Consider the following 461373-nt stretch of genomic DNA (forward strand, 5'->3'; position numbering starts at 1 on the left):
AACGGTAAAATAAGAGCCAAAGAAATTAAGGTAGAAGCTACTGGTTGGCCTGATTATGTGTTTAAGGCCGATTACAAGCTGAATACTTTGCCAGAACTTGAAGCTTATATCAAAGCTAATGGGCATTTGCCAGGAGTGCCTGCGGCAACTGAAGTAGAAAAGGAAGGTGTAGCACTAGGGGAGATGAACAAGATATTATTGAAGAAGATAGAAGAGTTGACTTTGCACTTGATTGAGAAGGATAAAAAAATAGAAGAAACAAATAAGAAATTGGATAAGGTGATGCAAATGGTAGAAATATTAACTCAAAAAAATAAATAAACCCATGAAAAAGTTATTATTACTGGTTATTGGTTTAGGCCTATCGTTCCCAGCGTTTTCACAAAATCTTTTAGACCTGCAACATTGGAAAGTAGGACAGGGAAGCACAGGCGTTTTCAATATGAATGGAAGTCCCATAGAAAACATTAGGGAATGGGGAATTGGACCACATGGTAATCATGTAATTTTATGGAAGGCAGTTCCTGATGGTGCAGGCCAAGCAGATGGTGGATGGATTTCTTCTCCATTTAATATTGACCACCAAAAGATGTATCGTTTTACAATATGGATGAAGAAAACTAATTCTAATGACGGCGTATCTTATCTAGGGTGTCAGGATGCATTGAATTTAGATAATTCAGATGCTCAAAATGCTTATTTCTGGTACGGTGATTTGCCAGAACTTGATAAATGGTATCTGATCGTAGGGTATATTCATGCAAGCAATGATGCATCAACAACGCACTACGGTGGAATTTATGATGGAACTACGGGGCAGAAAGTAGTAGCTATAAGTGATTTTAAGTTCCCTGTAGGAGCAACAACAGCAGTACATCGTAGTTATTTGTATTATGATCCAAATGTAAACGACCGTCAATTTTTTTATGCGCCAAGGGTAGACGTGGTTAACGGTGATGAGCCTAGTTTATCTGTTTTGCTTGGAACGAATAACGCCGCCAATAATCTACATTATTTTTCAGGAAACGTCGGGATTAAAACACCTACGCCTAGGGACTATGAATTGGCGGTAAACGGTAAAATCAGGGCTAAAGAAATTAAGGTAGAAACAGCTAACTGGCCTGATTATGTATTCAAACCTGATTACGAAAAGATGAGTTTGCAGGAACTAGATTCTTACATTAAAGCCAATGGTCATTTGCCAGAAGTTCCCTCTGCGGCTCATGCAGAAAAAGAAGGTGTAGTGTTAGGGGAAATGAACAAAATCTTATTGAAGAAGATTGAAGAGCTGACTTTGCACTTGATTGAGAAGGATAGGGAGTTACAACAGTTGAAAACGGAAAGCTCATCAAAAGATAAGGCTATTAACGAGCTGCTGATTAAACAAGAAAAACAAATACAATTACTTAAGGATCACTTAAAAATTAAATAATTATGAAAAAGCTACTCTTTCTATGCTTGATGGTAATCGCCATCAATGTAAAAGCGCAAAATTATCCTAATATTTTAAATTATCACATGAATGGAACACCAATACATGGTGTGAAAATCAAGACAAATTTGCCTTTTACAGCAGGTACGCAAATGCCTACTATCAGTATTGTTGGCTATAGCTTTGGTAAGCCGTTAACTGTCAATCTTACCATATCTTATTATGTTTTTGCTACTGATTTTAACGATGCTTCTACAAATTATTTTGTCCATCAAACCGCCTCTTCATCAGGTGGAGATGCTCCCAAGATATTTTTATCAGTAGAGGATGGTAAAGTAGTGATTTTTATCGATGACAAGGTGTATCATCAACGATTTACGGTAAGTGCATATGCTCAAGGAATGAGCGAACAGGCAAGCTGGTTCACTGGATGGACCGCTGTTGATGAAGCAATTTCGGGGCCTAAAACGGTAGAAGTTCCATATGAGAATGCTTTTAGAGGAAATGTACGTTTTGCTGCTGATGGTCTTTGGAAGGCAGATGGTAGTGTGGGTATAGGAACCACAATCCCGCAAGAGAAACTTTCCGTCAATGGTAAAATCAGGGCCAAAGAAATTAAAGTAGAAGCTACTGGTTGGCCTGACTATGTGTTCAAGCCCGATTATGAAAAGATGAGTTTGCAGGAATTGGATACTTACATTAAAGCCAATGGGCATTTACCAGAAGTACCTGCTGCAGCAGAGGTAGAAAAAGAAGGTGTGGCATTAGGAGAGATGAACAAAATCTTATTGAAGAAGATAGAAGAGCTGACTTTGCACTTGATTGAGAAGGATAAGGAGCTTGGGCTTATGAAAGAACTGAAGGCAGAAGTTCAATTATTAAAAGAGCAAATTAAGAAAATAGAAAATCACCAAAAATAAAAAAGAATGAAAACTAAATCTACTTATAAAAGTATTGCTTTTATAGCTTTCCTTTTACTTTTTACCGTTATCACCAAAGGCCAAACAACAAATTTAGCTCCAGAGAATTACAAGCATGTTCAAATTACAATTTATGATAATAATGGAGATTATAGAGAGAGTCTGTTATTGTTGCATGAAATTTATGATAATGAATTAATTAATGCAAATTATGCCATAGGCACAATTGTGGCATATAGAGGCTCTTCAAGTGCGTGGAATCGATTAAACGTAGCAGAAATCAACACTACTTCAGCTTTAAATAGTGTTTCAGGTAGTGTCGTCTCTAGCTTTAACAATGCTGGTCAATGGAAATTGAAAACCTGTTATTTCAATGGGAAAAAATATCTAGCCTTAGAGGTTCCATACGATGCGTCTTATCACGATCAAGGCTTTAGATTTGCTGGCTGGACCACGTCAACTGGTGAGAGCATGCTTTTAGTGCCTTTTAAATTCCAAGGGCAGCCAATTAATCAAACAGTATTAACGAATATACAAGATTTTATTCCTAACAATACGGCTGTTTTGGATTATGCAACTATTGCACTGAATGGAAACGTAGGCATAGGTACTACCAACCCTCAAGAAAAACTTTCAGTTAACGGTAAAATAAGAGCCAAAGAAATTAAGGTAGAAGCTACTGGTTGGCCTGATTATGTGTTCAAGCCCGATTATGAAACGATGAGTTTGCAGGAACTAGATAGTTACATTAAAGCCAATGGGCATTTACCAGAAGTACCTGCTGCAGCAGAAGCAGAAAAAGAGGGTATAGCCTTAGGGGAGATGAACAAGATTTTATTGAAAAAGATAGAAGAGTTGACTTTGCATTTGATTGATAAGGATAAAGAAGTAAAATAGCTTAAAAAGCTGGTTTCGGAAATACAATTGAAAATAAAATAATAAAATTAACATGATCACATTTTTTAAAAGAATAGGTGTAATCGCTTTTTTAGCTTTACTATCTCCCCTGGCTTTTGCCCAGACCACTGCTGATATTCAAGTTGGTGGTGACTTGGATAAGTTTTACCCTGTAACTTTTTCAGATGCTAATTGGTTTGAGCATTATGAGACTGTAGTGCACATCGGTCGTTCTGACGTACATATGAATTCAAGTTGGCGCGGCTCGCTAATTTCTAGCTTTAAGTATCATACTACTATTTATGGGCATGGTTCAAATTTTATCTCCGCAGATATCAGAAGTTCGCAATTATTTATCGCTGGTTGGGTGGACGCTACCGCTCAAGGAGGGCGAGAGATTGTCGTTTGGTTAAAAGGAGGTGGAACGACCTATCGCGTTCATTCAGAACAAACGGTTACCTATGCAATATATGATGGTGTCCAAAATCCGCTACCTTATGTCCAACAAGGCGGTACTACTAGAAACTACCTTACTCAACCAGAGCCTTATGCCATATCGGATATTAAGTATGTGAACAATAATATGAACATCACTAGTGATCTTTATGTAGATGCAAAGGTGGGCATTGGCACCTTAACACCTCAAGAAAAACTGTCTGTGAATGGTAAAATAAGGGCCAAGGAAATTAAGGTGGAGGCTACTGGTTGGCCTGATTATGTATTCAAGGCCGATTACAAGCTGAACACTTTGCCAGAATTGGAAGCTTACATTAAAGCCAATGGGCATTTGCCTGAGGTACCTGCTGCGGCTGAGGTAGAAAAAGAAGGTGTAGCCTTGGGAGAGATGAATAAGATTTTGTTGAAGAAGATAGAGGAATTGACTTTGCATTTGATTGAGAAGGATAAGCAGTTGGCAGAGCAGCTAAAGAAGAATAAAAGCTATGAAGATCGATTGTTATTTATAGAAAAGGCTGTAAAAAATCTATAAAATGATAATAGTTGTACTTCAAAATTTATTTGTTTGTAATATTTTTATTGCAGATTCCGCTTCGATTTTATTATTGAGATGAATGTGCTAAATTACTCTTAAAAATTACGCTAAATGACATCATCGCAACGCTCACTGGTTTTCCTTTTCTTTTTTGTGTTTAAGTTGAGTGCATACGCACAAAGTACGTCTACCAATTCATCTTTTGGAATGGTAAATACTTATACGCCTACTTCACCACAAGCTGCAGCTTTTCAACGCTATGGTGAAACACCAGTGAATTACAATACAGGAGTGCCCAATATTAGTATTCCACTAGGTTCTTTAAAACTAAAAGGGTTTGAGTGGCCTTTATCTATAAGCTACCATGCTGGTGGGCATAAAGTCGCCGATTTAGCGACGGCTACTGGCTTGGGTTGGACGCTTCAAGCCAACGGTGTAATTACAGGAAAAACCTTAGGTGACGGATGGTCGGGCCCTATTGATAAAGTTTATAATCTTTTTAATAACGGCTATGTAGGTGGATCTTATTGTGATGATTTTATCGCAAACTATATGAATCCTGTAGATGCAGAAGAAGCTAATTATCTCATCAGCAACTTTACACGCTATATGCCCTCGGTGAATCATATCAGCACGCCAACCATGAGCCACAAGTTTATTGAAAATACTACTGTGCCTGTTTCTGATACAAAAATAAGCTTTGATGGGGGGGTGTATACCGTAAAGGATTCGAAAGGCAATAAATATACTTTTAATCTACATAGTTCATCTATAGAGGGCAATTCATGTCCAAGCAGGATGCGGCCAGCACCAAACTATAGCTATTACCTTACCCGAGTAGACACTTATTTGGGCGAGTACATCACATTTAGTTACGAGCAAATCAGTTATGTAAATAATGGACCAGCATTAGAAACTAGGCAACGCTTGGGGAATGGGGTGCAAAGGTGTACAGAAACCCCTTTACAAAACACCATTTGTAATCAGCATGAAGTAGTAAGCGAGCAGCGCTTATTACAAATCCAAGCCTCTAATGGCCAAAAGTTAACATTTGCTTATAGCAGCCGTAGTGATCATGCGACGGTGAAAAAGTTAGATCACATTTATTTCTATGAACAGATTAATGGCAGTGATGTGCTAAAACAGGATATTGCCATGCAGTATGGTTATTTCGGCAGTAGTTTAAATAATAATCTTCGCCTTAAACTTGAACAGGTAAGCAAGGTTGTTGCGGGTGAAACCGATGAGGTGCATAGCTTTAGCTATAATACTGCAGTTGAACTGCCAGCGCTTAATTCTCGTTCTATTGATTTGTGGGGTTATTATAATGGTGCACCTAATAGTAGTTTGTTGCCAAGCGTAGGGGATAGAAACCCAAGTGCATACCATGTTCAAGCAGCAATGTTAACAGCTATTACCTATCCAACCAAAGGTAAAACGGTATTTACTTATGAACCCAATCCTTTGCAATGGAGTGGCTTGAGGATAAAAAAAATTGAAGAGTTTGAAGCCGATAATACGCTGTTGAAACGTAAGCGATATGAATACCAAACAGCGGTAACCGCAATGCCTATAAATTATTATTTTGAAAAGCCAGATACTTACAACTTTTTAGGGCACTATCCTAATGGTTATGTAGATTATGGTGCGGGGTTAGGAAGCCAGTCATTGTTTACCTGCAATATTATTACAGAACAATCTGTTCCTGTTTCTAACTTTCTTGATCCGTATATGAATGTTGGTATTAGTTATGATAAGGTGGAGGAATTTTTTGATGATTTTTCTACTCCTGATGCAACCAATGGTAAAATAGTTTATCAATATAATACCCATATTAAATACAATGGCAGGTTTTTGCTTTTGCCTATTAATGCGGTACTTACCGAGAAGACTACTTATTTAACCAGTGGTGTTCATACATTTTCCCCAATTAAAAAAGAGGATTATTGGTATAAGTATAGTCAAGATCCTACTGAAGTTTCTAGCCCTTATGTACCTGCGTTTTGGACTGGTCCGCTCAATCCAAAAGAAGCTAGTTTCCGTTTTAAACAACTGGAAATTACCCGCGATTGTATAGATCACCCAGGTGGTTATGTAATGCCGAAGGAGTTTTTGCAGGTCGACTATAAATTTACTATTCCCGCACTTTACTTGGATACTCTAGTGGTTACTGATTATTCGCAGCCTAGCCAGTTGATTATGAATAAAAAATATTATGATTATGATATCACGCAAGGTGTTTTAGATGCTACCACCGTTAATACTTTGGAAAGTGATGGTTTGTTGAGTACTGAAGAAATCAAATATAATCATTCCAACCTTACTGGATTAGGCTATAGTACAGCCAATATCAATGCTTTTAATCAAGCTAAAACAGAAAATTATTTTTTCCCTACATGGAAAAGAATTAAAAAGGATGGAACATCTGTATTCGAAAATCAGATATATGCTGATGTTATTAATACTAAGGTGCTTCCAGTAGAAGAGCGGGTAAGACCAAGTGGTGGCACACAGGAACAATCTGTTGCCATTTTGCAATATAATGCGCAACATCAGCCTCTTCAATTATTAACAAACGGAAAAGTAAAGCAAGCACATAGATACAATGCACGTAGGGAATTGGTAGCGGTATGTGATAATTGCGACTATGCGAATTTTGCATTTACCTCGTTTAATGATGCTTCAGGTAGTGGATTTAGTTATACTGCGGGAGGACTTTATACTATTGATTACTATGCCTCGAAAGTAGCTTATAGCCTATCGGCGGGAAATATTAGTGTGAGTGGATTTGATATGGCCAAGACTTATGTCGTGGCAGGTTTTATGAAGGGAGCAAGTGTTAGTATAAGTGGTGCTACAGAATTAGGTAGTTTAACTTCTGATAACATCACGGATGGCTGGGTTTATTTTGAGAAAAGAATAAGCCCGACAGCAGCTACTATCAGCATTGGAGGCAGTGGTTTAATCGATGAATTGCGCTTTTTTCCTGTTGATGCTAAATTAAGAAGCTTGGCTTATGAAGACTTTGTAGATCGTTTAAGTGTGGCCACAGATGAAAAAGGGAATAGCGTGTTTTATGAATATAGTCCAGATGGCAAGTTGAAACAACTCAAAGATCATCAAAAGAATATTTTAAAGACTTACGATTACCATTTTAAACCTTAGCAACGCATCAATAATTTATCAACTGAACCATGAAGTTTTATAATCGCTCTTATCTCAAATCTCGTATTGGTGATAGGCTTGGTCTGTTTCATCAAAACTAAATACCAGATTTATGAGGAACCTCAAAAAGCTTTTTATCGTTTGTATTTCTTTATTATGGAGTGCTGAGCTATTGGCCCAAACTGTTGGCTTCAACTCCTCCTTTGGAATGGTAAAAACCTACACGCCTACGTCGCCAGAAATGGCCAAGTTTCAGCGCTATGGAGATTTGGAAGTAAACTATAATACAGGCATTCCCAATATTGCTGTCCCCTTGGGTAGTATCAAATTAAAAGATTTTGAATGGCCCATTTCACTGACTTACCATGCAGGTGGTAACAAGGTGAATGAGTTTGCCTCCAACACAGGTTTAGGCTGGGTATTGCAGGCCAGTGGTTACTATACTTCAAAAGTAATGGGTAATGCTTCAGGGATTACACCTGTATTTGGGCTGAATGTGATGAATACTGGTGCAAATCAATTAGAAGTTTGTAATAGCCCCAACCTCTATTATAATCCTAATGATATTGCCTTTGCCGAGTCTGTAGTGGCTTCTGGTGGCTTTGCGCAGCCTTCTATCGATTATATCAACACGGCACTCATCAATGCCAAAGTAATAGAAGGTGTCACAGTTCCTGCGTCAGATATTAGAATTAGCCCATCTGGCGGAATGTATCATGTACTGGATGAAAAAGGGAATAAATACACTTTTGGTTTAATGGGGTCCTCAAGTACCACTAATAGCTGTTCGACAGGTATGGGCTTGTCAAATTTAAGCTATGCCCTTACCAAGATAGAAACCTATAAAGGAGAGACCATTAATTTCTCTTATGAAATGGTGAACTATAGTTATGCATTGCCACCTTCGGAAATTAGACAGCGTTTTAATGGTGCACAACCTAGTAGGTGCTATACAGAAGTTTCTTTAAAAACAGAGGATTGCCAGCAGAGTTCTGTCGTAAGCGAATTTAGATTGTTAGAGGCAGTGTCATCCAACGGGCAAAAAGTGGTATTTGAATACAGTACCCGTAGTGACCATGCCGCAACCAAAAGACTTAGTAAAGTACTTTTTAAAGAGATGGTGAATGGGGTTTACATTGATAAGTACCATGCTGTATTGCATCAGTCTTATTTCGGGAGTACAGCAAATAACAACTTGCGTTTGCGTTTGGATAAAGTAGAGAAAGTATTGCCAGAACAATCAAGTGAAACCTATAGCTTTCAATATAACCCTTTAGAATTACCTCCAGTAAATTCAAAATCAATTGACTTGTGGGGGTACAATAATGGCGCCGCAAACTCTGGTTTAGTGCCTAGTTTGGGAAATAGAAACCCTAATGACTACTATATTCAGGCTTCTATTCTTACTAAAATAACTTATCCTACTGGCGGGAGCAGCTCCTTCACTTATGAAACAAATCCATTAGAATGGAGCGGTTTAAGGATAAAGAAATTAGAAGATGCAGACGCTAATTCGGTAGTGACTAAAACGAGGAGGTATGAATATGTAAAGGATAACTATGTCCCCATCTCTAGCGTGGCAATTTTATTCCAAAGATTGGAATCTGCTTATTTTTATGGCCATTTGCCGAGTGGCTTTGTTGATTATGATTTGCCCGTTTCTAGTGCCGAGCTTATCGGCTGTTCCATTATCACTGAACAAACCTCACCAATAGTAGACGATGTGGAATCATGGCTTTCTAACGGCCTTAGTTACGACAAGGTTACCGAGTATTTTGAAGATGCTACAGAACCCACTCACGTAGGCAAAAATGGCAAGATAGAATACCGCTACAATTCGCACTTGGTTACCAATAACCGTAAAATTTTGGCCTTTTCGCCAAAGCTGACTGAAAAAACAACCTATGCTAAAAATGGAGCTAGTTTCCAACCGTTGGTTAAGGAAGATTATTACTACGAGGTGGAAGCAGATGCCACTCAGAATTTTATGCCTGATCACGCCAATTATGTATTGCCGCCTGCTAATATTAGGGAGCGAAGTACTATCATCAGAAAACTAGAAATGATCAGAGATTGCATTACCTTAACCAGAGGTAGTTCGGTGATTACGGCACCAAAAGAATTTGCGCTATACGATAGTAAGTTTGATGTGCCGGCTGTTTACCTGAAGAAATCTTTAACTACACAATACGATGCTGGTGTAACCAGCCAAGTAGAAGAGAAAAATTATACCTATGATGTAGCGGGAGGTGTGCTAGGCCCTGCCATCACTACGGTTTTGGATAGTTGGGAAACCGAATTAAAAGAGGAAACTAAATACTCTAACTCTAATCTTTCGGGACTTGGTTACACCACTAGTCAGCTAAATGCTTTTGCTAGCGCTGCTGAAGCCAACGTGATCTTCCCTGTGTGGAAGAAAGTGACACGAAATACGAGTTCTATTTTTGAAAACCAGATCACCAATGAAATGGTGGGCGGTAAATCACTTCCCGTAAATGAAATGGTAAAGCCAACTGGGGGTGTTCAGCAAAAAAATGTTCAAATTGTGAGCTACGACATTTACCATAACCCTACGGAAATGTTGGTAGATAACAGACAAAAGGTTAGCTATCGTTACAATAGCCGTAGCGAATTGACTGCAGAATGCAAAAATGCTGCTTATCAGGATTTTGCCTTTGCTTCCTTTAATGATGTGATAGGTTCAGGTTTCAACTATACTTCAGGTGGGTTGGATTATTCAGATTATTACGCCTCGTCCGTATCCTATCAATTACCAAGTACTTTAACCGTCACAGGTTTTGATATGGGTAAAACTTATATCCTTTCGGGCTTCGTTAAAAATGCCACTGTAACTGTTAGCGGCGCTACCGTGTTGGCACAACAAACAGGCTCGGAATTGATATCTGGTTGGCGCTATTTCCAAATGGAGGTTGCTCCGCAAAGTGCCACGATCCAAATAGGTGGTACTGGTTTGGTAGACGAATTACGCTTTTATCCAAAACAAGCAGAATTAAGTACCCGAGCTTATGGAAGTTTATATGGCCAAGTTTCGGCAGTAAGTTCTGCTAGCGGTGCCACTCAGTTTTTTGATTACACTGGCGATGGAAAGTTGAGCACCATTAAGGATGAACGTAAGCATATTGTTAAAAATTACCAATACCATTTTGTAGCGACTTCAACTGGGCAAACCGTGTATGCCCGTATAGAGCAGAGTGGTTATCAAACCAATATGTATTATGCCAACCCAGAGGATATTAATGACTATACGGAAGAACAAACGGCTAATGTGAAGATCAAATTTTATTTAGATGAAAATTGTACGATCCCGTTAAGTGTAAATACGGCGCATGAGATACAATACTCGAGGGATTACAATTATCACCTTGGTGGCTCGTGGGGCGGTAGTACTTTTTACCACACCGCTAGTGCTTCAGCCATGTCTACAGAAATTGATTTAGGCATTTTGGTACTTAGCTCTAGCCATAACTATTATGATCCTTGGTCGATGTCGTTCTATTCTGACAGCTATTCCAACACCTACGCAGTAGTCGTTAATGCATTAAGTGATACCTATATTCCAAAACCAACTAAATACTAAACCACAGCTCCTCGATATGATGAATAAATTATACGCATCCGCACTTTTAATGGCCTTAGGTTTTACCGCACAGGCCCAAAGCCCAAGTAGTAACCAAAACTACGTGATGGAAACCACGGTAAAGGTTCCAGGTAAAACCACCGTGGCTTCACTGGCAGGCCTTCCCGTAGGGCAAGCTAATCGTACCATTCAGTATTTTGACGGTTTGGGTCGTCCGCTTCAAACGGTGACTTGGCAGGGCAGTAGTGATGGCAAGAAAGATGTGGTACAGGTATTTGAATATGATGCCCTTGGTCGCGAGGCTAAGAAATACCTGCCCTATGCCGAGCAAACTTCTGCCGATGGCAGTTACAAACCGAATGGTTTTACCAACCAATCCAATTACTATAAACAGGTACCTACAGGCTGGGATGGTAATGCCGTAAAAACTGATTATCCTTTTAGCATCACCAAGTTTGAGCCTAGTCCGTTGAACCGTGTGGAGCGCCAAGGCTTTCCTGGGGATGTTTGGCAGCCAAGTAGTGTAGGCACGGAACATACGGCGAGAACTAGCTACGGTAGTAATAACAGTGATATCAATTTTGGTACTACGGGTTTTGCAGTTCGCCTTTTCAGGGTATCGGGAGGTAGCCTTACGAGTAGCAGTTTTTATGCCGCTAACCAATTGTACCTGACTGTTAAAAAAGATGAGAATTGGCAGGCCGCAGACGGTAAATGGGGTACTGTAGAGGAGTATAAGGATAAAGAGGGAAGGTTAGTGCTTAAGCGCCTATTCAACGAAAAACTTGGCAATACCGAAGTGTTGAGCACTTACTATGTGTACGATGATTTTGGAAACTTGAGCTTTGTGCTGCCACCAGGAGCGAATCCTGATGCAGGCGTTCCAGATGCTACAGCTTTGGAACAGTTCTGTTACCAATACAAATATGATGGCTTAAAACGTAATATTGCAAAGCATATCCCTGGTAGAGCTGGATGGGAGGAAATGGTTTATAATAAGTTGGACCAAAAAGTGTTGAGTCGTGATCCTAAACTGGCTCAACAGGGAAAATGGATGTTCAATAAATACGATGCAATGGGGCATACGGTGATGACAGGTATGCTTAGTAGCAGTGCCAGTAGAATTGATATGCAAACTACGGTTGACGCTGAATCGGACGGCGTTGCTCCCGACTATCCGCTATGGGAGAGCCGTGAAACAGGTAGTGACTATACCAACCAAGCGTATCCAAGAAGCTATGATCATTTGTTAACGGTAGATTATTATGATGATTATAGTTTCCCTAGTTATAGCAGCACTTTCAATTTTGTGTCTTTTGGCCCTTATGCAAACAAAAGCACGATGACTAAAGGATTGAAGACGGGAAGCAAAATCCGTAATCTTTCCACTGGGGAAATGATGCTTACTGTTAACTATTATGAAGATAATGGTCGTGCCATACAGGTTCATTCAGAGAACCATTTGGGAGGTTTAACGGCTACGAATCAAGGAATCGATCGCATAAACACGGAATACGACTTTGATGGCAGCGTTAAAAACATGGAGCGCAGCCACAAGGCTTATGGTGTCACCACTACTGCAGCCACTTTCTACACTTATGACCACATGGGACGTAAGAAGACAACCAGCCATAGCATCAATGGGGCGGGAGCAGTAACACTTTCAGAGGAAAGCTATAACGAAATTGGGCAGTTAAGGCAAAAAGCGCTGGCTGGAGGATTACATACTACTAATTTGGACTATAATGAACGTGGTTGGCTAAAGAATAGCAACGGTACACAGTTCAGTATGGGGCTACAGTATAATGATAATGCATCTCCACAGTTCAATGGCAATATTTCAGGCCAGAGCTATATCAATGGTGGCGGCAATACTTTTGCATATCAGTATGATAAGCTAGGACGTTTAATTAGCGGTGTTGCTACTGGAATGTCTGAGTTACTGACCTATGATATAATGGGTAATATCAGCAGTTTAAACAGGGACTATGCTGGACCAAAGGCTTATAATTATACAGGTAACCGACTACAGAGTGTGACTGGCTTAACAGGACTATATGGGTATGATGTAAACGGGAACGCTGAGGTTGATGGACGCAATGGCGTTGGACTAACTTACAACCATCTTAACCTACCTATATTGGCTACCAGGTTAGCGGGAGGAGGCAATCCAGCGGTAAATCTTACCTATACTTATGATGCCACAGGGGAGAAGCTGAGAAAATATAATGCCATTACTTCAGAGACTTCGGATTATATCGATGGTATCCATTATGTGAACACTGTGATTTCCTTTATCAAAACGGAAGAGGGGCAGGCAAGGTACAATGGAGGAAGCTATATCTACGAATACAATGTCGAAGATCACTTGGGTAATGTAAGACTGACCTTCAAGAACAATAGTGGAGTACTTGATGTATTGGAACGCACCGACTATTATGCTTTTGGATTAAGAAAATTTGGACTTCCCAATGCCAACGTAAACCGCTATCTTTACAATGGTAAAGAGTTGCAGGATGAGTTGGGCATGCCAGGCATAGCCGGTGATGGACAGTATGACTATGGAGCAAGGTTATATGATCCTGTTATTGCAAGGTGGAACGTTGTAGACCCAAAAGCCGAGCAGGGAAGAAGGTGGACACCGTATAATTATGCATTTAATAACCCAATATATTTTGTAGATCCTGATGGGATGTGGCCTTGGCCAAATCCGCTTAGCAGGGTTCAGTCTATGTTTAATCAAGCAGCTGATAAGATAAGGACATCCTATGCTAAGGTAGAACAGAAAGTAAAAAGTACTTATAACAAAACTGCAAATGCAGTAACCAAATGGACAAAGGAAAATAAAACAACTCTATTAAATACTGCGAAAAATTTGCAAAACACTGGAGATGTCATGGTTGTTTCTGGAACTGTTGCAGCAGCAGTTGGTGCTCCAGTAGCAGGCGTCGGAGCTGCACCAGGATTAGCATTGGCAAGTGGTGGTGGTCTTGTGAAAACTCTTGGAGACGGGCTTGAGATTGTAACAAATTTTGTTGCTGGAGATACAAAGAGTGGTGCAGAAGGTGCTGCGAAACAAGTTGTTGATGCTGCAATTGACAAAGCAGTCGATGTGATGTTACCTGGCCCAACCCCAAAAATGGCCAGTCAATTTAGAGAAGCCATTAAAGAAACAAAAGAAATAACAAAAAATGCTGTGAAAAGTGGAGCGGCTTTAAACGAAAAAGTGAAAGAAGAATAAAATGATTTGGAATTATTTATTATATGGCTTTTTAAGTTTTTCCTTTTCTGTATGCTGGTATTTATTTAGTAAGAAATGGAAAGAAAGAAAAGAACGAAATATGGAACTGGATGGCTACGACAAAGGAACAATAATTCCTCGAGATTGGTTGATAACGATCTGCTTTGGGATAATTGGTGTTGTTTATTTTCTCAAATTTTTATTTGAATAAAATTAAGATTTTATGGATTTGCAACATATAATGAGATTTCTTGTGCCAGTAATGCTTTTAGTATTAGGGTTAATGACTAAATTTTCTAATAACGATGGATGGAGTTCATATAAAAAATATTGGATATATTTTGTGGTAATTGGAGCGATTTCCCTAATATATGCTATATATAAATACCCCTTCTAGCTCAAGAATTGACGTAGCAGTGCTCTCTTATGCAAGTCTTGTGTTTGTGGTTTAGTTTAGGGAGACTTGTGGATGTTAGCATTACTTAAACAATAGTTTAACTCATATAAATAGCGGATAGTTAACTGTTCGCTATTTTTTATGATTATTATTTTAGGTTATTATATCCTGTGTTTAATGTTAGCTAAAGCCCAAGTCGGCCTTAGCTTTTCCCATGCCGTAAGACTTGCGCTAAGGGGGAGGTGATAACACCAACCAGAAGTTAAATCGCCATTGCGAGGCACGAAGCAATCTCGTACTATCGCTTTAGGATTGCGTCGTACCTCGCAATGACGAGCCCTCGATGGCGTCCGCCCATTGGCGCCTATGAGCACTTTAATAGGGATTTTATTGGATTAAAGAGATTTCTAATCTGTAGGAGGAGCGTTAATAAATAGTATAAGGACAAGTCAGTCTTAGCTTTTTCGGTGCTTTAAGACTTGCGATAAGGGGGATATAGCCCTAGGAATACAACCTAAAGTACAGCTGCACTATAGAAAACCACTAGGAATAGTGCAATATGTACGCACTTTTACGCACTTCTACGGAGTTTTACGGAAACTTATGAGGAATATTGTAAAGAAGATGAGTTGATATACTCCTAATTTACGAAAAAGAATGAGGTTTTTGGGTCCATCAATTGCATTTTATTCTCATTTTAACTCCCATAAAATCAGTTATCTTTAATAAGGGTTTCTAATTTTTTATGGAAACTATTAGAGGGGCTCATCATCTAGGCAAAAAATTAAAATGATCTAGTGATCAAAATGAATAAGCATATGAAAAAAATAACATCCCTATTGATAGCGCTCCTTACTATTACTCAATTTGCAAAAGCTACGGCTAATAGTGAAATCATCACCATGGAAATTAAAGAGCACCAGGCAGATTGCACAGGTGTAGGCCCTATGAAATGCTACTTAGTGAAATACAAAACCAGTAAAGACTGGGAATATTTTTACAGCGGTTTCCAAAAATTTAAGTATCAAGAAGGTTATCGTTACAAAGTGCAGGTAAAACGTACCCAGCTTAAAAATGTTCCTGCTGATGCTTCTTCGTATAGTTATGAAGTGGTGAAAGTGTTGAGTAAGAAAAAAGTAAAAGCTGAAAAGGCAGATGCTAAAGCGCTTGCTTTTTTAGGTAAATACAGTTGGAAATTGCTTTCTATCAATAACCAAACGATCACTAACGGCACTGCTACCATGAACTTTGATATGAAAAAAAGGATTGTCAATGGCAATACTGGTTGTAATGGTTATGGTGGTTCGGTACAGTTTACTGGAAAGAATAAAATTGCTTTCTCTAAAGTAGTGAGTACGCAAATGGCTTGTTTGGATAGTAATGTGGAGGGGGAGTTCTTAAAATTGGTTTCTCTTGCAAATTTGACTTATGATATTGCCGACCAAACTTTTAACCTTTATCATAACCAAAAATTGGTAGCGATATTTGGTTTGGTGAGTAAGTAAGATTTAACCTCTCTCTAACTCTTCCGATGAATCGGAACAGGTTCTCCTTAAGGAGAGAGGACGGGGGCTGTGCTTGGGCGGTTAGCAAACTACAAATGTTCAAGTTTACATTGCCGTTCCTAAATGCTTGTCTCTACCTTTTAGGGAGAGATGTTCTAAGGACAGAGAGGGTGTTTTCTTTTAAACCTCTCTCTAGCTCTTCCGATGAATCGGAACAGGTTCTCCTTGAAAAGGAGAGAGGACGGGGGCTGTGCTTAGGCTGCTTGTAAACTACAAAAATTCAAGTTTTAGGTTGCTATTCCTTAACTCGATTATTCGTCATCCCGAATTTATTTCGGGATCTTAATGCCTTGGTAGGTTTTTATACGTTTTAAGGTTCCCGCCTGCGCGGGAATGACGCATGTAGGAAAATTAGTTGGTTAAAAGGAAAAGAACCTCTCTCTAACTCTTCCGAAGTGTCGGAACGGGTGCTCCTTGAAAAGGAGAGAGGACGGGGTTATGCTTAGGAGGCTTGTAAACTACAAAAATTCAAGTTTTAGGTTACTATTCCTGAACTCAATTATTCGGGGTTGCCAGCTTGACTGGTAATTGTAATACATAGTAGGCTTTTATACGCTTTAAGGTTCCCGTCTTCGCGGGAATGACGCATGTAGGAAAATTAGTTGATAAATGGATAAGAACCTCTCCCTAACCCTCTCCTTGAAAAGGAGAGGGAACTGATGGCGCTTGTTTATCCCAAATTGCTAGACATCTCTTTATTCCGTATCACCGCAATTCCATTACTTACTATAAAAAGGAATACCAATCACAAAATATGTTATAGCTTAAAGTTGTAATTAGTATCTTCACTTTATGAAAAAACTGATTGTTACTTTAGCGCTTGGCTTCGCTTTTATGGTGGCCAAAAGCCAAACCACCGTTTCTATCAAAGAAGTAGTTAACCACGTAGGCAAGGAAGTTACCCTGTGCGACTCGGTTTATAGTGCTCGTAGTTTAGAAAATTTAAGTTTGCTTAATTTGGGTGGAAAGTTTCCAAAGGAAGTCATTACCGTAGTGGTGTTTAAAGCGGATAGGAGCAAATTTGAAAAAGAACCTGTGGAGCTGTTTGAAAACAAGCGTATTTGTGTGACAGGAAAAGTGACGTTATTTAAAGATAAACTGCAGTTAGTGGTGAATGATCCTAAGCAGATTAAGACCAATTAATCAAATTAAGACTTACGAAGTTATAGAAACTTCGTAAGTCGCTAATCAACTACCTTGTACAGTCGGCGGTCCAAATTGCGCCATCCTTCGTAAAAGCTATTTTAAGCGTTCCAGCTGTAATTTTGATGTACTTGCTTTCGTCGTTTCCAATAGATACGGCCTCGTTTTCGTTTTTCTGGAATTGCACGCCGTTCAAATCTGGAATACCATCCGAAAATTTAAAATCATAATTATTGCCTGTTTTCACCACCGTTACTTTACCTGTTTCGGTGCGGATAGATGTTGAACCACTGTTATAACCAATGGTACCATTGTAGGTGCCTACAAATAGATCATTATCAGCGGGGTCATCATCTTTACTACATGCTAAAAAAAAGAGCGGTATCATCAATAAGACGGCTAAAAATTTAAATTGAGTTTTCATAATGTTCTATTCTTAATGTTTCGGTTTTACTAACAGCAAGGCAAACGCAAAGGTTTTCAGTTTTTTAATTTCAGGTAGTTAACCTTAACTTATCATTAAGGAAATAGAATGTTAATGGACTTTTTGGATGTTTGCAATGGTTTGAAAAACAAGGTGTTGCGATTGTGTGAAAAGCCTTGCTGCCACTCTGTTAACGGCTTGTTCATGGTGGTTTCTTTTTTGTAACGCAGGAATTGGGGTACCTGGTAGGTATAATTTTCAATTTCGTGTCGATAAGATTTCAAACAAATTAAAAAGCAAAAATGAAAACACTTTTTACTTCAGTACTTTTACTATTCGCTGTCGTATTTTGCCACGCCCAGCAGGGTAGTGGTGTGATTACGGGTAAGGTCATTGAAAAAATGACGAAGGCCTCGTTACCAGGTGCTACTGTTAAATTAAATGTTGGTAACCGTTATACCATTTCCAACCAAATTGGAGATTACGAATTTTTGAAAGTACCAGAAGGTACCTACGAGGTAGAAGTCATCTACATGGGCTATCAAAGCCAAAAACAAAGCGTAACTGTTTCGAAAGGCGGTAATGCCGTTATTCACTTTTATTTAGAAGATGGTGCGGTAGCCATGAACCAAGTGACGGTAATGGGCGACAGGTTACGTGGACAGGCTAGGGCGCTTAACCAACAAAAAAACAAGTCTAACATCACGAACATTATTTCTTCTGACCAAGTTGGACGTTTCCCAGATGCCAACATTGGTGAAGCCTTGCGCCGTGTACCAGGCATTACCATGCAGAATGACCAAGGGGAGGCCCGTAACATTATTGTAAGAGGTCTTGCGCCAGAATTGAACTCGGTCATGCTTAATGGCGACCGTATTCCATCGGCTGAAGGCGATAATAGAAGGGTACAAATGGACTTGATTCCTTCGGATATGATTTCTAGCATCGAAGTCAATAAAACCCTTACTTCTGATATGGATGCAGATGCGATTGGTGGTTCGGTGAATTTGATTACCCGTGCTTCTCCAAATGGTGAGCGTATTTCGGCCACTTTATCTACAGGTTACAATCCTATTAGAGACAAAATGTTGTACACGGGTGGTTTTGTGTATGGGAATCGCTTTGCGAAAAATGCCATTGGTATGGTGTTAAGTGGTTCTTACAACAACAACGTTTATGGTTCAGATAATGTGGAAGCGGTTTGGGCAAAAGATGATTTTGGAAACACCTATGTAGAGGAAACCGACATTAGAAAATACGATGTACAAAGGATCAGAAGAAGTGTGGCTGCTACATTAGATTTTAAACTGGGCGAAAACCATACTATTTATGCAAATGCGATGTACAACTGGCGTGATGATCGAGAAAACAGATACCGTATGCGTATTGACAATATTGCCCCACAATACAACGCCAGCAATGCTATTATAGGTTATAGAGGTCGTATTGGTTTACAAACCAAAGGTGGTATTGATAACGACAGAAATAAAATGACGCGTTTGGAGGATCAACGTGTGCAAAACTACTCGTTGCGTGGTGAGCATTTGATTGCTTCGGGATTGGATATGGACTGGGCGGCAAGCTACTCCACAGCCAGAGAGTATCGTCCTAACGAGCGTTACATCTTGTTCAGACAAAACAATAGGACGATCAATTTTACTGGTAGTTCTGATTATCCATTATTTACGACCACCAATTTTGACGCTAATACCGTGGGTTTAAATACCATTTCTGAGAATACGGATTTGACCAAAGAGAGTGAGTTTGGAGCGAAACTTAATTTTAGAATGCCATTATCGGTGGTTGATGGACAAAAAGGTCGTTTACGTTTTGGTGGTCGATTGAGAATTAAGAAAAAGGATCGTAACAATAGCTTCACTGAGTTTGAGCCTCTTGATGGTGATTTGATTCCTAACCTGGGCCAAATTCCGAACAGCTATTTTGATGGCAAGAAATTTCAGGCAGGTAGTCAATATGTTCCAGGATTGTTTGCCAGCAGAGCTTATTTGGCAAGTTTGAATTTAAATAATCCAGCGGTATTTGAAGCTACGGATGCCGCGGCAGAATACTTGGCGCTTAACTACAATGCCAAGGAGAATATTTTAGCAGGTTATTTGCGTTGGGACCAAGATTTGACCGAGAAGCTATCGGCCATTGTAGGTTTGCGTATGGAGCATACCAGAATTAACTACACGGGTAATGTGATTGAGGAAGAGGAGGAATTAGCGGGTAAACGTACCTCTAAAAACAATTATACGGATTGGTTGCCAAGTTTAGCCTTGAAATATCAGGCCAATGATGATTTGATTTTACGTGGGGCTTTCACTACCGCTTTAGCTAGACCAAATTACTATGCGCTTACGCCATTTGTGGGCATTATTGCGGGTGATGAGGAAATGTCTGCTGGTAACCCGAATTTGGATGCTACTTATGCTTATAACTTTGATTTAATGGCCGAGCAGTATTTTAAATCGGTAGGTTTAATTTCTGGAGGCTTTTTCTATAAGCGATTGAAAAACTTCATTTACACCTATAGTGACAGGGCTTACACGACTTCAAAATTTGCAAATGACTTCCCTGATTTGGCCAATCCAATTCCCGCGGGCGAACAATGGGCCTTTACCCAAAGTAGAAATGGTGAAAGCGTAAATGTATATGGTTTTGAGGTGGCTGTACAAAGACAGTTAGACTTTTTACCAGGCAAGTTTTTGAAAGGTTTCGGTATTTATGCCAACTATACCTACACCAAATCGAAAGCTAAAGGGGTGACCAATAGTGATGGCGAATTGAGAGAAGGCATGATTTTGCCAGGAACTGCACCACACATGCTTAATGCTTCATTGTCTTGGGAAAACAGCCGCTTCTCAGCAAGGATTTCGGCCAACTACACCGCTGCTTATATTGATGAATTAGGTGCTGATAACTTTGGTGATGTGTTTTATGACAAACAGTTCTTTTTGGATGCCAATGCTTCTTATAAAGTGTCGAAAGTAGCTAGGTTCTTTGCCGAAGCAACCAATTTGACCAATCAGCCGTTGAGATATTACCAAGGCTTGAGCAACCAAAGCAGACAGATAGAGTATTACCGTCCGAGATATAATTTGGGGGTTAAGTTTGATTTTTAATTGTTTTTAATGATGGACGATAGCAGTAAAAAGCGCCATTGGCATAAAGCCATATTAGTGATCTTAACCGTATTTTGTGCAGGGGGAAATCTCCTTGCACAAAATGCGACTGCTATCAAAGAAATGGGTTTGGGTTCTAGTGCTGTGGCAAGTCCATCAAATACCCTATTCATTCAACAAAACGAACTTTATAAGCAAGCAAAAGGCAACGGCGATTTACAGGGGGAAGCAAGGGCCTTGCAGCAAATGGGGCAAATCTGTTATCAGATGGGTTTGTTTACCCAATCTTTAAGCTACCACATTAAGGCCAATGAAATTTTCAGGGCGCATAAAAATGAGAAGCAAACTGCAGATAACCTGAATGATTTGGCCTTGCTGTTTCTCATCACCAAACAGCAAAAGGAAGCTAAGCAGTCATATTTCAAAGCGTTAAGCACCTATCAGTTGTTTAAAGACAGCACGGGCATTGCTAAGACTTATGCCAACTTGGGTCATTTTTACGAGAAAGTGCTTGACTACGACAGTGCTTACTATTATCAGCAAAAGGCCATGCAAGTGTTTGATGCGATTGGGAATGCTGAGGGGGCAGCTTTGGTACACGAGAATTTGGGGAGCATCTACGAAGATAAATCGCAATTTGACAAAGCCTATTTCCATTTTTCGAAAGCGCTAGCTTGGTTTGAGCAAGGTGGCAATACGGAAATGCTGATTGATGCCTACAACAATGTGGGGGATGTGTACCGTAAGCAGGGGCAATATACCCAAGCATTACATTATACCCGCAAGGCAGAAAAACTGGCTAAAAGTACCAAATCGTATAGTCGTTTAAGTAGTGCCTATCGAGATCTAGGAAAAACCTTTAGCTTTTTAAAGCAAAGCGATAGTACCTTTTACTATTTAGAATTGAGTAGACAACATTTTTTGAGCTCCTATTCCGAAGAAAGTAAAAACCAGGAGGCGTTGCTTAAGGTGATTTATGGTTTGGATAGGAAAGAACTGCAAATTGCTCAAATGGCACGACAGGAAAAAATTGCTTGGGCCATTTACATTGCGTCGGGCATTGCTGCTGTGGTGTTTATTTTGGTGGCTGCCATCATTATCCGCAACCAACGTCATCGTATTTTAAGAGAGCGAGAAATTAGGGAAAGAGAAGAGAAAATATTGAAGACGAAACAGGAGCTGATGGAGATTGATTTGAACAATAAAAAAATGCAGGAAGAACATCTGAAAGAAAACCTGCATACCAAAGCCAAAGAAATCACGGCCCATACCTTGCAGACTATCCAAAAAAACCAGTTGCTGGAAGACATTAGGGATGCTCTTACTGAAATGATTAAAAGTGATGGACGAAGCTATAAAAAAGAACTGCGTAGTCTGTTGAATAAAATCAACCAGAACTTTCATAAAGATGCTTATTGGGATGATTTTAGAAGAATTTTCGAGGAAATTAACCAAGAGTTCTTCGATCGTTTGCAGCAAATCAATCCAGGTCTTTCTGCTACCGATATCAAGTTCATTTCTTTGATCAAACTTAACATTAATGCCGCGGATATCGCCGCACTGCTAAGCGTATCTACCGATAGTTTGCGTGTAGCACGTTATAGTTTGCGCAAAAAGCTTAAATTGGAGCAGGGCGCTAGTTTAACCGCATTTATACAATCTATTTAAAACCAAGCTGCCTTTTTGTAAAGGCTTGTTCACTATTTGTAACGCTATTTTTTTGTTTTAATAACCGTTATGTACAACATTTGTGCATACTAATCCTATTCAATGAATACACTAAGTAAATATTTTTTTGCACTGGCTATTTTGCCTTTGGCCGCATGCGCTCAAAAAGCACCTCAATCAAAAAACACCAATAATCCCAATACCGTACAGGCAACCGTAATTACCGAGCAAGTAAAGCATGATACCGATGACCCTGCCATTTGGATTAACCCAACAGATCCTAGCAAAAGCTTGGTGATAGGTACAGATAAAGACAAAGATGGCGCTTTATATGCTTTTGATTTGTCGGGTAAAATAGTGAAAAGAGTAGGCGGAATACAACGCCCCAATAATGTCGACATTGCCTATGGCATTATGCTTGGCGGTAAAAAAGTAGATATTGCGGTCACTACCGAACGCCAGGCTAATAAAATCAGGATTTTTAGTTTGCCCGATTTACTACCTATTGACAATGGCGGTATTGAAGTGTTTGCTGGCGAAACGGAACGTGATCCTATGGGGATCGCTTTGTACACTCGTCCAAGCGACCACGCTATTTTTGCCATTGTGGGTAGAAAAACAGGACCAGCGGATGGTTATTTATGGCAATATCAATTGGCAGATGCTGGAAATGGTTCTGTAGCCGCCAAGTTGGTTCGTAAATTTGGGAAATACAGCAGCAAAAAAGAGATTGAAGCGATTGCGGTAGATAACGAACTAGGTTATGTTTATTACTCTGATGAACAAGTAGGCATACGTAAATATTGGGCAGATCCTGCTGCAAATCATAATGAGGAATTGGTTTTGTTTGCTCAAACAGGATTTTCGGTAGACCACGAGGGGATTGCGATTTACAAAACTGGAGAAAAGACGGGTTACTTATTAGTGTCTAACCAAGGTTCGCAAAGTTTTATGGTTTATCCACGTGAGGGTAGTAAAGGCAATGCTCATCAGTATGATCTCATTGCTGAAATACCAGTGAGTGCGATGGAAACTGATGGTGCTGATGTGGTTTCAGCGAATTTAGGTCCTCAATATCCAGAAGGGATTTTTGTAGCCATGAGTACTGATAGAACTTTTCATTTTTATGATTGGAGGTTAATTGCTGCTAAAATTAAAGCAGCGCAGGTGAAGAAATAATCATGTTGAGAGACTTACGAAGTTTTTGAAACTTCGTAAGTCTTTTAAGAAACTGTATAAATTTCAGTCAAACTTTTTACTTTTTTATTTACCATCACCCTGAATTTATTTTACTTCGTAGCTGTTCGCTTTGCTACAGGTAAGGGGCTGTTATCACTGATGCTGAAATAAATTCAGCATGACGTGCATGTCGCAAATTAAAAATTTAGACAGTTTATACCAGTCCTTAAACTTACTTCCCAAACTTCGTAAGTCTAAATACCTTTAAACAGTGGTATAACCGCCGTCGGTGATGTAATAAGCACCAGTAGTAAATGATGCTTTATCTGAGCTAAGGAATACCACCAGTTCAGCTACTTCTTCGGGAGTCCCAAGTCTGTTCATCGTCGCTTTGGCAGCTACTGCTTTTAAGCTTGCTTCGTCTAAATTGTCATCCAATAAAGGCGTATGGATATACCCTGGACCAACTGCATTACAGCGAATGTTTTTCTGTCCGTATTCGGCACCAATGTTTTTGGTTAAACCTACTACCCCATGTTTGGCCGCGGTATAAGCCACACTATTAGGTGCAGCCACAGTGCCATGTATAGAAGCCATGTTTACAATGCTACCCCCGCCATTTTTTTCCATTTGTTCCAATTGATATCTACATCCATAGAATACGCCACTTAAGTTGATGGCAATTACTTTATCCCAGCCTGCAATGTCATATTCGCCTGTAGGAGCCGCTGGGCCGCCAATACCTGCATTGTTGCAAGCAATATCCAACCTTCCGTATTTGGCAACAGTACCCGCTACCAAGTTTTTATTGTCTTCTGCACTGCTCGAATCAGCTTTAATGAAATGAGCTTCTCCACCGCTTCTTTGTATTTCTGCTACGGTAGCATTTCCATGTTCTTCGTTGATGTCTGATACGACTACTTTGGCACCTTCACGTGCGTAAGCTTCTGCAATGGCTTTACCGATGCCTGAACCAGCGCCAGTAACCAAGGCTACTTTATTTAATAGTAATGACATAAAATAATAAGTTTTAAGTGTGTGACTTTCGGTAATTGAAAGTTTCATTCTTAAAACAAGTGGTTATAGCGGAAGTTTTTATTTTAAGGAGTGAGGTGCTGTTTATGACAGAAACCTGTCAAAAGAGATGGAGGAAGTGTTTTTACTTTCTAAGGCTTACGAAGTTTTTAAAACTTCGTAAGCCTAACTGCTCTAAACTTCGTAAGTCTCTATTGGTGGAAATGTGCTACACAGATGGTATTCTGATTTGGAAAGAACTGCCTTGGCCTATTTTAGATTCGATGTTCATTTCGCCATTAAGTTCGTTCAGAAGTTTTCGAACCATAGGCAAACCAAATCCGTATCCTTTTTCGCCAATGGTACCATCGCTACTTTCGGCAGTACCTTCTAAAATTTCATCAATTGCTTCTTGACTAATGCCCGTTCCGTTATCTTTTACTTCTAAAATCAACGTTTTTTGATTGGTTTCTAAAAAAAGATCTAATACTACTTTAATGTTGCCGCCGTTAGGGGTAAACTTGATGGCATTAGAAATGAGGTTGCCACTGATCTGCATTAGCTTGTCCTTCTTGATTTTTATGGTATCAAAAGCAATATTCGCTTCAACGTCCAAATTGATTTGTTTGTTAAAAGCCTGCGGTTGATATAGTTTGTCCAGTTTTTCTTTAAAAATTCTCAAATTAAAGATTTCTGCATTACCGTTCAGCTTTTCTGAGGAACTTTTTAAAATCTCATCCGCTAAATCCAGTACAGATTGCCCACTTTTGCCCATCATCCCTACAATGTTTTGCAATTCATCTTTCGGATATTCGGCCAAGTCACCAGTAATCATATCGGCTAAGCCTATAATGCCTGCAATAGGTCCTCTAATATCGTGTGCTACTTTTTTATAGGTATCTGTTTGCGAGCGCAATTGATCTTGCAATGATTTAATACTACTTGCATCATTAATTCGAGAGATGATTTGACGGGCGATAATTTTCAGCTGTTCAATTTTTTCCTCGGATAACTTGCCATGAAGTTTATTGTCGATTACACACAAGGAACCAATGTTAAAGCCTTCACTTGACTTAAGTGGAATACCAAGATAGTATTTCAAGTTCATGGGTTCACCAACAAAATCTTTTGAAACGAAGCGTTGATCTTTAGATAGATCCTCAATTTCCAAATGATCTTCTTCACCAAGAGTGAATTGACAAACGGTATCATCTATTGGCGTCTGATAGATATCTAGGCCAAACCGCGAGACAATCCATTGGGTATACGAGTCGATGAATGAGATCAATGAAATTTCTGTTCCTGTAATTTTAGCAGCGAGAAAACTCAAGTCTTTAAAAGTATTGTCTAAAGCAGTATAATCTAGGTCGAGCTTAAATAAGCTCGCCAACCTTTCACTCTCATTCGCTGGGATTGTACGGGTGGTTTGCAATTGCTTAAATATTTAGTTTTGAGATGTTTTATTACAAAAATATAATTAGCGGCCAAAAAAGCAATTTTTGAGGTGTGCTAAATTTTCTTTTTAATGTATTTTTGAGGGATGTCAACAATAATATGTTCCTGTTCGTCGGGCAAGCCTTATGCCCAATGCTGCGAAGTTTACCATTTAAAAGAAGCGCTTCCACAAAGTGCCGAATTGCTTATGAGGTCGAGATATAGTGCATATGCATTGCACTTGATAGACTACTTATGGGACACTACCCATCCAGCTAAAAGACAGTTGTACAACAAAGTAGATATGGCGCAATGGGCCAGAGCCAATCATTGGCTAAAACTGGAAATTGTTTCTGCTAAAAAGCATGTGGTGGAGTTTAAAGCTTATTATCAAAAAGGATTGCAGCAATATGTTCATCATGAGCGCTCGCAGTTTAAAAAAGAAAAAGAGCAGTGGTATTATTTTTCAGGTGATCATTTTCACTAAATTCAATTTAAACAAAGCTTTTAATTATTTGTTCAGAACCCCATGCGTAGATCCACTCGTTTCATTTTACCTTTCGTATTTCAGTTGCTTAGTTTTCCCCTTTGGGCGCAAAAGCTAGACACCAATAAGCTTACTTTAGATAGTGTAGTGATTAATGCTTATGGCAGTAAAACTTTGATGACCACCCCAACGGCTGTCAACAAAATAGGCTTAGCACAATTGCAACGTTATGCCAATACGAATGTGTTGCAAGCTATCAACGCCACACCAGGCGCTCGTATGGAAGAGCGTTCACCTGGTAGTTATCGTTTGAACATTAGGGGGAGCTCGGTACGTAGTCCTTATGGCGTACGCAATGTGAAAATTTATTACGATGATATTCCTTTTACGGCTCCAGGCGGGAACTCGATGCTGAATATGTTGGGTTTTTACAATGTAGGAGGGGCAGAACTGATTAAAGGCCCAGGCAGTAGCGTATATGGTATTGGTACTGGTGGTGTAGTGCTATTTAATGCACCTGTAGTTAATAACAGCGCAATGGTAGATGCGGGTGTTGGTGGAGGTAGTTTTGGGACCTTAAATTATAACGTGAAACTGCAATTGCCTCAACACTTGTTGGCTTACGAGGAACAAAGTGCCGATGGTTATAGAGCGCATACGGAAATGAGAAGACGCGTGGCGAGTTACCAAACTCAATTGCCTACTTTCTCCAAAGCAAGTTTAACCCTACATGCCATTTATAGCGACCTTAATTACCAAACTCCTGGGGCGTTAACGTTGGCAGAATATCAGGCTAACCCTCGACAAGCCCGACCAAGTGTAGGTGCTAATCAAGGTGCTATTTTAGCTAATGCGCGTATACAGCAGGAGGCTTTGTTGCTGGGCTTGGTACATCGCTATGCTTTTCATGAAAAGTGGCGAAACACGACGAGCTTGTATGGTTTTTATAATGAAACGGAAAACCCAGCCATCCAAAATTACGAGTTTAAAAAGGAACCACATTGGGGTGGAAGAACTGCCTTTGTTTATGAACCTGTGAGCAATATTTCTTTACATTTTGGTGGAGAGTTGCAAAAGGGCGACTTTAGCTCTAGGACCTATAGAAACTTACAGGGAAACAAGGGGGATCAAATTACCAATGACCAACTTGATTTATTACAGTGGTTGGCATTTGCCCAAGTGAATTGGCAGGTACACAAATGGTTGTTTACCGTTGGAGCAAGTACCAATCATCTTCGACTTGATTTTCTTCGCAATAGCGAAACACCCAATATTAATGCAAGTAAAAAGTTTAGTGGTGAGGTACAACCGCGTTTTGCTGTACTTTTTAATGCTAACGAAAACTTTTCTACTTATATCAATGTGGCCAAAGGATTTTCGCCTCCTGCTAGTAGTGAGATTTTTGCGGATAACAATAGCTATAATTTGGCTTTGGAAGCAGAAAAAGGTTGGAACATAGAGCCTGGTTTTAGATGGAAGTTGCTTAGCCAGCGTTTGTTTTTGGATGCCAGTTATTTTCATATGCTGTTGAGCAATGCGGTGGTGACTCGTAGAGATGCTGCGGGAGCGAACTACTATGTTAATGCTGGACAAACCAAGCAGCAGGGGGTAGAAGCGAGTTTAACCTACCAATTGCTTCAGGAAAGTCAGCCATTATCGGTATTGCTTCAGGGAGCCTATGCTTGGCATCAATTTAAATATGATGATTTTGTGCAGGTCAATCAGGATTTTTCAGGTAATCGTTTACCTGGAGTGGCACCGCATACTTATACTTTAATGGCCGATATTAAACACAAAAGTGGCTTATTGGCTTTCGTGACTTTTAATCATACTGCTAAAATTGCGCTTAATGATGCCAACACGCAATATGCCAATGCGTTTCAATTGATATCGGCTAAGTTAGGCTATCAAAAACGTATTAAACACTTGCCTGTACAATTATTTGCTGGGGTAGATAACCTTTTAAATCAAACCTATAGCTTGGGCAATGATATTAATGGTTTTGGTGGTAGGTATTACAATGTAGCGCCTGGCAGGAGTTTTTATTTTGGTTTAAAAGTTGGGTGGGTGAAATAGCAAAAGTTTGGTTGATCTTCGGTCATTTCGGCTTTAATGGAGAACCGAAGCTCCAATGAGGTCCTTCGCTACCGAATGGTCGGTACAGGTGCGCTCTGGATGACAGGCATGGTGGATAGCAAGGTTCAAAGATCTCTCCACTCGCTGCGCTGCGGTCGAGATGACGCGTTGTTGTGTTCGGTTGTTGTGATTCTGAGCTAGCGAAGAGTCTCTTAGCTGTTAAAATTCGAAGTATTTCATCGTTATTGAAAACACATTTGTCCAAGTATGCGACTCTGTAGGAGTCGTATCGAAGGGGTTAGGTTTTTTATAAATATTAGACCTCTTTGAGGTCTTGAAGCGCTATCCCTCGTCATTTCGGCTGTAATAGATAACAGAAGCTCCAATGAGTCCTTCGCTACCGAATGGTCGGTACAGGTGCGCTCTGGATGACAGGCATGGTGGATAGCAAGGTTCAAAGATCTCTCCACTCGCTACGCTGCGGTCGAGATGACGCGTTGTTGTGATGTTAAGCTAGCAAAGAATCTCGTCAACGTGTTTGCCCTCTCTGCCCTGTGGGCATCTCTCCCAGAGGGAGAGAGTAACATGATGCCTAACAAACATTGCTTTTCTCTCCCACTGGGAGAGATACTCATAGAGTGTTAAAAACTCTTCTTTACCTTGGGGTCAGTTACAATGACGTAATCGCCTAAGTTTTGATACTTTTCCCAGTTCGGGTTTTCAAAATCTTCTGCTGCAAACGAAGCAATGTTTAAAGCCTTTAGCTTTGGTGCTAACTTTTGTAGTTGTGCATAAGTACCCAATTTTTCATCGCTATGGAAACGTCCGTTCACCTGAAATATCTTCTTTCCCTTATTTTCCTTGGCAAATTTTGCAATAGACCAAGCCATGGTGGCATCCCAAAAGTTTTGGGTTTGATAAACCTTCATTGCACCCATTCCGTGACCGCCCAGTAAATCCATAAACTTTTCATAGTATCTGCCAGTTAAGGTATCAACTGCATTTGGAGGTAGAAATTGCTTGGAGCTAGCGGGTAACTTGCTTAAAATCTCCAATCCATTTTTAGTCACGGAATTGCTATACCTAGCCGCCGCATTGCCACCAATCACTACAATCCCTTCGTTTTTGGCAAATTCAATCATGGGTTTATAATCTTTGTAATTGTTCCAAGCTCTGCTTTCTTTAATGAAATTCTTTTCGGTAATGATGCCAGCTAAATATTCGTTAATCACTGGTTGTACGTCGGTGTGGAACATTTCTAGGGTTAAACCCACTTTGTTTTGATAGGCAGCGGCCAGCTTCTTAAATAATGTAACCTCTAGGTAATGCCCTATCGAATCATTGTGTTCTTCGCCAAAGAAAAGTACCTCAGCTTTTGCCATTTCGGCTACAATATCATCCAAGTTAATGGTCTTCTGTTTTTTTACGTCGTAGACTTTGTAATGTTGGCTTAAATCCTGCGCATTTACAAAAATAGGAAGGGCCAGAAGGAGGATAAGGCTAAGTGTTTTCATTTCTTTGTCTGTATTTAACCGATGGTTTTCAAATTAACGAAAATTTTTACCGATAAATTAATGCATTTTACCGATAATTGGATAGCAAATAACCGTCTTGTGTTGTGTGGTTTAAAAGGTTGAGATACTTTTGGACATATCAAATAGCACAAGACAAATGGAAAATATAGAAAATAAAAATATGGTTAATCGCTCAGGAAAAGTTTGGGCAGGCTTCATCATCATGGGTATTGGTGCGCTTTTGTTGCTAAGAAATTTTGGCTTAGGCTTACCGCACTGGTTTTTTAATTGGAGTGTCTGGCTAGTGATCATCGGCTTGTTTGTAGGAGCTCGTCATAATTTCAGGAGTAGCGGTTGGTTTGTGATGGTGCTGATTGGTAGTTACTTTACGCTAGATGACATTTTGGATGATTACGAAATGCCTCATATAGCACTGCCAATTGCCATTGTAGCCCTCGGCCTTTATCTCATCCTTAAACCTAAAGACGTTTCTAATTGTAGAGATAAAAGGCGACGTAGAAAAGAACGCTTTGAAAAGTTCGATTATGTAAATCCTGTAGGGCAAGAGCAAGAACCTATTGAACCCATTAGCGATGATAGGGAAAAATATAGCAACGACTACATTAATTCTGTAAATGTATTTGGCGGAGGCAATCAGGTTATCTATTCTAAAAACCTAAAAGGAGGCGAGATGGTTGCTGTATTTGGTGGCGGAGATCTTAATTTGACCCAATCTGATTTTGAAGGACAGATTATATTGGATGTGACTGCCATCTTTGGGGGCGTGAAAATTGTAGTGCCCGCTACTTGGCAAATAAAATCGGAAGTTACTGCCATCTTTGGTGGGGTGGATGATAAGAGAGCCATTTATCCAGCAACGGAACAGGCAAATAAATTGATTATTATAAGAGGAGTGGTGCTTTTTGGAGGGGTAGAGTTTAAGAGTTATTAATCTTTTCGCTAAACCTAAAACTAAACACCTTGACAACTACACCACTATCAAAACCGCAGATTAAGACCATAGCAGGCATCATTTTGTTATGCTGGCAAGTGGCTTGTGCTGCGGTTTTGTATTTCTTTTTTAATTTCTCTTGGCAAATTTCAGTAACTGATAGCGTTGTCAGTAATTTATGCTTGGCCTTTGGATGTATCGTTATTAGCAATATGCTCGGCTATTATCAGCCTAAAAACGAAAAACTGTTATATGTACTGCTGGTAACCTTAGTGATTTCGGCGGCGGTTGTAGTCGCTTCAAAATATGCCTTAACGTTTCTGTTTGCCAATCAAACGAGTTATATCGCCTTTTTAGATCTTTCGGATATTTTTAAGGCCGCAGTGTCGTTCATGTGTTTGGCTTGGTGCGCACTAGCCAATATCCTATGGTATCGCTTAGAAGAACAGTCGGAAATGCAGGCCCGTATGTTGGCTACCCAAAACTTGGCTAAAGAGGCAGAATTGAACAAATTGCGTCACCAATTGCAGCCGCACTTTTTATTCAACAGTTTAAACTCGGTTTATGCCCTAACCATCGTAAATCCTACAGAAGCAGGTACCATGATTACCAAACTGGCGGCTTTTTTACGGGGTACTTTAAAACGTGATGATGAAGTTTGGGTAAGCGTGGCCGATGAAATGGAATACATACAGCTTTATTTGGATATCGAAAAAGTGCGTTTTAGTCACCGATTGAGCGTTGAGGTAAATATTGCCGAAGAAACTAAGAGCCTTTATTTGCCAGGAACTTTGCTTCAGCCGATTGTAGAGAATGCGATTAAATTTGGTTTGTACAATACTTCTACCGCTATTACCATTACTTTGGACGTGAAAATGGAAGAAAGTATCTTAGTGATTCGAGTAAGCAACCCTTACGACCCAGAGATGAAGGCATCCAAAGGAACTGGTTTTGGACTTTCGGCTATTAGGCGAAGATTGTACTTGCTTTTTGCGGATAGCAGCCTGTTGCAAGCTGAATCAAAGGACAATAATTTGTATATTACTACCCTAAAAATCCCTCAGAAAGATGATAAGAACCATACTCATTGATGATGAAGCCCTTGCTAGAGATATTGTGAAGCATTATTTAAAGGCTTTTCCGGATGTTGAGATAGTAGCTGAATGTAGCGATGGTTTTGAGGGATTAAAAGCAATTACGCAACTCCAGCCCGACTTGATTTTCTTGGATATTCAAATGCCAAAAATCAGTGGGTTTGAAATGTTGGAATTGGTTGAAAACCGACCTGCGGTGATATTCACTACTGCATTTGATGAATATGCCATCAAAGCCTTTGAGGTAAATGCCGTTGATTATCTTTTGAAACCTATTGAACAGGGACGCTTTGAACAGGCAATGCAAAAACTACCTGCTAAATTAGCCAAAGGCGATCATAGTCAGGAGCTTTTGGAGATGGCATCGCTATCACCTGCGCAAAATAATAGGGTAGTGGTAAAAAATGCAGGTGTAATTAAGATTATTCCAGTGGAAGCGATCCATTATTTGGAAGCTGATGATGATTATGTGAAGTTAAGTACGACGGAAGGTAATTTCCAAAAGAACAAAACGATGAGCTTTTTCGAGCAAACGTTGGATGCTTCGCAATTCATCCGTATTCATCGTTCCTATATCATTAATCTTGCTCAAGTCACCAAAATTGAGCTTAAAGAAAAGGAAAACTACGTAGTATTGCTTAAATCGGGGATTTGGCTGCCTGTAAGTAAAACAGGTTATGTAAAGCTTAAGGCTGCTTTAGGAATTTAATGTTTGGCATTTTGATAGTGGGTCAAAGTGAAAGCCTGCTACGGCATTAGGATTGCCAGTCGAGCTGGCATGACGAAACGCATACCTAATTCAAGGACGATCTGTAACCCTCTTCTTTTTAAAGAGAGGGTTACGGAGAGGTTTTAGGAATATAGACCCTCTCTCCGCTGTGCGGTGTCTCTCCCTTAAAGGGAGAGAGTATTGCTTGGGAAAGGCAATGTAAGCTCGGATACTTGTAGACTGCAATTAATAAGTACTAACCAATCTCCAGAGCTTTTCATTGATACCTGTTTCGATGTTTCGGGAGAGGTTTAAAGATAAACCCTCTTTCCGCTATGCGGTATCTATGATTGATTATTATTTTTTATTTATTTATTTTGGCATCAATGAGCTCGCTACGCTTCGGTTCTCCTTATGAGGGAGAGAGTATTGCTTGGGAAAGGCAGTGTAAGTTCAAAATGTGCATTCTGATCATTAAACCTCGCAAGTTTAACTTTTGTCTGTTTATTTATTCAATAGTGAAGTTGAGGTCTGCGCCGTTTAAAATCCTACGAGGTTTATTTTTTTGTGCGGAAATCTGTGTATTTGTGGCTTTTTTCTTTACATGAAAAAAAATCCAGAACAATTTTTAAACGAGCTTGTTTAAGTAATAAATCAGATCAATTAACAATTTTATACTTAAACTTTAACGTCAAAATTATGGGAAATCTATTATACGTAATTGCAGTGATTTTGGTAATCATTTGGGCAATTAGTTTTTTGGGAGGTTATTATACGGGAGGCATTATACACGCCTTATTGGTAATCGCTATTGTAGCCATTTTATTAAGAGTAATAAGGGGCGCAGCATAAACGAGAAAAATTTGTAGTTAGTTAATAAATGGAGCTCGATAGGTTTAGGTTACCTATCGGGCTTTTTCATTGTAATGTTAAGCAATGAATAATTATCAATGAGGAATAACCATTCTTCTAAAGAAATCAGGATATTTTGGCAGAAATAGTTTAAAGATGTTACTTCGTAGCTGCTTTGCGGTCTCCATTAAAGTGGAGATGACCATGCAGGAGAGAATGAACTAATGAGTTGACAATCAAACCACCAGTTAACGCAATCACCAATTAGCCAAAGAACTAGTGCAGCCGTAAACAAATAAGTTTAAAAATAAATTAATTTGCTGTTGCAATTTTAAAAATATCGCTTTATATTTGCACCTCTTATAAAAACTCTAGTTAATAATATTATATAGTTATGAAAAGAACATTCCAACCTTCGCAAAGAAAGAGAAGAAACAAACATGGCTTCCGCGAAAGAATGGCTACAGCAAACGGTAGAAGGGTTTTAGCTTCTCGCCGCGCAAAAGGAAGAAAAAGATTGACAGTTTCTGACGAGCGTCGTCATAAAGCATAATTTTTGATTGCCACCCTTGTGGTGAGGGCAGATCAATTTAACTTCTGCAGTTTAGCAATCAAAAAATGAATAAATTTTACAAAGAAGAGCGTTTATGTAGCAAAAAGTCGTTAGACTTGCTATTCAAAAAAGGCTCTTCTTTTTTATTGTATCCCTATAGGGCAACTTTTCTCTTTGATGCCCAACCTCATCGTTATCCAGCTCAGGTGGTGATTAATGTCGCTAAAAAGCGCTACAAACATGCCGTTGATAGGAACTTGATTAAACGACGAACTCGAGAAGCTTATCGCTTACAGAAGCAAGTATTTTTATATGAGCATTTGACTGATAAGAATGAGCTATTGCTTTTGTCTTTACAGTACGTAGGTAAAGAAATTCATCCATATCCTTTCTTGGAAAAGAGAATAAAGCAGGTTTTTGTTAAAATAACGGAGCAGATCAACAATGAAGGTCATTAAACTTTTGTTTTCTTGGTTGTTTCTGGGTATCATTAAATTGTACCAATGGTTGCTGTCGCCTTTGTTGGGCGCAAGTTGTAGGTATACTCCCACTTGTTCTCAATATGGGGTAGAGGCCATTAAAAAACACGGACCTTTCAAAGGTGGTTGGTTAACTTTAAAACGTATTGGTCGCTGTCATCCTTGGGGTGGACACGGACATGATCCAGTACCTTGATTAGGAACTAGGTAATGGTTGCTAGTGGTTAGTCTTTGGTAAAATCTGAAACGATTATCCAAATTGTCAGTTAACCATTATTCAGCTATATTTGCGCTATATGTCAACAATACTTCAGTTAGAAACAGCTACGCCTGTTTGTTCGGTGGCGATCTCGGTAAAAGGAGAAACAGTAGTGCTTAAAGAAGAAAAAGCTCCCAATATCCACGCTTCAAACCTTACCCTTTTTATTGATGAGGCCATGAAAACAGCTGGTTTAACCTATGCTGATTTGGATGCTGTTGCTGTAAGTAAAGGGCCTGGTTCTTATACTGGTCTACGCATTGGTGTTTCTACGGCTAAAGGATTGTGTTTCGCTCTAGAAAAGCCTTTTATTGCTGTCAATACTTTAAAGATGATGGCCAATGGATACCTTTTAAAACATCCCAATTTTGGAGGTTTAGTATGTCCAATGATTGATGCCAGAAGGATGGAAGTGTTTACGGCAGTATTTGACCATAAGCTGGGCGAGGTAGAACATACGCATGCTAAAATAGTAGACGATAAAAGTTTTGTGCTGGAACTGCAAAATCATTATGTTGCTTTTATCGGTGACGGTGCCGAAAAATGTAAAACGGTAATTGATGATCCTAACGCACATTTTTATACGGATAACTTTAACAGTGCTGGTTACATGAGCAATTTGGCGTATGAAGCCTACCAAGCTAAAGCATTTGAAGATGTGGCCTATTTTGAGCCTTTTTACCTTAAGGATTTTGTGTTTACTACGCCAAAGAAAAAAGTTTAGCGCTGTTTTTTCTTAAAGATGCCGAAAATACGTCCAAAGAAACTTTGGCGTTCTTGGCCGTCACCAACGCCAGGCATCCAGCTCATGTTCATCGGGTGTTCTACGATGTAGCCTATTTTAAAAGCCATTCCCAAATAAATAGAACCGCGGTGGTATCCTGTTTCAACGGCTTCATTTCCTTTGATGATGTCTTTGCCCGCATAATAAGTTTCTATCAAATCATTCGTGCCCAAAAACATTTCGAAGTTGGGGGTTTGGATCATTCCTTGTATCCCTAACCTAAAGTTCTTGTCTGTATTATAGCTTGGTATGGCGCTAAAAGAAAAGGTACCAGATTTGATGGTGTTTACCAATGCCGCTTCACCATATTTATTGAAAAAGTGCTTGCTGATAATTAAATTGGGGGTATATGCTCCAAACGTTTTTGAAATGAGGAAATCGGCTCTGCTGTTAATTGGGGCAATGAAACGTTTTTGTTCGGTGTTGCCTTTTGCCAAGTTATCTAGTGCTCTTTGAAGTTTATCTTCCTCTTGTTCTCCTGGATTTCCAACTAGCGGAATGTTACTTTGAGTAACGTCAAAAGCGCCTGTGTATGAATTTTTTCCCCATCTGATAAAACCTAGGTCTTTGATGTTTGCCATCATGAATACACCAGATTTGGTGGTATAGGTGGTGCCAATGGTAATGGCTGCACCCAAGTTTTTATAAGGCAAGCTGTTTTTAAAATTAAACTCACCACCCTCAGGATAATTAAGTCTAAATTTTGCGGCCATATCAACATCCAACGTTGCAGAATTAACGCTTGCCGAAGACCTGCTGGCGTCAAACTGCATGTAGCCAATACCACTTAATAAGCTCACTTTTGCTCCTAAAGCCCAACGTTTAGTGTAATTCTCACGGTAGGTGAAGCTGATTTGGTGATAAGCCTGCATTTTGCTATTGTTGTTGAATATGTTAATGCGGGGAATGGAGGCAAACTTTTGAAAAGTTTCGTAAAATAAGCCCTTGCTTATATCTGCATCATAGTCAACTTGGGTTTCCGATCTGATTTGCCAAGAAAATCCCATCTCACTATGGTATTTGTGATATTTAAATAGTCTAATCGCAGCTATATATACATTGACATCCTCACGCATGGTCTTGGGATTTGCAAAAGCCCCAATTCTACTTTCGGTATAGCCCTGTCTAATTAAATTTCTGATGGCTACGTTCGAATTGCCTGGGCTTAGGCTGCTTAAATCAAGGTAGGGGATAAGAAAGTTGGAGGCGAATTGTCGGGAAGAATCCAGTACAAAAGATTTTTGTGCAGGGTTCTCAAAGGAATCGAATAATGTTTTGGTGTTGAATAATGCGTATTGTTGCGCAGTGGCGTTTAAGGTAGAAACAACTAAAAAGAGAACTACTAAGCCTTTTTTCATAAAACTATTTGCTTTAGGGTAAATTTAGTTGTTTTATCAAATAAATTAAACGTTAATTATCAGTAAGCTTAACGGTGTCGGTTTTTGTTTGGTTTTTGAGCAATAAAATGTTGCTCGTAAACTTTCCGTTATCAGCCGATAGCTGGTAACCAAAAGCATTGTAGTTTTTAACGCCCTTTTCCGATTTATATTGCTTGTAATAAGTTGGCTTTAAGTTTCTTCCGAAAATGTCATTGCTGTTTTTGTTGTTGATGTAAAAAGCGATGGTAGCAGCGCTAGGTGTTTGGTCTTTAAAAGCATTATAACCTTCTGTATTCATCAGTAAATGGTCATTCTTGTATGCGTTTAAAAATACTTGTACGGTGCTGGCATTATTGGCTACTACTAAATGATTGTCGATAATGGTGTAAAACGGGCGTTCAAATTTCTTAAAGGGTTCGCCGAAATAATTGTAAAGCAAATCGGGTTCTTTAAAAATTCTAATATCTGGAGCGTACTCGCTGCCTAAATCCAAAAGGAGTTGACCAAGTTTGTCGCCATTTTTAATTTCTACGATCCCAATTTTTTCGCCACTTTTCAATTCTATGGTTGCCAGCTGTTTGTTAAAGTATTTAGGGAAGATCTGGTTGATGTCAATTCTATATTTTTCGTCAATGTTACGAAGCTGCTCTGCAATTTTTTCATCTTCCTTTTTGCTTTTCTGCCAATCTTTTAATGCTTTGCTCCATACCGCATAATCGTTAATGGTGAATAATACGTAATTGGCTGTTTGCTCTGGAAAAAGTTGGTCGATGTTTATTTTTTGTTCCTTTTGGTCTACAAAAAGCTTAAAATAGTTTTGGCCATCTTTGATTTCGGTATAGCCATTTAATAAAAGCTTATCGCTGCTGAAATTGTAGCTTAAAGAGGCATAGGTATTCTGTTGATTGAAAACGCTCAATTCTCCTATTAAATTGGTGTTCAAGATATCTTTTAACAGCGACGGTAGTTCCTTGTAATTAATGTAAACACTAGCCAGGGTGTTTTTGCCAAACCTATTGTTTTGCTTAATGTATGCTGCAAATTCGTTGTTGGGAAGTTTGGTTTCGCTAAGTGTTTTAAGTGCTTGTTTGCTATTGGAAAGAAAAATAGACCGATTGATGATGGCCACATAGCATTCACTACTATCGCCAAATTTGATGTGATAGGCACTTCCATCTTGCTTTACGGCAGCATTTATCTGATTCAGCATTGCGGCATCCAGCTTTTTTGCTTTGGTTTGTGTAGCAATAACGAAATCTACCTGATTGTTTTTTGTAGGTAAAAAGCCAACAATCACTTTTTCTCCCTCTATTAAATGATTGAATTTGGCATTATTGGCTACATTTTCTCTCAACGTTTTAAGCAAATTGCTTTTCTCTGTGCCTAAAATATCATTGGTGATATTTTGTTGGGCAAGGATATCGTAAAAGCCCTTGTCATTTTCAAAAGCGAAGATGATTGGGGCATTGGCAGATACCAGATGCAGCGAATTGTCGGAGGGACTACTTTCTCTATCTAAATTTGAAAAGTATAAATAGGCCATGCCTGTTACGCCAAGCACTAGTGTGATTAATAGGATGTAGATTTTTCTCATGACTGTGTACAGCAAATTTAATTTAATTTTGCGATTAGTGAGATTATGAAGGCATTTTGTTAATTTAGCGCTATTTAATGCCGTTGCTCATGAATAAAAGAATAATCTTAACCGCTGCCTTTTTCGGTGCACTTGCTGTAATCCTTGGTGCCTTTGGGGCCCATGGGTTGAAAAACATCATCGCACCAAATCAATTGGAGATATGGCAGAAAGGGGTGGAGTATCAGTTTTACCATACTTTTGCTATTTTGTATCTATCTACTTTTGCCAGATATAAAAATAAGCTCATCGCATTATCGTTTTTCTTTTTCACTTTAGGGATTGTTTTATTTTCTGGTTCATTATATCTGTTGGCCATTAAAGATGCCTATCATTTATCTTTTGCGAGCATTTTAGGGCCAATTACACCTATAGGCGGGCTGGGTTTTATTTTGGGTTGGGTATGTTTGTTTTTGGCGGCGGTAAAGGATAAATAATGCAAATTGCAGCATCAGATTTTTCGGAGAGGGAGACACTATTTGTAGAAGTTGTATTGCCCTTGTCATTGGCAATTAATTATACCTATAGAGTTCCTTTTGAACTAAATGAGGTGATTGCTGTTGGCAAAAGGGTAGTGGTGCAGTTTGGTAAGCATAAAATCTACACGGCTTTAGTGAAAAGTATTGGCACTACTCCGCCAGAACATTATCAAGCGAAATACGTCATTGATGTAGTGGATGACTATCCTGTGGTAACCCCTAAGCAATTTGAGTTTTGGGAATGGATTGTCTCTTATTATTTATGTAATGAAGGCGATGTAATGGCTGCTGCTTTGCCTACAGGTTTGAAACTGGCCAGCGAAACGGTACTTCTTTTGAAAGAGGAACAACCAGAAGAGGTGGAACTTAATGATAAGGAAAAGCTCATTTTGGAAGTGCTTCAAAAGCAACATCGCATCAGCATTGATGAAGTAGCAAGTTTATTGGGACAAAAAACAGTTTATCCCATTGTCAATTCGTTAATTGCCAAAGAGGTGATTGTGGCTGCTGAGGAGGTGGTAGATAAATACAAGCCTTTGCTTAAGTCTTTCGTAAAACTTAATGTCTTTTATTTAGAGGAAGAAAACCTAAGACAGTTATTTGCCCAGTTAGAAAAAGCGCCTAAGCAGTTAGATGCTTTGTTGGGCTATCTGAAATTAAGTAAGGATAAAGGTTATATTCCTAAAAATCAATTGATCGAGGAAAGTGGTTGTGGCCAAGCGGCACTAAAGGCTTTAACTGATAAAGAGATTTTTTATGTTGAAAAAAGACCTGTAAGTAGGTTGAGTAGCGACGGAGAAATATTCGATGTTAATTTTAAACTAAGCGAGCATCAACAAGCCGCTTTAGATCAAGTAAATCAGCAGTTTGAACATAAGGATGTGGTGTTGTTGCACGGTGTTACGGCATCAGGCAAAACGCAGCTCTATATCAAATTGATAGAAGAAGCCATTGCTACTGGTGGGCAAGTGTTGTTTTTATTGCCAGAAATTGCCTTAACCACTCAAATTGTGGCTCGTATTAAACTCTATTTCGGGAATAAGATTGGTGTTTATCATTCTAAATTTAACGATAATGAAAGGGTAGAGATTTGGAACAAGGTGTTAAATGGTGCTTATCAGGTAGTGTTGGGCGCAAGGTCGGCCGTTTTATTGCCATTTAACGATTTGCGCTTGGTCGTAGTGGATGAAGAGCATGAAAACTCTTACAAACAGTATGACCCAGCACCTCGTTACCAAGCTCGGGATGCTGCCGTAGTTTTGGGTCATTTGCACCAAGCTAAAGTCATTTTGGGTTCTGCTACGCCATCGTTAGAGAGCTATTACAACGCTAAAATTGAAAAGTATGGACTTGTAGAGCTTAATGAACGTTTTGGTGGGGTTCAGCTGCCGTTGCAAGAGGTGGTGAGTATTGCTGAAGAAACCAAACGTAAGAAAATGGTTTCGTACTTTACCAGCGTATTGGCAGATGATATTGCAGAAGCTTTAGAGAAGAAGGAACAGGTGATTTTGTTTCAGAACCGTAGAGGTTATGCAACGATTTTAATATGTGCTACTTGTGGTTACGCTCCAAAATGTGTGAATTGTGATGTAAGCTTAACTTATCATAAATCTAGTGGTAAACTACATTGCCATTACTGCGGTTATCATCAGAGTAGTATTAATGTTTGTCCAGCCTGTGGTTCGGTGCATGTGGAGCAAAAAGGTTTTGGTACGGAGCGTATTGAAGAGGAATTGAGTTTGATTTTCCCAGATGCTAAAATAGCCCGTTTAGATTTGGACAGCACCCGTACCAAAAATGGCATGCAGCAAATTATTAGTGATTTTCAGGAGAAAAAAAACGACATCCTCATTGGTACCCAAATGGTAGCCAAAGGCCTCGATTTTGAAAATGTAAGCCTTATTGGCGTGATTAATGCAGATACTTTATTGAATTTCCCTGATTTTAGGGCGTTCGAACGAAGTTATCAATTACTGGCGCAGGTTGCAGGTAGGGCAGGTCGTAGGGACAAGCAAGGCAAGGTTTGTATTCAGGCTTATGCGGATGATCATCGCATTATTAAGCAAGTGATCGATAACAACTACGAACAAATGTACGAGGATGAGTTGGAGGAAAGAAGGCAGTTCCATTATCCGCCTTTCTCAAGACTGATTTTTATCAACGTCAAACATAAAGATGCCAATGTGCTTAATTTGGCGGCGCAAACGCTGGCCAATAATTTAAGAGCTCAATTGGGTAAAAGAGTGCTAGGACCTGAACAGCCGTTGGTATCGCGTGTTAGAAATTACTACATCAAGCAAATTATCCTCAAAATAGAGAGAACTGCTGCCATGCAAAAGGTGAAAACAGTTTTGGTAGATACCATTAGAGATTTTAATGCTCAAAAGGATTTCAGAAGCGTAATTACGCAAATAGATGTAGATCCGTATTAACCTTTTTTACATTCGAGAAATCTGGCCACAGATACACAGATGAAATGCGGCTGGAAGGTTTCAGGAAAATGATTTTTTTAATACCAAGATCTATTTAAATCAAAATATAACGGGTCAATTTTGGTTTAAAGACAAAATCTGTGCATCTGTGGCTAATCCTTCTTAGTTTTTACCTACTAAATGGAATTGTATGCCTACTGAAACAGGATTAAGCAAGGTTTCCAGTTTGTTGTATTTGGCAAAGGTTCTGGTGTTGGTAGCATCATTTAGCACTGTTTCTTGGCGTTCGTAAGCATAAAAGAAATCCATTGTTGATTCTGCGAAAAAGCTGAGGTTTTTCAATGCATTTACTTTGATTCCTAGTACAGGAGAAAAGGTTGCCCCATTTTTACTAGAATTAGCTGCATAGGAAACATTAGGAGTCGAAGAACTTTTAGCAAGTAAGTCGCCTTTGAAATTAGTTGCCCTAAAACCAATATCAAAACCAAAATAAGGTTGTATTACGGAATAATTAAAGTTTTTCTCGAAACCAACTTTGATGGAGAAGTCGCTAAGATTACCTTTGGCGGTTTCGCAGGTTTCACATTGATTATCGAAAGTTAGATTTCTTTTGTAGTAGTAGTGGCCACCAATTCTAAAAGCTATTTGATTATCGTTGAGCTTAATCATGCCGCTGTTGAGCCACATGGTTGTGTAGTCATCGGTATTGGTTTGTTGCAAAATTTTTGGTAGTTGGACAATGTTGTATCCCTTTATACCAATGGTGTAGTTGTAGTTCCCGTCAATCTGGGCAAACGTTGAGGCGCTAATTAACATCGAAACAATAACAAGTATAACTCTATTCATGCAAACTTTGTTGGGGTTAAACAAAAGTATAAAATAATTGTGACCGATTACCTTAAAAAATGCTAATAAGTTAACAGTTTGAGAATTGCTGTTCTTGTGCTTCTTTCATTGGCGGATGTTAATAAAAATTATCACTGTTAGTTTACGTAAATACAGAGTTTAAAGCTATTTTTGGCGCAAATGGCTTATAAGTTTGTAGATAATTATCGGGAAAAAGGTGCAAGGAAGAAACTTGTAGAAATCTTAAAGGAACGAGGGATTTCTGATGCGAAAGTACTAAGGGCAATAGGAAAAGTGCCTCGTCATTTCTTCTTCGATGAAACTTTCTGGAACCAAGCTTATAGGGATATTGCTTTTCCAATTGGCGATGGACAAACCATCTCGCAGCCCTATACCGTTGCTTATCAAACGGAACTATTGCATATCCAAAAAGGAGATAAAGTGTTAGAAATTGGTACAGGTTCTGGTTACCAAACTTGTATTTTGATGGAATTGGGAGCGGATGTTTATACGATTGAGCGTCAGGAGAATTTATATGCCAGAACCATTAAGGTTTTGCCTGGAATGGGCTATCAAGCTAACTTTTTTTTGGGCGATGGCTCAAAAGGGATTGAAGCGCATGCACCTTATGCAAAAATCATTGTGACGGCAGGAGCGCCTTTTGTACCCGAAATATTATTAAAACAGTTAAAAATTGGCGGGATTTTAGTGATTCCTGTAGGGGATGAGAAATCTCAAAAGATGATTACTGTTATCCGCGTGAGCGAAAATGAATACGATAGAATTGAGTTAGATACTTTTAGGTTTGTGCCATTGGTAGGTGATCAGGCTTGGTAGATAAGTGTTACGGGTTAAGTGTTACGAGTTACACGTTTTAACTTATATGCTTTATTGCTCTGATACTTATAACTCGTAACCCGCAACTTAAATTAAGGGTATAACAAATACTTTTTCCTCATTTCTTTGTACTTGCTTAAACCTGGTTCCCAGCTTGCTCTAATTTCAGCTTCGCTTTTTCCTGCTATAATCTGTTGTCTAAAATCTCCTACGCCAATTAGTTTTTCAATAGGTAACATTTGGTTACTTAATTTAGAATCAAAAAAAGTTTCTTTTTTAGGAGATGCTTTATAAAGCTCAATCATCCATTGGATATTGATTTGACGTGTTTTCCTGAAAACCGAAGTGTCGTAATTTCTTAAATCGATGCCATAGCAAACTTCATCCTTAAATACTGGTGTTTCGGCCATGCCTTTAATGCCTGTTGGTTTAAACGAAAATTCGTAGATGCCTTTGTAGTAAGGTGCACCTAATATCGTAAAAGGAAATTTGGTACCTCTACCGTGGTTTACATAAACCCCTTCGAACAAACAAGTGCTTGGATATAATAAGATGGATTGTGGCGTATTCAAGTTTGGTGATGGACTGACAGGAAGCTCATAAGGCATATCGTGGTTGTAGTTGGCATTTTTGATCACCGTTATTTTGCATTTCAATTTGCCTTTCAACCAGCCTTCGCCATTCAACATGTGTGCGTATTCACCTACGGTTAAGCCGTGTGCCGCTGGAATAGGTTGTATGCCAATACCCGATTGGTATTTAGGGTCTAAAATTGGACCATCAATCACAAAACCATTAGGATTTGGACGATCAAAAATCATTACTTCTTTACTATTGGCAGCACAAGCTTCCATTACACGTTGTAAAGTATTGATATAGGTATAGAAACGAACACCTACATCTTGAATGTCAAAGATCATGACATCAATGTCTGCTAAGTTTTCTTTGCTAGGTGTGCTTTGTTTCCCATAGAGAGAAACCACTTTGATGCCTGTTTTAGCGTCGGTTTCGTTACTTACATGGATACCTGCACTCGCATTACCTCTAAAACCATGCTCTGGACCGAAAATCTTTACTATTTTTACGCCACGTTTCAACAAGCTGTCAACGGTAGTTGTTTTGCCTATTACAGAAGTTGGATTAACAACCATGCCTACACGCTTGCCTTTTAATAAGGGAAGGTAAAGTTCGGTTTGTTCAGCACCCGTTTTAAATGTTTTGCTGGCAACTTGATTTTCTTTGACGGTTGTGTTTGTTTTTTGCGTTTTTTTGCTGTTTTGGCCGCAAGCTGTAAACGTAAAAACAGTTAAGAAAATTTTAAAAAATAGGATTGACTTGTTCATTTTCAGGTTTTTTAAGCATTTTGTGCTAAATCGAAATTGAATTAGCATTTTCGCTAAGTTACAATTTATTGCAAAAAGTTGAACGTAGAATACTTTATATCGAGCCGTATTTCTTTAAAAGCTGAAAGAACCTTTTCAAAGCTTATTGTGCGCATTGCTATTGCGGGTGTAATGTTGAGCTTGGCGGTGATGATTCTTTCTATTGCCATTATCAAAGGTTTTAAAACAGAGATACAGGATAAGGTTAGAGGTTTTGTGGGTGATATACAGATCTACAGGTTTGATTTGAATGGGTCTTTTGAGAAATCCCCCTTTATTCCGAATGATACCACCATTAATAGCCTTAAGCAGAACCCTCAAATCGCTTCTTTTTATCCTTTTGCCACCAAGCCAGCTATTATTGTAGCTAATGGCGAGGTAGAGGGAATCAATTTTAAAGGGATTGATGGCACTTACGACTGGGCTTACATTAAAAAACATTTGGTGAGTGGTAGGGTGATTGATTTTAGGGATACCACTAAAGCCTCACAACAGGTGCTGATTTCAGAATATACTGCTAATCGCCTAATGCTTAAAACAGGCGACAGCTTTATCATGCATTTTGTGCAAAATCCGCCAAGGAAAAGAAAATTGACCATTGTAGGGATTTATAGTATTGGGATTGAAAGTCTGGATAAGGGTTTTGTGATTGGGGACATTGGCCTGATCAGGAGATTGAACAATTGGTTGCCAGAACAAACTGGGGGGATTGAGGTACGTATTAAGGACTTTAAGCAACTAAAGCCTGTTGCCGATGAGGTGTATGGTAACTTAGAGATGCAACTTCGGTCGAGGTCGGTGGAGGAGAGTACACCTGAAATTTTCACTTGGCTATCTTTATTGGATGTGAATACGAGGGTATTGCTGATTTTAATGCTCATTGTGGGGGTGATTAACATGATTACGGCTTTGCTGATTATGATTCTTGAGCGTACCAATATGATTGGGATGTTAAAGGCCATGGGCATGAGTAATGGTAGCATGATGAAGATATTTCTTTATAATGCCATTTATTTGGTGGGAATTGGTTTGTTATTAGGCAATATTTTAGGTTTGGGGCTATGCTTTTTGCAGGATTATACTCATATATTTAAGTTAGAACAAACGAATTATTATTTGGATCATGTGCCTATTGAGGTGCATTTTAAAGACGTGCTTTTACTGAATTTGGCTACCGTGGTAACTTGTACGGTGGTGCTCATTATTCCGTCGATGTTAGTGAGTAGGATTAGCCCGCTGAAAGCGATCAGGTTTAAGTAGGGATTGTTTGATGTTTATTTTTTAAACCACCTTAGACACCTTAGATCATTTTAGTTTTTGAACCATTAAGGTATTAAGGGGCATTAAGTTTTCTTGGATATCTTCTTTATTGTTGATGCTTGATTTTTTTAACCACCTTAGACACCTTAGATCATTTTAGTTTTTGAACCGTTAAGGTATTAAGGAGCATTAAGTTTTCTTGGATATCTTCTTTATTGTTGATGCTTGATTTTTTGAACCACCTTAGATACCTTAGATCATTTTAGTTTTTTGAACCGTTAATGTATTAAGGAGCATTAAGTTTTATTGCTTATTTCTTAATTTCTTTCATTTGTTAATTTTTGATTCTATTAAATAGGGGGCTTTGTCTTAGATGAACTAAGGTGTCTTAGGTGGTAAAAATTAGTATGTTATTTCATCCCCTGCAAAACCCCCATTTTCAAATCATAAGTAGATAGGGTAATTTGCTGAAGATCGAGGTTGGACAAAACGTAATTGGTAATCATAGCAGCCATTACAATCATATCTACCCTTAACGGAATGAGATTAGGCATTTGACTACGTTCTTGGTGTGTTGAAGCGATAAGTTTTTGGCTCAGTTGATGGTAGGCTTTGATGTCAATAGGTGCTTTGGGAATTTGATGGATATTTAGTGAGGGATTGAGCATGGCTGAGTAAGTTTCAAACGCACCTGCAGAACCTATTAATGTTTTAGCATCGAAACCCTTTCCAAAGTCAATTAACTCCGTCAAAGTATTTTGCAAATGGTTTTGGATATTTTGCTGGTCGGTAATGCTAATGGGGTCCGATTTGAAAAACTTCTGCATTAACCTAGCAGCACCAATATCAAAACTTTTTTTCCAGTAAAAACCTTGTTCGTCGCAGAAAATAAACTCGGTACTGCCACCTCCAATATCCATAATTAAGGATTTACCTTGAATGGCTCCGCTAGCTTTTACGCCTTCGTAAATCAAATGGGCTTCTTCATTGCCATCAACCACTTCAATGGTAATTCCTGTCTGTTGTTTAACGGATTCAATAAACTCTTCACCGTTGCTGGCACTGCGCACACCAGAAGTAGCCACGGCCCTTACTTTAGAAACCTCGTACTCTTTAAGTGTGTTGCTGAATTCTTTTAAACAATGGATACCACGCTCAAAGGCAGCAGGGATAATGCGATTTTGGAGGGTAATATCTTCACCCAGTTTTACAGGCTTGTTGGTTTTATAAAGGATATTCATCTCATTACCAGTTTTTTCGGCGATAATGAGATGGAAAGTATTTGTGCCTAAATCTATGGCGGCAATTTTCATGTATTTTGATTCTCTTTTTTGAGCGGTTAATCTACGAAATCATCACGCAACAACAAAACCAAAGCGGCGTTACTGATCAGCAATTTTTCTTTTTCATCGCTCTTTTTCAAGAAAATGGTACCGTTGTCAATTAAGGATACAGCACCTACAATTTCCCCGTTTTTATTTTCGAACTGAAAGCCCATAGGGATTTTGCTAATGGATTTTGGTTTAGTTTTGATCACTGTTTTAACGGTGTAGTAATTCTCTTTGTCCAGCACTATTTTGCCAACTACACCATCTTTGTACATCTCTACCGCTGCATTGTTAATTTGCATAAGCCAAGGAGTTTCAGCATCTGCAAGGTAAATTTGAGCGTAACAACTATTCAGTAACGAATCTTTATCTCGGTATCGTTTGGCATTTACCTCTACTTTTTCGCCCAGGTTTACAAAAAGATTTCTGCTCTTTAGTCCATTGGTCATAAAAACCTCAGAATGCTCTCCATTTGTAGAAGATAGGGCGAAGGTCATTTCGTTTTTCTTTTTTTCGCTACCCAGCATTATACTTTCTTGACCATTGCTAAAGCCAAAAGCACGTTTGCTGCCTTTGTTCCAAGAACGTTTAACGTATTGTGTTTGATAGTTAGCAAAAGTAACTGTTTGGTTAACTCGTAAACCTTGTGTGCCTTTAACTGGATGTTGTACCAATTCGTTGTTTGGGACATCAATTTGCTTGAACAAGCGCTTAGAAATAAAGAAACAAGTCCTAAAAATGTGTAATAGTTTGATTTCATTTTATGTGTGTGTTTGTGAAACCGAAACTATTAAAAATCAGACCACGACGGACGGCGTTGGTCGCTTTTTACATTTTTTAACAATTACTTTAAAATGGAATACTTGTAAGACTCTTGAATTTAAAGATGCTATACAAATGACCTTAAAAATTGTTTTGTAAAATATACAGCGATGTGTTGTTTTGCAGAGAAATAGGCGATAGAAGGGGGATGGCGTTTAATAGAGAGAATGCTTTTGCCAATTAAACCTGACATTAGCGGATACCGGCCCTGTGGATAAGGCCTGTGGAGTATGAGCGATTGGCAGGGCTAGCCCAAAATAGTTGTACTAGCCCTGCTTTTCAAATTCTCTTTATTATTTATGTGGTTTAAGATTTGGTAAGTTTTAAACTAACTCCTAATCCCTAACCACTAGGTCCTAATTCTTATAAGTAAACCACTTAAACATCTCTTTAAAGGTTGTTTTTTTTCCGTACATTAAAATGCCTACGCGGTAAATACGTCCAGCAATCCAAACGGTGACTACAAAACCAACTGCTAAAATGGCCATTGATAAAGCCAGCTCCCAGCCAGGTACACCATAAGGAATACGCACCACCATGGCAATAGGAGAGGTGAAAGGAATCATCGACAGCCAAAATGCCGTACTGCCATAAGGGTCGTTGGTAACCACGCTAAGTGATAAGGCGTAGCCCAATAGCAGCGGCAACATTACGGGAAGCATAAACTGTTGCGTTTCTGTTTCGCTATCTACCGCGGAGCCAATGGCAGCATAAAGGGCGCTGTAAAACAGATAGCCGCCCAAGAAGAAAAATAAAAACACTACAATGATTTTGCCTACATCCAAACCCGCTAAGCTTTTTTGAATATCGGCAACTGGGCCTTGCGGAGCTGCAGAAGTTACTTGCTCGGCACCGCTTATTTGCGTTTGTGCTTGAGTAGAGGCCGTGATTTCTTTGATGTCTTCTTTGTTGGTAAACAAGCTTACTGCAGCTGTGCTGATGGCTAGCGTAAGTACGATCCACAGCATAAATTGGGTTAAACCGACCAAAGCGATACCTACAATTTTGCCCATCATTAATTGAAATGGTTTTACTGAAGAGACAATGACTTCGATGATACGGTTTGTTTTTTCTTCGATGACCCCACGCATTACCTGTATGCCATACATCATGATGAACATGAACATGAGTACGCCCGCTGTAAAAGCGATAAAAGTACTTGCACCAGCACTTGATTCTTCTTCTTTCCCTGTTTCGGCAATTTTTTTAGTAGAAATGTCTACCGAGGTTTTAAGCTTATCTAAATCGGTTTGCGAAATGCCAGATTCTTTAAGTTTTTGAGTTTTGATGAGTTCCTCAATGTCTCCAGAAATACGGCGGTTTAGCGACATGCCAGGCTGCTTGGCACCAAAAAGCTCTACACCTTTTGGAGCTGCTAAGCTAAACTCTGGTAAATAAAGGATATAGTCATAATTTGCTTTGCTAAGGTCTTTTTTGGCTTGCTCTAAGCTTTTGTCAATATAAACGTAGGCTACGTTTTGGTTAGCGCTTAGTTTTTCTGTTAAAGTTTTGTTGGTACTTACAACGGCCACCTTATCGTGAGTGTCTTTAATGCCTTTGTAAGCAAAAAAGCCAATGAGTGCATAAACGCCAGCAATTAATAAAGGCGTTAAAAAAGTCATTACAATGAACGATTTCTTTTTGACTCTCGAAAAATATTCCCTTTGGATAATGAGTAAGATTTTATTCATGGCTTTGTCCTTTCACTTTTTCAATAAAAATATCGTTCATGGTAGGAATCACTTCATCTAAACGGTGAATGTTTACATGAGGAAGCAATTGCGATAGCGCTTCGTTGGCTACACGGCTAGGTTTTAATTGTAGTTTTACCAAAGTGTGGTTTTTTACTTTTTCGGTTTGCAACACCTCGTAAATATCGTTGCTCGTCGTTTCGTAATCTCCTTCGTACTCTATCCAGTAGGCATTGTTACGGTAGGTGTTTTTAATCTCGTCAACCGCACCGTCCAATATTTTTTTAGATTTATTAATGAGGGCAATGTTATCGCAAAGTTCCTCTACGCTTTCCATACGGTGGGTTGAGAAGATGAAGGTTGCGCCATTTTTGTTCAGTTCCAAAATCTCATTTTTAATGATGTCGGCATTTACAGGGTCAAAACCAGAGAAAGGTTCGTCCAAGATAATCAATTCGGGTTGGTGCAATATTGTGGCCACAAACTGTACCTTTTGTTGCATTCCCTTACTCAAATCTTCCACTTTTTTGCTCCACCAGTCTTTCATTTCCAGTTTTTCAAACCAGTATTTAATGCGTTTGGTAGCTTCAGCACTGTTTAGCCCTTTCAGTTTAGAAAGGTAAAGCACTTGCTCCCCAATCTCCATTTTTTTGTAAAGACCACGTTCTTCGGGCAAGTAGCCTATCTGCGAAATGTGGTTGGCATTCAGCCTTTCGCCGTTAAAAAATACTTCGCCGCTTTCAGGAGCAGTAATTTGGGTAATAATTCTAATTAGAGAAGTTTTGCCAGCACCGTTGGGACCCAATAACCCAAAAATCTTGCCTTTTTCTACTTCAAGGCTCACATCATTTAGGGCACGGTGCGTAGCATACTGTTTTACAATATTTTTTACGCTTAACATATCTTTAACATATCTATTGTTTAGTTTCGGTGATAAGATAGTAAAAAAGGCCTTTTGTTACGAAGCTTTGTGGATTTGTTGAGAAAAACTTAGCTAGTAATGTATGGCAAATGTAGCCCTGCTTTTCATTTCAAGTCCTCGCTTTGCTGCGGGCTTTTCATTACAATCAGGTTTATTTTACGAAGGAAGTGCAACAACTGGATAGTTTGCTAGCTAGCCTTTGTGTTTTAGTGGTTAATTTTTTACCGCAAAGCGTTTGGAAGTCTTCGCGTTCTTCGCGTCACTCTTCCTTTCTTGGCGGTTAATTTTTTACCGCAAAGGTTTTAGAAGTATTCGCAAAGGGACGCAAAGCTAAGCGTTTAAATGTCTACAATGTCTACAAATATTTTCTTTGCGTTCTTAGCATTTTTCTTCCTTTTCTTAGTGGTTAATTTTACCGCAATCCCGTACATACGGGATGAAGTATTCGCAAATGGACGCAAAGAAAAATATTTAAACCGTTCAATTAACGTTTCTTTTTGAATAATTTTCCGATGTAATCAACTACCGAAGTACGCCGTTTCCGTGGATTTTCGGGCCCAATTAAGAAGCCGTATGGCTGTAAATCTGGATGATGGTCGCAAATGATTTTAACCATACCCAACAGTGGGATCGCCAAAATCATTCCAGCAATACCCCAAATCATCTCGCCTAAAACAATAGCCATAATGGTAAATAAAGGGTTGATATTAACTTGTTCTCCAACTACTAAGGGCTCTAAAATGTAAGTTTGTATAAATTGTACGATGAAATAGGTAAGTAGTACCCACCAAATTTTTTCATTTTCGCCCTGCGCTATAACGGCCAAAACCGTGATAGAAGTTCCAGTTAAATTCCCTACAAATGGAACAATTTCTAATAAACCGCATAGTACTGCGAAGAAAATCGCGTTCTCTACGCCAATTATACTAAAGCCAATGCCATACATTATCCAAAGTAAACCAATCATTGCGGCCAAACCGCTCAGGTATTTTTGAGAGACTTTACCAGCTTTGTGCACCACCATGTCGGCATCTGCTTTTTCTTTTTTGGCTACCAATTTTAAAATAAACTGTTTGATATGCCTACGGTACAACAAAAATAAATACATATAAACCAGTACTAAGACCGCATTAATGGCGATGCTCATTAATCCAGAAGCAAAGCTAAATAGCATATCGTTTGTATTACTGGTCTGTTGCTCAATAATTTCTTTTTGCTTTTTGGCATCTATTCCCAGCGTTTCGTTAATCCAATATCTAATGTTGTTAAAAAGGTGGTAAAGCCTCGCTTTCATTTCGTCGAGGTTTTCGGCCAAGCTTGATAATTGTATGGAAAGAAGAACCAAAATCAATAATATGCAGGCTATAAAAATGAACATGCAAAGCAATGCCACTAATGCACGGCTAATATTTTTGCTTTCGAAATAATTGCAAAGTCTGATGAATAACATTGAAAGTACCGCTGCTAGCACTACGGGTACAATGAATGCTGCCGAAAAATATAAGCCAGCAAACCCCAAGGTGAAGAACAATAATAAATAGACTGTTTGTTGTAGTTTTTCCATTGTTGGGAATAACATTCTGTATGACAAAATGTTTACGATCCAATTTTTTCTAAATGCCTTATGTTGAAGCCAACAACTTTAATTGATTAGCATTGGTGATTGCTCCAAAACCCCAGGTGTTATTAAAATAAACAAATACTTCTTCTGCGTCTTCAGGAATTTGTGTAATGAAATGTTCGATGGTTGAAACATCATAAGTTGATTTGTAAAGGATGGGCTTGCCATGGAAACGGTAATAGATTGTTGGATTGGTAGCCGTCACTTCTTCGGGGATGCATTTGGGATAGCTTTGCGAGGCAAAAATGATATGTTGAGCCTTAAATTGAGTAAATATATCTTCGTTCCACCAAGAGGCATGTCTAAACTCTATGACATTTTTAAAGTTGGGGTCAAGTGTTTGGAGTAAGCGTTCCAATCTTTCTTCAGTATAATGAAATGAAGGTGGGAATTGAAATAACACACACGCTAGCTTTTCTTTAAGGCCATTGTTAAGCAAATGATAAAAATCGGCAGTGTCCGTTTTGCAATCCTTTAGTTGCTTGTAATGGGTGATGAGGCGAGGTGCTTTCATCGTGAAAACAAAATAAGCAGGACTATCATTGTGCCATTTTTGCAAAGATTTTTCGGTGGGTGTTTTATAAAAACTGGCATTGATTTCAATCGTGTTGAAATGTTCAGCATAAAATTTGAACCAATCTTTTTGTGCCAGACCTTTTGGATAAAAAAAGTCCTTCCATTCCTTGTAATAAAAGCCCGAACAACCAATTTTCCATTTCATGATGATACAACGCAGGTTGAACGATATGGTTTTATCAATTTAATTTGTAGCGAAACGGCTTATGATGGCGTATAGAGATTAAACCAACGTTTTTATCACTAAACTAAATTCTCATGAAGAAAATTCTATTTGTACTTTTTGTTGTTTTTGCTGCTAACCTAGGATGTAAGAAAATGGATACTGGTGGTGGTCTTTGTGCTTGTTCACCAGTGCAAATACCTCCAATACTGTTAGTGGTTAAAGGTGCTAATGGTGTTGATATGTTAAACCCTGCCACCAATGGCTATTTTGCAGCAAGCAATATCAAATTGTATTTTCAAATTGGTTCCACAGAACAACAAATGTCATTTAGCATTGAAAAGCCATTTTCGGCAGGTAATTCAACCACCGAAAAAGTTGAATTTTATCAATTGCGCTCGTCCTATTTATTAGATGTGCTGTCTGCCAAGAACCCTCCTAATGTGTTTATAAAATTGGGTAATGCAGAACCTCGTCAGTTAAAAGCGGTAATGGCGAATGGCGAAAAATACTTGGTGGCTAAGTTATTGGTTAACAATGTGGAGGCAACGGCCGAAACAGGACCTGTAAAAAACAGCGTGCCTAATATCTTCTATTTTAATTTATAATTGTTGTTTATGTATAAAAGCCCTGTTAAGTTTTTAAACTTAATAGGGCTTTTTTGCTTTTGTTCTTTTTCTCGTCATCTCGACCGTAGTGGAGAAATCTTTGGACATGTTTCAACAAAAACATTAAAAAGAATACTATCAAATAATTAAATGGTGATATTGCTATAAAAAGCTATTCAAATTCTGAAAAGATATAGAATCCAAAGATCTCTCCACTAAGGTCGAGATGACGTGCTATGTAAGCCCGTGAGATATGCATTTGGTACCAGCAATAAATTAATAAAGGTAAGCAAATGTGGAATAGGTTTTAGCATGTATAAAATTGACTTCAGTAAGTATATCGCTTAAGTTAGTAAGTTCAGGACTGGCTTAAGGGAGTTTATTATGAGTATTATCGGATTTAGAATTAGCCTTAGTGAGTTCGGAACTAGCCTTAGTGCGTATCTGATAAGTTGATTATACAAAAAAAAGCCTCGGTTGCCCGAGACTTTTCCAACTAGTAAATATAATTAGCTAAACCCGTCTCAACTAATTAATTCCATCCACCGCCTAAAGCTTGGTAAATTTTTACCATGGCATTCAGCTGTTGTTTTTTGGTTTCTATCAACTCTAATTTTGCTTCTAATGCATCTCGTTGTGTCATTAACACTTCTAAATAATCAGCTCTGGTCGACTTAAAAAGGTCGTTAGAAATATTGATCGATTGATTTAAAGCTTCTACCTGTTTTGATTTGAGACCATAACTTTTTTCCAGATTGCTAATGCCCGAAAGTTGATTAGCCACCTCGATATAACCGTTTAAAATGCTACGTTCATATTGGTAAACCGCTTGAATTTGTTTCGCATTGGCAGTAAAATAAGTGGCCTTAATGGCGTTTCTGTTAATCAAAGGTGCAGCTACGTCGCCTGCAATGCTGTAAAGCATCGATTCGGGGAACTTCACCAAATAGCTTGGGTTGAACGCTTGAAATCCAAACGCTGCAGAAATACCAAACGATGGGTAAAACTGTGCTTTAGCTACTTTTACATCTAATTTGGCAGCCAGTAAACCTAGCTCAGCCTGTTTAATGTCAGGTCTGTTGGCCAATAGTTGTGAAGGGATGCCTGTTTTGAAATTGGTAGGTACATCTTGGTCAAAGCCGCTTTTATCTCTATCAACATGCTGTGGGTATCTGCCCAACAAGAAATTAATCTTGTTCTCCGTTTCGGTAATCTTCTGCAAAATATCATACTCGAGACTTTTAGAATTCAGTACCTCTGCTTCAAACTTACGTACCGCTAATTCGGTGGTTCTTGCAGCTTCTTTCTGTATTTTAACCACATTAAAGGCATTGTTTTGCAAGTCGATATTTTGACGTACCATTTCCAACTGTTTGTCAAGCGCCAACAGTTCGTAATAAGAATTAGCAATTTCGGCTACCAAAGCAGTAGTGACAAAGTTTTTGCCTTCTACCGATGACAGGTACTTAGCATAAGCTGATTTTTTAGCGTTACGTAATTTGTGCCATACATCAACCTCCCAATTGGCATATAAACCAGCCAAGTAATCGGGCAGGGGTTCTGGCATTTCTTTGCCTTTGTCTATTTCTGTAGAAGCGTCGCCAGCACCTTGACTGGTATACCTGCCCACTTTTTCAAGTCCAGCACCCACTTTTACACCAACGCTAGGCAATAATTCGCCTTTTTTAGCCCTTACTTCGTTTCTGGCAATTTCAATTTCCTGCAAGGTAATGTTCAACTCCTGATTGTTTTTCAGGGCGGTATCAATCAAGTTAGAAAGATATTGGTCCTTAAAAAACTCCTTCCATTTCATTTGGGCAATATTGGTGGTATCGCTATTGCCTTGGTAAGTTGCAGGCGTATTTTTGTTGGCTGTTTTCTCAACAATTGCGGGCACTTTACAGCTGGCGTAAATAATTCCTACAAACGCCAAGCCTAATATTTTATGATGATTTTTATTAAACATTGTTTTCAAGTTCTTCAGTTAACGGATGTTCATCTTCAATTTTAATCAACTTGCGTTTATTGGCAATGGTGCCAAAGACATAATACAAGCCTGGAATGATGATCACACCAAACACGGTTCCCAACAACATACCACCTGCAGCAGCCGAACCAATGGTACGATTGCCAATAGCCCCAGGACCTGTAGCAAACACCAAAGGAATTAAACCTGCAATAAAGGCAAATGAAGTCATTAAAATAGGGCGGAACCTTACTACAGCACCTTCCATCGCAGCAGCTAAAATAGACTTGCCTTCGGCATGTTTCTGTGCGGCAAATTCAACAATCAACACGGCATTTTTACCCAGTAAACCAATTAGCATCACCATGGAAACCTGTGCGTAAATGTTGTTTTCTAATCCGAACAATTTCAAGAATAGGAACGCACCAAATATTCCCGCAGGTAAAGAAACAATTACAGCCAGTGGTAAAATGAAACTTTCATATTGTGCGGCAAGTACCAGGTATACAAAACCTAAACAGATTAGGAAAATGTAAATGGCTTCGTTACCTCTGCTGCTCTCATCTTTAGAAATACCCGCCCAGTCAATGCCATATCCTCTAGGCAATGTTTTCTTCGCTACTTCTTCTACGGCTTTTAGGGCTTCGCCAGAACTATAGCCAGCGGCTGCAGAACCGTTGACTTCTGCCGAGTTGTACATGTTGTGACGAGTGATTTCGGAAAGGCCATATACTTTTTGCATGGTCATGAACGCTGAAAAAGGAACCATTTCGTCTCTGTCGTTTTTCACGTACAGCTTCATCACATCGGCTGGCAAGGCCCTGTATTGTGGTAACGATTGAACAATTACCTTGTATTGTCTACCAAATTTGATGAAGTTGGTTTCGTAGTTACTACCAATTAAATCAGATAAAGTCTCCAAAGCTTTTTCTGGTGTTACCCCTTTTTGTTGTGCTTTATCGTTATCAATATTTAACATGTATTGAGGGAAACTGGCACTGTAAAAAGTAAATACCGATTGCAGTTCAAGACGTTTGTTTAGCTCTCTCACAAAATCCTTACTCACTTTTTCCATCTCTACATAGTTGTTTCTTCCTGCTTTATCCAACAAACGTAATTCGAAACCACCAGCAGCACCATAACCAGGAATGGCTGGTGGTTGGAAAAACTCAATCATGGCACCAGGCATGTCTTTTGATTTCTCTTCAAGTTCTTTGATCACATCTTGAGCGCTGTTTTTACGGTCTTTCCAATCTTTCAAGTTAATTAGACAAGTACCCGAGTTAGAGCCTGTACCTTCCGTCAATACTTCATACCCCGCTAGAGCCGAAACTGATTTTACGCCTTCAATTTCCTCACATATTTTCTCCAATTTTTCGGAAATCTGATTGGTTCTTTCCAAGGTTGAGCCTGGAGGCGTTTGAATGATGGCATAAATCATCCCTTGATCTTCGTTAGGAATAAATCCAGAAGGAACAGAATTACTTAAGAAGTAAGTAGCTACACAGAAGATTCCTAAGACACCGAATATCGCTATTTTACGGGTCACCACTTTAGTCATCACTTTTTGGTAACGACCTGTTAATTTGAAGAACCAATTGTTGAAAGCACCTAAACCTTTGTCAATAATGGATTGCTTTTTATGATGATCAGCATTATGTTTCTTCAACATAATGGCACATAAAGCAGGGGTTAAGGTTAAAGCTACAATACCTGATAGAATAATGGAAGTAGCCATGGTAATCGAAAACTGGCGATAGAACACCCCAACAGGGCCCGACATGAAGGCTACAGGGATAAATACCGAAGCCATTAGAAAGGTGATGGCTACAATGGCACCGCCAATTTCGCTGATGGCCAATTGTGTAGCTTTAAGTACCGACAAACGCTTGTCTGCTTCCATTTTGGCATGTACTGCTTCAATTACCACAATGGCATCATCCACTACGATACCAATGGCCAACACCAAAGCAAAAAGGGTAATGAGGTTGAGCGTGATGCCGAAAAATTGCATGAACACAAAGGAACCAATTAAGGAAACAGGTACCGCAATGGCTGGAATTAAGGTTGAACGCCAATCGCCCAAGAAAATAAACACCACTAAACCTACGAGAATAAACGCTTCAATTAGGGTGTGTACTACTTTCTCAATAGACGCATCCAAGAATTTAGAAACGTCGTAACTGATTTCATAATCCATCCCTTTAGGAAACGAGGTAGCTTTAATTTCCTCCATGCGTTTCTTCACGTTATCGATTACGTCCTGCGCATTACTGCCGTAAGATTGCTTTAACACAATGGCGGCAGAAGGTTTACCGTTAATGTGCGAATATAAATCGTACATCGAGCTGCCAAATTCAACATCGGCAACATCTTTTAACCTCAATAATTCGCCATTGGCACTTGCCCGTAACACGATGTTTCGATAGCCATCTTCATTGGTGAAACGACCAGGGTATTTCAATACATATTCAAAAGATTCTGAACGTTTACCCGAACTTTCGCCTGTTTTACCTGGTGAAGCCTCTAAACTTTGATTGTTAAGTGCTTCTAAAACTTCTTCGGAAGAGATTTTATAAGCCAGCATTTTATCTGGTTTTAACCAAATACGCATGGCATATTCACGGTTACCTAAAATATCGGCAAAACCAACCCCGTCAACACGTTTTAGCTCTGGCAGTAAGTTGATATCTGCATAATTGTACAAGAAATTCTCGTTCATATGCGGATCCTTACTGAAAACGTTCACGTACATTAACATGTTCGGTTGCTCGCGACTGATTTTAATCCCCTCACGGATTACCAAAGGAGGTAATTTATTGGTTACTGCAGCTACACGGTTTTGTACGTTAAGTGTTGCTTGGTCTGGGTTGGTGCCCAAATTAAATACGATTTGGATCGAGCATTCGCCATCATTACCAGCGTCAGAGGTCATGTATTTCATTCCTGGAATACCATTTAAGGCTCTTTCCAGAGGAATAACCACCGCTTTAATCAATAGCTCATTATTTGCTCCTGGGTACTCTGCCACCACGTTTACCATTGGTGGCGAAATATTTGGAAGTTGTGTTACAGGCAGGCCAACAAGTGCCAGCACGCCCATAAATACGATTACCAGCGATATCACTATCGATAAAACTGGTCTTTTTATGAATTTACTAAACATAATTTTCTTGAAAAAGGGCTTACTCTGCTTTTAACTGTAATTGACTTAATGCATCTTTAGGTGCGATAAAGCTGAACTTAATTTTTTCATCATCTTTCACTTTTTGTACACCATCAAATACAATTTTATCACCCTGATTCAAGCCCGTTGATACCACATAAATGTCTGGCAATTCGCCACCAATTTTAATTTCTCTCGATTTTGCCACGCCATTTTTATCGATGACAAAAACATAGATTTTATCCTGTAATTCGTAAGTGGCTTTTTGAGGGATGATCAGAGCATTTTTCAAGGGAATGACCATTTGTACTTTTCCAGTTTCGCCATTTCTCAATAATTGATTAGGGTTTGGAAATTTTGCCCTGAAGGCGATGTTACCTGTCTCTGAATCGAATTCACCTTCAATAGTTTCTACGGCACCTTTTCCACTCAGCTTTTCGCCATTGGCCAACACTAAGCTTACCGATTTGTTATGGCTTGATTTTGCTTGTTGGAAATTCAAATATTCAGGTTCCGAAACATTGAAGTAAGCAAACATTTGGCTGTTGTCTGAAAGCGTGGTCAATAGTTCACCTTCGTCAATTAAGCTTCCCAGTTTCTTAGGCAAGCGGTCAATGGTACCATCAAAAGGTGCTCTTATTTCAGTAAATGATAAATGTAATTTAGCTAATGCTCTACTTGCTTTTGCTTGTTCCAATTTGGCTTTTGCCATGGCCAGTTCATTTTTGGCTACCACATTTTTATCAGCCAGTAATTGGGTGTTTTGCAATTCGATTTCCGAAGCCTTTACTTCTGCCTCTGCTTTCATGACCTCGGCTTCGTACATTTTAGGCATAATTTTAAAAAGCAATTGTCCTGCTTTCACGGTTTGGCCTTCGTCTACATAAATGTTTTGCAAAAAGCCTTTCTCTTGTGCTCTTAATTCGATATTGCGCACCGAGCGGATTTGAGAAACATATTCTTTAGTAAAAGAGGTGTCGAGCGTTAACGGACTGGTTGCCGTGTAATTAGTCTCTTCTTCTTTTTCTTCTTTTTTTTGCGTGCAACTGTAATAAAGCAATATTGTGCATAAACCAGTGAGCATTAGTTTTCTCTTCATTTCTTGTTAATTGTTAGCGATTTAACTTTATAAAAATGATGATTCTTGTTCCTCATCAATGGTCAAAAGTACTTTCACAATCATGAAGTTTTGGTGAAGAAAGTGGCTTGGAAAGGTCAATAAAGGGTCATGAAATGAAATATTTCTTCATCATTGTGTTTAAAGTACACTATTGGGTTTTAAATTTTAGGTTGTAAGGGGGGAGGTTTAGGTTTTTATAACTTCAGTTCGATTATTAAGCTTGTGAAAACAACTTTAAAATTGATGCTGAACTAAATTCAGCATGACGGAGCGTTGATATAGCGTCACCCTGAATTTAGTTCAGGGTCAGTTTTACAGTGAAATAGAAAAATGATGAATTTATGGCTTTAAACACCAACAAAAAACGCCATGCTTTTTAAAACATGGCGTTGATATTCTATACTTTAATACGCTTATTCGAAATATTCTTTCATTCTGTCGAAGAAGCTTTTATCGTTTTTACCAGGCTGCGGTTTAAAGTTCGCAGACTCTTTCAGTTTTTCCAATAAAGCTCTTTCTTCACTGTTCAGCGCTTTAGGGGTCCAAATGTTGACGTGGATAATTTGATCACCACGATGATATGAGTTTACTTCAGGAATACCTTTGCCTTTTAAGCGAAGTAATTTTCCACTCTGTGTCCCTGGTTCAATCTTGATTTTTGCTTTTCCATCGATGGTAGGAACCTCTACACTCGCACCAAGCGCTGCATCAGGAATACTGATGTGCAAATCGTAAACAATATTATTACCTTCTCTTTTTAAGGTTTCGTGTGGTACTTCCTCAATCAAAATGATCAAATCTCCAGGGATACCGCCGTTAGGTGCCGCATTTCCTTTTCCTGCCATGCTTAACTGCATGCCTTCGCTTACGCCAGCTGGAATATTGATAGAAATGGTTTCTTCTCCACGTACCGTACCATCGCCATGGCACACGTTACATTTAGCTGTAATCTGCTGTCCACTACCATGACAGGTAGGGCAGGTGGCTGTTGTTTGCATTTGTCCTAAAATGGTATTGGTTACTCTTCTTACCGAACCGCTACCACCACAGGTTTTACAAGTACTTACTGATGATTTATCTTTTGCGCCAGTACCATCGCAGGCTTTACAGCTGATTTGCTTGTTCACCTTGATTTTTTTCTCGGCTCCTTTAGCAATTTCATCAAGCGTAAGCTTTACTTTGATGCGTAAATTGGTGCCTTTGGCTACTCTACGACCGCCGCCACCTCTTGATTGACCACCTCCAAAAAAGCTGTCGAAAGGGCTGCCGCCGCCACCAAAAATATCTCCAAATTGACTGAAAATATCTTCCATGTTCATGCCGCCACCACCACCGTAGCCACCACCAGCTGCACCGCCAACACCTGCATGACCAAATTGGTCGTAACGTTGTTTCTTTTCAGGGCTGCTTAAAACCTCATAGGCCTCTGCAGCTTCCTTAAACTTATCTTCTGCGGATTTGTCGTCAGGGTTTTTATCAGGGTGATATTTAATTGCTAATTTACGGTAGGCTTTTTTAATTTCCTCAGCCGAAGCGCCCTTAGCAACTCCAAGTACGTCGTAATAATCTCTTTTGCTCATTTTTGTATTAATGATTGAATGATTGAATTTTGAATGATGGAGTTTAATTCTCTCATTCGGTCATTCTCTCATTCAAAACTGTCTTATGCTCCAACCACCACTTTGGCAAAACGAACTACCTTGTCGTTAAGCGTGTATCCTTTTTCTAGTTCGTCAATTACTTTTCCTTTTTGCTCTTCGGTAGGTGAAGGAATTTGCGTAATTGCCTCGTGCAAATCAGTATTGAACTCGGTGTTGATGCTTTCAATTTCTTTCAAGCCTTTTTGGTTCAAAATGCTTTTCAGTTTGGTTTGCACCAATACAATACCTTCGCGAACAGGAGCTACTTCGGTAGTGTTTTCTGTAGCTTTAAGGGCACGTTCAAAATCGTCAAGAACAGGCAAGAGCGAAACCACTACATCTTTTCCAGCAGTTTGCAAAAGCTCTACACGCTCTTTTTGAGTACGACGTTTAAAGTTGTCGAACTCAGCAAATAAACGTAGGTATTTATCGTTCAGTTCAGCTACTTCCTGTTTTAGTTTATCTTCTGCCGATAATTCTTCAGCAGCTTCATTTACAGTAGCCTCATTTTCTGTATTTTCAGTTGAATTATTCTCTTTAGTTTCCTCTGTAGCTTGATTTTCCACTACAGCTTCTTCTTCCTTTTTCTTCTTATTAAACATCTGTAAACTTGTTTTTTGGGTTCATTCTCAAAAGTGTTGCCAATACAAATAAAACAGCCATGCTGTCAGTTTTGTAAGGTTATACACTAACAGAATGGCTGAAAGTTAAAATTTTGTCAGAAAATGCCTAGGCAATTTGAGCATCTTCATGCACTAAACCATTTTCACATTTAATGATACGTGAAGGGAAGGTGCGTATGATATGGTAATCGTGGGTAGCCATTAATACGGCAGTACCGTTTTGGCTAATTTGCTTTAATAACATTACAATTTCTTCCGAAGTTTCTGGGTCTAAGTTTCCAGTTGGTTCATCAGCCAAAATAATTTCTGGATTGTTTAGCAATGCCCTTGCAATCACGATACGTTGTTGCTCACCACCCGATAATTCATGTGGCATTTTTTTGATTTTTGAACGTAGTCCAACCTTTTCCAAAACGTCTTTAATACGTTCGATAATCAGGTTTTTATCTTTCCAGCCAGTCGCTTTTAGCACAAACTCCAAGTTTTGTTCAACCGTTCTGTCGCTTAGTAACTGAAAGTCTTGAAAAACAATACCCAATTTTCTTCTCAAGAAAGGCACTTCTTTATCTGAAAGTGTTTTAAGGTTGAAATTGGCTACGCTGCCTTCACCATTACCAATGTGCAAATCGCCGTAAATGATTTTTAGCAAACTACTTTTTCCCGAACCTGTAGCCCCAATTAAAAAGACAAATTCGCCTTTGGCTATATTGAGGTCAACGTTAGAAAGTACAAGGTGTTTCTGCTGAAAAACATCAACATTGTTTAGGGTAATTACGTTTTCGGCCATGTTAAATATCTAATTTGGTTACCTGTCCAAAAGGCAACTCGTTTATAATGTTCATTATTTTTTCTTGTTTATCTCCAAAGCCCAGCTTTTCTAATGATTTATCAGGTCTATCTACCCTAAAATAAGCCAATAGCGTAAACTTTTCATCTCTAAGTTGTACGTAATCTGGTATTTTGGCAATGCCTTTAACTTTGATGATATACATCTTTCAAAAGTAAGAAGTAAAAATTGAAAAGTAAAAGTAAAAGTAAAAAGTCCGAAAGTTGGAAAGTTGGAAAGTCGTTTAAGACTGGGCATACAATTTAGGGAAAACTTTTTCAGCAATAAAACAATCTAACAGTAAAACAATTTCTCCTAATCCCTAATCCCTAATCCCTAATCCCTAATCCATTTAAAAAAGCAATGGTATTTACATGATCTGCATAATCCCAAAGTTTTGGGTGCTGACTTTGTCCAAATGGTAAAACCTGTAAATTTTGTACAGGGGTATTGGATACAATGCATTGGATTTGTTCTTCCTGTTGCGCTAGTTTTTCGGCTACCTCCTTTACATCATTATATGTCTCGTAATATAATACCGCCAAAGGCGAAGAAAGGCCTTCATCTTCTTTTAACAACAGAAACCCGTTGTCGTAATGTGTTTGTAGGTTGACGAGGTAGATTGATTTATTATAATCGTAATTGTTGTTGTACTTAAAATGGTTGATGATGTCCTGATACTGCTCCAAAGGCTCAAAAAAGTATTTAATGTCATAACCTTTTGGGATAAAGATTTTAGAAATCGAGCGACAGCCCATTCCGAAATAATCTAAAATATCATGACCCAATTGCGCAATTTCGGCTTTGCTTTCTTTGCCAGTAATAATGGCTACGCTATTTCTGTTTCTTCTGATGATGTTAGGCACCTTACCAAAATAATATTCGAAATATCTGGAGGTGTTGTTGCTGCCCGTCGCAATTACTGCATCAAAATTCTTTAACTGCTCGGTATAAACAATGTGGTCTTTCAATTCAGGTAAAATATCGCATAAACGATTGAGCAAAAAGGGTAGGAGCTTATTGTCTGACGACGACAGCTTGATGAGGGCGATGTTTCCTGTGGCCAAAACGCACATTACATCATGAAAACCTACCAAAGGAATGTTCCCCGCAAGGATAAGACCGACGGTTTTTGGTGTTTTGGTAACTTCTACGGTTTCAAACCATTGCGCTAAATCTTGTTCATCAAGCATTTCAGCGATTGCTTTAACGGCTTTGTTTAACTCGGACGCTGTAAACCAAGCATTTGCATTGCTAGCAGAATTTAGGGTAGCAATTAGGGCTTCGTCGGGCTGTTGGAGGTATAAACCTAGCTGTTTAAAAGCTGAAATTAACTGTTCTTTGCGAAGTGATGACATATTTAGAACTATTATAAATGGATTATGTATTATATTTGCGCTGCAAAGTTAAGCTTAGCATTTAGAATTAGACGATAAGATGGCAATTAAAATAACAGACGAATGTATAAACTGTGGGGCATGTGAGCCAGAATGCCCTAATAATGCAATTTACGATGCAGGTACTGCTTGGAGGTTTTCTGATGGTACTAGCTTAGATGGTATTATTGATTTTGGAGGCAAGGAAATGGATGCAGGAGCAGCTCAAGATGCGGTTTCTGATGAAGTATACTATATTGTTTCAGATAAGTGTACCGAGTGTAAAGGTTTCCATGATGAGCCTCAGTGTGCGGCGGTTTGCCCAGTAGATTGCTGTGTAGACGACGAAGATATCCGTGAAACGGAAGAAGAACTATTAGCTAAAAAAGCTTGGTTGCACCAAGAAGGTTAATGGAGCGAAGCGCTAAAAGTTAAAAAGTTTAAATCCCTTGGGATGATATAAAAGAAAAGGAGATGCTGAAAAGTATCTCCTTTTTTATTGCTTTTGATTTTATTGAAGCAAAAAAATAGGCCAGTGTTGTGCACCGACCTATCCAAATGTTGTTTAGTTTATTAAAGGCCAACTACAACGTCGTAGGTTGCTACTAATTTTACCGTTAAATTTTTAGTTAATGCAGTAACAATTTTAGACTTTAAAGAATACTTTAAGCTAGCGCTAGAAAGTATATCTTTCAAATCAACAGAACTGTCAACAGTTAAATTAATTTTTGTGGTTTGGGCAGCAGGTGTGCCAGCGTAACTAGCTGTAAAATTTTTACCTGCTCCTTCCAATACAGCATTGATTCCTTGTAAATTTGAGAAACTGTTGGTGGCGTCAGATCCTGCCGTAATTTCAGCAGTCAATGTTTTTATTTTCAATGATTTGATATTTTTTAAGCCAAAGCCAGATGCTTTCTGTTTGATTAATGCATCTAAATCAGCAGTGGCTACCGCTGAACTTAGTTCTATTTCTTGTGCTGAAACACCGCGAGAAGGAACCGTCAATGTTACGTCTGCAGTGGTTAAGGTAATGTTTTGGTCTGTCGCCTTTTCAAGCTTCTTACATGAAATTCCTACCACAGCCGAGCCTATCATTAATAGCACTAATAATTTCTTTTTCATTCTAGTTTGTATTGATATAAATTGGTTGTTTTTTGCTAAAGGTAAAAAACTTGTGACCATATCTCCAAATTTAATTACCTGATTATTTAATAGTTATACGTCGATACTATTAGAGGTTTTACTTTTTGTAAGTGTAGATCCCGTACTTGCTGCAACCACCAATGCAATGGTCGTCCATTCTAGGATACTCAAATGTTCATGCAAAAACACCAAGCCGCAAAGTGCAGCTGCAGCAGGTTCTAAGCTCATCAAGATGCTGAATGTTTTGGCTGGGATATGTTTGAGCGCATTCATTTCGAGTGTATAGGGAATAGCACTTGATAATAATGCAATACCCATTCCTAATAGAAATATGTTGGGACTAATGTTACCCAAATTGCCCTCAATGAGTGCAGCTGGTAAAGCAATACATGAGGCAAAAATTAAACCGATACTTACCGCCTGTCCGCTGTCCATTAGTTTAGTGACTTTGCTGCCAAGGATAATGTAGGCCGCCCAAAAAGCACCCGCTAATAAAGCTAAGCCAGCACCTATTAAATCGATATCGCTATTGCTATGCCATGGCGCAATTAAGGCAATGCCTACGGCCGCCATAAATGCCCACAAAAAATCTATCGCCTTTCTTGAGGTAGAGATGGCTAAGACCAAGGGGCCTAAAAATTCTAAGGTAACTGCCAGCCCCAAAGGAATTCTGGATAGCGATAAATAGAAAGTAGTGTTCATGATACCCAGTGCCAAACCATAAATAGCCGCCCATTTCCATTGGATAGGGGTAATGCTTTTAAATGATGGTCTGTAAACTGCCAGTAAAAGAATTGCAGAAAGTACAATCCGTAAACTGACGGTACCTGCCGCACCCATTACAGGAAAGATGCCTTTTGCAATGGCAGCACCCCCTTGTACGCTGATGATAGAAAGCAAAACTGCTGGTACGGGCGGGATATTTTTTAACTTCATAGACGGGGATACATTTTTGCAAAAGTAGTTTTTTGGGAACGGATTACGGCAATCAAAATATTTAATATGTGATGATTGAATAGACTATGATAACACATTGGTTTTTATAGGAGGCTTTTATTAGCTTTGGAGATAAATTTGAAAACATGAATTATTGGCTAGTAAAGAGCGAACCTTTTAAATACAGTTGGGAGAAATTTAACCAGGATGGACGTACCTTTTGGGATGGCGTGCGTAATTATCAAGCACGTAACAACCTAAAAGAAATGAAAGAAGGCGATTTGGTTTTGTTTTACCATAGTAACGAAGGTAAAAATGTAGTGGGTGTAGCCAAGGTAGTAAAGGAGTTTTATCAAGATCCAACTACTTCGGATCCTAATTGGGTAGTAGTGGATTTGGCTCCTGTTGAATCTTTAAAAAATCCAGTGACTTTAGAGCAGATTAAAGCAGAAGAAAGCTTAAAGGATATTTCTTTGGTCCGTCAAGGACGTTTATCGGTAATGCCTTTAAAGGTGACCGAGTTCGACAAAATTCTAGAGATGGGAAGCTAGTGCAAAATATGCTGAATGTTAATCTTTGTTAAAATTTAAACATTCGGTAATTAGCCTGTAGTATTGGCATTGCTATTGATATTTTCAGCACACCAAACCTAGTGTTATAATGAAGCTATTGATAGTGCTCTTGTGCAGCCTCATGCTGTCGCAATTTTCGTTTGCCCAAGTGGCAAATGTTGGAGATTATGAAGTAAAAGTGACCTCTTATCGCTACAAAACTACCAAAGGACAGTTAAAAAAAGTAAGTCCAGAGGGCATAGGGATTGAAGACTATCAAGGCAACTACATCATTTTTAGAACGGCCGACATCATCAAAATTAAAGTAAAGAAACGGGGCTTAACCTTTGGGAAAGCCGTTGCTAGTGGTGCCTTATTGGGGTTGGGAGTAGGAGCTGCTATGTGGTCTTTGGATGAAAACGGTGAGGCTACAGAAGATATGTTGAAGCTTACTGCGGCACTTACCGTAGGTGGTGCCGCCGCTGGTGCGGTGGTTGGTGGCGTTTCGGAAATTGCCGCTGGTAAACTAACCTTAAAGGTAAATGGCAATGCCGATTACTTCAAGAAAAACTATCAGAAACTAGAGAAATACCTCAATTATTTTGAACCCATACAACATGTGAACGGTGGTTAATGTCCAGCCTCTGTTTGAGCGGTTTGTTTTTTTCTGGTCGACATTAATCCAATGCTCATCACTAAACTAGAGCCCAATACCACCATAAATAGGAAAGGCGTGCCAATTTCTACCAGCTTCATGTGTTGAGGCAAATTGTAGTAAAGTAAGATGCTGATTAATCCTCTTGGGGTGACAAAGCCTTCGGGTAAAACATGTTCTCTTTTAAAGAAATATAAATAACCAAATCTGATGACGTAAATGCTGCCCAGCATAATGAGGCCATTAGCAATGATGTTGAAATTGTCCAGTTCGTAGATGTTCATCGTAAAACCAAAAATTACAAAAAAGAAAGTTCTGATGATAAAGGCCGTTTCTGCCGAGAGCTGGTGTAATTGGGTAAGGTCGTTAGATAAGTTTTTGTAGATAAAAATTGACCTGAACCAGGCGTGTTTAATGGCATCGGCATTGTTGAGGAACAAGCCAAAGGACAAAATAAGGACTAATGCGGATAGATGGAAAGACTGCCCAATGGCATACACCATAATTAAAATGGAGATGATCAGAAAGAATTTGATGTGATGCCTTAACCTGCCCATGAGGTATAATAGCGTCACACAAGCGACTACCGATAACAATAAAATAAGTACTGTATTTAGGGCTAATTGCCCAAAGGAACCTACCGTAATGTGTTGGTTAGCTACGGCGAAATTGAAAAGGATGATGCCCAGAATGTCAGAAAAAGAACTTTCATAGATGATAAACTCCTTGCTCTTTTTGTTGATGCTTGAGACCGACGGAATGGCGATGGCAGAACTGATGACACTAAAAGGAATGGCATTTACAAAGCATAAATAAAGTGTCTGTCCTGTAATTTGGTAAATGATAAACGTAATGACCACCACCGTGGCAATTAGAATGAGCAAGGCGGATAGAAAAGCGCCTTTAATGACTTTGTTTTTTTCTCGAGCGTATTTCAGCTCTAAGGAACCTTCAAAAACAATCAAAATAAGCCCAACAGTACCGAGAGTAGGCAGTATATCTAAAAAGTTATAGGTATGAATTTGTAACTTGTCAACTAGGATGCGTAAACCAATACCTAATACCAGTAACAGCAGTACCGAAGGTAGTTTGGTTTTGCTAGCTACCAAATCAAATAGGTAGGAAAAGATAACTAGCGCACTTAAAACAATGAGTATGGTGTAGGTCGTCATATATCCTTTCTTTTTCGACCTTAATCAGGTAATTAGTTTTTAGCAAATAAAGCTTTAAGCTCAATGGCATCATCTGGTTGCATTTTTCCTGCCAGCACCAAACGCAATTGTCTGCGGCGCAAAGCACCTTCGTAAAGCTCAATTTCTTCTGGTGTTTCGGCTTTGATTTCGGGTACTGGAATGGTACGGCCGCTTTGGTCAACTGCTACAAAGGTGTAATAAGCCTCGTTAGATTTTACCCTGGTTCCAGAAGGGATGTTTTCAGCCCATACATCCAAACGTACCTCTACCGAAGTGTTAAATGAGCGGGTTACTTTGGCTTCAATGGTAATCACATCGCCAAGTTTGATAGGTTGTTTAAACGAAACATTGTCTACCGATGCCGTAACCACAATTCTGTTGCAGTGTTTTTGGGCAGATATGGCCGCGGCAATATCCATCCAATGCAGTAATCTGCCACCCATCAAATTGTTTAACGTGTTGGTATCGTTAGGTAGAACTAGCTCATTCATTACCGTAAACGAATTTTTGGGACTTTTTACGTTTAAACTCATGGCGGCAAAAATACAGAAATTAACGGGGTTTCTAACGATTAATTTATATAGCACTAGGTGATGAATAGAGATATATTAATAATAATTATCTTATTTAATGTGTAATATTTTAAAACAAATAAATAAGTAATTTTTATTTATTAATATTTTTAAATAAGTTTAGATTATATTTTAATAAAACAAACTTAACCTAAACTGTATGAAGAGAATTTTACTTTTAATGTGCTTTGCTATGGGCTTTTGTGCCAGTAGCAAGGCGCAAGGCATTTTGGTGAACCGTTATTATAATAGTGGTTTGGCCAATGGCGTAAATGACGTAGTGGAACTGGTGGTGTATACGGACCATCTCGATGTTAGAAACTACATTATCAAAGATTATGGTAATGGCGGTAGCACCTTGGATGACGGCGGCGGAAAATATCGTTTCAATAATATCAATGTATGGAAAAATCTCCGCTCTGGTACTACCATCGTGTTGCGGAAGTTAAGTGATGCAGAATTGCTGACTTATACACCCGACACTGTCGCTACGGATTTCAGAATAAGTGTGGCCATTAACGATGGAAATATATTTACCAATATGGATAACAATAAAGTATGGAATTTAACTTTCCATGAAGCGGTTTCCATTAGGGCAGATACAGACGCAGCTGCGCTGGCAAACGGAGGAAATCAGGCTGTTCACACTTTGGGCTATGGTGATTTCTTTAATAAATCGGTTTGGCATGGCATTCCTGGAACTAAATCTTTATATAATGGTAGCAGTTTGGCAGGTAATGGAACAGTGGGGGTTGCTTATTTAACTTATCCTAATTATCAAAATTACAGCACACCGTTTGATTTAAATGCAGATTTGGTCTCGCTGCCTGCTTATTGGAACAAAGAAACCGCATTGATGACTGGCTTTCCTGCGGGGATACAGGTTTTTAGAACAACTACTCCTTATATGGGCAGACAAATGAATGCCTACTGTGTGGTGTTCGACCCTAAATTAGTAGAGTTTAAACCAACTTATTCAGCAAGTTTCAAAACTCCAGAAGCCTACGTAAACAATGAAAGTGGTACGGTGTACGCCTGCTTAAACGCTGGCTTTTTTTACACTACTGCCTTGAGCACTATACAATATAATGGAACCACTAATGCAAGTAATGTGGCCTCTTTGAATAGAAGTGTTTATAATAATCAAACCAATACTTATTACCCAACCCGAGGTACGTTTGGTTTGTCATCGATGTTAAAACCAGATATCACCTGGACTTACAGAATCAGCAGTGTGGTTTATTCTTATGCTACCCCATCGCCAAATGACGTGAATGCGGCACCGCAACCCATTCCTTTAGCTGCTAACGGAACCATTTGGAATGCCATTAGCGCAGTAGGTGGTTCTCCTGTTTTGGTTAAAAATAGTTTGGTGAATATCACTGCAGCAGAAGAGCTTGCTGATTTGGACAATACGTCTCAACGAGCAAGGTCGGCAATTGGCTACACGGCTGATGGTAAAGTGATTTTGTTGGCGGTAGAAGGTGGGAACACAACCGTTTCGCCAAGTGTAACTGGCTTAAACTTAAATGAACTGGCTAATTTAATGAAGGATATGGGATGTGTTGGAGCACTTAATTTAGACGGCGGAGGTTCTACCACCTTGAGAATCAATAACCAGCCTACTGTTCGACCATCTGAAAGTAACGTAGAGCGTACCATGCCAGGTGTTATCTTAATTAAATCAAAAAATTAGACCATTATGAAATTCAAAATATACCTTTTAGGCCTATTATTTTTTGCAATGAACGCTGCAAAAGCACAAAAGGCAGATTCTTTAAAACTGTTAATGGACGTTAGCGGCGGAAACGTAGGTGCAAGCACGCAAAGCGACGATGCGGTTCCAGTAACCATCAGTACTTATGATAAAGTAAGCTGGGGCGATGGTTATGGCGTAGCCAACAGGGCCTTTATCCAATCGTTACGAAATGTGGTGCTGCCCATCACCCTGTTTAAATTCAATGCTAAAAAAGATGCAGATGCGGTAAACGTGACTTGGTCGACCTCGATGGAGCGTAACGCCTTGCACTTTGAAGTATTACGCTCAACCGATGGCAAAAAGTTTGAGCGTATTGCTACCGTTGGCGCCAATGGAAATACCAATACGTTGCAAAACTATTCGTACAGAGACCGTAAACCAGCAAATGGGACCAATTATTATCAATTGAAAAGTGTAGATAGGGATGGTACTTTTTCTACCTCTATTGTGGTTGCGGTGCAATTTAATCTGAATAAAACAGATATGGTTGTAGTGGCAAATTCGGCTAACCAGAATATCAAGTTGAGTGTTTATTCGCCAGTAGCCACCGCGGCAAGTTTTTCTATCTCTGATGTGAATGGACGCGTTTTGTTGAGGGTGAAAAACCTTGAGATACAAAAAGGTAGTAACGTGTTTGAATATCCATTGAATGTTCCCGCACAGTTGCTCATTGCTGCATTGACTTCGGCTACAGAAAAAAATGCTTTTAAATTTTACTATTAGGTTTGATTAATTCTTCGTCATGACATTTCGTTATTTAGTTTTCGTACTCTGTTTAGTCTCTTTTTCTTGTTCAAAGAAGCGTGAAAATAACACCGTAACGCCTCAGCCTACGCCCACTAATTCATTTTATGTAGGCGAGGTAAAACCTGCGGCGGCTAAAAGCTGCTTTGCTGGGGCGTATTATCGTAAACTGGTATCAAGTGTTGATGAATGGGGAGGCATTGGTGGGCAGTTGGTTTTGCCCACCATTGTTTTTGATCCTTCGAGGATCAATCCCGCTAAACCTACACAGTTTTTAGATAATCCTTCTGTTTATATGGGCGGAAACATGGGCGGACAGGAAACGGACATTGGCCTTACTTGGGAGGTGATTAAAGATGAAAATGGGAATGTAACGGCAGATAGGAGAGCTTTTAGACCATTTTTAAGAAGGACAGCGCATAGTGGCAGTGGACAGGTAGCACTTTATGAAAATGCACCAGCCGAAGCCAGATATTATTGGTATCAAGGAGATGAAGTAACGATGTCGGTAAAGATAGTAGCCAATGGGGTTTTAAGGTTCACGGTGGAAGGGGCTGGAAAGAAATTTGAACGTGATTTTGAGTGTGGCGGCTACACTTTTGCAGGTAAAGGTGAGTTTAAACGAGTGAACGCCATCGACCAAGTGTCTAACGAAGGGAAGCCCGTGCAAGCCACCAGAACCAAAGTAACGGGTGGGGAATGGAAAGCTAGCTATCTGTATCGTATCGTGAATGGTCAATTGCAGGAAACACCTTTCCATGATGGCCGTTATACCGATATGAGATGCCCAAGTGCCAATTACTTCTCTATTTTTTCTACGCAAATAGACCGTTCAAAAGGAGCGGAGAAGATTGAAATCAATGGGGCGGGGATATAAGCCTTAACTTTGTCTGGCAATTAAAATATGCGCTAAGTGATGTTGGCAATGCCAAGCATAAATGCCAATATTCTTTTTTAATGAAATGCGCTCTTTGTTTTCAGGGTGGATAAATTCTCTTTCTAATTCCTGTCCTGACAAGTGAGTGAGCAATACCACCCATTTTTCATGTAAACCTTCAATGATTTTAAGGGAACTTTCTATCGGATAATCTTTGGCATCTGAAAGCTCGGCCCATAGGTTTTCCAAATAAGGTTTAATGGTAGGGGTGTCTTCCGTTAAAGTAAGTTTAAACCTGATCAAGCTATTCATGTGGCTATCGGCACAATGATGCACCACCTGTTTAATGGTCCAGCCATTAGGTCGATATTGCTTTTGCAACTGCTCCTCATTAAGGTCAGCAGTGGCGCTTTTTAGCCGTTCTGGAAAATGTTTGATGACCTCAATCCAATTTTTAAGATGTTCCGTAGTGATGATTTCTGGTTCTTGAAATTTTCCAATCGGGAACTTTAAATTTTCGAGGTTTTGGTCCATTTCGCTTAGCGTTTAATGCTGTTGATGTTAGTGAAACCTACCAAGTCATCGTAACGGGCTCCTGGTCGTCTGTGATAAGCAAATACCTGATAGGAATTTTCGGTTTCAAAAAAAGAACCTTCAAACACAGTATCGTTGAACTTCCCATTTTCATCTACCCAAACATATTTGAAGTCGTAAAGTCCTTGCTTTAATTTAATGTTGCCATAAAATCTTCTTCTCGATGACTCAAAAGTCAGCTTATTCTCTTCCGTAAGGGCATAATTATTGAACCTGCCAAACAAATATACATTTCCTTTCGGGGTAGGAGGTGGTGCAGCCAAAGTAAACAACATATAAGCGTAGTCGCTATCCGTTACATTGTCTCTTCCATCATTATTTCTGATAAAGAAATTACCATTTTCATCAAATTGGTTGCTGTATCTATTGCTATTGTTGGGCAAGTCTATCGATAAAATCACGTTTTGGGTACTGTCCCTGTAAATGTCGGCAACGTGTTCAGCTTTGTATCTAAAACTGCGGGTATCAAACTTTCTAAATTCATTTCCCGCCCAAAATTGGTTGGTGTTAATGTCGTTGTAAACCAAGGTGCCTGGTTTTACAAAAGAAGGTTTGGTATTGATAATTGCAGTTTGCGGAATGGCATTTTGTGTAACTACCGCTTTTATTTCTTGGTAAGGATTGTTGATGGGCGTTTGGTAGAAGAGGCTGAAATTAATTTTTTGTTTACTGTTCCTATCAGCCACATCAGTAGCAGGAACTACTTCTGCACCAATGTTGATGGTATTGTTGAGTACATAAAAACGTTGGGTAATCACAACTTTGCTGGGGTCATTGTCTTCGTAGATTTTTAGAATGTAATTACCACCAACTTTGGGCTTCATTTGGTCGTTAGGAAAAGTAAGCTGATAGTGCGTAAACTTTACCAAAGTATTAAACGAATAACGATAGTTGAAAAGAATATCTTGTTGTACGCCTTCTAGGTAATCTAAAAGATTCATTCTCGAAGGTTTCCAATCCCAAGTACAATGTTCAATGGTGTAACTGTAGTTTTTCTGTCCGCCACGTAAATCATCAAAACCAAAGCTGAGCGTTTCCGAACTTTTTAAATTAATAACAGGAAGCGACTGCTCTTTGCTCGTATTGTAGCATTCTACCGTTTTAATGTAGCTTTTAAAGATTTGATTCTGATATTCTGTTTGCGCTTTCGCACTAGCTATTGACAATACAGAAAGAAGGCAGAAGAGCAGCTTGTATTTCATTTATAATCGTTTATCCCAAAGGTAACGAAATCATCTAAAAATGGGCTAGTTATTTTTGCTCGTAAAACCATCCATTAATTTCATAGTTTTCAAGGCTTCTTCGGCCGAACAAGGATTTTCACTTTCTCCTCTGAAATAGGCGACTACTTGCTCAATCATAGGTTGTTCTACATGAGGTAAAGGTTCAAAATTGATGCTTTCCTCTTCTCCATTAAGGTTCACTTTGATGAATTGTCCAAATATCGAGAAGCTGATCTTGCCTTTTGAACCGTAAATTTCACAAAGATCTGTTTGCTCATTTTGGGGAGCAGAAAAGCACCATAAGCCATTAAAAACCACTCCGTTTTCAAATAAGATATGACCTGTCACCAAATCCTCTACAGGTTCTGTGGGGTCTTTTTTATTAGCTAGGCCATTAAATTGCTTCACCTCTCCAAAATAATAGAGCATTAAATCCAATTGGTGCGGCGCAAGGTCGTGAAATAAACCACCACCAGAAATGGCTGGGTTTATTCGCCAGTTTTCTTCGCTATTGGCAATGATATTACTGGCTTTGGGTTGTAGCATTTTCAGGTCCACAAAACGTACCTCGCCGATGGTGTTTGCGGCTAATAGTGATTTTATTTTTAAGAAAAGCGGTTGTGATCTTCTGTAATGGGCAACTACTAACTTTACACCGTATTGATGGGCGGCATTAGCCATGTTTTGTGCAGCTTGGCCATTTAACGCCATTGGTTTTTCTACGTAAACAGGTTTGCCAGCGGCTAGTGCAGCAATCGTATATTCCTCATGTTGCAATGGGGGAGTAGCAATGTAAATGGCATTTACTTCAGGGTCATTAATCAAATCAGAAGCATTGCTGTACCATTTTGGAACACCATGTCGTTTGGCATAATCTTCGGCTTTAGCGGCATCTCTGCGCATCACGGCAACCAGTTTGGAGTGTGGTACTTTGTTAAAAGCAGGACCGCTCTTTACTTCTGTAACATCACCACAGCCAATAATTCCCCATTTGATTTCGTTCATGATGGATTCGTATTTAAAAGGTCATTGCGAGTATATGCTGACCGTCATTTCGAGCGTAACGCAGTGAAGTCGAGAAATCTTTGGACTATCTGGTTTCAATAACATAGATCTCTCCATTCCGCTTCGCTACAGTCGAGATGACGACCAGGGCAAGGGAAATATGCTATCCCTCCAATTCCATTATTTCTCCCGCAAGGGTTTCCCAAGTTTGCTGAGCGGCATCAAGCAATGCTTTTTCAGACTGGTATTTTTGGTTAGCCTCTTGCAGTTTCTGCGCATTGCTAAAAATTTCTTCCTTCGCTAATTCAGCTTCACAAGCCTTAACACTATTTTCAAAAGTGGCAATTTCCTCTTCCACACGCTTAAGCTTATCGTTCAGTTTTTTTAACTGTTGTTGTACGTTGGCTGGAGCAGGTTCAGCAACTTTTGGTTTTTTCTCCTCTTGCTTTATGGGAATAGGTTTTGGAGCTGGTTTTACACGTTTTGCGTCCCATTCTTCATACTCTGCATAAGTGCCTGGATATTGCTTGATTTTCTCCTCTTCTATAAACCAAATTTTGTTGGCCACGTTATCTAAGAAATACCTGTCGTGGGAAACAGAAATAAAAGTTCCCTCGTATTGTTGCAAAGCCTGTATTAAAATATTTACCGACTGAATATCCAAGTGGTTGGTAGGCTCATCCAGAATTAAGAAATTACTGTCTGTAGTTAACGATTTTGCCAAGGCAACCCTCGATTTTTCCCCTCCAGATAACACTTTGATTTTTTTGAAAACATCATCGCCAGTAAATAGGAAACAACCTAAAATACTGCGCAATTCTGTATCTGTATGCTTAGGCGCAAAAGCTTGTAGTTCTTCTAAAATAGAATTGTCCAAGTGTAGCGATTCCAATTGGTGCTGAGCGAAGAAAGTAGTCGTTACATTATGGCCTGTTTCGCAAGTGCCCTCAAATTTCTCTGTACCTGCAATCATCCGTAACAAGGTCGATTTACCTTTACCATTGGCACCAATCAACGCAATTTTATCACCCTTTTCTATAATGGCTTCCGCATTGTGCAAAATGTCAATATTCGGATAAGATTTAGAAGCATTTTCTATGCGGATAACATGGCGACCCGAAGGTTTAGAAAATTTGAAGCTGAAATTTACCGTCGGATTATCATCATCTACGTCATCAATACGCTCCATTTTATCCAGCGCTTTCATTCTAGATTGCGCCATTTTAGCCTTGCTCGCTTTCGCTTTAAAACGTTCAATTAAACGTTCTTCTTGCTTAATTTTCGCTTGTTGATTTTTAAACTCCCCGCGTTGTATTTCAGATCTTAGTTCTTTTTCTTCCAAGTAAAAAGAGTAATTACCCGCGTAAACCGTTAATTTCCCTTTGCGGCTTTCCACCGTTCTGTTCACAATCTTATCCAAGAAGTACCTGTCGTGAGATACAATCACAATAGCGCCTTCAAAACTGCTTAAATAAGTTTCCAGCCATTTAATTGACGGTAAGTCCATGTGGTTGGTAGGCTCATCCAGCAATAAAATATCGGGGTCTTGCAAAAGGATTTTTGCTAACATTACCCTCATACGCCAACCCCCAGAGAAAGTGTTTAATGGTCTTTTTTGGTCTTCAGAACTAAATCCTAAACCCGCCAAAACCTCATTTGCCCTATATTCTATGTTATAGCCGTCCAAAGCATCAAATTCTTCCTGCTTTTGAGCCAGTTTGTTTAAAACATCCTCACTGTAATCCGTTTCAATAACCTTTAAAAGCTCTTCAATTTCTTTGTGAAGCTTATTCTGACGGTCAAAAGCTTCCATGGCCACCTGCAAAATAGGGTGGTGGCTGTCATAAGAAAGCAAATCCTGGTTCAGGTAGCCAATTCGTAAATCTTTGGCCATCGAAATACTGCCAGATGACGGAGAATATTCTCCTACAATCAGTTTCAGTAAAGTCGATTTTCCAGTCCCATTGGCACCAATCAATCCCGCTCTGTCGCCTGGCTTAATATGCCAGTCCGCTTCATCGTACAAGGCCCTAGAGCCAATCAAAAAACTAAGGTTATTAATAGAAATCATTATGCCGCAAAGATAGCAATAGATTTGCGATTTCGGGCGATTGAGTTTGCTAAGCCAGCGGATTACTATCGGTTTATCCAAATTTGTTGAAAATGGTTGGCAGTATTTCAAACCATCTGTAGTCCCGCTTTCACTCATAGTCCTCGCCCTTCGATAAACTCAGGGCTGCGGGCTAATCCGTTCAATCGGGTTTATCCACAAAAACCTGTTTTTTGAGGTGCTGTACGCTTATTTGAAGCTCCGTTAGCATCTGTTATGGCTCCGTTGGCATCCAAGATCACTCCGTTGCCATCCAATATGCCAAGTTTGGCATCGCGGATGGCAAATTTGGCATTTAATATGGCTAGCTCCTGCTTGTTTAATGCTCCGTTGGCATCGGCGATGGCAAAATACCCTTAAATTAGTGCTCCGTATCATTAAGCGATGCCAACGGTGTATTGAAATGATGGTCGGTATCTTAAAGATAAATGTAGGTAGCGCTAAAATTACGTTAGGTATCCCTACAGAAGCCCAAAATACCTTTGCATGTATTTCTCTTATCGCTAAAATTAAAGTGTATATGTAGCTTTAAGAACCTCTCTGGCTAGCCATCTATTGACAATCGTTTTTATAGTGTTTTTGATGTCAATGAGCTCGCTTACGCCTCGGTTCTCCAAAGGGAGAGAGCAGAGTGATGCCTAACCAATTTTGCTTTTCTCTCCCCTTGGGAGAGATGCCCACAGGGCAGAGAGGGTAAATTATTAATAAAACCTATGATGTTTGTGGTTTACTTAATTAGGGATGTGCTAAACTTTGCGTCTCTTTGCGAATACTTCATCCCGTATGTACGGGATTGCGATAAAAATTAACCGCGAGTAGCTATTCTGGAAATTCGATCTTAAATCCAATACCGCGAATAGAATCAAAACTTATGCGAGGATCGTGTTGGAAATATTTGCGTAGGCGGGTCATAAACACATCAAGGCTTCTGCCTAAGAAATAATCATCCTTGCCCCAAAGCTTCTCTAAAATATCCTTGCGGTTGACAATTTGGTGGTTGTGATTTAAAAAAAGCAATAACAACTCCGCTTCCTTTTCGGTAAGTTGAATAACAGCATCATTAAAACCCAGTTGATATAGAGCTGGATTAAAGGAATATGCGCCCAAATTAACCGTTTTGTTTGGAGTAGCACCAAGTTGTCGTTTAAGGATGTTGTGTATCCTCAGTAACAGTTCCTCGGGTTCACAAGGTTTCGTGATGTAATCGTCAGCTCCTAATTTTAATCCTAAAATTCTATCAATACTTTGTCCTTTGGCAGTTAAAAACAAAAAAGGAATTTCATGTTGTTGACGGATGGTTTTGGCCAAGGTAAAGCCATCCATTTCTGGTAGCATGACATCTAAAATGGCCAATTGATTGTTTTGTAGTGCTTCCGTATCGTCTAAAAGCACATGAGGGTGGGTGTACCATTTCACTTCAAAATCAGAAGACTCAAGATATTGCTTAAGTACCAATCCCAAATCAGGGTCGTCTTCAACCAATAAAATTTTAGTGCCCATTAGCCAAAGATATTTTAAATGTTACTCCATTTTTCGGATTAGAAGACACGGTGATATTGCCTCTGTATTTTTCAACGGTTTGCTTTACAATGTATAAGCCAAGTCCAAGCCCGTTGATCTGTAAGTTTTCTTGACGACTTACCCTATAATATTTCTCAAAAATATGAGGTTGTGCTTCTGGAGGAATTCCTATACCATCGTCACTTACTTCAATGGCAATTTGTTTATCAAAATCGAGTTTTAAATGGATGGTGTTTGCACGATACTTTGCCGAGTTTTCGACCAAATTGCCAATCACCTGCTCCAAGTCTTTTTGTGAAAGCACGTGGTTAAATTCAAAGTTTACTTGGATATTGAGTTGTAGCGAATTGTATTGATTTTTTAAACTCGATAAATAACGTTCAATTTCGTTTTGTAAAGCAATTTGACTGTCGCTATTTTCATTATTGATAGAAGAAATGACCTTTTCCAAGCGTTGTACCTGTCTTTCCAATAAAGCTTTGGTTTCGCTAGCGGGCGTATTGGCCAAAGTAAACTTTAAAGTGGTTAAAGGCGTGTTCAATTCATGCGCAATAGAGTCGATAGAAGTGTACAACTGAGCTACTTTTTCCTGTTGTAGCCGTAAATTTTTAAGTGTTTTCCAGAATAAATAAATCAGTAAGGCGATAATAGAAATGCTAATGAGCAATAAAGGAAGGAGATGTTTGAAAATCAACATTCGTAGATTAAGCAGCTCTACAATTGTTCTGGATTTGATGGTGTAATGATACCTGGCATTAAGTTTTAATTCAGTATCCTTCTCTGTAAAGTTAGAATTCCATTTGCCCACATTGAAAATGAAGCCTTTTTTGATGTCTTTTTTGGTCTTGAAAAGCACTAATGGCGATTGGGTAGATACCAATTCTCTTTTCTCTGTTTCATCATATATAGAGTAGATTTCACTTCTTAAAGCGATGTCGTAAGGGGTGTTTTCAATTTGTTTTTTCAGTAGTTTATCTACATTTTCTTGAAAGTGCTTTCTGAAAGCGTACCATTGTTGCAGCTGGTTAATTTGTTCATTTTTAAGGCTATCATTGCTGTCCAGTTTTTTTAACCTTTTAATCAACATTTCTTCACTGGCCTCATCATCAAATTGATTCAGTTCACTAACTACACTGTCTGCAATGTTATTGGCTTGCTTGTTCAATTCCTTTCTTTCAAAGCGATACGAATTGTACAGATAATAGCTTTGCAAACCAATGAGCACCAAAAAGCTGGCAGTAAAAAGCAACGTGGCACTTAGTTTTTTATTCATATCCAAAAATACAAAGCTAATCTTCTTTTCCATTGCATTAACTCATCGTTAACCTTTCATTAACCTAGCCTTTGGGTTTTTCGATAGAGTTTTGTGAAAAAATATTTGAAATGAAACTTCACATCACTTTTACCTTATCAATGTTGCTGCCCATCATTGTTTGGGCGCAAACCCCTCAAAAACCTAAAGAAAAAGATACAACTATCGTTTTAAACGCGGTAAGTGTATCGGGCAAAAAGCCCATGTTAAAACGCAAAGCGGATCGGTTAGAATTTAATATTGAAAACACACCTTTACAGAATCTCAATGGATGGGATATCCTAAAAAATACCCCAAATGTAGTGGTGAAGAACGAAGAATTGACTATCCGTGGTAGTTCGCAGATTTTGGTAACCATTAACGATAAAAGGACAATGATGACCCAAGAGCAGCTGAAAATGTTTCTAGAAAACATGGATGGCAACAATATCAGTTCGATAGAAGTGATTACCAATCCGCCAGCAAAATATGAAGCTCAAGGTGGAGCGGTACTTAACATCAAAATGAAACAAAATAAGCTATTGGGATATAAAGGAACCCTATCATCAAGGTATCACCAATCTATTTACGCCAAAGGCCGTCTAGGCTTGGCACAATCTTTCAATACAGATAAGCTACAGGTGAGTGGTAATTACGATTTTGTTTCGGGCAACTACGTGCGTAAGAACTTCGATGTGGTGATTTTTGACAATAACAACACGCGTTGGGAAAGCGATATGGTCAGAAAAAGTCAGTCGCATCAGCAGCACTTGTATAACTTTTCATCGCAATATAGTTTAGACAGTCTCACCACCTTTCAACTGGGATTTGATGGTACTTTTAACCCTAATTTGGTTGGACGGTATAATGTGCCTACCAATATTTATAATACCTTAACCAACCAGTTGGAATCTAATTATGTAACCCTTAATCAAAGAGACCAACGTTATGGTAATTTTAATGCCTATTTGGTGCTCGATAAAAAGTTTGGAAACCACAACCTCACGTTAAGTAATAATTACAGCAACAACACTCACCGAGAAGATCAAGATGTAGCCACTACTTTGCGTTTCATTAACCAGCCAGAAGAATATCGTCGCTTTGCCAACAACAGCAACCAACACATTAAACTTTACGCTACACAATTGGATTATCGCCTAGCTGAAAATAGCTTTACGCTTGAAGGTGGTTTGAAATATAGCTATGTAAATAATCGCAACGATTTACGTTTTTTAACGGATAATGGGGGCTCGCTCATTTTTGACCCTACCAGAAGTAATCTGTTTAATTATGAGGAGAATATTTATGCGGCTTATCTATCTTCAGAATACAAATGGAAAAAATGGGAGATGAAGCTGGGCTTGCGTTCGGAAACTACTCGCATCAATACCGATTCGGATAATCCAGTGGCACAAAATGCCAATACCCGAACCAATATTTTTCCTACTTTTTACCTGATGCACCAATTGAAAGAAGACCAGCAGTTAGGTTTTTCTTACGGAAAACGAATCAGCAGACCAAACTACAGTTTCCTCAATCCATCTAAATCCTATTATAACCTGTATGCTTATTTTCAGGGCGATGCCAATCTGCAGTCGACCATGTTCCATAACATCAGTTTGACTTATACGCTTAAGGATTGGAATTTTGAGACTTACTACAGCTACATTAAAAACCCTTCGATGGAGATCTCTATCCAGAATCCCGAAACATTTGAAACGAAGTACCATTATACCAATATCCGCAAGGGCGAAATTATAGGGATGAACTTTTCCAAAAGTTTCAGTATCACCAACCTTTGGAAATTAAACCTTTTTGCGATGGGCGAATACAATGAAGACTTTTTTATGGGAGTTGATGGCCAATTGTATAAAAACAACGTATTCTTTTATAATGCTAACCTCTCTACACAAATTACTTTGGATAAGGCAAAAACATGGGATTTAAGTGCCAGTTACAACTATAATTCAAAGTCGGTGCAAGGTTCGTTTACCATCAGCCCCTCGCAGCGAACCAATATTGTATTAAATAAAAAAATGTTCAACAAACGCTTTGAAACTGGCTTGGTATTGAACGATCTTTTTAAGACAGACAAGAATACCATTTCTACTCGTTACGCTAATCAAAATCAATATTTTAAGGATTATCGCGATACGCAATATTTCATGATTAATTTGAAATTCCACTTTGGCAACCAAAAAGTAAAGGACGCTAAAGCAGCTAGGAAAACAGATGAACAAAAACGAATGTAAAATATAAAAGCCACAGATTCACAAATAAAAATAACCTGTGTATCTGTGGTTAAAAATATGTTCTGATCCGAACTCGACCTAGACGAAAATCCGAAGGATTTCAATGTTGATAGAAAAGAAATATTACGCATGATATGCGACTCTGTAGGAGTCGTATAGAGATTAGTTTGTTGTTTTATAAATGTTTAACCTCTTCGAGGTCTGTTTGTTCACTTAAAGGATATGTAAATAAAAAAGCCACAGATGCACCAATGGATTAAATCTGTGTATCTGTGGCTTTACTTGAAGAGAGACTTACTTACTATCTGCGTCTTCCGTTTCTTCTAGTTTCCCTTCTTTGTTGCGTTTCAATTTTACCACAGGTTTTTCTTGAGTACCCGTTACGCTCAAAGGAATGCCAATGATCCCGAAAGGAGGTAAGCCTAATCTGCCGCTTAAATTCAATCTGCCATCAAAGCTCACCTGGCCTTCAAAACGAGGTCTGAAGCCTGCAATTTTCATTTTGGTACGCTCAATGGTGATGATGTTATTTTTGATGGTTGTTTTAACCACCACATCTTTCAAGTTTGGATTGGTTAAACTATCGCGTTTAGTTTCCTTACTCACCGCATTCATCATTTTAAAACCAGCCAATTTCACATCTTTTAAGGTAAGCGAGCCACCGCCTTTAATAGAAGGAAATACTGGATACATTTCGTCGTTTAATCTTCCAGTGATTTGATAATCTAAGCCAACAACGCCTTTTACTTTCGAGGCAGAAGTGGCCATTTCTCTAAACAGCTTAATTTCTTTGTAAGCTTTTGCGATATCAAATTCCTTCGCATTTAATTTAAAATCAAAGTTGGCAGATTTTGTACTTGTGCTTTGGTAGGTGGCATCCATCACTACTTTGGCTCCAATAATATCAAAACCCGTTTGCGATAAGCTTAATTTACCATTGTTAAGGGTCATTGTCCCCTTGGCATTTTTTAGGTTAAGGCCATTGTAGGCAACATCATTGGCATTGGCATTAAAAGTGACGTTTAAGTTCGTAGGAATCAAAATCACACCTTTGGCTGCGGGAGTAGAAGTCGTATTGCTGCTCGGGGCATACACCATAAATTCATCCGCAATGATTTTGTTGCTGTGTAACGCAAAGTTTCCAGTTAGTTTCTCCCTTTCGTCAAAAATAAAATTGACGTAGTTATTTAAGTTACCGTTCAATTTAAAATCAGAGCCGCCATAAGAAGCGTTAAATTCATCAAATTTTAAAGCAGCAGAAGTGAAAGAGAATTTTCCGTTTTTAATGATGAAAGGACTAGGAAACATATCTGTTAGGATGTTCAGGTCCTTAATGGTCATCATTCCTCTATTGCTCAAACGATTGTAACGTCCAGCCAAGGCATCGCTCTGCAAACCTTTAAAGTTTACATTGGTGTAAATAAGACCATGCACCTGATATCCAGGAATGGCAAATACCTTGTAGAGCTTGCCAATATCCAAAGTTCCTCTGGAGCTAACGTTGTAAGAAACATTTTCAAGATTGCTTACATTGGCTTTCAATAGAAATGGTTGTCCCGCCATTTCAAACGAAATAGGTTTAACATTTAATAAAGTACCTTTTAAGTTGCCATTATTATTGGTCACTACAGCATCAACGTCAATTTTTTCAATAGCCTCGTTAAAATTGGCCGTTTTAATGTAGCCTTTGTTGAGCTTAATGAATGCATTGGTAACAGGAAACATCTTCTTCGATTTGTCGTAAGAACCTTTGCTGTTTACATCAATAGAAAGTTTGCCGTCTAATACCAAGTCTTTAATAGGATAGAAGTTCTTGATTTCGGCAAAATTGATTTCGGTTTTTAAACCTAAATCTAATGTGATGTTGTTAATGGTTTGCAGCTTCAAGTGGCCCTTGATATAATTGGATAAAGCATTTACATCAATATTGGTGATGGCCAACGTGGTGTTTTTATAATCGCCATTGCTATTGTTGCCCACAAAGTCAAAATTGATTTTGTCAATAGGAGATGGCAAGGACGCATATTTGAAATAACCATTGCTCAATTTGATTTTGGCGTCGAATTGAGGAACAGTAGCAATTACCGTATCCACTTGTCTAATGCCACTTTTAACCACTTTTTTGCTGTATTTGCCATTCGCATCAAGCGACATTGTCAAACGACCTTTAACCACGGTACTGTCTAGGTTAACTATTTTCGCCCATTTTTCTAAATCGATATTAGAGCGGGTTTTGGTAAAGATATGAGGCTCTTTTAGTCCTTTTATTTTAGTGGTTGATGAGAAATAATCTTTTCCAATGTTAAAAAACAAACTATCCATGTTAAGGTCTAAACTATCAGGATTTAAGCTTGGTACCTTGGTTTGCAAGTTTAAGAAAAGGTTTTTGATGGATTCAGGAGCATTAGGATTGGTAATTTCGCCATCACGTATCTTCATGTTAAAAGTTAAACTTGGCATGGTATTACTCTCGGCAATGTATTTCCCAATCAGTGAAGCATCAATTTCCGCATAGCCCTTAATCTTTGTACGTTCTAACTTGTCTGCAATTTCTGGTGGCAGGGCGGTGAAAATATTATGCAAATCCGTTTCCTTCGCTTGGGTTTTAAAATCCATATCGTAGCCATCTTTTAAGAAAGAAAAACGGCCTACAAAACGGATAGGCAGGGAGTTGATTTTAATATCATTTTCGTCAAACAACAAATCCAAAGAACTAGTATTGATTTTGGTAATGAGTTTGGCATTTAGCTTTTTGTGGAGCAGGTAAGGGGTGCCCGCATAATACACGTCCGCATCTTTAATGGACAGCTTACTTTTTAAATCAAAAATGGCCTCGCTTAAATCGCCAGTTCCGCTGTAATCCACCCCTTTGGCATCAATCATCATCGGTATTGATTTATCGTTGTAAACCAAATCGCTGTTTTTGATATAAATCCCTTCAATTTTAATGGCTGTGCTAGTCGTGTCGGTGCTTTTTTTGCCGTCGTCTTTACTTTCGTAAACATTATAGTTGGCATGTCCCTGTTCATCGGAAAGGATGTTGATTTTTGCATTGTCCAGGTAAAATTCGTCGACCTTGATTTGTTTGCTGAACAAAGAGAACAAATTGATGCCCAGCGCCATTTGCTTGGCATAAATCAGCGTGTCTTTTTTAAAAGGTTCAGAACCTTTCAACAGAAACTCATCTAAATTTAGCGTAAGAGACGGAAAGTGAGAAAAAAAAGACAACCCCGTGCCTTTAAAATTTACTTCGCCTTTAATGTTCTGATTAATGGCTTTGGTGATTTGTTCATTAATCGTTTTCGGAATAAGAAAAGGGATGATAAACAATAATGCAATTAAGGAAATAATACTGATGGCGAGTATTTTAAAAAACTTTTTCAATATCAAATAGAATTTTTGGCGTTGGCTACAAAGATAGTTTTTAAAGTGATGCCATGATAGTTTGCGCACAGATTTTAACAAATAAATAACACCATATTTGGAAGTATGAAAAATAATCCATTACCTTTGTACTGTAATAATTAAAATTACAGAATGAACAACGGTAGATTTGCTATTTCTTTACACATCTTGGTTTTGCTTGATAAAGCGAAAGGAGAGCTGCTATCGTCTGATTACATGGCTGGAAGTATCAATATCAATCCAGTGTTAGTTCGAAAAGAATTGGTTAACTTACGTGAATACGGTTTAGTAACTAGTAAAGAGGGGAAGAATGGGGGTAGTGCTTTGGCTAAACCTGCGAATAAAATTACCTTAGGTGCGTTGTACCAAAGTGTAAAGGGGAATTACTTATTGGGAAGCCATAAGAACGATCCAAACCCACTTTGCGAAGTAGGAAAGGACATCAACAATCATTTAAACGATTTGTATAGTGAAACAGAAATGAGATTAATTGATGAATTAAATAAACAGACCCTCGCTGATTTTAGCAACAGGTTTACTTGATATTTTTTTGACTTAAACTGTAATAAAAATAGTTACAAATTAACAATTAGCAATTAACAATTAACAATTAACAATTAATTTAAAATTTATATGAAAGTAGCAGTAATTGGCGCAACAGGTTTTGTAGGACAAAATTTGGTAAATGAATTGGCCGAGAGAGGTCATGAGGTGTTGGCAATAGCCAGAAACACAGAAAAAGTGATTCAAAAAGAGAATGTGGTAGCGAAGAGTGTGGATGTGACTAATGAACAAGCGTTAGCAGCAGCCGTAAATGGTTATGATGTGGTTGTGAGTGCCTTTAACGCTGGTTGGACTAACCCTAATATTTATAACGATTTTATTAAAGGAGCTGAGGCCATTCAAGCAGGAGTGAAGGCTTCCAACGTAAATCGTTTAATTGTGATAGGCGGTGCGGGTAGTTTGTTTATTGATGGCAAGCAGTTGGTAGATGGGGAGAATTTCCCAGCTGAAATTAAACCTGGAGCTACTGCCGCAAGGGACTATCTCAATACGCTTAAAGAGGAAAAGGAATTGAACTGGACTTTCTTTAGTCCTGCGATAGAAATGCACCCAGGTATTACCATTGGTCGTACTGGAAAATATCGTTTAGGGTTGGAAAGTCCAGTTTTTGATGAAGCAGGTAAATGTGTGCTTTCTGTACAGGATTTAGCTATTGTGATTGCTGATGAGGTGGAAAGTAATCAACATCCACGTCAGCGCTTTACCGCTGCGTACTAATCTGTTTAGTGATTTGATGAAATAAGGGCTGTGCTAGGGGTTAGCATGGCCTTTTTCATTTTCTCGCCGTCATTCCCTCTTGTCGTGATTTCGACCTTTTTGGGGAGAAATCTAACAAATAGATTATGCTAATAAATAATTATGTGCTAGATTTCTCCGTCGTCGAAATGACAGGAATGGTTGTAATGTGTAACGCCGTCATTTGAGCAAAGCAAAGGACTGCTTTTACCACATTTGCTGAAACTGCTTTTCTAAAAATAAATTAAGAAAATGTTAAGATTTGCTTTTTTGCTATCTTCGCATCATGTATCGTTTAGTAAAGCCTATATTCTTCAAATTTGATCCTGAAAATGTACACCATTTTGTGGTAAAGCGTTTAAAGTGGTTCAATGATTTTTTCCCATTTGGCAAATCAGTGCTAAGGGGTAGTTTTGATGTTAGCTTTAAGGGATTAGAGCGAGAGGTTTTTGGATTGAAGTTCAAAAATCCAGTGGGTTTGGCTGCTGGCTTCGATAAAAATGGAGAATACGTAGAAGCCTTGAGCAATTTGGGCTTTGGCTTTGTAGAAGTGGGTACCGTTACGCCACTCCCTCAACCAGGAAACGATAAACCGAGAATGTTCCGTTTACCAGAAGATGCTGCGTTGATTAACCGAATGGGTTTTAATAACAAGGGGGTTGATACGATGGCCGAACGTTTACGCTTATTGAAAGACCGTCACCCAGATATTATCGTAGGTGGAAACATTGGCAAAAATAAAAATACACCTAACGAAGACGCGGTTTATGACTACATCAAATGCTTTGACCGTTTGTTTGACGTGGTCGATTATTTTGTAGTGAATGTAAGCTCACCAAATACGCCAGGTTTAAGGGCATTGCAAGAAAAAGAGCCATTAATGGAGCTTTTAAATACCTTGCAAAAACGTAACTGTAAAAACAATATTTCTAGACCAATCCTTTTAAAAATAGCACCAGACTTAACCGATGAGCAACTGGATGACATTATCGAAATTGTAAAGGAAACAGGTATTGCGGGTGTAATTGCCACCAATACCACTATAGGACGTGATGGCCTTTATTCGGGCGAAAAACTGAAAGGTGAAATGGGGGGGTTGAGCGGCAAACCTTTAACCAAGCGCTCTACAGAAGTAATCCGTTACCTTTCCGAAAAATCAAATCAAGCGTTTCCAATTATTGGTGTAGGAGGTATTCACTCTGCCGAAGATGCAAAGGAAAAACTTGATGCGGGAGCGGTTTTGGTACAGTTGTATACTGGATTTATTTACGAGGGCCCAGGTTTGATTAAGGATATTTGTAAATCCTTAGCCTAGTTCTCTTCTCCTTCCAAATGATTTTTGAGGCTGGTGTGTACAATATGGTTCCAGCCTTTTACAAAGTTTTCTTTGGCAAAGTCAGGACCACCTTCCTCTAGCGTATGTACGTTGGCATGTGTAAGCCTAACGAGCGTTTGTTCGCCCTTATCCATCAATTGCCAAGTGACTTCAGAGTTTCCAGGATAATTGTCGTAACGCCATGTGTGTGCCAGTTTCTCCTTTTCTTCTACTGCGGTAATTTCACATAGGTGCAAATATTGTGGGCCGCCATCTGGTCCGCTATAAAATCAAATTTGAAGCCTACTTTCGGATCAAAGTTTTCGATGGTAAAATACCATTGTTTCATCTCACTGGTATCGGTTAGTGCTGTCCAAACTTTATTAATAGGCGCATTAAAGGTGCGTTCAACTAAAATAGGGTCCTTTTTCATTGTTTTTGAGTTTAATTTCGGTAGGTTATCTTTAAAAATTAACAAAAGTGGTGGGGTTTTGATTGATTTATTTCTAAATGATTGATATTCAATCTTGAATTAAATATCTTCTTTACTTATTTGGAATTAATCTAAATAGTTTGATATTTGCATATCAGCTTTAAGAAATATGTGCAAGAAAACCATGATTGCGAATTCGGGGGACATACAGATTACCCAATGTAACAACTGTAAAATGATTAATATTTGGAAGCCTGGGCTATTGCTTAGCTTTTCTTTTAGTCAGTTCTATGAGTTTACGAAAGTGGCCAAGAAGCTCAACTTTGATCAATATTTTGAGTACGGACCAGATGGAAATAGGATTGTGATATTGTCCACGCCTTTTCCTGATATCTGCTTAAAGTTTACCAGGGCTGAGCTGAATGATTTTGTACATGCTATCGATGAAGCGATGTACATGCACAAAGTTTACGAACTGGTGCATAGTTAAAATTGGTTGTAAAGAGAAAAAGTCCCGCCATGGCGGGACTTTTTAGTTTTTTGAATAATCTTAAGATTACTTAGCTAAAGATGCTAAAACAGCATTATTTTTTGCTAATTGGTCTTTTGTAGATTGTTTAGAACGGCTACCTAATTCTAGGTTAGTTGCCAATTTCAAGTTTTTTACTTCTAAGCGAGAAACAGTTTTGTTATATCTGTCTTTTCTTTTTAATCTGGTAACTGCCATGATAATAAGCTTTATTTCTTTTTAATTATTTTAATCTTGAGGTCGAGAGCGGATTCGAACCGCTGTACAAGGTTTTGCAGACCTCTGCCTAGCCACTCGGCCACTCGACCCTTCTTGTTTTTCAAGGCTGCAAAAATAACAATTTAAAGTAAGCTTGCAAACTATATTGCTTAAATTGTTTAATTATTTTCTCGAAAAATTATTTTCGGCTGATTTCACTGCAGAAGATTGCCGCCGATACGGCCACGTTTAAAGACTCTGCTGCTCCAAAGCGAGGGATGGTCACTGGAACGGTGATTTGCTCAATAAGCTCTTTACCAATGCCATGGCCTTCATTTCCCAATAAAATCAGTCCTTCATTGCCCCAATTGGTCTGGTATATATTTTCGCCATCAAGTAAAGCACCATAAATTGGCAATTTTATGTTTTTTAGAAAAGGGGCCAGCGAAGTGTAGATGATATTCACTCTACATAACGAACCCATGGTGGATTGTACGGTTTTAGGATTGTAAGCTTCTACTGTATTTTCCGAACAGATGATGGTTTTGATGCCAAACCAATCGGCCGTTCTAATAATAGTACCTAAGTTGCCAGGGTCCTGCACATCATCCAGCACCAAAGAAAAGGCATTTTGCAAAGCTTTGGAATCTACCTCTTTTTTAGACGGTATATGTACCAAGGCTAGGATATGCTGCGGGGTTTGTAAGGTGCTAATCTTTTGCAGCTCAGCTTCTGTTACTTCAAATAAATTTATATTTGCACTAACTTTAGGTAAAGTGGCCGATATTTTTGAGGTGTAGTAAATGCTATGTATTTGATAATCAGATTTTAAAAATTCTATGATAGATTTTATACCCTCAATAATGAAAATTCCGTTTTCTTTACGGTACTTTTTTTGATGAAGTGATTTTATAAAACTGATTTGGGATTTTGAAAGCATATACTAACAACAATAAACGGGACATTCAACTTCTTGCAATATTACTATTTATTCTTGTTTTTATAGCAGGATGTGCTTCAACAAAATATATAGAAGACTACCAAGCTATTGTTAAAAAGGTAGAAATAGATAGCATCGACAAGGCTTACGAGGAAGCGGCTTATGCCTATGTACAAAAAGATATCAAGCCTATTGAGGGTTTAGGGATTAATGTTGGTATTTACAACATCTTTAATACTAAGGACGGTAAGTATAGAAAAAACAACATTAAGCCTTTAGGGAGTCCACCACCAATTCTAGATACTACTTTAGTGGAAATTTCCAGAAGTCAAATCGAGAAATTTCTGAAAAGTAAAGGTTTCTTTAATGCAAAAGTAACTTCCGAAATTGCTGTTAAAAAGAAGAAAGCCAAACTAAAGTTCACCGCCAATACAGGGAAGCCATTTATGGTGGATAAAATCACCACTCAGATTCCTGACGAAGCCGTCAAATCATTGTATTTAGGGGCAAAACCTAAGTTTTCCAAGCTAACCGAGGGGATGCAGTACGATGAGGATTCATTGGCGTACGAAAGAGAAGAGATTTACACGCTGATGAGGCGTAATGGTTATTACGATTTTGTAAGACCTTACGTGCGATTTGAGCCTGATTCGAACAAGAATAATAACAAGGTAAGTGTAAAACTCATTATTGAAAACCCGATAGACAGTACTAAAAAACATACGGTATATCGAATTGGCAAAACGGATATCCTGATTGCCCCAAACACCGAAGGTTTTACGGATTCTATAACCTTTAATAGGCGCACGATCAATGGAATTCGTTTTACGGACCTTTCTGGAAAATTTAGACGGAACCCCATTACACGTTATGATTTTATTAAACAGGGCACCAAATACAACATCGATAACGAAACTTTAACCTATGATAGACTTTATGAGCTGAATATCTTCAAAAATGTGAAGATAGATTATCTGAAAAATAAAGATACAGCAGATGTGATAGACCCCGTGATTATGCTTATTCCTCAAAAAAGGATGAGTAATCGTATAGAAGGAGAAATACCATTCAATAATGCTACGGTTGGTTTTACCTTGAGTAACACCTACACCAATAATAATTTTCTAAAAGGTGGAGAAAAATTTCAGTTTCAAGTTAAAGGTGGTTTGCAATCTAGATACACAGGTGTAGGTAATATCTTTTCTGATATTTACCAAAGAGATTTCTCATTAAGCGCAAGTTTAACCGTGCCAAGGTTGTTGGTTCCTTTTGGAATACCTTTGATGGGTAAAAATGGCATTCCTTACACTACTTTTTCGAGCAGCTACCTATATGCCTTGCAAAAAGATATTACCGTTCGCAGAGTTTTCATTAACTCCATTACCTATGATTGGGTAGAGACCAAGTCTAAAATCCATTCATTTACGCCACTTAATTTTGAGTATCGTTTTGGTAGTGTATTGATAGATACGCTTAACGAACAAAATACAGAGACCGTAGTAAATAATATATATAATCTTTTATTGCTTGATAGAAAAAATTTCACGCTTGGAATGAAATATGCCTATTCCTTAAATGCTGATAAACTGCTGCAAAATAGAAGTTTCGTTTATTTCAGGGGAAATATCGATATCGCTGGAAATTTATTACAAGGTATCACTAGGCTAATGGGTAAACAACGAGGCCCAGAGAGTGGACGCGTTTTGGGCTTACCATTTACCCAGTATGTAAGGCCAGAAATAGATCTTAGATGGTATAAGAGTTTAGGTGCAGAATCGCAACTCGTAACTCGCGTTAATATAGGTGTCGGATATGCTTATGGTAATTCGACCGCAATACCTTACGAGAAATTATTTTATGCAGGCGGTTCAAGCGGAGTAAGGGCATGGCAAGCTAGAACTTTGGGTCCAGGGAATTACAACCGAGAAGTGATTCTTACACAGGAAGCCAGAGCTGCAGCCTTCGGTTTTGACCAATTAGGTCAAATGAAAATTGAAGCCAATTTGGAATATCGTTTTGTATTAGCAAATAAGTTTTTTGGTGGTAAATTAAATGGCGCAACATTTTTGGATGCCGGTAACATCTGGAACATTGCTTCAGGAAATCTACAGCCGCAAACCTATTTCAAGCTTGACCAATTAGGTAATCAAATTGCATTGGGTACTGGTTTAGGTTTTAGATACGATGTACAGTTTTTTGTCTTTAGGTTTGACGTTGGTTTGAAATTGAAAGACCCTCAGTTTGCGCCTAGTGAGCAATGGGTAATCAGCAAGTTCTTTAGTGGTGGAAAAACTTTTAAAGCTAACTATCTAGCTACACACAGCCCTGATAGATACCGTTTTGTACAATACAATTTTGGTATCGGAATGCCTTTTTAATCTAAAATATCTATGTGAAAATTATGGGATTTTTCTCCAGATTATTTCGTAGACACAAAGACACTGAGCCAGTGATAAAAATAGATTATTATGAATTGGCTCAGCAAGAAATAAGAGGTAATCGCTTTTATACAAATGCGCCTAAACATTGGGTGAAAATTAATGATGGTTTTTTAAAATTGGATGATAAGTTGTCAGTCGATTTTGATGGCGTGAATACTGAGAAGGTTGTGAACGTGAGAAATGCTATGGTTAATTCATTAGCATTGATGGGTATTATAAATGAATATTTTTCAAAGCTAGCAAAAGAAAAAGTTCATTTTGATTTTACAGACGCTATGCTTGGGTCTTCAGAAAGATTTGCGACGAGTTGTTATGTGTACAAACTTTTTGATAAAGGCGTCTTCATTATTGACGGTGTTGCTATTTGGAATTATGAAAAATATGCTATCATTTTGCTTACTAGCGATACACCAATAAGCTACATCAACGAATTGAAAACGTATTTTGTTAATGACGGTTATAAGGATTTAATTTACTATGCTAAAAAAGATCCCCACCTTGTTGAAGGTTCTAAAAAGTTGAAATTTGAAAATTTTAATGATAAATGTTTTCGTTATGATCCTGCTAACCAAGGTTTGGAACAACGTAAGCATAATGAATATGCATTATGGTGGGCTGGGGAACTTGAAAAAGATGTTAAGTCATCGATTTTATTAAATGATATTGGAGTATATTTAGATTTACTTGAATTTTATAATTCTTATTTATTGGGCTTTTTAAGTTTTGCTTTTGGTTTAAATAAAGAGGTTGTAAGAACAAAAATGCCAGACTATGAAGAGGTCGCTATTACTGGACCAGAAGGAGTGGAAATTATAATCACTTTATCGGAGAAAAAAGGTATATATTTCCATTTTCCTAAGCATCCCAGATATGAAAAATATCGAAATGCATTTATAAAAGTATTTGTTAATTTTTGTTATAAGATTAGAGAGCAAATAATTGAAAATGACCTTCCAAAAGATGACTTTGAGCATCATACTACGCTGGAATGGTATACTCAATTAATTGAAGAAGCTAAAGAACATAATTCTGAAATAGCAGCGATAGGCTTAATGAGAAAGAAAGACAGTAATTTCCCAGATTACAGTTACTACGAGAATTAAAAGCGCTTCAGACCAAATTCTTCAAGTAGTCAAATATCGTTTCGAAATAAGTAGAGATATTTAATCCTTTGCTGTAACTAAAAAAGAAGAAAACAAGAAATAAAATGATTCCCATGTAAATAAACTTCTTAAAGGCAAAGACCAAAATAACGATGATGAGCGGAATGATGATAAAGAAAACACGGCTAATAGTAATTGGATTAAGATCGTTCGCTTTTTTATAAATGTAAAGCAGCTTGCTGTGCGTTCCACTTTCGTTTTCATGTTTAATATAAACAAAGGTAGATTTGTCTATCGCTAGCGGTAAAATAGAAACACCGTCATGAAAGGTGAGTTGTTGGGTAAAACCACTCACACTAAAAGTATAGGTGCCGTTAATGTTCTCAATCGGATTTTCTAAACTATCTGTAGCAATAATAGCAACCTTACTGTTTTTCAATAAGCTTTCTTTCACCATAAAATTATTAATACTGGTGTTTTGCGCAAAAGAGATGCTTGAAATAAAAAGTGAGCAGAAAAGGAAAAGATGTTTCATTTATTATTCTAATGAGCGTTTGTTGTAAATTAAATATCCAATATGTAAAAGCACCCCGTGCCTACGTTTACTTTGGTTGTACAAGTTGTAGCTTAAGCTAATTGGACCTAATGGCGATTGATATACCAAGCCGGCGGTACCTGCGTAACGCCACTTGCGCAATGTTTCTTCAAAACCCACTTGTTGCAATCCAATTTTCTTAAATTCCTGATAAGGTAAAAATACATAACCTTCTATACGCAAATCAAATTTTCTTTTCAGATTAATGATGTTTTTGATACCACCTGCAGCATAATTGAATGCCCTAAAGTTTTCGAGAAAGGTAGACCTACTATCTTGAAGTGGATAAAACGCAGGAGCCGCCAGCAAACTAGCGTAAAAATTGTTAAACAAAGGTTGGTTGGAAACCACACCTTCTACCAAATAACCTAAACTATACCTGTTGGTATGCAGGAAATAATATTCGTAACTGAACTTTGCGTGTACCCAAGATCTATAATTCCTAGAAAGCGTTGGAGCTGCGCTGCTGCCTAACTGATTAGAAAGAATATTGCCTGGACGATAGTTCTCTCTTCCTGTAGTATAATTTACACTGAGTAAAATATTTTGCCCTGCTGTGGGATATTGCTTACGATTGAGCGAGTTTTTCTCCAAAGTAAGGCCTGTTCTAAACCCATTGAAAACTGTTCTGTCCAGTAAATCGCCTACTACAAAAGTATTGGTTGGACTGTAATTATCACTGTTGTTAATAAAGGCGGCATTAAGCACGATTCTTGCATTTTTGTTCAGTGGCATGCCCAGTTTAAGGTCAATCTTTCGGTCTGCTTGGTCAATGTAGGTAGGCGAGGGGTTTTCTACAAAAATCTTACTGGTATTGTAAAAGTTCCAGTGATTGTAGGTAAGCTCGGCCGCTAAAAACAAAGGTAATTTGGTAGGGTAATCAACACGGCCACTTATTTGCGCTGATTCGTAAAAACGTCCTGAAAAAAAGTTAGAGGCAAACGTGTAGGCTTTTCGGTTAAGGTAGTTGAATTGAATACCCAAAAACACATTACTGATTGGACGGGTAGAAATATTACCGCCGAAATCTATTTTCAAGCTCTTTCGCTGTTGGGCAACAATCTCAAAATCATAACTATCGGAACCTGCATCATAACTGATTTTGGGATAAACGGTTTCAAAAACTTCATCAGCTACCAATTTATAGTATCCTCGTTTAATATCACTTAAATTGAAAGTTTTTTGATCGCTTTTAAAAAGCCTTTCTACATATTTTTTTTGCTGCGAATTAACCCCTTTTACAATGATATTGCTGAAAATCAACTCGGATTTTTGAATGTTGAAGTTGCTCCGTTTTTTCAGTAGCTCCTGTGGCGAAACCCTACGACTTATCGATTCTTTGATTTTGTCCATTTCGGCCATTGTAGCTTCGTAACCTTTTTTAATCAGTTCATCTACCGCATAAAAATTTGTGGAGCTATAATCCGCTAAATTGGGCTCAATATAAATACCATTTTTGCCTACTAGTGTAGAATCGGATTTGGAAAGGAACATGTAAACCAAAAACCTATTCATTAGGCGATCATCGTCTTTTGGATATTCGTTGAAGGTTTTGGAAGATACATTGGCACCGATGATAAAATCGGGCTTAAATTCTTTATGCATCACATCGGCAGGGAAATTATTATAAATCCCCCCGTCAAACATAAACTTGTCATCGAGTTTGATGGGACGATAAATCAATGGGACGGTCATACTGGCCCGCACAGCTTCAGCCAAACTTCCCTTGCTTACCGTGATGCTCTTTTGCGAAAGAATATCGGACACCATACAGCGGAATGGTACAAATAGGTTGTCGAAATTGTCTTTGGCAATGGCCGATGCCTGTGAGAAAAACTCCAAGAGCGCAAAATTCAACGGAATATCGTTCACCAAATTGGGTCTAAAACTAAGCCGCAAGCTCGTGTCAATGGCCATTTTAGCCGTCAAAATAGATGGGTTTGGGCTTGATTTTTGGAAATAGAAGCTGTAATCGCTGGTATAACGTCCGTTTACCCAATCCTGAAATTCTTTGCTGGTCGCAATTTTTTCAATCTGGGCAGGCGAATATCCTGCCGCATACATGCCACCTACAATGGCCCCCATAGAAGTTCCCGTGATATAGTCAATGGGAATATTGTTTTCTTCCAAAGCTTTTAACGTACCTATGTGCGCCAAACCCTTTGCGCCACCACCACTAAAAACCAACCCAACTTTTTGTGCGCTAAGTTGAAAATTGATAATCGTGAGTAATATGAAGAATACACTTTTACGAAGCATGGCTCATAAAAGTACCTATTTCTTTTGGCTTTTTAGTTAAGAATAAAGATGGAATACGTTAAATAAGTGGCAAAACTTACCCATAAAAAATAGGGTAGGAATAGCCAAGCAGCCAACTTGTCGAAACGATAAAAGATAAAGGCATTAATGATAATGAGCAAAAGTAGCAGGATAATCTCTACCAGTGCAAAACCAATTTGGTGTAGTTCAAAAAAGATGAAAGACCACATGAGGTTAAATATCAGCTGTACGACATAGATGATGACTGCCCAATGAAACCATTCGGCATTTTTGCGCCTTTGCCACACCCTAAAAGAGGCAATGCCCATTAAGACGTATAAAGTAGTCCATACGGGTGCAAATACCCAGTTTGGAGGGTTAAACGATGGCCTGTTAATGGTGAGGTACCATGTTTTTACTGATTCCATGGTAAACTGGCTGCCAATAAAGCCAATTAAGAGTGGAATGGCAAGGCAAATTAAAAAAGTAATGATAGTTGCAGAGGAGCTTTTCTTTGTCATTGTGGTTACTTACATTGAACTTAACAACAGTTTTAATAAAGTGTTTAGGGTAGAATGAAATTATTATTCAAAAAACAGTTAGCCTTTTTTCTCTTTCTTTTTCCCGAAATTCCAAGGGCAATGTTTGCATTTATTTTTACAGCAATAACCACGTTTAAGGTGATAGGCTTTCGTGAAAACCATCAGGCCATCTTCGTTAAAATAAAAGTCTTCCCCTTCCTTCATTTTATTCAAATGATAAAATTATTGCCTTGGCAAAATATAAAAATTAATTAAGAATTTTTACGGTAAGCTGGTCTTTGAAGTGAGCTTGTAGTTGCTTGCCATCGCCATGTAATGTCCAAACTTCTTTAGGTTTAACTTGTGCAATGGTTTGTATAATGCCATTCCAGTCCACATGGTCAGAGATATATAGCGAATGGCCATTGCCTTGTTGCAAGTATTTCCATCCCGTAGCAAACACCCTCACCACATTAATGGCTCTGATATAGCTATTAAACACCATAGGAGGGACGAGGTAAACATTGCCCTGCAATTGCTGCTTCATGATTTTCCTGTCGTAAACCTGGTAATTGCCAAGCGAAATACCCAACTGCTCGTAAATTTGTACAAAGGGCATGATGCTGTGATGTACAAGGATTTTCTTATCTGGACAATGTTGGCTCATTAAAGAAATAAGTCGTTGGCTTTTCCCCAAGGCATAGGCCCCAAGCATGATGTTGCTTTCGATATGGTTCAGTTTCTTAATTTCTTCAACGGCTGCAGGGTGTGAAACTGTTGGATCAGCAAAAGTAGTTTCTGTAATCAACACCTCAGCCTGCACAAACTCGATGGGTTCGCAGGTCACATCGGCTTCTAGTTTATAATCACCCGTGTAGAGGTAACGAATGTCCTTGTATTCCATTAATACCATTGCCGAACCTAAAATATGTCCAGCGGGATAGAAGCTGATTTTAACCCCGTTTAACTCAAACTGCTCATGATAAGCTTTGATTTTGAACTCCACAGCCGCAAACTTCTTATAACGATGTTGCATAAAATGTTGCGTAGCCTTGGTGCAGTACACAAAATGGTTACCACTTACCGCGTGGTCGCCGTGTGCATGAGAAATTACAGCATGTTCTACCGCTTCCTGTGGATCAAGGTAAAAGTTGCCGTAAGAACAATATAAACCTGTTTTGGTGAGTGTAATAAAATCTTGAAGTATGGGGTTGGTCATTGTTGTTTTGTTGAAATTAGTGCTAATCTTGCATAAAAGCTGATGCTGATCCCGAATGTTCGGGACAGCATGACGAACCGTAGATTTAGCGTCACCCTGAATTTATTTCAGGGTCTGTGAGGTATTATTGTCTTATCATTCAGTCTGTTTCAAAAACTGTTGGTGTAAATCTAAAACTTGTAAAATAATAGAGGTGTTTGGATGGTTTTGAATCACAAAATCAGCCATTTTTAATTTTTGTTTATCGCTAAATTGTTTGTCCATACGGGCCAATACCTGCGCTTCATTTACTTGGTCTCGGCGGGTTACCCAAGCCATTTTTAAATGATGGGGCGCCGTAACCAGGATGTTTTTATCGCACATTTTGTAGGAACCACTTTCAAATAAAAGCGCCGCTTCTTTCACAGAATAAGGCGTGTTTTTAGGAAGATTGGCGTCCCATTGGTCAAATGCCCTAAACACGGCTGGATGTACCAAGGCATTTAATTTGGCCAGCTCATTTTCATCAGCAAAAACAATATTAGCAATGTGTTTATTGTTGAGACTTCCATCTTCGAAATAGCTCTGTTCGCCAAAGGTTTCTTTAATGCCATTGATTAAGATAGCATCAATAGTCATGATTTGTTTGGCAACGGTATCTGCATAAAAAACTGGAATTCCCAAAGTTTCAAATACTTTGCACACCGTGGTTTTGCCACTTCCAATTCCGCCAGTTATTCCAATCTTCAACATTATTTTTCGATGATAAAATCAACATTGTTAGGTACAATGCTCACCAGTTTTGAAAACTCAGGCATCTTGGTGATTTTGATGGACAGCTTATGATGGCCTAGCACTTTCCATTCGTTTAAGTCAACAGCAGCTTTTAGCAAATCTTCATCTGCTTTGTTATAGTTGGATAAAGCCACCAACAAAGTGATTTTTACTTTTTTAGGGTACAGCTTTACATCGTAATATTCCCTATTGTTGAGCATGCTTAAGGGCACTTCGATGGTTTTTTCCGTAAACTCGTCTACAGGGATTTTTACACCCACGCTGCTAGGGTAAATACTTACATTGCTAATGGCATTCTTTAAAATGTTTACACGAGCATCTACACTACTTTTAATGTCGCTAAGCTTCAAGCTATCGGTATGCCACACATGTATTTTTTCCAGCTCCTCATGTGGCCCCGAAATGTTCACGTAGGAGGGAGTAAGCTTAATTTCTTTGGAAATTCCGTATTGCGGTGCAAAAGTGAGTTTAGAAATCAATTTCAATGGCACTCGCTTATTGGTACGTCTCGAAAAGTCAAAATATAAGGTGTCGGGCTTTATGGAGATTACCCGCTGCGAAGTTTCTAGCTGTCTGTTTACCTGTTCCAACTGCTCTGAAAAAACCACGTAGCTTCTGCTGTTCAGCTTTTGTAAGCTTACGGTAATTGAAGGAGGTTTTATCCTCAGTCTGGCAAAAAGTAATTGCCAGCCCGTGCCTTCCACTTTTAAATCTACTGTGTCGGGTTGGAGTGCCTTAAAAGCTTTTCCTTGAGGTTCATCTTTATAAAGCAACTCTGTTTGTACAGTGTAGGGGTATTTTTTGTTGAGCGCTAGAAATAGCCATGCCCCAACTGCGCATAAGGCACAAATTAAAACCGCTCCAAAGCGCTTTTGTTCAATCCGGGTGAGTTTAATAAAGGGCATGTGGTAAAATTACAATAAAAAAGCCACTCCGAATAAACGAAATGGCGCTATTTTATAGAAGTCACAGATGCACAAATTAATGACCTTATGAAAAGGAGCAGTTAAATTGGTGTATTTGTGACTTAAAACTTATGCTTTTGGAGCTGAAGCTTTAGTGGCATCTAAAGAAATGGCAGATTTGTCGAAACGAATCTTAGTACCACCTTCTACCTCGATTAAAAAAGTAGTATCGTTAGATCCAACAATTTTACCATGGATGCCCGCTGTAGTTACAATTTTATCACCAATTCCTAGTTCTGCAACTAATTTTTTGTGCTCTTTTGCTTTTTTAACTTGCGGTCTGATCATGAAGAAATAAAATACGACCATGATTAATACCATAGGGATAACTGTCCCCATTAGGTTACTGCCTCCAGCAGCTTGTAAAATTACTGTTGATATCATTATATTGTTCTGTTGTTAATTTGTGTAATTTGATTAATTATTTGAATGATTTCCATTGGAATTCGAGATGCTTATTTAACTAGCCCTTAGTGCTAATCACTAGCCCCTAGCCACTAATTCCTAGTTCCTAACTACTTCTTCTCTTTTACGTCGCCCACTAAATGAAGTTCTTCAAATTTTGGGTTAGCGTTTGAAGTAATGGTCACCACTTTATCTTGTAAGCCTAATTTACCAGTGCTATCAAAGGTTACCTTAATTTCTCCATCAGCTCCAGGTTTAACGGGTTCCTTCGGATATTCAGGAACTGTACAACCACAGGTTGCTGTCGCATTGGTGATAATTAGTGGCGTTTTTCCTACATTTTTGAACTTGAATGTATAAGTCACTTTTTCACCTTGGGTAATTGTTCCAAACTCGTAGATCGCTTTTTCTACCTGTACTTTTGGCGCATCGGCTTCGGCAATTACAGGAGTTTCCGTCAAAGTCGTACTATCGGTACTTGTGGTATTGCTTTCAGCACTTTTACTTTGGCATGCACTAAAGGCAGCTGCACATAACGCAATTAAGAAAAGTTTTTTCATGTAAACTGTTGTTTTATTGTTGTAGGGTCGAAAGGTTATAAAGTTGGAATGTTGCATCATTTACTCATTCTCTCAATTAGTCATTCAACCTTATCACTATTCCTCAATCAAACCCCTACCTACTTTTTTAATACTATTATTTCTCTTTAAATCGTTTAAAATTTTGTCTAAGATACCATTTATAAAAGTATTACTCTTCGGAGTACTGTAATCTTTTGATAACTCAAGATACTCGTTAATGGTTACTTTTACAGGAATAGAGGGGAAATTCATCATCTCACAAATGGCCATTTTCATCAAAATAGTGTCCATTAATGCAATACGCTCCGATTCCCAGTTTTTGGTTCTTTCGGCAATTAGCTCCTGATATTTATCATCATTTTTAAGCGTGTAGGTAAAAAGGTCTTTTACAAACGTGCTGTCTTCGCTCCAATCCGCGCTAATTGGTGTCAACTTGTTGTCTAATGGATTTTCCGACTCAAAGTTTTTAATGGTTTTGGCAATCATGCCTTGCATTACTTCGCGGTCTACTGGCCAGTTAATGAATTTATCTTCAAAAGCTTGGACCACGTTTACGTTTTTCAACAACATTTTACGGAAAATGAACTTGATGATCTCTTTTGAGCTTTCCAACGTTTCCTCAAAATCTTCAGCCAAATAAGCCTCGTATTCTTTGCTCTCTTTTAGTTTGTTGAAGATAGATTTTACCAATTCTGGGTCCGAAAACCAGTTGATTTGGTATTTGTTTACGGCAGCAACATACTCTGGATTGTGTTTCAACACATTCGCAAATTTGTTGTGTAGTAATTTTTGATTTGGATTTAAATCTTCGGCGGTAGGCAAATGTTTGTTTGCTCTCTCCAGGGCGTCGTGGGCAGTATATTCAGTGATGTCTACAACCAGTGCTAGCATAGATACATACATCTGATATACTTCGTCGATACTTTTCATTAATAGTTTTTGACTAGTAATGATGTCTTTTTTTTCGGTGTTTTGCCATGCAAAAATATTTTGCAGCGCTTTAACTCTTAAGTGCCTTCTGTTTAACATGAATGTAAGAACGATTGCGGTAAAATTACCTCTTGTGTGTTATGGTTATTAATTAATATGATGATTTGATTTTTTTAATGTCTTCAATACGTTTTTCTGCTAAACGAGAAGCAGCCAAATTGGTCGGAATATTTTCTGATTTCGATAATTTAATCACTTCCTTAGTTGCTTCATAAATATTTTCAGTAAGTTGTATGGTACGTTTCCGACCAAAGCCCGTAAGCTCTGAGTAACAGCTAATGATCCCACCAGCGTTAATCAGGTAATCTGGAGCGTACAAAATACCTTTATCATGTAGTAATTGTCCATGCACTTGCTCGTCAGCTAACTGGTTGTTGGCCGAACCCGCAATAATGGCAAATTTCATGGTTTTAATGGTTCTCTCGTTTACCGTTGCACCTAATGCGCAAGGAGCATAAATATCAGCACCTATGGTGAAAATTTTATCTGCCTCAATTGCTTTCGCCTTGTATTTACGGGCAATTACACGCATGCGCTCTTCGTTAATGTCGGTTACGTAAACCTCCACATTATCGTTTCTAAGCAATTCTACCAAATGCTCGCCTACGTTACCTGTACCTTGTACCACTACAGAGCGACCAGCCAATTCATCAGTGCCAAAAACTTCCTTAACGCAAGCTTTTATACCCAAATAAACACCTTTTGCCGTAAATGGAGCTGGATTACCTGCACCCCCTAACGATTCTGGAACGCCAGTCACATGTTGTGTTTCCATACGGATATACTCCATGTCACGTACCGTAGTGCCCACATCTTCCCCAGCAATAAACTCGCCGTTAAGGTTTTTAACAAAACGTCCAAAACTGCGCATCAACGCTTCAGATTTCTGTCTGCGTGAGTCGCCAATAATAACAGCAGTACCACCGCCAACGTTTAATCCAGCAACGGCAGCTTTGTAGGTCATGCCTTTTGATAAACGCAATACATCTTCCAATGCTTCGGCTTCAGAACTATAATTCCACATCCTAACACCACCTAAAGCGGGGCCAAGCGTTGTATCATGAATAGCAATAATGGCTTTTAAACCTGTAGAAGGGTCATTACAGAAAACAACTTTTTTGTGGCCAGATTGGCTTAATTGCTCTAAAATAGAAGGGTTAGAAGAACTTATTTCTGGCATACAAAACAATGTTGAAACGTACTCCGCAAAACTAAGACAAAAAAACCATTAAATCTAAGCGTATTTTAAATATTTAGTGCTTAAGGGTAAGTGGCCAGGTAACAATGGTCAGTTCTTATTTGCGATTAAGCAAATAGCCAATTTTAACTGTTAGTAAATCATGAACCTCCGAAGCTTTGGGATTTCGATATGCTCAACGATAAAACAATTCAACAATCAATCAATTCTATTAACTTTGTTTTGCAATGAAACACTTAAGCTATCTCAATAAGTACTTTCTGAAATATAAATGGCGGATTTTGCCAGGCGTTCTGTTTGTCATTATCTCCAACATCTTTGGCGTAGTGCCCGCTCAGGTGATTAGGAACGCCTATGACCTGATTGTAGAAAATGCAGCTATTTACAGGCTGTATGAAGGCTTTGATAGACAAGCCATTGTTTACGATATTTTTAGTTATAGCCTGTTCTTTTTTGGTGCACTCATCTTATTCCTATATCTGCTAAGGGGTTTGTTCCTTTTCTTTATGCGTCAAACTATCATCCTCATGTCGCGACATATTGAGTATGATATGAAGAACGAAATTTATGCGCACTATCAGAAATTGAGCTTGGGTTTTTACAGACGCAACAACACGGGCGATCTGATGAATAGGGCTACGGAGGATGTGAATAGGGTTAGGATGTACGTTGGCCCAGCCATTATGTATGCCTTCAATACTACAGTACTTTTCCTTTTGGTTATTTATTTTATGTTTTCGGTAAATGCCACCTTGGCCATTTATGCTTTGTTGCCTTTGCCAGTATTGGTGCTTGCCATTTATTACGTAAATACCATCATTAACCAAAAAAGTGAAAAGATACAGGAGCAGTTATCTCGACTGTCGAGCTTTGTACAAGAGCGTTTTTCGGGCATCCGTGTCATGAAATCGTATGTAAGGGAAGCACATGCACAAACCATATTTGCCGAAGAAAGCAATGCCTATAAAACAAATTCGATGGGCTTGGTGAAAGTGCAGGCTTTCTTTTATCCAACCATGTTGTTGTTGGTAGGAATCAGTACCATTTTAACCATTTATATTGGTGGCGAACAGGTGATTGATGGTGCCATTACGCCTGGCAACATTGCTGAGTTTATTGTTTATGTAAACCAATTGACTTTTCCAGTAACCATGTTGGGCTGGGTAACCACACTTATCCAGCGTGCAGCGGCTTCCCAAAAACGGATCAACGAGTTTTTACAATTGCAGCCAGATATCAATAGCGGAAGTCAGGAAATTGATTTGAATGGGAATATCAGTTTTAAAAATGTAAGTTTTACTTATGCCGATACGGGGATAGAAGCCATCAAAGAAGTCAGTTTTGAAATCAAGCAAGGACAGTTTGTGGCCATTATTGGTAAAACGGGTTCGGGAAAATCTACCTTGGCCAATTTGCTGATGCGGATGTATGACCCTAGCTCAGGTGATATTTTGATAGAAGGACAAGCGTTGGATAAAATTGACTTGCATAGTTATCGCTCGCAAATTGGTTTTGTACCACAAGAGGTATTTTTGTTTTCTGATTCGATTAAAAATAATATCGCCTTTGGGCTTGATGCCGTAACCGATGAACAGGTTAACCAAGCAGCTAAAGACGCAGCGGTTTACCAAAATATCATAGGTTTTGAGCAGCAATTTGAAACCATGCTAGGAGAGCGTGGCATTACTTTATCGGGCGGACAAAAGCAAAGGGTTTCCATTGCAAGAGCTTTGATCAAGTCGCCGCAGATGCTCATTTTTGATGACTGTCTTTCGGCAGTAGATACCAAAACGGAAGAAGAAATTTTAAGTAATTTGGGTAAACTGATGAAAGGAAGGACCAGTGTGCTGATTGCGCATCGTATTTCGACCATCAAAAACGCAGATAAAATCTTGGTATTGGATAACGGAAGGATTATTGAAGAGGGTACTCATGAAGAGTTGTTGAACAGTGGTAAGGCTTATGCAGAGATGTATCAGAACCAACTTTTGGAAGAGGAAAATGTATAAAATATTAAAAAAACGTTAATTACTGTCATTTCTATTTTGAAAGTTGATAATTATTACATTATATTTACCCCAACCAAAACCACACTACACACAATAAAAAAATGGGAGATTTCGACAACAAAGAGAGAGAAGAGGTTTTTTCCAAGAAAGTTAGAGCGGGTAAACGCACTTATTTTTTTGATGTAAAAGCAACGCGTTCGGGTGATTACTATTTGACCTTAACCGAGAGTAAGAAAAGATTAGAAGATGGTGTTTTCGTAAAGCATAAAATCTTCTTATACAAAGAGGATTTCGAAAAGTTTGCAGAAGGTTTAACCGAAACTGTCGATTATATCAAATCTCGCCAAGAAGTGGTAGAAAAACGCTACGAATATTCTGACAACCAAGAATATGCAGCAAAATCTGATGATGACTTCACTTTCTAGGAATTAAAGAAAAAGACATACAATCCTTCTCGAATATCGAGAGGGATTTTTTATTTCTAAATGTTTTGAAAATGAAAAGAACGCTGACACTACCTGCCTTGAACTCGACTGGTCTATAAAACTGATGCTGAACTAAATTCAGCATGACGGAGCGTTGATTTAGCGTCACCCTGACCACGAAGTAGCTGCAAAGCAAATTTATTTCAGGGTCTGCCATAACTTAAAATAATTAAACAATTATAAACTAGTGATATAATGAAAAGAATACCACTGTTAGCATTAATACTGTGCTTCGCCATTAATTTATTTGCCCAAAAGCAAGAAAAGGTAGATGCCAAACTGAATAAGAGGATTGGCGAATTAGTGAAAGGTTTTAACGGTGAGGTGGGCGTTTATGTGAAATCGTTAAAAACAGGCAAAATAGCCACCTACAATGCCGATACTATTTTCCCAACGGCCAGTATGATCAAGGTGCCTATTACTTGTGGTGTATTCGATAAAATAGAAAAAGGTGAGTTGGCTTATAACACCCAGTTGATTTATAAAGACAGTCTTTTGTATGCAGGGGAGGATATTTTAGGTTCTTTTAAAAGTGGCGAAAAAATCTGGTTAGCTAAAGTGCTGATGCTGATGATTACCACTAGCGACAACACGGCAAGCCTGTGGTGCCAAAGTTTGGCGGGCACGGGTACAGCCATTAATGCATTGATGGCGAAATATGGTTTGGAGCATACCCGTGTAAATTCAAGAACACCCGATAGACAGGCTAACCAGCGTAAATACGGATGGGGGCAAACCACCCCTAGGGAAATGGCTACTTTATTGACATTGATTAGAGAAGGTAAGATGATTAGCGAAGCGGCTTCGGAACGAATTTACAGAAACCTTATTCGCATTTATTACGACAAGGAAGCATTATCAGAAATTCCACCTTATGTGCAGGTGGCTTCAAAATCAGGAGCGGTGAATGCCTCGCGTTCAGAAGTGGTGTTGGTGAATGCACCACATGGAGATTATGTTTTCTGTATCATCACCAAGAACCAAAAAGACACTTCTTGGAAGTATGACAATGAAGCCGAGGTGCTGATACGGAAAACAAGTAAGATGTTATGGAATTATTTTGAGCCTAAAAGCAGGTGGGAACCTGCTAAAGGCATCGAGAAATATCACTAACGGCCAGCCATGCCACCTACTATTGCAAATAGGAAAATAAGAAGGTAAAGCGCAATCACGATAATCATCATGATACCATAAAACTTAAAGAATGATTTAAGCTTGCGAATACCTGTCTCTAAACTAAGTTGGTCAGCATATAAAACACCTTGTTTAGCCTTCACCGAATAGCTAAAAAGCATTAAGCTAGGATAAAGAAATAATAAAGCGTAAAGTAACAATATAAAAGTAAGTACGCCACCACCCATGGCACTGTACATTTCCATGCCAGGCATTTGTGAAATGGTGCTAAACATAGCGCCCATAGAAAGGGCTACCAAAACCATTAGTCCAGAAAATATAAAGCCTACAATTCCTAAAAATTTAGTCCAGCCAGCCATATCGTATAAATAGCTACGCATGTTTTCTGTCACAACCAGTTGAGGCGGATTGCTTTGTTCTTCAAAAGTCGTTGTTTGTTCGATGTTATTATCCATAATTTTTGTTTGATTGCACTAAGCTAATAAAAAACAATAAAGTTTTAGTCTATGTCTGATGTATTTGCAAAGAAAATGAATTCATTTTACGGTCAACTAAAGTAGTAACCTCTAAAATCGTAAATCTATTTACTATCTTTGCGGCTTGAAAAACTTGACGGATAAGCTTTTGCTCAATTCGCTTAAAATCGTAAATCTAAAAATCTTAAATATAAAATGGCATTACAATGTGGTATAGTAGGCTTACCTAACGTGGGAAAATCTACTTTATTTAACTGTTTATCTAACGCTAAGGCGCAATCCGCTAACTTTCCGTTCTGTACTATCGAGCCAAATGTGGGTGTAATTACAGTACCTGATGAGCGTTTGAATAAACTAACTGAATTGGTAAAGCCTCAACGTGTAGTTCCAAACACTATTGAAATTGTGGACATTGCAGGTTTGGTAAAAGGCGCTTCGAAAGGAGAGGGATTAGGAAACCAGTTTTTAGGTAACATTAGAGCTACCAATGCTATTATTCACGTATTGCGTTGTTTTGACGATGGTAATATCATTCACGTAGATGGTTCTGTTGACCCTATCCGTGATAAAGAAATTATTGATACTGAATTGCAGTTGAAAGATTTGGATACGGTAACCAAACGTATTCAAAAAATAGAAAAACAAGCGAAAAGCGATAAAGATGCCAAAAGAGAATTTGATCTTTTGTCTGTGGTTAAAAGCCATTTAGAAACAGGTCAATCAGCTCGTTCAGCCGCTTTAAGTGTTGAAGACTTTGAAGAGATTGCTGGTTTGGGTTTGTTGACGCAAAAGCCAGTGATGTACGTGTGTAATGTAGATGAAGGTTCGGTAGTAAGCGGCAACAAATATGTGGATTTGGTGAAGCAAGCAGTAGCGGGCGAAAATGCTGAAGTATTAGTGATCTCGGCAAAAATCGAATCAGAAATTGCGGAACTGGAAAGCTACGAAGAGCGTCAAATGTTCTTGCAAGATTTAGGTTTAGATGAATCGGGGGTACATAAATTGATTAGAGCAGCTTATAGCTTGCTAGATTTGTATACTTATTTCACTGCTGGGGTACAAGAGGTGAGAGCTTGGACCATTACCAAAGGCTTTACTGCCCCACAAGCGGCTGGTGTAATCCATACAGACTTTGAGAAAGGTTTTATCCGTGCAGAAGTAATTAAATACAATGATTTTGTAACCTTAGGCTCTGAAAATGCTTGTAAAGAAGCTGGTAAGTTAGGAGTAGAGGGTAAGGCTTACGTAGTGGAAGATGGTGACATCATGCACTTTAGGTTTAATGTGTAAGTTATTGGCAAACCATTAAATTAGAGACAGCTTCGTTTCTCGCAGTGACGATCAGTTTGTTAAAATATTAAACCTCGTAGGTTTTTCTACGAGGTTTTTTTTATGGACAATAAGTTTGTTTAAACCTTTAATGATCCCCTAAACCCACGTGCAGCGTAATACGATTCGGCGCCGTTGTGGTAAATAAACACTCGTCCAAAACGCCAATCGCCAAAAATAGCGCCTCCCAGTTTCCTTACTTCTGGAGGAGTGGCCAACCAGCTCGAGGTTTTGGCGTCAAAGTTTCCCAATTGTTGTAATTGGTGATATTCTTCTTCAGTCAGTATTTCAATACCCATTTCGGCAGCCATACCAATGGCACTGTGTTTTGGTTTGTGTTCTTTTCTCGACTCTAAGGCTTCTGGATCGTAACAAATGCTACGGCGTCCTTTGGGTGTTTCGGCAGAGCAATCGAAGAATGTGTATTCGTCTTTGGCTTCGTTATAGCCCACTACATCAGGCTCGCCACCCGTAACTTCCATTTCGTCAAGTGTCCATAGTTTTTCAGGTTTGGCTGCTAGTTTCTGCTGTATTTTGTCCCAAGATAATCCTTTGTGGCGGTCCATGTTTTTCGCAAAGCGATTTTTTAAAATGCCAAGTAATTCTTCGCTTCTTTCTTGAGGTAATTTTAATTTATTGCTCATAGCTTAGGTTTTAAGGTTTGATTGGTGTAGTTGAGTGAGTCAATTTTCGACTAGCTGGTCTGAAACACCAAGATATCATAGTTAACACTAAAAGTAATAATGATGGGGCAATATCACCAAAGGAATCTTTTAAGATGAGATGAGAAATGATTGCTCCCGACATGGTGAAAAAGAAACCCGCGTAAGCCCATTCTTTTAACAAAGGGAATTTTGGAGAAAGCACGGCAATGACACCTAAGATTTTCCATATCCCCAAGATCATCAGGAGATATTCGGGATAACCCAAATGCTTCATCATCGTGATTTCTTCGTTTCTCTTTAAAATTTGTACAATGCCCGTGGATAGCATTCCTAAAGATAGCCAAAGGGTGGCTATCCAGTAAATGATTTTGTTGCGCTTTGCCATAAACGTATTATTTGAATGGGTTAAGTACTTTTTGTAATAGGTTGTGTGCCATGTTGATGCCTTGCGCAAAGGGCAGTTGTAGCATTTGATCACGGTGAGCAACGGATTTGTAAATGACATGCATGGTAAGCTTGCTGGTGTTTTCATTGAGGGCCTCGAAAGTTAAAAACTCCAGCTGCACTGGAAAAGGGGTGTTTTCCATTTCAAATGTTCTGATGATTTGTTGGTTAGGGCTAAACTCGTGAATTACACCATTGGCACTAAATAATAAGTTGCCCTGTGGGTCTCTTTTCTCGAACTGATAGCTGCCATGGGCTTTGTTTTCCAATTTGATGACTTTGTTGCCCATCCATTGCTCTACCAATTCAGGTTCTTCGTAGGCCTTAAAAAGTAAGGCCAGGGGAAGATCAAATTCGCGGGTAATGGTGATTTCCTGTTTGCCGTCTTCGGCGTGTATTTTGGTTTTTAGTTCCATGGCTTATGGTTTTGGTTGATATGCTTTCATTACCGCTTCTAGTTTGTTAAATCTATCGTCCCACATTTGTCTAAAGGGTTCAATGAAGTCGGCTATTTCTTTCATCTTTTGCGGGTTAAGCTGGTAGAAAATCTCCCGTCCATTTTGCGCCTTGTTGAGCAGTTCGCACTCGGTAAGGATTTGCAGGTGCTTGGATACGGTGGGTCTGGCCGTGTCAAAGTTTGCGGCAATGGTTCCTGCCGTCATGGATTGCGAGGCGACCAAAAGAAGGATTGCTCGTCGGGTAGGGTCGGCAATGGCCTGAAATACATCTCTACGTAAATTCATTATGAAGTCATTTGGCTACAAATATATATGTAGTTATTTAACTACGCAAATGTTTTTTGATTTAGTTTGGTTGGAGGTTAGGAGACTTACGTAGTTTTAGAAACTTCGTAAGTCTGAGCTTGAATTGAATAGGAAACCTCGTAGGTTTTGAAAACCTACGAGGTTTAGCATGAAGCAATTTTTAAATCACACGCGTGCCGCTGCTTGGTCACACGTGTGTCGTTACCCAATGACACGTGTGTGGTGGTCTGCTACACAGCTTTTAACTTCGCTACCTATTTTTTAACGCTTGTTGAGTTCCTTATGTGTCTATGTGGTTTATTTGTGTAAGTTTAAGCTTTGGGAATTGTGAAAATAAAATATAATCACATAGGCACATAGAAGTGTTTCAGGACTGACGTCGATTTTGATAGAAGGAAGAGGTTTGCGAAGGTTTGAGCTTATGAAAGAATACAAAATGTTTAATTGGATTCAGGTGCTATTAATGATTTACCCTCTCTGCCCTGTGGGCATCTCTCCCAAAGGGAGAGAGTAGTGTGATGCCTAACCAACTTTGCTTTTCTCTCCCTTTGGAGAACCGAGGCGTAAGCGAGCTCATTGACATCAAAAACACTATAAAAACGATTGTCAATAGATGGCGTAGCCAGAGAGGGTTTTGACGCTACACAAAATTAGCACTAAAGGAGTAGATTCCTCGTTCCTCGGAATGACAAAAAGGACAGCAGTTGCCAATTAAACCTGATTGTAGTGGAAATACTTTTTGTGTTTACTTGTCATTCAGAGCGTAGCGAAGAATCTACAGAGCAGCACTAAAGGAGTAGACTCCTCGTTCCTCGGAATGACAAAAAGGCCCATAAAAAGATTGCAGCGCAAAGCAGGACGATCGTATAATAGTGGCTACAGAAATTGCTTTTCGAAAAAAATTAAAGCAGCACGCCACTTAGGAACAATAACGCAAAAGAGAAATAAATGATCAAACCCGTTACGTCCACCAACGTGGCAACAAATGGGGTAGAAGAAGCGGCAGGGTCGGCACCGAGGCGCTTGAGCAAAAGCGGCAGCATGGAGCCCATGAGCGTGCCCCATAGCACCACGCCCACAAGGGAGCAGCCTACCACTAAACCAATGCGAATATAATGTTCGCTAAATGGCATGATGATGTGCCAGCCTAGGATGACGCAAAAGCTTAACAGACATAGGGTAGTGCCCAAGAAAATGCCCGAAATAATTTCACGTCGCATCACGTTCCACCAGTCTTTAATGGTGACTTCGCCAAGGGCCATGGCTTGTATAATAAGGGTTGCGGCTTGTGAACCACTGTTACCACCACTAGAAATAATTAAGGGGATAAAAGTAGCCAAGATCACCACTTTGGCAATTTGGCTTTCGAAGTTGGCCATGGCAGTAATGGTCAGCAACTCGCCAAAAAACAGGACGATAAGCCATACCACCCGTTTTTTATAGAGCTCAAATACCGATACATCTAGGTAAGGTTCGTCGAGTGCTTGCGTACCCCCCATTTTGTGCATGTCTTCGGTGTATTCTTCATGGGCAATCCATAAAATATCATCCACGGTGACAATCCCTAAAAGGATGTCTTGGTCGTCTACCACAGGTAAAGCCACCCTGTTGTTCATTTTGAAGACGTTAATGGCCTCTTCTTGCGGATCGTTTACGTTTAACGAAATCAGGCGGTTATCGGTGAGTTCTCCAATCTTCGCTTCTGGATCTGATAAGAGGATTTCGCGGATACGAATATCGTCCAACAGCACGCCGTCTTTGTCAATCACGTACACCACGTCAATGGTTTCGGAATTTTTACCGTACCTGCGGATGTGTGACAGCACCCTGCTTACGGTCCAGTCTGTTTTTACGGCAATAAAATCTGGGGTCATCAAACGGCCCACGCTATCTTCTGCATAACCTAACAAGTTAAGCGCTTCTTTACGGTCGTTATCTGGCAACAGTACCAGTAGTTTTTTTACGGCTTCGCCCTGTAATTCTCCAAAAAGTGCCGTCCTATCATCGGGAGGTAGTTGCCTAATGATTTCGGTAAGCTTGTTGGCTTGCAGTTTTTTAATGATACGCTCTTGGGTAGGAAAATCGAGGATACGAAAAACGTTGACTGCACGTTTGATGGATAAGGTCTCGATAAATTTAACTGCATGTTGAGGAAGTTCATCAATAAGCTCTTCCACATCAGAAATGTTGAGCTCATTGAGGTAGGCTTTTAGCTGCCTATCATTCTCGTTTTCCAACAAATTTAATACTTCTTCTACTTGCAGTTCTTCCATAAGCGTTGGATTTTTGGGGTTGTACTTTATGGGCGTGTAAAGGTGCGTTTTTTATTTTGAAAATTGGGTTAGCGCATGCAAATTTTGTACGGTTTTATGCTATTTTTTATCATGCTACTATTCATTAAGTGGTATTTTGAGGTTTTTGTTTGAAGGTCGCTATTTATAGTTTTATTTTATTGTGGCAAATACTTACTTTTAGCAGATTTTTTATGCAGTGACTCAACTGGCTCTATTTTATGAGATTGACGCTTTTATTTCTGTTTTTATGGCTAGCTTCCTTTTGCTCTTATGGACAGGAATATCCTAGAAGTTCTCAGTATATCTTTAATAATTATTTGTTAAACCCTGCTTTGTCTGGGATAGACAGTTACATCGATTTAAAACTAGGGCATAGGCAGCAGTGGTCTGGCTTAGAAGGAGCGCCAAGTACGCAGTATATTTCTGTGAATACAGCCATAGGCGATGATTATATTCGCAGCTCGATCAACTCTTTTCCAGGTAGAGGGTATAATCCGCTGAGCAGAAGTTACGTGAATTCCTACACGGCCGCTGAACCGCATCATGGTTTTGGCTTGATTGCCGTTACGGATAAAGCGGGTTTGGTGCGACAAAATAATGTAAATGCGACTTATGCTTACCACTTGGGGCTAACTACAGACATGAACTTATCCGTAGGGGTATCTGGTGGCTTTCACTCGTTGACCGTAAAGGTGGAAGACATTAGGGCCGAACATGAAACAGATCCCTTGTTTAATGCAGATTATAACAACCTGTTGAGGCCAGATTTGGGTTTTGGCGTGTGGTTATATGGACCTAGGTTCTACGTTGGTACTTCTGCTAAGCAGGTATTGGGCAAAAGGTCTGTTTTTAAAGACCAAGGTTATTCTGTATTGGCTTATCAATCGCCATCTTTTTATGGTACGGTGGGAGTAAAGCTGTTTTTGGATGAAGAAATAGCAATGATCCCCTCGATGTTGGTGAGTTATTGGAAAAATTCGCCTATGGCCATAGATTTAAACATGAAACTTGCTTATCAGGATAAATTTTGGTTGGCGGGTAGTTTAAGGTATAATGATGCTTTTTCTTTTTTAGCGGGATTTAATTTGAGCTCGCTGGTTAATTTAACCTATTCTTACGACATGAGTACCACGGCCATTCGTCGTGTAAATAAAGGCACCCACGAAATTGGCATTGGCTTCTTATTAAATAATACATACGAAGTGAAATGCTCTACCCGTCAGTTTTAACGGATCAGCGTAATACTTCCGCCAATAGGCTTACACTCTGCTCTTAAATCGATGATGTAATAATAAACGCCAGCAGGGAGTTCTTTGCCCCTAAACGTACCATCAAAAGGTTTCTTATAATCGCCAATCGCTTCGTAAATCAACTGTCCGCTTTTGGAGTATATTTTGATGTTATTTCCTTTAAAGTCAGGAAGTCCTTTTAACATCCAAGTATCATTTAGGCCATCTCCGTTAGGCGTCATGATGTTACCAATTTCAAGGTTGTCGTGGGTAACTTCCACTTTAATGGCCGCAAAGTCGCTCAAACACACGCCCAATTTACGACGGATGTAGTAAATGGCTGTTTTGCTTACTTTGAAATTGAAGATACCATTGGTTGATTCGTATAACGGGAATTCGTCTTCTATATTGGCGAAAAGCTGGTAGGTACCTTCTTGTGCACCAATAACGGGTATCGTAATGTCCGAAACGTAACACACACGGATATCTTTCACCACAGGAGTTTCTGGCGTATAATAAATATTGCCCACGGTGTAGTTTTGGCTAATGGCAAGGCCACATGCCGACATGTCTTTTACTTCCAAATAATAAGTGCCGCTGGCTACGTTGGTCAGGTCCTTGGTGGTTTGCACCACTTCGCCTAAATCGTTCATCCATTTATAGGTGTAGGCACCTAGGCCGCCAGTAATGTTAACGCCAGTAACCGAACCGCGTTTCAAGCCACAAGCATCGGTAGTTGCGGTTCCGCTACTAGGCTCAATTACTAATTTAGGAGTGGCATTAATGGTAAATGGCCCAATAATGGTTTCGCAGTTGTTAATGTCGTAAGCATAAAGTCTGTATACGCCAACAGGTAGGTTTTTGAGTTCTCTTAAAGTACCAGGGTAATTATTGTTGAGCTCATCTTTCCATTGAAATCTAACAGGGATAAGGGTAGAAGTGAAGTTTAAAGAGATATTCCCGTTATCCAGTTCGCAAGTGGTGTTCACAACTGTTTGCGTAAAAGTATAAGTAGCTGGAGCCTCTCTAGGGACTACAAAGGTTCGGGTATAGGTACAAACAGAAGTACTGTTGCTCGCTCTTAACATATACGAACCAGGCTCTAAATCTGTAATTTTAATGGAAACGCCAGGAGCGTAGGCGCCCGACATCAGAATGTCGTTGTTCGACATTTTGATCCAAGTGTATTGGTCGGCATTGGTAATGCTTACATTGTCAATGATACCATTGTTGAGTCCGCAACGGCCTGGGGTAATGTTGCCAGCACTAATCACAATAATGTTATTTACGGCAATGGTAAAGGTTTGGCTTACTGGCGAACAAGTACCTTGATCGGTCACGCGTAAAGTATAGGTACCACCTTCTACATCAATAAGGTCGGCAGTACTGGCAATCACCGTATTAATCATGATACCTGTAGCAGGGTCGTGTCTATACCAACTGTAAGTCACGGTACCAGTAGCATCGCTCACGGTGATATTTCTAATGGAGCCGTTAGGCACCCCACATGAAGCAGGCGTACGCACCATCGTGGTGGTATTAATGATTGGGGCTGGTCGTCTGCTAATCGTAATAGGATCTGAGGCAATAGAACAGCCCGAAGCATCGCTGGCGGTAACGGTATAAGTACCTTCTGGAAGGGTAGCGGGGTTGGCAATGCTCACTACCGTGCCAGCCGCATTTCGCCACTCATACCTAATGGTACCATTTCCTCTTAATACCTCCGCACGGAAAGAAAAGCTGGTTTGTCCGCAAGAGGGCGTAGGGGGAACAATTGTAGGTTTGGTAAGCTTTTGGTCACGGATTAAAAATACATTTGGAAACGATTTACAGCCGTCGTCAATAGTCACTTCATAGGTGCCTACCTCAAGGTTACTAACGCTTTGGGTATTGCCTAGCGGCACCCTGGTACCATCACTTTCAATTTTAACCCAGCTAAAGGTAAAGCCTTCCCTTACCTCTGGAATGGTAATTGAACCATTGGCATTACACGTTACGGGGAGTACAGTCGCTTCGTTAGGCAGCAATTGGGCATTCGAAAAAGGGGAAGTTGCCGCATTGAGCAAGCTTGCGGTAGCGGTTACACGTTGCGCTAATGCACCATTGTATTCCCAACGACCATCACTTCCTGCCTGCACGGTGGCAAAGTAGGTTTTTCCCTCACATAAATCATTACAGTTTTGGGTATAAAAAAGTTCAACTTCCGAATTGGGCGTGGCTTTACCCGATACGTGATTAGAATTATATTTAAGCACCTGCACAAAGGGTTGGGTAATGGTAAGGGTTTTACCAATACCAAAAACCTTATTGCAAAACATGCTGTTTCGTGTCACCTTAACAGGTTTTGCGGAAACCGTTTCGACCCCGAAATTATTATAGGCGATTTGGTTTTTCTCGGCATCGGTAGCACCTCCGATAGTACCCGAAGCGCCAGTTTCAATTTTAACGCCCATGCCATTGCCCAAATTTACTGTTCCAGCGGTATTGGTTCCAATATGGTTTCCAGTCAATATAAAATCGGCATTAGCAATGGAAACACCCACGGTTCTATTGCCGCCGATCACATTGTTTCTTACATATACGGCACTGTTCACCGCATCAATTTTAAGGCCTGATATTTCTAAAGAAGAAGAAGAAAGAAATAGGGGTAATTCATGAAAATCTTTTAACCCAGTATAGTCAACACCAATTTTATTGTTGATGATGTTGATGTCGAACCTACTGACCGAAGAGTTATAACGTTTAATATCTAAGTTGATTCTGTTGGCTGCAATCACGTTGCCTTCGCCAGCGTTATCTCCACCAACTTCCAAAGCGCAATCATAAAGGCTGGCAGCAACACCAATCACATTGGTATGTGGGGTAATCCCATCATATAAAACACCAATAAGGTTAGATTGTATCCTGATGTTTGAAAGTGGGGCTGTGGCAAAATAATAAGCATTTTGTATGGATATACCGTTGATATTGCCAATAATGACGTTGCCTTTTCCTGGGGCGCCAATTTTGATATCATTTGCTCTATAGTCAATGACAATGCCCGAGCCTTGCGCCATGTCTACATTTTGGAGGTTGTTGATGGTGGCAAAGTTTCTAATGCACAAACCATAAATTTGAACGCCAGTGGTTTGGATATTGGTAGCTGAGGTTTGTCCAATCAATAAGGCGCTAAACCTAGTGGTGGTATATTCGGGCTCTAAGATGATTTTTGCACCTGAAACACCCAATGGTGACCAAGAGCTTGAGCTCCCATCAATAATGGTGTTGGAGGGCACATAAGGAAGTACTGTCCTGAGCCTAATGGTACGGTTAGAATAATCGTTGCCATTACCAGGCATCTGGAAATTAATGGTATAAGTGGTGGTTCTATTGGGATCGCTCGCTAAGGTAAGCGCTTCTCTTAAGGTTCCTGGTCCGCTATCTGCATTGCTGGTTACGGTATAGGTTTGCGCAAAGGCTGCACTGTTTACAAGAAGTAAGGCAAATATTAACGAATAAAGGAGGCGCATTGATGGCAACATATTTCAGGCGAATATATCGAAAAAGCTTTAATATGTTGGCGTAAGTTGTTTAAAATGATGGACAAACAGCAGACAGCGCAAATAAAATTTCTATTCCTTAGGCTTATAATTATATTTGCACACTTGTTTCCGTAGTTCAATGGATAGAATGTCAGATTCCGGTTCTGATGATGGGGGTTCGAATCCCTTCGGGAACACCATACAGCCTCTAATTGAAAGATTAGAGGTTTTTTTGTTTGATGTCATTCCGAGGGAAGTGTAACGACGAGGAATCTGTTATCCTCATCTGAATCAAGCATTTGCTTTTACCTTATTTAATCTCTGTTATTACTTTTTATGAAAAATATAAGCACCATTATACATCTGCTTACACGAGCTATTGAGAGCCGCTTTATTGGTTACCTAGTTTTTAATCTTTTAATAACTGGTTTTTAGATCACCAGCGGACGCTTGCGCTAGATGGGTTCGAGCCCAGCTAGGGACCCATCGTTAAAAAAGCAGTTCTGAAAAGAGCTGCTTTTTTTATGAAATAAGCTTTTTATCAATTGGTTACAAAGAAAAATTCTCCTAAAAAAGTGGTTCGATGTTTTAGGGTCAAGAATGCATAAATTTGGTTCTTAACTGAATAAGGCTGTTTTTGATGATTCGAGCCCCACTATTGATATAATTTTTAGTTTGATTTTTTTGACTGAATATAACTTTCTTTAAACTACGCCTAGCTCTACCTTTCTTACTTAGTGCAACTTTAAGTCCTTTTATAATATTTTAGACAAGAAATATATGATGTCTAATATTTATATAGCATCCTCTTCGGTTATATCTTCTCCTTGTTTCTTGAAGTAGTCAATTTGCGTATTTGGGGTTATTGATCTTTTATCCATAAGAATACAATTAGGTGTATTAACTGAAACGAATAAATCGATTATGATTATATTAAAATACTTAATCAATAAATTTAGGTATGTTACGGTATAATCAATAGAACTAGAAAAGTTGATCAATTTTAGATATTTAAAGATAATATCTATATTTAAATATCTAAAATTCTCAGTTATGTTAATACGCTTTCTCCATCTTATTATTTTAATTGGTTGCATCCGCTTGTTCTGCAATGCCTAAATTCTTTTATTGCATAATTTGATTAACTGATAATAGATACTTATAGGTAATACGGTTTCCAGTAAAATTCTGATTTCATTTTTTACGATAATTGTGTATGTGCAGATTAAAGTATTCACAGCAAGAGTCTATAGGAATTAGAATGACTCAAGTATAAAAAATAATTAAAATGAAAATAGATATTCACGTTCATACTAAAAAAGTAAAAACTGGAGATGCAGATACTAGAAATGTTACGGCTGATCGCTTTAATGAGATTATCAGATCAACTGAGGTTAGGATATTGGCTATAACTAATCACAACCATTTTGATATTGATCAATACAAGGAAATCAGCGATTCTGTAAAGGATGTCTGTCAGATTTGGCCAGGTATTGAACTGGATATCCAAGAAAATTCCAAGCGTGCCCATTTACTAGTTATAGCGAACCCTAAAAATGTGGAGGCTTTTAATCAACGTTGCGAAAGCATACTAGCTGGACAAAATCCGAATACTTTCGCCATTTCCATTGCAGCTACTGTCGAAAATTTCGAAGATTTAGATTGCATTTATATTGCGCATTACATGAATAAAACACCAAACTTGGGAGATGTGGAGCTAGGGGTTTTGTCCGCTCTCATCAGTAATCCCAAGAGAGTGATTAAAGAGGCCGCAAATTCCATTTCCGCTGGTATTTTCATTAGCCATGGCCATAACTCAATTTACGGTTCAGATATTCAGGATTGGAATGACTATGAAGTTTTATCCCAAGGCCTGCCCGATTTGCGTCTACCAGTTGACAGCTTTGAGCAGTTCTGTCTCCTTTTGGATAAGAACGAGGCAACGATAAATACGATTCTGCAAAAGAAAACTTGTGATAAAGTCACCATTGCCCCCTTTGGGGCAGGGGAAATCATGAATCTAGATATTTACAATGATATCAATATACTGTTCGGATCCAAAGGGACAGGAAAAACAGATATTTTAAAAAGTCTATCGGCATATTATAATAGTATCGGTTATACCACCAGCGTTTATATGTCAAACGATAGACATGTAAACGATGTGTTCAATTTGCGCGGCCAAAATTTTAACGCTGATGTAAGCGACTTCGGAGTTGATGAGTGCGTAACGGAGATTGAATTTATCAAAACTGCTACCGAAGTGGCTATTACCAGTCTAGGAAAATACAGGCAGCATTTTTCTGGTGAGGAGACTAATAAGATTTCCCAGAAGCTCAAAATAAAAACCATAAACCATATTGATGAAGCGGGGGCCGCAAGGGCGCTGGATGAAGTAAGTAGAATCCTGCAAGAATTCAAGGCTTTTAAGGAATTTCTATCCGACAATACCTTAGTTGGAGATCTTATTGAAAAAGAATTAATAGAAGAACTAATTGATGTCTTAGAGCGGATTTTACTTAGTCTGAAAGTGAAAATCGACAATCAATTTTTAGAGGCTAGCAGTTTGAAGTTATTAAACCAGATAGTCAGCATATTCAATCAGGAAATCGCAAAGAAAACAGGTATCCCACAGAAGCCAACTGGAACAGGGTTTATCGATTATGCTAGGAACAGGATAAAGATTGAGCAAAACATTAGAAAGATAAACCTAGCCATCAACACTTCTATTGCGTCCATTGAGGATTATGCTGGAGATCTGGGTGAAAAAGGAAAACTTTACTGCAAAACCAGCCTGATGATCCAAAATGGATCATTCGTAAACGGTGCATATGAGACCGTTAAAAATATAAATAAAACTCCACAAAAGGACTTTGCTAATAATATTATCTCGATTTCGAGGCACGTATACAGCAATGAGCTGTTTGAGAAAATAGCCGATTTAAAACATATTGACGGTATAGAACATATCCGGAACATAAGTGATCTACTTCAGTTCAACCGAGTTTTTGTTCTGAACGGAAATTTATATAATCCTTCAAATGGAGAGTCTTCAATGATCCTCTTGCATAAAGAACTGACAGAAGATAAGGAAATTTATCTCATTGACGAACCAGAGAAAAGTCTCGGTAATGATTACATCAACGATGTGATTGTCCCCATCATCAAAGAAAAGGCTCTTTTAGGTAAAAAAGTGATCATTGCTACTCATGATGCCAATATTGCCGTCAGGACTTTACCCTACAATTCCATTTATCGGCTGAGGGAAAATGGCCTATATTACACTATGACGGGAAATCCGTTTTTCAATAAATTAAAGTGCATTAATACTTCCAGAGCTGAACTGGACTGGAAAGAAATCAGCATGAAAACACTAGAAGGAGGCAAATCGGCCTTCGGAGAAAGGGGTAAAATCTATGGAAACTAAAACAGCGACAATCAAAAGACAAACTGACCAGAGCAAGCTTGTACTGCAAGGACATACAAGCAGTTTTGAGATCATTTTAACTGAGGACAATCCTAATAATATCAAGAGTATATTTAACTTGATTATCAAGGATTTAAAAAATGGTTTAATCCAATTTCAACTAAATGACGATAAAGAGGATATGTACTATCACATCTGTAAGGAATACATTAAGCAGTTGAATGCAGAAATGATAATTATTTATCAAGAGCTAGAAAGGTATGATCTGGTGGTAGTAGAAGGAAAGGAAGATCCGGTTACTAATCAAACAAGCTAAACCCGATAGTGATGTTCCTTGAGTGAAGTATTGGCAATTAAATTTATGGGAGGGTAAAGGTTTTTTGTTTTTTTGTATGGGAAACCAGAGAGCTTGGTGTTCCTGATTGAGTATTATTTTTATATAAACCAACAATAACTAATTTAACGGAGAGAAAATACTCCAATTATTATCCAAACTATTCTGTACAAAGCATAAGAACGGATAAGACCACATTAAGTTTTTTTATTTTTAAAAAAGATCATATATGCCTGCTTTTAGAGGAATCAATTTGCGTTCTGGGGACCTTGCTGAACAACTTGGTATATTGCTACTGCAATCCGTTGCTTTGGTAGCCCCAATTCCTCGTACAGAAGACGTAGGGATCGACGTTGTCTCTACCCTTATCAAAAAATATGACGGCTATAAATACATTGCAGAAGATTCTTTTTTTGTATCTATAAAATCGGCGTCAATAACTGAGGTTTCATTCGAAGGTGACCAAGTAAAATGGCTGAAGGATCTGCAGCTGCCGTTATTTATTGCAACAGTAGATCGCAGAACTTCCACCATAAAGCTTTATACTACACAGGGTATGTCTGTTGCATTCGCTTCTAATTCGGAAATTCGGAAGATAAACTTCCAGCTTATGGAAAATTATGATGGAGAGCTTGACAACGTAGACGAAGAACTGGATTTGCCCATAGGTCCTCCAGTTTTGAAATGGACTCTAAACGATATTGAAACAAAACCCAATTTCGTGCATAAATTCTATGACCTGATGAAAATTCATGTGACCATTGCCAAAAAATCGATAGAAACCAAACGTATAGGGTATGTGGATCTTATGGTATGGAAAACGGGCAAAGTTCCAAAAGTATGGGCACAGCAACTGAAATTCAGAAAGGATAACCTAGCCGTGGATGAAATATCAGCACCTTATTTTCAATCAATTTTACACAACCTATCACTTGGTAACGAAATTGAAACGACCAGGAGCCTATACCGTTTATTCGATAAAGTTCTCAATCATGCGGGTCATTTTCATATCGTCAATGGAGTTAAGGAGTTAAAACCGCTGCCTTTGATTCTCAAAGAGAAAGCTACAGAAGATACTGACATTCCATTCTAAAATTCCCTGTATAGGTGGGTAAATAACATATAAACATTTTCAAGAATCGGAGGATGTAGTAAATGACGAAATATGGCTAGGGCTCATCATACCTTATTAAACTTGAATAAAACTATTTGAAATATTCGTATAAATAAACCTATGGAGGATCAAAGTGATGAGAATAAATCAATATGGCAATTCTGTTACTTGGTATCTAGTTCAACAATCGTTTTATACCGCTAGGTTAATGATTATATGTCACAAATATTTAATATGAAAATCCAATATTCATTTTATCTTTTCAAGAACTTTCGAAAAACTCCAATTTCAATTAATTCTTCGACAAAATTGTTCGAATTACTCACCGCCAATGACCATCTATACTCATCATTTAAGATGAATTTTTGAAATAAGAATATGATCTATTTCGGTTTCGGGCATTGCTGCAAGTGCAACTTTTAACAATATCTGATAGACTTTAAGCGGTAAACACGTTTTTTGCAAAACTTATTCTACAGCGAGATTGAAGTAATCACCTATAGGCTACCATCAAATACAAATTTCCTGTGCCTTTAGCCCCATCAAAGCTACCTTTTAAGTAGGGCTTAAGTAGGGTTTAAGTAGGGATAGAGTACTATGAGTGTACTATATTATGCTTGCATAGTATTAAAATAGGCGTTTTGCAAAGCAAGAAAGGCCCTTAGAAAAGGAATAAATGGTCTTAGAAAAGGAATAAATGGTCTTGGAAAAGGAATAAATGGTCTTGGAAAAGGAATAAATGGTCTTGGAAAAAGAATAAATGGCCTTGGAAAAGGAATAAATGGTCTTGGAAAAAGAATAAATGGCCTTAGAAAAAGAATAAATGGTCTTGGAAAAGGAATAAATGGTCTCGGAAAAGGAATAAATGGTCTTGGAAAAGGAAGAAAAAGCCCTTCGGATGGAAAGGGGAATTGGGTCTATTCAGTAAAACTGGGTCCGTTCAATAAACGGTTTCGAAAAGAAAATGAAGGATGATCCAATTGTTTTCCGAAGGGTCGGCTTTATAAAAACCGACCTTTTTTATTTTTCTTCCTTACGAATGACATTGTAATTTGGAGATAAGATTTCGACCCCAGCTTTGTTAAATTCATCCTGAATGTTCTCCATTAAATTGCTGTAAATACCTGCTTGCAAATTAGCTTGCAAAGTATAGGCGTTAATTTGGTATCCAATACTGAAATCGTCAAGGTCGGTTTGTAAAACAAAAGGTGCTGGTTCTTTTTCGATATGGACAGTAGCTAAGGCGGCATTGGTTAAAAGTTCGTATACCTGTTTCCACGGAACATCATACCCAATGGTTACCGTGTAATGAAGAATTAGCCCAGGTTCATTATTTTTTGTTCTGGCGGAGTAATTTACAGTACTGGCCGATAATACCATGGAATTGGGAACCGTAACGTCTTCATTTTTAATGGTTCTGATACGGGTAACCAGCATGGTTTTTTCAATCACGTCGCCCGTAACGTCGCCTATTTTAACCCTATCGCCAAGCTTAAACGGTCTCATATAGGTAATCACCAAACCTGCCACTAAATTGCTGGTCGCACTTGAAGAACCCAAGGAAAGGAGTATGCCCAAGAAAACGGAAACCCCTTGAAATGCAGGTGAACTGGAACCAGGTAAATAAGGGAAAATAATCACTAACATAAAGGCATATAAAATGACCTTCAGGATATTGAAAGTAGGCATTGCCCAATCTTGGTGAAAGCCTTTTATTTTGACATTGCCCACCCTAATTTCGCGGAAGAAAAACTTGATAGCCTTTAAAATGTACTTGAAAATATAGTACACCACAATGATGGTGAATAAATTGGGAAGGTAATCGACAATAGCTTTAGTAGCGCCTTTAATTGGACTTAAGATCCATTTAAGCAGCGTGTTGGTCCAGCCTTCGGTTTCAGGGAAAATGCTAAAAAGCAGCGGCAAGGAAAGATAAATCACCAAAAGAATGACAATGATCTTTACAATGCTATTGATTTTTAGTAGAATTCCTTCGAGATATTTAGGAGATAGGATTTGCGTTTTTTTGATGACCAGCCCATTGCCCAACAGAATTTTTTGATTAACAATGTAGTTGGCGGTTTTTCGGAAGAAATAGTTGGTAACTTTAATAATAACAATCAACATTAAAATCACCAATAGCGATAGCCCAATCCGCTTAGCCCAATTGATTAAGCTATGTGATTTTTTCTCGCTTTCTACCCCGTTCTTGATAATGTTGAGGTAATCTTTGGCCAGCGCTGCATTACTTTTCCCAAGCCATAGTCCATCTAAGTTGCCAACGGTTAAAATAATGAGCTTTTTCTTATAGATGATATCATGACTATCGTTTAACGAGTTGATGCGTAAAGAGTCAGGATTGTAGAAAGCATCCTCATATATTTTGTTGATTTTCTCTGAAATGGCTTGCGCTCTTTCCTTGGCGTCAAAGGAACCTGTGCGGGTGTAAATGTAAAAGAGGGTGTCGAGATTTAAGACTACGGGATAGCCCTTTGTTGTTTTTTTTAAACTGGCAATTTCCTGTAACTGTGATAATTTTCGTAGCGAATCTGTTCTTTCAATTTCCCTTAGTTTTTTCTCTAGCTCGAAGGTTTTCTTCACATTACCGCTAGCGGCAATCAGTTCCCTCTCTAAACGTTCCTTTAGCAGCGAATCCACATTGGCTTGCTGTTGGTCACGTATTAATAGCGCAACATCAAGGTCCGAATTTCGGTTAACCGTATCCTTAGGTTTTTGGCCATGAGCTAAATGAGTGGTATTGATTAGCCCAAAAAAGAATAAAAAAAATAGAAATAAAGAAGAATAAGGCTTTCTAACAATCATCGACGAGCTGTTTGTGGTTAAGCCTAATATAGCAATTTGTGCGCTAATAAACTTTAATCCTTTGGTGCTTTTTTAATAGGATGCACGGGTTGCTCGCTTTCTTCGCGTTGCTTTGCAGGGTTTTTGGTTTTCACCTTTTTTGTTTTTACCTCAAAAATTTCATTTTTAATGCTTTTTAGAGGTTTAATGCTGTGGTCTGTTTTTTCTGATTCGGTATTGCCGCCCTTTGTATTTCCTGTGATGTTCATCTGTTATGAGGTTTTGATTTGCTTAGTTAACAAATGAAAAGCACAGAATGTTCTACTCGGGGCTGGGCAATAGGAAATCCGATGGTTAATTACACCAGTTTTTTCATCATCAAACTACAGCCATAATGTAAGCCATCATGAGAAGCAATAAACTTTACAGCGTCTTGAACGCTTTCCAGCTTGAGGCCTTTGTAGGTACTAATGGTGTAAGGAAAGTAGTTGTTGAACTTGTCTGTCGCTAAATCGCTTTCCAGCTGATCAATAAGCGCTAATAAATCGTGTTTAAGTTGTGCTATTTCTTCTGCCGAAATGAAACTCTCGGGTTTAGAACCGTTCCTGTATTTCTCTACTAAACTAGGGTCTATCATCAACGCATTGTTGCTTAACTTGTAGCATAACAATTGTTGGCTAACAATTAAGTGGCCCATTTGCCAAGCCAAATTATTGTTAAAACCAATAGGGATTTTGTTCAGTTGTTCGGTGGTTAAATCTTCAATTAAGAATAGCAATGCTTTGCGGCTAGCTCTAATGATTTCTAATATTTTGTCCATAGTGTAGCAAATATAAAAGGCTGCGGTTAAATAATGGCGATTGATGAATTACTTTTTTTGCTTTCCAAGCCACAACAAACCATTGATGATGAATTGGTTTTGCTGCTCATTGTTAAAAGTATGTGATAAGGTTTTCACGTCTTTGCCATACTTGTGTTCATAGTCCATATCATTATGTCCCATGTTTACGTAAATCATTTTGTAGTTTTTATTGGTCCACGCCACGGGGTAATCGCCCTGATGCCATATTTCATGCGCTTTAGGACCTGTGCCTAATGGAAAGCTGGTCGAATCTACGCTAAGTAATACCGTGATATTTGGATTGGTGCGCAAGTTCTTTTCCCATTTGTACCACTCATTAGGCTGCGATTTAAAGGTTTTAGGTAGATTTTTAGTAGCGTCGTGCTTTGCATTAACGGCCAAAATAGCCGAAGTAGGTCGCCAGGTATTGCCTTTATATTGACCAGAACCTAAAAACTCATCATGGTACCAATCCCAATTTTGTGAATAAGCCGATTGATTAAGCGCAAAAGCGGAGAAGTGAAAGCCCATCCATGCCCCACCATCTTTCATATAGTTTTCAAAAGCTTTGCGTTGGGCAATGTCTTCTGGTCTGGTATCTAGAAAAAGCACTACCTGATATTTTGCCAAGAAATTGGTGTTCATGTTACTCCAATTACTCGTAGTGTCATACTCAAAATGATACTTTCTGGCCATTGCTGGAAACCACTGATTGGCCTCCTTTACATAGCTTACATGCGCCATGTCGTTTTTCCCAGTAAAAAATGCAATGACTTTAAATTTGCTAGGCTTTTGGGCAATAGCAGTAAAGGAAAAGCAGGAAATCAGGATAAAAAGTAGAAGTTTTGGAGAGAGGGGATGGTTCATGAATAATCAAATGGTTTAAATAAAAAAGGGCAGTGTTTCCACCGCCCTTTAAATATACAAATGATTAATTATTTTGCTGCTGTTGGTTTAGCATTTTTAACATAAGTATCTAACCATTTGTTGGTTTCCCAAATCATATGTAAGATATTTTCTTTAGCTCTGTAACCATGTGCCTCATAAGGTAGGTAAACAAAACGAGTAGTGCCGCCATGACCTTTAATGGCATTAAACAAACGCTCGCTATTGATTGGGAAAGTACCTTGGTTATCATCCATTTCACCGTGAATCAATAGGATAGGGGTTTTAATTTTATCGGCATAGCTAAATGGACTCATTTCATAGTACAATTGTGGCGCTTGCCAGTAAGTACGGTCTTCATTTTGGAAACCGAAAGGCGTCAACGTTCTGTTGTAAGCACCACTGCGAGCAATACCTGCTTTGAACAAATTGGTGTGTGCCAATAAGTTTGCTGTCATGAAAGCACCGTAGCTATGACCACCCACAGCCATTCTGTTTCTATCACCAACACCCATTTCGCTTAATTTGTTAATGGCAGCTTCAGCATTCAGTTTCAACTGCTCCACAAATGAATCGTTAGGTTTTTTGCCATCTTTAGCAACAATTGGCATTTCAGCATTATCCAATACGGCATAACCTTGAGTGACATAAAAGATCGGCCCGCCAGAGCTGATGGTGATGAATTTATTTTCAGAACCTCTAATTTGAGCCGCATCACTTGCCGAGTTAAACTCACGTGGGTAAGCCCATATCAATACAGGAAGTGGTCCGTCTTTCTCTTTGTTGTAACCTTTTGGCAAGTATAAATCACCAGTTAAGTCAATACCATCAGCACGTTTGTAAGAGATTTTTTGTTTACTAACGCCATCTAAAGCGGTATATGGATTGGTGAAGTTGGTGATTTGTCTATCCGCTACACGAAGCATTAAGTTTTTAACGAAATAGTTAGGTACTTCGGTTTTACTTTCTTTACGCGTTAGCAATACCAGTTTTTGAGGGTCTAACACATCGGTAACCACTTCAAAAGTGCCTTCTTGACAACGCCATAAAATTTCTGATTTCTTAGTTTTTAAGTCGAATTTGGCTAAGAAAGGTAAATCGCCTTTAGGAGAAGCACCAGTTGGGTTGTTCAACAAAAGTTTGGTGCCATTGTCGGTCGTTAAAATGACCTGACGACCAAATTTGTTTTTCTCGGTTACTGGCGTACCTGGATTATTGTAAGCATCAGTAGTGTTGAGCTCGTAAAGGGTTTCTAAACTACCTGTTGTAGGGTTGAAAAGACTTACTTTACTACTTTGCTTAATTCTAGAAATTTCTCTAACCAAAGCTAAATTGGCATTTCCCCAGCTTACTCCAGCAAAACGGGTTTTGGTTTTGAAAAGTTCTTTATTTGCGCCAGTAAATGGTGCTTTTAATTCATAAACAGCATCATGAAATTCTACGTTTTTCTTGATTAAACCACTATCTAAGGGTTGTGCCCAAACCACAGAAGCAGCTTCGTCATCTCTCCAATCAAAACCACGAGGAACATTTTGTACGTTGTCGTAACCTGAAGGGCGAACTTCGCTAGAAGGCAATTCTGCTAATACCTTAACGGTTTTTCCCGCTCTATCAATCACTTTAACCGTTGATGGGAAACCATAAGCAGCTACTAAATAAGAGAATGGCTTTTTAATGGTACGTACCATCATGTAGTTTTTGTCTGGCGATAAGCTTACTGAGCTATAAATAGCAGGCGCACCTATCGGGGTTTCTACACCAGCTTTGTTTTGTACCAATTGAGAAGTGGCAAAAAACTCAAATAACTGCTCATCATATGGCGACTTAATTAAATCTTGGATGGTAGCACTTGGTGCTACTTTACCTAAGTTTTCTTGTACGGTTGGGCCTTTTGGTGCTAACGGGCGTTTTGGCGCAGCACTTGCAGGTTTGGTCGCTACTTGATAAATCAAAGTATTGTCGTCTACCCATACCAAGCCAGCACCCAAAATAGCATTTAAAGGTTGCTTGTTGATTTTGGTAGCTTTTGCAGTAGCCACATCAATCACATAAAGGTCAATTCTATCTGGAGCGGTTTGGGTAAAGGCAATTTTGGTTTGGCTTGGGTTCCAACGGGTATTACCTGCATATAAAGTAGCAGGAAGACCAGTAACAGGGCTGGTTTTTCCCGTTTTGATATTTTTTAAGCTAAAGCTGTTTACAAAAGTTTGACGGCTTGGCGAGTAATTGTTTGGATTGATACGCATGCCTGCAATTTTGTATTCGGGCATGGCCAATTCTTCAATAGAAGGATAAGGATTACGTTCGCTAAACAAAATCCATTCTGCTTTGCTATCAATACTAACCCCTGGAGTGGGTTTAGCCAATAACAAATCTGCCATCACTTTCGACGGTGTTTGGTAAGTAATAGCGTCTTGTGCTAAAACTGTTCCTCCAAAACCTAAAAGGAATAGGTTAAGTATGATTTTTTTCATTTTACAATATGTAAGTTTAATTGATAAGATAAACTTACATAGTTTAAATGATTTTAGCTTTTTGTATCAAAAATTTTGGATAAATACGCTATTTGGGAGTATTTATTTTTTTGAACCGTTAAAATTAAATTTCAGGTTAAGCCCAGCCGAGCTAATTCTTAAGTTCTTATCACCCATTGTCCCTAATGCAGGTTTATAATAAGGTTCAAAAATCAAAGTGTTTCTGCCTAGGTTTTGGTTAATCCCAATGGCAATAATGGCGCTATTGGCAAAGTCGAAGCCTCTCAAAGAGCTTTTCTCAGTTTCTTGTCGCTGTTGCGCCTCTCCATTTTTAACTTGGAAATTACTCCAGCTATAATTGTAGGTGTATTTCTGCGAAAGATAGGAGGTAGAGTTAATCCCTGTAGAAATATAGAAATCCTGCTTTTTAGTTGGGTAAAATTTCACCGCCATAGGTAAGTCAATGGTGAGCAGTTGTCCGTTAAAGCTCACATCATTAGTAGCGGTAGCCGAATAAACGGTAGAAGAAGGTGCTAAACTCATGGCGTTATCTCTAGCCGCAAACATTGAAGTAGAAACTTCCATTGGAACCTTATTCTCATAACTTACTTTGTTTTGGCTAATGCCCGCACCAAAGCTAAATACAAGATTTTTGGTGACTTTCACATTGGCATTTAAACCAACACCAGCACTTAATTTGGCTTCATTGTTGTCGTGGTAATTAAAGAAAGTTCCCGTATAAACATCTAAGGTTGTTTTTGAGCTGCTATTTTTTTCTAAGTTTTTATTGTTATTGCTCGCTAGCTTTTGGCTTTCCTTGTTCAAAAAATCTTCGGTAGATAATTTCTTTGGCGGCGTTTCCTTTTCTACAGTGTTTTTAGGGGCCTCACCTTGAGCTATTCCTGCAACTTGGTTATTTTCAACTTTAGTGTTGGTGACCATACTGCCATTATCCACTACTACTGCTGTTGTTGGCAGATTGTTTTTGGTAGTTTCTACAGGAGAAACTACATTTTTATCGGGCTGTTTCTCACTAACTGCAATGTTGCTGGCAATAAGCGGATTTTCGGTAATCACCTGCTCGCTAGGTAGTGTAGCTTGTTGCGTTGGTTTTGGTACCAAAGGTGGATTTTCAACCGTCGCTACATGATTTTCAGTAATCGAATCATTTTGAGGGCTAATGTGGTCGCTATGGATGGTTGAAGGCGTTTCGGTTTTTTTGTTTTTAGCGTTTTGTAAAATCGATTTGCTGGTGTTAAACACCTCTCCAAAATATAACCCCATCACCAAAAGTAAGCTCGCAGCAATGCCACTTAACCACCAAATGGGCAGCTTTTTGTTTTCCTTTTCAGGGAATTTCTTGCGTAAGTCGGCCCAGCCCTGTTCGCTCAGACCGTCGTCGTAATCGTCGAAAACGACTTTTATTTGTTCTATTAGTTCTTCGTCACTCGCTTTCATCGCTCTTTTATCTTGTGTAAATGGAGTGGGTTGCCAATAATTGTTGTAAAGCCTGCTTTGCCCTGGTTAAATACGTTCTCGAAGAACTTTCAGGGATGTTAAGCATGCTGCTTATTTCTTTATGCGAGTAGCCGTCAATTTCGTAAAGGTTGAAAACGGTACGCTGCAATTCGTTTAAATGTTTCATTAGTGCCAAAATATCTTGAGCGCTAAGTTTGTCAATCACGGAGGTATGGATGCTTTGCGGAATAGTGTCGGTAAGCTCCAAAGCTTCACTAAAACGCATCGATTTTCTTTTATGGTCTAAGGAAGTATTTACCAAAATCTTTCTGAACCAAGGTTTGAAATCATTTTCCTCATTAAAACTGCCTATGGATTTGAACACTTTGATGAAACTATCGTTGGCCGCTTCCAAGGCATCATCTCGGTTATTCAAATAGCGAATGCAAATACCCAAAGCGTAGCCATAAAACTGTTTGTACAGCAATTCCTGATAACGAAGGTTTCCCTGTTTGCAGTAAGATATCAGCTCATTAAGGCCTTGCTTTTCACGCATGCACTACGGTTGTTTTGGCTAAAATAATTTCTCTTAGGGCTATAAAAATAAGCTATATACCTCTTTTTCGTACAAAATGATGTTAAATACCATTCGCACAACGTAAATAAAATCGGTTAATCCACACCCATACGTATGCATTTTCAAAAACGCTACACCTGCTGCAATAAATTTGGTAAAAGCCTTATTTTTCTGTTAAACAATTAATATCCGTAAATTTGTCCCTCAATTAAATTTTTAAGCGTGTCGTTAGAGCAGTTAAAGTTAAGTAAGCCATTGGTGTCAACCATGAGTGCATTGGGTCATTTGTCGGCAAAGGAAATGCAATTAAAAACCATGTCCCGTATTTTAGGCGGACAAGACATTATTGCCATTGGCCCCGAAGGAAGTGGTAAAACCACCACTTATGTATTGGCCACTTTAATGCGCTTAAAAACAGGCGGAGGCGATGCACCAAGGGCACTTATCTTGGTTCCTTCTAAGGAAAAAGTGTTAGAGGTGCTGGAGTATTTCAACCAATTGAACAAAAACAGCACTTTCAACATTGTAGGTATTCATGCCGACCAGTCTATTGATGAGCAGGTAGAAGAATTGACCGATGGGGTAGATATTGTAGTGGCTATTCCTTCCAGAGCTAGGGCTATTTACCTTAAACTGGGGCTGAATACTAATAAAATCCAGATGATGGTGGTTGATGATGCGGCCGATATGGTGAAACAAGGTTTGCAATTGCCCATTAACGAGCTGGCAAACAGCATCCAAAAATGTCAGCACTTGGTGTTTACGGAAGTAATGCACGACAGATTGGATAAAATGATTGCCGATTTTATGTTCATGCCTACCACCATTGAGGTAGAAGAACTATCGGAAACAAAGGTGGAAACTTATCCTCAATTGATCTATCAAGTACCTAATTTCCGTACCAAACTGAACTTGCTTAATTTGTTATTGAAGGATACAGAGGTGTTTGATAAGGTGGTGGTTTTTGTAAATACCCGATTGACCGCCCAAACCTTGTCAAAAGACTTATTTGATGGCAAAGCCGAAGATATATTTGTTTATAAACCCCTATTTTTTGATGAAGCAGGCTTTGAAAGTTTAGAGGCATTTAAAATAAATGAAAAGGCCCGCGTGCTTATTGTAGCCAACGAAAACTACGACGAAGCAAGTTTGACCAATATCCCTTTTATCATTCATTTTGAGCTACCTGAAGATAAAATGCTTTACATTAACAGAGTCATTAAAAAGGATGAGGTGGATTTGGTTGCCTTGAATTTTATCACTGATTTAGAATTGCCTCAACTTCGTAAAATAGAACAAGCCATTGGCCATAAATTGGAAGAAGCTGAATTGCCTGAAGACCTCAAAATTGAGGATGTCGGTAAAGCGACCAAGCAAAAAACCAAACGAGCAAAAGAGCTAGAGCGTCAGCAGGCAGAAGAAGAAGCTTTTAGGGAGGCAGCGTTTCAGCAAAAGAAGGAAAGTAACGCAAAAACAACCAATTACAGCAGTGGTGAAAAAGCAAAGATGAATAAGCTGCGCAATCACTAAACTTCTACAATTGTTCTAAAAGTTAAATTTATTCTTGGTGTATGTGCTTTTTTGGTGGGAGGTAAGCGATGTAACCAATGCGTTTGCGTAGTACCTTTCATCATCAATAAACTGCCGTGTTCCAGATAAAGCGAAATATTGGTTTTGTCTACCTTGTGCTTGAATGAAAATTTACGCTCTACACCAAAGCTTACCGAGGCAATGGCGCCATTCTTTTTCAGGTCTTTTTCTCCGTCGCTATGCCAAGCCATTCCCTCGCAGCCATTGTGATAAAGGTTTAATAAACAAGAATTAAAGGTCTCACCCGAAACGAGTTCAATTTGCTGTTTCAGTTGAAGAAGCTCGGGTGTCCAAGGCAAAGCAGTTTTAGTGATGTTTGAATAAGTGTACTCAAATGGTCTTTCTCCATACCAAGCTACTTTTCTTTTGGTGACAATCAATTTCCCGAAAATTACCGCCTGATCGTTTTCCCAAACAATATTTTCAAGCAGATGACGGTAAAAGAAATCAGCTTCTGCTTTACTGAAAACCTTGCCGTAGTAGTTCACCGTTCCCTCTTTTGGAAGGAGGTTGAAGGAAGCAGGAGGTTGGTTGTTGAATAGGTCCATTGTTAGGGGGTAGGAGATAGGAATTAGTTTCTAGGAATTAGGGGTTAGGAGCTAGGAGTTAGGGATTAGTTGTTGGCAAATAAGACATAATTTGTTATTTTCAAATTTACTTATGATAAACTAATACGATCTATGGCTATTAAATGTTTTGAAGATATGATAGCTTGGCAAAAAGCGCAAGACTTTGCTGTGGTTATTTATAAAGATTTTAAAAATAATAACGATTGGGATTTCAAAAACCAAATTTGTAGAGCTTGTATTTCTATTTCAAATAATCTTGCTGAAGGATTTGATAGGGGTACAAATCCAGAATTTAGAAGGTTCTCTTACATCGCTTTAGCATCCAATAGTGAAGTGAAATCAATGCTTTATCTCGCCTTAAGGTTAAACTATATAGACGAAATCAGATTTAAAGCACTTCTTTTAAGAGCGGAAGAAATCGCGAAAATACTTAACGGACTTATCAAATCCCTAGCTCCTAACCCCTAACCCCTAATTCCTAGCTCCTAGCTCCTAACCACCAGTCCCTTCCTTCACAAAAGCCTGTTCCCATCCAATAATGGCCGTTTTACGCGTAGTGCCCCACATATAACCACTAAAAGAGCCGTTGCCCTGTATTACACGATGACATGGAATCAGAAAGGCAATGGGATTACTACCGATGGCAGTACCTACCGCTCTTGACGCATTCGGATTTCCCAGTTCATTGGCAATTTGGCCGTAGGTAGAAAGTTTACCCATAGGGATTTTAAGTAACGTTTCCCAAACCTTTAACTGAAAATCAGTCCCTTTTAAATGCAGCTTTACATCCTGCAATTTCGACCAGTCGTTCTGGAAAATGAATAGCGCATTTTGTTGCATTGCATCTAAGTGCTGTTTATAATTTGCATTCGGAAATTTAGCTTTCAATAGCTCCAATGCCTGATTTTCATCTTCATAAAAAGCCATATAACAAACTCCTTTAGCCGTAGAGGCTACCAGCAAATTTCCAAAATGGCTGCTCGTAAAACTATAGTTGATAACGAGCTCGGCGCCGCCGTTTTTATATTCAGCAGGAGTCATTCCCTCAATATTCACGAATAAATCATGCAGCCTGCTGGTGCCAGAAAGTCCCGTTTCAAAGGCCACATCAAACAAATTGGCCTGTTCCGTTTGCAATAAACGTTTGGCATAGCTTACACTTACATACTGTAGGAATTTTTTTGGGCTGGTGCCCGCCCATTCCGTAAATAAACGTTGAAAGTGGAAAGGACTCAAGTTCACATTTTCGGCTACTTCCTCTAAATCAGGTTGATTCTTAAAATGCGTACTGATATAGTCAATCGCTTTGGCTACTCTTTCGTAGTTCAGCTGTTGTTGCGTTTTCATGTGCTTTAAATTTATACAAATATCCCTACAGTAAGTCGTTTATTAAATCCGAAACTTGCTTTTTTAAAACTCTTTTTCTGCAGCAAGCTTACAATTGTTAATTTCGTTATAGCGATGAACGAGCAATTGATTAACGAAATAAAAACAACCCTACAAAAAAGCAAGGTCACCAAACTGGCCACGATCTCTATGCAAAATGAGGCAGCCATTAAAGAAGTGATTGACCTTACTTTTCATCCAGAGGAGAAAATCGCTTTTAGGGCAGCTTGGATTTTAGAGAATATATACGAGAACAATCCTAGTAACTTTGTACCATTTGTCGCTTATTTCCTCGATGGCTTTTCGAAGCAAAACAATTTATCGGCACGCAGGCACTACTCGAAAATATTGGCACTGCTCAGTAAAAAGAATGCATTGCCAGAAATAAAGGAAATGTTGATGAATTATGATACAGAGAAGCTGGTAGAAACCACTTTCCAGTGGTTAATTGACGAACAAGTGCCCGTAGCTATCAAATCACATTGCTTAAATATTCTGGCTAATTTCACCACTATTCATCCATGGATTAAAGAAGAACTTTTGCAAACGATGGATTATTTGGTGGATAAGGAAAGCATCGCCTTTTTTGCAAAGGTGAAGCAAATCAGAAAGCAGCTGAAAGCTTGAATTCAATAATTAGAATTGGACAAAAGCTGCGTTAAAAGCTGATGCTAACCTGTAGCGAAGCGGAAAGCTGCGCAGTAAAATAAACAGCAAAGCGTTCTTGAAGGCCAAAATCAATAAAAGCTACTGGAAAATTCAGCATGACGTTGAGCTTACACCTGGCGCAACTAAGCCAATATTTTCATGGGAAAAATTATCGAACTGAGGTGATTTGCCTTTGCGATACTTTGCGAGAACTTCAAAAAACTTTGCGGTAAAATTAAACACCAAGAAAAAATACTCACCGCAAAGGAAAATAAGAGTTACGCCAAGAACGCAAAGGTATTTTAGTTGATTAATACCTGATTCAATAATTAAAATTGGACAAAAACTGATGCTGACCTGCAGCGAAGCGGAAAGCTATGCAGTAAACCGAGCCTTGGCGAGCTAACCGAAGGTAATTTATTTCAGGGTCTGCTGCACAGAAAACAATGTATATCTTTAAAAACCAAATCAATAATTATCGAACTCAGGTTCAAAATAAAGTAACTACTCTTCTACGTACTCCAAAATATCTCCTGGCTGACAGTTCAAAGCTTTACAAATGGCTTCTAAAGTGCTAAAACGTACTGCTTTTGCCTTTCCTGTTTTTAAAATTGAAAGATTGGAAAGGGTAAGGTCTACTTTTTCGGAAAGTTCGTTTAACGACATCTTTCGCTTTGCCATCATTACATCTAAATTTACAATGATTGCCATAGTTTATACAGTTAAATCAATTTCATTTTGGATTTCTACTCCTTTTTTGAAAATGGTAGCAATAATATAAATTACAGCTCCCATTAAAATAAAAGCCTGACTGTCCGTCCAAAATTGGTTTAAGTTGTCGACGATAAAACCGTGGTGCATTAAATTTTTAACTAAATGTCTGGCAATATAACTTAATAGTCCAATTGAAATGGTAAAGTAACTAATTTGTGAAATTTGTTTCGCCACAAAAGTATTAAAAGGCTTTGATAAATCCATTTTATGCATTAGCCTGATAACTACGTAAAATAGGTAAGCTTTTAAGATTGAAATGATCAGAATGAAGCTATAAATATTAAAAAAGACTAATTTACTATCATTATATATTTCAGATAAGTCCAACTTCTGATAAAGGTTTTGAACAAATTCTGGCTTATACAGGCTAAAAAAGAAATTTACGACTAAACCTCCCGCTTCAATGGCCAAGCCTACAAAAATGAGCCAAGCAACAATGTATAAGGCCCAGAATACGAAGTTATTTGTTTTCGACATTGTTATGAGTTTAAAATTTATATTTCAAATATAAATAAATATTTATTGTTTTTCAATAAATATTATTCAAATAATAAGATTTTTCAATTTTACAAATGCTAAACATTAATGCTGTTCGTAAAATGTTATTTTTGAAAATGAGTTCAAAAGCAGAAATTTTATCAACGATTATAAAGAACAGGAGAAGCATTTTTCCTGAAAGTTACACCCAACAGGAAATTCCTACATCCGTAATTGAGCAGATTTTAGAAAGTGCCAATTATGCCCCAACCCATAAATTAACCCAGCCTTGGCGTTTCACGGTCATCAGAAAAGAAGGTAAAGCTAAACTGGGTGCCGAGTTGGGTAGGATTTATAAAGAAACGGTTCCAGCCGAAAAGTTCCTTCAGAAAAAATACGACAGTTTTGGACAAAAAACATCGCAGGCTGAAGTAATTTTAGCCATCAATATCCAGTTTCATGAGGATAAGTTGCCAAATTGGGAAGAAATTGCAGCAGTAGGTTGTGCTGTACAAAACATGGCCTTAACCGCAGAATCTTTAAATGTGGGTGCTTACTGGAGTTCGCCGCCATTGATTGACCACTTAGGAGACTTTTTAGGTTTGGCCGAAAATGAGAAATGCTATGGCTTATTTTACATGGGCTACCATAATGCCGAGCAACGTGAAGCTAACCGTACGCCAATGGCCGATAAGGTGAAATGGATAGAAGGATAGTACATCTTTTATAGCAATGAGAATCAGCAAGGGAGCGTGTTTAATGTGCTTCCCTGCTGTAGCTCCTAACCAACCAAACAACTACTTGATGCAATTAAAAAACGAACTCTATCAGCTTTGCTTAAATTTTGTTGAACAGCGTATTGCTACTGCCAACGAAGCTTTGTTACAAGCCCAGCAAGCCAGTCAGGACGATACCAAAAGTAGCGCAGGAGACAAGTTTGAAACAGGGCGTGAGATGGCCCAACAGGACATTAATCGCAACAAACAGCTACTGGCTGATGCACAACAGCAAAAGGCCATCCTGCAATCGTTAAAAGACATTGGAAGTTCAGAAACTGCTCGAAATGGTAGTTTGGTCATCACCAATCAAGGGAGTTTTTACATCAGTATCAGCGCAGGTCAATTACAGTTGGAAGGTAAAACCTATTTCGCTATTTCAGTAGCATCACCTATTGGCAAATTGTTGATTGGAAAGGCAGTGGGAGAGCAAGTATTCTTTAACGGAAAAACCTATCTTATTCAAGAAATCGCTTAGCAGTTATTAAAGAAAAATATAACCACATAGACACATAGGACATTATTATAGTATTAAATTTACTATGTGCCTATGTGGTTCATCTAAGCTATTTAAAATCGCCATTGATATCCCTAAAAGCCCACTCGGCCATGGAAGTAATAATAGGCACCAAGCCATTTCCAGCGTTACTTAAATGGTAAGTCACATAAGGTGGCACCTCAGGTCTCGCATTTCTAATAATAAGTTGGTCTTGCTCTAATTGCTTCAAATGTTGAATCAGCATCTTCTCTGAAATAGCAGGAATCGCTCTTCTTAACTCACTATACCTTTTTTGCTCTCCAATCAAATGGTACATGATAATCGGTTTCCAATAACCGCCTATTTTTTCCATCACATAAGTTACGGGACATTTTTCTAAGGCATATTTCTTGTTTTCCTGAATGGTAGAGCTCTCTTTGATTTGTGCCATGATACATACTTTGGGGTAAGTACTTGTCTAAAAGTAAGTACAAATGTAGCTTTGTCTTATTATTAAACAAAAGGAAAATGAAAAAAATAACCATTACAGGTTCTCTCGGAAATATAGGTAGTAACCTGACTAAAATTTTAGTAGCACAAGGACATAATGTTACGGTAGTGACAAGCAATGCAGATAGAACAGCGGATATTGAAGCTTTGGGTGCAAACGCGGCAGTAGGATCGGTAAGTGATGTGGCTTTTTTGAGCAAAGCATTTGTAGGAGCTGACGCTGTTTTTGCCATGACACCTCCAAATTTGGGTGGTACAAATATTATCCAAAATACCGTTAACGCAGGAAAAGCTTTTGCTGAGGCCTTTGTTCAAGCAGGTGTAAATAAAGTGGTGATGTTAAGCAGTGTAGGGGCTGATTATGATAATGGAACGGGTCCAATTTTAGGCTTACACCACATTGAGGCAATATATAGAGAACTGCAAAATGTGGATGTTACTTTTTTAAGAGCTGGATATTTCTACACCAATTTTTTCAATGATATTCCGTTGGTGAAGCATGCGCAGATCATGGGTGGTAATTATTCGTCAGAAGCTAATTTGCCATTGGTACATCCAAAAGATATTGCGGTAGCTGCGGCCGAAGAGTTGAATACAGCTGTGACTGGAAAAAACGTGAGATACATCGTAAGTGATGTGCAACAACCTAAAAACTATGCTAAGGTGTTAGGGAGTGCAGTTGGCATTTCAAATTTACCATGGGTTCAATTTACAGATGAACAAGCGCTAGAAGGGATGCAACAAGCAGGTTTACCACAAGAAATGGCAGCTCTTTATACAGAAATGGGACAGGGAATCAACAGTCATAAATTGACAGATGATTTCGAAAAACAAGGTTCTCCAGTAACAGGTACCATCAAGATTGCTGATTTCGCAGCAGAATTTGCAGCGAAGTATTAAGAAGGGTAGCACAAATAAAAAGGCTCAAACCATTTAAGTTTGAGCCTTTTTCATTTCATTAATAATCGTTTTACTTAAAACTCTTTTTAATGCTATGCAATAGATTTCTGGCCGTGTAATTCCCTGGGTCAATAATTCTCCTAATGGTGTATAAAGGATAATTTTCGTCTCTTTTGGTAGAGAGGATGAAAGCGGCTTTGAAACCGTGTTCCTTTAGTTTTGGTAACGAACTACTCTTGTAAACACCGTAAGGGTAAGCAAAGTATTCAATCTTTTTGCCTGTGATTTTTTCCAGCTTTTGAGTAGGCTCGTCAATTTGTGTTTTCCAATCCTCCTCGTTAAATTTAGCAAAGTTCTTATGGTCGTAGGTATGACTGGCAATCACATTGCCCTGATCAGAAAGTTCCTTGATTTGTTGAGCATTCATGTAGGCAATTCTTCCTTTTTTGCCAATAGAAACCGTCATGATGAAATAAACACCTTTAAAACCGTATTGCTTTAAAGTAGGATAAGCCACGGTAAATTGGTCCAAATCAGTATCATCGAAAGTGAACATAATTGGTTTTTTTGGAAGTGCTTTACCATAAACCAAATAGTCATAAAGCTGGTCGGGAAGTATCGATTGATAACCACTATCCGCCAACATTTTAACGTGTTCTTTAAACTTAGTAGGAGAGATGATGTCATCCTTTGCTCGATTCCCATCACTAGGTAACCATTCTCTTATTTGGTGATAACACAATACTGGCACTTCTTTTCTAGCTAAAATAGTCGCTGCATCAGCCGTTTTTAAAGTGTCGGTAGTGGGTGTTGCTGTAACAAATGAAGTATCGGTGGCTTCGGTGGTCGCACTTAAGCTTTTTTCTCCCGAAGAAGATTGACAGGCGGTAAAAATAATGGGGCATATGAATGCCCCAAGTATCAATTTTTTCATGTAAAGTAAAGCTTAAAAACTTTTTACAATGCTGTTGTGTAATGTTTTTGGACTCCAGTAGCCGCTGGCAATAATACGACGAACGGTGTAAAGCGGCTCGTTAGGGTCGCGTTTGTCGGCCAAGGCAAAAGCCATTTTGAAACCACGTTTTTTAAGCTCAGGAATACCTTGTGAGTTCCACAAACCAAATGGATAAGCAAAATAATCAATTTTTTTGCCTGTAATTTCTTCCAAACGTTTGGTTGGTTTATCTAACTGCTCTTCCCAATCCTTACCCTCATATTTTTTGAAGTTTTTGTGGTCGTAAGTATGGCTCCCAATCACGTTACCTTCATCAGATAACTGCTTGATTTGGTCTGAGCTCATATAATCTACAAACTTTCCTTTTTTACCAATAGAAACGGTCATAATGAAATAAACCGCTTTATAGCCGTGCTTTTTTAATAACGGATTTACCACCGTAAACTGATCCAAATCAGTATCATCAAAAGTGAGCATGATTGGTTTTTTGGGTAGTGGTTTGCCTTCGTTTAAATAAGCATAAAGTTGGTCTGGTAAAATGGTGTTGTAGCCACTATCAACCAACATTTTAATATGATTTTTGAAATTCTCAATCTCAACAATATAATCTTTGCCAACCTTACCATCCGTAGGTTTCCAGTTACGTACCTGGTGGTAGCATAAAATGGGAACCTGTGGTCTTTCTAAAATCGTTTTAGCATCTGCAACTTTAATGTTTTTAGTATCAACAGGGGTGCTTTGATTTTCGGTTTGTTCAGTGCTGGCCACATTAGTTACGCTATCCTTAGTTTCACTATTTTGAGCAGTTTGGGATTTTGATTGACATCCAGCTCCATAAACCAGTGCCAATGCCATAAGAGGTAAGAAAAATCTTTTCATAAAGTACTTAAATACGAACAAAACTAAGCAATAACATCAGAATTGGTAGTGGTGTTGATAAATATTTACCCATCCTTTTAAAAAAAATAAAAGCTTGGATGAAAACTCACTCAATTATTACATAAAAACTGTTATGCTCACATCTTTTTGATTTAAATTAGCTTACTCAAATTTCAATTACTTAACTAACTAAATACATGAAAAAACTCTACTTGTTCTCACTGTTAGGTTTGTTTTCGGGGATGGCGGCCAATGCGCAAACCAAAACAATTACCACTACAGAAACGCTTCAGGTACCACAAAAAGCTAATTACCAAATGGCAGCCCGTTTTTCGCCTAGCAAATTGCGAAAAATGATTTATTCTACCAGTGTAGACCCACATTGGCTCAAACAAACCAATCGTTTTTGGTACGAATACGAAACACCTAACGGAAAAAATTGGTATATCGTTGAACCCGCTTCGAGAAATAAAAAGCAACTTTTTGACCCTGCGAAGCTGGCGGCAGAGATTACTTTAATTACCCGAGATCCATTTGATGCTCAACATTTGCCAATAGAGAACCTAAAATTCAGCAACGATGAAAAGTCGGTGACTTTTGAAATAAAAAGTACCATTGACGAAGTAAAGCCAGATAGAAAAGATAAAAAAGCAGCCGATTCGATGCAGAAGAAAATCTTCAAATTCCAGTATGAACTGGCTGGCGGCAAACTCATAGAAATCAAAAATTTTAAAAGACCAAAAGCAAAACCAAATTGGGGTGCAGTAGCGCCAGATTCTTCTGCCATCATTTTTACGCGTAACTACAATCTTTTTTGGATGGATAAAGCCAACTATCAAAAGGCTTTAAAAAATGAAGAAGATAGCACCATTGTAGAGCATCAATTAACCAAAGATGGCGTAAAATACTATTCTTTTGGAAGTGACGGCAGTGGTGAGAACAACGAAGAAATCATTAAAAATGATAAAAAGCGTAGAAGAGCATTTGTACTTTGGTCGCCAGATTCAAAATACTTTGTCATTCAACGCTCAGATAGCAGAAAAGTAAAAGACCTTTGGGTAATCAATAGCGTTAGCGCAGGCAGACCAACTTTGGAAACTTACAAATACCAAATGCCAGGTGAGGCCGAAGCACCACAAGATGAAGTTTGGTTGTTTAATTTCGCTCAAAAAACGAGTAAAAAATTAAACGTTGCGGCTTTTAAAGACCAAAGTTTAAATACTTACAGCAAGCCAGCGTTAAATTCTGATAGAGATAACGAATTCCGTCCAGCGGTTTGGTTGGGTGACAATGGTAAATTTTACATGGGCCGCACCAGCCGTGATTTGAAGCGTATTGATGTTTGCGTGGTGGATGTAGCTAACGGTACCGTAAAACCATTAATTGAAGAACGCTTCAATACTTATGTAGAGGTACAACGTCCTGGTTTGGTGAATGGCGGTAAAGAACTCATTCATTGGAGTGAGCGTGATGGTTGGGGGCATTTTTACCTGTTTGATGAAAACGGAAAACTAAAGAACCAAATCACTAAAGGTTCTTTTCACTGCGAGGATATTGTAAATATCGACGAAAAAGCGAGAGTGCTTTATTTTACGGCTAATGGTCGTGAAGCCAAAGAAGATCCATATTATTATCATTTGTACCGTGTAAATTTTGATGGTTCAGGTTTGAAATTGTTAAATGCAGGTGATTTCGACCATACTTCAAGCATGAATGACGATGGACGTTACTTTGTAGACAATTATTCAAGAGTAAATACCATTCCAAAATCTACTTTATACGATAATAACGGCAATAAGGTGATGGAGTTGGAGACTACTGATTTATCTTTGTTAATGGCAGCAGGTTATAAATTCCCTGAACCATTTAAGGTAAAAGCGGATGACGGCGTAACCGATTTGTATGGGGTAATGTACAAGCCTTTCAACCTCGACCCAACTAGAAAATATCCTGTGATTGAGTATGTGTATCCAGGTCCACAAACCGAAGCGGTAAACAAAGCTTTTGGCCGTAGCATGGATAGAGTGGACCGCTTAGCGCAATTAGGTTATATAGTCGTAACGGTAGGTAACAGAGGAGGTCACCCAGCACGTTCAAAATGGTACCATACTTATGGCTACGGAAACTTGCGTGACTACGGTTTAGCTGATAAAAAAGCAACTATCGAGCAATTGGCAGATAGATATTCGTTTATTGACGCTAATAAAGTGGGAATCACAGGGCACTCTGGAGGTGGTTTTATGTCTACCGCTGCCATGTTGGTATACCCAGATTTCTTTAAAGTAGCCGTTTCTGCTGCAGGTAATCACGATAATAGCATTTACAACCGCTGGTGGAGCGAAAAACACCATGGGGTGAAAGAAATTGTTTCCCTAAAAGGAGATACTTCTTTCAAGTATTCGATTGATAAAAACCCAGATTTAGCCAAAAACCTTAAAGGACATTTGTTGCTGATGCATGGCGATATCGATAATAACGTACACCCAGCAGGAAGTATTAGGGTAGCTAACGCCTTGATTAAAGCAGGCAAACGTTTCGATTTCATCATCGTGCCAGGTCAACGCCACGGTTTTGGCGACATGACAGAATACATGTTCTGGCGCTTAGCAGATTACTTCAATAACTACCTTTTAGACGATTTCTCTCAATCAACCAACGTAAATATGACGGAGATGGATAGGGAAGTAGAACGTAAGAATTAAGGAACACTTTATCAATAAAAAATCCCCAACGACGAAAGTTATTGGGGATTTTTATTTGGATCATATTTAGATTAGTAGGTGGTTAAAAAATAAAACATTACGAAATGAAGAAAATTAAGACCACATCCAATAAAACTTAATGTCTCTTAATACCTTAATGGTTAAGACTAAAATGTCCTAAGGTGTCTTAGGTGGTAAAAAAACAAAATATTGAGAAACGAAGGCCATATCCAACAAAACTTAATGTTAAAACTAAAATGTTCTAAGGTGTCTTAGGTGGTCAAAATTTCACCAATGAACTAATGAACCAAACTCATTTCACCAACATCTTCACTAACTCCGTGCTATCCCCATTAAAAGCATTAAAATCTACCACATGTCCAATGCCATTTATTTTGGCCCGATCAGAGTGCTGCCAGAATTTCCAAAGACTTTTATCCATTCGTAATTGAGCTTGATGATAATTGGCAATCCATAAATGATAATCCTCAAATTCGCCCGCCAAGTAATCCTTATAAAATTTCAATCCCGTATAGATAATCGGTTTTACCTTGGTTTTCATTTCCACGTAGTTGATGAAATCTGAAAGTTCAAGGCGCATTTTAGCAGGCGAAACGCCATCAAGACTTTCAATATCTACTACGGGAGGCAAATCACCTTTTTCGATGTTCACCACTTGCAAAAAGAATTTAGCCTGTGCTTTTCCATCTTTTTTCGGTCTGAAGAAATGGTAAGCACCACACATTAAACCCGCTTTAGGTGCCTCTCGCCAATTGCGTTTAAAGTATGGATCAACCAATAAAAGTCCCTCTGTAGCTTTAATAAAAGCAAAACTGATCTTTACCTCATCCTCTTTCATTTCTTTTACCTTAAGCCAATCAATCTTGCCCTGATAATAAGAAACATCAATGCCATGTACCGTATGCTTTTTAGGTATCTTGATATTGAAGCTATGGTAGGTTCTGTAATTGGGATCTTGCCCATAATCTTTCACCCACCGCCATGCAGATACGAAACCACTTAGAATGTATCCATAATAAAGCGGAGAAAGTAGAATAAGTAATAAGCCAGCTAAAGCCACTTTCCAAGCCATAGGGAAAGGTTTGCCTTTCTTTTTTCTTGGAGCGGATTTTCTTGGACTTACCTTTCGTACGGGTGTTTTTCTTTTCTCTACTGGCATAAATCTTAATAAGGCAAAGTTGTAGAAAAAGCGATAATTTATTCAGTGTTTGTTTGGATTTGTTTTAATGTAATATGGAAGTTGATTAGTCTTAACCATTTGCAGAAGCATAAAATATAAAATCCTTCGCTAAAGAATGGTTTCCAAGCGAAGGATTAAATGAAGTATTTCGATATGACCTTTCCCCTCTTTCATTTTTAATTGAGGAGAATTAGCTCCTAGTATTAAAAATGGAAATTAATACCTAACGACGGTTGATTTAAGTCACTTCCAAAAGAAAACTGAGTAACGCGAAAATCGGTAACATTTGGATTTGTATAATTATACTTCTGATTAAAATAGGTAAATAACCCAACTTTTAATTCTATTGCGATGTTTTTATGAGGGAAAACAGCAATTCCAGGTTGAATGCTTGCTAAATAACTTGTTGTTTTTCTATCTCTACTATAAGGGCCGATAGGTATAATTTCTTTCGTGTTACCTAACATCATACCAGCATTTACTTGCCCAAACAGTTTTATCTTTTCGTGTAAGTCTAGATAATACCTGAAAAAAGGATTAATAAGGTAGCTATGGGTTTTATCTCCTCCAATTTCGTTAGTAATTACCGTCCCATTTGCGGCGGTAGTTACTTTAGTAGGATTTCTTTTCTCGTAAGAGTATCTTAGTTCGATACCTAATAAAGCATTCTTCCCTACAAAAAATCCAGCAGAGGGACCTAAATTAAACGAAGTTACTTTTTGTTCTGTTTCCCCTTTGTAATCCATTGAGCTGAAGCCGACACCTCCACCAATAACTACTTTCCCTTTTTCTGTTTGGGCATGGCCATAAAGGCACAAGGTAACCGCAATAGCGGTTAAAAATTGTTTTTTCATATATAAATTTCAATTTGTGTGTCCCTAATGTTAGGGAAAAAAATACAGAGATTGAAATTTTGAAGATTAATTCTTTGTTAAGAATGATAATCTTGGGTGCGTGTAGAGCTTTTAGTTTTATAAACCTGATTGAGCGGATTAGCCCACAGCGAACGCTAGCGAGCGAGGACTATGAGCGAAAGCAGGACAGGAGTACCCGATGAGCATTAAAGCATCTTTTCTAATAATATAGGGCATAAAAAAGCCCCGCACGTGCGAGGCTTTCTATATAAATACTTTCTATCTTAAATACTTTGTCCTTCGCTTTTTCTTCTAAGCACAGAGTTTTTCTTACCGTAGAAGAAGTAAATGGCTACACCAAGCGCCATCCAAATGGCTAACCTGATCCAAGCCTCCAAAGGCAACGAGTACATCAAGTAAACGCAAACAACAATACCCAAAATTGGCACCAATGGCACTAATGGAGTTCTGAAAGGACGCTCTCTATCAGGATCTGTTTTGCGTAAAATCATTACACCGATACATACTAAAGAGAAGGCGAATAAAGTACCGATAGATACCATGTGGCCTAATTCGGTAACTGGAACAAAGCCTGCAAATAAACTTACAAATACCATAAAGAATAAGTTGGTTTTGTAAGGAGTTCTGTATTTAGAGTGGATACTACCAAAGAATTTAGGTAACAAACCGTCTTTAGACATGGTATAGAATACCCTCGATTGTCCCATTAACATCACTAGGATTACAGAAGTATAACCTGCCAAAATAGCAATGATTAACCCCATTTGCAACCAGCTGTAACCTGTTACCTTAAATGCTGTAGCAGCAGGAGAAGCATCACCTTTGAAAATTTGGAAAGGTACTAATCCTGTCATTACGTGAGCAAATAAAACGTACAATACCGTACAAACCGCTAATGAACCTAAGATACCGATTGGCATCCCTTTTTGTGGGTTTTTAGCTTCTTGCGCAGCAGTAGAAACGGCATCGAAACCAATAAATGCAAAGAATACCAATGCAGCACCAGCGGCAATACCAGAAATACCAAATTCACCATAAACACCAGTGTTTTTAGGAATGTAAGGCGTGTGGTTTTCAGGGTTGATGAATTTCCAGCCTAAAGCAATGAATAAAATTACCACCGCTACTTTAACAATTACCAAGAAGTTGTTAAGGCTTGCCGACTCTTTTGTACCACGTAGTAGCAATAAAGAAAGCAATGATACAATCACAATAGCTGGAAGGTTAATACCTCCGCCTTCAACTTCTGCAAATGATTTGGTTAAATAAAAAGGAAGTTCTACACCGAATTCGTGCAGTAGTTTATTGAAATATCCAGACCAAGATACACCAACCGTGGCGGCACCAAGTGCATACTCTAGTACCAAATCCCAGCCAATGATCCAAGCCATAAATTCGCCCATAGTTGCATAAGAATAAGTGTAGGCGCTACCTGCAACAGGTATCATCGACGCAAATTCTGCATAACATAATCCCGCGAAGGCACAGCCTATAGCTGCTAATACGAATGATAATGTTACAGCGGGTCCGGCATGATCGGCAGCAGCGATACCTGTTAACGAGAATAAACCTGCTCCAATAATTGCTCCAATACCAAGTGCAACAAGACTCTTATTGCTCAAGGTACGCTTGAGAGTGCCTTCGCCACTTTCTGCCGATTCGGCAACAAGCACATCAATAGGCTTTCTTAAATTCATAAATTAATAATTAGTTGATTAGTTAGTTTGTTGATTTAAAAATTAACGGACCAAACCTAAAAAAAAATATCTACAAATGAAAAAGGGATTTTTTGCAAAATCCCTCTTATTTATTAATATTTTAGTTTTTGATCACTGTATCGGTTTCATTTACCAAAGTATCTATAGTTTCGTTACCAAGTGAATCGACAGTTTTTTGTACACGAATTTCTTTCTTAACTTCCATCCCAGTGTTATTCGTTGCGTCCGAAGCGCTAATGGCAATATAAGGTGCAATAACCAATGAAACAATCGACATCAATTTAATCAAAATATTCATCGAAGGGCCAGAAGTATCTTTAAAAGGATCACCAACAGTATCCCCAGTAACAGATGCTTTATGTGGCTCCGATTTTTTATAATACATCTCGCCATTAATTTCTACACCTTTTTCAAATGATTTTTTAGCATTGTCCCAAGCGCCACCAGCGTTAGATTGGAAAATTCCCATTAAAACACCAGATACCGTAACACCTGCTAATAAACCACCCAAAACCTCTGGGCCAAATACGAAACCTACAATTACAGGAGTAATTAAAGCAATAGCACCTGGCATTAACATTTCCCTGATAGAAGCTTGTGTAGAGATGGCCACACATTTTTCGTACTCAGGCTTAGCTTTGTACTCCATAATGCCTGGAATTTCTCTGAACTGACGACGAACTTCCTGTACCATGTCCATGGCTGCTTTACCTACCGCTTGGATACAAAGTGCAGAAAACACAAACGGAATCATGCCGCCCACAAATAGGCCCGCTAAAACAGGTGCTTTATAAATATCGATGGCTGAAATACCTGCAATACCTACAAAAGCAGCAAATAAAGCTAGAGAAGTTAAAGCCGCCGAAGCAATGGCGAATCCTTTTCCAGTAGCGGCAGTGGTATTGCCCACGGCATCTAAATTATCAGTACGTTCGCGAACTTCTGGCGGTAATTGGCTCATTTCTGCAATACCACCAGCGTTATCGGCAATTGGACCAAAAGCATCAATGGCCAATTGCATGGCTGTAGTTGCCATCATCCCTGCAGCAGCAATGGCCACGCCATATAAACCCGCAAAATAATAAGAGGCCATAATACCACCAGCCAATACCAAAATTGGAATTACGGTAGATTTCATTCCAACAGAAAGGCCTGCGATAATATTGGTAGCGTGACCTGTTGAAGATTGTTGAATAATGGAATTAACAGGTCCTTTGCCCATAGCGGTGTAGTATTCGGTAACGATACTCATAATGGTCCCCACCACTAAACCTACTACAATAGCATAAAACACGTTGATGCTCGAAAACTCGTAACCACGTAAATTTAACGTTTGTGGTAGCATCCATTTCACTAAAAAGAAAGAAGCGATACCAGTGATAATGATTGATGACCAGTTACCTAAGTTAAGGGCATTTTGAACGTTAGATTTTTCGTCTTTAATCGTTACAAACCAAGTGCCGATGATAGAAAATAAGATACCCAAACCACAAATGACCATTGGTAATAAAATAGGCGACATGCCACCAAAGTTATCGGTAACTGTGATTTCTTGTCCCAATACCATTGTTGCTAAAATGGTAGCCACATAAGAACCAAATAAATCGGCACCCATGCCCGCTACGTCACCCACGTTATCGCCTACGTTATCTGCAATGGTAGCAGGGTTACGCACATCATCCTCAGGAATGCCCGCTTCCACTTTACCTACCAAGTCAGCACCAACATCGGCAGCTTTGGTGTAAATACCACCACCTACACGCGCAAAAAGAGCGATAGATTCGGCACCTAAAGAAAAACCAGTTAACACTTCAATAGCGGTTTTCATTTCGTGGCTATTGGCACTGATTACGTTAAAATACTTTAGGAAAACAATGAACAAGCCACCTAAACCTAATACCGCTAAGCCTGCAACACCTAGGCCCATTACGGTGCCGCCAGTGAAACTTACTTTAAGTGCTTGTTTTAAGCTGGTTCTGGCCGCTTGTGTGGTTCTAACATTGGCCTTAGTTGCAGCTTTCATGCCGATGTATCCTGCCGTTGCAGAAAATACAGCGCCAATAATAAAGGCAATGGAAATGATCCAACTGGAATGAATGGCTTTGCCGTTTACCTCGGTAACCGTTCCCGAATAGGCCAATAATGATGCGGCTAACACCGCAAAAATGCTCAAAATTTTCCATTCTGCTCTCAAGAAGGCCATAGCGCCATCTGCAATATAACCGGCTAACTCTTGCATGTTTGCATCACCAGCATCTTGCTTATTTACCCAGGCGCTTTTTACCGCCATCACCAAAATGCCTACTAAGCCAAGTAGAGGAACAGCATAAATAAGATTGTTTTGTAAAAAATCCATAGTTTAAATTTATATTTAGTTGTTTAGTTGATATTCAATACACAAGGTAGAAAAAAAAATATTTGATTGTCAATATATTTTGTGCTTTACTCTTAAAAAAAGAAGAAGCCTCTTGTGGTTTTTGACGGGAAAAAAATCACGACTCCAATAACAAACAAGTCAATACCTAATACATTTACTGTATAAATAAAGTCTGCGTTACTTTGTTTTGTATCGATGTAGTTATAAAACTAAATAAGCTCAACCACAAAGTAATTATTAATATGCTTTTTCTATCTTAGCTTGCAATAACCAAAAAACTAAACTAAATCAATGGAGAATCAACAAGAAGAAGTCTCTTCTAAACGAAAATTAGGCCTTTTTGATGGGGCAATGCTGGTAATGGGTTCAATGATCGGCAGCGGTATTTTTATCGTAAGTGCCGACATTATGAGAAATCTAGGTTCTGGTTACTGGCTAATTGTGGTATGGGTAATTACTGGAGTAATGACCGTGGCTGCCGCTATTTCTTATGGAGAACTTTCCTCCATGTTTCCTAAAGCGGGAGGGCAGTACACCTATCTGAAAGAGACTTTTGGCAAAATGATGGGCTTCCTTTATGGTTGGGGGCTGTTTGCGGTCATTCAAACAGGTACTATTGCTGCGGTAGCGGTAGCCTTTGGTAAATTCACCGCCTATTTAATTCCTGCATTAAACGATGCTGCCCCAATTTTTCAAAGTGGAGGATATAAAATTACCTGGATACAAATTTTGGCCATTGTCGTGATCTTATTGCTCACTTACATCAATACCAAAGGAGTTGAAGGAGGGAAGTTGCTGCAAAATGTTTTTACAGGCTCAAAAATTGTCGCCCTAATTGGTCTAATCATTTTAGGCTTCCTTTTGGTGAAAAGTAATTTCTGGGCAGAAAATATGAGTTACGGATGGGGAGCTTTCAATAATCTCAAAACAGATACGAGCGGCAACTTACTGAAATCTGGATGGGAATCCATTTCGGGGATGGCCATACTGGGTGGCATTGCAGCAGCCATGGTAGGTTCAGTTTTTTCTAGCGTAGCTTGGGAAAACGTAACCTTCGTTTCGGGGGAGATTGAAAATCCTAAGAAAAACGTAGTACGTTCAATGGTTTTGGGTACCACTGCGGTAATGATCCTTTATCTATTGGTGAATTTTGTGTACCTCAATGCATTAAATAGAGAAGGGATTGCTTTTGCACCTAACGATAGGGTGGCAGTAGTAGTTTCTGAGCAGATTTTCGGAAGCGGTATCGGTACCATCGTGATGGCGGTATTGGTCATGATTTCTACTTTCGGTTGTGTAAACGGTATCGTATTGGCAGGAGCTAGGGTTTTTCAAACCATGGCAAAAGATGGGATGTTTTTTAAAGCGGCATTGCACAACAATAAAAATGGCGTTCCTGCAAAATCACTTTGGATGCAAGGAATTTGGGCAGCTGTGTTGTGTTTAAGTGGACAATATGGTAACCTTCTAGATATGATCTCCTTTGTGATTGTGTTGTTTTACATGATTACCGTATTTGGGGTGATTTATTTGAGGATAAAAAGACCTGATTTGGAAAGACCTTACAAAACGTGGTTATATCCAGTTACGCCAATCATCTACTTATTAATTGGTGCCGCTTTCTGTATTTTATTGTTGATTTATAAACAGCAATATACATGGCCTGGTTTGATCATTGTTTTGTTGGGAGTGCCTATTTACTTGTTAATTAATAGAAAAAAGGAAGCCGCTAACAATTAGGCTTAACCAAAAAAATACAAGGGGAGTTTTTTTGTCATTCCGAGTTTCGAGGAAGCTCTATATTTACTAGACTAAACCTCGTAGGTTTTTAAAACCTACGAGGTTTTTTTATACGGTCTATATCCAAACCTCTTTGCGTTCTTTGCGAAACTCCGTCCTGTCTTCGCGTTAACTTTCTCTCGGTAGCTCTGCTTTTCAAAATCGTAAATCTAAAATCGTAAATCTAAAATCTATTTCTGTATTTTTGCCACAATGGGAACAGCATTGGATTCGGGCATAAAGGGTTATAACAACTACGGGACATATTTGCGTGAGCACTATAACGGTCAGCGGGTGTTTAAAGTAATTGTTGATGGTGGTTTTACCTGTCCAAACCGCGATGGTAGCAAAGGCTACGGCGGCTGTACCTATTGCAATGTCGATTCCTTTACGCCCGAACTCTCTAGAAAACTTCCAACCATTAAAGAACAGTTGGTGGAAGGGATGCAAAGAGCACGTAACGCTTACCGTGCCGAAAAATTCATTGTTTATTTCCAGCCTAATACCAATACCTATGCACCAACGCATTATTTAAAAATGATGTACGACGAAGCCCTTTCGATCAACAGCGAAGAAGTGGTGGGGTTTGCCGTGGGTACACGTCCAGACTGTATCGACGCCGAAAAGGTAGCGCTATTGGAAAGTTATACCGATAGATATGATGTGGATTTGGAAATGGGAATGGAATCTATTTATGATGAAACATTAGACCAAATTAACAGAGGATGTAGCCATGGTGAGTTTGTAGAAGCCGTTAAGCTGCTAGAAAACACAAAACTCAACCTCTGCGTGCATACTATTTTCGGTTTTCCTTGGGAGACCAGAGAAATGATGCATGGTTATATTCATGAAATCAATAGATTTCCGCAAATTAAATTTGTGAAATTTCACCACTTACATATTGTAGAAGGCTCAATTATGGGCGTTAAATACAAAAAGAACCCTTTTAAATTATTCAGTTTAGAAGAATATACCGATTTGCTGTGCGAATTAATCCCATTATTGCGTCCAGATATCGTGATACAACGTCTTTTTGGTATTTCCGATTGGGATTTGCTAATTGCACCAAACTGGGGCATCAAAAAATCTTCAATACAATCTTATATTGATAAAGAGATAGAACGTAGAGGCGTTATCCAAGGTTCAGCCTACCAAGAGCTCTAATTTTTCTAATTTCCTAAAGTAAAACAACATTATACCCACGTTATTGGACGGATACGTGAGTTCGGGATAAGCGTTTTGCGATTTTTCATGATCTCCAGCCCTAGCAAAACCTCGTCGTTTTGCTAAAATCGGCCTTGGCCTGTTCGGAATGCTCAAATTGGCCTTACTACTAACTTTAACAGAACAGGGCGCAGCCGTGGATTTTTTTGCATACTTTTTTCATCTATAGGAAAAAAGTTTGTCCGCGAAGCGACGGCAACCAAAATAGCAGCAAAAACTAATGTTTTGCATCTGAAGATCTTATCATCATTCGTAGATGGTGTTTCCTTAACCCGAACTCACGTAATTTTAGTAATCAAACTGAAATTTTAATTTCTAATTTAACGAATAGCATCTGATCATTTTATTTGTTTTGCTGATTGGTGGATGTGCTTTCTGTGTGTTTTTTCTATGTTTTTTGCATTTTTTATCTTTATAATTTGATTTTTAAACAATTTTATATCTGTTATTGAGTATTATTTTTGCTTTTTATGTGTTTTAAAGTTTTATTTTGTTTGTTTTTGTATTTTGTATGATATTTTATTGCTTTTTTGTTGTTTTATTTCGATTAAAATTAAAATTTTATTAAAAAATTGTAAAAATTTTGATGAAAATTGGAATCTTATTTATAATTTAGGTTTGAAATCAAACACTAAAATTTAAATTATGAGTAAAGTTTTATTTAAACAGTGGGCACCGTTCGCAATTTTGATGATAGTTGCAGTTGCCGCATTATTTATTAAGCCATTAACAAACTTCGACGATGGCAAGTACAGCGCACCAGACATTGCTTTTATTTTGGTAGCCTCGGCATTGGTATTTTTAATGACACCAGGTTTGGCATTTTTTTACGGGGGTATGGTGCACCGTAAAAACGTATTGTCTACCATGATTAAAAGCGTAGTTGCTGCTGGTATAATCTCCGTACTCTGGGTAATCGTAGGCTTTAGTTTAGCTTTTGGAGATTCCATCAATGGTTTAATTGGAAGTCCAAAAACCTTCTTCTTCTTTCAAGGGGTTAATTCAGGTCCTGCTTGGGGAACTATTCCTTTATCGCTATTTGCTATTTTCCAATGTATGTTTGCCATTATCACACCAGGTTTGGTCGTAGGAGCAGTGGCAGAGCGTATCCGCTTTACCTCTTATATCTTATTCATCGTATTGTTTGCCATTTTTGTTTACTCGCCATTGGCGCATTGGACTTGGCACCCAGAAGGTATCCTGTTTAAAATGGGCGTGCTCGACTTTGCAGGAGGTACTGTAGTACATATCTCTGCAGGTATGGCGGCTTTGGCAGGTGCATTGGTGTTAAAACGTAGAAGATCTCACTTGGAGCATAAAGAAGTACCACCCGCAAATATTCCTTACGTATTAATTGGTACAGGCTTACTTTGGTTCGGTTGGTTCGGTTTCAACGCTGGTTCAGCTTTGGGCGCTAACGCTTTAGCAGTGTCGGCCTTTGTCACTACCAATGTAGCAGCAGGTTCAGCGGGCTTGTCTTGGATGTTTTTTGATGCCGCTAGAGGTAAAAAACCATCAGTATTAGGTTTCTGTATCGGTGCAGTGGTAGGTTTAGTGGCCATTACTCCAGGTGCTGGTTTTGTGAGTATCCCTTCTAGTATATTCATTGGCGTATTTGCAGCCATCGTATCTAATTTAGTAGTTTCTTGGAAACAAAAAACAGCATTAGATGATACTTTAGATGTATTCCCTTGCCACGGTGTTGGCGGTATTGTAGGGATGCTTTTAACAGGTGTATTCGCTACTAAAACGGTAAACAGTGCAGGTGTTGATGGCTTGCTTTACGGTAATCCAGAATTCTTCCTTATCCAATTAAAAGGAATGTTATTGGTAGTCGTATTCAGCTTTGTGGTATCTTTTGCCATCTTCAAAGTAATCAACTTAATTCTTCCAATTCGTGTAAGTGCCGATGAAGAAGAAGAAGGTTTGGATGCTTCTCAACACAACGAGAAATACACTCAAGGTACATTAATCGTATCTGGACAAGAAGTTCCGAATAACTAATACCCATTTCCTCGCTTAGGCTAAGTTAAAAATCATGATGTTAAATTGTTTTGATATATAATTCTGTCTCCCCGGTCTGCAATCAACACAGGCTGGGGCGATTAGAGAAACTAGAGATGTTTGGATGAACATTTCTTAAACAGAACAATTTTTTGAATACGACTCCGAGTTTGGAGTCGGGTGGGACTGCTTTGATTAAATTTTGCGCTATGCTATATGATGATCTTCTACCTATAGAAGAGAAAATCAATTATTTAACTTTTTAACTCTTAAAAAAATGAAAAATAATATAGCTGCACTATCCTTTTTGTTATTAAGCACTGCTACTGTAGCAGTTGCACAAGAAAAAGCTTCTCCACTTGAAATATCAGGTTCGGTAGATACCTATTATAAATACGATTTCAATAAAACGGGCAATATCAAAACCTATTTCGCAGGCGAGCAAAATTCTGTTTCCCTAGGGATGATTGATCTGGCCCTTAAAAAAACAACGGGTAAAGCCTCTTTTGTAGGGGAACTTTCTTTTGGCCCTAGAGGTCAATACGAATCGATCCCTGATGCCGCAGGAGGGTACGATCCAACTGCCAATGGTTTCAATATCCAAAACCTGTATGTAAACTATGCTTTTACAGATAAATTTAGCATGACAGCAGGTTACATGGGTACTTTTGTCGGGTATGAAGTGATTTCGCCTGCCGCTAACTTTAACTATTCAACTTCTTATTTATTTGGTTCCGGTCCATTCCAAAATGCAGGAATTAAAGGAACCTATGCTTTTTCAGATAAAGTAAGCCTAATGGTAGGTTTATTTAACGAGTGGAACCAATACCGCGCTTCCCGTGGAGTGTCTAGCTTGGGAGGCCAATTAATGGTTTCGCCAGTAAAAGGGTGGACGGCCTATATCAATGGTTTGCACGGTTTGGATGGTTACGGTAACTACAGCACCGTGATAGATTTAACTACTGCTTATCAAATTACCGATAAAGTGAAAATTGGTTTAAATGCTGCTGATTTAAGCGCTGGTGATGATAAATTTGGTTATTCAGGTGTAGCGCTTTATCCGCAATATGCTTTTACACCTTCAGTAGCTTTAGGTTTAAGGGCCGAATACTTTAACTACAAAGGCGTATCAGGAGGGCCAAGTGCAAGCGTGACTTCGTTTACACTATCAGGAAACATCAAATCTGGTGGCTTAACCTTTATTCCAGAAGTTCGTTTTGATAACGATAAAGATTTTAGCCAAAGCTTCGTAAAAAGCGATGGAACCACATTAAACAAATCTGCAGCGCAATTTTCTTTAGCCGCAGTTTATAGCTTTTAGCATTTACGATAAGCTAATCACAACCGAAAGCGCCCCAATTTTCGGGGCGCTTCATTTTTAAAAAGATATTTTATGAAAACAGTTTCATTGTTAATGTTATTGCTGGGTTTATCAACGCTATTGTTTGCGCAAGAAATAGCGCCATTGCCTAAAGACGAAACAGGGAAATACACTTATTATGAAGTGGTTAGTACTGCTGTTTCGCAAGACACCCTTAAGGCCCGAATGCAGAACTTTATCCAAAAGCAAAAGAAAGAGCTGAAGCCTGCTGTAGCAAGTGCCAAGGAATTAGTGGCCAATGGGAAGTTGATCATTCGCAAAAGCATGGCAATGCTTTCACATCCTTCTGGTGAAATTGCTTATCGACTCTATTTTGAAGCAAATCATGGAAAGTATCGTTTTTGGCTAAGTGATTTTGAGTTTTTTCCTTATCAAAAAGATAGGTATGGCAATTTTGTGCCTAGCACTACCGTTGGTATCCCGCTTGAAACAGAAGCAAAAAAATGGAACGCCGACCAATGGGACGAGTACCGACTACAAACTTCAAAGTATGCCACAGAATTTGCGACCCGCTTAAAAGATTATTTGATTAATAAAGCCGTGCAAACACCCAAACCTCCTGAAAAGAAAGTGATTTCTAAAACATGGGATTAGGCACTAGTCGGTAGGGTTTAGGAATTAGGAAAACCTAGATAGGTCTATCATTAATCATTAACCATTAAAAACTAACCACTAGTTCCTGGCCACTGGTTCCTAAGTCTAATGTACCATTTTATCCGCACAGGTCGAACTGGCAAAAGCCTCGGGTTTAGCTTTAAAAATAAAGCCCATGCTTAAAATATAACCCATCGCCTCATTTAAAGCTTTATTAGATTTGAACGATGGATTGGTATTAATATCCGCATGCACTTCCAAATCCACATCGTAAATATCCAATAAATCGCAGATAGAATAAGCTGTTTCAATGGATTTTTGAACTTCCAGCAGCATTCTTTCCTTGATCCCCATTTTTTGAGTGGTTTTTTCTTGGGAAATGTACATAAAGCCGCCATGATGTTCCCTTAACAACACAATTACCGTAGCAAAATCGGTGTAGCTGCCTTTTACTTGAGAGTCGGTACCAATGCAGACTTTTAATTTAAAGCCATTTTCGGTTTCGCGAAGAATTGCTTTTTCTACCTCTGCTAAGATTGACGAATGAATAACTTCGCCACTAAATTTCTTCCAGGTCATAAGTTATTGTAATAAAATAAAGCAACCTAAAATCAGGTTTCCTAAAATTAAGCGCTTATTGTTAAAGTTTCTTTAAATGTATGTTGTTTATTTGCTAACATTTTATTGTTTATCAACAAGTTATATTAATTTTTGATTTTAGATTTACGAATGACGATTGTGTATTGGCTAATCGTTTAACAATTTACTTAATGAATAGATTGTTTTTTTAGCTGCTTAGCAATAACGGTTTAGGATAAATTAAAGTTAAATTTCCTTGTGTTCTTAAAGTCTTTGTGATTTTTAACGATAAACTGAAAACTGAAAACTCGCAAGGTATAACTCCTCATTAAATCCCTACCTTTGTACCATGAATTTGCAAAAGCTACTCGCCAACCTCAATATCGAAAAACTCAATCCACTACAAGAGGAAGTACAGGCGAAAGCCAATACAGGTAATGATTTGGTGGTTCTAGCACCTACAGGTTCTGGAAAAACACTGGCTTTTCTTATTCCTGTACTCCATAATTTGCGAGAAGGACAAAAAGGTGTACAGTGTTTAATGATGGTGCCATCGCGGGAGCTGGGTTTGCAAATTGAGCAGGTTTTTAAGCAAATGGCTACTGGCTATAAAGTAATTTGCTGCTACGGAGGCCACTCGGTAAAAATAGAACGCAATAACCTCATCGAAGCCCCAGCCGTATTAATTGGTACACCTGGACGTATCGCTTTTCACTTACGCGAAAACAATTTCGACGAAAGCACCATTAGCACTTTAGTGTTAGATGAATTTGATAAATCATTGGAATTTGGTTTCACTAATGATATGTCTTTCATCATCGACTGTTTGCGTGGGTTAAAACAGCGTATCCTCACTTCGGCCACTAAAATGGACGAATTGCCCGAATTTACAGGGATTAAGGAACATCAAACCATTAACTATTTGGGCCAGCAAGAAGTGGTGCCTGATTTAACCTTAAAGAGAGTTGATACCCTTGCTGAAGAGAAGTTGGAAGCCTTATTTAAGCTCATCTGTAAAATTGGGGACCATTCCATGCTCATTTTCTGTAATCACCGAGAAACAGTAGACAGAATTAGTGATTTATTGATTGAAGAAGACTTGGTACACGACATTTTCCATGGCGGAATGGAGCAGGATGATAGAGAGCGAGCATTGCTTAAATTCAGAAATGGTAGTGTGAAAATACTAATCACTACCGATTTGGCTGCCCGTGGATTAGATATTCCAGAAGTAGAATACATTATCCATTACCAATTGCCGCTTACTAAAGAGGCCTTTACACACCGTAATGGGCGTACCGCACGAATGAAGGCGAAAGGAACCGCCTACCTCATTTTTGCTAACGATGAAGAATTTCCTTACTTAGATAATGACATTGAAAAAGAGGTGATCAAAGGAAACTATCCAATTCCACCAGATAGCGAATGGCAAACCATTTATTTTGCTGCAGGTAAAAAACAGAAAATCAATAAAATAGATATTGTTGGTTTCCTAATCAAAATAGGAGGCCTAAATAAAGAGGAAATTGGCTTAATAGAAGTAAAAGATTTGAACACTTATGCCGCTGTAAAGCGTAACTTAGCGCAAAAATTAGTAAAAAAACTCTCTGCCGAAAAAATGAAAGGCAAGAAAATAAAAGTGGAAATAGCCAGGTAGGAGTGAGGGACTTATGGTTAATGGTTAGTGATTGACCAACCCTAAAAAACTAACCAACCAACTAACGAAAAAACCAAGTAATGAGCAACAACGAAATCATGAAAAAGCTAAGGGTAGCTTTATCTTTAAATACAGAGCAAATTATTGAAATCTGTAAATTGGTTAATTTTACAGTAACTAAAAGTGAATTGGGTGATATCTTTAGAAAAGAAGATCATCCCAACTTTAAGAAATGTGGCGACCAAATTTTAAGAAACTTCCTAAACGGATTAGTGATCTACAAACGCGGTCCAAGAGAAGAAAACAAATAATTAGTTGATATTTTGCCTGATTGCTTTTTTACTGATTAGATTTTCGATTTTCTCTAAAAGCACATCCATTTTAAAAGGCTTAGGCATAAAATCATCTGGCGGTGTTGCCAAAAGATTAATTTCTTCTGCTTTATAAAGTCCAGACATCATTAAAATAGGAATGTGTTTAGTCTTGGGATTAGCTTTAATCTCATTGCACAGCGTACGGCCATCAATCTTGCCCAGTACAATATCCAATATAATCAAGTCTGGATTAAATTTTCCAATAGTTTCATGTAATCCCTCTGCATCACTAAGCGGCTCTACTTCATAACCGCCAATTTCCAAAACGAGCTCAATAGTATCTAGTACTTCTTCATCATCGTCAACTACAATAATTTTTTTCATAAACGCAAATATAACATTGTTGAACTATTTACATAACAACCAATCAACAATAGGGTTTTAATAGAAAAAATTAATATTTATTTACCAAACCTTTTAATCAGCGAAACAGCATCCTCTGTACGATTGCCAAATAAGCCTGTAGCCCATGTAGAAGGTGCAGTTAAGCGATCTAACACCAAAAATAACCCAAAACCTTCATCTTGAGACCACCATTTACTGCCCCTTCTTACTCCAATAATAGCATTTGGTACGGTAATATTTCCTCCTTTCGGATGAATTAGCCACAAATACATCGTATACTGACCCAATCCTTCCATCGTTAAAAAAAAGTGGTCAATTTCTTTTAGTGCTACAAATTTGTCTTTAAAAAAGATTTGCTGCCTGTTTTGCATGGCTTCTAAAGCCTTGTTCACCAATGCCCAGTCCAATTTTTCCTCTTTCACAGAGGAATATAAAAATGAAACTTCCTCTTTAAAAAGGTTTACGTAAGTTTCGTTTTTGCCAAAAAGGTGTTGCACAATATCATCAGAAAATGGCGCTTCAAAATGAATAGTGTTTTCATACGAGCTTATTTTCTTTCCAAAATTCTGCATTTGCTGAGCATGTGAAAACTCATGGAGAAATACACCTGTTACTAATTTTTCGGTACTCAGTTCTTTGCTTGTCACGCCAGCGCGTTGCCAAAAGTTTAAAAGAGGCATTACAAAAAAAGCATTCCCGTTTGCCTCGCTTGCAAAAGACATTAGTCCCACAGGTACCTTTGTTTGATCGGGCAAAGTAAGCGTATCATGATGTAGGCTTTTCTTCCAGGTTAACTTTAAGTTCATTAAGTTGTTGCCTTTAACAGAGGAACCTTTTGGGATAGTGATTGTCGAGGTTGAATAAACATATTGATCATCAAAAAAGACAAACTGAACAGGTTTAACCGTATTAATTTTAAAAACTTCGCTACTAATCAGCTGCCAGGCAGCAAACCAATCTTTAGTACCTTTTAAAAATGCCAAATCTCTTTTCGCTTCCTCATTTTGAGCAGAAGCTGTTTGAACTAAAAGCAGAAAAATAAAAAAGTATATCGCTCGTTTCATATGCCTAAATTAAATCGCCTGACCATCAGGTTCTTTAATTGGACGTATTTAAAGCAAGTTGTTACAGCGGGAAGTTTTTTGGCGTGTTATTCAACATATAGTTAGATTTCTCGATGCTCTCGAAATGACGAGCGATGCGGCACCAGTAGCTTAGATTTATAGGACGTGACCACCGAAATTTCCGTCATCTCGACAATAGGAGAGATCTAGCATCATGCTATTTGAAAGCTTTGAATTCATAAACCCGCAATAGACAATCATCGCCACACATGACAATAAATTGATGTTACTCCAGTCTGTCGTCCAAAGCTTTTATTAGTCGCTTTCTATTGATCATTTTCAATTTCTCCCTTCATGTAGGCAGAAATAACAGCGTGGTAAACCAGTTGGCCAGGCTGTAAACGCTGTTCAAAATAAAGTCTAGCAGACGGATTAAGTAAGATGCTCTTAGCGTAAGCTTGAGCCATTTTAAATTTGGATTGGGCCACCATTTGGGCTTCACTTTTGCCAGCATTGCTCATGTCTGGTTTTATAGAAACAACAGTACGATTTGTATATTGTTTCACCACAAAACCTTGCCCAATATGACCACTGATACCAGCAAGTAAAATGTTTTTTGAACGTGCCATAGGAAATGTATTTAAATAGTTTAATAAAAGGGTTTAGCTTGCTCCATCCTTCGTCCATCCTTCGTTCATCTTTCGTTGATCCTTCGATAAAACTAGTAAGAAAGTGGGTTGGGAAAATGAGAAGAGGTTACAGGCTGTATACCAAACAAGTTAGCGATTTTTTTTTGTGATAACAAATAAGTCTAAAACAAAAAAGGCCACCCGATGGGCGGCCTTTCATTAGTAACTAGCTCAAATTAAAAGTGGAACTGTACACCCAATTTAGGGGCAAAAGTATTACCATCTAAACCGAAACTGTTGGTTTTAACCTTAGCACCGGTAGCTTCTGATTTCACAGATAAATTATTGTAACCTAAACCATTTACTGAAAACTCAATGCCGATTTTCTTAGTAGGGAAGAAAGCAAAACCTGGAGCCAAGTTAACGCCAATAGCAGTAGTGGTAGCTTCTTTAGCACCAGTATCACCGTTAGCATTTACATCTTTTTGAGTACCAAAAGCCATAGGAACCGATAAGTGTCCAAAGAATTTGAATTGCTCACTTAAATTTACATAGTAACGGCCAAAAGGAGCTACTACGAAAGCTTCACGTTGGTTGGTTCTGCTTACTGATTTATCATACTCATATCCAACACCAGTACCTACTGCAAAGTTGTTGCCTACAAAATATCCAACACTTGGAACTACGCTAAAGTTAACATCAGCTTTAGCAGCACCGTCAACTTTAGTACTGTTAAATCCTACATTACCACCAAGAATGATTTTACCTTTTTCAGTTTGTGCTTTTGCACCAAAAGTTAAAGCTGCTACAGCCAATAACGATAATAGAACTTTTTTCATTTTTATATGTGTTATGTTTAAGATGATCTTATGACCATCTGACACACTCTTTTCAACTACCGTTCCCCTTTGAAAAAATGTCAGTCGTGCCAAAAAGAGCAGTATTTAATTAATCGATTGATTAATAATATTTTGAAGATATATAGAGAAATATCGATATTAGATTTTTTTGACAAAAGTGCCCTTTACTGACAATTGACTGATATTTTGATAGATTTTACATTTGTCGATTTGACATTTTTTGGCAGATGGCTGTCATAAAAAAAGACAGGCTTAGCCTGTCTTTTTGATATATGATAGAGTTTACGAATATTATTTGTCCTCGTTAAGGAATACAAATTGATGGTCGAACATATCCAATTTGATTTTACTATCCTTATCTACTTTACCAGCCAATATTTCCTTAGATAACTCGTTCAGAATTCTTTTCTGGATCACACGTTTTAAAGGACGCGCACCAAACTGAGGATCGTAGCCCAATTCAGCTAGCCAATCCAAGGCTTCGGTACTTGCTTCCATGGTAATGCCCATCTCGGCCAAAGTATCCTGAACCTGTTTAAACTGAAGGGTTACAATATCCCTGATTTCGCTTCGGTTCAATGGGGTAAACATGATCAGCTCATCAATCCTGTTTAAGAACTCAGGACGAATGGTTTGTTTCAATAATTCAAACAGCTCGTTCTTTGTTTTGGCAATTACACTATCCCTGTTTTCATCGTCCAAGTTTTTAAAGTTATCTTGGATCAAATGCGAGCCAATATTAGAAGTCATGATGATGATGGTGTTTTTAAAGTTCACCACACGACCTTTATTATCGGTCAATCGACCATCATCCAATACTTGTAATAAAATATTGAATACATCAGGATGCGCTTTCTCAATTTCATCCAATAGCACTACCGAATAAGGTTTCCTACGCACCGCCTCGGTTAACTGTCCACCTTCATCATAACCTACGTATCCTGGAGGCGCTCCAATTAAACGGCTCACCGCATGACGTTCCTGATATTCACTCATGTCAATTCTGGTCATCGCATTCTCGTCGTTAAACAAGAACTCGGCTAAAGCTTTGGCCAATTCGGTTTTACCTACACCAGTTGTACCTAAGAAAATGAAGGAGCCAATAGGTTTGCGTTTATCTTGTAAACCTGCACGTGAACGACGTATCGCATCAGAAATGGCTTCAATGGCTTCATCTTGTCCAGCTACACGTTTATGTAGTTCTTCTTCCAAGTGCAGTAATTTCTCACGCTCACTCGACACCAGTTTAGTCACAGGGATACCTGTCCAACGACCTACCACACCCGCAATATCATCAGCAGTTACTTCTTCTTTCAGCATGCGGCTTTGGTCTTGGCGACTCGCTAAATCTGCTTTCAGCTTCTCTACTTTATCCTGTGCTTCCTTGATCTTGCCGTAACGTAATTCTGCTACCTTGCCATAATCGCCTGCACGTTCCGCCTGATCTGCTTCTAACTTATAGGCCTCAATCTGTTCAATTTCGGTATTCACCGCATCTACCAAGTCTTTTTCGCCTTGCCATTTTGCTTTAAACTCATCTCGCTCTGCCGATAAATTGGCAATCTCTTCACTCAGTTCTTTTACTTTTTTATCATCTTTTTCGCGTTTAATGGCTTCACGCTCAATTTCCAAACGCATAATTTCACGTTCCAAAGCATCTACGTTTTCTGGCACACTGTCCATTTCCATACGTAATTTTGATGCCGCTTCGTCCATTAAGTCAATGGCTTTATCTGGTAAAAAGCGGTCCGAAATATAACGTTGGCTCATTTCAACAGCAGCAATAATCGCTTCGTCTTTAATACGTACTTTATGGTGTGTTTCGTAACGTTCTTTTAAACCACGTAAAATCGAAATGGCATCTTGAGTATCGGGTTCTTCTACCATTACTTTTTGGAAACGACGTTCTAAAGCCTTATCCTTTTCCAAGTACTTTTGGTACTCATCCAAAGTAGTGGCGCCAATAGCTCTCAGCTCGCCACGGGCTAGGGCAGGTTTCAAGATGTTTGCAGCATCCATGGCACCCTCGCCACCGCCAGCACCCACCAGGGTGTGGATTTCGTCAATGAAAAGAATGATATCTCCATCGCTTTGCGTAACCTCTTTCACCACGGCTTTCAAACGCTCCTCAAATTCACCTTTGTATTTAGCACCTGCAATAAGGGCACCCATATCTAAAGAATAAACCACTTTCGATTTTAAGTTTTCGGGCACGTCGCCTTTAATGATCCTAAAAGCAATACCTTCTGCAATAGCGGTTTTACCCACACCAGGCTCACCTATTAAAATTGGGTTGTTTTTCGTCCTACGGGAAAGGATTTGGATCACACGTCTAATCTCTTCATCACGACCAATAACAGGATCAAGTTTGCCACTTTCGGCATACTCATTTAAATTACGGGCATATTTATTCAAGGCCTGATAAGTAGCTTCGGCATTTTGATCAGTCACTCGGCTATCACCACGTAATTCGGTAATGGCTTTTTTGAGGTCTTTCTCGTTTACCCCTTGGTCTTTAAGTAATTTCGCGGTAGCGTCATTCGTAGCTAAAATACCTAGCAATACGTGCTCTACGGAAACAAACTCGTCTTTAAATTCCTTTAAAAAGGTTTGTGCTTTTTGCAGTGCAGCATTGGCATTAGAAGATAAGTAGATATTGCTGCCGCTCACTTTTGGAAACTTGGCAATATCCTCGTCAAGCTTTTGGTTAAGGGGATTAAGGTTGACGTTTAGTTTTTTTAATACATAAGAAATTACATTTTCATCAACGGTTAACAAGCCTTTTAGCAGATGTGCTGTTTCAATGGCCTGTTGTTGGTTGCCTTGTGCAATTTCAGAGGCTTTTTGTACAGCCTCTTGGGCTTTTATTGTAAAATTGTTGAAGTTCATATTTCTGTTTTTCCTTTTTCTTTTACCACCCTACGACATCGGATGCCTAAGCTGGCTAAGTTGAATCACTAAGCTCAAAACAAATGCCATCCCCAATTGATATTTGAAATCGGAAATTTTGTCGTGCTTAAAAATATTTCACTGAATAATTGGCTGATTTTTAGTGTTTTGTAGTGAAAAAATGGCAGGAACAGGAGATAGTGGTTGGGGATTAGTAGTTAGGTTGGGAGTAGCTAAAGGAGTTAATAATCAATAGAAAGCTCATTGCCAGTAAATCTGCGGGAACAATAAATAATTTGCCGCTGATTTCCGTAGACATGTAAAAACCACTAAACCGCTGATTTAAGGAGATGAGGCCAAGTGCTATTCAAATAAGCATCTGTGGTTAAATCAGTGTTATCTGCGGGAAAACTAATCGCCTTAAGATTGCTTCCTAAACTCGCAATGACGTAATGGGAACGGTACTGGTTAAGAAACAACAACTAACGAAACAACTATTAATCTGCGGTTAAATCAGCGCAATCTGCGGGAACGAAACAGCTTTAAAATCCCCCGCTGATTTCCGCAGACATGCAAAATGTATTAAACCGCTGATTTAAGAAGATGGGTGCACCAGTTATTCAAATAAAAATCTACGGTTAAATCAGTGTTATCTGCGGGAACGAAACAGCTTTAAAAGATTTCTCCGCTACGGTCGAAATGACGGAGCACGGAGAAAAAACTAATGAACTAATGAACCAATGCACCAGTGAACTCTGCAAATAAATACTAACCACTAATTCCTAACTCCTAGCCACTAAAAACCTATCTTTGCACCACAAATGAAAACCTATATACAAAGTTACTTTAAAGTTTATCAAGGACTATCCACACCTGCTTGGATGCTTGCTTTAGTGATGCTGGTGAATAGAAGCGGAGCCATGGTAGTACCCTTTTTAGGAGTGTACATGGTGAAGCACTTGGGATTTTCTTTAGAGAGTGCGGGCTTGCTGCTGAGTTGCTTTGGTATTGGATCGGTAGTAGGTTCTTCACTGGGTGGATGGCTAACCGACAAATTCGGTCATTTTAAAGTGCAGCTATTTAGTTTGGTAGGGGTGATTCCTTTGTTTGTGCTTTTGCCAGAACTCACGACAACTACTTCTTTAGCAGGGGGTATTTTGGCTTTAAGTATGGTAAGTGATATTTTACGACCTGCAAACTCCGTATCACTGGCCTATTATTCAAAGCCTGAAAATGTAGTTAGAAGCTTTACGCTTAATCGAATGGCATTGAACCTTGGCTTTTCCATTGGGCCAGCCTTAGGCGGATTATTAGCGGCCATTTCATATAATTTGCTTTTTTACGGAAATGCCATTGCGGCAACATTAGCCGCTGTGATATTTTTCGTTTATTTCAGGAATAAGAAAGGAGAAATTAAAGAAAAGGTGAATACGGGAGAAGAAGAGCTTAAATATCAGTCTCCTTATAAAGATGCACCCTTTTTGGTCTTTACTTTTTTAAGCATCTTGTTTGCCATTTGTTTTTTTCAGCTATTAAGTTCATTGCCCTTATATTATAAAGAGGTCTATCATCTCAATGAGAAAAGTATAGGCGTGATTTTAGCTTATAGTGGGGTAGTGGTGTTTAGCTTGGAGATGTTGATTGTGCACATTGCCGAGCGAAGAACTACGGCAGCAAATGCCATTATTATTGGGGTGTTTTGTTGCGGAGTAGCTTTTGCTTCTTTACTAATTACCGAGGGGATTTGGTTGTTGTACGTATCGATGTTTATTTTATGTATCGCAGAGATATTGGCAATGCCTTTTATGGCAACGGTTACGCTACAGCGCTCAAACATTAAAAATAGGGGAGCCTATATGGGCTTAAATTCACTTTCCCTTTCTGCGGGATTAATTTTTGCACCTTTTTTAGGAACTAAGATAGCCGCTAACTATGGTTTTAACGTTTTGTGGATGGGCACAGGAGCGCTAATGTTGCTTACCTCAATAGGTTTTTATTTGCTAATGAAACGCATGAAATTAAAGGCACAATAACGTTAATCATTCGTTATCCAATCTCTCGTTTGTAATCCAAGGCCCAATTTTGTCATCCAGACACTGTTTGTCATTCAGAAGCTGGTGGTTTGTCATCCAGAGCGTAGCGAAGGATCTCTTTAAACATAAAAGCAAGTTTTGCTCACAAACGTTGAAAGCTAAACCTGATGGAGCGGGTATCCTTTTTGTGCTTCATCTGTCATCCTGATTCCGAAGGTTCGGGAGAAGTGTCTGTAAGTTTACGCTCTTCTGAAATAGATTCCTCGTTCCTCGGAATGACAGCAAAAACAGCACAAAAAGATAGGAGCGGACAGCAGGGCTGCAGTCCCCATGCAATACTGGCTTAAATTTTCAAATTAGAATTTAGTGCATAAAAAAAGGAAGTCTTTTGAACTTCCTTTGCATATTATCCTAAAATTTCTTTTAGCTTTTTCGTTTGGTAATCGGCCAACTTTTGCAGCGGCCCCGAAGCCAACATTTTCATCATCATGTTCAAGTCTGCTGAAATGACGTGCTTTGCAGTGGTAGTCCCGTTTCCATTGTCCTTTACCGTCCATTCCAATGATAAATCAAAGGGTGGTTTTTCGGTAGGTACAGCAATCAACTTCTCGTTTTCAACCCGTTCAGAAATGTGAATAGCTAATTTAGCCATGTTCTGGATGGTGAAACTTGCAGTATCTGCAGTAGAAGCCCAGTTGTAAATATTCTCTGGCATTAATTGCTGATGATTGTTCAAATCAGCAAGAAACTGATAAACCTGCGCTATAGGCAAATTAATTTCAGCGGTACTTTCAATGATTGTCATGTATATTTAGGTTTTGTGTGTGCGACAGTCTTAAGCAATCTCGCTTTGTCCCCATTCAGCAGGGTTTTCACGCCATTTATTCAAAAACTCCATCTCCGATTTGGCAATAAAGCCATGTTCGGCAGCATAGTCAACCAGTGCTTTGTAATTAGAAAGGGTAGAAAATCTACATTTCGCAGCAGCAAAGTTATCGTCAGCTTGTTTTAAACCATAGGTGAAAATAGCCACCAAACCTGCTACAGAAAGTCCTGCATTACGCAAAGCTTCTACCGCTTGTAAGCTGCTTTTTCCAGTGGAAACCAAGTCTTCAATGACTACTACACGTTGTCCTTCTACAATTTCGCCTTCTATTAGGCTTCCAGTACCATGTTCTTTCGCTTTTGATCTTACATAGATAAAAGGTAAACCCAGTTCCTGAGCCACTAAAACTCCTTGCGGAATACCAGCTGTAGCTACGCCTGCAATGACATCAACAGCGCCATACTCTTCTTGTATTAATTGAGCAAGTTTTTGGCGGATGTAGGTTCTTACCGCTGGATGCGATAAAGTTATGCGGTTATCACAGTAGATTGGGGATTTCCAACCCGAAGCCCAAGTAAATGGATTAGTAGGTTGTAATTTAATTGCTTTAATTTGTAACAAAAATTCAGCTACCTTTAATTCAATATCACTTTTATTGTACATGGCGCAAAAATACAGAATTTATATTAACGACAACACTTTGTTTATAACTCATGAGCTTCCCGCCGAAATTGGAAAAATACAACAAATTGAAGCAGAAGGGTTTGATTTTAGGTCTTTCTATAAAAACCTCAAGAACAGTAAGCAAAAACATTACCTTTTACTGACCAAGAACCCCCAATCTGTATTTAAAAAGATAAAGAATGATTTAACCATCATTAAAGCTGCAGGAGGTTTAGTGACCAATGCCAAAGGCGAATTTCTATTCATTTTTAGAAATAAAAAGTGGGATTTGCCTAAAGGAAAGGTAGAAAAAGGGGAGAAAATGAAAGTTGCTGCGGTAAGGGAGGTAGAAGAAGAGTGCGGCGTTAAGGTAGAGCAGCGCAACGAAAGGGTTTGCAAAACCTACCATGTGTACGAAATAGGAACCGATTTGATTTTAAAGAGAACCAATTGGTACCATATGACGGTGAAAGGAAGCCCGAAATTGATACCGCAAGTAGAAGAGGGCATTACCCAAGCCGCATGGATTGCTCCCTATGAAATTAAGGCCAAAATAAAAAACACCTATCCTTTAATTATAGATGTTTTAAAAAGCGAAAAATTGCTTTAGGGTTTGATATTTTTGAATATAGGCCCTCTCTGGCTACCGCCATCTCTCCCAAAAGGAGAGAGTTGCAAAATCCATATTCTCTCCCTCTGGGAGAGATGTCCATAGGGCATAGAGAGTAGGTAGTTTAAGAACTTACTCCTCATCAAGGCTATCAATAATCACTTTGATTTGTTTAATGTGCTTGCCGTAATAAAAGCGAGCCCAAAGTTCTGTAAGCACCCCAATAATCAGAATAGTGATGAATGCATTCAAGACAATGTAAGTTAGCGACAGTTTTTCCAAAATCCTGGCTAGTAAATCATTTTTGGTTAAAAATAGTGCCGTTGCACAGAAAGAAATCATGATGAAACCTATAATGTAAGTAAGCGCTTTATATAGTTCAACGTTAAGTTTCATTTCATAGTAAAACCATAATAAGTTCTTTCTACTGTCTATGCTCAAATCATAGGAGTGCTTATAGAAACGATAGAACTTATAAAAGTAATAGGTGCAAAAAGCAACTACAATACCGTAAAATATCAAGTAGGTAGATTTTAGGGGCATTGAGAAGTCGAATATTTTAGGTACAAATGCGCCTAGTACGAGTGAAACCACCTGTAACATAAATTCTTGCTTCATTTGTTTCCTGATTTTATCGATAGGCGTACGTGCTTCTTTGATCTTAAGCATATCTTCGGATATCTCTTGATGCTGAGCGTTATTGTTATTCCACTCATCTTTTAGTTGGTCAAAATTCATAGCCGTTTTTTTTAATGATCTGTTGTAATTTTTCTTTAGTTCTGTTTAGTTTAACTCGGGCATTTACTTCGGTAATACCTAAGTTTTGTGCAATTTCTCTATGCGACTGGTTTTCCAGGAATAGAAAGATCAATGCTTTTTCGATTTGGTTGAGTTCCTGAACTGCTTTGTATAAATAGGCCAGTTTTTCTTCCTTTTCGTGGCTATCGCTAAAATCCGCTATTTCTATCTGCTCATTTAATGAAGCTTTATCTACCTTTCTGTGGTCTTTTTTAAAGAATACAATGGCGGTGTTTAGTGCCACTCGATACATCCATGTAGAAAATTTACTGGTGCCCTTAAAGGAAGGATAGGCTTTCCAAAGCTGCATGACAATTTCTTGAAACAGATCTTCTTGATCCAAAGGATTATCCATATACATTTTAGCAACCTTATGGATAATGCCTTTATTCTCGTTGATTTGCTGCAGGAATATTTTTTGAGTATCGTGCATGGATTGGCGTTCTTTTAAGGGGCAGATATTTAGTTGAACACTGGAGTTACTTTAAATCCTTTGGCCTGCAGTATGCCTATCATTCCTTCCTTGCCTTGCAAATGTCCACAGCCTACCGCAAAAAATGTCGGCTTTTCTTTAGCTATTGCTGGGATTCTATCGGCCCATAGGTGATTGCGTACAGGTAATAGGTTGCGATAACCATCAGGATCTGCAGTATAAAAAGCTGCCATCAACTCATCTATTTTATCTAAGTCTTCTTTTAGGTAGGCTCCCTTAAGTTCGGTAAAACCTCTTTTTAGCTCTTCATCAGACCACATTTTCAAATATGGAACAAAATCCTTTGGTTTAAAAATCTTGTCTAAAAAGGAATATTGTTCTTCGATACTTGATAAACCTTTTACTTCTTTATTGGAGGCCTTAGTTGCTTTAATGATTTCTCCTTCAAAGCTTATGAGTTTACAAGGTAAAGAGGTTTGCATGATTGAGCTTACAATCAACATTGGTTTTATATTCTCTAGCTGTTTTAGACTGGTTTTAAGTTTAACCTGTAATAACGAGTCGATGTAGTGCGCATCTTCTTTGCTCACCAATGTGCTAAGTGGTTGAGCCGTGGTCATGTGCTTTTGTGTTTCTTTCGCCAAGTTTGGGTCGGCCAAGTTAATTTCTAAATAGCTTTGCTCAGTGCTGTTCATGGCATCTTTCACTTTTTGAGGCATATGGTAGTCGCTTTCACAAAGCATGTGGTTGGTACCAAATAAGTAGGAAGGTTTTTGTAGGCCATTGCCTTCAATTTTCCAAAGTAGGGAAGTGGTTTTGGCTTTTTGACCGAAGACACTGCTAATGGGTGCAATAGCTATGGCAGATAATAGGGCGAACTTTACAGTTTTGTTGATGACGTTTTTTACTAATGATTTCATGGTGTTTAAGATTTTAATTTAAACCATTAGTAGGTGTTATGGGAAAACGTTACAATAAAAAATATAAAATTGATGAATACTTTTTATAGTGCTGTAAATAAGGTGATTATTTTGTGATGTCTACAGGAATTCTAGTGCCTCCTTAGGGACAAATTGACTAACATCGCCATTGTTTCTTAGAATATCCCTAACGATAGTCGAGCTAATGGCAGAGTATTCTGGACGACTTAGCAAGATAATAGTTTCTACTTCGGGCATCATGGTTTTGTTAATTTGTGCAATGGCACGTTCGTATTCAAAATCTGAAGCCGAACGAATACCCCTAACCATGTAAGTGGCATTAATTTTTTTGCAAAAATCAATCGTCAAACCTTGGTATAGTTGAACTTCTACATTGCTATCGTTCACGAAAATGCTTTTTACAATCTCTTCCCTTTTTTCGGCAGAAAGGAAGCTTTGTTTAGAACTATTTAAGCCAATGCCAACCACAATTTTATCAAATAGAGGCAACGAACGTTTTAAAATATCAACGTGCGCAATGGTGATAGGGTCAAATGAGCCAGGAAATAGAGCAATTTTCATGTTCAAAGATAGTTGAAAAGGATAAAGGAACAAAGAATAAGGAATAAAGATGAGCTGCGAGAAAACTAACGTTTTGAATAGTCCTTGCTCTTTTATCTCTTTAAAAAGGATAAAGAAAGAATGAGGAATTGCAAGAAATTAACATTTTGTATAGTCCTTGCTCTTTTATCCTTGTTCTTTCATCTCTTTGAAAAAGCTAAACGAAGAATAGCCATACTTGCGGGTTTCTACGTAGCCAGGTTGTTGGTCTAGTTTTAACATCGATGGATGTTCAACTACTAATACCCCATTTTCTTTCAGTAACTGATGCTTGGCCACTAATTGAGGAAGAAGGGGTATATTGGGCAAATCATAAGGAGGGTCGGCAAAAATAATATCGTACTTCTCAGAGGTCTGTTCCAAAAACTTAAAAGCATCAGCCTTTCTGATATCGATGGCTAATTGGTGTTTATCCTTCACGGTTTTAAGCCAAGCTACGCAACCAGGGTGTTTATCTACTGAAGTGATATTTCCTACTTCACGGGAAGCAAATTCAATGCTGATATTACCTGTGCCTGTAAAAAGGTCGAGTACATTACATTCGTCGAAATCATAGCTATTCAACAAAATATTGAACAATGCTTCTTTGGCCATATCAGTGGTTGGCCTCACGGGAAGTTTTGCAGGCGCATGAAATTGCAAGCCCTTTAGTTTACCGCCAACTATACGCATTGTTGTAGAGCAAGTAAACCAGTGTAATAATGTGAGGGCATATCATCTAGGATATTGGTATCCAAATTAGCCTTTAACGTTAGTAAATCAACTTTGTTGAAATATTGGTTAAGGAGTTTCCATTTATCATCTCCTTCGTGAACAATGCCACAAACTTTAATCTCGGTAGCTTCAGTGTTGATGTTTAGCTGATTGATGATGAGTAATAAGTAATAGGTAAGCTCCTCAAGGTCTTCAAACTGGTAGCTCTGCATAAAAGCTACTTTTTGATGTTTAAGATAGATGAACTGGAAAGAACCAACTGTAAAGTCAATCAGTATCGTGTCCTGTACCAGGTTGGTGGCTAATTCTACCAATCCGGCGTTTTGATATAATCTGGTAGCAGTTTGCCAACGCTCGTTAATGGTTTTTTCGGCAAATACGGGTAAAGAAAATACCGTACGAATCGTTTCTTGTAAAGAGGGTTGTACGTATACCGTATTCGAATCTGTTTCTTCAAAATACTTCGTATAAACAGCCACATTATGCTCGTTAAACAACTCTTGAGGTACAAAAACAATATTGTTGGTATGCGTGGCAACGGTTACCTGCTTGTAAGCAAGTTGTAAGTAGCTGTCGTTTTTTAACCGTTCATTCAGCTTTTCGTAACCATTTTCGCATTCTTGCTCGTCGTAAACAGCATGAACAAAGTTTTTCTCATTATCAATAATGGCGTATGAGAAGGTGTCGGCACCTATTTTTACCAACAAACTTAAATTGGAACTGTTTGCAGGTTCAAAGTTGGGGTCAATGAGTAAAATGCTGTTATTGTTCATGTAGCAACAAAAATAGTTCTTTTTTTTAAAAATGGATTTTTATTGCCACAGATGCACAGATGTTTTTATTTCCAATGTCGATTGTTTTATTTAATTCCCCTCTTTTAGAGGGTGGCTAAAGGGCGGGGCGTTTAAATAGTATGATAATAAGATAATACTATCAAAAGATGAGTTTAGCTGATGAATAATTATCTGTGCATCTGTGGCATATTTCGCATCTTTGCCAAATGGACAAAGCCCAACTCATTGCTCAATCTTATCCATTTACACCTACTAAAGAACAACTACAATTTTGTAAGCATGCGGCAAACTTTTTGAGTAGACCAAATGCAGAGGCTTGTTTTGTGTTAAGGGGCTATGCTGGAACGGGTAAAACTACTTCGGTTGCTGCATTGGTAAAGGCATTGCCCAAATTTGGTTTAAGGTCTATGTTGCTAGCGCCAACAGGTAGGGCCGCCAAGGTAATGAGCAATTATACAGGGCAGAAAGCCCTCACCATCCATAAAAAAATCTATCGTAAAAAGGCGGCAATGGATATGGATTTGGTTTTTCAGTTAGCTCCTAATTTAGCACAAAATACCGTTTTCATTGTAGATGAAGCCTCCATGATTGCCGATGAATGGAATGCGCAAAGAGGCTCGTCATTTTTGGGAGATTTGCTGGAATTTGTTTTTCAACCCTCCGCAGAAGGTAAACCTAAAAACTGTTTCTTGTTGTTTGTTGGCGATACTGCCCAGCTTCCGCCTGTAGGCAGCACAGATAGTCCCGCTTTAAATCCAGATTATTTAAGCAGCAACTTTCATCTCGAAGTAACAGGGGTGGAGCTTACCGAAGTAGTAAGGCAAGAGAAGAAATCGGGGATTTTAGCCAATGCCACCATGCTTAGGAAATTGGTGAATACTTATGACGATGAACCGAAATGGCCGAAATTTATCACCAAAGGTTACAAGGATATTTTCAGGATGACAGGGATAAAGTTTGTAGAAGGCTTGGAATATGCTTACAGTAAATACGGTCTAGAAAATGCCTTGGTGGTATGTCGGTCAAATAAATCAGCCAATATCTATAACAATCAAATTAGGGCACGACTACTGTATAGGGATGAGGAATTGAGTGGGGGAGATTATATTATGGTGGTGCGTAACAATTACTTTTGGTTGCCAGATGACAATGAAACAGCATTTATTGCGAACGGCGATATGGCGAAAGTGATTAGGGTGCGCAGGGAAGAGGAACGATATGGCTTTCGATTTGCGGAAGTGCAATTGGAGTTGGTAGATTTCCCAGATATGGGTGCGATTACCTGTAAAGTATTGCTGGACACCTTACAGATTGAAAGTCCGAACTTGCCTTATGAAGCGAGTAAGAAGCTGTACGAGGGATTATTGTTGGATTACGAACATATTACCAATAAAAAGGAACGTTTACAGGCTATTAAACAAGATCCCTATTACAATGCTTTACAGATTAAATTTGCCTATGCGGTTACTTGTCACAAAGCACAGGGTGGACAATGGGATGCTGTTTTTGTGGATCAAGGTTTCCTGACGGAAGATATGGTTGACCTTGATTTTATGCGCTGGCTGTACACGGCGGTTACTAGGGCAAAGCGAGAACTTTTCTTGGTAAACTTTGGCAAAGATTTGTTTGCGGGTAAAGTAGAAGATGATGACTACTAAACCAGTGGTAATTGAATGGTAAACGTCGTCCCTTCGTTTTCAACACTGTTTACCAAAAGCTCGCCTTCGTGTTGTTCAATAATTTTGTGCGAAATATGCAAGCCCAATCCAATCGATTTTTCGCCCTGTAAGCCTTTTCTGCTTGCCTTGGAGAATTGCTCGAAAATGTGTGATTGCAATTCGGAGGGGATGCCAATGCCATTGTCTTTTACCTTAATCAAAGCTTTGTTTTTGACCTTGCTTGCCAATACACTAATTTCCTTGTCTACCGCAGAAAATTTGAGTGCATTACTAATTAGGTTGTCAATTACGCGTTCCAATTTCGATGCGTTGGCGCTTAACTTTAAATGCTCGCTTCCCTGACTAAAAATAATTTTTCTATCGGTATTGCTTTCCCATTTATGGATGATTTTTTGCAGATAAGGATTTAACTCGAAGGTTTCTTTCTGTAGTTCTGGTTGACTGGTTCTTACAGCTTCAATCAAATCATTAATGATATTTTTGGCCTGCAAAGCGGAACTGTAAATCATTTTGGTTTCTCCATCTTCGCCTTTTTCTAATAACATCATCTGGCTAAGTGCCTCGATATTATTTAACGGAGCCCTTAAATCGTGGGCAACAAAAGAAAGGATTTCACCTTTTTGGGTATTTAAATGAGCAATTTCAATGTTTTTTTCTTCGAGTTCTCTAATTTGTACAAAATGCGATGATTTGAAGTAATAACTATATCTCGAAAAGCTTAACAGCACCATTCCAAGGATAATGCCCGCCATAAAATTGACGATTTTTTGCTGGTTGGCAAGTGCCGAAAATTGTGTAGCGGCAAAATATAAAAGGACGATATAAATCACCAATAGCTTCATGTATTTATATTCGATAGCGAAGAAAAGACTGGCCGCCACAATGCCTACCAAGAATACAAATAGCGTATTTTTGGTGTTGTGCAACGAAATGATATAGCTGATATTGAAGGCTGAAGTAAGAAAGAATGCGACAAATGCCAGTACAATTATTTTCTTATAGCGCAGCGGCACTTGTTTGTTGGCTACGTTAATGCTAATGAAAAAAAATATCGCAGAGAAAGTTAACTGAAACCAGTTGTTTAATGAGAGCTGGTCATAACCCTGTATTTTAATCGCATCTTGATGAAAAACAGTTGCCAAAGTTCGGGAGATAACTCCGAGGATTAATATCAATGAGCTAATGATTTTTACAAAATTCAGATTGCCATCTGCAGCGTATTCATCAAAAGCTTTTAGAAATTTAGGAGGTGTTCTGTATGTTAAGAAGTGTAGCAAGTTATTTGTCTGGTTAAGCAAAAATAACAAAGCTTTTACTCATTTATCAATAAATTATAAAAACGGGTAAATACACTTAAATTCCGAAGCGGTTACGCAAACTCTCACTGTTCGATCTGCTGGAGCTGACTTTTGCCTGATTGTTCATTACAAAAATGAGTGCCCCGTTAAATCCTTTTCTAATTTCAGTGATGTAATTGGTGTTAATAATGTCGCTCCGATGAATACGGATAAAATCTTCTGGTAGTTTGCCTTCCAAAGTTGAAAGGGTATAATCCGTTAAATGTTTCTTGCCATCTACCGTATAAAGAAATACATATTTTTCTTCCGCTTGGATATGTATAATGTCATCTATTTTAATAAGCAAGATTCGGTCTCCAAGTTTTACAGTGAGTGTTTTTTGAACGGTTTTGCCTTTAATTTGCTGTAACAAATCATCTATTGCTAAAACAGGCTTGGCCAAGTTGGTTTGCTTTAACTTGTGGATGGTTTTGTCTAACCTTTCCAATTCAATGGGCTTAAGCAGGTAATCAATGGAGCCTTCGTCAAAAGCTTTAATGGCGTATTGGTCGTAAGCCGTCGTAAAAACTACTTTAGGTTGGCGCTCGCCAAGTTTTGAAAGCATTTCAAAGCCATTCAAAATCGGCATTTCTATATCCAGAAAAATCAAGTCTGGTTGGTGTTTTTTAATCAATTCAAGCCCTTCTAAGCCGTTTTCAGCTTCTGCTATTATCTCAACTTCTTGATAATTATTCAGCAGTCTTTTTAGTCTTTGTCTGGCTAATTGTTCGTCTTCGATAATAATGGTTTTCCAGTTCATGCGCTTAAAGGGATGGTGATTTTGATTTGTTTTTGTGGTTGGTTAATTAACTCTATTTCATGTTGATTGGGATAAAGCAAAGTCAATTTATCGAAGGTGCTTTGCAATCCATATCCAGCTACTAGCTCATCAGGAAAAGGAACGCCATTATCTATCACCAAGATTTGTAGCTTACTGTTTTTAGGAGCTACCTTTACCTCAAGTAGGCCGTTTTCAAAGGTGTCTTTTAAACCATGTTTCAAAGCATTTTCTACCAGTGGTTGTAGTAAAAACCTAGGGAAATCTATAAAAGAAATACTCTCGTCAATCTCAATATTGAAATTAATTCTATTGCCAAACCTTACCTTTTCAATGGCCAAATAAGTGTTTAAAATGTCTATTTCCTCTTTTAGCGTACAATAATTCTGCTGCTGCGAGTTAATGCTGTACCTAAATAGTTTCGAAAGTTTAATGGTCATATCCTCCGCTTTGTCGGGATCTTCATGAATTAAGCTGGTAATGGCATTTAAGGCGTTGTATAAAAAGTGAGGATTGATTTTAGATTGTAATGCTTGTAATTCAGCTTGGGCTTTCAGCTGATTACTTCGAATTAAATCGGCTTCCTTGGCTTTTAAAGCATTTTCGGCATTGCGTTGTTGTAAATGGTAAAGCAGCATAATGGTGCCTACAATGAAAACAATTACCGAGATAGATTTGTAATCCTGTGCATGTTTAAAAGGCTCGTAGGAAACATCGTAGAATATGGAAATAATCAAATAACATACTTCGATACCTATCAACATGCCCAATAGGTTACAGGTGTAATAAAGCAATATCAGTTGCCAAAAGCGACGGGTAAACCTTTGGCTATATTTTTGAAAGGTAGAAAAGATGTTTGAAATGGCTAAACTAATGAAGACACTAAATAAGATATTGAAGAAAGTTTGCCTAACCGATATCCCATTTCTGCTGACCATTGAAATCAAAAGGCTAATACATACACCTACACTAATACCTACAGCGGTATATTTAATGTTGTGTTTAACAAGTTTGTTTTCGAAAATTTTCTTTAACGTTGCGGCCATTTGAACACAGGTAAAATTACAATAACAAAATAAAAAGTGGCGATGAATGTGCGGTAAATATGCATAAACACATTAAATGCAAATAACTAAAAGCGATGATTTGCATTAAAAGGAAGTTCAGTGGTCATCTGGCCTTGATAACTGGTAATGGATTAAACCTTATTTTTGTATTTCGATGAGAAGAAAGCCGAAGTTTTATATCCTTGAAGAAGATGCTATTAAAGTGCCCCGCTTTGAGGAAAGTGCTGGTTTTTATACTACCAAGCAGCGCAGTAAAACCATGGCTAAAATTAAAGGGAGCAATAGTAAACCCGAATTAATGCTCCGAAAAGCACTCTGGAAAGAACATATTCGTTACCGTATTCATCGCAAAGACCTACCGGGCCGACCTGATTTGGTGATAGAAAAATATCAACTGGCCATTTTTATAGACGGCGATTTTTGGCACGGCTATGAATGGCAACAACGGAAGCCTAAAACCAATCAACAGTTTTGGATTCCTAAAATAGAACGCAATATGCAGCGGGACAGGTTTGTGAATCATGCGCTCCAATCTTTAGGTTACGTAGTAATGCGTTTTTGGGAACATGAAATTAAACAGAACTTAGTTGCAAGTGTTAATCAAATAAAACTCTATATTGAAGCGGCAAAAAAGGGAAGGATACCAGAGAATTATGAAAAGTAGGGGAGCTGACCATTTCAAGTAGCCAAACAACAAACTAACCAAATTACTAGCTAAGCAAAAAATTACTACATTTGTCTATGCTTTCTAAAAAGACTAAGTATGCCATTAAAGCGCTTGTTGCGCTAGGTAAAAACATTAACCAACCTCCCATGCAAATTTCAAAAATTGCAGAGGAGGAGCACATCCCAAAGAAATTTTTAGAGCAGATTTTGTTGGACTTGCGCAATGCGGGCTTTCTTTACAGTAAAAAAGGAGCTGGTGGCGGCTATAGTCTTAATAAGAAACCAGAAGATATCTACTTGGTGCAAATCTTGCGTTTAACCGATGGTCCAGTGGCCATGTTACCTTGCGCCAGTTTGAACTTTTACCACAAATGTGATGAATGCACGGATGAAGTAACCTGCGGAATTAGAAGCGCTTTTATTGACGTAAGAGATGCTACGCTTAAAATTCTTGGCGAAACTAGCATTGCTGACATTATTGGTAGAGAGGATAAACTTAAGTTGGACATTTAATTGTTGTTTTCTGGTTAACTGGTTATTTGTTTAATTGGTTAATTGCTTTTCTGGCAGATTATAATAACTGTTTCTTTGATCAGTTATTTAGTTTCTTAACCAGTACCGTGCCTGTTGCGTCATTGCGATTTCCCCATTTTGTCATCCAGACCGAAGCGATGGATCTTATGAGTATTTTTTTAATTCCTATTTGAACACGAGATGTCCTTATCTCCTTAAATTAGCAGTTTAGTAGGTTACGTATGTCTGCGAAAATCTTCGGGAGGTATTTTTATTATTTCTTTCCCGAAAATTGCGCTGATTCAACCGCTGATTTTATATTAAGGCCTATTCTTGTCAGTAGACTTACCTCGTTTTCCCACGCCAACATCATCCCCATAAAAAGGTCATCCATTTCTATAAATATGAAAAAAGTTTAAAAATAATTACTACTATTCCTATATACTTTATATATTTGGCGGATGAAATCGATATTTACATATTGTCCCATGCCAAAATTAGTCATGAACTATTGCTATAGAGCAAGGTAAGGGAGAACTATAGGTATGATTTTAAAGATATAAATATAGATGCTTCTCCTACAAGAGAGGCATTTTTTGAATAAAAACACAACAAACAACCAATGCAAAGTTTTAGAACAGAACTTGAAAATCCAATCATAGAGCAGGATATCATCGACCTTGAGCGTAAGATTAGAGCCTTCCGTGATGGTACGATACACGAAGAAAAATTTAGAAGCCTTCGTTTGGCTCGAGGTGTTTACGGTCAGCGCCAGCCAGGAGTGCAAATGGTTCGTATCAAATTGCCTTTCGGTAAAGTAACTTTTAAGCAACTGTTGCGCATTGCGGATATTGCTGATGAATATGGCAGTGGTAATTTGCACTTGACTACACGTCAGGATATCCAAATTCACTATGTTAGTTTAGACAGAACTCCAGAGCTTTGGGCTAAACTAGAACAGGACGATATTACCTTGCGTGAAGCCTGTGGAAATACGGTTCGTAACGTAACTTCATCGCCAAATTCGGGGATTGACCCAGACGAACCTTTCGATGTTTCCCCATACGCACATGCCGTTTTTGCTTATTTTCTGCGTAATCCAATTTGTCAGGAAATGGGTAGAAAGATTAAAATCTCTTTCTCTTCGAGCGATAAAGATACCGCTTATAGTTATATCCACGATTTAGGTTTTATTCCTAAAATCAATGAAAAGGGAGAGCGTGGTTTCAAGGTCATGTTTGCAGGAGGTTTGGGTGCACAACCATTTTTGGCTAGTGCTGTTCAGGAATTTTTGCCTGAAGACCAGCTGATTCCTTATACAGAATCAGTATTACGTGTTTTCGATAGATACGGCGAGCGTAACAACCGTAATAAAGCCCGTTTAAAATATTTGGTTCAAAAACTTGGTTTGGAAGAGGTGTTGCGTTTGGTAGAAGAAGAGAAAATAGCCAATAAAGTAAAAACCTTTAAGGTAGATGTTACCGCAGTTCCTCAACCTGAACCACAACCAAAACAGGACTATAAGGCTGTAGCGATTGAAAATGAGCAACACTACCAGCATTGGTTAGCTACCAACGTAATTGAACAAAAGCAACAGGGTTTTTATGGTGTATACGTTAAAGTAACCATAGGCGATATAAAAACGGATAAAGCTAGGGCTTTTGTAGAAGCCGTTAAACCTTTTGTAGCCGATGAAATTAGAATTACCCAAAACCAAGGCTTGCTCCTGAAATTTGTGAGAAAAGAAGCTTTGCCATCACTATATGTAGCATTAAATCAAATTGGTTTTACCGCACTAGGTTTTGATAGCTTGGCCGATATTACTACTTGCCCAGGAACAGATACCTGTAATTTGGGTATTTCTAACAGCATGACCTTAGCGGAGGTTTTGGAAGATGTGATTTACCACGATTTTCCTGAGTTGATTTATGAAAAGAACATCAATATCAAAATCAGCGGATGTATGAACTCTTGCGGTCAGCATGGTTTGGCCGAAATTGGTTTTCACGGAAGTTCCCTAAAAGCCGAAGGTAAAGTCGTACCTGCCGTACAAGTCATGTTGGGCGGCGGTACTGTAGGTAATGGCTATGGCAGAGTAGCGGAACGAGTGATCAAAGTGCCTTCTAAACGTGCTACAAGTGTGTTGAACTATTTGCTTAATGACTTTAAAGAAAACAATCAGGAAGAAGAAACTTTCCATCAATATTACGATAGACAAGGAAAGGATTACTTCTATCAACTATTAAAACCTTTGGCCGATTTAACGGCGCTAAAAGCAGAAGAGTTTGTGGATTGGGGACATGAAGAGACTTTTGTTACTGCGATTGGAGTAGGTGAATGTGCTGGCGTGGTGATTGATTTGGTGGCCACTTTATTATTGGAGGCTGATGAAAAATTCGGCTGGGCCACTGCTTCGTTAAACAATGGTGCTTATGCCGATGCCATTTATCACACTTACGCTTCGATGGTGAGTGCAGCAAAATCACTACTACTTGATAAGAGCGTAAATAGCAGCACCCAAGTAGGGGTAATTAGAGAATTTGATAATCATTATGTAGAAACTGGTGAGTTCAATTTCGGGCAAAGCTTTTCGGATTTGGTATTGCAAATCAACAAGAACGAACCTTCGGAAGCATTTGCAAGAACCTACCATGAACAAGCTGCACAGTTTTTAAATGATATTAAAGCAAAGAGAAGAGAATTAATTAGCTAATTGGATTATTTGATAATTAGCTAATTATCGAATTTTCAAATCATCACATTATTAAAATGACACAACATCACAAACATATAGAATCTAAAATAACCTTATTAGGTGCAGGTCCTGGTGACCCAGATTTGTTAACTTTGAAAGGAGTAAAAGCATTACAAGCTGCTGATGTGGTATTATATGATGCCTTAACCAACGAAGCATTGTTGGAACATGCACCCAAAGAAGCCATTAAAGTTTACGTAGGCAAACGCTCGGGAGAACACTCTCATTCGCAAGACGCTATTAACAGGTTAATGATTGATTATGCACTAAACTACGGACATGTAGTGAGATTAAAAGGTGGCGACCCTTTTGTGTTTGGTCGTGGTTACGAAGAGCTAGATTTTGCTGCTTCGTATAGCATCCCTGTGAGTGTTATTCCAGGTATTTCGAGTTCAATAGGCGTACCAGGTTTGCAGCAAATCCCCGTAACTCATCGTGGTTTGAGTGAAAGCTTTTGGGTAATTACAGGTACGACTACTAGCGGTCAAATTTCAGAAGATATTTATCAAGCAGCGCAATCAAATGCTACGGTAGTAATTTTAATGGGCTTGAAGCAGTTGCCGAAAATTGCTGAGATTTTTAAAGCGGCTGGGAAAAGTCAATTGCCTGCGGCAGTAGTTCAAAACGGTTCTACTGAGACAGAAAAACTAGTAGTTTCGACCATAGAAAATATTGTAGCTAAAGTTCAAGAAGAGAAAGTAGAAGCCCCAGCTTTGTTAATATTTGGCGAAGTCGTGTCCTTACATCCATCTTTCAAAAGTGTAATTGCACAATATGCAACCATCTCCTAATCAAAATATAGTAGAAGTTTCGCCTGCAAGCGATAAAGGCAACCAGCTTTTTCCAGTTTTTATCAAGCTGAATGAGCTGCGTACCTTGTTGGTTGGTGCCGGCAACGTGGGCTTGGAAAAGCTAAATGCCATTGTGAACAATAGTGAAGAGGCTAAAGTGACAGTGGTTGCGCAGGAAATTAATGCAGCTGTTTTTGAAATTGCAGCCTCAAAGCCAAACGTAAAAATTAAGCAAAAGGCTTTTACTGCAGATGATTTGGACGATGTAGACATTGTGTTTGCCGCCACCAACGACAATACTTTTAATGCTGAATTAAGAAGTTTAGTTCACCAAAAAGGCTTGTTGATAAACGTTGCTGATAAACCAGAACTTTGCGATTTTTATCTAGGATCTATTGTGCAAAAAGGTGATTTAAAGATCGCCATCTCTACCAATGGGAAATCTCCAACCATTGCCAAACGATTAAAGGAGATTTTAAACGATGGTATTCCTAATGAGCTTGATCAAACGCTCCAAAACATGAGTGCGCTTCGTCAGAATTTAAGCGGTGATTTTACTGCAAAAGTAAAAAAGCTCAATAAGGTAACCGAAAGGTTAGTTAATCCGCAGAAAAGTTTTGCCGAAAGGAATATCAAGTGGTTGATTTGGTTAGTGGCAGTAGCTTTTATTTTGGCAGTTGGGTTTACGTTATGGGAAACCGAACCCCAGTTTCAAGCTTTTTTAACGCACATTGACCCCTTATTTTACTGGTTTTTAGGTGCAGGTTTTGTTTTTGCCATGATTGACGGAGCAATTGGAATGTCTTATGGTGTTACTTCAGCCTCATTTTCTTTAGCAATGGGATTGCCTCCTGCTTCGGCGAGTATGGCTATCCATATTTCGGAAGTGATGAGCAATGGTATCGCTGGCTGGATGCACTACAAAATGGGCAATGTTAATTGGAAATTGTTTAAAATATTAATTGTTCCAGCGATTATAGGCGCTATTTTAGGTGCCTATATTTTATCCTCGTTAGAACACTATAGTGCTTATGTTAAACCTATAGTAGGTATTTACACCTTGTTCTTAGGTGTGGTAATATTGGTTAAAGCATTTAATATCAAGAGGAAAAGGAACAAAGAGAAAATTAAAAAGATAGGACCATTAGGTTTTGTTGGTGGTTTTATAGATGCCGCTTTCGGTGGTGGATGGGGTTCTATAGTGCTTTCGAGCTTAATTGCAGGCGGTAGGCACCCTCTTTTTTCATTGGGAACGGTAAAAATTAGCAGATTTTTCATAGCTACTTTAAGCTCACTTACGTTTTTTACCATGCTTGGCGGTAAATACTGGGAAGCGGTATTAGGCCTGGTAATTGGCAGTGCACTGGCATCGCCAATTGCAGCAAGAGTATCTAATAAAATATCTGCAAAAACCATTATGGTGGCAGTAGGCATTATCGTAATTTTAGTAAGTCTACGTAGTGTAATTATGTTTATATTAAAATTGATATAGTGAGGTGAAAGATTTAATAAGCATTAAGGAACAATTAGAAAATTTAAGTTTAATAGAAAAGCTTAAATACCTAGCTGAAAAGTATAGAGACAGAATAGTTTTCTCGACGAGCTTTGGTTGGGAGGACCAAGTGGTTACACATCTGATATTTGCCAATAAAATTCCGATTAAGGTGTTTACATTGGAAACAGGTAGACTTTTTCCAGAGACATATTACGTATGGAACAGAACGTTGGAGATTTATCAGCAGCCTATTCATGCTTATTTCCCGAAGAGTGATTTGTTGCAGGATATGGTTGCTGCAAAAGGTCCGAATAGCTTTTACGAATCGGTAGAGAATCGAAAAGAATGCTGTTACATCAGAAAGATAGAGCCTTTGAAAAGAGCCTTGGCTGGAAATGAAATGTGGATTACAGGTATTAGGGCCGACCAAAGTGCCAACCGTGAAGGAATGGAAGATTTAGAATGGGACGAAGGAAATCAGCTGTTAAAATTTCACCCCATTTTTGATTGGACGCTGGATGATGTGAAAGCTTACGTGAAAGAGAATAACATTGTGTACAATACTTTACATGATAAGGGTTTCCCGAGCATTGGCTGTGCACCTTGCACCCGTGCGGTGAGGGAAGGAGAGGATTTTAGAGCTGGCCGCTGGTGGTGGGAAGACCAAAGCAAGAAGGAATGTGGATTGCATGCTGCTTCTTAGGAATTAGGTACTAGTGTTGAGGGATTAGTGATGAATTAGCCTTTAGTTATGCTGAGGAACGAGGGATCTCCTAAATATGAATGAGATTTTCATTGCATTCAGAATGACAGGTAGTTTTAAAACGTAGCAGCACAATAGAGCGGTGCCTAAAAGTCGGGGGTGTTAGAAATACATTAGCGCAAACCCAACAAAAATAAACCCGATTGAAATGAAAATACTTTTGCTGGAGATTACTTTGTTCCTTGCAATGACGGAGATGGCAAAAGATTGTAATGCAAAGCGGGAGTAAAATAACCGAAGAGCAATTAACCTTGCTTTTCGAATAATAAAAAAGACACAACCAAAAAGATGAGTAAATATAATTTTGATTATTTGGACGAGCTTGAGGCGGAGGCAATCCATATCTTGAGAGAAGTGGCGGGGCAGTTTGAAAAGCCTGCATTGCTATTTTCGGGAGGTAAGGATTCCATTACTTTGGTTCGTTTGGCAGAGAAAGCTTTTAGGCCAGGGAAATTCCCTTTTCCTTTGGTGCATATTGATACGGGTCACAACTTTGAGGAGACTATTGACTACCGTGATAGAATGGTGGCTCGTTTGGGCGAACGTTTAATTGTAGGTTCGGTACAGCAGTCTATTGACGAGGGAAAAGCGGTGGAGCAGAAGGGTAAAAATGCTAGCAGAAATGCTTTGCAGACGGTTACCTTGTTGGATACGATTGAGAAACACCAGTTTGATGCTTGTATTGGCGGTGCTCGTAGAGATGAGGAAAAAGCCAGGGCTAAAGAGCGTATTTTTTCGGTAAGGGATGAGTTTGGACAGTGGGACCCGAAACGTCAGCGCCCAGAGTTGTGGAACATTTATAACGGAAAAATCCATAAAGGCGAAAATGTGCGTGTGTTTCCGATTAGTAATTGGACGGAACTTGATGTTTGGAACTATATCCGAAGAGAAAATATTGAATTGCCGAGCATTTATTTTGCCCACGACCGTGATGTGATTACACGTAACGGACAGTTAATGGCAGCTTCTCCGTTTGTAAATATGGATGAAGAGGATGTAGTAGAGCGTAAAAAAGTGCGTTTCCGTACTGTTGGAGATATTTCCTGTACGGCAGCTATTGCTTCGGAAGCTGACCAGATTGACGATATTATTGCGGAAATCAGTCAGTCGAAAATTTCGGAACGTGGTGCCCGTATGGACGATAAGGTTTCGGAAGCAGCCATGGAAGACAGGAAAAAGGGAGGATATTTTTAATAAGTATTTAGTAGTTAGTACAGAGTAGTTAGACATACTTGTCGACTATTTAATATCTAAATACTAACTACTGATATCTAAATACTAAAAAATGAACATACTAAAATTTTTTACAGCGGGCAGTGTTGATGATGGCAAGAGCACTTTGATTGGCCGTTTGTTATACGATACTGATTCTATTTTGGCCGACCAACTGGAGGCTATTCAAAATGCTAATAGAAAGAACGATGATGGTACGGTAGATTTGGCCATTTTAACGGATGGTTTAAGGGCAGAACGTGAGCAGGGAATTACCATTGATGTGGCCTATAAATACTTTCAAACTGACAAACGAAAGTTTATTATTGCTGATACGCCTGGACATATCCAATACACTAGAAACATGGTTACAGGTGCTTCTACGGCAAACTTGGCCATTATTTTGGTAGATGCCAGAAATGGGGTAGTGGAGCAAACTATTCGCCATTCTTATTTGGTGTCGTTACTGGGCATTAAGCATGTGGTAGTAGCCGTGAACAAAATGGATATGGTTGATTACAGCGAAACGGTATTTGATGCCATTACCCAGAAATATAAAAGCTTAGCGGAAGAACTGAAGTTGCAGGATATTACTTATATTCCTGTGAGTGCGCTAAAAGGTGATAATATTGTGCATCAATCTGAGCGTATGGCTTGGTACAGTGGCGATAGTTTATTGCATTTCTTGGAGCAAGTAGATACTGATGTGCAGGAAAAATCGGAGAAAGCAAGGTTGCCTGTACAGTGGGTAATTAGGCCGCAAACGGATGAATTGCATGATTATAGGGGTTATGCTGGTCGTGTAGTAAGTGGTACTTTTAAAGTAAACGATAAAATTACGGTACTGCCATCTGGTGCAAGTTCTACCATCAGTAAAATCGAATTTTTTGATAAGGAATTGGATGAAGCTTCTTCTGGTCAATCGGTAACGATACATTTAGCTACTGATGTGGACATTAGCAGAGGCGACACGATTGTTAATTCATCGGCTTTGCCTCAAGAAAGTAAGCTTATTGAAGCTGATTTATGTTGGATGGATACCAAGGCTTTGGATACTTCGATTACTTATTTGTTGCAGCATAATAGTAAAGTAACCAAGGTTAAAATAGCTGACGTGGTGTACAAAGTGGATATCAATACTTTGGAAAAACATGCCGCGGATGAATTTAAATTAAATGATATTGGTAGGGTAGTGCTTAAAACTGCTGATACCTTGGCTTTGGATCTTTATCACGAAAATAAAGCGAACGGTTCGGCAATATTAATAGATAGTCGCACGAATTTAACCGTTGGTGCTACCATGTTTAGGGCATTGGCTGATTAATTTTTTTATACATAGAATAGGTTAAGGTTGTCTTTTTGGAGGCAACCTTTTTTGTTTTGCAGGGGTTTTAAAACATTAAGGAATGAAGGGAATTAAGAGATCTTATTTAGTCGATTCGCTAAATCCTCTCTTTTTAGCGGACTTTGTCATTCAGAGCGTAGCGAAGAATCTCTGGTTTTATTAAGCTAATATTTGGAAAGCTTTGAGATTCCTCCTATCGTCGGAATGACAAAAAACTAGAATTTTAAAAAAATATAAAACAATTATATCATTCAAGTGTTTACTCGATATTGGTACACTAAAATCTTTAAGGAAATGGCCGAGAACTCTTTTTTACACCGAACTACTAACGATAGCAATCGTTCAGTTAAAGCATCAACCGACAAAAACTACGCTTCAACAGCAGTAATAGATTATGTAAATCAGCGTAGAGAAAAGGCTGCTAAACAAGCAAGTGACGAAAAGAAAAGCGTTTCGAACACGAAACTTTCTTAATACAGACAAAACAACTATCAAAATATAAATTGCCGTTTAATAGCGGTCATTGAAAAGGGAGTTCTGCATTTGCGGAACTCCCTTTTATTTATCTATTTTCTATTTCTTTAGGTGCACTACGGTCTGGTTCGTAATGTAAACCTGGAGATAACCAATATAATAACACCATTCGTGAGTAACGATAGTTAAAAGGAGAGAACAGTAGGGTCGTTACAAACAATACCGCAATAAAATACCAAAGGTTCTCGTAGTCCAATGCCAATCCAAAAATGTAGGCTGCTACCCCTGCCGTCACCATTTCTGCTACGTTCATGGCATAGCTCACAAACATTGCCACATAAAAATAACCAGGCTCACGCTCAAATTTTAAGCCGCAATGAGGGCAATGCTCATTCATTTTCTGAATTTTAAAACCATAGGTGCTTCCAGTAAAAGTATTGCCAACCCTACATCTAGGACATTTTGCATTCCTAAAGGCGTACCATTGAGAAATATAATAAGGATGATTTTTGTTGTGTTCCATTATGATATCGTTATATATTGTTTTCTGAATTTATCGGGCGTAGTGCCTTCATATTTTTTAAAGAATTTCACGAAATAAGATTGGTCCTCGAAATTAAGCTTCTCTGCAATTTCCGATACCCTTAAATCTAAATTGATCAGTAACCGTTTAGCTTCCAATAAAATCCTATCTCTAATTAATTTTCCTGCCGAAGTAGCCAAGAAATCATTGCAAAGCGCATTTAAATGGTTAGGCGTAATGTAAAGCAATTCCGCATATTGTTTGGGCAAACGTAATTTGGTAAAATTTTGTTCAATCAACTGCTGAAAATTTTTAAGGATGGTGTGGTTGTAAGGATTAAGCTCTTGATGGTCTTTAGATAGGGTAGTTCTGGCCACTTCAATAAAAATTCGGAGGAGTAAAACTCTTACCAAGTCATCATTAATCGCTGTTGCCGTTTCTCCCTCTTTTAAAATATCCTCAAAAATTAGGGTAATCTTTTCGCTAGTGACATTGTCTAAAAGCAAAACCTGTTCTTCGGGCCTTCCGCTAAAGAAATTGAACTTATCCAGGTACTCTTGTTTAAGCAGTAAAGCGCTGAAATAAGAGGTAGAGAAATTGATGAGATAGCCATCAGGTTCGGTCTCGAAATCCCAACTATGTACCTGCCCAGGAATCATGAAATAAATCATGTTCGGACTCACGTCAAATGCCTTAAAATCGATTTGTTGTTTGCCGCTGCCTTTGGTAAAAAATACCAAATGATAAAAGCTATGTCGGTGAGCATTGTGCAGATGTTGATGCTGCCTTGCGTAATGTCCAAACCTGTTCACTAAAATCCCGTCGTTTTTATACGCTGAAAAATTTTGTATATCGTAAACAGGGATGTTAGATTTCATGTAACAAAGTTATATGATTCATTTGAGCTGGCAATGGTGTTTTATGTTTTTAATATGGTACTTTTTACGTTTTTAATGATGTTTTTTTGTGTTAAATTAATGTTTTTATGGTTTTAAATACTTTTTTGTGATTTTTTGTTGCAGGGTGTAAATAGGGGTGGTGGAGATTTTTTTGAAAAAAAAGTGAATGTTTTTTTGGTTTATTGGAATCCTGCCGTATATTTGTCCTCGAGAGCGTTAATTTAGATGATGGGGGTAGGACTTCGGTTCTATCTCCATTTCTTTTTTCAGACCTTTTTTGTAGTAATAATTCAAGTGCAAAAGGTACAGACCACCCACCAAAAAGCCCCCTACAATATCTGTAAACCAGTGGGCTCCCAAGTAAATTCTAGATAGTGGTCCAACGATAAACATGAAGTAGGAAAATATGCTTACACTATTTCGTATATAAGTTGGAATAGTCGTTAAGCTGCGCATTAATAGAATCATAAAGCCAAAGAAAACTACATAAGAAAGGGTATGCCCGCTGGGGAAGCTGTTGTTTCGGTAACTTTCAATAATCTTCACATATTCATCGGTTGGTCGCGGACGGTTGAACAGGCGTTTTAGTACAAAGGTAAATAGGCCTGTAAACGAAATGGCAATGGTAAACAATGCCTCTCGCTTGAACTTGAATACGAAAAACAGGATAGCCGTAACGGCCATACAGCAAAAGGCAACCGCTACATTTCCAAAAGTGCTAATGGCAATCATTAACTGATCTAAAACAGGTTGATGAAATTGTTGCACCCATCTCGAGATCGTTAAATCAAAGTTGTTGATGGGATACTGTCCAACAAAAAAGGCCAATAGCGCAAAGCCGATAATGAATAAGATGCTGTAAAGTAAACGAGCCGGGTTGTTCATGATGAAAAGTTGGTTAAACTGCAATTTCGGCAAAATTTAATTTTTTACGAGGATTTTTTGTGTTTAGCTCTTTGTGTGCTTCGCGATAACTTATTAACCCTTTGCGTTAAGATATGTTGCCGCTAAGAAAAGGAAGAGTTACGCAAAGAAGAGTTTACTATTATCTCCAATGAGTATGAATCAATAATACAACTAATGAATGGTAAACAAAAACCGACGTTGCTATTAAAATTTTTCGGTTACGCGATCTTTAAATACCTTTGAGCTAAGTATGGTAAATACAACAGAAAACAAAGGACTGGAACTTAGAACGGTAAACGTAATCCGTTATGTAACCCCGTTGAGGGAGGGAGGCTCAATGCCTGCCATTGCCGAAGCAGACGATGGTTTTTTATATGTGCTCAAATTTAGGGGCGCTGGACAGGGGCATAAAGCATTAATCTCTGAAATTATTGGGGGAGAAATTGCAAGAGCTTTGGGACTTAGAATGCCCGAATTGGTTTTTGCCAATTTAGATGAAGCTTTTGGTCGTACCGAACCCGACGAAGAAATACAAGACCTGTTAAAAGCGAGTGTAGGTTTAAATTTGGCGCTGCATTATTTATCAGGGGCCATTACCTATGATTCTACCATTACTAAAATAGACCCAGTTTTGGCCTCCAAAATAGTGTGGATGGATTGTTTGTTAACCAACATGGACAGAACTGCCCGTAATACTAACATGTTGTATTGGCATAAGGAACTTTGGTTGATTGACCACGGCGCATCGCTATATTTCCACCACTCGTGGCAAAATTGGGAAGAGCAGGCAAAACGCCCCTTTGTGCTGGTAAAGGACCATGTATTATTGCCACAAGCCACCGAAATTGCTGCTGTTGATGCAGAATTGAAAGCAATATTGACCCCACAGCTAATCGCTGATATTTTAGCATTGATACCAGATGAATGGCTAGACGAACGCCAATTTGAAAGTGCAGAAGCGCAACGAAATGCCTATGCCTATTTTTTAAATACCCGAATTGAGAATTCTTCAGTTTTTGTAAACGAAGCCGAAAATGCAAGACAGACACTTATTTGAGTATGCCGTTATTCGGGTTGTGCCTAGGGTAGAACGCGAGGAGTTTATCAATGTTGGAATTATTCTCTACTGTGCTAAGCTCAAATATTTAAAGGCTGCATTTCATATAGAGGCTACAAGACTAAAAGCATTGAATTGCGAATTAGAAATGGGTATCCTTGAAGATAATTTAAACGCATTTGTTAATATTAGCAATGGGGGCAAGGCTGCTGGACCCATTGGAATGTTGGATTTAGCCAGTCGTTTCAGATGGTTAACCGCAACCAGAAGCACAGTAGTGCAATGCTCAAAAGTGCATCCAGGCTTTTGTGTAGACCCAGAGGTTACTTTAAATCAATTGATGGAAGCTTTGGTACTTTAAACATCCTATTATATCAATACATTGGTTATAAAATGAAAGCTATCCCTAACAGGATGGCTTTTTTTGTAAAGAAAAACGGCAACTCATCCGAGCTGCCATTTTTTCAACCAAATATAAATTGTATGAACATTGATGCAAATATAATAAAGTCTACTAAATTAGTAGTATTTATTTTTTAAATTTTTTAAAGCCCTTTAATTACGAGGATAGAAGGTTGTTTAAAAGGGGGATATTTTAAGATGATAGCGTGCTTTTTGCCTAATTAATAGGATTTCTTAATTATGATGGCAATATCGTACATAAGCTTGTGAAGATTTTATAAATAAGCTAGCACGAAATCGTTTAAGTTTGCTTTCGCTTGATAGGTTATCGGGCACATTAATAAACCTAACCAAATATAAAACATTCATGAAGAACCTTCCCATTTTAGATATATCTATTATCCTGCTGTATTTACTGGCAATGGTATTGGTAGGTGTATATTTTGCACGAAAGAACAAAAGTGCCGAGCAGTTTACCAAAGCTTCGGGCAAAATACCAGGGTGGGCAATAGGCTTATCTATTTACGCAACCTTTTTAAGTAGCAATACTTTTTTGGGAGTTCCAGGTAAAGCTTTTGGAGGCAATTGGAATGCTTTTGTATTCAGTATATCCATGCCATTTGCAGCTTGGATAGCCTCAAAATACTTTGTGCCATTTTATCGTAGTGTGGGCGGCATATCAGCCTATTCACATTTAGAGCACAGATTTGGACCTTGGGCCAGAACTTATGCCGTAATCTGCTTTTTGTTAACGCAATTGGCACGTATGGGCTCTATCTTTTTTGGAATAGCATTAAGCTTACAGGCCTTAACGGGCTATAGTATGTCAACCGTAATGATCGTAATGGGCATTAGCATCATCATTTACACTGTAATGGGCGGGATGGAAGCGGTAATTTGGACAGAGGTAGTACAGGGCGTTATCAAAACCTTAGGAGCATTGTTAATCATCTATCTTATTGTGGATGATATGCCTGGGGGAATTTCTAAAATCATTGATATCGGTACCACCGACAATAAATTCAGTTTGGGAAGCTTTTCGCCAAACCTCACCGAATCCACCTTTTGGGTAGTGCTTTTCTACGGGTTTTTCATCAACCTTAACAACTTTGGGATGGACCAAAACTATGTACAACGTTATCATACGGCAAGCACCGAAAAGGAAGCCACCAAATCAGTTTGGTTGTGTGTTTGGTTGTACGTACCTGCTTCATTGTTATTTTTTATCATAGGTGTTTGCTTGTATGCTTATTATCAGGTACATCCTGAATTTACAGACTTTATCAAAAGCCAAGTAGCAGCAGAACGTTTACCTTCTTCCGCTACGCAAGCTCAAATTAGCGAAATGGCAGCCTCTTTAAAACCAGCAGATTATGGTGATAAAGTAATGCCACACTTTATGGTGAATAAAATCCCAGTAGGCTTGGTTGGTCTTATTGTATCGGCCATTCTTTCTGCGGCCATGAGTACCATCAGTTCGGGCATGAATGCTTCGGCAACGGTATTCACGGTCGACATCTTTAAACGTTATTTCAAACCAGATTTAACAGACAAACAGAACTTGCGCACCTTACATATTACCACCGTCATATTTGGACTTATGGGCATGGGTACAGGTTTGGCTATGATTGGCGTAAAGAGCTTGTTGGACATTTGGTGGGAGCTTTCGGGTATCTTTGCAGGTGGTATGTTAGGCTTGTTCCTCTTGGGAATGATTAGCCGAAAAGCCAAAAATACCGAAGCCTTTACCGCTACCTTAATTGGTATTGCCGTAATCCTTTGGATGACATTCTCCAACTTCATTCCTGAACAGTACGAGTTTTTAAGAAGTCCATTCCATAAAAATATGATTATCGTGGTGGGCACCTTGACCATTTTCTTGGCAGGGATAATTATTACCAAGCTAAAAGGCAACAAGCAGGCAGCTATAGAAGCATAGCATTTAATCGATTTTGAATTAAGAAGACTTTAAGAAGATAACATGAACACGAAAAAAGGATTTATCCCAGTAATGCTTACGCCCTTTAAGGACAATGGTGCAGTAGATTTTGACGGATTGACCAAGTTAACGGAGCTTTATCTCGAGGCAGGAGCAGCTGGACTATTCGCCAATTGCCTATCTAGCGAGATGTTTGAGCTTTCTGAAGAGGAACGAATTGCTACCGTAAAACATGTAGTGAAATTGGCTGATGGGAAAGTGCCTGTAGTAGCCACTGGGACTTTTGGAGGAGAAATTGCCAAGCAAGCTGATTTTGTAAAACGTATTTACGATACTAAAGTAGATGCCGTGATTGGTATTACTGGATTATTGGCCGAAGAAAAAGATAGCGACGAAGTGTTTGAAGCCAATGTGCACAGCCTTTTGCAGCAAACAGAAAATGTACCAATGGGCTTTTACGAATGTCCAGTACCATATAAAAGAGTAATTACGCCAAAACAATTAGGCCATTTGGTAGCTACTGGAAGGGTAACTTACCATAAAGACACCTGTTTAGATATCGAACAAATTAAGGAGAAACTTGCTTTAACCAAGGATGCGGCAAATTTTGGACTTTATGATGCCTATATGGTACACGCGGTGGATTCTCTAAAAGCAGGTTCAGCAGGATTATCATGCATACAGGGCAATTATTTTCCTGAGTTGCTAGTATGGTTATGCAACCATTACAACAGCAATAACTTGCAAACTGAAGTTGCCCTAGTACAACAGTTTTTTATTGACCAAATGGATGTGATGCATGACGTGTATCCAACGGTAGCAAAATATTATCTTCAAAAAAGAGGTTTACAAATCTCAACTTTCACACGCAGAACTGGAATAGGAGAGTTCAATGCCGAAGTGAAAGCTAAAGTTGACCAACTTTTTGAAGACTACACCAACTTAAAGGAACGAGTGAACCTCGATAGCGTGTTGGCGTAAACGAAAATGGTCTGTAATGGATTATTATTTTTGGTTTGGGCTCCTGCTGAGTAAAGTAGGAGCTTTTTTATGAAAACGATCATGATGAAAACAAAATTGGCGTTGGGAGTTGCTTTATGCTTGTCCTTAAATTTTGCAAAGGCACAGTTAATGGCACCTGCTTTGGTGAGCGGTCAGCCTATTAAAAATGGTAATGCTAGCGGTTATGGCCGACTTTCGGTGCCATTTTATAATGGTCATAATATGGGCTTTGCTGCGGTAAAAAGTAAGGAAGCAAAAGACTTATTTCTTCAAGGAACCGATGGCCATGGAAGGGGGACTTATCTGTATGCCTATAAAGCACTATCGCCTGAGGGCACGCCTATTTTTGCGGAACCGATTAAAATTACTGTACCTTTTGAAGACAAGGGTGACAACCGAGGACTCATTGTACAAGATAAAACTGGAAAGATTTACGGGGTATGGGCATTTGGCCAATCTTTACGTTATGCCGAGTTTAACAAAAGTAACTATAGCTTCTCGGAGCTAAAGCGCATCAACATTAAAGGACAACCAAGAGGCTATTCTAATTTTGGGATTGTACCGCTGAAAGATGGTAGACTACAGTTTTTATTTTCAGTTGGACAGGATGGAGTATTTAGTAATGGAAAAGATTTTCCAAAAATGATTACCTACAATGCGGAGGGTTTTTGGCCTTATGAACTTCGTAAAATGGGCATATTTGGTGGCATAGCCGATGGCTTGGAAACACCAACGGTAAACATTAAGCAGTTAACGGAACTTGACCAAGCCATATTTACCATTGACGGTTTTGTGAAGTTTACCAATGCAAAAGATAGCTATATCCTTTCGGGAACCCGTTTAGGGAATATCTTGTTTTATAAGCTCGATGAAAATGCAGGTACGCTCTCTAAACGCAAGCATGCTGTCAATCAGGAAGGTATTTTATTGCGTAATCCAGGGGTTCATTCTTCACCAGCCTATTTTTTCGATAGTGAACAAAATCAAGGTTTAATTACCGTTGGAGAAGGTGGTTTGTACTACTATAAAAACACCAATAAAATAGATAAAAATGGCAATTTAGTCATGAGCGAACCTGTGCATGTACTGCAACAAAATCCTAAGGTATATGGCGGTTCTTTGGTACAACCATCGGTAGCTGATTGGGATGGCGACGGTAAGTTGGATATTGTAGCGGGAAATTCCATGGGTTTTTTATTCTTTTATAAAAACACGGGTAGCAATCAACATCCCATTTATGGCGACCCAGAACCTTTGGTGGCTGATGGTAAAGTAATCCATGTTCAACCAGGTTACCGCGAAGATATTCAGGGACCAGGCGAAGCCAGATGGGGCTACACCTCGCCAAATGTGATTGACTGGGATGGTGATGGTTTATTGGATATTTTAACTGGAGATAGTCGTGGTAAATTTATGGTTTACCTCAATATTGGTACTAAAACTGCTCCAAAATTAGACCGTGAACATACACTATACCTCGATGGAATGGATATGTACGGCACTTGGCGTACCAGGCCAGGGGCTGCAAAACTAGGAGGCAGAATGGCTTACATTACTTTAGATAAAGAGGATGAATTTCACCTTTATTGGCAATTGGATAAATACAATTTGGAAGACGGTGGTAAACTAAAAATGGGTGATAAAAATATTAGAGGAAACAGGTTGGGTGGTGGTACGGTTGGTCGTGCAAAGTTTGAAATTGTAGATTGGGATGGAGATGGCGTGAAGGATCTTTTGGTAGGTACTTATGGCAAACAGTCAATTCCCGATACCTTAACTGGGCTTCCTGTCAATATGAAGCCAAAACGAGGGTCAACCATTCTTTTCCTAAAAAATGTAGGTACTGATGTAAAACCAAATTATGAATTTCCGAAAGTGCTGAAGTTTAAAGGTCAGAATATTTCCCTCGGCGGACATGAAATAGGAGGCTGTGTAGCGGCAATAGGTCCAGGTAATAACCCTATGAATTTAGTGGTGGGCATAGAAACTGGGGTATTTATGTTTTATGATAGGAAAGATTTGAGCTGGTGAGTTTTTCATTTAAGAACTTGATATTTTTAACCACCTTACACATCTAAAAACATTTTAGTCTTTGGAAATACTTAGATGAGCTAAGGTGTCTAAGATGGTTTATTATTTCTTAATGTTTTAATTTTTTAACGTTTGTACATTTTAGTTTTTCGGAACTGCTTAGGCGAACTAAGGTGTCTTAGGTGGTTTATTATTTCATTTCTTACTCCTCCATTTTGAAGAATTTTAACGTCCTAAAATAGCCAATGCAAAACAGACGACTTGTAAATGGCAATATCCTATAAACATTAGCAAATAACAGGCAAAATAGCAGTATCACAGCTCAGTAACTTTAATAAACTGAATATAACCCCCGATACTGTATGAAAAAGAAACCCTCTCTGGCGGCTACTTGCTGTAAGTCTCTTTTTGTTAAGAAAATTTTATTGCTGACAGCTTTATTGTTTGTTGGAACACTAGCGCAAGCACAAATTTTAGCATGGCAATTTGCCTTACCCGAACCTACAAAAGGTGTTGAGCCTAGTATTACTGCTACCACTACGCACGAATTTTTAGAAACCTCATTGCTCACTAGAGGTAAAGGAGTACTTCCTAAGCAAGGTAATAGCAGAGGCTTTAGTGGCAACTTTGGTGTTGATGAAAACTTTAATGATGCACAAAAATCAGAATCCTATTTCCAGTTTGAAATAAAACCAAAAAAAGGACATCAAGTATCATTAAGCAGTCTAAAAGCGACCTTAAGAAGACAGGAACAGTCGGCACATCTTTACCGTTGGACCTATAGCTTAGATGGCAAAAACTTTATCAAGATAGGTGAAGATGTTGACATCACTTCTACCAATAACAACGGAGTTGCACAAGCGCCTATCGACCTCTCTACCATTAGAGATCTTCAAAATGTAAATAAGCCCATTATTCTACGCCTATACGCTTGGGGCGGTTTAACTAACCAAGGAAAAGCCATTGCTTTTGGCTTCGGAAAATCAGATGCTAAGGGCAGTAATGCGCTGGTTCTTGAAGGCACTATCGTTAAAAAATAAAATAAACCAAACAAACTAAATAAACACGTATGAAGAAAGATCTACTTAATCTTATTTTTTTGGCTTTCGTAAGTTTCACTGCACAGGCCCAAATCTTTTCACAAAATTTTGGTGATGCTACTGCTAACGCCATTGATGCATCGGCTTTTGCTACGTCGTCAAATCCAACCAAAAAGATGTTCACGTTCATTAGCAATTATGGCAATTCGAAGTCTAGCATTGTAGATGGCAAATTACAATTTAATAAAACAGCGAATTCCACCACGCATTTTGTCCGAAATCTGGACTTTGTGCCAAATCCTAAACTAATTAAGGCCAGCTTTAAATTTCAATGTATTGATGCCGTTGGCGATTATAACCTGAACCAAGCTACTTTTATGTTTGGGGCCAATTTTATTAATGATGCTACGTTACCAAGTCAGGTAGATACGCACAGTAAATTTGGAATCAGTATGAGTGGTACAGATTTTAAAGTGAACGTTGTGAGCAACCAAGCAAATACGACCACCTCTCAATCTTCAGCTACTTTTAGTGGGCAACAAGCCATTACCTTTATTGCCAACAATAGCGGCGGCGCTCAAAAATATGTAGCACCAGATGGTAGTACAGAAACATTGGCCGACGATACTTGGGACTTATGGGTAGGTAATATCAAAGTTTACAATGATATTGCAGCCTATGGCAACTCGGATATCAAGCACTTTAGATTTAGCATGTTATCGGCATCTGCAACCATTGCTACAGTGAAGGTTCAATTTGATGATATCGAAATTCACAACTTGTACGACATGCTCGCTTGGGATTTCAGTGGACAAATAGGAACATTAACAGGTGGTGCAAGCCCAAGCATTAATCAAGCAGGATTGGAAAGTTCGGCATTGACTAGAGGAACTGGATTAGCAGAAGGAAGCTTTAATAATTCTTATTTTTCTACCGTAAGCCCTTCTTCGCTAACTAAGGCTGATGCCATTACAAATAGCACTTTTTACGCTTTTACCGTTAAACCTAAGGCTAATTATACCGCCTCACTAACAACTTTAAATTCCAAGGTAAGAAGAAATACCACTGGACCCAAAAAAATACAATGGCAATACAGCACTAATGGTGCTACGTTTATAGATTTAGGTGCTGAAGTTGATTTGGGAACCACTTCTGATGGAGAGGTTCAAGCGCCAATTGACCTTACTGGCATTGCTGCTTTGCAAAATGTACTTCCATCGACGACCGTTACGTTTAGGTTGCTAGGCTGGGATGCCACTGATGGAGGTGGTTTTGCCATTGGCAGAATTACCAGCAACGCTTCTGGCAACTCATTATTTTTAGAAGGCAGCGTACAAGAAACCGTACTTCCAGTAACACTCACTTCCTTTAAAGCGACTAAACAAAGTAACGCAGTACGTTTAAACTGGACTACAGCCTCCGAAGAAGATAATAGCTACTTTGAAATCCTAAGAGCGGGAGAGAATCAAAAATTTATAAGCATTGGTAAAATCAACGGAAATGGAACTGTTACTGAAGCCAAATCTTACAGCTTTACCGACCACAATCCTTTAGCCGGAGCCAACTACTATCAATTGAGCCAAACAGATGCAGACGGTAAAAGCAGACAAATTGGAACAGTTCAATATGTAAAGTTTGATTTTTCTACTACGTCGTTAGCCGTATTGCAAACTGCCAATCAGCAAGAAGTAAAAGCATTATTAAATATTGAAAAAGCAGGTAAGGCAAATGTATTGGTGTACAATATTTCTGGGAATACACTTTATCAGGGTCAGTTTAATTTGAATAGTGGGCTCAATGAAATTGTGGCTCCTGTTAGCTTAAACAGAGGAATGTATATTTTGAAAGTAAGAACGCAATCGGGAGAAATTTGGCAAACAAAATTTGTGAAATAAAATATAAGCGCTAAAGTGTATAAATCTTTTTATTCATTTTAGTGCTAAATAAACCAAATAAACCAAAACGTATGAAAAGAATTTACCTTACCCTAGTGGTATTGGCTATGCTTATGGCCCATACCCTAAAAGCGCAAGTGATTGCTGGCTGGAATTTAAAAGCCTATACTACGGGCAACAATTCGATCCCTGGAAATCTTAACGCCACTTCTCAGGACCCAAATATTCAAACCCCCGTACTGTCAAGAGGTAGTGGGCTGACCTCAAGCGATGTCAACTTTGCCTATTTTTCCAACGTAACCTCAACCAGTACGACAGGAAATTTGGCTGCTGATGCTGTCAATAATGGCGACTTCTATCTGGTTGCCTTGAATGCAACAACTGGGACTATGAATGTGACTAAAATTAACTACCAATTATATCGTTCGGCAAACGGGCCAAATACTTTCAGATGGGCCTATAGTATCGATGGTGGTGCTTTTGTGAATGTGGGACCCTCAGATGTAACCTACACTGGTACCGATAATTTAGGCTTGATGCAAACTACCATTGACGTATCTGCCGTAACGGCTTTGCAAAATGTACCTTCAACTTCTACGGTTACATTTAGGTTACTGGGCTGGGGTGCTACAACTGGAACCAGAAGATTTGGATTAGGAAGAAATTCTTCGGCTTCAGATAATGCATTGGTGCTTTCTTTCGAAGGATCCTTGTCTACCACACTTCCCGTTGAGCTTACTTCTTTTACGGCAAAACCACAAGCCAATGCTGTGCAATTGAATTGGCAAACGTCGTCAGAACAGCGTAATTCGCACTTTGAAATCCTGCGCTCGGCAGATGGAGCAACTTTTAACGTGATCGGTACAAAAGCAGGAAATGGTACTACCCAAAATAGACAATACTATAGCTTCGAAGATAAGCAACCCTTAAATGGAACTAGCTATTATGCCCTTAAGCAATTTGATGAAGATGGAATGAGCAAACTTTACGATGCCATAGCCATAAAATTGAATTTGGTGCCTTCTATATTTATGGTAACGCCTAGTGCCACAGGTATTTCTATCCAAGTGGGCGCAGTTTTAAACGAAAAGGCAAATGTTTCCATTGTAGACATCAGCGGAAATAAAATTATGGAGAGACAGCTGCTCTTGAACAAAGGCACTAACCAGTTAGAGATAGATAATGTTGCGTTGGTAAAGGGTAAGCTTTATATGGTCAACCTCAAATCCGCCAGTATTAACCAAACGGCCAAAATCATCAGATAAGGAAAAAGAAAAGTGTCGATTTGTTTTTCATCTTTTTAAGGTGAACTAAAAATCTACGTGCCTATAAATTACATTTATCATTAAAAATATGCAGCAAAAATTAGCACCAATAGGTCTTTTGCTTCTATTGTTGAGCTGTTTTTTTACTTCTGTAAAAGCGCAGCAAACATTAAAAACAATCAACCTTAAAGTTATAGATGCCGACCAAAACGACCCTTTAGGTGGGGTGGTTATTGGCTCCGCGTTAGACAAAAAGAAATCAGTCTTAACCAATGAACAAGGAATGTTCAGCATTACCTTATCGGAAACAGATACCCTGATCATTTCCCATATTGGCTACCAGCGTCAGGGCATTGCCGTAAAAAAAATCACCGGAAGTACCATCGCCCTAAAATCAATAGCCACTCAATTGGAAGATGTGATTATTATTGGATATGGTACCGCTAAGCGAGACGAAATAGCAGGTTCGGTAGCTAAGGTAGATATCGAAGAGATGAAAAAAGCTCCCGTAACTTCCTTTGAACAGGCCTTGCAGGGACGAATCGCAGGTCTACAAATATCTGCCAGCGATGGCCAGCCTGGTGATGAAATGAACGTAGTGATTAGAGGCGGTAACTCCCTTACCCAAAGCAATGCTCCTTTATATGTGATTGATGGTTTTCCAGTTGAAGACCCCTCGCTAAGCTCTCTTAATCCAGACGATATCGCATCCATTACGATTTTAAAAGATGCGGCTTCTACGGCTGTTTATGGTGCTAGAGGTGCTAATGGGGTAATTGTTATCGAAACCAAAAGAGGACAAGAAGGGAAGCCTTCGTTCAGTTATCAGCTTAATTATGGGGTGCAAAATTCTGACAAGCGCATGGAGTTGATGAACCCTTATGAATTTGTGAAATATCAACTGGAATTTAATCCAACACGAGCAACCAGTACCTATCTCATTAATGGACGTACTTTGGACAGCTACAAAGACATCAAAGGAATTGACTGGCAAGAAGCGGTATTTAGAACGGGTGCCTATCAGCAACACAACATCAGTGTAACTGGAGGAACTAAGCAATCCAAATACATGATTTCGGCGGCCATTCTTGACCAACAAGGAATGATTATCAATACAGGCTTTAAACGTTATCAAGGTCGTTTAGCTTTAGATCAGAGCTTTTCAAAAAGGGTAACTTTTAGGCTAAGGGCCGATTATAGTAGTCAGGAAGCTTATGGACAAAGAGTAGCGGCTTCCAACGCTGATAGCAACGGTGCGCAAGCCACCAGTTATTTGCTTTTTGGTACTTGGGGGTACAGGCCAGTTACAGGGAATGTGGATGAAAACTTGGAAGATGACCTATTGGACCCCACTATTCAGCTGTCTACCGATTCGAGGATAAACCCAGTAATGTCGGCCAATAACGAGTACAACAGTAACAAAATCCATAATCTTAATGCCAATGCCTTTGTTAATTTCAATATCATAGAGGGATTGGATTTTAAAATTTCTGGAGGTATCAGTAATAGAAATTCGAGGGTTGATGAGTTTTATAATAGCAAAACTTCCAGAGGTAACATCAATATTTATGGCAACACTGCCAGAGGGATTAATGGCGCCATTGATTTCCCTTCAAGATTTAGTTGGACCAATGAAAATACCCTGAACTACACCAAGCAGTTTAACAAAGTGCATCGCGTCAATGCTATCATCGGTTTTACCATGCAGGAAGTAAAAACCTCTGCTTATGGTTTTGCCACTCGCCGTATTGCTGACGAAAGTTTGGGCATGCCAAGCTTAGCTTTAGGTACGCCTTATCAGGTAGGGGCAATGGAATCAAGAAACACCTTGCTTTCAGGCTTGGGAAGAATCAATTATAACTATAAATCTAAATACACGCTGGAGTTCAGCATGCGTGCCGATGGTTCTTCTAAATTTAGACCAGAAAATCGTTGGGGATATTTTCCAGCGGCAAGTTTTGCTTGGTTGGCAAGTCGTGAGACATTCCTTAAAAATATCAAAGCCATTAGCAACGCCAAGTTCAGGGTAAGTTATGGTCTATCGGGAAATAACCGTGTGGGCGATTTTTCTTACCTATCTACCATTGGTTATCCGATGACGAATGCCTATTCATTCCAAAATCAAACGCCTCAACTAGGCAGTTGGTTAAGCAATTTGGGTAATCCTGCATTAACTTGGGAAACCACTGCACAATTAGATTTAGGAGCTGATATTTCGTTTTTGAAAGATAGAATTAGCTTAACGGTAGATTACTACAACAAAGACACTAAAGATCTATTGCTTAATGCAGATATTCCCACCACTACGGGTTATTCAAAAGTGTTTAGAAACATTGGGAAGGTACAAAACAAAGGCTGGGAGTTTACTTTATCTACCATCAATATTAAGAATGCAAATTTTTCATGGTCTAGTAACTTCAACATCTCCTTTAACAAAAATAAGGTGTTGGAATTGGCCGATAACCAAGAAGTTTTCTTAAGCCGCGTATCGTGGACCAGTACTTTTAATGGTACTCCTTTGTATTTGACTAAGGTGGGTCAGCCAGTTTCGCAGTTCTTTGGTTACGCTTTTGATGGTGTATATCAATATGCCGATTTCAACCAAATGGCTGATGGCAGTTACAAGCTAAAAACTGGAATTACAGATAACGGTACGGATAGGGAAAGCATCCAGCCAGGTGATGTTAAATACAAAGACATGAATGGTGATATGGTTATTAACGACCAGGATATGGTGGTCATTGGTAGAACCTTGCCCAAACATACGGGAGGTTTTTCTAATGTTTTTCAATACAAATCATTTACCCTAAGTACGCTGTTGCAATGGAGCTATGGTAACGACATCTTTAACGCCAATAGGGTAGTGTTTGAAGGTAATGAAATTAACCGCAACAATGTAAACCAATTTGCGGATTACCAAAACAGGTGGACACCAACCAATCCAAGCAACACCATGTTTAGGGCGGGCGGCTCAGGACCATTGGGTGCTTATTCTTCACGCACTATTGAAGACGGTTCCTACCTCAGGTTAAAAACAGTGGCTTTAGCTTATCTTATTCCAGCAAAATGGTCGACAAAAATTGGTTTGAGCAAGTTGCAGGTTACTGCATCAGGACAAAACCTGGCCACTTGGACTAAGTATTCTGGCATGGACCCTGAGGTTTCGGTACGGAATACCATCTTAACCCCAGGCTTCGATTATTCGGCCTATCCGTTACCTCGAACAATTGTATTTGGTTTACAGGCATCATTTTAGGAGGTTTTATGAAAAGAAAATATCAAATCATTATAGCGCTTTTAGCAATTGTATTCATCAGTTCATGTTCCAAGTTTTTAGATGTAAAACCTAAAGACTCTATACTGCCTGAAGAATATTTTGAAACCGAAGAGCAACTGAACAAAGCACTTATCGGTGTTTACGATGTGCTGGGCAATTCGGCACTTTACGGCAATTACATGCACGGCCGCATGGGCTTAGATGCCGATGAAGGTTTCCAACGTAGTTCCACTTTAGTCACTGGCCCCATCACTTATGACGTGGAAACGGCAGATTTAACCGTAAAGAATTTTTGGGCTGCCTTGTACGATGGCATCAATCGAGCGAACTTTTTATTGGAAAATATCCACCGTTCTCAAATGGACGAAACCAAAAGGAACGAGGTTAAAGGACAAGTACTTTTTCTACGAGGCTATTATTATTTTCTGTTGGTATCCAACTTTGGCGATGTGCCTTTAATCACTGCAGCGAGCAAATCCGTCGGTAATACACAAATTGCACGCACGCCTTCCAAACAAGTATATGAACAGATAGAAAAGGACATGTTAGCTGCCGAGCCTTTGGTGAAAAGTGCTCCAGAAGTAGGTTTTGGTGGTAAAATCAGTAAATCAGCCGTTTGGGGGATATTGGCCAAAGTTTATTTGTATTGGGCAGGTTATCCTTTAAGAGACCAAACTAAATATGAGCAGGCTAGGAAATGGTCTTCAATGGTGATAACTTCTGGGGGACATGCCTTAAATCCATCGTACCAACAAATTTTCATCAACTATGCGCAAGATAAGTACGACATTAAAGAAAGCATTTGGGAAGTAGAGTTTTGGGGTAATGATGCCGAAGCCTATACCGAATCGGGCAGGGTAGGCAGCGTGTTGGGAATTGCCAACTCTACTGATGACCCTGTGGTAGGCCGAGTGTTGGGATACATCAATACCACAGCGACCTTATACCGAAGGTACGAGGATACGGATTTACGTCGTGATTGGACCATTGGTCCTTTCAGATATAGCGGTACACCACCAGCTAAAATCAATTACAGTGCTACACAAATCTATCAGCGAAATGTTGGTAAATGGCGTCGCGAGTATGAAGTCGTTTCTCCAAAATCTATTATCTCTACCCCACAAAATTATCCATTATTGCGCTATAGCGACGTGTTGCTGATGTATGCTGAAGCAGAAACAGAAGTGAGTGGAGCGCCAACTACTGCTGCTTACAAAGCAGTTAATGAAGTACGCAGAAGAGGTTATGGAAAGGATGTCAATACTCCTGATGCAACGATTGATTTTTCGGGAATGGGAAAGGCCAGTTTTTTAAGTGCCTTGCAAGATGAAAGAAGCCGTGAGTTGGCCTTCGAATCTATCAGAAAAGGTGATCTAGTTCGATGGGGATTATTGGTAAATAAAATGAAGACGGTAGAAGCTGATTTTGGAAAGGACATCGTCCCTGATAACCTCAAACATGGTGCTAAAACGTTCAAAAGTGCTTCAGCCAGAGATGTGGTGTTTCCTATTCCAGCTTATGAAATGTCCTTAAACAGATTATTAGTTCAAAACTATGGATGGTAAAATTTAGGATGATGAAAAACACGAAAATATACGCAGTTTTATTAGGCTTATGTTTAGCCTCTTGCGATAAAGAAAAACCCATTAGCGAACCAACTTTTGATGTAAAAGCCACTGCCACTACTTACAAAGTAGGCGATAGGGTTGAATTTAACTTAAGTGGTAATCCAGATATTGTGAGCTTTTATTCGGGAGAAGTAGGGAATGATTATAATTATGTGCAAGGCAGGGTAATGCCAGCTACTAGTGCATTATCTCTTACTACTCGTGTGCTTGCCGCTGGACAGCCAAACCAGTTTGAAGTATTGGCCTCCTCAGATTTTAATGGCATTTATACGTTAGAAAATGTACAGGCTGCCACTTGGGTACCGCTTAATAGTCGCCTTACTTTAGCCACAGCAAATATAGAGGTTAGCTCAGGTGTAGCCAGTGTGAACGATGCTTTGACCAAAGACAAGGCCATTTACATCGGGTTCCGATACAAAACCAAAGCAAAACAAAATGCAGGAAATCTACTGGGTGCTCGCTGGCGAGTGACCAACTTTTCGTTCCTTATTGCTTCGGCCATTTCATCGGAAGAAAAAGCCCTTAGTGGTAGTGCGGGTTGGAACGTGGTGACCAGTAGTAATTACGAAACCAATCGTGTGCGTATCACCAGTGCGTATTTGGAATTTATGGGCAATGCCACCAATACTTCGGTAGATACTGAAGGCTGGATCATTACGTATCCCATTCTATTTGATGGATTTATCACTTATTTGCCAGATAAGTCTAAACCAATTAAGAGTATCGGTAGTCAAAGCGTACAAAACTATACGCATATCTATCAGCAACCAGGAACTTATAAAGCAACTTTTGTAGCTGCCAATGCCAATACAGAAGGATCTAAACAAATCAAAAAAGAAATTACCCTAAATATTACTCCTTAAACCATGATGAAAAAAGTCATTTTAAGCATCGCTTGCATAATATGTTTCAGTTTGGGCTTGCAAGCACAAGATACGCCTCGCAAATACAGTTCATTTCCATTTAATGCCCAAAGCCTAAAAGAAATTGGTTGTAGTGCCGAACAAATCAAGAAGATAACAGAAATCAGAAAGGTAATAATGGATGAACGAAAGAAAGTAACAGAAGATACTTCGCTTTCGGAGCGTGACAAAAAACTGGAACAACGTAAACTCATTGATAAAAGTAAAGTGCAAATGATGGAGGTGTTGACCGATGAACAAAAGCAAAAAGTAGAAGAGTTTAACAAGAAGGTGAAAGAAGAAAAATCGGAAAGTTAAGATGAAGAAGATATTAATAGCCCTATCATTCATATTGGGACTAGCCAGTGCACAAGCAAAAGTCATATTACCTTATGTGTTTAGTAATGGAATGGTATTGCAACAAAAAAGCAATGCTGCTATTTGGGGTAAAACCACTCCTGGGACATCGGTAAACGTAGTCACTTCGTGGAATAAAAAGGAGTATAAAGTAAAAGCCAATGCAGATAGTACTTGGAAGCTTAAGGTAGAGACCCCAAAAGCGGGTGGGCCATATCAAATTGACATTAACGATGGTGATTTGGTGAGTATTAAAGATATATTGATTGGGGAAGTGTGGTTCATTTCTGGCCAATCCAATATGGAGATGGCATTGCGTGGCATGGGGGCAGATCAGCCCATTCTTGGTGGGCGAGAAGCAATTGCCAGTGCCAATAACGACAAAATTAGGTTTTTTAGAAGCCAACATAAAGTATGGGGAACACCCACTGATAACCTAAGAGGCAGATGGCAAACAGCCAGCCCCACCAGCTCGCCTTTGTTCAGTGCATTGGGTTATTTCTTTGCACTTAAGCTTCAAAAACAGCTAAACGTTCCCGTTGGGATTGTGCAAGTAGCTTATGGAGGTACACCCATAGAGGCTTGGATGAGTAAAGAAAGTTTAGCGCCTTTTAATGCAGAAGTAAAAATACCTCAAGAAAAAAACGAAGCCATCGAGAATAAAGGCACACCAACCAGTTTGTTTAATGGGATGATTAATCCCATGATTGGCCTTACCGTAAAGGGGATGCTTTGGTATCAAGGAGAGCACAATAGACGCTACCCAGCACGTTATGCCAAGCTTTTTCCAGCTATGGTTGCCGACTGGCGTAAACGTTGGAATAATGGCGAATTTCCTTTTTATTATGTGCAAATAGCTCCTTATGGTTCGCCAGCAAGTTATGTCCCTTATATTCCGTTTTTAAGAGAAGCTCAATTAAACAGTTTAAATGTGATACCAAATTCTGGAATGGTCGTGAATGTAGATTTAGGAGCAGAGAATTTCAATCACCCACCATTTAAAGAGAAAGTGGCCGATAGAATGTTAGCCATGGTGCTAAACAGAAATTATGGTTTCAAGGAATTGTCTTATCAAGGACCCGCCTATAAGGCATTAAGTATACAAGGAAATATAGCCATTTTAAGTTTTGACCATGCCGAAAAAGGCTTGAAATTTAGTGAAGAAAACAATGCTAATTTTGAGGTAGCAGGAGCCGATAAAAAGTTTTATCCCGCTTCAATTGTTAAAATCAAAGGCAATACCATTGAAGTTAGTGCGTCAGAAGTTATTAAGCCCGTGGCAGTACGCTATGCTTTTAAAGCTTGGGTAGTGGGTAATTTATACAATATAGAAGGTTTTCCGGCTTCATCATTTAGAACGGATAACTGGGAAATACCAAAGTAGCTCTTCCTTCGTCATTGCGAGGTTACGAAGCAATCTTACAATACAGAAGTTAAAATCATTTAGCTTTAGGATTGGTTTGCTTCACAATGATCAATTTAGGAATGGCTTTATCACAAACGATGATTTAATTCTGATTTACATGAATAAAATAATAACAATATTGATTTGCTTTTTGCTTAATTCGCAACTATCCACTGCAAAAATCACTTTGCCCAGTTTTTTTGCTAATGGCATGGTGTTACAGCAACAATCTCAAGTGAATTTTTGGGGCAAAAGCACTAATCCATCAAAAGCATTGACTGTTACTACCTCTTGGGATAAAAAGAAATACGAAGTCAACGCTGATGCCGAAGGCAAATGGAAAACAAAATTAGCCACTCCAAAAGCGGGCGGCCCATACACCATCACCATTAATGATGGGGATAATTTTCAATTGAACGAAGTCTGGATAGGAGAGGTTTGGTTAGTTTCAGGGCAATCGAATATGGAAATGCCAGTACAAGGTTTTAAAGATCAGCCTGTGTTAAACTCCTCAGCAATCTTTAAAAATGCCACCAACAAAAATATTCATGTGTTTAGGACCATAAAAGAAGCCAAAGGCGTACCCGTAGATAATATGCGTGGCAATTGGCAAGTTGCCGATTCGGCAGCAATTCGTTTGTTTAGTGCCATAGGTTATCTTTTCGCAGTAGAATTGCAGCAGAAATTAAAAGTTCCTGTAGGTATTATTCAATCTGCTTGGGGCGGCACAAATATTTCATCATGGATGAGTGTCGAAACCTTCAAAGAGTTTGAAAAGGAAAATCGATACAAACTAAAACATCCCGATTCAGTCATCAAAACAGATCGAAATGCACCTACAGCCCTGTTCAATGGAATGATCAATCCGTTGGTTGGCTATGGGATGAAAGGCGTATTGTGGTATCAGGGAGAACATAACCATCGTGAACCAGATTTCTATGCGAAGGTATTTCCAGTGATGATTAAAGATTGGCGCACACGTTGGGGAATAGGGGATTTTCCATTTTATTATGTGCAATTGGCACCTAACGAATCGGTAAAAGACGGAGAACAGATTTCGCTTTCTGCTTTATTTAGAGAAATGCAATATAACTCGCAATTTTCTATCCCAAACACGGCAATGTCGGTTACACTAGACGCTGGAGAACAAAAAGTCATCCATCCGGCCAATAAACAAGCGGTTGCGAAACGTTTAGCAGCTATTGCACTACATAAAACTTACGGATTTACAGAAGTGGTTTACGCTGGCCCGAGCTATAAAAACTTTATCGTAAAAGGCAATCAGCTAACCCTTAATTTCGATCATGCAGAAAAAGGATTGAAAGCTTTTTCCACGCCTAGTGTAAACTTTGAACTGGCAGGAGCCGATAAAGTATTTCATCCTGCAAAAGCCGAAATAAAAGGCAATGCCGTGCTTTTACAAGCAGATAACGTGCAAAAGCCAGTAGCTGCACGCTATGGTTTTAAAATGTGGGTAATGGGCGATTTGTATAATGCAGAAGGTCTGCCAGCTTCGTCCTTTAGAACCGATGAATGGTTTGCACCATCATACGGGAAAAAATAATTTGTTAAAAAATATTAAAACCAGTACAGTGTATTCTAATATTGAATATATTTAATTAATTAAATATAAATTCTTGATGAAAAAGTTATTGTTTACGCTATTTATTGCGTGTTTTACCGTAGTATTTGCAAACGCTCAGGATGCTCCTAAAAAGAAAACTTCTTTTGGTTGGGACAAAGCTTCACTTACCGAAATTGGTTGTGATGCAGAAACGATTAAAAAAATTGCTGCGGTTAAAAAAGAGGCTACAGCAAAAAGACAGAAAATTGATGAGGATGCCAGCCTAGACGAAAAAGCAAAAAAGGCAGCCATTAAAGTGGTAGTGAAAGAGAGAAACGATGCGATGATGGCCTTTTTGAACGACGAGCAAAAGAAAAAAGTAGAGGAAATTAATGTCAAGCTAAAAGAAGAAGCCAAGGCAGGAGGCAACTAAAATATCTTATTTAAATTCCAATGGGGATAAGTCAATTGTTAAAATTGGTTTATCCCTTTTTTATGCCTAAAGATTTCGAACTTTTTTTTAGAAGAACCATGATAAAATTGTATAAAAATTGGGAAAGAAAAGTAATACTAATTTTATACTATACCTTTAAATTAGCCAAATGCTAAATGGCAACCACAAATAGTTTCTATGAACTTGCCAGCATAGTGTAAATAGCCAAATATATATTGATATGAAACTCAAGTTTTTTTTAAGCGCGCTTTCCCTATTTTTTCTATCTACATCCAGTTGGGCCAAGGTAGTACTGCCATCGGTTTTTTCAAATGGTATGGTGTTACAACGAAACGCCGAAGTAGCCATTTGGGGCAGTTCAGATACTCAAAAAGAGGTTGTAATCAACACTTCTTGGAACGGGAAAAGCTATAAAGTAAAAGCTACTGCTGGGCAATGGAAAGCTAAAGTTACTACTCCTGCTGCGGGTGGACCATATACCATTACCATTAATGATGGTGAAGAAACAAAGCTGCAAGACATTTTGATTGGTGAAGTATGGGTCGCTTCAGGTCAATCAAACATGGAAATGCCTTTGAGAGGATTTAAAGACCAGCCAGTAAGCAATGCCGAAGAAATCATTAAAAACGCTGCAAACAATAAAATCAGGTTGTTTTTAGGAGAAAAAGTCACTTGGTCAAACCCTTTAAATGAGGTGAAGGGACAATGGCAAGCAGCTACACCTACAGTAGTGACCGAATTTAGTGCCGTAGCTTACGGTTTTGCTAAAATTTTACAAGAGAAATTAAAAGTACCTGTAGGAATTATCCAAGTAGCTTGGGGTGGAACCTTGGTGCAAGCTTGGATGAGTGCAAAAAGTTTAGGTCCATATCCAGAAGTTAAAATTCCTGAAGCCAACAATACCGCTTTAAAAGATAAAAATGTAGCCACAGGATTGTTTAATGCCATGATTCATCCTATTTTAGGCTATAACATTAAAGGTGTGATTTGGTATCAGGGCGAGCAAAATAGACATGAACCAGAAAACTATTTGAAAATGTTTCCCGACATGGTGAATGACTGGAGAAGTCGATGGGGCATTGGCAATTTTGCTTTCTACTATGTGCAAATAGCTCCGTATATTTCAAAAACGGAAAAGCTTTCAAAAGCCTTGGAGGAATTACAACCTAAAGTACCTTTCTTACGTGAAGTCCAGTTAAAAGCCGAGCAAATTATCCCAAACAGCGGAATGGCGGTAATTATGGATGTAGGTGCACAAAACACCATCCATCCGCCAGATAAACAGACCGTAAGCGATCGTCTGTCTTTCATTGCTTTAAACAAAAGTTATGGATTTAAGAACGTTGCTTATCAAGGCCCAGTTTATAAAAGCCAAAGTGTTAATGGTAGCAAAGTGCTTTTAAAGTTCGATTACGCCAAACAGCTGAAATTTAAAGGTGATGCCAAAGAATCGTCAAATTTTGAAGTAGCAGGAAAAAATCAAGTGTTTTACCCAGCCAAGGCGGTAATTACTAAAGATGGGATTTTGGTAAGTGCTTCAGAAGTGGCGGAACCAGTATCCGTACGTTATGCGTTTAAAGCTTGGGCACTTGGCGACTTAGTGAATGAGCACGGTTTGCCAGCTTCTTCATTCCGTACAGATAACTGGGTAATTCCGATGTAATTGAATAGCCCTTTTGTCATTCATAGCGGGCTTTGTCATTCAGAGCGAAGCGAAGAATCTCCAATGAATGAAACCAATAACCAAGTCAGCAATTAAATCAACATAATCTGCGGGAAAAGTGGTCATTTTAAAAGATCTCTCCGCTACGGTCGGAGATGACGAAATAGGATAGTAATGAACAACTGAACCAATGAACTAATGAACCAACAAATGAAACAAAAATGGATCGCGGGCATTGCCCTAATGGCATCAGCCAGCTTACTCGCTTTTACGTTAAAAAAAGATTCGCAGCCAAAACCAGCTGAAGAACCAAAACTTCAGATATTAAAATACAACAATCCAGATTTGGTAGTTGATTTAGGCGTGGGACTATGGGCTTGGCCTGTGCCCGTTGATTGGGATGGTGATGGTGACATGGACCTGTTGGTTTCCTGTCCTGATAAACCCTTCAATGGGCTTTGGTTGTTCGAGAACAAATCGGCTGCTAAAATTCCAGTGTTCGAGAAACCTGTAAAACTAGGTCCTGCCGTTAAAAACATTCAAATCTCTTATAGCAATGGTAAACCCCGCTATACCACGCCAGGAGTAGAGTTGCCTAGCTTTAAGGCTGATTTAGGTAAAAAGAAAAATAAGCTTTTCCCAGCCGATTCAATTCTAAAAGATTTGAAAGGTCGTAACCGTTTCAATCAATGGAAGTTTGTGGATTATGATTTGGATGGTGACGATGATATCATTGTAGGTATCGACGATTGGGGCGATTATGGTTGGGATAACGCGTTTAACAAACAAGGTGTTTGGACCAATGGACCGTTGCGAGGCTTCTTGTATCTCATCGAAAATAAAAATGGTCAATACCAAAACAAAGGAAGATTAAAAGCAGAAGGAAAAGAGATTGACGTATACGGTGCGCCTTCTCCAAACTTTGCCGATTTTGATGGTGATGGAGATCTAGACATTATTTGCGGAGAATTTTTGGATAAGATGACTTATTTCGAAAACATTGGCACTAAAAATCAGCCAAAATATGCCAAAGGAAGATATCTGGCCAACGAAACAGGAATCATCAAAATGGATTTGGAAATGATTTTACCCACTGCGGTTGATTGGGATGGTGATGGTGATGTTGACCTAATTGTAGGAGACGAAGATGGTCGCGTAGCTTTGATTGAGCATACTGGCAAAGTGAAAAATGGCATGCCCGTATTTAAATCACCTTACTACTTTAAACAAAAGGCCGATAATCTGAAGTTTGGGGCTTTGGCTACGCCAGTTGGAGTAGATTGGGATAATGACGGCGATGATGATATTGTGGTGGGCAACTCTGCAGGTTATGTCGCTTTTATCGAAAACTTGGGTATGAACGGTCAAACCCCTAAATGGGCTGCGCCAAAATTATTGGAAAGTGAAGGTAAGGTGATCCGTATTCAAGCGGGCGACAATGGTTCTATACAAGGACCTGCGGAAGCTAAATGGGGTTATACTACCGTCTCCGTAGCTGATTGGGATGGCGATGGTTTGAAAGATATTGTCATCAATTCCATTTTTGGCGAAGTGATGTGGTACAAAAATATCGGCACTGCCAAAGCACCTAAATTGGGGAAAGCACAAAACGTAAAAATAAAGTGGGAAGCCAATGCCAAAGCGCATAAGCCAAGTTGGAATTGGTGGGATCCAAAGCCACAAACTTTGGTCACTCAGTGGCGTACCACGCCTTTTGTGGTAGATTGGAACAAGGATAAACTGAGTGACATTGTGATGCTTGATACTGGAGGCTATTTAACCTTTTTCGAACGCTTTAAGCAAGGCAATGAGCTATGGTTAAAGCCTGGTAAACGTATTTTTGAGGGATTGAATTATTCAGGTTACGACCAAAAACATACCATAAAAGATAGTATTCCTGGTACTTTACGCTTAAATAGCCTTAATTTTGGACAAAGTGGCCGCCGTAAATTTACCGTTGTAGATTGGGATGGCGATGGTTTGTTAGATATTGTAGCTAATAGTAAGAATGCTAGTTTCCTTAAAAATACAGGAGCAAAAAATAGTAAGGTATTCATTAAAGATGAAGGATTTTTAGATGAACTAGCCCTAGCGGGACATGATACCAGTCCTACCACAGTAGATTGGAATAAAGATGGAATACCTGATTTGTTAATTGGTGCAGAAGATGGCCATTTTTATTACATGTTAAATCCTAAAAGCAAAAAAAAGTAGATCGTATGTTCGACAAAAAAGAAGTTCAAATTACACATGGCGAAATCGGACATACATTAAACACAGGTCAGGTATTTTCAGCGAACAATGAATGGATTGTTTTTGACCACCGAAATAGTGATGGGGATATTAAGATTACTGGTAGCATAGGAGTGGTTAACCTGAAAACAGGTGAAGAAAAGACGATTTATACGGTTCCAAATCAAACACAATATGGTCCAGGTGTAGGGGCAGCTAGCTTTTCTCCAAAAGAAGATAAGGTCATTTTTATACACGGTATTCGCAATGCGGATGCAGAAAAACCTTACGATTTTACGCGTAGAACTGGTGTAGCTATTGAATTAGAAAATCCTGAACAGCCCATTTTTATGGATGCGAGGAACGTTGAAAAACCTTTCACAACGGGAGCTTTAAGAGGCGGGACACATGCCCATTCTTGGAGTGCCGATGGGAATATGATTAGCTATACCTATAACGATTACGTGATGGAGCAGTTGGCCAAAACCAATCCACAAGTGAAAGATTTGCGTACCATAGGCCTCATGTTTCCTAAAAAAGTACAAGTGCCTAATATCGCTAACATAGAAAATAACAATGGTGAAATGTTTGCTGTACTGGCGGCAACGGTCACCGAAAATCCAAAACTTGGGAGTGATGAAATAGACAAGGCTTTTGATGAATGTTGGATTGGAAAAGAGGGTTATGTTAAAGCCGATGGTCATCGGCAATACAAAGCCATTGCCTATCAGGGAAACATAAGAGATGGGCAAGGCAATACCATTACCGAAATTTTTGTAGCCGATATTCCTGATGATTTAAGTACCACAACTTTTGATGAAAGCGTTGCTGGTACCATTAATACTCGTCCTGCTGTGCCGAAAGGTATTAGTCAACGTCGTATCACTTTTAGTCAGAAAGGAGTAAAGGGACCCAGGCATTGGTTGCGCAGCAATGCTGATGGTAGTTTGATTTTTTTCCTGTCTGAAGATGAAAATGGATTGGTACAAGTGTTTGCTGTATCACCAAATGGAGGAGCTATAGAGCAAATCACCTACAATGATTTTTCCATTACCAGTCCTATCAACATCAGCCCAGATGGCTTGTGCCTTTCTTATCTCGCCGATCAAAGCGTATTCATCACCGAAATTGCTAGTGGGAATTCACAGCGCTTAACTCAAAAATATAGTGCTCCAGAGCAATTAAATGGCGCTGTAGTATGGTCTAATGATGGAAATATCTTGGCCTTTAATCGCTATGTAAAATCTGATAGAGGATTCTTTCTGCAAATATTTTTATTAAGCAAATAGTTTATTAGTTCACTCGTTCATTAGGCATTATCCCATATCCCTCTCTTGGAGGGCGCAGGGGAGGTTCATTTTTGGACTTCGTAAGTCTGTTTCCATTAACAAAAAAAATCGTAGGTTTTCAAAACCTACGAGGTTTACTAAATCACTACTTAAAATTCCTCCCATCATGAAAAACTTTTTCACCCATGGTAGGAGGAATATTACGAGTCTTGCTGCCGTGAAGTTGCTGCAATAAACCATTGTAGTTATGACAACGCTGCACTACAATATGTACTACTTCTCCTTCACGCTGTACTTTGCCCTCTATCATGAGCAGTTTAGCCCCCAATATCTCCTTGCGGAATTGATTAAACAATTTTTGATAAACCACTAGGTTGGCAATGCCAGTTTCATCTTCAATGGTAATAAAACAAATACCACTGGCAGTTCCAGGCCGTTGACGAACCAATATCAGTCCCGCTACTTTTATTTTTTCGCCGTCTTTGGCTTCATTGGCCGTTTGGGTACTTAACACGCGAAGTGCTTCCAATTCTTTGCGTATAAAGCTAACGGGATGTGCTTTCAACGAAAGCCCTACATGAGCATAGTCATGTATCACATGCTCCGAAGTAGGCATTAACGGTAAAGAAATCTGAGTCTCATGTTGACTATTATCAGCTTTGCCCTCAAATAATGCAATAGGCCTATCATGTAGGGCACTAATATGCCAAAGCGCATCTCTACGGTCCATGTTCATGCTCCTAAAAGCATCGGCATCGGCGAGCTTTTCCAGGGTACTTTGGCTAATCCCAATATCACGTAAAGCTGCTAAGCTTTTGTAGCCCGATTGTCGTTGAGAAACAAGATAATTCATTTCCTCTTCGGCTAAACCTTTGGCCTGTCTAAATCCCAGTCTAATGGCACAAAAATCACCAACTTTATCGGTTAGCGTATTGTCCCATTCAGAGTGATTAATGTCTATAGGTAAAACCGTGACGCCATGCTTTTCGGCATCTATCACAATTTGTGCAGGTTGATAAAACCCCATAGGCATACTGTTGAGCAGAGCAGTAGCAAACACATCAGGATAAATACATTTGAGATAGCTGGAAATGTAAACCAATAGCGCAAAACTTGCAGCGTGACTTTCAGGGAAGCCATATCCACCAAAGCCTTCAATTTGCTTAAAAAGACGTTCTGCAAAATCAGGTTTATAACCTTTCTTTGCCATTCCTTCGAGAAGTTTTTTCTTGAAATCGGTGACCTTTCCTACGGCTTTAAAAGTAGCCATGCTCCGTCGCAATTCATCAGCTTCTGTGGGTGTGAAACCTGCAGCAACAATGGCCACTTCCATAGCCTGTTCCTGAAAAAGTGGGACACCAAATGTTTTTCCTAATATTTCTCTAAGCTCATCTGAAGGATATTCTACCTCTTCCTCACCATTTCTTCTTCGCAAATAAGGGTGTACCATGTCGCCTTGTATAGGTCCTGGTCTAACAATAGCCACTTCAATGACCAAATCATAAAACTTCATGGGTTTCAATCTTGGCAGCATCGACATTTGTGCTCTGCTCTCAATCTGGAACACGCCCAAGGTATCGGCTCTGCTAATCATCTGATAAACTTCATTGCCATCTTCATGAGGAATATTATGCAGGTTGTAATCCTTCTGATAATGGTTTTTAGTTAAAGTAAAAGCTTTGCGAATGCAGGTCAACATCCCTAGAGCCAATACATCTACTTTTAGGAAACCTAAGGCCTCGATATCATCTTTGTTCCACTCGATACAAGTACGGTTTTCCATACGGGCATTTAGCGTGGGGCATAAATCTGTTAACTTTCCTTGGGTAATGATAAAGCCTCCTGTATGTTGACCTAATTGACGTGGAAAACCCACCATTTGTGAGGTAAGTTCCAGAGTTTTTTTGAGTAATGGATCATCGGGGTTAAGCCCATGAGCCACTAAGCGTTCGCGGTCAAAACCTTCATCGTAATGACTACTTACCGTTGCCGAAAGAATGTTGAGCGTGTCTACGGATAATCCCATCGCTTTGCCTACGTCCCTAACTGCGCCCTTACTGTGCAATTGCGTAACGGTGGCAACAATCGCCGCACGATCTCTTCCGTATTTTTCATAAATGTATTGCATCACTTCTTCTCGACGCTCATGTTCAAAATCTACATCGATATCAGGTGGTTCGTTGCGAGCATCAGACATGAAACGGGCAAAAAGTAGGTTGATTTCGGTAGGGTTCACCGAAGTAATGCCCAAACAGAAGCAGATGACCGAGTTGGCTGCAGAACCTCGTCCCTGGCAAAGAATATCACGACTACGGGCAAAGCGTACAAAATCATGTACCGTTAAAAAGTAGGAGGCATAATTTTTTCTTGCTATAAAATCCAATTCGTAGTAAATGGTTTTTAAAACCTTTTCGGGGATGCCCTCAGGAAATTTTTCTTTAGCACCCAACCAAGTTAAATGAACAAGTTCTTCTTGTGGAGTTCTTCCTTCGGAGGTGAGCTCTTCGGGATATATGTACTTCAGCTCATCCAATGAAAACTGGCATTTTTCGGCAATAGATAATGCATTGCTAATCGCTTGTGGATATGGTCTAAACAAACGGTGCATTTCAGCGATGGGTTTAAGATGTCTTTCCGCATTTTCATGTAGCTTGTAGCCAGCGGTGTATATCGTACATTTTTCCCTCACGCAAGTAAGGATATCCTGTAGCTGTCGGCGTTGAGGTTCATGGTAATGTACATCATTAGTGGCCACCAAAGGGATGTGGAGTTGCTTGCTTAACTCTGCTAGTCTGAACATTCTTTTCTGGTCTGAACCTGTGTAGCTGCGGTTGATGCCCAGATAAAGATTGTTACTTAAGGCTTTTTGATAGTGTTGTAAATGTGTTTTAAAGTCGGTTTCGAAATCAAAATTTTGGTTAAGTGAATTGGGCGCAATGGCGATAAATAAAATATCCGCTTTGTGTTGCCAAACGTCCGCCTGATAAAGGTGACATTGCCCTTTTTCTGCACGACTATTTCCCAAACTTAGCAAAGCCGACAAACGGCTGTAGCCATTTTTGTTGGTGGGATAGGCCAGTAGCGAAGGGCCATCCAACAAATCTAACCTGCAAGCTGGAATAAGTTTGATGGCATGCTTTCTGGTGGTGATATGGGCACGCACAATGCCCGCCAAACTATTCCTGTCGGTAATGGCTATTTTAAGGTAGCCTAGTTGGGCCGCTCGAGCGACCAGTTCTTCGGGATGTGAGGCGCCACGTAGGAAACTGAAATTGCTGGTGGCCTGTAATTCTACATATTCCATAAGCTAGGCAAAAAATCCATGAATAAACCATTGTGCGGCAATTTTGCTGTGGTAATGCCCTAACCTGAACAACCAATAGCGTTGCCCTTTTTCATCTTCTACATAATAATAGTCGCGGTGTTTACCTTCATTTAACCACCATTCACGCTCAATCCTTTCGGGACCGTCAGCTTTAGTAATGCGGTGCAATTGACCTTTATAGGTGAAGTTCATGGGAGGATAATCAGGAATGGGGGCACTCACCTGTATGGGCTCTGGTTGGTTGAGCAACACGGTGGGCCTAAGTTTGTGGGTTTGCCATTCGGTTTCGGGCAGTTGTTGTGGGTCCGTTACCGCTTTAATGCTATGCTCAGGCCAGTGATGTTCCTGTGGTAAATATCGCCTGATGGCATTTTTTCCAGCTTTGATACTGATACGGTCCAGTAATTCCGAAACTTCAGACAAATTGCTTTGTGCCTGAATTTGCCATAATGCTTCTTGTTGTTTAGGCAATGCTTCTACCTTGGTGGCTTCCATAATGAATAGCTCAATCCCCAAATCAGGTTCAATCTGTTTGATTTTGAGCTCGAACAATTTGAAAAGATGCTGGATATGGATAGAAGCCTGATTGGTGCCAATGCTAATTTGTTGTAGTTCGCCATCAAGGCGATAACATTTTAAGGTAGCATTTCTAAAACCCACATCATCTTTTTGTAAGAGGATACATAAGTTTTCTAACAAGGTTTGGATAGCTATTTCGATGCCTTTGGCCGTTTGGATAGGCTCCAAACAATGTAATCGTTCTTGGTAAGGATGTGGTTCTGAAATGGTTTCAAATGCCTCGGGCTGGTGGCCTAAAGCTTGTCCAATACGCAGGTTAATCTCCTCTCCAAAACGTCTGCGTAGTGTAGAAGAGGCGATATGGATAAAACTATCAATAGTATGGAAGCCCAATTTGGCCAAGCGTTGTAAAATGTTTTCCTCTAAACGTAAAGCTTTAGTGGGCAAAGGTAATAAGGCCTGTAAATGCTCGCCACTTTTGACGATTTGGTTTTCTCCATAATGGGTAATGGCCCAAGCAGTACCTAAAGTATCGGCCATGGCTATTTTAAAATGATAACCTGCTTTTTTTAGCCTCGAGCTAATCTCTTGTAGGTAAGGTTTTTCACCTTTCCATAAATGCGTACAGCCCGAAACTTCTAGGAACAAACCGTCGGGTGGGGCTAAGGCGATGTTAGGGCTATACCGAATAAACCATTCGGCCAGCATTTTTAACAGTTTTTGTTGGCGCAGCGGTTGGTATTTGAAAGCCTGTAGCGAAGGCAGAATGATTCTGGCATCAGCCAAAGGCATATTGGGTTTTAAGCCCAGCTTTTTCGCCTGATAGCTAACACCTATAATGATTTGTTTGTTGCGTTCATGTGTCACTAAAGCATAGGCTATGCCATCCAGCTCTTTTTGCCGAATAGCCATTTGGTCGGTTACCAAATGCGGGAACCATATGGAAACGTAACGTTTGTTCATGAACCAATGGCATGTGGAAGGAAAGGTTGTGATGCAGAGCTTTCTATGGTGTGGAATTGGTCGTTATGCCATGAAATGTTGAAGCTTGCAGTGCTACCATTACGTACTTTTAGTAGTTCTACCTGCCAATTGGCAAAACCAACTCCTGGCAATTCGGTTAGGTTAAGGCTTGCCGTTGGGCTAATCTGCCACCTGGCAGCGCAGGCAGTGGCATGGATAGGCCCTGTTTGGGTGCGTAAAATAAAACCTGTGACTTTGCTTTTTTCTACGGTAAGCTGCAAACGTTGTGATTGGGCAAAGGTAATGGCTTCCAGTTCGCTGATGACCCCGTTAAGGCTTTGGCATTTTAAGGCTTCCTCGGTAGCCCAAAGGATATCTTTGGGTTTTACGAGATTGATAAAAATAATTTGATGGGCTGGAATGCCAAAATAGTTTAGTCCAGGGGGGAATAATTGGCGTTGTTTTCCAATCCATACATAAATACCTTGATGGGTATTTAGCTTGGATAATAAGGCCATGATAAAGGCGCTGGTACAAGCGGTATGTTCTGGTTGTGTACTTACAAACTCGTGAATGGTGCCTGTAGGGAAAACTTGATTGGGAAAATGTTTTTCGATATGGGCAAAACCAAGTTTTTTTTGCTGTTGCCTAGGTTTTGTCTTATAGCCCTCTAAATCGAGAATTTGCCGCTGTAGGCGTTCAATAACCGTTTGATGAAAGGGACTTTTCATTTTTTTACTAATATTTTTAGCAAAAATAATAAAAATTTTAGTAATACAAGTTTTAGTCTGGTTTAATTTTAATCGAAAAAGTACTATGATGGATGGAGTGGGTCGTTTACTGAACCTTGTATTTAAGGAATAAATGTTTCAAAATAAAAGCGGAGCTTGTAGGCCCCGCTTGGTTAATATGTTTATTCGGCTCTTTTCAGTCCAAATTTTTCTATTTTACTGTAAAGATGACTTCGTTGGATATCAATATCGTCGGCTGTTTTGGATACGTTCCAGTTGTTTTTTTCCAGCTTGAACTTGATGAACTCTTTTTCTGCAAAGTCTTTGTACTCTTGGAAATTGCTGAAGCTGTCGTAATTAAAGCTGCTACCCTGATTGCCACTATTGGTAGTTGGCTGACTAGCGCCTACATTAGTACCTCCACTAGGATTGGCAAAGGCCACTACATCCTGTTCGGTAATGGTTTTATCACTCAAAATAATCAAACGCTCAATCATATTGCGCAGCTCACGTACGTTACCTGTCCATGGCAATCTTTTCAGCGCATCCATGGCACCATCTGTAATTTTCTTACCTGGCATGCCATATTCGCCACAAATTTCTTCCAAAAAGCTTTGCGCTATTACAGGAATATCGTCGGTACGCTCCGTGAGGTGAGGTACGTGGATATTGATGACGTTTAAGCGGTGGTACAAGTCCATCCTAAAATTACCTTCTTCAATTTCTTTTAAAAGATCTTTGTTGGTTGCCGCTACAATCCTCACATTCACATCAATTTCCTTTTCGCCACCTACACGGGTAATTTTATGTTCTTGCAGCGCACGTAGTACTTTTGCTTGTGCCGACATGCTCATGTCGCCAATTTCATCTAGGAACAAGGTCCCGCCATTGGCCAACTCAAATTTTCCGATACGTTGTTTCACTGCCGAAGTAAACGAACCTTTTTCGTGTCCAAAAAGTTCACTTTCAATCAACTCAGAAGGGATAGCCGCACAGTTTACTTCTATCAATTGTCCTTCAGAACGGTTTGATTTTTCGTGCAGCCAACGTGCAACCAATTCTTTACCGCTACCATTCGCCCCGGTAATTAATACCCTGGCTTCGGTAGGGGCTACGCGTTCGATGGTTTCCTTTATTTTTCCAATGGTATCCGAGTTTCCCAGGATGTCACGGGTTTTACTTGCCTTTCTTTTAAGGACTTTGGTTTCGGTCACCAAAGAACCACGGTCTAAACCATTACGTACGGTAATTAGTAGACGGTTTAGATCAGGTGGTTTAGAGATAAAGTCAAAGGCACCTTTTTTACTGGCCTCTACGGCAGTTTCTACCGTGCCATGGCCAGAAATCATGATGAATGGGAGGTCGGGCTTAATGCCAAGGGCTGTTTCCAGCACTTCCATACCATCCATTTTATTCATCTTGATGTCGCAAAGAACAAGGTTGTAGTCGTTCTTTTTGATCATTTCCAAGCCATCAATGCCGTTATCTATATCATCGACCTCGTAGTTTTCGTATTCTAATATTTCGCGAAGGGTACTCCTTATCGCTCTTTCATCATCAATAATTAGCAGTTTTGCCATATAGGTGTTAGATATTTCTTAATGCGAATATATTATTTTTTATGATATGTATAGTTTTTTGTACAATCTGTTTTTATAACGATGAGGATTAGAAGTTGTTTGTGAGTGTTTGGTTTTTTTAATCACGGATACACAGATGATTTTTATTTAGCTAATTGTTTTTGTATTTTTGAATATGGGCAGATTAAAAATATACGATATAGATATTCCCCGCGAAAGCATACTGGCTGAACGGGAAGTTTTGTATTTAAGTAAATCTGCTGAACAAAAATTCTATGCATTACTTCAGCTTAATCGTGTTTCTGTTCAATTGAATGGAGGTAATCCATTAAAGAAACCGCAAGGTAAAGGAATTCTTATTCGTAAAGCAAACCATAGCTAGGGATGTCTTTTGATAAAGAAAGTGCAGAAATGTTGTTGCTTTTAAGCGTTTTTCAAAAACATAGGGTTGATTATCTAATTGTTGGGGGCTTTGCCGTAAATAGATATGGCTATGGTAGAGCTACTGGTGATTTAGATTTATACTTAAGAGATACTGAGCAGAATCGCAGAAACCTTATTGAAGCCATTGATGAAATGGGATATGGAAGATATGATATGTTGATGGACACTCCAATTGTTGCGGGTTATTGTGAAATAATGATGGATGATGGGATGTATGCTGATTTGATGACGGATATTCCAGGGTTGGATAAAACAAAATATGATGAATATTTAGCAATGGCTACTGTTGATATCATTGATGGTTTTGAAGTGAAGTTTTTGCATTACAATCATTTGTTGTCGAATAAAAAGGCTACTAATAGAATAAAGGACCAATTAGACGTACAAGAACTGGAACGTATTAATAAGAAGAGCTAGCTTTCATAGGTTTTTGTTCTCTAAACCTGATAGGAGTGGAAATACTTTTTGTGGCAAAAACATTGAAACCTCGTAGGTTTTCAAAACCTACAGGTTTGTGTCCGATGTTAACAAAAAGATTGCAACGGATAGCAGGACTGGAGTTGCTAATAACCACTAGGTTGATTTTCAAATAAATATATCAAACAAATATTTGACAATTAATCAGTTCAACAATTCTTCAAATCCGAAAAATACCTTATCTTTGCACCCAATTAATTAATTTAAAAACACTTTAATATTATTCAAGAATGTATTTAAGTTCAGAAAAGAAAGCCGAAATTTTTGCAAAACACGGCGAAGTAGCAACCAACACGGGTTCTGCAGAAGGTCAAGTAGCATTGTTTACTTACCGTATTGCCCACTTAACAGAGCACTTGAAAAAAAATCGTAAAGATTTTTCTACACAGTTAGCTCTACAAAAGTTAGTAGGTAAACGTCGTGGCATTTTAGCTTATCTTTACAAAAAAGATATTGAGCGCTACCGTGCTATCATCAAAGCTTTATCGCTAAGAGATATCATTAAATAAAAGCTTTTATCAACTAAAAGCCATTCTTTTAGAGTGGCTTTTTTTAGTTTTAATACTCGAAAAAATAAATATAAACTCGGTCTGTTCGAAAGAGGAAAAACAGATCACAACAATTTGTAAATGAATGTAATAAAAAAATCGTTCGATTTGGGCGATGGAAGAATTGTAGAAATTGAAACAGGTAAATTAGCGAAACAAGCTGATGGTTCTGTAGTTGTTAAAATGGGTGATACCATGTTGTTAGCAACAGTGGTATCGACTGTAGGTGCTAAACCAGGTACCGATTTTTTACCTTTATCGGTAGATTACCAAGAAAAATACGCGGCTACTGGCCGTATTCCAGGAGGTTTTTTACGCCGTGAGGCAAGATTATCTGATTACGAGGTTTTAATCTCTCGTTTGGTAGATAGAGCTTTACGTCCGTTGTTCCCTTCGGATTATCACTCTGATACACAGGTGATGATTTCATTAATTTCTGCTGATAAAAATATCATGCCTGATTGTTTAGCTGGTTTGGCGGCATCGGCAGCATTAGCAGTTTCAGATATTCCTTTTAACGGGCCTATCTCTGAAGTGCGTGTAGCAAAAATTGATGGTCAATTAGTAATTAACCCTTACGCTAGCGATTTAGAGCGTGCAACTTTAGAATTTATGGTTGCTGGTTCTGCTAACGATATCGTGATGGTAGAGGGTGAGTGCGACGAGATCCAAGAAGAAGAAATGGTTGAAGCATTGAAATTTGCTCACGAGGCAATTAAAGTTCAATGTGCTGTTCAGGTTGAATTGACCGAAGCAACAGGTAAAACTGTTAAACGTACATATAGCCACGAAGATCATGATGATGAGTTGAAAGCTAAAGTTTATGCTGATACTTATGACAAGGTTTACGCCATTGCAAAATCAGGTTCTACCAAAGAAGAGCGTTCTGAAGCTTTTACCGCTTTAATTACCGAGTTTTTGGAGGCTATGCCAGAAGAAACTGAAGATTTAACAAAAGCATTGGCTAAGCACTATTACCATGATGTACAGTATGATGCTGTTCGTGCTTTATTGTTAGATGAAGGTATCCGTTTAGATGGCCGTGCAACTACGCAGATTCGTCCAATTTGGAGTGAAGTAGGTTATTTGCCAGCTGCTCACGGTTCAGCGGTATTTACGCGTGGTGAAACGCAATCTTTAACCTCGGTTACTTTAGGTAGCAAAGATGATGAGCAAATGATTGACGGTGCTTTCATCAATGGTTATAACAAGTTTTTATTGCACTATAACTTCCCTGGTTTCTCAACTGGTGAGGTTAGACCTAACAGAGGTGCTGGACGTAGAGAGATTGGTCACGGTGCTTTGGCGCAACGCTCGTTGAAGAAGGTATTGCCTGCAGGTGCTGAAAACCCTTACACCATTCGTATCGTATCTGACATTTTAGAATCTAACGGTTCTTCGTCAATGGCTACGGTTTGTGCTGGTACTTTGGCATTAATGGATGCAGGTATCAAAATTAAAGCGCCAGTATCAGGTATAGCAATGGGTTTAATTACCGATGAGAAAACTGGTAAATATCAAATCCTTTCAGATATTTTAGGTGATGAAGATCACTTGGGAGATATGGACTTTAAAGTAACTGGTACTGAAAAAGGTATTGTTGCTTGTCAAATGGACTTAAAAATCAATGGTTTGTCTTATGAAGTTTTAACGAAAGCTTTGTTACAAGCTAAAGAAGGTCGTTTACACATCTTAAACGAGATGAAGAAAACGATTGCTGCACCAGCTGAAGATTACAAACCACATGCACCACGTATTGTTTCTCTAACTATTGAGAAAGAATTTATTGGTGCTGTAATTGGCCCAGGCGGTAAAATTATTCAAGAAATGCAACGCGAAACTGGCGCATCTATCTCTATTGAAGAGGTTGATAACAAAGGTATTGTTGAGATTTTTGCAGATAACAAAGCGGCTATTGATGCTGCTGTTGCTCGTATCCGTGCCATTGCTGCTAAACCAGAAATTGGTGAGGTTTACACTGGTAAGGTAAAATCTATCATGCCTTTTGGTGCATTTGTAGAAATTATGCCAGGTAAAGATGGTTTGCTGCACATTTCTGAAATTGATTGGAAACGTTTAGAAACCATGGACGGTGTACTTAAAGAAGGTGATATTATCGAGGTGAAATTGTTGGATATTGACAAACAAGGTAAAATGAAACTTTCTCGTAAGGTTTTATTGCCTCGCCCTCCAAAACCAGAAGGTGCACCAGCTGCTCCACAAGGATAAAAACAACTGTCATTTTGAACGACAGTGAAAAATCTCAAAGTTTTTAGCACTTATCTAGCAAATTCTTCGCAAAGGTCAGAATGACAAAAATGAATAGAAACCCTTTCAGTTTTACTGGAAGGGTTTTTTGTTTAGGATAAGTGGTATTATAAAAGAATTTGTAACTTGCATTTGATTGTTTCACACTTGTAATGACGTTGAAAATCGTCGTTGTGAGAAGGTACGACGAAGCAATCTTAAAACGATATAATTTACTTCGTACCTCGCAATAATGATAAACTAAATGAAACACCTAATTGCCCCTTCCATTTTATCGGCTGATTTTGCCAACCTGCAACGTGACATAGAGATGCTTAACCAAAGTGAGGCAGATTGGATTCATGTAGACGTAATGGATGGTGTTTTTGTGCCTAATATTTCCTTTGGTTTTCCAGTAATTGCAGCAGCAAAAAAACATGCTAAAAAGCCTTTTGATGTGCATTTAATGATTGTAGACCCAGATAGGTATATTGCTGACTTTGCTAAGGCTGGAGCTGATGTTATTACAGTGCATTATGAGGCGTGTACCCATTTACATCGTACAATTCAGCTGATTAAATCAGTGGGATGCAAAGCGGGAGTGGCTTTAAATCCGCATACGCCAGTTAGTTTTTTGAAAGATGTATTGCAGGACATTGATTTGGTTTTGGTGATGTCTGTAAATCCTGGTTTTGGTGGACAAGCTTTTATTCCTCAAACCTTAAATAAGCTAAGAGAATTGAGGCAAATGGCCAAGCAAGTTAACCCTAATCTTTACATAGAGGTTGATGGGGGAGTGGGGATTCAGAATATAGCTTCGTTAATTGAAGCAGGTGCCAATGTTTTCGTAGCAGGCAATGCTGTTTTTGCAGCCACAAGTCCTACACAGATGATTTCAGAGCTCAAAAATATAAAAACCTCTATTCAGCAGATCTAATTAATGGCCAAGAAAACGCTTTTCCTTTTATGTTTGGTCATTTTATCGCTATGCGCCAGCGCACAATCCTTAATTAAGGTAAGCGGTATCATTTATGATGAGAAAAATCAACCCTTACCTAAAGTAAGTGTTACGTTGGTAGGCTTATCTGGAAGTACAGTGAGTGATGAAGAAGGGAAGTATACCATTCATTCACGTTTGTCTAATTTCAGTTTGAGGTTCAAACTGGTAGGCTATCGAACGGAAACCATTAAGTTTAGTGAACAAAAAGGAACTGAAGTAAAAAAAGATGTTTTTTTGAAGCTAGACGTGAAAGAACTTAAAGGCGTAAAAATTACGGGGAAACAAAACCAGCTCAACAATGCGCAAAGTATCAATGTTACTGATTTGGCAAGCTTGCCTACCGTTTCCATGAACTTTGAAGCTATTTTAAAAACCTTGCCAGGGGTTTCCACCAACAATGAATTAAGTTCGCAATACAGTGTACGTGGTGGTAATTTCGACGAAAATCTAATTTACGTTAACGATATTGAAATTAACCGACCTATTTTAATTAGAAATGGGCAACAGGAAGGTTTGAGTTTTATTAACCCCGATTTTGTAAGTAGGGCACGTTTTTCGGCAGGTGGTTTTAATGCTAGGTACAACGACAAGCTTTCATCGGTACTGGATGTAAGATATGACAAGCCAGATAGCAATGAATATGTAATATCAGCTGGTTTAATGGGTTTTTCGGCTACGGCTAAAAGCAATTTTAAAAATAGCCATTTGCTGTTTGGTTTCAGGAGAAAAGATAACAGGAATGTATTGGGAACGCAAGACCAAAAAGGTAGCTATCGTCCTAATTTTAATGATTTTCAGGCGCTTTATCAATATAATTTCAGCCAGAAGTTTAGCATTAACACCTTGCTTAATTTTAATTCTGGAAGTTTTAAACTTGTTCCACAAAGTAGGGAAACACAATTTGGTACCATTACTACACCCATGCGTTTGAAGGTGGATTATGAAGGACAGGAAATTGATGATTATTACACTTATGGAGGTGCAGTAACAGCTTTGTTCAATCCTTATAAAGATTTGTCTGTCAAATGGATAAACAGTTATTTCGAAGTTCAGGAAAGAGAACGTTTTGATATTGATGGTAACTATGTTTTTGAAGAAGTGGATAACGATTACGCTGGTGGTGGCTTTGGTCCAATTCGTAAAAATAGAGGCTTGGGCAACCAATACAGTTACGCTAGAAATAGTTTAAATTCGAGTATAGCAAGTACCGAACTTAAGGTAGAACAGCGTGTGGGAAAACATGAAATTACCTATGGTGCAAGATTCGAGCAAGCAAAATATGTAGATAAAATTAACGAATACAGTTATCTTGATTCGGCAGGCTATATTTTACCAGCGAATACCAATTCGTTTACTTTTGAGGATGCTATTTTTAGCAATAACCATTTAAAAATCAATACCATTTCTGGGTATTTACAAGATAGTTATGCTGTTTCAGCAAAAACAGATGTGCAATTTGGTTTGCGAGCTAGTTACAATGATTTAAGTAGCGAATTATTGTTTAGTCCTAGGTTGTTAATGTTGTATCGTCCAGATGAACAAAAACTTTGGCGATTTACAGCGGGTATTTATCGTCAGGCACCAAGCTATAGGAGTATTAGAGATTTGGATGGCTCACTAAATCTTGACCAAAAGGCACAGCGTTCCTACAACATATCGGCAGGTTACGATTTTTCCTTTAACGGATTAGGGACACGCCTAAAATTTACTTCTGAGGTTTATTACAAGTACGCTGATAGGATGATTCCGTATACCGTAGATAACGTAAGAATCAAATATTTGGCTACAAGCACTGCTAAAGGCAATACCTACGGAGCAGATTTTTCATTGGGTGGTGAGCTGGTGAAGGATTTGATGTCTTTTTTTAGGGTTTCAATCTTAAGCGCTAACCAAGATGTAATTAACGACAGTTACGTAGCTAAGGATGCTAATGGCCAAAACCAAACCATTTATCCAGGCTATTTGAAAAGACCAACCGACCAAAAAGTAAATTTCTCGATGTTTTTTCAGGATAGATTATTCAAAAGCCCTACTTATAAAGTGCACCTTAATTTGTTGTATGGTTCCAGATTACCTATCGGTGCCCCTCAAATTAAAACTTATACCGATGATTTCAGTATTCCAGCATACCGAAGGGTAGATATTGGTTTTTCTAATGACTTTTTGGATGCCAGTGCTAAAAGAAAGCCCAAATTTTTGAGCAAATATTTTAATTCGGTAATTGCTTATGCAGAGGTTTTTAACTTGCTGAACATTAACAATACGGTATCTTATTTGTGGCTAAAAGACGTGAATAATGTCAATTACGCTATTCCTAATTATTTAACGGGCAGACAATTAAACTTTAAGCTCATCTTTAAGATAAAAGGCAATTAATTGAGGTTAATATGCTATCACTTTAGGTTAATATACTAGCAGTATTTTTGTCTTTTTCTCAAACGTTTGTTATGTTGATTATTTGGTTGATAAAAAACCTAAATAATTAGTGTCAAAATGTTAATTTTACGAGCAATAAAAAACAGAAAAAATGAGACATAATTTTGGAGCTGGTCCTTGTATTTTACCGCAGGAAGTTTTTAAGCAAGCTTCTAGCGCAGTACTAGATTTTAAAGACGGTTTATCAATTCTAGAAATCTCCCATCGCTCACCTGAATTTGAGGCAGTGGTTGAGGAGACGGTAAGATTGGTAAAGGAACTTTTAAATGTTCCTTCGGGATATTCAGTACTGTTGTTGCAAGGAGGAGCAAGCCTACAATTTTCAATGGTGCCCATGAATTTACTGCCTGAAGGCAAAAGCGCCGCTTATTTAGATTCGGGTGTTTGGGCAAGTAAAGCAATTAAAGAAGTTAAATATTTCGGTAAAGCCAATGTTGTAGCATCCTCAAAAGACTCCAATTATACCTTTATTCCTAAAGACTTCGAAATCCCAGCGGATAGTGCTTATTTCCACTATACCTCTAATAATACTATTTACGGTACTGAGCTGTTTGATTTACCAGCCACCAAAGTACCTGTAGTTTGCGACATGTCGTCGGATATTATGAGCCGTGTGATTGACGTTTCGAAATATGACTTAATCTATGCTGGAGCGCAAAAAAATATCGGTCCTGCTGGTTTAACTGTAGTGATTGTAAAAGACGAGATTTTAGGAAAAACTGATAGAGCTATTCCTTCTATGTTAGATTATAAATCTCATGTAGACGGTGGTTCAATGTACAACACCCCGCCTGTGTTCTCTATCTACACTGCAATGTTAAACCTCCGTTGGTTGAAATCAAAAGGCGGTATTGCTGAGATTGAGAAAGAAAATATCGCAAAGGCAAAAGCTTTATATACAGAGATTGATAGAAATTCTTTATTTAAGGGAACTTGTGCGGTAGAAGACCGTTCACGTATGAACATTTGTTTTGTAATGGAAGACCCTGAGTTAGAAAAGCCTTTCGCTAAATATGCTGACGAAAATGGTTTTGAAGGCTTAAAGGGACACAGAAGTGTAGGTGGTTTCAGAGCATCTATGTACAATGCACTTCCAATTACCAGCGTACATGCGCTAATCGATTTAATGCAAAGTTTCGAAGAAAAATACAAAAAATAAGAAATGGCTAGAATACTTGCCAATGATGGCATAGATCCAATAGGAAAGAAATTATTAGAAGATGCTGGGTTTACTGTAGATACACAAACGGTACCTCAAGATCAATTAGTAGCGGCATTGCAAAATTACGATGGCTTAACCGTTAGAAGTGCTACTAAAGTTAGAAAAGAACTGATTGATGCTTGTCCTAACCTCAAATTAATAGGTAGAGGTGGTGTTGGTATGGATAATATCGACGTAGAATACGCAAGGTCAAAAGGAATTACAGTAGTGAATACACCTGCTGCTTCATCATTATCGGTAGCGGAGTTGGTGTTCTCTCACTTATTTACTGGCGTACGTTTCTTGCAAGATGCTAACCGTAAAATGCCTGTAGAAGGAAATACCAAATTCAACGATTTGAAAAAAGCTTATGCTAAGGGTATTGAGTTGAGAGGTAAAACCATTGGTATTATTGGTTTTGGAAGAATTGGAAGAGAAACTGCAGCCGTAGCTTTAGGGTTAGGAATGAATGTGTTAGCTTACGATTTATTCCCTTTTAGTGGAAACATTACTTTGAACCTAACTTTAGGCATCAAGGTTGAAATTCCAGTAACTACCGTAAGTTTGGAAGAGGTAATTGCCAATAGTGATTTTATCTCTTTACATACGCCATTTGCCGACAAACCAATTTTAGGCGCAGCTGAATTTGCAGCGATGAAAAACGGGGTAGGCGTAGTGAATTGCTCTCGTGGTGGAACTATCGACGAAGCTGCTTTAATCGAGGCTTTAAACTCGGGCAAGGTTGCTTTTGCAGGTTTAGATGTTTTTGATAACGAACCTACACCAGCTGCAGAGATTTTATCACACCCTAAAATTTCGTTGACTCCTCATATTGGTGCCTCAACTAACGAAGCGCAAGAGCGTATCGGTACGGAATTGGCTAATTTGATTATCGATCATTTTAAGGGTTAATCCCCGATAACCATATGATATAAAAGCCCGAGATTTTAATCTTGGGCTTTTTTGTGTTTATACGAGTCGTCATTGCCGTTGATAATGCGTCATTTCGACCGTAGCGGAGAAATCTTTGTAAATTTATTTTATCTAATAAAAGACTCGATATTATGTCACCACCTCGTGGTTCTGAATTGTAATGTCTTATAGTTAGAATAATATCAGTCCTTCGGACTTAAATATTACATGAAAATTCTTTATACCACACATCTATTGCCAAAACCACGAAGTGGTGTTATTATTTTAAAAGAGATAAGCAGTAGGTAAAGAATCCTGAAAGGGTGATATTAAATTCAAAGATTCTACTATTCATAACACGTCATTTCGATCGTAGTGGAGAGATCTTTTTCGAATGTTTAATAAATATAGATATATCCAAAGATTTAACTTCGTTGATTTTCAATTTACTTCGTAGAGCTTCGATTCTCCACTCGCTAAGCTGTAGTCTAAATGACAAAAGTGCTTACTCCATCGAATTAGTCAACGCCCAGTACCTAAAACCTAACACCGCCTTTTGAAAGGTGCTCAATCTCATTGGGTCTTTTTGGTAATAGGATGGAAGCACTAGTTTATTCAATTTTACCAATGCTTTAAAAAATGCTTTCTTCATATCATAAAACTTTGATACCGCTTTGAGGCTCTTTTGACTTCATCAATTTGTTCTTTCTGTAAAGGATAAAGAACAACACCGCAGATATGACAACAAAAAGAGCCAATAAAAGTTGCAAATAATTGGTGCTTTTACTTATTTTCTGATTGTACTCCAGCAATTCGTCATTTTTTACCTGCAAGTCCCTAATGGTTTTCTTATAGCTGTCAATACGTAATTGACTGTTATCTACATTAGATTTTACCTGTTGAAACTGTAGGTCTTTGTAGTCTAACAATACCTTCAATTCCGTAAAGATGTTATTATCGTTAATGGCAATCTGTCTCAAAATCTCGTTAGAGTTTTTGATGTCCCTTTTGGTCTGGAATCCAAAAATACCTGTGCGAGCATTTAAGCTTTCATCATATTGTCCAAAGCGGGTGCTTCGTTCGGCCAACATGACGTTAATTTTATTTCGTTGCAGTTCATAAGCAGAACTATCTTGCGCAAAGCTTACGCTTATTAAACTTCCGAATAAGAGTGTAAAAAGAATGGCTTTTCTCATCATAGTTAAAACTTTAAATAGTACCTAACAAACTCCATGCCTCAGCTTTCTTTACAAAATGAGGTTTCACTTGTGCCCATGTACGTTTGAACAAATCAGACTGTCTATAGTTTTCCAGCGCATCGACATTTTTCCACCTGCTGATCGTGAAAAAAACGTTCTTGTCCGTTTCATGCTGTAGCAAATTAACGCCCATACAGCCTTCGAAGCTTGCGATTTGGATATTTACTTGTGTAAATAGCTGCTTGAAGTCTTCGATGAATAATTCAGAAAACTCCAATTTAACAAGTCTGGTAATCATAAAAAGATGGTTTATGGATGGAACTCTACCCTGACAATATCATTAAGATGCAAGCCTAATAAACCGCTGGCTTTGCCTTTGTTAATGGCAATTTCCAAATGGTTACTAATGCCAAATAGGCAGAGTTTTTCGCCTTCTGGAACTTCATTATAGTGCCAGCTTAGTTGGGTAATGGTTTCGCTCTTCCTAAAATAAAGCGTAAAGTCTCTATTGCGTTGTACTTTGGTGAATAAGTCCTTGGTAATGTTGGTAATTACATTACTGAACCTATCGATAAAAATCACACTTCCTCTGATAATGTCACGTTCAATTACAGGGTGCAACAACATGCGCTGTTCAATATCATCAGCAGGGATACCAATTTCTTTGAGTCTGCCACCTTTAGCCAAATGCACAGCAGCTTTCACCAAGATATCAACCAACGGAAAATGCAAAAATTTCAAGTCCTGCATAATGTTCAGTTCCACTAATTCGTCAGGTTTATCCTCAAAAAGCAACGAAAAAATGCCATTATCGGCGCCTACAAAATAATGGTCTTTGTAGCGCAGGGCGATGTACTTGGTGTTTTCGTTAAATACTGAATCAATCCCAATAAGGTGAACCGTATTTTTTGGGAAATAGATATAGGCATTTTTAAGAACAAAAGCTGCGTAAGAAATGTTGAAAGCAGGTACTTCGTGGGTGATGTCTATAATATTAACGCTTGGGAGGATATTCAGGATACTGCCTTTTAGTGCAGCCTGATAAAAATCCTTCGAACCCAAATCTGTCGTTAATGTGATTATAGCCATTAAAAATTAAATATTTATGCTTATTCTTGCGTATAGGCAAATTGCCTACAAATATTCAATTTTTAAATCGAATTACACAGGGCGCAACTAAAAAAACAATATTTTGAGCGAAATAAAATTGATACTGGAAACTACCGATCAGATACAATTCTGGGGGGCGAATAACGAGCACTATGAGCAAATAAAAGCGGCTTTTCCAAAGCTGAAGATTGTGGCTAGAGGCAATGAAGTGAAGGCTTTAGGTGACGAGGCCGAGCTCAAATTGTTTGAGCAAAAAATCAACGCCTTGGTGGCTCATTTAGATAAATTTGGCACGCTGACCAATAACGATGTGGACGGCATATTGGGCGCTAAAAAAAATACTGAGAACAACACTACAGAACCTGCTAGTGGTACCCCTGTAGGTAGTGGCGAGGTAATTGTTTATGGAAACCACGGTCTAATGGTAAAAGCCCGTACGGCAAACCAAAGGAAAATGGTAGACAGCATCAATAAAAACGATGTGTTGTTTGCCATTGGTCCTGCAGGTACAGGGAAGACCTATACTGCGGTTGCCTTGGCGGTAAGAGCCCTGAAAAACAAAGAGATTAAGCGTATCATCTTGACCAGACCTGCGGTAGAGGCTGGGGAGAGTCTGGGCTTTTTGCCTGGCGACTTGAAGGAAAAAGTCGACCCTTATTTACGCCCTTTGTATGATGCGCTTGATGATATGATTCCAGCGGAGAAACTAAAAATCTATTTAGAGAATAGAACCATTGAAGTAGCACCGCTAGCCTTTATGCGTGGTCGTACCTTAGATAATTGCTTTGTGATTTTGGATGAGGCTCAGAACTCTACCGATTTGCAATTGAAAATGTTCCTAACTCGTATGGGACCAACGGCTAAATTTATCGTTACTGGTGACGTTACTCAAATTGACTTACCGAAAAAGGCACAGTCGGGCTTACATAATGCCCTTCGCATATTGGGTGATATTAAAGGAATCGATATTATTTATTTAAGCGGCGAGGATGTGGTACGTCATAAGTTGGTTAAGGCTATTTTGAAAGCGTACGGAGATATTCAGTAATAGTGGTTAGTTACTAGTGGTTAGTAATTAGGAATAGCGTATTGTTTAAAAGAGGTCCGAAGATGAAATTTTATAATTATGTCTTCGGACTTTTTTATTGGGTCAAGTTAGCTGCTCAACTTTCGGACTTCCCGACTTTTTTACTATTTTTATGCCCTCATGAAAGCAGTAAAAGAAACCCAATTTACCTTCCCAAAACAAAGTAGTTTTTACAAAGGAAAAGTACGTGATGTGTACACTATTGATAACCAGTTAATGGCAATGGTGGTGACCGACAGGATCTCGGCATTTGATGTGGTATTGCCAGAAGCAATTCCTTACAAAGGTCAGGTGTTGAACCAAATTGCAGCTAAATTTTTATCAGCAACAAAAGACATCGTGCCAAATTGGGTATTAGCTACTCCAGATGAAATGGTGACGATTGGTCGTATTTGCGAACCATTTAAGGTAGAGATGGTGATTAGAGGATATTTAGCTGGTCATGCTGCACGTGAATATGCACTAGGCAAACGTCAAGTTTGTGGTGTTGCTTTGCCAGAAGGGTTGAAAGAGAATGATAAGCTACCTGAGCCTATCATTACACCAACCACTAAAGCTGCTGTAGGCCACGATGAGGATATTTCAAGAGAAGATATTTTGGCGAAAGGCATTGTTTCTTTAGCAGATTATGAAAAACTAGAGAAATACACCCGTGCTTTATACCAAAGAGGTACCGAAATGGCAGCAGAAAGAGGACTGATTTTAGTGGATACCAAATATGAGTTCGGTAAAGTGGGTGATGAAATTTATTTGATCGACGAAATTCACACGCCAGATTCGTCTCGTTACTTTTATGCTGAAGGTTATGAAGAAAGACAGGCAAATGACGAACCTCAAAAACAGCTTTCTAAAGAGTTTGTGCGTAAGTGGTTAATAGAGAATGGCTTTCAAGGTAAAGATGGACAAGTAGTGCCAATAATGACTGAAGAAATTGTAGAATCCATTTCAGAACGCTATATTGAGCTTTACGAACAGATTGTTGGAGAGAAATTTGTGAAAAATCCTTCTGAAAATATTTTGGATAGGATAGAAGCAAATACCAAAGCCGCCGTTGAGAAATTAATACAGTAAACAGTTTTCAGTTAGCATTAAACTTTTAATGCTAGTTAATTAGTTAGCCAGTTAAACAAATAACCAGTTAACCAAAAAATAAAAAATATGAAATTTAGTGTAGATAAGCACGAGAAATATGTAGTGTTGAAATTAGAGGAGCCTAAATTCACTAATGATAACACCCCAGCCTTAAAATCTGAATTTGTTCTTTTGAACACAGAAGGTTACCATAATATTGTTTTAGATTTATCGGCTGTTAAAGAGTGCAGTGACGCACAAGATTTAAGCGCTTTGCTGGCTGGCGATAGACTTTGTAAAGCTGCCGATGGTTTATTCATCGTATGTGGCGTTAATAAAAGTATCGCACAAATTATCCAAATGTCAAACCTTCATCAGTCTGTTACGTTTGTTAATAAGCTTGACGAAGCAACAGATCTTATCTTTATGGAAGAGATCGAAAAAGAACTTCGCGGTGGAGTAGACAAAGGGTAAAATTATTAAATGAAATTTGAAGTAACGATCTTAGGAAGTAGTTCGGCAACGCCAATTTATAACCGAAATCCAACAGCGCAATTACTAAATTGCAATGAACGTTTTTATTTGATTGATTGCGGTGAGGGTACTCAGCAGCAATTGATACGATATGGTTTTAAGGCATCCAAAATTGATTTTATTTTCATCAGTCATTTGCATGGTGATCATTTTTTTGGTTTAGTAGGATTGTTATCTAGCCTGCATCTTAATGGTCGTACAAAGCCTTTGCATTTATTTGCTCCAGCTGCGTTAAAGGAAATTTTGGACCTACAGTTTCTTCATTCCGACACGCATTTGCGTTATTCCATCAACTTTTTTCCAATAAATCCTGCTAAACCAGAAGTGATTTTTAAGAACAATGATGTTGTTGTTGAAACCATTATACTGAACCATCGTATTCCATGTACAGGATTTAAGTTTACAGAGAAAAAACGTTTAAGAAAGTTGATTGTAGAGAAGTTAGAGCGAGATTCCATTCCAGTGGAATACTATGCAATGCTAAAGCGGAGTGTAGATTTTGAATTGCCAGATGGAAGAAGGGTTAATCATCTAGATTATACTATAGATTCTGCCATACCAAAGGTATATTGCTATTGTTCTGATACGATGTACGACGAACGTTATTTTGATCAAATCAAAGGAGCAGATACCCTTTATCACGAAGCTACCTTCATGCACGACATGTTAGAACGAGCTTTGGAAACCCATCACACTACGGCACAGCAAGCCGCTGAAATCGCAAAAAAAGTAGACGCTAAGAAATTATTGATCGGCCACTTTTCTTCTAGATACAAAACATTGGAAGGTCTGTTAGAGGAAGCACAGGCTGGTTTCGAAAACACAGTTTTAGCAACAGAAGGTAGAACTTTCGAAATATAAACTGAGCCGTTAATCTTCCGTCATTTCGAGTGGAAAGTAGGGCAGTTGAGGACCGAAGCTCAACGAAGTTAAATCTAGAGACATATGAAACTAAGACTTACGAAGTTTCAAAAACTTCGTAAGTCTATAAAGAATAAATACTCCGAACTCATTAAAAGACTTTTCGACTACGTTGCTCTTCGCTAGAAATGGCGGATCTATTATGCGTTTGTGCTGTAGAAATGATTAAGCATAAAAAAAGCGAAGAACTATTAAGGATTCTTCGCTTGTCGTATTGAGGTTCTGTTGATTATTTATCTTTCTTATTCCCGCCGCCAAATACAGAGAAGTGAACATAGCGTTTAGGGTTAGTTTTTAAATCGATCATTAAAGCATCTAAGTTTTTAGAGGCATTGTTAAGGTTGTCATACATCTGTCTGTCGTTTAACAAAGCACCTAAAGTACCCTTTCCATTTTTAAGATCGCTGATCATTCCTTGTAAATCAGCAATTGCTTTATTTGCGTTGTTTACCGTTGTTTCAAAATTTATAGCTGCTACCTTATCCGTCATCGTATTCAAGTTCTTCATTACGGCATCAATTCTAGCACCATTACTTTTAAAGTTGGCTGTAATGGCTTCTACATTAGATAGGATAGACGAAAGTTTTGAACTTTCTGATCCCACTAAAGCATCAACTTTTTTGGAAGTAGATTCTAATGAAGTTAAAGTGCCTGCAATACTGGTAAAACTACGATCGATGTTTTTCTGAAGGTTAGGATTTAAAATTGTATTGATACTTGAAAGGATTGAGTCCATTTTGGTAATGATCAATTCAGCCTTCTTTTGAACGGGTTGAAAAGTCTCCATCAAACCTTTTTCTACATTGGTTTGCAGAAAATCGCCATCTTGAGCAAAATTTTTATCGTTACCAAGTGTTAACACAATTGCTTTGCTGCCTAAAAGGTCTGTGCCTTCTAAACGAGCGATGGTGTTTTTAGGAATTTCGTATTTTCCGTTGATTTTCAAAGTAGCTTTAATGGTGGCATCTGGCTGTAGTTCCAATGCCGCAACTCTACCAATTTGGTAACCATTAATTAATACAGGTTTAGATACCGCTAAACCATCCACTTGAGTGTATTTGGCGTAAAGGATTGTCTCGCTAGAAAATATGCTGTTTCCTTTTAAAAAGTTATAGCCTATAATAAGCAGGGCAATAGCAAATGCCGCTAAAATACCTACTTTGGTTTCGTTCTTTATTTTCATTTATGTTGTAGCGATTTATTGATGGTTTTCTCTATGTTGTTTTATAGTATCAATGAGCTCGCAAGCTCGCTTGGTTTATTAATTCTCTACTTCTTTTTTGTATTGCTTAATGGCATTTACAATAGCAGTTACAATTTCTTCTTGTCCTTCATCAGAGTTAATATATCTCTCTTCTTCTGGATTGGAGATAAAGCCTATTTCGGTCAGTACCGATGGCATTGCCGCCCTTTGTAATATCAGTAATCCTTGCTCTTTAACACCTCTGTTCACCCTTTTGTTTACTTCAGTATAATTTTTTTGGATATAACTAGCCAAAGCTAAGCTTTTTGAACGGTAAAGTGATTTATAAAGTGATAATAAGATGATCTCTTCAGGGTCGGTAGGATCGTAAGTACCATGTTTCTTGAAGTTTTTATCCTTAATAATTTCCTCGTTTTCCTTCAAGCCAGCATCCATTTCGTTGATGCGTCTGTAGGCTCCCACAAATGTTTCAGTACCTTTAGTATAGTTGTTTCCTTTGGGCATTGAGTTGCAGTGGATAGAGATAAACAGGTCAGCTTTAGCATCATTGGCAATTTCCGCCCTACGATACCAATCCACATCTACATCCGTTTTACGGGTTTGTATGACCTTAATTTGAGGTAATTCCTCTTGAAGTTTTGCACCTAATTTTAACGCAACTTTTAAAGCTACATCTTTCTCCCACGAATAAGCACCTTTAGCTCCTGGTTTCACACCGCCGTGACCAGCATCAATTACAATGGTCTTTATTTTATATCCTTGGGCATTTGCATTGAAAAATGAGAAAGTGAAAAGTAAAAAAGTGAAGTATAAAAAAATGTTTCTTGGCTGCATTTAGTTGTGTTTTGTGCAAAAATACAAAATTTAATTTTCTACGCTTGATTTATAGGCTTGAATGGCTTTTAATATACAATTGGTGATTTCTATTTGACCTGCTTCAGAGTTCATATAGTCTTCTTCCGTAGGATTAGAAATAAAACCAATTTCTGTAAGTACCGCAGGCATTCCTGCTCTGGCTAAAACGGCCAAGCTTTTTTCCTGAACGCCTCTGTTAATTCGTCCTACCGCTACATATTGATCTTGTATGTACTTGGCAAATTTTAAGCTCTGCGTTCTAAAGGTGTTTTTCATTAGGGATAAAATAATGGCACTTTCAGGATCAGTGGTGTCAAATCCTTCGTAGTTTTCTTTATAATTTTCCTCTAAAAATATAGCTGCATTTTCCCTTTTAATGGCTTCATCTTGCTCATCAATTCGACCACTACCAGATACAAATGTTTCTGTACCTCTAGTCGAAGTACTTTTTGAATATCGAGTTTTATAAATAGGAACTTTTTTGCCTTTTCTACGAGTATAGCCGCTAATATAACGTTGAGGATATACGGGCATATCATTACAATGGATAGAAATGAAGAGGTCAGCCTTTTCATTATTGGCTAATGCAATTCTTTCATAAAGCGGAATGAACACATCTTCGGTACGTGTATATACTACTTTTACGTCTTTAAGAGTTTCTTCAATCAGCTTTCCTAAACGTAAAGCTGTTTTTAGGGCAACATCCTTCTCGGTAGAATAGTTCCCTCTTGTCGATCCATCCTTCCCGCCGTGACCTGCATCTAATACAATTGTTTTAATTTTATATTGTTGTGCAAACGATTGATTATCAATAGTTAATAGTGATAAAATAGAAATTAATAGGATCAATATTTGTTTTGCTCTGTTCAATGGTATATTTTTCATTAATTTTGAACGTTTTGTGGTAAAGATTATTGCAAAATAAACATTCACGCACAAATTTGAAACTTTTACAGACACTCATTTTTTCATTTTTTTTAGTGTTGTTGGCCATATCGGCTGATACTAAAGTTTTTGCATCTGTATCTGTTGCATTTTTTCAAACCAAACCACAGCAAATAGATTCTCCCAAAAGAGATACTACTAAGAAGGTAATGAAAAAAAGTAGCCTAGATTCTAAGCTGGAATACTATGCAAAGGACTCGGCAGTGGTAGACCGAAAGAATGAAGTTCAATACCTATATGGTGGTGCACGTGTAAAATATGAAGGTTTGGAATTAGATGCTGAGTTTATCCGTTTTGATAACAAGAGCAAGATCGTTTTCGCCAAGGGAAGTACAAATGATAAGGGCAAGTATTATGGACGTCCTATCTTTAAAACGGAAGAGCAGGGTTCATCCATGGCCGATTCATTAACCTATAATCTTAATCTCAAAAACGGGGTAGTGCATGGTGTTTTTACGGAACAAGAAGGAGGTTTTTTCTCAGGAGGTAAGACAAAAATGCAACCTGATAACGAATTTCACGTTCATGGTACCACTTATAGTACCTGTAACTTGCCACATCCGCACTTTGGTATTTATATTACTAAGGGGATTGCTACCGAAAAACATATCATTACGGGACCAGTTTATATGAAGTTTGAAGATATTCCCATGCCATTGGGTTTGCCCTTTGCCTTCTTCCCCAAACCCAATAAAAAAGCATCTGGTTTTATCCTGCCTACCCCTGGAGAAGACGCGACTAAAGGTTTTTCTTTGCTAGGAGGTGGTTACTACATGGCCTTTAACGATTATTTGGATGCTCGTTTGATTACAAATATCTATACTAATGGTTCTTATGACCTCAATTTGGTATCCAATTATACTAAACGTTATAAATACAACGGAAATATCAACTTGACCTATTCCAGCACTCGTAACGGCTTGGAGGGCACGCCACAATATGCACCTGTAAAGACCGTTATGATTGGTTGGACGCACAGTCAAGCCGCAAATGCCAAACCAGGAACTACTTTTAGTGCTTCGGTAAATGCAGGTTCCAGTAGGCACAATGCAGTAACCGCGGGTAATGGAAGTTACGATCCTAATAAGTTTTTACAAAACACCATGAGTTCCAGTATTGCTTATGGAAAGGTATTTGGTGATGGGTTATTCAATTTTACCTCAGCTTTAACGCATAATCAGCAAACAAATGGCGATTCAAGAAATATCAGCTTAACCTTACCAGATGTGAGTTTGAACATGTCTACCATTAGCCCTTTCGACTCTAAAAAGAGAGTTGGTGAGGCCAAATGGTACCAAAAGCTAACTTTAGGTTACAGTATGACTGCTTATAACAGAGTAAGTACTACAGAAGATGTGCTATTTTCCAAAAGCGGGCTAAATAGTTTTACCAACAGTATCTCTCATAATGTGCCTATTAGCTTACCTTTTACTTTGTTTAAATACTTGAATTTTTCTTCGGGTGTAAATTATAGCGAAAAGTGGGATTTCAAAACTTTGAAAAATAGATATATCCGTACTGCTACTGGAACTGGCTATGAAGTTCGTTCTGACACGGTAAATGGATTTAAAAGAGGAGCACAATACAGCATTAGTACGTCGATGTCAACCAAAATTTATGGCATTAAACAGTTTAAAGGCAACGGTAGTATCAGGGCTATGCGTCACGTTATGACCCCTAGCATCGGTTTTAGTTATGCGCCTGGTTTTGCTGCCGACAAATACGGATATTATAAAACAGCGGAGTTTTACACGGACGATATCAGGCCTGGAATGAGTGAGCCAACGGGAGAAGTAGTAAAAGATCAGTATGGTAACCCGCTTTTGTATTCTGTTTTTATGGGAGGAGGACCTCCACAATTTAGGAGCGGTAGCATTTCATTTGCCATGGACAATAACGTAGAGCTGAAAGTGAGAAACCGTAAAGATACCACAGGAACAGGGGAACGTAAATTAGCGATTTTGCAAGGTTTGTCTTTAAACGCTAACTACGATTTGTTTAGGCAAAACAAAAAACTATCTAATATCAACTTTAGTGGACGCTCACAGTTTACCGAAAAATTAGGTATTAACTTTAGTGGCGCGTTTAGTCCGTACATGGTAGATTTAGTTCCTTTTACTTCAGGGACTGGAAGTAGTACCACTACCACCTATTCTTACCAAGAAATTGATAGATACGTGTGGAAAGATGGCAAACTGCCTAGGTTAACCACATTTACGCTTTCTTTTGACTACAGCTTAAATCCTGAAGCATTTAAAAAGCGAAATGAGAACTTAGATAAACTGAATAATCAAAATGCACCAGTTACCAGAACGCAGGAGCAGATAGACGCTCTGAACGCTGTAAGTAGGGATCCAAATGCTTTTGTTGATTTCAATATTCCTTGGAACTTCTCTTTTGCCTATAGCTTCAACTATAATAATCCGTTGGGCAGACCAGAAACTAGAAGTATTACAAATACATTAAACTTTAGTGGTGACTTTAACCTTACACCAAAGTGGAAAATTCAATATACTTCAGGTTACGACTTTAAGGCGAAGAATTTATCACAAACTTCATTTTCTATTTACAGAGATTTACACTGTTGGGACATGAGTGCCAGCTGGATTCCTTTTGGAGCATATCAAAGTTATTCCATCGATATCAGAGTGAGAGCTTCTGTGTTGCAAGATTTGAAATTAAGCAAGCGTAAAGGTTTCTGGACGAGATATTAGTAAGGTGTTTGTACATCTGTCAACCTAAAAATAAGTTAAAAAGATGTTAGCAGAAATTATAACCATAGGCGATGAAATTCTCATCGGTCAAATTGTCGATACCAATTCTGCTTGGATGGCAGCAGAGCTGAATAAAATTGGGGTAAAGGTAAAACAGATTACTTCCATTTCAGATGAAGCCCAACATATTGTAAAAGCTTTAGAAGAGGCGCAAAATCGTGCCGACATTATTCTAATTACTGGTGGTTTGGGGCCTACTAAGGATGATATTACCAAACTTACCCTTGCTAAATATTTTAACATGCCTTTGCGACTTGACGAAGAGACCTTAGCGCATGTAAAGGAATTTTTCGACAAGCTAAATAGGCCGATGATTGAGGTCAATATTAAACAAGCCGAAGTGCCCGATGGTTGTACCGTCATCAAGAACAAAAACGGTACAGCACCCTGTATGTGGTTTGAGCATCATGGCAAAATTATTGTCTCTATGCCTGGAGTACCTTTTGAAATGAAATATTTGATGGAAGATGAAATCATCCCTCGTATTAAGGAGAGGTTTGAAATGCCATTTATTTTCCACCAGAATATTTTAACGGCTGGTTTGGGTGAATCTTTTCTAGCGGAACAAATTGCTGACATTGAGAATGCTTTACCCGCTTATATCAAACTGGCATACTTACCAAAGCTTGGACAGGTAAGATTAAGATTAAGCGCCTCGGGTACTAATGAAGCTCAAATTCTTACAGATGTTGCCTATTATACTAAGCAAATTGTTGAACGGGTTGAAAAATATGTGGTGCTCACCGAAGATTTACCTTTTGAAAAAGCCGTTCTTAATTTGATGGATAAGTATCAGTTGACCCTTTCGTTAGCAGAAAGCTGTACTGGAGGCTATGTTTCTCATTTGTTTACACAACACCCAGGTTCTTCCTCGGTTTTTCAAGGCGGAGCAGTAACTTATTCAAACGATTTAAAGCAATTGGTGTTGGGGGTAAGTGAAACTACTTTAGCTGCCTATGGAGCGGTAAGTGAGCAAACCGCTACAGAAATGGCTCAAGGGGCAGTGAAGAACTTTAGAACTGATTATGCAGTAGCTATTACGGGAATAGCAGGTCCCGACGGTGGTACACCAGAAAAGCCAGTAGGCATGGTTTGGATTGCTGTAGCCAGTAAAACCGAAGTAAAAGCTAAAATGTTTAAATTCGCCAGTCAACGCTTCCAGAACATCGAACGTTCGGCAATGGCTGCTTTGATGATGCTGTTTTTACAGTTGAAACAAGATTTGAATGTAAAGCATTAAAAAACGTATTTTTGGCGCAAACCAAATTACATAAACTTATAAAAATATGGCCCGATACGAATTGTTATTACCGAAAATGGGTGAAAGTGTCGCCGAAGCAACCATTATTAAATGGACTAAACAGCCTGGCGACCATATTAATTTAGATGATACCATTTTAGAAATTGCTACTGATAAGGTTGACTCAGAAGTACCTTCTCCTGTGGAGGGAAAACTGGTAGAGCACCTTTTTAAAGTAGATGATGTGGTGCAGGTTGGAGCTGTGATTGCGATTATAGAAATAGAAGGAGCCAGTACAGCAGCAGAAAAAGTGGAAATGGCACAGCCTGAACCAGCACAAAAAGTTGCGACAGAAGCTGCGATTCCTGGCATTAGCCAATTGCCTGCAGAAAGTCAACCAGTAGCTGCTAATATTGATTTTAAAGCTTCTGAAAGGTTTTACTCTCCTTTAGTAAAAAACATTGCCAAAGAGGAGGGTGTTTCGTTAGAAGAATTAGATACCATTAAAGGTTCTGGTGCTGATGGACGTTTGACTAAGGAAGACCTTCTTAACCACATTAAAACTAAAAAAGGTGGTGTTACAACAACAGTTGAAACTACAGCTCCTGTGAAAGAAGTTCCAGTTCAAGCAGAAAAAGCGACACTTACACCAACAGCTACGAGTGTAAGCGGTGGCGATGAAATTATAGAAATGGACAGGATGCGCAAGCTTATTTCCGACCATATGGTGATGAGTAAGCAGACTTCTCCACATGTTACTTCATTTGTTGAGGCTGACGTGACCAACTTGGTATTGTGGCGCAACAAAGTGAAAAAGATTTTCGAGCAACGTGAAAATGAGAAAATTACTTTCACGCCAATTTTTGTAGAAGCGGTAGCGAGAGCAATTAAAGATTTTCCGATGATTAACGTATCTGTAAATGGTACACAAATCATTAAGAAGAAAGATATTAATATTGGTATGGCTGCAGCTTTGCCATCAGGTAATTTAATTGTTCCAGTAATTAAAAATGCTGACCAATTGAACTTGGTAGGTTTAACTAGAGCAGTAAATGATTTAGCGAATAGGGCTCGTACTTCGAAACTAAAACCAGATGAAACGCAAAATGGTACTTTTACGTTAACCAATGTTGGTTCATTTGGAAATGTGATGGGGACGCCAATTATCAATCAGCCACAGGTTGCTATTTTAGCGGTAGGTGCTATTAAAAAGAAACCTGCTGTTTTGGAAACTGAACATGGTGACGTGATTGCGATCAGACACATGATGTTCCTATCTTTATCTTACGACCATAGGGTAGTAGATGGTGCATTGGGAGGTTCGTTTGTTCGTCGCGTAGCAGATTATTTAGAAAATTGGGATATCAACAGAGAAGTTTCTTAAATTGATATGTACAATATAAAGAAAGCTTCGTAAGGTAAATTTACGGAGCTTTTTGTTTTTTGCATCTTTGGTGGTTACACTCTTCGTATGCGTTATCTTGACCGCAGTGAAACGAGTGGAGAAATCTTTTAAACAGTAAAACTAAATACACTCCAAAGATTTAACTTCGTTGATTTTCAATTTACTTCGTAGAACTTTGGTTCTCCACTACGGTTGAAATGACGCACCAATTACTGTATTTGCGAAGGGCTTTTTTTTGCACTGCAACAGGTTAAATAGACTGGATGGAAGTGAAAACCCCACAGCCAAGTGTAACGCAGGCGAGGAGTTGTAACGGACAGCCAGACTTTCGGGAAATAGTAGCAATGTTACTGCTCTTCAAAAAAAATATCAGAAATTATAATTACCATCTAACTGTTCGGGGCTGGTCTTCATTTATGTCACCCTTTCAGGGTTTTTACTCATTACGTATTCTACTAGAGTAATGACCACTTCGTGGTTTTAACATTGCCGAAACTGGTCTCAATAATATTGAAGCCCGAAGGACTGATATTATTCTAGATACAAGAACAAAAATCCATAACCACGAAGTGGTGGCATTATTAAAGTAAAAGCCCAGACATCCATCTGGGCGTTTTACCATCAAAACAAAACAATATAAAAATTTAATTAACAAGTATTCCTTCTTCGGCAATTGCTTTTATGTCCTGTTCAGTGTAGATGATTCTTCCTGTTTGGGCGATAAAAACATCTTTATTCAAGAGTAGGTCTTTGTTCTCTAAAAGGCTTTTCAAGCTTACGTTGCCGATTACATATTTGTAATCGTGGCGTGAAAAACGTTCAGAGATATTCTCAATTTGAAGTTTTTCTAAAGTGTACTCGTGTTGGTAGCGCAAATAAATTTCCAAACTCACTCTGTCAGTATGGATTAAACCATTTTTTTGGTGGTATTTTTTGTATTCGTAGCGATAGTCGTAACGCAAGGCAGCAATGTCTGAAAGTACGGCCGCACCTGTGGGGTGGCCTCCAGCACCTTTACCAAAGAAGAACTGTTTGTCGGCAAATGCCGCTTGTACGGTAACACCGTTGTACTCATTCTCTACGTTGTAAAGGAAATCATCGCTTTTTACAAACTTTGGCAACACAAAAGTAATCACCTGTTTAGTGCTGATTTTTCTGGTTGTAGGAACTAATTTAATCTTATAGTTCTTCTCTTTTGCGTACTGAATATCGGCATCGGCAAGGTTTTGAATGCCAATGTTCAATATTTTATCAGGGTTGATGAAAAGTCCGTAAGCGTGTGCGGTAGCAATGGTCAACTTAAATTTAGGGTCGTAACCACCAACGTCTAAAATAGGGTTGGTTTCTGCAAAGCCTAAATCTTGTGCTTCTTTTAAAGCCGAGTCATAACTTGCGCCTTCGTTAAATATTTTAGAAAGAATGTAATTTGACGAACCGTTAAAGATGCCGCTAATGCCGTGCAACAACTCGTTATCGTAATATTCTTCTAAGTTTCTGATGATTGGAATACTACCGCATACCGCACCTTCGTAAAGTAATGAAGTGCCATGTTCTTCTTGTAGATGTACTAATTCTTCTAAGTGATTAGCAATCATTTTTTTATTGGCGGATACCACATTCTTTCCGCTGCTAAGTGCTTTTTTTGTGATTTGATATGCAGCATCGGCATCGTCAATCAGCTCTACAATGGTGTTGATTTCTGGATTGTCCAGTATTTCATCATGTGAAGTGGTAAACAAATGCGTATCTAAAGTCCTTTTCTTTTCAGGGTTTTTGATGGCTATTTTAACGATTTCCAAGTTTAGGTTTTGGGATTTAATGATATCATGCAGACCTTGTCCTACCACACCAAATCCAAATAATCCTATTTTAAGTTTCTTGCTCATGTTTTTGTTGATGATTAAAATGATGAAAGGATTTCACCGATTTTACTTTTTCTTGTTTTTAATGATGATGTCTAGTCTTTTTTCACTTTCAACTTTTCACTCTTTAGGCGATGTGTTGTAGCTTAATTATTTTTTTGTTTTTACTCTCTTTTAAAAAGTGCCCAATAATATTGGTCAACTTATCTGTTTCTATTAAAAAGCCGTCGTGGCCGTAGGCGCATTTAATGCTGCTGAACTGTGCATCAGCAATATGCTGGGCCAAAAACTGTTGCTCGGTAATAGGGAAGAGGATGTCGTTTTCGATACCTACTACCAAAGTATTAGCCTTCACCAACTTAAGGGCGTCTACAATGCTTTTTCTTCCACGTCCCACATTGTGACTGTCCATTGCTTTACTCAAATACCAGTAACTGTAGGCATTAAAGCGTTTGCAAAGTTTCTCTCCTTGATAGTTTTGATAAGAGGAAGCCCTGAAATCAGTCACTTTATCGTTCACACTTTCCAATTGAGTTTCGTTATAAGCCTCGTAAGTTCTGTACGATAATAAAGCAATGCTTCTGGCAGTTTTTAGACCTTTTAAACCGCCATTAGGCTGATTAGCGAAAAATGTTCTATCGGTAGCAATGGCCAAACGTTGACTTTCGTTAAACGCAATTCCCCATGGAGAATGTGCGGCATTGGTAGCCACTAAAATCAAGTTTTCAATTTCAGTTTTTCCTAAAATAGACCACTCCAAAGCTTGTTGACCACCTAATGAACCACCAATTAAAGTTTTCACTTGCTTGATACCCAAATGGTCGGCCAGTAATTGATGGATGGCTGCCAAATCTCTGATAGAAAATTCTGGGAAAGCCAAATAATAAGGCTGTCCTGTAGTCGGATTAATGCTTAGTGGATTGGTAGTACCATAATTTGAACCCAAAATGTTTGCACAAATGATAAAGTGCTCTTCTGGATTAAATAAATCTTTGGTGCCAAATAAACCTTTCCACCAGTCTAATACATCGGCATTAGCGGTTAAAGCATGGCATGCCCAAATCACATTGTCTTTGTTGACGTTTAGCGTACCAAAAGTTTGGTAGGCAATCTCCAAATGACGAAGCTTTTTACCGCTTTCGAGCTTGAATATTTTTGGGTATTTATAGGTTAACGAATTACTCATTGTTGGGTTGTTGTGGTTGTGTTGTGGTTGTTAGTTCAAGGAAGCGAGAGCGTTTAGAGCTTGTTCAAAATCGGCTTTAATGTCGTCGATGTGTTCAATACCTACAGAAACTCTTAACAGGTTTGGCGTAACTCCAGCGGCTAATTGCTCGGCATCACTTAATTGTTGGTGGGTGGTTGCAGAAGGCTGGATAATCAGTGTTTTTGCATCGCCCACATTGGCCAAATGGCTTACCAGTTTTAAGTTGTCAACTACCTTGGTCGCATTTTCTTTCACACCTTTTACTTCAAAGCTTAATACTGCGCCAAAGCCGTTAGATAAATATTTTTTCGCATTCGCGTGGTAAGGGCTGCTTTCTAAACCTGGGTAATTTACCTTGGTCACTGCTGGATGGCTTTCTAACCATTTTGCTAATGCCAATGCATTTTCTACGTGGCGTTGAACCCTTAACGAAAGGGTTTCTAAACCTTGCAATAACAAGAACGAATTGAAAGGTGATTGTGATGGACCAAAATCCCTTAGTCCTTCCACGCGAGCTCTAATGATAAATTGAATATTACCAAATGGACCATTTTGTCCAAAAACGTCATTGAAAACTAGGCCATGATAACCTTCAGATGGTTCGGTAAATTGAGTGAACTTGCCATTGCCCCAGTTGTAATTACCACCGTCAACAATTACACCGCCAATGCTGGTGCCGTGTCCGCCAATCCATTTAGTAGCCGATTCAACCACTACGTTAGCACCATGTTCCAAAGGTTTGAACAAGTAACCCGCTGCACCGAAGGTGTTATCTACAATTAAAGGTAGGTCGTGTTTTTTAGCAATGGCTGCGATCTGGTCAAAATCGATGATGCTGAATGATGGATTGCCAATGGTTTCTACATAAATGGCTTTAGTGTTTTCATCAATTTTAGCTTCAAAATCTGATACATTGTCTGCATCGGCAAATTTTACGGTAATGCCCAAGCGTTTAAAAGCTACTTTGAATTGGTTATATGAACCGCCATATAAGTGGTTAGAGGAAATAAAGTTATCGCCAGCTTGTAAAATATTGTTTAGGGCAATGAACTGTGCCGCTTGCCCAGAAGCTACTGCAAGTGCCGCTACACCACCTTCCAAAGCGGCGATGCGTTTTTCAAAAACATCGGTAGTAGGGTTCATGATACGGGTGTAGATGTTCCCGAATTCTTTTAAAGCAAAAAGATTAGCGCCGTGCTCCGAGTTTTTAAAACCATAAGAAGTAGTTTGATATAAAGGTACTGCTCTTGAGCCAGTTGCTGGATCTATTTCTTGTCCTGCGTGGATTTGTAGTGTTTCGAATTTATGTTGTGACATGTTGTTTTACGATTTTGAATGATGATTAACGCTTGTTCGCAGTGGACGACCATTTGGTCTTGCTGCATATAGTGATGTTGCGTACCCTAATTTCTTAGGGCCTTCCGAATTGTTAGAAAATTACAAAATGGAAGATTTTATGATTTAGCACATGCCATAGCACATACAAATCGATGGCATATTGCAATAATTGCCAATAATCGTATTACAAATAGTGTTTTTGCCGACCTGCTCGGATACTAAGTTACTTACTGGGATAGAATTAATTAGTTTCATCTTATTAATTTATATCTCCAAAATGCACCATGCATTTTGGTCAGGAATTGGCACCTTCTCTTTTTGAGGGTTGCCAGTGGGTCATTGAGCCAGTCTCTCGCCACTTCTTTATAAATCAATGACCTAACAGGTAATTGACTTTTACTTGGTGCTCCAAATAATGTTTCAAATGTAGTGTGTTTTTTCTTTTTATGCAAAATAAAATTTTGAAAAATATTTATAATTCTGATTTTCAATATTTTATTTGTATGTTGTTTTTGTTGGTTTTTAATTTTGGCAGTTGTTTGACAGTAGAAAACTTGAATGTGATATAAAGTATAGTAACTTTGTGGACTTACTATATATTTCTGAATTTTGAATACTGAATTTTTAAATAGCATTATACAACGCCAAAATCAACAGCAGGTAGTGCCTTCTAATCAGATGATTGCCAACTGGGCGCAATCATTGTTGAATTTGATTTTTCCTGAAAGGGGAGCATCTACTAATTATAATCAAGAGGTGCTGAAAGGTGTTTTCTTTGAATTAAAAGAAGAACTACAGCTTATCCTAAAATCTACAAAAGCTTGTCATAAGAACCAGTATAAGGAAATATCGGATGCTTTTTTTGATGTGCTGCCAGAAGTATATAGAAAGTTGAACACCGATTTGATTTCTATTGTGGAAGGAGATCCAGCAGCTAAAAGCGAGTTTGAAATCATTAGGTGTTATCCTGGTTTTTTTGCGATTGCGATGTATCGCTTTGCGCATGAGTTACATTTGTTAGATGTGCCACATATTCCACGCATTATTACGGAGTATGCGCATACCACTACAGGTATAGATATTCATCCAGCAGCACAAATTGGAGAGTATTTGTACATTGACCACGGTACGGGCTTGGTAATTGGTGAAACCACCATTATCGGAAATCATGTGAAATTATATCAGGGTGTGACTTTGGGCGCATTGAGCGTGGATAAAACACAGTCTAATTCTAAAAGGCATCCTACCATTGGCAACCATGTGATTATCTATTCGGGAGCAACTATTTTGGGTGGCGAAACGGTGATAGGTGATCATAGTGTGATTGGCGGTAATGTTTGGTTAACTAGAAGTGTGCCCGAAGGTTCAACAGTGTACCATCAGGCGGAGATTAAAATTAAAGAAAGTAATAAGGGCTAGCAGCTTAGCATAAAATTAAAGAAATGAAGACCATTATAGATTGCATTGGAAATACACCCTTGGCAGAAATCAGGTATTTGAATACCAATCCAAATGTTAAAATTTATGCAAAGTTAGAAGGGAATAATCCTGGCGGGAGTGTGAAAGATAGGGCTGCGTTAAATATGATTCGCAGTGCAATGGAAAGAGGAGAGGTGGATAAAAACACCAAACTGATAGAGGCTACCAGTGGTAACACGGGCATTGCTTTGGCAATGATTGCTTCTATTTATGGTATCGATATTGAATTGGTCATGCCAGCCAGTTCTACTCGAGAGCGCACCTTAACCATGGAAGCTTTTGGCGCAAAAGTGACTTTGTTGGAATCGATAGAAGTTTGTAGAGATTATGCCGAAGAGAAAGGAACACAATCTGGTTATTTTTTATTAAATCAATTTGCTAATCCTGATAATTACTTGGCCCATTATAAAACTACTGGCCCAGAGATTTGGAATGATACCGAAGGGAAAATCACCCATTTTGTGAGCAGTATGGGGACTACTGGAAGTATTATGGGTAACTCGAGATACTTGAAAGAAAAGAACCCTGATATCCAAATTGTAGGTTGTCAGCCAACCGAGGAATCATCTATTCCAGGGATTCGCCGTTGGCCTATTGAGTATTTGCCTAAGATTTACGAGCCTGAACGAGTGGATAGGATTATGGATGTTTCGCAGCATGATGCTACCCTTGCAGCCAGAACCATGGCCCGTAAAGAAGGAATATTTGCTGGAATGAGTAGTGGCGGGGCCCTGCATTGCGCCCTGCAATTGGCGGAGGAATTAGAAAGCGGATTGATTGTTTTTATCACCTGCGACAGGGGAGATCGGTATTTGAGCAGTGATTTGTTTGGGTAATTGTTAACGATGATACTTCCGTCATTTCGACCTTGTAGAGAAATCTTTGAATTATACCTTTCCAGAGATTTCTCTCCCGAAAAGTCGAGTCAGTTTGTGCTTCGCAATGACGAATATCGGAATTGAGACTTACGAAGTTTCTAAAACTTCGTAAGTCTGGTATAGTCGAAATGACGGTAAAACACTACATCAATAATACTGATAGTTTGTATATTGAAATTCCTGCGCCTGTCGCAAATAAAATAAATTGGTAATCAGTTTATCTAATTCATCTACTATTTGATGAAGTCCCTTAAGTCGCTCAGATTTTTCTTTTGGGGGAGTATCAAAATCAAATTGATTTTCATCTTTAATAAGTTGTCTAAGTGATTTAATGTAAAGTGCCTTTTGCTGATTGATGTTATACTTTTTATCGATTAATTCGCCTTCTTTGGGCATGATGTAAATAGCGTATTCTGCATATCCTAATATGCGTATATGTTGATGGCCGAAATAAGTGCCGCCATATTGGAATTTTTGAAATAAAGAGTTGATGCTGGAATAAATATTAATCAATCTCATTCGTTGTGACGCATACTTTTTAGAACCATTTTTTTGCTTCAAAAAATATGCATAGAGTAGGTAATAATCATCTTGTCCAACTTCGCTGCCGAAATCGACTCCATTAACATATTTATTGTACGACCAATTAGGGTGAATTGGAATATCATTAAAAAATTCAGGATGATTGTTTATAATTTCATTAATATCCTTTTTTGAAAATCTTACCGTTTCCCCAATTTCAGTATGGATGATTAGAGAATCAGTTTGGATGTAATGCTTGGATAGATGGTTTTCTTTCGAATTTGATTTTTTAGTATAACTGTCGTCTTGGTTAGCGTGTTTTAAAAGTAGCGGCTCTTCGGTTTTCTCCGAAGGCTTGGCGTTGATGGTATCTTTTAATTCATCACCTTGTTTTTGAGGTTGATTGCAGCTTAAAAATAACAATATAGATATGGAGATAAGAGCGTTCTTCATCGTTATAAAATTAGTTATTCGTTTTTTCGATTAACCACGATACTTCGTCATTTCGACAAGGAACGAGGAGAAATCTAAAAATGTTTAGTGTATATCGTTGGATTTCTCTCTGCGTTCGAAATGACGGTGTAAGGCGGAATTCTATAAATTTTTACTTTCTGCTCTTAATTTTAACCCAATGCCTGTTCCAAATCAGCAATCAAATCATCAATATGTTCTAGTCCAACGGAGATACGGATTAAATTCTGTGGCGTTTTGGTAGTAGGGCCTTCTACAGAGGCACGATGTTCGATTAAGCTTTCTACACCGCCTAAGCTAGTGGCTTGAGTAAAAATCTTAACGCTGTTCACTACTTTTCGGGCATTTTCTGCATCACCTTTGGTTAAAATAGACAGCATACCGCCAAAACCTCGCATCTGTTTTTTCACAATTTCGTGTTGAGGGTGCGAAGGTAAGCCTGGATAAAAAACAGCTTCCACTTTTGGGTGTTGATTCAGATAGTCCGCTAGTTTTTCTGCATTTTCGCAATGTCCTTTAATACGGTAAGCCAAGGTTTTAATGCTTCTTAGCAATAGAAAACAATCAAAAGGCGAAGGTACCGCTCCACCTGTTTCCTGTATGTTTTTAACTTTCTCCCAAAATTCATTTTTAGCAGCAAACGTAAGTGAGCCACCTAAAACATCACTATGTCCGCCAATATATTTAGTGGTAGAGTGCATGACAATATTTGCCCCCAAGGCAATAGGATTTTGTAAAATTGGAGAAGCAAAAGTACTGTCTACCACAAAAATTAACTTGTGCTGTTTGGCTATGTTGCTCAAGGCTTCAATATCAGACACCTTCAATAAAGGATTAGAAGGGGTTTCTGCCCATATCAAAACGGTGTTAGATTTTACATAGCTTTCTACTTTGGCTATTTCTGTTAAATCAACAAAATCAAAGCTTAAAGTATCTGCAAAAATGGTTAACAATTGTTTTTTAAATCCCCAATACATGTCATCGGGAGCAATAATATGACTGCCTGGTTTTAGAGCTTGAAAAACAGCCATGCCAGCAGTATTGCCCGAAGAAAAAGCACAGGTGTCAGCGCCGCCTTCCAATTCGCTAATCACTTTCTCCAAAGCTGACCGATTTGGATTGCTCACTCTACTATACATATGACCACCAGGATAGCCACCGTCTTCACCTCTGTAATAGGTAGTGGAAAGATGAATGGGAGTAGTTACGTCGCCAGTATTTGATTTTACGAGGTCAGATGCGTGTATAGCAGTGGTTTCAGCTTTCATAAAAAAGGAAGGTTAAAAAGTAATTAAACAAATGTAGCTGAAATGTTTTAGATAGTTTATTTTTGGCAGGATTTATGTTTAATGCTTCACGAAAATTATACATAGACGAAGACGGGGTGAAAAAACCAGCCATCGCTCTGTTAAAATGGAAAATAAAAAATAAACAGATGAAAAAATTAATTTTAGCTATCGCTTTGTGCTTAACATCGTTGGTGGTGTTAGAAAGCTGCTCTCCAAAAACGACTACAGGTGCTCCTGCAGTACGTAGAGGCAATGTAACAGGCAACTGGACGTTGAACAACATTACCTTCGAGGGTATTCCTGATGTGGCTGTTAGGTCATTTTTGGGAGAAACTTCTTACAAATGTTTTGTAGGTAGTTCATGGAGGTTAACCAATAGTGGTAACGGAAGTTACGCCTTGCCAGCTAGTTCTAGCTGTGGTGCCAAGACCCAAAACATCTTCTGGTCGGTAAGTACTGCCGATGAAACCTTCCAATTCAAAAAAATATATGAGGGAGAGAAAGCTAAGAATGTGACCGAAGGGTACCGTTTGGTTTTAACCAGTGCTAATGATAACACGATGACTGTCAAATCGCCAATTGAATATAGTGGTAAAACAGCTTACGTAGTGATGAATTTTGTAAAAGCAATTAACTAGTTTCACACTGAATACAATTGAAAAAGCTGCAGACCTAAAAGTTTGCAGCTTTTTTATTGCTGTATAAATACGCTTTTATATTAACGTATTTCTGCGCTAAAGCAAAAACACGTAAACATTTCTAAGCTTTAATCGTTCAGTTTTATATCATTAACAGAATTAAGATGAGTAAGAAGAACGAAAATAAAGACCCAAAAACGCTATTCCCTAAACCTCCATTTAATACACCTAAGCAAGAGCATCCAGGAACGGAAGACCAAATGAAACCCAAAGCAGACCATGGCGAAGAAAGTTATATCGGGTATGGTCGTTTTAAAGATAAGAAAGTCATCATCACTGGTGGCGATTCTGGGATTGGTAGGGCGGTAGCCATTGCTTTTGCACGAGAGGGAGCGGATATACTGATCAGCTATTTGTCCGATGTTGAAGATAAAGATGCGGAAATCACAGCGCAATATGTAAGGGAAGCGGGTAGGATGGCTATTTTAATGAAAGGTGACATCACCAAGGAAGCGCAATGCAAAGCTATAGTAGCAAAAGCCGTGAAAGAATTTGGCCATATCGACGTGCTCATTAATAATGCTGCGTTTCACATCAGTAGAAAAAGTATTGAAGATATATCCGATGAAGAGTGGAGTTTTACCTTCGATACTAACGTAAAGGCTATTTTTTATCTTTGTAAGGCCGCTATCCCGCATATGCCTAAAGGCAGCAGCATCATCAATACAACTTCGGTAACAGCTTTTGAGCCCTCTGAAGACTTGTTACCTTATTCGGCAACTAAAAGTGCCGTCATTAATTTTACTTCCAATTTAAGTCAGATTTTATTGAAGCAAGGGAAAGGGATTAGGGTAAATGCCGTTGCTCCTGGACCAGTTTGGACGCCTTTAATTCCAGCAACTAAGTTTAACGTAAAAACTTTTGGACAAAATACGGCCATGGAACGTCCTGGACAACCTGTAGAAATAGCTCCAGCTTTTCTTTTTTTGGCTTCCGCTGATGCAAGTTTTGTCTCTGGAGCGGTACTGCCTGTAACAGGAGGAAGATTAACAATTTAGCGTGTTTTAATTAATTTTATAAACAAAGATTATTTAATTTTTATAATTGCTAAAACACTATGTATCAAAAAATTGTTTATGACTTTGCCACTTAAACTTTGAGGTTTTAAAATGGGTATTTATACGTTGTTTTTGAGTATAAATTGCCTTGGTGAGATAAATATGTTGTCGGATATTAGACCTTGCAAATCATCATTTAATGAGGTGGTTATTCTTTGATTTTTAATTAGTTAGTTATGGTTAATGTTATCCACTCTAATGTTTCAAAAGAGAAAACGCTCAACAAAGAAGATTTAAGAAGTAAATCTTTGGTAGAAAGTATACAGCTAGTGTATGATGCAGAAAGGCAATGGCTAACTGTATTGCCTATTTTGCAGTTGGCTGTGGGCAATGAAGATTTACTGGAGCTGCTAATTAAATTCCAAAAAGTAGGCAAAGATCATCTCCATAGATTAGAAAGCTGTTTTGAGGCTTTGGGAGTAGAGATTTTATCTGCAGATAATAAGGATATGGAAGTATTAATTGAGGAATGTTACGATATTATTGATGTGACACCAAGATTTAGTTTTATCCGCGATGCAGGATTAATTGTAGGAATGCAGCAAGCGCAACAATATCAAGTAACGGCATACACCTCTCTATTAGCGCAAGCTTTGGAACTTGATGAACAGAAAGTAATTAACCTAATAAAAATTATTATTCATCATAAACAACAAGAAGAAGAACAACTTGCCATGGCCGATACTGGCACGATGCTCGATGAAATTACCTAAATATGGCTTACCTACCTGGCTTTATCGCCGAAAAACGCAAACTGTTAATTTTTGAAGATGAGGATAGTATGCAAACCATCCTGTCTGCCGCGCTTTTACCCGAAAAATATGAGCTCACTTTCGTTTCTACTGAAACGTTGAGCAAACCCCAATTTTTAAATCCAGATTTGGTATTATTGGATCATGTGTTGGCTCCCATGCCTGATCATGAAAGCCTATGCCAAAAAATTAAGTTATTTTATCCATCTATACCGCTCATCGTGATCTCCGCATATCCTTTACATAAATTTGGCGATTGCCAAAAACACATCGATTTGTTTATAGCCAAGCCTTTTGATTTGAGCTATTTTTTAGATGGTGTGGAAAGTTGTTTCGTTGCCGATTAGTAACGCATAAACAACAGATTTATCCTATATTAGTTTTGAGACTATTCCAACAGGCGGTTTATGGAGAAAAGTAAAGATTTAGAGCTCGCACGTAAGGAACTAGACCAGATCCTGATCGATGATTTTGAGATGGATTCCCTAGTGTTTTCTAAAATGGCTGATGCAATTCCAGATATGATATGTGTGACTGATATCCAACAAATGCGGAAAATTTACTCCAATGCCCACGTGCATCATTTGTTTAAATTGGGTAAGAAGGAGATTAATGATATGGGGCTTCGTTTTTTTGAAAAAACAATACATCCTGCCGATCAATATCATTACTTTAAAGAGATTGACAGTTTAAAATTGGCTAATGACGAGCATATCAGTCAGTTTAATTACAGGATTATTGATTTTGAAGGTAAGGTACGTTGGTTAGCTACCAAACGAAAGGTACTAAAGCGTGATGTGCATGGCACACCATTGCAAATTATTGGTATTTCGCAGGATATTACCCAGCAAATTGAACTTAGTGAAGAACGACAAAGGTTAATTGATGAACGGGCACAACTAAAAGTTCTACAGCAGCAGCAATTGTTTGAAGCCATCATTAATGCACAGGAAGAGGAGCGGAGAAATATTGCCGAAAACTTGCATAACGAGATAGGCCAATTGCTATTTGCGGCACAATTAAAATTAGGTTCTTCAGAAACTGAAAGCAGGACTTTGCTAAATGCAGCGATTAAAAAAGTGCGGGAAATTTCTTTTGAACTTACACCTGTATTGCTCAATGATATGGGCTTAGAAGCTGCTATCAAAGATATGCTTGAAAGAAAGCTTGATATGCAACAAATTTCTTTTAATTTTAGTTTTAGTGTGAAAACATCACGCATCAATAATAATGTTGAAGTAATTATTTACCGTATTTTACAAGAATTAATAAATAATACGATAAAACATGCTGAGGCTAGTCACGTAAATGTACTTGTGATGCAAAAAGGAGACGAATTATATATTAGCCAAACAGATAATGGGATAGGGCTCGATAAAACGATATTGAGTGATGCCAAAAAAGGCTTTGGCCTAAAAAGTATCATGAATAGATTACATATACTAAATGGCATTTTTGAAGTTTTCTCCACCCCAGAGAGTGGCACAAAAGTATTAATGAATATCCCTTTAAATGGCGCAAAATAATCTCAAAAAAATAAACATTCTTCTAGCAGACGATCATCACTTGGTGAGAGATGGTATTAAGTCGTTGCTTTTGAAATATAATGATTTTAACGTGGTAGGGGAAAGCGGTAATGGTGTGGAAGCTATGGAAATCCTTAAGGCTACGGAAGAACCTATCGATTTAGTATTGGCGGATATTAATATGCCAGAAATGAATGGATTGGAACTTTGTAAGCAAATCAATGAACATCACCCTAAAACTAAAGTCATCATGTTGTCGATGTTAGACCATGAGAAATATGTTTCGCAAGCTTTGCAAGCTGGGGCTAAAGGGTACTTGTTGAAAAGTGTGAACGAAGAGGAATTGATTTTTTCCATCAAGCAAGTGATGTATAACTCTTTTTATGTTTGTGCTGAACTTGCCTACAAATTGTTGAGCAAAAGCTTAATGGGTGTAAGAATTGGCGTTTCACAAAATCAACAAGTTAAGGTTGATTTTTCGAGTAGGGAAATTGAAATTTTAGAACTCATTGCGGATGGTTATACCAATTTAGAAATTGCCGAAAAACTATTTACCAGTAAGCGTACGGTAGAAGGACATCGTTTACAAATGATCAGTAAAACAGGAGTACGTAACACGGCTGCTTTGATTAAATACTGTTTAATTCAAGGCGTACTGAAAGCCAATTTACCCGATTAAGGTGGCGTAGTTTTCTCCAGAATTTTCTCCCCTATCAGTTCGATGGTTTCTGGTGGGAGATTACCCCAAAGCTGTTCCCATTTTCCGTAAATTTCATTTCTAAGTTGGGTGATTTCCGTTTCCCCGATATAGCAAGAATAGTAGGGGACACCATCAGTGGTTTCCAGTTCAATAACTTTGATATGTTTTTCGTCGCCATCTATATTGGCAATAATATAAAAATCAACGTGCGGAGAATTCATAAATGTTCTTTTAATTGATAACAATTCGTTTGTACTTTTGGTTTTTAGGCATTGCTAATCGGTTTTTGGCAAACCCTATTCCAAAAAAATTGTTATTCATTCAAAACAAATTCCACTATGAGGATAACAGTCAGCAGAAAACCAGTTAAGGTTTATCCAGACCCCAAAAGAGTAATTGCTAGATTTTTCTATAACGGTGATGAAAGAGCCAGGGAAGTAGTGGCCAAAGTCACCAGTCTTAGCGAAAAGCAAATTTTCGACATTGTGTCGCCTTTGCTTCAAGAATTTTCAAAACGACATAGGAACATTACCAAGGTATTTTTGAAGCACTGCAAAAAAATACAATGGCTAATTGAAGAGATGGGCATCGACTATAAAAACATGGACGAGTTTACCAAATATCTCATCGGTTCTTACTTTACACATGAATATTCTATTGAATCAGCGGCATTTTTTAATCCATCTATTGTAGAAGATCCCGACCAGACCAATTTGGTGGAGGGAGAAAAGCGGGTAATTATCAGCTTCAGGGCAGTAGGCGAAGGGCATATTTCTTCTGTAGTATTTAGAAGAGCGCTCATAGATAGCCACAATAATATTCACGTAATGCCTGCAGGGAGTTATATAGATGAAGCAGAGGTAGTGAAGAATGCGATTTACAATAAACGTCTTTTTCTAAAAAAGGCTGCCGACGCCAGTATTTCGATGAATGTGATTACCGATGTGAATGGACATTTGGGAGAAAAGTTTGATTATCCCCAACTTCGGAAATTGGTATTGGATGCTAAGGAGAAACAGAAGGAAGATGCAGATAAGTTGGAATATGACCGCATTTTATGGTTGTCTGATACTTATCATGAGATTTGTTTTTCTAAGGATACAGATATCTCTGATCGTGTAATTTTTCCAATTTCAGAATTTGAGCGCAAGGGTATTGAAGATGCGCGTTTTGTACGTTTTACCAAAGATGATGGCAGCGTAATCTATTATGGAACCTATACGGCATTTGATGGGGCTTTTATTATTCCCAAACTGATGCAGACCACCGATTTTTACGATTTTAAAGTAAGCCCGTTGCATGGAAAAGGGGCACAGAATAAGAATTTAGCACTGTTTCCTAAAAAGATCAATGGTAAATATGCCATGATGTCGAGGATAGACGGTTGGAACAATTACTTAATGTACTCGGATAGGATTACGGTTTGGGACCAGCCGATTAAGCTACAAGCTCCTTTATATCCTTGGGAATTTATACAGATTGGTAATTGTGGGTCGCCTATAGAAACAGAAGCAGGTTGGCTAATCATTACCCACGGCGTAGGGCCCATGCGTAGGTATTGTTTAGGAGCAAGTTTGTTGGATTTGAATGATCCTTCTATTGAAATTGGTCGTTTGCATGAACCATTATTGGTCCCTAATCCCGATGAAAGGGAAGGGTATGTGCCTAACGTTTTATATTCTTGCGGTTCCATTATCCATAACGGTGAACTGATTATTCCATATGGCTTGTCTGATTATTGTTCTTCTTTTGCGACGGTGAATTTAGAACGTTTGCTGGAGCGTATTATGGAACATAATAACGGCAGCGCGGTTTAACTTTTTCGTTCTAACGGACGTGATTCTTTTTTGTAATGAAGAAAATAAAATTGCAGTCATTCCGAGAGAAGCACATCGCCGAGGAATCTCTAATAATAATTAAAAAACCTCGTAGGTTTTCTAAATCTACGAGGTTTATTCGCATATTAAAGCTTGATGCGACCTAATTCTCTAAAATATCCTCTTGTAACTTATTGTCCGCCAGGTAACGATATTCAATTTCTAAAGCTTTAAATACTACCAAATGAGAAATCAAATAAGCCAGGGTGCTTTCGGCCCCTTGATTTCTATTTACACCGTGTGGTTGTAAGCCATCAGCACAACCTTTAGTTTCATGGTCATAAAGCGGTAGATTCAAGCTGTTTTCTCCCAAAAACCATAAATAGCTTTGGTATAAATGATGCATATACTTTACATCTTTTGTGATTTCATATGCCTTAAAATAAACCAGCACCATGGCCATCGTTTCTATCGCTTGTTGATCATATAACGCCATTGCACTATTCTTCTCCAGCCAACCATCATTCCCCACAGGATTTAAAAAACCAAAAGCTAATGTTTTATTGGTAAGGAAATCCAAAGCTTCTAAAGCAATGTTTAACGATTGAACGTTCTTATTAATTTCATAGTGGCAGAGCAGTGCTAAAGGTAAAATAGCATTGTCGTAAGTCATTTTTTGTTCAAACCAGTGCCAATCGCCCGATTTATTATCTAGATAAGCGTCAATTAACGGCACAGCTAATTGGTTAAATTCATTTATAATGCGTTCGTCATGAGGGTTTACTTTTAAATAATGATGTACCCCAATCATGGTATTGGCAACTCCTCTTAAATGTTGAAGTTGTGCGAAATGAGGAACTGATTTTAAGAAAAGCTCATCGGCAAATTCCTTATAAGAGTTGTTTGGAGCATAATTGATCAGATAACCTAGTGACCAAATGGTTCTACCAAACGAATCTTCGGAGCCAACTTCATCCAAATAATTTCTATTAAAACTTAAGAAGTTTCGGAAATTGCCGTCTTCCTTTTGCATATATTGAATATAGCTCAAGTAAATAGGAAGTAAATCCAGAGATTCTTTACTTTTATATTGTTCAAAAGCCATTAGCGCCATAATTAAGGCCCTCGCATTGTCGTCCAAACAATAACCTTCCTTTAAGTTAGGAATGCCATACTTGGCGTGTTGCACAATGCCTGTATCATCTGTTAGACGACGGATATGACTCAAGTTAAAAGTAGGAATACTATCTACATCGATGATGCTTTTACTTTCCAAATCAGATTTTTCCCGATCTACTATGGCATTTTGAAGTACTTTAATGTACTTTTTGCCAATGTTGGGCCAACGTAGCGAAAGTCCGTACTGATAAGCATTGTATTTTAGTTCACTTAGTTTCTCGGGTTGTTCCAAGAGCTCATTTACCATGACTGCTAATTGCTGACTATTTTTGAAATCGAACAATAACCCGCGTTTTTGAGCCAATAATTCTTGTGCATGCCAGTAAGGAGTTGAGATGACAGTTGCTCCAGCACCTACCGCATAAGAAAGTGTTCCGCTGGTAATTTGCGCCTCATTTAAATACGGGGTAATGTAAACATCAGTAGCAGAAAGGTACTGATAAAGTTCATTTTCATCTACAAACTTATTGACGAATACCAAATGATTTTCTACGTTTAACTTCTTGGCCAAACGTTTTAAACTATCACGATATTCTTCTCCTGCGCTTTTAACTACCCCAGGGTGTGTATTACCCAAAACCACATATACGGCATTTGGATGATTTTTAACGATTTGAGGCAATGCTTCTACCACAGTTTCTAAACCTTTGCCACGGCTAATTAAGCCAAAGGTTAGTAATACCTTATTATCTTTAAATGGATAAGCGGCCTTGATAGGATTGTGTGTAGAAGGTTCTAAATCAGGAACCCCATGTTCTATGTACTTGATTTTCTCTTTGGGAACTTGATAAATGCTCGTTAAAAAACCGATAGCTTTTTGGCTCATCACCACAATATTGGCCGATCTTTTGGCAATTTGTTGGATGATGGTTTGCTGAATATAATTAGGTTGTTTAAGTACCGTATGTAAAATGGTAATGATAGGCTTGTTGATTCTTGCCATTAAGGTAAGCAGGTACAAACCGCTTTCACCGCCGTAAATGCCAAATTCGTGTTCAATTACACAGGCATCAACTTGGCTGGTATTGATGTAGTTGGCTGCCCGTAAATAGTCTTTTTGGTTATTTTGCCTAATGATGTATTTTACTTCTTTAGGATAATGGTGAGTTTTTAAGTCTTCGGCATCGCTTAAAGCAATAACGAAACTATCTTTGGAAATGGCGTCGTGTTGGTTAATAGCAATTGCCAAATTGGCGTTGAATGTAGCAATGCCACATTCCATGGGCAGTGAGGTACTGATATAAGCTATTTTCATCTTCATGTATTTTGTAAGAGGGCTACTGCATCTTCTACTTAAAGCAACAACCAAATGATGGAAAAGGTTTTTAGTCCTACTTTAAGCTGTCCTTAATTTTCCTGATGGCATTTAGATGTGCTTTGACCACGGGGACCATTTTATTAGCAAAAGTTTTCAAATCAGGATCGGTACCTTTTCGTGCTTCATGCTCCATAAAAGCCAGTACTTTTACATGATCTTCTTCCATGAGTGCAGCATATTTTTTATCGAAATCAGCCCCTGTTTTTTCATTGAGCTCGTTTCTGTGCTTTTGGTGTGTTTCGCTCATGGTTTCGGGCAAGGTTATATTCTTGCTTTTGGCCAATGCCATTAACTCATCGTTAGCAGCACCATGAGCTTTTAACATCATATTGGCGTAATTCTTGATTTGTTCGTTGCCAGTTTTACTAATGGCTAACTTAGCAAAGTTGATTTCGGCTAAACTTGCATCAGCTGCATTGGTAGCAAATTCTGCTTCATTATCACGTACCGTAATCATATCTGCTGCAGTAGTAGACGTGTCCTTGGTTTGGTTTACACTGTCAGCTAGTTCTTTTGCGTCTTTGGGTTGCGAGTTACATGCAATCATCACCGTAAATGCTACACTGTAGATTAAAAAAAATAAGTTTTTCATCACTTGTTATATAAACTATCAATTGAATTAAAAAAGTCGGCGTTGATTTTTTAAGATCAACGCCGACACAAACAGAAAACTTATATCATTACATTTGCTTCAGACATGGCTATATCTGTAAGCTTTGTATCTGTCTCCTTTTCCTGATCTAGGGTACTTGCTAACAATTCCCTAGCTTCTTCATGTCCCATTAAAGTAGCATAAGTAACCAAGCAACCATAACTGGCAATTTCATAATGTTCTACCTTTTGGGCAGCGGCAATTAGTGCTGCATCTAGGGCTTCGTTATCTTCAAATTCCTCCATAATTTCGTCCGCCTCATTAAGCAAACCTTCCATGGCTTTACATTTTTTTGCTCTCGGGGTAAGTTTAATGCTAGAAAATACTTTTTTAAGTCTTTCAATTTGATCTTCAGTTTCAGCATGGTGTGCTGTAAAAGCATCTTTTAAATTTGCATTCACTGCCTTTGTCGCCATTTTTTTCAATCCCTTTAACAATTGTTTTTCAGCGCCTAAAATGTCTCGCAGTTCGTCAACAAAAAGGTCATGCAAATGAGCATTAGGCATGGCATTATTTTCTTTTTCACTTTTCATGATTTTTTCGATTTATGTTTAGTTGGATGCATTAAATTAGTGTAACCATAAAAGCGAAAGCCAAGCTGTTTTGTTTGTGTTTTTTAAAAAATAAGTATTGGGATTTTGCTTTGAAGTATTTTGTTGCTGTTTTTTAGGTACAAATACTTGTTTTGTAGCATTTAAAAACAAAATCATTTCACATTGTTTATTGAAATATTAATTAAAGCTGATCAAAATGGCAAAGTATTCAAAAAAAGCAGGTGAAAAAGTAGAAAAGACCATGCATGAAATGAAAGAGGGCAAATTAAAAACTGGGACAGGTAAAAAAGTAACCTCTAAAAAGCAAGCGGTGGCTATTGGATTATCAGAAGCAAGAGCGGCTGGAGCAAAGGTGCCCAAGAAAAAATCCTAGGTAATTAAAAGACAGAAAGCATTTGAAAGCGGAGAGGGAGAGCGTTGTTAGTTGATTTGATGATGGAGGTGATTAAATGTTTTTTGCGTCTTCTGTTGATTTATCCGCATGAATAAATTCATCAACTTGAGCTTTTAACTCATTAAATTTGGTTTCGGTAGCCTTTGACTTTTCTCGCAAAGCTCTTGACTTTTCCAACAAGCTTTGTGTTTCTTCTTTATTCTTATCCGTTTTATTACCCATTGCTAGTCGTGTTTACTCAAATATAATTAAACAAAAGTCCTTTATATTTTTTATTGTTAAAAAGAGTAGTTATAAAGTTGGTTACGTATTTGGACTAGGTATAAACACCTATCCGTTTTTACATATTTAATATTATGCCATCTTCAGTGATTGCACATATCAGTTACAATGTCGAGGAAAAAGCACTGACGGTAGTGTTTAATTCGGGTGATATATACGTTTATCAATCTGTGCCCGAAAAAATTTATAAGGAGTTTAAGGCATCTGTTTCCAATTTCCAAAGGGAATTACCTGAATAGAAAGCTTAAGAAAATGTTTGTGGGCAAAAAAATGGATTGAATAATTGCGTTAAATACCTTCTGTTGTTAAGTAGAATACTTGATTTTGAGATAATTTGAACTTTTTTAAGCTATCCTTATTTATTAGTTAGCATTAGATAACTTTTAAATAGATCAGACCATGGAAATCCAATTTGAACAAAATAGAGACTTCAATCAATCTCATAGAGATAACCCAGTGAAAGATACGAACGATAATGAGCGTTCACAGCCACAAGGTAAAGAAGGGGATCCTAACCAGCATCTAGTGAATAGGAAAGCGTTGGATACTGATGAGAAAACTTTAGATCGTAGACCTGCGGATGTAGCGAATGGAGATTTGGAAAATGATGATGACCATACTTCATCGGCAGTAGCTGGAGTGCAAAGCGATGCACAAAATACGACACGTAATTCAAGCAAGCCATTAGGTGAAGATCCAAATGTAAATGCGGAAAGAGAGAATAAGGAAGAAAATGAAGAATTAGAAAAAGGAGATAAAGATGAGTAAGGTAGTAGAAGATTTGAAAGGTTTGGTGAATATTCTTAATGATGGAAAAGAAGGCTATTTATCTGCAAGTGAGGTGGTAAATAGTTTGGAGTTGAAGGAATTGTTTTTACGAATGGCTTCGCAAAGAATTGGTTATGCCAATGAACTTAAAAATCATATGGCACTGCATGGAGGAGAAAGTGAAAACGAAAATGGTGGCATTTTGGGCATTTTGCATAGAACTTGGATTGACATTAAGCAAGCCTTAAGCAGTAAGGAAGATGAAGCCATTTTAGAAGCAGTAGAAACGGGTGAAAAAGCAGCCTTAGAAAAATACGATGCGGTATTAGACGATGAAGTAACTCACGCTCATCACTTGGATTTATTGCAAAAGCAACGTACAGGAATTTTGGAGGCACTTAAAGAGGTGGAAACTTACCATATCAGGTTAGAGAGATAAACTAAACTTATTTCGGTATCAATTTATGTTCAAAAGGAAATAATGAAAGAGAAAAATAAAAATCTGCAAAATGAGCAAGGCTCAATGCAGCAACAAACTCAAAAGAACGAGAGTTATGAGGGTATAGAGGAAAACTCGCAGTCACAAGACGTTAAAAAGCCTGATACCTTCGGTCTTATTCCTGCGTCAGAAAATAAAAAAAGCAGTACTGATAAGGACGAGCAAATAAGCTCTTTAGAAGAGAAACCAAATTTGGAGGATATTGATGATGAGAGTTTTATTCCAGGCGTCAAAGCAAAGCGTACCCCTTGGAATTCCATTGATTTTGAAGCGGATAATTTCTTTGGAGGTTTGGTTCCTGCTTAATTTCTGAATACATATTAAATTGGGAATTGGATATGAATAACAGTTTGTTGTGGAACAGATTTAATTTTAATTGTTCCATTTAGCAGTTTTACTTTAGATTCAATGGTTTTCAGTCCAATTCCTTTGTGTTTTTTTCCATTGTTTTCAAAACCTCTGCCATTATCTTTTGCCAAAATATGTACTTGCCCATCGGTTATAGAAATATTGATTTGGGCTGCTTTTGCGAAGGCGTGTTTAATGATATTTTGGGCCAATTCCTGCACTATTCGGTAAATAGCCAATTGGATATACTTATCTAGCGGTATATTAGTTCCAGAGAAGGTACAGTTAAAATGTGTCTCGCCTTTTAATTGTGTGCAGATGTCCCTAATGGCTGCTTTCAAGCCAAAATCTTCTAAAATAGAAGGCATTAATTCATGTGAAATTCTTCGGCTTTCTTGGATACACATGCTCAATAATTCTTTAGAGCGGTTAAGTACATGAACATTGTCCTCTATGGCTACTTCACTTAAATTAATACGTTCAAGGGTCGCTTTTACCCCATAAAGTACCTGTCCTAAGCCATTGTGTAAACTTTCTGCAATACGTTTTCTTTCTTCCTCTTGCGCATTAAGGGTAGCTTTTAAAATTTCCTTTTGCTGTTTTCTTTCTAATTGTATACGTTCATGCGTCAATTGTCTGTTTTTCTCTTCTAAATCTCTTTGTTGGGTAATGTCCTGCGAGATACCAACAATATGCGTCAACTCACCTTCACCGTCTCTAATATATACTGTACTTTTTGAGTTGATCCAATGGATTTTCCCTTTCGCGTCGATCAAGCGGTAGGTAAGTGACTTAATTTCTCGATGGTTTTCCTTCTTTAACTCATTTAAACTGGCATAAAAACGCTCTCTGTCATCTGGATGGATAAATTTTTCAAAGAAATCCCTCCCCATTTTTTTGATTTCACTATGTGTTTTTTCTACTAGTTGCTCAATGCGGTAGTTAGAATAAAACTGCTGCATGCTTTCCAAATTGATGGCATATAACATATCTGGAGCCGAATTGGCAATGCCTTGTATCATCGCTGAATTTTCCTTGAAAAGTTGTTCGGCAATTTTACGTTCGCTAATATCCAGATTGGTTGCCAACAAGCTATCGCCCATTTTAACAAACATACACGAATACCATTTGTTGAAATCTTCATAGGGGTAAAAATATTCGTTACTGATGGGCACGCCAGTTTCCATTACTTTCACCATCATGTCAAATAATCCAACTTTTTTTATCCCAGGGAATTCTTGCAGATATCGTTTGCCAATCAGATCAGTTCGGCCTGTTTCTGTCTCCAAGGCTTTATTGGTAAGGGCAATGGTAAAATCTATAATTTGATGATCATCGTTTCTTACTGCGGTTAAAACCGACATTGCCATTAAGGTATTGTTGTAAATAGCAGCCAGCTCATCTCTGCTTTCTTTCAGTTCCTTAGTCCTTAGGTAAACATCTTTTTCTAATTGAATACGATATTTTTCTTCAGCTTCCTTGGCCCGTTCTGTTTGTGTTTTTTGCAGTGTTACGTCCCAATGGATCCCTCTTACTTCTAATATGCCACTAAGCGGATGATAAATTCCTTTTCCCCGCTCTTCAATCCAAGCTATTTTTCCATCAACTGGCCTTATGATGCGATAGGTATGATGAAACTCCTTCTGCTCTTTACTGGCGGCTTCCAAAGTTTGGCGGTGTAGCTCCATATCGTCGGGATGTACCATCACAAAACCTTGACTGTCTTCATAGGAAAAGCTATTCTCTTTTAGACCAAAAAGCGTAGGGGACAGCGGCGATACGACTACCTTGCCATTTTTTGAGAGCCAGTGGAAAGTGCTCATGTTTGATGCCGTAAGAGCTACTGTAAGTTGTTCTTCGGAATGGGTAAGTGCACTCGCCATCTTAGACTGTTCAATGTAAGACCATGTCCTCTCGGCAGTTTCTTCCAACAGGCGGATATGCTCGTCAGGCCAAAGGTATTGCTCTTGATGGTGTACCATGAGTAAGGCTACTAATTTTTCTTTTTTTACCAAAGGTACTATTGCCCAAATGCCGTTATTTAATATTTGATGTAAGGATAAATTGCTTTTCGAACTTTTTCGTTGCTTTTTTGGTCTCGAAACAATGTGTGTTTTGCCTACATTAAATTCTTCTAGCGCTATTCCTATATCAGTAAAAGGATAAAGGCTAGGCTTAAATTTTACATCTTCTGCTTTTTTATACAAACGTTCTATCTGTAAATAAGGCACATTGTTAATTTTGGTAACGTGGGCATAAAATGAGTGGTCGGCATTTAAGTGTTCTCCGATGATTTTTGCAACTGCTTCCTGAATTTCAAGTGGATCTGAATAAGCGTTTACCGAGTCCATTAATTTTAATAGGTAACGTTGCCTTTCCTCACTTCTTTTAAGAATTTCTTCAGCTTTTTTTCTTTCACTAATATCGTTGAACAATATCCCTACCATGTTCTCACCCAACTCTCTAATGGGAAAAGCTTCTACTTCATACCATCCCGCAATTAGTGCTGCTGGCAATTCAAAATGTGCTGAGGTTTGGGTTTTGGCAATGTTCCCATAAATTTCAAACCAATGGGTTTCATGCTCGGGCCAAATCTCACGTATGGTTTTTCCTTCGTAATTATTAATGCCAGTTTGTTTTTGGAAAGATGGATTTGCTTCGACAAAACGATAATCAACGGCGTTTCCATGTTGATCCCATATCATTTCGATAATACAAAATCCTTGATTAATAGAATTAAATAAGGAAGTATATTTATGTCTAAGTTGGGCATTAAAGCTTTCTTGGCTTCTGGTGAGGTCGGTAATGTCTCGCCCTATGGCAATCACTCCTTTTACTTTACCATTCACGGTAAACTCTGGTGCTATTTTAATGTCGTAAAATACCGTGCCTTTCGGTGTTCTGAAAGACATGTTTAGGGTTTGTGTGTTCCCGTCTTTAAATACAAGTTTTATTTTTTCAATGAGAGGGGCGATGTTGGCATGTGGCCAAATTTCTGGATGCGATTTGCCTATGGCGTCTTCTAATGATATGCCTGTTTTTTCTATTAATGCTGCATTGGCGTAAACTAGGTGAAGTTGGTGGTCCCATTTGGTCACCACATCGGGCGTATTTTCAACCAAAGTTTTATAAAGATTTTCGTTGTGTTTGTCTTTCTCAATGCAGCTAAAGCTAATTACCACACCTTCGGCAATAGGATTTACATTTAATTTGATCCAGCTTTGAGTGTACACTGAAATATATTCGAAGGTACTTTGCTTTTTGTTATTGATAGCTTCGTTAACTTCTTTGAAATAATTGGTCTTTTTCGAATCAGGAAATAGGGTCCAGACATTCTTTCCAAGCATTTCACTTTTATCTTTTTTAAAGAATTTTTCGGCTTTTTCATTGATGTAGATGAAGTTAGCCTGATGGTCTAGCATATAGCAAGCCAGTGGAATTGCATTGAGTATGTGTGCAACATCCGGAAATTTAGACATGTTAAAACGGTTTAGCTCCTTTATAACAGAAAAATGCGCATTTGGTTCTCTGTTTTATTACACTAATGGACATGAAAAAACCTCTTAGGTTTTCAAAACCTAAGAGGTTTAAGCTTTTTTGCGGTGATAATCCTTTAGGCTTAGGATGACAAAGGTTGCTTGTAAAAATATTTAAAACAAAATGGAATGCTTTTAATTATAAGAGTGGATGATTTTATACAAATCAAACATCGCCACCTTGAAAAATACCATCAAATAAACATTACTAAAGCATATCATGATTAATATTTTATTGGCAGAAGACCACAATATTGTTAGAAACGGTATTAAAATGCTACTTGAATCGGATAAAGAAATACAAGTGGTAGGTGAAGCGGTAAATGGTCTTGAGGTGTTAAAGCAAATAGCCAAGATCGCAGTAGATCTTATTTTGGTTGATATTAATATGCCCGAAATGGATGGGATGCAATTGTTGAAGGAAGTGAAGCTAAAACATCCGCAAATTAAGGTAATGATGCTTTCAATGCACGATAATGAAAAGTACGTGATGGAGGCCTTTAAGCACGGAAGTGATGGTTATTTGCTTAAAAATATCGGCGCCGATGAACTCATTTTCGCTATTAAATTTGTGCAGCAAGGGCGTAAATATTTATGTGCGGAGCTTACCATAACCATGATGGAAAATTTATTGCAAAGCAAGCAATACTTGATTACCATACCTGACAACGAGATTGATTTTTCGTTAAGAGAACTGGAAATATTACAGCTTATTGCCGAAGGTCTGACTAACTTGGAAATGTCTGAAAAACTGTTCCTCAGCAAAAGAACCATTGAAGGGCATCGTCAAAGTCTTTTAGATAAAACGGGTTCTAAAAACTCAGCCGCTTTGATTCGCTATGGGGTACTGCACGGGCTTATACAATAGGTAAGTAGCCTCACATAAATAGATTTATATCACATTGTTTAGTTGTTTGATATTTGGGAAAAAATATCTGTGCATTTGTAGCAAAACTAATTGCAAAACCATTTCCTTTTACTAATGTTTATTTAGCATTAAGGCTAACCATCTGCTTAAGGCCGTTCTCATTACCATTAAATCTTAAAACGAATGAAATCGATTTGGAAAGGCGCAATTGGATTTGGATTGGTTAATATTCCAGTAAAACTATACTCGGCAGTGCAAAACAGTAATCTTGATTTGGACATGTTAGACAGTAAGGATATGTCCCGTATCAAATATCAACGCATTAGCGAGAAAAGTGGCAAGGAAGTACCCTTTGAACGTATTGTAAAAGGCTATTTGCTCAAAGAAAATTATGTGGTGCTGGAAGATGAAGACTTTGAAAGTGCTATGCCCGAAAAAAACAAGCTGATAGAGCTGGAAAGCTTTGTTGACATTGCCCAAATTAACCCCATTTATTACGAAACTTCCTATTATACCCAGCCCGAACCGCAAGGTAAAAAGGCCTATGCATTACTTTTAAAAGCGCTACAGAAAACAAAAAAAGCGGGAGTGGCCCGTTTTGTATTGCGCAGTAACGAACATTTATGCGTTATTCATCCTTTAAACAACATGATTGTGATTACCCGCATTCGTTTTGAGGAGGAAATTAGATCCACCAAAGATTTGGAAATGGAGGCCGTTACCGTAAAACCTAAAGAACTGGAAGTGGGCATGGCATTGATTAAACAATACAGTGCTGATTTTGATATTTCTGTTTTTAAGGATGAGTATTCCAAAGAATTACTGAAAATTATTAGGGCTAAAGCTAAAGGTAAGAAAACAGTAGTGAAGAAAATGCGTCCAGAAAAGCGAGTGAGCGACGATTTGTACGAACAATTGATGCAGAGCTTAAGCAAGAAAGGAGCTTAGAATGTCTTTAACAAAATATAATCAGAAGCGGGACTTTAAACAAACAGCTGAACCTGCTGGAGGAAAATCTACAGGAAAAAAACTGTCTTTTGTAGTGCAACGTCATCATGCTTCGCACTTGCATTATGATTTTAGGCTGGAATTGAATGGGGTACTTAAAAGTTGGGCGGTGCCTAAAGGGCCATCTTTAAACCCTAATGATAAACGTTTGGCCATGATGGTGGAAGATCATCCTTACGATTATAAATCTTTTGAAGGCACTATTCCCAAAGGAAATTATGGGGCAGGAGTGGTCAATATTTTTGATGAAGGCACGTACGAACCTCTTGATGAAGACCAGGCTAGTTTGAGCAAGGGATTACATAGCGGCAATTTAAAGTTTGTGCTGCATGGCAAAAAACTGAAAGGCGAGTTCGCGTTGGTGCGTATGAAGGATAGTGAGCACAATGCTTGGTTGTTGATTAAACATAAGGACAAGTATGCGGTAAGCAAAAAGTATAATGCTGAAGATGAAATTCCCGAAAAGGTAAAAAAAATGGGAAAAGACTTTAAAAAGGAAGTTCCCGAGATTCCGAAAGTAAAATCGAGGCTTAAAAAAGAAGATTATCAGCCAATGTTGGCTAAATTAGTAAAATATGTAACCCAAGAAGAGGATTGGATTTTTGAGGAAAAATTAGATGGTTACAGAGGAATTGCGAAGGTGAAGAAAAGTAAAGCCTCTTTAACTTCCAGAAATGGTAAAAATCTAGGCGACGATTATCCAACCGTTGTTAAAGCCTTAAAAAGTTTGGACATTGATGCTGTTTTGGATGGAGAGATTATAGTTAGGGAAAAGAATAGAACTAGTTTTCAGGCCTTACAGAATTACGAACCTTCTCAGAAAAAAATCAATTTGCACTATGCTGTTTTTGATGTACTAGAAATTAATGGTTCAGATGTGCGGTCGATGCCATTACACCAACGAAAGAAGCTTTTGGAAATGCTATTGGCCAATAACAATCAAAAAGATATAGAAATAGTAAGAGCAACCCAAACCCGAGGAAACGAATTTTTAGAGGAGGCTAGAAAAAAAGGTTGGGAGGGCATTATGGCAAAAAATGCGGAAAGTGCTTATTTAAGTGGTGCTCGAAGCAGTCATTGGCAAAAGATAAAAATACAGCAATCGCAAGAAGCTATTATAATAGGTTATACCAAACCCGCAGGCAGTAGAAATCACTTTGGAGCATTAGTGTTGGCCATTAAAAATCATGCAAATAAATTAAGTTATATAGGGAACTGTGGCACTGGATTTAACGAGAAGTCACTAAGTGAAATTTTTCAACTTTTAGAGCCCCTAAAAACCAAGGATAAGCCTCTTACAGATAAAGTGCCGATGCAAAGAAACATTACTTGGGTAAGGCCAGAGATAGTTTGCGAAGTCACTTTTTCTGAATGGACAGATCTTCACCATTTACGTCATCCAGTATTTAAAGGTATTAGAGAAGATAAAAAACCAGAAGAAGTTAAACAGGAAATGGTTATTACGAATTCGACTAACGAGATGATACAAGAAGATGAAACCATTTTGAAATTTGGTCGAAAAACAGTGAAGCTCACCAATCAGCATAAAATTTACTGGCCGAGTGAGAAAATTACCAAGGGGCAAATGATCAATTATTATCAAGAGATGGCTCCCTATATTTTGCCCCACCTTAAAGATCGGCCACTATCCTTGAACAGACATCCCAATGGGATCAATAAAGCTGGTTTTTTTCAAAAGGACTTAAACACAAATCAAATTCCAAAATGGATTAAATATGCCTCTTTAGAATCTGAGCATCTCCATAAAAAAATAGATTATTTGGTTTGCAACGATGAAGCTACTTTATTGTGGATGGCAAATTTAGGATGTATTGAAATAAACCCTTGGATGAGTACCTATCGTAAACCAGAAGTGCCTTTGTTTGCCGTGTTAGATTTGGACCCGCATGGCATTGACTTTAAGCAAACCGTAAAAGTGGCCCTTACTGCAAAGGAAATTTTAGACGAAATGGAAGTGGTTTCTTTTGTGAAAACATCGGGTTCAAAGGGAATCCACATTGTGATACCTTTAGCTGCTTATGACTATGAGGTATCTAAAAATTTTGTACATTATCTTGCAGGCTTAGTTTACCAACAACATCCCGATATCACCAGCTTAGAGCGTAGTCCAAGTAAGCGTAAAAACAAAATATACCTCGATTATTTGCAGAATAGAAAAGGACAAACCATTGTTGCTCCTTATTCCGTAAGACCAAAAGCAGGCGCAACTGTATCTGCTCCTTTGCACTGGAACGAGGTAAATGAGAGTTTAAGCATTGGCGATTTTAACATCTTCAATATTCAAGATAGAATTAAAAAAGTAGGCGATTTATGGGCCGATATTTATCAGGTAAAAAATAAAATTAAAAAGCTGCTGAAAAAGTAATTGTTTTAACCTTCCAACAATCACTATTTCTTTCTAATTCGAATTTAACTATCAATTTCGTCCATGGATATTGCTAAAAGATTTCGAGAAAATCCGTTGCTTAAACCCCAAGATTTAGCTGCTAGTGCGGCTAATCTGCAGGTCATCTGCTTACTCAATCCAGGCGTATTTAGATATCAGCATAAAACCTATTTATTAATAAGAGTAGCGGAAAGTGTGGCCCCTCAAGAGGGGAAACTGTTTATTCCCATGCGCATGGCCAACGATCTTTTAGAAGTGATGGAACTTCAATTGGACGATCCCGACTTGATCAATACCGACGCTCGCATCATTAATTATAAGGGGTTAGATTATTTAACCACCATTTCGTACTTAAGGTTGTTCAGTAGTGACGATGGCATCAATTTTATTCCTGAACCTTTACAACTGCATGGAACAGGTATATTGGAGAGATATGGTATTGAAGACTGTAGGGTTAGCCAAATAGAAGACCTTTATTACCTTACTTATACTGCTGTTTCAGAAAATGGAGTGGCCGTGGGTTTGCGTACCACCAAGAACTGGCAGCAATTTGAACATTTGGGTTTGATATTTCCACCGCATAACAAAGATGTGGCCCTGTTTGAAGAAAAAATCAACGGAAGGTTTTATGCACTTCACCGACCAACCAGTAAAGAAATTGGAGGTAATTATATTTGGCTGGCAGAATCTTTAGATGGTATTCATTGGGGCAATCACCAATGTATCTTAAAAAGTAGGCCGCATTATTGGGATAGTGCTCGGGTTGGGGCAGGAGCGGCACCCATTAAAACTGCACAAGGTTGGTTGGAAATTTACCATGGAGCCAATCACCAGCATCGCTATTGTTTAGGGGCAGTACTCTTAGATCTTAAGAATCCTGCTAAAGTGTTGGCCCGCACCGAAGATCCTATTATGGAGCCCTTGGAAAGCTATGAACTAAGTGGTTTTTTCGGTTCAGTGGTATTTACCAACGGTCATTTAGTTAATGGCGATGAATTGACTATTTACTATGGCGCTGCTGATGAGTTTATTTGTGGAGCTAAGTTTTCTATCGCCGAGATAGTGGGAGAATTAAAGTGGGTTGATTAATCTTTATACAACAAGTCAAAATCAGCTTAATTAGCCCATAAAATAGAAATGGATAGGTGTCCGTCCGTAAGAATAGGCAGATGGAAATTTAATAGAAAAACATACATACTTTAATTGATCACTTCTTCCGTTGTTTAGCTTCTGCTTGTTTAACCTCGTCTTTTTCGGCTAAAGGTTTATCTGTTTTTAAATGAGGTTTGTCAGTTTTCGGATCAACACCTTTTTTGTTTTTAACTGGAGTTTTCATGGTTGTAAAATTTTAAAGACATAACATTCTAGCTTTGTTTTTGTTGATATTTAGCAGCTGTTTTTTAATATCAGGTATAAATACCACGAGGTAAGTACGCTTTATTTTATCTTATAAATTTTGTACCTTTGGTTTTTAATGAATTTCCTCTATCCGGGCTTTCTTTTTGCACTTTTGGCGGTACTTATCCCGGTCATTATTCATTTATTCAATTTCCGTAAATTCAAGAAAGTTTATTTTAGCAACGTAGCCTTCCTTAAAGAAGTACAGGAACAAAATTCTTCTAAAGAAAAGTTAAAAAATCTGCTGATTCTAGCTGCCCGGGTCTTGGCCATTACATTTTTGGTGTTGGCATTTTCACGTCCCTTCATTAGTTCAAATACTACTTCCAATAAGGCAAGCGGAAACATCGTAAGCATTTATTTGGACAACTCTTATAGTATGGATGCGGTAAACAAAGAAGGCAGCTTACTTGATGAAGCCAAACGTAGAGCTAAGGAGATTGTAAAAAGCTACCAAATCAACGACCGTTTTCAGTTATTAACTAACGATTTTGAAGGACAACACCAACGCTTGTTAAATGCCGAAGAGTTTTTGCAGGCTGTTGATGAAGTTAAAATATCTGCGGCTAATAAAAATTTGCAACAGGTCATTAATAGACAACAAGGTATTTTCACAGGAGGAAGTAACAGATTTGCTTACGTCATCTCTGATTTTCAACAAAACTTTGTAGGCAAGGAACCTGTAAAAAAAGAAGAACAAACACAATTGGCGCTGGTAAAGTTAAGCGGTAACGAACTGCCTAACATTTCGGTAGATAGCGTTTGGTTTCTTTCACCAGTACATCAGGCAAATACTTCGGAAAAGATCATTGTTAGATTAAAGAACTTTGGTAACGACGATGCTCAAAATGTACCATTGAAATTGAGCATCAATAATCAGCAAAAGGCAGTAGGCAGCATCAATGTTAAAGCGGGTGAAACAGCTATCGATACGCTTTCATACAGTGGTTTGGGCTTGGGATGGCAACGCGGAATATTAAGCATTAAAGATTTTCCACTCACTTTTGACGATCAGCTTAATTTCAGTTTTAACGTCAACGCCAACCAACAGGTATTAAGCATTAATGGTGTTAAAACAGATAAATATATTGAAGCACTTTTTAATGCCGATAGCTATTTCAAATTAAGTTCGGTTTCCGAAAACAATATCAACTACGCCAGTTTTGCAAACTATAGTCTTATTGTACTTAACGGCATCAGCCAACTCTCTAGCGGATTGGCTCAAGAACTCAAAAACTATTTGAATAATGGCGGTTCGGTGGTCATTTTTCCATCTACTGAAACCGATAAGACAACGTATTCCGCTTTTTTAACAGCACTAAAACTTCCAGCAGCTGAAAATTTAGTGACCGAACCTAGTAGAGTTGCTCAAATTGAGCTCAAACATCCTTTGTTTAAGGATGTGTTTGAAGTACTCCCTAAAAATATGGATCTGCCATTGGCCAGTAGATATTTCACCTATGCAGAGCGTAGTACTACGAGTAAAGAAAACCTATTGCAATTTCCAGCAGGTAAGCTTTATTTGGCACGTTATCCTATCAACTCGGGACAAGTGTTTTTGGCAGCCACTGGCTTAGATGAACAAGATGGTAATTTAGCCAAGCATCCACTCTTTGTGCCTTTGATGTACAAAATTGCTTTCGAAAGTGCTAAAGACCAACCACTGTTTTACACTATTGCAAAGGATAATGTGATAGAGCTACCAGCGGTGAAACTTGGGGCAAATCAGTCGCTAAAATTAATTGGCGATGGATTTGAAGTGATACCAGATGTGAACCATCAGAATGGGAAAACGTTGCTTTACGTGGCTGATCAGATACAGAAAGCTGGCTTTTATACCATCAAAAACGGAGATACTACTTTGGCTGTGGTGGCGTATAACGACAATAGGGCCGAATCAGAAATGAAGTACGATAGTCAAGCAGCGCTGGAAGAGAGATTTGGTAATCAAAAAGTGCACTTTATTGACGCTCAAAAAGAGAATATTTCATCGGCCATTGCCGAAGAAAATAATGGAACCGAATTATGGAAACTTTGCCTAATTTTGAGCTTAGTTTTCATTGCGGCAGAAATATTATTGGTCAGATTTTATCATACCCAAAATAAAAATACAAAAACTCATGAACCTCTTAATTAAGGGAATTACCATTGCCGATCCGAACAGTAAGTTTAACGGGAAAACTTGTGATGTAAGTGTTGAAAACGGAATCATCACCGCTATAGCCAGTAAGTTGGAAAATCTGGAGTCGGCAGAAGTATACCATGGCAAAGGAGCAATTTTGTCTCCAGGTTTTTTTGATTTAAACTGTGTTTTTGGTGATCCTGGACTAGAAACTAAAGAAGATATCAGCACTGGAACGGCAGCAGCAGCTGCTGGAGGTTTTACAGGTATTGCCATTATGCCCAACACCAAGCCAGTAGTGCACAGCAAAGGGGAGGTTGAATATATCCTTAACAGAGCGAAAGGCAATTTGGTAGACGTGAAACCTATTGGGGCTATTAGTCAAAACCTAGAAGGTAAAGAATTGGCCGAAATGTTTGACATGAAGCAGGCTGGTGCCGTGGCTTTTGCGGAAGCTGGTAAAGCCATTGCTGATGATGGTTTCATGAGTAGGGCATTACAATATGCCTTAGGATTTGATGGTTTGCTATTTACCCATCCTGAAAATAAAGCATTGGTGGGTAAAGCACAGGTAAATGAGAGCAAAACCACTATTTTATTGGGCATGAAAGGTGCTCCAGCCTTGGCTGAAGAATTGCAGGTATCCAGAGATATTTTCTTGGCACAATATCACAATGCACCATTACATATCAGCAATATTTCAACCGCAGGATCAGTAGCGTTGATTAAAAAAGCCAAAAAAGATGGTGTTAAAGTAACTTGCGATGTAGCAGCCCATCAATTGGTTTTTACCGAAGAATTATTGAATGACTTCGATAGTAATTACAAAGTGAAACCACCATTGCGTGGCAAAGCCGATAACAAGGCGCTTATTGCTGGTTTAAAGGATGGTACCATTGATGCCATTTCTTCACAGCACAGACCGCATGAAATAGAATTTAAAAATGTAGAGTTTGAAATTGCTCACTATGGAATTATCGCCTTGCAAACTGTATTGCCATTGCTATTGCAGGCAGGTTTAGATACCGCATTAATTGTAGAGAAGTTGGCCATTGCCCCTCGTAACTTGCTGAAATTAGAAGTTCCGCAAATTGCAGTTGGACAAGCTGCTAATTTTACAGCATTTAATCCAACTCAGGAATGGCAGTTTGATAGTGAAACCAATCAATCCAAATCTGCTAACTCTCCTTTGTTTAACACCATGTTAAAGGGGAAAGTAACTTTGGTTTATAACAATAAACAATACCGAGTTTTTTAACCGTTTTTGCCATTCCGACGAAAGTAAGAATCTCAAGTTTCTTCGCTCTGAATGACAAATAAAGTACTAATGACAGACAAATAAAGGAAAACACCATGAACAATATCGTAAAAAAGTCTTTAACAGCATCGTTGGCAAAATTTGCAGAATTGCAAAAAGCTCCTAGCGTAGAACTAAGCCATCAATTGGTGGAAGTATTTGAAATAGATGCCAATTTTATGGACAAGGTCGAGAAATTTGACGCTGTTTTTGATGAGCATCCCAAGTTTGAAGCACTTAGAGAAGTATATTTCGATTTGTTGATGATTAACTTCTTTACCAGTGATGTAGCTAAGTTGGAAGAAGATTACCTGGAATCAAAGGAATGGGAAGCCATTGAAGAAGAAACTATTGATAGAGGTACCGAACTGTTAAACTTGTTATTGTACATTAACGAGTGCCACGATGAGCAAATTAAGCCTGATTTGGAAGATTTCCTAAAAGAGTTCCTTTTGGTTGACGAAGATGAGTTTCAGGACGAATATCACATCTACGAAGATTTGATCAGTAACCAACAATTAGCCGAAAGTAGCGTACAGGAAATTTGTGAAAATGCCAAGATTTTAAACTTGGTAGATGAAATGAAAGAGCTTTTTGTACCATTTATGTCCTTCTTCCTGCACCCAAGCTCAAACGATCAAGTTTATAAAGATTTAGAGAAATACAGTAACAATAAAGCATTTGATGCATCGGTTTATTGCTTAATTGCTAACTTTAATCAAACTAGATAACTAAAACTTAATTTTATGACGAGTACAGTAAACATTAAAAATGAAGCGCTAAAGAATGGGCTAATTTGGGGAGCGGTAAACATCGTATTATTCTTGGCCACTTGGTATTTGGCACCAAGCCTAATGAGTTCTTATGCATATGCAGCTATCACCATTTTGATAGGGATTGCGTTTGCCATCTTTTTCTGCATTGATATGCGTAAAAAAGTAGGTGGATATTGGACTTTTGGAGAGGCATTATGGCCAATCTTTGTCACTTTTGTTTTGGCAATGGGAATTGTTTTTGTGTTTAACATTGTTTTTGGTAAATACATCGATCCAAGCTATCCTGAAAAAATGAAGGAAATGGTTTTAACCAAAACAGAATCTACAATGAAATCTTTTGGCTTATCTGATGAGGAAATTAGCAAAGCTATGGATAAAACTCACGAGAATGTGGAACAGCAATTTTCTCCTAACTTTTCTCAGGCGATAGTAGGTTTTGGTATTTCGGCGGTAATGTATTTTATTGGTGCGTTAATTTTTGCTTTGATCTTTAAAAGAAGCAATCCTAACCCATTTGACAACCCTGCGCAGAACAATACAGAAGGGAATTAAAACCTTATCGAAATATTATTCAAACGTGCATTTTTCTCAATTTATTTGATGAAATTTGCACGTTGTTTTTTGTAAGCATTTGCTTTCAATTTAGTGTCTTCATATCTGATACTAATACTCAATACTAAAAAATGGACATATCAGTAGTAGTACCTTTATATAACGAAGAAGAGTCGTTGCCTGAATTAATTGCTTGGATAGATGAGGTGATGCAAAAGCACCAGTTTTCTTACGAAGCAGTTTTTATAGATGATGGCAGTACCGACCGTTCTTGGCAGATGATCACCGAGCTAAAGCAAAAATTTGCCAGTATTAAAGCAGTTAAATTTAGACGTAACTACGGTAAATCAGCAGCTTTAAACGTTGGTTTTGCAGCAGCGCAAGGCGAGGTTATTATTACCATGGATGCTGATTTGCAAGACAGTCCGGATGAAATTCCTGAACTTTACCGTAGAATAAAGGAAGAAAGCTACGATGTGATTTCGGGCTGGAAAAAGAAGCGCTACGACCCCATTACCAAAACCATTCCTACCAAATTGTTTAATGCTGCCACCCGTAAAATGAGCGGTATTCAGCTGAATGATTTTAACTGTGGATTAAAAGCTTACCGTCATGATGTGGTGAAAACCATTGAAGTATATGGTGAGATGCACCGTTACATTCCTGTGCTAGCCAAATGGGCGGGTTTTGCCAAAATAGGAGAGCAGGTGGTAGAACACCGTGCCCGTAAATATGGCGTAACCAAATTCGGATTAAGCCGTTTTATCAATGGATTTTTGGATTTAATGTCCATTTTCTTTGTGGGTAAATTTGGCAAAAGACCAATGCACTTCTTTGGTTCATTGGGTGTGTTGAGCTTCTTTATTGGGATCATTATGACGCTGTACATCATGATCGAAAAGCAGGTGTTGATCTGGAATAATTTGCCATACCGTAACTCAACAGACCAACCGTTATTTTACTTAGCATTGGTGGCCATTATTGTAGGTTCGCAAATGTTTTTAGCAGGCTTTGTAGCCGAGTTGGTAGGCCGCAATGCTCCAGAAAGAAACCAGTATTTAATAGAAAAAGAGATTAATTAGCAGATTGGCTAATTAGAAAATCAGCTAATTAAAGCATGTTCTTCTCCATCATCATCCCATTATACAATAGACCGCAGGAAATTAAGGAACTGTTATCCACTTTGTGCAAGCAAACTTACATGCAGTTTGAAGTGCTGGTGATAGAAGATGGTTCTGTAAAAGATGCCAAGGATATTGTAGCTTCCTTTGAAAACAAACTTGATGTAAAGTATTTCTACAAAGAAAATTCAGGACAGGGCTTTTCCCGAAATTTTGGCTTTGAACGTGCCAAAGGCGATTATTTCATCATTTTCGATTCGGATATTCTAGTGCCTTCCGATTATTTGGAGACGGTGAAAGATTACCTGTTTGAGCACCAGTTAGATGCTTTTGGTGGACCAGATGCCGCACACGAAAGCTTTACACCTGTACAAAAGGCCATCAGCTATGCCATGACTTCGCCTTTTACCACTGGTGGCATTAGAGGTAATAAAAAGCATATCGGTCAGTTTCATCCACGTAGCTTTAACATGGGCATTTCAAGAGAGGTTTATGAAAAAGTGGGCGGTTTTATCTTAACCCGTTTAGGCGAAGACATTGAATATAGTATCCGTATCCACGAAAACGGATTTAAAATAGGACTTATTCCTGCCGCCAAGGTTTACCATAAACGACGCACCAGTTTTACACAATTTTACAAGCAGCTTCATTTTTTCGGCAGAGCTCGAATCAATATCTACAAACATTTTCCTTCAGAGTTAAAACTGGTACATTTTTTTCCTGCTGTTTTTACGCTTGGACTGGGATTTGTGATTCTTTGCAACATTTTTTACACGCCTTTGGCCTACGTTGGAAATTTCTTGGTGCTGCTGTATTTTCTGTTGATATTTTTTCATGCTTGGCAGCTCAACAAATCAATAAAAATTGCATTTTTGAGTGTCATTGCATCGTTTATCCAGTTAACGGCCTACGGTTTAGGCTTTATACAGGATTTTGTTAAAAGAGTGATATTTAGAAATTAAAGCAGAGCGATAAATGTTTGGCGATTAGATTAACGCAAGACGCTTATCGCCAGACAATAAAAAATAGCAAAATGATCAATTATTTAAAAGAAAGTACCTTTGCCGTGAAGGATGTCATTATGCAGGCGTGGAAGGTGACCAAGGAAAACTATCTTTCGATTGCTACCCTGTGCTTTCTGATTTTTTTGACGGCCTCTACCTCAACCTTTATGGCCTTCTTCATGGAGGAAGTTAATATCGGGATTAAATTGGTGATGCTACTCATTTTTATGATGAGCTATTGCGTGGTAGAGTTGTGTTTGATCAAATATATCTTCAAGCTTTTGGATACCGAAAATGCAGATATTCAAATTGTAGAGACTTTACCTACCAGAGCTGAAATCATCAAGTTTTTAGTAGCTACGGTGTATTTTGGATTGAGTATTTTCTTTGTAGGGGTGTTATTAATGCCAGTACTCTACTTGCTTGATATGGTGCTTAAATTGATGGTAAGCCAGGGCATTATAGCAGGTTATTCGCAAACAGGTGCTATCATTGTAAATGTTGCCGTAGGTATTGCCATCCTTAGTATTTTCTTCACTTTCGTGAGAATTATCTTTTTCCCATTTTTCATTATCGATAAGCACAGTTCTCCATTTGAGTCTATTAAATTGAGCTTGGCCACTACCAAAGGTAATTTCATCAAGTTATTAATGATTTTATTGGGTTTGGTGATTGTGCAGGCCATTGTTTTCGGCTTCTTTTATATTGTGATCTTAATGGGCTTTAGGTTGGTGAACCTTTTCTTAGATTATGATATCAGCCAATACAGTTCATTAATTGTGGTTGTTTTCAGCTCCTTTGTGATTGTACCCTTTTCTACCGCGTTTTTTGCCGTAGCTTATCGCAAAATCATGAGCGAATATAAAGGTGACGAACATCCAGACATCATCCACAATATTGTTTAGATATCATTAGCTTAAGTAAGCTTTATTTATGTTTGAGTTTAAAGATAGAAAGAAAAAGAGCCTGTAGGCATTGAGAAGTATTATGGGAATCAAATCATCGCTGAGCAAAGTATTTGCATCTTTTGTCCTTAAAAAAATTGAGTCTTGGAAATTCAATGCTGTAGATGCCCAGGAACGCACCTTGCAAAAATTAATTGCCGAAGCTAAAAATACCGTTTTTGGAGCCGACCATCATTTCCACGACATCAAAAACTATCAAGATTTTAAAGAACGGGTTCCCATAAGAGATTATGAAGACCTACGACCATATATTGAAAGGGTGGTGGAGGGCGAACCTGATATCTTATGGAAAAATAAGCCGCAGTATTTTGCCAAGACCTCAGGCACTACTTCTGGTGTTAAATATATTCCCATTTCAAAGGAGTCGATGCCAGAGCATATCAAGGCGGCGAGAAATGCACTATTGACCTATATCCACGAAACAGGCAATGCCAAATTTGTAGATGGCAAGATGATTTTTTTACAGGGAAGTCCTGTGCTAACGGAAAAGCATGGCATTAAAATAGGGCGACTTTCGGGTATTGTGGCGCATTTAGTGCCTGCTTATCTGCAAAAGAACAGAATGCCAAGCTATGAAACCAATTGCATTGAAGATTGGGAGCAAAAAGTGGAGGCCATTGTAGGTGAAACGCTTCACGAGGACATGAGACTGATTTCGGGTATTCCGCCTTGGGTGCAAATGTATTTCGATAAGCTTTCAGAAAAATCAGGCGGCAAAACCATCAAGGATATTTTCAAAAACTTTGAGTTGTTTGTGTATGGCGGGGTGAATTTCGAACCTTATCGTGCAAAAATTGAAGCCAGTATTGGTAAAAAAATAGCTGCGATTGAAACCTATCCAGCATCGGAGGGGTTTATCGCTTATCAGGACAGTCAGACCGAAAAGGGATTGTTGTTATTGGCTGATGCGGGAATGTTTTATGAATTTGTTCCAGCGGATGAATATTACAATGATAAACCTACCCGATTAAGTTTAGGAGAAGTAGAAATCGATAAAAATTACGCCTTGATCTTGAATACCAATGCAGGACTTTGGGGTTACAGCATAGGTGACACGGTTAAGTTTATCTCCCTTAATCCTTATAAAATAATGGTTACGGGAAGAATTAAACATTTTATTTCGGCCTTTGGCGAGCACGTGATTGGAGAAGAGGTGGAACATGCACTGCTTTCGGTAGCAAATGAAGAGGGCGTAGAAATTACAGAATTTACCGTAGCTCCACAGGTAAACCCAGCAGAAAGCGAATTGCCTTACCATGAGTGGTTTGTAGAGTTTTCTAAAGCGCCGCAAGACTTAGCTGCATTTAGTTTAAAGGTAGATTTAGCCCTACAACAAAAAAACATTTACTATTTTGACCTCATTGAAGGAAATATCTTGCAGCCTTTGAAGATAAGAACGCTTGCTAAAGATGCTTTTGTAAATTACATGAAAGCCCAAGGTAAACTTGGCGGACAAAACAAGGTGCCTAGATTAAGTAATGACAGGAAGATCGCAGAGGGGTTAAAGGATTACATTAAATAGATTGTCATTCCGAGGAACGAGGAATCTCAGGAGATACTTCGCTGCGCCCTGTATGAAAAAAATAATAAGTATTGATGAACTAATTTGTTATGGCTGGTACTTTCGCTCAAATATACATTCAGATTGTATTTGCTGTAAAAGGCAGAGATAACTTAATAAATGCTAGTTGGGAAGAGGAATTGTATAAGTACATTTCGGGAATTGTTAAAAACAAAGAGCAAAAGATGTTGGCGATTAATGGAATGCCTGATCATGTTCACTTCTTAATTGGAATGAAGCCATCTTGTTGTTTGTCAGACTTGGTTAGAGAAATAAAAAAGTCATCGAATGAGTTTGTGAATGAAAAGAAATACTCAAAATTCAAATTTCAATGGCAAGAAGGATATGGAGCATTTTCTTATGGTCATTCTTCTTTGAACGAAGTAATAGCATATATAAATAACCAAAAGCAACACCATAAAAAGAAAACTTTTAAAGAAGAGTATAAGCAGTTTTTAGAAAAATTTAATATTGAATACAAAGAAGAGTATTTATTTGAATAGATGATCTAAACGACCTTGAAAAGGTCAAATGCTTATGGATAAAACGATTGGAGGGAATACGACCCTGTCGGGGTCGCATATCATACGACATGAAGCCTATAGGTATTTCATTCCTTCGGGATTGAAAGAGATAATGATTTAAATGGAAGGGTAAAGACCTTGAAAAGGTCAAATGCTTATAGATAAAACGATGGAAGGGAATACGATCCTGTCGGGGTCGCATATCATACGACATGAAGCCTATAGGTATTTCATCCCTTCGGAATGGAAAAAGAGATAATGATTTAAATGGAAGGGTAAAGACCTTGAAAAGGTTAAATGTTTATTGATAAACGATAGAAGGGAATACGATCCTGTTGGGGTCGAATATCATACGACATGAAGCCTATAGGTATTTCATTCCTTCGGAGTGGAAAAATAGATGACGATTTAAATGGAAGGGTAAAGACCTTGAAAAGGTCAAATGCTTATAGATAAAGCGATAGAAGGTAATACGACCCTGTTGGGGTCGCATATCCACAATAACCTAAATTCTATAAGTATATCATCTCTTCGAGATGAAAAAAATAGACAAATATTTAAAAATAAAAAAGATAGCAATCTTTAAAAGCGAAATATTTAACAATTTAACAATTAAAACAATTTTGCAATATAAAAACATATCTATACTAGGCTCTACAGGTTCCATTGGAACACAAGCACTGGAAGTAGTGCGGGCAAATCCCAGCTTATACAAGGTTGATGCCCTAACTGCGCAACAAAATGCCAGTTTGCTCATTGCACAAGCCTTGGAATTTAAACCAGAGTTGGTCGTAATAGGCGATGAAACCCTATATCAACAAGTGAAAGAAGCCTTGCCAAACACTAAGGTAATGGCAGGTGAGGAAGCATTACTGGCAGCTGTTCAGTTACCGCAAACCCATTTGGTGTTAACTGCAGTAATGGGTTCAGTAGGATTAAAGCCAACCATTGCTGCCATTGAAGCTAAAAAAGACATAGGTTTGGCCAACAAGGAAACCTTAGTCGTGGCTGGAGAGCTGGTGATGAGCTTAGCCAAACAACACGGTGTAAACATCATTCCAGTAGATTCAGAGCACTCTGCTATTTTCCAATGTTTGGTGGGAGAGGAACAAAGTGCCATTGAAAAAATATTGCTCACGGCTTCAGGCGGACCATTTAGAGGAAAGGATAGGGAGTTTTTAGCGAAAGTTACCAAAAATGAAGCGCTTAAACATCCTAACTGGGTGATGGGCGCTAAAATAACCATCGATTCAGCTTCGTTAATGAACAAAGGTTTGGAGGCCATAGAAGCCAAATGGTTGTTTAACTTGCAGCCAGAGCAGGTAGAGGTGGTGGTGCACCCACAATCTATCATCCATTCGATGGTACAATTTACCGACGGTTCTATCAAAGCGCAAATGGGCGTTCCAGATATGAAACTCCCAATCCATTACGCATTGGCTTATCCCAACAGGCTAAAAACAGATTTCGAGCGTTTTAGCTTTTTAAAATATCCCGAATTGACATTTTCCGAGGCAGATACAAAAAGTTTTCGTAACCTTGAGCTGGCTTATATCGCTATGCAAAAAGGCGGAAATATGCCATGCATCTTAAATGCAGCCAATGAAATAGTGGTAGACGCATTTTTGAAAGATAAAATAGGCTTTTTGGAAATGAGTGAGGTGATTGAACAGTGTATGAACGAAATGGACTTCGTGGCACAGCCAACATTGAACCATTATTTAGAAACCGACCAGCTTACCCGTATATTTGCGCACCAGTTGGTAACAAAACAAATAGTAACACATCTAAAATAGAAACACACGACAATACAATATGGACGGATTGATTATGGCGGGCCAGCTTTTGCTGGGACTATCGATACTAGTAATCTTACACGAGTTAGGACATTTTTTAGCAGCAAGAGCTTTTGGAATTAAAGTAGAAAAATTTTACCTCTTTTTTGACGCTTGGGGATTTAAACTATTCAGCTTCAAAGTAGGCGATACAGAATATGGTGTAGGTTGGTTACCATTAGGTGGCTACGTGAAAATTTCGGGAATGATAGACGAGTCTATGGATACCGAACAATTGGCAGCACCAGCACAACCTTGGGAATTTCGTTCAAAACCAGCTTGGCAACGTTTAATCGTAATGCTTGGCGGTATTATTGTGAACGTAATTGTTGGTATTGTTATCTTCTGGATGGTAGCTTTTAAATATGGAGATACATTTATCGTTAATGATAAACTGACCAATGGAGTGAATCCTGGAATCATAGGAAAACAGATTGGCTTGCAGACAGGAGATAGAATATTGGCAGTAAATGGTCAGAAGCTAGTGTATTTTGATGAATTATTAAGCTCAAAAGTGCTTTTTGGAGGCTCTAAACTGACTATTTCTAGAGAAGGTAAAGCAATGGATTTAAGGGTTCCTGAAACTGTTTTAGATAGCGTTAGCAAATACACCATTAAGTCTTTTGTAATGCCTAGAATGGTTGCTAAAAAGATAGATTCTGTAGCTAGTCCAAAAGATTTACAGCCTTCGTTAGGTATCTTTGCTAAGATAAAGGCAATATTTGTTAAGCCAGAACCTGTAAAAATTGAAGCTCCAGCTTATGAGGCAGGATTTAAAAAGGGAGACAGTATCTTAGCTGTTAATGGAAAAAACATCCGTTTTTTTGACGATTTTACTACTGAGGTAGGCGCTAAAGCAGGAAAAACTATTAGTGTAAGTTTACTTCGAAATGGAGAAGTGTTAAACCTTCATCCTAAAGTATCAAAAGATGGTACTATTGGTCTGATCATTCCTTCAGTACCTCCAGCGTCTATCAATCTTCAATATGGATTTGTAGAGTCTTTTTCTATAGGGATTAATAAGGGATGGTCATCTTTTAAAGATAATGCAAAAGGTATTTGGAAAATGATTACGGGTAAATTGAGTACACGTAATATCAGTAGTCCGATAGGCATTGCAAGTGCATATGGAAGTACATTTGAATGGGAAAGGTTTTGGAGTTTAACAGGATTGATATCTATGGCATTGGCTTTTATGAACCTACTACCAATTCCAGCTTTAGATGGTGGACATGTTGTTTTCTTAATTGTCGAAATGATCAAAGGAAAGCCATTAAGTGATAAATTTATGGAAAGGGCTCAAGTGGTAGGTTTTGTTATTTTATTATGTTTAATGGTTTACGCGTTTGGTAATGATATATTAAAGAAATTTGGGATATAAATTTATGATGTTAGGGGGGTAGTATTTGAATTATTTTAAACTAGCCCCTAATTCCTAGTCCCTAATACCTGTAAAATGAACTATTTCGAACTTTACGATTTGCCAGTAAGTTTTCATCCAGATCAAAATGTGGTGAAACAACAGTTTTATGCGCTGAGCAAAAAGTACCATCCAGATTTCTACATCAACGAAAGTGCGGAGAAGCAGGAAGAGGTTTTGGAACTTTCTACCCTGAATAACAAAGCTTTTCAGGTACTAAAAGATCCTCAAAAGGTATTGCAATATGTGCTTACACTTAAAGAGGTAATTGCCGAGGGTGAAAACTATATCCTGCCACAGTCTTTTTTAATGGAGATGATGGACGTTAATGAAGCCATTATGGATTTGCAATTTGATCCTGATCCAAAAAAGGCGGAAGAAATTAAGCAGCAGATTAGTGATTTTGCACAAAACTTAGATCAGGAGTTGGCCCAATATACCCAAGGCTTCGAAGCGCTGGATGACGAGCAGCAAACCTCGCAATTAGCCAAAATCAAAGACATCCATTACAGAAGTAAATACCTTCATCGCCTACAACAGAGCCTAACTAAGATAAATAATTAGTTATATTGTGCTGTTATTGCTAAGCAATGAATAGGTATGATTTCCTTTAACCATTTGGTTTTTATCGAAGTTGCTAGACACTTGAGCTTTACCAAAGCCAGTGAAGTGCTGTTTATTAGCCAACCTGCTATTAGCAAGCATATCCAAAAACTGGAGCAAGAATATGGTGTTTCGCTTTTCGATAGGAACAAAGGCTTGGTGAAACTCACACCCGCAGGTTTAATTTTACAAAAGCACTTACAAATGGCAAGCACGCTAGCAAGTCAAATTGTGTTCGATGTGAGCAGCTTTCGTCAATTGGATAGTTTGCGGGGTGATCTCAAGCTGGGGGCAAGTACCACCGTGGCATTGTATATCATTCCATCCGTACTGTCGGCCTTTAGAAAACTTCATTCGGAAATCCACATCAGTATGGTAAACCGAAACTCTGAAAACGTCACTAAAGCTCTGCTAAACCACGAAATTGACCTAGCCATTGTAGAGGGAAAAAATAAAATGGATGGCATTAATAGTCAGTTTTTCCTGACCGAAGAAGTAATCGCCGTTTGTGCGCCAGATAGCTATTTGTCTAAGCAATCGAATTACAGCATTCAAGAACTTAAAACCTTGCCTCTGGCCATCCGCGAAAGAGGATCAGGTACCTTGGCAGCGGTAGCGCAGTCGCTGCAACAGCATCATTTAAAAATCAGCGATCTTAATATCTGTATCCGCTTGGGAGGCACGGAAGTGCTCAAAAATTTTGTAATGGCCGATGATTGCATGGCTTTTCTCCCCTTTACCGCAGTGCAAAAAGCTTTAGAACGAGGAGATCTCGTCAAATTGAACATCGATCAATTAAACATCCAACGACATTTCTATTTTATCCAAAGACTGGGCGATGAGAATTTGGGTATTAATAAAGCCTTTATCAAATTCGCGAAGAATCACTATAACATTTAGTTATATCTTATGGCTATTTGTGATATACACTAGGTTATTCATTGCACTAATTTAGTGCAATGGAAAAAACGACCTTTGCCGAAACCAAATCTTCTATAACAAGTAATTATGAATTAGTTTGCAGTAACTGCCAACAATTATATCACAAAAACCAGGTGCAAACTTTTTGTACGGAATGCGGATCAGCACCTATTGTCCTTAAATATGCCTTGCAAGAAACCTCATCTGAACAAGTGATTGACCAAACGGAAAGGTCGATGTGGCGTTACTCGAAAGTACTGCCATTAACCCATCAAGAGAATAGGATCAGTTTGGGGGAAGGGTGGACGCCAATCTTACCCTTATCTAATTTAGGCAAACAATTATCCTTAGAAAATCTAATGCTGAAAGATGAATCCTTTAATCCCACGGGTTCGTTTAAGGCGAGAGGTTTGAGCATGGCTGTTTCCAAAGCGAAGGAATTAGGCGCGGAAACCTGTATTGTGCCCACGGCTGGAAATGCGGGTGGTGCTTTAAGCGCATACTGTGCAAAGGCGCAAATGCACGCTATTGTGGTCATGCCTAGCCACACGCCGCTGGCTTTTCAGAAAGAGTGCTTGGCCTTTGGAGCAGCGCTGATTTTGGTAGATGGTTTAATTCACGACTGCGCTAAGAAAGTAGCTGCCATTAAGCAAGAGATCAATTGCTTCGATATTTCTACCATGAAAGAGCCTTATCGTTTAGAAGGGAAGAAAACCTTAGGTTATGAAATTGCCGAACAGCTCAATTGGGAGCTTCCAGATGTAGTTTTATATCCAGCAGGGGGTGGAACAGGCTTGATAGGCATTTGGAAAGCCTTTCAGGAAATGAAACAAATGGGCTGGGTTAAACATATTCCTACTAAAATGATTGCCATACAAGCCGAAAACTGTCAGCCTTTGGTGGCCACCTTGAATGGTTGGCAAGAAAACGCCGCTAATTATGAGGGAACTGCTACGGTAGCCAACGGTTTAGCCGTACCAAGGCCTTTTGCAGAGCGCATGATGTTAGACGTATTAGTACAATCAGATGGTGAAGTTCTAGGGATTAGCGAGTCTGAAATTACCGAAAACCTTAAAGAAATGGCTAGGGTAGAAGGCTTGCTCGTTGCTCCAGAAGGCGCCGCACTGCTCGCAGGGTTAAAACGCTTGATCAAATTAAATAAGATAGAAAAACACCACAAAGTACTATTGCTTAACACTGGTTCTGCTTATAAGTATTTGGATAACTTTAGCTTTTAGGCTTAAGTAGATATAATGTCAAAAAGATAAATTAGGTATGGCGACTAAAATTATCGGGTTACTTTTGGGGAAAACCTAAAAATCAGATGTCTTCATTACACCTTTTTAGAAAAGTAGCTTTAGCAGAAGGAATTTCCTACATAGTATTGTTGTTTATCGCCATGCCGCTTAAATACTGGGCCAACATGCCATTGGCTGTAAAATATGTGGGTTGGGCTCATGGCTTATTGTTCGTGGCTTATATTGCTTGTTTGGTAATGGCTTGGCAGGAAAAAAAATGGAGCTTTGGAAAAGTACTGTTGTTATTCATCGCTTCTTTATTGCCTTTTGTACCATTTTGGGTAGAACATAAACTAAAAGCAGAAGACACTGCCGCTTAATGCTCCTTGGCCTAAATGATTATCTTAGCGTTTATTCTCAAGCGTTACCATGATTGCCAGAGGCAGATTAGATATCCGTTTTTCAAAACTCTTTAAGGCTGTTGGGACTGTAGCGAGGACTGCTGCTGGTTTAAGCAAGGCATCACCCTGTTTTCCTGAACAGTCTTTGCCCTGTTTGTCTGTACGCACTGGTTTTGATTTGCTTTTGAGCGCCTTGAAATTAGAACGAGGCACCGAAATTTTGGTGACCAACATCAATATTCCCGACATGTTTGCCATCATGGCTGAACATGGGTTAAAAGTAATTCCCTTAGCGGTAGATAAACATACCTTGGGGATATCTGTTGACCAACTGAAGGATGCCATCACACCTAAAACAAAGTTATTGCTCATCACCCATTTGTTTGGAGCGGTAATGTCAACCGAACCTTTATTGCAGGTGGCAAAAGCTAATAGACTTATTGTTATTGAAGATTGCGCACAAGCTTACGATGGCGTTTATCAGGGTAATCTGCAATCGGATGTGGCCATGTTTAGCTTTGGGTTAATTAAAACCAATACCGCCCTCACGGGTGCGCTTTTGCATTTTAACAACCAAACGCTCTTTACAGAGGTATCGGCTTTAAACCGTCAACTACCTGTACAGCCTACTAAAATCTACTTTAAAAAAATCTTAAATGCCACTTTGATTAAGTCGTTTACGCAAAGATTGCCTTTTCAATGGGCTTATACACTTTGTAAGTACTTAAATAAAGATTTTGATGCATGGCTCTCAGGCTTTACTCGTGGCTTTCCAGGTGCAGCATTGATGAGAAAAATCAGACATCAGCCTTGCAATGCTAATTTGTCGATGTTGCATTATAAGTATTCCCAAGATATTAGTAGTCAAATTCAGCAGAGAAAAGCGCTGGCTGCTCAATTGTTGCAAGGACTGAATGAACATTACTTAGTTGGGACTGCTAATGCACAACATACCCATTGGGTATTGCCCATTAACGTATCTGAACCAGTTTCATTGGTCGAAAAATTAAGAGGAGCGGGGTTTGACGCAACTTCAAAAGCATCTAGTTTGGTAAGGTTTAAGAGCGAAAACCCAAGTCTGGGGATACAAAATGAGTTGGCGCTCGAAAATTTAATTTATTTGCCTATGGATATTACTATGGGTAAAAATAAAGCTAAACAATTGAACCAATTATTGTTAGCGTTTTTGCCAAATCCTCAAGGTTTTTGAATGCTTAAAAAACCTCAAAAAAGAAGAAATAAAATTTGTGAATTAAATCTTAATACATACATTTGCACTCCCGCTTACGAGGAAATGCCCAGGTGGCGGAATTGGTAGACGCGCTGGTCTCAAACACCAGTGGGAAACCGTGCCGGTTCGATCCCGGCCCTGGGTACCATACCGGAAATAGAGTTTTTAAAACTTTGTTTCCGGTTTTTTTATTTTGTAACTCTTTGTTTGTCATGTAGATAAACTCCGTTCTCTCACTCATTCTACCGGTTCGATTTTTTTGCCGTAAAACAGCCATTTCTTGGGAAATAATTTATCAGTTAGTTGTGGGACTAATCGTTTAAAAAAGCTCTTAGTTATATAAACTAATATAAGAAGCTATGAATAGATCGAGAATCACTATTTTTCTTTATACCTTTTGCTTAGGTATTTTATGCAATAATTTATCTTTTGCCCAAGAGTCTGATTTTGTGACCAGAAGCTTTCAAAAAGCATCTCCGCTTTATGATAATTTGCTTGCTAAAACTGCAGGTAATTTTAAAGACTATCCACATTCCCTCTACGAAAACGGTGAAATTAAATATTTGCAAATTGACGAATGGACTGGTGGCTTTTGGCCTGGTGCTTTATGGTACATGTATGAATTTACTAAAGATGAAAAGTGGAAAACTGCTGCTTTAGCTTGGACAAATTCTCTTGAAAGTAATCAGTATAATACAGCGCATCACGATATTGGCTTTATGATGTATTGTAGTTACGGCAATGCCCTTCGCTTTGTAAAAGATGAAAGCTATCCCAAAATTCTAATTCAATCGGCAAAGTCTTTATGCCAGCGATATTCCCCAGTGGTGGGCAGCATTCAATCTTGGAACAAAAGAAAATCAAAAGGCGATATCAATACTTGGGAATATCCAGTTATTATGGATAACATGATGAACTTGGAACTATTGTTTTATGCTAGTAAAACTAGCGGCGATACCAGTTTTCGCCATGTAGCTATTAAACATGCCGAGCAGACCATGAAAAATCATTTGCGTGCTGATTACAGTTCCTATCATGTAGTAAACTACGACCCAAAAACAGGTAAGGTTTTACATAAGCAAACGTTACAGGGCTTTTCTGACGGTTCTACCTGGGCTAGGGGACAGGCTTGGGGAATTTATGGCTTTACAACTGTTTATCGAGAAACGAAAGACAAACGTTTCTTAAAAACGGCAATGAAAATGGCAGACTATTTCATTGATAATCCAAATTTGCCAATAGATAAAATTCCTTTTTGGGACTTTAATGTTGGGCAAGCTGGTTTCAAGCCAGATTGGAATTATGAAGCTGTAAAATTTAAAGAGACGCCTAGAGATGCTTCTGCAGCAGCTATTGCTAGCTCGGGTTTATTAGAGCTGAGTACATTTCTAAAAGGCAAAGAGAAAAAAAAATATTTTAATGCCGCTGTTGCTATGCTTAGGTCACTTGGTAGCGACAAATATCTAAATGTAGACCAACAAAATCCATATTTTTTGTTGAAGCATAGTACTGGAAATTTACCTTCTGGGAGGGAAATAGACGTCCCTTTGATCTATGCAGACTATTATTTTTTAGAGGCACTTTTGCGTTATCAGAAAATTATAAAATAGCGCTCTGCAGGGATGGAATAGCTAAACTATCGCCTTTTAGCGCGTTGCTTGCAATCTATCGTTTTTGTTAAATCGAAAATATTGGATAGATTTGATTGCGTACTGTACTAGGCATGATCAGATCAATAGACAATAAAGTAGATGACCAATATTTGTTAGCTCAAATGAAGGGCGATGATGAGTCTGCCTTTCATTTGCTTTACGAACGGTATTGGGAACAGGTTTACAATGCGGCTTATAAGCGCTTGAAGGATGCTGAATATGCAAAGGATATTACACAGGATATCTTCTTACAGCTTTGGTCTAGAAGGAAAGAAATACACATTACTTTTGTGCCTGGCTATCTCTATACGGCGGTAAGAAACAATGTTTTTAAATGGATGGAAAAGGAACAGCGCTTTACCACCATTCCTGACTTGCTGCTTTGTCTTGAGCGGGTAAGTGATCACGCCGATGTAGAGTTGTTGAGGAAAGAGTTTATGCAGAAGTACGAAAACTTAGTGAATACGCTTCCGCCTGCACAGCAAGTTATTTTTAAGCTTCGTTTTCACGAGGAATTATCTACCAAAGAAATAGCCGAAAAACTTAATATTAGCAGAAAGACGGTTCAGAACCAGCTTGGCAAAAGCGTTGGGCAGTTACGAGATGCTCTCGACATATTATACTTGGTAGCAATGCTACACCTTGCAAATTAATTTTTTTTTCTTGTGGGATTATTCTGTTTTTGTAGGTCTTGTTCATATAGGGCTACGCTAAGCTTGTGGTGCAAAATTAAAAATGGATAAAAAAACATTCCTTGATATTCTTAGTAAATACAACAAAGGTAAAGCTAGTAAGCAGGAAGTAGACTTGTTGGAGGCCTACTATGAGTTATTCGAAGTCGAGGAGAATATCTTGGATCAAATGGATTTGAGTGAGAAGCAACTGTTGAAGCAGCAAATGCTAGCCAGAGTCCTAGAGAAGAATATAGAAATAGTTACGACAAAAACAAAAACTTGGTATGATCGTAGTTGGTTGTCAGCAGCAGCTGTTTTATTGATATTGTGTTCTGTTGGACTTTTGTTATTTAAAAAGGACCGAAATGAAATTGCAGTAGTTAAAAAATCGGAAACACCAACAGCAGTTATTAAACCCGGTAAAAACCAAGCTATTCTTACGTTGTCAGATGGCTCTACCATAGGATTGAACGAAGAAGAAAAAGGTATTGTTTTATCGAAGAATGGTTTGCTCGTTACAAAAAGTGGTGATGGAGAGCTGAAGTACGAAACCAACGAAGAACTTATACCAACTACAAATACCATTACCACACCCCGAGGAGGGCAGTATCAACTTGTGTTGACAGATGGTACTAAGGTTTGGTTAAATGCACAGTCGTCAATTAAGTTTCCTACACGTTTTGCAGGAGATACCAGAGTAGTGCATATTACTGGTGAAGTATATTTTGAGGTGGCCAAAAATAAAAAAATGCCCTTTCTAGTGCATACGCATAACCAGAAAATTGAAGTATTAGGTACCCATTTTAACGTAAATACCTATATAGATGAAGCAGCAGAGAAAACTACCTTAATAGAAGGGAGTGTAAAAGTTGCGAAAGTAAGAGATGGTTTTGCAGAAATGAAATCTGCTAAGCTGTTGCGCCCTGGGCAAGAAGCTTTATTAACTAGTGAAAGTAGTTTAATAAAAGTTGGAACTGCCGATACAGAGGCCGCTATATCTTGGAAAAATGGTTATTTCAAATTCGACAAAGCAGATATACAAACGGTCATGCGACAAATCTCCAGATGGTACGATGTAGATGTGAAATATGTCGGAAATAAGAGCAGCGATCTTTTTGTGGGGAAAATTAAACGCACCGAAGAAATTCAGGGGATACTTAGAATTTTGGAACGAAGTAAAATAAATACTTCTGTTAAAGGAAGAACAATCATCATAACCAACTAACTACTAACCAAACCTAAACCAAACCTGCATGAAAACATAACAATCCTACTCACTGGATGGTTAACCAACAAAAAACCGGATGTGCGGGAACACAACCGGCCTAACTCTGTATAAGGAGCTTGTTTGGCTTAACCTAAATGTCGTATAAAGAACCTTTATTCAAAAACCAAACTTAACAAAAGTATGCAATTTAAATTTTATGGTAAAATCCGGTGGAAATCTGGGTTTTACTCATCCAAAATGTTTCTAATTATGAAACTTACGGTTGTTTTAATCTTCATCAGTTGCTTTCACATTAGCGCAAAGAGCTATTCGCAAAGCATTAATTTATCAGGTACGAATTTATCGCTTGAAAAAGCTTTAACGCAAATTAGCGAACAAAGTGGCCACTATCTTTTCTATAAATACAATGAGATTAAAGAGGCTTCGCCAGTTACCTTAAACTTGAAAAATGTATCGCTATCAAAAGCCCTACAGGAAATTTTAAAAAATCAGCCTTATACATTTTCTATTGAAGATAAAACGATCGTAGTCACTAAGATTAAAGCGAATTCAAAGACTGTTGTGCCTATAGATATCAAGGGGAAGGTATTGGGAGAAAAATCTACTCCTTTGCCTGGTGCTGGCATACGTGTAAAAAATAGCAACCAAACCGCAACTACAGATGTCAATGGTAATTTCAGTTTAGCTAATTTATCTGAAAATGCTGTATTGATAGTTAGCTATGTTGGTTATGTAACCCAAGAAGTAGCGATCGGCAACAGGACTTCAATTATCGTTAACTTGGTAGAAGAAGCAGCTAACTTAAATACATTAGTGGTGGTAGGTTATGGGAAGCAAGAACGTAAAGATATTACTGGCTCAATTGCTTCTATCGATTCTAAGAAAATACAAGACCAACCAGTAGTTAGTTTAGATAATGCCATGGCTGGGCTTATGGCAGGTGTACAGGTGAGCCAAGCTACAGGTGCACCAGGTGGTGGATCTACTGTTAGAATTAGAGGGGCGGGTTCGCTAAGCGCTGGTAATGAGCCTCTTTACGTTGTAGATGGCTTTCCTGTTACCAATGATTACAACCAAAGAAATAATCCTTTGGCAACCATAAACCCTTCAGATATTGACAATATACAAGTACTAAAAGATGCTTCTGCAACGGCTATTTACGGTTCAAGAGGATCAAATGGGGTGGTAATCATTACCACAAAATCGGGAAAAAGTGGTGCTTCTAAAATAGATTTTAGTTTAAATACAGGGGTACAGCAGGTAGAAAGAACTTTAGATGTTCTAAATGCTAGAGAATATGCTGTTTTTATGAACGAAGCCAGAAATAATGCTTGGGTAAATTCAGGTGTTGGGCGTTCCGCTTCAGATCCAAACTCGGTAAGATTAAATAATGTAATGTATTTATTACCAGCTTCATTAAGTAATCCAGAGGCTTTGGGTGAAGGGACAAATTGGCAGGACGAAATTTTCAGAACTGCGCCAATGAGCAACTACCAAATCAATTTTTCTGGTGGCAATGAGAAAACCAAATACTTTGTTTCTGGTGGATATTTAACACAGCAAGGTATCGTTTTAGGATCTGATTTAAAACGCTATTCGTTCCGCGTAAATGTAGAATCTCAAGTAAATAAAATAGTTAAAGTTGGCGCAAATCTAACCCCAACCTATAATTTCTCTAACCAAAGTTTAGCCGAAGGTAATTGGCAAGGTGGCGGTATCATCCAATCTGCTTTAACTGCAAGCCCTCTTTTAACGCCTTATAATGCAGATGGTAGCTATACCAAAATTACGGGGCAAGGAATAGGAACCAGTGAAGTTGATAACCCAGTTAAAATTGCGAGAGAATATTTCCATCAGCAAGGTAACATGAGGCTGTTGGGAACTGCTTTTGCTGAAGTGAGTATCATTAGTGGCTTAAATTTTAAAGCTTTGGTAGGCGCCGATATTAGAAATTTTAGAGAGCAAATCTTCAATCCGTCTATTATTAATCCTAACAGTGTAAACGATACCAAACTAGCTACGGCTAATAATAATACTTCCCAAGCCAGAAACTGGTTGTCTGAATTTACTTTAAGCTACAATAAGAAAATCAAAAAACACGCTTTTGATGCTTTATTGGGTTATACGATACAACAAGAAAATATAGAGACAGCATCTATTAGCGCTACTAACTTTCCAAACGATATTGTAAAAACCACCAATGCAGCTGGTACAATTACTAGTGCTCCAGCACCTGTAGAGGACTGGGCATTATTATCTTACCTAGCACGTATCAACTATAGTTTCGATAACAAATATTTGTTAACCGCCACTTTTAGAACTGATGGTTCATCTCGTTTTGGGTTCGACAATCGTTGGGGAGCTTTTCCTTCTGTTTCTTTGGGATGGAGGGTTTCTGAAGAAGGCTTCATGAAGAATGTAAATTGGCTGTCCGATTTAAAGATTAGAGCTAGTTACGGTATTACAGGAAATAACTTCATCAGCAACTACGGTGCAATCGCACTTACCACAGCGGATAATTACATCTTTGGTGGAAGTGGTGGTACCGTTAATAATGGTATTAGGTTGGCCAATATTGGTAATAGTTTGCTGAGTTGGGAAAAAAACAAACAGCTAGATGTTGGTTTAGAGTTTGGTGTTTTAAAAAACAGAATGTTTATGTCTGTTGATTATTACAACAAAAGAACCTCAGATTTATTATTGAGTGTGCCTGTGCCAACTTTAACGGGATACACTACTGCTCTACAAAACATTGGAGAAATCCAAAACAAAGGCCTAGAGTTTACGCTAACCAGCAGAAATTTGGTTAATAAATTCAAGTGGACTACTGATTTGAATTTTTCAACCAATAACATTAAAGTTTTAGCCTTAGGACCCGATGGTTCGCGTATTTTATCAAGACAAATCACTTTTGCCGCGGGGAATACCCACATTACGGAAATTGGAGCTACCCCAGGGGCATTCTTTGGTTACAAAGTTATTGGTGTTTTTCAAAACCAAAATGAAGTGGATACACAACCTGGATTTGAGAATGCCAGCGGTTTACCTACAGGTAAGCCAGGCCAGTTAAAATTTGCGGATGTAAATGGAGACGGTGTAATTACCGCAGATGATAGAACAAATATTGGCAGTCCTTTTCCAGACTTTACTTATGGCATGACCAATAGTTTCTCTTATAAAGGTTTTGATTTTTCATTCACGCTGCAAGGTGTACAAGGTTTTGAAGTGTTAAATGCAGCTCGTAGATTTTATGGAAACTATGCTGGCTCTTACAACGTGTTAAAAAGCACAGCTAACGGTTGGAAATCTGAAAGTGACCGTGGAGATGGTGTAAGCCCACAAATAGATCGTAATTTTAATGCGCTAGGTAATGCTTCAGTAATTAATAATGCTACTTCAGCATTTGTAGAAAATGGTTCTTTTTTAAGAATTAGAAATGTGACTTTAGGTTATAATTTACCAGCTTCTGTAGCTAAAAGTTTAAAAGTAGCTAATGCCAGACTAAGCTTTACAGTGCAAAACCTGCATACATTTACCAAATACGAAGGCTATAATCCCGAGGTAAGTATAGAGGGGGCAAATCCTTTGATGCCAGGAGTAGATTCTGGAGGCTATCCTTTAGCCCGCACATTTATGTTTGGTTTAAATTTTGGATTTTAACGAGTATTAGAAATGAAAAATATAAAAGCAATTTTTGCCGCAGGTGTAATAGTTTTACTTTCGGCCAGTAGTTGTAAAAAAGACTTTTTAGATCGTGCTCCTATTTCTCAAATGAATGGGAACAATTTTTATAAAACTGCCGACGATATGAAGAATGCGCTTTCGTCGGTTTACAGTGGTTTACAGACTGCTGGATTGTATTACTCTTCAATGCACGTTATTGGCGATATGAGAGCGGATAACACAGAGATAACAAATCCCAATGCGGGCTCTGATTTGGTAGCGATAGACAATTTTGAAAACTTGCCTACAACTTCCATTAGTAGCACTACTTGGGCTGGTCATTATCAGGCTATACAGTCGGCTAACATCGTATTAGAAAAAATAGAGGCCGTAAATATGGATGCGGGGCTAAAAGCCAGGTACACTGCAGAAGCTAAGTTTTTAAGAGCACTAATGTACTTTAACTTGGTACGTATTTTTGGTGACGTTCCTTTGGTGGTAAAAATGATCAATAATCCACAAGAGGGATATAGCTATGGCAGAAATCCCAGCGACGAGGTTTACGCACAAATTATTACCGATTTAAAGGAAGCTGAGGCAATTTTACCCCAAGAGTTTACTGGTGCCGATATTGGTAGGGCAACTAAAGGAGCTGCTGCGGCATTACTCGGTAAGGTTTATCTTACCCAAAAAAGATGGGATTTGGCTGTACCTCAATTAAAAAAGGTAATAGATAACGTGGCTTTAAACAAATATCAAATCATGCCAACCTATGCTGGCGTTTTCGGTATTGCTAATGAGAATAACAGAGAATCAATTTTCGAAGTCCAATTCAAAAAAGGCTCAACAGGTGAAGGTAGCCCATTTACCAACCAATTTGCACCAATAGGCTCGGGTACCGCTGTAGTTGCTGTAGGTAATCCATTGGGACAAAATATTCCAACAGCTGATATGAACAACGCTTACGAAGCAAACGATCTAAGAAAAGCCTCATCTATGAGAAATAGTTATGTTTTAGGCGCAAATACAGTACAACACAATTATATAGTTAAATATTTAGGCACACCTGCAGCTAATTTAGATAGCGATAATAATTGGATTGTGTTAAGATATGCCGATGTACTATTAATGTATGCCGAAGCTTTGAATGAGCAAAGTTATGTGGCAGATGGACCTGCATTTACCTACTTAAACCAAATCAGAAATAGAGCTGGCTTACTGCCTAAAACTAGCAATAATGCGGATTTAAGCTTAAGGGTTGCCGATCAGGCAGCTTTCCGTTTGGCCATAGAGCAAGAGCGTAGGGTAGAACTTGCCTTTGAAGGTCATCGTTGGTTCGACTTGGTACGCACAGGTAGAGCGGTAACTGTAATGGCCTCAAAAGGTATGCAATCGCACCATGTTTTGTTTCCAATTCCGCAAAGTCAAATAGATATTAACCCAGCATTAATTAAACAAAATACAGGTTATCCTAACTAGTTTTCATCAAATTCATTCCGTCTTTGCTGTGGTTACAGTAGAGATGGAATGATTTGATTTTCCATTCTGCCTATCTTTTAATTCCAAAATTTTATGAGAAGATTATTTCTGTCTTGCTTAATGGCTATGGCTTGCTTTCAATTTTCATGGGCACAAGTACAAACGCTTAATCAAAAAGATACTGGCTACAGGGGCATTTGGTACAGTAACCAGCCATCAAACGATGAATATGTTTTTAAGTACAGTGGCGGTTTAGGTACATATCCAGCCAATCACTATCCGTTTTCTGTATACGTAAAAGCAGTGAACAAAACTTTTTTTTGCTATGGAGGAACAGATAACGTAGGTAAGACGTTGTTGCACATGGTTTCTTATTTCGACCATCAAACCAGAATGGTGCCCAAGCCAACCATCGTGATCGATAAAAAGACCGACAATGCACATGATAACCCAGTGATGAATATTGATGCTGAGGGTTACATTTGGTTGTTTTCTACAGCTCATGGAACCAACGGCCCATCTTATGTACATAAAAGTGTAAAGCCCTACGACATCAGTAAGTTTGAGCAGATTCAGGCCACAAAAATCGTGAACGGCAAAGTGGTGCCCATGAACAATTTTTCTTACCTGCAAAGTTGGTATCAAAACGGAAACGGCTTTATCAATTTGTTTACCCATTACGATAGAAACGTAATACCAAATCAACCTAGCAAACCACGTAGAACCATAAGTTACATGACTAGCACCGATGGTGTAAATTATAGCGATTGGAAGGATTTGGCTACAATCGAAGAGGGCCATTACCAAACCAGCGGTAGTTTTAGAAACACAGTGGGAACTTCGTTTAACTTCCATCCAGTAAAAGAGGGTGAAAACGGACTGAACTATCGTACCAATTTATACTATATCCAAACCAAAGATTTTGGTAAAACCTGGGAGAACGTAAATGGTAAAAAAATACAGCTACCCCTAACTCAAATTAAAAATGAGGCATTGGTTAAAGATTATCATTCGCTTGGCCTTAACGTTTACATTAACGATGTTGCGTATGATAGTCAAGGTAATCCTATCATCTTATTTATCACAAGCAAGGGCTACCAAGCTGGCCCAGAAAATGCCCCTTATACTTGGAATACGGCAAGGTTTACAGGCACGGAATGGGAAATATTACCCATAACCACTTCTGATAACAACTATGATATGGGGTCTTTGATGGTGGATGAAAAAGGAAATTGGACCATTGTTGGACCCACTACCGCTGGGCCTCAAGCTTTTAATACAGGGGGCGAAATGGTCATGTGGAGAAGCAGCGACCAAGGTAAAAATTGGAGAGCTAAGGCACTGACAGCAAATAGTAATTACAACCATTCGTATGCCAGAAAGCCAGTAAACGTACACCCAGACTTTTTTGCATTTTGGGCCGATGGCCATGGTAGAAAACGTTCGGTATCACATCTGTATTTCTCTGATCAAAAAGGAAATGTTTATCAGCTACCAGATCGCATGACGTCAGATATGATGAAACCCATTAAACTAAAAAAGCAAGCTAAATAAGCATGAAGAATTACGCAAAGCTGATATACGGATTACTGACAGCACTTTGTTTTACAGCTTGTAACCAGAGCAAACTGCAATTACAAACTATTGATAATGTGCAGTTGGAAAAAAATCTACTAAAGGTAGAGGTATTGGACAAAGATTTGGATGTGCCTTGGGATATTTGCTACGCCGATGATCATTCGTTATTTATTGCCGAGCAAGGTGGTGCCGTTTCTAGGATAGATTTAGCAACTGGTAAAAAAAAGCAGTTGTTTAAAATAGCGGAAGTTTGGCGCAAACGTACTGCGGGCTTATTAGGCATGGTAGTACATCCAAAAATAAAGGAAAACCCTTACTTGTTTGTGAATTATACGGTTAAGAAAGACAGTTTGCTAATCATTAATCGTTTGGTGCGCTATGAAATTACTGCCGACACGCTAAAGAACCCAAAAGTGCTCTTAGAAGTAGGCGGCTATACAGCACACAATGGCTCTCGCTTAGCTATTGGTCCAGACCAAAAATTGTATTGGGCCACAGGCGATGCTTACTTTGGCGAAAAAGCGCAAGATGCTAAAAGCCTAAATGGCAAAATTCTACGTATCAATATCGATGGTTCTGTTCCTTCCGATAATCCATCACCAAACAGTTACGTTTGGGCGTCAGGCTTTAGAAATATGCAAGGGCTTACTTTTTCTGAAAAAGGTCTACTCTATACTTCCGAACATGGCGATGCCATTGAAGACGAAATTAATCTCATACAAAAAGGTAAAAACTACGGTTGGCCAGCCATAGAAGGTAAGGAAGATTTGCCTGCAGAAGAAGCATTTGCACTTAAGCATCAAACTACGCCACCCATCAAATCGTGGACACCCGTAATTGCTCCAGCTGGAATTGCGTATCATAACGGTAAAGGAATACCCGAATGGGCAAATAGTTTACTATTAACCACTTTAAAGGGTAAAAGTTTAAGGGTAATTAAGTTAAGTGACGACGGTAGAAGCACAAAAGGAGAAGAAATTTTTTTCGAAAAACATTATGGCCGGTTACGTGATGTCTGTACTGATAAAGATGGTGCGGTTTACCTAGCAACCAGTAACCAAGATTGGAATCCTTCACCAGGTTTTCCACTACCTGGAGACGACAAAATTTTAAAAATAAGCAAGGCTGATAAAGCTACACATAAGGTACTAAGCGCAAAAAAAATGGAAAGCATAGATCTTGTTTCAGGTAAAACGCTATACCAGCAATACTGCGCTTCTTGCCATAAAGAAGATGGAACTGGCGTAGTAGGTACATTTCCAGCCCTGGCAGGGTCGGCAAAGGTAAAGGCTAGTCCAGAAATGTTAATCCCAATTTTATTAAATGGTATTGCTAAAGAGCAAGCTGGTGCGGCCATGCCAGCCTTTAACTTTTTAAGCAATGAAGAAGCCGCTGCTGTGCTTACCTACATTCGCCAAAACTGGGGAAACAAAGCCAGTACTATTACACCTTCACAAATCAAAAAACAGTAGATTACATGGCAAATTCAAATAAAATAATATCCTTATTAAAAGGATTAGGACCTGGCATCATTACAGCCGCTTTGGTTTTTGGTCCAAGTAAAATGACCATTACTTCACGATTAGGTGCCGATTTTGGCTACTCTATGTTGTGGATTGTAGTAGTTGCCATATTTTTTATGTTGGCATTTACCAATATGGGCGCTCGTATTGGGCTTAGTAGCAACGAAAGTTTGCTCACACAAATTAGACTAAAGTGGGGTAAAGGTGCAGCTATAGCTATAGGTTTAGGGGTGTTTTTGGTAACTACCTCTTTTCAGGCAGGTAATTCTATTGGTGTGGGCATTGCCATTGCCGAAGCTAGCGGAACACCTGTTTGGATGTGGGTGGTATTGTTTAACGTGCTAGGCTTGGCTTTACTGTTTTTCAGAAGTTTTTACAAAGTTTTAGAGCGACTGATGATAGCCTTAGTAGCCGTGATGCTTATTGCATTTGTAACTACACTTTTTTTAGCAAAGCCGTCTATTTCTGGCATTGCACAAGGTTTTGTACCCAATTATAACCCAAACGCTGCTGTGTTATTAATTGCTTTTGTGGCTTCTTGTTTTTCCATTGTAGGGGCTTTTTATCAATCGTATTTAATGCAGGAACGTAAAAAATTAGGTGCCGAGGTGACCAATAAAAGCACTACTGGCATCCTGATTTTGGGTTTTATGAGTGCGGTAGTTATTATTTGTGCAGCAGCTGTGTTGCATCCGCAAGGTATCAAAGTAAACAGTGCCTCAGAAATGTCGAAAGCCTTGCAACCTTTGTTTGGCGAATATGCGGCCGACTTATTTCTGGTGGGCCTGTTTGGTGCTTCATTTTCTTCTTTGGTAGGTAATGCTACTGTAGGAGGTAGTTTACTTGGAGATGCCTTCGGCTACGGCAGTCAGTTGAGTGCCAAGATGGTAAGGTTTTTTATTGCATTAGTGATGGTGTGCGGGGCTAGCATTTCTCTAATTTTTGGAAAGCTTCCTCTGGAACTCATCATTTTCGCCCAAAGCGTAACCATTTTCTTGGTGCCTTTTATCGGTTATGCCATGTACCAAATTGCCAACGACGAGAAAATTATGGGCGCTCGTAAAAATAGCCCTTACATAAAAGTTATAGGAGCCATAGGTTTATTGCTACTGTTAGCACTTGCCGCATGGAATTTCTACAACATGTTTATTCAATAAAACCGTAAAATATAACACACAGATATGGAAGATTTAAAGGCGCTTGAAGAAAGATATACACGTCCTTCGGAAGCTCTTATAGCAGATGTAAAAAAAATTGACGGCGATATCATTTTGCTTGGTATTGGTGGTAAAATGGGGCCTAGTATGGGCAAATTGCTGGTAGATGCCCTGCGAGAAGCAGGAATGTCTAACCGCGTAATTGGTGTATCTCGTTTCTCTAACCAGCAAGCAAAAGAAGAACTTTTAGCGATAGGGATAGAAGTTATTGCTTGTGATTTATTGAACGATCAAGAATTATTTGCTCTGCCCGATGCGTCCAACGTAATCTATTTGGCAGGTAACAAATTTGGCACTACTGGAAAAGAAAATTTTACTTGGGCAATGAACGCTTACTTACCAGGTAGGGTTGCCGAAAAGTACAAAAATTCAAATATTGTGGTGTTTTCTTCGGGCAATGTGTTGCCTTTTGTACCAGTTACCTCTGGTGGCGTGTCTGAAGAAACCACACCTGAGCCTATTGGCGAGTATGCGCAGTCCTGCTTGGGAAGAGAACGCATATTCGAATATTTCGCTCATAAAAATCAAACGCCAACTTTAATTTACAGACTAAACTATGCGGTAGACTTTAGGTACGGCGTAGTGATGGAAATTGCTAAAGCAATTTTGGCTGGAAAGGAAATAGATTTAAGCACCGAAAATGTGAACGTGATTTGGCAGGGCGATGCTAATGAAATTGCCATCCGTTCGTTGTTACATTGCACGGCTCCTGCGAAGATATTAAACGTAACAGGGCCAGAAATTCTATCCATCCGTTGGATCGCCAAACAGTTTGAAGCTATTTTCAATATCGAACCAAAATTTATAAATGAACCTGTTGGCACGGCTTTACTAAACAATGCTTCAGAATGTCATCGCATTTTTGGTTATCCGAAAGTGGGAATTAGGGAAATTATAGACATTACCGCTACTTGGTTAAGCAACGGTGGCGATGAGTTTGGCAAAGCAACACACTTTCAAGAAAGAGGAGGGAAATTCTAATGAAGTTAAATAACGAATTATATCAGCATTTGCAACTGGGTACGGTAATTCCTGCTCACCCATTGGCTTTAAACGCCGATAGAAACATAGACGAAAAAATGCAGCGTCAACTTACTAGGTATTATATAGAAAGTGGCGCTGGAGGCATGGCAGTTGCTGTTCATTCTACCCAATTCGAAATTCGTGATCCAGAAGTGAATTTGTTTACCACGGTATTGTCTTGGGCAGTAGAAGAGGTAGCAAAAGCTAACTTACAACGTCCGTTTTTAAAAATAGCCGGTATATGCGGGCCAACAGCCCAAGCTTTGAGCGAAGCAAAAATAGCAGCTAGTTTAGGGTACGATATGGGTTTGTTGAGCATGGGCGGTTTACAAACTTGGACCGAAGCACAAATTTTAGATAGGGTAAGGGAAGTGGCGAAGGTAATTCCAGTATTTGGTTTTTATTTACAGCCATCAGTAGGCGGACGCATCTTTAGCTACAATTTTTGGCTACAATTTGCCGAAATAGAAAACGTAATGGCCATTAAATGCGCTTCTTTTAACCGCTACCAAACTTTAGATGTAGTAAGAGCGGTTTGTAACAGCAGCAGACGAGATGAAATTGCACTTTACACTGGCAACGATGATAATATTGTTGCCGATTTATTGACTCCTTATCGTTTTACGGTAGATGGGAAGCAAGTAGAAAAAGGTTTTGTAGGAGGTTTGTTAGGGCATTGGGCAGTTTGGACACAAAAGGCAGTGACCTTGATGGAAGAGATTAAAGCTTACCGCAAAAAACCAACAGCTAGTCAATTTGATAACTTGATGAGTCGAGGGGTAGAAATTACGGATGTGAATGCCGCCTTGTTTGATCCCGCTAACCATTTCCACGGTTGTATCCCTGGTATTCACGAGATGCTGCGTAAGCAAGGTTTGTTGAACGGTATTTGGTGTTTAAATCCTAACGAACAGCTTTCTGTTGGACAATTAGAAGAAATTGAGCGCGTACATCAAGATTATCCTCACTTAAATGATGATGCTTTTGTGGCTGATTTTTTAGCAAAGCAAGGAGGACTTTAAAATGAAGTTATTAAAATTGTTTTGCCTGCTATTCGCTTTTGCGTTTTTGAAGACGGCCACCGCACAGCAGGATAAATTTGTAAACCATGGACCACAGCTAACAGCGACCATGATACAGGGCAGTATTTTTTTGAAAGATGCCAAAGGGAATTTATTGCTGTACACAGTTGTACGTGGCGAGCCTGCTCATTTACTAGCTTTTAATGTAAAAACCAAAGCTTTAATATTGGATTTGCCTTTGCCTAAAACCGATGGCGTGTGGGATTTAGCACAAGCTACCGACGGGCTATTGTATATTCCAGGAGCTGGAGGAAAGCTATTTAGCCACAAACCAGGTACAAAAAATATTACCGATTTAGGCAATGCTTTACCTAACGAAACATACTTGTGGAATTTAACTGCTGGTAAAAATGGCGAAGTTTTTGGTGCTACTTACCCAGGGTGTAGGGTGTTTAGGTACCATCCAAAAGATGGATTTACAGATTTAGCCAATGGCCCTTTGGTCGCTGGCGAAAATTATGTCCGTAGCCTCGCTTTCGACGCTAAACGTAATTTTTTGTATGCTGGAGTGGGTTCTCATGCGCATCTAATTGCTATTAATTTAACTACCAAAGAGAAAAGGGAAATACTGCCAGCTAAATATCAAGACAGAGAATTTGTTTACGGGTTAGAACTTGTGAAAGGTAAAGATGGAGAGGACAGGTTATTGGCCTTGCTAACCGCTGGACAAACTACCTTGGTGTACAACCTTAAAACACAAAAAGTAGAGCAGGAAGTTGCAGATATGGACATGAAGGCCGTGGGAGTAGACCATAAGCAAGGCTTAGTGTATTACACTTCAAAAGGTAATTTAAAACGTGTTGATGCAAATAAAAATTTCAATACGGGAGCTACGTTGGCAACAGATATTGCTGCGGCTACAGCATTTTATAATGACAATGCAGGCAATATTTACGTGTTAAATGTCAAAGGAAATTTACTACGTTACCATACCTTAACCAAAAAAACACAAAGCAGTGCATTAAAAATTCCAGCGCAGCCGATACCAATTAATGCTATCATGTATGGTCCTGATAAAAAAGTATGGACTGGCGGTTACTTGGCAGGTGGTCATGCTACGTTTGACCCAGCAACTGGCAAAAATACTAAATATTTAGGCTTGGATCAAACTGAAGGAATGACCTTTATGGGTAGTAAAATCTATTTCGGTATATATCCAAAAGGAAGATTTTACGCTTATGATGTTTCGCAACCTTGGAATATTGGCAAAAACAACCCAGAACTAATTTTCGAAGAGAAAGACCAAAGTCGTTCATTTGCTGTACATGCATTGCCGAAATGGCAAAAGGTTTATTTTGGTACCGTTCCAGAATATGGCAAGTTGGGCGGAGTATTAGCTATGTACAACGAAGCTAATAACAAACATACCTCTTTTGGTGAGGTGTTAGCAAAACAATCAGTGGCAAGTTTAGCCAGCAAAGACGATATTTTGATATTGGGCGGATCTATCTCTGGTGGTTTGGGTATAAAGCCAGAACGCAAAGAAGCAGAGCTAATGCTTTGGGATCTCAAAACTAACCAGCCAATAACTAAGCTGGTGCCTGTTGCTGGTGCTGCTGCCATTACTTGTCTCATTAATGGTCCCGATGGAAATATTTGGGGCATTGCAGATGGTCAATTGTTCATCTTAGATGTGGTGCAACAAAAAGTACTTTCTGTACAAAAACTGTATGACTATCCTCCTTTTGGAAGCCACATTTGGCGCAGCGCGTTTTTAGCTATACATCCTTCTGGTGTAATTTATGGAACTGATAACGGAAAGCTTTTTAAGTTAGATCCATTAACCAAAGAAGTAGCATTTTTAGCGGACAATGCTGGATTGATGACCATGGATCCAACTGGTAAAATTTACTTTAAACGCGGAACCGAGCTTTGGTCTTACACACCGTAAAAACATCTAGCATGAAGAGTTTATTTTTAATGCTGTTAGCAACAACGGCAACCTTTTTTGCAAAAGCCCAGCAAACGGAACTAATCAATAAAATTAGTGTCGATTGGCAGTTGCATCAAAATGATTATCCACAAAAAGGGCAATTTACCGCATCCTTCGTTTTTAAGAACAATACTAAAGTTACTGTAAACTTGCAAGATTGGGATTTGTACTTTTCGTACCCAAGAGAAATAGTATCAATTACCACCGAAAATGCTACTGCCAAAGCACATGGAGGCGAGTTTAGACAATTAAGCTTTATCAAAGGCAAATCTGCAATTGCCGCTGGGCAAAACTTTACTGTAAACTACGTAGCCAAAGGTAAATCAATGAACCTTACCGATGCGCCAAGCGGATTATATTGGGTAGCAAAAAACAATGCTCAAACCATTGTTAACGTTACAAATTTAAAAATCAATTTAGGTAAAAAGCACGAGCAGGCGCTCATGGAGCAGGCCGCAACAGCATTTGTTAAGAACAAAAATGTATCGGCTTTACCAGCTAACCAACTGGTTAAAATATTGCCAACCCCAGTAAGCTATCAGGAAAATGCAGGTACATTTACCTTAACTAGGTCAACAAAATTAGTTTTTGATTCCGTTTTTGCTCAAGAAGCAGCACTATTTAACCAAGAGCTAAATGTGCTGCTGGGCAAAACATTAGGAATAGCAAAAGGAGCATCCTCCAACTACATTCAACTAAAGTTGGTTCAAGGTTTACCAGATGAAAATTACCAGTTATCGGTTACAAAAGACAAGGTAATCATTTCCGCTACTTCTACTTCGGGTATCTTTTACGGACTGCAGTCACTAAAAATGCTGATTTCGCCAACAGCTTGGGCAAAAAAACAGCAGCAAATCAGCATCCAGGCCGTAGAAGTTAAAGATGCGCCAAGGTTTGGTTATAGGTCATTCATGTTAGATGTGGCTAGAAATTTTCAAAGCAAGGCTGAAATCTTAAAATTGCTGGATCTCTTGGCATTTTATAAAATCAACACCTTCCATTTCCATCTAAATGATGATGAAGGCTGGCGACTGGAAATTAAAGATCTGCCAGAACTTACCCAAGTAGGAGGAACAAGAGGCCACACCTTAAATGATGCCGAATATCTAAAACCTGCCTATGGTTCTGGACCAAATGTTACTAAAGCCCCAGGAAGTGGTTTTTATAGCCAGCAAGATTTTGTAGAGATTTTGAAGTACGCCAAGCAGCACCATATTACCGTAATTCCCGAACTAGAAACTCCAGGTCACGCAAGAGCTGCAATCAAGGCAATGGATCATAGATATCGCAGGCTAATGAAACAAGGTGAAACTGCAGCAGCTACTCAATATTTGCTACGTGATACCCTAGACCAATCGATTTACAAATCTGTACAAGGCTATAACGATAATGTAATGAATATTGCTTTGCCATCAACTTATAATTTTATCGGGAAGGTGATAGACGAAATTTCGGAAATGTACCGTTTGGCTGGTGTTCCGTTAAAAACCGTGCATTTAGGGGGCGATGAAGTACCAAAGGGGGTTTGGGAAAGATCGCCTGCTATTGCCCAATTGATGCAGCAACAAAAAATTGCAGCTTATGACGATCTTTGGTACTATTATATTGGTAAGGTAAATCAGTTATTAAAGGCTAAGAACTTGCAGATGGCAGGTTGGGAAGAAATCGCAATGCGAAAAGTGAATACAGCTGATGGAAAATCAACTTACATAGCCAATCCAGATTTTGTGAATGAGAATTTTCAGGTTTATGTATGGAATAACGTTTGGGGCGGTGGTAACGAAGATCTTTCTTATCGATTGGCCAATGCAGGTTACAACGTTGTGCTTTCGGCAGTAACCAATTACTATTTTGATCTAGCTTACAATCAAAACGCTAATGAGCCAGGGCTTTATTGGGGCGGTTACGTAGATACAGACAAAGCCTTTTATTTTTCGCCATTTGATTATTACAAAACGGCAACTGAAGATGCTAGTGGAAACGTTTTAAACACTGCTATTTTTAAGGATAAAGAAAGATTAACAGCTAAAGGTAAAAAACATGTTGTAGGGATACAGAGCCAACTTTGGTCTGAGAAAATTAGCGGAGCCGAAGCAATGGAGTATATGTTACTACCCAAACTGTTAGGATATGCAGAGCGGGCTTGGGCAGCAGAGCCAGCTTGGTCAAAAGAAACCGACAGCGTTAAATCCAAGTCGCACTATTTTAAAGACTGGAACCAATTTGCTAACCTTTTAGGGCAACGAGAACTATCTCGACTTTGTTATTATGCGGGAGGTTTTAAGTTTCGTGTGCCACCAGTGGGAGCAGTAGTAACAAACGGGAAACTCAAAGCCAATGTGCAATTTCCAGGTTTAACTATTAAATACACTACCGATGGTAGTGAACCTACCTTACAAAGTAAAACGTACACCAAAGCACTTCAGCAGTTTTCAGAAATAAAATTAAAAGTTTTTGTGGGAGATTATCGGAGTAAGACGGTCTGTATAAAAAGGCCGTAATATTTTGAAGATCAATCGGAGAAATTTTATACATACTATAACCTTGGCAGGCGCAACTGTTGCATTGCCAAGGTTTTCTTTTGGCCATCAATCTGCTCAAAAACGTGTAGGGATTATTGGTTTAGATACTAGTCATAGTTTGGCTTTCACCAAGCTGTTGAATGCCGAGAATCCAGATCTGTCGTTAGATGGCTATCGGGTAGTAGCCGCTTATCCTTATGGAAGTAAGGATTTGGCAATCAGTAAAGAACGCATACCTAAGCAGGTTATAGAAATTCAACAATTTGGTGTGAAAATATCCGATAGTATCGCGCAACTATTAAGCGAAGTAGATGTGGTATTGTTGGAAACTAACGATGGACGCCTGCATTTATCACAAGCATTAGAAGTAATTAAAGCAGGCAAACCTTTGTTTATAGATAAACCGCTAGCGGCATCCTTCAAAGATGGAAAAGCCATTTTTGAAGCAGCAAAACAGCATAACGTTCCAGTTTTCTCAGCTTCCTCACTTCGTTTCATGGAAAATGTAGTAGCTATCCGATCAGGCAAATATGGAAAGGTTCTGGGAGCAGATACTTTTAGTCCAGCGATCATAGAGCCTACTCATCCCGATTTGTTTTGGTACGGAATACATGGTATAGAAACTTTGTTTGCCGTAATGGGTACGGATTGTATGTCGGTTAGCCGAGTTTACACTGATGAAACAGATATAGTAGTAGGTAAATGGAAGGATGGACGTATAGGAACTTTTAGGGGAACAAGAACAGGAAAAGCAGATTTTGGAGGTACTTGTTTTACCGAAAATGGAACATTTCAACTAGGTCCTTACTTAGGATATCAACCTTTATTGGTAGAGATTATCAAATTTTTTAATACAAAAATACCACCTGTTAGCGCAGCTGAAACACTTGCCATTTTAGCATTTATGGAAGCAGCTGAAGAAAGTAAAGGTAAGGGTGGAATTACCGTAATACCCCAAAGAATTGATCAATAGAATGAAAAGAGTTATTCAATTTACTGGGCTTTCTGGAGCTGGCAAAAGCCTTTTAATGAATATTATAGTTCAGTTAGTGTAAACAAATAGTTGTAAACATATTGGTCATCAGGACCTCAAACTTAAATTATAAATTGAAACTTCAAAAACATGAAAAAACTTTTATCTTTTTTATTCCTCTCATTTTGCGCTGGTATAACACCAATCATTGTAAAGGCGCAAACAGTTAGTACCTTTATTAGTAGCGGCTTAAATAAACCTGCAGGTGTGGCTACAGATGCTGCTGGAAATATTTACGTAGCCGATGAGAATGGTAACCGAGTGGTGAAATATACCCCTACTGGCGTACAAACTGTACTGGCCAGCCCTGTTGGTGGTTATATGCTTCCTAATGGAGTAGCTGTTGACGCCAGTAATAATGTTTATGTATCAACTAATCATTTTAACCAACATACGGTTTTTAAAGTTACACCAGAAAATGTAGTAAGTGAGCTGGCGCCAGGAACTATGGACGGGCCTGTGGGTGTGGCTGTTGACGGTAACTATAATTTATATGTTGCTGATTTAAATGCCAATACTGTACGTAAAATAACCCAAGCGGGAGTATCAAGTGTATTTACAACTCAAGTAGACTTTCCAGTTGCCGTAGCAGTTGATGGTAATGGAAATGTATACGTTTTAAGTGGACAAGATAGTAAGGTTTACAAATTTACTTCTGCTGGAACAATAAGTACTTCTTTTGATGGGCTGTCGTATCCTTCTGGAATAGCTGTTGATGCTAATAACAATGTGTTTGTAGCCGATACTTATGGCCATCGAATAGTTAAAATCACATCTGCTGGCGTTTTAAGTCACTATGCTGGTTCCGAAGGGATAGCGGGCGATACAAATGGAACTTTGGAAGATGCACTTTTTACCGAACCTTTTGGAATTGCTGTTGATGCTAACAATCAAATATACATATCGGAATTTTCACCTAACACAATTCGTAAAATTACGCCCGCTACTTTACCCGTAACCTTGGCTAGTTATACCGCTCAAATAAATGGTAATTATGCCTTGTTGGAATGGAGAACCGAAAGCGAGCAGAACAACAAGAGTTTTGTGATTTACCGAAGCGGTGATGATAAGGTTTTTGCGGAACTAACTAGAATAGCTGGAGCTGGAAATTCAGCTACCGTAAAAAAATATAGCTATGTAGATAGGATGCCATTAAATGGTAATAATTACTATAAACTGGTTCAGGTAGACGGTGACGGCAAGACAAAAGAATTAGGGGTGAAAATAGTGGCATTCGATTTCAATACCACTATTGCAGATGCCTATCCCAATCCAACTTTAGGTAAGGTAAAGCTATCTTTCGATAAAGGAATATACAATACTATTGTGGTGAGTAATTCGACTGGCAAGGTGTTAAGGACATATGGTTTGAAATCAGATGTTACAGAAGCTTTTGTTGATTTGAGCGATTATCCAAAAGGAATCTATGTCTTTAGATTGGCAGGACTGAGCGAAAGCATTACAAGAAAAGTAGTAAAGCAGTAAGGTTTTGTTCAGCTAGGATTTTATAAGGGAACCCTGTTCGCTTTCTGATAACTTTTATGGTTTTCTGACCAGCATAACGTAATACATAAAAAACTCCAGCGCTTTTCATGCTGGAGTTTTTATCGTTAAGATGTAGGTTGATTGAGAAAAACACCATTATCTCCCCAAACGGCAACACTTATAATACAATCACTATTAGAACAAAAGCTATCTTTTGGATTTAGAGATATATTATTTATCCTATCGACAAACTCTTGCTTCAATTTTCGATTTTGGGACATGAGCCCTTTATATTTTTTATCACAATTAGGACGTTTATCGCTCATAACTAATTTGATTTTTCTTGTTCGCCTGTACCAATTACTAATTCTATTTGAGCTTTTGTTAATCTATTATTTTTTTCTATAGAATTGTAGATTGCTTTTAATGGGATGGTTTGCTCGTCTTGATTTTTAATAGCCTTGTCAACTTTCCAATACCATAAGATTACTTGCCTAAGAACCATAAAGCTAGCAAAGACAAGAAGTAGAAAAAAGACAATAAGAAATAGACCAGGTCCCAAAGAAGGGTATGAAGCAGCCTGCGAATACGCATAGAAAGGAAGAACTGCTAAGAATGTTAAAATAGATTTTTTCATTTTTGATTTAGATAACTCGTTATAAATGATAAAAATATCATTTATTGAAACAATTACAAGTCTACCCTCGATCCTTTAAAGTAGAATGATCTTTTTTCCAAATGAGTTTTATTATTTCACTATCTGTGCAACCCTTTTCAACATAAGGTCGTCTCGATGATATATGAAAAAAAGTAACCTCATCGCTCGACTTCTTTTAACAGTCACATTTTTAGCTTTCCTATTTAACGCTAATGCTCAACGTACCTTCGAGGGGACGGTAAAAGACCCTCAACAGAACCCAATTCCATACTGTTCCATAGGGATCAAAAATAGTAGGGTAGCCACCGTTGCCAATGAAAACGGAACTTTCAAATTAGTAGTTCCAGATAGCCTGGCTTCAAGCAACGTTATCTTTAGTGCTATTGGCTTTTTCGATAGACAAATTCCGCAAAAGGAACTGAAAACAGGGGCGATGGTAGAACTTAAAGAAAAAGTGTTTTCTATTAACGAAGTGGTGGTTAAAGGCACTAAATTAAAAGAAAAGACAGTAGGGCAACAGTCAAGACCTATGATTACGTTTTCTAAGATGTTTGATCAGAATATCCCCAGCATTGAGCAAGGAAATATCTACAACATCTATGATCAAACCTTACTAAAGGCGTACAATTTTTACATTATGCCAAGTTCTAGGTTTGCATCAATAACCTTAAAGTTGAACATCTATACCGTAAAAAATGACCTGCCAGATAGCAGTGTACTTCATAAAAATATAACCTATGTTGCCACCACTACCGGATGGCAGCATATTGACCTTGCACCATATCAGCTTAGTTTTGATGGTTTAGCTAAAATTGCGGTCACCCTACAATTGGTTAATCATAGTTCTGATAGCAACAATGCTTTTGTATTTGGCGTTTCTGCAAAGAAAACGCTGTCAAAAGACCTGCTGTTCCGTTACCAAAGCCAAGGCAACTGGGAAAGCAATGCTGGAACCTTTATCGCTAGCCTCGAGTTGAAATACAACAACGACCGTCAAAAGGTAAAACCCACCGTGGAGGCTAAGACAGCAGAAACCCCAGAACTAAAAATGCTTGCTAATTACTACCGCAATAAAGAAGCTGCGGCAAAAAGTGGTTATGGCAAAAACAAAAAAGGGAAGTACATTGACTTGGGAGATGCCAAAATATATACGGAAGAATACGGAGAAGGAGAACCGTTGTTTTTACTGCATGGTAATAACGGTAGTATCGAAGACTTCTACCGCCAGATTCCATTCTTTGCCAAACATTTCAAAGTGATTGCTATAGATACACGTGGACAGGGCAGAAGTACCGATCTATCGTCTGGAGCCTATAGTTACAATGTTTTTGCAGCAGATCTTTATAAAATTACCCAAGCGCTAGGACTTCAGAAAGTGAATATTGTTGGATGGAGCGATGGTGGAAATACCGCACTTACGTTTAACTTGGCTCATCCAGAAATGGTCAATAAAATAGTTACCATAGGAGCAAACCTTGATCCAAGAGGCGTTAAAGAAAGTTTATTGACGACTTTTAAGAAGCAGCTTTCTACCGATAGTCTTCCAAGGAACCATCGTTTAATTCGTTTGATGTTGGACCATCCACATATTGCGCCACAGCAATTACAAAATATTGAAAATCCAGTACTAGTGATTGCAGGAAGTGACGATGTCATTAAGCCCGAACATACACAGTTAATTGCTGATCAGATTAAGAAATCTCAGTTGCAGATCATTCCTAACGCAACGCATTATGTGCCTTTTGAACAACCTGATCAACTCAATAAAATCATCCTACAGTTTTTAAAAGGGAAATAGAAAAGTTGATTGGCAGAAAGGGAAAAAAATCTTGGTGTAAAGTTGATACCAATCAAAAAGGTGGGCATTTGCCCACCTTTATTTTAATAATCTGTATTTTTAAGCAGAGGATCAGAATCCACTACCACTTGCGGAATAGGAAATACCAAATGAATGTTCCTGGCATTTTTACCCCTAGCAATAGCATTGGAGATAAACTTGCCCATCCTAATCATGTCTATCCTGCGATGACCTTCATTGTAAAACTCATGCCCACGTTCGGCAAGGATCAAATCTCTCAGTTGATCTTTAGAAGTGATGTCTACCAGTTTTAAATCTAAAATATTAGCCCTACGTCTCACATAATTGATGTTATCCAAGGCATCTTGTGTGGGACCATTCACTTCATTCAATGCTTCAGCTCTGCTCAAATAAATATCGGCTAACCTAATTTCGGGAATATCATTACCGTGAGCAGCACCAGCATTGTTTTGGTCTGGCCAATACTTCACCGATCTGATGTTATCATTACCCAACAACGAAACCGTTTGGTTAGCATTATTAATGTAAACCGTCATGAACAGTTTTTTACGTTTATCACCTGCTTCAAAAGAATTGTAGAAAGCATCGTAAATCCTAAACTCGTTGGGCCAGTTTAGCCAAGTAGATTTAAAGACAATCCCTGTTTCTGGTGATGATTTAAAGTTATCAGGAAAAGATACGTTGCTCCAGCTGTTGGCCGTAGCCCTATCCGTAGAAGCAATGGCAGGTCGCACCCAAATGTATTCGCTATTATTTTCGTTTTCTACCTTAAACATATCCATATACTCCCCAAATAAGGTATAGTTAAAGGTGCTCAAAAACGTTTGTGATAAAACAATAACATCGTTCCATTTTTTAGTATTCAGGTAAAACTTAATCAAATAACCCATTGCAGCCGCTTTATGCGCTCTATAACGTTCTTGTACATTGGTAGGCATAGGCAAATCGGTAGTAGCCTCCTTAAGCTCTGTTTCAATAAAGTTTTTAAGCGTGTTTTCTTCGGCTTTAGCCAAATTAACCGATTGAGTAGTGGATGTTCTTAACGGCACTGGTCCGAAGAAGAAATACAATTTATAATAGGAAATAGCTCTCAAAAAACGGGCTTCTGCTGTATATAATTTCTTTTCTGCGTCAGTCAATGCCGACTCAGGGATATTTTCCAGCACCATGTTGGCATCCCTAATACATTGGTAGGGAGGATCCCAATTTTGTATCAAGAAATCCATGGTGGGATCCCAGTTAAAATCACGGTAGTTCTTAATGGTAGGTTCTACACTATCGCCACTTTGGTTAAGAATATCTGTTGGAAATTCCTGCGGTCCCAAAACATAAATAGAGTTATTACTATTCATGTTCGCCGCTTTGGCATAAGCCTCGTACAATAACGAAGTAAGTCCTTCCTTAGTTCTCAAGTAATTTTCTGGTGCCAATTGCGAAAACACCTCTTCCTTTAAAAAGTCCTTACAAGAAGTGAGAGAAAGCATGCAAATGCAGCAGGTTAAAATTAGGGATTGATATATCGTTCTCATGGATTATAAGTTTAAATTAAGGCCAAATAAAAAGGTTCGTGCAGTAGGATAGGCGTTCCAGTCTATTCTTGCACCGCCGCCACTTGGGCTAATGGATGGGTCGTAGCCACTGTAATCCGTAATCATGGCCAAGTTCTGTCCTGCCACGTAAACATTAATGCCTTTGATGTAGGCAAAGTTTTTAAGATTGAAGCTGTAGCCCAAGCGTACGGTATTTAACCTGATGTAGCTGGCGTCTTCTACCGTATAAGTATTTACCTGTTTAGTGCCTTGTGTGGCTGTATTTACAAACGAAGGGTAAACGGTAGAAGGGTTACTTGGTGTCCAGCGGTTTAACAATGGCTCTGCTAACCTGTTTCTTTTCAAGTTGGCTGGGAAATAAGTATCTACCAAGTTATTGTTCAACATATCTACCCCAAAAACACCATCTATAAAGATGTTAAGATTGAAGTTTTTATAGGTAAAGTTATTGGTAATGGAACTGTTATATTTTGGAAAAGAGTTACCAATAATTACTCGATCTTCTGCATTGACCAATTTATTGCCGTCTACATCTCTGTATCTAATGTCGCCAGGCTTTACATTATCGGTAGTTACCGCAAAATTGTCTCCTGTTTGCCAAATGCCATCAATTTGATAGCCGAAGAACGAATACATGGGTTGGCCTACCCTTAAAATACTGACATTGGTACTGGCGCCAGCCCCGCCGCTGAAGATATTGTTCAAGCCTCCCAAATCAACCACCTTGTTGGTGAGGTAAGAAAAGTTAAAGGTTGTTTCCCAATTAAACTTTCCAATAAAGTTTTTGGTGTTAACCAATACTTCGATGCCCGAGTTACGTACTTTACCGATATTGGTCATACGCGTAGCAAAACCTGTTGATCTTGAAATAGGCAGGTTCAACAACATATCTTTGGTGTCTTTCACAAACCAGTCGATACTGCCTGAAATTCGGCCTTTTACCAGAGAATAATCTAAGCCAAAGTTCAATTGCTCGGAAGTTTCCCATTTAAGATCAGGATTGGCAATACGGCTTGGGGTAGTAGTAGTAACTTGGCCATTGCCAATTACCGCTTTCCACCCTGCACCTAAGGTAGACATAGACTGGTAATTGCCAATTTCTTGGTTACCCGTACGGCCCCAACTGGCACGCAGCTTAAGGGTAGTAAATAGGTTTAAATCTTTAATGAACCGTTCCTCTTCCATTTTCCAGCCAAGGGCAAAGGAAGGGAACAAACCAAACTTATTGTTATCACCAAATCTCGATGAACCATCAACCCTTAACGAAGCCGTTAACAAGTATTTGTCCAAAAGGTTATAGTTGACCCTGCCCAAATAAGACAGTAGGCTATTAGCCTGACGGCCACTGGTAACAATGTACTTGGTCGGATCGCCAAGCCCCATGTTATCAGTGCGGGTTGCATCTGATGAAAAGCCGCTGCCTTGTGAGCTTTGATCTCTATCGCTAAACTGTTGTGCGGTAACCCCAGCTACAGCGCTGATGTCATGTATGCTCCATTTCTTTTTATAATTCACCGTAAACTCCGAAAGAAAACTATTGTCCGTTCCAGTTAAAATACTGGCAATACCACCGTTGGCCCTGCCTTCAATGGTTTGACGGTCTACATAAGTATCTCTTCTTTGGTTAGAGATATCGGCACCAATATTTAGTTTAGCCTTAAAATCCTTTAAAAAAGTAAGTTCACCATAAGCGGTACCTAAGGTGCGGTATAAGTTGGAGATAGAGGTTTTTCCATTAGCAATGGCTAAGGGATTATCAATATTCATATCTGGCGACAGCGTATAAGCACCAGTACTGGTATAAATGGGAAGGGTAGGATCATAAGCAATGGCAGCATAAATAATTCCCGCTCTTTCATTTAAATCCATTCCGTTAGCTACATAATTATCTTTCACAAATGAAGTGGTAAGGTTAAAACCTGTTTTGAAATTGCCTTTGTTATGCTCCAAGTTTAATCGGGCAGTATATCTTTTGTTAGCCGAATTGATCAAGATCCCGTCCTGGTCCGAATAGTTTAAGGAAGCATAAAATTTGTTAAACTCATCGCCACCAGAAAAAGAAAGATTGTGGTTTTGTATTGATGCATTTTTATGATACATGTTTCCCAGCCAGTTGGTGCCGCCATTAAAGTTGCCTACGGTTTGGCTAGGTGTGCCTGCACCTGCTTGGATGAGTTCGTTAATCACCGTTTGGTACTGTTGTGCATTTAGCAAATTAATATCACGCATCACATTTTGAACCCCAAAATACACATCGTAATCTACTTTAAGTGCGCCAGCCTTTCCAGCTTTGGTGGTAATGAGCACCACGCCATTGGCGCCTCTTGATCCGTAAATGGCCGTAGCAGAAGCATCCTTTAAGATTTCAATAGATTCGATATCATTGGGATTAATAGAATTAAGTGGGTTTCTCGCGGTACGCATTCCTGTAAAATTGGCACCAGTTCCGCTTACGGTAGATCCGTTATCTATTGGAAAACCGTCGATGACATATAAAGGGGAATTACCTGCGTTGATAGAACCCATTCCCCGAACATTTACGGAGATCCCACCGCCAGGTTCGCCACTGTTTTGGATCACCTGTACGCCAGATACCTTACCCGCAATCAATTGGTCGGCCGAAGTATTAGCCCCTTTATTAAAATCCTTGGCGGTAATTTTGCTAACGGCACCCGTAATGTCGCTTTTTTTGGTAGTACCATAACCCACCACTACAATTTCGTCCATAGTGTTGCTGGTACTTTTTAAATAAATAAGTAAGCTGTCTTGCACATTGCTAAAGTTTACTTTTTGTAAGGCATAACCTACATAGGAGATGTCAACCGATCGATCAGTTGGGGCGATAGTTACCAGGAATTTGCCAAACCGATCGGTAATGACATTGTTGATGCTGGATTTTACATTGGCCCCTTCTATAGGTTTAAGGGTGTTTTCGTCTAGGACATAGCCTTTTAGTTTTTGCTGTGCATTTGCCTGATTGGCAAAAGAGAAAAAGAATAAGCATAGCAAAAAGGAGGCAAGGGATAGCTTTGATTTTCTCATGGTTCCTTTAAGTTGGTTGAAGTGAATGGCTACTATAATTTTGAGCGGGTACAAAAAGATGGCGGAATAGTGAAGTGAAAAAAGGTGGGGGTAGGCTACATGCAAAGGCACGGCAAATGGCACTGCAACTGAAGGCAGCACCTAGGTTCTTAACATTCATATCTGTTCCTAAATTGGTTAGCATAACAAATATTGCTTGTTTAGCTAAAAGAATGTTTCAAGAACTTAGCATATCTGTCTAGCATTTTATCATGAAATGATAAAAGAGCTGTGGATACTTTAAGATGCTTGTTTGCACAACATCGAGAATATGTTCGTTGCTGCTGCAGACTTATGAAGTTTCAAAAACTTCGTAAGTCTTAAAATGCTGTCAATAGGTTGAATACTTCTGTCCTAAGTCTTCTCTCACCCTTTTAGGGGAAGATGCTAAAGGCAGAGATGGGATTATTCTTGCCGTCATGCCCAATTTGATTGGGCATGGTAAAATATGATTAGGTTTTATGGTGCTTTAAGATTCCCGTCTGCGAGGGGTAATGACGTGTTTATGTATGGAGTTGCAAAGAGCTAAAAACCTCTCTCTAACTCTCTCCTTAAAAAGGAGAGAGGACCGTTTGTGCTAGTTTGTACTGTGGTGCCGATAGATTCCTGCTACTGCTTTTGCCACGCACTTTTCTCTCCCTCAAAGGGAGAGATGCCCGCAGGGCAGAGAGGGTTTCTATTAAACAAAAAAACGGAGATGCCCTTTCGAACATCCCCGCCATCTAAATTAACGCTCTCGCCACAAATATAACAACGAATCCAAATTGATTCGCCATGGCAAAGTAAAAAACTTATTTAAGCTCTTCTTTTGGCGGGTAAGCCACATTCTTCATTAGATAAGAAAGTATAATGGTACAGGCTACATAGCCCGCAAAAATGATAAATCCAGGCTGCAACGAAGTGTAATTTACCGTATTGGTTACCAAAGTTTCGCTCTTAATATTCAAATCAGATAATTGGCTTTGCAAGATGCCGTTCAATCCAATATAGGTCATTAAAATACCCACTACCATTACATCGGCCATGTCCCATTTGGCAGACTCGAAAGCTAAGTATTTGGTAACCTTGTTTTCGGAGATAAGAGGAGAGCAAAGCATATGGATTCCTCTTGCGGTCATCCTTAAAATAGGAAGCAGTATCACAAAAAGAATAATGAGGACACCAACGGTAATTGAATCAGGTTTGGGTTGTTGAATTAAAACCTGTGCAGTACCTAAAATACTTTTCGACTGGAAAAATAGCACTTGATTGGTAAAGGCCAGTTTTTCGCCCATCAAATGAAGTTCCAAACTGCTTAACCGAGCATCTACCTCAATGATAGAAACCGTACTGCCTACAATGAGCAGTACTAACGCAAGCAACAGCGACATGACAAAAAGAGGCGTATGCAAATGCAATTTTTTCCGCAAAGGCAACCAAACGCATAATGCTACCGCCATACAACCTAGCATGGCATATGCATAACTATAGGTCACCTTTCTAATGCTTTCCAATTTTTTTTCCAAATGATTGTTGAACCCAGAAATACTATTTACTTGATACTTTTTAAACAAGTAATTCGTCATTTTACTTTGTGCCGTAGCTGTACTGTCATAAATTTGGTCCGCAAGCTCGTTAAATTCAGTAGTAGCAATGCCTTTCAATTTTTTAATGGCTCTGGGTGCATTAATACGGTTAACAATGGTACGGGCAAAGGAGGGAACTTGGGCGTGAAGTTCCTTTGGTTCTACTAATTGCTTAAAGGCAAATTTCTTCAGCTTGTCGCCTAAACTTTTTTGTGGTTTGTCAAATTGTGCTACTACTTCATCAATCATACCGTGTAGCTGTTTCTCAATTTCCTCACGTAATTCTCTCTTCTGTTCGTCGCTTACCTTAAAACCTTTAATCTTACTTTTAACAATATTCGAAAGTTTATCTCGCCACAAATCAAGCGAAAATACCCCAAAAGTGATGTTGTTGGCAATAGCATAGTCTTCTTTAAGTCTTTCCTGTTGGGCAGATAGTGTATAGAGTTGGTAGCCAAAATAACTTTCAGCTGCCAATAAAAAACTTAGCCCTAAAATCAATAGCAGTTGACTTAAGAGTGGTTTTTTAACTTTTGAGGTTTGAGTTGCAGTTTTCAAGGTTTTGTAATTGCTATGGTATATAAGGTTAACAGCTGTTGATCAATGTTTTTCATTTGAAGTACTATCGCTATTATGTGGGCTAATGGATTTTAAAATGGTAGAAAGTACCAATCCAAAAAGCACAAAGGCAATAAAAATGAGGTAGCCAGGTTGCAAAGCGGTATTATGGGTAGAAATAATGGTAAGTGACTGTACAGGAATGTTTAGCCTAGCAAGTTGCGCTTCCAACAAACCATTTAATCCAATGTAGGCCATCAAAATAGCAATCACAATCACATCGGCCATACTCCATTTACCTGATTGGAAGGCAAAGTATTTGATGAACTTGTTTTCGGCCAATTTTTTTCTTCCCAGTAGATGAATACCAGTGGAACTCAATTTCATCACCGGAAATAGAATGCTGAAGATCAAAATCAGGACACCCACCAAAATAGAATCGATGGCAGAACCGCTGATGAGTATCGTTACCACATCCAAAATACTTTTAGATTGAAAGAAGAGCACTTGATCTCTGAACGTGATGTCTTGTCCCAGCAACGTAAAATCAATGGCGCCAATACGGGCATCTACCTCAATCATGGCAGCCGTTAGCCCCACCGCCAGTAAAATAAAAGCCATTACCAACGAAAGGATGAACAGCGTAGCATATAAGCCTTTTTGTTTGCGGAAAATTCCCCAGGCCACTAAAAACAGCACAATGCCAACCAACATGGCTGCACAATAATTATACGTAGCACGATTAATGCTTTTAAGCTCGCCCTTAATTTTTTGGTTAAACGCTGCTGAATTGGTAACACCATACTGTTGGTAGGTTTTATGTACTTTTTTAGCATTTACCGTTAGCGTACTATCTATAGATTCGATCTCGTCCAACTCGTCCAATTTTTCTAATGCCATAGCACTCAGCTGGCGTTTAGCTTTGGGGTTGTCTATTTTACCAATAATAGTATGTGCAATGCCTGGTACTTTCTTTTTCAGCGTATCTACGTCAATAAAATTCTTTACCGCAAATTTGGCAATTTTACCACGAAGTGATTTCTTTTTAGGTTTGGTTACCAAGTTTTCTGCCTTATCAATTAAGGCTATAATTACGCCCTCTATTTCTTTTTGAAGGGCTTTTTTTTGTGCAGGAGTAAGCTGTAAGTTTCTGGTTTGCCGTACAATAATCGTTTGTATTTTGTCCTGCCATTGAGAAATGGAAAATAGCCCAAGGTTGATGTTGTTCATCTCGGCATAATCCTTTTTTAATACCTGTTGTTTTTGCGAAAGATGATGCAGTTGATAGCCCGAATAAGCCTGTGCAATAAGCACTGCCGCAAGTACCAAGATCAATAAAATCTTGGGTAGGCCAAATTTGCCACGGGGGCGGGTTGATGTTTGAATAGCCAAGGCGTAAAGATTAATGGTTTGGCGTATAACGCAGAAGCAGGACCAATTGTTTGCAAGCTATTCGTTTTGCTAGTGTAATGGTACTGTAATTTGTAGTGATCACATCGTCATTTCATAAAGGTTATTTAACAGTATTCCATTACCTTTGTCAAAATTCACTTCTTAAATGTCACCAACTGCGTTCTCCCGTTTTGGAGTTTTTAGTTTAAGGCTTTTGTCGAAAATGCCTTTAAGTTTCTTATACCTTATCGCCGATTTTTTTTATTTATTGGTTTATCATGTTTTTGGCTATCGTAAAAAGGTAGTGAGAGAAAACCTGACGAACTCATTTCCAGAAAAATCACTAGCCGAAATCATTAAGATTGAGAAGACATTCTTCAGGTATTTAACCTGTTTAATTGTAGAAGTGGTAAAGATGAACAGCATTTCGGCCAAGGAATTACAAAAACGTGTGAAGTTTAAGAATACCGATTTGGTAGAAGCTTACCTTAAGAATAATGAAAGTGTGTTGTTCTGTTCGTCTCACTATGGTAATTACGAGTGGGTATGTATGGGCATTGGCATGGCTTTCTCGGGCGAGCATTATCCGATTTACAAACCATTGAGCAATGAGTTTTTTGATAACTGGTTTTTAAAGATGAGAAGCAGGTTTGGTAACCATATGGTTGCTATGCGTCAAACCATCAGAACCATCCAATCTACCAAAGACCGCCCAACCATGTTTACCTTCGGTAGCGATCAGTCGCCATCCAAAGATGATATGAAATACTGGACCCTGCTGTTAAATCAGCCCGCTGCCATACAAATGGGGGTAGAGAAAATAGCCATGAAAACCAATAGACCCATTTTTTATTTGAAAACAAGTTACGTGAAACGTGGTTATTATGAAGTAGATTGTGTGCCTATTTGCCTTAATCCGAAAGAAACTGCAGCATTTGAGATTACCGAAACACATACCAGGTTTTTAGAAGATTTCATTAAAGAAGAACCTGCATATTGGTTGTGGAGCCATCGCCGTTGGAAACATAAACCATCAGAAAAAGCGCAAGCAGCTCCTGAACCAATGGTTAATTATTAAAGTTCAATTTTTTTGGCAATACATTAACGATTAGCAGTTCCAGTGCGCTCTCTTTTGCAGGGGTAACCTGTTCCGATTCATCGGAAGGGATAGAGAAACGTTTTATTGAATTAGACCCTCTCTCCGCTGTGCGGTGTCTCTCCCTTAAAGGGAGAGAGGTGGCTTGGTAAAGTTTGTACCAAGCCTTAAAGTTTAGCAGTAACCATCATTAAGCACTAGCTGTCCCCTCTCATTTCCAAGGAGAGGGATAGGGAGAGGTTCAATGGCAACATTTAACTTTTCCTTTTTAAGAAGTACCTGTTCCGATTCACTGACTTTGTCGTCATCTCTACGTTAGGATAGATCTAGCGATCAGGATTTATTTTAGTACTTGTCACTGTTAAGTGTTCTCTATATAAGCCCTGCTTGTCATTCTGAACGCAGTGAAGACCGCGGAGCAGCTACGAAGTAAATCTCCATTAACGGTATTGAAAGATCCTTCGCTCCCGAAGTGTCGGGACAGGTGCGCTCTGGATGACAAGAATAGTGATACTGAACGACGTTTTAAGAATGGAAGGAGCTTTTGCCAGACTAACTTCCCCCTTGCCCCCTCCAAAGGGGGATATGGAACAGTGCTCAGGAAAGGCAGTCCTACAATTAATCAAATAAACAGTTAAACGATTAACCAATCCCCAACTACTAACTACTAACTACTAACTACTAACCCCTAACCCCTAGTTCCTACTTATAATTCATCACATACTTACTCAAATTAGGTTGATGTGCCTTTTTGCGTTGCAGTTCATATTCATAAATACTACGTCCAAGGTTTTTCATGAAAGGATAGCAGACCGTTTCATATTCGTACTTGCCATCATTATAAATCCCATCCTCGTTGCTTTGCACTACCGCAGTAAGGAAAAATTCCACACCGTTTTTGAAATCAACGATATAAGCATTGTCAATAATAAAACCATAGCTATCACCATATTTGTCAAAAATGCGGATGTTGGGATCAATTACTGCATTCTTATCCCTACCATAAAAAAGCATTTTGGCATAGGTTGGCCAAAACTCTTTTGCATCATATTTAGGGAAATCGCTTTCGGTAGGCAACTTGCTCATGTAAGTATAAATGAGCTGGTAGTCGGCAGGAGAGAGGTTGAACCTATCCTTAGCGGCAAAAGCCTCTGGCATCATCAAGCGCTTCATTAACGATTGCTGATCTTTTATCGTAAAAACATTCTTGTTCTCGAAACTATAAGGTTTATTCACCAATTGCTCTTTACTATCCATATAACCTATGCCTACAATAAGATTGGTGAGTTCCAAAGGGTAGTTGTTGGGGTCGTACTGCGCTGGCTGACTGTAAACCAATACATCACCGTTATAAAAATGGATGGGATTGGTGTTCTTTTCTCTTTCGCCACCATCGCCTATAGCCAATCGGTTAAGGATACGACTTTCGGTCATGCCATATTTTTTAAGCTTGGCATTAATCTCGGCCCTGCCAATAAACTCAAACAAGCGGTTATAAGCATCATTATCGCTAGTTAACAACACTTTCTTTATATAATGGGCAATACTAGGTTTGCCATTTGCGGCAGTCTCATCCTTGGTTACGGGGGTTTGTCCTTTAAAAGCAGTATCCGTAATCATGGTACTATAGGCATTCAATCCTTTTACTTTAAGTTCGTTGATTTTCTCCAGGGCAAAAATAACGGCTGCAAGCTTTACTGTACTGGCTGGATAAAAGTAGTGTTGAGGATTAACGCGGTAACTGAAGGTTTTAAAACTTGGTTTGTTGTTCCTGTCGCGGTTTACTTGGGTATACATTACCTGCACCTCATTTTTATTGGGATGCTTCAGTATTCCTGAAAACAGTTCAGGCTTGCTTTCTAACAATTGCTTTAAAAAAACAGTATCAGTTTGTTGTGCCATGGTGTTTGCGCTAATCAGTAAAAGTAAAGAGAGGATCGTTTTATACATGCTTGTTTTGTTGATAAGCTAAAGATAGGAGTTTTGTATTTAGTTAGTTCATTAGTTCATTGGTTCACTCGTTCATCGGGCCGTCATCTCGACCTTGCCTGTCCTGATCCTTCGGGAGAGAGAGCTTTGGACTTTGTTTAGCTGTTGTTTAACTGTTTATTTGTTTAATTGGTTAACTGTTACTAGCGAGGATCCAGTAAGCGCCTTGTCATCCATAGTGTTACCTGTCCCGACACTTCGGGAGCGAAGGATCTCTGGGCTTTATTTAACTGTGGTTAACTGCTCGTTGCTTTGCTACATCGTCATCTCGACCGTGCCTGTCCTGACACTTCAGTAGCGAAGGATCTTTAACCTACTTGCATTACCTACTATTGCATGACGACACGCAATTGAACATGATAACTAAAGATAAAACCACTAAATGATATTGACAATGTGGAATTAAATGTTTTAAATTTATATCACCATCAAAGCTACCTACTTTCATTTTAGCATTTATCCCCATTAATTTTATTGCGATGTAAAGAAAAACGAAAACATACTACCTTATCATGATCATCATCTATCCTTATTCAAACCATTCCATTAGGAACGTACGTGCTTTCTGTACCAAACAATTACTCATTATCAGTAATCATAAATTACCTATTGGCTTAATTACGAATCCAAATAGGGTAACATTGAGGCTTATGCAAGGTTGCATCGGGTTTAATGTAGGGTTGCATTGTGCCTTATGCAAGGTTGCATTGAATGCAATGAAGGGTTACATTGAAGCCAATGCAAGGCTACATTGGATGTCATGCAAGGTAACATTGACCCTTATGCAGGGTTACATTGAAGTTAATGCAACGCTGCATTGGACGTCATGCAAGGTGACATTAACCCTTATGCAAGGCTACATTAGATATAATGCAGGATTGAATTTAGCGACAAGCATCTATTAAAATAGTGCTTTTGCTACATTTTGATGGCCATTAAACTTAACAAACCAAAAAACTTTAATTTATAAAACTATCCATATGAAAAAAGTAGACATTTTAACCTCTTTCGGTAGGTACAGTAACCATAGCTTGGTGCTTAAAGCTAAGCTTATTTTAGCAAGTATGACAGGTAACAGCTATTTTGCTACACCAGATCCTACACTTGCAGAAATTAAAGCAGCTGCTGAAGCACTTGAAACGGCAATAGTAGAAGCCAAAGAAGGAACTAAAGCCAAAATATTAGCTCGCGAAGATAGATATGCATTATTGGTAAAACTGCTAACAACGTTGGCTTTATATGTAAAATTTACGGCCAAAGGTAATGAACAAGCTTTGGCAAGTACTGGATTTAGCCTAAGTAAAAAGCCTGAACCTATTGGTGTTTTAACTAAACCACAAAACTTTAGGATTGAACCCAATGATATAGGAACCATTAAGTTGAGCCTTAAAACGATTTATGGAGCGAATGGTTATCAATATGAATATCGAAAAAAAGGCGAGGTAGAATGGAACTTTTTAATGGATACCAAAAGCAAGGTATTACTCACGGGTTTAGAAAGCGGTGTGCAATACGAATTTCGGGTAACGGGTATGGGTACAGTAGCACAACGTGTGTATAGCGATATCGTTAGTAGCTTTATTCTTTAAGGGATTAGGAAGGATTGTTTTGTTGTTCTGCCATCACGCACTACAATTCCCTCTCCTTTTCTAGGAGAGGCCTAGGGAGAGGTTTGGTATTAAAACCCTCTCTGTCCTGTGAACATCTATTGATTTTTATTTATTGTGTTTTGGTATCAATGAGCTTGCTACGCTTCGGTTCTTCCTGTAAGGTAAAGAGGAGCTTTAGGAGCGTTGGTGCTTGCTTGGATAATTGCTGTTGTTCTGCCATAACGCACTATCAATTTCCTCTCCTTAAAAAGGAGCGGGCTAGGGAGAGGTTTGTACTTTACAAGAAATACAAAAAGGGAAGTTGTTGGGTAAACAGTTAAAGGATAGCTAAACCAAGTCCAAAAATCTCTCTCCCGAAGGATCGGGACAGGCGCAGTCGAACGATTAACCGATTAAACAAATAAACAAATAAACAATTAACCCAATGAACTAATGAACCAATAAACCAATAAGTCACTTTGTCCGCTTTTTGTCCGCCCCTAAACCTTGCAAAATGTACTTTTTCAGTTGAAATTAGTTGAGTGATTTGAAATCGTTATCACGAGCAGATCATTTCATCCAAACTAATGACATATGAAGAAAATTCTACTTTTAGGCTATTTCTTTCTTTTTTCAATGATGGTATACAGCCAAGATGTTTGGTTGCAAAATCATTTTTCGCCAAATTCAGGTTTTCGTCTTTCCAATGCCGAGAATGTTACCGTACTTGTCAATAACAACTCTGGGGTAATCATGGCATCAAATACCATTACCGTAAAATATCAAGTAGACAACGGTACAGTGGTAAGCCAACTATTAAGTTCGAACTTAACGGCTGGGGCTAGTTGGAATTTTACATTCACTACCAAGGCTGATTTATCAGCTTTTGGAGCACACATCATCAAAGTTTGGGTGGAGCGGCCTGGAGATGTCAACTCTCTTAATAACGAGTTGACTTGGACAGTTAACAATACCTGTATTGAAATGAACCAACCTGCAAACGTTAGTGTTTGCAATGGTATAAATACTTCGATAATTAATTTTACGAGCAATTTAGCTAATGTAGGCTATACTTGGACAAACTCCAACCCTGCCATAGGACTTGCTGCAAGTGGGCTTGACGGTATTCCTTCTTTTACCGCGGTAAACACGGGTACAAGCCCAATAACTTCTACCGTTACGGTGAGACCTCATTATTCAATCTCCCAAACATTTAATTATACAGGAGCAATGCAAACATTTGTGGTGCCACAGGGAATAACAAAGATTAAAATTGATGCCCGAGGAGCCCAAGGACAAAGTGCCATTTACAATCAACCTGGAACAAAACCCGATGATTTAGGAGGTAAGGGCGGAAGAGTGATAGCCGAATATCCCGTTACGCCAGGACAAACGATTTATGTGCTGGTAGGGGGAAGCAATGGTTACAATGGTGGCGGAACTGGCGGCGGAAGTATTGCACAACCTAAAGGTGGCGGAGCTTCGGATATTCGGATAGGTGGCACTGCCCTAACTAATAGGGTGATTGTTGCTGGTGGTGGTGGCGGCGGTGGTAATAATTGTAGTAATAATCCTGAACCTGGTGGGGCTGGAGGAGAATTGATTGGTGCCTTTGGTTGGCAATGTGGCAATCAAACTGGAACTGCAGTGGGACAGGGAGGTACTCAAACTGAAGGTGGTGCGGCTGGCACATCGCCCGCAACGGCAGGTGTCTTGGGGATTGGAGGTAACGCAGGTGGTCAAGGTACTGCCTCTGGCGGCGGTGGTGGCGGCTATTATGGCGGTGGTGGTGCGGCTTATGGTGGTGGTGGCGGCGGTAGCAGTTATACCGATGCGCTAGCTATTTCGGTACAACACACACAGGGTTTTCAGGATAACGATGGCCAAATCATGATCAGTTATTTTAATGATGAATGTGGTGCCGCCTACGATAAGACTTTTGTTTATACCATAAATCCTACACCTACTGTGGTAATACCTACAGATCAAAATGTACTTGCTGGAGTTAAGACTAAAGCAGTAAATTTTAGTAGTCCTACTACTGGTGGTAATATTACTTACGAATGGACAAATGATATGCCTGCTATAGGCCTTGCCGCCAGTGGCACAGGTAATATTCCCGCGTTTGTAGTAAATAATAATACCAATGCACCATTAACGGCCAACATTACCGTTACGCCAAAATTCACCGATGGTTTTAGTGCAACTAGTTGCAATGGTGTGCCACAAACCTTTAAAATTACAGCAAAAGCACTTATGCCTGATGCCAACGGTATCATCTATGTGAAAAAGGGTAGCAATGGTACTGGCGAAAGTTGGGCAAGTCCAATTGCAGAACTCGCTGATGCACTAGTGGCAGCCAAAAACTTAAATGCTGCTACGCCTGCTAAGGTAAAACAAGTTTGGGTAGCAAGTGGCACTTATCAACCTATGTATAGCCCTGAAGATGGAAGTAACTTTGGCATTGATAATGGTAGGGACAATGCTTTTTTATTGGTTAAAGATGTAAAAGTATATGGTGGTTTTGCTGGCAACGAAACCACGTTACAGCAAAGAGATCTCTCTATTGTAGCTAATCACAGTATTTTAAGCGGCGATTTTAATAATGATGATGTCGTGACAGGCTCAGGGGCTACGCTCAGCTTTGCAGGTAATGGCGAAAACGCCTATCATGTATTGCTCTCTGTAGGTGATGTGGGTACGGCCGAGCTAAATGGTTTTGTAGTTAGTGGTGGTAATGGAAACGGGAGCAATATTACGGTAAGTACCTTGTCGATACAACAAAAAGACGGCGCAGGCATGAACATTACGGCATCGAGCCCTATCGTTGCCAACTGCATCATCCAATATAATCATGTGCAAACTGGTTTGGGTGGAGCCATTTATATCGGTACACCTAATGGAGCCATCACAGCGGCACCAATAATCTCTAATAGTAAATTCTTGAATAATAGGAGTACTAATTTTCCAGGTCAGGGTTGGGGCGATGAGGGCGCAGGAGCGATGTATAACGTTAATTCAAATCCAACAATTACGCAATGTAGCTTCATAGGAAATCTGGTAACAGGCGATAGATTTGGTGGTGCCATTGTCAATTTATATTCGGAAGCACAATTTAACAATGTCACCATTAGTAATAATGCTTCGCTGGGGACATTTGGCGGAGCTGGTGGTTTAGCCAATTTGGGTAACAAAACAGTAATACTAAATAACGTCATCCTTACTGGGAACAGTGCGGGAGCAAACGGAGGTGCTATATTTAACAACTCTGGAGCAGTTTCTGTCCTCAACAATGTATTAATTAGCGGTAACGTGGCCAATAACGGTGCCGCTATTTATAACTCGAACTCGTCGCCCGTTTTAACCAACGTTACCATTAGTGGTAATCAGGCCAATGTGAACGGAACAATTTATAATACGAATACCTCATTGCCACAACTACAAAATACGGTGGTATTTGGTAATAGCTCAGGCATAGTAAATAATTCGGGTGCAGATGTGCCAGTTTACAGAAATAGTTTAGTACAGGATGCCAACGGTGCGGGCCTAATTACTTTTAATGGAACTGCTAACGACCTGTTTATATCACCGCTCTCGCCAGCTTTATCTACGGCTGGAGATTATAGGCCTAAAGTAGGAAGTGCTATGATCAACGCGGGTGATCAAACGTTATTTGCAGGTTTAAACGCCAGTACCAAAGACCTAGATGGTAATTTACGTTTGGTAGGGAGCAATATAGATTTAGGGCCTTACGAAGCAACTATCCAGTCGCAAACCATTACCGCTACAAATCTTTCTAAAACTTATGGCGATGCTGATTTTGAACCTGGTGCAACAGCAAGTTCTGGTTTAACAGTAAGTTACCTTTCAGCAGACAACAACATTGCTGAAGCTTATCAAGATGCCAGTGACAGCAATAAATGGAAACTGAAAATTAAAAAGGCAGGTACGGTAAATATTACCGCCAGTCAAGCAGGAGGTAATGGTTATAGTGCTGCTCCTGATCAGGTGTTTGTATTAACCATACAACCTAAAGTCCTAACTATTTCAGCTACTGGTAATCACAAAGTATATGATGCTGCTACCATCGCTACGGTTAACCTTAGTTCAGATGCTTTAACTGGCGATGTACTTTCGCTTGCTTACACCTCTGCAACTTTTAATACAGAAAACGTCGGAAATAATATCCCCGTAACGGTAAATGGTATTACCATATCGGGTACAAGTGCAGCCAATTATACCTTTAATACTATGGCCAGTGCTACGGCCAACATTACCCCGTTTGCATTGACGGTATCTGCCATGGGCAATGATAGGGCTTATAATGCTACAAACGTTGCTACTGTAAATCTTTCAAGCAATGCCTTTGCAGGGGATAACCTGACATTGGGTTATACTTTAGCTACCTTTAACGATAAAAATGTTGCTAATGGTAAGCCTATTTCGGTTTCTGGCATTAACTTATCGGGTACAGATTCAGGTAATTATACCTTTAATGCTACGACCAGCACTACGGCCAATATTACCCCGTTTGCATTGACGGTATCTGCCATGGGCAATGATAGGGCATACAATGCTACCAACAACGCTACGGTAAATCTTTCGAATAATGCTTTTGCAGGTGATAACCTGATCCTTAATTATATTGCTGCTACCTTTAACGATAAAAATGTTGCTAATGGTAAGCCTATTTCGGTTTCTGGCATTAGCTTATCGGGTACAGATTCAGGTAATTACACCTTTAATGCTACGACCAGCACTACGGCCAACATTACCCCGTTTGCACTAACTATTTCGGCCGCTGCTAATAGTAGGGTATACAATGCTGCCAATAACGCTACGGTAAATCTTTCGAGTAATGCTTTTGCAGGTGATAACCTGATCCTTAATTATAGTGCTGCTACTTTTAACGATAAAACTGTAGCCAATGGCAAAACAGTTTCAGTTTCGGGCATTAGCCTATCAGGAACCGATGCAGGTAATTATACCTTTAACACTACAACCAGCACCAGCGCCAACATTACGCCGTATGCACTAACTATTTTGGCTACTGCTAATAGTAGGGTATACAATGCTGCCAATAACGCTGCGGTAAATCTTTCAAATAATGCTTTTGCTGGCGATAACATCACTGTGGCTTATATCTCCGCTACGTTTAACAACAAGACTGTAGCCAACAACAAACCTGTTTCAGTTTCGGGCATTAGCCTATCGGGAACTGATGCAGGCAATTATACCTTTAATACCACTGCTAATGCAACCGCTAACATTACGCCGTTTGCTTTAACCATCTCGGCAAACGCTAATAACAAAGTTTATAATGGTAATGCAGATGCTACAGCATCCCTCTCGCACAATGGTTTTGCAGGCGATGCGCTGATAGCGAATTACACTGCTGCTAGTTTTGATAACAGAAACGTGGGCAATAGTAAAACAGTATCCGTTTCGGGGATCAGTTTATCTGGAACCGATGCTGGTAACTATACTTTTAATGCCACAGCTACTGCCACGGCAGCCATTACCCCAGCTACACTTAACATTGTTGCACAGGCAAAAGCCAAAACCTATGGCGATGCCGATCCAGCACTGACCTATACTTCAACGGGATTGGTAGGTTCAGATGCTTTAGCAGGGAGCCTTACCCGAGCTGCTGGAGAGAATGTTAACACTTATGCCATTACGCAGGGTTCCTTATCTGCAGGAACAAACTATATGGTGACGTTTACTGGATCTAATTTAGTCATTAATAAGGCAAACTTAACGGTAACCGCTGCCAATGCCGCCAAGTGTTTTGGACAGACCAATCCGAGTTTTGCACTTAACTATAGCGGCTTTAAGTTAAATGATAACGACAATAGCCTAACGAGCAAGCCTCAAGCCACTACTGCTGCCACGATTTCCAGCGCAGCTGGCAATTATCCTATTACCGTGTCAGGGGGAAGTTCTGCTAACTATACGCTGGTATATACAAATGGTACCTTACGGATAGATGCGTTGCCTAATGTGAGTATTACACCAAGTAGAACTGGTGCTATTGGTAAAGGTTTAACGCTACAGTTGGTGGCTTCTGGTGGCACCAACTATAGTTGGGCAAATGCGCAGGGTATGATATCAGGTCAAAATAGCGCTAACCTTACCATAAGGCCTAGCACCAATACCACCTATACGGTTACAGTGACCAATGCCAATGGTTGTAGTAGCACGGCTAGCTATGCGGTAATCGTTGCTGATGACCTGTCTATTTTGTCCGCTACCAATATTTTAAGTCCTAATGGCGATGGCATTAACGATGTATGGAAGGTAGATAACCTTGATTTGTACCCGCAAGCGGTGGTTCGCATTTTTGATAAAGCTGGAAGGATCGTATATACTAAAAAAGGATACGACAATACGTGGGATGGTACTTATAATGGACAACCATTAGCAGAAAACACTTACTACTATATCATTGATTTGGAAGCAGGAAAGGTGCTAAGGGGGTATATTACTTTAGTGAGAGACAGGTAGGAGGCCTAAAGTTAAAAGTAAAAAATATAAAGTTGAAAAGGTTTGTCGTGCCGATACAAATGATCCATCTGCGGAAAAATCAGCACTGCCAATTCCCTCTCATTTTTAAGGAGAGGGTTAGGGAGAGGTTTTTTACCCTCTCTCCGCTGTGCGGTTTCTCTCCCTAAAAGGGCGAGAGAAGTGCTTGGGGACGGACAATTAATAAAATAACCAATCTGCGGGAAGAAGTTGGCTAATGCAATTGAATATTGATACCTAGCCAATGATACCTAATAACCAATACAAAGATCTCTCTCCCGAAGGATCGGGACAGGCACGATCGAGATGACGGAAATGGCGGGTTAATGCAAATAAACCAATGAACCAATGAACCAATGAACTATTGAACCAATGAACTATTGAACTAATCAACCAATGAACCAAAAAATGATGAAAAAGAACATATATATCCTTTGCCTAGCGATGGTGTTTACCACACTAAAAGTTAACGCACAATTAGTACCATTGGCGGCACAGTATTTCCAAAATCCATATTTAGCCAATCCAGCCATGGCGGGAGTTCATCAGGGGTTAGAAGTGTCTCTAGGTTATAGAAGCCAATGGAGTAAGATTCCAGGGGCACCCGAGCAACAAGCACTTACCCTTGCTTACGGTAAAAATCGCACAGGTTGGGGTGTTAATCTCTATTTAGATAAGGCAGGATTACAGCGCCAGTTACGTGCATTGGCCAGTTACGCTTACCATTTACCTATTTCAACAGAACAGGCGTTGCACTTTGGTCTGTCGGTAGGGGTTTCGCAGCAACGTTTGTCACTGGAGGATATTCAAGGACGGCCCGATGATCTTTCTGCACAACGTTATAACGATCGTGAAGCTTATTTGGATGGTGATTTCGGCCTTGCTTATACCTACAATGGTTTCCGATTAGAAGCCGCACTACCTAACTTGGATAGATTGCTAAGGTCTAATCGAGAAAATGGACTAGTAGATATTGCCACTTTTTACGCTGCGGCAAATTATAGGTTTGGTCTTACTGCCGACCAAGGTTGGGAGCTAGAGCCTAAAGTAGCCTACAGGGGTGTAAAAGGTTTCGATAGTGTCATTGATGCTGGTGCTGCGCTTTGGTTTGAAAACGGTCAGCTGATGTTGAGTGGATTATATCATAGCAGTAAAAGCGCCACCTTTGGTTTAGGAATGGATTTAAAGAAGAAATATCGAATATTGGCCACTTATACCACTCAAACCTCTTCGTTAAGTAACTATACTAATGGAAGTTTTGAGCTAGGCTTGGGAATACGTTTAGGGAAATAATGGATAACGACCACTTTTAAATAAACCGTTCTTTAAACTGCTTTATAGTAAGTAGAAAATTAAATATAATAAACCCGCCATCTCAATCAATAAAACCTCCGCCTCGTTCTCTCATTACAAAAGGCGTGAGGTTTTTTTTATTTTTTTCTAACCCTTCTAAACTTACCCAAACACTTCCCTCCCTTTTAGAGATATGTCCATAAGACAGAGAGGGTTAATTACAAAACCTCTCTCTAACTCTCTCCTTAAAAAGGAGAGAGGATAGGTGGTGCAAAATCATTTCTGCAATACAAAACATGTAGATACTCAATGACATTTATAAGCGATTTTTTTTTCTTTTAAAAGAAATCATCAATTGGGCAATGACTAACAATCAATCTGCGGAAAAATCAGCGGGAAATAAAACCCTAAAGACCTTTCCGCTACGGTTGAGGTGACGATACAGGAACGCGTAAAGACTGAACAAACAAATAACCAGTTAAATGATTAATCCAGTTGCTTAGAGATCCTTTGCTCCCGAAGTGTCGGGACAGGCACGGTCGAGATGACGGAAATGGTTGGCCAGTACCAATGACTAATGAACTAATGAACCAATGAACCAACGAACATTTAAACTAACCACTAATTCCTAACTACTAACCCCTAATAGGTCCCTCATTTGCAACTCATACCTAAATACACTACATTTGCATCGCTTTTGGTTCCCTCGGGTAACGCCTAGGGATTAAAAGGGAATACGGTGTAAATCCGTAACTGTCCCGCAGCTGTAAGCTCTTTAACTGTTTGCTATTCTACAAGCCACTATGTTAAATTTATCTAACATGGGAAGGCAGCAAACAGGGAGTAAGTCAGAAGACCTGCCTTTAGCACGATTAATTCATAGCTTTCGGGGATTGAAGCTAGGAGTGATGTGCCAGTAATTTACTAGCTCCTTAATTTCTGTTTGCTGTGGGGATAACTCACATCAAAAATGGTAAAAAGAAAAGCCTTAGCTAAGCTAAGCTTATTTCATTGCTTGGTAACCTTAGGCCTATTGAACATAGGACCTTCGGAAGTGCTTGCCCAAAATACCGACAGCGTGGCCAAAGCCAATCAGCTAAAGGAAGTGCATATTTTACGTTATCGCTTAAGCAGACAGCACCTTTCGCCAGTACCGCAACAAATCATGACGGCACAAGAACTGAAAAGGCTCAATAGTTTATCTGTAGCTGACGCAGTGAGGTACTTTTCTGGCGTTCAATTAAAAGACTATGGTGGCATTGGGGGATTGAAAACGGTGAATATCCGTAGCATGGGCAGTAACCACACAGGAGTTTTCTTAGATGGTGTAGCTTTAAGCAATGCTCAAAATGGACAAGTAGATTTAGGTAAATATGCTTTGGATAATATCGAAGAAATATCCCTGCTAAGTGGACAAAACCCCAATTTATTACAGCCCGCCAAATCAGTAGCTACGGCGAGTGCCATCTTTTTGAAGACTAAGACCCCAAGTTTCGATTCAGAAAAGCATTTTGCTTTAAATACCGAACTGAAAATAGGTGATTTTGGGTTGGTTAATCCAAATATCAGCTACCAACAACGCATTAATAATAACTTGTGGAGTAGTGTAAGCACTTCTTACATCCGTGCCAATGGCCGATACCAGTTTAGATTGACCAATGGTGTTTTTGATACCACAGCCGTGAGAAGTAATGGCGATGTGGAACGTTTTAGGTTACAAGCAGGTTTATTCGGAAGAACCAAGGACAGTGCCAGTTGGAATGTACAGGCTTATTCCTTCCTTTCTGAACGTGGACTGCCTGGAGCCATTATCTCCAATAAATTCGATTATCAGCAACGCATTTGGGATAAAAACTTTTTTCTGCAAGGCAATTATCAAAAGCGTCTAAATAAGTTTGAGTTGCTGTTGAATGCCAAACTCGCTTACGACCAAACCCGCTATATCGATCCAGAATACATCCGCATTGACGGTTACTTGGATAACAGGTTTTACGAAAAGGAAGCCTATGTATCGGCGGCACTTAAATATAATGTCACTACACAATGGCAGTTAGCTTTAGCTAGTGATTATCAATTGCAGGATTTAGATGCCAACATCTATCGTTTTGCGTACCCTACACGCCACAGTTTTTTGAATGCGATTAGTGCGGCATATACCACTAATAGGCTAAGCTTGCAGGGTAATTTGTTGAGCACCACCATTAGGGAAGAAGTACAGGCCTTTGAAGCAGGCGGTAACAAACAGGTATTTAGTCCAACCTTTATGTTCTCGTGGAAGGTTTTTGAAGACCAGTCGTTTAGGATTAGAGGTTTTTATAAAGACATTTTCCGCATGCCTACCTTTAACGACTTATACTACACTTTTAGCGGCAATACCTTGCTACGACCTGAATACACCAAGCAATACGACCTTGGTTTAACCTATGCCACCGTTTTCGACCAAAGCCGTTTCAAATACTTAGAGTTTCAGGCAGATGCTTACTACAATACCGTTAAAGATAAAATTATTGCACAACCTGGTGCCAACCTGTTCAGGTGGATCATGTACAACGTAAGTAAGGTGGAAATAAAAGGCTTGGAGGCTAATGTAAAAACTGGGGTAGATTTAGCGAAAAGTCTACACTTGGGCCTAGGTTTTAACTACACTTATCAGCAAGCCATTGATGTGACGGATAGGAACGACGAGAGCTACCGCAATCAAATCCCTTATGTCCCAAAACACAGTGGTTCTTTTTTGGGTAGGTTAGATTATAAGCAGTGGAAACTCAACTATAGCTTTATTTATACAGGCTCTCGCTATAACCAACGGGCCAACCTGGTTTACAACTATATGCAACCATGGTACACCCACGATTCGGCTTTAGGTTATACCTTTGCCATAGCCAAACAACAATTTGAAATTACTGGAGAAGTAAATAACTTGCTTAACCAGTATTATGACGTAGTGCCTAACTTCCCAATGCCAGGCCGTAATTATCGTTTAACCCTTCAGTACCGCTTATGAAACGATTAGGAATTTTACTGTTGTTATTAGCGGGCTTGGCTAGTTGTAGAAAAGATCCCGCACCGCTGCCAGCTGAAATCAGTAGGGTAGAAGCCGATCCTGGTTCGGTATTAAAAGGTATGTATCTGGTAAACGAAGGTAATATGAGCATGAACAAAGCTTCGTTAGATTATCTTGATTTGCGCAATGGACTTTATACCCGTAATTTCTACAGTCAAGTGAACCCACAAATCACCAAAGGTTTGGGCGATGTTGCCAACGATATTGGAATTTATGGCAGCAAATTGTATGTAGTGGTCAATCTATCCAACAAAGTGGAGGTCTTGGATGTGAAAACGGGTAAACGTTTAGGGCAAGTAGATCTCATTAATGGTAGATATGTGACTTTTGCCAATGGAAAAGCTTATGTAAGTGCCTATGTAGGCAGGGTGTACGATCCTAATTCGCCAAATGGTGTAGTGGCGGAGATTGATACCACAGCACTCAGCATTACCCGTACAGTAAGCGTAGGCAGGCAACCCGAGGAACTGGCTGTAGTGAATAATAAGCTATATGTTGCCAATTCGGGAGGGTATAGCCCTAATAATTACGAACGTACGGTGTCGGTAATTGACTTGAATACTTTTACAGAAGTGAAACGCATTGATGTAGCCATTAACTTACATCGTTTAAAAGCTGATAAATATGGTGATTTGTATGTGACTTCAAGGGGCGATTATTATAATGTCCCTTCTAAACTTTTGGTGGTAGACACTCAAACGGAAAAAGTAAAAAGAACTTTTGACTTGGCGGCAAGCAACCTAGCCATTGATGATGATGTGGCTTATGTGATTGCCACCGAATGGAACCAAAGCCAGCAAAAGAATACCATTAGTTACAACACTATTGATGTGAAAAATGAATTGCTGTTGAGCAGGCCTTTCATTAGTGATGGCACACAAAACAGTATTTTACTGCCTTATGGTATTAATGTGAACCCTTATACCAAGGAAGTTTACCTTACCGACGCCAAAGACTACGTTACTCCTGGTAAATTACATTGTTATACCCCCGATGGTAAATTGAAATGGTCGGTTACTACGGGGGATATCCCAGCACATATGGTTTTTGTTAAATAATAAAATGAGAAATAAAAATATGAACACTATGAATTACTTAAAAAGAACAGCGCTTGGCATTTCGGTACTAACCGTTTTGCTTACAGGTTGTAAAAAAGACAACGAACGTGAAATTTTGCTTACGCAGGAAATTACTGGAGTAAAGGGTATTTATATCCTTAATGAAGGGACTTGGAATGGTAAGAACGCTTCTATTAGTTATTATGATGTAGCTAAGAAAACAGTTGTAAAAGATTTCTATAAGCAAGCAAACGCTAAGGATCTAGGTAACAATGCTATCGATTTAAAGCAATATGGGAGCAAATTGTATTGTGTAGTGAGTGGAGAAACTGGAAAGGCAGACTCTTTTGTGGATATAATGGATATTAATACAGGTAAAACCCTTAAACGTATTGCTTTTAATGCCACAAATGAGAGTTATCTGCCTCGCAGTATTGCTTTCTATAAAAACAAAGCTTATGTAAGTAGATACGATGGAAAAATTAGTCGAATAGATACTACAAGTCTAAATATTGATGGTGAATTACAATTAAAAAATGGTGCCGATAACGCTGCTGGATTAGAGGGTGTAGCTGTCGCCAATGGTAAATTGTATGTGGCTGGTTCAGATCATGTTAGTTATCCAACATCTTTAAAAAATAAAGTGGTAGTGATAGATTTAGCCACTTTCACTAAAGCCAAAGATATTACTGTTAATGCTAATCCAATTAAAGTTGCTGCCAATGATAAGGGAGAATTGTTAGTGTTGTCGGCTGGAGTTTACGGAAGTGTACAATCGGCAGTGCAAAAGATCAATACAAGTACTGATGTTATTTCTCAAACCGAGAGTGCAGATGATTTTGCTTCTATTGCTATTTACAATGATCAAGTATGGACAGCATTAGAGGTGTATGGTGGTAGCCCTAAAATAAAATCATTCAATATCGCTACAGGCAAAGTAGGAGCCAACTTGATTACTGATGGAACAGCTGTAGCTAAACCCTACGGTTTGACGGTTAATCCTTATAACCAGAATGTAGTAGTTTCAGATGCAATATCATATGCAGGAGTATCTGGTACAGCTTTTATATTTAATAAAGAAGGAAAGAAGCAGTATGAGTTTGAAACAGGTATTAATCCTCAAGCAGCCGCTTTTGTATACACCTACAAATACGTTTATAAATCACTTTAATGTACAATTAGACTTACGAAGTTTTAAAAACTTCGTAAGTCTTGACCATTGTTGTAAAAATATTTCCTCTCCCTGCCCCCTTAAAGAGGGGGATATGAAAATAGCTTAGGCTCTATGTGTCCCCTTTTGGAGGGGGAATTAAAGGGGGAGGAAATCAATAAAATAAAACCTACCTCAAAAAACAACTAAATCAATTGCTTTAACAAAATCAAACCCAAATGAAACGAATACTTTTACTTTCCTTATTAGCCGTAACCCTGTTCTTCTCTTGTAAAAAAGACAAAGATGAAGCTTTTCCAACCTTGAGCATGCAGGTGACAGAAAAGACCTTAACTGTACAGGTAAATACCCAAAAAAGCTTTTCGGTGGTAATCCCTAATGGTAAAACCATCACTAGCGAATGGAAGTTGAATAATACTGTAGTAGGTAGCGAAGCAAGCTATGTGTTTAAACCAACCTCGGCAGGCGATTATACTTTAACCTATACTGGTAGCAATGCGCAAGGAAGTTTTACCTTCACTTACCAAATTAATGTACCAGTTCCCGTAATTGATCCAGGAGCCAACAGCAGCATGTACATCAGCAAGGTATTTGAATATTTACCAGCACCTGGACAGCATATTAATATGCCTAGTTTAGGTTCTTTGGAGCAAGCGCAAAAATTAGTGGGGAGCACTAATAACCTGGTTTCATTAGGAGGATTTGGTGGTTATGTAATTTTCGGTTTCGACCACTCGGTGAAAAATAATGAAGGTTATGATTTGGGAGTTTATGGAAATCCAACCGGGCCAAATAACGCTTCAGCGGAACATGGTATTGTAATGGTAAGCCAAGATAAAAACGGTAATGGTTTACCAGATGACGAATGGTTTGAATTGGCTGGTAGTGAATATGCTAAAACAACAACCATTAAAAATTACGAGATTACTTATACCAATCCTAAAGCTTTTGTTGATGTGCCATGGACGGACAATCAAGGAAATACGGGGGTGGTAAAGAATCTGTCGAAGAATAAAAACCACTATCCGTTGTTTGCTGCTAATCAAGACAAAATTACTTTTAAAGGTACTTTATTGCCTTCTACCAGTTTAAGCACTTCAGGTTTAATTATTAACAAACCATTTGAATGGGGCTATACAGATAGTTATTCGGTAGGAGATGATTACCAAAACAAAGGCTACAATAGCTTTGATATTTCTTGGGCAGTTGATAATAACGGTAACAAGGTAGTTTTAAAAACCATCGACTTTGTGAAAGTATACTCTGCTCAAAATATTAACGCAGGTATTTTAGGAGAAATATCTACGGACATTAAAGGTGCAGTAGACCTGCATATCAAAGCGTTAAAATAAATATACTAATGAAATTACACACACCAATGAAAATAAGTGCCAGCTATTTCTTTTTGCTGGCACTTTTACTAGCCACTGTATTGGGCTGTAAAAAAGAAAAAGTAAATCCTGTTTCTTTTGCTGATGATATCAATACTTCGGTAAGGGCGAAAGTACAAGAGCCTTTGGAACTAAAACCACAAATGACAGGTACCGCTACTGCTTACGAGTGGTTAGAAGAAGGCAAAGTAGTAGGTACCCAAAGTAGCTACATCTTTACCAAACAGGACAAAGGCGAATATGAGCTAATTTTTAAAGCAACCAATAAAGCTGGAACCACTAGTTTAACCTATAAAATTAAAGTAGTAGGGAAGTATGCGGATGGTATTTTATTGGTAAGCAATACCAATGCAGCTGGTAATGGTGCTGATATTTCTTTTCTAGATGAAAAGGAAAAATTGACACCGAATGTATTCTCTTTGGAAAATAATGGCACAAAGCTATCTTTAAGTACGGTGAGTGCTTTCCGTTATGCTAATCAGCTTTATATTACCGCTGCCGAAACACCCAACATTCAGGTTATTGATGATGAAACCTTGAAGCTAGTAAACATTAACATCAGTAACAGTAGTGTAAGATCCATTAGCTATTTCTCGACCACGGATGGTAAAACAGGTTACGTAGTTGGGGGTTCGGGCTCAAGAAGAGGATTGTACGCCGTAGATTTAAATGCAAAGACCATTGCGGGCACTTTGCTAACTGGAACTGCTTCTGCTGCTTTGATACCAGTGATGACTTACAATAACGCTTATATCACACCAGTGTTGAAGAAACTTGTGAGTATTAAGGATGGTACTTTGCAAACTTTGTTTACTTACCCAGAAAATGTAGCAGGGATTGTAAAAGCGGCTAACAAGCAAATTTGGATGGGGATTTCAAAAGGTAGCAGTGCCAATGCTAAAATGGTAAGGTTAAACGAAAACTTGGAAATACAAGAAACGGTAGACTTAGGTGCTGATCTTCTTTTGTTTCCAACTGGTGAGATGATTAGTGCTGGCGGAACAAATGAGTACATCTATTGGCAAGAAACCAGTACAGGTAAATTCTATCGCTTTAATACGACTACTAAAAAAGAAGAGCTATTTGTTTATCCTACGGATGATGGCGCGGGTTTTATCACGGCATGGAAAGTAAATCCGCGTACAGGAGAAATGTATATCATCGACTCAAAAAGTACTACGGATAACTTGCCTAGTGATTTGTTGATTTATGGCCTTGACAAGAAGCTAAGGAAGAAAATAGCAGGCGTAGGTTACCAAGTAAAGGATGTTGTTTTCCCAAAGTAGTATTTTTATTACCTTTGCCTTAAATCATTAGATCAATGGAAAGAAAATCAAATACCAGAGTCCTTGTATTGTTGTTGTTTATAGCAGTGGTTATCGGACTTAGAATGTTAGCACCGCTTTCGCCAGACTTTAAATTGTTTGCCAATTTTTCTGGTTTGGGTGCCGTAGCCATTTTTAGCGGTAGCTACTTTAAAAACAAGTTTTCGGGCTATGTGTTACCTATACTGGTATTATTGCTTAGCGATTTAGGTTTAGCCTTAATGATGGGCGAAAGCTATGTGTTTTACCCAGGATGGTACTATACTTATATTGCTTTTGCTTTAATGGTATTGGCTGCGCAAATCTTAGTGAAAAAAGTAAACGTTGCGAATGTGTTTGTAGCCACTTTAGTAGGTGTGCTCATCCACTGGATTGTTTCGGACTTTGGCATGTGGTTGGGTTTTGATACTTATCCTAAAACCTTAGCAGGTTTCTGGGAGTGCTTAGTAGCTGCTATTCCTTTCGAATTAAAATTCCTTTATGGTACATTGGTTTATTCGGCCATTATGTTCATGGGATTTGAAGTGTTGAAGTCTAAATTCCCTTCTTTGAAACAACATTCGGCTATTGCCTAAGTAATATTAAACATATTTGAAGCCCTCTTGCTTATTGCGAGAGGGCTTTTTTTGTCCCATTATTTTCGTTGTTTATTCATCGCCTTCCTTGTCGCCCAGAGCATAGCTAAGGGTCTCTTTTCGTACAACCTTTGGAGATTTACTTCGTAGCTGCTTCGCGGTTCTCGTATACTCGGAATGACAAGCAAAGCAGATAGTGAATGCAAAAAAAGCTCACAAAACTTCGTAAGGTGAACTTCTTCATTTATTCCTTCACTTTTCACTAGCTTTACCTTATCATGAAAAAGAAACTGGTTGTTTTAACGGGAGCTGGCATTAGCGCCGAAAGTGGTTTAAAGACTTTCCGAGATGCCGATGGGTTATGGGAAGGGTATAACGTGATGGAAGTGGCTACACCTGAAGCTTGGGAACGCAATCCTGCATTGGTGCAGCAATTTTATAATGAACGAAGAAAGCAAGTAAATGCTGCCCAGCCTAATGCTGCCCATATTGCTTTGGCTGGTTTGGAAGAAGATTTTGATGTTGAAATCATTACCCAGAACATTGATGACTTACACGAACGGGCGGGCTCTACCAAGGTTAGTCACTTGCATGGCGTGATTACTTATGCTCAATCCTCCAGACGTGCTAATTTGATTTATCCGCTGCAAACGGATGAAATTAAAATGGGAGAGCTGTGTGAGTTAGGCTCTCAATTAAGACCACATGTGGTATGGTTTGGTGAAGCGGTACCGATGATCGAAAAAGCTGCTAAACTATGTGCACAGGCAGATGTTTTTATTCTTATAGGGACCTCGCTTGCGGTATACCCAGCTGCAGGATTAATCGATTACGTACCGCATGAAGTTCCAAAGTATATCATTGACCCTAAAATTCCACCCGTATCTGGATTGAACAATGTGATTAAGATTGCCAAAAGCGCCACAGAAGGAGTAGAGGAACTAAAGTCGTTTTTAATGGGATAGTTTCACTTGTGTGCTTATATTTTTTTATCACCTAACCAGATAGTAAATTCAAACTTGCATATATAAGACACTTGAGCTTTGCAAAACCATCAAGACAATTAAAACGATAAAAATAGCTTTATGATTATGAGATTGCTTCGTTCCTCGCAAAGTAGGAAGTGGTATCGTCACTTCGAGGAATGCATCAGTCTCCAAGCTAACTGTATTATTGATCTTCTATTTAAAGTTATTTGAATAACCTGCTTAAATTTGGCTTAATGCCAATGGTGAGGGGCATGGTCGTAAAGTTCCGATCTTGTATCTTTTTAAATCCATTCATATAACCTACTTCTGCAAATAAGGATAATCCTCCTAAATTAAATTCTGTACCTGCACCACCTTCTAGTATGGGCATAAAATGTGTTTTGTTACTGATTTTTACTTGCTGTGCTGCGTCATTTACCCGAACCATTGGCGTGAGGATATAACCACCGCCACCACCTGCAAAGCCATAGAAAGCAAACTTCCCAACAATTTTACGATAACCTAGACCAAGATTCAATAAATAAGTGGTAGCCCTGCCCGTTTGTGCAGTGTAAGTAAAGCCTGGTTCTGCGATTTTTCCTCTGTAGGAGAGGGCATGTAAACTTAGTTTGGGGTATAGAAATAATCCACCTTTGCCAATTCCAATATTCAAACCAAGGGTGGTTGATATCTTGGGACCAAAAACATCTGACGCCGCACCAATGGGCATCGATGTGCCAATGCCACTTACCGTAAAGAGTTTGTCCGTACGGTCTTGTGCGTATGTAGGGGTATAAACAAGAATGGTTGTGAGCGTAATTAGGATTACGGAAATGTGCTTGTTCATGTAAGTCTAACAGCAGCTATCCGCTTTTGTTTGTCCCTTACTTTTCTGCTGGGTTTTTCTTTTTACTTAACAGTTTCTCTATCATTTTATGAATACGATCTGTTCTAGTTTTCTCCTGTTTGGCCGTAATTACCCATAAAACGTATTCTTTTCGGTGCGAATAGGCCAATGTTTCGTAATAGGATAGGGCTTCAGGTTGCGCTGATAGTGCTATTTTTAAGTCTTCTGGAAGTGTAACAATCTTATTGACCACATCAATGTACTGGCCATACTCGTTATGGGCAATTTCAGCATTACCTACGCCCGATCTCTTCTGACTAGCCGCTGTTTTTATTCTTATACCAGTCCATATTTCATTTACGGCCGCCGAACCACAAGGTGCTAAATTTAACTTTGTCAAGTCTTCCCACGATTGCATGAGGTTCAAGTCGGCCGCCAAAGGTGTCTTCGCTTTGGGGTAAAAAATCCAAACAATTGTTTTATCGACAATGGATTTTTCAATGGCCTTTAAGGCAGTAAACATGTCTGCCTTGGTAATGGCAAATATCAAATAAGCTTCTTGTTGCTGTTGAATGTTATAATTAAAAGTAATATCGCTGGGTATTTCACCGAAAATAGCCGCTGCATTTTCGGGAGCATTAATTATGCTCACCTTAAAGCCACGTTTGATTTGCAGTTTTTTAAGAAATGGATGGTCCATATTATAATTTCATTTTAGCAAAGAAGTCCCACAATACAATACCAGCCGAAATCACGATGTTAAATGAGTGTTTGGTGCCAAATTGCGGTATTTCTATACATTTATCTATTTGTTGCATCGCTTCATCACTCACGCCATTTACTTCGTTTCCAAAAATCAACACATACTTTTCTTCCAATGTAGGCTGATTAGTATGTAACATCACACTGTTTTGCGCTTGTTCTATGGCAATAATTTGATAGCCCAATTGACGGTATTTTTCGATGGCAGTTAAAGTATCATCTATATGTTCCCAGTCCACAGATTGTGTGGCTCCAAGTGCTGTTTTTTCTATTTCACGATGCGGAGGTTGGGCAGTAATACCACAAAGAACCACTTTCTCTACCGCAAATCCATCGGCGGTTCTAAACACCGAACCTACATTGTGCATACTGCGAACATTGTCAAGCATGATCACTACGGGAAGCTTTTCCTGTGTTTTAAACTCTTCCACATCAACCCTGTTTAACTCGTCTAGCTTTAATTTTTTCATCTGTTTAAATTACTAATGCTCTTTAATTTGGTTAACTGTTTAATTGGTTAACTGAATCCCATTCACTAACTACTAGCCACTAACCACTAATCCCTATTATTAAATTTTGATCCTTCATGTATAAGGAAATGTGGATATTTAGTTATTATTGCATGCTTAAAAAAGAGCGTCTAAGATAAGAATAATGAAAGCAAACCAAATACACACTGGCACATTTGTAAACGAAAAAGAAGTGATTGCGGTAGAGTTAACCAATACCAAAGGCACTTTTGTGAAACTGTTTAACTACGGAACCATCATCAATCAGTTTGTAGTTGAGAATGCAGATGGCGAAAAACAGGATATTGTTTTGGGATTTGATGACATTAAAGGTTATTTAAGTGAAGATTACTTGGCTAACTATCCGTATTTTGGAGCTGTTATCGGTCGTTATGCCAATAGGATTAAAAATGGCGAATTTACCGTAGATGGAATCAGTTATCAAGTGGCGCAAAACAACGGAAATGACTGTTTGCATGGAGGTGTTGAAGGGTTAGATAAGAAAGTTTGGGACATTATTGAGCTTAATAACGATGTTAACCCATCGGTGACTTTCCAGTATTTTAGTTTGGATGGGGAAGAAGGTTTTCCAGGGGATTTGGCTATACAATTAAAGTTTACCTTGACAGAAAATGATGAACTGATTTTAGCTTACCAAGCAGATACGGACGAAGCTACACCGATTAACCTTACGCACCACAGCTATTTTAACTTATCAAAAAATGTAGAGGGGGTGCAGTCACATCATCATCAAATGAATGCTTCCAAATGGTTAGCGCAAGATGACAATTATGTAGTGACTGGTGAGTTATTGCCTGTGGAAGGTTCTTTACACGATTTTAGAAAAGGTAAATTGATTGGCGAAGGTTGGGATAGTGAAAATGGTTATGACCAAACTTACTTGCTCGATAAAACTTATGGAGATTTAACATTGGCGAGTAGAACGCAAGCCCAAGATAGCGGTTTGGTACTTTCTATTTATACTACAGAGCCTGTTGCGCATTTTTATACCGCTAAATATGTAGATGTGAAAAATGGGAAGGGCGGGAAGCACTATAAAAGCTTTGAAGCTTTCTGTGTAGAAACGCAACATGCTCCCAATTCTATCAATATTCCCTCATTTCCAACTACGGTGCTGCAACCAGAGGAGCTTTATCAACAAACCACTATTTACAAAGTAGAGGTGAAAAAATAACGGAGAGGATCAAATCCTCTCTAAAGTCATTTGAATAGCTTTTTCTACAATAGCGTTTGGATTACTGCTAAACTCGAACTTTACGCGACTAGCCAAAATAGCATTGATGGATAGTGCTTTATGACCTAATGTTTTAGCTAGTGCATAAATTCCCGCGGTTTCCATTTCAAGGTTGGTAATACGGTCGTTTGCGCTTTTGAAACTGTTAAGCTGTCCAATAAAATTGTTCACAGTATTCTTGGCTCTTACTTGCCGGCCTTGTGGGGCATAAAAACCAGGAGCAGTAGCGGTAATTCCTGTTGGAAGGTCGTGAGCAAACTGTTTCAATAAATCTTCACTTGCTTGTGTAAGGTATGGGTTAATGCCCTCAATGTGGCTAAAATGCTGGTTGATTTGATTAAGTAAAGCTTGTTCGTTATCGGACGGCTGTTGTTCATAGTAATGCATCAAGGCATCAAAACCTAAGCCGTAAGAAGAGGCGAGGATGGTTCCCATGGGAATGTCGGGTTGTACAGCGCCAGAAGTCCCAATCCTGATGATATTTAATGATTTAAGTTCCTTGTTTACTGTTCTTTCCTTAAAATCGATATTTACCAAGGCGTCAAGCTCATTGAAAACAATATCAATATTATCCGTACCAATACCTGTAGAAATTACGGTAACACGGTTTTTGCCTACTGATCCAGTATGGGTAATAAATTCGCGCTTGCCTTTTTTAAGTTCTATATGGTCAAAATGTTTGCTTACTTCAGCCACACGGTCAGGGTCACCAACGGTGATTACGGTATCAGCAATATCTTCTGGCAATAGGTTCAAATGGTAAATACTTCCATCTGGATTGATAATTAAATCGGCGTTTGATAACTTTTCCATATTGTTTAGTGGTTAGGAACTAGTGGTTAGGGATTAGTGGGTAAGTGGGCAGTCGTGGTACTTGCAGCCTAGTTAACCAATGAGCCAATGAACCAATGAACCAAACAACTAGATAGTTCCAAGATAAGTAATTTTTAGTCCTTCTATTTTATCAAGTTTCTTGATCACGAGGTTTAAGTTTGCTTTTCTAACCTCAAAAGTTAACGAACAGTAAGTATCAAAGTTTTGTTGAATGATGTTCAATTGTTCCTCTTTCATGGTACGCATCACATCGTTCATCATTAAATAATCAAACTCCAGCTCATAAACGTCATTTACTGTTTTAGTAATGATTTCGCTAGCGTTCAAAGCTTCCACCGTAGCATTTTTATAGGCGTTAATCAAGCCTGGAACTCCTAATAGTGTACCGCCAAAATACCTCACTACCACTACCAAAATGTTGGTTACATCGGCAGAAAGTAAGGTGTTTAAGATAGGGCGTCCAGCGGTGCCCGAAGGTTCCCCGTCATCATTGAGCTTAAAAACATTTCTATCAGGGCTAAGTCTTAAAGCCCAGCAAAAATGCCTTGCTTTGGGGTGCTCAGTCCTTAATTTTGTAATGATTTCTTTTACATCTGCTTCCAGTTTAATGGGGTAGGTGTAGGCGATGAATTTGCTACCCTTATCTCTAAAAATACCTTCGCTGGTTTGAGTAATGGTTTGGTAGGTATCGTTAAACAGCATATATTTTTGATAAGGTAATTAATATGATTGAAACAAGGGCTAGACCTAAGCCAATGTAGTTCCATTTGCTCAGTTTTTCTCTAAAAACAAAAATGCCAATTAAACTACCTGCAATAATTACCCCCATGTTCATGGCGGCAAATACAGTAGACGGGTTTTCTGACATTTCTCGATGTGCATTTAGATAAAATAGGATATTTCCAAAGTTGAAGATGCCTAAAATGCAACCACAAAAGAAGTTGACCAGTTGTAGCTTTGTTTTTTTACGGATGACCAAATAGGCTAGGTAGATTAGGGACAACACAAAAGCAATACAATAAATGATAAACAGGGAAGTGGTGTATGGAACAACTGTGCTTTGGCTGACCATTTTGAAAAGAACATCGACCACACCGAAACCTAAAAATACCAACAATAGGTAAAGCCAACTCTTTTTGGAAGATACGCGATCGCTTTTACGGTACATGGTGAAAATAATGGCAGCAAAACCGAACACAACACCAACTTCTTTGTAACGGTCAAAATGCTCATTGAAAAGAAAGTAGGCCGCACTTAAGGAAATAAACAACGATAAACGTTGGGCAATGTCTGTTCTCGCTAAGCCTGCATTTCTTACAGATAAACCTAGGAAAATGAATATACCTGGCAATAAGAACCCCAGCGCACAATACACTTTAGGAAAGCTGTTTAGGTTAATTTGGTTAAAGTCTGGCTTAAAGCAAATCAAGCTTAAAATAATGGCGAAAAAATAGTTCCAAGTAATGGCCTGTGTAAGGTTGATTTGATAGCGTCGTGCCAATTTAAACAGTACACCAACGGTTACACTGCACAGGATGCTTAGGAATAGGTAGGTCATGCTTTATTTGGTTTATATATTTTCAGTTCATCATTGCCTATGGCCGTTTGTTCTATCACTGTGCCATTAATTTTTGGTGCTTTTGTGCCACTTTCCCATCGGGATTTACTGGTAAATATACGGGCTTCATCCCATAAATTAGAAACGATAAATTGTTGTAGTATATTGGCGCCACCTTCAATAATCACCGATTGGATGTCCATTAAATACAGCTGATAGGCAATTTTCTGAGGCAAATAGAAATGCATATCCTCCATTTGTATAAAATGGATATTGTTAACCACTTCTGTTTTAACCTCGTTAAAGATAACTGTCTTAGCCGCATCATTAAAAATATGGAAATCGCTCGGGACATCTAAGTTCCTATCGATGACTATACGGATAGGGTTTTTACCTTTCACTTCTCTCGTGTTCAGTTGTGGATTGTCGGCCAGTACCGTGTTTTTGCCTACTAAAATCGCATCTTCTTGGCTACGCCATTGATGGGTTAATATTTTAGCCTCAGGCCCCGATATCCATTGTTGCGATGTATGTTCTGGAGCAAAGTAGCTATTAGTGGTTTGCGCCCATTTAAGGATAAAATAAGGTCGTTGTGCTTTGATGCGCGTAAAGAAGCGACGGTTAACAAACTCACATTGTTCTTTTAGTACCTCTGTAATCACTTCTATGCCAGCATCCCTCAATTTGGCTATACCTCTTCCGTTCACGCTTTCGAAAGGATCTGTATTGCCTATTATCACTTTTTTTAATTGGTGTCTGATCAACAAATCGGCGCAGGGTGGCGTTTTTCCAAAATGTGAACAAGGTTCTAGCGTAACATAGGCCGTTGCTTGCTTTAAAAGGCTAGGGGCATTGTCGCCATGTTTGGCAAACACATCATGAATGGCATTCACTTCGGCATGAGCTTCGCCTATTTTTTGATGGTAGCCTTCGCCAATAATTTTGTCTTCATGAACAATGACGCAACCCACCATCGGGTTTGGACTTACATTGCCCATACCCATTACGGCCAACTCTAAGCATCGCTGCATATAAAATTCATGATTCATCGCAACAAAAATAAACTTATTTTGCAATTGACCTGTTCGAAATAAAACTACTTTTGCAGCATGAACTTGGCTGAACTTTCTGTAACCTATCAACAAAAGCTACAAAAACTGTACGACGAAGAAGAAATTCAATCGCTATTTCTTTTGGTAGTCAATCATTTGTTGGGCTATGGAAAAGCTAGGTATATCATTGAAAAACAAACGTCACTTAGTGAAGATGTTTACTTAAAGTTTGAAGAGATATTGCTTTTGATAAGTAATGGAAAACCAGTGCAATATGTGATAGGAGAAACGGAGTTTTATGGACTTCCATTTAAAGTAAATCCTTCGGTACTGATCCCCAGGCCAGAAACGGAAGAGTTGGTAGATTGGATCCTAAATGATCAAGAAATAATTAGGCAATCTGGAAATGTGATTGATATTGGTACAGGTAGTGGCTGTATCGCCATTTCTTTAAAGAAGCACCTTTCGCAAGCGCATGTTTTTGCAATGGATATCTCTAAAGAGGCACTGGAAATAGCGAAAGCAAATGCTTTGATCAATCAGGTGGAAGTAGATTTCATCCATGAAGATATTTTACATCCATTGAGTGTAGATTTTCCAAAGTTTGACATCATTGTGAGCAATCCGCCTTACATTACCGAAAATGAAAAACAGGAGATGCATCAAAATGTACTCGCCCATGAACCACATACTGCCCTTTTTGTAAGTAATGAACAGCCTTTGGTTTTCTATGAAGCCATCGCCGAATTTGCAAAAAAGCACCTTTGCAACGGGGGAAGCCTCTTCTTCGAAATCAATGAATATTTAGGTAAGCAAACCATTGAAATGTTGACTGCTAAAGGCTTTACAGATATCATCTTACGAAAAGATATGCAAGGGAAAGATAGAATGATCAAAGCCGTTTTTAATATTGTTTAGGCTCTTTGTCATTAAAATATGATTCGTTTATATCCGTTTTAAAACTTTTTTGGCTTAACTATTGTTGGTGTTTATGTTTATTCATCATTTAAACTAAATACTATGAACACGTTCAAAACAACATCATTGGTGATAGGTGTTGCATTACTTTCGGCCTGTGGTGTAAGCAAAAAGAAATATGCTGAGCTACAGGGGAATTTTAATCAAGTGCAGCAACAGTACAATGACCTTAATAAAAAGTTGGTAGGTACTGAATCGGAGCTTTCCAATGCAAAAACCAGAATATCTAGCTTGGATGAGGCAATTGCACGTGAACGTGCTAATGCTAAAGAGTTACAGGATGCGCTAAGCAAATGCTTAAGTGCTAGTAATCAAGGTAGTGTCAATATCTCTAAGTTGGTTGACGAGATCAACAGTTCAAATAAATACATTAAAGAACTTATTGCAGCAAAAAACAAAAGCGATTCGCTTAACCTAGCACTTACTAACAAATTAACTCGTTCATTGAGCAGAGAAGAAATGGGCGATGTGGATGTTCAAGTCCTAAAAGGTGTAGTGTATATCTCATTATCTGATAACATGCTTTACAAATCTGGTAGTTATGAGATTTCGGATAAAGCAAGTGCTACTTTAGGTAAAATTGCTAAAATCATTACCGACTTTAAAGATTATGAAGTATTGGTAGAAGGTAATACTGATAATGTGCCAATTAAAATGGTAAATATTAGAAACAACTGGGATTTAAGTGCTTTGAGAGCATCGTCGGTGGTGCAAAGCCTACAAAACAATTACGGTGTTGATCCTAAACGTTTAACCGCAGGCGGTAGAGGTGAATACAATCCAATTGCTGGAAATGATACAGTATCTGGTAAGGCTAGAAATAGACGTACACAGATTATCATTACGCCTAAGCTAGATCAGTTTATGGATTTAATTGATAAAACAGCTGAAAAGCCAACTAACTAAGCTGATAAGTTAAGCTATTTAACCCCGTAGGTAGTAATATTTACGGGGTTTTTTATGCTCTGGGATGGAACTCCGTTATGACTGTTTTCAGGTAATCTCTATCCAAGTGCGTATAAATTTCGGTAGTGGTAATGCTTGCATGGCCTAACATTTCCTGTATCGCTCTTAAATCAGCGCCACCTTCAATTAAATGGGTTGCAAAGGAATGTCTTAGGGTATGTGGACTAATATTTTTATGAATGCCAGCAGCTACAGCTAAAGATTTAATGAGATTGAAAATAGAGATGCGGGAAAGTTTAGCGCCAAATCTGTTCAGGAAGATATAATTCTCATTTCCTCTTTTAATGGTTTGATGAACCCGAATCTCGTTGAGGTAAATGTTGATGAATTTTAATGCGGTAGCACCAATGGGGACGATACGTTCTTTATTCCCTTTCCCTACTACTTTGATAAATTCGGTTTCTTCAAATATATTGGAGATTTTTAATTCTGTTAACTCGCTAACTCTTAGTCCACAACTGTATAATACTTCTATAATTGCTTTATTTCTCATGCCTTCAGGTTTTGAAGCGTCAATAGCAGCAATTAGTTGATCAATTTCATGTATGCTTAAGGTGTCTGGGAGTTTCCTGGAGATCTTTGGGGTTTCTAATAAAGCCGATGGATCATTCTTAATCAGTTCTTCTTCCATGAGGTATATGAAAAACGATTTAATACCTGATATTACTCTGGCTTGTGTGCTGGCTTGTGCTCCCAATTCGTTCAACCAAATGATAAAATCACGCAACTCTTTGAGGGAAATGGTTTGAAGTGTTGCATCTTGTTTGACTAATTGGAGGTATTCAAAAAGCTTGCTTACATCGTTAAGGTACGCATTGATAGAGTTTTCAGATAACGAACGCTCTAATTTTAAGTAGGCGGAAAATCCTTTTAGATAAGATTGGATGTTCATTATTTGAATCTTTTTTATAACATTGTGTAAGGCAAATGCAAAGCAAAAATACGTTTGCTTTTTAAATTAAGGATACTTTTAATACCAATTCATGAAGATACAGATTATTAATGGCCCAAACTTGAACTTACTTGGCTTACGCGAACCTAGCATTTATGGTTCAGAAAGTATAGATAGCTATATTGAGCAACTTAAAACGCAATACAGTATCATTGAAATAGATTATTATCAGAGCAATGTAGAAGGGGAGCTAATTAACAAGTTGCACGAGGTAGGTTTTAGTTATGATGGCATTATTTTAAATGCTGGTGGTTATACCCATACATCTGTTGCTATTGCTGATGCTATTGCTGCGATAAAGACTCCAGTGGTTGAGGTGCACGTATCTAATATTTACGCTAGAGAGGAGTATAGACACGTATCTTTAACTGGAAAGAACTGCAAAGGGGTGCTTACTGGTTTTGGTTTAAATGGCTATCGTTTGGCCTTAGAAAGCTTTTTAAAATAAATATCTTATAAACTATTCAGATGAAAAAAATAACGCTCCTATTGGTCCTTTGGTTGGCTGTTGGTTTTACCTACGCCCAAACAACCTCTACAAAAAGTATAAAGCTTGATGAGAAATCAATTGTTAAAGATGCAGAAGGTAGTATTTATCCTTTCGCTATTTGGAAAAAGCTAATAGAAACGGGGGAGTATAATGTAAAGTCCATTTCAGGAGCTGAGGATAATGAGTTTTTGTTATATAGGCTTACTGAAGAAGAAATAGCAGTAAGAAAGAAAAAAAGAGCAGAGTTGGTAAGTACGATGCCTAGACCTAGAGCAAGCGATAATTTCAGAGAAGGGGAGCGATTTCGTTTCGAAAAGATGAAGGATATTGACGGGGTAAAGTTTGATTTTAAAGCTGACACTGGTAAAGTGGTGGTTTTTAATTTTTGGTTTATCAACTGTCCGCCATGTAAGAAAGAAATTCCAGAGTTGAATGAACTGGTAGAAAAATATAAGCAAAATAAAGATGTTGTTTTTATAGCTATTGCTTTAGATGATACTTATGCTTTGAAAGATTTCTTAAGAGCGATGCCGTTTAAATATAATATTGTTGGTGATGGTAGATATTACGCTCAGAAATATGGAGTGAAATCATTTCCTACTCATGTGATAGTGGGTAAAGATGGGTTAATTAGGTTCAGTACAGTTGGTTTAGCATCTAATACAATACATTGGGTAGATAAAACGATTAAAGAAGCGTTATAAGTTAACAATTAAAAGATAATAGCCTAAGTAGAAAAGAATATAAACCATCTAAAACATCTTAGTTCATCTATCCAAATCTAAAATGCTCTTAGGTGTCTAAGGTGGTAAAAAAACTTAAATGTCTAATGTGGTTGAAAAAACTAAAACGAAATATCACTAAACTTCCCAATCTTCTTCCCGAAATATCTCCAAACAATACTCCCCTGTAAAACACCCTGGTGCTGATGTAACGGGACTTGTTGTTTATCACGTTTTTCTGCAGTCCTGAAAAAACGCTTAAAGAACTGAAAGTGTGCTTTGTTAATCGAAAAGGCAAAAGCAAATTTCCCTTTTAACGCAAACTGGAACCAAGCCGCCAAATCTACCCACAAGCGAATGAAAACCTTGTATATCGCCTCGCCAAATGGAAGGTTCTTCTGCATAATAATCAGGTTATTCCTGAAATTAAGGTAGCTCTTAAAAGGACTGCTAGCATCTAAAGTACCTCCGCCAACATGGTAAACTTCCGCTGCAGTACAACAAACCACCGCATAACCCTTGTTTTTCAAACGCCAACACAAATCAATTTCTTCCATGTGTGCAAACAAGTCACCATCTAAACCACCCACTTCTTTCCAAACTTTACTTTTAATGAAAAATGCAGCCCCAGATGCCCAAAATATAGGTAAATCGCTATTGTATTGACCATGATCTTCTTCTAAGCGGTCGAAAATACGGCCACGGCAAAAAGTAAAACCGTAGTTATCTATAAATCCGCCAGCAGCTCCTGCATATTCAAACGACTGTTTGTTTTGTTGCCATTTAATTTTAGGTTGCGCTGCTGCTATTTTTTCATCGCTTTGCATTAAATCAATCACAGGTTTGATCCAATTTTCGGGCACTTCCACATCCGAATTAAGCAATACAAAATAATCAGCATTAACTTTAGTCAAAGCTCTGTTATAGCCCTCGGCGAAGCCATAATTTTCATCATTCACAATTACCCTAACATCTGGATAGGTGGAAGCAAGAAAAGAAATAGAATCATCAGTAGAGGCATTATCGGCCACTATGATTTGCAGATTGCCGTATTTGCTTTGAGTAACACTTGGTAAAAACCGTTCTAAGAAAGATTTTCCATTCCAGTTTAATATCACAACAGCTACGCTAGGTTCCATTTATAATTGTATTATCTTAAGTATCATTTTTATTTAGCCATTACTTTTCCATCTATTATGGCTCCATAACCAATATTCAGGTGCTTTTTGGATCGATTTGGTTAAGTGTTTGAAGAACAGTTCAGTAATTTCATGATCTTCAGTTGCGTCGGGATTTAGGCAAAGCGGGACACAATCAATTTCGTAATATCCTCTTTTTACTCGGGTAACGTCGAAATAAAAGACTGGACGATTGGTTTGTTTTGCTATTTTTTCCAGCCCTAAAAGTACCGAGGTGGGTTGATGCATGAACTGAATGATATGCTGAACATCGATAACCATTGGACTTTGATCGCTTGCGAAGCAAAATAGGGTAGGTTTATCCTTGGTGGCTATTACTTCTCGTAACGTTTGGCGCATGGGAATAAAAACATTGCCAAACTTGGTTCGAAGTTGATTAAACCATTCCTCAAAAATCTTGTTGTTAATGGGTTTGTAAATTACACGTGGCGCTGTCGAAAATTTCAAACCACAAGCCATGGTGCCCAATTCCCAATTTCCATAATGTCCACAGCAAGCTAAGGCACTTTCTCCCTTTTGGAAATAAGCTTCTACTCGGTCAAAATTCTTCATTTTCACCCGTTTTAAAACTTCCGCCTTGCTAATGGAGCTCATTTTGATAATTTCTACCATTAAATCGGTGAGGTAGTGGTAGAAGCGTTTTTCGATGGCAATAATTTCTGTTAGATTTTTTTCAGGAAAAGAATTGACTAGATTTTTACGTACAACTTCCCTGCGATATTTTACAATGTAGTATACCAAGTAATATGAAATATTGGATATGCCAAACAGCAACCATAGCGGTAGAAGTGAAATGAGATGCAAAAAAAATATCGCTATGCGCAAAAAACCTTTTTTAATCATTAATTTGGCCACTTGAATTGCAAACTTAAAGTATCAGATGCAAAATCTAGCTATATTTCCACTATTTTATCTTCCACCAGTAAGTTGTTTTACCCTCTTAAAAGAAAATAATCTCGAGTTTGTTTTAGAGAAATTTGAACATTTTCCTAAACAGACTTATAGAAATAGAGCTTCCATCGCTTCGCCAAATGGCACGTTGGATTTGGCAGTACCTGTAGTGAAAGGAGCCAAAATTCGTACGGCTTATAAGGATGTGAAGATTAGTGATGAAACAAGATGGCAACGCCTGCATTGGCTGAGTCTTCAAACATGCTATAGAAGCTCGGCCTATTTTGAATTCTATGAGGACGGTTTGGCTCCGTTTTACGAGAAGAAATACGATTTTCTATTTGATTATAATGTAGCGCTTTTCTCTTGGTTGCTTAAACAGCTTAAAATGCCTGCTGATTTAAAATTTACACAAAGTTATGAGCTTGAGGTCTCTAAGGATTATCGTAATGCGATGAGTAAAAAGGAAGTGCCGCAAATACAAACAAAGCCGTATTTTCAGGTGTTTAGCGACAGGAACGAATTTATTCCGAACTTGAGCATTGTTGATTTGCTATTCAACCAAGGCCCGCAGGCTAAAAATTACTTTTAAAGCTATTGCATATGGGGAAACCTACACGTTTTAAGCAGAAAAAAAAGCATTATGTGCTGCCTGAACCAGGTACAACACCTGGCTTTGTTTATATCGATGCTAACTCTTTAACACCAAAAATTAGCCTTTATAGCTTTAATACGGATGATTTTAAGGTAGTTGAACTGGCTAATCTTAAAAATATCTCAGAGAAAACTGCAGACAAATCAACCTTTTATTGGGTAGATATTAGAGGGTTAAATTCTGCGGAGATGTTTACTGTTTTTAGCGATGAACTGAAAATCCATAAGCTGGTTTTGGAAGACATTACAAGGACTTATCACCGCCCTAAATTTGAGGAATACGAGGGATATAACTTTGCCATCAGTAGAATGTTAAATATTGCTGAGGACGGAGGCTTGGATAATGAACAGGTTTCCTTTATCCAAACCAAAAATGTGCTTTATACCTTTCAGGAGAATTACGAAGACTGTTTGGATGCGGTAAGGAAACGCCTAAAAGATGGTAAAGGAAATATACGCATTAGTGGTACGGGGTATTTAATGTATGCACTCATGGATATGATTGTAGACTCTTATTTCTCTATTTTGAGCAAATGGAGTGAGGACTTGGATGCTATCGAAGATAAATTACTGGCCCGTCCAGATCGTTCAGTGATGTATGAAACACAGATGCTTAAACGTAACCTTATCTCGCTACGACGGGTAATTTGGCCTGAACGTGATAAGATGAATGATATTTTGCGTACAGAAAGCGATTTGATTACAGACCAGACCAAAATGTTTATCAAAGATGCTTACGACCATTGTATACAGTTGATGGACATGCTGGAAAGTATGAAAGAGATTGCTTCTACCAACATTGATATGTACCTGTCTATCATCAGCAATAGGATGAACGAAATCATGAAGGTACTTACTATCATTTCTTCGATTTTTATTCCTTTAACCTTTATCGCTGGTATTTACGGCATGAACTTCGCCAAGCAGGACCCTGTTACAGGCAAAATTATGCCAGGCAATATGCCCGAACTTTATCAGGAGCACGGTTACGAGTACACCTTGTTTGTAATGGCGCTCATTGCAGTGGTTCAAATCATCTTCTTTTGGCGTAAGGGGTGGTTTAAGTAGTTTGCTAGTGGTTAGTTCTTGTCTGGGTTTACTGGTTATTTGTTTATTGGTTAACTGCGTATAGCCATACTCGTCATCTCGACCGTAGTGAGAAGATCTTTGGATTTGTTTATTGTTTTCTCTCGCTGATTATTTATTAACCAACCGTAACGCTGATTGATTATTGAACATTGATTATTGCTCATTTAACATTAATCATTAACAATTAATCATTGACAACCTCTCTTGTTTTTTTCGTGTCAATGGCGTAGTTTCACTTTATCAAACTAAACTAAATGAACCAAGCCAATAAAAGCAAGAATGTTGCTTTAATTATCCTAGTAGCCTCCTTAGGTTACTTTGTAGATATCTATGATCTGATTTTATTTTCGGTAGTACGTGTAAAAAGCTTAAAGGATTTAGGCGTGGCCGATGGAGATATGCTTAGTGTGGGAGCAACCATTATTAATAGCCAAATGTTTGGTATGTTGGTGGGCGGAATTATCTGGGGCGTGCTTGGCGATAAGCGTGGACGTTTAAGTGTGCTCTTCGGTTCTATCATTACATATTCATTAGCCAATATTGCCAATGGTTTTGTAACTACAGTAGATGCCTACATCGTTGTTCGTTTTATTGCAGGAGTTGGTTTAGCAGGAGAGCTGGGGGCAGGAATTACTTTGGTAGCCGAAACCATGAGCAAGAAAAACAGGGGATACGGCACCATGATTGTTGCCTGTGTAGGCTTAATGGGAGCGGTAATGGCTGCATTGATTAGCGATCACTATACTTGGCAAACCAGCTATTTCATTGGTGGTGGTATGGGTTTGCTGTTGCTCACGCTTCGTATTGGTTTGGTGGAATCGGGGATGTTTAAGGAAACTACCGAGAAAGGTGAGGTGCAGCGAGGCAATTTTTTCATGCTCTTCAATAATTGGGCTAGGTTTAAGAAATATTTATGCTGTATTTTAATTGGCCTGCCGCTGTGGTATGTGGTGGGGGTGCTGGTCACCTTTTCTCCAGAGTTTGGTAAAGCATTAAACGCTACAGGTGTTTTAAATGCAGGCAAGGGAATCATGTATTGTTATATCGGTATTTCTGTTGGCGATGTTGTGGCGGGTCTACTGTCGCAAATGCTTAAATCTAGAAAGCAGGTGATGTTTATCTTCTTGATTTTAACTGCTATTGCAGTGGCGGTGTATTTATATTCTTTTGGAATTACTCCTGAACGTTTTATCTTACTAAGTCTCTTATTAGGCTTTGCATCGGGTTATTGGGCTACTTTTGTAACCATTGCCGCCGAGCAGTTTGGCACTAATTTACGCGCTACCGTTACTACTACAGTACCTAACTTTATTAGGGGGTCGTTGATCGCGATTACCACAGGCTTTCAATTTTTTAAAGATAAACTGGGCATTTTACAAGGAGCGATGGTGGTAGGTGCTATCTGCATCATCATCTCGATAATTGCCTTAAGCCAGTTAAAGGAAACTTTTAGCAAGGATTTGGATTATGTGGAGCATTGATGAATGTGATGATGGAGTAATGGGATAATTTGATAATTCGATAATAAACTGATTTTATATTGAGCTTTAGCTGTCATCCAGAGCATACCCGTCCCGACACTTCGGGAGCGAAGGATCTTTATGTTATGGGTCTAAGGAGATTCCTCCTAGTGTCGGAATGACAAGGATTGCTATGATTGACAGACAATCCATAACTCATAACTTTCAACTCATAACTCAAGGCTCAAAACCAAAAAATGTCAATCTAATGTACTATATCACATTTGGTTTCAGATAGCGTTACAATAAGCCTAAATTTGGGTATACAACGGAGATCATTATGTTTAAGGATAAGGTGGCGGAAGCTTACAAGCAAATACAGGATAGCATTTGCAGAGGTTTAGAGATTGCTGATGGTGAGGCACATTTTGAAGAAGAATTATGGCAACGCGAAGGCGGTGGTGGCGGACGAACCCGAGTGATGCAGCATGGTAAGGTGATTGAAAAGGGCGGGGTTAACTTTTCTGCGGTATATGGCAAATTGCCAGAGGTAGTGCAGAAATCTTTTAAAGTAGACAACGACGAGTTTTTTGCAACAGGCGTTTCCATCGTGATCCATCCAGAAAATCCATTCGTACCTATCATACATATGAACATCCGTTATTTTGAGATGGATGAACAAACCCGCTGGTTTGGTGGTGGAATTGATTTAACACCGCATTATGTGATCCCTACAGATGTAAGGTTTTTTCACTACCATTTGAAACAGGCATGCGACCAATTTAAGGCAGACTTTTACCCACGTTTCAAAAAGCTAGCAGATGATTATTTCTTTATCAAGCACCGCGATGAAACCCGTGGCGTAGGTGGTATTTTCTATGACAGATTAAAACCTGAAAATACGGAATTAAGCTACGATCAGTTACTTGACTTTTCATTAGCAGTAGGTAATACCTTTGTGCCTGTTTACAGCGAATTGATAGATCGGAACAAGGACAAGGAATACGATGATTTTAATAAGGAATGGCAATATCTGCGTCGCAGCAGATACGCCGAATTTAACTTGGTATACGATTCAGGGACTAAATTTGGTTTAGAGACTAATGGACGTATCGAAAGTATTTTAATGAGCTTACCACCAACCGCAAAGTGGAAATATAATGCGCAGCCATTGCCTAATACCGAAGAAGAAAATACCATTAATCTCTTGAAAAAGGGAATTGACTGGATTTAATCGTTTTCGTCATTGCGAGGCACGAAGCAATCTAACAAATGGTTAATTATGGTGTTAGATTTCTCCCTTTGGTCGAAATGACGAGGCGTTAGTCTCTATGATCATTCAAAAAAAAATAATGTTAGGCCAAATTTAAGCACCAGAGGTAGAAGTGATTTGCGCTATCTCACCACTTACGTCATTTCGACGAAGGAGAAATCTAGTACATAGTTTTTAAAATAGATTTTCCCCAAGGTATCGGGCATGCTGTTCCTTGCAATGACAAAATATAAAACATTCGAAAAATTAAAAAGCCCGCTAGATTTTCTAACGGGCTTTTTAGCTAAATAAACTAGTTTATTTTATTTCCCTCCAGGAGGACAATTTTCTTTAAGAAATTTAGTGAAAGTTAATGCCAAATGCTCGCTAGTACCTTCGCCTTCACTAATGCTGTGCGTACGGTTCGGATAGCTCATCATTTGGAAGTTTTTACGGTATTTTACCAATTCGTTGATCAACATTTCCGCATTTTGATAATGTACGTTATCATCACCAGTACCATGTATCAATAGCAAATTCCCTTTCAGGTTTTTGGCATGCGTTACAGGCGAACCAGCCACATAAGCATCAGTCGTTGGAAATGGAGTGCCCATGTATCTTTCTTGATAAATATTATCGTAAGTCAATTGGTTGGCTACTGGCGCTATTGAAATACCCGTTTTATAAATCTCTGGATATTGGAACAACAAGTTTAAGGTAGAAGAACCACCACCGCTCCATCCCCAAACCGCTACTCTGTCTTTATCCATAAATGCGTTGGCTGCCAATAGTTTTTTTGCCGCCATGGCTTGGTCGCGGATGTTGATTTGGCCAATGTTTTTGTAAATGGCTTTTCTCCATGCTTTACCTTTAGGAACTGGTGCCCCACGGTTATCCATAGAAACATAGATGTAGCCGTCTTTAGACATGTCTCCAGCATAAAGCCTATTCATTCCAGCACTATAAACATCTAACGCTGTTGCGGAAGCAGGTTCGCCGTATACATAAAATACCACTGGATATTTTTTGGTTCTATCAAAGTTTTCTGGCTTTTTCATCCAACCGTCAAGCTCTACGCCATCTTCGGTCGTAATTTTAAAGAACTCTACTTTGTTTTTGGCTACGGTTTGGCTGCCCACTTGACTGGTAATGCTGCCTTGCATGCTCAATGGATTGTTTGTTTTAAAGTTCATCCATTCCGTTACAGGTCGTACGGTTGAACTTTGATAGCTGTGGAGTGCAAAAGCACCAGTAGGAGAAATGGTATAATTATGGGTACCTGGTAAAACCGAAGGCGTCACCATTTCTAGTTTTCCTTTACCATCTAACTTGGTTTTATAAAGATATTTTTGAGTGGCATTAGTTGGTGAAGCGCTGAAATAAACCACACCGTTTGCTTCGTCAATTAAATTCACTGCCATTACATCATAATTGCCATTGGTAATTAGTGTAGCTTTTTTGTTCTCTATGTTAATACGATAAAGGTGTGCCCATCCGTCTTTTTCGGTCTTTAAAACAAACTCTTTGTTGTTGTTAATCCAATCAAAGTCATCTACTGCATCAATCCAAGCTTTGTCAGATTCCTTGTAAACTTCGGTTAATTTGTTAGTGATAGCATTTGCCAAGAAAATGGTGCTTACATTTTGCTCACGGTTAAGTTGTTGCAAAATGATATTGTTTGAATTAGGAACCCAATCCATTCTAGGGATATAGTTCTGTATTTCGCTGCCTGGTACGCTTAACCATTTAGTTTGTGCAGTAGCAATGTCAACCACGCCCACTTTACAAGCCGAAGGGTCTTGACCAACTTTTGGATATTCTACAGGAACATTGTAAGAGTAGATGGAGTCCGTATTGTTAATCATTAGGAAGTTGCGGATTTTTCGAGCGTCAATTTGCCAGTAGGCGATAGATTTTCCATCAGGGCTCCAACGAAAACCATCTCTGCAATCAAATTCTTCTTCGTAGGCCCAGTCAAAAGTACCGTTAATTAATCTGGTGGTACCATCGGTGGTTAAAGCCTTGTTGCTGCCAGTAGCTAAGTCTTCTACGTAAATATTATGACCACTTACGTAAGCCACTTTACTGCCATCAGGCGAAAATTTAGCAAACATTAATGAGGAAGCAGGTTTGTCCTTACCAATTTGAACCAGTTTATTGGTGGTCATATCGGCTACCCAATAATCGCCACGGGTATCATAGCGCCAAACCTTTTTGCTATTGGTATAAATTAAGGCTTTCGTACCATCATTACTTAGTTGGAAACTTCTAATTCTGATGGCTGGTTTGCCATTGGTTTGTGAAAGTAAATCGCTACTGATAATGACCTTGCGTTCGCTTTTAGGTAGGGTAATGCTTACAATTTCTCCGCCAACGTTTTGGTAATAGCTATTACCATCTTTGGCCCAATTTACACTTTGGGCATTGGCGTTGGCAGCAAAGCCAAGTACAATTGCGATTGCCCAAATTACTTTTTTGGTGTTCATATTTGATTATAGGTTTATAAATTGCTGATATACGGTTTGAAGATAAGCTTTTCCAGTGTTCAATAGTTTGTTGGTTTGCTGGGCATCTTCGGGTTTGCTATTATAAAGTACGCTTTTGCCTACGTTGTCAAACGTTACCGCATGGCCATTTTCGATAAAGCCAAAACCGTTATCCCAACTAAAATAGGCAAAATTTCGATGGTAAGGATTTAACAGGTTTTTGCTCCATTTAAACTCCTTGGTGTTGATGTTGAGTTGTGCTAATAAGGTGGCTGAAAGGTCTTGCTGGCTACCTGTTTTGTCGAAGTTCTTGCCTCTAAATTCTTCCTTAATCACCTCCCCATAAAAAATAAGTGGAATATGGTAGCGTTGTGGCTCGTAAATTTCGTGGTTGCTTTTTGGTAGTGGATGACCGTGATCGGCCACAAATATAAACAGCGTGTTTTTATACCAAGGTTGCTTTTTAGCTTCGCTTAAGTAACTGCCAATGCAAGAATCTGTATAGAAAGCGGTGCTTTTGAATTTTTGAATGTTATCCGTATTCCCAAATTTATATTTAACAGGTAATTCAAAAGGCTCGTGGTTGGTTAACGATAATAGGGTAGAGAAGAAAGGTTGCTTGGTGGTATTGGCGTCCGTTAACTGTTTGTTGAATACCAATCCGTCATAGGCTCCCCATTTCGAGTTCATATCTTTCTTGTCAAAGCTATTTTTGTCCACCAATTTCTTGTACTGATGTCCTAAAATGAAAGCTTTGTAGTTGTCGAATTCCGATTCGCCACCATAATAAAATGAGGTTTGGTAACCTTGCTGATAAAGTTTTTGACTGATGGCTGGGATTTTCTGCATCTTTTCAGGCCATTTCACAATACTGCCCACACCCAAGGTAGGGAAGCCCGTTAATGAGCCAATCAGTCCTTTGTCGGTACGATTACCTGTAGCATAAATCTGACTAAAGAAAACACCTTTTTTTGCTAATGAATCTATATTTGGTGTAATGCCATCCTCATTGCCCAATGACTTCGTTAAATCAGCCGTAAAGCTTTCTAAAATGAAAATAACCACATTAGGTCGGTCAGTTTTTAGAATAGAGAGGGTGGTGTCTTTTTCTACTTTGAACAAGTCGTTAATCTCCAATTCCGCTTGTTTCTGGTCACCATAGCTATATGGGTTTTTCTTTACCTTCCCGCTTGCCAAAATGCTCGACATCAAGTTCCATTCTGTATTTAAGGATGCATGGTTGAGGATTTGGTAATTGGAGAAAAATGCCATGCTTTGTGAGTTTGGTGCCGTTCCAGTGCCACCTCTAATCAATAGGAAATTAATGCCTAGAGTTAAAACGGCAACAATAAGCTTGGCCCAAATAGGTGTTTTTACATAAGTGATTTCTCGCCTAATTAAAATAAAATTGAGATATAGACCTACTGCCAATAGAATGAGCAATACGCACAAGGTTAAAAAGATAGGTGATGAGGCGCTAGATGCCAAAGATTCGTTTGGTGTGCGAATGGCAAATTCAATAGCTCTAGAATTCACCTTGCTTCCCCATTCGCGGTAAATATTAAAGTTAATTACCGAAATAAAACTGAACATGGAAATGAGTACAATATTGTATTTCCTTACCCAATTAAAATTGATTTTTTTCTTGTTCGAAAAATACCAGAAAGTGTAAACTAATAGAGGGATGATGGTGATATAAGCAGCCATTGACAAATCTAGCCTCAGGGCATGATAATAGGTGGCAAGCTTCTCGGAAAAAGGGATATTTCTTAATTTAACATGGAAGATAAACATAAAAATAAACCTGTCTATTGCGAAATAGAGCAACCAGAACAGAAAGTATCTGGCAAAAAAAATCAGACTTTTAAACATGGGCAGCTAAATTACTAAAAAACCCATAATTAAAAGTCTGATTTATATCAACGTCAAAACTACAGACTATTGTCCGCCGCCTTGCATGGCCATGATTTCTTGCATGGTTTTAAGTTCGTAACCACTAGGTACCTCTAAAGAAAAAGGTCCAACTTTATCTTCAAGGATGTTTTTGATGGTTAAAGTTACTTTTAAGCCATTTTGGAAAGTAGTGTATTTTACCAAAGCACCTTTGATTTCTTTAAATTGGTCACCAGCAAAACCTGTTGGAAGTTCTACTTCGTTACTTGCCCATAATTCATAAGCACCACCTTTGTCATCTTTGTAAGTATATTTCTCGGCGTTGTAGTTGCCTACTTTTTGTTTTTCGCCTGTTGCTTTAAAGTCACTTAATTTAGGAGCTGAAGCTTCTGCTTTCTCAACATCTTCTTTGCTCATTTTTACAGCATATTGAATTTGTGCCATTGGAACATCAATCAGCATCAGACCTTTTTTGTCTACAAAGTCTTGCAAAATGCCAATCGTTGCGGGGCCTTGTTGCATGTCTATGCGAAGTACATTTCCGTTGAATTTTACTTTTTGCTCTTTTGGCAATTGAGCTGCCATAGCAGCTTGCTCAGCTGGCAAAGAATACTCCACGCCATAAACTACTGTACCTTGAGAAATTTTCTTTTGAGCATTGGCAATGATTGCAGAGCCCACTAACACAGCCGCTAAAAGGCTTGTCTTTACCGATTTGAACATCATATTATTTTTTTATAGTTTAGTTACCAATTAATTTTTTCCTTGGCCAAAAAAGCTGAAATTCCTTTTTTGAAATCACCACTTTCTCTGGTTCTGGCATTCGTTTTTACCGCCTCATTCAAACAACTATCGAGCCAAGTATTACTGGTATAGTTAATTAACTGCTTGGTAAGCGCTAACGAGTTTCCTGAAGCGTTGTTGCACAAATGTAGGGCAAAATTATTTACCATTAGAGGGATTTCTTCGGCTTTTGTTACATAGGTAATCAAATTGTAATTAAGGGCTTCTTCAGCGGTAAATAAATCGCCACTAAGCAGTAATTTTTTAGCGATGGTTTCGCCAACTTTTTGTACTAAATAACAACTCACAATAGCAGGAACAAAGCCCAGTTTAACTTCGGTGTAGCCAAATTTAGCTTCTGGAACTGCAAAAATAACATCACAAATGGTCGCCAACCCACAACCGCCAGCAATGGCATGTCCTTCTACTTGGGCAATTACCACTTTTGATAAAGTTCTAATGGTTTCGAAAAGGTCTTTTAAAGCACTAGAGTCTTGTATGTTTTCTTCGTAAGAGAAATGTTGAAGTTGTTGCATGTAGGCCAAATCGGCACCTGCACTAAACACCTCGCCATTGGCTTTGAGTACCACTACTTTTGCATTTTCGTCTTCTTGAGCTTTTTTAAACGCACTTTTTAAAGATTCAACCAATGCAGGGTTTAAAGCATTTCTTTTCTCAGGCCTATTGATGGTAATTTCAGCGATCCTGTTATTAACTTGGTATAAAACCAATGAATTTTCCATAAGATTTATTTTTGGTTCAGCATTATTGCTGGTTGTTTTTTAAGGATATGTATGGGCAAATTTAACAGATTAGCTTGAAGCTCAAATTTTGAAATCAGGTAATCTTTATTACTGGCATCCATAATAATTGCTTTAAAGTTAATTTCTTTGTTTAATAGTTCAATTTTTTGTTTTGGAGTATTGTGTGCCCAAATAAAGTCGAAACTTAGCCTGTTTACTATCTTTTGACCATTAAAGGTTTCATCCATCAGTAAAAAGCGTTTCCCTTTGCTAATTAGCTGCTTGCCTTTTTTAATGAAATTTGGTGCGCTAAATTCTTCTTCCCATTTTACAAACTTAATAGAATCAATATGTTTTTGATCTAACGCAGGCTTAACAAAGAATTCAAAATTTCTATTGTTCATTTCTAAATCAGTCACCAGTATGCAATGATTACCTTCTATAAAAGCTGCTGCATAGTTTTTCCTTAAACTAAAAAAGATAGCTTCTGATTGTTTTGTAGACTTGATTTTTTGAAAACTCAAGGAGCTTTGAAGGATAAGCCAAATAAAAAAACCAACAAATAGAAAGTTCTTTTTGTAATTGGACAAGCCAATGCTTAACGTTCCAATCAAAAGAAATAGTAAAATGAGCTGCCATTGGTTGAGCCAAATTTCGGTAATGCCAGCATATGGTAATTCCGCAATCCATTTTAAACCTTTATTGGTAAAAATAATAAGCCATTCAAAAGCTGGAGCTACAAAATAAATGTGTAATACCAATATGGCAATACCGCTGTACATTAACAAGGTGATAGGAATGAGGATAAACAAGTTGCTAATGATGAAATAAATAGGGAATTGATGGAAATAATAGATGCTTAACGGGAGTGTAGCTAACTGTGCGGCCAAGCTCATAGCAATGGTAGACCATAATTTATCAGCCCAAACTTGCTTGAAGTAAAACCATTTGTAGATTTTCGGTTGAAAGTAAACCAAGCCAAACACGGCCAGGAAAGATAGCTGAAAGCCAACATCCCAAATCAAAAATGGACTGAACACCAAAAGGATAAATGCTGTAAAGGCCAATACATTATAGCTATTGTTGCCTCGGTTAAGTTGCTTGGCGAATATGAAAACGGTAATCATAATGGCTGAACGAAGTACAGACGGTGAAAATCCTGTGAGTAAAGAATAATACCAAATCAAGCTGCAAATGACTAAGGTTTTTAGAATTTGCCCGAACTTTTTTCTGTTTAAAAAAGCTAAGCACCAATTGAGCATGATATAAATAAGGCCCACATGCATTCCTGAAACCGAAAGCGCGTGTATGGTGCCAGTTTTACTATAAGCAGCGAGGGTTTCTTTGCTTAAATCAGCACGGTAACCTAAAATTAAGGTTGAAGCCACAGCGAAAGCTTCATCGTTATGAATGAGTTTCCTGTAAACGTTCACTAGTTTTTGCCTTAATGTTAAAGCGTATTTTACAAGACTATTTCCCTGATCTTGATTAGTTTTTATAAGTTGTTCTTGTTTGATAAAGCTTTGGTGGTAGATGTTTTTTGCCGCCAGCCATTGCTTAAAATTAAATTCGGCAGGATTGTAAGGTGGTTCTACGTGGAGGTAGTTTGTGGAAATGATTAATTCGTCGCCGTAATTTAGTTTGATGGATTTTAAACTATCTAGTTTCAAAGCGATTAATAATTTGCCGGTACAGCGGTCGGTTTTTTGATTGATAAACCCTTCGTTTATCGAGAGCTCAAATCTTAAAATTTGATTGTTTTGCTGAGGCTCGCTGTTGATCCATCCTTTTAAATAAGGATAATTTTTTCTTCCAAAATAGTCTGCATTCAGAAAATCGGTATTTGCTAGAGAGAGGTAAATACCTAAGCAGAAAAACAATAAATAATAAAAACTAGCGATGGTTTTTTTGAAATTCCAGCCTTTAAGTTTTTTATAATAGCTGTGAATGAGTACAGCAAAACCAATCAGTGAAGTAAGAGTATATTGGAGTATTCGTAATAGTTGTTGATCTTGGAAATGGTAGGCTAGTGTTATTCCCAAGCTAAAAGGAAATAATAGCTTGACAAATACTATTTCCGATTTAAATATCAACGCATTTTAAAATTGATAACGTAATTGTATTCTCATTTCTGATTTCATTTTGCCATTTATCTCATCCAATCCTGAACCTACCGTTTCTACATTGTCGTAGTTGTACAGCGCATATCTGCCCCAAAGGTCTATACGTTTTGCTAATCGATACTTTAAGTTGGCGTAACCTCTTAATCCCTTTCCATTATACAAACCAAAAGTAAAGTTGTAAAGTACATCATCTTCGTAGGCATAAATCCTGCTGTCGTATGAGGCGGTGTTAAAATATGCCACCCTAATGTTACCCGATAATCGAGAAGAAAGCGGAGAGTAGCTCACATCCTGATAAGCCAAATAGCCAAATTCAGCTTTGGCATCTCCCTTTCTAAACTGTACCACTTCTACACGGTTTTGGAAACCGAAAGATTTGCCAACTGCCCATTTTACTTCTGCACGATAGTTTTCTCTTTTTACTTCATCCAAATAGTTGAAAGGTACTGTTAAGTTAGTGTTTTGTTGTTTAACTTCAGTTTTGTACCTCAAAATAGCCCTAAATGTTTTGGTAGGAGAGTAAGTTACCTGTCCCAAAAACTCGTAGCCATCTGAAGGAGCATCAACTCTGAAACGCAACCATGGGAATTTAAAATAATCGCCATAAACCTGAATGCTCCATACCTTTGAGGGATTGATATTCAGACCTGCATAAAATCCCTTTTCGTTAAAGGCTTCGCTGGCTTCGGCTGTGGCCTGATTGAAAAAGTTATGGTAGTTTTTTTGATAGTTTCTGTGTAAAAGTACTGCAGAAACGGTAGAGGATAGACTCACCAAAGCACCATTTACATAGGCCAATCCAGCATCTAAAGATTTACCAAACTCGCCAAAAAAGTAGAAATTTTTGTAAGTATAGCTATAGTGGGCACCAACATTGGTCAATTCTTTTCCCGTAAAATTATGAATGCGATAAAGGCCTGTTCCTGGGGTGAAAGTCCTGTTAAAAGAAGTATGATAAGCCACTGCACCAATGCTTAAGGCACTGGTTCTGTACTGTAGCACGCCGCCATAAACAGTTTGCTCTAAATTATTCTTATTGTTAATTTCTGACTGCGTTCTGTGCAAACCAGTTTCGTTAATGGTAGAAACCATATTTACGCCGTCAATGGTCGTCATCGATGCGTCTAATTTACGGTGCGATACAAATGGAGAAAAATCGATGTTTTTGGCAATATTCACGGTCATTGCCGCACCACGTAAAAATGCAAACTCATTAGCCGAGGTATAGGGCCGTAAACCTACATCACGTTTAGCTACACCCGTTACATCAGGTGATTTACCAAAGGCAAAACCTGACCACAAGGTAAGCGCTTGACCAAATTGCATGGTATAATCACCGAGTACAATTTTTTTAAACCTGCCCGTATTAAGAAAGGCAATGTGACCAGATAAGAAATCGAACGGTTTTTGTTTGGGACCTCTGAAAAAATGCTCACCAGCATCTTTCTCAAACACCAATGAAGCTGAAACGCGGTTAGAATAGGTATAACGATATCTGAACAAATATCGATCAGGTGTGCCCAAATATTTACTTCCAGGTAAATCGGTATAACCCTTTGATTTTTCAATGACTCTGCCGTATCTTAAAATCAGATCATTGTTGCCATACTTCAACAAGTTTGCTGCCGTAATTTTGTCTACCATGGCAGACTGTTCTAAAGTGGCAAAAGGCAATAAACGCTGGATGGTTTGTATATCAAACTCAGGAATACTTTGCAGCTCCAGTAAATCAATCAGTTTGCCGTTTTTTCTGATGTGCTCAAATAAATTACTGATCTGCAACGGAGATAAGAAAACTAGGGTCTTCAATTCTTCAGCAGTAGTGTTATTTAAGTTAATGGGATGTTTACGGTAATAGGTTAACCGATCCTGCAATTCAGAAAGGTCGTAATCTTCAGGTAGGTTTTCAGCAATACTCTCAATTAAATCTTTAATCAATTGGTCTTCTTGTGTTTGTGCTTTAGCAGCAAAACCAATCAGTAACAGGGCAAATAGTACTAACAGCCTAAAACGCATACGACAAACCAATTTGAGGGGTGTAACCAATTTGAGGGTGACTTTGGACCGCAACATCTAAAACCAATTTTTCGTAATTTAAGCCAATGCCAACGTATTGTTTAAAAGGTTTGGCACTAATGCCTCCACGTAAACTTAATATTTCATAAAATCGATAATCTACCCCAACGCTCACGTCAAACTTTTGATCAAAGTCCTTTGAAACCGTAGTAGCTACAAGTAATTTGTTAGATGCCGTATAGGTAGCACCAAAATGAATGACCGTAGGAATATGGGTTGCTATATTACTTGATTTATAAGTTTGTGATGATGGATTGTTGACATATAAACCCAAGCCAATTTGCTTGCTCAAGGCATAGTTTACACCTGCATCAACAGAGAAGGTAGTGGCGTCACCGTAGTTGGTTATTTTAATTTGATGTAGGTTGACTTTAACACCAATAGAAAGGTCTTCACCAAATTTCTTTGCTAAACCTAGGCCAGCTTTGATTTCATTGTATTCACTAATGCCATATCGGTTAACACTCAATCCCGCAAAGTTGCCATTAAAGGGTAACACAAAAGCAAAGTTTTGCTCACTTAGCTCGTCTCCGAATAAATAACGGGCATAATTTGCCGCTGCCATCGGAGAATTTAGTCTCGTAATGCCCGCAGGATTGGCGTTTAAGCTCCAGATATCGTAAACGGCAGCACTGGCGTTACCCATAGCTGTTAAACGAGCGCCTTGGTTATATTGAGACCAAGATTTGTTAACACCCAGAAAAACAATAATAATGACTAGTAAAAATTTGCGCATAGGCTGTTTGGTATTGCCAATTTATGGTAAAAAAAAATATCTACAAAACAATTTGTAAGGTTACTTCTTAATTTCTATTTGCGTATCCTGAAACACAAAGTTTCTAAAATCAGCCATATCTTTATTAGAAAGGGCAATGCAGCCATTTGTCCAATCTTTTTTTTGCTTAAAACCTTTAGAAGTTCCGTGTACCATAATGTTGCTGCCTGCTTGTAGTCCCTTGGCTTTAGCTCTCGCAGAATCTATTTTGTTGGGATAGGAAATGTGAAACGAATGAAAAGTGGTACTGTTCCATTTTTGCCAATCAAGCGTATAAATGCCTTCTGGAGTTTTTCCGTCGCCCTCATATTCTTTCTGTCCAACAGGGTTTGGTCCCAGCGCAATCGAATAGGTTTTTACAATATTTGAATCTTTAAGGAGGTACATTTTTCGCTCACTTTTAACTACCAATACCTTGTTTACCATATTTCTTTTGATGAACCAAGCCTCGGCATCGGCAATAGCACTTTCATAGGTAACCTGTTTTTTATTGGGCAGAGGTGCCCATTTGCTATGTAGCCTAACCATAGCCGATTTTAAGATCCAGATATAGTCTTTGGTTTTACCTGCAGTATCGGTAATGTTTCTATAAGTCAGGTATTTGTCCAAATCACTTTGCATGACCGAATACTTTAATACCGTATCCCTAAAAAGCACTTTGTCTTGTTGAGCGTTTGATTGACAAGCGTTAAGAAAAAATATTGAAAGAATAGTAAATGACCAAAGTTTAGATTTCTTCATTCAGTTTAAGCAAAAAGCTTTTCAAACGTTCCAAAGAATCAATAATCTTTTGGTTTTCTTTTACTTCGCCACTGTTGCTTTTCATGTGTTCTTTAGCACCTTTAAGTGTAAAGCCCTTGTCGTCTACCAAATGAAAAATGATCTTTAAATTGTCGATGTCCTCAGGGGTAAATAGCCTGTTTCCCTTTTTGTTTTTCTTAGGTTTAAGTACATCAAACTCCTTTTCGTAAAACCTAATCTGCGAAGCATTTACATCGAACATTTCTGTCACTTCGCCCATTGTATAATACATTTTGTTGATTTCTCTTTCCTTGTACGGCATATTTACTGCTGATTATTAAATGATTGTAGGTTTTACTTAAAGTGTTCAAATGTAAACGGATTTTAGCAGAAAACCACAATAAAATTATAATTTTGTGCCCAAGTGGCTTGAGGTGTAAAGTTTGGAGTTTAAGGTTGAACATCTTATGCTTTAAACTCTGCACCTTGCGCCTTTAAAACCTATAAAAAAATGACAGCGAAAGAAATAAGACAAACCTTTTTAGAGTTTTTTAAAAGCAAAGGACATCATATTGTTCCATCAGCGCCTATTGTGGTGAAGAATGACCCAACTTTGATGTTCACTAATGCGGGTATGAACCAATTTAAAGATTTGTTTTTGGGTGAAGCAGCGGTGAAATACCCGCGTGTGGTTGATACCCAACGCTGTTTACGTGTTTCTGGTAAGCATAACGATTTGGAAGAGGTAGGAATTGATACTTATCACCATACCATGTTTGAAATGTTGGGCAACTGGAGCTTTGGCGATTATTTTAAAAAAGAAGCCATTGCTTGGAGCTGGGAGCTATTAACAGAAGTATATAAAATCCCTAAAGACCAACTTTATGTTTCAGTTTTTGAGGGTGATGAGAAAGAAGGTTTGCCAAAAGATACCGAAGCTTACGAGCTTTGGAAGCAGTTTGTGCCCGAAGATCGCATCGTATTGGGCAATAAGAAGGATAATTTCTGGGAAATGGGTGATACTGGCCCGTGTGGTCCATGTTCTGAAATCCATGTAGATTGTCGCAGTGCCGAAGAACGTAAAGATGGTAAAGGTAAATCGTTGGTAAATGCCGATCATCCACAGGTGATTGAAATTTGGAACAACGTATTTATGCAGTTCAACCGCTTAAAAGACGGCTCATTAAAGCCACTTCCAAACAAGCACGTGGATACAGGAATGGGTTTTGAACGTTTGGTGCGTGTATTACAAGGCAAAAGCTCAAATTATGATACCGATGTTTTCCAAACCCTTATCCAATATATCTCAGATAAATCTGGATTTGAATATGTAAGCAGTGCCGAACCTGGCCAAAAGGGCTGGAACGAAGCGGTTGCCATGCGTGTAATGGCCGACCATATCCGTGCAATTTCTTTTGTGATTGCCGATGGTCAGTTGCCTTCAAATAATAAAGCTGGTTACGTGATCCGTCGTATTTTACGTAGAGCAGTGCGTTACGCTTATACTTTCTTAAACCTAAAAGAACCTTTTTTAAATCAGTTGGTTCCTGTTTTGGCAGATCAGTTTAAAGGTGTTTTTGATGAATTGTATCATCAAAAAGATTTCGTCCAGAAAGTTGTTTTAGAAGAAGAGGTTTCTTTCTTGAGAACGTTGGCAACAGGGATCCAACGTTTTGAAAAGTACGAAGGCGGTAAAGTAATCGACGGCAATTTTGCTTTCGAACTATATGATACGTTTGGTTTTCCTATCGATTTAACAGAGTTGATGGCTAGGGAAAAAGGACTTTCTGTAGATATGGAAGGTTTCAACAAAGCCTTGGAAGAGCAAAAGAATCGTTCTCGTGCGGCAACTACCATTGATACGGGAGATTGGGTTATCGTAAATGAGGATAGAGAGACTGAATTTGTAGGTTACGACCTTACAGAATTAGAAACAGAGATTATTAAATACCGTAAAGTAAAAGCTAAAGGCAAAGAGCAATATCAAATTGTATTGGCTCAAACGCCTTTTTATGCCGAAAGTGGTGGTCAGGTAGGCGATACTGGAAGACTGGAAGATCATAGTCGCCAGTTTTGGGTAGAGATTACCGATACCAAAAAAGAAAACGGGGTAATCGTTCATTTCACGGATACTTTGCCAGCTGATTTGGAAGGTAAGTTCTGGGCGGTAATTGATGAAGAAAAACGCAAGGAAACAGAAAACAATCACTCGGCTACGCACTTATTGCATGCCGCTTTAAAGCAAGTTTTAGGTCATCATGTTAACCAAAAAGGTAGTTTGGTGAACTCTGATTACTTACGTTTCGACTTTTCACACTTTGCTAAAGTAACCGACGAAGAACTGAACCAGATTGAAGATATCGTTAATGCAAAAATCCGTGAGAACATTCCTTTGAAAGAACAAAGAAATGTGCCTTACCAAGAAGCGATTGAAAGTGGTGTAACGGCTTTATTTGGTGAAAAATATGGTGATTTTGTCCGTGTAATTACTTTTGACGACCATTACTCAAAAGAGCTTTGCGGTGGTACGCACGTAAAGGCTACTGGACAAATTGGTTTCTTTAAACTTACCGCCGAATCTGCCGTGGCAGCTGGAGTACGTAGGATAGAAGCCATTACTGGACAACGTTCGGCTTCAGTAATTCGTGAGCATTTTGAATTGGTGAAGCACCTAGGCGCTTTATTGAACAATCCAAAAGACTTTGTTTCCGCCCTGACGAAGATGATCGAAGATAACGGAGCACTTAAAAAGGAAATTGAAAAAAGTATTTCTGAACGTGCCGTAGCTTTAAGGACAGATTTAGAAAGTCAAATCCAACATATTGATGGCGTTAACTTTATCGCTACTGTAGTAGATTTGCCAAATGCTGATGCTGTTAAAACCTTAGCGTATGCTGTAAAAGGTGCCGTACAAAATTTGTTCTTGGTATTGGGCGTAGTCATCGATGGAAAACCACAGCTTACTGTAGCTATCGACGATGAATTGGTGAAAGCCAAAGGTTACAACGCTGGACAAATCGTAAGAGAATTGGCTAAAGAAATCCAAGGTGGTGGCGGTGGACAACCTTTTTATGCTACTGCGGGTGGTAAGGACGCTGCTGGAATGAGCAGAGCCATTGAAAAAGCAAAAAACTTTTTATAAAAACAAAAGCCCCGAAATTTTTCGAGGCTTTTGTTTTTCCGTCATTTCGACGAAGAATGAGGAGAAATCTAGCAACTTTATTTCGTCATTACCGTTAGATTTCTCTCTACGTTGGAAATGACGATTTTGGTTTAATGTCTTCCTCTATCTCTACCTTTATGGCCTTTTTCTTTGTGCCATCCTTTATGTTTGCCGTTATCATGTCTGTATCTTTCTACATAACGGGTTTGATAAACGTTATGTCTTAAATAAGGACGAGATTCGTTAATCACCACTTTTCTTCCCCTATGTAAGTCGTAACCTCTATAAGCTCTAGGTAACGAGGTTCTGTGCACCCATCTGCTACCTTCATAATATACGTAGCGTCTGCTGGGTACGTGATAATAAGTGCGAATATCGGGCATGTAGTAATACTCCACGTAATCATAGCCGCGAGGTCCCCAATTAGGCTGTGCACCTATATTGATATTTAAACTAACTTGAGCGTTGGCTGTTTGCAATGTTGTTGCTACTATAGCAACCGTTAACATTAGGATTAAACGTTTCATATCATTTAGTTTTTGTGTGTGACAAAACTTATACGAATACCGTGCCACAGCAGGAGGTTACTTTTTTATGTTACACATTTGATACATTTCGGTAATTCATCAGCTACAGATACACAGCGATTTAAATTTTCATGTTTTTTTAGTTTTAAATCGGTCTATCTGTGTTTCAAAATGGTTATTCATATATAATAATCCCTATATTTGGGACATCTAAAAAGCTTTACCGAATAGTAAAATCTATTAATGAGTACAACAACTATCGTAAAAGAAGTCGAGGATTTCGAGCTGGTTTCGGGTTTAGAGATCCATGTTCAGTTAAATACACAATCCAAAATATTTTGTTCTGATAGCGCTGCATTTGGTGCAGAAGCTAACGAACATATTTCGGCCGTTTCGTTGGGATTGCCAGGCGCTTTGCCTAAGCTCAACAAAGAAGTCATTGAAAAAGCGATGCGCATTGGTTTGGCTCTTAATTGCGAAATCAACCAGTACAATTTCTTCGATAGGAAAAATTATTTCTATGCCGATTTGCCAAAAGGATATCAGATTACACAAGACAATAGCCCTATTTGTAAAAATGGTTATTTAAATGTGCAATTGTCTGATGGTACCGAAAAACGGATTGGCATTAACCGTATTCACTTAGAAGAAGATGCAGGCAAAAGCATGCACGATCAGGACGATCACTATTCATTGGTGGATTTAAACCGTGCAGGTGTGCCATTAATTGAAATTGTAACTGAACCTGATATTCGCAGTGCGGAAGAAGCATCAGCTTTGTTGAGTGAAATTAGACAATTGGTGCGCTTCTTAAATGTAAGTGATGGCAACATGGAAGAAGGTTCCCTGCGTTGCGATGCCAATATTTCTATCCGTGAAAAAGGCAGTATTGCTTTTGGTACACGTTGCGAAGTTAAAAACCTTAACTCTATCCGTAATGTACGCAGAGCGATTGATTTTGAATTTGGTAGACAGGTAGAGGTAGTGGCTACAGGAGGCAAGATCATTCAAAGTACGTTGAATTTTGACGCTGATAAAGGTACTACTTCACCAATGCGCAGTAAAGAAGAAGCGAATGACTATCGTTATTTCCCAGATCCAGACTTGCCGCCAGTGGTCATTTCAGATGAATGGCTAGCTAGAGTAAAAGCAGCAATGCCAGTCTTGCCAAAAGAGATTGCAAAGCAATTGGTTGCCGAACTGGGAATTAACCTTTCTGAAGCATCTGTATTGGCTGATGACAGAGATTTGTACCAGTATTATAACGAAGCAAAAAAATACATCAAGCAGCTAAAGAGCTTGGTAAACTGGCTGTTGGGAAGTATCAGAGCAATCCTTAACGAAAAGCAGATTGATATATCCGCCTACGCGGTAAAACCTGCACAGTTGGCTCAAACCATTAATTTGGTGGATGAAAAGAAAATCTCCCAGCAAAATGCCGTTCAGCAGTTATTGCCTGCTTTAGAAAACAAGGCAGAAGCCAATGCAGAAGAATTGGCTCAACAACTTAACTTACTGATTGTTGAAGATGCGGACGCCATTTCGAGACTTATTGACGAAGTGTTGGCCAAATATGAAGCGCAGGTAGAAGCATACAAAAAAGGTAAGAAAGGCGTTTTAGGTTTGTTTGTAGGCGAAGTAATGAAACTGGCCAAAGGCAAAGCCGACGCCAAAAAAGTAAACGAATTGATTTTAGAAAAATTGAAATAAGTTTTAAGTACTAAGTGGTAAGTTTTGTTAATGCTTGACTTTCTAAACACTAAGTACTAAATACTAAGACCTAATTAAATGAAAAGAATAATATTAATTTTAGCGGTAGTAGTTGCAACATTCACAGCTTGCAAGGATAAAACGAAATTTACCATTAGCGGAAAGTTGACCAACGCCGATGTAAAGAATAAGGTTTACTTATATGGAATGGCTAGCAACAGCATGGTTTTATTGGACTCGACTAATTTATCGCAAGATGGTGAGTTTAAGTTTACCAATACCAAGCAAGAGCCTGATTTTTTTAGGGTAAACTATCTTACCAACGAATATATTGTGATTGCTAAAAATGGCGATCAGGTTAAAGTGACTGCCGATGTAAATGATAAAAGCCAGCACTATACCATTGATGGTGCAGAGGATGCTTCGAAATTAGCTGAGTTCAATGATATGAAAATCAAGCATCAGCAAAAGATTATTGAAGTAAGTAAACAGTTTGAAGAGAAAGTAGCTGCAGATCCAAGCAAAAGAGACGACCTTTTACAACAGTTATCGCCAGTATATAACAATGCATTAAATGAGCTTAACCAAGCTATAATCAAATTTGCAATGGATAACAACAAATCTCTAGTAAGTTTTTATGCTATTAGTTTGGTTAATCCAGTAGGAAATGAAAAAGCGATGGTTGATTACGCCGAAAAGGTAGATGCTAGTTTAAGAGGACATTCGGCGGTGAAAAACTTCATTGAAAAAGTGTCTAGGCTAAAAGCGGTACAAATTGGCCAAGTAGCACCAGATTTCTCTATCCCAAGCATTGATGGTAAAGAAGTTAAATTGGCCGACTATCGTGGCAAATATGTGTTGCTAGATTTTTGGGCTTCATGGTGTGGACCATGCAGAGCCGAAAATCCTAACGTGGTAAAGGCTTATCAAACCTATAGAAACAGAAATTTTACAGTATTGGGTATTTCTTTAGATAAAGATAAAAATGCTTGGTCACAAGCTGTTAAACAAGATAATTTGACATGGGATCAGGTAGGGGAATTGAAAGATTTTGAAGGACCAACTGTAAGGCTTTATCAAGTTGAGGCTATCCCTAGCTCGTTTTTACTTGACCCTCAAGGTAAAATCATTGCTCGTGACCTCAGGGGTGAAGAATTGGAGGTTTTTTTAAACAAAACCTTACCTAAACTCTAATTCTATGTTAATATATAGAGTAGTCTTAACAATTTGTTAACTTCACCTTAACTAAATATTGCAATTGTCTACTTACTTTCGTAACAAATAAAACTGCAATGAGTACAGCTAAACAGAAGATATTAATTGTTGACGACGAACCAGATATCTTGGAACTAATTGAGTATAACCTCAAAAAAGAAGGTTACCAAGTGTTTTTGGCCAGTAATGGACAGGACGGAATCAACGTTGCTAAGAAGGTTCAGCCTGACTTGATCATCTTGGACATCATGATGCCTAAGATGGACGGCATTGAAGCCTGTCGACTAATGAGGGCTATTCCAGAGTTTAAAAATACCTTTATGGTGTTTTTAACAGCAAGGAGCGAAGAATACTCGGAGATTGCGGGATTCAACGTAGGAGCTGATGATTACATTGCCAAGCCTATTAAACCTAGAGCATTGGTAAGTCGTATTAATGCGATCTTACGCCGTAATGCGAGTAACGATGAAGTTTCTGAGAACAAATTAGAAATTGGCGACTTGGTGATTGACCGCGAATCTTACTTAGTTTATCAAAATGGTGAGAAAGTGGTTTTAGCTAAGAAAGAATTTGAACTGCTTTATTTGCTGGCTTCAAAACCTGGAAAAGTTTACACCCGCGAAGCGATATTGAAGAACATCTGGGAAGACTCGGTAGTGGTGACCAACAGAACCATAGATGTCCACATCAGGAAATTGAGAGAAAAACTAGGCGAAAACTATGTGTCGACCGTAAAAGGAGTAGGATACAAGTTTGAATTGTCTTAAGATATAAAGCCTCGCACAAGCGGGGCTTTTTTATTTTACTTAGTGGTTCCGTTGTGTTTTCCGTCATTTCGACCTTGCGGAGAACCAAAGCTCAACGAAGTTAAATCTTTGAATATGATTATAAATATAATTTAGAGATTCTTCGCCATGCTCTGAATGACAAATTACAGTGCCAAAGTCTGTTGTTCTCCTTTGCTCTTTTCTTCTTTTTCGTACAGATTAGCTGCTCCTGCTATTCTGCGCTTAATACGTTGAGCTAATATTTTTGGTCCTAACACTTTTACACATTCACCAAATCCCAATATTTCTCTTTCCAATTCATAATTCAATACGACGTCAATTCTGAATACCGTTGTTTTCTCCTTTTCTGCAACAAGCTCTTGGGTATGATGAAGTGGTTTAGTAATTACATAAGGAGCATTTCGGTTGTCAAATTCTAAAATTACCTTATGGGGCCTGTCATTACTGTTTTTGGTGACTCCTATTAAATCGCTATAATAGCGTTCGAAATCAATCCCCTCATGTACTACAAAAGTTTCATTAGGTAGTTCCTGGAACTCGATAATTCTATCTAAAGCTAAATTCAATAATGAGCCTCCTTTTTTCGCTTTCACAATTAAAAACCATCTATTCCGATATTCTTTTAATAGATAAGGATAATATATAGCGTTTTGAGATTGTTGTGCCTTAAAAGATTTGTATTCAATGAGTAGAGCAGATTTGTTTAAAATTGCCTGATATAGTTTGGGTATATATTCCATACCTTTCAATTGGTTATTACTTTCCAATTGAATATAGTTTCCTCCTTCGTGCGTTGATTTGTATAGGTTATTCTCCAGGCGAGCAATCATGTCGCTCATTTCATCAAAGTAATTGAAAGCATTAAACTGTTTTAAAACACCGACGATTTCCTTCATTTTATCTACATCAGCATTGTTGATGGGTGCTTTAGTGATGCTATAGCTGGTATCTTCATATACGTAAAACCGTTTGTCTTTAACAATGATAGGCGCATTGTATCCCAATTTATCGCTGCGCATCAATTGAATATCGGCCTGTATGGTGCGTTTGCTTACGCCCGAAGTAATTCCCTCTAGCTCATACAGCGTTTCGGATACCTTTTCAATAAGGTCTTCTAGAGTCCATTTCTTATAACGGTTTTTTAAACAATCGTCGATGGTTTTGTACCTGATTAATGCCAGCTTGTTAATCGCCATTTGGTCAATTTTTTTGAAGAATTAAGAAAACTTGTTGATAAAGCTAATGGAAAATATTTGAAATGAAATATTTTCTGCGCAATGTATTTGCGTAATTGATGTTTTTTTAGATGTTTTTAACTCTTTTATTGAAATTATATATCTGATTATTAATGATGTAAAGTATTTGTTGTAACTATTTTTTTAATGCGCAAATATGTTGCGTAGTGTTGCTGGCATCTTTGTAATGTCGCCAGTCGATAATAGTTCTTTGATTAATATTCATCATGATATAAAGATATTCCGACCGAAAGTCGGAATGGCAATACTAAATGAGATTTATCCTATGTTGTAGGTTTCTGTATAGCCCCAAAGTATCCAAGTGTTTAACGAAGGATATGCTGATAAAGGTAATCTTGTGTTGTCTAATATACGTCTACGTGGGTTCGAATCCCGCTTCCGCAAATGTGGAATAGCTAAGTGGCTAAGCAACGTAAAAGTGCAGGTTCGAATCCTGCTTCCAAACCACAATTGGAATCGCATAAGGGTAGTGCAATGGAGTTTGGATCCATCTAAAAAGAAGAGATACTTCAAATTTCTCAAAACAACTAGCGTTGTAAAACCACATTTGGCTTAAGGTAAATAACCAAGAAGCAGTTTGTGTTTTGCTCAGCAAGTGCTAAACAAGTAAGTCGTGATTTTTAAGTCAAGCCTTTTGGCTAATCGTTCGCTCTAGCTGTTGAGGATCATCCCCATCATCTAAAACTAGGCAACTGGCTTCACTTTTAAACAAACTTGTGGTTTTAGCTCTTCCGCAAAAAGATAAATAAATGTGCAATTACAACGCTTTTTAAAAGCGAATAATTAATAGAAAATAAATTTTAACATCAAAAAACATGAAAAGAGTAACCGTTAACACCAATAATGTTGGATTGGTGTTTAAAAGAGGAAAATTAGAAAAAGTATTAACAGTAGGAACTCATTGGATTGGCTTCAGCGAAAGCGCAATGATTTATGATATGAGCAAGGAATATCACTATACTTCAGCAGAATTAGATATTTTATTGCAGAATGCAGACTTTGTGAATTTGATTCACTTAGTGACCGTAGCCGATAATGAATTGGTATTAACCTATCAAAACAACAACTTTAAAGGTATCATGAATGCCGGAAGACACGCGATTTGGAAAGGTTTATCTGAATATAATTTTGTTAGGGTGGATACCAGGAACATTGATATTGACGAAACGATTGATAAGAATTTGTTAGAAAAGATGCCTTTGTTGAATTATATCAGAGCTTATAAAATCGATTCTTTCGAGAAAGGCTTGTTGTTTATCGATGGTAAATTCAATAAGGCGTTAGAACCAGGAAATTATACCTATTGGAAAAATAGTACGACTATTCAGGTTTATAAAGCAGATATGAGGCAATTGAGCATGGAGATTAGCGGTCAGGAAATTTTAACCAAAGACAAAGCTCAATTGAGGGTTAACTTTAATATCCAATATAAAATTGAGGATATCGAAAAAGCCTTGTTGGAAAACAAAGAATTCGAGAAACAATTGTACACCACCATGCAATTGGCCTTAAGGGAATTTATTGGCTTGATGACTTTAGACGAGTTGATGGAAAGCAAAGAGAAAGTTGCGGAAACGGTGATGGACTTAGCCGCTGCTAAAGTTGCTGATTTAGGTGTGAAATTGATCAATAGTGGTGTGAAGGACATTATTTTACCAGGCGATGTGAAAGAAATCATGAACCAAGTATTAGTGGCCGAGAAAAGAGCGTAGGCCAATATCGTTACAAGAAGGGAAGAAACCGCCTCAACTAGAAGCTTGTTAAATACCGCGAAATTAATGGAAGAGAATACGATGTTGTACAAGTTGAAAGAAATGGAGTATGTGGAGAAGATTGCAGAGAAAATCAACAATATCAGCTTGTCTGGTAGTGGACAAATTGTAGATCAATTGAAACAAATTTTTGTGAAATAAATTAAATTTAGACGCCCTCGGCAAGTGAACGATGCTTGTCGAGGTTTGATGAAAAAGAAAAAATGAAAACAACTATCACAGGAAGTAACCTTTTAAAAATCGGTTATTCTGAAGGCAAAATATTAGGCTTGGCGTTAAATATCATCGCCGAGCACTTTAAAGAGACTAACGAAGCTGAGCTTTTGGCTTTGTTCAAAAAAGTAAAAGAATATCCAGAAAGCTTTTTGGATGATGCAGTGTTGGAAGGCTTGGCAAAAGCGATGATTGAAGAAGCACAACCTAAAGAAAGTGATACCATTGCATTGGTAAGGAATGCTAAATCGTATACGGTATTTGGTGAAAGCCATATCGAAGAAGGCGCCAGGAGCCAGATGAATATTGCCATGCGATTACCAGTAACCGAAGCTGGAGCTTTAATGCCAGATGCGCATCAAGGTTATGGTTTGCCTATCGGTGGGGTGCTGGCTACTAAAAATGCCATTATTCCCTACGGTGTTGGGGTAGATATTGGTTGCAGAATGGCTTTGAGTATTTTTGATATTCCAGAAAAGCATTATTTCGGGAAAGACGCCATGTATAAAAGAGAGTTGATTGCCTTTACCAAATTTGGTGCGGGACACGGCTTTAAAGGCGATGAAAGAGCTGATCATGAAGTGTTGGAAAATGAAGCTTTCTATTCAACGCCTTTCTTAAAGCATTTACATGGTAAGGCTTGGTCGCAATTGGGGACTTCTGGTGGTGGTAACCACTTTGTGGAGTGGGGTATCATTGAATTTGCCGAGCGAGATGAGGTATTGAATATTGACAAAGGACGTTATGTAGCTTTATTAACGCATTCGGGTTCTAGAGGCTTGGGTGCCACCATTGCTGGTCACTATACTAAATTGGCCAAAGACCTTTGTAAACTGCCGAAGGAAGCGGCAAACTTGGCTTATTTGGATTTAAACTCTGCAGAAGGGCAAGAATACTGGATTGCCATGAACTTGGCTGGCGATTATGCTTCTGCCTGTCATGAAATTATCCATAAAAGACTGACCAAAGCTATTGGAGCGAAAGTGCTTGCAAAGGTAGAGAACCATCATAATTTCGCTTGGAAGGAAACGTTAAATGGCGAAGAAGTGATTGTCCACAGAAAAGGGGCAACACCAGCAGGTAAAGGTGTGATGGGGATTATCCCAGGGAGTATGACCGCTCCAGGTTTTTTAGTGCGAGGAAAAGGCGAGACTTCTTCTATTAATTCGGCCTCACATGGTGCAGGGAGATTAATGAGCCGTACAAAAGCCATCCAAAGCATTACACGTTCAGAAATGAAAGCGATTTTAAAAGATCACGGCGTCACCTTAATTGGTGCTGGATTAGATGAAGCACCAATGGCTTATAAAGACATTCACCAAGTAATGGCTGCACAAACCGATTTGGTAGATGTTGTCGCAAAATTTGAGCCTAAAATGGTGAGAATGGCCGATGACGGTAGTAGAGAAGACTAAAATTGTTGATTGGGGTTACTCCATAAAAGTAATCCCAATCTCATTTTGCTAATATGTTTAATATACCAATCGGTATATTTTGTACGTTTGTTCTGTTAAATGATAAACAACATGAGCAAAGCCGAAAAAACAAGGCAATTGATTATTGAAAAAACAGCGGATGTCTTTAATAGCAAAGGCTATGCGGCAACCTCTTTATCGGATATTACCAAAATTACTGGGCTTACCAAAGGGAGTATTTATGGCAACTTTGATGACAAAGAAGAAGTAGTCATCGCGGCTTTTAAATTCAATGCCAAGCGTTTGAGAGATAGCATGGATGCTGCCATTTCGAAGGAAGAAACTGCTTACGAGCAATTGATGGCAATGCTTAACTTCTACAAAACTACTTGGAAAAAAGCGGCATCGCAAGGTGGCTGTCCAATGTTAAATGCAGCAACCGAAGCAGACGATCATTTGCTATTTCTGCGAGATGCCGTTAAGGATAACTTCATTGCTTGGCAAAAGAAAGTATCAACCATTATAGAAAAAGGGAAAGCAGAAGGTAGTTTTAAAGTTCACTTACAAACGGAGACGTATGCTTACACCTTCATCATGCTCATCGAAGGTGGCATATTGCTATCTCGTACGCTTAATCAAATCACACACTTAAATACGGCACTAGATCGCGTAAAACTGATCATAGACCAAGAAATTGTCAATTAAATTTTTTTAACCTAAAATATACCGATTGGTATATTAAATTTTAAATATCATGAGAATAGAAAATAACAAAGTATTTATTTCGGGAGCAACTTCAGGAATAGGATTGGCCATTGCGCGTAGACTTCATGCTTTAGGCAACCAAATTTTGGTGAATGGCAGAGATGAAAAGAAGTTGAATGAAACCGTTAATGAACTGAAAGGTAGCATTGCCATAAAAGCTGATTTAAGTTTGGAAGAGGAGCGTTTACGAGTGGCTGAACTTTTAAAGAATGAACATCCAGACTTGAATTGGATCATTAATAATGCAGGCCTGGCTTACACCCATTCTTTGCAAAATGGTGCAAATGCTTTTGAATTGGCTAAAAATGAGATCAATCTTAACTATTTAAGCATTATCCATTTTACTGAGTTGTTATTGCCTCAACTGTTGGGACTTGAAAATAGTGCCATTGTTAACGTAACAAGTATTGCGGCCTTTAGAGGGCATGCTAGCATTCCAACTTATTCGGCTAGTAAGGCCGCCTTACAGAACTACACCAACGTACTTCGCGATAGTTTGGCAGAACAGGAAAATGTTCGCGTTTTTGAATTAATTCCACCTTTGGTGAATACGCCATTTTCTAAGGAGATAGGTGGACAGGAACATGGCATTCCGCCAGAAGAGGTTGCTGATGAGCTTTTGACTGCACTTAGTTTAGATCAGTATCAGGTGCCTGTAGGCATGACCAAGCAATTTTTTCAATCGTAAACTTTTATGGATGCGCTAGAATCAATGAGGTCATACATCGGAAAAGAATTTGATCGTTCGCCCTCACCATTTATGAGATGGTTGCTACCTGTGGTGGTCTCGGTAGAAAAAGGCAGCTTGGAATTTAAATATGTGATCAGAAGCGAGTGGTTGAACCCAATGGATAGGTTGCATGGTGGAGTTACCGCTGCAATTATCGATGACGTATTGGGCGCAACAATGTTTAGTTTGGATGAGCCTTTTTATTATACGACCATTAATAATACCATAGATTACTTTTCTGTAGCCCAAGAAAACGAAGAAATTACGGCAAAAACTAAAATAATTAAAAAAGGACGACAATTTATCCACGCCGAATGCGAAATTTGGGGCCGGAATGGAACACGGCTCATTGCCCGTGGTACATCCAATTTATTTAAAACACAGATAAAAAAATGAGACGAGTTGTAGTTACAGGATTAGGGACCATTAATCCCCTAGGAGATAATGTTGCTGATTTTTGGAAGAATATCGTTGCAGGAAAAAGTGCCTGCGAGCGTGTAACGCGTTTTGATGTGTCCCGTTTTCGTTCGCAAATGGCCTGCGAATTGAAAGGTTTTGATCCAGCAGCCCACTTGGACAGAAACGAAATTAAACGTACTGATTTGTTTACGCAGTATGCTTTGTATGCTGCAGACCAAGCCATGAAAGATTGTGGCATTGATTTGAGTACTATTGATCCGTTTGATTTTGGAGTAATTTGGGGTAGTGGACAAGGGGGAATGCAAACTTTCGAAACGGAAGTAGAGAATTATGTGAAAGGGGAATACAATCCTCGTTTCAATCCATTCTTTATTCCTAAACTTTTGGTAAATATGGCTTCGGGCTTAATTTCGATGAAATTTGGCTTGCAGGGAATTAACTATACGCCAGTTTCAGCTTGTGCTACAGGTAATAATGCCATTATGGATGCCTTTAACTATATCAGATTTGGCAAAGCAAAAATGTTTGTGACAGGTGGTTCGGAAGCTGGAATTACGCCAGCTTCGTTTGGTGGTTTTGCTGCTTTAAAAGCGATGTCTACTAGAAATGATGATCCACAAACTGCGAGTAGACCGTTTGATAAAGATAGAGATGGTTTTGTAATGGGAGAGGGTGCAGGCGCTTTAATTTTAGAAGAATATGAGCATGCAAAGGCAAGAGGTGCAAAAATCTATGCGGAAGTAGTTGGCGCTGCAATGACCGCTGATGCTTATCATATTACATCGCCACATCCAGAAGGTATTGGTGCCGCAAAAGCCATGACTTTAGCTTTAGAAGAAGCAAATTTAAAGGCAGAAGATTTGGATTATTTGAATCTGCATGCTACTTCAACACCTGTTGGAGATTTGGCCGAGCTGAATGCTGCAAAATTGGTTTTTGGTGCTTCTGATCAACTTCACATCAGCTCTACTAAATCAATGACAGGTCACTTATTAGGTGCCGCCGCCGCTATTGAGGCCATTATTGCGATTAAGAGTATTAATGATAATGTAGTGCCACCAACCATTAACGTGACTGAGCCTGATCCAGAAATTCCTGAAGGCATGAAATTGGTATTTAATGAACCACTATATAAAGAAGTGAAAACTGCTATGAGCAATGCGTTTGGCTTTGGTGGCCATAATAGTACCGTTGTTTTTAAAGAACTGGTTTAAGGCCTTAAATAAGACAGACCTACGAGGTTTTTAAAGCCTCGTAGGTCATTTTTACTAGTTCCTAGCCACTAATCCCTAGTCACTATTAATAATTCAATACTTTAATTTCTGTCCTTCTATTGGCTTGGTGTTGTTCCTCTGAACAGGTTACGCCATTGCCGCATCCATTCAATAATTTTGTTTCGCCGTATCCTCTGGCAATCAGCCTATCTCTGCTAATACCATTGGCAACTAAGTAATTTACCGCTGCTTCGGCACGTTGTTGAGACAGTTTTCTGTTGTAAGCATCATTGCCACGACTATCGGTATGAGAAGAGAGCTCAATTTTTAATGATGGGTTTTGCTTCATAATGGCCACTACGTTATCTAAAATGATGGCGGCATCTGGGCGGATGTTAGCTTTGTCGAAATCGTACAGAATATTTTTCAGTACCCACTGACTGCCTGTAGCAAGTTCGCAAACACCTAGTTTTAACGTTACATATAATGTTTTGCTTCGGTCTAAACCTTTGGTGGTTACCAATTCAGTTTGTGAGTAACGTGCTTGATGGTTAGCTACTACCGTAAAGTCTGATTGAGCATCCAATTGGTAAATGAACTTACCTTGCGCATCAGATATTTGGCTCATATTACTCTTAGTACCTGTATTGGTTAATACGGTACTAATGCCTGCCAGATTGGTACCTTTTACACAATCAAAAGTTTCTCCAACCAGTGTAAATCTAGGATCATCATGATAAATCTCCTTGAATATGGTGGCTGAGCTACCTTTAAAGTCTTCATCGCTTAAAGTTAGCAAAGGTGTTTTGACGCCATTTTTCTCGCCAATGACTTGATAGCTTCCTGGCGATACTTTGGTGATTCTTTGCGCTTGGCCATTGGCATCTGTGATTGATTTTTCATTCAATTTATCGCTGCTGATGCTTACAGTAACACCACTTAAAGCTAATCCAGTTTGTTTATCCTTAACTACAATTTGTAGGTCCTTGGTGGCAATTAGCGGTTTTACCACGTCATCATATTTGGCGACAGTCTCTTGTGGAAGAACAGGTTTTTTGTTTTCACCGAAGATGAATTTGATACCAGCCCCAGCGTTAAGGCTTTTGTGAAGCGTGTTTTCTCGAACCCTAACTTCGTTATAGTGATCTAGGATGCCGCTTTTGATTCCAACCGCAGGATCAATAGGCGTGTGTTGTACACTTTTTTCAATGGTAAACCTACTTGGTTTATTACCAAATGTTGTACCGAAGGTTTGTACATAATCAACGTGAGCGAATACGGCGATTTTTGGCGTAATTTTGTAGTTTAAGCGTAAGCCTCCAACACCAGCCCAACTATTTGCCTTGTTGCTGGCATCGTTTACGGTGTATTGGGTATCGTAGTTGGTGGTGCCAAATACGTTGGTAAAGGTTAAGGTGGTGGTGTACTCGGGAAAGTGTTGCATCATTACACCGCCACGTAAATACAATTCGGCGTGAAAGTTGTTTTTGGTAAACTTATAGCTAGGACCAAAGGTGAATAAATAGTCCTGAAACCGTTGGCTGTTTTTGTAATCGGTAACAATGTAACCATTGGTGAAAAGTACGCTGTCGGCTACGTTAATTCCATTTCTGATGAAGCGGGCATCAATACCTAATCCGAATTTATTTCCTTTGAAGTATTTTTCTAAGAAAATGCCAGCGTGATAGCCTAATTTGGTATCTCCAATTTTTTTGTAAGTACTTAATGGTTGGGTAATTCCGCCTTGTAAGCCTATTTGAAAATCTCCTCTCGGCTTTTCTTGGGCGACTGCAAAAAATGTAAATCCTAGTAACATCAGTGCAAGTGAAAATTTCTTCATGATCTTAATATTTAACATTCAACATTCTGTTCTTTAGCTCTTGGTCCAATATGGACGTGTTATTAGCTAATCAACAGGATGGAAGAAATGTTACCCTATGAAGGCGTTTTTCTTGCTTTTTTTAGTCTGTTTCTGTGTTTTTTTGTCATTCAAATGAGAGGATGAATCTCTAAGTGGCTGTTGTTGTTTATTAGAGATCCTTCGCTACCGAATAGTCGGTACAGGTAACGCTCTGAATGACAGGGTGATTAAGTGACTAATTCGGTTTGATGAATAGGCTTTTGTAACCTAAACCCGATTGGAACGAGCATCCCGATGAAATCGGGATAAAGTGGAAAGCGGGACTACCGATAATAGTGATCCTAATTTGCTTTTCGAAAAATATAGATTTGCTTAGGATTCTTCGCTACGCTCTAAATAACAAGATGTTCACGGGTAAATGCTCTCTTGGACGCTTGAATCCTCAGTTATTGTATTGTTAAGTTGGTGTTTCATCATCTCGGCTTCATAGAGAGATTTTTGGATGTGCCGATAGTAGGTGTCTTTAAAGTACAAAGATCTCTCCGCTGCGGTCGAGATGACGGGACGGTAAAGCTAGGCTTTCGCTTGTTGAATAAGTTTTTGCAGCTCTGCTAAATCTTTTGCCACAATATCGGGCTTTACGGTTGATTGTTGTACATCGCTAATGGTTGCTTCTCCTGAAAGGACGAGTACGCCCAATGCTCCAGCGTTCTTCGCCATTTTTACATCGGTATAAATTCTATCGCCTACCATGGCAATTTCATTGGGTTTTAAGCCATATTGATGGATGATGCCGTCTAACATTTGAGGGTCGGGCTTGCCAATCACCACATCTGGTTTTCTTTTGGTGGCGCCTTCAATACAAGCGCAAATAGAACCACAGTCTACCAAGATGTTAGGTTGGTCGGTAGGACAAACCCAATCTGGGTTGGTGGCAAAATAGGGAAGAGGTTGGCTTGCCCAGTAGGCAGCTCTACATAATCTCGAATAAATGAGTGAGGTATCGAAACCCACCACTAGTGCATCTGGTCTGTCATCGGCACTTTCCGCTGTAGAGATGAAACCTGCATCTTCAAACTCTTTCACCATGCTTGGCGTGCCCAAAATAAACAACCGTTTTACGTTGGGGTAGTGGTTTTTAATATAATTGATGGTGGCAACGGCAGAGGTGTACATTTCATCTGCTGTTGCTGGAATGCCCATTTTTTCTAAATGCTTAAGGTAGTCGGCAGTACTTTTGGATGGGTTATTGGTTAAAAAGGAATAACCAATGCCATTTTGTTTTAAATAGCTTAAAAAATTGTTGGTAAACGGAAATAGTGTGCTGCCATTGTAAATGGTGCCATCCATGTCCAAAGCAAAATGCTTAGTGTTTTTGAGTTGTTCGCTGATAACTATAGGAAGTGTCATAAAATCAATTAATCTTTAGTTTCTAATTCGTCGTATCCGTGTGCTTTGGCTTTCCACATGAGCGCAAAAATGAATATACAAAGTACCGCCATACCAATCATCATCATGAATACATAGTCCCAAGCTTTTCCAGGGTTGACTTTACTGATGGAATCTACCATATAGCCAACGCCTACGCCCGAGACCAACCCACTGGCATAACCAAAAAGTCCAGTGAGGCCATTTGCGGTGGCAGCGGCACGGTTTGTGGCTTGGTTTGCTGCTGCAATGCCAATTAGCGCTTGAGGACCGTAGATAAAAAAGCCCGACATGGCCAATACCAATATCATTGCCCACGAAGGAGTACTATCTGGCAAATACAAGAAAATGGTCATAAATACCGCTACACCAACCATGCAATACAAAGAGGTGCGGTGAGCTTTGCCCGCAAAATATTTATCGGTCACCCAGCCAGCGGCCAGCATACCTACAATACCGAAAATTTCGAAAACGGCAACGGTCCATCCTGCATTGGTTAAGGTCATGCCGTGTGCTTCTTTAAGGAAAGTTGGTCCCCAGTCTAATACCGCAAAGCGAACAATGTACACGAAGAAATTGGCTATTCCCAATATCCAAATCCATTTGTTTCGGTACACATGTTTGTTGACAAAAGCTTTGAATTCGGCAGAGGAATATTTACCTTTTTTATGTGTTTTATGAAGTTCTGGTAGCCCTACGGAAGAAGGGGTGTCTCTTAAGCCGATAAATAGACCTAATGAACCTACTAAGGCAATGGATGCAGGTATCCAAAAACACCATTTCCACGCACCGTAATGGGATGCCGACTCGATGACACTTTTCATCTTTTCGGTATCTGTTGCATCTATTTTCAGGTTGGCTGCAATGGAAGCAATGACTTCTGGGTTGTTACTCATATTAGTACCCATTGAACCCATGATATAACCCGCTAAAATGGCTACTAAAGCTGCTCCAATAGAGTGTGAAGTATTCCAAATAGACATTTTGGTGGCCAATTCGTTTTGAGGAATCCAGTGCGTAAGTAGGCGAGCTACAGGTGGAAAGCCACTTCCTTGGATGAGATTGTTCAGGATCAGGATAATTCCAAAAATGAGTACCATGGTATTGGTGAACATTGGTCCGCCAGTTTGCCCCGTGAAGATGGTGCTCAAATCAGCTCCCCAACCAAAGGCGAAGTTGGCTACAGCGCACAGGAATAGGCCAATGGACATATGATAGCGGGCGTTCATTCTGTCGGCTAATACGCCATTGAGAAATCTCGATATGCCATAAACAATGGTCACCAAAGTCATGATGATACCAAAGCTGGTTTTGGTGATGCCGTATTCGGCGGTTAGACCAGGGATGGCAAAAGAGAAGTTTTTGCGAACGAAATAAAATACTGCATAACCAATCATGGTCACGATGATGGTTCTGGTTTGCCAGTATTTAAACAGTTTTTGTGTGGCTTCTTTGTCGTTTGTTTGTTCTTGGTTGGTCATTTTGTTTAACTGTTTTATTCGTTAAATTGATTAATGGAGTTTACCAATTTTTAATTCGTTCCCAGTTTCCAGATACCGTCTTTGCCAAAAAGCTGGTCAAGCCATTGGTTTAGGTAGCCAGTTCTTACCGCAAGGTCAAGGATGGTAAATCTTCGTCTAATATATTGCGCTCTAACAAAAGTTTGTTTTAATTTTTCTCTCGTGATGCCGATATGCTCAGGTTCGGTAGGGGCGCCTACGGTAGCCAAACGGGCTTTGGCCTCTTCAAATGGAACAATTTGCTGCTTTAAGCGAGCTTTAATGTTGCTCCAGTTATCTTTCAATGTCTGTAATTGTTTTTCTAATAATTGGCGGTCGATATATTTAGCACTGGTTTCTTGCCAGCCAATTTCTGGGAAATCGGTGTCTTTAAAAATGTCTAGAGATTGTGTTTTTAGTTCTTCCAAGGTTGGCCATTGTTCTAATGCTTTTGGAATGTCCAAATGTTCAAAGTCGGTTTTTAATGCCAAGTCATAAAGAGCGGTAATGGCCAAAGTCCCAATGCTTACTTGAAAACCATGCGAAACGTGTTCGCCATTGTTAAGGTGGTGTTCCATGTTCCAAAGGTGGCTGAACTGATGTTCAGCGCCAGAGGCAGGTCTGCTTGATTTAGACCATTGCATGGCAAAGCCGCCTAGCATTAATCCTTCAGTAAGTTGCGAAACTGCTTTAGTCTCGCCATTTCTGGTTCCCGCTGGATCTGAAAGTGCTTCATGAAGTCCATCCTGTACAATAGACCATGCCGTTGGATCTATTGGCTCTACATTCAGTGCATCTGCTAAAATCCAGTCAGCGCCTGCAGTGATTTTTGCAAATAAGTCTGCGTAACCCGAAGCGGTCATTTCGGTAGGAGCTGCACTTAAAATATCAATATCCGCCAAACATGCTTGTGGTGCTGGACAATTAAAGGTTTGTTTTGCGCCATCGGCTGTAATAGAGGCTCCAAAAGCGGTGTAGCCGTCCATGGAAGCTGCAGTGGCTACGCAGAGGTAAGGTCTATTGGTTAAGTGTGCTGCCAGTTTGGTGAGGTCGTTAATGGTGCCAGAACCTACGGCTACTGGAATGGCTTGGTTTTGTTTTAAGACGTTCACTAGTTCTTCTACATACTCGTAAGCGGCGTAAATCTCTGGATCTTTGTAAATATAAGGGGATTCTTGAAGGATACCATTGCTTTCAAATTGTTTCAATAATGATTTTCCTGCTAATTCAAAGGTGGTTGTATCAGCAACAATGATGGCTTTGGCTCCTGGGAATTGTTCCTTAAATAATTGAGAAGTTTGTTTTAGCTTGTCTTGGCCTATTATTAGGGCTTTGGTTTCGCTAGCAGATTTTAACGCTGTGGCTACTTTTGACATTAAGGAAAGGCTTTGGTTGGTTAAATTTGGTTGATTTTTAGCTTTATCAAATAAACGATTTTTAAAAAAATAAAACAAATAAAAATTTATAAATAACATTTTGAAAGTTTAACGATGGGTTAACAAAATGTTTAAATACAAAAAAAGCCCCGCATGTGCGAGGCTTTAAGTTCTTTGATTACTTTCTGTTATTTACAGTAATTGGATTTAAATTCTTCCGACATGATCTCTGTAATACGGATAATTTCATCCGCTTCATTGGAATTGTTATAAATCAACTGGTTGCAGGTTTCTCTGTAAGGAAGTAAATATTCCTTATATGCAGGTACTACGTGATTGTGCCATTTGTATAGTACATCTTCTTCGGGATAACCTCTTTCGATACCGTCTCTTTGTACTCTTCTTTCTAGGGCTATGTTTTCATCTGCCTCGATAAAGATTCGGTAATCTATTAGCGAGTTGATTTCTTTAAAGTGTAAGATGAACAAACCCTCTACAATGATAATGGGAGCGGGGTGAATTTCTAAGATTTTGGTTACTGCCAAAGGATTGTTAAAGTTGTATTCCTTTTTGTAGACGGTTTCTCCGTTGATCAGTTTTTTAATGTCCATTAGGAATTGCTGATCATCGATGGTGCTGGGAAGGTCAAAGTTGTAAAGTTTGTTTTCCTCCTGAGTCATTTCGCCAGCAGGGATGTAATAATCATCCTGTGATACTAGCGTTACTTCATCATGTTTAAAATGGTGTAAAAAACTGTGCAGGAAAAAAGTTTTACCTGAGCCGCTGCCTCCAGCGATGCCAATAATTACAGGCTTTTTAGTTTTCATTCTCTTTAGGACCGTATGTTAAAGTACAGAAAAAACGTTTATCCAATGCGCCAACTGCATCGGCCACCGCCTTAGTCATTACAATTATGACATCTTTAGTGGTTTCATTTTCAGTGAATTTGCCTACTACCTTTGCAAAGGTTGAGCGGTTGGTCATTGGATTAGTGATTTGAATAATAGTGCCTACAGGAGCAGTTCTGTGCAAAATTAGCATTTTATTGGGATCTAAGTCCGCATCAGTGATCCAAACTCCAGTACCTTTTTCTTCAATCCTATTTAGTCCGTAGGTTGCCGCTGGCCGTTTTAGATTTGGATTTTTAAGTGTACCTGTACTTTCCGTAGACTCGTCATCGTTGTCGTTATTGTTAGCTGTAGATACCGTAGGAGCAGGTTTTTCTCCTTTAATGATTAATTTTTGGCCTACCGTTAGATCGTTAGATGTTAAATTGTTGAAGGTTTTTAGTTGATAGGTAGTGAGCTGATATTTTTGGGCGATGGAATAGATCGTTTCGTTTGCCGCTACCACGTGTTCGAAAGTAGGATCTGTTTTGCTAGGCGCAGGAGTGCTGACTGCAGCTGTTGGTTTGCTTTCTACAGGTTTACTTTCGACAGGTTTGCTTTCAATGGGCTTGCTGGCTATTACAGGCGCTTCATTTTGAGCTGCTGCACCCTTGGCAGGAATTTTTAATACCTGACCAATTTGGAGGTTGTTGGAGTTTAATCCGTTGAGTTCTTTGATTTCTTCTACCGTCACCTCATATTGTTTCGCAATCACTCCCAAATACTCTTTAGGTTTTACAATATGCTCAATCACTCCTGTAGTAGTAGGGACTGTTTTTGTTTCTTGAGGCTGATTGCTGGTTTGAGGAGTAGCAGTATTGGTGGCCAAAGGATTGGTTTTATTAAAAGGGACTCTTAAAACCTGACCAACTTGTAGGTTGTTTCCGCTTAAATTATTGAGTTTTTTGATATCGGCTACGGTGGTCGCAAATCTCTCGGCAATTAAATTCAAATTGTCTTTGGCTACTACTGTATAGTCGAAAAAGCTATTGGCGGTAATCGTTGGTACGCTTGTCGTTGCTTTTTGATTAAACGGGATTTCGGTAGGTACTTTAACAATGGAGCCAATTTGAAGGGCCGCATTATTGTTGTACGCCTGAACGTCTTTTACGTTGACGTTGTATTTTCTAGAAATAGAGTAGTAACTTTCTTTTGGATCTACCTTGTGGATGATCAATTTTTTGCCATTATTGTTCTCTACACCTATAGAGTCAAGCGGCTTACTGGCAAAAGCAGCAGCTGAACTTAGCAGCGTGCAGATTAAAATATATCTCTTAAGCATCTATATTTTTAATTTTTGGAGGTACAATTATACGAATAATATATAGGAACACTAACAATGTAACTAAACGGTAACATTTTGTATTCTATTGTACGAATTTGTAATGAAATCAAAACTTATTCCCATTAGTTTTGTTAATTTGGTACTATCAAAAACACAGATATTATGTCAGCAAAAGAAATAAATCTAACAGAGAAACAAGTTAAACCAGTGGTGGATATGCTTAATGATTATTTGGCAAACTATCACATTCACTATCAAAAATTAAGAGGTTGCCATTGGAATATTAAAGGTCAAAACTTCTTCACGCTTCACCTTAAATTTGAGGAACTGTATACTAACGCTCAGCTTACTATCGATGAAATTGCAGAGCGTGTATTGACTTTAGGGAAAGCTCCTCATAGCCGTTTTTCAGATTATATCAAGGAATCAGGCATTAAAGAAATTGATACTATTGGCTTGGCTGATACAGCGATGGTTGAGGCGATTTTAGATGATATGACCAAACTTATTGAACTAGAACGTGAATTGTTGGAAGCTACCGATAAAGCAAGTGACGACGGTTCGAATGATATGGTCAATCGTTTTATGCAGTTTAAAGAAAAAACCATTTGGATGTTACGTTCTTTTTTAGGGAAGAAATAATTTTAACTAGCTGATTGGTTAATGTGATGATTAGCTAATTGGTATGGAGCCACAGATGCACAGATAAAAAATATTGGTGTATCTGTGGCTTTTTTATTATCTAATTGTCGCATCATCTCATCATCATATTCTCTCATTATCACATTATGAAGACCTCTCATTATCAATTTTTTTATCTTTGAACCATGGGATATAAAAGCTTGGCTGAATGTGTTGCCGATTTGGAAAAACATGGCCATCTGATTAGAATTAAGGAAGAAGTAGATCCATATTTAGAAATGGCTGATATACACCTTCGAGTGTATGAAAAGCAAGGTCCAGCGCTATTGTTCGAGAAAGTTAAAGGTAGTCCGTTTAAGGCGGTGTCAAACTTATTTGGTACGTTGGAGCGCTCTAAATTTATGTTTAGAGATTCACTTCCGAAAGTACAGCAATTGGTAGAATTACGCTCAGATCCGATGAAAGCTGTTAAAAACCCGTTTAAGTTTTTAGGTACTGGTTTGACTGCTCTATCGGCTTTGCCATTAAAGCAATCCTTATTTAAACAAACTTTTCAGAAAACCACCATCTCGGCATTGCCTCAAATTGTGAATTGGCCTATGGATGGTGGCCCTTTTATTACCATGCCGCAAGTGTTTACTGAAGATATTGATCGACCAGGGGTGATGAATGGTAACTTGGGTATGTATCGTATTCAACTGGCAGGTAACGATTATATACAGGATAAAGAAATTGGTCTTCATTATCAAATCCACAGGGGGATTGGGGTACACCAAACCAAAGCAAATGCTAAAGGACAGCCGCTTAAAGTAAGTATTTTTGTAGGTGGTCCGCCATCACATCCTTTGGCTGCAGTAATGCCATTGCCTGAAGGACTTTCAGAGATGACTTTTGCAGGAGCGTTAGGCAATAGACGTTTTAGGTATTTTAGGGACGAGGAAGGTTTTGTGATTTCTGCAGATGCTGATTTTGTAATTACAGGCACGGTTTATCCTCACGAAAATAAACCAGAAGGACCATTTGGCGACCATTTGGGCTATTATAGCTTGGTGCATCCATTTCCTTTAATGAAAGTGCATCATGTATACCATAAAAAAGATGCACTTTGGTCGTTTACGGTAGTAGGCAGGCCGCCTCAAGAAGATACCAGTTTTGGTGCATTGATCCATGAAATATCGGGTTCGGCTATTCCGCAAGAAATACATGGTTTAAAAGAGGTTAACGCTGTGGATGCTGCAGGTGTACACCCGCTTTTATTTGCTATAGGAAGTGAGCGTTATACGCCATATTTGAAAGAAAGAAAGCCACAGGAGATTTTGACCATCAGTAATCATATTTTAGGTAAAAATCAATTGAGTTTGGCTAAGTATCTTTTGATTGCTGCGAGAGAAGATAATGAAGCGTTAACTACGCATCACCTAGATGAGTTTTTGCAGCACATGCTTGAAAGGGTTGATCTGACAAGAGATATTCATTTTCATACCAATACTACTATTGATACTTTGGATTATTCGGGCGATGGGCTTAACTCGGGGTCTAAAGTGGTTTTTGCAGCAGCAGGAGAAAAGAAACGTGAGCTTTTAGGCAGCTTGCCTACTGGTTTTGACCTGGCTGAACCTCATCATTTGGCGGTACCAGGTATCTTGACGGTTCAATTGCCTAAGTATACCAATCAACAGGAAGCTAAAAGAGACATTGCGTCTCTTAAAGAAAGATTAAAAGCAAACGAGCTTTCACAATTGCCATTGGTGGTAGTGTGTGATGATGCAAGCTTTACTGCTGAAAATATTAATAATTTGGTTTGGGTAACTTTTACGAGAAGTAATCCTGCTGCAGATATAGATGGTGTGGATGACTTTACGGAAAATAAGCATTGGGGCTGTAGAGGGCCATTAATTATAGATGCCCGTAAGAAACCTCATCATGCGCCAGAGTTGATTAAGGATGAAGCCGTAGCGGAAAGAATAGATAGGATGGGAGCGCAGGGTGGTTCTTTATATGGTATTATATAAAAAAAACCGACGAGCAGTTCGTCGGTTTTTTTGTTTAAAATCTTAGGTATTTAAAATCTTACTCCAAAAGTTAAGAACACATTGTTTTTGTTGTTTTTTGCTTGTGCAACGGGTTCATTAAAATCTTGTAATAAATAAGGGCTGAAAGTTGAATTGGTTTCTACACGTTGGTAAGCAAGATCGATAGAGTAGTTTTTGTTTCTGTAGCCAATACCTCCAGAATAGAATTTGCTTTGGAATTGATTTTTACTGTCGTCTTTATAAGCTGTTCCATTAATGCCGTATCCACCTCTTAAACTTACCAAATCAGTTACTTTAACTTCGGCACCTACACGATAGTTTACTGCACTTTTATAAAGTGCTTTAACGTCGTTATTGGCATTGTTGATTTCGCCGATACCTACACCATCTACGCTAGAAAAACGCATGCTCGAATAATCGATGAAGTCTACATCAGCAGAAATTAAAGCCCTGCCACCAATGACATAACTTGCGCCAAGTGAGCCTTTGAATGGTGTGCGTAAATCGTAGCTAAAGTCATAAATTTCTTCGTCTAGGACTGCTTTATCAGAACTGCTACCTGCGCTACGGTCATCAATATTAAACCAAGTAGGGGTTTGTAAGTTCATTCCGATTCTAAATTCGCTTACTGGTCTGAAAATCACACCAATTCTACCATTCACCCCTGAACCTTTAACTTCTTGGTTTTGATAGTAATCAACGGCATAGGTGGTTGAGTTTGCTAAATTGCCACTTTCATAAAGGTGCGAATCATTATTCATGTTAATGCTTACTAAACCTAAGTTAGCTCCAATGTAGATTTGATTGGAGATGTTGATGGCTCCAGCGATACTAAATTCAGAAACCGAACCAGAACGCAATACGTTTACTTGTTGCGTATTGCCTAAAGTACCTGCATTTTCTTCATAAAACATGTTGTAAACCGAACTGGTATTGTTGGTTCCAGAGAAATTAGATTCTAAACCATAATCGTTATTACGGTTGTAGCCTAAACCAATAGAAGCGCTGATGACACCAGTTTGAGTATCTTGCCCCTTTGATCTGTAAGTAGGCATGTGGAACACTACCCCAATTTGGTTCAAGTTAACTTGACTTTTATTGGTAGAAGTATTATTGTTCAAGTAATCCGCTTTGATGTTGGTGCCATTAAATTCAGGCGTAAGTACAAATTCTGAACGGGTAAACAAACCTAAACCAGCCGGGTTGCCTCCCAAAGAGCTGATGTCGCCACCTACGCCAATTTGTGCATTTCCCATGCCTTTAAAACGAGCTGAACTGCCATAATTGGTTTGTGAAAATCTTAAGCCATCACCTGCGTAAGTTGGGAAAGTAATAGGTTGTGGCGTAGTTGTTTGTGCGTGCACGTAGTTAGCGGTAGCTGCTGCTACCACTAACAGTGAAAATATCTTTTTCATTTAAATTGCGATAAATAATTTAGAAATAAACCTTAGCCTCTGCCTCCACCACGTGTTGGACGGCCACCACCACTACTGCTGCTGCCACTGCTTCCGCTTCCGCTACTTGCAGGAGGAGGAGTTGGTCTTGAAGGTGGCGTATAACTTTCTCTTTGAGGAGGTGCAGAAGGTCTGCCGCTATCACTTGATCTACTAGGTCTGCCGTAATTACCACCTGAGTTAGAAGTTCTATCAGGTCTAGATACGGTTCCGTTGTTAGCTGGGTTATAGCTTTGTGGTCTAGGTCTATTCATACCATCGCCTATATTTCCTCTATCACTACCTGCATATCTTCCAGAAGACGGTCTTACAGTGCTGCTTCCCATTCTAGATGGTCTCGGTCTGTAGTTTTCGTTTCTAACGATAGTAGAGCCTCCCCAGCCGCCACCCCAGTAGCCGCCTCCGCCCCAATAACCACCACCCCAGTAGCCTCCGCCCCAGCCACCAAACCAAGGGTTGTGGTAGGAGTAAGGACCCCAAGTGTTCCAGTAATATGGACTACCGTAATATCCCCAATAAGTGTAAGGATTATTCCAACGGTTAAAGCCCCATCCGTAGTTAAAGCCTAATGAGAAATCGTAAGGGTTGTACCACGAATTGTAACCGTAAAAGTTGTAGTAATCATCAAAATAAATTCTGTTTGGGCTACCATAGTAAAAACGGTCAATCCTCGACGCGTAATCCATGTCGTAACTTTGATCACTTGGTCGGTAATTAGGATCAGTTCGTGAAGTATCTATTTGAGCCGTTTGTACTGGCGGGGAGTATTTGTAAACCCGAGCCTGCGCAGTCGTATTATACACATCATCGGCACTGTTGTTTTGTGCCATCTTTTGTGTAGAGCAAGACGCAACTAACAAGGCAGTTGCGGCAAGTGTACTGGTGAAAAAATGATTGACTCTCATTGTATTTAGTTTTATTTGTGTGCTAAATTAAATTGTGACTATAAATTTATAGCTTTGTAGCCATCAATACAAGATATTTAACACAAAAAACGTTCCAAATAAGTTATGAGCAAAGGTATTACGAGTAAAAGTGAAGATTATTCCCAGTGGTATAACGAAATTGTTATAAAAGCTGACTTGGCAGAACATTCGTCGGTAAAGGGCTGTATGGTAATTAAGCCGTACGGTTACTCTATTTGGGAGAAGATGCAAGCGGTTTTAGACCATAAATTTAAAGAAACAGGTCACTCGAATGCTTACTTCCCCTTGTTCATTCCCAAATCTTATTTTTCTAAGGAAGCTGCCCACGTAGATGGCTTTGCTACAGAGTGTGCCGTTGTGACACATTACCGTTTAAAAAACGATGGTCAAGGTAATATCATTGTGGACGAAGAGGCTAAATTGGAAGAGGAGCTGATTGTTCGTCCAACTTCGGAGACCATTATCTGGAATACCTATAAAGGTTGGATTCAATCTTACCGTGATTTGCCTTTATTGATTAACCAATGGGCTAATGTGGTGCGTTGGGAAATGAGAACCCGTTTGTTTTTACGTACTACCGAGTTTTTATGGCAAGAAGGACACACTGCACATGCTACTTCTGAGGAAGCTATTGAAGAGACCGAAAAAATGTTGGATGTATATGCCGATTTTGCTGAAAATTGGATGGCTGTACCAGTAGTAAAGGGTAGAAAAACAGAGACCGAGCGTTTTGCGGGTGCTTTGGATACTTATTGTATCGAGGCTTTAATGCAAGATGGTAAGGCTTTGCAGGCTGGAACTTCGCACTTCTTGGGTCAAAACTTTGCAAAGGCATTTGATGTTAAATTCACTAACAAAGAAGGTAAACAGGATTATGTTTGGGCCAGTTCATGGGGTGTTTCAACGCGTTTAATGGGGGCCTTAATTATGGCGCATAGCGATGATAGTGGTTTGGTACTGCCTCCGAAATTAGCTCCTATTCAAGTGGTAATTGTACCTATCCATAAGGGCGACGAGGAACTTCAAAAAATATCAACATTTGTAGACGAATTGCTTCCAAGGTTAAAAGGTTATGGAATTTCTGTAAAATATGATGACAGAGATAGTCAGCGCCCTGGATTTAAGTTTGCTGAATATGAATTGAAAGGTGTGCCTATTCGTTTGGCGATTGGTGCTAGGGATATGGAAAATGGTACTGTGGAGCTTGCTCGTAGGGATACCAAGGAAAAATTCACCGTACCGCAAGAGGGTTTGGCAGAGTATGTTTTCCAAATGTTGGCGCAAATCCAAGAGAACATCTTCAATAGAGCATTGAAATTTAGAGATGAGCATATCACTGAAGCCAATTCATACGAAGAGTTTAAAGCGCTGTTGGAAACCAAAACAGGTTTTATTGCGGCGCATTGGGACGGTACAGCTGAAACGGAGAAGCGTATTAAAGAAGAAACTAAAGCTACTATCAGGTGTATTCCTTTAGATAATAAGTTGGAAGATGGGGTTTGTATCTTAACAGGCAAGCCATCTAAGCAACGCGTATTGTTTGCGAAAGCTTATTAGGCTATAAGTGATAAGTTTTAAGTTTGGTTGTTTAGGTTTTCAAACATCTATACAACCAAACGCTAAAAAAAAAATCCGTCATGGAAACGACCAATTACCAACTGATCCTCGAGAAATTAGAAAGCAAGGCTTCTTTAAAGCAAGCCATTTACAGAAACACCGTTGATGTTTTTGCCATTGCCAAGAAGTCACTTTCAAAATTAGCGTCTAGATTATATCAAGATTATACTGTAAAAGATCCTTCGGTAGAGGTGACTTATAAGGATGCTCATCAGTTTGAAGCGGAACTTAAGTTTTCTGGGGATATGTTGTTGTTGTCCATGCATAGTAACATCTTCAATTTTGAGGAGGGGCATCGCATTTATTCGACTAGCTATGTGAAAGCTAATCCGAGCTTGAGTTATTGCGGAGTTATTTACATCCATAACTTTTTGGCCGATTCGATTAAGTATAATCGGTTAGCTGATGAGGGTACTTTGATTGCCAGGATTCTGATCAATAAAGAGAAGCGTTTCATTGTGGAAGGTGAGGGGCAATTGGGGTTTTTATATGAGGCTTTTAGCGAAACTGAAATTAATGAAGAGGTGTTGACGCATATCTTGGAGTTAGCGGTGCTAGATTGTATAGAAACTGATTTGCAATTACCACCTTATGCTACGGTTAAGGATATTACGCTGCACCAAAAGCAAACAACTTTAGCGGCAAGTGGTTATCCAACAGGAAAGCGTTTGGGCTATATGTTTAAATCTGAAGTGCAACAAAATAATAGTTTATAATAATTTAACCACATAGACACATAGCACAGCAATTTATAGGCTATTTGTCAGAGGTGCAACAGAATAATAGTTTTATCATTAAACTAACCACATAGGCATATAGGATAATGTTACTCTGCAGGAGGAGCAAACAATAGGTTGTTTAAATCTGAAGTGCAACAGAATAATAGTTTTATCATTAAATTGAACCACATAGACACATAGGTAGAACTAAGTGATGTGTTATGTAGTTATAAAAAAAATATCGAAATGAAATTTGCAACTAAAGCGATACATGCTGGTCAGCATCCTGATCCAACTACTGGTGCGGTAATGACCCCGATTTATCAAACTTCAACTTATTGGCAGGCATCACCTGGGGAGCACAAGGGATACGAGTACTCCAGAGGTACTAACCCCACCCGTAAGGCGCTTGAAGATTGTTTGGCAGCATTGGAAAATTGTCAATTTGGTTTGGCTTTTAGTAGTGGAATGGGTGCTACGGATACTTTGTTAAGGTTGTTGAAACCTGGCGATGAGGTGATTACTGGTGACGATTTGTACGGTGGTTCTTATCGTATTTTTACCAAGGTTTATCAAAACTACGGTATCAAGTTTCATTTCTTGGATTTATCGAATCCAGAAAATATTACGCCTTATATTAATGACAAAACTAAATTGGTTTGGATAGAAACGCCTACCAATCCAACGATGCGTATTATTGATATTGAAGGGGTGGCCAAAATTACTAAGGCTCATAACATCCTTTTAGCGGTTGATAATACTTTTGCTTCGCCTTATTTGCAAAACCCTATTGACTTGGGTGCTGATGTGGTGATGCATTCGGTAACGAAATATATTGGAGGCCACTCTGATGTGGTTATGGGTGCTTTATTGACCAACAATGAGCAGTTGTACAAAGATTTGTTCTTCATTTACAATGCTTGTGGCGCTACGCCAGGACCTCAAGATGCTTTCTTAGTGTTAAGAGGGATTAAAACTTTGCACTTGCGTATGAAAGCGCATTGTGAAAACGGAGAAAAGGTCGCTCATTTCTTGAAAAACCATCCTAAAATTGATAAAATTTACTGGCCAGGTTTTGAAGAACATCCTAATCACGACATTGCCAAAAAACAAATGCGTGGTTTTGGAGGTATGGTTTCGGTTACTTTAAAGGATGCTGATTTGCAAGAAACTTTCCGTATTGCTTCACGTTTTAAAGTGTTTTCGTTAGCGGAATCTTTGGGTGGTGTAGAAAGTTTAGTGAATCATCCAGTAAGTATGACGCATGGTTCCATTCCAAAAGAAGCGCGTGAAAAGGTAGGGGTAACCGATAATTTATTGCGTTTCAGCATTGGTGTTGAAGATATTGATGATTTATTGGCGGATTTGGAACAGGCACTTGCTTAAGGTTTAATCGTTTAACGGTATAATTGGTTAATCGATGTCGGATCAGTTAACCAACTCAACAAATCTACAATTAACCAAAGTATGCAAATTGCAGATATTAAAGATTTTCTTAATGCTAAAGTAGCGCAATACAATCGACCAAATTTCATTGAGAATGACCCGATTAGTGTTCCGCATCAATACACGTTAAAACAAGACATTGAAATTGCCGCTTTTTTCGCGGCAATTTTAGCTTGGGGCCAACGAAAAACCATTATCAATAAATGCAACGAATTGTTGGCTCGAATGGATCATCAGCCTTATCAGTTCATGCTTCATCATTCTGACGAGGATTTGAAAGGTTTGCTTGGTTTTAAGCATCGTACTTTTAACGATACCGATTTACTTTACTTTGTGGCGTTCTTTCAACAGCATTATCAGCAATCGAACTCTTTAGAAACCGCTTTTATTCCAAAGTCTTTAATTTATAGGACAGATTATTTGAGTGTTGAAGAAATCGATTCAGGGTACGAATTGACTTCTTCTACCTGTTATACTTCCGATTTGGTCATTGCCGATTTTACCATAGAAAAAGCTTTAAACCATTTCCGTTCTTATTTTTTTAGTCTGCCAGATTTTCCGCGAAGAACGATTAAACATATTTCTTCGCCCTTGCAAAAATCAACTTGTAAGCGCTTGAATATGTTTCTTCGTTGGATGGTAAGAAAAGACGATTGTGGGGTTGATTTTGGCATTTGGAACACCTTACGTTCCGCAGATTTGATATGTCCGTGTGATGTACATGTAGAACGTGTGGCTAGGCATTTAGGGTTAATTGAACGTAAGCAAACAGATTGGCTAACGGCGGTTGAGCTCACCCAAAAATTAAAAGCATTTGATGAACAAGATCCAGTAAAGTATGATTTTGCTTTGTTTGGATTAGGGGTTGAGGGACATTTATAATAAATTTACAACTGGTAAACTAATCCTTCAATTATGGCTACACCGCTTTCTTCATGGCAAATGACCTACCCAGAAAAATTTATTGCTGCAGCAAGTAATATTCCGACGGTTGTACATGATGATAAAAGGCAGGTTTTAGTGGCCGATAGCTCCCAACTTAAAACTACTTTTCAGTATGAAAAAATAGAGGAGGGATGTTATTTGTTTGTGGTAGACATGACCGCTCAGGAGGCTACCGAAATAGCGCTGTTTGGTGATAGGAGCATTGAATATTACTGCTTATCCTACCAGCTCATCAGAGGTGGGGTGAATAAAGTACCTGCAAAAGATAATGATCCGCTACAGGCAAAAACCATGTCACTACCGCGTATTTGCAGTTTTTACAATAATGAGTTTGATTATAAAACTTTATTTGAGAAAGAGGCTGGCGTTAGGGCTTTTATATTTTGCTTTACCAAAGATTGGCTGTCCAAGGGCATTGATTTTTCGGGCGTAGATCCAGAAGCGACCTTTTTAAAGGTGATTGATAAGAAGATGGAGGGTTTGGCCTATTTCAGTGATAGTTTTTATAAAGATACTTTCGATGAATTGGATCGATTGCTAACACAAGCACAGCGTTCGCCTGTTTATCCGTTGGTTGTTCGTAAGTTATCCCTTACGCTTATTGCCGATTTTTTTAGTATCGTAGCTGATCCAAATTCGGTACTGAATAGTCCTCCAATCAACCATGAATTTGATGGTATTGAAAAAATAAAGTTGCATATAAACCGAAATTTTAAAAATGGATTCCCAGGGCTGGCGGCTTTAGCCTATATCGGAAATATGAGTGTCGCATCGATGCGTAGGCATTTTACAAGACAAATGGGCCATTCTGCTTTTGATTATTTTAGAGATGTGCAGATGCGTTATGCTTTTGAGCAATTGCAGAAAGGTATTCAAGTAAAACATATTGCCAATGAATTGAACTTTAAGAGCTCTGCTAATTTTGGTAGGGCATTTAAAAAGGCTTATAAAATACTGCCAGGTGAGGTGAAGAGCCTGAAGAACTAAGTGAATTTGCGCATATATGAGTGCTTTTTGAGCATATTAACTATCATTAACCCGATAGTTTTGCTGAAAAAACTTGTGTATGAAGCATTTCTACAATCTCAAATTTATCTTCCTCTTTTTAACTATTCTTTTTTGTTTGAATACTGTTCACTCTAAAAGTAAGCCGTCTATTTTAGGAGATAGACCTTTCAATGCCATTAAAAGAATTGGTCCCAATCAGGACGGTATTTTATTTGTCAATAAAAATACCACTAATACAGACTTGTCTGGTGAAAGTTGGACTACGGCTATCAAAGAGTTATATATCGCCATTGATCAAGCGAATTTTGATCAAAATATTAAGCAAATATGGGTAGCTGAAGGTACCTATTTCCCGTCTAACACGGGAAACAAGTTTTCTTTTTTTAAACTTCCTTCTGGGGTTAAACTCATTGGTGGGTTTGCGGGGACCGAGACTTCGGTTGATGACAGGAACTTAACGCTTCATCAAACTATTTTGTCAGGAGATTTGGCCCAAAATGATCAGCAGAACTACTCTGAAAATTATGATAATAGCTTGCATATTCTCTATTTAAAGGATGTGGATCATCAAACACTGGTAGATGGGTTTACTTTTGTGTCTGGTTGTTCAAATGGTCTTGGATTTTCTGGTGAAATGGATGACAAAAAAGGACCTGCCATTTATAATGAGAACAGCTTTGCAGAAATCAGAAATTGTATCTTCACTAAAAACTTTGCATCATATGACGGTGCGGGGATTTATAATACCACTGGTAGCCATGTAAAAATTACTAACTGCTTGTTCTACGAAAATAAGGCGAATTATGGCGGTGCTATTTTAAACACTGCTAATAGCTCGTCAGATATCCTTCATTGTACCTTTGTTAATAATGTAGCGGCTGATGCCGGACGTGGTGCGGCGATCTATAACCAAAATTCGCCTGCTGGATTTTTACGAAACAGTATTGTTTGGAACAATACGCCGAATGGACAAATCGTCAATGAGAATAGTTCAGGCTTTGTTATAAGAGATAATATTATTTCTGGAGGATTTAATGATGATGATGAGGTAAACAAGATTTATAACTTAAATCCAGTATTTATTTCAGAAGCCGCACAAGATTTCCGTCTTGCAAATGGAAGTCCAGCTATGGGCAAAGGTGATGTGGCTATGCTTCCTGTTTCATTAAAAAAGGATTTGGCTAGTAATATTCGGATTTTAGGCCAGGCTCCTGATTTGGGCGCTTATGAGTTTGAGGGTGTCAAGCCAACTTTTCAAAGTTATCCTATGGTTCGTAAAACATACGGTGATGCTAGTTTTCAGCTGTCTGATCCGGTCAGTAATAGCGGTGGCACTTTTATTTTTAAAAAGTTATTTGAGGATGATGTTATTGAATTATCTGGAAATAGTGTAACGATCTTAAAACCTGGCTTTACGCTCATCAATGCTGTACAGTCCTCGACAGAAGTGTTTAAAGCCGATAGTACAGTGTTTCCAGTAAATGTGGCAAAGTTAACGGCTAATTTAGTGCTTAAAATAGATGGAACGGCTTATCAAGCGAGTGATGTTGTGACTGCCAAATATGGAGAAAGAAGGCTTTTTACTTTGGAAACTAATTCTGACATCAGTTTTCAAGATATTGAATTTGATTTATTAGATGATTATCAGGATCCGTATATTGATTTTTCAGAAATTCCTTGGATTAAGGCTGTTAAAGTGGGTAGTACTGCATTAGAAGTTCGTATTCCAGAAACAGAGTATTATCTGCCTGTTTCGCAACGTCTTCAACTGCAAATTTCAAAGGCTAGCCCAAGTCTTAATTTTGCTGCTATTCCAGTGTTAAAAGTTGGTGAGGCCGACTATGCCCTACAGGCTACCTCATCGGCAGGTTTGCCTATTTCTTTTAGCAGTAGCGATGATCAGGTTGCTAGCGTTTATCAAGATGTGGATGGCCAATGGAAGCTAAAAGCTACGGCTATTGGTTGGGTCACGATAACTGCCCATCAAAATGGGAACGCGAATTATGAAGCGGTTGTAAGCACGCGGCAGGTGCAAATTATTGAGAATCCTTTGCCAGTAAGTTTAATTAGCTTCAATGTAAAAGCTATCGCAAAGGGTGCATTATTGGAATGGAATACAGCCACAGAGCGTAAAAATGCTGGCTATCATATTTATCGTTCTACTGATGGCAGGTCTTTCGTTAAAATTGCGGAGGTTAAAGGGGCTGGTAATAGCGATCAGGTGAATGCCTACCAATACGTAGATCACAAGCCTTTGAATGGCGTTAATTATTATCAGCTTTATCAAATGGATGATCAAGGAGATCAGCATGACCTGGGCATTAGAGATTTAAACTTCTCGGTCAATGAAATGCGTATTTTTGCTTATCCAAATCCAACGCAAGATATTGTTGCACTCAGTTTCCCAGCTCAAATTTATCAGCGATTAGTACTGGCGGATTTTAACGGTAAAATATTGCAGAGGCTATTGATTAAATCTAATGCAACCTCAATTGCCATAGATTTAAGTGTTTATCCTAATGGTATTTACTTTGTTAAATTGGAAGGGAGTGAAATAGCTGCCCAAAAAATTATCAAGAGATAAAAATTTTAATTCATCTTAAGTGCTCTTGATTTAAGCCTGCCGTATGTGGTAGGCTTTTTTTGTGGATTGTTCTTTGTATGAGTTTTGATTATTAATCTTTTTAGTCCGCTAATTAGTGGGAGAAAATAAGTCCTTCAATTGTTATGCATGCATAATATAGTACTCTCTTAGTACACTATCCCTACTTAAGCCCTACTCTAAACCTACTTGAAACATGTAGAAACCGGCATGCTTCGGCGCGTATTTTGTGGCTTTTAAGGTTCTTTTGTGCTTATTTACGAAGCTTTCGACACGCTTAGTCGACTTATTTTGGAACTAGTTCTTATCTTTAAATATGGTAAATTTTAATGCCGAAATAGAAAGGTTTGAGAAAAACGGTGAAAAAACGGGTTGGAGCTATGTTTTTGTTCCCGAAGAAATTGCGCATCAGATTAAACCTAATGACCGAAGAGGAATGCGGGTTCGTGGTCATATAGACCAAGTGGCTATTGATGGTAAAAGTTTAATCCCAATGGGTGGCGGCGATTTTATTTTAGCGCTTGATGCAAAGCTGCGTAAACAGTTGCGAAAGGAGGAGGGGAATATGGTTAGCCTTTCCTTGGAACACGATGTAGATTTCAAAATAGAGATGCCTGAAGATTTGGAAGTTTGCCTTGCTCAAGAAGATGGTTTACTTGAGCATTTTCTTTCGTATACCAAGGCACATCAAAATTATTTTATTAACTGGTTAAATACGGCAAAAACAGAAGTGACCAGAACTAAACGCTTGGTTATGATTGTAGATGCTATGGCTAAAAAGCAGGATTTTGGGTTGATGTTGAGGAGTAATAAGCGGGAGAAGTAATTTGATGATTTGATGATTGGATAATTAGCTAATTTGATGATGCCCAAATAGCTAATGAAAGTTATGGTTAGCTGATGCTGAAATAAATTCAGCATGACGGGTGAGGGCAACTACCTATTATAATTTCTGAACCAGCTATTTACCTTCATTTGGATTACGCCTAAAAAGGCTTCGCGGAAAATACGGGTACTCATTTTGGAGGTTCCTTCGGTTCTGTCTGTGAAGATAATGGGAACTTCTACTACATTGAAACCGTATTTGATCGCTGTGAATTTCATCTCAATTTGAAAGGCATAACCTACAAACTTGATTTTCTCCATCGGAATGGTTTCTAATACTTTTCTTCGGTAGCACTTAAAACCTGCGGTGGCATCTTGTATGTTAATGCCCGTAATGATACGTACGTACATCGAGGCAAAATAAGACATCAATACTCTTCCCATTGGCCAGTTCACTACATTTACGCCTTTCACATATCTGGAGCCAATTGCTAAATCGGCACCATTTACACAAGCTTCACGTAGTTTCACTAAGTCATCGGGGTTGTGAGAGAAATCGGCATCCATTTCGAAAATATATTCGTATTTCCTTTCTAAAGCCCATTTAAATCCGTGGATGTAAGCGGTACCTAATCCAAGTTTTCCTTTGCGTTCTTCGATATGGAGCATCGGAAATTCCTCTTGCAAGTCCTTTACTATTTGCGCGGTACCATCAGGAGAACCGTCGTCAATGATCAGGATTTCGAAATGATAAGGCAAAGAGAAAACCTTGCGAATGATCTTTTCGATGTTCTCTTTTTCGTTGTAAGTGGGGATTATGACTAGGCTGTCGGACAATTAATTTTAGATTTTAGATGGACGGTTTACGGTTTGCAATTTTTTGTTCTGCGAAAGTAATGAATTTACAGCGATGTTTATGCTGAGTTGTTTCGTTAAATTGTGTTAAACTATCTAATGTTGCCCATCCATTTTTTCAATATTGGAACCAGTAAGAAGATAAACAAACCGATGCCTGCTGAGTAGATGGAAATTTGAAGTAATACGTTGGCATAATAAGGTAAAGAAAGCACCGGGTTATTTGCTTCAATCACGTGTTTAGGAATGGCCATTAAGGCTCCAATTTTACCTGCTAAAAATTCGCCAATGGCGGTGAAAAAGAAGAAAATTCCCATCATTAAGCCTACAATGTTGACTGGAGAAAGCTTGGTAATCATGGATAAACCTACTGGAGAAATACACATTTCACCACAGATGATAAAGAAATATCCACCCACAAAGGCAAGTAACGGAATTAATCCATTGCCTAAGCTGGCTTGACAGGCTAGATAGAAGGTGAAAAAGCCTAGTGCTACAAAGATGAAAGAAAGTGCAAATTTAGCTGGGGTAGAGGGTTCTAATCCTCGTTTGTTTAACCAAGGCCATAAGGCGGCAAAAATTAAACTCATGATGATTACCCATGCTGGTGGTAGAAAATTGTTTACGGAAAGTGCGGGTAGTTCCATCCCAAAAACATGCATGTCTACATTCCGCATGGCAAATAGGTTTAATGAGCCTGCATTTTGCTCGTAAAAAGCCCAAAATAAAGTAGAAACCACGACTAAGGTTAAAGCAGAAAGTAACTTAAATTTAGCCTCTTTCTCTAGTTTTGAGGATAGGTAAAGGATATAAGTGACTGATATTACCGCAAGAACCAACATGATACTGTCGAGTGCTTCATAGTAGTTAAAAAGCGTCACAATTAAGGGTAAAGCAAGTAAAGTAAGCAGGTAAATGGCATGCTCTACTTTGATAATTCCTGCTATTTTTTTGTTTAAATCGTTGGTGATGGGTAACCCTTTTTCTTTAAGAGATGCTTTTCCTAAGATAAAAATGATTAAGCCCAGTACCATAAAAATACCCGCCAAGCCAAAACCAAAATGCCAGTTTATTTTTTGCCCTACATAGCCACAAAGTAAACCACCTAATGCGGCGCCAATGTTAATGCCCATGTAGAACAAAGAGAATGCACTGTCTTTTTTTGGGTCGTTATTATCGTACAAAGTACCTACCAAGCTTGACACGTTAGGTTTAAAGAAACCATTTCCGCAAATAATGAAAGCCATGCCATAAAAGAAGCTCCAATCTTGCGGAATAGCGAGTACAATGTGTCCAATGGCCATCATTACGCCGCCAAAAATAATGGCTCTGCGATAGCCTAAAAATTTGTCGGCAAGCATCCCGCCAAACATTGGCATGGTGTAAACCAAAGCTGAGTAAGCCCCTAAAATAGCATAACCTTTTGGCTCATCAAATTTCAATTGGGTCACCATGTAAGCTAAAAGCAGGGCTTTCATACCATAGAACGAGAAACGCTCCCACATTTCGGTGAAGAATAGGAGATAGAGCTGTTTAGGGTGTTTTGCTTGGTTCATTAGTTATTTGGTTGTTTGGTTTTTTGGAATTTAGCAATATGTACTTAGTACTTTTGAATTTTGACTTTAAACTTTTGACTTTCTATTTTAAGGTGCTAGACGTTCGATTTTCCAGCTTCCGTTATTGAAAGTGTATTTAATTCTGTCGTGTAGGCGATTTGACCGTCCTTGCCAAAACTCAATTGCGGTAGGTTTTACAATGTAACCGCCCCAATGTGCTGGTTTTGGAATTGTTTTTCCTTCGTATTGTTGGGTTAGTTCTTCTACTTTTTGTTCTAGAACATCTCTATTTGGAATTACTTGGCTTTGTGGTGATGCAATTGCGCCAATTTGGCTTCCTTGTGGACGGGAGTTGAAATATTGCTCGGAGGTTTCTTTGTCTAATTTTTCAATTTTGCCTTCAATTCTCACTTGTCGTTCTAGTTCGCCCCAAAAGAAAACTAAACAGGCGTAAGGGTTTTTCTTTATTTCTTTACCTTTTTGGCTAAGGTAATTGGTGTAAAAGCTAAAGCCATCATTATCAAAACCTTTTAATAATACAATTCTGGCATTCGGTCGTGCACTTTTATCTACTGTAGCGAGTGTCATGACGTTAGGCTCAAAAATTTCGGCCTTCACCGCATCTTCAAACCATTTTTCGAACTGTGCTATCGGATTTTTAACTACATCTTGTTCACTTAACTCGGCAGCTTTATAGTCTTGCCTTAAGTTTTGTATCATTTCTTTACTGACCTTCATGGAGCAAAAATAGCTTTTGTTAATGATAAAGTTTTTAATATTTAAGTAGAAATATACCTACTGTGCGCATAATCATATTTGGATACTTGCGAATATTTTTTGTTATTTTACCAATATGTTAAGCTTGTTAGCACCATCGGTAGGAAGATTGTTGATTTCGGAGCCTTTTTTGGCCGATCCAAACTTTAAGCGCTCGGTGGTTTTATTGACGGAATATAATGAGGAGGGCTCTGTAGGTTTTATTTTGAACCAACCGAGTAATTTACTGGTAAAGGATCTGATTCCTGATTTATGGATGGCAGATTTTCAGGTGTTTATTGGTGGGCCAGTGGAGGTGGATACGGTTCATTTCATCCATCGCTGTTTTGATAAAATGGATAGTGGCGAGGAAATTATGCCTGGTTTGTATTGGGGTGGAGATTTTGAGACGCTTAAAATTTTGGTAAATAACAACAGTATACAGGAGGATGAAGTGAAGTTTTTCCTTGGTTATTCGGGTTGGAGCAATTGTCAGTTGGAAGAGGAGATTGCCACTAATACTTGGATTGTTTCAGATCAGTACCATCAGGACACTGTTTTTTCTCATAATGAAGAGGAGTTGTGGAAAGAAGTTATTATTAATTTAGGTCCTAAATATGCTCATGTGAGCAATTTTCCCGCAGATCCTAATTTGAATTAAAAAAGTCGTTAGTTATTAGTCCGAAAGTCCGAAAGTTTACCTTCCAGACTTCCAAGTCTCTTTTCTTTACAATTCACGGAATTAACTACCCAACTTGGGATTAGCCTTCCATTTCAGCGGCAGTTTCTTCTACTTTTTGTCTTAGATCATCTTTGTAGGCCTGCATTTTTTCCGCTAATTCTGGTTTTGCTGTCGATAAGATTTGTACCGCTAATAAACCTGCATTTTTAGCCGCATTTAAAGCTACAGTAGCTACTGGAATACCATTTGGCATTTGTAAAATGGAAAGGATACTGTCCCAGCCATCAATAGAGTTGGATGATTTTACGGGAACGCCAATGACAGGAACTGTAGTAATGGAAGCCACCATGCCAGGCAAATGTGCCGCACCGCCAGCACCAGCAATAATTACTTTAATGCCACGGCTTGCTGCTTCTTTAGCATAGTGAAACATTCTGTCGGGTGTTCTGTGGGCAGAAACTACCGTAATTTCAAAATCAACACCAAAGGCTTTGCAAATATCTGCTGCATCTTGCATCACTGGTAGGTCAGACTTGCTGCCCATGATAATACCAACTTTCATTTTTTTATATTGTTTTTATGAGTATCAAGATTTGAGTATCAAGTAACTGGATTTCCTGGTACTCATACTCAATCTGTTTAAGAAATTACTTTTAAGGTTTGTTGTACAAATCTGGCTTTTTCGATTGCTTTTTCGCGGTTTTGGTCGATAATGGTTAGGTGACCCATTTTGCGGAAAGGCTTAGTGTATTTTTTACCGTATAAATGCACATATACACCATCTATGGATAAAATTTTCTCTAATCCATCGTATTTGGCCACGCCATCGTGACCTTTTTCGCCCAATACATTTACCATAATGGCATTTGAAATAGAACGGGTATCGCCCAGAGGCAAATTGAAGATTGCTCTTAAATGTTGTCCGAATTGTGAAACGTAGTTGCCTTCGATGGTTTGGTGGCCGCTGTTGTGTGGACGTGGGGCTAACTCATTCACCAAAATATCACCATGTTTGGTAATGAACATCTCCACTGCTAGAATACCCGTGATATTTAATGCTGCAGCGATGTCCTTGGCAATTTTTTCGGCTCTTTCTTGTATGCTTTCAGGGTAGGTAGAAGGCGAGATCAGGAATTCCACCAAATTGGCTTCGGGATTAAATTCCATTTCAACCATTGGGAAAGTTTTTACGTCTCCATTGGCATTACGAGCAACAATAACTGCTATTTCTTTTTCAAAATGAACCAACTCTTCAATTAAGGTAGGTGCTTGAAAGGCATTTTCTACATCGCTGGCGTCGTTTATTTTCATTACGCCTTTGCCATCGTAGCCGTCTTTGCGGAGTTTTAAGATGTAAGGGAATGGGAACTTGCCATTAGTTAGATCATCCTTAGAGTTTACTAGCATAAAAGGGGCAGTAGGAATATCATTTTCCTTAAAGAACTGCTTTTGTATGCCTTTATCTTGTATTAGTCGGATGACACGTGATTGAGGGAAAACTTTTTTACCTTCTTTTTCCAGTTGCTCTAAAGCTTCTACGTTTACCTTTTCAATTTCAATGGTAATAATGTCGGCCTTTTTACCAAAATTATAAACGGTATCGTAGTCGGTAATGGAACCGTTTTCGAAATAATTAGCGATGTGTTTACATGGTGCGTCAGCGTCTGGGTCGAGCACTAAAGTGGTCAAATTGTAATTAATCGCTTCTTGAATCAACATTCTGCCCAATTGTCCGCCGCCTAAAATACCTAGTTTTAACTCGCTAATTTGTTTTGCCATTATTTATCGCTTGAATTTGCACAAAAATAGCAAAAATAAGTATATGCTTTGGGCAAATTGCATATTAGGTTGGGGTTTGGGAGTTTGGATATAGGGATTGGATAATGTGATGATTAGTGAATTTGATTATGTTTTATGGGGTAGCTAGCTGATGCTGAAATAGATTACTTTCGGTGAGCTTGCTAGGGCTCGGTTTGCTTGGGAACTTACTTAGTGGCTAGTTGTTAGTTGTTAGTTGTTAGTGGTTAGTGTGACGGGGTTTATTGGGTTTGCTCACTTTTCATGCGTTGTACCATGTATAGGCCTGCAATTACTAATACTACGCCTGCCAACGTGTAAATTGTAAGTGGTTCGCCCATTAATGTTGCTGCAATGGCAAAGCCTGCAACAGGGCACAAAAAAAGCCAGGCAGAAGCTTTTGTGGGATTGTCCTTTAGTAGCATCATCCAAATTAGCGAGGCAATAATAGAAGCTGGAATAGCTAACCAAACTACTGAACCTAGAAAGGCACCATTAAAAACATTGGCATCGGATTGATAATAGTATATCGCAAAAGGTAATAAGCAGATACAGCCTACCAGGGTCTGCCATCCGTTAATTGTTAAAATAGGGGTGTCTTTCCAATGTTGTTTGGCAAAGTAAATGGCCCCCACAGAATAGGAGATGTTGCAAAGCAACAATAAAGCCAAACCTAAAATACTGGCGTGGCTGCCATGTAAAAGGGGATAGGCGGCCAAAACCATTCCCGACATACATAATGCAAAACTCAATAGGGTTACTGGTCTAATTGGTTGTCTGTACCAAATGGTACTTATCAGCATAATTAGTACTGGATTAATGGCGATAAATAAGGAGCCTAATCCTGCGGACACTTCTTGCATGGCCACCACATATAAGCCCAGGTACAAACCCACATTGAAAAAACCGTAAATGATGATTTGCTTCCAAAGTTTTTTGTCTTTAGGAATAGGCTTGCGCATTAACAAATGGGATATGCCCAGCATTAAGGCAGCCGCCAAAATAAAACGAGGAATGGATAAAACGAGTGGTTGTACGGCTGTTAATCCAATTTTTGTGGCGGAGGATGCAGATGACCAAAGGGTTACAAAGGTAATTCCCGAAAGGAAATTGAGGAGGGGCTTATTGGAGCTCACAAAAAGTTTATTAAAAGGGTGTACTTTAGAATGGTTTACTTCGTCAAAATTCTTATGGGATTACTCAATATTTTATGAATAGGGCATTTGTCGGCAATGATCATTAAACGTTTGATCTGGTCTTCATCCAAATCTCCAGTAAATTTAATTTCCCTTTCTATTACGGTTCCCTTATCCATTTCTTCTTCGGCGCATATGGCCAAATTGACGGTAATGGTTTCTAAAGGAAATTGTTTTCTGTCGGCATACATGCGTATGGTAATGGCTGTGCAGCTGCCTAGGCTGGCTAATAGTAATGCTCCTGGGGCCATTCCTTCATCTGTACCTCCCAATTCCTCTGGTTCATCTGCATAAATAAAATGTCCATCTGCAAAAACTTTGGTCTTGTATCTTGATTTGTCTAATTCTACTACTGCGGTAATTTGCTTTTTACTCATGTTTCTATTTTTTGCCTAAATTTATGAAATGGAACAACAAAACCACGCTAACGATAGATTAAAAATTTTTCAATCTTTTATTGGGAAGGAGGTGCAAAACTCGCCTTCCAACTTTATGAACTGGTTAAAGCCAACAGTTATTACCGCCGAGAAGGGAAGTTTACATTGTAGTTATGTGGTTAGACAGGAGATGACCAACCCGTACGGTATTTTACATGGTGGTATTACTGCTGGCATTATTGATGATCTTATTGGAGCGACGGTTTTTACGTTGGGTTTAGCTCATGCGTTTACGACGGTGAACAACAATATCGATTATTTTGCCCCTGCTAAAGAGGGCGATGTAATTACCGCAAAAACAAGCATTGTAAAGCAGGGAAGGACGATCATTAATTTGCAATGTGAGGTATTTCTTCCTTCTAAAAATCGATTAATTGCGAGAGGATATTCGAATATGTTAAATGTTGGGTAGTTTTTAAAAAATTTAACAAAAAATAAAGGTTTGTAATGATGTTTGCGTAATTGTGCGTATATTCAGTTGACAATCAACTAATCATCAACTAACAAAACAAACCATGAACAAAAAGTTTACGCTAACCTTGTTGGGTTTGCTACTGTTTGCGCTATTTTCTTACGCTCAAAAAAGCGTAAGAGGTAAGGTGACAGACGCCTCTGATGGAATGGGAATTCCAGGTGTGAGTGTTTCGGTAAAGGGACAAACCGGTAATACTGTAGCAACCAACAACGATGGTACTTTTACCATCAATGTTCCATCAAATAATTCAGTTTTAGTCTTTAGTTATATCGGCTATGCCACTAAAGAAGTTACTGTAGGTAACCAAGTAACAATTAATGTAGGTCTCTCTTCAAGCAACCAACAACTGGACGAAGTGATGGTTGTGGCCTATGGTACTGCTAAGAGAAGTACGTTTACTGGTTCGGCTTCTGTAGTTAAAGCAGATGACATTAAAGAAATGCCGACTACCTCATTTCAAAATGCCTTAGCGGGTAGGATGCCTGGCGTACAAGTAACCAATTCATCAGGTCAGGCAGGTGCAACGCCAAGCATTCGTATCCGTGGAACTGGCTCCATCAATGCTTCAAATGAACCTCTATATGTAATAGACGGAGTTCCGGTAATATCTGGTGGCTCAGGCCAATTAAGTGATTACACTTATTCTAGCAACAACATTATGAACACCATTAATCCTGCAGACATTGAAAGCATTACGATTTTGAAAGATGCTGCCGCTTCTTCACTTTATGGCTCAAGAGCTGCCAACGGTGTAGTCATTATCAATACCAAAAGGGGGAAAACTGGTAAACCTAAAATAGAGTTTCGAACTTCATTAGGTTTAACCCCATCTTGGGCAACAGATAATTATGAAGCCGCTAGTCCTCAGGAGCAGATCAATATGTTATACAGCATACTTTATGATTCTCGTATTAGTGCGGGAAGGACTCCTCAGCAAGCTAACGAACAGACGTTGATGCGATTGAATTCCAGAAACTGGACACCAGGATCGTCATATGGTACTGCTACAACAGCTTATGGATTTGGCATGCATGGTTACGAATTTTCAACACAAGGAACTGGTATGTATGAAAATGTTATCATTAAAGGAAAAACTGATGGTGTGGAAAATCGCGATGGAAAGTATTACGATTGGGAAAATGCCTTGTTCAGAACTGCGAAATATCAAACCAATGATTTGGCCGTAAGCGGGGGTGATGATAATACAAAATATTATTCTTCATTTTCATATACAAAAGATCAAGGAAGAGTGAGAGTTAATGATTTTGACCGTTTCTCTGGCCGTATTAACTTAAGCCAAAAAATTGGTAAAATCATTGAAGTTGGTTCTAATGTAAACTTTGCCAGATCAGTTCAAAGTGGTTACAATGATACTAGAAACACGAGTTCCAATAGTTATATGCAGACCAGGAATCTGTTATGGCCATTCTATTGGCCTACCGATTATAAAACAGGCCAGCCATTTACTGCTAGGTATGTTAGTTTGGCACAAAACAATATTTATTATGATAAACAATGGGATAATCAATCATTAACCAAAAGAATTATTGCTAATTCATATTTACAAGCTAACGTACTACCCGAATTAACATTAAAGACAGTTTTTTCCTATGATAACTCTCAGGTGTCTGACCACCTTTACTACAGCGCTATTCATTATAATGGACAAGCAAGCAATGGTAGCGTGAACGAAATGACCACTAATTATAACAAGTGGGTTTCATCATCAACGGCTAATTTCAACAAGCAATTTGGTTCACATAGTTTGGGCCTATTAGTAGGTTTTGAGGCGGAGAAAAATTTAACCGACTATCAACGTGCTACCGGCCAAGATTTGGGAAATAGTGAACTACAAAGTGTTTCTACTGCTGGTACAGTTTCATCAACAGCCTATAATTGGGGCAATGCCATTGTATCTGGTCTTTCACGTTTGGAATATAATTATAACCAAAAATATTTCTTTTCAAGCTCATTCAGAAGAGATGGCTCTTCTAAACTTGGAACTGCCAATCGCTGGTCAAACTTTTGGTCAATAGCTGGATCTTGGATATTAAGCAGTGAAGATTTCGTAAAGAAACTTAAATTTGTTGATAATTTAAGAGTTAGAGCATCATACGGTACAAACGGTACTTTACCTAACAACAATTTTGAATGGAGAGAGCTTACCTCATACTCAAACAAATATTTAGGTCAGCCAGCTGGTTTATACGCTTCACTTTATAATCCAGAACTTACTTGGGAATCAAGTCAATCTACGAACATCGCTTTAGAATTTGGAATATTTAAGCGTTTTACTGGTACAGTGGAGTATTTCAACAAAGATACCAAAAGCCTATTATTAGCCGTACCTGTTTCTATGACTACGGGATTTTCCGAAAATCTCCGCAATATTGGCGAAGTGAATAACCGCGGTATGGAGATAGAATTAAGTGCAAGTATCATCAGCAATGATCAATTCAAATGGAATGCGGGTATAAATGCATCTTTTATCAATTCTAAGGTAACTAGACTATATAGACCCGAAGGAGTAGCTATTGGTAATGACATTATTTGGAATGATCCAACTGGCGGTGATGCTAGAGCGCAATTCTTGTACACAGAGGGCAGATCATTACTTAGTTTCTATGGTTTTGAATGGGCAGGAGTGCAGCCAACCACAGGTAAAAATGTTTGGTACGTAAATGGCTCAGACCCATCTGCTGGTGATTTTATTTATAACGGTAGAGGAGCTACGCTTGATTATAATAAGGCCAACCGTAAAATTATTGGTGATGGCACTCCTGATGTAATTGGTGGCTTCAACACTGATTTCGAATATAGAGGAATTACTTTGGGGCTAGTCTTCAATTATAAGATAGGAGGTCAAATTTACGATGGTGCCTATAAAGATGTAGCTGACGATGGTTATTATTGGGAACGTATCAGAGCAAAAAGCACCTACGAGAATATGTGGACACCAAGTAATACTAATGGTTCTTTACCAAAACTTGATGGTAACGATTTAACTGATCCAATGCAATATAGCACTCGCCAATTACATAGCGCAACTTTTTTAAGGTTGAAAAATGTGGTTTTAGCTTACCGCCTACCTAAAAATTTAGTCTCAAAACTAGGTGCTTCCAATGCTAGGATTTACTTCAATGGAACAAATCTATTGACCTTTTCTAAATATAAAGAAGCAGACCCAGAAGTAGGTACCTACAGTACTAGAGGTTGGGAAACGCCATTTGGAAAGACCTATACTTTTGGTTTAGAATTTAGTTTTTAATGTATAAGGATTTTAGAAATGAAAATAAATAAAATATTATTGTTGGGGCTGCTTGTCATAGGCTTATCCTCATGTAAAAAGTTCTTAGACGTTACGCCGAGCAATTCAGCCGACGCAACTAAGGCTATTCAAACCCCTCGTGATGCGCAAATCGTGATCAATGGTATCATGAACCAAATGACCAGTTCTTCTTATTATGGTCGAAACTTTATTATGTATGGTGAAGCGAAGGGAGGGGATGCCGCCGTATATTCTCAAGGACGTGGACTAGATGCATTTTATACGTTTAACCATAATCCAAATACCAATAGCTATTCAAGTTTTTGGTCTCAGATTTACTATTGTATATTGCAGTGCAATTACCTTTTAGAAGAAATTGCGAAAGCGGAAGCTAAAGGGATAACTGGATTTAACAGCTTTAAAGGGCAGGCCTTAACAGCAAGAGCTCTGATGTATTTCGATTTGGTACGTATCTACGGTAAGGCTTATACTTTAGATAAAACATCTTACGGTGTTCCTCTGGTTTTAAGTAAATTGGGCTTTGACGCTAAACCTTTGAGGGCTTCGGTAGAACAAGTCTATACTCAAATCGTGAAAGATTTAATTGATTCTGCTCCATTATTGCCGAAGACCAAACAAAATGGTTATATCAACTACTATGCAAATAAGGCCATATTAGCTAGAGTTTATTTGAATATGGACAATAAACCTGATGCCCTTTTAGCGGCTGATGAAGTAATAGGAGCAACCTCACTTTACACTTTGTATAACAATACCAATTGGGTAGATTCGTGGAAAAGTCAATATGGTTCGGAATCAATCTTTGAACTGAACATTAATCCACTTGAAAATGATCTGGGAACAGCATCTTTAGGTGTTTATCAACGTAATAGAAATGTAGGGACAACATCGGCGTTAGGTTTTTTCTACGCTAGCACCGACTTTTTAACGAGCTTAAATCAAAGTGGAAATACCGATATCAGAAGAGGAATCATGGGTAGAGATGAAAGTTCAGCTACTAGATTAGGAGCTGTTTACAAGTACTCTGGAAGTATTCCTAATGGCAATGCCACAACTTCAACCATGGCTGGAGATAAAAGTACTGCTAACAGTACCGCAGTAAACATCAAGGTAATCCGTCTTTCAGAGGTATACCTAATTGCGGCGGAAGCGGCGCTTACTGCAAATCCGATGAAAGCGGTAAATTATCTTAATCTTATCCGTGGACGGAATCCATCTTTGGTTCCAGCCACCACTCTAAGCATTACCCAAGATATGATTTTGGAAGAAAAGAGAAAGGAACTTTATGGTGAAGGACATAGATATTTTGATATGTTAAGAACAGGAAAGTCGATTACCTATAATGATGAGTTTGGAGCACTGTCCATTCCAGCTACATTAAGACCTAAAACGATTGATAGAACTTTTTTCAAAGCAATACTACCTATCCCTCAATCGGAAATCAATGCAAATCCACAAATAAAGACACAACAAAATCCAGGATATAACTAGCTTTCCTGAATAAAAAGAAAGCCGCATCATAACGATGCGGCTTTCTTTTTATAGAACAAAATTTGATTTATCTAGCTATTCCCAAAAAATAGGTACGCTAAACCAATGGCTGTACAAACACCTGCTAAATCTGCCAATAACATGGTGCCCACTGCATAGCGGGTATTTTTAACAGAAACGGAACCAAAGTAAACGGCAATTACATAGAAGGTTGTATCAGCAGCACCTTGGAAAATACCAGATAGCCTGCTGGCGAAAGAGTCTGGACCATAGGCAGTCATTGTATCCACCATCATCCCTCTGGCGCCACCACCACTTAAAGGTCTGATTAATGCCGTTGGTAATGCTTCTACAAATCTGGTATCTGCACCTAAAAAGGTAAAGAAGTTTTTGATTCCTAAAATCACCACATCGAAAGTACCGCTGGTGCGTAGCATGCTAATGGCTACTAACATGCCGACTAAGTAAGGGATAATCTTGACTGCGGTTTCAAATCCACCTTTGGCCCCGTCTACAAAAGCATCGAAAACATCAATTTTTTTATAAACGCCACCTAGTAGAATGGCCAATACTATAAATAGGATCACGCCGCTACTCAATAGGCCAGAAAAAGAAGTTATCTCTTTGGAGCCTAGTGTAGTGATATACCAAACCAGTAAACCTATTACGGCACTAATGCTTAATATCCATCCTAAAATAATGGGTTGGAAGATGTTAATTTTTTGTTTGAACGAGACGATTAACATGGCCGTTAAAGTTCCCACAAAGGTTACAATTAGGCAGGGAATAAAAATATCGGTAGGATCGGAAGCATTTGAAGAAGCTCTTAGAGCAATGACACTTACAGGGATTAAACTTAAACCAGCAGCATGTAAGCACAAAAACATGATTTGCGAGTTGCTGGCTGTTGCTTTATTTGGGTTAAGTTCTTGCAAGCTTTCCATGGCCTTTAAACCAAAAGGGGTGGCCGCATTGTCTAATCCTAATAAATTGGCAGAGAAATTCATCACCATGTGTCCTGTAGCGGGATGTCCTTTAGGGACTTCTGGAAATAATTTCGAGAAAAAAGGGCCTACAATTTTTGACAATAGACGAATGCCGCCTGCTTTTTCAGCAATGCTCATTAAGCCCATAAAAAAGGCCAACACACCAATGAGTTTCAAGCACATTTCTACGGCATTCCAACATGTTTGTATCACGCCGTCAACTTTGGTTAGGTTGGTAGGGTCATCGGCTTTGCCTATCACCATCCAGCTAAAAATTTCAGTTTGTCCGAAAAAGAAACATTTAATTGCAGCTACTACAATAGCGACAATGATAAATGCGGACCAAATTCTACTTAATGCCATTTGTTGTTTAGTTTAATGCGTTGAATTTAGTGTTTTTGCAGTATTTTACCGCAAATACTAATGGATTTAATTGAAAAAAGATAGCCACAGATACACAGATTTAATTGGGAATGATTTTTCATTAAATATATCTGTGCATCTGTGGCAAAAAATCTATACTGTTAAAATTCCGTCTTTGAAAGCTAATATACTTCGCTCGTCCTTTAATAATTCAAAATCTGCAGCTTTATTGAAAGTGATTGTTCCTTTTAATTGGCAGTGTTGCGCATCATAAACTTCATAGGCATCGCAGAAACTCAAATCTCCAATATCTTGGATACTGTAAGATTTGTAAGTGCTCATGCCATTGTCATTCGGACATTCATCATAATTAACACCTACACTTACTTTAATTCCATCCAAAATGAGGTTATGAATCATCATATGAAAGATTTGCTTGTTGTTTTGAGGAATAGCGAAGTAATTAGCAGTGTTTTGATTTTCATAGCTTTTGCTCGCAATGGATGTTAATCCTGATAGGATGGAGGCAAAATAATACTTCCTGATCTGTTGCTTTTCTGGATCATTTGGATAGCCTCCTGCTTCAATTAAAATGGTGGAGGTACCAGCATGCTGGAAATTATCTCCAAAGGCACGTGGCTCGTATTCATCATCAAAAAGCCCAATGTGTTGCGGTAATAAAGGATCAAGCTCTTTGAACATATCAGCAATCACCAACATGGCATTTTCACGTGTTTGATTTACAGAAAGTGCTTTATCATAAGCTGGCGCCAAATAGGACAGGGTAGCGGGTTTCAATGTTTCATCCACACTCCACAATGTCGTTTGGTCGTGCAGGTTAAAGCCGAAATTGGGTTCAAAGTCAGCTCTGATTTGCTTTAATATTTTTGCTTCGGGACTAGCGGTTTGAATAAAATCTCTATTGATGTCGATTTGCTGTGCATTTCTGCGGGTGAATACTGCCGCGCCATCAGGGTTTACCATGGGAATCATTAATAGCTGACAGTTTTCATCGAGCAGTTTCACCGTTTGATTATCCTGTTGCAGGAAGTTGAATAAATCAAACAATGCCATGCTTCCTGTAGCTTCATCGCCATGCATTTGGCTCCACAGCATTACCTTAGTTTTTCCATTTCCCCATTTCACAGCGTTGATACTTCTTCCTTTAACAGAGTTACCCAACGTACTTATCGTAAAGGTGGGGGGTAGCTGTTTGATTAATGGTAAAATGTCTTCGTGTTTGAAAAAACGATTGGTTAAGGTTTGTTCTTGGAAGCTTGAATAGTTGGTTAGGATGGTTTGGATGTGCATGGTATAAAAATAAAAAAAAGCCGTCATTTTGATTGGAATGTAGCACCGAATTTTCGGGAGAAAAATCTTTAAACTTTTTTAGTCCAAAGATTTCTCGACTTCACTACGTTCCGCTCGAAATGACGGCTTAATATTTCTCGCTTTCGCTCGAAATGACAAAGTATTAAGGTTTTTCGTCTGTTAGCTCAAAACCCCAAGTTTTACCTTTTTCGGTAGCAGGAATACCGCCTACCATCCAAACTGGCGCTTTAGCACCTTTTAGATAGTAATCGAAAAACTGTTGCTCACGAATTTGGATATCTTTTCTATTTTGACGTTGTACTAGGTTATGGGCTTCGTTATTATAGTTCAGCAACCAAACAGGTTTGCCCAAACGACGTAAACCCGTAAACATTTCAATCCCTTGGTACCATGGCACCGCGCCATCAGCATCATTTGCCATTACTACTACTGGTGTGTTTACTTTAGGGAAGTTGAATAAAGGTGAGTTTTGAATATATAACTCAGGTTTTTCCCATAAAGTTGCACCAATTCTGCTTTGTGTTTTTTCATATTGGAACTGACGGTTCATACCGCTTTCCCAACGAATACCACCATAAGCTGAAGTCATGTTTACTACAGGAGCGCCAGCCCAAGCAGCTGCATACATGTTAGTTACGGTAATCAAATGTGCTACTTGGTAACCACCCCAGCTTTGGCCTTGGATACCAATTTTGGTGCCATCCACCCAAGCGTTCTTTTTCAAATATTCAACTCCAGAATTGATAAATTCTTCGGCTGATTTTCCTGGGTGGCCTATTTCGTAGCTAATGTCTGGTGTGAAAACCAAATATCCATTGCTTACGAAGAAAGGAATGTTTAAACGTGATGGCGTAGGGGCAGGCGCTTGATAAGTGTATAGTCCGTCAGAAAGCTTCTCATAGAAATAAACAATCATCGGATATTTCTTGTTAGGATCAAAGTTCTCTGGTTTGTACAAAATACCTTCCGATTTATAGCCTTTTGGAGTAGTCCATTTCACTAGTTCAGAAGTTCCCCAGTTGTAATTAGCTTGTTGAGGATTGGTGCTGCTTAATTTGGTTGATGTTTTAAAGTCTTTCGAGATATAAACATCTGGAGAGTTGATATAGCTTCCTTTATCGTAAATAAACAAATCTGCATCTTTGGCTTTTACCAATGAAGAGAATTTGGCTTTCTCCATTACCAATTGCTCAGGTAGCTTATTGTCGTTAATGGCTTTACGGAAAATACCATTTTCCTTAGTCGCATTGTTGAAGCCATCGAAATACAACACTTCATTCTTTTTGAAGAAACGATCATCGCTGTTGCCGCCAGTATTTCTCATGCCCATTAATCGATCACCACCTACGCTAATTCTTTCTACACGAAGGGTAATGTTGTTTGATCGACCAAAACCAATGGTAATGTTTTTAGGTGCTGATTTTCCATCGGGAGAGAAAGCCCAAACATCGTAACGGTCATTGATCAATACCAATTTATCTTCTTCGGTCCAACCTGCCATTCCATAGCTGCTCGCAAAATCAGGTACATCATTTTCTTCATCAGCAAATTTTACCGCCATGTTGTTATTCAACAAGGTTACTTTGCCAGTTGCCACTTGATAAGTGTACCAGTTGCCATTTTCTTTGTTGAAATAAAGGATATATTGGCCCCCTGGTGATGCTTGAACATTCCCATTTAAGCCTTCGATAATTTTTTTACGACTTCCTGTTTTAACATCTACCAAATAGTAATCTCTTTTGGTACCGCCTGTCCATTGAGAAGCAATACGATTCCCGTAGTCTGTTGATGCCAATACATAAGCCGCATCGCCTTCATTTACTAAGCTTGCGTCAGGTAGTTTCACATCAGTTAATGGAATAACTTTTGGATCTGAGCTGAAAACATCAATGGCAGAAAGGTATGTTTTTTTAGATTCTCTGTCGGCGTTCTTCAACTGCACGGTTTGCAAATAATCATCTTTGTAACCCCAAATATCAAGCTTAGCATTTTCAAAATCTACCAAAGTAGTATCTTTTGCCTTTTTGATAGGTGCAATGCCGAAAAACAATTTTGAACCGTCTTTGCTAAAAGTAACTCTTCCATCGCCGCTTACTGCGTATTTAGCAGGTATTCCAGTACTTTCATTGTCCACTAAAATCTGGGCAGTGTCTAAGGTTAATGAATTATAATAAATGTTGTAATCTTTAATCTCTTTCTTTTCAGGATCTGTTTCTCCTAAAAAGGCTAAATGTTCGCTTTCGTCATCAAATGTGAAACCTTTAAAGTTGCCTTTATCTTTAACCAAGGTTTTTAGCGTCCATTTTTCGGTATCTAACAAAAACACGCCGTGCTTAGCATCTTTATCTTTTTTAGAACCTGAAGCTGCAAATACTAACAACTTTCCATTTTTGCTGAAAGTATAATCAGTGACATACTTGTAGGTCTTTTCAATACCTGTAGTTAGGTTTTTAACGATCAAATCAGAACCTTCTTTAGCTGCCGCTCCAGCACCTGGAGTTTCATCTGCAAAAAGCCAATCCAAGTCATTTTTTTGTTCCGTAGGAGGTGTTGATGGTCTGGTTCTTTTTGAAGTGTCTAGAGGCTTTTCTAAATTATATGCAATTACGGAAGCTCCTTTATCTGGAAACGAAAATGATTTTACACGAGGTACTTTGGTTACATTTAGCGTTGTTAAATTTAAAATCGCTAAAGTATCTTTAGTTTGCTCTTCTGGTTTTTTCTTCTTGATTTTAGCCATTCTCACATCTTTGAAAAGTGGCTTAATAGCAAGTGCTGCAAACTTAGAATCGTTGCTAAACGTCAAATTAGTACCTCTGGGCACTTTTATTTTACGTCCACTTGGCGTAATGGTTTCTTGAAAATAATAATTACCGTCGCCTTCCTGTGGGTTGATGGCATAAGCCGCCCACACACCATTGTTGGTGAGCTGTTTGGCACCCACGGATTCCCATCCATCATAAACACTATGATCTAGTGGCTTTTTTTGTGCATACACAGCACTGCTGAATAGCACAAAAAACAAAAAGAGTTTCTTTTGCATGTTGTTTTTAAAAAGTCAGTTTAATTTGTCGGTTAATTTAAGTTAAAAATGATAATAAACTAGGCCGTAAACAAATGTTAAGGGAAATTTTACAAAGTTTAATCAACATATCATAAAAGCTAGACGAATAGTTGAGTGTATTAAACAATCTTTGCGTTAATGCATCTTTTGACAAAGATTGCCGCGTCGTTACACTCTTCGCAATGACGAAATAGAACCAAAAAAAAGCACCATTGCTGGTGCTTTTCATTTATTTGTTTTGTTGTGATGTTTTCAACTATTTCTTTTTCTGATTTGCTTGTTGCTGTTGTTGACGCATGTAGTCTTCTAAACGAGCTTGGAAACCAGATTTCTTTTTCTCTACTTTAGGTTTTGCTTTATTGTCTTGCAATATCGCATGAATTTTATCATCATTTACCATTTTTCTAATCAAAAACTGTTGTAAGAAAGTCAACATGTTTGCTAAGAAATAATAGTAGTTCAAACCAGAAGGGTAACTGTTTAATACCCCTAGGAAAATGATTGGCATAATGTAACCAATGTATTTCATTTGACCAGTAGCACCTGAAATTTGGTTGTTAAAGTAAGTGTAGATCAATGTAGAAATGGTCATCAAAATACACATCAAACTCAAGTGGTCGCCAATGAAAGGAACGGTAAAACCAAAGTTGATGAAATTATCATAAGTAGAAAGGTCTTTCATCCAAAGGAAACTTTCACCTCTCAACTCAAATAAGTTAGGGAAGAAAAAGAAGAAGGCCATTACAAAAGGTAATTGTAGTAACATTGGCAAACAACCACCTAGTGGATTAACACCTACTTGTTTGTACAACTTCAAATATTCTTGTTGTAAAAGGGTAGGGTTGTCTTCGCCAACTTTTGCTTTAATCTCATCCATTTCAGGTTTTAAAACCCTCATTTTGGCCATAGAAACATACGATTTGTAAGTTAATGGCGACATGGCAAGTTTCAAAAGAATAGTCAACACTAAAATGATTAGACCGTAGCCCCATCCAAAACCTTCTAAGAAGTTAAATACAGGTAAAACCACAAAACGGTTAATGTATTTCAATGGCCAGTAACCCAAGTCAATTTGTTTCTCTAATTCATGACCTTGATCTTTCAAGATATTGAACTTGTTAGTTCCAAAATAAAACTTGAAGCTATAGTTTTGAGTTGCTAGTTGATTGAATGGCAATTGCATGTTAGCATTGTACCATTTGATTTTTCCAGGCTCTGTAGCTACTTTAACTTCTAAATCTCCTTTTTCAAAAGGTACGGCAGGAATTAACACCGAAGTGAAAAAGTGCTGCTTGAACGAGAACCACTCAATTTTTCCTTCTGTAATCTCTTTTTTCTCGTCTTTGTGAAGATTTAAATGATCAGGATTTTCTCCAGCGTATTTAAAATACGGGCCAGAGTGTTCCTGCTCTTTTTTAGCATCCTTTTCTTGTTGCAACAAAGTAGTTTCCCAGTTCAAAGCAACATTGTTTCCTTGCAATACTTGGTTTAAACCATTAAGGCTAATGTTAAAATCAACATTGTAAGTTTTAGCTGGAACGGTATAAATGAAATCTACATATTTATCAGCACTATAGTTGGCACGCATGGTAATGCCATTGCCAGTTTTTGTTGCTGTAAAATATAAGTCGTTGGTATTAACTATTTTTCCGTTAATGTTAAGCTTTAAGCCAAATTTATTTTGGTTACCGCTGAATAAAACTACTGGCTGTTTGCCATAAGTTTCTTGGTTTTTAACTTCTACAGATTGAATTTTACCACCTAGGTTGCTGAAAGTAACTTTTAGGTTTTCGTTTTCAAGAGTAGTAGTTTGCTCAGTTCCACTGATGTTGCCACCAAAAGGACCTTTTAATGCAGCCGAATCTACCGTTGGGGTAGTAGTAGCGGCTGTAAGCGTTTGTGATTTTGCTTGATTGTTTGCGGGCTTAGCACCTGCTCTTTTAATCGAGTCTTGAACCTGCTGTTCTCTTTTAACTTCAGCTTCTGATGGTCTCATAAAGAACACACCAGCAGCCAAAATAATCATAATGAGGAACAGACCCGTGAAGGTATTTTTATCCATTATATTGTTTTGATACTACTATTAATTCGTTTTCTTTTTCGCATACTCCATTGCAGCGGCGACAAATTTAATAAAAAGTGGGTGAGGATTAGCAACTGTCGATTTTAATTCTGGGTGAAACTGTCCACCTACGAAAAAAGGATGGTTTTTCAATTCTACGATTTCCACTAAATTACTCTCTGGGTTAATCCCTGAAGCCATCATTCCCGCTGCTTCATATTGTTCTAAATACTTGTTATTGAATTCATAACGATGACGGTGTCTTTCAGAGATATGTTGCTTTCCATAAGCAGCGAAAGCTTTTGTGCCTTTTTTAACATCACATGGATAAGCTCCCAAACGCATGGTGCCACCTTTGGTAGTAATGCTTTTTTGCTCTTCCATCATGTTAATTACTGGATGCGGTGCATTTTCATCAATTTCAGTTGTATTGGCGTTAGCTAAACCTAACACGTTTCTACCAAATTCAATTACACAGCATTGCATTCCTAAACAAATTCCAAAGAAAGGTACATGGTTTTCCCTTACATATTTAATGGCCTCAATTTTCCCTTCAATACCACGACTACCAAATCCTGGAGCCACTAACACGCCATCTAAATGACCCAATTTTTCTTTTACATTCTCCGCATAGATACTCTCTGAAGGAATATACTCTACGCGAACTTTACATTCATTTTTAGCACCAGCATGAATAAAAGCCTCTGTAATCGATTTATAAGCGTCTGGCAACTCCACATATTTACCCACTAAGCCGATTTTTACCTCAGAAGTAGGATTTTTCAAACGACCTAAGAAATCTTTCCAGCTTTCCATATCAGGCTCAGCCTTGGTAGGAAGCTTTAATTTGCTCAACACCGTTTTGTCCAACTGCTCTTTATACATCAACAAAGGCACATCATAAATCGTTGATGCATCCATCGATTCGACTACCGCGTTGATGTTAACGTTACAAAATAATGCGATTTTTCTTCTAATGTCTTGACTAATATGGTGTTCAGTTCTGCAAACCAAGATGTCTGGTTGGATACCATATTCCAATAATGCTTTAACAGAGTGTTGGGTTGGCTTAGTTTTCAGCTCGCCTGCGGCAGCTAAAAATGGCACTAGGGTTAAGTGGATTACGATGGCATTATTGTTGCCTTCTTCCCATTTAAACTGACGCACTGCCTCTACAAATGGTAATGATTCGATATCACCAACGGTTCCGCCAATCTCAGTGATGATGATATCATAATCGCCACTTTCACCCAAAATACGCATGTTGCGCTTAATTTCGTCCGTAATGTGCGGAACAACCTGTACTGTTTTTCCTAAAAATTCACCTTGACGCTCTTTGTTGATTACGTTTTGGTAAATACGACCTGTAGTAATGTTATTTGCTTGTGAAGTAGGCACATTCAAGAAACGCTCATAATGTCCCAAATCCAAGTCTGTTTCTGCGCCATCTTCGGTAACAAAACATTCGCCGTGCTCATAAGGATTCAAAGTTCCTGGATCGATATTGATATATGGATCGAACTTTTGGATGGTTACTCGGTAACCTCTGGCCTGTAAAAGTTTAGCTAAAGAAGCGGAGATGATGCCTTTTCCTAATGAGGAAGTAACACCGCCCGTAACAAAAATATACTTAGTCATGAATGAATTTTTGGTGCAACAAATACATTTTGTTGCTTTTTGTACGGGATACAAAGGTAAGAAAATATTGCTGTTGTTTCTGCGCTGTTGATAATATATTTTTTAAAACGGCAATGTATTGACCTACAAATGATAACCTAAAAATTGACCTTGTTTATATCTTTTTTTTGGTTTTTAAAAGGAAGGCTGGTGTTTTCATCGCTTCCAAAGTCCTGCTATCCGCTACCATCTTTTTGTTTGGTTCTTTGTCATTCGGACGTTAGGAGGAATCTGTTTCTGGACTGCATCAACTTTGAGATCCTTCACTAGCGTTCAGGATGACAAATAACAAAAAGTATTTTCGCTACTATCAGGTTTACTTAACAAAGTTTCTACAAGAAACAAATATCTAAACCTCGCAGGTTTTTAAAAACTGCGAGGTTTAGATATTAAATTTTAACTTGCGTTGAATTCTAAAAATGATGATGAAAAAACTATTCTTAACGCTAAGCTTGTTATTGCTGATCAACGTTGCCTTTTCGCAAACTTATAGGGAAAATATCAACACTAGTTTTAAAGTTTATTGCGACCTGATGCGAGAAGGTCAGCTAGAAAAAGCATTCGATTATGTCCATCCTGATCTGTTTACCATAGTGCCAAAGGCCGACATGCTTAAAATGTTTAATACGCTTTTCAATTCTGGCGAATTCACTTTTAAGTTTTTGGATTTTAGCATTAAAAAATTTAACGAACCATTGATTGTCGAGGGTAAACATTATGTTGTTTTTAAATATAACTCTAACATTGCTATGAAATTTAACCAAATGGACAGCACTAAATACGATTTGATGAAAGTTGGACTGGCGAATAAGTTTGGAAGTGAAAACGTAACTTTAGACAAAGCTTCTGGTTTTTTTAAAATCAATGCTGAAAAGAAATCCATAGCTATATCTACAAATGGTGCTACTGACTGGAAGTTTGTAAATATTGAACCTGAACAGCGAATTATTATGGAAAAGCTATTGCCAAAAGCTGTTAGAGATGAAGTTTTTTAGATCGAAACTACTACCTAAAACCTAGTAGGTTAATCAATATCATCCCCATTTAAGCTTATGAGGTGTTGTTAAACCTTGCGATCCACTGCAATCTTTTTGTTTTCGTTGTTTGTCATTCCGATACTAAAAGTAATCTACTTTTGGATTATATAAACTTTGAGATCCTTCACTGTGTTCAGGATGACAAGAGTCAGCGATAAAAAAAGTATTTGCACTGTAGTAAGGATTACTGAAATTCATCTTTCACGGTTTCTCCCAAATCATACATCAGCCATTGCTGCTTTAACACTTTGTTTTTATTGCTGTTCAACAATTTAATGAAATCCTGTACACCAAGTGGTTCATTGCCATTACCGTGAATTAATACAATGCTACCGTTATTGGCTGTCTGGCCTTTGGCCAACCAAGCATCGCTACCTATGGGAATTAACCCAAAGCCAGTAATGTTTTGAACCACCGTATTATCTGAAACTAAACCAGGAAACCTGAAAAATACAGAGGGTAGAGAACCACTGCTCAATAAAGCCTTTTCTAAAGCCAACACCTCGTATGAAATGTTAGTGCCAGGTTTTAGCAGAAAGTTATCTGCTAAAGGTTCTTTTGGGCTATAATAATGGGTAAACGTATGATTGATCCAGGTAATTTTAATTTGTCCATTGATTTCCAATTGCTTCAACCAGTTGATGTCATTTTGATGGTTAAGCAGGAATTTTCCCGAAATAGATAAAGCGACTGGAACAGGCTGCTCAACTTTAGCATAAGCAGCTACCAGTGAAGAAAAAATACTTCTATCTAAGGGTTTATGGGAAGGACATAAATCAATGGTTAAGGTAATGCCTTGTTCTTTTGGAAAGCCGTGTATGAGTCCAGCATCTTGTAAACTGAATGATTGAGCATTGGCTTTTGCAATGGCCTTATAATAGGGGGTTTTAGAAAAGGTGGTGCTTAATTGATACCAAGTAGCAGGAATTACAGAAACGGCTGTTGAGTCGATCAGTAGCGTCTGTAAACTGTTGACGTTAACTGCAAAATACTTGGTTTTGTTTAACTGACGGAATTTTCGAAGAATGATTAATTGTTGGCCTTGATCGCGAGCACTTCCATAGTAGACCGTATAATGATAGATGGTGTTTTGAGCTTGGATATGCTCAATGCTAATGATGATGAAAAAAAGTATCGTGACAAACCTTTTCATTTCAAAGCGCTATTTAAAAAGGGATTAGGATTCTCAGGAACCCCAATCCCTAGAAATTTATGCTTGCAAATCTTGCATAATGGTTTTTATCTTTTCATTCAGTTGTTGTTCGGTAGCTTTAAAACCAGTTTTATCAGCCAGAGGCTCATTTACACTGCAATAAAACTTGATTTTAGGTTCAGTACCGCTAGGACGTGCAGAAATGATACTGCCATCTTCTGTAATGAACTGCAAAACATCCGATTTAGGAAAGCCTAATTCTTTACTGGTGCCCGCTTTAATATCAGTAACTTTATTCAATTCGTAATCCTTTAAAGTGACTACCGCTGAACCGCCAAGTTTAGCAGGAGGGTTGTTTCTAAACTTCTCCATCATCGCCTTAATTTCCTCGGCACCTGTCTTTCCTTTTTTGGTAATGGCCACTAAATCTTCTTTGTACATGCCATATTTTACATACATTTCAATCATGGCTTCAAATAAGCTACTGCCTTTGTCTTTATAAAAAGCGGTCATTTCTGCAATAAATGCACAGGATATTACAGCATCCTTATCACGTACCAAATCACCCACTAGGTAACCATAGCTTTCTTCGCCACCTACAATAAATTTCTTTTTGCCCAAAAGCTCGGTCATCACCTTGCCAATCCATTTAAAACCCGTAAGTGTCTCAAAATATTCTACCCCTTTATCCTTACAAATGGCCTTAATTAAACTGGTAGTTACAATAGTGCTTACCACATATTCATTCCCTGTCAATTTTCCTTTCTCTTCCCAAGCAGTTAACATGTAGTTCACCAATAAGCTTCCCGTTTGGTTCCCATTTAGCAATACAAATTCACCATCGTTATTTTTAACGGCAATTCCTACACGGTCAGCATCTGGATCTGTTGCCAAAACCAAATCAGCATCTATTTCCTGTGCTTTTTTAAGCGCTAGGGTCAAAGCTTCTTTCTCCTCAGGGTTTGGATATACCACGGTTGGGAAATTTCCATCTGGTTTGCTTTGCTCTTCCACAATGGTTACGTTGGTGAAACCAAACTGCTCTAATGCCTTTGGCACCAAAGTAATTCCTGTACCATGAATAGGCGAATAAACGATTTTTAGGTTTTTCTGTCTTTCAATGGCATCAGGAGATACCGAAAGCGCCGTAATTTCATTCAGGTATTTCTGATCGATTTCTTCACCAATCAGCTCAATGTTACTTTCAATACGATCAAATTTTACCTCATCAATATTTTGGATCGCAGCTACTTCATCCATCACCATTTTATCATCAGGAGAGGTAAATTGACCTCCATCGGCACCATAAGCCTTGTAGCCGTTATATTCTTTAGGGTTGTGCGAAGCAGTAAGCATTACTCCGCTTTTACAGCCCAGTTCGCGAATAGCAAAAGAAAGTTCAGGGGTAGGGCGTAAGGCTGAAAAGAAATAAACCTTGATCCCGTTGGCTGAAAATACGTCAGCGGTAATTTTAGCAAATACATCCGAATTATTTCGGCTATCATGCGCAATGGCTACACAGATTTTCTCGCCTGGGTATTTCTTTAATAAGTAATTAGCCAAACCTTGTGTGGCTGTGCCAATGGTATATTTGTTGATTCGGTTTGAGCCAGCGCCCATGATACCTCTTAAACCACCTGTACCAAATTCTAAATTTCTGTAAAAAGCATCAGTAAGCTCTGTATAAGCCTCTTGGTCTAACAATTTTTGAATATCTGATTTGGTGATTTCGTCGTAATTTCCGTCAAGCCACGCTTGTATGGTTGTTTGCGTTTGTGGATCTAACTGCATATTAAATTAGGGTTAATGTCGATAGGAGAAACAAATAATATTCGGTAGGGTTGGGTCAAAATTAAAAAAACCGCATTTTATTTCGATACTTTGACTAAAATTAACAGTCTTTTATTTATTTTCACGCCCCGTTACAATTATAACAAAATTCTATATTCTATAACTCAAAAATGAAAATTTTAAAATTCGGTGGTACCTCGGTTGGTAGCCCAGAACGTATGAAAAAACTGTTGGATATTATTGATCCATCAGAAAGACAGATTGTAGTATTATCAGCAGTGTCTGGAACTACAAATAGTTTGGTTGAAATCTCAAATGCGTTACTGAAGGAGGACAAGAAGAAGGGCACTGAATTAATTAAAGCTTTACAAGAGAAATATAATGATTTTGTTGTAGAACTTTTGCCAGCTGGCGAGTTTAGAGAGCAAGGTCAAGAAGTGGTTGATTATCATTTCAACTTCCTACTTTCTTTGGCTAACAACGTTTTTACAGCTATTGAGGATAAAGTGGTTTTGGCGCAAGGCGAATTACTTTCGACCACACTTTACCACGTATATCTAAAATCTATTAGTGTGCCTTCGGTATTGTTGCCCGCTTTAGATTTCATGAAAATTGATGAGGATAACGAACCTGTGATTCCTTATACTACAGAGAACTTAACGCCACTATTGGCCGAAAATCCTGACAACAAGTTGTTTATCACCCAAGGTTTCATTTGCAGAAACAGCTTTGGCGAAGTGGATAATCTACGTCGTGGTGGTAGCGATTATACTGCTTCATTGTTAGGTGCAGCCATTTCAGCGGATGAAGTTCAAATTTGGACGGATATTGATGGTATGCATAATAACGACCCTCGTGTGGTGAAAGGTACCAAACCTATTTCTCACTTGTCATTTGACGAGGCTGCCGAGTTGGCTTATTTTGGTGCTAAAATTTTGCACCCGCAATCAGTATTTCCTGCGCAGAAATATAAAATCCCAGTGCGTTTGCTAAATACCATGGAGCCAAAAGCCCTAGGAACAGTAATTAGTGCAGATAGCGAAAAAGGGAAAATTAAATCTATTGCTGCTAAAGATGGCATTACGGCCATTAAAATCCAATCGAGCCGAATGTTGTTGGCTTATGGTTTCTTGCGCAAGGTGTTTGAAGTTTTCGAACGTTACAAAACGCCAATTGACATGATTACCACTTCGGAGGTTGCCGTATCTTTAACGATTGACTTTACGGACAACTTAGATAAAATTGTAGACGAGCTGAATTCTTTTGGCAGTGTGGAATTGGACAGAGACCAAACCATTGTTTGTGTAGTAGGTGATTTTGGTGCCGAGAAGCATGGTTTTGCTGCGAAAGTATTAGATTCGATTAAACATATTCCAGTAAGGATGATTTCGTACGGTGGTAGTGCTTACAACATTTCTCTATTGGTGAAAACAGAAGATAAGGTTGAAGCTTTAAGAAGCCTGCACAACAGGATTTTTGAATAATGCTTAAGACTTAGGGATGGTCTTCATTTCGACTGAAGTGTAGCGTAATGGATAAATCTTTGGATTAAATTAGTTTAAAGATTTCTCTCCCAAAAATTCGGGACTACACCATATTTGGAATGACATACAAATAAAAGTTTGTTTGAAGAACTGAAATAGGTTAGTTAAACCTGATTGAAGCATCTATCAGCTATGAAACAGATCCTTCGAAGGGCTCAGGATGGCAGTCAAAAAAAGACTAACGATAATAGAAATAGATAAAAATAACGATTAATATCAGTACAATTGAGATACGAACTCTTCTTTCAAATTCTCTGCGGCTAATATTACCTTGACGATAGTCGATGTAGTTGCCTGCATAGATAAAACCTAAAAAGGCCAGGAAGAGGATGAGTATAAATTTCAAGATTATGTTTTCGGATAAAGATATAGCACATTTTTCAAATTTAGAAACGCCATTTTATTATTACGATCTTAACTTGTTGCGCGACACGTTAAAAACTTGTAGTGATGCAGCGAATACTTATCATTTTCATGTGCATTATGCCATGAAAGCGAACTTCAACGATAAGGTTTTAGCTAAAATTAAGGAAACTGGTTTTGGTGCCGATTGTGTAAGTGGTGGCGAGGTAAGAAAGGCGATTGAAAGTGGTTTCGCTAAAAACAAAGTGGTTTTTGCTGGTGTAGGTAAATCTGATAAGGAAATTAACTATGCCTTGGACCAGGATATTTTTTGCTTTAACGTGGAATCGTTGCAGGAATTGCAGGTGATTAACGATTTGGCTGGAAAGAAACAGAAAATAGCGAAGGTGGCTATCCGTATCAATCCTAACGTTGATGCACATACCCATGCTAACATTACCACGGGTTTGGACGAGAATAAGTTCGGAATCAACTCTTGGGACATGCCTGCAGCAGCTGACATTTTAAACGCCTCAGCGCATTTGGAGTTTGTGGGGATCCATTTTCATATTGGCTCGCAGATTACCAATTTGGACGTTTATAAAAACCTATGTGTAAGGGTAAATGAATTTGCCGCTTGGTTTGAGGATAAAGGTTTTACCGTTAAAATCTTAAATGTTGGCGGTGGTTTAGGTATTGACTATCACCAACCAAATGCACAAATTCCTGACTTTGAAGCTTATTTCAGGATTTTCTCAGATTTCTTAGACATTAAACCTCATCAAGAAGTTCACTTTGAATTGGGTAGGGCATTGGTAGGTCAATCTTCATCGTTGATTAGTCGTGTGCTTTATGTAAAGAATGGTAAGAAAAAGAATTTCATTGTATTGGATGCAGGTATGACCGAATTGATGCGCCCAGCACTTTATCAAGCTTACCATCAGATAGAGAACTTGAGTCAGAAGTCTAATGCTGTTAAGTATGATGTAGTAGGGCCAATTTGCGAAAGTACCGACTGCTTCGGAAAAGAGGTTGCTTTACCAGAGACTTTTAGAAATGATTTGATTGCCATTAGAAGTACTGGCGCATATGGTGAGGTAATGGCTTCTAACTACAATTTGCGCGATGCGATTGTTACTGTAACTAGTGATGATGTTGCTTCATCTTAGATAAAAAACATTAAGGAGTTGAGGAAATTAAGGTTTGTTCTTAATGAGATTTAATTTCTTAATGTTTCAAAGATAAAATTCAGACAAAAATCTTGCATTATTAGAGCCAGTGAAACGAAATCGTTAGCTGGCTTTTTTTATTGCCTACGTCTTGCTGCTACATAGATAACGACCCCAGCAACCATGGCTATAGCGCCCACATACGGAGGCCAATTCACGGTCTCTTGTTTGTCTGCGGTGACTTGAATAGGTCCTGCGTCAATGATTTTTTCTTTTTTTGTATAAGTAAAGCCGCTCCATACGAGCATGATTAATCCAACTACAATTAATAAAATGCCTAATGATTTTCCCATGATATTTGATTTTATTTAGGGAACAGCAGTTAACGGAAATTGTTTTAGAAGGAATAACCAAGGCCAATATTTGCTGAAAGGCGTGAGAAATCGGCTTGACTGGTTAGGTTAAATTGCTTGAAGGAGAAAAAGTAGGTTAATTGGAAATTGCTACGGCTAACTTCAGAATCGTTTAAGGCATAATTTGCCGTTTTAATCTTGTTATCAAAGCTATTATCTAAGTTTGGCGAAAAGCCTACAAATAGTTTAAATGCATGTTTGATGTCTTTATCTCTCCGGTGATGAAAGATGATTTCAGAAGAGAGACCAGTGGTCCATAATAGTTTATTTCTAGAAACCACCAATCTCTTATAGGTAAGGTCTCCGTAAAGTTGGTTTCTAAAATCTAGATATTCCCCAAATTCTCTGGTCACCGCATTTTCCCAGTTAATAATTCTGTAATCAGTGTTCCCACGATTAGAAGTCATGTGATAACCAATGGAGGTGTGTATGCCTAGACCCGAAGTAGATTTGTTAAAAGGAGGGAGCTCTACAAAATCATTTTCTTTAGGGTTTTCTGAGATGTAATTTTTGGAAGCTTTACCAAAATAACCTAGCAAACCGTAAGAGAAATTAAAATTTTTAAAGGTATGGGCTTGAGTTAAGCTTAAATAGCCTAAAGTCACATCGCCTTCATCATGAATACCATCTGAACTTGCTAAGCCTCCAGTGACATTAAATTTCGAGCTAACACTATCAGCAACCATTGGTTTGGGCTGATAAACGACATCATTGCCCACAATAGAAGGAAATAGATATCGAGTACAGGAACTAAGAGAAGAAATAGCTAAAAATAGTACGAAATATGTAAAGCGTTTCATGAATTGAAATTTATCTTTTGGCCCGAAGATACAAAACCTCTTTTAACAGGTTGTTAATTTTTTCTACAGGCAAATCTGCTTCTGGGTTCACTAACAAGATCTTCATCCGTGCCCGTTTCTCCACCAATAAATCTTCATCATATAATAAATGTCCGTCTACAAAACCAATATAGGGATGGTAGTGCTTTTTATGTATCCATAAATAACAAAGCATTTTACCTTGATGGTAAAAGAAGGGGAGTTTGTATTTCCATTCGGGTGTAATGTCCTTATCTACAGATAAAATAATATCCCTCAAGGCCAGTAAAGTGCTTTTTATGGGTTCTTCTTGCTTTAGATAAAATTGGTCGAGCTCACTTAACATTTTTTAGACTCCTATTTGAGTTCCGCTTCCACCTACAATTTTAATGCCTTCAGCGGAGGCCTTCCAAAATCGGATATAACGAAATTTAGCCCCAAACGGCGCTGCTTTGTAGCTGCCTTTTAAGTCTATGGTTAAGGTGATTACTGCCAGATCATCAATGATATTTAGGTTTTCGACCTCAGGTGTAAGTTCACTTATATTGAGTTCACCATCGCGATAAGTCTTTAAGTCAATTTCTTTGGTGATTACATCTCCATTTGGAGCAACAAAAAGCAAATCTTCATGCAACAATTCATCAAGCACCTTTATATCACTTTCCTTAATGGCTTTGTAAAGTCTATTCTCTAGGTTTAAGATTTCTTCTTTTGTCATGTTTTTAGCTTCTTTCTAAATTACGCTAATGTTTAGTAGTCTTCTAGTTCAAAGAAATCAGCTAGGCCTCCTAAATAATATTCGCTGATACCTGCTGTAAATTCTTCAAAATCTTCGTCAGGGATATTGGTTTGTACAAATTCCAAAGAAGTGCCTTTCTTGTCAGGGTGCAATTTGATGGTTACAATAGAAGGTTCGTTTTCCTCGCCAAAGTACCATTGTTGTACGATCTTTTTCCCAGGTTCCAATTCGAGGTTTTTACCTACAATATCACCATCCCAAAAAGAGAATTCCGTGCCTACTTCTTCTTCAAACTCTACTTCGGCACCTGTCCATAATTGGATGCTTTGTGCTTTGGTTAAACCTAAATAAACTTCTTCGGGAGGAGCGGGCAGGAGGATGTATTTTTTAAATGTCTTCATCGGGATTTACTGGATTTTAGGATTTAACAGGATTGCAAATTTGTTATTAATTTCTTGATTTATTAGGTAAAGAGCGCTTTTTATTTTGTTGTTATGATTATGTAAATCCCTTAATTCAGTAAGTATAGCCCCTTTATATTGTTGGTTTATATCTAGAATTCGAATTGTAAACTTTTTTAAACTGTAAACTTGTACTGCCGAAATTAATCAATAGACCTATGGGAAATTTATAAGCAGTAACATAATTCTTAGCTTACGCTAAATGAACGTCTTCTAGATTGATCACCGCTTTTAGCTCAACTACCACTTGATTTTCTATTACGAAATCTGCTCTTCTCACACCTACTTCAATGTCTTCGTAATAAATAGTTTGCTCAACTTCTCTGGCAAAAATTAAATCAATGCTACTTAGTTCAATGGCCAAACATCTTTGATAAATTACTTCTTGAAACCCATTACCCAAGGTGTTATGCACTTTCATGGCACAACCGTTTACCTTGTATGTAATTTCATCGATAGTCATTTTTAAGCGTGTAAATTGTCAGGATCAGGATTTACTTGATTGATGGATTTATAGGATTTTGATGTTTAATGTAAAACTATGATCATGAAAATCTTCACATCCTATAAATCCTGATAAGGCAAAGGAAGTGGGATCTTATTTAAAAGCATTAATTCCAGTCACATCCATACCCGTAATCAACAAGTGTACATCATGCGTGCCCTCGTAAGTGACTACCGATTCTAAGTTCATCATATGGCGCATGATGGAGTACTCGCCAGTAATGCCCATACCGCCTAGCATTTGACGAGCGTTACGAGCCACCTCCAGCGCAATTTCCACACTATTACGTTTAGCCATTGAAATCTGCTCTGCCGAGGCTCTGTTTTCGCTTTTCAGTTGACCTAAACGCCAAACCAACAACTGGCCTTTTGTGATTTCGGTAATCATTTCGGCAAGCTTTTTCTGTTGTAACTGAAAACCACCAATAGGTTTGCCAAATTGAACACGCTCTTTCGAATAACGTAAAGCGGTATCATAACAATCCATGGCGGCACCCAGGGCACCCCAAGCAATACCGTAACGAGCTTGGTTTAAACAACCCAAAGGACCTTTTAAACCCTTTATCTCTGGAAATACATTTTCTTTAGGCACTTTTACGTTGTCAAACACCAATTCGCCAGTAGCCGAAGCTCTCAAGCTCCATTTATTATGCGTTTCGGGAGTGGTAAAACCATCCATACCACGTTCCAACACCATCCCTCTGATTTTACCTTCTTCGTCTTTTGCCCAAACCACCGCTATATCTGCGAAAGGAGCATTAGAAATCCACATTTTGGCGCCATTCAATAAATAATGATCGCCTTTATCTTTGATATTACTCACCATGCCACCAGGATTGGAGCCATGATCAGGTTCAGTTAAACCAAAACAGCCCATCAACTCACCAGTAGCTAATTTTGGTAAATATTTTTTACGTTGTTCTTCTGTGCCATAAGCATAAATAGGATACATTACCAAAGAACCTTGTACAGATGCCGTAGAACGAATCCCTGAATCTCCACGTTCAATTTCCTGCATAATTATTCCATAAGCAGTATAATCTAAGCCAGCACCGCCATATTCAACGGGAATGGTAGGGCCAAAGGCACCAATTTCGCCTAATCCTTTAATCAACTGCTTTGGAAACTCTGCACGTTGCGCATAATCTTCAATAATTGGACTCACTTCTTTTTTTACCCAATCTCTCACGGTCGATCGAATCAACAAATGTTCTTGAGATAAAAGCTCGTCTACCAAATAATAATCAGGTGCTTCGTAAAGGTCTTTTTTCGCAGATTTACTCATTTTTTAAATAGATTTAGCGGATTAATGGTTTATATATGGTTATCCTCAAAGTTAGCAAAATACCTCAATCCCTAAATAAAAATTAGCTAATATTGCGCTACCAAACTTTAAGTTCAAATGTATATACAAACTGTTGCTTTAAGAGATGTGAGATGCCACGCTTTTCATGGTTTTTATCCTGAGGAACATTTGATTGGCTGTAATTTTATAGTGGATGCCGAGGTGACCTTTAAACCTAAGGGCGATACCGAAAACATAGAAAAGACGGTTAATTACGAAGTGCTTAACCAAATCATCCTTAAGGAAATGAAGCAGACACAGAAAATGCTCGAAACAGTGGTGACTAATATCCTAGAACAGGTGAAAGCGTTGTATCCATTTATCCTGACGGCAAAAGTTGGCATCAGAAAAATGAACCCACCAATGCCTGGCGAAATAGGACACTCTTTTGTAGAGTTAAGCTACAAAGCAGATTAGTGAATAGCTGCTTAAGTTTAAGCGATCAACTTTCCACTACTTTACAACTGTTCAAACTCAATCATTTTACTACGCTCTCTATCGGGAATGGCCACTGGGCTTTTTGTCTCGTAATCGTACACCACGCATACGGTTTTTCCTTTGCTGCAAATCACCTCTTCGCCATTAACCATTTTCACGATCATGTATTCTAGATCGAAGCTGGTATTTCCAATGCGGGAGGTGCGCACATAAATACTGATTTTATCTCCCAAATGCAGTGGTTTTAGGTAATTGATGCTTGCCTGCCCAATCACTACACCTGTTTTTTTCCAATCCCATTGTATGGCTTGTGTCCAATACTTGGTGCGCCCAATTTCCATATAGGTAAAATACATCGCATTGTTTACATGGCCCATCATGTCTAGATCGGTAAAACGCATTTCTAAATCGGTTCTGTACTTAAATATGTCTGTTTTGCTTTCTAAAACTGACTTTTTGTCTTCTGTTTTTTCTTTTTTGCGCCAAAATGTCTTGAATATCATGTTTTTTCGGATTGGAACGTGGTTTGAATAAGGGTAGTTATCAATAAAAAAATTAAAAAATTACGGAGGAATATAAAAATGAGCTTAGTAAAATTCAACAACAGAACCAGAAACACAGCACCATACTTTAACAACGTATTTGATTCTTTGTTTAGTGATGCCTTAAATAAAAACTATGGTGTAAGCAAAATGCCAGCGGTAAATATCTTGGAAACTACAGAAGATTTTAAAATTGAATTAGCGGCACCAGGTTTAAACAAAGAAGACTTTAAAATAGAGTTGAAAAAAGACCAACTTTCTGTTTGGGCAGAAAAGAAAAATGAACAAACCGATCAACAAAAAGATTATTCTCGTAAAGAGTTTGAATATTTCTCTTTTGCAAGATCATTTGTGTTGCCTGAAGGAGTTGATACAGAAAAAATTAATGCCGAGTATATCAATGGAATATTGAACATTACTATTGGCAAAAAAGAGAAAGCAAAAGACGAGCATAAAGAAATTGTAGTTTCATAATACAATGGTTTGATTACCCTTTTGGGTAGCGAGTTTAAGGTTCAAGGGCGCATTGAAAAATGCTGCCCTTGTTTTTTTTGCCGCAGATGCACAGCTTGTAAATGTTTTATAGACTGCTTTCCCGAGAAGGGAGCGGGATAGACTGTGCCTCTTAGTGACGGCTTTATTATTGTCTTTGCGAGGCACGAAGCAATCTCATACTGTGCAAATAATAAATTAAATGGGTTCCTTATACCATTTAAAAAACATCTATCCGTGTAACTGTAGCAAACAACCCTAGTTTAGAACCAAACCAAATTAAACGACACCCTACAGGAATGAAGTGATTTTAGTAATTTTGCGGCATGCAACAAGAAATCATCGATATTAAGCGTAAAGCACTAAAAATTAACCTCAACCCTAAAATTTATGGCACTTTTGCAGAAATAGGTGCAGGACAAGAAGTTTCAAGAGCTTTCTTTAATGTTGGAGCCGCTTCAGGAACCGTAGCAAAAACCATTTCTGCTTACGACATGACTTTTAGTGATGAGATTTATGGTGCAGAAGAATCGGGCAGGTATGTGAGCCAAAACAGGCTGCTTAAAATGCTTGATCATGAATACGCGTTACTTATTGATAGATTGAAAGGCGAAAAACACAAAGAAAAAACCTTTTTCGCTTTTGCAAATACCGTTACTACACTTAATTACACCCGCACCAATGATCCGCATGGCTGGGTAGGCCTTCGTTTCCAAAGTGAACCTGGCGAAGCACCTAACGAGATTTATTTCCACGTGCGCCTATTAGACACCGACGTGCAAATGCAACAACGTGTTTTAGGAATGATAGGTGTAAATTTGATATATGCCGCTTTTTATTATGCCAATGACACTAAGAAAATGATTGAGTCGCTGGTAGATAACCTCAACGTAGGCTCTGTAGAAATCGACTTGATTTCTGTTCAAGGTCCTGCATTTAAAGATGTTAATAATTTACTCTTAAACTTGTACTTGATTGTTAAAGATTTCTCTACAGCGGCGATTTTTGATGTAGATTCTCATCCAAGACAAGCTAAAGATTTGCTTTACAAAAAAGACGTGATGATTTTAAGAACCAAATATGGTCAGAAATCAAACCCTAACTTTAGCTTGTTCAATAAAGCTACCGATCAATTCAAACTGATCAACCATGTTGAAGATAGAAATATGATTGTGATGATTGAGGTTTTGATTACTAACGTATTAACTTCCGAACATGAAACGCCAGATGATATTGATTTAGAGGCAGTAGCAAAAAGGGCAGAAGAGATGTGCAAAACAGGCAATTTTGTAATTGTATCTAATTTCACCCGAAAAAATAGACTAGCCAAGTACTTAGACAGGTGTAAACCAAGAAGCGTTGGCATGTCTACCAATATTAACAACTTAAAGTTCGTGTTTAACTCTGCTAATTTCGGCGAAAACTATACAGGCCACTTGTTGAGTTACGTGAATGATATGTTTAGTCGAAACGTAAGGTTGTTTGCTTATCCTTTCTTAGACAAGAAAAGCAATACCGTAATTACTACCGAGAATATGCCAGTGTCGCCAGAAGCCAAACCTTTGTTTGATTTTCTGATTTTGAATAACTACATTACTGATATTAAGGATTACAACGAAGGGGAAGTGAAAACTGTTTAGAGGTATTCTTTTTTGCCACAGATGCACAGATTTGTTTTAAATAACAATCAATTTATTTATCTGTGCATCTGTGGCTAACCATCTTAATGCTTGGCGTTTTCACTATACAGATTCTTAAATACAATTTCCATTTGACGTTCTGGATTTTCGAGAGTCTTAAAGCCAAATTGCTCATATAAACCATGAGCATCCAAAGTAGCCAATTGATAACGACGTAAGCCTTGTAGATCAGGGTGGAAGAGCATTAAAGACATCAGTTTCTTAGACAGTCCCAAACCTCGAAAAGCTTCTTCCACATAAACATCACACAAATAGGCGAAAGTAGCTTTATCGGTAACCCAACGAGCAAAACCTACCTGTTGCTGATCTTTATAAATCCCAAAGCAAAGTGAATTTTCTATCGCTCTATGTACGAGCTCAAAAGGAATATCCTTTGCCCAATAAGATTGTGTACTTAAATAATGGTGCACGGCTTTTACATCAACCAAATTACGGTCGTCTGAAAACACAAAACCATTTTCTTTGATTTCCATGTTATTAACTAGGGACTAGTGGTTAGTAGTTAGAGATTAGTTTGCAGCGATGTAGATTACCCTTCAATTGTAATTCGTAAATCTAAAATCGTAAATCAACCTAATTTCTCATGTTAATAAACTGCAAAGGCTGTCCAAAATCTTCAGATCTACATAGTTGGATAACTTTCTGCAAATCATCAATGTTTTTTCCCTGTACACGCACTTGATCTTCCATCATTGAAGCCTGTACTTTTATTTTGCTGTCCTTAATTTTAGCAACAATCTTCTTAGAAGTTTCCTTGTCGATTCCTTCTTTCACCTTTACCTCTTTTCTAATCATATTACCAGAAGCGATGGTTTCTTTGCCAAAATCCAAACTATTTGCATCTAAATGTTGTTTCATCATACGGGAAATGATGGAATCGGTGATGGCTTTTAAACGCATATCATCTTCTGTTAAAATGGTGATGACATTGGTTTTCTTATCTAGCTCGATGCTGCTGTTGGAAGAATGGAAATCATAACGGTTTAAAATTTCCTTTTTTGCATTGTTAATGGCATTGTCTAACGTTTGGCCATCTATTTTGCTCACGATATCGAAACTTGGCATGATATTATCTTAAATGAAAAAGAATTGATAAATTTAATTTGTTATAAAAAAACGAAAAAAATACCTGTAAACCATCAAGATTTCAAAAAAACACAAATCAAGATGCTTACTTTACCTTCTAACTCAATCTCAAACACATGAAAGCCAATAAACCTAAAACATCAAAAAGATCAATTAAAAAGGCTGTTAAAAAACAGTTGGAACAAAGCTTAACAGAAAAGTTTTTAGAAGCCGTGAAAGGCTTAGGCCATAATGCAGAAGCATTTGGTGCCGATGTAGCTAAAGCTAGTAAAGCCGTAGCAAAAAAAATAGCCAAAACATTTACAGGAGTAAAAGAAGTAGTGGAACATAAAATTGAAGACATTACGACTTCCAAAAAAGAGAAAGTAGCCAAAGCAAAAAAGGTAGCGAAGAAAGAGGTAAAGCCGCTTAAAAAAATAGATAAAACAACTACCAAAATTGTAAAAAAGGCGGTTAAAAAAGCAAAACCAGTAGCTAGCAGCGTTAAAGTAGCACCTTTAGAAAGTGAAGAAAAAGTTGCTAAGGCTGTGAAAGCACCTATTAAAAAAACAACAGTTGCTACTAGTAGCGCTCCTAAAACTGTGGTAAAAAGACCAGCTGCTGCAGCTAAACCAGTAGCAAAAACTACCGCTACCAAAACAGTAGCACCAAAAGCACCTGCTAAAGCTGCACCAACCAGTACAAGGGCAGCTAAACCCAGTACTACAAAAAGCTCTAATGTTAAATAATTGATTTTTGTTAACCTACAATTAATCATAACTTAACATTAAATTTCTCAAATTTGGAAATCCCAGAAATGGGATTTTTTTAATACCTAAATGGCGAAAAAGAAGCTACCATTTTTAAATAGAGAGATCAGTTGGTTATACTTTAACGAACGTGTGCTGCAAGAAGCGGCTGATGAAACCGTGCCGCTGATAGAACGCATCAAATTTCTTTCTATATTCTCATCCAACCTCGACGAATTTTATCGTGTGAGGGTAGCTTCCTTGAACCGATTGGTGAATTTGAACGAAAAGGCAAAAGCGCTTTTGGGCTTCAATCCGAAAAAGGTTCTTGATGAAATCAAAAATATTGTAGTAAAGCTCGAGCGACGCTTTGAAACACTTTTTCAGGATATTCTCATTACTGAACTTGCACAAAAACGGATTTTCATTCTCAACTACACGCAATTAAATGTAGCTAGGGGTGAATTTGTACGTCAACATTTTAGGGACAAAATTTTATCAAATTTAGTTCCCATTATGATCGACGTCAACAAGCCTTTTCCAGAACTTAAGGATAGGGCTTTGTACTTTTTTGTACAACTCTCTAACAATGCAGGAAAGAGTAGGAAGTACGCTATTTTGGAGCTTCCAGATAGCATTTCTAGGTTCTTGGTATTGCCTGAGACAAATGACCTTAAATTTATTATCCTTTTAGAAGACATCATCAAATACTGTTTGGATGATATCTTTTACGTATTCAACTATAAGGAAATTCAAGCATTTTCTATTCAGCTCACTAGAGATGCAGAACTTGATATCGACAAAAATGTAAGCGATAAGTTTATTGAAGAGCTTCGCAAGAGTATAGACAAGAGAAAACGTGGCAAACCCATGCGTTTACTATACGATAGCGATATGCCTTTTGATATGCTGAGCTTTTTGGTAAGTAAATTGAAAGTAGGAGCTGATGGGCTTATACCAGGCAACAAATACCATCGTTTTGGCGATTTTATTGCCTTTCCAAATGTAGGCGGAAAGGAACTGGAGTATGCGCCAATGCCCGCGCTGAAAGTTAAAGACTTGCACCGTACACAAAGCCTTTTCAAAAAAATAGCGGAGAAAGATTACGTAGTTCACTTACCTTATCAGTCATACGATTATATTATTTTGTTTTTGAGAGAGGCAGCCATTGATCCAAAAGTAACGGAAATCAACATCACGTTATATCGATTGGCTGAGAACTCCAAAGTGGTAAATGCGCTGATTAATGCCGCTAAGAACGGAAAAATAGTCAACTGTTTGGTTGAACTGAAGGCCCGTTTTGATGAAAGTGCCAATATTTTCTGGACCAATCGTTTAATGGAAGAAGGGGTAAACGTAAATTACGGCTTAACCGATTTTAAAGTCCACTCGAAAATTTGCTTAGTCAAACGAATTGATAAAAGGAAAACCACTTACTACGCTAATTTAGCCACAGGTAATTTTAACGAAAAAACTGCTCGTATTTATTGCGACCATAGTATTTTCACCACCAATACAGAAATCACCTCAGAATTGGTAAAACTGTTTGGCGCTTTAAATAAAAGAACTGTAGCTAAGGGTTTTAAAAACCTGATCGTTTCGCCCATCGATTCGAGAAACCGTATTTATAGCCTCATTGATAGGGAAATCAAAAATGCTAAAGCTGGTAAAGCGGCTTATATGATTTTAAAAGTAAATAGCTTAGCTGATGAAGGCATAGTAGAGAAATTATATGAGGCTAGTAACGCAGGCGTACAAATTAAATTGATTGTACGCGGCATTTGCTGTCTTGTACCAGGAATGAAAGGTTTTAGCGAGAATATTACCGTCATCAGTATTATCGACAGGTTTTTGGAGCACGCCAGAATTTTCATTTTTGGAAACAATGGTAAAGAGGAGATGTTCCTTTCTTCGGCCGATTTAATGTCGCGTAATTTTGAGCATAGGGTAGAAGTAGGCTTTCCTATTTTGGATGAAGAAGTAAGGCAGGAAATCAAAGATATCATTGATTTTCAGCTTCAGGATAATGTAAAAGCCAGAAGCATTACCAAAGCTAACGACAATAGATACCATAAAAATAGATTGACAAGTAAGATAAGGGCACAAGTTCAAACTTATACTTATTTAAAAAACAAGCATCAGTAACATGTTAAGATATGCCGCCATTGATATTGGCTCCAACGCAGTACGTTTATTAATTGCAGATATTACCCAGCAAGGTGAGGATAAACAACTAGGTTTCAAAAAGAACACTTTGGTAAGGGTGCCGTTACGTTTAGGTGATGATGCCTTTTTAGACCATGAACTCTCCCCTAAAAAGATTGATGATTTGGTGAAAACGATGACGGCATTCAGAAATCTGATGGACGTTTATAATGTTACTGAATATTTGGCCTGTGCAACATCTGCGATGCGTGAAGCCAAAAACGGTAAAGAGGTGATTGAAAAGGTAAAGGAACTGGCCAATATAGACATTGAGATTATTGAAGGACAACGTGAGGCCAGCATCATTTATTCTAACCATATCGAAGAGAACTTAGATATTAAGAAAAGTTACTTATATATTGATGTAGGTGGTGGTAGTACCGAGATTTCGGTGTTCGTTAATAAACAACCCATCGCTTCTAAATCATTTAACATTGGTACCATTCGTATTCTTGATAACCAAGACAAGGAAGAAACTTGGAACGAGATGAAAGAATGGATCAAACACAACACCAAAGAACTAAAACAGGTAGTAGGTATTGGTACTGGAGGCAACATCAATAAGTTGTTTAGAATGAGTGGAGAGAAGGACGATATGCCTTTGTCTTTCTTGAAACTAAAGAATATGTACAATGAGCTGAATGCTTATTCTTTAAAAGAACGTATTTCGGTATTGAAACTCAACCCAGATAGAGCTGATGTAATTATTCCTGCTTGTGAAATTTACCTTACCATTATGAAATGGGCAGGGGTTAAACAAATTTTTGTTCCTAAAGTGGGAATGGTTGATGGGATTATCAATTTGTTGATCGAGGAGAATTTGTAGTACTTTTTATCGTCATTTCGATGAGGAGGAACGACAAAGAGAAATCTAGTTCCCATGACAACCTAATCGTTAGATTTCTCTCTGCGTTCGAAATGACGGGAACACATAGATGCTGCCAAATTTAATAGAGATTCCTCGTTCCTCGGAATGACAACAAACTCGGAGTGGCGAGATCATACTAAGACTTACGAAGTTTTTAAAACTTCGTAAGTCTATCCAAAAGCTACGCTAACAAACTAGCTGCAGCTTCATCTACAAACCATTGCAAATCCCCGTTAACAGGATTAATCAATTGCGATGGATAACTAGCATAATCTTTTTCGTTACCTAAAACTTTCTGCAAAGCTTCGGCCTTATTTGCTCCAAAAGTAATGAAGGCAACATTTTTTGCTTGGTTAATTAAAGGAGCTGTTAAGCTTACTCTATTGGTGTTTAACTTCTCTACCCGAACACTAGCTACCGTGATTTTTTCATTGGTTACCAAGGTAGTATGAGGGAAAATTGAAGCCGTATGCGCATCGTCGCCCATACCTAATAAAATCAAATCAAAAACAATGGTAGCATTACCAAAATGTTGGTCTAATTTCTCTTTATAATCAGCGGCTGCTTCTTCGGGTGATAAATTCGTATCTACATAAAAAACATGACCATCTTTAAGTTCCAAATTATCAAAGAAACTCTCTTTGGCCATTAAGCCGTTGTAATCCTTTTCAAAAGGCAATACGGTACGCTCATCACCAAAAAAGAAATACACCTTATCCCAATCTATCTGTGATTTGTAGGTGGTGGATAGTAATTGGTAAAGGCCTTTTGGTGAACTCCCGCCAGTAAGCACAAAATCAAAACGGTTCTTTTCGGCAATCGCCTTGTGGTAAATTTCAATTACGTATTGCGCCAATTGCTCGTTAAGTTCGGCTTGGCTTTTAAATATGTTTAGTTTCATTAGTCTTAGATATGAGTATCGAGATATGAGTATCGAGATGGTCACCCAAAACTTTCAACTCATACCTCTCAACTTTTAACTTCTTTTAATCTTTAATCGGCAAGGTAAACCAGTGATAGCCATCTCTAGCAATTAGCGCTTCGGCTTCTTCTGGTCCCCAGCTGTCTGCAGCATAATTAGGGAAACTCAATGATTTTTTATTCTCCCAAGTATGGATAATTGGCATTACTAGTTCCCAAGCCGCTTCTACTTGATCGCCACGCATAAACAGCGTTTGGTCTCCCAAAATAGCGTCTAAAAGCAATGTTTCATAAGCCTCTGGAGAATCGTTCTCGTAAGTGCCTTTGTAATTAAACACCATATCAACAGGGTTTAACACCATATCCAATCCTGGACGTTTAGACTGTACTTGTAACCTGATACTGGCTTCTGGTTGGATGCTGATGATCAACCTGTTTTGTTGCCAAGTTTCGGCTACGTTATTAGAGAAAATATGGTGAGGGACATCTTTAAATTGAATGGTGATGATAGATGAGGTTTGGTTCATTCGCTTACCTGTACGCAAGTAGAATGGAATACCTTGCCAACGCCAGTTATCAATAAAGAATTTAACGGCAGCAAAGGTTTCTGTGTTTGAGTGAGCATCTACGCCATTTTCTGAACGA

General features: G+C 38.7%; 387 protein-coding genes, 4 tRNA genes, 2 pseudogenes and 2 riboswitches (1 of these 395 only partly in view). Of the genes and pseudogenes, 213 read left to right on the forward strand and 180 right to left on the reverse strand.

Annotated elements, in window-relative coordinates; genetic code table 11:
* From DUT70_RS01110 to DUT70_RS01160, 10 genes and pseudogenes are all read left to right on the forward strand, one after another.
* Positions 1-321, forward strand: a pseudogene (locus DUT70_RS01110) (hypothetical protein); the annotation flags it as partial.
* A 4-nt stretch (positions 322-325) separates the two neighbouring features.
* On the forward strand, positions 326-1432 hold the full coding sequence (locus DUT70_RS01115; protein ID WP_205529709.1) for a hypothetical protein: 1107 nt from the start codon (positions 326-328) through the stop codon (positions 1430-1432).
* A 2-nt stretch (positions 1433-1434) separates the two neighbouring features.
* A complete protein-coding gene (locus DUT70_RS01120) occupies positions 1435-2352 on the forward strand; it encodes a hypothetical protein (RefSeq protein ID WP_113645468.1) in 918 nt (305 codons plus the stop codon).
* 6 nt (positions 2353-2358) lie between these two features.
* Positions 2359-3249, forward strand: coding sequence for a hypothetical protein (locus tag DUT70_RS01125; protein ID WP_113645469.1), 891 nt, complete (start codon positions 2359-2361; stop codon positions 3247-3249).
* 52 nt (positions 3250-3301) lie between these two features.
* Positions 3302-4237 carry a hypothetical protein gene (locus DUT70_RS21265; RefSeq protein WP_205529710.1) on the forward strand — a complete coding sequence of 312 codons (936 nt, stop codon included), beginning with the start codon at positions 3302-3304 and terminating at the stop codon, positions 4235-4237.
* A 114-nt stretch (positions 4238-4351) separates the two neighbouring features.
* Entirely contained in the window at positions 4352-7405 is a 3054-nt protein-coding gene (locus DUT70_RS01135) for a hypothetical protein (RefSeq protein ID WP_113645470.1), read from the forward strand.
* A 112-nt stretch (positions 7406-7517) separates the two neighbouring features.
* Positions 7518-11003, forward strand: a complete 3486-nt coding sequence (locus DUT70_RS01140) for a hypothetical protein (protein ID WP_113645471.1) — start codon at positions 7518-7520, stop codon at positions 11001-11003.
* A 16-nt stretch (positions 11004-11019) separates the two neighbouring features.
* Complete coding sequence (locus DUT70_RS01145) at positions 11020-14244, forward strand: DUF6443 domain-containing protein (RefSeq protein WP_128353271.1); 3225 nt, start codon at positions 11020-11022, stop codon at positions 14242-14244.
* A 1215-nt stretch (positions 14245-15459) separates the two neighbouring features.
* Complete coding sequence (locus DUT70_RS01155; RefSeq protein ID WP_240431990.1) at positions 15460-16146, forward strand: DUF4377 domain-containing protein; 687 nt, start codon at positions 15460-15462, stop codon at positions 16144-16146.
* Between the two features lie 852 nt (positions 16147-16998).
* Positions 16999-17349: a hypothetical protein gene (locus DUT70_RS01160; RefSeq protein ID WP_113645475.1), complete on the forward strand. Its 351-nt coding sequence runs from the start codon at positions 16999-17001 to the stop codon at positions 17347-17349.
* A gap of 49 nt (positions 17350-17398) precedes the next feature.
* Here DUT70_RS01160 and DUT70_RS01165 read toward each other — a convergent pair whose 3' ends face one another.
* Positions 17399-17773: a hypothetical protein gene (locus tag DUT70_RS01165; protein ID WP_113645476.1), complete on the reverse strand. Its 375-nt coding sequence runs from the start codon at positions 17771-17773 to the stop codon at positions 17399-17401.
* Positions 17774-18075: 302 nt separating this feature from the next.
* On the opposite strand from DUT70_RS01165, the gene DUT70_RS01175 reads away from it, so the two are divergent.
* The 3 genes from DUT70_RS01175 to DUT70_RS01185 all read left to right on the forward strand — a co-directional run bounded on the left by DUT70_RS01175 (position 18076) and on the right by DUT70_RS01185 (position 23745).
* Positions 18076-20898, forward strand: coding sequence for a TonB-dependent receptor (locus tag DUT70_RS01175; protein WP_113645478.1), 2823 nt, complete (start codon positions 18076-18078; stop codon positions 20896-20898).
* 9 nt (positions 20899-20907) lie between these two features.
* Positions 20908-22566, forward strand: coding sequence for a tetratricopeptide repeat protein (locus tag DUT70_RS01180; RefSeq protein WP_113645479.1), 1659 nt, complete (start codon positions 20908-20910; stop codon positions 22564-22566).
* Positions 22567-22668: 102 nt separating this feature from the next.
* The gene (locus DUT70_RS01185) at positions 22669-23745 is read left to right on the forward strand and encodes a phytase (RefSeq protein ID WP_113645480.1); all 1077 of its coding nucleotides are present in this window, start codon (positions 22669-22671) and stop codon (positions 23743-23745) included.
* Positions 23746-24009: 264 nt separating this feature from the next.
* Here DUT70_RS01185 and DUT70_RS01190 read toward each other — a convergent pair whose 3' ends face one another.
* Both DUT70_RS01190 and DUT70_RS01195 read right to left on the reverse strand, forming a co-directional pair.
* Positions 24010-24762 (reverse strand): SDR family NAD(P)-dependent oxidoreductase, encoded by a 753-nt coding sequence (locus tag DUT70_RS01190; RefSeq protein WP_113646522.1) that lies wholly within the window; start codon positions 24760-24762, stop codon positions 24010-24012.
* 226 nt (positions 24763-24988) lie between these two features.
* On the reverse strand, positions 24989-26191 hold the full coding sequence (locus tag DUT70_RS01195; protein ID WP_113645481.1) for a GAF domain-containing sensor histidine kinase: 1203 nt from the start codon (positions 26189-26191) through the stop codon (positions 24989-24991).
* 108 nt (positions 26192-26299) lie between these two features.
* On the opposite strand from DUT70_RS01195, the gene DUT70_RS01200 reads away from it, so the two are divergent.
* Positions 26300-26680 (forward strand): YchJ family protein, encoded by a 381-nt coding sequence (locus DUT70_RS01200; protein WP_240431991.1) that lies wholly within the window; start codon positions 26300-26302, stop codon positions 26678-26680.
* 42 nt (positions 26681-26722) lie between these two features.
* On the forward strand, positions 26723-28756 hold the full coding sequence (locus DUT70_RS01205) for a TonB-dependent receptor (protein WP_113645482.1): 2034 nt from the start codon (positions 26723-26725) through the stop codon (positions 28754-28756).
* A 641-nt stretch (positions 28757-29397) separates the two neighbouring features.
* Here the strand turns inward: DUT70_RS01205 and DUT70_RS01210 are convergent.
* On the reverse strand, positions 29398-30270 hold the full coding sequence (locus DUT70_RS01210; RefSeq protein WP_113645483.1) for a ChaN family lipoprotein: 873 nt from the start codon (positions 30268-30270) through the stop codon (positions 29398-29400).
* Between the two features lie 157 nt (positions 30271-30427).
* Here DUT70_RS01210 and DUT70_RS01215 point away from each other — a divergent pair, with 157 nt between their 5' ends.
* The 8 genes from DUT70_RS01215 (at position 30428) to tsaB (ending at position 35892) form a co-directional block, all read left to right on the forward strand.
* Positions 30428-31222: a LiaF transmembrane domain-containing protein gene (locus DUT70_RS01215; RefSeq protein ID WP_240431992.1), complete on the forward strand. Its 795-nt coding sequence runs from the start codon at positions 30428-30430 to the stop codon at positions 31220-31222.
* A gap of 29 nt (positions 31223-31251) precedes the next feature.
* Positions 31252-32313 carry a sensor histidine kinase gene (locus tag DUT70_RS01225; RefSeq protein WP_240431993.1) on the forward strand — a complete coding sequence of 354 codons (1062 nt, stop codon included), beginning with the start codon at positions 31252-31254 and terminating at the stop codon, positions 32311-32313.
* Positions 32291-33025, forward strand: coding sequence for a LytR/AlgR family response regulator transcription factor (locus tag DUT70_RS01230; RefSeq protein ID WP_113645486.1), 735 nt, complete (start codon positions 32291-32293; stop codon positions 33023-33025). The genes DUT70_RS01225 and DUT70_RS01230 overlap by 23 nt, the downstream gene beginning before the upstream one ends.
* Positions 33026-33724: 699 nt before the next feature.
* Positions 33725-33877 (forward strand): lmo0937 family membrane protein, encoded by a 153-nt coding sequence (locus DUT70_RS01235; protein ID WP_113635858.1) that lies wholly within the window; start codon positions 33725-33727, stop codon positions 33875-33877.
* Between the two features lie 394 nt (positions 33878-34271).
* Entirely contained in the window at positions 34272-34430 is a 159-nt protein-coding gene (gene rpmH / locus DUT70_RS01240; protein WP_013632808.1) for a 50S ribosomal protein L34, read from the forward strand.
* A gap of 65 nt (positions 34431-34495) precedes the next feature.
* The gene (locus DUT70_RS01245) at positions 34496-34888 is read left to right on the forward strand and encodes a ribonuclease P protein component (protein ID WP_113645487.1); all 393 of its coding nucleotides are present in this window, start codon (positions 34496-34498) and stop codon (positions 34886-34888) included.
* A complete protein-coding gene (yidD, locus tag DUT70_RS01250; RefSeq protein ID WP_113645488.1) occupies positions 34875-35105 on the forward strand; it encodes a membrane protein insertion efficiency factor YidD in 231 nt (76 codons plus the stop codon). Before DUT70_RS01245 ends, yidD begins: the two co-directional genes overlap by 14 nt.
* A gap of 100 nt (positions 35106-35205) precedes the next feature.
* Positions 35206-35892 (forward strand): tRNA (adenosine(37)-N6)-threonylcarbamoyltransferase complex dimerization subunit type 1 TsaB, encoded by a 687-nt coding sequence (gene tsaB, locus DUT70_RS01255; protein WP_113645489.1) that lies wholly within the window; start codon positions 35206-35208, stop codon positions 35890-35892.
* Here the strand turns inward: tsaB and DUT70_RS01260 are convergent.
* Both DUT70_RS01260 and DUT70_RS01265 read right to left on the reverse strand, forming a co-directional pair.
* Positions 35889-37310: a DUF5723 family protein gene (locus tag DUT70_RS01260; protein WP_113645490.1), complete on the reverse strand. Its 1422-nt coding sequence runs from the start codon at positions 37308-37310 to the stop codon at positions 35889-35891. The two genes, tsaB and DUT70_RS01260, sit on opposite strands and share 4 nt — an antisense overlap.
* Positions 37311-37362: 52 nt before the next feature.
* Entirely contained in the window at positions 37363-38925 is a 1563-nt protein-coding gene (locus tag DUT70_RS01265) for a hypothetical protein (protein ID WP_113645491.1), read from the reverse strand.
* 89 nt (positions 38926-39014) lie between these two features.
* On the opposite strand from DUT70_RS01265, the gene DUT70_RS01270 reads away from it, so the two are divergent.
* The gene (locus DUT70_RS01270; protein ID WP_113645492.1) at positions 39015-39401 is read left to right on the forward strand and encodes a DUF423 domain-containing protein; all 387 of its coding nucleotides are present in this window, start codon (positions 39015-39017) and stop codon (positions 39399-39401) included.
* Positions 39401-41875, forward strand: a complete 2475-nt coding sequence (gene priA, locus DUT70_RS01275) for a replication restart helicase PriA (RefSeq protein WP_113645493.1) — start codon at positions 39401-39403, stop codon at positions 41873-41875. Before DUT70_RS01270 ends, priA begins: the two co-directional genes overlap by 1 nt.
* Positions 41876-42037: 162 nt before the next feature.
* Here priA and DUT70_RS01280 read toward each other — a convergent pair whose 3' ends face one another.
* The gene (locus DUT70_RS01280; RefSeq protein WP_113645494.1) at positions 42038-42721 is read right to left on the reverse strand and encodes a hypothetical protein; all 684 of its coding nucleotides are present in this window, start codon (positions 42719-42721) and stop codon (positions 42038-42040) included.
* 180 nt (positions 42722-42901) lie between these two features.
* Between DUT70_RS01280 and DUT70_RS01285 the strand changes: the two genes are divergently transcribed.
* Positions 42902-43558 carry a protein-L-isoaspartate(D-aspartate) O-methyltransferase gene (locus tag DUT70_RS01285; protein WP_113645495.1) on the forward strand — a complete coding sequence of 219 codons (657 nt, stop codon included), beginning with the start codon at positions 42902-42904 and terminating at the stop codon, positions 43556-43558.
* A gap of 92 nt (positions 43559-43650) precedes the next feature.
* Here DUT70_RS01285 and DUT70_RS01290 read toward each other — a convergent pair whose 3' ends face one another.
* Positions 43651-44901 (reverse strand): exo-beta-N-acetylmuramidase NamZ family protein, encoded by a 1251-nt coding sequence (locus DUT70_RS01290; protein ID WP_113646525.1) that lies wholly within the window; start codon positions 44899-44901, stop codon positions 43651-43653.
* A gap of 78 nt (positions 44902-44979) precedes the next feature.
* On the opposite strand from DUT70_RS01290, the gene DUT70_RS01295 reads away from it, so the two are divergent.
* Positions 44980-46200 (forward strand): ABC transporter permease, encoded by a 1221-nt coding sequence (locus tag DUT70_RS01295; RefSeq protein ID WP_113645496.1) that lies wholly within the window; start codon positions 44980-44982, stop codon positions 46198-46200.
* A gap of 410 nt (positions 46201-46610) precedes the next feature.
* Here DUT70_RS01295 and DUT70_RS01300 read toward each other — a convergent pair whose 3' ends face one another.
* The 6 genes from DUT70_RS01300 to DUT70_RS01325 all read right to left on the reverse strand — a co-directional run bounded on the left by DUT70_RS01300 (position 46611) and on the right by DUT70_RS01325 (position 53305).
* Positions 46611-47513, reverse strand: a complete 903-nt coding sequence (locus DUT70_RS01300) for a Ppx/GppA phosphatase family protein (protein ID WP_113645497.1) — start codon at positions 47511-47513, stop codon at positions 46611-46613.
* 26 nt (positions 47514-47539) lie between these two features.
* A complete protein-coding gene (locus DUT70_RS01305; RefSeq protein ID WP_113645498.1) occupies positions 47540-48235 on the reverse strand; it encodes a hypothetical protein in 696 nt (231 codons plus the stop codon).
* A 471-nt stretch (positions 48236-48706) separates the two neighbouring features.
* Positions 48707-50041: an ABC transporter permease gene (locus DUT70_RS01310; RefSeq protein ID WP_113645499.1), complete on the reverse strand. Its 1335-nt coding sequence runs from the start codon at positions 50039-50041 to the stop codon at positions 48707-48709.
* Complete coding sequence (locus DUT70_RS01315; protein ID WP_113645500.1) at positions 50034-50942, reverse strand: ABC transporter ATP-binding protein; 909 nt, start codon at positions 50940-50942, stop codon at positions 50034-50036. Before DUT70_RS01315 ends, DUT70_RS01310 begins: the two co-directional genes overlap by 8 nt.
* 505 nt (positions 50943-51447) lie before the next feature.
* Positions 51448-52527, reverse strand: a complete 1080-nt coding sequence (locus DUT70_RS01320) for an AI-2E family transporter (RefSeq protein ID WP_113645501.1) — start codon at positions 52525-52527, stop codon at positions 51448-51450.
* 58 nt (positions 52528-52585) lie between these two features.
* The gene (locus DUT70_RS01325) at positions 52586-53305 is read right to left on the reverse strand and encodes a DUF72 domain-containing protein (RefSeq protein WP_113645502.1); all 720 of its coding nucleotides are present in this window, start codon (positions 53303-53305) and stop codon (positions 52586-52588) included.
* Positions 53306-53418: 113 nt separating this feature from the next.
* On the opposite strand from DUT70_RS01325, the gene DUT70_RS01330 reads away from it, so the two are divergent.
* Entirely contained in the window at positions 53419-53931 is a 513-nt protein-coding gene (locus DUT70_RS01330) for a hypothetical protein (protein ID WP_128353272.1), read from the forward strand.
* A gap of 532 nt (positions 53932-54463) precedes the next feature.
* On the opposite strand, the gene DUT70_RS01335 is transcribed toward DUT70_RS01330, so the two are convergent.
* From DUT70_RS01335 to DUT70_RS01370, 8 genes are all read right to left on the reverse strand, one after another.
* Positions 54464-55897, reverse strand: coding sequence for a TolC family protein (locus DUT70_RS01335; RefSeq protein ID WP_113645504.1), 1434 nt, complete (start codon positions 55895-55897; stop codon positions 54464-54466).
* Positions 55890-59063 carry an efflux RND transporter permease subunit gene (locus DUT70_RS01340; RefSeq protein WP_113645505.1) on the reverse strand — a complete coding sequence of 1058 codons (3174 nt, stop codon included), beginning with the start codon at positions 59061-59063 and terminating at the stop codon, positions 55890-55892. The genes DUT70_RS01335 and DUT70_RS01340 overlap by 8 nt, the downstream gene beginning before the upstream one ends.
* 19 nt (positions 59064-59082) lie before the next feature.
* Complete coding sequence (locus DUT70_RS01345; RefSeq protein ID WP_113645506.1) at positions 59083-60162, reverse strand: efflux RND transporter periplasmic adaptor subunit; 1080 nt, start codon at positions 60160-60162, stop codon at positions 59083-59085.
* 434 nt (positions 60163-60596) lie between these two features.
* Positions 60597-61763: a molecular chaperone DnaJ gene (gene dnaJ, locus DUT70_RS01350; protein ID WP_113645507.1), complete on the reverse strand. Its 1167-nt coding sequence runs from the start codon at positions 61761-61763 to the stop codon at positions 60597-60599.
* An 83-nt stretch (positions 61764-61846) separates the two neighbouring features.
* Positions 61847-62425 carry a nucleotide exchange factor GrpE gene (locus DUT70_RS01355; RefSeq protein WP_113645508.1) on the reverse strand — a complete coding sequence of 193 codons (579 nt, stop codon included), beginning with the start codon at positions 62423-62425 and terminating at the stop codon, positions 61847-61849.
* 127 nt (positions 62426-62552) lie between these two features.
* A complete protein-coding gene (locus DUT70_RS01360; RefSeq protein WP_113645509.1) occupies positions 62553-63233 on the reverse strand; it encodes a cell division ATP-binding protein FtsE in 681 nt (226 codons plus the stop codon).
* Position 63234: 1 nt separating this feature from the next.
* The gene (locus DUT70_RS01365; protein WP_113645510.1) at positions 63235-63438 is read right to left on the reverse strand and encodes a fructose-6-phosphate aldolase; all 204 of its coding nucleotides are present in this window, start codon (positions 63436-63438) and stop codon (positions 63235-63237) included.
* Positions 63439-63601: 163 nt separating this feature from the next.
* Positions 63602-64630, reverse strand: coding sequence for an acyl-CoA reductase (locus DUT70_RS01370; protein ID WP_113645511.1), 1029 nt, complete (start codon positions 64628-64630; stop codon positions 63602-63604).
* A gap of 79 nt (positions 64631-64709) precedes the next feature.
* Here DUT70_RS01370 and DUT70_RS01375 point away from each other — a divergent pair, with 79 nt between their 5' ends.
* Complete coding sequence (locus DUT70_RS01375; protein WP_113645512.1) at positions 64710-65060, forward strand: 4Fe-4S dicluster domain-containing protein; 351 nt, start codon at positions 64710-64712, stop codon at positions 65058-65060.
* A gap of 161 nt (positions 65061-65221) precedes the next feature.
* Here the strand turns inward: DUT70_RS01375 and DUT70_RS01380 are convergent, their stop codons facing one another.
* On the reverse strand, positions 65222-65770 hold the full coding sequence (locus tag DUT70_RS01380; RefSeq protein WP_113645513.1) for a hypothetical protein: 549 nt from the start codon (positions 65768-65770) through the stop codon (positions 65222-65224).
* Between the two features lie 93 nt (positions 65771-65863).
* Entirely contained in the window at positions 65864-66727 is an 864-nt protein-coding gene (locus tag DUT70_RS01385) for an EamA family transporter (protein ID WP_113645514.1), read from the reverse strand.
* A 146-nt stretch (positions 66728-66873) separates the two neighbouring features.
* On the opposite strand from DUT70_RS01385, the gene DUT70_RS01390 reads away from it, so the two are divergent.
* Positions 66874-67278, forward strand: a complete 405-nt coding sequence (locus DUT70_RS01390) for an EVE domain-containing protein (RefSeq protein WP_113645515.1) — start codon at positions 66874-66876, stop codon at positions 67276-67278.
* A 109-nt stretch (positions 67279-67387) separates the two neighbouring features.
* Entirely contained in the window at positions 67388-67912 is a 525-nt protein-coding gene (locus DUT70_RS01395; RefSeq protein WP_113645516.1) for a hypothetical protein, read from the forward strand.
* On the opposite strand, the gene DUT70_RS01400 is transcribed toward DUT70_RS01395, so the two are convergent.
* Positions 67909-69105, reverse strand: a complete 1197-nt coding sequence (locus DUT70_RS01400; RefSeq protein WP_113645517.1) for a cation:proton antiporter — start codon at positions 69103-69105, stop codon at positions 67909-67911. The two genes, DUT70_RS01395 and DUT70_RS01400, sit on opposite strands and share 4 nt — an antisense overlap.
* A 32-nt stretch (positions 69106-69137) precedes the next feature.
* A complete protein-coding gene (locus DUT70_RS01405; RefSeq protein WP_113645518.1) occupies positions 69138-69659 on the reverse strand; it encodes an acyl-CoA thioesterase in 522 nt (173 codons plus the stop codon).
* A gap of 199 nt (positions 69660-69858) precedes the next feature.
* On the opposite strand from DUT70_RS01405, the gene DUT70_RS01410 reads away from it, so the two are divergent.
* From DUT70_RS01410 to DUT70_RS01420, 3 genes are read left to right on the forward strand one after another with little or no spacing between them, the layout of a single operon-like run.
* Entirely contained in the window at positions 69859-71394 is a 1536-nt protein-coding gene (locus tag DUT70_RS01410) for a phosphodiester glycosidase family protein (RefSeq protein WP_113645519.1), read from the forward strand.
* A 6-nt stretch (positions 71395-71400) separates the two neighbouring features.
* Entirely contained in the window at positions 71401-72180 is a 780-nt protein-coding gene (locus DUT70_RS01415; RefSeq protein ID WP_113645520.1) for a hypothetical protein, read from the forward strand.
* Between the two features lie 19 nt (positions 72181-72199).
* The gene (locus DUT70_RS01420; protein ID WP_113645521.1) at positions 72200-73078 is read left to right on the forward strand and encodes a hypothetical protein; all 879 of its coding nucleotides are present in this window, start codon (positions 72200-72202) and stop codon (positions 73076-73078) included.
* Between the two features lie 3 nt (positions 73079-73081).
* On the opposite strand, the gene DUT70_RS01425 is transcribed toward DUT70_RS01420, so the two are convergent.
* The 6 genes from DUT70_RS01425 to DUT70_RS01455 all read right to left on the reverse strand — a co-directional run bounded on the left by DUT70_RS01425 (position 73082) and on the right by DUT70_RS01455 (position 80837).
* Entirely contained in the window at positions 73082-73612 is a 531-nt protein-coding gene (locus DUT70_RS01425; protein WP_113645522.1) for a YfiT family bacillithiol transferase, read from the reverse strand.
* Positions 73613-73617: 5 nt separating this feature from the next.
* Positions 73618-74874, reverse strand: coding sequence for a type IX secretion system plug protein (locus DUT70_RS01430; protein ID WP_113645523.1), 1257 nt, complete (start codon positions 74872-74874; stop codon positions 73618-73620).
* A gap of 45 nt (positions 74875-74919) precedes the next feature.
* A complete protein-coding gene (locus DUT70_RS01435; RefSeq protein WP_113645524.1) occupies positions 74920-75900 on the reverse strand; it encodes a Gfo/Idh/MocA family protein in 981 nt (326 codons plus the stop codon).
* A 163-nt stretch (positions 75901-76063) separates the two neighbouring features.
* Positions 76064-77971: an ABC-F family ATP-binding cassette domain-containing protein gene (locus DUT70_RS01440; RefSeq protein ID WP_113645525.1), complete on the reverse strand. Its 1908-nt coding sequence runs from the start codon at positions 77969-77971 to the stop codon at positions 76064-76066.
* 858 nt (positions 77972-78829) lie between these two features.
* A complete protein-coding gene (locus DUT70_RS01450; RefSeq protein WP_113645527.1) occupies positions 78830-79510 on the reverse strand; it encodes a response regulator transcription factor in 681 nt (226 codons plus the stop codon).
* Positions 79500-80837 carry a sensor histidine kinase gene (locus tag DUT70_RS01455; protein ID WP_113645528.1) on the reverse strand — a complete coding sequence of 446 codons (1338 nt, stop codon included), beginning with the start codon at positions 80835-80837 and terminating at the stop codon, positions 79500-79502. Before DUT70_RS01455 ends, DUT70_RS01450 begins: the two co-directional genes overlap by 11 nt.
* A gap of 77 nt (positions 80838-80914) precedes the next feature.
* Here DUT70_RS01455 and DUT70_RS01460 point away from each other — a divergent pair, with 77 nt between their 5' ends.
* Entirely contained in the window at positions 80915-83074 is a 2160-nt protein-coding gene (locus DUT70_RS01460) for an outer membrane beta-barrel family protein (protein WP_113645529.1), read from the forward strand.
* A gap of 294 nt (positions 83075-83368) precedes the next feature.
* On the opposite strand, the gene DUT70_RS01465 is transcribed toward DUT70_RS01460, so the two are convergent.
* Positions 83369-86458, reverse strand: coding sequence for an AsmA family protein (locus DUT70_RS01465; protein WP_128353273.1), 3090 nt, complete (start codon positions 86456-86458; stop codon positions 83369-83371).
* Between the two features lie 153 nt (positions 86459-86611).
* Between DUT70_RS01465 and DUT70_RS01470 the strand changes: the two genes are divergently transcribed.
* The 3 genes from DUT70_RS01470 (at position 86612) to DUT70_RS01480 (ending at position 89093) form a co-directional block, all read left to right on the forward strand.
* A complete protein-coding gene (locus DUT70_RS01470; RefSeq protein ID WP_113645531.1) occupies positions 86612-87022 on the forward strand; it encodes an Rrf2 family transcriptional regulator in 411 nt (136 codons plus the stop codon).
* Positions 87023-87112: 90 nt separating this feature from the next.
* Complete coding sequence (locus DUT70_RS01475) at positions 87113-87760, forward strand: NAD(P)-dependent oxidoreductase (RefSeq protein WP_113645532.1); 648 nt, start codon at positions 87113-87115, stop codon at positions 87758-87760.
* A 304-nt stretch (positions 87761-88064) separates the two neighbouring features.
* On the forward strand, positions 88065-89093 hold the full coding sequence (locus DUT70_RS01480; RefSeq protein ID WP_113645533.1) for a quinone-dependent dihydroorotate dehydrogenase: 1029 nt from the start codon (positions 88065-88067) through the stop codon (positions 89091-89093).
* Here the strand turns inward: DUT70_RS01480 and DUT70_RS21270 are convergent.
* Positions 89090-89350 carry an SRPBCC family protein gene (locus DUT70_RS21270; protein ID WP_205529711.1) on the reverse strand — a complete coding sequence of 87 codons (261 nt, stop codon included), beginning with the start codon at positions 89348-89350 and terminating at the stop codon, positions 89090-89092. The genes DUT70_RS01480 and DUT70_RS21270 overlap by 4 nt on opposite strands.
* The gene (locus DUT70_RS21275) at positions 89323-89526 is read right to left on the reverse strand and encodes an SRPBCC family protein (RefSeq protein WP_205529712.1); all 204 of its coding nucleotides are present in this window, start codon (positions 89524-89526) and stop codon (positions 89323-89325) included. The genes DUT70_RS21270 and DUT70_RS21275 overlap by 28 nt, the downstream gene beginning before the upstream one ends.
* A 235-nt stretch (positions 89527-89761) precedes the next feature.
* On the opposite strand from DUT70_RS21275, the gene DUT70_RS01490 reads away from it, so the two are divergent.
* Complete coding sequence (locus DUT70_RS01490; RefSeq protein WP_128353274.1) at positions 89762-90016, forward strand: hypothetical protein; 255 nt, start codon at positions 89762-89764, stop codon at positions 90014-90016.
* 66 nt (positions 90017-90082) lie between these two features.
* On the opposite strand, the gene DUT70_RS01495 is transcribed toward DUT70_RS01490, so the two are convergent.
* The 3 genes from DUT70_RS01495 to DUT70_RS01505 form a co-directional block, all read right to left on the reverse strand.
* Positions 90083-90253, reverse strand: a complete 171-nt coding sequence (locus DUT70_RS01495) for a spore protein (protein WP_113639047.1) — start codon at positions 90251-90253, stop codon at positions 90083-90085.
* Between the two features lie 39 nt (positions 90254-90292).
* Positions 90293-90363: transfer RNA gene (locus DUT70_RS01500), tRNA-Cys, on the reverse strand.
* Positions 90364-90452: 89 nt separating this feature from the next.
* Entirely contained in the window at positions 90453-91193 is a 741-nt protein-coding gene (locus tag DUT70_RS01505) for a TrmH family RNA methyltransferase (protein WP_113645535.1), read from the reverse strand.
* On the opposite strand from DUT70_RS01505, the gene tamL reads away from it, so the two are divergent.
* Both tamL and DUT70_RS01515 read left to right on the forward strand, forming a co-directional pair.
* Positions 91184-93571, forward strand: coding sequence for a translocation and assembly module lipoprotein TamL (gene tamL / locus DUT70_RS01510; RefSeq protein WP_113645536.1), 2388 nt, complete (start codon positions 91184-91186; stop codon positions 93569-93571). The two genes, DUT70_RS01505 and tamL, sit on opposite strands and share 10 nt — an antisense overlap.
* 14 nt (positions 93572-93585) lie before the next feature.
* A complete protein-coding gene (locus DUT70_RS01515; protein ID WP_162926550.1) occupies positions 93586-94737 on the forward strand; it encodes a hypothetical protein in 1152 nt (383 codons plus the stop codon).
* Between the two features lie 7 nt (positions 94738-94744).
* Here DUT70_RS01515 and DUT70_RS01520 read toward each other — a convergent pair whose 3' ends face one another.
* The 11 genes from DUT70_RS01520 to DUT70_RS01565 form a co-directional block, all read right to left on the reverse strand.
* On the reverse strand, positions 94745-95272 hold the full coding sequence (locus tag DUT70_RS01520; protein WP_113645538.1) for a hypothetical protein: 528 nt from the start codon (positions 95270-95272) through the stop codon (positions 94745-94747).
* 3 nt (positions 95273-95275) lie between these two features.
* Entirely contained in the window at positions 95276-97591 is a 2316-nt protein-coding gene (locus tag DUT70_RS01525) for a patatin-like phospholipase family protein (protein ID WP_162926551.1), read from the reverse strand.
* A gap of 32 nt (positions 97592-97623) precedes the next feature.
* The gene (locus tag DUT70_RS01530) at positions 97624-98112 is read right to left on the reverse strand and encodes a TspO/MBR family protein (RefSeq protein ID WP_113645539.1); all 489 of its coding nucleotides are present in this window, start codon (positions 98110-98112) and stop codon (positions 97624-97626) included.
* 78 nt (positions 98113-98190) lie between these two features.
* The gene (locus DUT70_RS21065) at positions 98191-98337 is read right to left on the reverse strand and encodes a DUF5522 domain-containing protein (protein WP_162926552.1); all 147 of its coding nucleotides are present in this window, start codon (positions 98335-98337) and stop codon (positions 98191-98193) included.
* 43 nt (positions 98338-98380) lie between these two features.
* Complete coding sequence (locus tag DUT70_RS01535) at positions 98381-99331, reverse strand: MBL fold metallo-hydrolase (RefSeq protein WP_113645540.1); 951 nt, start codon at positions 99329-99331, stop codon at positions 98381-98383.
* A 135-nt stretch (positions 99332-99466) separates the two neighbouring features.
* A complete protein-coding gene (gene coaE / locus DUT70_RS01540) occupies positions 99467-100063 on the reverse strand; it encodes a dephospho-CoA kinase (RefSeq protein WP_113645541.1) in 597 nt (198 codons plus the stop codon).
* On the reverse strand, positions 100063-101010 hold the full coding sequence (locus DUT70_RS01545) for a CdaR family protein (RefSeq protein WP_113645542.1): 948 nt from the start codon (positions 101008-101010) through the stop codon (positions 100063-100065). The genes coaE and DUT70_RS01545 overlap by 1 nt, the downstream gene beginning before the upstream one ends.
* Before the next feature lie 129 nt (positions 101011-101139).
* Positions 101140-101454: a preprotein translocase subunit YajC gene (yajC, locus tag DUT70_RS01550; RefSeq protein ID WP_113645543.1), complete on the reverse strand. Its 315-nt coding sequence runs from the start codon at positions 101452-101454 to the stop codon at positions 101140-101142.
* Between the two features lie 131 nt (positions 101455-101585).
* A complete protein-coding gene (locus DUT70_RS01555; protein WP_113645544.1) occupies positions 101586-102035 on the reverse strand; it encodes a DUF1573 domain-containing protein in 450 nt (149 codons plus the stop codon).
* Between the two features lie 96 nt (positions 102036-102131).
* Positions 102132-103085, reverse strand: a complete 954-nt coding sequence (gene nusB / locus DUT70_RS01560) for a transcription antitermination factor NusB (RefSeq protein ID WP_113645545.1) — start codon at positions 103083-103085, stop codon at positions 102132-102134.
* Positions 103086-103137: 52 nt separating this feature from the next.
* Positions 103138-104226, reverse strand: coding sequence for a Glu/Leu/Phe/Val family dehydrogenase (locus DUT70_RS01565; protein ID WP_113645546.1), 1089 nt, complete (start codon positions 104224-104226; stop codon positions 103138-103140).
* 245 nt (positions 104227-104471) lie between these two features.
* Between DUT70_RS01565 and DUT70_RS01570 the strand changes: the two genes are divergently transcribed.
* From DUT70_RS01570 to DUT70_RS01580, 3 genes are all read left to right on the forward strand, one after another.
* Positions 104472-106253 (forward strand): ABC transporter ATP-binding protein, encoded by a 1782-nt coding sequence (locus DUT70_RS01570; RefSeq protein ID WP_113645547.1) that lies wholly within the window; start codon positions 104472-104474, stop codon positions 106251-106253.
* 101 nt (positions 106254-106354) lie between these two features.
* Positions 106355-106678 carry a DUF3276 family protein gene (locus tag DUT70_RS01575; protein ID WP_113645548.1) on the forward strand — a complete coding sequence of 108 codons (324 nt, stop codon included), beginning with the start codon at positions 106355-106357 and terminating at the stop codon, positions 106676-106678.
* A gap of 255 nt (positions 106679-106933) precedes the next feature.
* A complete protein-coding gene (locus DUT70_RS01580; RefSeq protein WP_113645549.1) occupies positions 106934-107851 on the forward strand; it encodes a serine hydrolase in 918 nt (305 codons plus the stop codon).
* On the opposite strand, the gene DUT70_RS01585 is transcribed toward DUT70_RS01580, so the two are convergent.
* Entirely contained in the window at positions 107848-108327 is a 480-nt protein-coding gene (locus tag DUT70_RS01585; RefSeq protein ID WP_113645550.1) for a DUF5362 family protein, read from the reverse strand. The two genes, DUT70_RS01580 and DUT70_RS01585, sit on opposite strands and share 4 nt — an antisense overlap.
* Positions 108328-108543: 216 nt before the next feature.
* Between DUT70_RS01585 and ychF the strand changes: the two genes are divergently transcribed.
* Positions 108544-109638, forward strand: coding sequence for a redox-regulated ATPase YchF (ychF, locus tag DUT70_RS01590; protein ID WP_113645551.1), 1095 nt, complete (start codon positions 108544-108546; stop codon positions 109636-109638).
* Positions 109639-109757: 119 nt separating this feature from the next.
* Here the strand turns inward: ychF and DUT70_RS01595 are convergent, their stop codons facing one another.
* The 5 genes from DUT70_RS01595 to mgtE form a co-directional block, all read right to left on the reverse strand.
* The gene (locus DUT70_RS01595; RefSeq protein ID WP_113645552.1) at positions 109758-110321 is read right to left on the reverse strand and encodes a DUF4256 domain-containing protein; all 564 of its coding nucleotides are present in this window, start codon (positions 110319-110321) and stop codon (positions 109758-109760) included.
* Between the two features lie 10 nt (positions 110322-110331).
* A complete protein-coding gene (locus DUT70_RS01600; RefSeq protein ID WP_113645553.1) occupies positions 110332-110727 on the reverse strand; it encodes a DoxX family protein in 396 nt (131 codons plus the stop codon).
* A 7-nt stretch (positions 110728-110734) separates the two neighbouring features.
* The gene (locus DUT70_RS01605; protein WP_113645554.1) at positions 110735-111202 is read right to left on the reverse strand and encodes an SRPBCC domain-containing protein; all 468 of its coding nucleotides are present in this window, start codon (positions 111200-111202) and stop codon (positions 110735-110737) included.
* Between the two features lie 3 nt (positions 111203-111205).
* Positions 111206-111529: an ArsR/SmtB family transcription factor gene (locus DUT70_RS01610; RefSeq protein WP_113645555.1), complete on the reverse strand. Its 324-nt coding sequence runs from the start codon at positions 111527-111529 to the stop codon at positions 111206-111208.
* A 923-nt stretch (positions 111530-112452) separates the two neighbouring features.
* Entirely contained in the window at positions 112453-113823 is a 1371-nt protein-coding gene (mgtE, locus tag DUT70_RS01615) for a magnesium transporter (RefSeq protein ID WP_113645556.1), read from the reverse strand.
* A gap of 239 nt (positions 113824-114062) precedes the next feature.
* On the opposite strand from mgtE, the gene DUT70_RS01620 reads away from it, so the two are divergent.
* Positions 114063-115073, forward strand: a complete 1011-nt coding sequence (locus DUT70_RS01620; protein WP_113645557.1) for a PorP/SprF family type IX secretion system membrane protein — start codon at positions 114063-114065, stop codon at positions 115071-115073.
* Here DUT70_RS01620 and DUT70_RS01625 read toward each other — a convergent pair.
* On the reverse strand, positions 115070-118582 hold the full coding sequence (locus DUT70_RS01625) for a gliding motility-associated C-terminal domain-containing protein (protein WP_113645558.1): 3513 nt from the start codon (positions 118580-118582) through the stop codon (positions 115070-115072). The two genes, DUT70_RS01620 and DUT70_RS01625, sit on opposite strands and share 4 nt — an antisense overlap.
* Before the next feature lie 137 nt (positions 118583-118719).
* Here DUT70_RS01625 and DUT70_RS01630 point away from each other — a divergent pair.
* The 4 genes from DUT70_RS01630 to DUT70_RS01650 all read left to right on the forward strand — a co-directional run bounded on the left by DUT70_RS01630 (position 118720) and on the right by DUT70_RS01650 (position 123448).
* A tRNA-Arg gene (locus DUT70_RS01630) sits at positions 118720-118794 on the forward strand.
* A gap of 1088 nt (positions 118795-119882) precedes the next feature.
* The gene (locus DUT70_RS01640) at positions 119883-122021 is read left to right on the forward strand and encodes a hypothetical protein (protein WP_113645560.1); all 2139 of its coding nucleotides are present in this window, start codon (positions 119883-119885) and stop codon (positions 122019-122021) included.
* The gene (locus tag DUT70_RS01645) at positions 122011-122337 is read left to right on the forward strand and encodes a hypothetical protein (protein ID WP_113645561.1); all 327 of its coding nucleotides are present in this window, start codon (positions 122011-122013) and stop codon (positions 122335-122337) included. The genes DUT70_RS01640 and DUT70_RS01645 overlap by 11 nt, the downstream gene beginning before the upstream one ends.
* A 247-nt stretch (positions 122338-122584) precedes the next feature.
* Positions 122585-123448, forward strand: coding sequence for a hypothetical protein (locus DUT70_RS01650; protein WP_113645562.1), 864 nt, complete (start codon positions 122585-122587; stop codon positions 123446-123448).
* A gap of 1041 nt (positions 123449-124489) precedes the next feature.
* On the opposite strand, the gene DUT70_RS01655 is transcribed toward DUT70_RS01650, so the two are convergent.
* From DUT70_RS01655 to DUT70_RS01685, 7 genes are all read right to left on the reverse strand, one after another.
* A complete protein-coding gene (locus DUT70_RS01655) occupies positions 124490-126292 on the reverse strand; it encodes a mechanosensitive ion channel family protein (protein ID WP_113645563.1) in 1803 nt (600 codons plus the stop codon).
* Positions 126293-126345: 53 nt separating this feature from the next.
* Entirely contained in the window at positions 126346-126540 is a 195-nt protein-coding gene (locus tag DUT70_RS01660; protein ID WP_113645564.1) for a hypothetical protein, read from the reverse strand.
* Between the two features lie 89 nt (positions 126541-126629).
* Positions 126630-127091 carry a DinB family protein gene (locus tag DUT70_RS01665; protein WP_113645565.1) on the reverse strand — a complete coding sequence of 154 codons (462 nt, stop codon included), beginning with the start codon at positions 127089-127091 and terminating at the stop codon, positions 126630-126632.
* A gap of 48 nt (positions 127092-127139) precedes the next feature.
* Complete coding sequence (locus DUT70_RS01670; RefSeq protein ID WP_113645566.1) at positions 127140-127979, reverse strand: ThuA domain-containing protein; 840 nt, start codon at positions 127977-127979, stop codon at positions 127140-127142.
* A 68-nt stretch (positions 127980-128047) separates the two neighbouring features.
* The gene (locus DUT70_RS01675) at positions 128048-130471 is read right to left on the reverse strand and encodes a S9 family peptidase (RefSeq protein WP_113645567.1); all 2424 of its coding nucleotides are present in this window, start codon (positions 130469-130471) and stop codon (positions 128048-128050) included.
* Between the two features lie 102 nt (positions 130472-130573).
* Positions 130574-131929 carry a hypothetical protein gene (locus DUT70_RS01680; RefSeq protein WP_113645568.1) on the reverse strand — a complete coding sequence of 452 codons (1356 nt, stop codon included), beginning with the start codon at positions 131927-131929 and terminating at the stop codon, positions 130574-130576.
* Between the two features lie 7 nt (positions 131930-131936).
* The gene (locus DUT70_RS01685; protein ID WP_113645569.1) at positions 131937-132485 is read right to left on the reverse strand and encodes an RNA polymerase sigma factor; all 549 of its coding nucleotides are present in this window, start codon (positions 132483-132485) and stop codon (positions 131937-131939) included.
* Positions 132486-132728: 243 nt separating this feature from the next.
* Between DUT70_RS01685 and DUT70_RS01690 the strand changes: the two genes are divergently transcribed.
* Positions 132729-134036 (forward strand): DEAD/DEAH box helicase, encoded by a 1308-nt coding sequence (locus DUT70_RS01690; RefSeq protein ID WP_113645570.1) that lies wholly within the window; start codon positions 132729-132731, stop codon positions 134034-134036.
* Here DUT70_RS01690 and DUT70_RS01695 read toward each other — a convergent pair.
* Positions 134033-134644 (reverse strand): alpha-ketoglutarate-dependent dioxygenase AlkB family protein, encoded by a 612-nt coding sequence (locus tag DUT70_RS01695; RefSeq protein WP_113645571.1) that lies wholly within the window; start codon positions 134642-134644, stop codon positions 134033-134035. The two genes, DUT70_RS01690 and DUT70_RS01695, sit on opposite strands and share 4 nt — an antisense overlap.
* A 132-nt stretch (positions 134645-134776) precedes the next feature.
* Here DUT70_RS01695 and DUT70_RS01700 point away from each other — a divergent pair, with 132 nt between their 5' ends.
* Positions 134777-135133, forward strand: coding sequence for a four helix bundle protein (locus DUT70_RS01700; RefSeq protein WP_113645572.1), 357 nt, complete (start codon positions 134777-134779; stop codon positions 135131-135133).
* Positions 135134-135157: 24 nt separating this feature from the next.
* Here DUT70_RS01700 and DUT70_RS01705 read toward each other — a convergent pair whose 3' ends face one another.
* The gene (locus DUT70_RS01705) at positions 135158-136012 is read right to left on the reverse strand and encodes a bifunctional helix-turn-helix domain-containing protein/methylated-DNA--[protein]-cysteine S-methyltransferase (protein ID WP_113645573.1); all 855 of its coding nucleotides are present in this window, start codon (positions 136010-136012) and stop codon (positions 135158-135160) included.
* Positions 136013-136126: 114 nt separating this feature from the next.
* Here DUT70_RS01705 and DUT70_RS01710 point away from each other — a divergent pair, with 114 nt between their 5' ends.
* On the forward strand, positions 136127-136678 hold the full coding sequence (locus DUT70_RS01710) for a hypothetical protein (RefSeq protein ID WP_113645574.1): 552 nt from the start codon (positions 136127-136129) through the stop codon (positions 136676-136678).
* Between the two features lie 525 nt (positions 136679-137203).
* Here DUT70_RS01710 and DUT70_RS01715 read toward each other — a convergent pair.
* Both DUT70_RS01715 and DUT70_RS01720 read right to left on the reverse strand, forming a co-directional pair.
* On the reverse strand, positions 137204-137410 hold the full coding sequence (locus DUT70_RS01715; protein WP_113645575.1) for a helix-turn-helix domain-containing protein: 207 nt from the start codon (positions 137408-137410) through the stop codon (positions 137204-137206).
* A gap of 3 nt (positions 137411-137413) precedes the next feature.
* Complete coding sequence (locus DUT70_RS01720) at positions 137414-137950, reverse strand: DUF2975 domain-containing protein (protein ID WP_113645576.1); 537 nt, start codon at positions 137948-137950, stop codon at positions 137414-137416.
* Positions 137951-138087: 137 nt separating this feature from the next.
* Here DUT70_RS01720 and DUT70_RS01725 point away from each other — a divergent pair, with 137 nt between their 5' ends.
* Both DUT70_RS01725 and DUT70_RS01730 read left to right on the forward strand, forming a co-directional pair.
* Positions 138088-138666, forward strand: a complete 579-nt coding sequence (locus DUT70_RS01725; RefSeq protein WP_113646527.1) for a nitroreductase family protein — start codon at positions 138088-138090, stop codon at positions 138664-138666.
* A gap of 16 nt (positions 138667-138682) precedes the next feature.
* Positions 138683-139204, forward strand: a complete 522-nt coding sequence (locus tag DUT70_RS01730) for a GreA/GreB family elongation factor (protein ID WP_240431994.1) — start codon at positions 138683-138685, stop codon at positions 139202-139204.
* A gap of 88 nt (positions 139205-139292) precedes the next feature.
* Here the strand turns inward: DUT70_RS01730 and DUT70_RS01735 are convergent, their stop codons facing one another.
* Entirely contained in the window at positions 139293-139655 is a 363-nt protein-coding gene (locus DUT70_RS01735; protein ID WP_113645577.1) for a winged helix-turn-helix transcriptional regulator, read from the reverse strand.
* Between the two features lie 77 nt (positions 139656-139732).
* Between DUT70_RS01735 and DUT70_RS01740 the strand changes: the two genes are divergently transcribed.
* Entirely contained in the window at positions 139733-140614 is an 882-nt protein-coding gene (locus DUT70_RS01740; RefSeq protein ID WP_113645578.1) for an NmrA family NAD(P)-binding protein, read from the forward strand.
* 70 nt (positions 140615-140684) lie between these two features.
* Here DUT70_RS01740 and DUT70_RS01745 read toward each other — a convergent pair whose 3' ends face one another.
* Together DUT70_RS01745 and DUT70_RS01750 are read right to left on the reverse strand one after the other, a co-directional pair.
* On the reverse strand, positions 140685-141548 hold the full coding sequence (locus DUT70_RS01745) for a polysaccharide deacetylase family protein (protein WP_113645579.1): 864 nt from the start codon (positions 141546-141548) through the stop codon (positions 140685-140687).
* Positions 141549-141560: 12 nt separating this feature from the next.
* Positions 141561-142448, reverse strand: a complete 888-nt coding sequence (locus DUT70_RS01750; RefSeq protein ID WP_113645580.1) for a polysaccharide deacetylase family protein — start codon at positions 142446-142448, stop codon at positions 141561-141563.
* Between the two features lie 197 nt (positions 142449-142645).
* On the opposite strand from DUT70_RS01750, the gene DUT70_RS01755 reads away from it, so the two are divergent.
* Positions 142646-145150 carry a S9 family peptidase gene (locus tag DUT70_RS01755; protein WP_113645581.1) on the forward strand — a complete coding sequence of 835 codons (2505 nt, stop codon included), beginning with the start codon at positions 142646-142648 and terminating at the stop codon, positions 145148-145150.
* Positions 145151-145463: 313 nt separating this feature from the next.
* Here the strand turns inward: DUT70_RS01755 and DUT70_RS01760 are convergent, their stop codons facing one another.
* From DUT70_RS01760 to DUT70_RS01775, 4 genes are all read right to left on the reverse strand, one after another.
* A complete protein-coding gene (locus DUT70_RS01760; protein WP_113645582.1) occupies positions 145464-146330 on the reverse strand; it encodes a glycoside hydrolase family 25 protein in 867 nt (288 codons plus the stop codon).
* Positions 146331-146554: 224 nt separating this feature from the next.
* Positions 146555-147205: an outer membrane beta-barrel protein gene (locus tag DUT70_RS01765; protein ID WP_113645583.1), complete on the reverse strand. Its 651-nt coding sequence runs from the start codon at positions 147203-147205 to the stop codon at positions 146555-146557.
* Positions 147206-147489: 284 nt separating this feature from the next.
* Positions 147490-148923, reverse strand: coding sequence for an amino acid permease (locus DUT70_RS01770; RefSeq protein WP_113645584.1), 1434 nt, complete (start codon positions 148921-148923; stop codon positions 147490-147492).
* 121 nt (positions 148924-149044) lie between these two features.
* Complete coding sequence (locus DUT70_RS01775; protein WP_113645585.1) at positions 149045-151300, reverse strand: sodium-translocating pyrophosphatase; 2256 nt, start codon at positions 151298-151300, stop codon at positions 149045-149047.
* A 312-nt stretch (positions 151301-151612) separates the two neighbouring features.
* On the opposite strand from DUT70_RS01775, the gene DUT70_RS01780 reads away from it, so the two are divergent.
* From DUT70_RS01780 to DUT70_RS01800, 5 genes are all read left to right on the forward strand, one after another.
* Positions 151613-153061 carry an APC family permease gene (locus tag DUT70_RS01780; RefSeq protein WP_113645586.1) on the forward strand — a complete coding sequence of 483 codons (1449 nt, stop codon included), beginning with the start codon at positions 151613-151615 and terminating at the stop codon, positions 153059-153061.
* A gap of 252 nt (positions 153062-153313) precedes the next feature.
* Positions 153314-154264, forward strand: a complete 951-nt coding sequence (locus DUT70_RS01785) for a TIGR01212 family radical SAM protein (protein ID WP_113645587.1) — start codon at positions 153314-153316, stop codon at positions 154262-154264.
* 705 nt (positions 154265-154969) lie between these two features.
* Positions 154970-156328: an ammonium transporter gene (locus DUT70_RS01790; RefSeq protein WP_113645588.1), complete on the forward strand. Its 1359-nt coding sequence runs from the start codon at positions 154970-154972 to the stop codon at positions 156326-156328.
* A gap of 277 nt (positions 156329-156605) precedes the next feature.
* Positions 156606-157649, forward strand: coding sequence for a porin (locus tag DUT70_RS01795; protein ID WP_113645589.1), 1044 nt, complete (start codon positions 156606-156608; stop codon positions 157647-157649).
* Between the two features lie 72 nt (positions 157650-157721).
* On the forward strand, positions 157722-158303 hold the full coding sequence (locus DUT70_RS01800; protein WP_240431995.1) for a DUF4468 domain-containing protein: 582 nt from the start codon (positions 157722-157724) through the stop codon (positions 158301-158303).
* A 105-nt stretch (positions 158304-158408) separates the two neighbouring features.
* On the opposite strand, the gene DUT70_RS01805 is transcribed toward DUT70_RS01800, so the two are convergent.
* Positions 158409-158882 carry a ribonuclease H-like YkuK family protein gene (locus DUT70_RS01805; RefSeq protein WP_113645590.1) on the reverse strand — a complete coding sequence of 158 codons (474 nt, stop codon included), beginning with the start codon at positions 158880-158882 and terminating at the stop codon, positions 158409-158411.
* Positions 158883-159231: 349 nt separating this feature from the next.
* Here DUT70_RS01805 and DUT70_RS01810 point away from each other — a divergent pair, with 349 nt between their 5' ends.
* Positions 159232-160539 (forward strand): DEAD/DEAH box helicase, encoded by a 1308-nt coding sequence (locus DUT70_RS01810; protein WP_113645591.1) that lies wholly within the window; start codon positions 159232-159234, stop codon positions 160537-160539.
* Positions 160540-160619: 80 nt separating this feature from the next.
* Entirely contained in the window at positions 160620-160850 is a 231-nt protein-coding gene (locus DUT70_RS01815) for a DUF1456 family protein (RefSeq protein WP_113645592.1), read from the forward strand.
* On the opposite strand, the gene DUT70_RS01820 is transcribed toward DUT70_RS01815, so the two are convergent.
* From DUT70_RS01820 to clpB, 5 genes are all read right to left on the reverse strand, one after another.
* Positions 160851-161237, reverse strand: coding sequence for a response regulator transcription factor (locus DUT70_RS01820; protein WP_113645593.1), 387 nt, complete (start codon positions 161235-161237; stop codon positions 160851-160853). It abuts the gene before it with no gap.
* Positions 161238-161314: 77 nt separating this feature from the next.
* The gene (locus DUT70_RS01825) at positions 161315-162322 is read right to left on the reverse strand and encodes a hypothetical protein (RefSeq protein ID WP_113645594.1); all 1008 of its coding nucleotides are present in this window, start codon (positions 162320-162322) and stop codon (positions 161315-161317) included.
* A gap of 326 nt (positions 162323-162648) precedes the next feature.
* Positions 162649-162951 (reverse strand): hypothetical protein, encoded by a 303-nt coding sequence (locus DUT70_RS01830; RefSeq protein WP_113645595.1) that lies wholly within the window; start codon positions 162949-162951, stop codon positions 162649-162651.
* 236 nt (positions 162952-163187) lie between these two features.
* Positions 163188-163790 (reverse strand): outer membrane beta-barrel protein, encoded by a 603-nt coding sequence (locus tag DUT70_RS01835; protein WP_113645596.1) that lies wholly within the window; start codon positions 163788-163790, stop codon positions 163188-163190.
* A gap of 312 nt (positions 163791-164102) precedes the next feature.
* Complete coding sequence (gene clpB / locus DUT70_RS01840) at positions 164103-166700, reverse strand: ATP-dependent chaperone ClpB (RefSeq protein ID WP_113645597.1); 2598 nt, start codon at positions 166698-166700, stop codon at positions 164103-164105.
* Positions 166701-167521: 821 nt separating this feature from the next.
* On the opposite strand from clpB, the gene DUT70_RS01845 reads away from it, so the two are divergent.
* A complete protein-coding gene (locus DUT70_RS01845) occupies positions 167522-168733 on the forward strand; it encodes an MFS transporter (protein ID WP_113645598.1) in 1212 nt (403 codons plus the stop codon).
* A 406-nt stretch (positions 168734-169139) separates the two neighbouring features.
* On the opposite strand, the gene DUT70_RS01850 is transcribed toward DUT70_RS01845, so the two are convergent.
* Together DUT70_RS01850 and pyrE are read right to left on the reverse strand one after the other, a co-directional pair.
* Positions 169140-169538 carry an SRPBCC family protein gene (locus DUT70_RS01850; protein WP_113645599.1) on the reverse strand — a complete coding sequence of 133 codons (399 nt, stop codon included), beginning with the start codon at positions 169536-169538 and terminating at the stop codon, positions 169140-169142.
* 30 nt (positions 169539-169568) lie between these two features.
* Complete coding sequence (gene pyrE / locus DUT70_RS01855) at positions 169569-170222, reverse strand: orotate phosphoribosyltransferase (RefSeq protein WP_113645600.1); 654 nt, start codon at positions 170220-170222, stop codon at positions 169569-169571.
* On the opposite strand from pyrE, the gene DUT70_RS01860 reads away from it, so the two are divergent.
* Positions 170221-170832, forward strand: coding sequence for an NUDIX hydrolase (locus DUT70_RS01860; protein ID WP_113645601.1), 612 nt, complete (start codon positions 170221-170223; stop codon positions 170830-170832). The genes pyrE and DUT70_RS01860 overlap by 2 nt on opposite strands.
* 132 nt (positions 170833-170964) lie before the next feature.
* Here the strand turns inward: DUT70_RS01860 and DUT70_RS01865 are convergent, their stop codons facing one another.
* The 6 genes from DUT70_RS01865 to DUT70_RS01890 form a co-directional block, all read right to left on the reverse strand.
* Positions 170965-171570, reverse strand: coding sequence for a hypothetical protein (locus DUT70_RS01865; protein ID WP_113645602.1), 606 nt, complete (start codon positions 171568-171570; stop codon positions 170965-170967).
* The gene (locus tag DUT70_RS01870; RefSeq protein WP_113645603.1) at positions 171560-172063 is read right to left on the reverse strand and encodes an RNA polymerase sigma factor; all 504 of its coding nucleotides are present in this window, start codon (positions 172061-172063) and stop codon (positions 171560-171562) included. Before DUT70_RS01870 ends, DUT70_RS01865 begins: the two co-directional genes overlap by 11 nt.
* 29 nt (positions 172064-172092) lie before the next feature.
* Entirely contained in the window at positions 172093-172983 is an 891-nt protein-coding gene (locus DUT70_RS01875) for a TraB/GumN family protein (protein ID WP_113645604.1), read from the reverse strand.
* Between the two features lie 120 nt (positions 172984-173103).
* On the reverse strand, positions 173104-173565 hold the full coding sequence (gene coaD / locus DUT70_RS01880) for a pantetheine-phosphate adenylyltransferase (protein WP_113645605.1): 462 nt from the start codon (positions 173563-173565) through the stop codon (positions 173104-173106).
* 165 nt (positions 173566-173730) lie between these two features.
* The gene (locus DUT70_RS01885; RefSeq protein ID WP_113645606.1) at positions 173731-174276 is read right to left on the reverse strand and encodes an RsmD family RNA methyltransferase; all 546 of its coding nucleotides are present in this window, start codon (positions 174274-174276) and stop codon (positions 173731-173733) included.
* A complete protein-coding gene (locus tag DUT70_RS01890) occupies positions 174267-175091 on the reverse strand; it encodes a DUF3822 family protein (RefSeq protein ID WP_113645607.1) in 825 nt (274 codons plus the stop codon). The genes DUT70_RS01885 and DUT70_RS01890 overlap by 10 nt, the downstream gene beginning before the upstream one ends.
* Before the next feature lie 227 nt (positions 175092-175318).
* On the opposite strand from DUT70_RS01890, the gene DUT70_RS01895 reads away from it, so the two are divergent.
* Positions 175319-176770 carry an ATP-dependent DNA helicase gene (locus DUT70_RS01895; RefSeq protein ID WP_113645608.1) on the forward strand — a complete coding sequence of 484 codons (1452 nt, stop codon included), beginning with the start codon at positions 175319-175321 and terminating at the stop codon, positions 176768-176770.
* On the opposite strand, the gene DUT70_RS01900 is transcribed toward DUT70_RS01895, so the two are convergent.
* The 3 genes from DUT70_RS01900 to DUT70_RS01910 form a co-directional block, all read right to left on the reverse strand.
* On the reverse strand, positions 176767-178068 hold the full coding sequence (locus DUT70_RS01900) for a sensor histidine kinase (RefSeq protein ID WP_113645609.1): 1302 nt from the start codon (positions 178066-178068) through the stop codon (positions 176767-176769). The two genes, DUT70_RS01895 and DUT70_RS01900, sit on opposite strands and share 4 nt — an antisense overlap.
* A 76-nt stretch (positions 178069-178144) precedes the next feature.
* The gene (locus DUT70_RS01905; protein ID WP_113645610.1) at positions 178145-178888 is read right to left on the reverse strand and encodes a LytR/AlgR family response regulator transcription factor; all 744 of its coding nucleotides are present in this window, start codon (positions 178886-178888) and stop codon (positions 178145-178147) included.
* Positions 178885-179952, reverse strand: coding sequence for a sensor histidine kinase (locus tag DUT70_RS01910; RefSeq protein ID WP_113645611.1), 1068 nt, complete (start codon positions 179950-179952; stop codon positions 178885-178887). Before DUT70_RS01910 ends, DUT70_RS01905 begins: the two co-directional genes overlap by 4 nt.
* 175 nt (positions 179953-180127) lie before the next feature.
* On the opposite strand from DUT70_RS01910, the gene DUT70_RS01915 reads away from it, so the two are divergent.
* The 9 genes and pseudogenes from DUT70_RS01915 to DUT70_RS01955 all read left to right on the forward strand — a co-directional run bounded on the left by DUT70_RS01915 (position 180128) and on the right by DUT70_RS01955 (position 189987).
* The gene (locus DUT70_RS01915; RefSeq protein WP_113645612.1) at positions 180128-180637 is read left to right on the forward strand and encodes a very short patch repair endonuclease; all 510 of its coding nucleotides are present in this window, start codon (positions 180128-180130) and stop codon (positions 180635-180637) included.
* Between the two features lie 77 nt (positions 180638-180714).
* On the forward strand, positions 180715-181152 hold the full coding sequence (locus DUT70_RS01920; RefSeq protein ID WP_113645613.1) for an RrF2 family transcriptional regulator: 438 nt from the start codon (positions 180715-180717) through the stop codon (positions 181150-181152).
* A gap of 622 nt (positions 181153-181774) precedes the next feature.
* A complete protein-coding gene (locus tag DUT70_RS01925; RefSeq protein WP_113645614.1) occupies positions 181775-183865 on the forward strand; it encodes a HEPN domain-containing protein in 2091 nt (696 codons plus the stop codon).
* A gap of 56 nt (positions 183866-183921) precedes the next feature.
* Positions 183922-184698, forward strand: a complete 777-nt coding sequence (cobA, locus tag DUT70_RS01930) for a uroporphyrinogen-III C-methyltransferase (protein WP_113645615.1) — start codon at positions 183922-183924, stop codon at positions 184696-184698.
* Positions 184682-186190, forward strand: a complete 1509-nt coding sequence (locus tag DUT70_RS01935) for a TSUP family transporter (RefSeq protein ID WP_113645616.1) — start codon at positions 184682-184684, stop codon at positions 186188-186190. The genes cobA and DUT70_RS01935 overlap by 17 nt, the downstream gene beginning before the upstream one ends.
* A 4-nt stretch (positions 186191-186194) precedes the next feature.
* Positions 186195-186896 carry a phosphoadenylyl-sulfate reductase gene (locus DUT70_RS01940; protein ID WP_113645617.1) on the forward strand — a complete coding sequence of 234 codons (702 nt, stop codon included), beginning with the start codon at positions 186195-186197 and terminating at the stop codon, positions 186894-186896.
* 339 nt (positions 186897-187235) lie between these two features.
* Positions 187236-188150, forward strand: a pseudogene (cysD, locus tag DUT70_RS01945) (sulfate adenylyltransferase subunit CysD); the annotation flags it as partial.
* A 91-nt stretch (positions 188151-188241) separates the two neighbouring features.
* Complete coding sequence (locus tag DUT70_RS01950; protein WP_113645619.1) at positions 188242-189492, forward strand: sulfate adenylyltransferase subunit 1; 1251 nt, start codon at positions 188242-188244, stop codon at positions 189490-189492.
* Positions 189493-189807: 315 nt separating this feature from the next.
* On the forward strand, positions 189808-189987 hold the full coding sequence (locus tag DUT70_RS01955; RefSeq protein WP_113645620.1) for a hypothetical protein: 180 nt from the start codon (positions 189808-189810) through the stop codon (positions 189985-189987).
* 88 nt (positions 189988-190075) lie between these two features.
* Here DUT70_RS01955 and DUT70_RS01960 read toward each other — a convergent pair whose 3' ends face one another.
* The 3 genes from DUT70_RS01960 to DUT70_RS01970 all read right to left on the reverse strand — a co-directional run bounded on the left by DUT70_RS01960 (position 190076) and on the right by DUT70_RS01970 (position 192294).
* Entirely contained in the window at positions 190076-190510 is a 435-nt protein-coding gene (locus DUT70_RS01960) for a DUF983 domain-containing protein (protein WP_113645621.1), read from the reverse strand.
* Positions 190510-191388, reverse strand: a complete 879-nt coding sequence (locus DUT70_RS01965) for an AraC family transcriptional regulator (RefSeq protein ID WP_113645622.1) — start codon at positions 191386-191388, stop codon at positions 190510-190512. Before DUT70_RS01965 ends, DUT70_RS01960 begins: the two co-directional genes overlap by 1 nt.
* Before the next feature lie 237 nt (positions 191389-191625).
* Positions 191626-192294 carry a phosphatase PAP2 family protein gene (locus tag DUT70_RS01970; protein ID WP_113645623.1) on the reverse strand — a complete coding sequence of 223 codons (669 nt, stop codon included), beginning with the start codon at positions 192292-192294 and terminating at the stop codon, positions 191626-191628.
* 271 nt (positions 192295-192565) lie between these two features.
* Between DUT70_RS01970 and DUT70_RS01975 the strand changes: the two genes are divergently transcribed.
* The 18 genes from DUT70_RS01975 (at position 192566) to DUT70_RS02060 (ending at position 217717) form a co-directional block, all read left to right on the forward strand.
* Complete coding sequence (locus tag DUT70_RS01975; protein ID WP_113645624.1) at positions 192566-193372, forward strand: HipA family kinase; 807 nt, start codon at positions 192566-192568, stop codon at positions 193370-193372.
* Entirely contained in the window at positions 193350-193733 is a 384-nt protein-coding gene (locus DUT70_RS01980) for a DUF3037 domain-containing protein (RefSeq protein ID WP_113645625.1), read from the forward strand. The genes DUT70_RS01975 and DUT70_RS01980 overlap by 23 nt, the downstream gene beginning before the upstream one ends.
* Before the next feature lie 408 nt (positions 193734-194141).
* Complete coding sequence (locus tag DUT70_RS01985; protein WP_113645626.1) at positions 194142-195713, forward strand: sodium:solute symporter; 1572 nt, start codon at positions 194142-194144, stop codon at positions 195711-195713.
* A 42-nt stretch (positions 195714-195755) separates the two neighbouring features.
* Positions 195756-196694, forward strand: coding sequence for a dihydrodipicolinate synthase family protein (locus DUT70_RS01990; RefSeq protein WP_113645627.1), 939 nt, complete (start codon positions 195756-195758; stop codon positions 196692-196694).
* An 81-nt stretch (positions 196695-196775) separates the two neighbouring features.
* A complete protein-coding gene (locus DUT70_RS01995; protein WP_240431996.1) occupies positions 196776-198746 on the forward strand; it encodes an FG-GAP repeat domain-containing protein in 1971 nt (656 codons plus the stop codon).
* Between the two features lie 362 nt (positions 198747-199108).
* Positions 199109-199786, forward strand: a complete 678-nt coding sequence (locus DUT70_RS02000) for a hypothetical protein (protein ID WP_113645629.1) — start codon at positions 199109-199111, stop codon at positions 199784-199786.
* 29 nt (positions 199787-199815) lie between these two features.
* Positions 199816-201681, forward strand: coding sequence for a T9SS type A sorting domain-containing protein (locus DUT70_RS02005; protein ID WP_113645630.1), 1866 nt, complete (start codon positions 199816-199818; stop codon positions 201679-201681).
* A gap of 71 nt (positions 201682-201752) precedes the next feature.
* Positions 201753-202946, forward strand: a complete 1194-nt coding sequence (locus tag DUT70_RS02010; RefSeq protein ID WP_113645631.1) for a T9SS type A sorting domain-containing protein — start codon at positions 201753-201755, stop codon at positions 202944-202946.
* Between the two features lie 88 nt (positions 202947-203034).
* Positions 203035-206202: a SusC/RagA family TonB-linked outer membrane protein gene (locus DUT70_RS02015; RefSeq protein WP_240431997.1), complete on the forward strand. Its 3168-nt coding sequence runs from the start codon at positions 203035-203037 to the stop codon at positions 206200-206202.
* 8 nt (positions 206203-206210) lie between these two features.
* Positions 206211-207788: a RagB/SusD family nutrient uptake outer membrane protein gene (locus DUT70_RS02020; protein ID WP_113645632.1), complete on the forward strand. Its 1578-nt coding sequence runs from the start codon at positions 206211-206213 to the stop codon at positions 207786-207788.
* Positions 207789-207799: 11 nt separating this feature from the next.
* Positions 207800-208714: a DUF5017 domain-containing protein gene (locus tag DUT70_RS02025; RefSeq protein WP_162926553.1), complete on the forward strand. Its 915-nt coding sequence runs from the start codon at positions 207800-207802 to the stop codon at positions 208712-208714.
* Between the two features lie 3 nt (positions 208715-208717).
* Positions 208718-209071: a hypothetical protein gene (locus DUT70_RS02030; RefSeq protein WP_128353275.1), complete on the forward strand. Its 354-nt coding sequence runs from the start codon at positions 208718-208720 to the stop codon at positions 209069-209071.
* 1 nt (position 209072) lies between these two features.
* A complete protein-coding gene (locus DUT70_RS02035; protein WP_113645635.1) occupies positions 209073-210494 on the forward strand; it encodes a sialate O-acetylesterase in 1422 nt (473 codons plus the stop codon).
* Between the two features lie 139 nt (positions 210495-210633).
* Positions 210634-212079, forward strand: a complete 1446-nt coding sequence (locus DUT70_RS02040) for a sialate O-acetylesterase (RefSeq protein WP_113645636.1) — start codon at positions 210634-210636, stop codon at positions 212077-212079.
* A gap of 76 nt (positions 212080-212155) precedes the next feature.
* Complete coding sequence (locus tag DUT70_RS02045; protein WP_113645637.1) at positions 212156-212512, forward strand: hypothetical protein; 357 nt, start codon at positions 212156-212158, stop codon at positions 212510-212512.
* A 241-nt stretch (positions 212513-212753) separates the two neighbouring features.
* Positions 212754-214196 carry a sialate O-acetylesterase gene (locus DUT70_RS02050; RefSeq protein WP_113645638.1) on the forward strand — a complete coding sequence of 481 codons (1443 nt, stop codon included), beginning with the start codon at positions 212754-212756 and terminating at the stop codon, positions 214194-214196.
* A 210-nt stretch (positions 214197-214406) separates the two neighbouring features.
* Positions 214407-216410 carry an FG-GAP repeat domain-containing protein gene (locus tag DUT70_RS02055; RefSeq protein WP_240431998.1) on the forward strand — a complete coding sequence of 668 codons (2004 nt, stop codon included), beginning with the start codon at positions 214407-214409 and terminating at the stop codon, positions 216408-216410.
* Between the two features lie 5 nt (positions 216411-216415).
* Positions 216416-217717, forward strand: coding sequence for a DUF3748 domain-containing protein (locus tag DUT70_RS02060; protein WP_113645639.1), 1302 nt, complete (start codon positions 216416-216418; stop codon positions 217715-217717).
* 145 nt (positions 217718-217862) lie between these two features.
* On the opposite strand, the gene DUT70_RS02065 is transcribed toward DUT70_RS02060, so the two are convergent.
* From DUT70_RS02065 to DUT70_RS02080, 4 genes are all read right to left on the reverse strand, one after another.
* Positions 217863-221021 carry an error-prone DNA polymerase gene (locus tag DUT70_RS02065; RefSeq protein WP_113645640.1) on the reverse strand — a complete coding sequence of 1053 codons (3159 nt, stop codon included), beginning with the start codon at positions 221019-221021 and terminating at the stop codon, positions 217863-217865.
* A gap of 3 nt (positions 221022-221024) precedes the next feature.
* Positions 221025-222524: a Y-family DNA polymerase gene (locus DUT70_RS02070; RefSeq protein ID WP_113645641.1), complete on the reverse strand. Its 1500-nt coding sequence runs from the start codon at positions 222522-222524 to the stop codon at positions 221025-221027.
* The gene (locus DUT70_RS02075; RefSeq protein ID WP_113645642.1) at positions 222521-223255 is read right to left on the reverse strand and encodes an ImuA family protein; all 735 of its coding nucleotides are present in this window, start codon (positions 223253-223255) and stop codon (positions 222521-222523) included. Before DUT70_RS02075 ends, DUT70_RS02070 begins: the two co-directional genes overlap by 4 nt.
* 182 nt (positions 223256-223437) lie before the next feature.
* Positions 223438-224835, reverse strand: a complete 1398-nt coding sequence (locus tag DUT70_RS02080) for a sigma-54-dependent transcriptional regulator (protein ID WP_113645643.1) — start codon at positions 224833-224835, stop codon at positions 223438-223440.
* Between the two features lie 175 nt (positions 224836-225010).
* On the opposite strand from DUT70_RS02080, the gene DUT70_RS02085 reads away from it, so the two are divergent.
* The 8 genes from DUT70_RS02085 (at position 225011) to DUT70_RS02125 (ending at position 234100) form a co-directional block, all read left to right on the forward strand.
* Positions 225011-225217, forward strand: a complete 207-nt coding sequence (locus tag DUT70_RS02085) for a hypothetical protein (protein ID WP_113645644.1) — start codon at positions 225011-225013, stop codon at positions 225215-225217.
* 2 nt (positions 225218-225219) lie between these two features.
* Positions 225220-225696 (forward strand): nucleotidyltransferase, encoded by a 477-nt coding sequence (locus DUT70_RS02090; protein WP_113645645.1) that lies wholly within the window; start codon positions 225220-225222, stop codon positions 225694-225696.
* A 290-nt stretch (positions 225697-225986) separates the two neighbouring features.
* Entirely contained in the window at positions 225987-226265 is a 279-nt protein-coding gene (gene rpsO / locus DUT70_RS02100; protein WP_113645647.1) for a 30S ribosomal protein S15, read from the forward strand.
* A gap of 120 nt (positions 226266-226385) precedes the next feature.
* Positions 226386-228533: a polyribonucleotide nucleotidyltransferase gene (pnp, locus tag DUT70_RS02105; RefSeq protein ID WP_113645648.1), complete on the forward strand. Its 2148-nt coding sequence runs from the start codon at positions 226386-226388 to the stop codon at positions 228531-228533.
* 283 nt (positions 228534-228816) lie between these two features.
* The gene (gene rpe / locus DUT70_RS02110; RefSeq protein ID WP_113645649.1) at positions 228817-229488 is read left to right on the forward strand and encodes a ribulose-phosphate 3-epimerase; all 672 of its coding nucleotides are present in this window, start codon (positions 228817-228819) and stop codon (positions 229486-229488) included.
* 3 nt (positions 229489-229491) lie between these two features.
* A complete protein-coding gene (locus DUT70_RS02115; RefSeq protein WP_113645650.1) occupies positions 229492-231927 on the forward strand; it encodes a TonB-dependent receptor in 2436 nt (811 codons plus the stop codon).
* A gap of 151 nt (positions 231928-232078) precedes the next feature.
* Positions 232079-233146, forward strand: coding sequence for a 3-phosphoserine/phosphohydroxythreonine transaminase (gene serC / locus DUT70_RS02120; RefSeq protein ID WP_113645651.1), 1068 nt, complete (start codon positions 232079-232081; stop codon positions 233144-233146).
* A 3-nt stretch (positions 233147-233149) separates the two neighbouring features.
* Positions 233150-234100, forward strand: a complete 951-nt coding sequence (locus tag DUT70_RS02125; protein WP_113645652.1) for a D-2-hydroxyacid dehydrogenase — start codon at positions 233150-233152, stop codon at positions 234098-234100.
* A gap of 505 nt (positions 234101-234605) precedes the next feature.
* Here DUT70_RS02125 and DUT70_RS21070 read toward each other — a convergent pair.
* From DUT70_RS21070 to DUT70_RS02140, 4 genes are read right to left on the reverse strand one after another with little or no spacing between them, the layout of a single operon-like run.
* Entirely contained in the window at positions 234606-234752 is a 147-nt protein-coding gene (locus tag DUT70_RS21070) for a hypothetical protein (RefSeq protein ID WP_162926554.1), read from the reverse strand.
* Position 234753: 1 nt separating this feature from the next.
* A complete protein-coding gene (locus DUT70_RS02130; protein WP_205529714.1) occupies positions 234754-235299 on the reverse strand; it encodes a hypothetical protein in 546 nt (181 codons plus the stop codon).
* Positions 235300-235309: 10 nt separating this feature from the next.
* Positions 235310-235597, reverse strand: a complete 288-nt coding sequence (locus DUT70_RS02135; protein ID WP_113645653.1) for a putative quinol monooxygenase — start codon at positions 235595-235597, stop codon at positions 235310-235312.
* An 11-nt stretch (positions 235598-235608) separates the two neighbouring features.
* On the reverse strand, positions 235609-236388 hold the full coding sequence (locus tag DUT70_RS02140) for an SAM hydrolase/SAM-dependent halogenase family protein (RefSeq protein ID WP_113645654.1): 780 nt from the start codon (positions 236386-236388) through the stop codon (positions 235609-235611).
* Between the two features lie 103 nt (positions 236389-236491).
* Between DUT70_RS02140 and DUT70_RS02145 the strand changes: the two genes are divergently transcribed.
* The 4 genes from DUT70_RS02145 (at position 236492) to DUT70_RS02160 (ending at position 239962) form a co-directional block, all read left to right on the forward strand.
* Positions 236492-237457: a PhoH family protein gene (locus DUT70_RS02145; RefSeq protein WP_113645655.1), complete on the forward strand. Its 966-nt coding sequence runs from the start codon at positions 236492-236494 to the stop codon at positions 237455-237457.
* A gap of 159 nt (positions 237458-237616) precedes the next feature.
* Positions 237617-238567, forward strand: a complete 951-nt coding sequence (locus DUT70_RS02150; protein ID WP_113645656.1) for a phosphoribosylaminoimidazolesuccinocarboxamide synthase — start codon at positions 237617-237619, stop codon at positions 238565-238567.
* An 87-nt stretch (positions 238568-238654) separates the two neighbouring features.
* Positions 238655-239041, forward strand: coding sequence for an STAS domain-containing protein (locus DUT70_RS02155; RefSeq protein WP_113645657.1), 387 nt, complete (start codon positions 238655-238657; stop codon positions 239039-239041).
* Between the two features lie 9 nt (positions 239042-239050).
* Positions 239051-239962: a ribonuclease Z gene (locus DUT70_RS02160; protein WP_113645658.1), complete on the forward strand. Its 912-nt coding sequence runs from the start codon at positions 239051-239053 to the stop codon at positions 239960-239962.
* A 289-nt stretch (positions 239963-240251) separates the two neighbouring features.
* On the opposite strand, the gene DUT70_RS02165 is transcribed toward DUT70_RS02160, so the two are convergent.
* From DUT70_RS02165 to DUT70_RS02175, 3 genes are all read right to left on the reverse strand, one after another.
* Positions 240252-241205 (reverse strand): MlaD family protein, encoded by a 954-nt coding sequence (locus tag DUT70_RS02165; RefSeq protein ID WP_113645659.1) that lies wholly within the window; start codon positions 241203-241205, stop codon positions 240252-240254.
* Positions 241206-241283: 78 nt separating this feature from the next.
* A complete protein-coding gene (locus DUT70_RS02170) occupies positions 241284-242060 on the reverse strand; it encodes an N-acetylmuramoyl-L-alanine amidase family protein (RefSeq protein WP_113645660.1) in 777 nt (258 codons plus the stop codon).
* A 30-nt stretch (positions 242061-242090) separates the two neighbouring features.
* Entirely contained in the window at positions 242091-242966 is an 876-nt protein-coding gene (locus tag DUT70_RS02175; protein ID WP_113645661.1) for an N-acetylmuramoyl-L-alanine amidase family protein, read from the reverse strand.
* Positions 242967-243175: 209 nt separating this feature from the next.
* Between DUT70_RS02175 and DUT70_RS02180 the strand changes: the two genes are divergently transcribed.
* From DUT70_RS02180 to DUT70_RS02190, 3 genes are read left to right on the forward strand one after another with little or no spacing between them, the layout of a single operon-like run.
* Positions 243176-245740: a putative LPS assembly protein LptD gene (locus DUT70_RS02180; RefSeq protein WP_240431999.1), complete on the forward strand. Its 2565-nt coding sequence runs from the start codon at positions 243176-243178 to the stop codon at positions 245738-245740.
* Between the two features lie 43 nt (positions 245741-245783).
* Positions 245784-247040 carry a competence/damage-inducible protein A gene (locus DUT70_RS02185; RefSeq protein ID WP_113645662.1) on the forward strand — a complete coding sequence of 419 codons (1257 nt, stop codon included), beginning with the start codon at positions 245784-245786 and terminating at the stop codon, positions 247038-247040.
* A 46-nt stretch (positions 247041-247086) separates the two neighbouring features.
* Positions 247087-248424, forward strand: a complete 1338-nt coding sequence (locus DUT70_RS02190) for a dihydrolipoamide acetyltransferase family protein (protein WP_113645663.1) — start codon at positions 247087-247089, stop codon at positions 248422-248424.
* Between the two features lie 665 nt (positions 248425-249089).
* Here DUT70_RS02190 and DUT70_RS02195 read toward each other — a convergent pair.
* From DUT70_RS02195 to DUT70_RS02205, 3 genes are all read right to left on the reverse strand, one after another.
* On the reverse strand, positions 249090-250331 hold the full coding sequence (locus DUT70_RS02195) for a homoserine dehydrogenase (protein WP_113645664.1): 1242 nt from the start codon (positions 250329-250331) through the stop codon (positions 249090-249092).
* Between the two features lie 103 nt (positions 250332-250434).
* Complete coding sequence (locus DUT70_RS02200; protein WP_113645665.1) at positions 250435-251493, reverse strand: homoserine O-acetyltransferase family protein; 1059 nt, start codon at positions 251491-251493, stop codon at positions 250435-250437.
* A gap of 30 nt (positions 251494-251523) precedes the next feature.
* Entirely contained in the window at positions 251524-252831 is a 1308-nt protein-coding gene (locus tag DUT70_RS02205) for an O-acetylhomoserine aminocarboxypropyltransferase/cysteine synthase family protein (protein WP_113645666.1), read from the reverse strand.
* 282 nt (positions 252832-253113) lie between these two features.
* A riboswitch (SAM riboswitch) is annotated at positions 253114-253224 on the reverse strand.
* A 237-nt stretch (positions 253225-253461) separates the two neighbouring features.
* On the opposite strand from DUT70_RS02205, the gene epsC reads away from it, so the two are divergent.
* Together epsC and cysM are read left to right on the forward strand one after the other, a co-directional pair.
* Positions 253462-254271: a serine O-acetyltransferase EpsC gene (epsC, locus tag DUT70_RS02210; protein ID WP_240432000.1), complete on the forward strand. Its 810-nt coding sequence runs from the start codon at positions 253462-253464 to the stop codon at positions 254269-254271.
* A 23-nt stretch (positions 254272-254294) separates the two neighbouring features.
* Positions 254295-255167: a cysteine synthase CysM gene (gene cysM, locus DUT70_RS02215; protein ID WP_113645667.1), complete on the forward strand. Its 873-nt coding sequence runs from the start codon at positions 254295-254297 to the stop codon at positions 255165-255167.
* Between the two features lie 189 nt (positions 255168-255356).
* On the opposite strand, the gene DUT70_RS02220 is transcribed toward cysM, so the two are convergent.
* Together DUT70_RS02220 and DUT70_RS02225 are read right to left on the reverse strand one after the other, a co-directional pair.
* Entirely contained in the window at positions 255357-256184 is an 828-nt protein-coding gene (locus DUT70_RS02220) for a hypothetical protein (protein ID WP_128353276.1), read from the reverse strand.
* A 170-nt stretch (positions 256185-256354) separates the two neighbouring features.
* Positions 256355-257470, reverse strand: a complete 1116-nt coding sequence (locus tag DUT70_RS02225; RefSeq protein ID WP_113645669.1) for a trans-sulfuration enzyme family protein — start codon at positions 257468-257470, stop codon at positions 256355-256357.
* Positions 257471-257637: 167 nt separating this feature from the next.
* Between DUT70_RS02225 and DUT70_RS02230 the strand changes: the two genes are divergently transcribed.
* The 6 genes from DUT70_RS02230 to DUT70_RS02255 all read left to right on the forward strand — a co-directional run bounded on the left by DUT70_RS02230 (position 257638) and on the right by DUT70_RS02255 (position 262204).
* Positions 257638-258129: a lipocalin family protein gene (locus tag DUT70_RS02230; RefSeq protein ID WP_113646534.1), complete on the forward strand. Its 492-nt coding sequence runs from the start codon at positions 257638-257640 to the stop codon at positions 258127-258129.
* Positions 258130-258293: 164 nt separating this feature from the next.
* Positions 258294-259187 (forward strand): SDR family oxidoreductase, encoded by an 894-nt coding sequence (locus DUT70_RS02235; RefSeq protein WP_113645670.1) that lies wholly within the window; start codon positions 258294-258296, stop codon positions 259185-259187.
* Between the two features lie 236 nt (positions 259188-259423).
* Entirely contained in the window at positions 259424-259960 is a 537-nt protein-coding gene (locus DUT70_RS02240) for a DUF892 family protein (RefSeq protein WP_113645671.1), read from the forward strand.
* A 2-nt stretch (positions 259961-259962) separates the two neighbouring features.
* A complete protein-coding gene (locus DUT70_RS02245) occupies positions 259963-260346 on the forward strand; it encodes a DNA-binding transcriptional response regulator (RefSeq protein ID WP_113645672.1) in 384 nt (127 codons plus the stop codon).
* Positions 260347-260406: 60 nt separating this feature from the next.
* Positions 260407-261525 carry a sensor histidine kinase gene (locus DUT70_RS02250; RefSeq protein WP_113645673.1) on the forward strand — a complete coding sequence of 373 codons (1119 nt, stop codon included), beginning with the start codon at positions 260407-260409 and terminating at the stop codon, positions 261523-261525.
* The gene (locus tag DUT70_RS02255) at positions 261512-262204 is read left to right on the forward strand and encodes a response regulator transcription factor (protein ID WP_113645674.1); all 693 of its coding nucleotides are present in this window, start codon (positions 261512-261514) and stop codon (positions 262202-262204) included. The genes DUT70_RS02250 and DUT70_RS02255 overlap by 14 nt, the downstream gene beginning before the upstream one ends.
* Here the strand turns inward: DUT70_RS02255 and DUT70_RS02260 are convergent.
* Positions 262201-262446, reverse strand: coding sequence for a hypothetical protein (locus tag DUT70_RS02260; protein WP_113645675.1), 246 nt, complete (start codon positions 262444-262446; stop codon positions 262201-262203). The genes DUT70_RS02255 and DUT70_RS02260 overlap by 4 nt on opposite strands.
* A gap of 117 nt (positions 262447-262563) precedes the next feature.
* Between DUT70_RS02260 and DUT70_RS02265 the strand changes: the two genes are divergently transcribed.
* Complete coding sequence (locus DUT70_RS02265; protein ID WP_113645676.1) at positions 262564-264042, forward strand: glycoside hydrolase family 130 protein; 1479 nt, start codon at positions 262564-262566, stop codon at positions 264040-264042.
* A 163-nt stretch (positions 264043-264205) separates the two neighbouring features.
* On the opposite strand, the gene DUT70_RS02270 is transcribed toward DUT70_RS02265, so the two are convergent.
* From DUT70_RS02270 to DUT70_RS02280, 3 genes are all read right to left on the reverse strand, one after another.
* Positions 264206-266482 carry a glycosyltransferase family 4 protein gene (locus tag DUT70_RS02270; protein WP_317047806.1) on the reverse strand — a complete coding sequence of 759 codons (2277 nt, stop codon included), beginning with the start codon at positions 266480-266482 and terminating at the stop codon, positions 264206-264208.
* 70 nt (positions 266483-266552) lie between these two features.
* A complete protein-coding gene (locus tag DUT70_RS02275) occupies positions 266553-267131 on the reverse strand; it encodes a DUF4142 domain-containing protein (protein ID WP_113645677.1) in 579 nt (192 codons plus the stop codon).
* 80 nt (positions 267132-267211) lie between these two features.
* Positions 267212-267724 carry a ferritin-like domain-containing protein gene (locus DUT70_RS02280; RefSeq protein WP_113645678.1) on the reverse strand — a complete coding sequence of 171 codons (513 nt, stop codon included), beginning with the start codon at positions 267722-267724 and terminating at the stop codon, positions 267212-267214.
* Positions 267725-267941: 217 nt separating this feature from the next.
* Between DUT70_RS02280 and DUT70_RS21075 the strand changes: the two genes are divergently transcribed.
* The gene (locus tag DUT70_RS21075) at positions 267942-268118 is read left to right on the forward strand and encodes a DUF6496 domain-containing protein (RefSeq protein WP_162926555.1); all 177 of its coding nucleotides are present in this window, start codon (positions 267942-267944) and stop codon (positions 268116-268118) included.
* A gap of 72 nt (positions 268119-268190) precedes the next feature.
* On the opposite strand, the gene DUT70_RS21080 is transcribed toward DUT70_RS21075, so the two are convergent.
* On the reverse strand, positions 268191-268361 hold the full coding sequence (locus DUT70_RS21080; RefSeq protein ID WP_162926556.1) for a hypothetical protein: 171 nt from the start codon (positions 268359-268361) through the stop codon (positions 268191-268193).
* 134 nt (positions 268362-268495) lie between these two features.
* Here DUT70_RS21080 and DUT70_RS02285 point away from each other — a divergent pair, with 134 nt between their 5' ends.
* The 4 genes from DUT70_RS02285 (at position 268496) to DUT70_RS02300 (ending at position 269994) form a co-directional block, all read left to right on the forward strand.
* A complete protein-coding gene (locus DUT70_RS02285) occupies positions 268496-268660 on the forward strand; it encodes a KTSC domain-containing protein (RefSeq protein WP_113645679.1) in 165 nt (54 codons plus the stop codon).
* Positions 268661-268820: 160 nt separating this feature from the next.
* Positions 268821-269189: a hypothetical protein gene (locus DUT70_RS02290; protein ID WP_113645680.1), complete on the forward strand. Its 369-nt coding sequence runs from the start codon at positions 268821-268823 to the stop codon at positions 269187-269189.
* On the forward strand, positions 269182-269628 hold the full coding sequence (locus DUT70_RS02295; RefSeq protein WP_113645681.1) for a ferritin-like domain-containing protein: 447 nt from the start codon (positions 269182-269184) through the stop codon (positions 269626-269628). Before DUT70_RS02290 ends, DUT70_RS02295 begins: the two co-directional genes overlap by 8 nt.
* A 42-nt stretch (positions 269629-269670) precedes the next feature.
* Positions 269671-269994, forward strand: coding sequence for a hypothetical protein (locus DUT70_RS02300; RefSeq protein WP_113645682.1), 324 nt, complete (start codon positions 269671-269673; stop codon positions 269992-269994).
* Positions 269995-270008: 14 nt separating this feature from the next.
* On the opposite strand, the gene DUT70_RS02305 is transcribed toward DUT70_RS02300, so the two are convergent.
* On the reverse strand, positions 270009-273515 hold the full coding sequence (locus tag DUT70_RS02305; protein ID WP_113645683.1) for a PAS domain S-box protein: 3507 nt from the start codon (positions 273513-273515) through the stop codon (positions 270009-270011).
* 277 nt (positions 273516-273792) lie between these two features.
* Between DUT70_RS02305 and DUT70_RS02310 the strand changes: the two genes are divergently transcribed.
* The 4 genes from DUT70_RS02310 to DUT70_RS02325 all read left to right on the forward strand — a co-directional run bounded on the left by DUT70_RS02310 (position 273793) and on the right by DUT70_RS02325 (position 278944).
* Entirely contained in the window at positions 273793-274440 is a 648-nt protein-coding gene (locus tag DUT70_RS02310; protein WP_113645684.1) for a response regulator transcription factor, read from the forward strand.
* A 183-nt stretch (positions 274441-274623) separates the two neighbouring features.
* Entirely contained in the window at positions 274624-275388 is a 765-nt protein-coding gene (ku, locus tag DUT70_RS02315; RefSeq protein ID WP_113645685.1) for a non-homologous end joining protein Ku, read from the forward strand.
* Position 275389: 1 nt separating this feature from the next.
* The gene (gene ligD, locus DUT70_RS02320; RefSeq protein ID WP_113645686.1) at positions 275390-277834 is read left to right on the forward strand and encodes a DNA ligase D; all 2445 of its coding nucleotides are present in this window, start codon (positions 275390-275392) and stop codon (positions 277832-277834) included.
* Between the two features lie 63 nt (positions 277835-277897).
* Complete coding sequence (locus tag DUT70_RS02325) at positions 277898-278944, forward strand: glycoside hydrolase family 130 protein (protein ID WP_113645687.1); 1047 nt, start codon at positions 277898-277900, stop codon at positions 278942-278944.
* A gap of 118 nt (positions 278945-279062) precedes the next feature.
* Here the strand turns inward: DUT70_RS02325 and DUT70_RS21450 are convergent, their stop codons facing one another.
* Entirely contained in the window at positions 279063-279191 is a 129-nt protein-coding gene (locus DUT70_RS21450) for a hypothetical protein (RefSeq protein WP_262512174.1), read from the reverse strand.
* Positions 279192-279329: 138 nt separating this feature from the next.
* Between DUT70_RS21450 and DUT70_RS02330 the strand changes: the two genes are divergently transcribed.
* The 31 genes from DUT70_RS02330 (at position 279330) to DUT70_RS02480 (ending at position 318916) form a co-directional block, all read left to right on the forward strand.
* On the forward strand, positions 279330-281390 hold the full coding sequence (locus tag DUT70_RS02330) for a vWA domain-containing protein (RefSeq protein WP_113645688.1): 2061 nt from the start codon (positions 279330-279332) through the stop codon (positions 281388-281390).
* Positions 281374-282633, forward strand: a complete 1260-nt coding sequence (locus DUT70_RS02335) for a dihydroorotase (protein WP_113645689.1) — start codon at positions 281374-281376, stop codon at positions 282631-282633. Before DUT70_RS02330 ends, DUT70_RS02335 begins: the two co-directional genes overlap by 17 nt.
* Before the next feature lie 95 nt (positions 282634-282728).
* Entirely contained in the window at positions 282729-283403 is a 675-nt protein-coding gene (locus DUT70_RS02340) for a hypothetical protein (RefSeq protein ID WP_113645690.1), read from the forward strand.
* Between the two features lie 15 nt (positions 283404-283418).
* The gene (locus DUT70_RS02345) at positions 283419-284000 is read left to right on the forward strand and encodes a DUF4199 domain-containing protein (protein WP_113645691.1); all 582 of its coding nucleotides are present in this window, start codon (positions 283419-283421) and stop codon (positions 283998-284000) included.
* Between the two features lie 131 nt (positions 284001-284131).
* The gene (locus DUT70_RS02350; protein WP_113645692.1) at positions 284132-285082 is read left to right on the forward strand and encodes a glycosyltransferase family 2 protein; all 951 of its coding nucleotides are present in this window, start codon (positions 284132-284134) and stop codon (positions 285080-285082) included.
* Between the two features lie 35 nt (positions 285083-285117).
* On the forward strand, positions 285118-286083 hold the full coding sequence (locus DUT70_RS02355; protein ID WP_113645693.1) for a glycosyltransferase: 966 nt from the start codon (positions 285118-285120) through the stop codon (positions 286081-286083).
* Positions 286084-286154: 71 nt separating this feature from the next.
* Positions 286155-287030: a hypothetical protein gene (locus DUT70_RS02360; RefSeq protein WP_113645694.1), complete on the forward strand. Its 876-nt coding sequence runs from the start codon at positions 286155-286157 to the stop codon at positions 287028-287030.
* A gap of 82 nt (positions 287031-287112) precedes the next feature.
* Positions 287113-288612, forward strand: coding sequence for a GH3 auxin-responsive promoter family protein (locus DUT70_RS02365; protein WP_113645695.1), 1500 nt, complete (start codon positions 287113-287115; stop codon positions 288610-288612).
* Positions 288613-288701: 89 nt separating this feature from the next.
* Complete coding sequence (gene tnpA / locus DUT70_RS02370) at positions 288702-289154, forward strand: IS200/IS605 family transposase (RefSeq protein WP_113645696.1); 453 nt, start codon at positions 288702-288704, stop codon at positions 289152-289154.
* A 644-nt stretch (positions 289155-289798) separates the two neighbouring features.
* Positions 289799-290971 (forward strand): 1-deoxy-D-xylulose-5-phosphate reductoisomerase, encoded by a 1173-nt coding sequence (locus tag DUT70_RS02375; protein ID WP_240432001.1) that lies wholly within the window; start codon positions 289799-289801, stop codon positions 290969-290971.
* Between the two features lie 19 nt (positions 290972-290990).
* Positions 290991-292391, forward strand: a complete 1401-nt coding sequence (gene rseP / locus DUT70_RS02380) for an RIP metalloprotease RseP (RefSeq protein ID WP_113645697.1) — start codon at positions 290991-290993, stop codon at positions 292389-292391.
* A 75-nt stretch (positions 292392-292466) separates the two neighbouring features.
* Entirely contained in the window at positions 292467-292994 is a 528-nt protein-coding gene (hscB, locus tag DUT70_RS02385) for a Fe-S protein assembly co-chaperone HscB (RefSeq protein ID WP_113645698.1), read from the forward strand.
* Between the two features lie 36 nt (positions 292995-293030).
* Positions 293031-293933 carry a LysR family transcriptional regulator gene (locus DUT70_RS02390; protein WP_113645699.1) on the forward strand — a complete coding sequence of 301 codons (903 nt, stop codon included), beginning with the start codon at positions 293031-293033 and terminating at the stop codon, positions 293931-293933.
* 59 nt (positions 293934-293992) lie between these two features.
* Positions 293993-295192: a threonine synthase gene (locus tag DUT70_RS02395; protein WP_113645700.1), complete on the forward strand. Its 1200-nt coding sequence runs from the start codon at positions 293993-293995 to the stop codon at positions 295190-295192.
* Positions 295193-295278: 86 nt separating this feature from the next.
* The gene (locus DUT70_RS02400; RefSeq protein WP_113645701.1) at positions 295279-295572 is read left to right on the forward strand and encodes a DUF3817 domain-containing protein; all 294 of its coding nucleotides are present in this window, start codon (positions 295279-295281) and stop codon (positions 295570-295572) included.
* A 49-nt stretch (positions 295573-295621) separates the two neighbouring features.
* Positions 295622-296803, forward strand: coding sequence for an aminotransferase class V-fold PLP-dependent enzyme (locus tag DUT70_RS02405; RefSeq protein ID WP_113645702.1), 1182 nt, complete (start codon positions 295622-295624; stop codon positions 296801-296803).
* An 86-nt stretch (positions 296804-296889) separates the two neighbouring features.
* Positions 296890-296972 (forward strand) — tRNA-Leu (locus tag DUT70_RS02410).
* 211 nt (positions 296973-297183) lie between these two features.
* Entirely contained in the window at positions 297184-298434 is a 1251-nt protein-coding gene (locus DUT70_RS02415) for a glycoside hydrolase family 88 protein (protein WP_113645703.1), read from the forward strand.
* A gap of 113 nt (positions 298435-298547) precedes the next feature.
* Complete coding sequence (locus DUT70_RS02420; protein WP_113645704.1) at positions 298548-299129, forward strand: RNA polymerase sigma factor; 582 nt, start codon at positions 298548-298550, stop codon at positions 299127-299129.
* Between the two features lie 82 nt (positions 299130-299211).
* Entirely contained in the window at positions 299212-300375 is a 1164-nt protein-coding gene (locus DUT70_RS02425) for a FecR family protein (RefSeq protein ID WP_113645705.1), read from the forward strand.
* A gap of 252 nt (positions 300376-300627) precedes the next feature.
* The gene (locus DUT70_RS02430; RefSeq protein WP_113645706.1) at positions 300628-304038 is read left to right on the forward strand and encodes a TonB-dependent receptor; all 3411 of its coding nucleotides are present in this window, start codon (positions 300628-300630) and stop codon (positions 304036-304038) included.
* A 12-nt stretch (positions 304039-304050) separates the two neighbouring features.
* A complete protein-coding gene (locus tag DUT70_RS02435; protein ID WP_113645707.1) occupies positions 304051-305520 on the forward strand; it encodes a RagB/SusD family nutrient uptake outer membrane protein in 1470 nt (489 codons plus the stop codon).
* Positions 305521-305613: 93 nt separating this feature from the next.
* The gene (locus tag DUT70_RS02440) at positions 305614-307074 is read left to right on the forward strand and encodes a BNR-4 repeat-containing protein (protein WP_113645708.1); all 1461 of its coding nucleotides are present in this window, start codon (positions 305614-305616) and stop codon (positions 307072-307074) included.
* A 2-nt stretch (positions 307075-307076) separates the two neighbouring features.
* Positions 307077-308570 (forward strand): PQQ-dependent sugar dehydrogenase, encoded by a 1494-nt coding sequence (locus DUT70_RS02445; protein ID WP_113645709.1) that lies wholly within the window; start codon positions 307077-307079, stop codon positions 308568-308570.
* Between the two features lie 5 nt (positions 308571-308575).
* Positions 308576-309778 (forward strand): Nramp family divalent metal transporter, encoded by a 1203-nt coding sequence (locus DUT70_RS02450; protein WP_113645710.1) that lies wholly within the window; start codon positions 308576-308578, stop codon positions 309776-309778.
* Positions 309779-309802: 24 nt separating this feature from the next.
* A complete protein-coding gene (locus DUT70_RS02455; protein WP_113645711.1) occupies positions 309803-310819 on the forward strand; it encodes an NAD-dependent epimerase/dehydratase family protein in 1017 nt (338 codons plus the stop codon).
* Positions 310819-311883 (forward strand): dihydrodipicolinate synthase family protein, encoded by a 1065-nt coding sequence (locus DUT70_RS02460; protein WP_113645712.1) that lies wholly within the window; start codon positions 310819-310821, stop codon positions 311881-311883. Before DUT70_RS02455 ends, DUT70_RS02460 begins: the two co-directional genes overlap by 1 nt.
* A 1-nt stretch (position 311884) precedes the next feature.
* Positions 311885-313834, forward strand: coding sequence for a ligand-binding sensor domain-containing protein (locus DUT70_RS02465; protein ID WP_113645713.1), 1950 nt, complete (start codon positions 311885-311887; stop codon positions 313832-313834).
* A gap of 11 nt (positions 313835-313845) precedes the next feature.
* Entirely contained in the window at positions 313846-316377 is a 2532-nt protein-coding gene (locus DUT70_RS02470; protein ID WP_113645714.1) for a family 20 glycosylhydrolase, read from the forward strand.
* A 43-nt stretch (positions 316378-316420) separates the two neighbouring features.
* On the forward strand, positions 316421-317371 hold the full coding sequence (locus tag DUT70_RS02475; RefSeq protein ID WP_240432002.1) for a Gfo/Idh/MocA family protein: 951 nt from the start codon (positions 316421-316423) through the stop codon (positions 317369-317371).
* 150 nt (positions 317372-317521) lie between these two features.
* The gene (locus DUT70_RS02480; RefSeq protein ID WP_113645716.1) at positions 317522-318916 is read left to right on the forward strand and encodes a T9SS type A sorting domain-containing protein; all 1395 of its coding nucleotides are present in this window, start codon (positions 317522-317524) and stop codon (positions 318914-318916) included.
* Positions 318917-319041: 125 nt separating this feature from the next.
* On the opposite strand, the gene DUT70_RS21085 is transcribed toward DUT70_RS02480, so the two are convergent.
* Positions 319042-319242 carry a hypothetical protein gene (locus tag DUT70_RS21085; protein WP_128353277.1) on the reverse strand — a complete coding sequence of 67 codons (201 nt, stop codon included), beginning with the start codon at positions 319240-319242 and terminating at the stop codon, positions 319042-319044.
* Between the two features lie 2 nt (positions 319243-319244).
* Entirely contained in the window at positions 319245-319553 is a 309-nt protein-coding gene (locus DUT70_RS02490; protein WP_113645718.1) for a hypothetical protein, read from the reverse strand.
* Positions 319554-319716: 163 nt separating this feature from the next.
* Here DUT70_RS02490 and DUT70_RS02495 point away from each other — a divergent pair, with 163 nt between their 5' ends.
* Positions 319717-321372, forward strand: a complete 1656-nt coding sequence (locus DUT70_RS02495) for an alpha/beta fold hydrolase (RefSeq protein WP_113645719.1) — start codon at positions 319717-319719, stop codon at positions 321370-321372.
* Between the two features lie 83 nt (positions 321373-321455).
* Here DUT70_RS02495 and DUT70_RS02500 read toward each other — a convergent pair whose 3' ends face one another.
* The 4 genes from DUT70_RS02500 to DUT70_RS02515 all read right to left on the reverse strand — a co-directional run bounded on the left by DUT70_RS02500 (position 321456) and on the right by DUT70_RS02515 (position 329539).
* Positions 321456-322922: a RagB/SusD family nutrient uptake outer membrane protein gene (locus tag DUT70_RS02500; RefSeq protein ID WP_113645720.1), complete on the reverse strand. Its 1467-nt coding sequence runs from the start codon at positions 322920-322922 to the stop codon at positions 321456-321458.
* A 3-nt stretch (positions 322923-322925) separates the two neighbouring features.
* A complete protein-coding gene (locus DUT70_RS02505) occupies positions 322926-325985 on the reverse strand; it encodes a SusC/RagA family TonB-linked outer membrane protein (protein WP_113646537.1) in 3060 nt (1019 codons plus the stop codon).
* Positions 325986-326815: 830 nt separating this feature from the next.
* Entirely contained in the window at positions 326816-328147 is a 1332-nt protein-coding gene (locus tag DUT70_RS02510; protein ID WP_113645721.1) for a paraquat-inducible protein A, read from the reverse strand.
* Between the two features lie 42 nt (positions 328148-328189).
* Positions 328190-329539, reverse strand: coding sequence for a paraquat-inducible protein A (locus DUT70_RS02515; RefSeq protein ID WP_240432003.1), 1350 nt, complete (start codon positions 329537-329539; stop codon positions 328190-328192).
* Between the two features lie 166 nt (positions 329540-329705).
* Here DUT70_RS02515 and DUT70_RS02520 point away from each other — a divergent pair, with 166 nt between their 5' ends.
* A complete protein-coding gene (locus DUT70_RS02520; RefSeq protein ID WP_113645722.1) occupies positions 329706-330617 on the forward strand; it encodes a lysophospholipid acyltransferase family protein in 912 nt (303 codons plus the stop codon).
* A 720-nt stretch (positions 330618-331337) separates the two neighbouring features.
* Here the strand turns inward: DUT70_RS02520 and DUT70_RS02525 are convergent.
* A complete protein-coding gene (locus DUT70_RS02525; RefSeq protein ID WP_113645723.1) occupies positions 331338-332585 on the reverse strand; it encodes a serine hydrolase in 1248 nt (415 codons plus the stop codon).
* Positions 332586-333604: 1019 nt separating this feature from the next.
* Here DUT70_RS02525 and DUT70_RS02535 point away from each other — a divergent pair.
* From DUT70_RS02535 to DUT70_RS02580, 10 genes are all read left to right on the forward strand, one after another.
* Positions 333605-334213 (forward strand): fibronectin type III domain-containing protein, encoded by a 609-nt coding sequence (locus DUT70_RS02535; protein ID WP_113645725.1) that lies wholly within the window; start codon positions 333605-333607, stop codon positions 334211-334213.
* Between the two features lie 594 nt (positions 334214-334807).
* Positions 334808-340720 (forward strand): YDG domain-containing protein, encoded by a 5913-nt coding sequence (locus tag DUT70_RS02540; protein WP_113645726.1) that lies wholly within the window; start codon positions 334808-334810, stop codon positions 340718-340720.
* A 429-nt stretch (positions 340721-341149) separates the two neighbouring features.
* Entirely contained in the window at positions 341150-342031 is an 882-nt protein-coding gene (locus tag DUT70_RS02545) for a PorP/SprF family type IX secretion system membrane protein (protein WP_240432004.1), read from the forward strand.
* 681 nt (positions 342032-342712) lie between these two features.
* A riboswitch (cobalamin riboswitch) is annotated at positions 342713-342910 on the forward strand.
* A 91-nt stretch (positions 342911-343001) separates the two neighbouring features.
* Positions 343002-345035: a TonB-dependent receptor plug domain-containing protein gene (locus DUT70_RS02550; protein WP_113645728.1), complete on the forward strand. Its 2034-nt coding sequence runs from the start codon at positions 343002-343004 to the stop codon at positions 345033-345035.
* Entirely contained in the window at positions 345032-346153 is a 1122-nt protein-coding gene (locus tag DUT70_RS02555) for a YncE family protein (protein WP_113645729.1), read from the forward strand. The genes DUT70_RS02550 and DUT70_RS02555 overlap by 4 nt, the downstream gene beginning before the upstream one ends.
* 28 nt (positions 346154-346181) lie before the next feature.
* Positions 346182-347324 (forward strand): DUF5074 domain-containing protein, encoded by a 1143-nt coding sequence (locus DUT70_RS02560; protein WP_128353278.1) that lies wholly within the window; start codon positions 346182-346184, stop codon positions 347322-347324.
* A gap of 218 nt (positions 347325-347542) precedes the next feature.
* The gene (locus DUT70_RS02565; RefSeq protein ID WP_113645731.1) at positions 347543-348676 is read left to right on the forward strand and encodes a PKD domain-containing protein; all 1134 of its coding nucleotides are present in this window, start codon (positions 347543-347545) and stop codon (positions 348674-348676) included.
* Positions 348677-348684: 8 nt separating this feature from the next.
* Positions 348685-350001, forward strand: a complete 1317-nt coding sequence (locus tag DUT70_RS02570; protein ID WP_113645732.1) for a DUF5074 domain-containing protein — start codon at positions 348685-348687, stop codon at positions 349999-350001.
* Between the two features lie 35 nt (positions 350002-350036).
* The gene (locus DUT70_RS02575) at positions 350037-350615 is read left to right on the forward strand and encodes a DUF6580 family putative transport protein (protein WP_113645733.1); all 579 of its coding nucleotides are present in this window, start codon (positions 350037-350039) and stop codon (positions 350613-350615) included.
* A gap of 278 nt (positions 350616-350893) precedes the next feature.
* Positions 350894-351580 carry an SIR2 family NAD-dependent protein deacylase gene (locus DUT70_RS02580; RefSeq protein ID WP_113645734.1) on the forward strand — a complete coding sequence of 229 codons (687 nt, stop codon included), beginning with the start codon at positions 350894-350896 and terminating at the stop codon, positions 351578-351580.
* A gap of 226 nt (positions 351581-351806) precedes the next feature.
* Here the strand turns inward: DUT70_RS02580 and DUT70_RS02585 are convergent, their stop codons facing one another.
* From DUT70_RS02585 to DUT70_RS02595, 3 genes are read right to left on the reverse strand one after another with little or no spacing between them, the layout of a single operon-like run.
* Positions 351807-352430, reverse strand: coding sequence for a hypothetical protein (locus DUT70_RS02585; RefSeq protein ID WP_113645735.1), 624 nt, complete (start codon positions 352428-352430; stop codon positions 351807-351809).
* Between the two features lie 37 nt (positions 352431-352467).
* The gene (locus tag DUT70_RS02590; RefSeq protein WP_113645736.1) at positions 352468-353130 is read right to left on the reverse strand and encodes a YdeI/OmpD-associated family protein; all 663 of its coding nucleotides are present in this window, start codon (positions 353128-353130) and stop codon (positions 352468-352470) included.
* Between the two features lies 1 nt (position 353131).
* Positions 353132-353662 carry an RNA methyltransferase gene (locus DUT70_RS02595; protein WP_113645737.1) on the reverse strand — a complete coding sequence of 177 codons (531 nt, stop codon included), beginning with the start codon at positions 353660-353662 and terminating at the stop codon, positions 353132-353134.
* Between the two features lie 184 nt (positions 353663-353846).
* Between DUT70_RS02595 and DUT70_RS02600 the strand changes: the two genes are divergently transcribed.
* Entirely contained in the window at positions 353847-354896 is a 1050-nt protein-coding gene (locus tag DUT70_RS02600; RefSeq protein ID WP_113645738.1) for an aldose epimerase family protein, read from the forward strand.
* Positions 354897-354905: 9 nt separating this feature from the next.
* Here the strand turns inward: DUT70_RS02600 and DUT70_RS02605 are convergent, their stop codons facing one another.
* The 4 genes from DUT70_RS02605 to ribD form a co-directional block, all read right to left on the reverse strand.
* Positions 354906-355769 (reverse strand): nucleoside phosphorylase, encoded by an 864-nt coding sequence (locus tag DUT70_RS02605; protein WP_113645739.1) that lies wholly within the window; start codon positions 355767-355769, stop codon positions 354906-354908.
* A gap of 108 nt (positions 355770-355877) precedes the next feature.
* The gene (locus tag DUT70_RS02610; RefSeq protein WP_113645740.1) at positions 355878-356492 is read right to left on the reverse strand and encodes an IMPACT family protein; all 615 of its coding nucleotides are present in this window, start codon (positions 356490-356492) and stop codon (positions 355878-355880) included.
* A complete protein-coding gene (locus tag DUT70_RS02615) occupies positions 356482-357348 on the reverse strand; it encodes an EamA family transporter (protein ID WP_113645741.1) in 867 nt (288 codons plus the stop codon). Before DUT70_RS02615 ends, DUT70_RS02610 begins: the two co-directional genes overlap by 11 nt.
* Entirely contained in the window at positions 357345-358397 is a 1053-nt protein-coding gene (gene ribD / locus DUT70_RS02620) for a bifunctional diaminohydroxyphosphoribosylaminopyrimidine deaminase/5-amino-6-(5-phosphoribosylamino)uracil reductase RibD (RefSeq protein ID WP_113645742.1), read from the reverse strand. Before ribD ends, DUT70_RS02615 begins: the two co-directional genes overlap by 4 nt.
* 60 nt (positions 358398-358457) lie before the next feature.
* Here ribD and prmC point away from each other — a divergent pair, with 60 nt between their 5' ends.
* Together prmC and DUT70_RS02630 are read left to right on the forward strand one after the other, a co-directional pair.
* Positions 358458-359318: a peptide chain release factor N(5)-glutamine methyltransferase gene (prmC, locus tag DUT70_RS02625; protein WP_113645743.1), complete on the forward strand. Its 861-nt coding sequence runs from the start codon at positions 358458-358460 to the stop codon at positions 359316-359318.
* Between the two features lie 102 nt (positions 359319-359420).
* Positions 359421-360284 carry an OmpA family protein gene (locus tag DUT70_RS02630; RefSeq protein WP_113645744.1) on the forward strand — a complete coding sequence of 288 codons (864 nt, stop codon included), beginning with the start codon at positions 359421-359423 and terminating at the stop codon, positions 360282-360284.
* Between the two features lie 52 nt (positions 360285-360336).
* Here the strand turns inward: DUT70_RS02630 and xerD are convergent, their stop codons facing one another.
* Complete coding sequence (xerD, locus tag DUT70_RS02635) at positions 360337-361236, reverse strand: site-specific tyrosine recombinase XerD (protein WP_113645745.1); 900 nt, start codon at positions 361234-361236, stop codon at positions 360337-360339.
* 91 nt (positions 361237-361327) lie between these two features.
* Between xerD and aroQ the strand changes: the two genes are divergently transcribed.
* Together aroQ and DUT70_RS02645 are read left to right on the forward strand one after the other, a co-directional pair.
* Entirely contained in the window at positions 361328-361744 is a 417-nt protein-coding gene (aroQ, locus tag DUT70_RS02640; RefSeq protein WP_113645746.1) for a type II 3-dehydroquinate dehydratase, read from the forward strand.
* 20 nt (positions 361745-361764) lie between these two features.
* Positions 361765-362490 (forward strand): TlpA family protein disulfide reductase, encoded by a 726-nt coding sequence (locus DUT70_RS02645; protein WP_113645747.1) that lies wholly within the window; start codon positions 361765-361767, stop codon positions 362488-362490.
* A gap of 140 nt (positions 362491-362630) precedes the next feature.
* Here DUT70_RS02645 and DUT70_RS02650 read toward each other — a convergent pair whose 3' ends face one another.
* Both DUT70_RS02650 and DUT70_RS02655 read right to left on the reverse strand, forming a co-directional pair.
* A complete protein-coding gene (locus DUT70_RS02650; RefSeq protein WP_113645748.1) occupies positions 362631-363647 on the reverse strand; it encodes a glycosyltransferase family 2 protein in 1017 nt (338 codons plus the stop codon).
* A 33-nt stretch (positions 363648-363680) separates the two neighbouring features.
* Positions 363681-364550, reverse strand: a complete 870-nt coding sequence (locus tag DUT70_RS02655) for a lysophospholipid acyltransferase family protein (RefSeq protein ID WP_113645749.1) — start codon at positions 364548-364550, stop codon at positions 363681-363683.
* Between the two features lie 37 nt (positions 364551-364587).
* Here DUT70_RS02655 and DUT70_RS02660 point away from each other — a divergent pair, with 37 nt between their 5' ends.
* The 4 genes from DUT70_RS02660 to hemF all read left to right on the forward strand — a co-directional run bounded on the left by DUT70_RS02660 (position 364588) and on the right by hemF (position 369035).
* A complete protein-coding gene (locus DUT70_RS02660; protein WP_113645750.1) occupies positions 364588-365190 on the forward strand; it encodes a WbqC family protein in 603 nt (200 codons plus the stop codon).
* An 11-nt stretch (positions 365191-365201) separates the two neighbouring features.
* Entirely contained in the window at positions 365202-366320 is a 1119-nt protein-coding gene (gene corA / locus DUT70_RS02665; protein ID WP_113645751.1) for a magnesium/cobalt transporter CorA, read from the forward strand.
* A 275-nt stretch (positions 366321-366595) separates the two neighbouring features.
* A complete protein-coding gene (locus DUT70_RS02670) occupies positions 366596-367822 on the forward strand; it encodes an MFS transporter (RefSeq protein WP_113645752.1) in 1227 nt (408 codons plus the stop codon).
* A 316-nt stretch (positions 367823-368138) separates the two neighbouring features.
* Complete coding sequence (hemF, locus tag DUT70_RS02675; protein WP_113645753.1) at positions 368139-369035, forward strand: oxygen-dependent coproporphyrinogen oxidase; 897 nt, start codon at positions 368139-368141, stop codon at positions 369033-369035.
* 341 nt (positions 369036-369376) lie between these two features.
* Here hemF and DUT70_RS02680 read toward each other — a convergent pair whose 3' ends face one another.
* The 9 genes from DUT70_RS02680 to DUT70_RS02720 all read right to left on the reverse strand — a co-directional run bounded on the left by DUT70_RS02680 (position 369377) and on the right by DUT70_RS02720 (position 380995).
* Positions 369377-371539 carry a S9 family peptidase gene (locus tag DUT70_RS02680; RefSeq protein WP_113645754.1) on the reverse strand — a complete coding sequence of 721 codons (2163 nt, stop codon included), beginning with the start codon at positions 371537-371539 and terminating at the stop codon, positions 369377-369379.
* Between the two features lie 6 nt (positions 371540-371545).
* Complete coding sequence (locus DUT70_RS02685) at positions 371546-373333, reverse strand: LTA synthase family protein (protein ID WP_240432005.1); 1788 nt, start codon at positions 373331-373333, stop codon at positions 371546-371548.
* Positions 373334-373477: 144 nt separating this feature from the next.
* Entirely contained in the window at positions 373478-374158 is a 681-nt protein-coding gene (locus DUT70_RS02690; protein ID WP_240432006.1) for a hypothetical protein, read from the reverse strand.
* Between the two features lie 20 nt (positions 374159-374178).
* Positions 374179-374958: an enoyl-CoA hydratase/isomerase family protein gene (locus tag DUT70_RS02695; RefSeq protein ID WP_113645757.1), complete on the reverse strand. Its 780-nt coding sequence runs from the start codon at positions 374956-374958 to the stop codon at positions 374179-374181.
* Positions 374959-374963: 5 nt separating this feature from the next.
* A complete protein-coding gene (locus tag DUT70_RS02700; RefSeq protein WP_162926557.1) occupies positions 374964-377000 on the reverse strand; it encodes a ComEC/Rec2 family competence protein in 2037 nt (678 codons plus the stop codon).
* A gap of 57 nt (positions 377001-377057) precedes the next feature.
* The gene (locus DUT70_RS02705; RefSeq protein WP_113645759.1) at positions 377058-379097 is read right to left on the reverse strand and encodes a helix-hairpin-helix domain-containing protein; all 2040 of its coding nucleotides are present in this window, start codon (positions 379095-379097) and stop codon (positions 377058-377060) included.
* Entirely contained in the window at positions 379087-379893 is an 807-nt protein-coding gene (locus DUT70_RS02710) for a PorV/PorQ family protein (RefSeq protein ID WP_113645760.1), read from the reverse strand. The genes DUT70_RS02705 and DUT70_RS02710 overlap by 11 nt, the downstream gene beginning before the upstream one ends.
* Before the next feature lie 60 nt (positions 379894-379953).
* The gene (locus DUT70_RS21280; RefSeq protein WP_205529716.1) at positions 379954-380673 is read right to left on the reverse strand and encodes a L,D-transpeptidase family protein; all 720 of its coding nucleotides are present in this window, start codon (positions 380671-380673) and stop codon (positions 379954-379956) included.
* Positions 380660-380995, reverse strand: a complete 336-nt coding sequence (locus tag DUT70_RS02720; RefSeq protein WP_113645761.1) for a MerR family transcriptional regulator — start codon at positions 380993-380995, stop codon at positions 380660-380662. Before DUT70_RS02720 ends, DUT70_RS21280 begins: the two co-directional genes overlap by 14 nt.
* Before the next feature lie 189 nt (positions 380996-381184).
* Here DUT70_RS02720 and alaS point away from each other — a divergent pair, with 189 nt between their 5' ends.
* A complete protein-coding gene (gene alaS / locus DUT70_RS02725; protein ID WP_113645762.1) occupies positions 381185-383815 on the forward strand; it encodes an alanine--tRNA ligase in 2631 nt (876 codons plus the stop codon).
* Between the two features lie 131 nt (positions 383816-383946).
* Here alaS and DUT70_RS02730 read toward each other — a convergent pair whose 3' ends face one another.
* A complete protein-coding gene (locus DUT70_RS02730; RefSeq protein ID WP_205529717.1) occupies positions 383947-384363 on the reverse strand; it encodes a hypothetical protein in 417 nt (138 codons plus the stop codon).
* A 243-nt stretch (positions 384364-384606) separates the two neighbouring features.
* Here DUT70_RS02730 and gatB point away from each other — a divergent pair, with 243 nt between their 5' ends.
* The 3 genes from gatB (at position 384607) to DUT70_RS02745 (ending at position 388055) form a co-directional block, all read left to right on the forward strand.
* Positions 384607-386073 (forward strand): Asp-tRNA(Asn)/Glu-tRNA(Gln) amidotransferase subunit GatB, encoded by a 1467-nt coding sequence (gene gatB / locus DUT70_RS02735; protein ID WP_113645763.1) that lies wholly within the window; start codon positions 384607-384609, stop codon positions 386071-386073.
* Between the two features lie 78 nt (positions 386074-386151).
* On the forward strand, positions 386152-387267 hold the full coding sequence (locus tag DUT70_RS02740) for a TlpA disulfide reductase family protein (protein ID WP_113645764.1): 1116 nt from the start codon (positions 386152-386154) through the stop codon (positions 387265-387267).
* Between the two features lie 98 nt (positions 387268-387365).
* Positions 387366-388055 carry a response regulator transcription factor gene (locus DUT70_RS02745; protein WP_113645765.1) on the forward strand — a complete coding sequence of 230 codons (690 nt, stop codon included), beginning with the start codon at positions 387366-387368 and terminating at the stop codon, positions 388053-388055.
* A gap of 164 nt (positions 388056-388219) precedes the next feature.
* Here DUT70_RS02745 and DUT70_RS02750 read toward each other — a convergent pair whose 3' ends face one another.
* Positions 388220-389272, reverse strand: a complete 1053-nt coding sequence (locus DUT70_RS02750) for a helix-turn-helix transcriptional regulator (protein ID WP_113645766.1) — start codon at positions 389270-389272, stop codon at positions 388220-388222.
* A 445-nt stretch (positions 389273-389717) separates the two neighbouring features.
* Here DUT70_RS02750 and DUT70_RS21090 point away from each other — a divergent pair.
* From DUT70_RS21090 to fabF, 8 genes are all read left to right on the forward strand, one after another.
* A tRNA-OTHER gene (locus DUT70_RS21090) sits at positions 389718-389779 on the forward strand.
* 368 nt (positions 389780-390147) lie between these two features.
* A complete protein-coding gene (locus DUT70_RS02755; protein ID WP_205529718.1) occupies positions 390148-391044 on the forward strand; it encodes a slipin family protein in 897 nt (298 codons plus the stop codon).
* 66 nt (positions 391045-391110) lie between these two features.
* Positions 391111-391245, forward strand: coding sequence for a hypothetical protein (locus tag DUT70_RS21455; RefSeq protein ID WP_262512175.1), 135 nt, complete (start codon positions 391111-391113; stop codon positions 391243-391245).
* A gap of 62 nt (positions 391246-391307) precedes the next feature.
* Positions 391308-392732 (forward strand): RtcB family protein, encoded by a 1425-nt coding sequence (locus DUT70_RS02760; RefSeq protein ID WP_113645767.1) that lies wholly within the window; start codon positions 391308-391310, stop codon positions 392730-392732.
* Between the two features lie 111 nt (positions 392733-392843).
* Entirely contained in the window at positions 392844-393437 is a 594-nt protein-coding gene (locus tag DUT70_RS02765; RefSeq protein ID WP_113645768.1) for a TetR/AcrR family transcriptional regulator, read from the forward strand.
* Positions 393438-393486: 49 nt separating this feature from the next.
* The gene (locus tag DUT70_RS02770; protein WP_113645769.1) at positions 393487-394185 is read left to right on the forward strand and encodes an SDR family oxidoreductase; all 699 of its coding nucleotides are present in this window, start codon (positions 393487-393489) and stop codon (positions 394183-394185) included.
* A gap of 24 nt (positions 394186-394209) precedes the next feature.
* Positions 394210-394623, forward strand: coding sequence for a PaaI family thioesterase (locus DUT70_RS02775; protein WP_240432007.1), 414 nt, complete (start codon positions 394210-394212; stop codon positions 394621-394623).
* On the forward strand, positions 394620-395861 hold the full coding sequence (gene fabF / locus DUT70_RS02780; protein WP_113645771.1) for a beta-ketoacyl-ACP synthase II: 1242 nt from the start codon (positions 394620-394622) through the stop codon (positions 395859-395861). Before DUT70_RS02775 ends, fabF begins: the two co-directional genes overlap by 4 nt.
* Positions 395862-395946: 85 nt before the next feature.
* Here the strand turns inward: fabF and DUT70_RS02785 are convergent, their stop codons facing one another.
* From DUT70_RS02785 to DUT70_RS02810, 6 genes are all read right to left on the reverse strand, one after another.
* The gene (locus tag DUT70_RS02785) at positions 395947-397701 is read right to left on the reverse strand and encodes an OmpA family protein (RefSeq protein ID WP_113646541.1); all 1755 of its coding nucleotides are present in this window, start codon (positions 397699-397701) and stop codon (positions 395947-395949) included.
* Between the two features lie 594 nt (positions 397702-398295).
* Complete coding sequence (locus DUT70_RS02790) at positions 398296-399132, reverse strand: HAD-IIA family hydrolase (protein WP_113645772.1); 837 nt, start codon at positions 399130-399132, stop codon at positions 398296-398298.
* Between the two features lie 8 nt (positions 399133-399140).
* Positions 399141-400631 (reverse strand): MFS transporter, encoded by a 1491-nt coding sequence (locus DUT70_RS02795; protein ID WP_113645773.1) that lies wholly within the window; start codon positions 400629-400631, stop codon positions 399141-399143.
* Positions 400632-400681: 50 nt separating this feature from the next.
* Positions 400682-402025, reverse strand: a complete 1344-nt coding sequence (locus tag DUT70_RS02800) for a sn-glycerol-1-phosphate dehydrogenase (RefSeq protein WP_113646542.1) — start codon at positions 402023-402025, stop codon at positions 400682-400684.
* Between the two features lie 188 nt (positions 402026-402213).
* On the reverse strand, positions 402214-402852 hold the full coding sequence (locus DUT70_RS02805) for a uridine kinase family protein (protein ID WP_113645774.1): 639 nt from the start codon (positions 402850-402852) through the stop codon (positions 402214-402216).
* Entirely contained in the window at positions 402842-404194 is a 1353-nt protein-coding gene (locus DUT70_RS02810; protein WP_113645775.1) for a LysM peptidoglycan-binding domain-containing protein, read from the reverse strand. Before DUT70_RS02810 ends, DUT70_RS02805 begins: the two co-directional genes overlap by 11 nt.
* A 165-nt stretch (positions 404195-404359) precedes the next feature.
* Between DUT70_RS02810 and DUT70_RS02815 the strand changes: the two genes are divergently transcribed.
* Entirely contained in the window at positions 404360-404839 is a 480-nt protein-coding gene (locus DUT70_RS02815) for a Dps family protein (RefSeq protein WP_113645776.1), read from the forward strand.
* A 185-nt stretch (positions 404840-405024) separates the two neighbouring features.
* Positions 405025-406851, forward strand: coding sequence for a UbiD family decarboxylase (locus DUT70_RS02820; RefSeq protein WP_113645777.1), 1827 nt, complete (start codon positions 405025-405027; stop codon positions 406849-406851).
* A 50-nt stretch (positions 406852-406901) separates the two neighbouring features.
* Here the strand turns inward: DUT70_RS02820 and DUT70_RS02825 are convergent, their stop codons facing one another.
* Both DUT70_RS02825 and DUT70_RS02830 read right to left on the reverse strand, forming a co-directional pair.
* Positions 406902-408287, reverse strand: coding sequence for an OmpP1/FadL family transporter (locus DUT70_RS02825; RefSeq protein ID WP_113645778.1), 1386 nt, complete (start codon positions 408285-408287; stop codon positions 406902-406904).
* Between the two features lie 32 nt (positions 408288-408319).
* The gene (locus DUT70_RS02830; RefSeq protein WP_113645779.1) at positions 408320-409231 is read right to left on the reverse strand and encodes a hypothetical protein; all 912 of its coding nucleotides are present in this window, start codon (positions 409229-409231) and stop codon (positions 408320-408322) included.
* A gap of 105 nt (positions 409232-409336) precedes the next feature.
* Between DUT70_RS02830 and proS the strand changes: the two genes are divergently transcribed.
* From proS to DUT70_RS02870, 7 genes are all read left to right on the forward strand, one after another.
* Positions 409337-410809 carry a proline--tRNA ligase gene (gene proS, locus DUT70_RS02835; RefSeq protein ID WP_113645780.1) on the forward strand — a complete coding sequence of 491 codons (1473 nt, stop codon included), beginning with the start codon at positions 409337-409339 and terminating at the stop codon, positions 410807-410809.
* Positions 410810-410889: 80 nt separating this feature from the next.
* The gene (locus DUT70_RS02840; RefSeq protein ID WP_113645781.1) at positions 410890-411585 is read left to right on the forward strand and encodes a hypothetical protein; all 696 of its coding nucleotides are present in this window, start codon (positions 410890-410892) and stop codon (positions 411583-411585) included.
* 249 nt (positions 411586-411834) lie between these two features.
* Positions 411835-412974 (forward strand): cystathionine gamma-synthase, encoded by a 1140-nt coding sequence (locus tag DUT70_RS02850; protein WP_113645783.1) that lies wholly within the window; start codon positions 411835-411837, stop codon positions 412972-412974.
* Between the two features lie 81 nt (positions 412975-413055).
* On the forward strand, positions 413056-413916 hold the full coding sequence (locus DUT70_RS02855; protein ID WP_113645784.1) for a TIGR02757 family protein: 861 nt from the start codon (positions 413056-413058) through the stop codon (positions 413914-413916).
* Positions 413917-413949: 33 nt separating this feature from the next.
* Positions 413950-414966, forward strand: a complete 1017-nt coding sequence (locus DUT70_RS02860; RefSeq protein WP_113645785.1) for a helix-turn-helix domain-containing protein — start codon at positions 413950-413952, stop codon at positions 414964-414966.
* Between the two features lie 79 nt (positions 414967-415045).
* Positions 415046-417571: a T9SS type A sorting domain-containing protein gene (locus DUT70_RS02865; RefSeq protein ID WP_113645786.1), complete on the forward strand. Its 2526-nt coding sequence runs from the start codon at positions 415046-415048 to the stop codon at positions 417569-417571.
* A gap of 334 nt (positions 417572-417905) precedes the next feature.
* On the forward strand, positions 417906-418415 hold the full coding sequence (locus DUT70_RS02870) for a YdeI/OmpD-associated family protein (protein ID WP_113645787.1): 510 nt from the start codon (positions 417906-417908) through the stop codon (positions 418413-418415).
* 110 nt (positions 418416-418525) lie between these two features.
* On the opposite strand, the gene DUT70_RS02875 is transcribed toward DUT70_RS02870, so the two are convergent.
* From DUT70_RS02875 to pdxH, 3 genes are all read right to left on the reverse strand, one after another.
* Entirely contained in the window at positions 418526-419251 is a 726-nt protein-coding gene (locus DUT70_RS02875; protein ID WP_113645788.1) for a polyprenol monophosphomannose synthase, read from the reverse strand.
* 110 nt (positions 419252-419361) lie between these two features.
* Entirely contained in the window at positions 419362-420825 is a 1464-nt protein-coding gene (locus DUT70_RS02880; protein WP_113645789.1) for a peptide MFS transporter, read from the reverse strand.
* A gap of 87 nt (positions 420826-420912) precedes the next feature.
* Positions 420913-421563, reverse strand: coding sequence for a pyridoxamine 5'-phosphate oxidase (gene pdxH / locus DUT70_RS02885; RefSeq protein WP_113645790.1), 651 nt, complete (start codon positions 421561-421563; stop codon positions 420913-420915).
* A 115-nt stretch (positions 421564-421678) separates the two neighbouring features.
* Between pdxH and DUT70_RS02890 the strand changes: the two genes are divergently transcribed.
* Positions 421679-422242, forward strand: coding sequence for a YqgE/AlgH family protein (locus tag DUT70_RS02890; RefSeq protein ID WP_113645791.1), 564 nt, complete (start codon positions 421679-421681; stop codon positions 422240-422242).
* A 100-nt stretch (positions 422243-422342) separates the two neighbouring features.
* Here DUT70_RS02890 and purE read toward each other — a convergent pair whose 3' ends face one another.
* The 4 genes from purE to DUT70_RS02910 form a co-directional block, all read right to left on the reverse strand.
* Entirely contained in the window at positions 422343-422825 is a 483-nt protein-coding gene (gene purE, locus DUT70_RS02895) for a 5-(carboxyamino)imidazole ribonucleotide mutase (RefSeq protein ID WP_113645792.1), read from the reverse strand.
* A 77-nt stretch (positions 422826-422902) separates the two neighbouring features.
* Positions 422903-424042: a 5-(carboxyamino)imidazole ribonucleotide synthase gene (locus DUT70_RS02900; RefSeq protein ID WP_113645793.1), complete on the reverse strand. Its 1140-nt coding sequence runs from the start codon at positions 424040-424042 to the stop codon at positions 422903-422905.
* A gap of 260 nt (positions 424043-424302) precedes the next feature.
* Positions 424303-425196 carry a DMT family transporter gene (locus tag DUT70_RS02905; RefSeq protein ID WP_113645794.1) on the reverse strand — a complete coding sequence of 298 codons (894 nt, stop codon included), beginning with the start codon at positions 425194-425196 and terminating at the stop codon, positions 424303-424305.
* Between the two features lie 35 nt (positions 425197-425231).
* Positions 425232-425633, reverse strand: coding sequence for an OsmC family protein (locus DUT70_RS02910; protein WP_113645795.1), 402 nt, complete (start codon positions 425631-425633; stop codon positions 425232-425234).
* 28 nt (positions 425634-425661) lie between these two features.
* Between DUT70_RS02910 and DUT70_RS02915 the strand changes: the two genes are divergently transcribed.
* The 3 genes from DUT70_RS02915 to DUT70_RS02925 all read left to right on the forward strand — a co-directional run bounded on the left by DUT70_RS02915 (position 425662) and on the right by DUT70_RS02925 (position 430948).
* On the forward strand, positions 425662-426105 hold the full coding sequence (locus DUT70_RS02915) for a PaaI family thioesterase (protein ID WP_205529719.1): 444 nt from the start codon (positions 425662-425664) through the stop codon (positions 426103-426105).
* A 103-nt stretch (positions 426106-426208) separates the two neighbouring features.
* Positions 426209-429436: a SusC/RagA family TonB-linked outer membrane protein gene (locus DUT70_RS02920; protein WP_113645796.1), complete on the forward strand. Its 3228-nt coding sequence runs from the start codon at positions 426209-426211 to the stop codon at positions 429434-429436.
* Between the two features lie 18 nt (positions 429437-429454).
* Positions 429455-430948: a RagB/SusD family nutrient uptake outer membrane protein gene (locus DUT70_RS02925; RefSeq protein WP_113645797.1), complete on the forward strand. Its 1494-nt coding sequence runs from the start codon at positions 429455-429457 to the stop codon at positions 430946-430948.
* Between the two features lie 71 nt (positions 430949-431019).
* Here the strand turns inward: DUT70_RS02925 and DUT70_RS02930 are convergent, their stop codons facing one another.
* From DUT70_RS02930 to DUT70_RS02950, 5 genes are all read right to left on the reverse strand, one after another.
* On the reverse strand, positions 431020-432297 hold the full coding sequence (locus DUT70_RS02930) for a nucleoside recognition domain-containing protein (protein WP_113645798.1): 1278 nt from the start codon (positions 432295-432297) through the stop codon (positions 431020-431022).
* A 153-nt stretch (positions 432298-432450) separates the two neighbouring features.
* Positions 432451-433635 (reverse strand): DUF2817 domain-containing protein, encoded by a 1185-nt coding sequence (locus DUT70_RS02935; RefSeq protein ID WP_240432008.1) that lies wholly within the window; start codon positions 433633-433635, stop codon positions 432451-432453.
* 136 nt (positions 433636-433771) lie between these two features.
* A complete protein-coding gene (locus DUT70_RS02940) occupies positions 433772-436672 on the reverse strand; it encodes a S9 family peptidase (protein ID WP_113645799.1) in 2901 nt (966 codons plus the stop codon).
* Between the two features lie 277 nt (positions 436673-436949).
* Entirely contained in the window at positions 436950-438755 is a 1806-nt protein-coding gene (gene yidC / locus DUT70_RS02945; RefSeq protein WP_113645800.1) for a membrane protein insertase YidC, read from the reverse strand.
* Positions 438756-438776: 21 nt separating this feature from the next.
* Positions 438777-440393, reverse strand: a complete 1617-nt coding sequence (locus tag DUT70_RS02950) for a CTP synthase (RefSeq protein ID WP_113645801.1) — start codon at positions 440391-440393, stop codon at positions 438777-438779.
* Positions 440394-440857: 464 nt separating this feature from the next.
* Here DUT70_RS02950 and DUT70_RS02955 point away from each other — a divergent pair, with 464 nt between their 5' ends.
* Positions 440858-441427: a hypothetical protein gene (locus DUT70_RS02955; RefSeq protein ID WP_113645802.1), complete on the forward strand. Its 570-nt coding sequence runs from the start codon at positions 440858-440860 to the stop codon at positions 441425-441427.
* A gap of 226 nt (positions 441428-441653) precedes the next feature.
* Here DUT70_RS02955 and DUT70_RS02960 read toward each other — a convergent pair whose 3' ends face one another.
* Both DUT70_RS02960 and DUT70_RS02965 read right to left on the reverse strand, forming a co-directional pair.
* Positions 441654-442622, reverse strand: a complete 969-nt coding sequence (locus tag DUT70_RS02960) for a polysaccharide deacetylase family protein (RefSeq protein WP_113645803.1) — start codon at positions 442620-442622, stop codon at positions 441654-441656.
* A gap of 57 nt (positions 442623-442679) precedes the next feature.
* Positions 442680-444413 carry a phospho-sugar mutase gene (locus DUT70_RS02965; protein WP_113645804.1) on the reverse strand — a complete coding sequence of 578 codons (1734 nt, stop codon included), beginning with the start codon at positions 444411-444413 and terminating at the stop codon, positions 442680-442682.
* 170 nt (positions 444414-444583) lie between these two features.
* Here DUT70_RS02965 and DUT70_RS02970 point away from each other — a divergent pair, with 170 nt between their 5' ends.
* A complete protein-coding gene (locus tag DUT70_RS02970) occupies positions 444584-445897 on the forward strand; it encodes an aspartate kinase (protein WP_113645805.1) in 1314 nt (437 codons plus the stop codon).
* Between the two features lie 238 nt (positions 445898-446135).
* Here the strand turns inward: DUT70_RS02970 and DUT70_RS21285 are convergent, their stop codons facing one another.
* Positions 446136-446303, reverse strand: a complete 168-nt coding sequence (locus tag DUT70_RS21285) for a hypothetical protein (protein WP_205529720.1) — start codon at positions 446301-446303, stop codon at positions 446136-446138.
* Positions 446304-446307: 4 nt separating this feature from the next.
* Here DUT70_RS21285 and lysA point away from each other — a divergent pair, with 4 nt between their 5' ends.
* Positions 446308-447468, forward strand: coding sequence for a diaminopimelate decarboxylase (gene lysA, locus DUT70_RS02975; protein WP_113646545.1), 1161 nt, complete (start codon positions 446308-446310; stop codon positions 447466-447468).
* 137 nt (positions 447469-447605) lie between these two features.
* Here the strand turns inward: lysA and DUT70_RS02980 are convergent, their stop codons facing one another.
* The 7 genes from DUT70_RS02980 to DUT70_RS03010 all read right to left on the reverse strand — a co-directional run bounded on the left by DUT70_RS02980 (position 447606) and on the right by DUT70_RS03010 (position 451688).
* Positions 447606-447821, reverse strand: a complete 216-nt coding sequence (locus DUT70_RS02980; protein ID WP_113645806.1) for a hypothetical protein — start codon at positions 447819-447821, stop codon at positions 447606-447608.
* Between the two features lie 44 nt (positions 447822-447865).
* Positions 447866-448681, reverse strand: a complete 816-nt coding sequence (locus tag DUT70_RS02985; RefSeq protein WP_128353279.1) for a hypothetical protein — start codon at positions 448679-448681, stop codon at positions 447866-447868.
* A 10-nt stretch (positions 448682-448691) separates the two neighbouring features.
* A complete protein-coding gene (locus DUT70_RS02990) occupies positions 448692-449045 on the reverse strand; it encodes a DUF1801 domain-containing protein (RefSeq protein WP_113645808.1) in 354 nt (117 codons plus the stop codon).
* 3 nt (positions 449046-449048) lie between these two features.
* Entirely contained in the window at positions 449049-449417 is a 369-nt protein-coding gene (locus tag DUT70_RS02995; RefSeq protein ID WP_113645809.1) for a nuclear transport factor 2 family protein, read from the reverse strand.
* Between the two features lie 32 nt (positions 449418-449449).
* Entirely contained in the window at positions 449450-449839 is a 390-nt protein-coding gene (locus DUT70_RS03000; RefSeq protein WP_113645810.1) for an SRPBCC domain-containing protein, read from the reverse strand.
* 253 nt (positions 449840-450092) lie between these two features.
* Entirely contained in the window at positions 450093-450362 is a 270-nt protein-coding gene (locus DUT70_RS03005; RefSeq protein WP_240432009.1) for a GxxExxY protein, read from the reverse strand.
* Positions 450363-450497: 135 nt separating this feature from the next.
* Positions 450498-451688 carry an acyl-CoA dehydrogenase family protein gene (locus DUT70_RS03010; protein WP_113645811.1) on the reverse strand — a complete coding sequence of 397 codons (1191 nt, stop codon included), beginning with the start codon at positions 451686-451688 and terminating at the stop codon, positions 450498-450500.
* A 117-nt stretch (positions 451689-451805) separates the two neighbouring features.
* Between DUT70_RS03010 and DUT70_RS03015 the strand changes: the two genes are divergently transcribed.
* The gene (locus DUT70_RS03015) at positions 451806-452165 is read left to right on the forward strand and encodes a dihydroneopterin aldolase (protein ID WP_113645812.1); all 360 of its coding nucleotides are present in this window, start codon (positions 451806-451808) and stop codon (positions 452163-452165) included.
* A 41-nt stretch (positions 452166-452206) separates the two neighbouring features.
* On the opposite strand, the gene DUT70_RS03020 is transcribed toward DUT70_RS03015, so the two are convergent.
* The gene (locus tag DUT70_RS03020; RefSeq protein WP_113645813.1) at positions 452207-452689 is read right to left on the reverse strand and encodes an acyl-CoA thioesterase; all 483 of its coding nucleotides are present in this window, start codon (positions 452687-452689) and stop codon (positions 452207-452209) included.
* A 78-nt stretch (positions 452690-452767) separates the two neighbouring features.
* Between DUT70_RS03020 and DUT70_RS03025 the strand changes: the two genes are divergently transcribed.
* Together DUT70_RS03025 and DUT70_RS03035 are read left to right on the forward strand one after the other, a co-directional pair.
* On the forward strand, positions 452768-453202 hold the full coding sequence (locus DUT70_RS03025; RefSeq protein ID WP_113645814.1) for an Hsp20/alpha crystallin family protein: 435 nt from the start codon (positions 452768-452770) through the stop codon (positions 453200-453202).
* A gap of 344 nt (positions 453203-453546) precedes the next feature.
* Positions 453547-454860: a nicotinamide mononucleotide adenylyltransferase gene (locus DUT70_RS03035; protein ID WP_113645816.1), complete on the forward strand. Its 1314-nt coding sequence runs from the start codon at positions 453547-453549 to the stop codon at positions 454858-454860.
* 83 nt (positions 454861-454943) lie between these two features.
* Here the strand turns inward: DUT70_RS03035 and DUT70_RS03040 are convergent, their stop codons facing one another.
* Entirely contained in the window at positions 454944-455393 is a 450-nt protein-coding gene (locus DUT70_RS03040) for a GNAT family N-acetyltransferase (protein WP_113645817.1), read from the reverse strand.
* Positions 455394-455493: 100 nt separating this feature from the next.
* Complete coding sequence (locus DUT70_RS03045) at positions 455494-455985, reverse strand: YajQ family cyclic di-GMP-binding protein (protein ID WP_113645818.1); 492 nt, start codon at positions 455983-455985, stop codon at positions 455494-455496.
* A gap of 137 nt (positions 455986-456122) precedes the next feature.
* Here DUT70_RS03045 and DUT70_RS03055 point away from each other — a divergent pair, with 137 nt between their 5' ends.
* From DUT70_RS03055 to DUT70_RS03065, 3 genes are all read left to right on the forward strand, one after another.
* On the forward strand, positions 456123-456734 hold the full coding sequence (locus DUT70_RS03055) for a hypothetical protein (protein WP_113645820.1): 612 nt from the start codon (positions 456123-456125) through the stop codon (positions 456732-456734).
* A 90-nt stretch (positions 456735-456824) separates the two neighbouring features.
* Positions 456825-458879 carry a polyphosphate kinase 1 gene (gene ppk1 / locus DUT70_RS03060; RefSeq protein ID WP_113645821.1) on the forward strand — a complete coding sequence of 685 codons (2055 nt, stop codon included), beginning with the start codon at positions 456825-456827 and terminating at the stop codon, positions 458877-458879.
* Position 458880: 1 nt separating this feature from the next.
* Entirely contained in the window at positions 458881-459765 is an 885-nt protein-coding gene (locus DUT70_RS03065; protein WP_113645822.1) for a Ppx/GppA phosphatase family protein, read from the forward strand.
* Positions 459766-459988: 223 nt separating this feature from the next.
* On the opposite strand, the gene pgl is transcribed toward DUT70_RS03065, so the two are convergent.
* Both pgl and zwf read right to left on the reverse strand, forming a co-directional pair.
* Positions 459989-460708: a 6-phosphogluconolactonase gene (gene pgl / locus DUT70_RS03070; RefSeq protein WP_113645823.1), complete on the reverse strand. Its 720-nt coding sequence runs from the start codon at positions 460706-460708 to the stop codon at positions 459989-459991.
* Between the two features lie 85 nt (positions 460709-460793).
* Positions 460794-461373, reverse strand: the 3' portion of a protein-coding gene (gene zwf, locus DUT70_RS03075) for a glucose-6-phosphate dehydrogenase (RefSeq protein ID WP_113645824.1). 929 nt of this gene lie beyond the right edge of the window; 580 of the gene's 1509 nt are visible here — the last part of the coding sequence; its start codon lies off the right edge, out of view; it ends in the stop codon at positions 460794-460796.

The organism is Pedobacter chitinilyticus (assembly GCF_003313385.1).
Classification (GTDB): domain Bacteria; phylum Bacteroidota; class Bacteroidia; order Sphingobacteriales; family Sphingobacteriaceae; genus Pedobacter; species Pedobacter chitinilyticus.

Bases quoted from the DNA above. Each gene is read 5' to 3' on its own strand.
- DUT70_RS01115 (WP_205529709.1), top strand. From the start codon at position 326: ATGAAAAAGTTATTATTACTGGTTATTGGTTTAGGCCTATCGTTCCCA.
- DUT70_RS01120 (WP_113645468.1), top strand. From the start codon at position 1,435: ATGAAAAAGCTACTCTTTCTATGCTTGATGGTAATCGCCATCAATGTA.
- DUT70_RS01125 (WP_113645469.1), top strand. From the start codon at position 2,359: ATGAAAACTAAATCTACTTATAAAAGTATTGCTTTTATAGCTTTCCTT.
- DUT70_RS21265 (WP_205529710.1), top strand. From the start codon at position 3,302: ATGATCACATTTTTTAAAAGAATAGGTGTAATCGCTTTTTTAGCTTTA.
- DUT70_RS01135 (WP_113645470.1), top strand. From the start codon at position 4,352: ATGACATCATCGCAACGCTCACTGGTTTTCCTTTTCTTTTTTGTGTTT.
- DUT70_RS01140 (WP_113645471.1), top strand. From the start codon at position 7,518: ATGAGGAACCTCAAAAAGCTTTTTATCGTTTGTATTTCTTTATTATGG.
- DUT70_RS01145 (WP_128353271.1), top strand. From the start codon at position 11,020: ATGATGAATAAATTATACGCATCCGCACTTTTAATGGCCTTAGGTTTT.
- DUT70_RS01155 (WP_240431990.1), top strand. From the start codon at position 15,460: ATGAAAAAAATAACATCCCTATTGATAGCGCTCCTTACTATTACTCAA.
- DUT70_RS01160 (WP_113645475.1), top strand. From the start codon at position 16,999: ATGAAAAAACTGATTGTTACTTTAGCGCTTGGCTTCGCTTTTATGGTG.
- DUT70_RS01165 (WP_113645476.1), bottom strand. From the start codon at position 17,773: ATGAAAACTCAATTTAAATTTTTAGCCGTCTTATTGATGATACCGCTC.
- DUT70_RS01175 (WP_113645478.1), top strand. From the start codon at position 18,076: ATGAAAACACTTTTTACTTCAGTACTTTTACTATTCGCTGTCGTATTT.
- DUT70_RS01180 (WP_113645479.1), top strand. From the start codon at position 20,908: ATGATGGACGATAGCAGTAAAAAGCGCCATTGGCATAAAGCCATATTA.
- DUT70_RS01185 (WP_113645480.1), top strand. From the start codon at position 22,669: ATGAATACACTAAGTAAATATTTTTTTGCACTGGCTATTTTGCCTTTG.
- DUT70_RS01190 (WP_113646522.1), bottom strand. From the start codon at position 24,762: ATGTCATTACTATTAAATAAAGTAGCCTTGGTTACTGGCGCTGGTTCA.
- DUT70_RS01200 (WP_240431991.1), top strand. From the start codon at position 26,300: ATGTCAACAATAATATGTTCCTGTTCGTCGGGCAAGCCTTATGCCCAA.
- DUT70_RS01205 (WP_113645482.1), top strand. From the start codon at position 26,723: ATGCGTAGATCCACTCGTTTCATTTTACCTTTCGTATTTCAGTTGCTT.
- DUT70_RS01210 (WP_113645483.1), bottom strand. From the start codon at position 30,270: ATGAAAACACTTAGCCTTATCCTCCTTCTGGCCCTTCCTATTTTTGTA.
- DUT70_RS01215 (WP_240431992.1), top strand. From the start codon at position 30,428: ATGGAAAATATAGAAAATAAAAATATGGTTAATCGCTCAGGAAAAGTT.
- DUT70_RS01230 (WP_113645486.1), top strand. From the start codon at position 32,291: ATGATAAGAACCATACTCATTGATGATGAAGCCCTTGCTAGAGATATT.
- DUT70_RS01235 (WP_113635858.1), top strand. From the start codon at position 33,725: ATGGGAAATCTATTATACGTAATTGCAGTGATTTTGGTAATCATTTGG.
- rpmH (WP_013632808.1), top strand. From the start codon at position 34,272: ATGAAAAGAACATTCCAACCTTCGCAAAGAAAGAGAAGAAACAAACAT.
- DUT70_RS01245 (WP_113645487.1), top strand. From the start codon at position 34,496: ATGAATAAATTTTACAAAGAAGAGCGTTTATGTAGCAAAAAGTCGTTA.
- yidD (WP_113645488.1), top strand. From the start codon at position 34,875: ATGAAGGTCATTAAACTTTTGTTTTCTTGGTTGTTTCTGGGTATCATT.
- tsaB (WP_113645489.1), top strand. From the start codon at position 35,206: ATGTCAACAATACTTCAGTTAGAAACAGCTACGCCTGTTTGTTCGGTG.
- DUT70_RS01260 (WP_113645490.1), bottom strand. From the start codon at position 37,310: ATGAAAAAAGGCTTAGTAGTTCTCTTTTTAGTTGTTTCTACCTTAAAC.
- DUT70_RS01265 (WP_113645491.1), bottom strand. From the start codon at position 38,925: ATGAGAAAAATCTACATCCTATTAATCACACTAGTGCTTGGCGTAACA.
- DUT70_RS01270 (WP_113645492.1), top strand. From the start codon at position 39,015: ATGAATAAAAGAATAATCTTAACCGCTGCCTTTTTCGGTGCACTTGCT.
- priA (WP_113645493.1), top strand. From the start codon at position 39,401: ATGCAAATTGCAGCATCAGATTTTTCGGAGAGGGAGACACTATTTGTA.
- DUT70_RS01280 (WP_113645494.1), bottom strand. From the start codon at position 42,721: ATGAATAGAGTTATACTTGTTATTGTTTCGATGTTAATTAGCGCCTCA.
- DUT70_RS01285 (WP_113645495.1), top strand. From the start codon at position 42,902: ATGGCTTATAAGTTTGTAGATAATTATCGGGAAAAAGGTGCAAGGAAG.
- DUT70_RS01290 (WP_113646525.1), bottom strand. From the start codon at position 44,901: ATGAACAAGTCAATCCTATTTTTTAAAATTTTCTTAACTGTTTTTACG.
- DUT70_RS01300 (WP_113645497.1), bottom strand. From the start codon at position 47,513: ATGAAAATTGCCGCCATAGATTTAGGCACAAATACTTTCCATCTCATT.
- DUT70_RS01310 (WP_113645499.1), bottom strand. From the start codon at position 50,041: ATGAATAAAATCTTACTCATTATCCAAAGGGAATATTTTTCGAGAGTC.
- DUT70_RS01315 (WP_113645500.1), bottom strand. From the start codon at position 50,942: ATGTTAAGCGTAAAAAATATTGTAAAACAGTATGCTACGCACCGTGCC.
- DUT70_RS01320 (WP_113645501.1), bottom strand. From the start codon at position 52,527: ATGGAAAAACTACAACAAACAGTCTATTTATTATTGTTCTTCACCTTG.
- DUT70_RS01325 (WP_113645502.1), bottom strand. From the start codon at position 53,305: ATGAAATGGAAAATTGGTTGTTCGGGCTTTTATTACAAGGAATGGAAG.
- DUT70_RS01330 (WP_128353272.1), top strand. From the start codon at position 53,419: ATGAAGAAAATTCTATTTGTACTTTTTGTTGTTTTTGCTGCTAACCTA.
- DUT70_RS01335 (WP_113645504.1), bottom strand. From the start codon at position 55,897: ATGTTTAATAAAAATCATCATAAAATATTAGGCTTGGCGTTTGTAGGA.
- DUT70_RS01340 (WP_113645505.1), bottom strand. From the start codon at position 59,063: ATGTTTAGTAAATTCATAAAAAGACCAGTTTTATCGATAGTGATATCG.
- DUT70_RS01345 (WP_113645506.1), bottom strand. From the start codon at position 60,162: ATGAAGAGAAAACTAATGCTCACTGGTTTATGCACAATATTGCTTTAT.
- dnaJ (WP_113645507.1), bottom strand. From the start codon at position 61,763: ATGAGCAAAAGAGATTATTACGACGTACTTGGAGTTGCTAAGGGCGCT.
- DUT70_RS01355 (WP_113645508.1), bottom strand. From the start codon at position 62,425: ATGTTTAATAAGAAGAAAAAGGAAGAAGAAGCTGTAGTGGAAAATCAA.
- DUT70_RS01360 (WP_113645509.1), bottom strand. From the start codon at position 63,233: ATGGCCGAAAACGTAATTACCCTAAACAATGTTGATGTTTTTCAGCAG.
- DUT70_RS01365 (WP_113645510.1), bottom strand. From the start codon at position 63,438: ATGTATATCATCAAAGTTAAAGGCATTGCCAAAATACCAGATTACGTA.
- DUT70_RS01370 (WP_113645511.1), bottom strand. From the start codon at position 64,630: ATGTCATCACTTCGCAAAGAACAGTTAATTTCAGCTTTTAAACAGCTA.
- DUT70_RS01375 (WP_113645512.1), top strand. From the start codon at position 64,710: ATGGCAATTAAAATAACAGACGAATGTATAAACTGTGGGGCATGTGAG.
- DUT70_RS01380 (WP_113645513.1), bottom strand. From the start codon at position 65,770: ATGAAAAAGAAATTATTAGTGCTATTAATGATAGGCTCGGCTGTGGTA.
- DUT70_RS01385 (WP_113645514.1), bottom strand. From the start codon at position 66,727: ATGAAGTTAAAAAATATCCCGCCCGTACCAGCAGTTTTGCTTTCTATC.
- DUT70_RS01390 (WP_113645515.1), top strand. From the start codon at position 66,874: ATGAATTATTGGCTAGTAAAGAGCGAACCTTTTAAATACAGTTGGGAG.
- DUT70_RS01395 (WP_113645516.1), top strand. From the start codon at position 67,388: ATGAAGCTATTGATAGTGCTCTTGTGCAGCCTCATGCTGTCGCAATTT.
- DUT70_RS01400 (WP_113645517.1), bottom strand. From the start codon at position 69,105: ATGACGACCTACACCATACTCATTGTTTTAAGTGCGCTAGTTATCTTT.
- DUT70_RS01405 (WP_113645518.1), bottom strand. From the start codon at position 69,659: ATGAGTTTAAACGTAAAAAGTCCCAAAAATTCGTTTACGGTAATGAAT.
- DUT70_RS01410 (WP_113645519.1), top strand. From the start codon at position 69,859: ATGAAGAGAATTTTACTTTTAATGTGCTTTGCTATGGGCTTTTGTGCC.
- DUT70_RS01415 (WP_113645520.1), top strand. From the start codon at position 71,401: ATGAAATTCAAAATATACCTTTTAGGCCTATTATTTTTTGCAATGAAC.
- DUT70_RS01420 (WP_113645521.1), top strand. From the start codon at position 72,200: ATGACATTTCGTTATTTAGTTTTCGTACTCTGTTTAGTCTCTTTTTCT.
- DUT70_RS01425 (WP_113645522.1), bottom strand. From the start codon at position 73,612: ATGGACCAAAACCTCGAAAATTTAAAGTTCCCGATTGGAAAATTTCAA.
- DUT70_RS01430 (WP_113645523.1), bottom strand. From the start codon at position 74,874: ATGAAATACAAGCTGCTCTTCTGCCTTCTTTCTGTATTGTCAATAGCT.
- DUT70_RS01435 (WP_113645524.1), bottom strand. From the start codon at position 75,900: ATGAACGAAATCAAATGGGGAATTATTGGCTGTGGTGATGTTACAGAA.
- DUT70_RS01440 (WP_113645525.1), bottom strand. From the start codon at position 77,971: ATGATTTCTATTAATAACCTTAGTTTTTTGATTGGCTCTAGGGCCTTG.
- DUT70_RS01450 (WP_113645527.1), bottom strand. From the start codon at position 79,510: ATGGGCACTAAAATTTTATTGGTTGAAGACGACCCTGATTTGGGATTG.
- DUT70_RS01455 (WP_113645528.1), bottom strand. From the start codon at position 80,837: ATGGAAAAGAAGATTAGCTTTGTATTTTTGGATATGAATAAAAAACTA.
- DUT70_RS01460 (WP_113645529.1), top strand. From the start codon at position 80,915: ATGAAACTTCACATCACTTTTACCTTATCAATGTTGCTGCCCATCATT.
- DUT70_RS01470 (WP_113645531.1), top strand. From the start codon at position 86,612: ATGAACAACGGTAGATTTGCTATTTCTTTACACATCTTGGTTTTGCTT.
- DUT70_RS01475 (WP_113645532.1), top strand. From the start codon at position 87,113: ATGAAAGTAGCAGTAATTGGCGCAACAGGTTTTGTAGGACAAAATTTG.
- DUT70_RS01480 (WP_113645533.1), top strand. From the start codon at position 88,065: ATGTATCGTTTAGTAAAGCCTATATTCTTCAAATTTGATCCTGAAAAT.
- DUT70_RS21275 (WP_205529712.1), bottom strand. From the start codon at position 89,526: ATGAAAAAGGACCCTATTTTAGTTGAACGCACCTTTAATGCGCCTATT.
- DUT70_RS01490 (WP_128353274.1), top strand. From the start codon at position 89,762: ATGATTAATATTTGGAAGCCTGGGCTATTGCTTAGCTTTTCTTTTAGT.
- DUT70_RS01495 (WP_113639047.1), bottom strand. From the start codon at position 90,253: ATGGCAGTTACCAGATTAAAAAGAAAAGACAGATATAACAAAACTGTT.
- DUT70_RS01505 (WP_113645535.1), bottom strand. From the start codon at position 91,193: ATGCTTTCAAAATCCCAAATCAGTTTTATAAAATCACTTCATCAAAAA.
- DUT70_RS01520 (WP_113645538.1), bottom strand. From the start codon at position 95,272: ATGAAACATCTTTTCCTTTTCTGCTCACTTTTTATTTCAAGCATCTCT.
- DUT70_RS01525 (WP_162926551.1), bottom strand. From the start codon at position 97,591: ATGCTTCGTAAAAGTGTATTCTTCATATTACTCACGATTATCAATTTT.
- DUT70_RS01530 (WP_113645539.1), bottom strand. From the start codon at position 98,112: ATGACAAAGAAAAGCTCCTCTGCAACTATCATTACTTTTTTAATTTGC.
- DUT70_RS21065 (WP_162926552.1), bottom strand. From the start codon at position 98,337: ATGAAGGAAGGGGAAGACTTTTATTTTAACGAAGATGGCCTGATGGTT.
- DUT70_RS01535 (WP_113645540.1), bottom strand. From the start codon at position 99,331: ATGACCAACCCCATACTTCAAGATTTTATTACACTCACCAAAACAGGT.
- coaE (WP_113645541.1), bottom strand. From the start codon at position 100,063: ATGTTGAAGATTGGAATAACTGGCGGAATTGGAAGTGGCAAAACCACG.
- DUT70_RS01545 (WP_113645542.1), bottom strand. From the start codon at position 101,010: ATGCCCTTTATTAAACTCACCCGGATTGAACAAAAGCGCTTTGGAGCG.
- yajC (WP_113645543.1), bottom strand. From the start codon at position 101,454: ATGATATCAACAGTAATTTTACAAGCTGCTGGAGGCAGTAACCTAATG.
- DUT70_RS01555 (WP_113645544.1), bottom strand. From the start codon at position 102,035: ATGAAAAAACTTTTCTTAATTGCGTTATGTGCAGCTGCCTTTAGTGCA.
- nusB (WP_113645545.1), bottom strand. From the start codon at position 103,085: ATGTTAAACAGAAGGCACTTAAGAGTTAAAGCGCTGCAAAATATTTTT.
- DUT70_RS01565 (WP_113645546.1), bottom strand. From the start codon at position 104,226: ATGCCAGAAATAAGTTCTTCTAACCCTTCTATTTTAGAGCAATTAAGC.
- DUT70_RS01570 (WP_113645547.1), top strand. From the start codon at position 104,472: ATGAAACACTTAAGCTATCTCAATAAGTACTTTCTGAAATATAAATGG.
- DUT70_RS01575 (WP_113645548.1), top strand. From the start codon at position 106,355: ATGGGAGATTTCGACAACAAAGAGAGAGAAGAGGTTTTTTCCAAGAAA.
- DUT70_RS01580 (WP_113645549.1), top strand. From the start codon at position 106,934: ATGAAAAGAATACCACTGTTAGCATTAATACTGTGCTTCGCCATTAAT.
- DUT70_RS01585 (WP_113645550.1), bottom strand. From the start codon at position 108,327: ATGGATAATAACATCGAACAAACAACGACTTTTGAAGAACAAAGCAAT.
- ychF (WP_113645551.1), top strand. From the start codon at position 108,544: ATGGCATTACAATGTGGTATAGTAGGCTTACCTAACGTGGGAAAATCT.
- DUT70_RS01595 (WP_113645552.1), bottom strand. From the start codon at position 110,321: ATGAGCAATAAATTAAAATTACCTCAAGAAAGAAGCGAAGAATTACTT.
- DUT70_RS01600 (WP_113645553.1), bottom strand. From the start codon at position 110,727: ATGGCAAAGCGCAACAAAATCATTTACTGGATAGCCACCCTTTGGCTA.
- DUT70_RS01605 (WP_113645554.1), bottom strand. From the start codon at position 111,202: ATGGAACTAAAAACCAAAATACACGCCGAAGACGGCAAACAGGAAATC.
- DUT70_RS01610 (WP_113645555.1), bottom strand. From the start codon at position 111,529: ATGAATTTACGTAGAGATGTATTTCAGGCCATTGCCGACCCTACCCGA.
- mgtE (WP_113645556.1), bottom strand. From the start codon at position 113,823: ATGGAAGAACTGCAAGTAGAAGAAGTATTAAATTTGTTGGAAAACGAG.
- DUT70_RS01620 (WP_113645557.1), top strand. From the start codon at position 114,063: ATGAGATTGACGCTTTTATTTCTGTTTTTATGGCTAGCTTCCTTTTGC.
- DUT70_RS01625 (WP_113645558.1), bottom strand. From the start codon at position 118,582: ATGCGCCTCCTTTATTCGTTAATATTTGCCTTACTTCTTGTAAACAGT.
- DUT70_RS01640 (WP_113645560.1), top strand. From the start codon at position 119,883: ATGAAAATAGATATTCACGTTCATACTAAAAAAGTAAAAACTGGAGAT.
- DUT70_RS01645 (WP_113645561.1), top strand. From the start codon at position 122,011: ATGGAAACTAAAACAGCGACAATCAAAAGACAAACTGACCAGAGCAAG.
- DUT70_RS01650 (WP_113645562.1), top strand. From the start codon at position 122,585: ATGCCTGCTTTTAGAGGAATCAATTTGCGTTCTGGGGACCTTGCTGAA.
- DUT70_RS01655 (WP_113645563.1), bottom strand. From the start codon at position 126,292: ATGATTGTTAGAAAGCCTTATTCTTCTTTATTTCTATTTTTTTTATTC.
- DUT70_RS01660 (WP_113645564.1), bottom strand. From the start codon at position 126,540: ATGAACATCACAGGAAATACAAAGGGCGGCAATACCGAATCAGAAAAA.
- DUT70_RS01665 (WP_113645565.1), bottom strand. From the start codon at position 127,091: ATGGACAAAATATTAGAAATCATTAGAGCTAGCCGCAAAGCATTGCTA.
- DUT70_RS01670 (WP_113645566.1), bottom strand. From the start codon at position 127,979: ATGAACCATCCCCTCTCTCCAAAACTTCTACTTTTTATCCTGATTTCC.
- DUT70_RS01675 (WP_113645567.1), bottom strand. From the start codon at position 130,471: ATGAAAAAAATCATACTTAACCTATTCCTTTTAGGTTTTGGAGGAACA.
- DUT70_RS01680 (WP_113645568.1), bottom strand. From the start codon at position 131,929: ATGAAAGCGAGTGACGAAGAACTAATAGAACAAATAAAAGTCGTTTTC.
- DUT70_RS01685 (WP_113645569.1), bottom strand. From the start codon at position 132,485: ATGCGTGAAAAGCAAGGCCTTAATGAGCTGATATCTTACTGCAAACAG.
- DUT70_RS01695 (WP_113645571.1), bottom strand. From the start codon at position 134,644: ATGGACCTATTCAACAACCAACCTCCTGCTTCCTTCAACCTCCTTCCA.
- DUT70_RS01700 (WP_113645572.1), top strand. From the start codon at position 134,777: ATGGCTATTAAATGTTTTGAAGATATGATAGCTTGGCAAAAAGCGCAA.
- DUT70_RS01705 (WP_113645573.1), bottom strand. From the start codon at position 136,012: ATGAAAACGCAACAACAGCTGAACTACGAAAGAGTAGCCAAAGCGATT.
- DUT70_RS01710 (WP_113645574.1), top strand. From the start codon at position 136,127: ATGAACGAGCAATTGATTAACGAAATAAAAACAACCCTACAAAAAAGC.
- DUT70_RS01715 (WP_113645575.1), bottom strand. From the start codon at position 137,410: ATGGCAATCATTGTAAATTTAGATGTAATGATGGCAAAGCGAAAGATG.
- DUT70_RS01720 (WP_113645576.1), bottom strand. From the start codon at position 137,950: ATGTCGAAAACAAATAACTTCGTATTCTGGGCCTTATACATTGTTGCT.
- DUT70_RS01725 (WP_113646527.1), top strand. From the start codon at position 138,088: ATGAGTTCAAAAGCAGAAATTTTATCAACGATTATAAAGAACAGGAGA.
- DUT70_RS01730 (WP_240431994.1), top strand. From the start codon at position 138,683: ATGAGAATCAGCAAGGGAGCGTGTTTAATGTGCTTCCCTGCTGTAGCT.
- DUT70_RS01735 (WP_113645577.1), bottom strand. From the start codon at position 139,655: ATGGCACAAATCAAAGAGAGCTCTACCATTCAGGAAAACAAGAAATAT.
- DUT70_RS01740 (WP_113645578.1), top strand. From the start codon at position 139,733: ATGAAAAAAATAACCATTACAGGTTCTCTCGGAAATATAGGTAGTAAC.
- DUT70_RS01745 (WP_113645579.1), bottom strand. From the start codon at position 141,548: ATGAAAAAATTGATACTTGGGGCATTCATATGCCCCATTATTTTTACC.
- DUT70_RS01750 (WP_113645580.1), bottom strand. From the start codon at position 142,448: ATGAAAAGATTTTTCTTACCTCTTATGGCATTGGCACTGGTTTATGGA.
- DUT70_RS01755 (WP_113645581.1), top strand. From the start codon at position 142,646: ATGAAAAAACTCTACTTGTTCTCACTGTTAGGTTTGTTTTCGGGGATG.
- DUT70_RS01760 (WP_113645582.1), bottom strand. From the start codon at position 146,330: ATGCCAGTAGAGAAAAGAAAAACACCCGTACGAAAGGTAAGTCCAAGA.
- DUT70_RS01765 (WP_113645583.1), bottom strand. From the start codon at position 147,205: ATGAAAAAACAATTTTTAACCGCTATTGCGGTTACCTTGTGCCTTTAT.
- DUT70_RS01770 (WP_113645584.1), bottom strand. From the start codon at position 148,923: ATGAATTTAAGAAAGCCTATTGATGTGCTTGTTGCCGAATCGGCAGAA.
- DUT70_RS01775 (WP_113645585.1), bottom strand. From the start codon at position 151,300: ATGGATTTTTTACAAAACAATCTTATTTATGCTGTTCCTCTACTTGGC.
- DUT70_RS01780 (WP_113645586.1), top strand. From the start codon at position 151,613: ATGGAGAATCAACAAGAAGAAGTCTCTTCTAAACGAAAATTAGGCCTT.
- DUT70_RS01785 (WP_113645587.1), top strand. From the start codon at position 153,314: ATGGGAACAGCATTGGATTCGGGCATAAAGGGTTATAACAACTACGGG.
- DUT70_RS01790 (WP_113645588.1), top strand. From the start codon at position 154,970: ATGAGTAAAGTTTTATTTAAACAGTGGGCACCGTTCGCAATTTTGATG.
- DUT70_RS01795 (WP_113645589.1), top strand. From the start codon at position 156,606: ATGAAAAATAATATAGCTGCACTATCCTTTTTGTTATTAAGCACTGCT.
- DUT70_RS01800 (WP_240431995.1), top strand. From the start codon at position 157,722: ATGAAAACAGTTTCATTGTTAATGTTATTGCTGGGTTTATCAACGCTA.
- DUT70_RS01805 (WP_113645590.1), bottom strand. From the start codon at position 158,882: ATGACCTGGAAGAAATTTAGTGGCGAAGTTATTCATTCGTCAATCTTA.
- DUT70_RS01810 (WP_113645591.1), top strand. From the start codon at position 159,232: ATGAATTTGCAAAAGCTACTCGCCAACCTCAATATCGAAAAACTCAAT.
- DUT70_RS01815 (WP_113645592.1), top strand. From the start codon at position 160,620: ATGAGCAACAACGAAATCATGAAAAAGCTAAGGGTAGCTTTATCTTTA.
- DUT70_RS01820 (WP_113645593.1), bottom strand. From the start codon at position 161,237: ATGAAAAAAATTATTGTAGTTGACGATGATGAAGAAGTACTAGATACT.
- DUT70_RS01825 (WP_113645594.1), bottom strand. From the start codon at position 162,322: ATGAAACGAGCGATATACTTTTTTATTTTTCTGCTTTTAGTTCAAACA.
- DUT70_RS01830 (WP_113645595.1), bottom strand. From the start codon at position 162,951: ATGGCACGTTCAAAAAACATTTTACTTGCTGGTATCAGTGGTCATATT.
- DUT70_RS01835 (WP_113645596.1), bottom strand. From the start codon at position 163,790: ATGAAAAAAGTTCTATTATCGTTATTGGCTGTAGCAGCTTTAACTTTT.
- clpB (WP_113645597.1), bottom strand. From the start codon at position 166,700: ATGAACTTCAACAATTTTACAATAAAAGCCCAAGAGGCTGTACAAAAA.
- DUT70_RS01845 (WP_113645598.1), top strand. From the start codon at position 167,522: ATGAAAACCTATATACAAAGTTACTTTAAAGTTTATCAAGGACTATCC.
- DUT70_RS01850 (WP_113645599.1), bottom strand. From the start codon at position 169,538: ATGACAATCATTGAAAGTACCGCTGAAATTAATTTGCCTATAGCGCAG.
- DUT70_RS01860 (WP_113645601.1), top strand. From the start codon at position 170,221: ATGGCGCAAAAATACAGAATTTATATTAACGACAACACTTTGTTTATA.
- pyrE (WP_113645600.1), bottom strand. From the start codon at position 170,222: ATGTACAATAAAAGTGATATTGAATTAAAGGTAGCTGAATTTTTGTTA.
- DUT70_RS01865 (WP_113645602.1), bottom strand. From the start codon at position 171,570: ATGAATTTTGACCAACTAAAAGATGAGTGGAATAACAATAACGCTCAG.
- DUT70_RS01870 (WP_113645603.1), bottom strand. From the start codon at position 172,063: ATGCACGATACTCAAAAAATATTCCTGCAGCAAATCAACGAGAATAAA.
- DUT70_RS01875 (WP_113645604.1), bottom strand. From the start codon at position 172,983: ATGAAATCATTAGTAAAAAACGTCATCAACAAAACTGTAAAGTTCGCC.
- coaD (WP_113645605.1), bottom strand. From the start codon at position 173,565: ATGAAAATTGCTCTATTTCCTGGCTCATTTGACCCTATCACCATTGCG.
- DUT70_RS01885 (WP_113645606.1), bottom strand. From the start codon at position 174,276: ATGCGTATAGTTGGCGGTAAACTAAAGGGCTTGCAATTTCATGCGCCT.
- DUT70_RS01890 (WP_113645607.1), bottom strand. From the start codon at position 175,091: ATGAACAATAACAGCATTTTACTCATTGACCCCAACTTTGAACCTGCA.
- DUT70_RS01895 (WP_113645608.1), top strand. From the start codon at position 175,319: ATGGACAAAGCCCAACTCATTGCTCAATCTTATCCATTTACACCTACT.
- DUT70_RS01905 (WP_113645610.1), bottom strand. From the start codon at position 178,888: ATGAACTGGAAAACCATTATTATCGAAGACGAACAATTAGCCAGACAA.
- DUT70_RS01910 (WP_113645611.1), bottom strand. From the start codon at position 179,952: ATGGCCGCAACGTTAAAGAAAATTTTCGAAAACAAACTTGTTAAACAC.
- DUT70_RS01915 (WP_113645612.1), top strand. From the start codon at position 180,128: ATGAGAAGAAAGCCGAAGTTTTATATCCTTGAAGAAGATGCTATTAAA.
- DUT70_RS01920 (WP_113645613.1), top strand. From the start codon at position 180,715: ATGCTTTCTAAAAAGACTAAGTATGCCATTAAAGCGCTTGTTGCGCTA.
- DUT70_RS01925 (WP_113645614.1), top strand. From the start codon at position 181,775: ATGCAAAGTTTTAGAACAGAACTTGAAAATCCAATCATAGAGCAGGAT.
- cobA (WP_113645615.1), top strand. From the start codon at position 183,922: ATGACACAACATCACAAACATATAGAATCTAAAATAACCTTATTAGGT.
- DUT70_RS01935 (WP_113645616.1), top strand. From the start codon at position 184,682: ATGCAACCATCTCCTAATCAAAATATAGTAGAAGTTTCGCCTGCAAGC.
- DUT70_RS01950 (WP_113645619.1), top strand. From the start codon at position 188,242: ATGAACATACTAAAATTTTTTACAGCGGGCAGTGTTGATGATGGCAAG.
- DUT70_RS01955 (WP_113645620.1), top strand. From the start codon at position 189,808: ATGGCCGAGAACTCTTTTTTACACCGAACTACTAACGATAGCAATCGT.
- DUT70_RS01960 (WP_113645621.1), bottom strand. From the start codon at position 190,510: ATGGAACACAACAAAAATCATCCTTATTATATTTCTCAATGGTACGCC.
- DUT70_RS01965 (WP_113645622.1), bottom strand. From the start codon at position 191,388: ATGAAATCTAACATCCCTGTTTACGATATACAAAATTTTTCAGCGTAT.
- DUT70_RS01970 (WP_113645623.1), bottom strand. From the start codon at position 192,294: ATGAACAACCCGGCTCGTTTACTTTACAGCATCTTATTCATTATCGGC.
- DUT70_RS01975 (WP_113645624.1), top strand. From the start codon at position 192,566: ATGGTAAATACAACAGAAAACAAAGGACTGGAACTTAGAACGGTAAAC.
- DUT70_RS01980 (WP_113645625.1), top strand. From the start codon at position 193,350: ATGCAAGACAGACACTTATTTGAGTATGCCGTTATTCGGGTTGTGCCT.
- DUT70_RS01985 (WP_113645626.1), top strand. From the start codon at position 194,142: ATGAAGAACCTTCCCATTTTAGATATATCTATTATCCTGCTGTATTTA.
- DUT70_RS01990 (WP_113645627.1), top strand. From the start codon at position 195,756: ATGAACACGAAAAAAGGATTTATCCCAGTAATGCTTACGCCCTTTAAG.
- DUT70_RS01995 (WP_240431996.1), top strand. From the start codon at position 196,776: ATGATGAAAACAAAATTGGCGTTGGGAGTTGCTTTATGCTTGTCCTTA.
- DUT70_RS02000 (WP_113645629.1), top strand. From the start codon at position 199,109: ATGAAAAAGAAACCCTCTCTGGCGGCTACTTGCTGTAAGTCTCTTTTT.
- DUT70_RS02005 (WP_113645630.1), top strand. From the start codon at position 199,816: ATGAAGAAAGATCTACTTAATCTTATTTTTTTGGCTTTCGTAAGTTTC.
- DUT70_RS02010 (WP_113645631.1), top strand. From the start codon at position 201,753: ATGAAAAGAATTTACCTTACCCTAGTGGTATTGGCTATGCTTATGGCC.
- DUT70_RS02015 (WP_240431997.1), top strand. From the start codon at position 203,035: ATGCAGCAAAAATTAGCACCAATAGGTCTTTTGCTTCTATTGTTGAGC.
- DUT70_RS02020 (WP_113645632.1), top strand. From the start codon at position 206,211: ATGAAAAGAAAATATCAAATCATTATAGCGCTTTTAGCAATTGTATTC.
- DUT70_RS02025 (WP_162926553.1), top strand. From the start codon at position 207,800: ATGAAAAACACGAAAATATACGCAGTTTTATTAGGCTTATGTTTAGCC.
- DUT70_RS02030 (WP_128353275.1), top strand. From the start codon at position 208,718: ATGATGAAAAAAGTCATTTTAAGCATCGCTTGCATAATATGTTTCAGT.
- DUT70_RS02035 (WP_113645635.1), top strand. From the start codon at position 209,073: ATGAAGAAGATATTAATAGCCCTATCATTCATATTGGGACTAGCCAGT.
- DUT70_RS02040 (WP_113645636.1), top strand. From the start codon at position 210,634: ATGAATAAAATAATAACAATATTGATTTGCTTTTTGCTTAATTCGCAA.
- DUT70_RS02045 (WP_113645637.1), top strand. From the start codon at position 212,156: ATGAAAAAGTTATTGTTTACGCTATTTATTGCGTGTTTTACCGTAGTA.
- DUT70_RS02050 (WP_113645638.1), top strand. From the start codon at position 212,754: ATGAAACTCAAGTTTTTTTTAAGCGCGCTTTCCCTATTTTTTCTATCT.
- DUT70_RS02055 (WP_240431998.1), top strand. From the start codon at position 214,407: ATGAAACAAAAATGGATCGCGGGCATTGCCCTAATGGCATCAGCCAGC.
- DUT70_RS02060 (WP_113645639.1), top strand. From the start codon at position 216,416: ATGTTCGACAAAAAAGAAGTTCAAATTACACATGGCGAAATCGGACAT.
- DUT70_RS02065 (WP_113645640.1), bottom strand. From the start codon at position 221,021: ATGGAATATGTAGAATTACAGGCCACCAGCAATTTCAGTTTCCTACGT.
- DUT70_RS02070 (WP_113645641.1), bottom strand. From the start codon at position 222,524: ATGAACAAACGTTACGTTTCCATATGGTTCCCGCATTTGGTAACCGAC.
- DUT70_RS02075 (WP_113645642.1), bottom strand. From the start codon at position 223,255: ATGAAAAGTCCCTTTCATCAAACGGTTATTGAACGCCTACAGCGGCAA.
- DUT70_RS02080 (WP_113645643.1), bottom strand. From the start codon at position 224,835: ATGGCAAAACTGCTAATTATTGATGATGAAAGAGCGATAAGGAGTACC.
- DUT70_RS02085 (WP_113645644.1), top strand. From the start codon at position 225,011: ATGGGCAGATTAAAAATATACGATATAGATATTCCCCGCGAAAGCATA.
- DUT70_RS02090 (WP_113645645.1), top strand. From the start codon at position 225,220: ATGTCTTTTGATAAAGAAAGTGCAGAAATGTTGTTGCTTTTAAGCGTT.
- rpsO (WP_113645647.1), top strand. From the start codon at position 225,987: ATGTATTTAAGTTCAGAAAAGAAAGCCGAAATTTTTGCAAAACACGGC.
- pnp (WP_113645648.1), top strand. From the start codon at position 226,386: ATGAATGTAATAAAAAAATCGTTCGATTTGGGCGATGGAAGAATTGTA.
- rpe (WP_113645649.1), top strand. From the start codon at position 228,817: ATGAAACACCTAATTGCCCCTTCCATTTTATCGGCTGATTTTGCCAAC.
- DUT70_RS02115 (WP_113645650.1), top strand. From the start codon at position 229,492: ATGGCCAAGAAAACGCTTTTCCTTTTATGTTTGGTCATTTTATCGCTA.
- serC (WP_113645651.1), top strand. From the start codon at position 232,079: ATGAGACATAATTTTGGAGCTGGTCCTTGTATTTTACCGCAGGAAGTT.
- DUT70_RS02125 (WP_113645652.1), top strand. From the start codon at position 233,150: ATGGCTAGAATACTTGCCAATGATGGCATAGATCCAATAGGAAAGAAA.
- DUT70_RS21070 (WP_162926554.1), bottom strand. From the start codon at position 234,752: ATGAAGAAAGCATTTTTTAAAGCATTGGTAAAATTGAATAAACTAGTG.
- DUT70_RS02130 (WP_205529714.1), bottom strand. From the start codon at position 235,299: ATGATGAGAAAAGCCATTCTTTTTACACTCTTATTCGGAAGTTTAATA.
- DUT70_RS02135 (WP_113645653.1), bottom strand. From the start codon at position 235,597: ATGATTACCAGACTTGTTAAATTGGAGTTTTCTGAATTATTCATCGAA.
- DUT70_RS02140 (WP_113645654.1), bottom strand. From the start codon at position 236,388: ATGGCTATAATCACATTAACGACAGATTTGGGTTCGAAGGATTTTTAT.
- DUT70_RS02150 (WP_113645656.1), top strand. From the start codon at position 237,617: ATGAAAGCAGTAAAAGAAACCCAATTTACCTTCCCAAAACAAAGTAGT.
- DUT70_RS02155 (WP_113645657.1), top strand. From the start codon at position 238,655: ATGAAATTTAGTGTAGATAAGCACGAGAAATATGTAGTGTTGAAATTA.
- DUT70_RS02160 (WP_113645658.1), top strand. From the start codon at position 239,051: ATGAAATTTGAAGTAACGATCTTAGGAAGTAGTTCGGCAACGCCAATT.
- DUT70_RS02165 (WP_113645659.1), bottom strand. From the start codon at position 241,205: ATGAAAATAAAGAACGAAACCAAAGTAGGTATTTTAGCGGCATTTGCT.
- DUT70_RS02170 (WP_113645660.1), bottom strand. From the start codon at position 242,060: ATGCAGCCAAGAAACATTTTTTTATACTTCACTTTTTTACTTTTCACT.
- DUT70_RS02175 (WP_113645661.1), bottom strand. From the start codon at position 242,966: ATGAAAAATATACCATTGAACAGAGCAAAACAAATATTGATCCTATTA.
- DUT70_RS02180 (WP_240431999.1), top strand. From the start codon at position 243,176: ATGAAAAAAAGTAGCCTAGATTCTAAGCTGGAATACTATGCAAAGGAC.
- DUT70_RS02185 (WP_113645662.1), top strand. From the start codon at position 245,784: ATGTTAGCAGAAATTATAACCATAGGCGATGAAATTCTCATCGGTCAA.
- DUT70_RS02190 (WP_113645663.1), top strand. From the start codon at position 247,087: ATGGCCCGATACGAATTGTTATTACCGAAAATGGGTGAAAGTGTCGCC.
- DUT70_RS02195 (WP_113645664.1), bottom strand. From the start codon at position 250,331: ATGAGCAAGAAACTTAAAATAGGATTATTTGGATTTGGTGTGGTAGGA.
- DUT70_RS02200 (WP_113645665.1), bottom strand. From the start codon at position 251,493: ATGAGTAATTCGTTAACCTATAAATACCCAAAAATATTCAAGCTCGAA.
- DUT70_RS02205 (WP_113645666.1), bottom strand. From the start codon at position 252,831: ATGTCACAACATAAATTCGAAACACTACAAATCCACGCAGGACAAGAA.
- cysM (WP_113645667.1), top strand. From the start codon at position 254,295: ATGAAGACCATTATAGATTGCATTGGAAATACACCCTTGGCAGAAATC.
- DUT70_RS02220 (WP_128353276.1), bottom strand. From the start codon at position 256,184: ATGAAGAACGCTCTTATCTCCATATCTATATTGTTATTTTTAAGCTGC.
- DUT70_RS02225 (WP_113645669.1), bottom strand. From the start codon at position 257,470: ATGAAAGCTGAAACCACTGCTATACACGCATCTGACCTCGTAAAATCA.
- DUT70_RS02230 (WP_113646534.1), top strand. From the start codon at position 257,638: ATGAAAAAATTAATTTTAGCTATCGCTTTGTGCTTAACATCGTTGGTG.
- DUT70_RS02235 (WP_113645670.1), top strand. From the start codon at position 258,294: ATGAGTAAGAAGAACGAAAATAAAGACCCAAAAACGCTATTCCCTAAA.
- DUT70_RS02240 (WP_113645671.1), top strand. From the start codon at position 259,424: ATGGTTAATGTTATCCACTCTAATGTTTCAAAAGAGAAAACGCTCAAC.
- DUT70_RS02245 (WP_113645672.1), top strand. From the start codon at position 259,963: ATGGCTTACCTACCTGGCTTTATCGCCGAAAAACGCAAACTGTTAATT.
- DUT70_RS02250 (WP_113645673.1), top strand. From the start codon at position 260,407: ATGGAGAAAAGTAAAGATTTAGAGCTCGCACGTAAGGAACTAGACCAG.
- DUT70_RS02255 (WP_113645674.1), top strand. From the start codon at position 261,512: ATGGCGCAAAATAATCTCAAAAAAATAAACATTCTTCTAGCAGACGAT.
- DUT70_RS02260 (WP_113645675.1), bottom strand. From the start codon at position 262,446: ATGAATTCTCCGCACGTTGATTTTTATATTATTGCCAATATAGATGGC.
- DUT70_RS02265 (WP_113645676.1), top strand. From the start codon at position 262,564: ATGAGGATAACAGTCAGCAGAAAACCAGTTAAGGTTTATCCAGACCCC.
- DUT70_RS02270 (WP_317047806.1), bottom strand. From the start codon at position 266,482: ATGAAGATGAAAATAGCTTATATCAGTACCTCACTGCCCATGGAATGT.
- DUT70_RS02275 (WP_113645677.1), bottom strand. From the start codon at position 267,131: ATGAAAAACTTATTTTTTTTAATCTACAGTGTAGCATTTACGGTGATG.
- DUT70_RS02280 (WP_113645678.1), bottom strand. From the start codon at position 267,724: ATGAAAAGTGAAAAAGAAAATAATGCCATGCCTAATGCTCATTTGCAT.
- DUT70_RS21075 (WP_162926555.1), top strand. From the start codon at position 267,942: ATGGCAAAGTATTCAAAAAAAGCAGGTGAAAAAGTAGAAAAGACCATG.
- DUT70_RS21080 (WP_162926556.1), bottom strand. From the start codon at position 268,361: ATGGGTAATAAAACGGATAAGAATAAAGAAGAAACACAAAGCTTGTTG.
- DUT70_RS02285 (WP_113645679.1), top strand. From the start codon at position 268,496: ATGCCATCTTCAGTGATTGCACATATCAGTTACAATGTCGAGGAAAAA.
- DUT70_RS02290 (WP_113645680.1), top strand. From the start codon at position 268,821: ATGGAAATCCAATTTGAACAAAATAGAGACTTCAATCAATCTCATAGA.
- DUT70_RS02295 (WP_113645681.1), top strand. From the start codon at position 269,182: ATGAGTAAGGTAGTAGAAGATTTGAAAGGTTTGGTGAATATTCTTAAT.
- DUT70_RS02300 (WP_113645682.1), top strand. From the start codon at position 269,671: ATGAAAGAGAAAAATAAAAATCTGCAAAATGAGCAAGGCTCAATGCAG.
- DUT70_RS02305 (WP_113645683.1), bottom strand. From the start codon at position 273,515: ATGTCTAAATTTCCGGATGTTGCACACATACTCAATGCAATTCCACTG.
- DUT70_RS02310 (WP_113645684.1), top strand. From the start codon at position 273,793: ATGATTAATATTTTATTGGCAGAAGACCACAATATTGTTAGAAACGGT.
- ku (WP_113645685.1), top strand. From the start codon at position 274,624: ATGAAATCGATTTGGAAAGGCGCAATTGGATTTGGATTGGTTAATATT.
- ligD (WP_113645686.1), top strand. From the start codon at position 275,390: ATGTCTTTAACAAAATATAATCAGAAGCGGGACTTTAAACAAACAGCT.
- DUT70_RS02325 (WP_113645687.1), top strand. From the start codon at position 277,898: ATGGATATTGCTAAAAGATTTCGAGAAAATCCGTTGCTTAAACCCCAA.
- DUT70_RS21450 (WP_262512174.1), bottom strand. From the start codon at position 279,191: ATGAAAACTCCAGTTAAAAACAAAAAAGGTGTTGATCCGAAAACTGAC.
- DUT70_RS02330 (WP_113645688.1), top strand. From the start codon at position 279,330: ATGAATTTCCTCTATCCGGGCTTTCTTTTTGCACTTTTGGCGGTACTT.
- DUT70_RS02335 (WP_113645689.1), top strand. From the start codon at position 281,374: ATGAACCTCTTAATTAAGGGAATTACCATTGCCGATCCGAACAGTAAG.
- DUT70_RS02340 (WP_113645690.1), top strand. From the start codon at position 282,729: ATGAACAATATCGTAAAAAAGTCTTTAACAGCATCGTTGGCAAAATTT.
- DUT70_RS02345 (WP_113645691.1), top strand. From the start codon at position 283,419: ATGACGAGTACAGTAAACATTAAAAATGAAGCGCTAAAGAATGGGCTA.
- DUT70_RS02350 (WP_113645692.1), top strand. From the start codon at position 284,132: ATGGACATATCAGTAGTAGTACCTTTATATAACGAAGAAGAGTCGTTG.
- DUT70_RS02355 (WP_113645693.1), top strand. From the start codon at position 285,118: ATGTTCTTCTCCATCATCATCCCATTATACAATAGACCGCAGGAAATT.
- DUT70_RS02360 (WP_113645694.1), top strand. From the start codon at position 286,155: ATGATCAATTATTTAAAAGAAAGTACCTTTGCCGTGAAGGATGTCATT.
- DUT70_RS02365 (WP_113645695.1), top strand. From the start codon at position 287,113: ATGGGAATCAAATCATCGCTGAGCAAAGTATTTGCATCTTTTGTCCTT.
- tnpA (WP_113645696.1), top strand. From the start codon at position 288,702: ATGGCTGGTACTTTCGCTCAAATATACATTCAGATTGTATTTGCTGTA.
- rseP (WP_113645697.1), top strand. From the start codon at position 290,991: ATGGACGGATTGATTATGGCGGGCCAGCTTTTGCTGGGACTATCGATA.
- hscB (WP_113645698.1), top strand. From the start codon at position 292,467: ATGAACTATTTCGAACTTTACGATTTGCCAGTAAGTTTTCATCCAGAT.
- DUT70_RS02390 (WP_113645699.1), top strand. From the start codon at position 293,031: ATGATTTCCTTTAACCATTTGGTTTTTATCGAAGTTGCTAGACACTTG.
- DUT70_RS02395 (WP_113645700.1), top strand. From the start codon at position 293,993: ATGGAAAAAACGACCTTTGCCGAAACCAAATCTTCTATAACAAGTAAT.
- DUT70_RS02400 (WP_113645701.1), top strand. From the start codon at position 295,279: ATGTCTTCATTACACCTTTTTAGAAAAGTAGCTTTAGCAGAAGGAATT.
- DUT70_RS02405 (WP_113645702.1), top strand. From the start codon at position 295,622: ATGATTGCCAGAGGCAGATTAGATATCCGTTTTTCAAAACTCTTTAAG.
- DUT70_RS02415 (WP_113645703.1), top strand. From the start codon at position 297,184: ATGAATAGATCGAGAATCACTATTTTTCTTTATACCTTTTGCTTAGGT.
- DUT70_RS02420 (WP_113645704.1), top strand. From the start codon at position 298,548: ATGATCAGATCAATAGACAATAAAGTAGATGACCAATATTTGTTAGCT.
- DUT70_RS02425 (WP_113645705.1), top strand. From the start codon at position 299,212: ATGGATAAAAAAACATTCCTTGATATTCTTAGTAAATACAACAAAGGT.
- DUT70_RS02430 (WP_113645706.1), top strand. From the start codon at position 300,628: ATGAAACTTACGGTTGTTTTAATCTTCATCAGTTGCTTTCACATTAGC.
- DUT70_RS02435 (WP_113645707.1), top strand. From the start codon at position 304,051: ATGAAAAATATAAAAGCAATTTTTGCCGCAGGTGTAATAGTTTTACTT.
- DUT70_RS02440 (WP_113645708.1), top strand. From the start codon at position 305,614: ATGAGAAGATTATTTCTGTCTTGCTTAATGGCTATGGCTTGCTTTCAA.
- DUT70_RS02445 (WP_113645709.1), top strand. From the start codon at position 307,077: ATGAAGAATTACGCAAAGCTGATATACGGATTACTGACAGCACTTTGT.
- DUT70_RS02450 (WP_113645710.1), top strand. From the start codon at position 308,576: ATGGCAAATTCAAATAAAATAATATCCTTATTAAAAGGATTAGGACCT.
- DUT70_RS02455 (WP_113645711.1), top strand. From the start codon at position 309,803: ATGGAAGATTTAAAGGCGCTTGAAGAAAGATATACACGTCCTTCGGAA.
- DUT70_RS02460 (WP_113645712.1), top strand. From the start codon at position 310,819: ATGAAGTTAAATAACGAATTATATCAGCATTTGCAACTGGGTACGGTA.
- DUT70_RS02465 (WP_113645713.1), top strand. From the start codon at position 311,885: ATGAAGTTATTAAAATTGTTTTGCCTGCTATTCGCTTTTGCGTTTTTG.
- DUT70_RS02470 (WP_113645714.1), top strand. From the start codon at position 313,846: ATGAAGAGTTTATTTTTAATGCTGTTAGCAACAACGGCAACCTTTTTT.
- DUT70_RS02480 (WP_113645716.1), top strand. From the start codon at position 317,522: ATGAAAAAACTTTTATCTTTTTTATTCCTCTCATTTTGCGCTGGTATA.
- DUT70_RS21085 (WP_128353277.1), bottom strand. From the start codon at position 319,242: ATGAGCGATAAACGTCCTAATTGTGATAAAAAATATAAAGGGCTCATG.
- DUT70_RS02490 (WP_113645718.1), bottom strand. From the start codon at position 319,553: ATGAAAAAATCTATTTTAACATTCTTAGCAGTTCTTCCTTTCTATGCG.
- DUT70_RS02495 (WP_113645719.1), top strand. From the start codon at position 319,717: ATGAAAAAAAGTAACCTCATCGCTCGACTTCTTTTAACAGTCACATTT.
- DUT70_RS02500 (WP_113645720.1), bottom strand. From the start codon at position 322,922: ATGAGAACGATATATCAATCCCTAATTTTAACCTGCTGCATTTGCATG.
- DUT70_RS02505 (WP_113646537.1), bottom strand. From the start codon at position 325,985: ATGAGAAAATCAAAGCTATCCCTTGCCTCCTTTTTGCTATGCTTATTC.
- DUT70_RS02520 (WP_113645722.1), top strand. From the start codon at position 329,706: ATGTCACCAACTGCGTTCTCCCGTTTTGGAGTTTTTAGTTTAAGGCTT.
- DUT70_RS02525 (WP_113645723.1), bottom strand. From the start codon at position 332,585: ATGTATAAAACGATCCTCTCTTTACTTTTACTGATTAGCGCAAACACC.
- DUT70_RS02535 (WP_113645725.1), top strand. From the start codon at position 333,605: ATGAAAAAAGTAGACATTTTAACCTCTTTCGGTAGGTACAGTAACCAT.
- DUT70_RS02540 (WP_113645726.1), top strand. From the start codon at position 334,808: ATGAAGAAAATTCTACTTTTAGGCTATTTCTTTCTTTTTTCAATGATG.
- DUT70_RS02545 (WP_240432004.1), top strand. From the start codon at position 341,150: ATGAAAAAGAACATATATATCCTTTGCCTAGCGATGGTGTTTACCACA.
- DUT70_RS02550 (WP_113645728.1), top strand. From the start codon at position 343,002: ATGGTAAAAAGAAAAGCCTTAGCTAAGCTAAGCTTATTTCATTGCTTG.
- DUT70_RS02555 (WP_113645729.1), top strand. From the start codon at position 345,032: ATGAAACGATTAGGAATTTTACTGTTGTTATTAGCGGGCTTGGCTAGT.
- DUT70_RS02560 (WP_128353278.1), top strand. From the start codon at position 346,182: ATGAATTACTTAAAAAGAACAGCGCTTGGCATTTCGGTACTAACCGTT.
- DUT70_RS02565 (WP_113645731.1), top strand. From the start codon at position 347,543: ATGAAACGAATACTTTTACTTTCCTTATTAGCCGTAACCCTGTTCTTC.
- DUT70_RS02570 (WP_113645732.1), top strand. From the start codon at position 348,685: ATGAAATTACACACACCAATGAAAATAAGTGCCAGCTATTTCTTTTTG.
- DUT70_RS02575 (WP_113645733.1), top strand. From the start codon at position 350,037: ATGGAAAGAAAATCAAATACCAGAGTCCTTGTATTGTTGTTGTTTATA.
- DUT70_RS02580 (WP_113645734.1), top strand. From the start codon at position 350,894: ATGAAAAAGAAACTGGTTGTTTTAACGGGAGCTGGCATTAGCGCCGAA.
- DUT70_RS02585 (WP_113645735.1), bottom strand. From the start codon at position 352,430: ATGAACAAGCACATTTCCGTAATCCTAATTACGCTCACAACCATTCTT.
- DUT70_RS02590 (WP_113645736.1), bottom strand. From the start codon at position 353,130: ATGGACCATCCATTTCTTAAAAAACTGCAAATCAAACGTGGCTTTAAG.
- DUT70_RS02595 (WP_113645737.1), bottom strand. From the start codon at position 353,662: ATGAAAAAATTAAAGCTAGACGAGTTAAACAGGGTTGATGTGGAAGAG.
- DUT70_RS02600 (WP_113645738.1), top strand. From the start codon at position 353,847: ATGAAAGCAAACCAAATACACACTGGCACATTTGTAAACGAAAAAGAA.
- DUT70_RS02605 (WP_113645739.1), bottom strand. From the start codon at position 355,769: ATGGAAAAGTTATCAAACGCCGATTTAATTATCAATCCAGATGGAAGT.
- DUT70_RS02610 (WP_113645740.1), bottom strand. From the start codon at position 356,492: ATGCTGTTTAACGATACCTACCAAACCATTACTCAAACCAGCGAAGGT.
- DUT70_RS02615 (WP_113645741.1), bottom strand. From the start codon at position 357,348: ATGACCTACCTATTCCTAAGCATCCTGTGCAGTGTAACCGTTGGTGTA.
- ribD (WP_113645742.1), bottom strand. From the start codon at position 358,397: ATGAATCATGAATTTTATATGCAGCGATGCTTAGAGTTGGCCGTAATG.
- prmC (WP_113645743.1), top strand. From the start codon at position 358,458: ATGAACTTGGCTGAACTTTCTGTAACCTATCAACAAAAGCTACAAAAA.
- DUT70_RS02630 (WP_113645744.1), top strand. From the start codon at position 359,421: ATGAACACGTTCAAAACAACATCATTGGTGATAGGTGTTGCATTACTT.
- xerD (WP_113645745.1), bottom strand. From the start codon at position 361,236: ATGAACATCCAATCTTATCTAAAAGGATTTTCCGCCTACTTAAAATTA.
- aroQ (WP_113645746.1), top strand. From the start codon at position 361,328: ATGAAGATACAGATTATTAATGGCCCAAACTTGAACTTACTTGGCTTA.
- DUT70_RS02645 (WP_113645747.1), top strand. From the start codon at position 361,765: ATGAAAAAAATAACGCTCCTATTGGTCCTTTGGTTGGCTGTTGGTTTT.
- DUT70_RS02650 (WP_113645748.1), bottom strand. From the start codon at position 363,647: ATGGAACCTAGCGTAGCTGTTGTGATATTAAACTGGAATGGAAAATCT.
- DUT70_RS02655 (WP_113645749.1), bottom strand. From the start codon at position 364,550: ATGATTAAAAAAGGTTTTTTGCGCATAGCGATATTTTTTTTGCATCTC.
- DUT70_RS02660 (WP_113645750.1), top strand. From the start codon at position 364,588: ATGCAAAATCTAGCTATATTTCCACTATTTTATCTTCCACCAGTAAGT.
- corA (WP_113645751.1), top strand. From the start codon at position 365,202: ATGGGGAAACCTACACGTTTTAAGCAGAAAAAAAAGCATTATGTGCTG.
- DUT70_RS02670 (WP_113645752.1), top strand. From the start codon at position 366,596: ATGAACCAAGCCAATAAAAGCAAGAATGTTGCTTTAATTATCCTAGTA.
- DUT70_RS02680 (WP_113645754.1), bottom strand. From the start codon at position 371,539: ATGAACACCAAAAAAGTAATTTGGGCAATCGCAATTGTACTTGGCTTT.
- DUT70_RS02685 (WP_240432005.1), bottom strand. From the start codon at position 373,333: ATGTTTATCTTCCATGTTAAATTAAGAAATATCCCTTTTTCCGAGAAG.
- DUT70_RS02690 (WP_240432006.1), bottom strand. From the start codon at position 374,158: ATGATGTTCAAATCGGTAAAGACAAGCCTTTTAGCGGCTGTGTTAGTG.
- DUT70_RS02695 (WP_113645757.1), bottom strand. From the start codon at position 374,958: ATGGAAAATTCATTGGTTTTATACCAAGTTAATAACAGGATCGCTGAA.
- DUT70_RS02705 (WP_113645759.1), bottom strand. From the start codon at position 379,097: ATGCGTTTTAGGCTGTTAGTACTATTTGCCCTGTTACTGATTGGTTTT.
- DUT70_RS02710 (WP_113645760.1), bottom strand. From the start codon at position 379,893: ATGCGCAAATTTTTACTAGTCATTATTATTGTTTTTCTGGGTGTTAAC.
- DUT70_RS21280 (WP_205529716.1), bottom strand. From the start codon at position 380,673: ATGAAGAAATCTAAACTTTGGTCATTTACTATTCTTTCAATATTTTTT.
- DUT70_RS02720 (WP_113645761.1), bottom strand. From the start codon at position 380,995: ATGCCGTACAAGGAAAGAGAAATCAACAAAATGTATTATACAATGGGC.
- alaS (WP_113645762.1), top strand. From the start codon at position 381,185: ATGACAGCGAAAGAAATAAGACAAACCTTTTTAGAGTTTTTTAAAAGC.
- DUT70_RS02730 (WP_205529717.1), bottom strand. From the start codon at position 384,363: ATGAAACGTTTAATCCTAATGTTAACGGTTGCTATAGTAGCAACAACA.
- gatB (WP_113645763.1), top strand. From the start codon at position 384,607: ATGAGTACAACAACTATCGTAAAAGAAGTCGAGGATTTCGAGCTGGTT.
- DUT70_RS02740 (WP_113645764.1), top strand. From the start codon at position 386,152: ATGAAAAGAATAATATTAATTTTAGCGGTAGTAGTTGCAACATTCACA.
- DUT70_RS02745 (WP_113645765.1), top strand. From the start codon at position 387,366: ATGAGTACAGCTAAACAGAAGATATTAATTGTTGACGACGAACCAGAT.
- DUT70_RS02750 (WP_113645766.1), bottom strand. From the start codon at position 389,272: ATGGCGATTAACAAGCTGGCATTAATCAGGTACAAAACCATCGACGAT.
- DUT70_RS02755 (WP_205529718.1), top strand. From the start codon at position 390,148: ATGAAAAGAGTAACCGTTAACACCAATAATGTTGGATTGGTGTTTAAA.
- DUT70_RS21455 (WP_262512175.1), top strand. From the start codon at position 391,111: ATGGAAGAGAATACGATGTTGTACAAGTTGAAAGAAATGGAGTATGTG.
- DUT70_RS02760 (WP_113645767.1), top strand. From the start codon at position 391,308: ATGAAAACAACTATCACAGGAAGTAACCTTTTAAAAATCGGTTATTCT.
- DUT70_RS02765 (WP_113645768.1), top strand. From the start codon at position 392,844: ATGAGCAAAGCCGAAAAAACAAGGCAATTGATTATTGAAAAAACAGCG.
- DUT70_RS02770 (WP_113645769.1), top strand. From the start codon at position 393,487: ATGAGAATAGAAAATAACAAAGTATTTATTTCGGGAGCAACTTCAGGA.
- DUT70_RS02775 (WP_240432007.1), top strand. From the start codon at position 394,210: ATGAGGTCATACATCGGAAAAGAATTTGATCGTTCGCCCTCACCATTT.
- fabF (WP_113645771.1), top strand. From the start codon at position 394,620: ATGAGACGAGTTGTAGTTACAGGATTAGGGACCATTAATCCCCTAGGA.
- DUT70_RS02785 (WP_113646541.1), bottom strand. From the start codon at position 397,701: ATGAAGAAATTTTCACTTGCACTGATGTTACTAGGATTTACATTTTTT.
- DUT70_RS02790 (WP_113645772.1), bottom strand. From the start codon at position 399,132: ATGACACTTCCTATAGTTATCAGCGAACAACTCAAAAACACTAAGCAT.
- DUT70_RS02795 (WP_113645773.1), bottom strand. From the start codon at position 400,631: ATGACCAACCAAGAACAAACAAACGACAAAGAAGCCACACAAAAACTG.
- DUT70_RS02800 (WP_113646542.1), bottom strand. From the start codon at position 402,025: ATGTCAAAAGTAGCCACAGCGTTAAAATCTGCTAGCGAAACCAAAGCC.
- DUT70_RS02805 (WP_113645774.1), bottom strand. From the start codon at position 402,852: ATGAAAACTAAAAAGCCTGTAATTATTGGCATCGCTGGAGGCAGCGGC.
- DUT70_RS02810 (WP_113645775.1), bottom strand. From the start codon at position 404,194: ATGCTTAAGAGATATATTTTAATCTGCACGCTGCTAAGTTCAGCTGCT.
- DUT70_RS02815 (WP_113645776.1), top strand. From the start codon at position 404,360: ATGTCAGCAAAAGAAATAAATCTAACAGAGAAACAAGTTAAACCAGTG.
- DUT70_RS02820 (WP_113645777.1), top strand. From the start codon at position 405,025: ATGGGATATAAAAGCTTGGCTGAATGTGTTGCCGATTTGGAAAAACAT.
- DUT70_RS02825 (WP_113645778.1), bottom strand. From the start codon at position 408,287: ATGAAAAAGATATTTTCACTGTTAGTGGTAGCAGCAGCTACCGCTAAC.
- DUT70_RS02830 (WP_113645779.1), bottom strand. From the start codon at position 409,231: ATGAGAGTCAATCATTTTTTCACCAGTACACTTGCCGCAACTGCCTTG.
- proS (WP_113645780.1), top strand. From the start codon at position 409,337: ATGAGCAAAGGTATTACGAGTAAAAGTGAAGATTATTCCCAGTGGTAT.
- DUT70_RS02840 (WP_113645781.1), top strand. From the start codon at position 410,890: ATGGAAACGACCAATTACCAACTGATCCTCGAGAAATTAGAAAGCAAG.
- DUT70_RS02850 (WP_113645783.1), top strand. From the start codon at position 411,835: ATGAAATTTGCAACTAAAGCGATACATGCTGGTCAGCATCCTGATCCA.
- DUT70_RS02855 (WP_113645784.1), top strand. From the start codon at position 413,056: ATGCAAATTGCAGATATTAAAGATTTTCTTAATGCTAAAGTAGCGCAA.
- DUT70_RS02860 (WP_113645785.1), top strand. From the start codon at position 413,950: ATGGCTACACCGCTTTCTTCATGGCAAATGACCTACCCAGAAAAATTT.
- DUT70_RS02865 (WP_113645786.1), top strand. From the start codon at position 415,046: ATGAAGCATTTCTACAATCTCAAATTTATCTTCCTCTTTTTAACTATT.
- DUT70_RS02870 (WP_113645787.1), top strand. From the start codon at position 417,906: ATGGTAAATTTTAATGCCGAAATAGAAAGGTTTGAGAAAAACGGTGAA.
- DUT70_RS02880 (WP_113645789.1), bottom strand. From the start codon at position 420,825: ATGAACCAAGCAAAACACCCTAAACAGCTCTATCTCCTATTCTTCACC.
- pdxH (WP_113645790.1), bottom strand. From the start codon at position 421,563: ATGAAGGTCAGTAAAGAAATGATACAAAACTTAAGGCAAGACTATAAA.
- DUT70_RS02890 (WP_113645791.1), top strand. From the start codon at position 421,679: ATGTTAAGCTTGTTAGCACCATCGGTAGGAAGATTGTTGATTTCGGAG.
- purE (WP_113645792.1), bottom strand. From the start codon at position 422,825: ATGAAAGTTGGTATTATCATGGGCAGCAAGTCTGACCTACCAGTGATG.
- DUT70_RS02900 (WP_113645793.1), bottom strand. From the start codon at position 424,042: ATGGCAAAACAAATTAGCGAGTTAAAACTAGGTATTTTAGGCGGCGGA.
- DUT70_RS02910 (WP_113645795.1), bottom strand. From the start codon at position 425,633: ATGAGTAAAAAGCAAATTACCGCAGTAGTAGAATTAGACAAATCAAGA.
- DUT70_RS02915 (WP_205529719.1), top strand. From the start codon at position 425,662: ATGGAACAACAAAACCACGCTAACGATAGATTAAAAATTTTTCAATCT.
- DUT70_RS02920 (WP_113645796.1), top strand. From the start codon at position 426,209: ATGAACAAAAAGTTTACGCTAACCTTGTTGGGTTTGCTACTGTTTGCG.
- DUT70_RS02925 (WP_113645797.1), top strand. From the start codon at position 429,455: ATGAAAATAAATAAAATATTATTGTTGGGGCTGCTTGTCATAGGCTTA.
- DUT70_RS02930 (WP_113645798.1), bottom strand. From the start codon at position 432,297: ATGGCATTAAGTAGAATTTGGTCCGCATTTATCATTGTCGCTATTGTA.
- DUT70_RS02935 (WP_240432008.1), bottom strand. From the start codon at position 433,635: ATGACGGCTTTTTTTTATTTTTATACCATGCACATCCAAACCATCCTA.
- DUT70_RS02940 (WP_113645799.1), bottom strand. From the start codon at position 436,672: ATGCAAAAGAAACTCTTTTTGTTTTTTGTGCTATTCAGCAGTGCTGTG.
- yidC (WP_113645800.1), bottom strand. From the start codon at position 438,755: ATGGATAAAAATACCTTCACGGGTCTGTTCCTCATTATGATTATTTTG.
- DUT70_RS02950 (WP_113645801.1), bottom strand. From the start codon at position 440,393: ATGACTAAGTATATTTTTGTTACGGGCGGTGTTACTTCCTCATTAGGA.
- DUT70_RS02955 (WP_113645802.1), top strand. From the start codon at position 440,858: ATGAAAAAACTATTCTTAACGCTAAGCTTGTTATTGCTGATCAACGTT.
- DUT70_RS02960 (WP_113645803.1), bottom strand. From the start codon at position 442,622: ATGAAAAGGTTTGTCACGATACTTTTTTTCATCATCATTAGCATTGAG.
- DUT70_RS02965 (WP_113645804.1), bottom strand. From the start codon at position 444,413: ATGCAGTTAGATCCACAAACGCAAACAACCATACAAGCGTGGCTTGAC.
- DUT70_RS02970 (WP_113645805.1), top strand. From the start codon at position 444,584: ATGAAAATTTTAAAATTCGGTGGTACCTCGGTTGGTAGCCCAGAACGT.
- lysA (WP_113646545.1), top strand. From the start codon at position 446,308: ATGTTTTCGGATAAAGATATAGCACATTTTTCAAATTTAGAAACGCCA.
- DUT70_RS02980 (WP_113645806.1), bottom strand. From the start codon at position 447,821: ATGGGAAAATCATTAGGCATTTTATTAATTGTAGTTGGATTAATCATG.
- DUT70_RS02985 (WP_128353279.1), bottom strand. From the start codon at position 448,681: ATGAAACGCTTTACATATTTCGTACTATTTTTAGCTATTTCTTCTCTT.
- DUT70_RS02990 (WP_113645808.1), bottom strand. From the start codon at position 449,045: ATGTTAAGTGAGCTCGACCAATTTTATCTAAAGCAAGAAGAACCCATA.
- DUT70_RS02995 (WP_113645809.1), bottom strand. From the start codon at position 449,417: ATGACAAAAGAAGAAATCTTAAACCTAGAGAATAGACTTTACAAAGCC.
- DUT70_RS03000 (WP_113645810.1), bottom strand. From the start codon at position 449,839: ATGAAGACATTTAAAAAATACATCCTCCTGCCCGCTCCTCCCGAAGAA.
- DUT70_RS03005 (WP_240432009.1), bottom strand. From the start codon at position 450,362: ATGACTATCGATGAAATTACATACAAGGTAAACGGTTGTGCCATGAAA.
- DUT70_RS03010 (WP_113645811.1), bottom strand. From the start codon at position 451,688: ATGAGTAAATCTGCGAAAAAAGACCTTTACGAAGCACCTGATTATTAT.
- DUT70_RS03015 (WP_113645812.1), top strand. From the start codon at position 451,806: ATGTATATACAAACTGTTGCTTTAAGAGATGTGAGATGCCACGCTTTT.
- DUT70_RS03020 (WP_113645813.1), bottom strand. From the start codon at position 452,689: ATGATATTCAAGACATTTTGGCGCAAAAAAGAAAAAACAGAAGACAAA.
- DUT70_RS03025 (WP_113645814.1), top strand. From the start codon at position 452,768: ATGAGCTTAGTAAAATTCAACAACAGAACCAGAAACACAGCACCATAC.
- DUT70_RS03035 (WP_113645816.1), top strand. From the start codon at position 453,547: ATGCAACAAGAAATCATCGATATTAAGCGTAAAGCACTAAAAATTAAC.
- DUT70_RS03040 (WP_113645817.1), bottom strand. From the start codon at position 455,393: ATGGAAATCAAAGAAAATGGTTTTGTGTTTTCAGACGACCGTAATTTG.
- DUT70_RS03045 (WP_113645818.1), bottom strand. From the start codon at position 455,985: ATGCCAAGTTTCGATATCGTGAGCAAAATAGATGGCCAAACGTTAGAC.
- DUT70_RS03055 (WP_113645820.1), top strand. From the start codon at position 456,123: ATGAAAGCCAATAAACCTAAAACATCAAAAAGATCAATTAAAAAGGCT.
- ppk1 (WP_113645821.1), top strand. From the start codon at position 456,825: ATGGCGAAAAAGAAGCTACCATTTTTAAATAGAGAGATCAGTTGGTTA.
- DUT70_RS03065 (WP_113645822.1), top strand. From the start codon at position 458,881: ATGTTAAGATATGCCGCCATTGATATTGGCTCCAACGCAGTACGTTTA.
- pgl (WP_113645823.1), bottom strand. From the start codon at position 460,708: ATGAAACTAAACATATTTAAAAGCCAAGCCGAACTTAACGAGCAATTG.